The sequence below is a fragment of the Moraxella sp. K1664 genome (assembly GCF_039693965.1).
Lineage (GTDB): Bacteria > Pseudomonadota > Gammaproteobacteria > Pseudomonadales > Moraxellaceae > Moraxella.
Window position 1 is genome coordinate 920,708 of sequence record NZ_CP155576.1, and the last position, 461,373, is coordinate 1,382,080.

General features: G+C 44.2%; 444 protein-coding genes, 7 tRNA genes, 3 rRNA genes, 10 pseudogenes, 1 CRISPR repeat array and 2 riboswitches (2 of these 467 only partly in view). Of the genes and pseudogenes, 251 read left to right on the plus strand and 213 right to left on the minus strand.

Annotated features, from left to right (window positions below):
* The 7 genes from AAHK14_RS04785 to def form a co-directional block, all read left to right on the plus strand.
* Positions 1–637 carry the 3' portion of an ATP-binding protein gene (locus tag AAHK14_RS04785; protein WP_065255939.1) on the plus strand. Its footprint begins 545 nt before the window's first position, so only the last 637 of its 1,182 coding nucleotides appear in the window; the start codon falls outside the window, past its left edge; it ends in the stop codon at positions 635–637.
* A complete protein-coding gene (locus AAHK14_RS04790; protein ID WP_065255940.1) occupies positions 637–1,191 on the plus strand; it encodes a hypothetical protein in 555 nt (184 codons plus the stop codon). The genes AAHK14_RS04785 and AAHK14_RS04790 overlap by 1 nt, the downstream gene beginning before the upstream one ends.
* A 117-nt stretch (positions 1,192–1,308) precedes the next feature.
* Entirely contained in the window at positions 1,309–2,970 is a 1,662-nt protein-coding gene (gene ettA / locus AAHK14_RS04795) for an energy-dependent translational throttle protein EttA (protein ID WP_062498793.1), read from the plus strand.
* A gap of 69 nt (positions 2,971–3,039) precedes the next feature.
* On the plus strand, positions 3,040–3,195 hold the full coding sequence (locus AAHK14_RS04800) for a hypothetical protein (RefSeq protein ID WP_156065099.1): 156 nt from the start codon (positions 3,040–3,042) through the stop codon (positions 3,193–3,195).
* A 541-nt stretch (positions 3,196–3,736) separates the two neighbouring features.
* A protein-coding gene (locus AAHK14_RS04805) for an IS5 family transposase (protein WP_115247578.1) occupies positions 3,737–4,557 on the plus strand; the annotation gives its coding sequence in 2 pieces (ribosomal slippage) (positions 3,737–4,121 and positions 4,121–4,557; 822 coding nt in all).
* A 78-nt stretch (positions 4,558–4,635) separates the two neighbouring features.
* Complete coding sequence (locus AAHK14_RS04810) at positions 4,636–5,238, plus strand: hypothetical protein (protein WP_281133614.1); 603 nt, start codon at positions 4,636–4,638, stop codon at positions 5,236–5,238.
* Positions 5,239–5,413: 175 nt separating this feature from the next.
* Positions 5,414–5,926 carry a peptide deformylase gene (gene def / locus AAHK14_RS04815; protein WP_029103579.1) on the plus strand — a complete coding sequence of 171 codons (513 nt, stop codon included), beginning with the start codon at positions 5,414–5,416 and terminating at the stop codon, positions 5,924–5,926.
* A gap of 73 nt (positions 5,927–5,999) precedes the next feature.
* Here the strand turns inward: def and ompR are convergent, their stop codons facing one another.
* Entirely contained in the window at positions 6,000–6,746 is a 747-nt protein-coding gene (ompR, locus tag AAHK14_RS04820) for a two-component system response regulator OmpR (protein ID WP_062498796.1), read from the minus strand.
* 371 nt (positions 6,747–7,117) lie between these two features.
* Between ompR and AAHK14_RS04825 the strand changes: the two genes are divergently transcribed.
* The 4 genes from AAHK14_RS04825 (at position 7,118) to AAHK14_RS04840 (ending at position 9,527) form a co-directional block, all read left to right on the plus strand.
* Complete coding sequence (locus AAHK14_RS04825; protein ID WP_065256800.1) at positions 7,118–7,393, plus strand: GNAT family N-acetyltransferase; 276 nt, start codon at positions 7,118–7,120, stop codon at positions 7,391–7,393.
* Between the two features lie 159 nt (positions 7,394–7,552).
* Entirely contained in the window at positions 7,553–7,861 is a 309-nt protein-coding gene (locus AAHK14_RS04830) for a 4a-hydroxytetrahydrobiopterin dehydratase (protein WP_065256799.1), read from the plus strand.
* 337 nt (positions 7,862–8,198) lie between these two features.
* Positions 8,199–8,321, plus strand: coding sequence for a hypothetical protein (locus AAHK14_RS04835; RefSeq protein WP_255518635.1), 123 nt, complete (start codon positions 8,199–8,201; stop codon positions 8,319–8,321).
* Between the two features lie 96 nt (positions 8,322–8,417).
* Entirely contained in the window at positions 8,418–9,527 is a 1,110-nt protein-coding gene (locus AAHK14_RS04840; protein WP_065256797.1) for a hypothetical protein, read from the plus strand.
* A gap of 74 nt (positions 9,528–9,601) precedes the next feature.
* On the opposite strand, the gene AAHK14_RS04845 is transcribed toward AAHK14_RS04840, so the two are convergent.
* Complete coding sequence (locus AAHK14_RS04845; protein WP_065256796.1) at positions 9,602–10,465, minus strand: PhzF family phenazine biosynthesis protein; 864 nt, start codon at positions 10,463–10,465, stop codon at positions 9,602–9,604.
* A gap of 114 nt (positions 10,466–10,579) precedes the next feature.
* On the opposite strand from AAHK14_RS04845, the gene mltG reads away from it, so the two are divergent.
* Complete coding sequence (mltG, locus tag AAHK14_RS04850; RefSeq protein ID WP_065256795.1) at positions 10,580–11,656, plus strand: endolytic transglycosylase MltG; 1,077 nt, start codon at positions 10,580–10,582, stop codon at positions 11,654–11,656.
* A gap of 64 nt (positions 11,657–11,720) precedes the next feature.
* Positions 11,721–12,365, plus strand: a complete 645-nt coding sequence (gene tmk / locus AAHK14_RS04855) for a dTMP kinase (RefSeq protein WP_065256794.1) — start codon at positions 11,721–11,723, stop codon at positions 12,363–12,365.
* A 182-nt stretch (positions 12,366–12,547) separates the two neighbouring features.
* On the opposite strand, the gene AAHK14_RS04860 is transcribed toward tmk, so the two are convergent.
* From AAHK14_RS04860 to AAHK14_RS04870, 3 genes are all read right to left on the minus strand, one after another.
* On the minus strand, positions 12,548–14,203 hold the full coding sequence (locus AAHK14_RS04860) for a surface lipoprotein assembly modifier (protein ID WP_194092618.1): 1,656 nt from the start codon (positions 14,201–14,203) through the stop codon (positions 12,548–12,550).
* 1 nt (position 14,204) lies between these two features.
* Positions 14,205–17,201 (minus strand): lactoferrin/transferrin family TonB-dependent receptor, encoded by a 2,997-nt coding sequence (locus AAHK14_RS04865; protein WP_194092617.1) that lies wholly within the window; start codon positions 17,199–17,201, stop codon positions 14,205–14,207.
* Between the two features lie 241 nt (positions 17,202–17,442).
* Positions 17,443–20,067 (minus strand): transferrin-binding protein-like solute binding protein, encoded by a 2,625-nt coding sequence (locus AAHK14_RS04870; RefSeq protein WP_194092616.1) that lies wholly within the window; start codon positions 20,065–20,067, stop codon positions 17,443–17,445.
* Between AAHK14_RS04870 and AAHK14_RS04875 the strand changes: the two genes are divergently transcribed.
* Positions 20,066–20,269 (plus strand): hypothetical protein, encoded by a 204-nt coding sequence (locus tag AAHK14_RS04875; protein ID WP_194092615.1) that lies wholly within the window; start codon positions 20,066–20,068, stop codon positions 20,267–20,269. The genes AAHK14_RS04870 and AAHK14_RS04875 overlap by 2 nt on opposite strands.
* 227 nt (positions 20,270–20,496) lie before the next feature.
* On the opposite strand, the gene AAHK14_RS04880 is transcribed toward AAHK14_RS04875, so the two are convergent.
* The 4 genes from AAHK14_RS04880 to AAHK14_RS04895 all read right to left on the minus strand — a co-directional run bounded on the left by AAHK14_RS04880 (position 20,497) and on the right by AAHK14_RS04895 (position 23,079).
* Positions 20,497–20,898, minus strand: a complete 402-nt coding sequence (locus tag AAHK14_RS04880; protein ID WP_062499354.1) for a biopolymer transporter ExbD — start codon at positions 20,896–20,898, stop codon at positions 20,497–20,499.
* Between the two features lie 11 nt (positions 20,899–20,909).
* The gene (locus tag AAHK14_RS04885) at positions 20,910–21,458 is read right to left on the minus strand and encodes a MotA/TolQ/ExbB proton channel family protein (protein WP_194092614.1); all 549 of its coding nucleotides are present in this window, start codon (positions 21,456–21,458) and stop codon (positions 20,910–20,912) included.
* Between the two features lie 105 nt (positions 21,459–21,563).
* Positions 21,564–22,586 carry an energy transducer TonB gene (locus tag AAHK14_RS04890; RefSeq protein ID WP_194092613.1) on the minus strand — a complete coding sequence of 341 codons (1,023 nt, stop codon included), beginning with the start codon at positions 22,584–22,586 and terminating at the stop codon, positions 21,564–21,566.
* Positions 22,587–22,707: 121 nt separating this feature from the next.
* Positions 22,708–23,079, minus strand: a complete 372-nt coding sequence (locus AAHK14_RS04895; protein ID WP_065273991.1) for a hypothetical protein — start codon at positions 23,077–23,079, stop codon at positions 22,708–22,710.
* 726 nt (positions 23,080–23,805) lie between these two features.
* Between AAHK14_RS04895 and AAHK14_RS04900 the strand changes: the two genes are divergently transcribed.
* On the plus strand, positions 23,806–27,027 hold the full coding sequence (locus AAHK14_RS04900) for a lactoferrin/transferrin family TonB-dependent receptor (protein WP_194092612.1): 3,222 nt from the start codon (positions 23,806–23,808) through the stop codon (positions 27,025–27,027).
* Positions 27,028–27,193: 166 nt separating this feature from the next.
* Here AAHK14_RS04900 and AAHK14_RS04905 read toward each other — a convergent pair whose 3' ends face one another.
* Positions 27,194–27,511, minus strand: coding sequence for a PepSY domain-containing protein (locus tag AAHK14_RS04905; protein WP_065256787.1), 318 nt, complete (start codon positions 27,509–27,511; stop codon positions 27,194–27,196).
* A gap of 589 nt (positions 27,512–28,100) precedes the next feature.
* On the opposite strand from AAHK14_RS04905, the gene AAHK14_RS04910 reads away from it, so the two are divergent.
* Both AAHK14_RS04910 and AAHK14_RS04915 read left to right on the plus strand, forming a co-directional pair.
* Positions 28,101–29,597: a surface lipoprotein assembly modifier gene (locus tag AAHK14_RS04910; protein ID WP_065256786.1), complete on the plus strand. Its 1,497-nt coding sequence runs from the start codon at positions 28,101–28,103 to the stop codon at positions 29,595–29,597.
* A gap of 262 nt (positions 29,598–29,859) precedes the next feature.
* Positions 29,860–32,049, plus strand: a complete 2,190-nt coding sequence (locus AAHK14_RS04915; protein ID WP_065256785.1) for a transferrin-binding protein-like solute binding protein — start codon at positions 29,860–29,862, stop codon at positions 32,047–32,049.
* Between the two features lie 622 nt (positions 32,050–32,671).
* Here AAHK14_RS04915 and AAHK14_RS04920 read toward each other — a convergent pair.
* Positions 32,672–32,950 (minus strand): annotated as a pseudogene (locus AAHK14_RS04920) (hypothetical protein); the annotation flags it as partial.
* A 3-nt stretch (positions 32,951–32,953) separates the two neighbouring features.
* Positions 32,954–33,148 (minus strand): annotated as a pseudogene (locus AAHK14_RS04925) (transposase); the annotation flags it as partial.
* Positions 33,149–33,463: 315 nt separating this feature from the next.
* Between AAHK14_RS04925 and dapA the strand changes: the two are divergent.
* From dapA to AAHK14_RS05015, 18 genes and pseudogenes are all read left to right on the plus strand, one after another.
* Positions 33,464–34,366: a 4-hydroxy-tetrahydrodipicolinate synthase gene (dapA, locus tag AAHK14_RS04930; RefSeq protein ID WP_062501463.1), complete on the plus strand. Its 903-nt coding sequence runs from the start codon at positions 33,464–33,466 to the stop codon at positions 34,364–34,366.
* Positions 34,367–34,389: 23 nt separating this feature from the next.
* Positions 34,390–34,686, plus strand: coding sequence for a hypothetical protein (locus tag AAHK14_RS04935; protein WP_227514763.1), 297 nt, complete (start codon positions 34,390–34,392; stop codon positions 34,684–34,686).
* Between the two features lie 82 nt (positions 34,687–34,768).
* Positions 34,769–35,482, plus strand: coding sequence for a phosphoribosylaminoimidazolesuccinocarboxamide synthase (gene purC, locus AAHK14_RS04940; RefSeq protein ID WP_065256783.1), 714 nt, complete (start codon positions 34,769–34,771; stop codon positions 35,480–35,482).
* A gap of 243 nt (positions 35,483–35,725) precedes the next feature.
* Positions 35,726–36,679, plus strand: coding sequence for a type I-F CRISPR-associated endonuclease Cas1f (gene cas1f, locus AAHK14_RS04945; protein ID WP_065256782.1), 954 nt, complete (start codon positions 35,726–35,728; stop codon positions 36,677–36,679).
* A 9-nt stretch (positions 36,680–36,688) separates the two neighbouring features.
* A complete protein-coding gene (locus AAHK14_RS04950; protein ID WP_065273990.1) occupies positions 36,689–39,730 on the plus strand; it encodes a CRISPR-associated endonuclease Cas3'' in 3,042 nt (1,013 codons plus the stop codon).
* A 181-nt stretch (positions 39,731–39,911) separates the two neighbouring features.
* A complete protein-coding gene (cas7fv, locus tag AAHK14_RS04955) occupies positions 39,912–40,862 on the plus strand; it encodes a type I-Fv CRISPR-associated protein Cas7fv (protein WP_227712967.1) in 951 nt (316 codons plus the stop codon).
* A 9-nt stretch (positions 40,863–40,871) separates the two neighbouring features.
* On the plus strand, positions 40,872–41,888 hold the full coding sequence (cas5fv, locus tag AAHK14_RS04960) for a type I-Fv CRISPR-associated protein Cas5fv (protein WP_065256781.1): 1,017 nt from the start codon (positions 40,872–40,874) through the stop codon (positions 41,886–41,888).
* Positions 41,889–41,902: 14 nt separating this feature from the next.
* On the plus strand, positions 41,903–42,517 hold the full coding sequence (cas6f, locus tag AAHK14_RS04965) for a type I-F CRISPR-associated endoribonuclease Cas6/Csy4 (RefSeq protein WP_065256780.1): 615 nt from the start codon (positions 41,903–41,905) through the stop codon (positions 42,515–42,517).
* Between the two features lie 177 nt (positions 42,518–42,694).
* A CRISPR array of direct repeats spans positions 42,695–43,447; the repeat unit is 28 nt; unit sequence GTTCCTTATCGCATAGATAACTTAGAAA.
* 123 nt (positions 43,448–43,570) lie between these two features.
* A complete protein-coding gene (gene gyrB, locus AAHK14_RS04970; RefSeq protein WP_065256779.1) occupies positions 43,571–46,006 on the plus strand; it encodes a DNA topoisomerase (ATP-hydrolyzing) subunit B in 2,436 nt (811 codons plus the stop codon).
* Between the two features lie 90 nt (positions 46,007–46,096).
* Positions 46,097–46,834: a hypothetical protein gene (locus tag AAHK14_RS04975; protein WP_065256200.1), complete on the plus strand. Its 738-nt coding sequence runs from the start codon at positions 46,097–46,099 to the stop codon at positions 46,832–46,834.
* A gap of 39 nt (positions 46,835–46,873) precedes the next feature.
* Positions 46,874–47,479, plus strand: coding sequence for a 2OG-Fe(II) oxygenase (locus AAHK14_RS04980; RefSeq protein WP_065256199.1), 606 nt, complete (start codon positions 46,874–46,876; stop codon positions 47,477–47,479).
* Between the two features lie 142 nt (positions 47,480–47,621).
* A pseudogene (locus tag AAHK14_RS04985) lies at positions 47,622–47,939 on the plus strand (IS1 family transposase); the annotation flags it as partial.
* A gap of 412 nt (positions 47,940–48,351) precedes the next feature.
* A pseudogene (locus tag AAHK14_RS04990) lies at positions 48,352–49,211 on the plus strand (ThiF family adenylyltransferase).
* The gene (locus tag AAHK14_RS04995; RefSeq protein ID WP_065256197.1) at positions 49,204–50,397 is read left to right on the plus strand and encodes an MFS transporter; all 1,194 of its coding nucleotides are present in this window, start codon (positions 49,204–49,206) and stop codon (positions 50,395–50,397) included. The pseudogene AAHK14_RS04990 and the gene AAHK14_RS04995 overlap by 8 nt, the downstream one beginning before the upstream one ends.
* Positions 50,398–50,643: 246 nt before the next feature.
* Positions 50,644–50,847 (plus strand): annotated as a pseudogene (locus AAHK14_RS05000) (transposase); the annotation flags it as partial.
* 52 nt (positions 50,848–50,899) lie between these two features.
* Positions 50,900–52,078, plus strand: coding sequence for a succinyl-diaminopimelate desuccinylase (gene dapE / locus AAHK14_RS05005; protein WP_065256195.1), 1,179 nt, complete (start codon positions 50,900–50,902; stop codon positions 52,076–52,078).
* Between the two features lie 84 nt (positions 52,079–52,162).
* A complete protein-coding gene (locus AAHK14_RS05010) occupies positions 52,163–52,699 on the plus strand; it encodes a helix-turn-helix domain-containing protein (protein ID WP_065256690.1) in 537 nt (178 codons plus the stop codon).
* A gap of 2 nt (positions 52,700–52,701) precedes the next feature.
* On the plus strand, positions 52,702–53,622 hold the full coding sequence (locus tag AAHK14_RS05015; RefSeq protein WP_264753555.1) for an IS3 family transposase: 921 nt from the start codon (positions 52,702–52,704) through the stop codon (positions 53,620–53,622).
* A gap of 72 nt (positions 53,623–53,694) precedes the next feature.
* Here the strand turns inward: AAHK14_RS05015 and AAHK14_RS05020 are convergent, their stop codons facing one another.
* Genes AAHK14_RS05020 through AAHK14_RS05030 form a run of 3 tightly spaced genes read right to left on the minus strand, consistent with a single transcriptional unit; the run spans position 53,695 to position 55,843 of the window.
* The gene (locus tag AAHK14_RS05020) at positions 53,695–55,374 is read right to left on the minus strand and encodes a peptide ABC transporter substrate-binding protein (protein WP_065256289.1); all 1,680 of its coding nucleotides are present in this window, start codon (positions 55,372–55,374) and stop codon (positions 53,695–53,697) included.
* Positions 55,371–55,535, minus strand: coding sequence for a hypothetical protein (locus tag AAHK14_RS05025; protein WP_156471092.1), 165 nt, complete (start codon positions 55,533–55,535; stop codon positions 55,371–55,373). Before AAHK14_RS05025 ends, AAHK14_RS05020 begins: the two co-directional genes overlap by 4 nt.
* Positions 55,532–55,843 (minus strand): hypothetical protein, encoded by a 312-nt coding sequence (locus tag AAHK14_RS05030; RefSeq protein ID WP_062501215.1) that lies wholly within the window; start codon positions 55,841–55,843, stop codon positions 55,532–55,534. The genes AAHK14_RS05025 and AAHK14_RS05030 overlap by 4 nt, the downstream gene beginning before the upstream one ends.
* 274 nt (positions 55,844–56,117) lie before the next feature.
* Between AAHK14_RS05030 and AAHK14_RS05035 the strand changes: the two genes are divergently transcribed.
* Positions 56,118–56,438, plus strand: a complete 321-nt coding sequence (locus AAHK14_RS05035) for a hypothetical protein (protein WP_065256288.1) — start codon at positions 56,118–56,120, stop codon at positions 56,436–56,438.
* Positions 56,439–56,698: 260 nt separating this feature from the next.
* Positions 56,699–56,808: riboswitch (TPP riboswitch) on the plus strand.
* 101 nt (positions 56,809–56,909) lie between these two features.
* On the plus strand, positions 56,910–58,772 hold the full coding sequence (gene thiC, locus AAHK14_RS05040) for a phosphomethylpyrimidine synthase ThiC (protein WP_065256287.1): 1,863 nt from the start codon (positions 56,910–56,912) through the stop codon (positions 58,770–58,772).
* 33 nt (positions 58,773–58,805) lie between these two features.
* Here thiC and AAHK14_RS05045 read toward each other — a convergent pair whose 3' ends face one another.
* Both AAHK14_RS05045 and AAHK14_RS05050 read right to left on the minus strand, forming a co-directional pair.
* Complete coding sequence (locus AAHK14_RS05045) at positions 58,806–59,456, minus strand: histidine phosphatase family protein (RefSeq protein WP_194092760.1); 651 nt, start codon at positions 59,454–59,456, stop codon at positions 58,806–58,808.
* Positions 59,457–59,646: 190 nt separating this feature from the next.
* Positions 59,647–60,024 (minus strand): hypothetical protein, encoded by a 378-nt coding sequence (locus AAHK14_RS05050; protein WP_065256285.1) that lies wholly within the window; start codon positions 60,022–60,024, stop codon positions 59,647–59,649.
* Between the two features lie 243 nt (positions 60,025–60,267).
* Between AAHK14_RS05050 and AAHK14_RS05055 the strand changes: the two genes are divergently transcribed.
* Both AAHK14_RS05055 and AAHK14_RS05060 read left to right on the plus strand, forming a co-directional pair.
* Entirely contained in the window at positions 60,268–60,477 is a 210-nt protein-coding gene (locus AAHK14_RS05055) for a transposase family protein (RefSeq protein ID WP_083108432.1), read from the plus strand.
* 415 nt (positions 60,478–60,892) lie between these two features.
* A complete protein-coding gene (locus AAHK14_RS05060; RefSeq protein ID WP_156065149.1) occupies positions 60,893–61,078 on the plus strand; it encodes a hypothetical protein in 186 nt (61 codons plus the stop codon).
* A 141-nt stretch (positions 61,079–61,219) separates the two neighbouring features.
* On the opposite strand, the gene AAHK14_RS05065 is transcribed toward AAHK14_RS05060, so the two are convergent.
* The 5 genes from AAHK14_RS05065 to AAHK14_RS05085 form a co-directional block, all read right to left on the minus strand.
* Positions 61,220–61,678 carry a hypothetical protein gene (locus AAHK14_RS05065; protein WP_346818233.1) on the minus strand — a complete coding sequence of 153 codons (459 nt, stop codon included), beginning with the start codon at positions 61,676–61,678 and terminating at the stop codon, positions 61,220–61,222.
* A 61-nt stretch (positions 61,679–61,739) separates the two neighbouring features.
* The gene (locus AAHK14_RS05070; protein ID WP_194092791.1) at positions 61,740–61,985 is read right to left on the minus strand and encodes a hypothetical protein; all 246 of its coding nucleotides are present in this window, start codon (positions 61,983–61,985) and stop codon (positions 61,740–61,742) included.
* A complete protein-coding gene (locus AAHK14_RS05075; protein ID WP_194098893.1) occupies positions 61,982–62,263 on the minus strand; it encodes a hypothetical protein in 282 nt (93 codons plus the stop codon). Before AAHK14_RS05075 ends, AAHK14_RS05070 begins: the two co-directional genes overlap by 4 nt.
* A 343-nt stretch (positions 62,264–62,606) precedes the next feature.
* Positions 62,607–64,841 carry a DNA topoisomerase IV subunit A gene (gene parC, locus AAHK14_RS05080; protein WP_065256034.1) on the minus strand — a complete coding sequence of 745 codons (2,235 nt, stop codon included), beginning with the start codon at positions 64,839–64,841 and terminating at the stop codon, positions 62,607–62,609.
* Positions 64,842–65,000: 159 nt separating this feature from the next.
* Positions 65,001–65,132: a hypothetical protein gene (locus AAHK14_RS05085; protein ID WP_255518753.1), complete on the minus strand. Its 132-nt coding sequence runs from the start codon at positions 65,130–65,132 to the stop codon at positions 65,001–65,003.
* A gap of 80 nt (positions 65,133–65,212) precedes the next feature.
* Between AAHK14_RS05085 and AAHK14_RS05090 the strand changes: the two genes are divergently transcribed.
* Both AAHK14_RS05090 and AAHK14_RS05095 read left to right on the plus strand, forming a co-directional pair.
* On the plus strand, positions 65,213–65,539 hold the full coding sequence (locus AAHK14_RS05090) for a TraR/DksA family transcriptional regulator (RefSeq protein ID WP_065256033.1): 327 nt from the start codon (positions 65,213–65,215) through the stop codon (positions 65,537–65,539).
* A gap of 41 nt (positions 65,540–65,580) precedes the next feature.
* Entirely contained in the window at positions 65,581–66,429 is an 849-nt protein-coding gene (locus AAHK14_RS05095; RefSeq protein WP_065256032.1) for a transporter substrate-binding domain-containing protein, read from the plus strand.
* Positions 66,430–66,544: 115 nt separating this feature from the next.
* Here AAHK14_RS05095 and AAHK14_RS05100 read toward each other — a convergent pair whose 3' ends face one another.
* Positions 66,545–68,908 (minus strand): RelA/SpoT family protein, encoded by a 2,364-nt coding sequence (locus tag AAHK14_RS05100; RefSeq protein ID WP_065256031.1) that lies wholly within the window; start codon positions 68,906–68,908, stop codon positions 66,545–66,547.
* Between the two features lie 668 nt (positions 68,909–69,576).
* Positions 69,577–69,714, minus strand: a complete 138-nt coding sequence (locus AAHK14_RS05105; RefSeq protein WP_346818234.1) for a hypothetical protein — start codon at positions 69,712–69,714, stop codon at positions 69,577–69,579.
* A 260-nt stretch (positions 69,715–69,974) separates the two neighbouring features.
* Between AAHK14_RS05105 and AAHK14_RS05110 the strand changes: the two genes are divergently transcribed.
* Positions 69,975–71,807 (plus strand): DEAD/DEAH box helicase, encoded by a 1,833-nt coding sequence (locus AAHK14_RS05110; RefSeq protein ID WP_065256039.1) that lies wholly within the window; start codon positions 69,975–69,977, stop codon positions 71,805–71,807.
* A 96-nt stretch (positions 71,808–71,903) separates the two neighbouring features.
* On the opposite strand, the gene AAHK14_RS05115 is transcribed toward AAHK14_RS05110, so the two are convergent.
* Positions 71,904–72,401, minus strand: a complete 498-nt coding sequence (locus AAHK14_RS05115; RefSeq protein ID WP_065256030.1) for a pyridoxamine 5'-phosphate oxidase family protein — start codon at positions 72,399–72,401, stop codon at positions 71,904–71,906.
* Positions 72,402–72,472: 71 nt separating this feature from the next.
* On the opposite strand from AAHK14_RS05115, the gene AAHK14_RS05120 reads away from it, so the two are divergent.
* Positions 72,473–72,595 carry a hypothetical protein gene (locus AAHK14_RS05120; RefSeq protein WP_255518623.1) on the plus strand — a complete coding sequence of 41 codons (123 nt, stop codon included), beginning with the start codon at positions 72,473–72,475 and terminating at the stop codon, positions 72,593–72,595.
* Between the two features lie 283 nt (positions 72,596–72,878).
* On the opposite strand, the gene AAHK14_RS05125 is transcribed toward AAHK14_RS05120, so the two are convergent.
* The 5 genes from AAHK14_RS05125 to pheS all read right to left on the minus strand — a co-directional run bounded on the left by AAHK14_RS05125 (position 72,879) and on the right by pheS (position 77,382).
* Positions 72,879–73,166 carry an integration host factor subunit alpha gene (locus AAHK14_RS05125; protein WP_062500822.1) on the minus strand — a complete coding sequence of 96 codons (288 nt, stop codon included), beginning with the start codon at positions 73,164–73,166 and terminating at the stop codon, positions 72,879–72,881.
* Between the two features lie 95 nt (positions 73,167–73,261).
* The gene (gene pheT / locus AAHK14_RS05130; protein WP_065256029.1) at positions 73,262–75,661 is read right to left on the minus strand and encodes a phenylalanine--tRNA ligase subunit beta; all 2,400 of its coding nucleotides are present in this window, start codon (positions 75,659–75,661) and stop codon (positions 73,262–73,264) included.
* Between the two features lie 12 nt (positions 75,662–75,673).
* Positions 75,674–76,057 carry a type II toxin-antitoxin system VapC family toxin gene (locus AAHK14_RS05135; protein WP_065256028.1) on the minus strand — a complete coding sequence of 128 codons (384 nt, stop codon included), beginning with the start codon at positions 76,055–76,057 and terminating at the stop codon, positions 75,674–75,676.
* On the minus strand, positions 76,057–76,305 hold the full coding sequence (locus AAHK14_RS05140) for a hypothetical protein (protein WP_062500816.1): 249 nt from the start codon (positions 76,303–76,305) through the stop codon (positions 76,057–76,059). The genes AAHK14_RS05135 and AAHK14_RS05140 overlap by 1 nt, the downstream gene beginning before the upstream one ends.
* Before the next feature lie 18 nt (positions 76,306–76,323).
* A complete protein-coding gene (pheS, locus tag AAHK14_RS05145) occupies positions 76,324–77,382 on the minus strand; it encodes a phenylalanine--tRNA ligase subunit alpha (RefSeq protein WP_065256027.1) in 1,059 nt (352 codons plus the stop codon).
* Between pheS and AAHK14_RS05150 the strand changes: the two genes are divergently transcribed.
* The 9 genes from AAHK14_RS05150 to AAHK14_RS05190 all read left to right on the plus strand — a co-directional run bounded on the left by AAHK14_RS05150 (position 77,368) and on the right by AAHK14_RS05190 (position 87,900).
* A complete protein-coding gene (locus AAHK14_RS05150) occupies positions 77,368–77,592 on the plus strand; it encodes a hypothetical protein (RefSeq protein ID WP_065256026.1) in 225 nt (74 codons plus the stop codon). The two genes, pheS and AAHK14_RS05150, sit on opposite strands and share 15 nt — an antisense overlap.
* Positions 77,593–77,852: 260 nt before the next feature.
* Complete coding sequence (locus AAHK14_RS05155; RefSeq protein ID WP_065256025.1) at positions 77,853–79,082, plus strand: hypothetical protein; 1,230 nt, start codon at positions 77,853–77,855, stop codon at positions 79,080–79,082.
* Between the two features lie 17 nt (positions 79,083–79,099).
* Positions 79,100–80,395, plus strand: coding sequence for a porin (locus AAHK14_RS05160; RefSeq protein ID WP_065256024.1), 1,296 nt, complete (start codon positions 79,100–79,102; stop codon positions 80,393–80,395).
* 92 nt (positions 80,396–80,487) lie between these two features.
* Positions 80,488–83,064, plus strand: a complete 2,577-nt coding sequence (locus AAHK14_RS05165) for a prolyl oligopeptidase family serine peptidase (protein WP_172823638.1) — start codon at positions 80,488–80,490, stop codon at positions 83,062–83,064.
* 234 nt (positions 83,065–83,298) lie between these two features.
* Positions 83,299–84,300: an ABC transporter substrate-binding protein gene (locus AAHK14_RS05170; RefSeq protein WP_065256023.1), complete on the plus strand. Its 1,002-nt coding sequence runs from the start codon at positions 83,299–83,301 to the stop codon at positions 84,298–84,300.
* A gap of 196 nt (positions 84,301–84,496) precedes the next feature.
* Positions 84,497–84,901, plus strand: a complete 405-nt coding sequence (locus tag AAHK14_RS05175) for a hypothetical protein (protein ID WP_065256022.1) — start codon at positions 84,497–84,499, stop codon at positions 84,899–84,901.
* Positions 84,902–85,159: 258 nt separating this feature from the next.
* The gene (locus tag AAHK14_RS05180; RefSeq protein WP_194092626.1) at positions 85,160–86,161 is read left to right on the plus strand and encodes an iron chelate uptake ABC transporter family permease subunit; all 1,002 of its coding nucleotides are present in this window, start codon (positions 85,160–85,162) and stop codon (positions 86,159–86,161) included.
* 9 nt (positions 86,162–86,170) lie between these two features.
* Positions 86,171–87,142 carry an iron chelate uptake ABC transporter family permease subunit gene (locus tag AAHK14_RS05185; protein ID WP_065256021.1) on the plus strand — a complete coding sequence of 324 codons (972 nt, stop codon included), beginning with the start codon at positions 86,171–86,173 and terminating at the stop codon, positions 87,140–87,142.
* Positions 87,139–87,900 (plus strand): ATP-binding cassette domain-containing protein, encoded by a 762-nt coding sequence (locus AAHK14_RS05190; protein WP_065256020.1) that lies wholly within the window; start codon positions 87,139–87,141, stop codon positions 87,898–87,900. Before AAHK14_RS05185 ends, AAHK14_RS05190 begins: the two co-directional genes overlap by 4 nt.
* A gap of 32 nt (positions 87,901–87,932) precedes the next feature.
* On the opposite strand, the gene AAHK14_RS05195 is transcribed toward AAHK14_RS05190, so the two are convergent.
* The 11 genes from AAHK14_RS05195 to creC all read right to left on the minus strand — a co-directional run bounded on the left by AAHK14_RS05195 (position 87,933) and on the right by creC (position 97,185).
* Positions 87,933–89,810, minus strand: a complete 1,878-nt coding sequence (locus AAHK14_RS05195; protein WP_065256019.1) for a hypothetical protein — start codon at positions 89,808–89,810, stop codon at positions 87,933–87,935.
* Complete coding sequence (locus AAHK14_RS05200; RefSeq protein ID WP_065256018.1) at positions 89,797–90,300, minus strand: ABC-three component system middle component 5; 504 nt, start codon at positions 90,298–90,300, stop codon at positions 89,797–89,799. Before AAHK14_RS05200 ends, AAHK14_RS05195 begins: the two co-directional genes overlap by 14 nt.
* Positions 90,284–90,826: an ABC-three component system protein gene (locus AAHK14_RS05205; protein ID WP_345894504.1), complete on the minus strand. Its 543-nt coding sequence runs from the start codon at positions 90,824–90,826 to the stop codon at positions 90,284–90,286. The genes AAHK14_RS05200 and AAHK14_RS05205 overlap by 17 nt, the downstream gene beginning before the upstream one ends.
* Positions 90,762–91,124 (minus strand): hypothetical protein, encoded by a 363-nt coding sequence (locus AAHK14_RS05210; protein ID WP_065256016.1) that lies wholly within the window; start codon positions 91,122–91,124, stop codon positions 90,762–90,764. Before AAHK14_RS05210 ends, AAHK14_RS05205 begins: the two co-directional genes overlap by 65 nt.
* A 218-nt stretch (positions 91,125–91,342) precedes the next feature.
* On the minus strand, positions 91,343–92,527 hold the full coding sequence (locus AAHK14_RS05215) for an MFS transporter (protein ID WP_065256036.1): 1,185 nt from the start codon (positions 92,525–92,527) through the stop codon (positions 91,343–91,345).
* Between the two features lie 242 nt (positions 92,528–92,769).
* Positions 92,770–93,036: a (Na+)-NQR maturation NqrM gene (nqrM, locus tag AAHK14_RS05220; RefSeq protein ID WP_065256015.1), complete on the minus strand. Its 267-nt coding sequence runs from the start codon at positions 93,034–93,036 to the stop codon at positions 92,770–92,772.
* 110 nt (positions 93,037–93,146) lie between these two features.
* Entirely contained in the window at positions 93,147–93,371 is a 225-nt protein-coding gene (locus AAHK14_RS05225; RefSeq protein ID WP_065256014.1) for a hypothetical protein, read from the minus strand.
* Positions 93,358–93,657, minus strand: a complete 300-nt coding sequence (locus AAHK14_RS05230) for a BrnT family toxin (RefSeq protein WP_065256013.1) — start codon at positions 93,655–93,657, stop codon at positions 93,358–93,360. Before AAHK14_RS05230 ends, AAHK14_RS05225 begins: the two co-directional genes overlap by 14 nt.
* Positions 93,658–93,899: 242 nt before the next feature.
* Complete coding sequence (locus AAHK14_RS05235; protein ID WP_156065105.1) at positions 93,900–94,070, minus strand: hypothetical protein; 171 nt, start codon at positions 94,068–94,070, stop codon at positions 93,900–93,902.
* The gene (gene creD / locus AAHK14_RS05240; protein ID WP_065256012.1) at positions 94,063–95,634 is read right to left on the minus strand and encodes a cell envelope integrity protein CreD; all 1,572 of its coding nucleotides are present in this window, start codon (positions 95,632–95,634) and stop codon (positions 94,063–94,065) included. Before creD ends, AAHK14_RS05235 begins: the two co-directional genes overlap by 8 nt.
* 90 nt (positions 95,635–95,724) lie before the next feature.
* Positions 95,725–97,185 carry a two-component system sensor histidine kinase CreC gene (gene creC, locus AAHK14_RS05245; RefSeq protein ID WP_065256011.1) on the minus strand — a complete coding sequence of 487 codons (1,461 nt, stop codon included), beginning with the start codon at positions 97,183–97,185 and terminating at the stop codon, positions 95,725–95,727.
* A gap of 114 nt (positions 97,186–97,299) precedes the next feature.
* Between creC and AAHK14_RS05250 the strand changes: the two genes are divergently transcribed.
* Complete coding sequence (locus tag AAHK14_RS05250) at positions 97,300–98,163, plus strand: MBL fold metallo-hydrolase (RefSeq protein ID WP_065256010.1); 864 nt, start codon at positions 97,300–97,302, stop codon at positions 98,161–98,163.
* A 12-nt stretch (positions 98,164–98,175) separates the two neighbouring features.
* On the opposite strand, the gene AAHK14_RS05255 is transcribed toward AAHK14_RS05250, so the two are convergent.
* From AAHK14_RS05255 to AAHK14_RS05270, 4 genes are all read right to left on the minus strand, one after another.
* The gene (locus AAHK14_RS05255; protein WP_065256009.1) at positions 98,176–98,895 is read right to left on the minus strand and encodes a response regulator; all 720 of its coding nucleotides are present in this window, start codon (positions 98,893–98,895) and stop codon (positions 98,176–98,178) included.
* A gap of 102 nt (positions 98,896–98,997) precedes the next feature.
* Positions 98,998–99,933, minus strand: a complete 936-nt coding sequence (locus AAHK14_RS05260) for a hypothetical protein (RefSeq protein ID WP_194092625.1) — start codon at positions 99,931–99,933, stop codon at positions 98,998–99,000.
* On the minus strand, positions 99,885–100,484 hold the full coding sequence (locus tag AAHK14_RS05265; RefSeq protein ID WP_194092624.1) for a hypothetical protein: 600 nt from the start codon (positions 100,482–100,484) through the stop codon (positions 99,885–99,887). The genes AAHK14_RS05260 and AAHK14_RS05265 overlap by 49 nt, the downstream gene beginning before the upstream one ends.
* 2 nt (positions 100,485–100,486) lie before the next feature.
* Complete coding sequence (locus AAHK14_RS05270; protein WP_346818235.1) at positions 100,487–102,085, minus strand: N-6 DNA methylase; 1,599 nt, start codon at positions 102,083–102,085, stop codon at positions 100,487–100,489.
* A 33-nt stretch (positions 102,086–102,118) separates the two neighbouring features.
* On the opposite strand from AAHK14_RS05270, the gene AAHK14_RS05275 reads away from it, so the two are divergent.
* Together AAHK14_RS05275 and AAHK14_RS05280 are read left to right on the plus strand one after the other, a co-directional pair.
* Positions 102,119–102,655 (plus strand): helix-turn-helix domain-containing protein, encoded by a 537-nt coding sequence (locus AAHK14_RS05275; RefSeq protein WP_065256690.1) that lies wholly within the window; start codon positions 102,119–102,121, stop codon positions 102,653–102,655.
* 2 nt (positions 102,656–102,657) lie between these two features.
* A complete protein-coding gene (locus AAHK14_RS05280; RefSeq protein WP_264753555.1) occupies positions 102,658–103,578 on the plus strand; it encodes an IS3 family transposase in 921 nt (306 codons plus the stop codon).
* Positions 103,579–103,593: 15 nt separating this feature from the next.
* Here the strand turns inward: AAHK14_RS05280 and AAHK14_RS05285 are convergent, their stop codons facing one another.
* The 3 genes from AAHK14_RS05285 to grpE form a co-directional block, all read right to left on the minus strand.
* Complete coding sequence (locus AAHK14_RS05285) at positions 103,594–104,205, minus strand: hypothetical protein (RefSeq protein ID WP_282667196.1); 612 nt, start codon at positions 104,203–104,205, stop codon at positions 103,594–103,596.
* Between the two features lie 110 nt (positions 104,206–104,315).
* On the minus strand, positions 104,316–106,235 hold the full coding sequence (gene dnaK, locus AAHK14_RS05290; protein WP_065255056.1) for a molecular chaperone DnaK: 1,920 nt from the start codon (positions 106,233–106,235) through the stop codon (positions 104,316–104,318).
* A 268-nt stretch (positions 106,236–106,503) separates the two neighbouring features.
* Positions 106,504–107,022 (minus strand): nucleotide exchange factor GrpE, encoded by a 519-nt coding sequence (gene grpE, locus AAHK14_RS05295; RefSeq protein WP_065255057.1) that lies wholly within the window; start codon positions 107,020–107,022, stop codon positions 106,504–106,506.
* A 106-nt stretch (positions 107,023–107,128) separates the two neighbouring features.
* Here grpE and AAHK14_RS05300 point away from each other — a divergent pair, with 106 nt between their 5' ends.
* From AAHK14_RS05300 to mraY, 12 genes are all read left to right on the plus strand, one after another.
* Positions 107,129–107,410, plus strand: coding sequence for a hypothetical protein (locus tag AAHK14_RS05300; protein ID WP_065255058.1), 282 nt, complete (start codon positions 107,129–107,131; stop codon positions 107,408–107,410).
* Positions 107,391–107,816, plus strand: coding sequence for a PIN domain-containing protein (locus AAHK14_RS05305; protein WP_194092671.1), 426 nt, complete (start codon positions 107,391–107,393; stop codon positions 107,814–107,816). The genes AAHK14_RS05300 and AAHK14_RS05305 overlap by 20 nt, the downstream gene beginning before the upstream one ends.
* Before the next feature lie 111 nt (positions 107,817–107,927).
* Entirely contained in the window at positions 107,928–108,668 is a 741-nt protein-coding gene (gene rlmB, locus AAHK14_RS05310; RefSeq protein WP_065255079.1) for a 23S rRNA (guanosine(2251)-2'-O)-methyltransferase RlmB, read from the plus strand.
* A gap of 804 nt (positions 108,669–109,472) precedes the next feature.
* Complete coding sequence (locus tag AAHK14_RS05315; protein WP_083108287.1) at positions 109,473–110,312, plus strand: FKBP-type peptidyl-prolyl cis-trans isomerase; 840 nt, start codon at positions 109,473–109,475, stop codon at positions 110,310–110,312.
* Between the two features lie 128 nt (positions 110,313–110,440).
* On the plus strand, positions 110,441–111,421 hold the full coding sequence (gene rsmH / locus AAHK14_RS05320) for a 16S rRNA (cytosine(1402)-N(4))-methyltransferase RsmH (RefSeq protein ID WP_065255060.1): 981 nt from the start codon (positions 110,441–110,443) through the stop codon (positions 111,419–111,421).
* Positions 111,422–111,484: 63 nt separating this feature from the next.
* Positions 111,485–111,865: a cell division protein FtsL gene (locus tag AAHK14_RS05325; protein ID WP_065255061.1), complete on the plus strand. Its 381-nt coding sequence runs from the start codon at positions 111,485–111,487 to the stop codon at positions 111,863–111,865.
* On the plus strand, positions 111,858–113,915 hold the full coding sequence (locus AAHK14_RS05330; protein WP_083108288.1) for a penicillin-binding protein 2: 2,058 nt from the start codon (positions 111,858–111,860) through the stop codon (positions 113,913–113,915). Before AAHK14_RS05325 ends, AAHK14_RS05330 begins: the two co-directional genes overlap by 8 nt.
* 47 nt (positions 113,916–113,962) lie before the next feature.
* Positions 113,963–115,474 carry a UDP-N-acetylmuramoyl-L-alanyl-D-glutamate--2,6-diaminopimelate ligase gene (locus tag AAHK14_RS05335; protein ID WP_065255062.1) on the plus strand — a complete coding sequence of 504 codons (1,512 nt, stop codon included), beginning with the start codon at positions 113,963–113,965 and terminating at the stop codon, positions 115,472–115,474.
* 33 nt (positions 115,475–115,507) lie between these two features.
* On the plus strand, positions 115,508–115,990 hold the full coding sequence (locus AAHK14_RS05340; protein ID WP_065255063.1) for a hypothetical protein: 483 nt from the start codon (positions 115,508–115,510) through the stop codon (positions 115,988–115,990).
* A complete protein-coding gene (locus AAHK14_RS05345; protein WP_255518625.1) occupies positions 115,987–116,109 on the plus strand; it encodes a hypothetical protein in 123 nt (40 codons plus the stop codon). Before AAHK14_RS05340 ends, AAHK14_RS05345 begins: the two co-directional genes overlap by 4 nt.
* A 417-nt stretch (positions 116,110–116,526) precedes the next feature.
* Complete coding sequence (gene murF, locus AAHK14_RS05350) at positions 116,527–118,011, plus strand: UDP-N-acetylmuramoyl-tripeptide--D-alanyl-D-alanine ligase (protein WP_065255064.1); 1,485 nt, start codon at positions 116,527–116,529, stop codon at positions 118,009–118,011.
* Positions 118,012–118,014: 3 nt separating this feature from the next.
* On the plus strand, positions 118,015–119,124 hold the full coding sequence (gene mraY / locus AAHK14_RS05355; protein ID WP_065255065.1) for a phospho-N-acetylmuramoyl-pentapeptide-transferase: 1,110 nt from the start codon (positions 118,015–118,017) through the stop codon (positions 119,122–119,124).
* Between the two features lie 90 nt (positions 119,125–119,214).
* Here mraY and AAHK14_RS05360 read toward each other — a convergent pair whose 3' ends face one another.
* Entirely contained in the window at positions 119,215–120,441 is a 1,227-nt protein-coding gene (locus AAHK14_RS05360) for an aromatic amino acid transporter (protein WP_065255066.1), read from the minus strand.
* Between the two features lie 432 nt (positions 120,442–120,873).
* Here AAHK14_RS05360 and AAHK14_RS05365 point away from each other — a divergent pair, with 432 nt between their 5' ends.
* On the plus strand, positions 120,874–121,455 hold the full coding sequence (locus AAHK14_RS05365; protein ID WP_065255067.1) for a PH domain-containing protein: 582 nt from the start codon (positions 120,874–120,876) through the stop codon (positions 121,453–121,455).
* Positions 121,456–121,579: 124 nt separating this feature from the next.
* Here the strand turns inward: AAHK14_RS05365 and AAHK14_RS05370 are convergent, their stop codons facing one another.
* The 4 genes from AAHK14_RS05370 to AAHK14_RS05385 all read right to left on the minus strand — a co-directional run bounded on the left by AAHK14_RS05370 (position 121,580) and on the right by AAHK14_RS05385 (position 124,505).
* Positions 121,580–122,776 (minus strand): amino acid aminotransferase, encoded by a 1,197-nt coding sequence (locus AAHK14_RS05370; RefSeq protein ID WP_065255068.1) that lies wholly within the window; start codon positions 122,774–122,776, stop codon positions 121,580–121,582.
* Positions 122,777–122,895: 119 nt separating this feature from the next.
* On the minus strand, positions 122,896–123,192 hold the full coding sequence (locus AAHK14_RS05375) for a helix-turn-helix transcriptional regulator (RefSeq protein ID WP_065255069.1): 297 nt from the start codon (positions 123,190–123,192) through the stop codon (positions 122,896–122,898).
* On the minus strand, positions 123,189–123,533 hold the full coding sequence (locus tag AAHK14_RS05380) for a type II toxin-antitoxin system RelE/ParE family toxin (protein ID WP_065255070.1): 345 nt from the start codon (positions 123,531–123,533) through the stop codon (positions 123,189–123,191). Before AAHK14_RS05380 ends, AAHK14_RS05375 begins: the two co-directional genes overlap by 4 nt.
* A gap of 54 nt (positions 123,534–123,587) precedes the next feature.
* Positions 123,588–124,505 (minus strand): LysR family transcriptional regulator, encoded by a 918-nt coding sequence (locus AAHK14_RS05385; protein ID WP_065255071.1) that lies wholly within the window; start codon positions 124,503–124,505, stop codon positions 123,588–123,590.
* 199 nt (positions 124,506–124,704) lie between these two features.
* On the opposite strand from AAHK14_RS05385, the gene AAHK14_RS05390 reads away from it, so the two are divergent.
* The 8 genes from AAHK14_RS05390 (at position 124,705) to menA (ending at position 132,224) form a co-directional block, all read left to right on the plus strand.
* The gene (locus tag AAHK14_RS05390; protein ID WP_065255072.1) at positions 124,705–125,682 is read left to right on the plus strand and encodes a hypothetical protein; all 978 of its coding nucleotides are present in this window, start codon (positions 124,705–124,707) and stop codon (positions 125,680–125,682) included.
* A gap of 195 nt (positions 125,683–125,877) precedes the next feature.
* A complete protein-coding gene (recN, locus tag AAHK14_RS05395; RefSeq protein WP_065255073.1) occupies positions 125,878–127,554 on the plus strand; it encodes a DNA repair protein RecN in 1,677 nt (558 codons plus the stop codon).
* A 133-nt stretch (positions 127,555–127,687) separates the two neighbouring features.
* On the plus strand, positions 127,688–128,194 hold the full coding sequence (locus AAHK14_RS05400; protein ID WP_065255082.1) for a YqgE/AlgH family protein: 507 nt from the start codon (positions 127,688–127,690) through the stop codon (positions 128,192–128,194).
* An 88-nt stretch (positions 128,195–128,282) separates the two neighbouring features.
* Positions 128,283–128,768: a Holliday junction resolvase RuvX gene (gene ruvX, locus AAHK14_RS05405; RefSeq protein ID WP_065255074.1), complete on the plus strand. Its 486-nt coding sequence runs from the start codon at positions 128,283–128,285 to the stop codon at positions 128,766–128,768.
* A 73-nt stretch (positions 128,769–128,841) separates the two neighbouring features.
* Positions 128,842–129,357, plus strand: a complete 516-nt coding sequence (locus tag AAHK14_RS05410) for a hypothetical protein (protein ID WP_227514646.1) — start codon at positions 128,842–128,844, stop codon at positions 129,355–129,357.
* 55 nt (positions 129,358–129,412) lie between these two features.
* Positions 129,413–130,291, plus strand: coding sequence for a 23S rRNA (adenine(2030)-N(6))-methyltransferase RlmJ (gene rlmJ, locus AAHK14_RS05415; RefSeq protein ID WP_065255075.1), 879 nt, complete (start codon positions 129,413–129,415; stop codon positions 130,289–130,291).
* Positions 130,292–130,447: 156 nt separating this feature from the next.
* Positions 130,448–131,242 (plus strand): CDP-diacylglycerol--serine O-phosphatidyltransferase, encoded by a 795-nt coding sequence (gene pssA, locus AAHK14_RS05420; protein WP_065255076.1) that lies wholly within the window; start codon positions 130,448–130,450, stop codon positions 131,240–131,242.
* 61 nt (positions 131,243–131,303) lie between these two features.
* Positions 131,304–132,224 (plus strand): 1,4-dihydroxy-2-naphthoate octaprenyltransferase, encoded by a 921-nt coding sequence (gene menA / locus AAHK14_RS05425; RefSeq protein ID WP_065255077.1) that lies wholly within the window; start codon positions 131,304–131,306, stop codon positions 132,222–132,224.
* A 19-nt stretch (positions 132,225–132,243) separates the two neighbouring features.
* Here the strand turns inward: menA and AAHK14_RS05430 are convergent, their stop codons facing one another.
* Positions 132,244–133,566, minus strand: a complete 1,323-nt coding sequence (locus AAHK14_RS05430; RefSeq protein ID WP_065255078.1) for an ABC transporter ATP-binding protein — start codon at positions 133,564–133,566, stop codon at positions 132,244–132,246.
* An 868-nt stretch (positions 133,567–134,434) separates the two neighbouring features.
* Between AAHK14_RS05430 and AAHK14_RS05435 the strand changes: the two genes are divergently transcribed.
* The 6 genes from AAHK14_RS05435 (at position 134,435) to AAHK14_RS05460 (ending at position 140,892) form a co-directional block, all read left to right on the plus strand.
* A 16S ribosomal RNA gene (locus tag AAHK14_RS05435) occupies positions 134,435–135,961 on the plus strand.
* A gap of 61 nt (positions 135,962–136,022) precedes the next feature.
* Positions 136,023–136,099: transfer RNA gene (locus AAHK14_RS05440), tRNA-Ile, on the plus strand.
* Positions 136,100–136,104: 5 nt separating this feature from the next.
* Positions 136,105–136,180 (plus strand) — tRNA-Ala (locus AAHK14_RS05445).
* 315 nt (positions 136,181–136,495) lie between these two features.
* Positions 136,496–139,653: ribosomal RNA gene (locus tag AAHK14_RS05450) — 23S ribosomal RNA — on the plus strand.
* A 179-nt stretch (positions 139,654–139,832) separates the two neighbouring features.
* Positions 139,833–139,946 (plus strand): 5S ribosomal RNA (gene rrf / locus AAHK14_RS05455).
* The 16S, 23S and 5S rRNA genes sit together here with 2 tRNA genes alongside, the layout of an rRNA operon.
* Positions 139,947–140,037: 91 nt before the next feature.
* Positions 140,038–140,892 (plus strand): SDR family oxidoreductase, encoded by an 855-nt coding sequence (locus tag AAHK14_RS05460; protein ID WP_281133705.1) that lies wholly within the window; start codon positions 140,038–140,040, stop codon positions 140,890–140,892.
* Between the two features lie 431 nt (positions 140,893–141,323).
* On the opposite strand, the gene AAHK14_RS05465 is transcribed toward AAHK14_RS05460, so the two are convergent.
* The 7 genes from AAHK14_RS05465 to AAHK14_RS05495 form a co-directional block, all read right to left on the minus strand.
* Positions 141,324–142,784 carry a lytic murein transglycosylase gene (locus AAHK14_RS05465; protein WP_065255122.1) on the minus strand — a complete coding sequence of 487 codons (1,461 nt, stop codon included), beginning with the start codon at positions 142,782–142,784 and terminating at the stop codon, positions 141,324–141,326.
* A 260-nt stretch (positions 142,785–143,044) separates the two neighbouring features.
* Complete coding sequence (locus AAHK14_RS05470) at positions 143,045–143,392, minus strand: TonB-dependent receptor (protein WP_065255121.1); 348 nt, start codon at positions 143,390–143,392, stop codon at positions 143,045–143,047.
* The gene (locus AAHK14_RS05475; protein WP_065255120.1) at positions 143,334–145,844 is read right to left on the minus strand and encodes a lactoferrin/transferrin family TonB-dependent receptor; all 2,511 of its coding nucleotides are present in this window, start codon (positions 145,842–145,844) and stop codon (positions 143,334–143,336) included. Before AAHK14_RS05475 ends, AAHK14_RS05470 begins: the two co-directional genes overlap by 59 nt.
* A 12-nt stretch (positions 145,845–145,856) precedes the next feature.
* On the minus strand, positions 145,857–146,285 hold the full coding sequence (locus tag AAHK14_RS05480; RefSeq protein ID WP_083108279.1) for a transferrin-binding protein-like solute binding protein: 429 nt from the start codon (positions 146,283–146,285) through the stop codon (positions 145,857–145,859).
* A 9-nt stretch (positions 146,286–146,294) separates the two neighbouring features.
* Positions 146,295–146,807, minus strand: coding sequence for a transferrin-binding protein-like solute binding protein (locus AAHK14_RS05485; RefSeq protein ID WP_062500046.1), 513 nt, complete (start codon positions 146,805–146,807; stop codon positions 146,295–146,297).
* A 15-nt stretch (positions 146,808–146,822) separates the two neighbouring features.
* Positions 146,823–147,938 (minus strand): transferrin-binding protein-like solute binding protein, encoded by a 1,116-nt coding sequence (locus AAHK14_RS05490; protein WP_065255118.1) that lies wholly within the window; start codon positions 147,936–147,938, stop codon positions 146,823–146,825.
* A gap of 8 nt (positions 147,939–147,946) precedes the next feature.
* Positions 147,947–148,141 (minus strand): hypothetical protein, encoded by a 195-nt coding sequence (locus tag AAHK14_RS05495; protein ID WP_156064979.1) that lies wholly within the window; start codon positions 148,139–148,141, stop codon positions 147,947–147,949.
* A 323-nt stretch (positions 148,142–148,464) separates the two neighbouring features.
* On the opposite strand from AAHK14_RS05495, the gene AAHK14_RS05500 reads away from it, so the two are divergent.
* Positions 148,465–151,704, plus strand: coding sequence for an autotransporter domain-containing protein (locus AAHK14_RS05500; RefSeq protein WP_065255117.1), 3,240 nt, complete (start codon positions 148,465–148,467; stop codon positions 151,702–151,704).
* A gap of 95 nt (positions 151,705–151,799) precedes the next feature.
* Here the strand turns inward: AAHK14_RS05500 and AAHK14_RS05505 are convergent, their stop codons facing one another.
* Positions 151,800–152,261 (minus strand): YsnF/AvaK domain-containing protein, encoded by a 462-nt coding sequence (locus AAHK14_RS05505; protein WP_065255116.1) that lies wholly within the window; start codon positions 152,259–152,261, stop codon positions 151,800–151,802.
* Positions 152,262–152,835: 574 nt separating this feature from the next.
* On the minus strand, positions 152,836–153,684 hold the full coding sequence (locus AAHK14_RS05510) for a PRC and DUF2382 domain-containing protein (RefSeq protein ID WP_065255115.1): 849 nt from the start codon (positions 153,682–153,684) through the stop codon (positions 152,836–152,838).
* Positions 153,685–154,213: 529 nt separating this feature from the next.
* On the opposite strand from AAHK14_RS05510, the gene AAHK14_RS05515 reads away from it, so the two are divergent.
* From AAHK14_RS05515 to pnp, 5 genes are all read left to right on the plus strand, one after another.
* Positions 154,214–154,618: a ribosome-binding factor A gene (locus tag AAHK14_RS05515; protein WP_065255114.1), complete on the plus strand. Its 405-nt coding sequence runs from the start codon at positions 154,214–154,216 to the stop codon at positions 154,616–154,618.
* The gene (gene truB, locus AAHK14_RS05520) at positions 154,615–155,541 is read left to right on the plus strand and encodes a tRNA pseudouridine(55) synthase TruB (protein ID WP_065255113.1); all 927 of its coding nucleotides are present in this window, start codon (positions 154,615–154,617) and stop codon (positions 155,539–155,541) included. Before AAHK14_RS05515 ends, truB begins: the two co-directional genes overlap by 4 nt.
* Before the next feature lie 624 nt (positions 155,542–156,165).
* Positions 156,166–156,795, plus strand: coding sequence for an opacity family porin (locus AAHK14_RS05525; protein ID WP_065255112.1), 630 nt, complete (start codon positions 156,166–156,168; stop codon positions 156,793–156,795).
* A 183-nt stretch (positions 156,796–156,978) separates the two neighbouring features.
* Entirely contained in the window at positions 156,979–157,245 is a 267-nt protein-coding gene (rpsO, locus tag AAHK14_RS05530) for a 30S ribosomal protein S15 (RefSeq protein WP_065255111.1), read from the plus strand.
* A gap of 410 nt (positions 157,246–157,655) precedes the next feature.
* Positions 157,656–159,746 carry a polyribonucleotide nucleotidyltransferase gene (gene pnp / locus AAHK14_RS05535; protein WP_065255110.1) on the plus strand — a complete coding sequence of 697 codons (2,091 nt, stop codon included), beginning with the start codon at positions 157,656–157,658 and terminating at the stop codon, positions 159,744–159,746.
* A gap of 217 nt (positions 159,747–159,963) precedes the next feature.
* Here the strand turns inward: pnp and AAHK14_RS05540 are convergent, their stop codons facing one another.
* A complete protein-coding gene (locus AAHK14_RS05540; RefSeq protein ID WP_346818236.1) occupies positions 159,964–160,902 on the minus strand; it encodes a YadA-like family protein in 939 nt (312 codons plus the stop codon).
* 397 nt (positions 160,903–161,299) lie between these two features.
* Entirely contained in the window at positions 161,300–161,872 is a 573-nt protein-coding gene (locus AAHK14_RS05545; RefSeq protein ID WP_065255108.1) for a biliverdin-producing heme oxygenase, read from the minus strand.
* A gap of 271 nt (positions 161,873–162,143) precedes the next feature.
* Between AAHK14_RS05545 and AAHK14_RS05550 the strand changes: the two genes are divergently transcribed.
* The 3 genes from AAHK14_RS05550 to AAHK14_RS05560 all read left to right on the plus strand — a co-directional run bounded on the left by AAHK14_RS05550 (position 162,144) and on the right by AAHK14_RS05560 (position 164,471).
* Positions 162,144–162,593, plus strand: coding sequence for a YbaN family protein (locus AAHK14_RS05550; protein ID WP_083108270.1), 450 nt, complete (start codon positions 162,144–162,146; stop codon positions 162,591–162,593).
* A gap of 72 nt (positions 162,594–162,665) precedes the next feature.
* A complete protein-coding gene (locus AAHK14_RS05555; protein ID WP_227514651.1) occupies positions 162,666–163,424 on the plus strand; it encodes a cyclic nucleotide-binding domain-containing protein in 759 nt (252 codons plus the stop codon).
* Complete coding sequence (locus AAHK14_RS05560; protein ID WP_227514650.1) at positions 163,425–164,471, plus strand: DUF294 nucleotidyltransferase-like domain-containing protein; 1,047 nt, start codon at positions 163,425–163,427, stop codon at positions 164,469–164,471. It begins immediately after the preceding gene.
* Between the two features lie 153 nt (positions 164,472–164,624).
* Here AAHK14_RS05560 and AAHK14_RS05565 read toward each other — a convergent pair whose 3' ends face one another.
* Together AAHK14_RS05565 and AAHK14_RS05570 are read right to left on the minus strand one after the other, a co-directional pair.
* Positions 164,625–165,212 (minus strand): hypothetical protein, encoded by a 588-nt coding sequence (locus AAHK14_RS05565; protein WP_083108268.1) that lies wholly within the window; start codon positions 165,210–165,212, stop codon positions 164,625–164,627.
* Positions 165,142–165,384, minus strand: coding sequence for a hypothetical protein (locus AAHK14_RS05570; protein WP_156064975.1), 243 nt, complete (start codon positions 165,382–165,384; stop codon positions 165,142–165,144). Before AAHK14_RS05570 ends, AAHK14_RS05565 begins: the two co-directional genes overlap by 71 nt.
* Before the next feature lie 146 nt (positions 165,385–165,530).
* Here AAHK14_RS05570 and AAHK14_RS05575 point away from each other — a divergent pair, with 146 nt between their 5' ends.
* Complete coding sequence (locus AAHK14_RS05575; protein ID WP_227514649.1) at positions 165,531–166,445, plus strand: EamA family transporter RarD; 915 nt, start codon at positions 165,531–165,533, stop codon at positions 166,443–166,445.
* A gap of 7 nt (positions 166,446–166,452) precedes the next feature.
* Here the strand turns inward: AAHK14_RS05575 and argA are convergent, their stop codons facing one another.
* A complete protein-coding gene (argA, locus tag AAHK14_RS05580; protein ID WP_065255106.1) occupies positions 166,453–167,745 on the minus strand; it encodes an amino-acid N-acetyltransferase in 1,293 nt (430 codons plus the stop codon).
* A gap of 242 nt (positions 167,746–167,987) precedes the next feature.
* Here argA and AAHK14_RS05585 point away from each other — a divergent pair, with 242 nt between their 5' ends.
* The 3 genes from AAHK14_RS05585 (at position 167,988) to AAHK14_RS05595 (ending at position 171,169) form a co-directional block, all read left to right on the plus strand.
* Complete coding sequence (locus AAHK14_RS05585) at positions 167,988–168,839, plus strand: hypothetical protein (protein WP_227514648.1); 852 nt, start codon at positions 167,988–167,990, stop codon at positions 168,837–168,839.
* 238 nt (positions 168,840–169,077) lie between these two features.
* Positions 169,078–170,355: a glutamate-5-semialdehyde dehydrogenase gene (locus AAHK14_RS05590; protein ID WP_194092543.1), complete on the plus strand. Its 1,278-nt coding sequence runs from the start codon at positions 169,078–169,080 to the stop codon at positions 170,353–170,355.
* Between the two features lie 106 nt (positions 170,356–170,461).
* Positions 170,462–171,169, plus strand: a complete 708-nt coding sequence (locus tag AAHK14_RS05595) for a hypothetical protein (protein WP_194092542.1) — start codon at positions 170,462–170,464, stop codon at positions 171,167–171,169.
* Positions 171,170–171,261: 92 nt separating this feature from the next.
* Here AAHK14_RS05595 and AAHK14_RS05600 read toward each other — a convergent pair.
* Positions 171,262–171,444: pseudogene (locus tag AAHK14_RS05600) on the minus strand (NAD-dependent deacetylase); the annotation flags it as partial.
* A 104-nt stretch (positions 171,445–171,548) separates the two neighbouring features.
* Here AAHK14_RS05600 and AAHK14_RS05605 point away from each other — a divergent pair.
* The gene (locus tag AAHK14_RS05605) at positions 171,549–172,055 is read left to right on the plus strand and encodes a hypothetical protein (protein WP_194092881.1); all 507 of its coding nucleotides are present in this window, start codon (positions 171,549–171,551) and stop codon (positions 172,053–172,055) included.
* A gap of 110 nt (positions 172,056–172,165) precedes the next feature.
* Here AAHK14_RS05605 and AAHK14_RS05610 read toward each other — a convergent pair whose 3' ends face one another.
* The 6 genes from AAHK14_RS05610 to gatC form a co-directional block, all read right to left on the minus strand.
* Positions 172,166–175,027: a TonB-dependent receptor plug domain-containing protein gene (locus tag AAHK14_RS05610; protein WP_194092540.1), complete on the minus strand. Its 2,862-nt coding sequence runs from the start codon at positions 175,025–175,027 to the stop codon at positions 172,166–172,168.
* 338 nt (positions 175,028–175,365) lie between these two features.
* Positions 175,366–176,835, minus strand: a complete 1,470-nt coding sequence (gene gatB, locus AAHK14_RS05615) for an Asp-tRNA(Asn)/Glu-tRNA(Gln) amidotransferase subunit GatB (RefSeq protein ID WP_194092539.1) — start codon at positions 176,833–176,835, stop codon at positions 175,366–175,368.
* A 33-nt stretch (positions 176,836–176,868) separates the two neighbouring features.
* Positions 176,869–177,810 (minus strand): class A beta-lactamase BRO-1, encoded by a 942-nt coding sequence (locus AAHK14_RS05620; RefSeq protein ID WP_003657002.1) that lies wholly within the window; start codon positions 177,808–177,810, stop codon positions 176,869–176,871.
* Between the two features lie 75 nt (positions 177,811–177,885).
* On the minus strand, positions 177,886–179,364 hold the full coding sequence (gene gatA, locus AAHK14_RS05625; RefSeq protein WP_194092538.1) for an Asp-tRNA(Asn)/Glu-tRNA(Gln) amidotransferase subunit GatA: 1,479 nt from the start codon (positions 179,362–179,364) through the stop codon (positions 177,886–177,888).
* A gap of 26 nt (positions 179,365–179,390) precedes the next feature.
* Positions 179,391–179,993, minus strand: a complete 603-nt coding sequence (locus tag AAHK14_RS05630) for a hypothetical protein (protein ID WP_065255100.1) — start codon at positions 179,991–179,993, stop codon at positions 179,391–179,393.
* A 14-nt stretch (positions 179,994–180,007) separates the two neighbouring features.
* Positions 180,008–180,295, minus strand: a complete 288-nt coding sequence (gene gatC / locus AAHK14_RS05635) for an Asp-tRNA(Asn)/Glu-tRNA(Gln) amidotransferase subunit GatC (RefSeq protein WP_065255099.1) — start codon at positions 180,293–180,295, stop codon at positions 180,008–180,010.
* A gap of 175 nt (positions 180,296–180,470) precedes the next feature.
* Between gatC and AAHK14_RS05640 the strand changes: the two genes are divergently transcribed.
* The 35 genes from AAHK14_RS05640 (at position 180,471) to AAHK14_RS05810 (ending at position 202,313) form a co-directional block, all read left to right on the plus strand.
* The gene (locus AAHK14_RS05640; RefSeq protein WP_194092537.1) at positions 180,471–180,638 is read left to right on the plus strand and encodes a hypothetical protein; all 168 of its coding nucleotides are present in this window, start codon (positions 180,471–180,473) and stop codon (positions 180,636–180,638) included.
* Between the two features lie 294 nt (positions 180,639–180,932).
* Complete coding sequence (locus AAHK14_RS05645) at positions 180,933–181,964, plus strand: rod shape-determining protein (protein ID WP_065255098.1); 1,032 nt, start codon at positions 180,933–180,935, stop codon at positions 181,962–181,964.
* Positions 181,965–182,092: 128 nt separating this feature from the next.
* Positions 182,093–182,902 (plus strand): rod shape-determining protein MreC, encoded by an 810-nt coding sequence (gene mreC, locus AAHK14_RS05650; RefSeq protein ID WP_346818237.1) that lies wholly within the window; start codon positions 182,093–182,095, stop codon positions 182,900–182,902.
* A gap of 32 nt (positions 182,903–182,934) precedes the next feature.
* Entirely contained in the window at positions 182,935–183,423 is a 489-nt protein-coding gene (gene mreD / locus AAHK14_RS05655; protein WP_065255096.1) for a rod shape-determining protein MreD, read from the plus strand.
* On the plus strand, positions 183,423–184,010 hold the full coding sequence (locus AAHK14_RS05660; protein WP_065255095.1) for a Maf family protein: 588 nt from the start codon (positions 183,423–183,425) through the stop codon (positions 184,008–184,010). Before mreD ends, AAHK14_RS05660 begins: the two co-directional genes overlap by 1 nt.
* Positions 184,011–184,208: 198 nt before the next feature.
* On the plus strand, positions 184,209–185,867 hold the full coding sequence (locus AAHK14_RS05665) for an Rne/Rng family ribonuclease (RefSeq protein WP_065255094.1): 1,659 nt from the start codon (positions 184,209–184,211) through the stop codon (positions 185,865–185,867).
* Positions 185,868–186,345: 478 nt separating this feature from the next.
* Positions 186,346–186,657 carry a 30S ribosomal protein S10 gene (rpsJ, locus tag AAHK14_RS05670; RefSeq protein WP_003656991.1) on the plus strand — a complete coding sequence of 104 codons (312 nt, stop codon included), beginning with the start codon at positions 186,346–186,348 and terminating at the stop codon, positions 186,655–186,657.
* A 44-nt stretch (positions 186,658–186,701) separates the two neighbouring features.
* A complete protein-coding gene (rplC, locus tag AAHK14_RS05675; RefSeq protein ID WP_029102628.1) occupies positions 186,702–187,340 on the plus strand; it encodes a 50S ribosomal protein L3 in 639 nt (212 codons plus the stop codon).
* A gap of 14 nt (positions 187,341–187,354) precedes the next feature.
* Positions 187,355–187,957 carry a 50S ribosomal protein L4 gene (gene rplD / locus AAHK14_RS05680; RefSeq protein ID WP_029102629.1) on the plus strand — a complete coding sequence of 201 codons (603 nt, stop codon included), beginning with the start codon at positions 187,355–187,357 and terminating at the stop codon, positions 187,955–187,957.
* Positions 187,954–188,283, plus strand: a complete 330-nt coding sequence (gene rplW / locus AAHK14_RS05685) for a 50S ribosomal protein L23 (RefSeq protein WP_029102630.1) — start codon at positions 187,954–187,956, stop codon at positions 188,281–188,283. Before rplD ends, rplW begins: the two co-directional genes overlap by 4 nt.
* An 11-nt stretch (positions 188,284–188,294) precedes the next feature.
* Positions 188,295–189,122: a 50S ribosomal protein L2 gene (rplB, locus tag AAHK14_RS05690; protein WP_029102631.1), complete on the plus strand. Its 828-nt coding sequence runs from the start codon at positions 188,295–188,297 to the stop codon at positions 189,120–189,122.
* 12 nt (positions 189,123–189,134) lie between these two features.
* Positions 189,135–189,410 (plus strand): 30S ribosomal protein S19, encoded by a 276-nt coding sequence (gene rpsS, locus AAHK14_RS05695; RefSeq protein ID WP_062498708.1) that lies wholly within the window; start codon positions 189,135–189,137, stop codon positions 189,408–189,410.
* Between the two features lie 8 nt (positions 189,411–189,418).
* Positions 189,419–189,748: a 50S ribosomal protein L22 gene (gene rplV / locus AAHK14_RS05700; protein WP_029102633.1), complete on the plus strand. Its 330-nt coding sequence runs from the start codon at positions 189,419–189,421 to the stop codon at positions 189,746–189,748.
* 2 nt (positions 189,749–189,750) lie between these two features.
* Positions 189,751–190,476, plus strand: coding sequence for a 30S ribosomal protein S3 (rpsC, locus tag AAHK14_RS05705; protein ID WP_065255093.1), 726 nt, complete (start codon positions 189,751–189,753; stop codon positions 190,474–190,476).
* 3 nt (positions 190,477–190,479) lie between these two features.
* The gene (rplP, locus tag AAHK14_RS05710; RefSeq protein WP_029102635.1) at positions 190,480–190,893 is read left to right on the plus strand and encodes a 50S ribosomal protein L16; all 414 of its coding nucleotides are present in this window, start codon (positions 190,480–190,482) and stop codon (positions 190,891–190,893) included.
* On the plus strand, positions 190,893–191,090 hold the full coding sequence (rpmC, locus tag AAHK14_RS05715; RefSeq protein WP_065255092.1) for a 50S ribosomal protein L29: 198 nt from the start codon (positions 190,893–190,895) through the stop codon (positions 191,088–191,090). Before rplP ends, rpmC begins: the two co-directional genes overlap by 1 nt.
* Complete coding sequence (rpsQ, locus tag AAHK14_RS05720; RefSeq protein WP_065255091.1) at positions 191,087–191,356, plus strand: 30S ribosomal protein S17; 270 nt, start codon at positions 191,087–191,089, stop codon at positions 191,354–191,356. Before rpmC ends, rpsQ begins: the two co-directional genes overlap by 4 nt.
* Positions 191,357–191,487: 131 nt before the next feature.
* On the plus strand, positions 191,488–191,856 hold the full coding sequence (gene rplN / locus AAHK14_RS05725) for a 50S ribosomal protein L14 (protein ID WP_029102638.1): 369 nt from the start codon (positions 191,488–191,490) through the stop codon (positions 191,854–191,856).
* An 18-nt stretch (positions 191,857–191,874) separates the two neighbouring features.
* Positions 191,875–192,192 (plus strand): 50S ribosomal protein L24, encoded by a 318-nt coding sequence (rplX, locus tag AAHK14_RS05730; RefSeq protein ID WP_029102639.1) that lies wholly within the window; start codon positions 191,875–191,877, stop codon positions 192,190–192,192.
* 20 nt (positions 192,193–192,212) lie between these two features.
* Positions 192,213–192,749: a 50S ribosomal protein L5 gene (gene rplE / locus AAHK14_RS05735; RefSeq protein ID WP_029102640.1), complete on the plus strand. Its 537-nt coding sequence runs from the start codon at positions 192,213–192,215 to the stop codon at positions 192,747–192,749.
* Positions 192,750–192,759: 10 nt separating this feature from the next.
* On the plus strand, positions 192,760–193,065 hold the full coding sequence (rpsN, locus tag AAHK14_RS05740) for a 30S ribosomal protein S14 (protein WP_029102641.1): 306 nt from the start codon (positions 192,760–192,762) through the stop codon (positions 193,063–193,065).
* 11 nt (positions 193,066–193,076) lie between these two features.
* Positions 193,077–193,475 (plus strand): 30S ribosomal protein S8, encoded by a 399-nt coding sequence (rpsH, locus tag AAHK14_RS05745; RefSeq protein ID WP_029102642.1) that lies wholly within the window; start codon positions 193,077–193,079, stop codon positions 193,473–193,475.
* A gap of 184 nt (positions 193,476–193,659) precedes the next feature.
* The gene (rplF, locus tag AAHK14_RS05750; RefSeq protein WP_065255090.1) at positions 193,660–194,193 is read left to right on the plus strand and encodes a 50S ribosomal protein L6; all 534 of its coding nucleotides are present in this window, start codon (positions 193,660–193,662) and stop codon (positions 194,191–194,193) included.
* Positions 194,194–194,211: 18 nt separating this feature from the next.
* On the plus strand, positions 194,212–194,559 hold the full coding sequence (gene rplR / locus AAHK14_RS05755) for a 50S ribosomal protein L18 (RefSeq protein WP_029102644.1): 348 nt from the start codon (positions 194,212–194,214) through the stop codon (positions 194,557–194,559).
* Between the two features lie 2 nt (positions 194,560–194,561).
* A complete protein-coding gene (gene rpsE / locus AAHK14_RS05760) occupies positions 194,562–195,059 on the plus strand; it encodes a 30S ribosomal protein S5 (RefSeq protein WP_029102645.1) in 498 nt (165 codons plus the stop codon).
* Between the two features lie 15 nt (positions 195,060–195,074).
* Entirely contained in the window at positions 195,075–195,254 is a 180-nt protein-coding gene (gene rpmD, locus AAHK14_RS05765) for a 50S ribosomal protein L30 (RefSeq protein WP_062498703.1), read from the plus strand.
* Positions 195,254–195,694 carry a 50S ribosomal protein L15 gene (rplO, locus tag AAHK14_RS05770; protein ID WP_065255089.1) on the plus strand — a complete coding sequence of 147 codons (441 nt, stop codon included), beginning with the start codon at positions 195,254–195,256 and terminating at the stop codon, positions 195,692–195,694. The genes rpmD and rplO overlap by 1 nt, the downstream gene beginning before the upstream one ends.
* A 3-nt stretch (positions 195,695–195,697) precedes the next feature.
* Positions 195,698–197,020 carry a preprotein translocase subunit SecY gene (secY, locus tag AAHK14_RS05775; RefSeq protein ID WP_194092536.1) on the plus strand — a complete coding sequence of 441 codons (1,323 nt, stop codon included), beginning with the start codon at positions 195,698–195,700 and terminating at the stop codon, positions 197,018–197,020.
* Positions 197,021–197,034: 14 nt separating this feature from the next.
* Complete coding sequence (gene rpmJ, locus AAHK14_RS05780; RefSeq protein WP_036364264.1) at positions 197,035–197,151, plus strand: 50S ribosomal protein L36; 117 nt, start codon at positions 197,035–197,037, stop codon at positions 197,149–197,151.
* A gap of 128 nt (positions 197,152–197,279) precedes the next feature.
* The gene (rpsM, locus tag AAHK14_RS05785; RefSeq protein ID WP_065255123.1) at positions 197,280–197,636 is read left to right on the plus strand and encodes a 30S ribosomal protein S13; all 357 of its coding nucleotides are present in this window, start codon (positions 197,280–197,282) and stop codon (positions 197,634–197,636) included.
* Between the two features lie 20 nt (positions 197,637–197,656).
* The gene (rpsK, locus tag AAHK14_RS05790) at positions 197,657–198,049 is read left to right on the plus strand and encodes a 30S ribosomal protein S11 (RefSeq protein WP_003656963.1); all 393 of its coding nucleotides are present in this window, start codon (positions 197,657–197,659) and stop codon (positions 198,047–198,049) included.
* A gap of 11 nt (positions 198,050–198,060) precedes the next feature.
* On the plus strand, positions 198,061–198,702 hold the full coding sequence (gene rpsD / locus AAHK14_RS05795) for a 30S ribosomal protein S4 (RefSeq protein WP_065255088.1): 642 nt from the start codon (positions 198,061–198,063) through the stop codon (positions 198,700–198,702).
* Positions 198,703–198,724: 22 nt separating this feature from the next.
* Positions 198,725–199,729 carry a DNA-directed RNA polymerase subunit alpha gene (rpoA, locus tag AAHK14_RS05800; RefSeq protein WP_065255087.1) on the plus strand — a complete coding sequence of 335 codons (1,005 nt, stop codon included), beginning with the start codon at positions 198,725–198,727 and terminating at the stop codon, positions 199,727–199,729.
* Between the two features lie 18 nt (positions 199,730–199,747).
* Positions 199,748–200,107, plus strand: a complete 360-nt coding sequence (gene rplQ / locus AAHK14_RS05805) for a 50S ribosomal protein L17 (RefSeq protein ID WP_029102652.1) — start codon at positions 199,748–199,750, stop codon at positions 200,105–200,107.
* A gap of 679 nt (positions 200,108–200,786) precedes the next feature.
* The gene (locus tag AAHK14_RS05810; protein WP_194092535.1) at positions 200,787–202,313 is read left to right on the plus strand and encodes a fumarate hydratase; all 1,527 of its coding nucleotides are present in this window, start codon (positions 200,787–200,789) and stop codon (positions 202,311–202,313) included.
* Between the two features lie 72 nt (positions 202,314–202,385).
* Here AAHK14_RS05810 and AAHK14_RS05815 read toward each other — a convergent pair whose 3' ends face one another.
* Positions 202,386–203,036 carry a phosphoglycolate phosphatase gene (locus tag AAHK14_RS05815; RefSeq protein WP_065255085.1) on the minus strand — a complete coding sequence of 217 codons (651 nt, stop codon included), beginning with the start codon at positions 203,034–203,036 and terminating at the stop codon, positions 202,386–202,388.
* A 780-nt stretch (positions 203,037–203,816) separates the two neighbouring features.
* On the opposite strand from AAHK14_RS05815, the gene AAHK14_RS05820 reads away from it, so the two are divergent.
* The 3 genes from AAHK14_RS05820 to AAHK14_RS05830 all read left to right on the plus strand — a co-directional run bounded on the left by AAHK14_RS05820 (position 203,817) and on the right by AAHK14_RS05830 (position 206,230).
* Positions 203,817–204,371, plus strand: coding sequence for a porin family protein (locus AAHK14_RS05820; protein ID WP_065255084.1), 555 nt, complete (start codon positions 203,817–203,819; stop codon positions 204,369–204,371).
* 399 nt (positions 204,372–204,770) lie between these two features.
* Positions 204,771–205,307, plus strand: a complete 537-nt coding sequence (locus tag AAHK14_RS05825; RefSeq protein ID WP_065256690.1) for a helix-turn-helix domain-containing protein — start codon at positions 204,771–204,773, stop codon at positions 205,305–205,307.
* Positions 205,308–205,309: 2 nt separating this feature from the next.
* Positions 205,310–206,230 (plus strand): IS3 family transposase, encoded by a 921-nt coding sequence (locus AAHK14_RS05830; RefSeq protein ID WP_264753555.1) that lies wholly within the window; start codon positions 205,310–205,312, stop codon positions 206,228–206,230.
* Between the two features lie 79 nt (positions 206,231–206,309).
* Here AAHK14_RS05830 and AAHK14_RS05835 read toward each other — a convergent pair whose 3' ends face one another.
* Together AAHK14_RS05835 and AAHK14_RS05840 are read right to left on the minus strand one after the other, a co-directional pair.
* Positions 206,310–207,665, minus strand: a complete 1,356-nt coding sequence (locus tag AAHK14_RS05835; RefSeq protein WP_065256899.1) for an FAD-dependent oxidoreductase — start codon at positions 207,663–207,665, stop codon at positions 206,310–206,312.
* Between the two features lie 20 nt (positions 207,666–207,685).
* Complete coding sequence (locus AAHK14_RS05840) at positions 207,686–208,804, minus strand: acyl-CoA dehydrogenase family protein (RefSeq protein ID WP_065256898.1); 1,119 nt, start codon at positions 208,802–208,804, stop codon at positions 207,686–207,688.
* 331 nt (positions 208,805–209,135) lie between these two features.
* On the opposite strand from AAHK14_RS05840, the gene AAHK14_RS05845 reads away from it, so the two are divergent.
* The gene (locus tag AAHK14_RS05845; RefSeq protein ID WP_346818238.1) at positions 209,136–210,164 is read left to right on the plus strand and encodes an IS110 family transposase; all 1,029 of its coding nucleotides are present in this window, start codon (positions 209,136–209,138) and stop codon (positions 210,162–210,164) included.
* Between the two features lie 135 nt (positions 210,165–210,299).
* Here AAHK14_RS05845 and AAHK14_RS05850 read toward each other — a convergent pair whose 3' ends face one another.
* On the minus strand, positions 210,300–211,652 hold the full coding sequence (locus AAHK14_RS05850; RefSeq protein WP_194109214.1) for an anthranilate synthase component I family protein: 1,353 nt from the start codon (positions 211,650–211,652) through the stop codon (positions 210,300–210,302).
* A gap of 105 nt (positions 211,653–211,757) precedes the next feature.
* On the opposite strand from AAHK14_RS05850, the gene AAHK14_RS05855 reads away from it, so the two are divergent.
* Together AAHK14_RS05855 and AAHK14_RS05860 are read left to right on the plus strand one after the other, a co-directional pair.
* Positions 211,758–212,105: a type II toxin-antitoxin system HicA family toxin gene (locus AAHK14_RS05855; protein WP_281133744.1), complete on the plus strand. Its 348-nt coding sequence runs from the start codon at positions 211,758–211,760 to the stop codon at positions 212,103–212,105.
* Positions 212,092–212,427, plus strand: a complete 336-nt coding sequence (locus AAHK14_RS05860) for a type II toxin-antitoxin system HicB family antitoxin (protein ID WP_065256220.1) — start codon at positions 212,092–212,094, stop codon at positions 212,425–212,427. The genes AAHK14_RS05855 and AAHK14_RS05860 overlap by 14 nt, the downstream gene beginning before the upstream one ends.
* 62 nt (positions 212,428–212,489) lie before the next feature.
* Here the strand turns inward: AAHK14_RS05860 and AAHK14_RS05865 are convergent, their stop codons facing one another.
* The 9 genes from AAHK14_RS05865 to AAHK14_RS05905 all read right to left on the minus strand — a co-directional run bounded on the left by AAHK14_RS05865 (position 212,490) and on the right by AAHK14_RS05905 (position 218,594).
* Complete coding sequence (locus AAHK14_RS05865; RefSeq protein WP_253842426.1) at positions 212,490–212,666, minus strand: PIN domain-containing protein; 177 nt, start codon at positions 212,664–212,666, stop codon at positions 212,490–212,492.
* Entirely contained in the window at positions 212,663–212,893 is a 231-nt protein-coding gene (locus AAHK14_RS05870; protein WP_253842425.1) for a PIN domain-containing protein, read from the minus strand. The genes AAHK14_RS05865 and AAHK14_RS05870 overlap by 4 nt, the downstream gene beginning before the upstream one ends.
* On the minus strand, positions 212,890–213,135 hold the full coding sequence (locus tag AAHK14_RS05875; RefSeq protein WP_065256219.1) for an AbrB/MazE/SpoVT family DNA-binding domain-containing protein: 246 nt from the start codon (positions 213,133–213,135) through the stop codon (positions 212,890–212,892). Before AAHK14_RS05875 ends, AAHK14_RS05870 begins: the two co-directional genes overlap by 4 nt.
* A gap of 90 nt (positions 213,136–213,225) precedes the next feature.
* Entirely contained in the window at positions 213,226–214,458 is a 1,233-nt protein-coding gene (locus AAHK14_RS05880; protein ID WP_065256218.1) for a beta-ketoacyl synthase N-terminal-like domain-containing protein, read from the minus strand.
* A gap of 160 nt (positions 214,459–214,618) precedes the next feature.
* Entirely contained in the window at positions 214,619–215,407 is a 789-nt protein-coding gene (gene ssb / locus AAHK14_RS05885; RefSeq protein WP_065256217.1) for a single-stranded DNA-binding protein, read from the minus strand.
* Between the two features lie 470 nt (positions 215,408–215,877).
* Positions 215,878–216,195: an H-NS histone family protein gene (locus AAHK14_RS05890; RefSeq protein ID WP_065256216.1), complete on the minus strand. Its 318-nt coding sequence runs from the start codon at positions 216,193–216,195 to the stop codon at positions 215,878–215,880.
* Positions 216,196–216,391: 196 nt separating this feature from the next.
* Positions 216,392–217,462, minus strand: coding sequence for a 5'-nucleotidase (locus AAHK14_RS05895; protein WP_065256215.1), 1,071 nt, complete (start codon positions 217,460–217,462; stop codon positions 216,392–216,394).
* A gap of 290 nt (positions 217,463–217,752) precedes the next feature.
* Positions 217,753–218,178 (minus strand): MAPEG family protein, encoded by a 426-nt coding sequence (locus AAHK14_RS05900; protein WP_065256214.1) that lies wholly within the window; start codon positions 218,176–218,178, stop codon positions 217,753–217,755.
* Positions 218,179–218,180: 2 nt separating this feature from the next.
* Positions 218,181–218,594 carry an OsmC family protein gene (locus tag AAHK14_RS05905; protein ID WP_083108333.1) on the minus strand — a complete coding sequence of 138 codons (414 nt, stop codon included), beginning with the start codon at positions 218,592–218,594 and terminating at the stop codon, positions 218,181–218,183.
* Positions 218,595–218,921: 327 nt separating this feature from the next.
* Between AAHK14_RS05905 and AAHK14_RS05910 the strand changes: the two genes are divergently transcribed.
* Entirely contained in the window at positions 218,922–219,413 is a 492-nt protein-coding gene (locus AAHK14_RS05910) for an RNA pyrophosphohydrolase (protein ID WP_062499708.1), read from the plus strand.
* Positions 219,414–219,524: 111 nt separating this feature from the next.
* On the opposite strand, the gene trxA is transcribed toward AAHK14_RS05910, so the two are convergent.
* Positions 219,525–219,851 (minus strand): thioredoxin, encoded by a 327-nt coding sequence (gene trxA / locus AAHK14_RS05915; RefSeq protein WP_197035900.1) that lies wholly within the window; start codon positions 219,849–219,851, stop codon positions 219,525–219,527.
* Positions 219,852–220,074: 223 nt separating this feature from the next.
* Here trxA and AAHK14_RS05920 point away from each other — a divergent pair, with 223 nt between their 5' ends.
* Positions 220,075–220,830 (plus strand): RluA family pseudouridine synthase, encoded by a 756-nt coding sequence (locus AAHK14_RS05920; RefSeq protein ID WP_065256212.1) that lies wholly within the window; start codon positions 220,075–220,077, stop codon positions 220,828–220,830.
* A gap of 117 nt (positions 220,831–220,947) precedes the next feature.
* On the opposite strand, the gene rimI is transcribed toward AAHK14_RS05920, so the two are convergent.
* Entirely contained in the window at positions 220,948–221,415 is a 468-nt protein-coding gene (gene rimI, locus AAHK14_RS05925) for a ribosomal protein S18-alanine N-acetyltransferase (RefSeq protein WP_065256211.1), read from the minus strand.
* 83 nt (positions 221,416–221,498) lie between these two features.
* Here rimI and rnr point away from each other — a divergent pair, with 83 nt between their 5' ends.
* The 9 genes and pseudogenes from rnr to AAHK14_RS05970 all read left to right on the plus strand — a co-directional run bounded on the left by rnr (position 221,499) and on the right by AAHK14_RS05970 (position 229,474).
* Entirely contained in the window at positions 221,499–223,754 is a 2,256-nt protein-coding gene (rnr, locus tag AAHK14_RS05930) for a ribonuclease R (RefSeq protein WP_065256210.1), read from the plus strand.
* Between the two features lie 407 nt (positions 223,755–224,161).
* On the plus strand, positions 224,162–224,542 hold the full coding sequence (locus AAHK14_RS05935) for a roadblock/LC7 domain-containing protein (RefSeq protein ID WP_065256209.1): 381 nt from the start codon (positions 224,162–224,164) through the stop codon (positions 224,540–224,542).
* A gap of 149 nt (positions 224,543–224,691) precedes the next feature.
* Entirely contained in the window at positions 224,692–225,747 is a 1,056-nt protein-coding gene (bioB, locus tag AAHK14_RS05940; protein WP_065256208.1) for a biotin synthase BioB, read from the plus strand.
* Positions 225,748–225,890: 143 nt separating this feature from the next.
* Complete coding sequence (locus tag AAHK14_RS05945) at positions 225,891–226,712, plus strand: transporter substrate-binding domain-containing protein (protein ID WP_065256207.1); 822 nt, start codon at positions 225,891–225,893, stop codon at positions 226,710–226,712.
* Between the two features lie 4 nt (positions 226,713–226,716).
* A complete protein-coding gene (gene hemJ, locus AAHK14_RS05950) occupies positions 226,717–227,148 on the plus strand; it encodes a protoporphyrinogen oxidase HemJ (RefSeq protein ID WP_083108327.1) in 432 nt (143 codons plus the stop codon).
* Positions 227,149–227,400: 252 nt separating this feature from the next.
* Positions 227,401–227,538, plus strand: a complete 138-nt coding sequence (locus AAHK14_RS05955; protein ID WP_156065141.1) for a hypothetical protein — start codon at positions 227,401–227,403, stop codon at positions 227,536–227,538.
* 51 nt (positions 227,539–227,589) lie between these two features.
* A pseudogene (locus AAHK14_RS05960) lies at positions 227,590–228,150 on the plus strand (amidase family protein).
* 294 nt (positions 228,151–228,444) lie between these two features.
* A complete protein-coding gene (locus AAHK14_RS05965) occupies positions 228,445–228,657 on the plus strand; it encodes a hypothetical protein (protein ID WP_062500928.1) in 213 nt (70 codons plus the stop codon).
* Between the two features lie 334 nt (positions 228,658–228,991).
* Entirely contained in the window at positions 228,992–229,474 is a 483-nt protein-coding gene (locus AAHK14_RS05970) for a GTP-binding protein (protein WP_083108330.1), read from the plus strand.
* A 224-nt stretch (positions 229,475–229,698) separates the two neighbouring features.
* Here the strand turns inward: AAHK14_RS05970 and AAHK14_RS05975 are convergent, their stop codons facing one another.
* Complete coding sequence (locus tag AAHK14_RS05975; protein WP_227514716.1) at positions 229,699–230,205, minus strand: copper resistance protein NlpE; 507 nt, start codon at positions 230,203–230,205, stop codon at positions 229,699–229,701.
* 223 nt (positions 230,206–230,428) lie between these two features.
* On the minus strand, positions 230,429–231,001 hold the full coding sequence (locus AAHK14_RS05980; RefSeq protein WP_065256202.1) for an NUDIX hydrolase: 573 nt from the start codon (positions 230,999–231,001) through the stop codon (positions 230,429–230,431).
* 48 nt (positions 231,002–231,049) lie between these two features.
* Here AAHK14_RS05980 and AAHK14_RS05985 point away from each other — a divergent pair, with 48 nt between their 5' ends.
* The gene (locus AAHK14_RS05985; protein WP_227514715.1) at positions 231,050–231,790 is read left to right on the plus strand and encodes a CoA pyrophosphatase; all 741 of its coding nucleotides are present in this window, start codon (positions 231,050–231,052) and stop codon (positions 231,788–231,790) included.
* Here the strand turns inward: AAHK14_RS05985 and bioD are convergent.
* The 6 genes from bioD to AAHK14_RS06015 form a co-directional block, all read right to left on the minus strand.
* On the minus strand, positions 231,787–232,458 hold the full coding sequence (gene bioD / locus AAHK14_RS05990; protein ID WP_062500920.1) for a dethiobiotin synthase: 672 nt from the start codon (positions 232,456–232,458) through the stop codon (positions 231,787–231,789). The two genes, AAHK14_RS05985 and bioD, sit on opposite strands and share 4 nt — an antisense overlap.
* Positions 232,455–233,753 (minus strand): adenosylmethionine--8-amino-7-oxononanoate transaminase, encoded by a 1,299-nt coding sequence (gene bioA / locus AAHK14_RS05995; protein WP_062500918.1) that lies wholly within the window; start codon positions 233,751–233,753, stop codon positions 232,455–232,457. The genes bioD and bioA overlap by 4 nt, the downstream gene beginning before the upstream one ends.
* A gap of 133 nt (positions 233,754–233,886) precedes the next feature.
* A complete protein-coding gene (locus AAHK14_RS06000) occupies positions 233,887–234,891 on the minus strand; it encodes a transposase (RefSeq protein WP_194092779.1) in 1,005 nt (334 codons plus the stop codon).
* Between the two features lie 358 nt (positions 234,892–235,249).
* On the minus strand, positions 235,250–235,621 hold the full coding sequence (rsfS, locus tag AAHK14_RS06005) for a ribosome silencing factor (RefSeq protein WP_062500181.1): 372 nt from the start codon (positions 235,619–235,621) through the stop codon (positions 235,250–235,252).
* 32 nt (positions 235,622–235,653) lie between these two features.
* Positions 235,654–236,367 carry a nicotinate (nicotinamide) nucleotide adenylyltransferase gene (nadD, locus tag AAHK14_RS06010; RefSeq protein ID WP_194092759.1) on the minus strand — a complete coding sequence of 238 codons (714 nt, stop codon included), beginning with the start codon at positions 236,365–236,367 and terminating at the stop codon, positions 235,654–235,656.
* Entirely contained in the window at positions 236,367–237,158 is a 792-nt protein-coding gene (locus AAHK14_RS06015; protein ID WP_062500177.1) for an NYN domain-containing protein, read from the minus strand. Before AAHK14_RS06015 ends, nadD begins: the two co-directional genes overlap by 1 nt.
* A gap of 283 nt (positions 237,159–237,441) precedes the next feature.
* Here AAHK14_RS06015 and AAHK14_RS06020 point away from each other — a divergent pair, with 283 nt between their 5' ends.
* The 5 genes from AAHK14_RS06020 (at position 237,442) to tuf (ending at position 244,124) form a co-directional block, all read left to right on the plus strand.
* A complete protein-coding gene (locus AAHK14_RS06020) occupies positions 237,442–239,298 on the plus strand; it encodes an EcsC family protein (RefSeq protein ID WP_065256583.1) in 1,857 nt (618 codons plus the stop codon).
* Positions 239,299–239,577: 279 nt separating this feature from the next.
* On the plus strand, positions 239,578–239,952 hold the full coding sequence (rpsL, locus tag AAHK14_RS06025; RefSeq protein ID WP_029102685.1) for a 30S ribosomal protein S12: 375 nt from the start codon (positions 239,578–239,580) through the stop codon (positions 239,950–239,952).
* Between the two features lie 152 nt (positions 239,953–240,104).
* Complete coding sequence (rpsG, locus tag AAHK14_RS06030) at positions 240,105–240,578, plus strand: 30S ribosomal protein S7 (protein WP_062500173.1); 474 nt, start codon at positions 240,105–240,107, stop codon at positions 240,576–240,578.
* A 121-nt stretch (positions 240,579–240,699) separates the two neighbouring features.
* Complete coding sequence (gene fusA, locus AAHK14_RS06035) at positions 240,700–242,826, plus strand: elongation factor G (protein WP_062500171.1); 2,127 nt, start codon at positions 240,700–240,702, stop codon at positions 242,824–242,826.
* Between the two features lie 107 nt (positions 242,827–242,933).
* Positions 242,934–244,124 carry an elongation factor Tu gene (gene tuf / locus AAHK14_RS06040; RefSeq protein ID WP_194092777.1) on the plus strand — a complete coding sequence of 397 codons (1,191 nt, stop codon included), beginning with the start codon at positions 242,934–242,936 and terminating at the stop codon, positions 244,122–244,124.
* Between the two features lie 110 nt (positions 244,125–244,234).
* Here tuf and AAHK14_RS06045 read toward each other — a convergent pair whose 3' ends face one another.
* The 7 genes from AAHK14_RS06045 to AAHK14_RS06075 form a co-directional block, all read right to left on the minus strand.
* Positions 244,235–245,389, minus strand: a complete 1,155-nt coding sequence (locus tag AAHK14_RS06045) for a cytochrome P450 (RefSeq protein WP_065254898.1) — start codon at positions 245,387–245,389, stop codon at positions 244,235–244,237.
* Between the two features lie 252 nt (positions 245,390–245,641).
* Positions 245,642–246,670: an IS110 family transposase gene (locus tag AAHK14_RS06050; RefSeq protein WP_083108321.1), complete on the minus strand. Its 1,029-nt coding sequence runs from the start codon at positions 246,668–246,670 to the stop codon at positions 245,642–245,644.
* Between the two features lie 259 nt (positions 246,671–246,929).
* Positions 246,930–248,072: a 5-methyltetrahydropteroyltriglutamate--homocysteine S-methyltransferase gene (locus tag AAHK14_RS06055; protein ID WP_065255231.1), complete on the minus strand. Its 1,143-nt coding sequence runs from the start codon at positions 248,070–248,072 to the stop codon at positions 246,930–246,932.
* 110 nt (positions 248,073–248,182) lie between these two features.
* Positions 248,183–249,124 carry a reverse transcriptase family protein gene (locus AAHK14_RS06060; protein ID WP_065255232.1) on the minus strand — a complete coding sequence of 314 codons (942 nt, stop codon included), beginning with the start codon at positions 249,122–249,124 and terminating at the stop codon, positions 248,183–248,185.
* On the minus strand, positions 249,117–249,404 hold the full coding sequence (locus AAHK14_RS06065; RefSeq protein ID WP_065255233.1) for a helix-turn-helix transcriptional regulator: 288 nt from the start codon (positions 249,402–249,404) through the stop codon (positions 249,117–249,119). The genes AAHK14_RS06060 and AAHK14_RS06065 overlap by 8 nt, the downstream gene beginning before the upstream one ends.
* A gap of 75 nt (positions 249,405–249,479) precedes the next feature.
* Positions 249,480–249,737 carry a hypothetical protein gene (locus AAHK14_RS06070; protein ID WP_065255234.1) on the minus strand — a complete coding sequence of 86 codons (258 nt, stop codon included), beginning with the start codon at positions 249,735–249,737 and terminating at the stop codon, positions 249,480–249,482.
* Between the two features lie 354 nt (positions 249,738–250,091).
* Entirely contained in the window at positions 250,092–251,399 is a 1,308-nt protein-coding gene (locus AAHK14_RS06075; RefSeq protein ID WP_065255235.1) for an MFS transporter, read from the minus strand.
* A 306-nt stretch (positions 251,400–251,705) separates the two neighbouring features.
* Here AAHK14_RS06075 and AAHK14_RS06080 point away from each other — a divergent pair, with 306 nt between their 5' ends.
* The 6 genes from AAHK14_RS06080 to AAHK14_RS06105 all read left to right on the plus strand — a co-directional run bounded on the left by AAHK14_RS06080 (position 251,706) and on the right by AAHK14_RS06105 (position 259,230).
* The gene (locus AAHK14_RS06080; RefSeq protein ID WP_065255236.1) at positions 251,706–252,938 is read left to right on the plus strand and encodes a multidrug effflux MFS transporter; all 1,233 of its coding nucleotides are present in this window, start codon (positions 251,706–251,708) and stop codon (positions 252,936–252,938) included.
* Positions 252,939–253,004: 66 nt separating this feature from the next.
* Positions 253,005–253,081: transfer RNA gene (locus AAHK14_RS06085), tRNA-Met, on the plus strand.
* A 215-nt stretch (positions 253,082–253,296) separates the two neighbouring features.
* Complete coding sequence (rimP, locus tag AAHK14_RS06090; RefSeq protein WP_065255237.1) at positions 253,297–253,794, plus strand: ribosome maturation factor RimP; 498 nt, start codon at positions 253,297–253,299, stop codon at positions 253,792–253,794.
* 34 nt (positions 253,795–253,828) lie between these two features.
* On the plus strand, positions 253,829–255,310 hold the full coding sequence (nusA, locus tag AAHK14_RS06095) for a transcription termination factor NusA (protein WP_065255238.1): 1,482 nt from the start codon (positions 253,829–253,831) through the stop codon (positions 255,308–255,310).
* A 198-nt stretch (positions 255,311–255,508) separates the two neighbouring features.
* Positions 255,509–258,316, plus strand: a complete 2,808-nt coding sequence (infB, locus tag AAHK14_RS06100) for a translation initiation factor IF-2 (protein WP_065255239.1) — start codon at positions 255,509–255,511, stop codon at positions 258,314–258,316.
* Between the two features lie 74 nt (positions 258,317–258,390).
* On the plus strand, positions 258,391–259,230 hold the full coding sequence (locus AAHK14_RS06105; protein ID WP_083108235.1) for a 2OG-Fe(II) oxygenase: 840 nt from the start codon (positions 258,391–258,393) through the stop codon (positions 259,228–259,230).
* A 79-nt stretch (positions 259,231–259,309) separates the two neighbouring features.
* Here AAHK14_RS06105 and AAHK14_RS06110 read toward each other — a convergent pair whose 3' ends face one another.
* The 4 genes from AAHK14_RS06110 to AAHK14_RS06125 form a co-directional block, all read right to left on the minus strand.
* Positions 259,310–259,561, minus strand: coding sequence for a helix-turn-helix transcriptional regulator (locus AAHK14_RS06110; RefSeq protein ID WP_065255290.1), 252 nt, complete (start codon positions 259,559–259,561; stop codon positions 259,310–259,312).
* 37 nt (positions 259,562–259,598) lie between these two features.
* Entirely contained in the window at positions 259,599–261,311 is a 1,713-nt protein-coding gene (locus AAHK14_RS06115) for a HAMP domain-containing sensor histidine kinase (protein ID WP_227514655.1), read from the minus strand.
* A 96-nt stretch (positions 261,312–261,407) separates the two neighbouring features.
* The gene (locus AAHK14_RS06120; protein WP_065255240.1) at positions 261,408–262,130 is read right to left on the minus strand and encodes a response regulator transcription factor; all 723 of its coding nucleotides are present in this window, start codon (positions 262,128–262,130) and stop codon (positions 261,408–261,410) included.
* Positions 262,131–262,378: 248 nt separating this feature from the next.
* The gene (locus AAHK14_RS06125) at positions 262,379–263,716 is read right to left on the minus strand and encodes an efflux RND transporter periplasmic adaptor subunit (RefSeq protein ID WP_065255241.1); all 1,338 of its coding nucleotides are present in this window, start codon (positions 263,714–263,716) and stop codon (positions 262,379–262,381) included.
* A gap of 238 nt (positions 263,717–263,954) precedes the next feature.
* On the opposite strand from AAHK14_RS06125, the gene AAHK14_RS06130 reads away from it, so the two are divergent.
* The 9 genes from AAHK14_RS06130 (at position 263,955) to AAHK14_RS06170 (ending at position 279,540) form a co-directional block, all read left to right on the plus strand.
* A complete protein-coding gene (locus AAHK14_RS06130; RefSeq protein ID WP_036388546.1) occupies positions 263,955–264,302 on the plus strand; it encodes a response regulator in 348 nt (115 codons plus the stop codon).
* Positions 264,303–264,347: 45 nt separating this feature from the next.
* Positions 264,348–264,710: a response regulator gene (locus tag AAHK14_RS06135; protein WP_062498751.1), complete on the plus strand. Its 363-nt coding sequence runs from the start codon at positions 264,348–264,350 to the stop codon at positions 264,708–264,710.
* 3 nt (positions 264,711–264,713) lie between these two features.
* Positions 264,714–265,244 carry a chemotaxis protein CheW gene (locus AAHK14_RS06140; RefSeq protein WP_062498750.1) on the plus strand — a complete coding sequence of 177 codons (531 nt, stop codon included), beginning with the start codon at positions 264,714–264,716 and terminating at the stop codon, positions 265,242–265,244.
* A 299-nt stretch (positions 265,245–265,543) separates the two neighbouring features.
* Complete coding sequence (locus tag AAHK14_RS06145) at positions 265,544–267,610, plus strand: methyl-accepting chemotaxis protein (protein ID WP_227514656.1); 2,067 nt, start codon at positions 265,544–265,546, stop codon at positions 267,608–267,610.
* Between the two features lie 21 nt (positions 267,611–267,631).
* Positions 267,632–268,501, plus strand: coding sequence for a CheR family methyltransferase (locus tag AAHK14_RS06150; protein WP_065255242.1), 870 nt, complete (start codon positions 267,632–267,634; stop codon positions 268,499–268,501).
* Positions 268,502–268,584: 83 nt separating this feature from the next.
* Complete coding sequence (locus AAHK14_RS06155; RefSeq protein ID WP_194092517.1) at positions 268,585–277,032, plus strand: Hpt domain-containing protein; 8,448 nt, start codon at positions 268,585–268,587, stop codon at positions 277,030–277,032.
* A gap of 30 nt (positions 277,033–277,062) precedes the next feature.
* Positions 277,063–278,175, plus strand: a complete 1,113-nt coding sequence (locus AAHK14_RS06160) for a chemotaxis protein CheB (protein ID WP_227514657.1) — start codon at positions 277,063–277,065, stop codon at positions 278,173–278,175.
* A 250-nt stretch (positions 278,176–278,425) separates the two neighbouring features.
* Positions 278,426–278,926 (plus strand): hypothetical protein, encoded by a 501-nt coding sequence (locus AAHK14_RS06165; protein WP_065255244.1) that lies wholly within the window; start codon positions 278,426–278,428, stop codon positions 278,924–278,926.
* A gap of 86 nt (positions 278,927–279,012) precedes the next feature.
* Positions 279,013–279,540 carry a cytochrome b gene (locus tag AAHK14_RS06170; protein ID WP_065255245.1) on the plus strand — a complete coding sequence of 176 codons (528 nt, stop codon included), beginning with the start codon at positions 279,013–279,015 and terminating at the stop codon, positions 279,538–279,540.
* 34 nt (positions 279,541–279,574) lie between these two features.
* On the opposite strand, the gene ahpF is transcribed toward AAHK14_RS06170, so the two are convergent.
* On the minus strand, positions 279,575–281,131 hold the full coding sequence (gene ahpF, locus AAHK14_RS06175) for an alkyl hydroperoxide reductase subunit F (RefSeq protein ID WP_065255246.1): 1,557 nt from the start codon (positions 281,129–281,131) through the stop codon (positions 279,575–279,577).
* Positions 281,132–281,405: 274 nt separating this feature from the next.
* On the opposite strand from ahpF, the gene AAHK14_RS06180 reads away from it, so the two are divergent.
* A complete protein-coding gene (locus tag AAHK14_RS06180; protein WP_065255247.1) occupies positions 281,406–281,627 on the plus strand; it encodes a YdcH family protein in 222 nt (73 codons plus the stop codon).
* A 119-nt stretch (positions 281,628–281,746) separates the two neighbouring features.
* Here the strand turns inward: AAHK14_RS06180 and AAHK14_RS06185 are convergent, their stop codons facing one another.
* Together AAHK14_RS06185 and ahpC are read right to left on the minus strand one after the other, a co-directional pair.
* A complete protein-coding gene (locus tag AAHK14_RS06185; RefSeq protein ID WP_065255248.1) occupies positions 281,747–282,349 on the minus strand; it encodes a hypothetical protein in 603 nt (200 codons plus the stop codon).
* Positions 282,350–282,509: 160 nt separating this feature from the next.
* Entirely contained in the window at positions 282,510–283,076 is a 567-nt protein-coding gene (ahpC, locus tag AAHK14_RS06190; protein ID WP_065255249.1) for an alkyl hydroperoxide reductase subunit C, read from the minus strand.
* Between the two features lie 203 nt (positions 283,077–283,279).
* Between ahpC and AAHK14_RS06195 the strand changes: the two genes are divergently transcribed.
* Complete coding sequence (locus AAHK14_RS06195) at positions 283,280–284,176, plus strand: hydrogen peroxide-inducible genes activator (RefSeq protein WP_065255250.1); 897 nt, start codon at positions 283,280–283,282, stop codon at positions 284,174–284,176.
* Positions 284,177–284,181: 5 nt separating this feature from the next.
* Here AAHK14_RS06195 and AAHK14_RS06200 read toward each other — a convergent pair whose 3' ends face one another.
* Positions 284,182–284,850: a YgjP-like metallopeptidase domain-containing protein gene (locus tag AAHK14_RS06200; protein WP_065255251.1), complete on the minus strand. Its 669-nt coding sequence runs from the start codon at positions 284,848–284,850 to the stop codon at positions 284,182–284,184.
* 127 nt (positions 284,851–284,977) lie between these two features.
* Positions 284,978–285,622 (minus strand): OmpA family protein, encoded by a 645-nt coding sequence (locus AAHK14_RS06205; protein WP_065255252.1) that lies wholly within the window; start codon positions 285,620–285,622, stop codon positions 284,978–284,980.
* Between the two features lie 571 nt (positions 285,623–286,193).
* On the opposite strand from AAHK14_RS06205, the gene AAHK14_RS06210 reads away from it, so the two are divergent.
* The 5 genes from AAHK14_RS06210 to minE all read left to right on the plus strand — a co-directional run bounded on the left by AAHK14_RS06210 (position 286,194) and on the right by minE (position 290,594).
* Positions 286,194–287,147 (plus strand): acyltransferase, encoded by a 954-nt coding sequence (locus AAHK14_RS06210; protein ID WP_065255253.1) that lies wholly within the window; start codon positions 286,194–286,196, stop codon positions 287,145–287,147.
* Between the two features lie 107 nt (positions 287,148–287,254).
* Entirely contained in the window at positions 287,255–288,361 is a 1,107-nt protein-coding gene (locus tag AAHK14_RS06215; protein WP_083108239.1) for a hypothetical protein, read from the plus strand.
* Between the two features lie 135 nt (positions 288,362–288,496).
* Positions 288,497–289,279 carry a septum site-determining protein MinC gene (gene minC / locus AAHK14_RS06220; RefSeq protein WP_065255295.1) on the plus strand — a complete coding sequence of 261 codons (783 nt, stop codon included), beginning with the start codon at positions 288,497–288,499 and terminating at the stop codon, positions 289,277–289,279.
* Positions 289,280–289,501: 222 nt separating this feature from the next.
* Entirely contained in the window at positions 289,502–290,317 is an 816-nt protein-coding gene (gene minD, locus AAHK14_RS06225) for a septum site-determining protein MinD (protein WP_062500703.1), read from the plus strand.
* 1 nt (position 290,318) lies between these two features.
* Entirely contained in the window at positions 290,319–290,594 is a 276-nt protein-coding gene (gene minE / locus AAHK14_RS06230) for a cell division topological specificity factor MinE (RefSeq protein ID WP_029103917.1), read from the plus strand.
* A 92-nt stretch (positions 290,595–290,686) separates the two neighbouring features.
* Here minE and AAHK14_RS06235 read toward each other — a convergent pair whose 3' ends face one another.
* Positions 290,687–291,235, minus strand: coding sequence for a Sua5/YciO/YrdC/YwlC family protein (locus AAHK14_RS06235; protein ID WP_065255254.1), 549 nt, complete (start codon positions 291,233–291,235; stop codon positions 290,687–290,689).
* 27 nt (positions 291,236–291,262) lie between these two features.
* On the minus strand, positions 291,263–291,985 hold the full coding sequence (locus AAHK14_RS06240; RefSeq protein WP_065255255.1) for an elongation factor P hydroxylase: 723 nt from the start codon (positions 291,983–291,985) through the stop codon (positions 291,263–291,265).
* Between the two features lie 110 nt (positions 291,986–292,095).
* On the opposite strand from AAHK14_RS06240, the gene AAHK14_RS06245 reads away from it, so the two are divergent.
* The 8 genes from AAHK14_RS06245 (at position 292,096) to AAHK14_RS06280 (ending at position 297,950) form a co-directional block, all read left to right on the plus strand.
* Positions 292,096–292,647, plus strand: a complete 552-nt coding sequence (locus tag AAHK14_RS06245) for a YceD family protein (protein WP_062500709.1) — start codon at positions 292,096–292,098, stop codon at positions 292,645–292,647.
* A gap of 176 nt (positions 292,648–292,823) precedes the next feature.
* Positions 292,824–293,006: a 50S ribosomal protein L32 gene (gene rpmF, locus AAHK14_RS06250; protein ID WP_029103914.1), complete on the plus strand. Its 183-nt coding sequence runs from the start codon at positions 292,824–292,826 to the stop codon at positions 293,004–293,006.
* Positions 293,007–293,382: 376 nt separating this feature from the next.
* Positions 293,383–294,330: an ACP S-malonyltransferase gene (gene fabD / locus AAHK14_RS06255; protein WP_065255296.1), complete on the plus strand. Its 948-nt coding sequence runs from the start codon at positions 293,383–293,385 to the stop codon at positions 294,328–294,330.
* Entirely contained in the window at positions 294,320–295,048 is a 729-nt protein-coding gene (gene fabG, locus AAHK14_RS06260; protein ID WP_029103912.1) for a 3-oxoacyl-ACP reductase FabG, read from the plus strand. The genes fabD and fabG overlap by 11 nt, the downstream gene beginning before the upstream one ends.
* Before the next feature lie 157 nt (positions 295,049–295,205).
* Entirely contained in the window at positions 295,206–295,439 is a 234-nt protein-coding gene (gene acpP, locus AAHK14_RS06265; protein WP_029103911.1) for an acyl carrier protein, read from the plus strand.
* Between the two features lie 489 nt (positions 295,440–295,928).
* Positions 295,929–296,423, plus strand: a complete 495-nt coding sequence (gene lysM / locus AAHK14_RS06270; RefSeq protein ID WP_065255256.1) for a peptidoglycan-binding protein LysM — start codon at positions 295,929–295,931, stop codon at positions 296,421–296,423.
* Positions 296,424–296,432: 9 nt separating this feature from the next.
* Positions 296,433–296,564: a hypothetical protein gene (locus tag AAHK14_RS06275; protein ID WP_255216915.1), complete on the plus strand. Its 132-nt coding sequence runs from the start codon at positions 296,433–296,435 to the stop codon at positions 296,562–296,564.
* A riboswitch (TPP riboswitch) is annotated at positions 296,531–296,623 on the plus strand. (Overlaps the previous gene by 34 nt.)
* 85 nt (positions 296,624–296,708) lie before the next feature.
* Complete coding sequence (locus AAHK14_RS06280) at positions 296,709–297,950, plus strand: divalent metal cation transporter (protein WP_065255257.1); 1,242 nt, start codon at positions 296,709–296,711, stop codon at positions 297,948–297,950.
* An 81-nt stretch (positions 297,951–298,031) separates the two neighbouring features.
* Here the strand turns inward: AAHK14_RS06280 and AAHK14_RS06285 are convergent, their stop codons facing one another.
* On the minus strand, positions 298,032–298,178 hold the full coding sequence (locus AAHK14_RS06285; RefSeq protein WP_156064989.1) for a hypothetical protein: 147 nt from the start codon (positions 298,176–298,178) through the stop codon (positions 298,032–298,034).
* 107 nt (positions 298,179–298,285) lie between these two features.
* A complete protein-coding gene (coaE, locus tag AAHK14_RS06290; protein ID WP_065255259.1) occupies positions 298,286–298,933 on the minus strand; it encodes a dephospho-CoA kinase in 648 nt (215 codons plus the stop codon).
* A gap of 206 nt (positions 298,934–299,139) precedes the next feature.
* Between coaE and tsaD the strand changes: the two genes are divergently transcribed.
* Together tsaD and cls are read left to right on the plus strand one after the other, a co-directional pair.
* Entirely contained in the window at positions 299,140–300,180 is a 1,041-nt protein-coding gene (gene tsaD / locus AAHK14_RS06295; RefSeq protein WP_065255260.1) for a tRNA (adenosine(37)-N6)-threonylcarbamoyltransferase complex transferase subunit TsaD, read from the plus strand.
* 45 nt (positions 300,181–300,225) lie between these two features.
* Positions 300,226–301,773 (plus strand): cardiolipin synthase, encoded by a 1,548-nt coding sequence (gene cls, locus AAHK14_RS06300; protein WP_065255261.1) that lies wholly within the window; start codon positions 300,226–300,228, stop codon positions 301,771–301,773.
* Between the two features lie 191 nt (positions 301,774–301,964).
* Here cls and AAHK14_RS06305 read toward each other — a convergent pair whose 3' ends face one another.
* Both AAHK14_RS06305 and ccmA read right to left on the minus strand, forming a co-directional pair.
* Complete coding sequence (locus AAHK14_RS06305) at positions 301,965–302,624, minus strand: heme exporter protein CcmB (protein WP_065255263.1); 660 nt, start codon at positions 302,622–302,624, stop codon at positions 301,965–301,967.
* Entirely contained in the window at positions 302,621–303,223 is a 603-nt protein-coding gene (gene ccmA, locus AAHK14_RS06310; protein ID WP_065255264.1) for a heme ABC exporter ATP-binding protein CcmA, read from the minus strand. Before ccmA ends, AAHK14_RS06305 begins: the two co-directional genes overlap by 4 nt.
* Before the next feature lie 374 nt (positions 303,224–303,597).
* On the opposite strand from ccmA, the gene AAHK14_RS06315 reads away from it, so the two are divergent.
* Entirely contained in the window at positions 303,598–304,284 is a 687-nt protein-coding gene (locus AAHK14_RS06315) for a hypothetical protein (protein ID WP_065255265.1), read from the plus strand.
* A 3-nt stretch (positions 304,285–304,287) separates the two neighbouring features.
* The gene (locus AAHK14_RS06320) at positions 304,288–305,193 is read left to right on the plus strand and encodes a histone deacetylase (RefSeq protein WP_065255266.1); all 906 of its coding nucleotides are present in this window, start codon (positions 304,288–304,290) and stop codon (positions 305,191–305,193) included.
* Between the two features lie 98 nt (positions 305,194–305,291).
* Here the strand turns inward: AAHK14_RS06320 and AAHK14_RS06325 are convergent, their stop codons facing one another.
* The 6 genes from AAHK14_RS06325 to AAHK14_RS06350 form a co-directional block, all read right to left on the minus strand.
* Positions 305,292–306,113, minus strand: a complete 822-nt coding sequence (locus tag AAHK14_RS06325; RefSeq protein WP_065255267.1) for a site-specific DNA-methyltransferase — start codon at positions 306,111–306,113, stop codon at positions 305,292–305,294.
* 1 nt (position 306,114) lies between these two features.
* Complete coding sequence (locus AAHK14_RS06330) at positions 306,115–306,957, minus strand: type II restriction endonuclease (protein ID WP_065255268.1); 843 nt, start codon at positions 306,955–306,957, stop codon at positions 306,115–306,117.
* Between the two features lies 1 nt (position 306,958).
* Positions 306,959–307,843 carry a DNA adenine methylase gene (locus tag AAHK14_RS06335; protein ID WP_065255269.1) on the minus strand — a complete coding sequence of 295 codons (885 nt, stop codon included), beginning with the start codon at positions 307,841–307,843 and terminating at the stop codon, positions 306,959–306,961.
* 70 nt (positions 307,844–307,913) lie between these two features.
* Complete coding sequence (locus AAHK14_RS06340; RefSeq protein WP_065255270.1) at positions 307,914–310,787, minus strand: valine--tRNA ligase; 2,874 nt, start codon at positions 310,785–310,787, stop codon at positions 307,914–307,916.
* Positions 310,788–310,879: 92 nt separating this feature from the next.
* Complete coding sequence (locus AAHK14_RS06345) at positions 310,880–311,314, minus strand: type II toxin-antitoxin system VapC family toxin (RefSeq protein ID WP_065255271.1); 435 nt, start codon at positions 311,312–311,314, stop codon at positions 310,880–310,882.
* Between the two features lie 122 nt (positions 311,315–311,436).
* Positions 311,437–311,676: a DUF1778 domain-containing protein gene (locus AAHK14_RS06350; RefSeq protein ID WP_065255272.1), complete on the minus strand. Its 240-nt coding sequence runs from the start codon at positions 311,674–311,676 to the stop codon at positions 311,437–311,439.
* Positions 311,677–311,864: 188 nt separating this feature from the next.
* Here AAHK14_RS06350 and lnt point away from each other — a divergent pair, with 188 nt between their 5' ends.
* From lnt to AAHK14_RS06380, 6 genes are all read left to right on the plus strand, one after another.
* Positions 311,865–313,469, plus strand: coding sequence for an apolipoprotein N-acyltransferase (lnt, locus tag AAHK14_RS06355; RefSeq protein WP_194092524.1), 1,605 nt, complete (start codon positions 311,865–311,867; stop codon positions 313,467–313,469).
* A 247-nt stretch (positions 313,470–313,716) separates the two neighbouring features.
* Complete coding sequence (locus AAHK14_RS06360; protein WP_062498347.1) at positions 313,717–314,196, plus strand: hypothetical protein; 480 nt, start codon at positions 313,717–313,719, stop codon at positions 314,194–314,196.
* Positions 314,197–314,437: 241 nt separating this feature from the next.
* Entirely contained in the window at positions 314,438–316,000 is a 1,563-nt protein-coding gene (locus tag AAHK14_RS06365) for a peptide MFS transporter (RefSeq protein ID WP_115248218.1), read from the plus strand.
* 536 nt (positions 316,001–316,536) lie between these two features.
* Positions 316,537–318,114, plus strand: a complete 1,578-nt coding sequence (locus AAHK14_RS06370; protein ID WP_194092518.1) for a TolC family protein — start codon at positions 316,537–316,539, stop codon at positions 318,112–318,114.
* Positions 318,115–318,293: 179 nt separating this feature from the next.
* A complete protein-coding gene (locus tag AAHK14_RS06375) occupies positions 318,294–320,504 on the plus strand; it encodes an ATP-binding cassette domain-containing protein (RefSeq protein ID WP_194092519.1) in 2,211 nt (736 codons plus the stop codon).
* An 11-nt stretch (positions 320,505–320,515) separates the two neighbouring features.
* Positions 320,516–321,682 (plus strand): HlyD family type I secretion periplasmic adaptor subunit, encoded by a 1,167-nt coding sequence (locus tag AAHK14_RS06380; RefSeq protein WP_194092520.1) that lies wholly within the window; start codon positions 320,516–320,518, stop codon positions 321,680–321,682.
* A 54-nt stretch (positions 321,683–321,736) separates the two neighbouring features.
* Here the strand turns inward: AAHK14_RS06380 and AAHK14_RS06385 are convergent, their stop codons facing one another.
* The 4 genes from AAHK14_RS06385 to aroE form a co-directional block, all read right to left on the minus strand.
* Positions 321,737–322,486, minus strand: coding sequence for a glutathione peroxidase (locus AAHK14_RS06385; protein WP_194092521.1), 750 nt, complete (start codon positions 322,484–322,486; stop codon positions 321,737–321,739).
* A gap of 294 nt (positions 322,487–322,780) precedes the next feature.
* Positions 322,781–323,689, minus strand: a complete 909-nt coding sequence (locus tag AAHK14_RS06390; RefSeq protein WP_194092522.1) for an exodeoxyribonuclease III — start codon at positions 323,687–323,689, stop codon at positions 322,781–322,783.
* A 146-nt stretch (positions 323,690–323,835) separates the two neighbouring features.
* A complete protein-coding gene (locus tag AAHK14_RS06395) occupies positions 323,836–325,656 on the minus strand; it encodes an acyl-CoA dehydrogenase C-terminal domain-containing protein (RefSeq protein ID WP_194092523.1) in 1,821 nt (606 codons plus the stop codon).
* A gap of 149 nt (positions 325,657–325,805) precedes the next feature.
* Positions 325,806–326,597: a shikimate dehydrogenase gene (aroE, locus tag AAHK14_RS06400; RefSeq protein ID WP_065255299.1), complete on the minus strand. Its 792-nt coding sequence runs from the start codon at positions 326,595–326,597 to the stop codon at positions 325,806–325,808.
* A gap of 334 nt (positions 326,598–326,931) precedes the next feature.
* On the opposite strand from aroE, the gene AAHK14_RS06405 reads away from it, so the two are divergent.
* Positions 326,932–327,528, plus strand: a complete 597-nt coding sequence (locus AAHK14_RS06405) for a hypothetical protein (protein WP_065255281.1) — start codon at positions 326,932–326,934, stop codon at positions 327,526–327,528.
* Between the two features lie 176 nt (positions 327,529–327,704).
* Positions 327,705–328,149, plus strand: a pseudogene (locus AAHK14_RS06410) (hypothetical protein).
* A 38-nt stretch (positions 328,150–328,187) separates the two neighbouring features.
* On the opposite strand, the gene AAHK14_RS06415 reads toward AAHK14_RS06410, so the two are convergent.
* From AAHK14_RS06415 to nhaA, 6 genes are all read right to left on the minus strand, one after another.
* A complete protein-coding gene (locus tag AAHK14_RS06415) occupies positions 328,188–328,433 on the minus strand; it encodes a hypothetical protein (RefSeq protein ID WP_194092791.1) in 246 nt (81 codons plus the stop codon).
* Positions 328,430–328,711: a hypothetical protein gene (locus AAHK14_RS06420; protein ID WP_194098893.1), complete on the minus strand. Its 282-nt coding sequence runs from the start codon at positions 328,709–328,711 to the stop codon at positions 328,430–328,432. Before AAHK14_RS06420 ends, AAHK14_RS06415 begins: the two co-directional genes overlap by 4 nt.
* Positions 328,712–328,945: 234 nt before the next feature.
* Positions 328,946–329,419 (minus strand): DUF2799 domain-containing protein, encoded by a 474-nt coding sequence (locus tag AAHK14_RS06425; protein WP_062498336.1) that lies wholly within the window; start codon positions 329,417–329,419, stop codon positions 328,946–328,948.
* A 226-nt stretch (positions 329,420–329,645) separates the two neighbouring features.
* The gene (locus tag AAHK14_RS06430; RefSeq protein WP_062501761.1) at positions 329,646–330,095 is read right to left on the minus strand and encodes an MliC family protein; all 450 of its coding nucleotides are present in this window, start codon (positions 330,093–330,095) and stop codon (positions 329,646–329,648) included.
* A 466-nt stretch (positions 330,096–330,561) separates the two neighbouring features.
* Positions 330,562–330,894, minus strand: coding sequence for a hypothetical protein (locus tag AAHK14_RS06435; RefSeq protein ID WP_065255285.1), 333 nt, complete (start codon positions 330,892–330,894; stop codon positions 330,562–330,564).
* 141 nt (positions 330,895–331,035) lie between these two features.
* Positions 331,036–332,265 (minus strand): Na+/H+ antiporter NhaA, encoded by a 1,230-nt coding sequence (gene nhaA / locus AAHK14_RS06440; protein ID WP_065255286.1) that lies wholly within the window; start codon positions 332,263–332,265, stop codon positions 331,036–331,038.
* Between the two features lie 836 nt (positions 332,266–333,101).
* Here nhaA and AAHK14_RS06445 point away from each other — a divergent pair.
* On the plus strand, positions 333,102–336,473 hold the full coding sequence (locus AAHK14_RS06445; RefSeq protein WP_065255288.1) for a S8 family serine peptidase: 3,372 nt from the start codon (positions 333,102–333,104) through the stop codon (positions 336,471–336,473).
* A 70-nt stretch (positions 336,474–336,543) separates the two neighbouring features.
* Here AAHK14_RS06445 and AAHK14_RS06450 read toward each other — a convergent pair whose 3' ends face one another.
* The 3 genes from AAHK14_RS06450 to AAHK14_RS06460 all read right to left on the minus strand — a co-directional run bounded on the left by AAHK14_RS06450 (position 336,544) and on the right by AAHK14_RS06460 (position 339,372).
* Positions 336,544–337,494 carry an IS3 family transposase gene (locus AAHK14_RS06450; protein WP_156731740.1) on the minus strand — a complete coding sequence of 317 codons (951 nt, stop codon included), beginning with the start codon at positions 337,492–337,494 and terminating at the stop codon, positions 336,544–336,546.
* Positions 337,467–338,003: a helix-turn-helix domain-containing protein gene (locus tag AAHK14_RS06455; RefSeq protein WP_065256690.1), complete on the minus strand. Its 537-nt coding sequence runs from the start codon at positions 338,001–338,003 to the stop codon at positions 337,467–337,469. The genes AAHK14_RS06450 and AAHK14_RS06455 overlap by 28 nt, the downstream gene beginning before the upstream one ends.
* A gap of 88 nt (positions 338,004–338,091) precedes the next feature.
* Complete coding sequence (locus AAHK14_RS06460; protein WP_065256502.1) at positions 338,092–339,372, minus strand: dicarboxylate/amino acid:cation symporter; 1,281 nt, start codon at positions 339,370–339,372, stop codon at positions 338,092–338,094.
* A gap of 112 nt (positions 339,373–339,484) precedes the next feature.
* Here AAHK14_RS06460 and AAHK14_RS06465 point away from each other — a divergent pair, with 112 nt between their 5' ends.
* A complete protein-coding gene (locus AAHK14_RS06465; protein WP_065256501.1) occupies positions 339,485–340,234 on the plus strand; it encodes a TSUP family transporter in 750 nt (249 codons plus the stop codon).
* On the opposite strand, the gene AAHK14_RS06470 is transcribed toward AAHK14_RS06465, so the two are convergent.
* The 3 genes from AAHK14_RS06470 to AAHK14_RS06480 all read right to left on the minus strand — a co-directional run bounded on the left by AAHK14_RS06470 (position 340,231) and on the right by AAHK14_RS06480 (position 341,700).
* Complete coding sequence (locus AAHK14_RS06470; RefSeq protein ID WP_065256500.1) at positions 340,231–341,061, minus strand: Rpn family recombination-promoting nuclease/putative transposase; 831 nt, start codon at positions 341,059–341,061, stop codon at positions 340,231–340,233. The genes AAHK14_RS06465 and AAHK14_RS06470 overlap by 4 nt on opposite strands.
* A 76-nt stretch (positions 341,062–341,137) precedes the next feature.
* Entirely contained in the window at positions 341,138–341,401 is a 264-nt protein-coding gene (locus tag AAHK14_RS06475) for an XRE family transcriptional regulator (RefSeq protein ID WP_065256499.1), read from the minus strand.
* Positions 341,398–341,700, minus strand: coding sequence for a type II toxin-antitoxin system RelE/ParE family toxin (locus AAHK14_RS06480; RefSeq protein ID WP_227514748.1), 303 nt, complete (start codon positions 341,698–341,700; stop codon positions 341,398–341,400). The genes AAHK14_RS06475 and AAHK14_RS06480 overlap by 4 nt, the downstream gene beginning before the upstream one ends.
* A gap of 169 nt (positions 341,701–341,869) precedes the next feature.
* Between AAHK14_RS06480 and coaBC the strand changes: the two genes are divergently transcribed.
* The 4 genes from coaBC (at position 341,870) to AAHK14_RS06500 (ending at position 345,322) form a co-directional block, all read left to right on the plus strand.
* Entirely contained in the window at positions 341,870–343,099 is a 1,230-nt protein-coding gene (gene coaBC / locus AAHK14_RS06485) for a bifunctional phosphopantothenoylcysteine decarboxylase/phosphopantothenate--cysteine ligase CoaBC (RefSeq protein WP_065256497.1), read from the plus strand.
* Positions 343,089–343,826 (plus strand): SGNH/GDSL hydrolase family protein, encoded by a 738-nt coding sequence (locus AAHK14_RS06490; RefSeq protein ID WP_065256496.1) that lies wholly within the window; start codon positions 343,089–343,091, stop codon positions 343,824–343,826. Before coaBC ends, AAHK14_RS06490 begins: the two co-directional genes overlap by 11 nt.
* A gap of 23 nt (positions 343,827–343,849) precedes the next feature.
* A complete protein-coding gene (locus AAHK14_RS06495; RefSeq protein WP_065256495.1) occupies positions 343,850–344,608 on the plus strand; it encodes a sulfite exporter TauE/SafE family protein in 759 nt (252 codons plus the stop codon).
* 90 nt (positions 344,609–344,698) lie between these two features.
* Positions 344,699–345,322 (plus strand): Uma2 family endonuclease, encoded by a 624-nt coding sequence (locus tag AAHK14_RS06500; RefSeq protein ID WP_065256494.1) that lies wholly within the window; start codon positions 344,699–344,701, stop codon positions 345,320–345,322.
* 419 nt (positions 345,323–345,741) lie between these two features.
* Here AAHK14_RS06500 and AAHK14_RS06505 read toward each other — a convergent pair whose 3' ends face one another.
* From AAHK14_RS06505 to rtcR, 4 genes are all read right to left on the minus strand, one after another.
* The gene (locus AAHK14_RS06505; RefSeq protein WP_083108444.1) at positions 345,742–346,230 is read right to left on the minus strand and encodes a WG repeat-containing protein; all 489 of its coding nucleotides are present in this window, start codon (positions 346,228–346,230) and stop codon (positions 345,742–345,744) included.
* A 221-nt stretch (positions 346,231–346,451) separates the two neighbouring features.
* Positions 346,452–347,480, minus strand: a complete 1,029-nt coding sequence (locus AAHK14_RS06510) for an IS110 family transposase (RefSeq protein ID WP_346818239.1) — start codon at positions 347,478–347,480, stop codon at positions 346,452–346,454.
* Positions 347,481–347,699: 219 nt separating this feature from the next.
* A complete protein-coding gene (locus tag AAHK14_RS06515) occupies positions 347,700–348,188 on the minus strand; it encodes a WG repeat-containing protein (protein ID WP_083108402.1) in 489 nt (162 codons plus the stop codon).
* Positions 348,189–348,279: 91 nt separating this feature from the next.
* Positions 348,280–349,881, minus strand: coding sequence for an RNA repair transcriptional activator RtcR (gene rtcR / locus AAHK14_RS06520; RefSeq protein ID WP_065256958.1), 1,602 nt, complete (start codon positions 349,879–349,881; stop codon positions 348,280–348,282).
* A 214-nt stretch (positions 349,882–350,095) separates the two neighbouring features.
* Between rtcR and AAHK14_RS06525 the strand changes: the two genes are divergently transcribed.
* The 7 genes from AAHK14_RS06525 (at position 350,096) to AAHK14_RS06555 (ending at position 357,858) form a co-directional block, all read left to right on the plus strand.
* Positions 350,096–351,607: an RNA ligase gene (locus tag AAHK14_RS06525; RefSeq protein ID WP_065256957.1), complete on the plus strand. Its 1,512-nt coding sequence runs from the start codon at positions 350,096–350,098 to the stop codon at positions 351,605–351,607.
* Positions 351,604–352,386 carry a hypothetical protein gene (locus tag AAHK14_RS06530; RefSeq protein ID WP_065256956.1) on the plus strand — a complete coding sequence of 261 codons (783 nt, stop codon included), beginning with the start codon at positions 351,604–351,606 and terminating at the stop codon, positions 352,384–352,386. Before AAHK14_RS06525 ends, AAHK14_RS06530 begins: the two co-directional genes overlap by 4 nt.
* 23 nt (positions 352,387–352,409) lie before the next feature.
* The gene (locus AAHK14_RS06535) at positions 352,410–353,339 is read left to right on the plus strand and encodes a metallophosphoesterase (protein ID WP_197035923.1); all 930 of its coding nucleotides are present in this window, start codon (positions 352,410–352,412) and stop codon (positions 353,337–353,339) included.
* 91 nt (positions 353,340–353,430) lie between these two features.
* Complete coding sequence (locus AAHK14_RS06540) at positions 353,431–354,336, plus strand: hypothetical protein (RefSeq protein WP_194092735.1); 906 nt, start codon at positions 353,431–353,433, stop codon at positions 354,334–354,336.
* A gap of 516 nt (positions 354,337–354,852) precedes the next feature.
* Positions 354,853–356,556, plus strand: a complete 1,704-nt coding sequence (locus AAHK14_RS06545; protein WP_065256953.1) for an AMP-binding protein — start codon at positions 354,853–354,855, stop codon at positions 356,554–356,556.
* Between the two features lie 133 nt (positions 356,557–356,689).
* Entirely contained in the window at positions 356,690–357,406 is a 717-nt protein-coding gene (gene rph / locus AAHK14_RS06550; RefSeq protein WP_194092736.1) for a ribonuclease PH, read from the plus strand.
* Positions 357,406–357,858: a hypothetical protein gene (locus AAHK14_RS06555; protein ID WP_065256951.1), complete on the plus strand. Its 453-nt coding sequence runs from the start codon at positions 357,406–357,408 to the stop codon at positions 357,856–357,858. The genes rph and AAHK14_RS06555 overlap by 1 nt, the downstream gene beginning before the upstream one ends.
* A 68-nt stretch (positions 357,859–357,926) precedes the next feature.
* On the opposite strand, the gene AAHK14_RS06560 is transcribed toward AAHK14_RS06555, so the two are convergent.
* From AAHK14_RS06560 to AAHK14_RS06570, 3 genes are all read right to left on the minus strand, one after another.
* Positions 357,927–359,018, minus strand: coding sequence for a hypothetical protein (locus AAHK14_RS06560; protein ID WP_065256950.1), 1,092 nt, complete (start codon positions 359,016–359,018; stop codon positions 357,927–357,929).
* 228 nt (positions 359,019–359,246) lie between these two features.
* On the minus strand, positions 359,247–359,489 hold the full coding sequence (locus AAHK14_RS06565; RefSeq protein WP_062499776.1) for a YheV family putative metal-binding protein: 243 nt from the start codon (positions 359,487–359,489) through the stop codon (positions 359,247–359,249).
* Positions 359,490–359,566: 77 nt separating this feature from the next.
* Positions 359,567–361,654 (minus strand): M3 family metallopeptidase, encoded by a 2,088-nt coding sequence (locus AAHK14_RS06570; protein ID WP_065256949.1) that lies wholly within the window; start codon positions 361,652–361,654, stop codon positions 359,567–359,569.
* 158 nt (positions 361,655–361,812) lie between these two features.
* On the opposite strand from AAHK14_RS06570, the gene AAHK14_RS06575 reads away from it, so the two are divergent.
* Positions 361,813–362,574 carry an endonuclease/exonuclease/phosphatase family protein gene (locus tag AAHK14_RS06575; protein WP_065256948.1) on the plus strand — a complete coding sequence of 254 codons (762 nt, stop codon included), beginning with the start codon at positions 361,813–361,815 and terminating at the stop codon, positions 362,572–362,574.
* A gap of 406 nt (positions 362,575–362,980) precedes the next feature.
* On the opposite strand, the gene AAHK14_RS06580 is transcribed toward AAHK14_RS06575, so the two are convergent.
* Both AAHK14_RS06580 and AAHK14_RS06585 read right to left on the minus strand, forming a co-directional pair.
* On the minus strand, positions 362,981–363,214 hold the full coding sequence (locus AAHK14_RS06580) for a hypothetical protein (RefSeq protein ID WP_197035905.1): 234 nt from the start codon (positions 363,212–363,214) through the stop codon (positions 362,981–362,983).
* A 103-nt stretch (positions 363,215–363,317) separates the two neighbouring features.
* Complete coding sequence (locus AAHK14_RS06585; RefSeq protein ID WP_197035904.1) at positions 363,318–364,058, minus strand: transposase; 741 nt, start codon at positions 364,056–364,058, stop codon at positions 363,318–363,320.
* Positions 364,059–364,187: 129 nt separating this feature from the next.
* On the opposite strand from AAHK14_RS06585, the gene gltX reads away from it, so the two are divergent.
* Positions 364,188–365,690 carry a glutamate--tRNA ligase gene (gene gltX, locus AAHK14_RS06590; RefSeq protein ID WP_062501660.1) on the plus strand — a complete coding sequence of 501 codons (1,503 nt, stop codon included), beginning with the start codon at positions 364,188–364,190 and terminating at the stop codon, positions 365,688–365,690.
* A 102-nt stretch (positions 365,691–365,792) separates the two neighbouring features.
* Here gltX and tnpA read toward each other — a convergent pair whose 3' ends face one another.
* Positions 365,793–366,203, minus strand: coding sequence for an IS200/IS605 family transposase (gene tnpA, locus AAHK14_RS06595; protein WP_065256193.1), 411 nt, complete (start codon positions 366,201–366,203; stop codon positions 365,793–365,795).
* Positions 366,204–366,252: 49 nt separating this feature from the next.
* Between tnpA and AAHK14_RS06600 the strand changes: the two genes are divergently transcribed.
* The 5 genes from AAHK14_RS06600 (at position 366,253) to lpxC (ending at position 369,837) form a co-directional block, all read left to right on the plus strand.
* Positions 366,253–367,356, plus strand: a complete 1,104-nt coding sequence (locus AAHK14_RS06600) for an RNA-guided endonuclease TnpB family protein (RefSeq protein WP_065256194.1) — start codon at positions 366,253–366,255, stop codon at positions 367,354–367,356.
* 420 nt (positions 367,357–367,776) lie between these two features.
* Positions 367,777–367,852, plus strand: a tRNA-Ala gene (locus AAHK14_RS06605).
* 86 nt (positions 367,853–367,938) lie between these two features.
* Positions 367,939–368,014 (plus strand) — tRNA-Glu (locus tag AAHK14_RS06610).
* A 62-nt stretch (positions 368,015–368,076) separates the two neighbouring features.
* Entirely contained in the window at positions 368,077–368,775 is a 699-nt protein-coding gene (locus AAHK14_RS06615; protein ID WP_062500542.1) for a metal-dependent hydrolase, read from the plus strand.
* A 114-nt stretch (positions 368,776–368,889) separates the two neighbouring features.
* Entirely contained in the window at positions 368,890–369,837 is a 948-nt protein-coding gene (lpxC, locus tag AAHK14_RS06620) for a UDP-3-O-acyl-N-acetylglucosamine deacetylase (RefSeq protein WP_065256365.1), read from the plus strand.
* A 253-nt stretch (positions 369,838–370,090) separates the two neighbouring features.
* Here the strand turns inward: lpxC and AAHK14_RS06625 are convergent, their stop codons facing one another.
* Positions 370,091–370,657, minus strand: coding sequence for a hypothetical protein (locus tag AAHK14_RS06625; RefSeq protein ID WP_156065159.1), 567 nt, complete (start codon positions 370,655–370,657; stop codon positions 370,091–370,093).
* A gap of 168 nt (positions 370,658–370,825) precedes the next feature.
* On the opposite strand from AAHK14_RS06625, the gene AAHK14_RS06630 reads away from it, so the two are divergent.
* Positions 370,826–371,530: a CHAP domain-containing protein gene (locus tag AAHK14_RS06630; protein ID WP_194092743.1), complete on the plus strand. Its 705-nt coding sequence runs from the start codon at positions 370,826–370,828 to the stop codon at positions 371,528–371,530.
* A 78-nt stretch (positions 371,531–371,608) separates the two neighbouring features.
* Here the strand turns inward: AAHK14_RS06630 and ribF are convergent, their stop codons facing one another.
* Entirely contained in the window at positions 371,609–372,574 is a 966-nt protein-coding gene (gene ribF / locus AAHK14_RS06635) for a riboflavin biosynthesis protein RibF (protein WP_065256366.1), read from the minus strand.
* A 116-nt stretch (positions 372,575–372,690) separates the two neighbouring features.
* Here ribF and AAHK14_RS06640 point away from each other — a divergent pair, with 116 nt between their 5' ends.
* Complete coding sequence (locus AAHK14_RS06640; RefSeq protein WP_062500534.1) at positions 372,691–373,050, plus strand: VanZ family protein; 360 nt, start codon at positions 372,691–372,693, stop codon at positions 373,048–373,050.
* Between the two features lie 50 nt (positions 373,051–373,100).
* On the plus strand, positions 373,101–373,661 hold the full coding sequence (locus tag AAHK14_RS06645; RefSeq protein WP_065256362.1) for a hypothetical protein: 561 nt from the start codon (positions 373,101–373,103) through the stop codon (positions 373,659–373,661).
* 226 nt (positions 373,662–373,887) lie between these two features.
* Here AAHK14_RS06645 and AAHK14_RS06650 read toward each other — a convergent pair whose 3' ends face one another.
* A complete protein-coding gene (locus AAHK14_RS06650) occupies positions 373,888–374,406 on the minus strand; it encodes a DUF805 domain-containing protein (protein WP_065256361.1) in 519 nt (172 codons plus the stop codon).
* 156 nt (positions 374,407–374,562) lie between these two features.
* Positions 374,563–375,042, minus strand: coding sequence for a 23S rRNA (pseudouridine(1915)-N(3))-methyltransferase RlmH (rlmH, locus tag AAHK14_RS06655; protein ID WP_065256360.1), 480 nt, complete (start codon positions 375,040–375,042; stop codon positions 374,563–374,565).
* Between the two features lie 101 nt (positions 375,043–375,143).
* Between rlmH and AAHK14_RS06660 the strand changes: the two genes are divergently transcribed.
* The 4 genes from AAHK14_RS06660 (at position 375,144) to murA (ending at position 378,644) form a co-directional block, all read left to right on the plus strand.
* On the plus strand, positions 375,144–375,602 hold the full coding sequence (locus tag AAHK14_RS06660; protein WP_083108322.1) for a YraN family protein: 459 nt from the start codon (positions 375,144–375,146) through the stop codon (positions 375,600–375,602).
* Between the two features lie 28 nt (positions 375,603–375,630).
* Positions 375,631–376,566: a BON domain-containing protein gene (locus tag AAHK14_RS06665; protein ID WP_065256358.1), complete on the plus strand. Its 936-nt coding sequence runs from the start codon at positions 375,631–375,633 to the stop codon at positions 376,564–376,566.
* 496 nt (positions 376,567–377,062) lie between these two features.
* Positions 377,063–377,305: a BolA/IbaG family iron-sulfur metabolism protein gene (locus AAHK14_RS06670; protein ID WP_065256357.1), complete on the plus strand. Its 243-nt coding sequence runs from the start codon at positions 377,063–377,065 to the stop codon at positions 377,303–377,305.
* Positions 377,306–377,381: 76 nt separating this feature from the next.
* Positions 377,382–378,644: a UDP-N-acetylglucosamine 1-carboxyvinyltransferase gene (murA, locus tag AAHK14_RS06675; RefSeq protein ID WP_065256356.1), complete on the plus strand. Its 1,263-nt coding sequence runs from the start codon at positions 377,382–377,384 to the stop codon at positions 378,642–378,644.
* A 200-nt stretch (positions 378,645–378,844) separates the two neighbouring features.
* Here murA and AAHK14_RS06680 read toward each other — a convergent pair whose 3' ends face one another.
* The 5 genes from AAHK14_RS06680 to AAHK14_RS06700 all read right to left on the minus strand — a co-directional run bounded on the left by AAHK14_RS06680 (position 378,845) and on the right by AAHK14_RS06700 (position 382,631).
* On the minus strand, positions 378,845–379,795 hold the full coding sequence (locus AAHK14_RS06680; RefSeq protein WP_156731740.1) for an IS3 family transposase: 951 nt from the start codon (positions 379,793–379,795) through the stop codon (positions 378,845–378,847).
* Positions 379,768–380,304 (minus strand): helix-turn-helix domain-containing protein, encoded by a 537-nt coding sequence (locus AAHK14_RS06685; protein WP_065256690.1) that lies wholly within the window; start codon positions 380,302–380,304, stop codon positions 379,768–379,770. Before AAHK14_RS06685 ends, AAHK14_RS06680 begins: the two co-directional genes overlap by 28 nt.
* An 81-nt stretch (positions 380,305–380,385) precedes the next feature.
* Positions 380,386–381,360, minus strand: coding sequence for a tRNA dihydrouridine(16) synthase DusC (locus AAHK14_RS06690; protein WP_065256355.1), 975 nt, complete (start codon positions 381,358–381,360; stop codon positions 380,386–380,388).
* Complete coding sequence (gene pth / locus AAHK14_RS06695) at positions 381,357–381,938, minus strand: aminoacyl-tRNA hydrolase (RefSeq protein WP_062499940.1); 582 nt, start codon at positions 381,936–381,938, stop codon at positions 381,357–381,359. The genes AAHK14_RS06690 and pth overlap by 4 nt, the downstream gene beginning before the upstream one ends.
* A 69-nt stretch (positions 381,939–382,007) precedes the next feature.
* A complete protein-coding gene (locus tag AAHK14_RS06700; RefSeq protein ID WP_065256354.1) occupies positions 382,008–382,631 on the minus strand; it encodes a 50S ribosomal protein L25/general stress protein Ctc in 624 nt (207 codons plus the stop codon).
* A 283-nt stretch (positions 382,632–382,914) separates the two neighbouring features.
* Between AAHK14_RS06700 and putP the strand changes: the two genes are divergently transcribed.
* Both putP and AAHK14_RS06710 read left to right on the plus strand, forming a co-directional pair.
* On the plus strand, positions 382,915–384,423 hold the full coding sequence (putP, locus tag AAHK14_RS06705; RefSeq protein WP_065256353.1) for a sodium/proline symporter PutP: 1,509 nt from the start codon (positions 382,915–382,917) through the stop codon (positions 384,421–384,423).
* 263 nt (positions 384,424–384,686) lie between these two features.
* Positions 384,687–385,418, plus strand: a complete 732-nt coding sequence (locus AAHK14_RS06710; protein ID WP_065256352.1) for an SPOR domain-containing protein — start codon at positions 384,687–384,689, stop codon at positions 385,416–385,418.
* Between the two features lie 60 nt (positions 385,419–385,478).
* Here the strand turns inward: AAHK14_RS06710 and AAHK14_RS06715 are convergent, their stop codons facing one another.
* From AAHK14_RS06715 to AAHK14_RS06725, 3 genes are all read right to left on the minus strand, one after another.
* Complete coding sequence (locus AAHK14_RS06715) at positions 385,479–385,847, minus strand: hypothetical protein (protein ID WP_065256351.1); 369 nt, start codon at positions 385,845–385,847, stop codon at positions 385,479–385,481.
* Between the two features lie 129 nt (positions 385,848–385,976).
* The gene (locus AAHK14_RS06720) at positions 385,977–387,278 is read right to left on the minus strand and encodes a homoserine dehydrogenase (RefSeq protein ID WP_065256350.1); all 1,302 of its coding nucleotides are present in this window, start codon (positions 387,276–387,278) and stop codon (positions 385,977–385,979) included.
* Between the two features lie 377 nt (positions 387,279–387,655).
* Positions 387,656–388,513, minus strand: coding sequence for a DsbC family protein (locus tag AAHK14_RS06725; protein WP_065256743.1), 858 nt, complete (start codon positions 388,511–388,513; stop codon positions 387,656–387,658).
* A 310-nt stretch (positions 388,514–388,823) separates the two neighbouring features.
* Here AAHK14_RS06725 and AAHK14_RS06730 point away from each other — a divergent pair, with 310 nt between their 5' ends.
* From AAHK14_RS06730 to AAHK14_RS06760, 7 genes are all read left to right on the plus strand, one after another.
* Positions 388,824–389,732 (plus strand): DUF808 domain-containing protein, encoded by a 909-nt coding sequence (locus AAHK14_RS06730; RefSeq protein ID WP_065256742.1) that lies wholly within the window; start codon positions 388,824–388,826, stop codon positions 389,730–389,732.
* Between the two features lie 155 nt (positions 389,733–389,887).
* On the plus strand, positions 389,888–390,103 hold the full coding sequence (rpsU, locus tag AAHK14_RS06735; protein ID WP_062499344.1) for a 30S ribosomal protein S21: 216 nt from the start codon (positions 389,888–389,890) through the stop codon (positions 390,101–390,103).
* A gap of 153 nt (positions 390,104–390,256) precedes the next feature.
* Positions 390,257–390,559, plus strand: coding sequence for a hypothetical protein (locus AAHK14_RS06740; protein WP_227514759.1), 303 nt, complete (start codon positions 390,257–390,259; stop codon positions 390,557–390,559).
* A 107-nt stretch (positions 390,560–390,666) separates the two neighbouring features.
* Complete coding sequence (polA, locus tag AAHK14_RS06745) at positions 390,667–393,561, plus strand: DNA polymerase I (RefSeq protein ID WP_065256740.1); 2,895 nt, start codon at positions 390,667–390,669, stop codon at positions 393,559–393,561.
* A 24-nt stretch (positions 393,562–393,585) separates the two neighbouring features.
* Positions 393,586–395,313 (plus strand): SulP family inorganic anion transporter, encoded by a 1,728-nt coding sequence (locus AAHK14_RS06750; protein WP_065256739.1) that lies wholly within the window; start codon positions 393,586–393,588, stop codon positions 395,311–395,313.
* Between the two features lie 327 nt (positions 395,314–395,640).
* Complete coding sequence (locus AAHK14_RS06755) at positions 395,641–395,967, plus strand: sulfur transferase domain-containing protein (protein ID WP_065256738.1); 327 nt, start codon at positions 395,641–395,643, stop codon at positions 395,965–395,967.
* A gap of 95 nt (positions 395,968–396,062) precedes the next feature.
* The gene (locus AAHK14_RS06760) at positions 396,063–397,568 is read left to right on the plus strand and encodes an anthranilate synthase component I family protein (RefSeq protein WP_065256737.1); all 1,506 of its coding nucleotides are present in this window, start codon (positions 396,063–396,065) and stop codon (positions 397,566–397,568) included.
* 157 nt (positions 397,569–397,725) lie between these two features.
* Here the strand turns inward: AAHK14_RS06760 and AAHK14_RS06765 are convergent, their stop codons facing one another.
* From AAHK14_RS06765 to AAHK14_RS06790, 6 genes are all read right to left on the minus strand, one after another.
* A complete protein-coding gene (locus AAHK14_RS06765) occupies positions 397,726–398,475 on the minus strand; it encodes a hypothetical protein (protein ID WP_065256736.1) in 750 nt (249 codons plus the stop codon).
* Between the two features lie 11 nt (positions 398,476–398,486).
* The gene (locus AAHK14_RS06770) at positions 398,487–399,677 is read right to left on the minus strand and encodes a hypothetical protein (protein WP_065256735.1); all 1,191 of its coding nucleotides are present in this window, start codon (positions 399,675–399,677) and stop codon (positions 398,487–398,489) included.
* A gap of 14 nt (positions 399,678–399,691) precedes the next feature.
* A complete protein-coding gene (locus tag AAHK14_RS06775) occupies positions 399,692–400,990 on the minus strand; it encodes a hypothetical protein (protein ID WP_281133749.1) in 1,299 nt (432 codons plus the stop codon).
* A protein-coding gene (locus AAHK14_RS06780; RefSeq protein WP_345952322.1) for an IS5 family transposase occupies positions 400,987–401,756 on the minus strand; the annotation gives its coding sequence in 2 pieces (ribosomal slippage) (positions 400,987–401,268 and positions 401,271–401,756; 768 coding nt in all). Before AAHK14_RS06780 ends, AAHK14_RS06775 begins: the two co-directional genes overlap by 4 nt.
* A 62-nt stretch (positions 401,757–401,818) precedes the next feature.
* Positions 401,819–402,823 (minus strand): hypothetical protein, encoded by a 1,005-nt coding sequence (locus AAHK14_RS06785; RefSeq protein ID WP_281133747.1) that lies wholly within the window; start codon positions 402,821–402,823, stop codon positions 401,819–401,821.
* Entirely contained in the window at positions 402,820–403,746 is a 927-nt protein-coding gene (locus AAHK14_RS06790; protein ID WP_065256967.1) for a WYL domain-containing protein, read from the minus strand. Before AAHK14_RS06790 ends, AAHK14_RS06785 begins: the two co-directional genes overlap by 4 nt.
* A 122-nt stretch (positions 403,747–403,868) precedes the next feature.
* On the opposite strand from AAHK14_RS06790, the gene AAHK14_RS06795 reads away from it, so the two are divergent.
* Positions 403,869–404,108 carry a helix-turn-helix transcriptional regulator gene (locus tag AAHK14_RS06795; protein ID WP_065256966.1) on the plus strand — a complete coding sequence of 80 codons (240 nt, stop codon included), beginning with the start codon at positions 403,869–403,871 and terminating at the stop codon, positions 404,106–404,108.
* A gap of 116 nt (positions 404,109–404,224) precedes the next feature.
* Here AAHK14_RS06795 and AAHK14_RS06800 read toward each other — a convergent pair.
* From AAHK14_RS06800 to AAHK14_RS06835, 8 genes and pseudogenes are all read right to left on the minus strand, one after another.
* Positions 404,225–405,114 (minus strand): annotated as a pseudogene (locus tag AAHK14_RS06800) (transporter substrate-binding domain-containing protein).
* Between the two features lie 406 nt (positions 405,115–405,520).
* Complete coding sequence (locus AAHK14_RS06805) at positions 405,521–406,687, minus strand: AI-2E family transporter (protein ID WP_065256968.1); 1,167 nt, start codon at positions 406,685–406,687, stop codon at positions 405,521–405,523.
* A 138-nt stretch (positions 406,688–406,825) separates the two neighbouring features.
* Positions 406,826–407,278, minus strand: coding sequence for a YaiI/YqxD family protein (locus tag AAHK14_RS06810; RefSeq protein WP_065256963.1), 453 nt, complete (start codon positions 407,276–407,278; stop codon positions 406,826–406,828).
* 20 nt (positions 407,279–407,298) lie between these two features.
* Positions 407,299–407,841, minus strand: a complete 543-nt coding sequence (locus AAHK14_RS06815; RefSeq protein WP_065256962.1) for a hypothetical protein — start codon at positions 407,839–407,841, stop codon at positions 407,299–407,301.
* Positions 407,842–407,904: 63 nt separating this feature from the next.
* The gene (locus AAHK14_RS06820; RefSeq protein ID WP_065256961.1) at positions 407,905–409,017 is read right to left on the minus strand and encodes a 5-(carboxyamino)imidazole ribonucleotide synthase; all 1,113 of its coding nucleotides are present in this window, start codon (positions 409,015–409,017) and stop codon (positions 407,905–407,907) included.
* Positions 409,018–409,211: 194 nt separating this feature from the next.
* On the minus strand, positions 409,212–410,240 hold the full coding sequence (locus AAHK14_RS06825) for an IS110 family transposase (protein ID WP_346818239.1): 1,029 nt from the start codon (positions 410,238–410,240) through the stop codon (positions 409,212–409,214).
* A 193-nt stretch (positions 410,241–410,433) separates the two neighbouring features.
* Positions 410,434–410,979 (minus strand): 5-(carboxyamino)imidazole ribonucleotide mutase, encoded by a 546-nt coding sequence (purE, locus tag AAHK14_RS06830; RefSeq protein ID WP_065255836.1) that lies wholly within the window; start codon positions 410,977–410,979, stop codon positions 410,434–410,436.
* A gap of 286 nt (positions 410,980–411,265) precedes the next feature.
* On the minus strand, positions 411,266–412,189 hold the full coding sequence (locus AAHK14_RS06835; RefSeq protein ID WP_065255835.1) for a metallophosphoesterase: 924 nt from the start codon (positions 412,187–412,189) through the stop codon (positions 411,266–411,268).
* Positions 412,190–412,329: 140 nt separating this feature from the next.
* On the opposite strand from AAHK14_RS06835, the gene AAHK14_RS06840 reads away from it, so the two are divergent.
* Positions 412,330–412,788 carry a YcgN family cysteine cluster protein gene (locus AAHK14_RS06840; protein ID WP_065255834.1) on the plus strand — a complete coding sequence of 153 codons (459 nt, stop codon included), beginning with the start codon at positions 412,330–412,332 and terminating at the stop codon, positions 412,786–412,788.
* Between the two features lie 122 nt (positions 412,789–412,910).
* On the opposite strand, the gene AAHK14_RS06845 is transcribed toward AAHK14_RS06840, so the two are convergent.
* Positions 412,911–413,990 carry a hypothetical protein gene (locus tag AAHK14_RS06845; protein WP_156065091.1) on the minus strand — a complete coding sequence of 360 codons (1,080 nt, stop codon included), beginning with the start codon at positions 413,988–413,990 and terminating at the stop codon, positions 412,911–412,913.
* A gap of 195 nt (positions 413,991–414,185) precedes the next feature.
* Here AAHK14_RS06845 and AAHK14_RS06850 point away from each other — a divergent pair, with 195 nt between their 5' ends.
* Entirely contained in the window at positions 414,186–415,049 is an 864-nt protein-coding gene (locus AAHK14_RS06850; RefSeq protein ID WP_065255832.1) for a transporter associated domain-containing protein, read from the plus strand.
* Between the two features lie 278 nt (positions 415,050–415,327).
* Here the strand turns inward: AAHK14_RS06850 and AAHK14_RS06855 are convergent, their stop codons facing one another.
* Complete coding sequence (locus AAHK14_RS06855) at positions 415,328–415,552, minus strand: hypothetical protein (protein WP_065255831.1); 225 nt, start codon at positions 415,550–415,552, stop codon at positions 415,328–415,330.
* A gap of 199 nt (positions 415,553–415,751) precedes the next feature.
* Complete coding sequence (murJ, locus tag AAHK14_RS06860) at positions 415,752–417,302, minus strand: murein biosynthesis integral membrane protein MurJ (RefSeq protein ID WP_065255830.1); 1,551 nt, start codon at positions 417,300–417,302, stop codon at positions 415,752–415,754.
* Between the two features lie 237 nt (positions 417,303–417,539).
* Between murJ and AAHK14_RS06865 the strand changes: the two are divergent.
* From AAHK14_RS06865 to AAHK14_RS06875, 3 genes and pseudogenes are all read left to right on the plus strand, one after another.
* Positions 417,540–417,921 (plus strand): annotated as a pseudogene (locus AAHK14_RS06865) (IS1 family transposase); the annotation flags it as partial.
* A 133-nt stretch (positions 417,922–418,054) separates the two neighbouring features.
* A complete protein-coding gene (locus AAHK14_RS06870) occupies positions 418,055–418,231 on the plus strand; it encodes a hypothetical protein (RefSeq protein ID WP_156065087.1) in 177 nt (58 codons plus the stop codon).
* Positions 418,231–418,653 (plus strand): hypothetical protein, encoded by a 423-nt coding sequence (locus AAHK14_RS06875; protein ID WP_065255829.1) that lies wholly within the window; start codon positions 418,231–418,233, stop codon positions 418,651–418,653. The genes AAHK14_RS06870 and AAHK14_RS06875 overlap by 1 nt, the downstream gene beginning before the upstream one ends.
* Positions 418,654–418,839: 186 nt before the next feature.
* Here AAHK14_RS06875 and AAHK14_RS06880 read toward each other — a convergent pair whose 3' ends face one another.
* On the minus strand, positions 418,840–419,715 hold the full coding sequence (locus AAHK14_RS06880) for an EamA family transporter (protein WP_065255828.1): 876 nt from the start codon (positions 419,713–419,715) through the stop codon (positions 418,840–418,842).
* Positions 419,716–419,808: 93 nt separating this feature from the next.
* On the minus strand, positions 419,809–420,396 hold the full coding sequence (ampD, locus tag AAHK14_RS06885) for a 1,6-anhydro-N-acetylmuramyl-L-alanine amidase AmpD (protein WP_065255827.1): 588 nt from the start codon (positions 420,394–420,396) through the stop codon (positions 419,809–419,811).
* Positions 420,397–420,468: 72 nt separating this feature from the next.
* Here ampD and AAHK14_RS06890 point away from each other — a divergent pair, with 72 nt between their 5' ends.
* Positions 420,469–422,292: a DUF4105 domain-containing protein gene (locus AAHK14_RS06890; protein WP_065255826.1), complete on the plus strand. Its 1,824-nt coding sequence runs from the start codon at positions 420,469–420,471 to the stop codon at positions 422,290–422,292.
* A 27-nt stretch (positions 422,293–422,319) separates the two neighbouring features.
* Here the strand turns inward: AAHK14_RS06890 and AAHK14_RS06895 are convergent, their stop codons facing one another.
* From AAHK14_RS06895 to AAHK14_RS06945, 11 genes are all read right to left on the minus strand, one after another.
* Positions 422,320–423,096 carry an RNA methyltransferase gene (locus tag AAHK14_RS06895; RefSeq protein WP_065255825.1) on the minus strand — a complete coding sequence of 259 codons (777 nt, stop codon included), beginning with the start codon at positions 423,094–423,096 and terminating at the stop codon, positions 422,320–422,322.
* On the minus strand, positions 423,093–423,665 hold the full coding sequence (locus AAHK14_RS06900) for a hypothetical protein (RefSeq protein ID WP_065255824.1): 573 nt from the start codon (positions 423,663–423,665) through the stop codon (positions 423,093–423,095). The genes AAHK14_RS06895 and AAHK14_RS06900 overlap by 4 nt, the downstream gene beginning before the upstream one ends.
* Positions 423,666–423,667: 2 nt before the next feature.
* The gene (locus AAHK14_RS06905; protein WP_065255823.1) at positions 423,668–424,054 is read right to left on the minus strand and encodes a type II toxin-antitoxin system VapC family toxin; all 387 of its coding nucleotides are present in this window, start codon (positions 424,052–424,054) and stop codon (positions 423,668–423,670) included.
* Entirely contained in the window at positions 424,051–424,251 is a 201-nt protein-coding gene (locus tag AAHK14_RS06910) for a hypothetical protein (protein WP_156065085.1), read from the minus strand. The genes AAHK14_RS06905 and AAHK14_RS06910 overlap by 4 nt, the downstream gene beginning before the upstream one ends.
* Positions 424,252–424,276: 25 nt before the next feature.
* The gene (locus AAHK14_RS06915) at positions 424,277–425,284 is read right to left on the minus strand and encodes a class 1 fructose-bisphosphatase (RefSeq protein WP_065255821.1); all 1,008 of its coding nucleotides are present in this window, start codon (positions 425,282–425,284) and stop codon (positions 424,277–424,279) included.
* A gap of 966 nt (positions 425,285–426,250) precedes the next feature.
* On the minus strand, positions 426,251–427,198 hold the full coding sequence (locus tag AAHK14_RS06920; RefSeq protein WP_065255819.1) for a ribose-phosphate pyrophosphokinase: 948 nt from the start codon (positions 427,196–427,198) through the stop codon (positions 426,251–426,253).
* Between the two features lie 163 nt (positions 427,199–427,361).
* Positions 427,362–427,437: transfer RNA gene (locus AAHK14_RS06925), tRNA-Gln, on the minus strand.
* Positions 427,438–427,473: 36 nt separating this feature from the next.
* Positions 427,474–427,549: transfer RNA gene (locus AAHK14_RS06930), tRNA-Gln, on the minus strand.
* 240 nt (positions 427,550–427,789) lie between these two features.
* Positions 427,790–428,659, minus strand: coding sequence for a 4-(cytidine 5'-diphospho)-2-C-methyl-D-erythritol kinase (gene ispE / locus AAHK14_RS06935; RefSeq protein WP_065255818.1), 870 nt, complete (start codon positions 428,657–428,659; stop codon positions 427,790–427,792).
* 4 nt (positions 428,660–428,663) lie between these two features.
* Entirely contained in the window at positions 428,664–429,239 is a 576-nt protein-coding gene (gene lolB, locus AAHK14_RS06940) for a lipoprotein insertase outer membrane protein LolB (protein WP_065255817.1), read from the minus strand.
* Positions 429,240–429,490: 251 nt separating this feature from the next.
* Positions 429,491–431,500 (minus strand): hypothetical protein, encoded by a 2,010-nt coding sequence (locus tag AAHK14_RS06945; RefSeq protein WP_065255816.1) that lies wholly within the window; start codon positions 431,498–431,500, stop codon positions 429,491–429,493.
* A gap of 674 nt (positions 431,501–432,174) precedes the next feature.
* Here AAHK14_RS06945 and hemA point away from each other — a divergent pair.
* Positions 432,175–433,509: a glutamyl-tRNA reductase gene (gene hemA, locus AAHK14_RS06950; protein WP_065255814.1), complete on the plus strand. Its 1,335-nt coding sequence runs from the start codon at positions 432,175–432,177 to the stop codon at positions 433,507–433,509.
* A gap of 37 nt (positions 433,510–433,546) precedes the next feature.
* Here hemA and AAHK14_RS06955 read toward each other — a convergent pair whose 3' ends face one another.
* The 4 genes from AAHK14_RS06955 to yaaA form a co-directional block, all read right to left on the minus strand.
* Complete coding sequence (locus AAHK14_RS06955; RefSeq protein WP_227514684.1) at positions 433,547–434,482, minus strand: regulatory protein RecX; 936 nt, start codon at positions 434,480–434,482, stop codon at positions 433,547–433,549.
* Positions 434,483–434,486: 4 nt separating this feature from the next.
* Positions 434,487–435,545: a recombinase RecA gene (gene recA, locus AAHK14_RS06960; RefSeq protein ID WP_065255840.1), complete on the minus strand. Its 1,059-nt coding sequence runs from the start codon at positions 435,543–435,545 to the stop codon at positions 434,487–434,489.
* Between the two features lie 239 nt (positions 435,546–435,784).
* The gene (locus AAHK14_RS06965; protein WP_255518740.1) at positions 435,785–435,907 is read right to left on the minus strand and encodes a hypothetical protein; all 123 of its coding nucleotides are present in this window, start codon (positions 435,905–435,907) and stop codon (positions 435,785–435,787) included.
* A gap of 50 nt (positions 435,908–435,957) precedes the next feature.
* Positions 435,958–436,740, minus strand: coding sequence for a peroxide stress protein YaaA (gene yaaA, locus AAHK14_RS06970; RefSeq protein ID WP_065255813.1), 783 nt, complete (start codon positions 436,738–436,740; stop codon positions 435,958–435,960).
* A 142-nt stretch (positions 436,741–436,882) separates the two neighbouring features.
* Here yaaA and AAHK14_RS06975 point away from each other — a divergent pair, with 142 nt between their 5' ends.
* Entirely contained in the window at positions 436,883–437,953 is a 1,071-nt protein-coding gene (locus AAHK14_RS06975) for an enoyl-CoA hydratase/isomerase family protein (RefSeq protein ID WP_065255812.1), read from the plus strand.
* Positions 437,954–438,502: 549 nt separating this feature from the next.
* Here AAHK14_RS06975 and AAHK14_RS06980 read toward each other — a convergent pair.
* From AAHK14_RS06980 to AAHK14_RS06995, 4 genes are all read right to left on the minus strand, one after another.
* Positions 438,503–438,790 (minus strand): surface-adhesin E family protein, encoded by a 288-nt coding sequence (locus tag AAHK14_RS06980; RefSeq protein ID WP_065255811.1) that lies wholly within the window; start codon positions 438,788–438,790, stop codon positions 438,503–438,505.
* 151 nt (positions 438,791–438,941) lie between these two features.
* The gene (locus AAHK14_RS06985; RefSeq protein WP_083108199.1) at positions 438,942–440,471 is read right to left on the minus strand and encodes a reverse transcriptase domain-containing protein; all 1,530 of its coding nucleotides are present in this window, start codon (positions 440,469–440,471) and stop codon (positions 438,942–438,944) included.
* A gap of 374 nt (positions 440,472–440,845) precedes the next feature.
* Positions 440,846–442,381, minus strand: coding sequence for a catalase (locus tag AAHK14_RS06990; RefSeq protein ID WP_065255810.1), 1,536 nt, complete (start codon positions 442,379–442,381; stop codon positions 440,846–440,848).
* Between the two features lie 332 nt (positions 442,382–442,713).
* Positions 442,714–443,460 carry an epoxyqueuosine reductase QueH gene (locus tag AAHK14_RS06995; protein ID WP_227514682.1) on the minus strand — a complete coding sequence of 249 codons (747 nt, stop codon included), beginning with the start codon at positions 443,458–443,460 and terminating at the stop codon, positions 442,714–442,716.
* Positions 443,461–443,556: 96 nt separating this feature from the next.
* On the opposite strand from AAHK14_RS06995, the gene iscX reads away from it, so the two are divergent.
* The gene (iscX, locus tag AAHK14_RS07000) at positions 443,557–443,757 is read left to right on the plus strand and encodes a Fe-S cluster assembly protein IscX (protein ID WP_062500506.1); all 201 of its coding nucleotides are present in this window, start codon (positions 443,557–443,559) and stop codon (positions 443,755–443,757) included.
* Positions 443,758–444,028: 271 nt separating this feature from the next.
* On the opposite strand, the gene AAHK14_RS07005 is transcribed toward iscX, so the two are convergent.
* The 3 genes from AAHK14_RS07005 to ribB all read right to left on the minus strand — a co-directional run bounded on the left by AAHK14_RS07005 (position 444,029) and on the right by ribB (position 446,915).
* Positions 444,029–444,877 carry an SPFH domain-containing protein gene (locus AAHK14_RS07005; RefSeq protein WP_065255809.1) on the minus strand — a complete coding sequence of 283 codons (849 nt, stop codon included), beginning with the start codon at positions 444,875–444,877 and terminating at the stop codon, positions 444,029–444,031.
* 119 nt (positions 444,878–444,996) lie between these two features.
* Positions 444,997–445,446, minus strand: coding sequence for an NfeD family protein (locus tag AAHK14_RS07010; protein ID WP_065255808.1), 450 nt, complete (start codon positions 445,444–445,446; stop codon positions 444,997–444,999).
* Positions 445,447–445,823: 377 nt separating this feature from the next.
* Positions 445,824–446,915: a 3,4-dihydroxy-2-butanone-4-phosphate synthase gene (ribB, locus tag AAHK14_RS07015; protein WP_065255807.1), complete on the minus strand. Its 1,092-nt coding sequence runs from the start codon at positions 446,913–446,915 to the stop codon at positions 445,824–445,826.
* A 220-nt stretch (positions 446,916–447,135) separates the two neighbouring features.
* Between ribB and xerD the strand changes: the two genes are divergently transcribed.
* Positions 447,136–448,089, plus strand: coding sequence for a site-specific tyrosine recombinase XerD (gene xerD, locus AAHK14_RS07020; protein WP_065255806.1), 954 nt, complete (start codon positions 447,136–447,138; stop codon positions 448,087–448,089).
* Positions 448,090–448,094: 5 nt separating this feature from the next.
* On the opposite strand, the gene AAHK14_RS07025 is transcribed toward xerD, so the two are convergent.
* The 5 genes from AAHK14_RS07025 to AAHK14_RS07045 form a co-directional block, all read right to left on the minus strand.
* Positions 448,095–448,721 (minus strand): hypothetical protein, encoded by a 627-nt coding sequence (locus AAHK14_RS07025; protein ID WP_065255805.1) that lies wholly within the window; start codon positions 448,719–448,721, stop codon positions 448,095–448,097.
* A gap of 2 nt (positions 448,722–448,723) precedes the next feature.
* Positions 448,724–449,374 (minus strand): restriction endonuclease subunit S, encoded by a 651-nt coding sequence (locus AAHK14_RS07030; RefSeq protein WP_197035885.1) that lies wholly within the window; start codon positions 449,372–449,374, stop codon positions 448,724–448,726.
* 80 nt (positions 449,375–449,454) lie between these two features.
* Entirely contained in the window at positions 449,455–450,822 is a 1,368-nt protein-coding gene (locus AAHK14_RS07035; protein ID WP_194092561.1) for a restriction endonuclease subunit S, read from the minus strand.
* 47 nt (positions 450,823–450,869) lie between these two features.
* Complete coding sequence (locus tag AAHK14_RS07040) at positions 450,870–452,855, minus strand: N-6 DNA methylase (protein WP_065255803.1); 1,986 nt, start codon at positions 452,853–452,855, stop codon at positions 450,870–450,872.
* 269 nt (positions 452,856–453,124) lie between these two features.
* On the minus strand, positions 453,125–454,426 hold the full coding sequence (locus AAHK14_RS07045; RefSeq protein ID WP_065255802.1) for a valine--pyruvate transaminase: 1,302 nt from the start codon (positions 454,424–454,426) through the stop codon (positions 453,125–453,127).
* A 121-nt stretch (positions 454,427–454,547) separates the two neighbouring features.
* Here AAHK14_RS07045 and AAHK14_RS07050 point away from each other — a divergent pair, with 121 nt between their 5' ends.
* The 8 genes from AAHK14_RS07050 to AAHK14_RS07085 all read left to right on the plus strand — a co-directional run bounded on the left by AAHK14_RS07050 (position 454,548) and on the right by AAHK14_RS07085 (position 460,283).
* On the plus strand, positions 454,548–455,156 hold the full coding sequence (locus tag AAHK14_RS07050; RefSeq protein WP_194092562.1) for a methyltransferase: 609 nt from the start codon (positions 454,548–454,550) through the stop codon (positions 455,154–455,156).
* A 262-nt stretch (positions 455,157–455,418) separates the two neighbouring features.
* A complete protein-coding gene (locus tag AAHK14_RS07055) occupies positions 455,419–456,486 on the plus strand; it encodes a hypothetical protein (protein ID WP_194092563.1) in 1,068 nt (355 codons plus the stop codon).
* 129 nt (positions 456,487–456,615) lie between these two features.
* Complete coding sequence (locus AAHK14_RS07060; RefSeq protein ID WP_194092564.1) at positions 456,616–457,392, plus strand: hypothetical protein; 777 nt, start codon at positions 456,616–456,618, stop codon at positions 457,390–457,392.
* The gene (locus AAHK14_RS07065; protein ID WP_194092565.1) at positions 457,380–458,654 is read left to right on the plus strand and encodes a replication-associated recombination protein A; all 1,275 of its coding nucleotides are present in this window, start codon (positions 457,380–457,382) and stop codon (positions 458,652–458,654) included. The genes AAHK14_RS07060 and AAHK14_RS07065 overlap by 13 nt, the downstream gene beginning before the upstream one ends.
* Entirely contained in the window at positions 458,651–459,094 is a 444-nt protein-coding gene (locus AAHK14_RS07070) for a hypothetical protein (RefSeq protein ID WP_065255799.1), read from the plus strand. Before AAHK14_RS07065 ends, AAHK14_RS07070 begins: the two co-directional genes overlap by 4 nt.
* An 84-nt stretch (positions 459,095–459,178) precedes the next feature.
* On the plus strand, positions 459,179–459,337 hold the full coding sequence (locus tag AAHK14_RS07075) for a hypothetical protein (RefSeq protein WP_156065083.1): 159 nt from the start codon (positions 459,179–459,181) through the stop codon (positions 459,335–459,337).
* The gene (locus tag AAHK14_RS07080; protein WP_065255798.1) at positions 459,321–459,653 is read left to right on the plus strand and encodes a hypothetical protein; all 333 of its coding nucleotides are present in this window, start codon (positions 459,321–459,323) and stop codon (positions 459,651–459,653) included. The genes AAHK14_RS07075 and AAHK14_RS07080 overlap by 17 nt, the downstream gene beginning before the upstream one ends.
* A gap of 9 nt (positions 459,654–459,662) precedes the next feature.
* Complete coding sequence (locus tag AAHK14_RS07085; protein ID WP_065255797.1) at positions 459,663–460,283, plus strand: HI_0552 family protein; 621 nt, start codon at positions 459,663–459,665, stop codon at positions 460,281–460,283.
* 125 nt (positions 460,284–460,408) lie between these two features.
* Here the strand turns inward: AAHK14_RS07085 and tusA are convergent, their stop codons facing one another.
* From tusA to AAHK14_RS07100, 3 genes are all read right to left on the minus strand, one after another.
* Positions 460,409–460,645 (minus strand): sulfurtransferase TusA, encoded by a 237-nt coding sequence (gene tusA, locus AAHK14_RS07090; protein WP_065255796.1) that lies wholly within the window; start codon positions 460,643–460,645, stop codon positions 460,409–460,411.
* On the minus strand, positions 460,642–461,100 hold the full coding sequence (locus tag AAHK14_RS07095) for an acyl-CoA thioesterase (RefSeq protein WP_065255795.1): 459 nt from the start codon (positions 461,098–461,100) through the stop codon (positions 460,642–460,644). The genes tusA and AAHK14_RS07095 overlap by 4 nt, the downstream gene beginning before the upstream one ends.
* Positions 461,101–461,169: 69 nt before the next feature.
* Positions 461,170–461,373, minus strand: the end of a protein-coding gene (locus AAHK14_RS07100) for a hypothetical protein (RefSeq protein WP_065255794.1). It continues 798 nt past the right edge of the window; only the last 204 of its 1,002 coding nucleotides appear in the window; the start codon falls outside the window, past its right edge; its stop codon occupies positions 461,170–461,172.

Sequence of the window (461,373 nt, forward strand, 5' to 3'; positions counted from 1 at the left end):
TGTATTTGCAGAAAATCATAATAATGAAATCAGACCAATTAGATTATCAACAGAGTATGATTTTAAAATTTTGTTAAAAATTTTAAAGTCTTTTGATTGTTCTATTATTGATGTAGCACCTTTAAAGACAACCAGAAAAGATGATGAGGATATCATTGAGGGTTACACAGTGTTTTTTGAAAATGGCGATTCTGTTAAAGTAACCGACAATGGCGAGACTTTTACACAAAGAAGTAAAAATCGCTTTTCAAAAGGCACTTATGATGTATTGAGCGTGGCGGATTTTATATTATCTGTTATTAAAAATGACTTTTATAGCTCTATTTATTTTCTTGATGAAAAACTGTCATCAAGCCATTCTGAATTAGAGATTACTATTTTAAATTTGATTATTCAAAAACTAAATAGATATTCGCAATTTTTTTATACAACCCATAATTACGATGTTTTGGACTTAAATCTACCAAGTCATAGCTTTGTTTTTCTACATAAAGAATATGGGTACTGTATGGCAGAACAGCCAGAAAAATTAGGTTTTTCAAAAAATGACAGAACATTAAAAGGTTATGTCAGAAATAATTATTTTAAAACCATACCTTCTACACAATTTTTAGATGAATTGATTTGGGGGGAATGATGTTAAAACCTAAAAAAATTCCTGAAATCGTTGTATTGGTTGAAGGCGAAAATGAGCAAAAATATTGGGATGCCATAAGATTTTTAGGTAAAACAAAAAAGTTTAATCTTTGGCAAGCTACAGAAGCTAAGATAAAATCACTATTGCGAACAATCAAGGTAAGCTCACAAATTGTCGTCATAGCCGATACCGACCAGTTACAGGAAATCAATAATTTTATTCATAATATCAGCAGTCTTAAAAAGCATTGTAAATTAGCACCAATTGTCATTTTACAATGTGAAAATTTTGAAGATGAGCTATGTTATTTTTGTAACTGTAAAATTAGTCATTTGTATTCTCATTTTGGAGCAACAGGTATTGACAATCTTAAAAGCAATATCAACAAAGAAAAGCATTTGATTAAAAAATTAGAAAAAATCAAGCACAATTCTTCATTAATGTGGTCAAGAAGTGGAAAAAATAGTCAAAAATCATTTGATGACATCAAAAATCTCATCGGTAATCACGATACTTTGATAGATAAAGGCATTCGGGTTGATTTTAACTCATAACCAAACACCTTGCCCCACCGCCCAAACCATGCGATAATAGGCGGTTAAATTGGCAAAAATTTGACAAGTTCTAAATCAGACCAATTTTTAAAAATCTCTTTTAATTCAAGGATTTGTATGGCTCAATACATCTACACCATGAACAAAGTGTCAAAACTTGTTCCGCCTAAGCGTGAAATTTTAAAAGACATTTCATTGTCCTTTTTCCCAGGGGCAAAAATTGGCGTGCTGGGTCTTAACGGTGCCGGTAAATCCACCTTGCTACGCATTATGGCGGGCGTGGATACCGAATTTAGCGGGGAAGCTCGTCCGCAAGCGGGCATTAAGGTGGGCTATCTGCCCCAAGAACCCCAACTTGACCCCACCAAAGACGTGCGTGGCAACGTGGAAGACGGCGTGCGTGAAGCCCTTGATGCCCTAGAACGCCTTAACCAAATCTATGCCGAATATGCCGAGCCTGATGCCGATTTTGACAAATTGGCCGCCGAGCAAGGCAAAATGGAAGACATCATTCAGGCGTGGGACGCTCACAACCTAAACACCCAGCTTGAAAAAGCAGCGGACGCACTTCGTTTGCCACCGTGGGACGCTGACGTCTCCAAGCTGTCAGGAGGCGAAAAACGCCGTGTTGCCCTGTGCCGTCTGCTCCTGTCTAAGCCTGATATGCTCCTGCTTGACGAGCCGACCAACCACTTGGATGCAGAGTCTGTGGCGTGGCTAGAACGTTTCTTAAAAGACTACTCTGGCACGATTGTGGCGATTACCCACGACCGCTATTTCCTTGACAATGTCGCCGAGTGGATTTTGGAGCTTGACCGTGGCTATGGCTACCCATACCAAGGCAACTACACCGAATGGCTAGAACAGAAAAACAAACGCCTAGAACAAGAGCAAAAGCAAGAAGAAGCCTTTGCTAAGGCTCTAAAACAAGAGCTAGAATGGGTTCGTAAAAACCAAAAAGGTCAGCAAGCCAAATCCAAATCTCGCCTTGAACGCTTTGAAGAGATGAACTCTCGTGAGTTCCAACAGCGTAACGAGACGGCAGAGATTTATATTCCACCAGGACCCCGTTTGGGCAATAAAGTGATTGAAGTTAATAACATCTCAAAATCCTTTGGCGACCGTTTGCTGTACGAAAACCTATCGTTTAGCGTGCCACCCATGGCAATTGTGGGTATCGTGGGACCAAACGGTGCGGGTAAAACGACCCTATTTAATATGATTACGGGCAAAGACAAGCCCGACACCGGCACGGTAGAAGTGGGCGAGAGCGTCAAAGTCGCCTATGTGGGGCAGGTTAGAGATGAGCTTGACGACAACAAAACCGTGTGGGAAGAAGTGTCAGACGGACTTGACATGATTACCGTGGGCGAATACACCACGCCAAGCCGTGCCTATATCGGACGCTTTAACTTTAAGGGTCAAGACCAACAAAAACGTGTGGGCAGTCTGTCAGGCGGTGAGCGAAATCGCTTGCAACTTGCCAAAACCCTAAAACAAGGGGCGAACGTTATCCTGCTTGACGAACCGTCCAACGACCTTGACGTGGAGACCTTGCGTGCCTTGGAAGATGCGGTGCAGGTGTTCCCTGGTACGGTCATGGTGGTGTCCCACGACCGCTGGTTCTTGGACCGTATTTGTACGCATATTTTGTCGTTTGAAAACGAAACGCCAGAGTTCTTTGACGGCAACTACACCGAATACGAAAAATGGCGTAAAGAGCGACTTGGGGCAGATGCCACGCCTAAGCGGATGAAGTATAAGAAGATTGGGAGCTAGACGTTATATAGTAATAAAGACTCAAACAAAGGATTGTTTGAGTCTAATTTTTAATTTAAGAGCTTCAAAATGCCAAGAAAAGAATTGAAAGATGAAAATCCAATTTTGGAATCCAAAGAAGAAGTGGATTTTAATAAATTTTTGAACACTATCAATAATGGTAATATTGATAAAAAATATGATGATATAATAAATAAATTATTATCTGTCTTAGGTTTTTTGTAAAATTACTGCCCATTATTACTGTTTTTAGCATTGTAATAGGTTTTATAAATATAAGAATATATCTTGATATCATAGACAAATCTTTTTTATTTCCAGATATCATTTCAAAATCTTATAATTTGATAGCAATTATTAGTTTCTATTTACTAAATATTATGATATTGCTGTCATTATTTTTTATACCTAAACTTATCGGACTTTTAAGTAATACGTTAAAAAATGACATATCAAAAAAACCGAATATTTCAACTTTTTTAACTATTTTATTTATATTTTCGTCCCTTTCTTTTTTGTGCAATATAATACTAGGCTATATTTTATCAATATCTTTCATTGTTTTATTTTTTATATTAATCTCTATAATATCGGTAGGTGAAAAAAGTAATGTATTGAGTAATTTGTTCAGTAATTTTGTGCTATCTTTATCTCTTTTAATATTATTCTCAACAGTTTTACTGTTTTATTTTTTTAATAATAGACCCCTTTCCAAACCAACAACACATCATGTTATAATACCCATTTAACCTTAAAAAACCAAGACATGACACCCAAGCAAGCTGAAAAACTAAACGACAGTGAGTTTAAACGATACTTTGGTATAAAAAGAACTACTTATCAACACATGCTTACAATACTACAAGAAGCCTACAATGAACAACATAAAAAAGGCGGTAGAAAAGCCAAAATTAGCCCAGAGAGTAAACTTGTCATAACCTTAAACTACTACAGAGAATACCGCAGTCAATTTCACATAGCCCAAGACTTTGGTATTACTAAAAGTGCTGTGTGCAAGGCAATTAAATGGGTGGAAGGTATACTCATCAATCACAAAGACTTTGCCTTGCCAGGTAAAAAAGCCTTATGGCAAGACAACAACCTTGAAACTGTACTCATTGATGCCACAGAAATCCCCATAGAGAGACCTAAAAAAAGCAAAGGCGACAGTACTCAGGCAAAAAGAAACGTCATACCTTAAAAGCACAAATTGTTGTTGATAAAAAGAGTAAGAGAATACTATGCACCCATGTTGGTAGAGGAGGCATGCATGACTTTAAACTCTACCAATCATCAAAAATAACCATCAAACAAAGTATTTTGATTCAAGTAGATTCAGGCTATCAAGGCATACAACAAACTCATGCAAATAGCCAACTACCAAAGAAAAAGACAAAACTTAAACCTTTAACCAAAGCAGATAAAAAAGCAAATCGCAAGTTATCATCCAAGCGAGTAACCAATGAACATGTCATTGGGAAACTCAAGTGTTTTAAAATCTTATCATGTCGCTACCGCAATCGCAGAAAAAGATTTGGATTAAGGGTGAATCTAATTTCTGCGATTTATAATTTTGAGCTGGGGTAGTTTGGAAAGAGGTCTAATATCACATATCAATCATTAGAAATAAATAGTGATTTTGAAACTAATTTTTTTATCTATTTCTTGGGTTCCATTATTTTTATATTTTTAAATCTATTCTTTACATTTGATGATGTTATTAAAAAAGTAAAGGACAATAGAATTTTAAATACTATTTTATTGCTAGTAACCATTGGTTTTTATGTATTTTCTATAACGGTAAGTAAGGGGCATGTTATAAGCTCTTTATCCTTCCCTAAATTCATAGAAAAACCCCAAGACAGCTCTTGGTATCTTATTCATAATGGTAATACCACTTCTGAAAATATCAATGGCTTATCCAAAAGAGATATTTTGGCACAAAAAGATATTTTTAATGCTTACAATTGTACAGGTTTAAAAAATGAAGAGAGTAAAAAGAAATGCCAAGATGATAATAAAGATATTTTTAATAATAGAGATAATGCCTTATATGGCTATATGGCATGGAATTTGGGTAGCACCAAAGTTTTCTGCCCTGTATCGGTAGATTTTTTCAAGTTTGCTACTGATGAAGAAGGTCGAATCAATCAGTCAAAAGACATTGCAAAAACAAAAACTAAAATACAACAGGAGAAATCCGCCAAATGTCTTGTGATTGACGATAAATATTTACAGCCTGTTAGTGAGCATTATTTGGCCAAATGATGTTGTGTGAAAAACCCATGGAAATATATAAATTGGAGTTTAGTGGCGGTTTGTTTTGTCTTTTGCAGGTTATTTTTGATGACAAAAAGACTGCCAAACCACGATAACCCTAAATCCATTTTACCAAAACCCAATTTTCTGATATAATACCCCAAAACCAACGACAAGAGACATTATGGCACTATTACCCATTTTACATTATCCTGACCCACGTTTGCGTACTGTGGCAAGTGAGGTTGGCGAAATTACCGATGAGATTAAGACCTTAATTAGCGACATGTTTGAGACCATGTATGATGCCAAGGGCATTGGACTGGCGGCGACACAGGTGGACAGGCATGTGCAAGTGGTGACCATGGACTTAGCCAAAGAAGGCGAAGAGCCACAGCCCAAGGTGTACATCAATCCCAAAGTCACGCCACTGACCGATGAGCTTGTCCCTTATAAAGAGGGCTGTTTGTCCATTCCTGAGGTGTATGATGATGTCAGTCGCCCTGCCCGTGTGCAGATTGATGCTTTGGATGCTGACGGCAAGCCATTTAGCGTTGAGGCGGATGGGCTGTTGGCGGTGTGCATACAGCATGAGCTTGACCATCTAAAAGGCATTGTGTTCGTGGATTATCTATCCCGCCTAAAACAAGACCGTGCCAGAGAAAAGGTGCGTAAAGTGGTCGCCAAAAAAGGCTGATGTGCAAGCGGTAATCCAAGACAAACATCCAGTAAAAAACCAAACAACAAAGCGTTGTTTGGTTTTTGTGTTATCAGCTCTCTGCCCCGTCAGGGACAAAGACATAACCCACGCCCCACACCGTTTGGATATAGCGAGCCTGAGATGGGTTGTCTTCGATGAGTCGTCTTAGGCGTGAGACTTGTACGTCAATTGAACGCTCCATCGCTCCCCATTCACGCCCACGAGCCAGATTCATGAGTTTGTCACGGGTCAGTGGCTCTCTGGGGTGCTGAACGAGTGCTTTTAGAACGCTAAACTCGCCTGTGGTTAGGGTGACGACATTGCCGTCTTTTTTTAGGGTGCGAGTGGATAAATCAAGCGTCCATGAGCCAAACTCCACCACTTCCATCTGCTGAGATGGGGCTCCGGGCAGCTCTCGGTTATGACGGCGAAGCACCGCTTTGATACGAGCCAGTAGTTCTTTGGGGTTAAAGGGTTTGGGTAGGTAGTCATCCGCCCCTGCTTCAAGCCCTGCGATGCGGTCGGTGTCGGAGCCTTTGGCGGTCAGCATGATGATGGGAATGTCGGCATTATCGGCACGCAGGCGTTTGCAGATGGCGATGCCGTCTTCGTCGGGCAACATCAAATCAAGCACGATGAGCGAGAACATCTCACGTTGCATGAGTTTGTCCATCTGCTTGCCATCATGGCACGCACGCACGGTAAAGCCATCATCTTCTAAAAATCGCTGTAATAAGGCACGCAGTCTGGCGTCATCATCAACGACTAAGATACGATGACTGGCGTTTGGGTTTGGATTGGCGTTATCTTCGGTCATGTGTCACCCCTGATAATTGTATGGCTCTTAGTTTACAACATTACACAAAAAAATGTAACTGTTTTTGTCATTATAAATAATATTTTAAGGCTAAACCATATCCAAGATATGTCAAATGGTTAAAAGATCTCTAAAATATGCTAAAAAACTGATGAATTATCATACCACGATGAATACCAAAAGTCGGTAATATTTTGGTAAATGGGTTTGGTGAAATGATTTTGGTTTGTCAATGCACCTGATGTGGCATGCCATGTATAGCGGCAAGCGTATAAATAGGCTTTTGCCTTGATAAAATTTGTGTTAGCATAAGAGCAGTATTTTTAACTTTTAACTTTTAACCTTTAATATCAACCATTAAGGACAGCCCCATGACCGACATCATCCACAACCTTGCCACACAGCGTTTTGAAGTGACCATTGACGGACATACTGGCTTTTTAAGCTATGAAGTCATCAATGATGATACCCTAGATTATAACCACACCATCGTTCCCAAAGAGCTGGGCGGGCGTGGACTGGGTACGGCATTGGTCAAACACGCCTTGGATTATGCTCGTGATAATGGCAAAAAAGTCGTGCCAAGCTGTTCCTTTGTGGCAAGCTACATCGACAGACGAGACGAATACCAACCGCTGTTGGCGTGAGCATGACTTAACACGTCTTATCATGATTGGGTAACAACTAAATTGTGATAATCGTTTACAAAAATATGGGTTAATTTGCCAAAAATCTTGCCGAAATTTTGAAGATTTTGGTAAAATGGCTTGGTGTATTTTTATCTTTTACCTAACCAAAGGAACATCATGAGCAGTCTTACCGCAGACCAAGTCGCCTTACAACTAGAAAGATTGCAAGGCTGGGCATTGGATGGCAATAGCCTTGTCAAGACGTATGAATTTGCCAGTTTTGCTGACGTCATCGCCTTTACTACCCGTGTGGCGTTCTATTGCGAAGAGTTAGAACATTACCCCACGTGGGAGAATTACTATACTGTTTTAAAAGTACGCATTGGCGAGCCCGACCAATACGAAGTGCATGGGCGAGACATTCAGCTTGCCAAACGCATGGAAATGGCAAACGGCGTGGTCTTTGACCAAAAAGAGAAAAATTGAGTTTGGAGAGATAAAATGGGTGTCATCGCCCATTTTTTTTGTGTTTTTGATTTGTGTTTTAAAGTTAAAAAACCGCTTTATAAATCTGCCAACTTCCCATTATACATAAAATCCCCAATCAAAGTAGGTCTTTTTACAAAGACTTACAAACCTTGTTATCAATCTTACACAGCCGATTTTTTGGCTACATTTTAACCATAAAACCGACCATTTCTTAACAGACAAATACCCAAAAACTCGCTACAATCATCATCAGATTTTAAATTTAGATTTTATAATCGGACGGTTAAATTTAATTAATTATGTGATTAGGGCGTGCCTGCCTTTGGTATTTGCAATGAAAAATGAGAAAAATCGCACGTTTTTCAAGGAAAAAACGCAGGTTGATAGTTATTCTATCAGACAAGTTTTTGACGATGAAAAACAAGATTTAGCCATTTTTCATGCAAAAATTGATTGAAATTGTCAATTTTTCATCTTATTTTATAAGAATGTTATCAATGGTAGGCACGCCCTAATGATTAGCCATTTAGCAATCAAGTTTAAGGAGTTTGTTATGAAAGCAACATTAAAAAACCTAAAAGCCACCCGTGGCAATCCTGCCGTGAGTATCTTTGTCAAAACTCACCGCACCCACCCAGAAAATGAGCAAGACCACATTGCCCTAAAAAATCAACTAAAAGTCGCCGAAGAGCGTATCACAAACGAACATGACAAACGCACAAGCGATGCCATCATGGAGCTTATCCATGCCAAGACGGACGAGCTTGACCATAATTATAACTTAGATACACTTGCCATTTTTGCCAATGAAAACGAAGCCCAAGTGTTGCGTTTGCCATTTGATGCCAAAGAGCGTGTGATTTTGGGCGAAAAGTTTGCCACCAGAGACTTGGTGCGTGATATGTCCGAAGCGGTGCATTATTATGTACTTGTGGCAACAAGCGAACACGCTCGCTTGATTGAAGCGACCAACGACCGTGTGGTTAAAGAAATCGGTGGTGAGAGCGAACGTCAATCGCAAATGAGCGAGCTGACTTTCCCGATCAATAACACAACCCTACCCACAGGGGCAAAAGCCGACCGTACAGGCTCATCGGATGATGACCGTTATCTAAAAGAGTTCATGAACCGTGTGGATAAGAGCTTACAAGAGTTTCGTAACATTGACCCATTGCCTGTGATTTTGGTGGGCGATAGCCGTACTTTGGGCTTTTATGAGCAGGTAGTGGACAACGACAGCTTTATCATCGGTAAAGTGGAACACCTGCCCAACCTAAAAGACGGACGTGCCGAAGAGATTGTGGCAGGCGTGCAGGATGTGGTGGAGACTCAGCGTGCTACTCGCTATGAGACCGCCCAAGGCGAGCTTGAAAAAGCCCGTAACGAGAAGATGGTACGCACCGATTTGCAACAAATCTACCGCTCAGCGGTTGAAGGCAATGCCGTCAAACTCTTAGTGCGTCAAGGACACATCGTGCCTGCGACCATTGATGAGACTGCCTTGACTTTGCTCGTATCAGACGATGCAACAGCAGATGGCGTCACCGATGATGCGGTAAGTGAGATTATCGAGATGGTGAGCCACAACGGCGGTGAAGTGGTATTTGTCCCCAAAGACAAAATGGACGAAAAAGAGCCGATTGCTCTGATTACTCGCTACTAATTAGCATGTATCAAAGCACAAAAACCTGCCTACGGGCGGGTTTTTAGTTTTGGGAGAAATTTATTTGGCATTATTTAGGTCAAATAAAATTCGCCCCGCCCGACTTGCCTTACCTGTCCACCCATCTGTATGCCGTCATTAAGCTCCAAAAACAGACGGTTTGGGCGGTGTAGATGGTCGCCTTGATGAATGGTAAATTGTCTGTGGTTGGTGCCATTATCAAGCAGATACGCCCCCAAATTCACGCACGCCGAGCCTGTGCCACTGTCTTCTAAGATAATCCCATTTTGTTCAAAAAATAAGCGAACATGAATGGTATCATCATTCATGCACCACAGATATAGCGTGTGTTCAAGCGTTATGCCTTGGTTGATGGCAAGGGTTTTGTTATTATCAAAGATGTTTTTTAGGCTTGTCAAACACACCTTGGCACGCTCTAACGCTTGTGTATCTTTGACTTGCAAAAGAAGCTGGCACACTCCTGCATTGACAAAATATGCCTTATCCGCCAACATCTCTTGGGGCAAGGCGGTCAAGGTGCTAAGGGCGTGGCGGTCTGTTTGGGCAGGGCAAAGGGCGTAACTGTTGGTGGTTAGCGTGGTGCAAGATGGCATATGGTTGAGATGAACGGCGCGAGTTTGTGTACTGATGTCAAGTGCTGACAAGCCGTGCGTTGTCGCCAAATACCACCCCGACCCAATGGTTGGGTGCCCTGCAAAGGGCATTTCAATACTTGGGGTGAAAATGCGAATGCGTGCGGTGCGGGCTTGTTTGTCAAAATGGGTGATAAACACCGTCTCATTGAGATTGAACTGGCAAGCGATGGCTTGCATGGTGGCGTCATCAAAATTGGCGTGGGGAAAGATTGCCAACGGATTGCCCCCAAAGGGCGTACCATCGGTAAAGACATTGGCAAGGATAAATGGGTGGGCGGTCATGGGTATGCTTATGAATTGTCCAATATAAAATTATCCTGTTAATTTTACAATAATCTTAAAAACTTTTGTGGTAATTTGCTACAATAAGCATAACTTTTCTCATCCAATGTTGCCATGCCAAACAAAAAATCTTCCAAAAAATCCCCCCTAAAATGGCTCACTCTGGCTGTCGTACTAGCCTTGATTGCCCTGTGGGGTGCCATCGTCTATGTAACCGCCTTTGCTAAGACCGACCGCCCCGCCCAGACTTTGACGGTGGATAAGGGCGACACTTATCATAGCCTACTTGTCAAGGACAAATGGCAGACCAGTCCGCTTGCGTCCAGCACCGCCACACGACTGTATCTTAGATTCCACGCCAAAGGCAACCTAGAAACAGGGACATACCAAATCCCACAGGGGGCAAGCCTTGCCGATGTGGTCAAGATTTTGGGGCAGGGGGGGCAAGTTGCCATGATAAAGGTGCAAATCATCGAAGGCAAAACGGTCAAAGACCTATACCACACCCTAAAAACGACCGATGGGGTCAAGCTTGAATTGCTCACGCCGCTCCTGTCGGACGCTGATGGGTATTCGTGGGCGGACGTGGCACGAGACAACGCCAAAGTTGCCAAAGCCCTAGATATCAGCACGCCTAACGGCAATCTGGAAGGACAATTTGTCCCCAATACCTACTTTTTTAATCAAGGCACAACCGACACTGTCATTTTAAAAAAACTGCACAGCGACCAGATGGCGATATTGGGTAAGATATGGGCAGAACGTGATGAGGGTTTACCTTATAAAACGCCTTATGATGCACTTATCATGGCAAGCATCATAGAAAAAGAAACAGGCATAAAATCTGAAAGAGATGACGTGTCAGCCGTATTTGTTAATCGCCTGCGTCAAGGCATGAGATTACAAACCGACCCAACCATCATCTATGGACTGTTTGACCGCTATGATGGTAAAATTTATAAATCCAATATCACCGAGCGAACCGATTACAACACTTATCATATAGACGGTTTGCCACCTACGCCCATTGCCCTGCCGTCTGCCGAAGCCATACAGGCGAGTTTGCACCCATCTGATGCGCCATACATCTATTTTGTGGCAACAGGTAAAGGCGGTCATAAATTTAGCCTAACCCTTGCTGAGCATAACAAGGCAGTGGCGGAGTATCGGACCTTGATGGCGGATAAATAGATGACATTGCAATCTTTTGTGTTTCATTAACACTTTTTTAAAAATCAAAATATTTGGAAAAATCATGACAATACCCCAATTTATCACCTTTGAAGGTACCGAAGGCGTAGGCAAAACGACTGCCATAGATAACTTTTGCTGTGAGCTTGATAAACAGGGCATCACTCACATCCGCACCCGTGAGCCAGGGGGTAGCCTGCTTGCCGAAGACTTGCGTAAAATCCTACTAGACAGCAAAACTGACATCAATGATGACACCGAGCTTTTACTCATGTTTGCCGCACGAGCTGACCATTTGCATCGCATCATTTTGCCTGCTTTGGCAGAGGGTAAATGGGTGATTTGCGACCGTTTTTTTGACAGCACCGTGGCGTATCAAGGCTTTGGGCGGTTTGGGGGCGATGAGCGTGAACTTGCTAGGATTGAACGGCTCATAAATGATTTTATCCCAAAACAGCCTGATTTGACTTTTTGGCTGGATTTAGACCCTGCCATTGGCTTGGAGCGGGCAGGTAAGCGAAGTCAAGCCGACCGCTTTGAGAGTGCAGGGCAAGGATTTTTCGACAAAACTTATCAAGGCTTTTTGTATCAATACCAAAAAAATCCCGAGCGTATCAAGCGAATCAATGCCAATCAAAGCCCTGATGGTGTAACAGATGAGATTATGCAAATTTTCAAGATTAACCAAAAGCGGTTGCTCTTGCTTTGATATGCTTTAACGCTTAGCCTTGTTGCTCTTGTGTCATCATGCTTGTTGATGGGTGATGGTAATGGGTTTTGTCTTTGTTTAAATGGGTTTTGATGGTATAAATAGTTGTCATCAAAGAAGTTTAATAATACCACAACACTCAAAAACCGCCAACCACCTTAACCTACTCTTAGACAATTAAGTTAAAACGACCGACTAAGCTCCAAATAAAAATTTTGTTTGTTATGGCTATAAAGTGCTGGCAAGTTGCTGTTATTTTTACTGTAACGATAAGTCAGCTTTGGCGTTAATCCAAGCCAGCGAATGTCTTTGTGCCAAATGGAGGTTTGCAGGGTTAGGGTTTTATCTGTGCGATACACATCATTGGGATTGACCAGACGCAATAATTTACCATGATAACGCTCACGCTCAGCACTCATCCTACCTTGCACGGTCAGACCATTTGGTAATCTTTGCAACACCCCAAAATGTATCTTTGTGGCATGACTGCTTTTTGTTGCATCTTGCAGATGACCAAGCTGATACCCCACGCCCAAAGAATAACGACGATTTGGACCATCTTGCAACAAAATGGTGTCACTCACATGATAACGCTTGCCATCATAACCTTGATAACGCTCGGCATAATTGCCTTTTTCCATGCGTACAAAAAACGCATTTTGCCATTTATCATTGATCCGATGATGGCTACCAAACGCCACGCCCTGACTGTCTTTTCTGGGGGATAATCTGCCATGCAACTGCTGATTGGTGGCAAAAATACGCCCAACAAAAGGCACGACATCAACATAACCTTTTTGGTGGTCTTTTCTTAGCCCAGCATGAGCAAAAACCGCCAGTTCATTGTGGCTTTTGTCATCATAAAACTTACCATCAACATCTAGGGCTGTATAAATACTAATACCATGACTAAGTGGCGTGTATTTATTCACACCAAGCGATAAGGCAAGCCCATGAGCAGGTTTTGGGGCGTCTTTTTTAATGTTGGGCTGTGTGATGGTAGAGGCGGCATTGATATTGTCCAAATGCAGATAGTTGATGCCCAAATCCAAGCCCATTTTGTATTTTTTATGTAAATAGCGACTTTGCGACAGCACCCATCTTTGTTCTTTTTTGCTTAATTTTAAAAAGTGGGCATCGTCTTTGAGTTCATCTAGCACCATTTGGGCGTGTTTATCGTGCTTTTTGGTCAGAAGCAAAGAGGCAAGTTGTAATTTCACCGCCGTAAGCGTCGGCTCTTTGTTGCTCAAATCGGTCAGCAGATTTAATGCCAATTTGGTATTACCATCACTTAGGGCAAGTTTGCTTTGGGCAAATAACAACAAAACATCATCTTGATAATCATCAGGCAGGCGGTCATAAAATGGCAATAACAAGCGTAATGTCGCCACATCATCTTGCACAATCGCTTGATGAAAGACATGATAAAATGCCTCTGGCTGGGCAAGTAAAAAATTGACATCTACGGTTGGTGGGGCAGATTGGTTCTCATTGCTCTGATTGATGGGTAAGATATTGATGGGTAAGGTATTGATGGGTAAGGTATTGATGGGCAGGGGGCTTTTATCACTCTTTAAGCCATCACTGGTAAAACCATCGCCTAAACCATCACCTAAGCCATCTGGGCTATCCAAACTGTCCAAATCTTTACCCAAACTTTCATCTGATAAACCATCAGCAGATGGCAGCTCATGCGTGGGCGTATGAATGGGCATATGATGGCTGTGGGCATACGCCTGTGCTGTTAATGTATCAACACAGAGCAATAACAGCAGCTGCTTTAAAAGTCTGTGCTTGACTTTTAAAGCAGGGTTGGTCTTTGATAAAAAACAGGTCATATTAAAACTTCATTTCAAGACTGGCAAAGTAACTGCGACCTGGTGCAATGTAACGGGTTGATTGGGTACTGCTTGCAGCTTCACTGGGCAGTTGGCGTGCTGCTTCCCATGTGGTGTAGCGGGTGTTTAACACATTGTTGATGCCAAGGCGGGCGGTGATGCTCTCAGTTGGGCTATAATAACCTGTCATGTCTATTAAAGTATAGGCTTTGGGTATTGTGCGTGTTAAGGTTTGTGTTTCTCTTTTGCCATTTCTGATTCTAAGGGCACTAAGCTCATTTTCATCTTTTTGTTTGCTGTGCGTTAAAGTTGTGCCAATGCCCCATACTTGACTTGGGTGGTCATAGTTTAGACCGACCACATAGCGTGCTGGGGTGATGGCATCCCAAAAAGCAGGGCGAGCCTGATACCAACCATCGGCATCTTTGGGTGCAATGTAATCAAATTTCCCCAATTTGGTATGACCATAACCTAAGGTCATTTCAAGACCATCTGGCAGCTTTGATGTCATGGCATGCAAATCCAGTTTGCCTTTGACGCTCACCCCTTTGATGGTGGCGTTATATAAGTTGGCAAATACCTCATCACTGGTTTTGGGCGTGGGCGGATTGCCAACACATTCATTGGAATCCAAATGAGCCTTACAATACTCTTGCTGGGCTTTGGTTAGGTTCGGTATGGCTTTATCTAACATGTCCTTGTAACGGCTTTTGAACATGCTCACCTCAATATCCCCCCAAGGGTGCTGATAGCGAAAGCCATATTCGTTGGTATTTGAAGTTTCAGGTTTGACATCAACCGCTCGTTTGGGAAAAGACACATCAGGGTCGTTTTTATGCTGGGCGGCGGTGCTGTTATAGTTGTATAACTCATAAAAACTTGGCGTACGAAAGCCTTTGGCAGTTTTATACAACAGGCTAAAATCAGGTGTCAGATGAACCGCCGCCCCAAAATTATAGCTTTTGTTGGTGTAAGTTTTGTTGATGATGTTTGAATCGGTGCTGTGAATGCGTTGTTTGTCCAAGCGTCCACCAAAACTTAAATCCACATAATCATTTGGTGTATAAAGGTTGTTAATGCCCACATATTGGTTACTGCCATGAATGGGAGCACGTTCACATTCATTGGCATTGCCACAGGCATCTTTTTCTTCTAAGCGTCCAAGGCGATTTTTGACAATCCACGCTGCCCCTGATTGCTTAAATTTGGCTTGCTCCTGTGCTGTCAGCGTGCTTTCATCAATGATGGCATCGCCTTGGGTGGTGTCAATGATTGTGCGTCTGGGGTTGTTGGCACGAAATTGGCTTTTAATTTTATCTGCACCAGCCAACACCGTCAAATCGTGCTGACCCAGCAGGTCAAAATTAAAATCAAGTTTGCCTGTCAAACTGGTACGCCCTTCTTTATAACGGTAATTGTTTTGATATTCATAATGCCCAATTTCACTGATGCCACAATTTAAATCCACCTTGGGATATTGGCTGCACGATTTTTTAATGTCATGGTTAATGATTTGGATATTTTGTTGATGTAGGTTTAATTTTGCTTGTTTAAACCATGGCGTGTCAGGCTTAAACTCAAAACCTAACCCATAGCGAGTTTTGCCATGCTCTTGGTTAAACACACTGCTTCTGGCATAAGCCAGTTTTGGAATGGGGGCGTCATTGGCACCTGGTCTAAATGATGCTTGTGATGCGTCATTGGCATTTAGATACTCTTGATAATCATCGCAAAGGACAATGGAGCCGCCATTGGCAGGCTTACCGTCATTGCCCAATCTTGCCCCATGATAACTACAATGACGCATATCACGAATGTTGTATGTTTGCTTGGTGTCTTCTAATAACAGTTTGCTGACCAGATTTGGGGTGATTTTGATGTTAAGGCGTGCCAAATACGAGTCTGAACGATAGTCCATGGGGTCAGGTAACAACCGATAAGTGCCTGTATAATCTTTGGCAGAGACAACCTCATGGGGGTGCATGGACGCCAAATATTGTGCTTTTTCAGCATCATTTAACTCAGAAAAATTGCGATTGCCGATGCCATCTGGCAGGGCTTTGGTGTAGACATAAGGGTATTGTACGCAGCTTTTTGGGTCATCACTTGCCAAACAGCTTTCGGTGATGTAGCTTGTGCCTGCAAACAGTTCGTTAGGCTTTCTTAAATCATATTTTTGTTGCCATGCACCCAAGCGATATAGGCTTTGGTTGATGCCATTTAGGTCGCTGTGTGTTTTGTTTTCTTTGCCTTTACGGCGAGTGTATTGCACCATCGCTTCCACACGCTCGGTTTTACCTGCCGCTGCCAGCGTCTGACTAAAATGGCCATTTTTGCTGTTATAAGTGGTTTTGCTTTGAGCGCCAAGATTTTTACCAGATTTTAAGACATCGCCCACATCTTTGGTATGAAACGCCACCGAACCGCCCAACGCACCAGAGCCTGCTTCTAGGGCATTACCGCCTTTATTGATGGCAACGGCGGCAATGTTTTCAATCTCTATCTCGTTCATCGCCCCAGAGCCTGCACCAGCTCGTTTGGTGGATTCATCTTTGTAGGATTGAATTTGGGCAATGCCATCTACGGTAATCCCCACTCGGTTTTTATCCACGCCATGAATGGCAAATCCGCTGCTGCCACCACGCCCCTGCTCAACCACACTCACCCCAGTTTCATAACGCACCAAATCACGAATGCCCTGCACTTGTTCTTTTGCCAGCGTGTCAGCGGTTTTGACCGTTTTGCCAAGCCCTGTTACATCGGTGTCAAACCGAGAAACAGGGGCAGATGGGGCGGCGGTTACCGTGATGGCATCTAAATAGACGACAGGTGTTTTTGTGTCTTTGGCATCAGAGTTGGCATCTGTCTGAGTGTTTTCTTGCGCCCAAACGGATAAGGGCAAAACTGCCACACCAAATAACGCCGCTTTGATGGCAAGGTTTAAGCGGTGCGTGGTCATGGTATGGACTGATGGTGTGTGTGTGATAGATTTTGACATAAAAAATCCTAAACTTTATTTTCTATTTTCTGGCGATGTTTTATCAAGATATTAGCCCAAGGAAAATCTGGCGTATTTATCCAAGAATTCGCCCAAGGCATTGTTTTAAGGCACTGTTTTAAGACACCATTTCAAAGTGCTGTTTATTTCAAAGTGCTGTTTTAAGGCATTGCCAAGGGCGTCATCAACTGTTGGTCAAGCGACTAAACGACTAAGCGACTAAACGATGATGAGGGGGGCGTTATTTGGTCTCTTTGACAGCCCCAAAGACAGCCCCTGCTTTTTCGGCGGTGTCATTGATGCCATCGCCTTTGTCATACTGTAACTGCCCTGCCAACTCTTCGCCATTTGTGCCAAAAAATTGCCCCTTAACATCAATGTCTTTGATGTTGTATAAAAATCCGCCACTGTTGTTATTGCCAATCTCATGGCGATAATCGGACACATCGGCTTTGGCGGTAAAGGCTGTGCCATCAATCTTGCCATCTTTGATGTTAAAAACAATGTCGCCATTATTGTCATTGAGATTGCCTTTCAGGCTGTTGGTGTCAAAATCCACATCAAACTTAGCTTTATTTTTACCATCTAAGGAGAAGGTTTTTTCATAAGTAGGCTCGTTAATGGGCAAGTGCTTGTTGGCAAATTCGGGGCGAATCTCACCTTTTTGATACACATTATCTGCACCATCATCATCGGCGTCTGCATCATCATCTTGGAGGCCAGCAGATGCGGTCAAATCATCGTCATCTTCTTCTGGGGTAAAGTCTTTGGTTAACAGATAACCTTGATGACCTTTTTCCTTGATAATTTCTTCTTTATTGCTATAACCTTTGTCCTTTTTTTGAGTAAGATAGCCTGCCCAAAGACCGTTGTAGGTGAATTGACCTGCCGTGGGCAGCGTGGTGCTGGTATCGGCCCTACCGCCTTGCACAAAATAACTGCGTGTTGGGGTTTGGTTGGCATCGTTATACAGCGTCTCGCCAAAACTGATGTGCTGATAGCTTTTGGCACGAATGGCGGTATACGGCTTATCGCCTTTGGCTTCTTGTAACACGATGGTGGTAACTTGGTTATCTTTATTTAGTTTGGCATCAGGGTATTTTTCTTTAATGGATTGGTTGGCTTTGACAGCATCGGCAGGGGCTAATTTATCAACATGATTGGCTGATAGGTCATAATAGTTGCCATTAAAATAAAATTTATCATGTTGCCCAAAATAAGCTGGCACGGCTTGGGTGCTGCTGCTGACTTTTTTGGTGAACTGCTTCTCTGGCTTGCCCCAAGCATATTCATAATATTCTTCATTATTACTGACAGGGACAATCCCTTCTTCAATTTGGTCATTGATTTTATCATTTAACCCTTGACTGTTAATAATTTCACCAATTGTTTCATTATCCACAAAACTGGTGTTGGGTTTTTCAAAGCCTGCACTAAAATACACCGTTTTTGTGGCGACAGGTTTGGTCGTTTTGTCTCGTTTGCCACCAAAGACCACATAAGATGCGTTGTCATTGGATAAAAATTTACCCGCCAGCTCATCGCCCGACTTACCATAAAATCCGCCTTCTAGCGTATCTGAGTTGGGGTTTGGGTTGTTTGGGTTGGCAGCATTAGAGAACAGCTCTTTGATAAAAGGCGCGGTTTTTGTGTTCTCGTTAACCAAAGATTTGGCTGTACCAACAAAGCGGTTGCCTTTGATTTTGGCATCAATTTGATACACATCGGTTTCATTGACTTTTTTGGTAGTGTCAAATTGGCTTTTAATATAGTCGCCTTTATTATTTTGCTGATTGGGATTATCATAATAAGACAGCTTGCCTGTTAATGAGTTTGTGTCAAAATCCACCTGATAAGTGGCAGGCGTGTGCTTATATTGAAAGCCATTTAGATAAATGTGGGCGGCACTGACGACATCGCCCTCGTTGGCCTTGCCACTGGCATTGAGATAGACCCCCACTCGCTCATCTGCTGCTGAAAGGGCGGGGCGTTTTTTGACATCACTTAGGTACAGCCAGTTGCCTGTGTAGTTAAATTTACCAGCACTGGGCAGCTGGCTGCTGGCATTTTCTCCATGATAAAACAAAATGGGCATGGGTTTGGGAATGCGGTCTTGGTCATTTTGAGTATCGGCATTTTTTTGGGTCAGGCTGCTGCCTTGTAGTTCAAGATACCCAAAACGGATATTTTCATAAGCATCGGCGGGCTTTTTGGCTTTGGCATTATCAGCTTGCTGATGATTGATGTGAGTGTTGTTGTTGGACGGTGTTGTTAAGTTGCCATAACCATACACTTTAATGGTGTTTATCTTTTGGGGGTCAAAACGATGGCGTTCACTGTCTAAGTGCAAATCAGACAATGCAGGGAATTTGTTAAAATACAAGGGTTTGATGTCATTGGTGGTGATGGGCTGACGCAAGTTTTTACCTTTTCCGATGCCATCAGGGCGATGGGCATCAATACCAACATATAATTTGCCTAACCACTGCTGTATCAAATCATTGCTATAATCTGGGTCATTTTTTGGGCTGGTATCACGAATCTTACCCATCACAAAAAACCCTGCGGCAGCGGCGGTCTTTTGTGATTGTGTCAGTTGGTTGTTATCGCCATTTGGGTCAGTTGTGCTGGTGTTGTTATCCGTGTTGTTGCCCTGATTGTTGGCGTTGTTGGCATTATTGGTATTGTCATGACCTGTGTTCGGTGTTGGTAAAACTGTGCCTTGGGGCAGTTGGGTAACATTGGGTGCATTGGCACTGATGTCATCAGAATGGCAGCCTGTCATCAGAGCGGCAGCAAAAATACTGGCGATGGCAAGGCTAAGGGTGTTTTTGGTAGAAAATGTGGGGGCTTTGACAGTACTCATGGTGATGTCTCGTTTGGTGTGTTATGAAGACCGCTTTATTAAATCAGCCCAAGCATCCACCACGAAGAAAAGTGCAATCAACTCCCATAAACACACAACAAGGCAAAAAGCACAATCAGCCGATGCTGTTATGCTAAGCTTGCTGTCAATCGGACAATTCGCTCACCGTTTGGTAACTGTTAAGATGGGGGATGAAGTTTAGCAATGGATATCTTGGCACTAATGATAATTAGTATCATATAATAACATAAAAATTTACAATCTAGCAAGTTATTTTCTGATATTTTTCTGTGACAATATCAATGGTGTAATAAGATTTTTTGGTAAGATAAATCTTTATGGTTGATAATTTATGGTTGATAAGTAGAATGATGAGCAATAATTAGGGTGTGTTGAACCAATGCTCAACACACCCCAAATCAAATCCATCTATTCGCTGACAAAAGCGATTTTGCCCAGTCCTGCTTTTGATGCCTCAGCCAAAACCTGTGCGACGGTGTCGTATTTACCCTCTTTATCAGCACGCAAATTAATTTGAGGGTTTTTGCCTGCATTAACCTGCTCGGTGAAACGCTGACTTAGCTCATCTAAGCTCAGTGCTTCACGGTCCCAATAAATCCCCCCTGCCTCATCAATGCTAATTTGTAAGACCTCAGGCGGTGCATCATTCACCGATGCCGAAGTTTTTGGTAAATCAAGCGGTACACTTGGATTTAGCACCGTTGCTGTTACCAAAAAAATAATCATCAAAACCAACATGATGTCAATCAGCGGAATAAGGTTCATCTCATTCATGCCGTTATTGTCATGATCACCCAACTCAAAAGCCATCAGAATCTCCTTTATCGTACAATCTTAGACAGAATTTGATGGGCTGTATCAGTTGCCAGATGAGTCGCTTGCTTGTTGATGCGTGTGGCAATGTTATAAAAGATCACCGCAGGTATTGCAACCGCCAAACCCAAACCTGTCATAATCAATGCCTCGCCCACAGGCCCTGCCACTTGTGCCAAGCCTGCTTGACCTGTTGCACCGATGCTATGAAGGGCATGAAAAATCCCCCAAACTGTACCAAACAGCCCAATAAAAGGTGCGATGGAAGCTGTTGTGCCAAGAACGGGCAGACCTTTTTCAAGTTCATAACGATGACGAGCGATTTGTTGGAGCAGTTTTTGCTCTGTTGCCATCTTGCGTTGGTCAAATGGCAAATCATCCAAGTTTTGGATATTGATTTGGGAGGTTAGCTCATCAACAATATTTGCTGTGCGACGCCGAGAGTTAATCACACGCATGATGCCCACAACCCAAGATGTCATTGATAAAGCCAATAAGACAAAAAACAGTGTCTTACTCACCGCATCGGTATGCGACCAATAAAATCCAAAATCCATAAATTCACCTCAAATTTTCAAAACCTAATCAAATGACCAAATATCTGGGCAACTCAACTAAGTTATCATAAGAATTATTGCTAAAAATCAGTTAAAACCACAAAATTAGTTGGTACATGACTCATCTTTTGGTAGTTTTAACGTAATCGGATAAATTGCAGTGCCAACACGTGTGATGTTACCCTCTCTAAACGGATGCAGGCGACCACGACCGATTTGACGGATAATCTGTCGGTCTAATTTGGCATCGCCTGTTGAGCCATTTAAATTGACATTAGAGATTTTACCCTCAGCATCAACACGGAAACTCACTTGAAGCGTGGTGTCAATATCACTTCTTGCTGAACAAAAATTATTCACTCTGGGCTTGGTTTTCCAGCTGGCATTACTGATATTAATGCCACCTTCCACGGTCTGATTTTGGGCAGGCTGACCGCCCCCATGATTGCCTGCTTTTTTGGCGGCATCAGCCGCCGCTTGGGCAGCCGCTTGTCTTGCAGCAGCCGCTTGGGCTTCTTTTTGTGCTTGTTCTCTGGCTCTGTGTTCGTTGTCAAGTCGCTCCTGCTCACGTCTTGCGTTTTCTAAGCGTTCATTTTCAAGGCGTTCTTGTTCAAGTCGCTCTTGTTCTCTGCGTTCATTTTCAAGGCGTTCTTGTTCAAGTCGCTCTTGTTCTTGAATTTTGGCCAATTGTTTTTGCTGGGCAACCCAAGCCTCTTGAAGTCTTTGTTGTTCTAAGATGGCTTCTACATCAATCTCGGGCTCAGGTTCAGGCTCGGGCAATGGCTCAGGTTCGGGTTCAGGAATCGGTTCAGGCTCGGGCAATGGCTCAGGTTCAGGAATTGGTTCAGGCTCGGGTGGCGGTTCAACAACCTCAGGGGTAGCAACCTCTGGCTCTACAACAGGCTCTGGCGTAACAACAGGTTCGCCTGGTGGTTCGGGCGATTCAAGGTCATTAAGTGCGATGGGTTCAGGCACTGGTTCTTTGATGAATTCAATCTCTAAGGGCGGTGTTACAGGTGGTGGTGTTATTGGTTTTATGGTCATATTCGCCAATCCAAAACCTACCAATCCATGCAAGACAGCTGCGATAGAGATAGCCAACACTTTGATTTTTTTGGAATTATCCACTTAAAACACCCATAAACAACTAAATGTAGCACATCTATTTATAGAAAATTAAAAATATTAACGATTATCATTTGTTATATTATAAATAATTTGATTATAAATTGCAACATTTTGGTAAAATTTATTTCACCAAAAAAGCACCAAGCACGCTCATCATCTTATCCTTAATCCAAACCAAGTTAGCACAGTGTTTGGCAAAGTTTAGGTAGGAGCCTAATTTAGGGAGATAGTGAGTGTAATGATTGGTAAAATAAGCCCAAATGCCTTTGTCTGTATAAAGACCTAAGCACTCTCCAACAAGCTCCATGGTAATGATTTTTGCATCAGATAAAGCATGAGTAAAACCTTTGCCTCTTAAAGGTTTGGTTACAATATTTTGATACAAAGTCTCTACCAAAAGATAGGCAACAATGATAAAATCATCATACGACATGGCTTGCTCTGATTGTTTTGTGGTGAAACTTAGGATTGGGCTATGTCGTTTTTGTTTCAAGGGGCTTGGGTTTAGTTGAGAGTGGGGTTACGAGTAGGTCATGGTATTTAGAATCCCTATTTAACGGATGTTAGGGTATTGTAGCATATTTGGGGTTTGTGGGGTGTACCTACTTTCCATGACGGACGATAAGGATGCGGTTATCAAGGTTGGTAATCTGTACTAGGGCGTGCCTGCCCTTTATAACACTATTTGCAATATAGAAATATTTTAGAGATAAACTAATCGTTTTTGCATGAAAAATGGCTAAATCTTGTGACTCGAAGTCAAAAGCTCGTTTGATAGAACGACTATCAAACGAGCTTTTTCCTTGAAAAGCGTGCGATTTTTCGTGATTTTCATTGCAAATACAAAAGGCAGGCATGCCCTATTTTGTTAATAAAAACATTTGTATTATCTCATATAGAGTTGATGTTAATGGTTTGTATTATTCCTTGTTTATCACTTGCATTTGTATGATGCTTTGTATTATAATTTTACTTATTTTTACAAACTTTAAACCAAAATAACCAAAATCAAAAATTAATCACAAAAATCAATCACTCTGGTTGGGTGGTTTTAGCAAGCAAATGGTTATTTTGGTAAAATGGTTGTTTTGGTAAAAAATAAGTTTTCAAAGACGATACACTTCATACACATTTTTGGCATCTTCAATTTGATGCCTGCCTTGTGATTGATTGGGGTGTATCGGTGTGTCAAAGCGCAAAAGCCAACAGGTGGTCATTGATGAATCAATCAAAACAAAACAACAAATCCAAAAAATCCAAACAAGTATTAAAACTTAGTGCCTTGTCTTTGGGTCTGCTTAACATCACGCAGGTGGCACTGGCAAACACAACGGCCGATAAGGCGGAAGCAACAGATAAGACAAACCTTGTTGTTGTCTTGGATGAAACTGTCGTAACAGCGAAGAAAAACGCTCGTAAAGCCAACGAGGTTACAGGACTTGGCAAGGTGGTCAAAACTGCTGAGACCATCAATAAAGAACAAGTACTAAACATTCGAGACTTAACACGCTATGACCCTGGCATTGCTGTGGTTGAGCAAGGTCGCGGGGCAAGCTCGGGCTATTCTATTCGTGGTATGGATAAAAATCGTGTGGCGGTATTGGTTGATGGCATCAATCAAGCCCAGCACTATGCCCTACAAGGTCCTGTGTCAGGCAGAAATTATGCCGCAGGTGGGGCAATCAACGAAATAGAATACGAAAACGTCCGCTCCATTGAGATTAGCAAAGGTGCAAATTCAAGTGAATACGGCTCTGGGGCATTATCTGGCTCTGTGGCATTTGTTACCAAAACCGCCGATGACATCATCAAAGATGGTAAAGATTGGGGCGTGCAGACCAAAACCGCCTATGCCAGTAAAAATAACGCATGGGTTAATTCTGTGGCAGCAGCAGGCAAGGCAGGTTCTTTTAGCGGTCTTGTCATCTACACCGACCGCCGTGGTCAAGAATACAAGGCACATGATGATGCCTATCAGGGCAGCCAAAGTTTTGATAGGGCGGTGGCAACCACTGACCCAAATAACCGCACATTTTTAATGGCAAATGAATGTGCCAATGGTAATTATGAAGCGTGTGCCTCTGGCGGTCAAACCAAACTTCAAGCCACGCCAACCAATGTGCGTGATAAGGTAAATGTCAAAGATTATACAGGCCCCAACCGCCTTATCCCAAACCCACTCACCCAAGACAGCAAATCCTTACTGCTTCGCCCAGGTTATCAGCTAAACGATAAGCACTATGTCGGTGGTGTGTATGAAACCACCAAACAAAACTATGCCATGCAAGATAAAACCGTGCCTGCTTATCTGACGGTTCATGACATTGAAAAATCAAAGCTCATCAACCATGGCGAAGCCAATGGCTATTATCAAGGCAATAACCTTGGTGAACGCATTCGTGATGCCATTGGGGCAAATTCAGGTTATGGCATCAACTATGCTCATGGCGTATTTTATGACGAAAAACACCAAAAAGACCGCCTAGGGCTTGAATATGTTTATGACAGCAAAGGTGAAAATAAATGGTTTGATGATGTGCGTGTGTCTTATGACAAGCAAGACATTACGCTACGTAGCCAGCTGACCAACACGCACTGTTCAACCTATCCGCACATTGACAAAAATTGTACGCCTGATGTCAATAAACCTTTTTCGGTAAAAGAGGTGGATAACAATGCCTACAAAGAACAGCACAATTTAATCAAAGCCGTCTTTAACAAAAAAATGGCGTTGGGCAGTACGCATCATCACATCAATCTGCAAGTTGGCTATGATAAATTCAATTCAAGCCTTAGCCGTGAAGATTATCGTTTGGCAACCCATCAATCTTATCAAAAGCTTGATTACACCCCACCAAGTAACCCTTTGCCAGATAAGTTTAAGCCCATTTTAGGTTCAAACAACAAACCCATTTGCCTTGATGCTTATGGTTATGGTCATGACCATCCACAGGCTTGTAACGCCAAAAACAACACTTATCAAAATTTTGCCATCAAGCAAGGCATAGAGAAATACAACCAAAAAAATACCGATAAGATTGATTATCAAGCCATCATTGACAAATATGATAAACAACACCCCAAAAACACCCTAAAACCCTTTGAGAAAATCAAACAAAGTTTGGGGCAAGAAACATACGACAAGATAGACAGACTGGGCTTTCAAGCTTATGCAGGGCTACGCAAAGGATGGGCGGATTGGACTAATGAAAACAGCCAAAAAAACGCCAAAAAAGGCACGGATAATATCTATAAGCCAAATCAAGCGACTGTTGTCAAAGATGATAACTGCAAATATAGCGAGACCAACAGCTATGCTGATTGCTCAACCACTCGCCACATCAGCGGTAATAATTATTTCATCGCTTTAAGAGACAACATGACCATCAATAAATATGTTGATTTGGGGTTGGGTGCTCGCTATGACAGAATCAAACACAAATCTGATGTGCCTTTGGTGGACAACAGTGCCAGCAACCAGCTGTCTTGGAATTTTGGCGTGGTGGTCAAGCCCACCAACTGGCTAGACATCGCTTATAGAAGCTCGCAAGGCTTTCGCATGCCAAGTTTTTCTGAAATGTATGGCGAACGCTTTGGCGTAACCATCGGTAAAGGCACGCAACATGGCTGTAAGGGTCTTTGGTACATTTGTCAGCAGACTGTCCATCAAACCAAGCTAAAACCTGAAAAATCCTTGAACCAAGAAATCGGAGCGACTTTACATAACCGCTTAGGCAGTCTTGAAGTCAGTTATTTTAAAAATCGCTATACCGATTTGATTGTTGGTAAAAGTGAAGAGATTAGAACCCTAACCAAAGGTGCTGATGCAGGCAAACAGCGTGGTAAAGGTGATTTGGGCTTTCATAATGGACAAGATGCTGATTTGACAGGCATTAACATTCTTGGCAGAATTGACCTAAACGCTGTCAATAGTCGCATTCCCTATGGATTATACTCAACACTGGCTTATAACAAAGTTGATGTTAAAGGCAAAACCTTAAACCCAACTTTGGCAGGAACAAACATGTTGTTTGATGCCATTCAGCCATCTCGTTATGTGGTGGGAATCGGCTATGATGCCCCAAGCCAAAAATGGGGAGCAAACGCCATGTTTACCCATTCTGATGCCAAAAATCCAAGCGAGCTTTTGGCAGATAAGAACTTAGGTAATGGCAACATTCAAACAAAACAAGCCACCAAAGCAAAATCCACGCCGTGGCAAACACTTGATTTGTCAGGTTATGTAAACATAAAAGATAACTTTACCTTGCGTGCTGGCGTGTATAATGTATTTGATACCTATTACACCACCTGGGAATCTTTACGCCAAACAGCAGAAGGGGCGGTCAATCAGCATACAGGACTGAGCCAAGATAAGCATTATGGTCGCTATGCCGCTCCTGGACGCAATTACCAATTGGCACTTGAAATGAAGTTTTAACCTGCACTTTTAATCAGTGGTTTGGATGTGATTGTGGCATGCCAAATCCCAATCAACCAATGAATAAAGCCCCCATCTACCATGAGGGCTTTATTTTATCATCGCTAAGTGATGCTCTTAGCGGTCATCACTCAGATTAGTCATTAATTTATTAGCAATTAATTTATCAGTAATCACGTTGCTCTTTTAGGATGTTAAGTGATGGGTATTCAAGAACGATGTCATACTCAGCACCGTCTTTGTAGGCTTCTACTTCAAAAACAGGCTTGCCCAAATAATCATCAACTTCTATATCAGCAACTTGATAGCCACGAGCAACAAGCATTTGCATGGCTTTTTGACGATTTTGGTTAAAATTGCTGTCGCCATAAGCTTGTGCTTTAATACGGTCGTTAGCAACTGCGGTGGTAGAGATACCAACGGCAGGCAACAAAACAGCAACACTTAGCACACCAGCCAACAGTTTATTGGTTAAATTTTTCATAGTAGTTTCCTAATTATTATCATTGTAATTCATGTTTATCGTTATAAACAATCGTTATAAATAACTGTGTCGTGATAACCATCAATCACAAGTGGGTTAAATGCCTTTTGCCCAATGGCAAATGACGCAATATGCTGTTTGTTCTATGATGGTCTATTATGATCATCATTTTATTGACCTATTTTTTAGTCGTAATGTTTGTTTGATGTTAGTATAAATTTTATCAATCAAACAATCACAAATTATATCAATCATAGACGGTAAACAGGCTTCATATTTTACGCATATTTCCCCAAATGTCTGTGGTATTTCATAGATGATTTGTAAAATAATTGTCGGTCATTATTATCAATTGTAAACTGATGGCTAATTTGTAACCTTATGGCTAATGATAATATGAATAAAGCGTTATACTGTATCAAATAATGAATAAAAACCATCAATGGCATCTTATTTATCGTCAGTTTGTGTAAATAAGATGACAATGAAACTAACAATTTTGATAAATTAATTAATAATTATTCACATTTTTATTTTTAAATACCATAAAAAATGGTAAAATATGCTCGCTTTTTTGATAGGAACTGTCATGACAATCACGCCTGTTTATACCACATTCACCCCCACCAAAACACCCATAAAAATTTTTATGGCTGGCTTGACTTTTCTAATCGCTCATATCAGCCATGCCGATGATGGTCGCACCGACAATCAAGAGCCAACCGCCCTTGAACCCATCATTAACCATGCTCAGCCTGAACTATTGCCCCATGGTGCATTAACACCAACAACAGAACCAACACTGGCACAAGCATCAAATCCTGACGAAGATACGCTCATCGCCGATGAAGCGTTACTGCTTGATAACCCCGATTTGCTCAATCACGCCCTAAATTCTGCTGTCATGACCAATCATATGGCAGGGGTTCGCGCATTATTGCCCATTTATCAAAAACTGCCCAAAGACCATCAAAATGGCATCTTGCTTGGGTATGCCAATGCACTGGTTGCCTTGGACAAAGGCAACGCCAAAGTAGCCATTGATGAGCTACGTCGCATCATCGCCATCATGCCTGAATATAATGTGGTGCGTTTTCATCTGGCAAGGGCGTTATTTATGGACAAACAAAACGAAGCCGCCCTTGACCAATTTAATAAATTACATGCTGATAACTTGCCAGATAATGTACGGCAGGTTGTTGGGCAGTACAGACAAGCGTTAAAACAACGAGATTCATGGACATGGCAAGCAGGCATGAATCTGGCCAAAGAAGACAACATCAATCAGGTGCCCAAAAACACCACGCAAGGTCAATGGACTTTTAACAAACCCATTGATGCCATCACCCTAAGCTATCAATTGGGGGCGGATAAAAAGTGGTCTTTGCCCAAAGGGGCATATGTGGGAGCGAACGCCCAAATCCATGGCAAACATCATCAAAATCACAAAAAATACAACGACCATTGGGGCAGACTGGGGGCAAATTTGGGCTTTGCTGATGCCAAAAAAGACCTTGGCATTGAGGCCTATGGTGAAAAAAGATTTTATGGGCATGAGCGTTATACCGACACCATGGGCATACGCATGTCAGTTGATTATAGAATCAACCCAAAATTTCAAAGCCTAAACGCCATAGACATATCACGCCTAACCAACCATCGGACGCCTAGGGCTGACAGTAATAACACTTTATACAGCACATCATTGATTTATTACCCAAATGCCACACGCTATTATCTTTTGGGGGCAGACTTTTATGATGAAAAAGTGCCACAAGACCCATCTGACAGCTATGAGCGTCGTGGCATACGCACAGCGTGGGGGCAAGAATGGGCGGGCGGTCTTTCAAGCCGTGCCCAAATCAGCATCAACAAACGCCATTACCAAGGGGCAAACTTAACCAGTGGTGGACAAATTCGCCATGATAAACAGATGCAAGCGTCTTTATCATTTTGGCACAGAGACATTCACAAATGGGGCATCACGCCACGACTGACCATCAGCACAAACATCAATAAAAGCAATGACATTAAGGCAAATTACCATAAAAATCAAATGTTTGTTGAGTTTAGTCGCATTTTTTGATGGGATAAGCACGCCCTGCTTTTGTTTTTGTAAAAAAATGTACCATCATAGACAATATCAAGAAAAAAATCAAAAATATAATAGATAATTGTTATTGTTTATGTTATTATTTATCAATGTAAATTTACCGTATTTTGTCCATCACAAACGCATTTATCATAAATGCCCAAACAAATACGCCAAATGCACATTGTCAGCATGCCAAAATAGGCATTAACAGACTTGTTTAGATAATACCATCAACCCATCAGAGGATTATTTTATGAAACACATTCCTTTAACCACACTGTGTGTGGCAATCTCTGCCGTCTTATTAACCGCTTGTGGTGGTAGCAGTGGTGGTTCAAATCCACCTGCCCCTACGCCCATTCCAAATGCAGGCAATGCAGGTAATGCTGGCGGTACAGGAAATACAGGCGGTACTGGCAGTACTGATAATGCAGGCAATACAGGCGGTACTGGCGGTGCAAACTCTGGTACAGGCAGTGCAGGTAATTCAGGTAATGCAAACTCTGGTACAGGCAGTGCCAACACACCAGAACCAAAATATCAAGATGTGCCAACAACGCCCAATAACAAAGAACAAGTTTCATCCATTCAAGAACCTGCCATGGGTTTTGGCATGGCTTTGAGTAAAATTAATCTATACGACCAACAAGACACGCCATTAGATGAAAAAGATATCATTACCTTAGACGGTAAAAAACAAGTTGCAAAAGGTGAAAAATCGCCATTGCCATTTTCGTTAGATGTAGAAAATAAATTGCTTGATGGCTATATGGCAAAAATGAATGAAGCGGATAAAAATGCCATTGGAAAAAGAATTAAAGAACAAAATAAACAAATCTCCGATGCAGAGCTTGCCAAACAAATCAAAGAAAATGTGCGTAAAAGCCCTGATTTTCAGCAAGTAATAACATCACTGGAAAACAAAATTTTTCATTCAAATGACAAAACAACCAAAGCAACCACACGAGATTTAAAATATGTTGATTATGGTTACTACTTGGTGAATGATGCCAATTATCTAACCGTCAGAAAAACAGATGAACCAAGACTTTGGAATTCAGGTCCTGTGGGTGGTGTGTTTTATAATGGCACAACGACCGCCAAAGAGTTGCCCACACAAGATACAGTCAAATATAAAGGACATTGGGACTTTATGACCGATGTTGCCAAAAATAAAAGAAACCGATTTAGCGAAGTGAAAGAAACCTATCAAGCAGGCTGGTGGTATGGGGCATCTTCAAAAGATGAATACAACCGCTTATTAACCCAAGAAGGCTCTGCCCCTGATGGTCATAGCGGTGAATATGGTCATAGCAGTGAATTTACGGTAGATTTTAGTAAAAAGAGCCTAACAGGTGGGCTGTTTAGTAACCTACAAGACAGCCATAAACAAGCAGTAACCAAAACCAAACGCTATGACATCAATGCCAGTATCCACGGCAACCGCTTCCGTGGCAGTGCCATCGCACATGATAAAAAAGAAGAAAGCAAAACCAAACACCCCTTTACCAGCGATGCTACAAACAAGCTAGAAGGTGGTTTTTATGGACCAAAAGGTGAGGAGTTGGCAGGTAAATTCTTAACCGATGACAACAAACTCTTTGGTGTCTTTGGTGCTAAACAAGAGGGTAAAGTAGAAAAAACCGAAGCCATCTTAGATGCTTATGCACTTGGGACATTTAATACAAATAACGCAACCACATTCACCCCATTTACCAAAAAACAACTGGATAACTTTGGCAATGCCAAAAAGTTGGTCTTGGGTTCTACCGTCATTGATTTGGTATCTACCGATGCCACCAAAAATGAATTCACCAAAGACAAACCAAAGTCTACCACAAACAAAGCGGGCGAGACTTTGATGGTGAATGATAAAGTTAGTGTCAAAACCTATGGCTATGGCAGAAACTTTGAATACCTAAAATTTGGTGAGCTCAGTGTCGGCACAAGCAACAGTGTCTTTTTGCAAGGCGAACGCACCGCTACCACAGGCGATAAAGCCGTACCAACCGAAGGCACAGCCAAATATTTGGGGAACTGGGTAGGATACATCACAGGAAAGGACACAGGAACGGGCACAGGAAAAAGCTTTAATGAGGCCCAAGATGTTGCTGATTTTGACATTGACTTTGGGAAAAAAACGGTTAAAGGCAAACTGACCACCCAAGGCCGCCAAGACCCTGTATTTAACATCACAGGTCAAATCGCAGGCAATGGCTGGACAGGCACAGCCAGCACCGCCGAAGCGAACGCAGGAGGCTACAAGATAGATTCTAGCAGTACAGGTAAATCCATCGTCATCAAAGATGCCGAGGTTACTGGGGGCTTTTATGGTCCAAATGCAACCGAGATGGGTGGGTCATTTGCACACAAAAACAGCGGTGATGATGGCAAAGTCTCTGTGGTCTTTGGCACAAAAAAACAACAAGAAGTTAAGCAGTAATTTAAACACAATGTTTGTTCGGCTGATGGGATTGATGCTTAATCAAATATAAATGATTAAGATGATAAGCCCAAGCCATGCCAATGATTGATAGCAACGATGGCAGATGATGAGTTTTCATTATCTGCCATTATTATTGCTTAGTTACTGTTTGTCATTTGGTGGCATTTTACTTAGGTGGTGTTACTGGTTTTGGTTATGATGCACCATTTTAGAGCAAATGGTCAGATTATTTTCACATCAGACACTTGCCTGCAAAGGCTTATGGTTACCGCTATTCTGCTTAAAAAGCATATACCCTCTGCTGTTTATATGGACATTTTTATGGTAAATACAAAATTTCAACACGCTTTAGGGTATGCCTGCCTTTTGTATTTGCAATGAAAATCACGAAAAACAAGATTTAGCCATTTTTCATCCAAAAACGATTAGTTTATTTCTAAAATATTTCTATATTGTAAATAGTGTTATAAAGGGCAGGCACGCCCTATTAATTTTTATGATATATTCATAAAATTAAGTTAAGTTTTATTTATACTCACCAAACCCCAAAATAACATCTCAAACCTTCTTCGATTGTCTCAAACTTTGACAAATGACTCCTAAGCCATCGCTAACCCATTCACAATCTTTTCAACAACAACGCAATAAAAGCTAAATTCACAAACTGCAAGCTTGTATTTAAGTATCGCTTGCAGTTTTTCCTTAAAATGACTTTAAACTTGTGTAATTCATCACGTTTAGCCACTTCGGTTGTGACTGTTTCACCTAAAATGCTTTTGATACAATGAGTAAACGTCTCGTCACGATAACCGCCATCAACCATGACATTTTTTACTCTGGTGAGTTTTTTACTGCTGCTTTGGTTTTTTAAATAACTGCACTAACCTGCCTGATTTGACCACCTAAAAAAATCACGATGAATGCTATAATAGTTGCCAAGCTCACAAGGCAAATCTTCCCACGAAATGCCTGCACGAATGCGATACAAGATGCCTTCTGCGGTGTTTCTTAAACTGTGCTTGTTATAGATGCCTAATTGTAGTAAAATGGTTTTTAACTTGTACCATTGTTCATCTGTGAGTAAGGTGCGAGCCATAGCGATTTTGATACTTTGACTGGGTTAGAGCTTTCATTGTGCCAAAATCGTTATTTGTTTTGTAAATAATTGTCGGGATGCTCTAGGGCGTGCCTGCCTTTTGTATTTGCAATGAAAATTACGAAAAACAAGATTTAGCCATTTTTCATGCAAAAACGATTGATTTATTTCTAAAATATTTCTATATTGTAAATAATGTTATAAAGGGCAGGCACGCCCTAATAAATGCAATAATTTTAATTTAAATTATTTTAAAACGCTCAGTAAAATGTTAAACTAAGCCATTTGATACAAAATGACAAAATCAGGTGCTTTATGACAACTTATGATGAGATGAAGGCAAGACTACAAGGCTCGATGACAGCACTGGTAACGCCCATGACGGCAGACGGTGCGGTGGATTATGATGCGTTGGCTCGCCTGATTGAGTGGCAGATTGAGTCTGGCACGCACGCTTTGGTGGCGGTGGGAACAACAGGCGAGTCCGCCACGCTTTCTATGAAAGAACACGGCGATGTCATTGAATTTTTTGTCAAACAAGTGGCAGGTCGCATTCCTGTGATTGCAGGAACAGGGGCGAACAACACCGCCGAAGCCATTGAGCTGACCGCCCACGCCAAGGCAGTTGGGGCGGATTTTGTCCTGCTTGTCGTGCCATATTATAATAAGCCCACCCAAGAAGGGCTGTATCAACATTATAAGACCATTGCCGAAGCGGTGGATATCCCCCAGATTCTCTATAACGTCCCTGGTCGCACGGTCGTGGACATGAATGAGGACACCGTGGCACGCCTTGCCGATATTTCCAATATTGTCGCCATCAAAGACGCCACGGGCGATTTGGTGCGTGGCAAGGCACTTATCGAGCGTGTGGGCGAGCGTCTTGTGGTCTTGTCGGGCGATGACCCAACCGCCCTAGAACTCATGAAATTTGGAGCAAAGGGTAATATCTCAGTAACATCCAATGTCGCCCCCAAAGCGATGAGCGAGATTTTTAGCTTAGCTTTGGCGGGTAAGTTTGATGAAGCAAGTGTCATCAACCAAGGTATTGAGCATTTGCACAAAGAGCTGTTTTGTGAATCTAGTCCCCAACCTGCCAAATACGCCCTGCACAAGATGGGCATGATTGACACGGGCATTCGCTTGCCTTTGGTGTGGCTGTCAGCAGGCAATCAGTCCATCATCGACCAAGCATTGCAAAAAGCCAATTTGATTTAACAGCAAGAATAAGTGAGAATAACATGACCATGCTAAAAACAACACTAAAACCAACACTAAAACTAACCGCCCTTGTCATGATGAGCGTGGTGCTACTGACGGGGTGCCAAAGTGTCAAAGGCGTACTGGGCAAGCGTGATAACGGCAGTTTGGACTATGTTCACGCCACCAAGCTACACCCCATCCGCCTACCTGCCAACCAAGCATCCGCTCCATTTATCCCTCTGTATGATGTGCCAGAAGTGGCAGGCGAGATCACCCCGTCGACCAATGAGTCAGGCAAGCAGTACCAATTACCCAGACCACCACAGGTAAGATGATTGTTTGGCACGAGCGTTGCTGTTCGTGCCTTTTTATTGTGTAAATTTATCGTGCAAACCGCCACCAAACACGGAGAAACCCATGCAAAAGCAAGCCCTACTTTATGCTGGCAAAGCCAAATCTGTCTATGAAACGGACAACCCTGATTATCTGATTTTGCATTTTCGCAACGATGCGTCCGCCTTTAATGGCGAAAAAATCGCCCAACTTGACCGCAAAGGCAGAGTCAATAACCGCTTTAACAGCTTTATCATGAGCAAATTGGCAGACGCTGGCATTGAGACCCATTTTGAGCGTGAGCTGTCTGATGATGAGGTGCTGGTCAAACGCCTAAAAATGATACCCGTAGAATGCGTGGTGCGTAACTATGCCGCTGGCGGTATTGCCAAGCGTTTGGGGCTTGCTGAGGGCTTGCCACTTATGCCACCGACCTTTGAGCTGTTTTATAAAGATGACAAATTGGGCGACCCCATGCTTGCCCCAAGTACCGCCATTGCCTTGGGTTATGCCACCGCAGACGAGTTGGAGCAGATGAGTGTGCTGACTCACAAGGTCAATGACGTGCTAAGTCAGATTTTTGATGAAGCGGGTCTTATGCTGGTGGATTTTAAATTAGAATTTGGACTGTTTCATGGGCGTGTGGTGTTAGGCGATGAGTTCTCGCCTGATGGCTGTCGCCTGTGGGACAAAGAAACCAAGAAAAAGCTCGACAAAGACCGTTTCCGTCAAGGTCTAGGCAATGTGGTTGAAGGCTATGAAGAAGTGGCAAGACGTATTGGCGTACCGCTTGACTAACTTGGCTAAGAAGTACACCTAACAAACTTAATATTTGCTACAGGCTTTGTAGGGACGTGCTGAGCACGTCCTTTTAATGTTGATATAACATGCTTATTTCTTACATGCAAACTGTGGTATAAGTCCATCATGCCCCTGCACGTCTGCCCAAAATACAACCATCCAAACCCACCCCAATCCGCCCCAACGATTGACGGCACAGTACACATCTGTTAATATCCATGTTATTTGTAAGGATAACACATGGACACCCTACGCCCCACCGACCTAAAAACCATTTTACATTCCAAACGTGCCAATCTGTATTATTTAGAGCATTGCCGAGTCATGCAAAAAGACGGACGAGTGCTGTATCTGACCGAAAGTAAAAAAGAAAATCTCTACTACAATATTCCCATTGCCAACACCACCGTGATACTGCTTGGCACAGGCACGTCCATTACCCAATCTGCGGTAAGGCTACTGGCAAGTGCAGGCGTGCTGATTGGCTTTTGTGGGGGCGGTGGCACGCCTTTATTTATGGGGAGTGAGATTGAGTGGCTGACGCCACAATCAGAATATCGCCCCACCGAGTACATTCAAGGCTGGCTGTCGTGGTGGTGGGACGATGATAAACGTCTCGCTATGGCAAAACGCTTGCAAATGGCTCGGCTTGATTTTATGAATGACGTGTGGGGGCGTGATAAGGACTTGCGTGGGGCGGGCTTTGATAGTAAATCTGATGAAATCATAAGCTTACAAAATCATTACCGCACCCAAATTTTAGGGCAAAATAGCGTCTCAGACCTGCTCGCCCTAGAAGGACGTATGACCAAAGAGCTGTATAAATTTGCCGTCAAACACACAGGCTATAAGGGATTTAGCCGTGATTATGACGGTGTGGACAAAGCCAATCAATTTTTAAATCACGGCAATTATTTGGCATATGGCTTGGGGGCGACCACTGCTTGGGTGCTTGGCATTGCCCACGGATTTGCGGTCATGCACGGCAAGACACGGCGTGGGGCGTTGGTGTTTGATATTGCCGACATTGTCAAAGATACAATTATCCTGCCACTTGCCTTTATGTGTGCGTCTGATAACGTCCGTGAGCAGGAATTTCGTGAACTGTGCCTGTCTTATTTTACCAATTATCACGCCCTTGATGTGATGTTTGAGACGGTAAAGGGGCTTGCTCTAAACAAGGAATTTGAATAAGGATTTTGCATGATTGTAACCTTTATTTCTCAATGTGAGAAAAAAGCCATTAAGCGTACTCGCAAGATTTTGGATGCTTTTGCTAATCGCATTGGCGACAACGTTTGGCAAACCAACATTACTGAAATCGGTCTAAAAACGGTGTATGAGCTGTTAAAATCCACCGCCAGTAAATCCACTGCGGTCGCCTGCCACCGTATCGCCACTCGCCACCGCACCGAGCTTGTGTGGGTGGTGGGGAATAAATCTGCTTTTAATCATCAAGGTTATGTGCCTGTGAATCGTACTTCTATGGAGTTATTTATGGATATTGCTGTTAACCAAACATTTTTTGCCAACTCTCACGGTCAATTATTAAGTCATCATTTATTCGCAGTGGGATTTATTGCTTATCATTTGATTAAAAAATTGGAAATTGATGATGATAGATTGGCTCAATCGGCATTTATCGCAGGAATATTACACGATATGGGCAAATTAGACCCACAATTTCAAACGTGGCTTGCCAAAAAACTTAATAAAACCGATGAAGAGATTTATTTATCTGATGACGGCGTGCATATCAATGGCAGTGATAAAGGATTTGCCAAATTTAATTTTGAAAATCATCCACGTCATCACGAACTATCTTGGATTTTGGCATTATCGCTACTGCGTGAAAATAATACATTAAATTCCAGCCAAAAAGAACAAATTGCTCACGGTATTTATTGGCATCACACTCGCCCTTATCGCACCAAAAACGAGAAATTTTTTGAATCATCACAAGGCATTGATAAATTATGGCAAGAAACCTTACAAACAAGCGATAATATGCCAACCAAAGTCAGTAATGTATTAAAAGACATTCAACAAATCGCCAAGCATTTTAATGACGGTACAGAATTACTCATTCCGTTTTGGCAATATCAGTGTGAATGTGTCAATAGCTCAACACCGAATTATAAAAATTACAGCGACATTTCAAACAATATTAAAGATTTTGTTAATGAAATCCGCCCCAATGCGTTAAATAATTTGGTAAGAATGGCGGTAATTTGTGCAGATAGGTGGGTATCGGCATTATCGGCTGATGATTTACAAGAATATATCAATGAAGGCAGTTTAATTCGCCTTTTAGATGATAAAGACATTGGTGAGCTGTCGGATAATAACGTTTTAAGACAAGGCATTGCACAATGCCTAAATAATTTTGAGCAAAAATACCCAAACAGCGAACGCAATATTGCCCAAAGTCAAATTGCCAAAGCGTTGGCGGAATTAAAAGACGATGCCGAATTTGCCAATGCAGATAATATCGCCGTTCTACAAGGGCCAGCAGGCTGTGGCAAAACCAAAATCGCCCTAGAATGGGCATTAAACACCCACGCCAAACAAATTATTTGGGTGTGTCCCCGAGTGCAGGTATGTTTGGGGCTGTTGCACGATTTGACGCAGGCGGATTATTTGCCTGATTGTCAAATTGAGATTTTTACAGGCGAATACAAAAAGATAATCGGTCAAGGCGTAGATTTTGATAATACTGATGATACCTTGCCACAGGATTATTTTTCTGGCGATATTGTCATTGCCACAATAGATCAAGTGGTTAATAACATCATTTCACATCAAAAAGTCGTGGGGCTATTTGATTTTATGAATGCTCATATTGTATTTGATGAGTTTCACGAAATCATCAATATCCCTGCATTAAATTTATTATTTGCCGAGTTGATTGAAGCTAAAAAATTACGCAAAGCAAATGCCAATGTATTGCTTGTCTCTGCCACACCGCACGATTATTTTGTCAAAAATGTATTGGGCATTGATGAAAATTATATCGTGCGTATGCCAAGTTTTAATACATCGCAATACGAATTGCAATTTATCAGTTTTGATGAAACCGAGCAAAAAAGTCCGCTTGTTTTGGATAATGTGGATAAAAACAAAACCACATTTGTGATTAGTAATACCGCCCAAGATGCCCAGCTTGGATTTTTGTTGCGCCAACAAGATGAAAATGCAATTTTGCTACACTCAAAATATACTCGCCAAGATAAAAAAGCATATTTTGACAAGGTATTTGACAGCTTTAAACAAAATGGCTCTGGGAGATATGATTTATTAAGAAGTGGCCCTATTGTACAAGCGTCATTAAATATCAGTTGCGAGCGAATGTTTAGCGATTTTACCAATGCCGAAAATTACCTACAACGTTTGGGGCGGTTAAATCGGTTTGGCGAAAATGACCAAGTCAGCATTTATACCGTTGTTTATCCCAAAAGTTTTGATAATAAAAAACAAAGTAGCAGTCAAGCAAAATTTTTGGCAAGTCTAAACAGTTGGCAAAGCAGTTTGGCGTGGTATGAATTTTTGACCAATTATTTGTCAATTCACAATATCAAACACATTGGATTAAATCAATTGTATGAAATTTATCAAGCATTTTATCAAGATAAAGACAGTGAAAGAAAAATCCAAGATGACATAGAAAAATCACTCAAACAAAGCCGAGACATTATCAACAAAAAAGTCATTGACCCGATGAGCACCCCCACTCGAACAAAACAAAAAGACAGCGTGATGAAAATCGCCAGCACGTCCTTGCGTGGGGATAACCGTTTTGTACAAATGGCGGTATGCGAAGTGGATAATCAGCTCAATCCCACATTTGTTGATGAGTATGCCTATGATGAAAACACCAATCATCGTGAGATGATTATCGGCTTGACCGAAAGTGTGGATAGGATTCAAGGTGGGCGTTTTGAGATGCGAGATGAGAACAAAAATTTGGTGGAATTTATGCGTAAAAAACACCACAATATCATGGCGGAAAAACACCCCAATGAAACATTTAAACAAGCCAAAAATGCGTGGGAGCTTCTAAAACTGGCTCGCTCGCCTGAATTTCCGATTTATCTAAGCTATACCGAGCAGGATTTGGCGGTGGTTGGTGGCGATAGGGCAAGACACCCTTTTGCCATGTATTATGTCAAAACCGCCAAACAAGCGGTGGGTATGATGCCTGTGGACAGACTGCAAAACCCAACTCAGGTTGGCGATGATGAGTAAATTACCTATGCGGTAAGGAATATTAAGAGTACTAATTGCTAAGTCATCTGTACAATGATGACTTAGTATAACACAAAATTTTATTTTTATAAGAGCACTAAGGTTGAAATTGGTTTTAACCAATGCTACAATTGTACCGTTGGCATAAGCCAGCATTATCTAACTTTATAAGGAACCAGTAATGAGCATTCAAAAAGTAACAGGTGTTAAAAGCGTTGATTTTAAAATCACAGCATATGGCTATGGCGTGGTAAACTGGAATGGCCCAACCACACTAAGCAGTGAAGGGCGTACGGTGGATAATCACACTCTGCCAAAATTGCGTGGCTATACCAATTTGACAGGCAAAATCAAGGAAGAGACGGGCTACAAATACAAAAAAGAAGCCACTGACATTGATTTTAAAGAAACGCCACTCTATATCAGCCAAAACTGTATCCGTCATCATCTGTTTCGTGAACAAGCCTTTGATTTGCATTTTGCTCACGAAAAAGGCTTGGATAAAGTGCTTGCGTCATTGACAGGGTTGGTGCGTGGTTATGTTGTGCCTGCCAGTCAATGCAAACGCACCAGTCCACTATTGCTTGAAGATTTTATTGATGAGCTTGGCAATGGGAATTTTGAGCAGTTTGGGCAAGCAGGCGAGCGAGACAGTTCGTCATTCTTTTCAAAAACAACCTTCGGCGATACCAAATATACCGCCTATGGCTCTATCAGCATTGAGCAGTTGCAGTTTATTTCATTAGATAACAAATTTGACCGTTGTGCGATGATTATCAAGGACAATCAAGGCGATGAGATTGCCCAAAAGGTGCAAGATTTTATTCAGTCGCTAGACCCAAGCCGTACGCCAAAAGCCACGTTCCAAGCCAATTATGTGCGTAAAGGGACAATTTATGAGCAAGGCGAAGTAGGTATTTTGCTTGATGAAGTTGCCATTGATATTTTGGTGCAGACCACGCTGGATTTGATTGGCGAGCTGTTTATCCGTCAAGCCAAAGGCTATATGTATGTGGACGAGCTGAGTGTGGATTATAACGACAGCAACAAGATGATGCGTATCAAACGCACCCCTGAACAAGCCAATCCCCAAAAGATGAGCGATTATGCGGTTTATTTTGAAGCCAAATAAGGGGGCGTGATGAGAATTATCATTCACTATGAATCATCGTGGCGAAATTCATTTTTGGACGGTAGTAACGATGAACCCTTGCCCAAAAAAGGGCGAAATTTTGTTGCTTCAATGACCGAGCTTGGCAAAGCAGAGAATTTTCATGCCCGAGCGGTAAGCCATAATACCGTCATGGGTGTGCTGTGCCGTTTGATTGGCGACCAACGAAAGCTCTATCAGGCTCGCCAAAGTGATGATTATTGTTTTGCCAATTTGGAAAATCAGATTAGTTTTGTAGATACGCCAAGCGTTATCAATCATGAGATTGCCTATATTCGCAATATGAAAGGCAGTACCGACCAGAACTCTTTTACAGGTATGATAAAGGTCAATGACCCCATATTTTTGTCGGATTATTCGGCGGAGTTTTGGGCGGTGCTGACATTATCGGTTGATGAATTATGCGACTTTATTATGAATGATGATAAAGTCATTCAATTACCGCCTGATTTTGAGTTAAGCCCTGTGCATATCTTAAATCAGTTGGCAGTGATTCAAAAGCTAAAACCTATCGCTTATGAAAATCATATCAAACAAGCGTCTGATAAGCTGACAAGTCATTTTGAAAAATACAAACCGCTCAATGCCAAGGGTTTGCAGTTGTTATTACCCATGTATTGTTCGGCATTGTATCTACAAATGCAACGCCTTGAAAAACGCTATGATATGAGTAGTGCCAAATCAAAAATGGGTGGTATTAGTGGCATTTCCAACAATGGCTTTACTTACAAAGACTTTATGGATAAATACACCACAGGGGCGAAAAAGCTGATTTATGGCAATCCCTATATCCGTGAAGAGTTTGCCCCAGGCGAAGGCAAAATCAACCACACCCTAACCAAAGCAAGCGGACAGCTTGAAATTCATTTGGATATTGACACCGAACAAGCCAAAACCCTAAAACAAATGATTGATAATGCAGGCGTGTCGTCATTTTATCTGGGCAAAAAGGGACTTGCTTATGTTGATGACATTCGCCTACGCTAAATAAGGATAATATGATGAAAGTGTATCAAGAGATTAACCTAATCCCAAACGATGACATACCGCCCTATGCGATATGGAGCAAGCTCTACAATCAGCTTCATATCGCCCTAGCAGACGTGGCAAATACACATGGTATTCGTACCATTGGTGTGGCATTCCCCAATTATCGCTATGTGGAGCGAGACGGCAAGACGTTTGCCACGCTGGGCAGTCGCTTGCGGATATTTGCCCCAAGCCGTGATGAGTTTGAAAAGCTAGACCTTGCCAAATGGTTTGACCGCTTGACCGACTATGTGCATATCAAAGCGATAGCGGACGTGGGCGAGCGTGCGACAGGCTATGTGGTGGTAGAACGCCAACAGCGAGCGGGTTTGCAAAAACAAGCCGAGCGATTTGCCGAGTTTAAAAATCTGACGGTGGAGCAGGCGTTGGAGCATTGTTTGGCGTACAAAAAACAGCCAAAGGCGTATCCGTTTATTGAGCTATTCAGCCAAACTAATCAAGTGCCGTATCGGCTGTATGTCAAACAAACAGTCGTGGATAAGGCGGTGGACGGCGAGTTTACGGTCTATGGTATGCACAATCAAGGCGGAGCGATGACGGATAAGGCAACTGTTCCACATTGGTGATTGAGTTTGGTTGTGCTAAAATAAGGGGTATGATACAGGTTTATGCCCTTTATTTTTTGACTATTTAAAAACTTGATAAAAATCAACTACTTATAACAAGGCTAAAAAACATTGGGTAAATGCCCAAAATATGGCTTTAAGTCTTGATATAAGTGGGTTTTATGTTGTATAATTCTAGTTCCTTATCGCATAGATAACTTAGAAATACGCTATTCAAAAACCCCCAAAACTCACTCAAGTTCCTTATCGCATAGATAACTTAGAAATAGATGCAGAGATTGGTGCATTACTAGGCTAACGTTCCTTATCGCATAGATAACTTAGAAAGATTGGTATTTTAATGCCCAAAAAGCCCCTGCAGTTCCTTATCGCATAGATAACTTAGAAAGCTAATCTCAATCGCTCTTTTGACAACTTTGACGTTCCTTATCGCATAGATAACTTAGAAAAATCATACCCCTGCTAACCCTTGCTATATAAGCTTCCTTATCGCATAGATAACTTAGAAACGATGACCTAGCAGATTATTTGCGAGATGATAGTTCCTTATCGCATAGATAACTTAGAAATTTGTACTGATGTTTACCGTAGCCTTTATGCTGTTCCTTATCGCATAGATAACTTAGAAATTACTGATAGCAAATTGGTGTTTGGTAGTACCGTTCCTTATCGCATAGATAACTTAGAAAAGTATCAAGAATTGGATAGGGGCAAGGCAAGGGGTTCCTTATCGCATAGATAACTTAGAAATTGTAAACTCTTAAATGAGAACAACACCCATTGTTCCTTATCGCATAGATAACTTAGAAAGTAAAATCCAACTCAAAACACAGTGCCATCAAGTTCCTTATCGCATAGATAACTTAGAAAAACGGATATTGTGCGTTTTAATCGCATAGAGGGTTCCTTATCACACAGATAACTTAAAATTGTATTGAACCGTATCGCAATACAACTCAATACAATCCACGCCGCACAGATAGCTTACAAAGCAAAAAAATGCTATAATAACCCACATTTTTCAAAGAATTAGGCGTATGCCAAAGGATTTTTATGAGCGAGCAACTTCCTACCAACGACTACAATGCCAGTAGCGTGCGAGTTTTGCGTGGACTAGAAGCGGTACGAGTCCGCCCTGGTATGTACATTGGCGACACCGATGACGGTTCGGGCTTGCACCACATGGTGTTTGAGGTGGTGGATAACGCCATTGACGAGGCACTCGCTGGGCATTGCGATGAAGTGCTGGTTACCATTCATGCCGATGAGTCGGTGTCGGTGTCGGACAACGGACGAGGCATTCCTGTGGATATTCACCCCGAGGAGGGCGTGTCGGCAGCCGAGGTTATCATGACGGTCTTGCACGCAGGGGGCAAGTTTGACGACAACAACTACAAAGTCTCAGGCGGTCTGCATGGCGTGGGCGTGTCGGTGGTCAATGCCCTGTCTAAGAAACTCACGCTCAACATCTGGCGAGACGGCTATGCCCACACCCAAGACTACACGGACGGCGTGCCTGATTTCCCCCTAAAACGCCTTGACAAAACCGACAAAAAAGGCACCGAAGTTCGCTTTTATCCAAGCGATGAGATTTTTACAGGGACGATTTTTGATTATGACATTCTTGCCAAACGCTTGCGTGAACTCTCCTTTTTGAACTCAGGCGTGCGTATTGTGCTGACCGATGAGCGAGACGGCACGCAACATATTTTTGAGCATAAAGGCGGTCTTGGCGAATTTGTCGGCTACATCAATGACGGCAAACAAACCCTAAACGACATTTTTCATTTTACCGCCCAAAGCACGGACGGCATTGGCGTGGAAGTCGCCTTGCAGTGGTCGGACAGTTATAACGAAAAGGTTTTGTGCTTTACCAACAACATTCCCCAACGAGACGGTGGTACGCACTTGTCGGGCTTTCGCTCGGCATTAACTCGCTGTCTCAACGCCTACATGGATAGCGAAAACATCGGCAAAAAAGAAAAAGTGGCGGTAACAGGCGATGACGCTCGTGAAGGGCTTGTGGCGATTGTGTCGGTCAAAGTACCAGACCCCAAATTTAGCTCACAGACCAAAGACAAGCTCGTATCTAGTGAAGTCAAATCTGCCGTTGAAACGGTCATGCACGAAAAGCTGTCCGAGTTTTTGTTAGAAAATCCAGCGTCTGCCAAGGCAATCGCAGGCAAAATCCTAGACGCAGCCCGAGCAAGAGAAGCCGCTCGCAAGGCTCGTGAGATGACACGCCGTAAGACCACGCTAGACATCGCAGGTCTGCCGGGTAAACTTGCGGACTGCCAAGAAAAAGACCCTGCCTTGTCCGAGCTGTACCTTGTGGAGGGGGACTCGGCAGGCGGTTCTGCCAAGCAAGGACGTAGCCGAAAAACGCAGGCGATTTTGCCCTTAAAGGGGAAAATCCTAAACGTGGAGCGAGCCCGTTTTGACAAAATGCTGTCATCTGCCGAAGTCGGCACGCTTATCACGGCACTCGGCACGGGCATTGGCAAAGATGAGTACAACCCTGACAAACTTCGCTATCACAAAATCATCATCATGACGGACGCTGACGTGGACGGCTCGCACATTCGCACGCTACTGCTCACGTTCTTTTTCCGTCAAACGCCTGAGCTTATCGAGCGTGGGCATATCTACATCGCCCAACCGCCACTTTATAAGGTCAAAAAAGGCAAACAAGAGCTGTACCTAAAAGACAATGACGCTCTAAAATCTTATCTCTTGTCGTCCACGATTGACGACAACCAACTATTTTTGAGCAAAGACACCCCTGCCATTCGTGGCGAGGCGTTGGAAAATTTATTGAATGATTATAGCCTTGCCCAAAACACCAAAAACCGCCTAAGCCAAAGATATCCTGCCAGTCTCATCGACGCCCTAACTTTTGTGCCAAAGCTAGAAAATGAGATGCTAAAAGATAAAGTGGCACTGCAAGCATGGGCGGATACATTGCTAAATGTGCTAAATGATAAGGCAAGCGAGCTGTCGCCACAGGTAAGTCTAGAACCTGTGGGCGGTGCGGACACTGAGACCGCCCAGACGTTTTTGCCAAAAATCACCATTTTTGTGCATAAACTGCCCCAGCATTATACGCTTGACCCCTTATTTGTCAATTCGGGCGAATATGCCAAATTGCTAAAATTATCAAGCACTTGGAACACGCTACTGACCGATGAGAGCTTTATCAGACGGGGCGATAAAGATTTTGCGGTGAAGGATTTTGACCATTTGTGGGAGCAGTTTATGGCAGAGGCTCGCCGTGGGCTTGCCATTCAGCGTTATAAGGGCTTGGGCGAGATGAATGCCGACCAGCTTTGGGAGACGACCATGGACCCCGAAAACCGCAATATGCTCAAAATCACGATAGAAGATGCCATTGAGGCCGACCGCTTGTTTAACTGCTTAATGGGCGATGAGGTTGAGCCAAGACGGGTGTTTATTGAAGAAAATGCGTTGAATGCGGATATTGATACTTGACGACTTAATGACAAGGGCGAGATATTCGCCCTTTTTCTAAATTGGCGATAACACACCGAAATTTATCAAACAAAATACCAAGGACAAACCATGAACACCTACCGCCTAAAAATATCCTTAGTAGAACCGCATTATCCCATTAACGAGTTGCACCGCATTGTCGAAGTGTCGGGCAACATCCGCTTTGACGAATTGCACCAAGAGATATTTAACCTGTTTGAACGCCATGACGAACATCTTTGGCAGTTTTTTATCGCTCGGAGCAAAATGGACAGTTTTAATAAACTGTTTAATGATTGTCATGAATACGTTCTACTAGATGACAGTTGGCAGTTGGCTGATGAGTTATTTGCCAGCGAAAATAAAATCCACCCCACATCGACCACGCTAGATGAGCTAAGTTTAGCCGAAAAAGAATACATCTATTATTGGTTTGATTTTGGTGATGATTGGCTACATCGCATTCGCATTGAAAAAATCACCCAAAGCGATGACTTAGACGGCTATCACTTTGCCGTCATCAAAGCCGTGGGCGAGATACCACCCCAATATGCCGATGAAATGGACGAGCTTGCCGATACACCCTTTGACCCAAATAACATCAGTCCTGAGCTGGATTTGGAGCTGTCTTTGTTGTCCGCCATGATGCTTATCGTGGGTGATCCGACCAATCCCACCCGCTTTGGCGATTTGGTGGAAGCAGGCATTGCCGATGAGATGCTAAAAAGAGAGCTTATCAAGCCTTGTGTGAGTCTCACGCACAGAGTGCAACTGACCGCCAAGGGCGAGAGCGAGCTTGTGCGGGCGATGGAGATGCTTGGGATTTGATTTTGGTATTTGGTATTAACATTTTCATAGAGACACACCATGACAACCACGCTATTTGCTACCGACTGGCACGCCCTAATAGACCCCAAACTTGATGATTTTATCGCCACAGGTACCATGGTGCTTGATGATGTGTTTGGTGCAGACGACTTGACCGCCTTACAAGCTGAGAGCGGATTTATAGACTACAAAGAAGCTCATCTTACCCATGGCGAGCGAGAAACCGCCATTCGTGGCGACAGCATTCGCTGGATTGATGAGACCTGCTCTGTGGGGTCGGCGTACCTTGGGGCGATTGACGAGCTTGGACGGTATTTTAACGCCACGCTATATACAGGCATTCGCTCATCAGAAGCCCATTATGCACGCTATCCGTCAGGCTTTGGCTACAAATGGCACTCGGACAACCCCAAAGGGCGAGATGAGCGGGTCATCTCTGCGGTGTTTTATTTAAATGATAACTGGACGGCGGACAATGGCGGTGCGATAACGGTGGTGGATAAAGTGGGCGAGACTACCCAGCTTTTACCACAACTTAATCGTCTTGTGGTGTTTGATAGCAATCTGTTACACCAAGCAGAAATTACCAATCGCACTCGGTTTTCTATTGCAACGTGGTTAAGACGTGATAACAGAGTTCTATAATGACAGATTAAAAAAATTATCAATCAATCTCATCAAATTTTAATTCATAAATTAGGTAATGGAAATTTAAAAGCCTATGAAATTTAAAAGCCTATAATGAAGCATCCTTTAATTAGGATTTGCTTATATTTATGACGGACACACAGGTGAGATTGTTGCCTATGTATGGGGCAGACGAAACCTTGCTACTGCCAAACAGTTAAGGTCAAAATTGATGAGTTTAGGTATAAGTTTTAACAAAATTGCTTGTGATGATTGGGATGGCTTTCTTGTTGCTTTTAAGCACTCTATCAAACAAGTGGGCAAACGCTTTACCGTTGGTATTGAAGGCAATAACACAAGGCTTAGAACCTTTGCTAGGCGAGCATTTAGAAAAACGTGTTGTTTCTCTAAAAACCCAACCAATCATCTTAAAGCATTTGACTTGGTGTTTCATTATATCAACCATGGGTGGGTGTAGCATACTTTTTGGACTGCTAGAAAGTTTTCTAAAATTATTGACATCATGCTAACCGCTCGTTATAATAAATTTTCTAAATTAACCAAAGAATTAATAAGGAGGTAGCCATGCTAGGCCGTTCACACAACTAAATTAATAGACAAACACCAGTTTGTGTAGTTAAGAAGCTTACCACTTACTTTACTATTTTTAAAATTTTAAAAATGGGTGGTAAGCTTTATTAATTTTAAAGGAATAATTCATGTACTATACATCAAAACAAATTAGCTTTGGAATATTAGATGATAAAAATTATGTTATATCATCTGGTAGTAAACAGGAATTAACTGCTGACATTAAGTTTTTTGATAAGTTGGTTGATTTGTGTGATTTTTGTCTAGATGGCAAAAAAGAAATCGATATCATAAACTTCATGAAAGCCAATGAAATTGATGAATATTGTTTACAGTACCTACTAAACAACAGATATATTTTACCTAAAAAAATTGATTTTAGTGATAGATATAGCAGGAACCATCTTTATTATGAAACCTTAGGTTATGATAGTGATTTAGTGCAAAAAGCAATATCTAGATCGCATATAGTATGTGTGGGTGCTGGGGGCATTGGCAATATTATATCTTATCTAACTGCAAGCCTTGGGGTTCAAAAAATAACTTTGGTTGATGATGATATAATAGAAAAAACCAATCTAAATAGGCAGTTTTTTTTAGAGAATGCGATATTGGTTGCAAAAAAGTCGATATAATAAAAAGAGAATTGGAAAACATAAATAAAAATCTAATCATAAATATTATATCTCACAAAATTTCACAAGAAATTTTAGAAAGCATTGAAAATATTGACTTGATAATTAGTTCGGCAGATGATGACTATTGCCTATCTTTGATGAATGAGTATTGTTGTCATAAAAAAATACCAATGGTTGGGGTGGGATATATTAATGATATTTCTACAATTGGACCATTTTATATTCCAGAACTCACATCTTGCTTGTATTGTAATAAGGATATTTATTTGGAAAGAACCAATTATGATGAAAAAGTTATTAGGATTAATAATGCCTATAAGGCTCCATCAACCATAGTAAATAATTTTTTTGCAGGAGCAATGATTTCATCAGAAATCATTAAATTCTTCGCTAAAGATTATGATGGTATGCTAAGTATTAATAATATTATTGGCATACATAATAAAACTTTTTTATTAGAAAAAATAAAAATAGAGAAATCCCCTAACTGTATTTATTGTGGCGGTGAATATCATGTATAAATACAAAAGATTAATTTTAAGCGAAGTATCCGTATCTTCGACCAGAATGCTCATCGGTGCATCTTCAACTATCTATATGATCATCAGTGGTTTGAGCTTGTATCAAGTTGGTATAATAAAGAGTTTTCAAGCCTTGATTATATTAGCCTTGGGGTTTATTGTAGGTCTAATATCCGACAGAATGGATAGAAAGTACCTTTATGTGTTGGCTGTATTCTTTTCTTTTATTTGGCTCTTATTAAGCTATATGGCGGGCAATAGCAATGGTAATAGTTTTGAATTGTTTTTTTTGGCAGAATTATTTAATGCGTTGTCGTTATGTGTCTTTCAAAATAATAATCATGGATACCTTGTAGATACTTATAATAGCCAATTTGATGATAATGATACTAAGAAGATTTTTGGAAAAAAGTCCTATCTTGAATTCTTATTCATGTCGATTGCATCTTTGATTGGTGGCGTGTTGTACCAGATCTTGAAGAGTGATTTATTTTTACTAACTTCAATCATGATGTTTATAGTTTTTATGTTAGGTACGTTTTATTTGCCTAATTGCAAAACAGCAATTGAGAATAACCCTTCATCAAAGATTTTTGATAAAAAATCTTTTGCCTTAATTTTTGAAAAATTTGAATTTTATAAAAAAAGTATATTTCTTTTTTTAATATTTAGTCTCTATTTTCAGATAATTATTCAATATTGGCAGATTATCATTGATATCTTTGATATGGTTAAGAGTAATGAATCTATATTAGGTTTGGTTTTATTTTTAATGATGTTAGTACAGTCTTTTTCTGGAAAAATTCTAGAAAAATATAACGTGTTTTCTGATTTTTATATTTTATCAATATTTTTCTTAGGATTGCTTTTTTGTATTATTTCTCTACAAATACGAGGATATTTAGGGTTGGTTCTATTTGTATTAGGCATATGTGCAAATATTTTCTCCATCAGATATTTAGTTACAGCCACCAATTCAAAAATACACGCCAATATTCCATCTTGTATTAGGGCTAAGTATGATATGGTTTTAAATACTGTTTTAAGATTACTAACAGCGTCTATGCTACTTCTTGTGGGATTTATTTCTGATAAATTTGGAGCGAGTGTAATAGTTTATTTTGGGTTGGTTCTAGGTGCAGTTAGTGCGTTTATAACTCTTAGAGTAAAAGACAAGAATGGTTAAAAATTAAGGGGCTGTAGTAGATTACACAATGTGATATACTAGGGCGTGCCTGCCCTTTATAACACTATTTACAATATAGAAATATTTTATAAATAAACTAATCGTTTTTGCATGAAAAATGGCTAAATCTTGTTTTTTATCGTCAAAAGCTCGTTTGATAGAACGACTATCAAACTTTGCTTTTTCCTTGAAAAACGTGCGATTTTTCGTGATTTTCATTGCAAATACAAAAGGCAGGCACGCCCTAATCACTCAAAAGAGTTTGTAAAAGACCACAACCACATCAACGGCATTGAAAATTTCTGGTCGCAAGCCAAACGAATACTTAAAAAATACAACGGAATTAACAAGAAATACTTTCATCTCTTTATGAAAGAGTGTGAGTTTCGTTTTAATTATGGTTTACCATCTCATCAGCTTGAAGTATTGAGAAAATGGTGTGAGGTTTAAGATTTATCTACCACAGCCCCAAAATTAAAGTTGAGTACTTTAAGGAACTCCCATGACCCCCACCTTATCCCTATCCACCACCCTATTAAAAGAGCTGTCCATTACGCCCAATGATTTTGACTGCCAAAATATCTTGGCAGAATATTTGGGCAACTTAGGCTTTGACTGTGAATTTTTGTATTTTGGCGACCCAAATGACAACGGCAAAAACGCCCAAATCAAAAATCTCTACGCCAAGAAAAAAGGAAGCGACCCCACCGCCCCCCACCTATGCTTTGCAGGGCATACCGATGTCGTGCCTGTGGGCGATGAGAGCCTATGGACGTATCCGCCTTTTTCGGCGACTGTGGCTGACGGCTATCTGTGGGGGCGTGGGGCATCTGACATGAAAACCGCCATTGCCTGTTTTTGTGTGGCGTGTGATGAGTTCATAAAGACTTGCCCCAACCACAAAGGCGATATCTCACTGCTTGTCACCGCAGACGAAGAAGGCGTGGCGATTAACGGCACGCACAAGGTGGTATTGGAGCTTGCCAAACGGGGCGAGCGTATGGATTATTGTCTGGTGGGTGAGCCGTCCAGCACAAGCGTGCTTGGCGATGTCATCAAAAATGGCAGGCGTGGTTCACTAAATGCCAAACTTATCGTAACGGGTAAACAAGGGCACATCGCCTACCCACATTTGGCAGTCAATCCCATGCACGAGCTTGCCCCCGCCCTTGCCGAGCTTGTGGCGTGTGAGTGGGATAGGGGCAACGACTATTTTCCTGCCACCAGTATGCAAATCTCCAACATAAATGGCGGTACAGGGGCGACCAATGTGATACCAAATGATGTGGAGGTGCTGTTTAATTTTCGCTTTTGCACCGAAAACACCGCCGAGAGCTTACAGGTAAAAACTCACGCCATTTTGGATAAGCATTTTGCCAATTCAAAGGCGACTTATGACATTGAATGGAGCTTATCAGGCGAGCCATTTTTGACCCCAAAAGGCGAGTTTGTGGATGCGGTGGTATCCGCCATCCACGACGTTACAGGCACGGACAGTAAGCTGTCCACATCGGGCGGAACATCGGACGGGCGGTTTATCGCTCCGATTATGAACGCCCAAGTGGTTGAGCTTGGCGTACTAAACGACACCATTCATCAGATAGATGAAAAAGTGGCGGTCGATGATTTGGAGAGATTAACGCTGATTTATGGCAAGATTTTGGAAAGGTTGATTGTGTGATGAATTTATAAATCGGCATAACAAAAAGGGCGAGTGTGAACCGCACCCCAAAAGTTAGACACACTAACCTTTGGGGTGCTTTTTATGGCAAAATACACAACCGACTTTAAACTGTCTGTGATTGGGTATTATCTTAATCATCATGGCTACAAACAAACCGCCAAACACTTTAATCTAAACCACACAACCGTAGAGCTATGGGTTAAACTCTATCAAGCACATGGCATTGATGGCATAAAAAGACGACACACAAAGGCTGTCTATGACACAGATTTTAAGCTTAATGCCGTTCAAGCCATACAACAGGGCAAATCGCTTACACAACTTGCCATAGAGCTTAATCTGCCACAACCTTCTTTACTGTCAACTTGGTTAAAGTCCTACCAAGCCTTTGGTATAATGGGACTAATACCCAAACCCAAAGGCAAAAAAGCAATGTCAAACAAACACAACGCTAATAAAACCAAATCAACTTGGAAAACCAAACAAGACCACGAAAAAAGTGTGGATGATTTGCTTGATGAACTTGCCTATCTTAGAGCAGAGAATGACTATCTAAAAAAGCTAGATGCCTTAATTCGTCAAAAGGAACAATCAGTACAAACAAAGAACAAGTCCTGATCATCCAAGAATTAAGGCATAAGCACAAACTTGCTGACTTATTGGCAGTGTCAAACTTGCCAAGAAGTGTGTTTTATTACCACATTCGTCAAAGTACAAAGCCTGACAAAGACCTTGACTTAAAAGAACACATTAACCACATCTACCACCAACACAAGGGCAGGTATGGTTATCGTAGAATCACATCAGAGCTTAACAATCAGCTTGCCCAAAAAGGCATGGTCATTAATCATAAACGAGTGCAACGACTGATGGCTAAACTTGGACTCAAAGCATTGGTTCGTCGTCAACGTAAGTTTAATACTTACAAAGGCACAATGGGCAAAGATACCATTCAGGACAATATACTCAAAAGAGACTTTAAAGCAGACAAACCCAATCAAAAGTGGGCAACAGACATCACAGAGTTTAAAGTACAAGACAAGGCAAATGATGGCAGTGTCATTCAAAGAAAACTCTACCTATCGCCCATCATCGACTTGTTTAATGGTGAGATTGTCAGTTATACGATGAAGGACAGACCAACGTATGAGTTGGTCAAAGAGATGTTAAATGATGCCCTATCCAAGCTAAGCCAAGAAAAGATGGATGACAAACCCATCATTCATTCAGACCAAGGCTGGCACTATCAAATGCACCAGTATCAACAAACCCTAAAAGAACAAGGCTTAACCCAAAGCATGTCAAGAAAAGGCAATTGTTTGGATAATGCTGTGATAGAGAGCTTCTTTGGTACGCTAAAACAAGAGATATTTTATGAGACAACCACATTTACATCAACAGATGAACTTAAACAAGTGATTGATGAGTACATACACTACTACAATCATGATAGAATAAAGAGCAAATTAAAAGGACTAAGTCCTGTTAAGTACAGAAACTTAGTCCAATTAGGGTTAATACAACCACTTGCAACAACCTAACCTTTAATCTTATGTCTAAGATTTGGGGGTCGGTTCAGTGATTCGCCCTTTTTCCTGATTTAAAAACCTACATCACTTAAACGACCAATGGCGAGCTTGCCAGTTGCCAAGAGCATCTTTGGTTGAGTAGCCTTTGACATGCGGTTTCACCACACGCACATTCACTTGATGATATACCCACACATTTGGTACGTCTTTGTCCAAAATCGCTTCAAGCTCATGATACACCTTGGCACGCTCCTCGGGGCTGTTGGCGGTGTAGGCGGTTTTTAGCAGGTTGTCATATTCGGCACTAGAATACGCCCCATAGTTGCCAGAACCTTTGGTTTTCATGACGTTTAAGAAGGCAGCAGGGTCATTATAGTCGCCACACCATGCCGCACGAGCCATCTGGTGTTCGTGGTTGCGGCGAGTGGCAAGGTAGGATTTCCACTCTTGGTTGTGTAGCTCAATCTTGATGGTCTCGCCAAGGGCTTCGTGCCATAAGGACTGAGCTGCTACTGCCACTTTTTTATGATTTTCGCTGGTGTTGTAGAGTAGCTCAAATCTCAAAGGATTTTGCTCATTGTAGCCTGCATCCGCCAGCAGTTGTTTGGCTTTGGCAATGCGAGCGGTTTTGTCAAGTTTTTGCCAATCGGGGGTGTAATTGGGGTTGTTGGCAGTAACTTTTGGGGTCATCTGATAGGCAGGGGTCTCGCCACGAGCCGCCACTTTTTCGGCAATCAGCTCTCTATCCATTGTCAAGGTCATCGCACGGCGAACACGCACATCATCAAAGGGTGGTTTGTTGACGTTCATTTCATAATAATACGAGCAAAACGATGGCGATGTTTTGACTTCATTTTTGTCGGCTTTGGCAAGAATATCGCTTGGAATGTCGGTATAAGTAACATCAATCTCGCCTGCTTGATAACGGGTGTAGTCTGTCTGCCCAGAATCAATCGGTAGTAGCACAAGGTTTGGAATGGCAACTTTGTCGGCATCATAATAATGGGGGTTTTTGGCAAGGACGATTTTTTCGCCCATGACACGCTCTTTGATGATGTATGGCCCATTTACCACGATGTTTTCAATTTTTGACCAGTCATCGCCCAATTTTTCTACCACATTTTTGGGAACAGGTCGCATGGCGGTATAGGTAAGCATATCAGGCAAAAATGCCACAGGCTCGGATAGGGTAATCTCAACGGTCTTATCATCAATGGCTTTCACGCCAAGCTCGGTGGGGGCTTTTTTGCCTTCGATGATGTCGCTTGCGTTCACAAACTTAGCGTCTGCCACATAGTTGGCAAAGTTGGCAGCCGTCTTTGGGTCAACCATACGCTGAAAACTAAACACAAAGTCATGGGCGGTAATCGGCTCGCCATTTGACCATTTGGCATCACGCAGTTTGAACGTCCACACCTTGTTGTCGGCACTCTCCCAACTTTCGGCAATGGCAGGTTCAAGATTGCCATCAGAATCTGTACTGACAAGCCCCACAAACTGCTGACGAGCAAGCCCAGACTCGGGCACGCCCCCTGTTTTGTGCGGGTCAAGCGAACCGACTTCGGCACCGTTGTTGATGATGAGCGTATCACGGTCGGATTTTGGGGTGGTCGTGTCCGCCTTGGTCTCGCTTGTCTTGTCGGCGGTATCGCCCGTTTGGGCTTGGTTTTGGGGCTGACTGCACGCCCCAAAAAATAGCGGTAAGCACACAGGCAGGGCAAGGACTAGGGATTTTTTGGAAAATTTAAAGGATTGGCTTGTCATGTCAGCTCCATCGTGATTTGCGATATGTCTTGATACACCCTATTATCAGGGCTTTTTATGCAAAGTCTAAATTCCATTATGACATATATCTTTATCATTTTGGCATATAAAATGGCTTGGTTCATCATGTCTGCACCAGACACGAAAAGCCATGCACTCACACATCCACCATCTGATAGACATCATACGCTGGCACTTCATAAGGATGAGCCGATTTGTAGGCACGCACCACGTCCATGAGCCTATCATCGGGGACGATGGTCTCAACCCGCCATTCGGGGACGTATTCTATCTTATCAATCTGACCGATGGCAGGGTTTGCCCCTTTTAAGGGTTTAAACTGCCCCACGCCAAGCACTTGCCAAGAGCAATGGCTATATCCGTCAAATTGCCCTGCCCCTGCGTTAAATAGGGCGGTCTTGACGTTTTCTAGGTCGGATTCGGGGATGTAGGCGATGAATTTGTACATGGTTTGCCCTAAAATGGGTTGTTGGCGATACCAAAAGCATGGATGATGTTTTTGATATGAGTCCTAAGTACTCTATCACAAAAGAGTGCATTGGGGCAAATCACTTTTGCCTTTTGTGGCAGTCAAGCCATCAAGCAAAATTGGGGCGTAGCTGATGCCTTATGACAGATGGAGAGCGAACTTATCCAAGCAAATGAGAATAAATAATAATTGATAATGGGGTGTGATTTTGTTATAGTATTATTTTTTTACGTCAAATCAAACAAGGAAAATAATGACCAAGTTAACCAAATTTTTTAGCGCACCATGGCTTAACCGAAATGAAGGTGTTCGCATGGCGGTTACGGGATTTTGGGTGTTAATTTTTATATCCTTTTCAAAAATTATCTATTCTTATTTGCCACTTAATCAAAATAATTGGGTATTAGTTTGGCTTATGATTTTTGTTTTAGGTTTTGGCATTAATTTTTTGGTAAATGCTTATTTTTCAAAACGTGATTATTCTGATGAACAATTAAAATGGTTTAATAAAATAGGTTATGGGTTGTTGCTAGTATTTACCTTGTTGTCTTTTGGCGTTATTTATTACAGTTAACACAATTGAATTTTACTACGGAAACCGTTCGCCACAAACTTGCCTGCGGGTAACGGTTTTTCGTATTATGGGCAGGCATAGCTTACCAATGGGCGTGTGCAACACGCCCCTACAAAGGCATTATTTAAAGAGATAAAATTGATATGAATTGGGGTTAATTTACCATAATGTACTATTATTGCTTTAAATATTTGGTTTGGGTTAAAGCTTGGCAAATGTGTGTCATGCTTTTTTATTGCCCTAATATTTGTTATAATGTTACCAACTTGACGGAGTGCAACCCAAAGTTGCCGAGATTGTGGTTATGCCACAAAATCCGTTGAACCTGATGCGGTTCGTACCGCCGTAGGAAATCAAGTTTTCAAAATCTTAAAAATTCTGTATATTATTGATTGATATCAATAATTCTTTTTCATCATAAGATTTTTGATGGCTTGATTTGTTTATTAGCCATTTAAAAAGGATATTATGATGAGCCAAATCGCAAATCAATCCCCAACCGAACTTATCAATCAACACGAACAGGACGCTAAGGATTTAACTCGTATCCTGCCTGCGTCCAAAAAGGTGTATGTGCAAGGCTCACGAGCGGACATTCGTGTGCCGTTTCGTGAGATTACGCTGACCGACACGCCCATAGGTCTTAGCCAAAATGGTAAACAGGACGGTTTTGAAAAAAACGAGCCGATTTTGGTGTATGACACATCAGGCGTGTATACCGACCCAAGCGTTCACATTGACCTAAATCAAGGCTTACCCAAACTGCGTGAGACGTGGATTGCCGAGCGTGATGATACGGACGTTTTGGACGGTTTGACATCGGATTTTGGTAAAGCTCGGCTAAACGACATTCGCACGGCGGACATTCGTTTTGCTCACATTGCCAAACCCAGACGAGCCAAACGTGGCAAAAACGTAACCCAAATGCACTATGCCAGACAGGGCATTATCACGCCTGAGATGGAGTACATCGCCATTCGTGAAAATGGCAAACAGCGTGATGGCGTGGATTTACGCCAACATCAGGGGGAGAATTTTGGGGCGAAAATACGAGAGATTACCCCTGAATTTGTGCGTAAAGAAGTGGCAGAAGGGCGAGCGATTATTCCGTGTAACATCAATCACCCAGAGAGCGAGCCGATGATTATTGGGCGAAATTTTTTGGTAAAAATTAACGCCAATATCGGCAACTCCGCCCTAGGTTCGTCCATTGATGAAGAAGTCGCCAAAATGACGTGGGCGACACGCTGGGGAGCGGACACAATTATGGATTTGTCCACAGGCAAAAATATCCACGAAACACGAGAATGGATTATCCGCAATAGCCCTGTGCCGATTGGGACGGTGCCGATTTATCAGGCGTTGGAAAAGGTAGGTGGCGTGGCGGAGGATTTGACGTGGGAGATTTTTAAGGATACGCTCATTGAGCAGGCAGAGCAGGGCGTGGATTATTTTACCATTCATGCAGGGGTGCTACTGCGTTATGTGCCACTCACCGCCAATCGCTTGACGGGCATTGTCTCTCGGGGTGGGTCAATCATGGCACAGTGGTGCTTGGCTCATCACAAGGAGAATTTTATTTATGAGCATTTTGATGAGATTTGTGAAATCGCCAAAGCCTATGACGTGGCGTTTAGTTTGGGCGATGGGCTAAGACCAGGCTGTATTCAAGATGCCAATGATGAAGCTCAATTTAGCGAATTAAAAACGCTTGGCGAGCTAACCAAACGCGCGTGGGAGCATGACGTACAAGTGATGATAGAAGGGCCAGGGCACGTTCCCATGCACATGATTAAAGAAAATATGCAGATGCAACTCACGCATTGCCACGAAGCCCCATTTTATACGCTAGGGCCTCTGACGACTGACATCGCCCCTGGCTATGACCATATCACCAGTGCGATAGGGGCGGCGATGATTGGCTGGTATGGTACGGCAATGCTGTGCTATGTTACGCCAAAGGAGCATTTGGGTCTGCCCAACAAAAAGGACGTAAAAGACGGTATCATCACTTACAAAATCGCCGCCCACGCCGCCGACCTTGCCAAGGGACACCCGCTTGCCCAAGTGCGTGATAATGCCTTATCTAAGGCACGGTTTGAGTTTCGCTGGGAAGACCAGTTTAACCTTGCCCTAGACCCTGACACAGCAAGGGCAATGCACGATGAGACCATGCCAAAAGAAGCCCATAAATCGGCACATTTTTGCTCAATGTGTGGTCCAAAGTTTTGTTCGATGAAAATCACGCAAAACGTGCGAGAATACGCTCGTGGCATGGACGAGATGAAGGATAAGTATAAAGAAGGGGGCAGTCAGCTTTATCGGGTGGTGTAGTGATAGATTGCAATAAGGAAAAAGGGCTTAGGGTCAATCATCGCCCCTAGCTCTCACCTTGCTTATCGCATTGTGTCCGTCATCACTTATCATCAGATAGACTTCGCAGTTTTTGGGGCGGACGGCAAGCTCAAATTCTCTAAATTTTATCATGTTAAACAGGCGTGGACACTCGCCCCCATGATAGCCAAGCATAAGTTGCCACATGAGCATACCCAGCCACATACCATGCGTAAAGACCACATAAGTACCGTCTGGTAAGACATCAAACACATCACGCACCGCCTTAACACGCTCTGCAAGGTTCACAAAATTATCGGTCGTGGGGCTGTCGGTGTGGGCTTTGTCGTTAGTTACCCAGTAGTCGTCCGCCATTTTGACGATTTGGGGCAGGGTTAAATCCTTGATATGCTCATAATCTAGGTAATTAAACTCCCGCAAATCATCAATCTGCACAGGAGTCATGCTCGTCCTATCCAAATAAGGCTGTGCCGTCTGGTGCGTGCGAATGTAGGACGATACAAAGACCTTATCAGGCGTGGGGACGTGTGTGATGAGCCAGTCCGCCACGTCTGTGGCTTGGGTCTGTCCGAGCTTGGTAATGGCAATCTCGTGGTTTGGGCGAATGGCGTGTCCTGCGTTGGATTCGGATTGGGCGTGGCGGATTAGGTAGAATTTTTTCATGGTGTTTGGTTTTGGACTTATCTTTGATTTTGGGGGCTAGCAGTATGATGATTGTAGCGTGATTATTGTAAAAATGCAATGAATGGGCGTGGGTTTGGGCGGTGCGTGGTGTGTATTTATGACTGAACAAAAAACCAACGCCATGTTGGATTTTTTGTTGCTTTGAAGTAGTTTGTACGCTGTTTTGGCATTATTTTGCTGTTAGCATTCTAAATCCTGCATAACCCACAAAAACAAAAATGCTAACTGCCAATAACTGCCCTACACTTATGGATTTGCCTATGATAAGTCCATAAATCAACCCAACAAAAACAACCCCGACCCACAACACCGCAAGCCCTGCAAATATCATTCGCCACGCCCTGCCAAATACGCCCAATTCATGAAGTGGCGTAAATTGCTTGGGTAGGATAATGTCGGTATTAAAAATAGCGATGAGTATTAGCATTATATTTATAAGGGATAAAACAATGGCTTTGCCATTTTGAATATTGCCTTCTGTCATTATTTTTACCATAAATAGAATATAAATAAGAGCGATAAGACAACGGATAATGCTAAATTTCATGGTATTTTCCAAGATTATTCAGTTGGGCGTAGAGTACATATCACGCACCTTTTATACAATAAAATAACCCAAATTTGATAATTTCACAAGGGAGAATTGCAATTTACTTCCTGTCAATTTATCCAAAAACCTTATCTATTAAAAATACCTAAAAACATATTGGTGCGTATTACGCACCCTACCATACTATCAGTTTGTCATCGCTGATAAAGGCTATATAGGTCTTGAACACAAAGGACTTATATAGCCTTTATCAAAAAGCACAAAAACAAACCCCAAGACAAAGAGATAACACAGATTAACAAAGCCATTGGTAAAAGACGTATCATCATAGAACACATCAATGGCAAATTAAAAGTGTTTAAAATACTAAGCACCACCTACCGCAACCACCAAAGAAGGTTTAACCTAAGGGTGAATTTGATTGCGGGGATTGTGAATAAGATGGTTTAGTTTCGCAAGGGGTCTATTGATTATTTTTAAGTTACAGGGGTGAATTGTAATTCTCCCCTGTAAAAATTAATGACTTATATAAAGTTGAGAGTGAAATTAAGATTCTCAATCATTATGGAATAGACTATTCTTTGGTTGTTTGTCAATATGCTCCTTACAATCTTTATGATTTTTTGATATATCTCATGATATGCCCGTGCAATAGATTAGCAATTCTTTTGCTGAAATACATAAAAATACTCATAATAATCAAATATATATAAATTGATATCTGGGTATTTATATAAACAAAACCCATAAATACATATACAATGCATATCAGTAGTAGATAAAATAAGCTATTGCTCATAAATAAATTTCCTTTTCTTTTCTAAATAGCCCACCTGCAAAACCCCTCCCATGCTAAAATACCTCAATGAACTACGAAGCATCCACACACTTATCTGATGAGAAGTTTAAACGCTTAATTGGCGTTGAGCGAGAAGTCTTTAACAGCATGCTTGCTTGTTTAGAGCAAGCACAAGCGACCATACACAAAAAAGGTGGTAGGCGTAGAGTGCATATCACGCACCTTTTATACAATAAAATAACCCAAATTTGATAATTTCACAAGGGCGAATTGCAATTTTCCCCTACAAATTTATCCAAAAACCTTATCTATTAAAAATACCTAAAAACATATTGGTGCGTGTTACGCACCCTACCATTACTGAACCTCTTTCAAGTAGTTTAACAACCATGACTATTCTCCTACTGAGTTAATTTTAATAAGATAAGGTATTTTCTTATCTCGTACTTTTTTACCAAAATCTTCGTAATATTCTGTGCTGTATGTTAAACATACCAAATCACCTTGTTTGGCATTTTTTAACATTTTTTTATTTTCTTGATAGAGATCAGATTTTGATTTTGCAAGATTTGCATTTCTGACAAAATGCAACTCCTTACCATGATTATTTTTAATTGAAAAATAATCAATGTTTCTATTTCTAGGGTCATCAGAATCAGGGGAGGAATACAAATCAATCAAATGTCCACACTCATCTTTTGACGCTGATTGGAGTTTTTTTGTTTCATTGGGTTTTAAGTAGAAATAATAAACAGCAGAGAAAAATAAAGCCATCACAACAATAAAAATGATTTGCTCTTTAAAAGACTGCACAAGATGTTCTGTTGAGCCGTATTCTGGTTCTTTTGACATATAGTTTATTCCCAGTAATTGGCAGTAACACCAAACTTTAACTTAGCGTAATTAAATGCTGTCATTTTGCTTGCTCCTTATCTTTGCTAAAAATTAAATCAATATAGATAAAAAATATGATAAAAATCCAAAATAAATCTACATACCCACTTTTTCTTTCAAAGTGTTTTTTTACTCTACCTATATCACTCTTTGGCGTAGAAACATAGATAATTTCTTGGGTCGTTTGGTTGACAAACTTACCTCTAAGGATAATAACATCATTAATATTATTATTCTTTCTATCTGTAAACGAGACAATACTCACACCATAACCAGTAAAATCATAGCCAAAATTTTTTTATCAGAGCAAAGGGCATTTTCTGTGCCAACAAACTCGCCACATTTTGCACTATATGCCCTACCATGATTATCCCTGACATAGACTCTTGCAACTTTTTTATTATTGACATTATAAGACAAACCATCAGGTAGGGTAATTGGAATGTGTTTAGCACCCTGCACAACATTAGTAATGGGCTTTATAGATAAAATGATTGGTATGGGTAATAAAATAAAAAATAACCGTATTCTATTCTTTCTCATCTTAAAACTACACTCATTATCAAATTAACTAGTGGTAGGCGTAGGGTACATACCACGCACTTTTTTTATACAATAAAACAACCTAAATTTGATAATTTCACAAGGGCGAATATCATTCGCCCCTGCACGTTCAAATTTTAAAATATATCTTTATTGGGTTCTGGTTCAAAAAGTATGCTACAAGGAAAACCGTTCGTGGTGAGCTTGTCGAACCATAACGGTTTTCCTGCCCTTCGACAGGCTCAGGGTGAACGGAAAACCTAGTTCAGCATACTTTTTAGACTACTACCCTTTATTGAATATCTTTCATTTAAAAGCGTGTGATACACACCCCACAAAATGCCTAATTCTCCACTTTTTCTGCTTTTTCCACACGCTCCACGCCTATCCCCACCACACTCAAAAACCCCTTTGGCAATGCTCCGCCACGCCCTGCACGTTTGCCCTGATAGCTTGCCCAGTCGGCAGGTTTTAGGGTAAGTGTACGCTTATTGGTGCGAATGATGAGATTGTCCGTGTCAGCTAAGGCACACACTGCCACCAGCGTTTCGTTGTCTTTTAGGCTCATGAGTTTGTTGCCCTTGCCCTTTGCCAGTACGGGCAATTCATCACGGTTAAAGATAAGCAGATTTCCGCCACTACTCACCACCGCAATGTGCGTGGCGTTGTCCACAGGGGCAAATGGCAACAGGGTCGCCTCGCCCAGATTGACCACCGCTTTACCTGCTTTTTGGGCGGTGTCTAGCCCTTTGGTGTCGGTGATAAAGCCATAGCCTTGACTGCTGGCTAGGATAATGGGATAACTGCCAAATAGGGCTTGCTCAATTTTTACGCCATTTACCAAATTAAGCATACTGCTAATCGGCTCACCCTGCCCACGAGCGGACGGCAGACTTGCCGTGTCTAGCCCATAGCTACGCCCCATGTTGTCAAGCATGATGAGTCGCTCCCCCGTCTTGCCAAGGGCGTGCGTGGCGTACTCATCGCCTGTGCGAAAGTTTAGGGCGACAGGGTCAATCTCATGCCCTTTTGCCATGCGAATCCAGCCTGCCTTTGAGATGATGACAGTTACGCTCTCGCTCGGGGTCAGCTCGGACGCTTTGATGGCGACAGACTCTTCACGCTCCACGACAGGCGATTTGCGTTTATCGCCATGCGTTTTCATGTCGGCGGTTAGCTCGTCTATGAGTAGGTTTGTTAGGCTATCGGGGTTATTCATTTGCTCGGCAATGATAGCTCGCTCTTTTTGTAATTCATCTTGTTCGGCATTGAGTTCAATCTCTTCTAATTTGGCTAATTGGCGAAGTTTGATGTCAAGAATGGCGTCCGCTTGGGTATCGGACAGCCCATAACGGCTCATCAAGACCGCCTTGGGGTCGTCTTCGGTGCGAATGATGTGAATGACTTCATCAATGTGCAAATACGCAATGAGCAAACCTGCCAAGATGTGCAAGCGTTTGTCAATCTTATCAAGGCGGTTGGCAAGTCGTCTTAGCACCACACTACGGCGTGATGAGAGCCACTCGGATAGGATTTGTTTTAAATTTTTGACTTCGGGTTTGCCATTTAGTCCAATCATGTTCATATTGACCCGATAGGACGTTTCTAGGTCGGTCGTGGCAAACAGATGAACCATGATTTTGTCAATCTCAACCTTGCCCCGCTTAAACTCAATGACAATACGGCAAGCGTTCTCGTGGTCGGATTCGTCATTGATGTCATTGACCCACGGCAGTTTTTTGTCGGTCATGAGTTTGGCAATCTGCTCAATGATTTTTGAGCCTGAGACTTGATAAGGCAAAGCGTCTATGATGACGGTGTTTTTGTCTTGTTTATCAATGTGATAAGTCGCTCGCATTTTGTAATTGCCACGCCCTGTTTCGTACATTTTGACAAGTTCATCTTTTGGCGTGATAATCTCGGCAGATGTCGGCAAATCAGGGGCAAGCACCGTTTTGCATAGCTCGGCTGTGCTGATGTCGGGGTTTTTTAGGAGCTTGATACACGCCTTGACGGTCTCGGTGAGATTGTGGGGCGGAATGTCGGTCGCCATACCCACGGCAATGCCTGTGGTGCCGTTTAGTAAGATGTTTGGCAAGCGAGCAGGGAGCGTGGCAGGCTCGCTCATCGTGCCGTCAAAGTTGGGGATAAAATCCACCGTACCTTCGCCAAGCTCGGATAACAGAGTGCTGGCGTAATTGCTCATCTTGGCTTCGGTGTATCGCATGGCGGCAAAGGATTTGGGGTCGTCAGGACTGCCCCAGTTGCCTTGCCCCATAACAAGCGGATAGCGGTAGCTAAACGGCTGTGCCATAAGCACCATGGCTTCATAGCACGCTGTATCGCCGTGGGGGTGATATTTGCCCAGCACGTCGCCCACGGTGCGGGCGGATTTTTTGGGCTTGGCGGTGTGGCGAAGTCCTAGCTCATTCATGGCGTAGATGATACGGCGTTGGACTGGCTTTAAGCCGTCAGCGATGTGCGGTAAGGCTCTGTCCATGATGACGTACATGGCGTAATTTAGGTAAGCAGATTCGGTAAATTCGGCAATGGAGCGGGTGTCAAAATCGGTTTTCATGGTGTGGTGTCAATAAAAATTTGGGGTATTGTAGCAAACTTAATAAAAAATGGCTATTTGTCAGGAGGCTAAAAATATCCCTACCCAACACCCTAAATTTGTGCTAATCTAATAGGGCGTGCCTACCCTTTATAACACTATTTACAATATAGAAATATTTTAGAAAAAACTAATCGTTTTTGCATGAAAAATGGCTAAATCTTGTTTTTCATCGTCAAAAGCTCGTTTGATAGAATGGCTATCAAACTTCACTTTTTCCTTGAAAAACGGGCGATTTTTCTCATTTTTCATTGCAAATACAAAAGGCAGGCACGCCCTACCCAAATCCCTTATTTTATTAAGCCATTAGGTTTTATTAGCCATTAGGAGCTATCATGGACATCAACAAACACAAAGCCGATTTGCTTGCCCTAAAAGCAGAGTATGAATACCGCATTGACAAAATTACCAACCACCTAGAACACCCCCAAGATGAGCTAGGACATCATTGGGATGACCAAGCTGTTGCCGCCCAAGAGAATGATATGCGTAAAAATTTGCTCATCGAAGCCCAAGAAAACCTTGCCAAAGTCAATGTCGCTTTGTCTCGCATTGAAAACGACTTGTATGGCGAATGCAGTGAGTGCGGTGAAGAGATAGAAGAAGGGCGACTGGATGCGGTACCATATGCCACAGAGTGTATCAAGCACGCTAAGTAAACATATTGCTATTTTTTATTTTTTACTCCAAGGACGTTATTATGAGAAAATCTTATCTTTTTGCCCTGCCGATGGCAATTGGCTTGTTCGGCTGTAATCAGCAAGCTCCCACTCCTGAACCAAAACCTGCTGACAGTGCCACGACCAGTCAGTCCACGCCTGCCCCTGAGTCTGCCAATGACCTACCAGTGGACGCTCCTGTGGTACACGTGGCGATGACAGGCATTGATGAGCCGTTTACTTTTAAAGATGAAAAAGGCTCGCTCACAGGGCTAGAATATGACATCATGCAAGCGGTGGCAAACTCACAAGGGCTAAAAGTTGACCCGATTATCGTCTCACCAAACAACCTATTATCAGGACTGGACACCCAAAGCTATGATTTGGTGATTGCGGTCATGGGTTATACCGATGAGCGTGCGTCTAAATATGGTGTTTCTAAGCCGTATTTCTCATCACCATCAGCGATTATGCACATCAAACCTGAACTGACCATTAATAGCTACAAGGATTTGGCGGGCATGAATGTGGTGGTCGGCGGTGGTTCGTTCCACGAAAAAGACCTAAAAGCGATGGGAACAGCCAAATCAGTTGAAGCTCTTGACAGCACTTATTTGATGTTCCAAGGCATGGTACAGGGCAAATATGACGCCATCATCCAAGACCAAACCATGCTCCAATATACAGCAACCAAATACCCTGATGTCAAAACCACCATCTCGCCTTATTATGCCGATGAAAAAGAAGGTAATGACGATGTTGTCATGATTATGCACAAAGACAACACCGAACTGCTTGAAAAAATCAATCAAGGCATTGATGAGATTAAAGCCAATGGTAAGCTTGATGAGATTTCTCAAAAATGGCTGAACGCACCTGCACCAAAATGATTTGACAAGATTTTGGAAATCATCCATTAATTTTCCCAATCATCAAACAAAAAACGGTTCAATCGCATGAACCGTTTTTTATGGTCAAGTGTTTAGGGTAGGCACGCTCTAAATCTTAACCCACACTTCGCCTTGCCTTGACCACGCTTGGCTGTTGCTCGATTTTGGCAAGCAGGCGAGATAAATGCTCAATGCCTGCCACTTCCACAAAGAATTTCATCTGAGCGTCCATGCCGTCATCAAAGACTGTCTCGGCACGTTGGATATTGACTTTCTCACGGTCGATGACATTAAACAAATCCCTAAGCAGTCCGCTTGTGGCGTGAGCGTCCACGACCACACAGACAGGCTGATACCGCCCAAACTCCGCTTGCCAGTCGGCACAGACGACCCGCTCTGGCTCTTTTTGGGCGAGCCGTGACAGCTCCACGCAGTCACTACTGTGGATACTGACCCCATTCATGAGCGTGATAAAGCCTGTGATGGGTTCGCCATGTACAGGGTTACAGCATTTGGCAAGGTGTATCTCGACATTGTCCAGCCCATGCACGTCAATCTTGTATTTGTTGGGGCGAGTTTGGGATTTGGATTCGATGTGCGTTTCGCTGACATTGGGCGTGCTTAGGTTCAAATCCTTGATGATTTTGCCTGAGATTTGGCTAACCCCAATCTCGCCCATGGTGATGGCAAGATACAGCTCATCTTCACCTTTGTAGTCTAGCTCTCGGCACAGCACACCAAAGTCCACGCCCGACACCGCCACGCTCAGTCGCTCTAACTCACGCAGTAGCAGGGCTTTGCCTGTTTCGATGTTTTTGTCACGGTCTTGTTTGTTAAACCATTGACGTAGTTTGGCTTTGGCACGAGCGGTATGGATGTATCCGAGCGATGAGACAAGCCAGTCACGATTCGGCTCACGGCTTGATTTGGTGATAATCTCCACTTGATCGCCTGTTTTGGGCTGATGAGTCAGTGGCACATAACGCCCGTTTACCCTTGCCCCTTGGGCGCGGTTGCCAACTTCGGTATGCACATAGTAGGCAAAGTCAAGCACGGTCGCCCCTTTGGGCAGCTCGGTGATGTCTCCGTCTCGGCTAAACACGTAGATTTGTTGGACGTTATCAAGGTTATCAAGCTCTATCTCGTCGCTCTCGCTTTTGTCTCCGCCTAAGAGCTGTCTTAGCGAGCTGATTTTGGCGGTGAGATAGTCATCTGTTTTGCCCTTTAAGCCCTCTTTATAATTGACGTGCGACGCCTTGCCAAGCTCCGCCTCAAAGTGCATGTCAAAGGTGCGAATCTGCACTTCTAGGGTACGGTTCTGGGCGATGACGACCGTGTGTAGCGACTTGTAGCCGTTGGGTTTGGGGTTGGTGATGTAGTCATCAAACTGCTCGGGGACGTGTCGCCACAGTCCATGCACCACGCCTAGGGTGTGATAGCATTCGGCGTTGGTGTTGACCAGTACTCGCAAGGCTCTGATGTCATAGAGTTGGTCAAAGGATAGGTTTTTCTTTATCATCTTGCGATAGATAGAGTAGATGTGTTTGACACGCCCTGAGACTTCGCATTTGATGCCGACCCGATTTAGCTCATCGGTGAGTGTTTGCTTGACTTCTTCGATGTAGCACTCACGCTCGCTACGTTTTTGGGCAAGCAGACTGGCGATACGTTTGTACTCATCGGGGGCAAGATAGCGAAAGGCTAGGTCTTCTAACTCCCATTTTAGCTGAGCGATGGATAGGCGATGAGCCAATGGAGCGTAGATGGTCATGACCTCACGAGCCACTCGCTTTTGGCGGTCGGGTGTGGCAAAGGACAGCTCACGCATGGCAAAGGTACGCTCGGCAAGTTTGATGAGCACCGCCCGCACGTCATTGGTGGTGCTAATGAGCATGCTGTATATGGTGGATAGCTGTTCACGGTTGTTATTTTCAAAATAATCTTCAAGCCGTTTGTTGCCCTCTATCGCCTCAGACAGTCGCCCCATGGCAAGCGTGTCTTCGATGAGATGGGCGATGTCCGCCTCGAACTCATGAGCGATGGTGTCCATGCCAATCAGTTCACGCCGTACCGAGCGATAGAGCATGGCGGCGACCAGTGCGTTTTCATCTTGGAACAGATACGCCAAAATGTCCGCCATGCCAATGCCCGTCACATACGCTCCCGAGCGAGAGTTATGGGGTTTGGATGATTGTACTTGTACAAATTGGCAGGCTTTTTTGAGCAGGGGCAACTCATCTTTGCCGATACGTTGGGCGACATTAGATAGCCACTGGGCGACATCGATGTCCGTCTCGCTAATCTTGGCAGGCGTGTCGGTGGCGTGGCTGTGGTCGTGGGTGGTGGTGAGTTTTTGACTGTGAAGCTGTGCCTGAAAATCGGGGTGTAATTGGTCTGCCACAAGGCTTGCTGCTAGGCTTGCACTGTCGCCTGAGTCTTTGCCTGTCAGCAGGGGCAAGCTGTCTCGAATCTGTACCACGTCATGTCCTTTAATCTAAACTTTCAATCACTGTTTGATAAAATATATAGGCATTGTCATCAATCATGTCTTTGGGCGGATTTGTTGGGGTGGATTGTGATTTATCCTATCAACGCATTTATTTGAGCGTTGCGTTTCATCCTATACACCCAACCAACTTGATATCCACCATGGGTTTGTAGGGGTGTGCTGAGCATACCCTTTGATGGCATTACTACACAAGGCGTGCACAGCACGCCCCTACATCCAAACATTATTGTACTTGTAGTAATTTTAAAGTTTCTTGGGTGGATGTCCATGTTTTAAAAAACATCTTGCATTAAACAATGCCAATGATAAAACACTATTATTGCATTTTCGGGGCATTTTTAAAAGCCAAAAACCCCTAAAATTTACCAAAATTTCCTGCCTACTTTGCCAAAAACTGTGGTATAATGGTTCTCTTTGGTAAAATAATTTGCCAAAACATCGCTGAACCTGCTTATTTTCTATTCATATTATAATATATAATAAGCCACATCGTAGGCTAGGACGGTTTTGCCGTCAAATGTGTTTAAGAACGAGTTAAGTTCGTTTTATACTTCTGGGCGTTTGGATATTTCATCATTACGTTTAATGATAAATATATCAGAAAAATGCAAATTGCCATTGTTTATTTTTTAATACAATTAAAATGGCACGTCTAAAATGACTTCTGTGTACTTCTTATCATCATGATTGCTGATTTTGTCAAGATTAGTTTTGATTATAAAACCAATGGCAAACTGTTGGCAGTATGAATTGTCTTCGGTGTTTTTGTAAAACATGATTGGGTTTGGCAAGGGTTATCCTTTGCCATTTAGATGACTTTTTAAGATACTTCTTTCTCAATTTAACATGGTAACTTATTGATTGTCCCATAATTATTTTTTGGGTGTAGGGGCGAATTGCAATTCGCCTTTGATAAATCAATCACTTATACAAGTTGAGATTGGGGTTTAAGATTTTTTTAAATAGACATTTTAAAAACCTAACCACGTTCGCCAAGCCAGCGATTATTATCAACATCATGACATCAAGGTTATTTATGACAACCCAACACCAACAAGATTTTGCCCCACAAAATGAGCAAACAGGCGAACAACCCACCGAGCAAAAAGAGCAAAACAGCTTAACGTTTGAGCAGTTGCAACTTGCCAAACCCATTTTAAAAGCCCTAACCAAATCAGGTTATACCACGCCCACGCCCATTCAGGCAGGGGCAATCCCCCACGCCATAGACGGACGTGATTTGCTATTGTCTGCCCAAACAGGCTCGGGCAAAACGGCGGCGTTTGTCCTGCCGATTTTGCACCAATTAGCCCAGCCAAAACCTGCCGAAAAATCCAGCGAGTTTAGCCAAAAATCACACAATCGCCACCAAAAGACCGCCATTAAAGTCCTGATACTGACCCCCACCCGAGAGCTTGCCATGCAGGTGCAGGACAACGTGCGTAAATACAGCAGTGAAATGCGTGGGATTTTTAGCGTGCCATTGGTTGGCGGAGCTCCGTATGGCGGACAGATTCGTGCCTTGCGTAAGGGCGTGCAGATTGTCATCGCCACCCCCGGTCGCTTGATTGACCACATGAATGACGGACGTGTGGATTTGTCCGAGCTTGACACGCTGATACTGGACGAAGCTGACCGTATGCTGGACATGGGTTTTGCCGATGACATTAAGACGATTTTGGAAGCCGCCCCAAGCGAACGCCAAACTGTGATGTCGTCAGCGACGTGGGACGGAGCGGTTGGTAAGATTGCCGAGAGCTTTACCGTGAATCCTGAGCGTGTCTCTATCAAAGTTGAGTCGGCTCATATCGATGAGAGCGTGTATTTTTGTGATGATTTTCACCACAAAAACAAGATTTTGATTGAACTTCTAAACAACCCCGAGATTAACCAAGCGGTGATTTTTACCGCCACCAAACGCAGTACCGAACAGCTTGCCGAGTCGCTCACCGAAGCAGGATTATCGGCTCGCTACCTGCACGGCGATTTGCCACAAGGCAAGCGTAACCGTATCATCAGCGATGTCAAGTCGGGCAAGTGTAACTTTTTGATTGCCACCGATGTCGCCGCTCGTGGCATTGACATCTCTGCCATTAGCCATGTGGTGAACTATGATTTACCCCGCCAAGTCGAAGACTATGTACACCGCATTGGTCGCTGTGGGCGAGCAGGGCGGACAGGGGTCGCCATGAACCTATGTAGCATGGACGACAGACGTCAGCTCGGACACATCAACCGCTATCTAAACCGTGAAATGAAAGAAGAAGTGGTTGCAGGACTAGAACCCAAACGTCCCGCCCCAAGTGCCAAAGACAAAGACGGCAGACGTGAAGGGCGTGGCAGACGTGGCGAGCGTTATGGTCGCTCGGGCGGTCGTGGTTTTGGGCGTGGCGAGAGAGCAGAGTTCGGCAGTCGTTCAGGGCGGTCATCATTTGGCGGTCATGACAGACAGGCTTATGATAAGCAGGCTTATGACCGACAAGGCGACAGACCAAACCGTGAACGCCAATACCGCACAGAGCGATATGAGCGTGGCGAGAGCAGACGTGATGAGCGTTTTGCCAAGCCATACCAAGAGCGTTTTGGCGACAGAGATGACAGACGCACTCGCCAAGACAGAGACTATCGCCAAGATAAGCCCAAATCTTTTGGCTATGCCCGTGAAAACAGCCGTGAATTTGGACAACGTGATAATACCTACAAAGGCGAGCGTGCATGGCGTGATGACAAACGCAAGGACAGCAGAGAGACGGCAAAATTTGGCGGTAGAGACGGCGTGAAAAAGCCCTACAAAAAACGAGCGGTCGAAGAAGTGTTCTTTGCCAAACGCCAAGAGAAAAAAGCCAAACGCAAATTTGGCGAGCTGTGATGTTTTTATTACAAAAATGGACAAAAACCCATGTTTTGGCATGGGTTTTTGTTTTTGGGTTTAATGAACTGTTAAATTAATCTTAATAAATTCATCTTAAAAACGCACAGACGCATTCTCGCCCAAGCTATCGGCAACCTTACCGCCTGTAATGGCAGACGCTGTTAGTTTGAACATATTAACGACACTGTTGCCACTTAGCCAGTATTCTGCCCCATTGGGGACGACTTTGATGAGTTGTACATTGGCATCATCTTTGCCATTGGCAAAAAAGGCACTGTACGTGGGCGACCACAGCTCATCGAGTTTGGCAGGGTTGGCGACCAACTCGGCTTTGCCATTGATAGACAGATAGTCTTTGTTATTTTGGGCGGTGTAGGACAGATTGACCTGTGGGTTTGCCTTGATGTCGGCAACGGTTTGGGTGCTGGCGTCAGCGATGAACCAAATCTCTTTTTTAGCCAAATCAAACTCGCTGGTTGTCATGGGGCAGGCGTGCAAATGTCCGTCTGCGGTAACGGTTGTCATCATGGTAAATTTGATGTCTTTGACCAACTCGCCAATGGTGTCAATGTGGGTTTGGGTGTCGCTCATGGGATTGTCCTTATTTATCAATGAGTTAAAATTGCTTTATCACTAGGGCGTGCCTGCCGTTGGTATTTGCAATGAAAAATGAGAAAAATCGCACGTTTTTCAAGGAAAAAGTGAAGTTTGATAGTCGTTCTATCAAACAAGTTTTCGCCTTCGAGCCACAAGATTTAGCCATTTTTCATGCAAAAATTGATTGAAATTGTCAAGTTTTCATCTTATTTTATAAAGATGTTATCAATGATAGGCGCGCCCTAAATCGTGATGTCTTACTTTAACAAGTTCTGCCCCATTTACCAAGTAAATTTATGTACCGCTTTGTGTGCTTATGTAAGTTATGCCTTGGTTGTGTATAAGCAAATCATGCGTATGTGTGAACAAATCGCCATCTGCCCTATATAACACACCAAAAAGCCCCAATCATTGGGGCTTGGTTGGGGCGTATCCGCCTTTTATTTTTGCAAATTTTTAAAATTGACGCTGTTATTTCACATCAATTTGACGGCGAAACTTTTGCCCTGCCTTAAAGGTAACGACACGGCGAGCCTTGACAGGGATAACTTCCCCTGTTTTGGGGTTGCGACCGGGGCGGGACTTTTTGTCTTTTAATTCAAAGTTGCCAAAGCCTGAGAGCTTGACTTCTTTACCGTCCGCCAAACTTTGGCTAATCTCACTAAAAAAGGTATCCACCAATTTGCGAGCGTCTTGGCGAGTCATACGCAGGCGAATGGTCAAATGGTCTACCATGTCTGCTTTGGTTAAGGTTGCCATGTGTTATCCTTTTAAAATTAAATTAAAATCGGCATTGCTAATCAATGACTGTTTGGGTTAGGGCGAACCACATTCGCCCCTGATAAGTCAATACATCAGCTATCACGCAGTTGTGCTTGGTATTTGTCGGTCAATGCCACAATCACCCTATCCATAAGAGCCTTAATCTCATCATCAGACAGGGTACGAGTGGTGTCTTGTAAGGTCATGGCAAACGCCAATGATTTTTTGCCTTCGGGCAGTTTGTCGCCTTGATAGACATCAAACAAGGCAACGTCTGTCAAATGCTCGCCTGCCACATCACGCACGACATCTGCCACGTCTTGCCATGCCAAATCCTTATCCACGAAAAACGCCAAATCACGGCGAACGCTTGGGAATTTGCTTGGCAAGGCGACATCAAGGGCGGTGCAGTGCAGATTGATGAGTTTATCAAGCTCAAACTGAGCCACCCACACCGTCGGCAAATCTAAGGCGGTGCTGATACTGGGGTGCAACTGCCCAAAATAGCCAATCCGCTCACCACCCACCGACACATACGCACTTTGCCCTGAATGCAAAAACGCCAAATCTGCCCGCTCATAATGGGGCGTGGCGTGGCGTGGCAGTAGGCTCTCCACGTCCGCTTTTAGGTCAAAAAAGTCCACCGTACGCACGCCATGAATGCTGTCGGTTGCCCGTCCTGTGGCGATGATAGCAAGGCTTGGGATTTGCTCCAAACTTGCCACGTCTTTACCAACAAATGACAAACCCGTCTCAAACAGTCGTACGTCCGCTTGCTGGCGGTTTAGGTTGTGGCTCACGATAGGCAGTAGGCTAGACAGTAGCGTACGTCTCATGACCGCAAGCTCTGATGAGATTGGGTTGGCAAGGGGCAAAATCTCGCCCAATTTGTCATCGTGGAGCAGTTGTTCTAATTTGTCATCACAAAAGCTAAAACTCACCGCTTCAAAATAGCCCTGTTTGGCAAGGGTTAATTTAAGCGTATGGGTCAAATCTGCCGTATCGTCATAGCTCATGTCCACCGCAAACTGTGGCAGGCGTGGGGCGATGTTGTCATAGCCATACACACGGGCAATCTCTTCAATAATATCTTCGGATATGCTGATGTCAAAACGATGACTTGGGGGCTGGCAGACAAATGCCGTACCGTCAAACGTGGTATGGATTTCTAGGCGGTTTAATAAGTCGGTGATGTCATCGGCAGACAACGCCACGCCAAGCAGTTTTTCTACCTTGTCAAATGGCACACGCACAGGCTCACGTTTTGGCAAATCTGCCACGCTCTCTGCCATGGTGATTTGTCCGACTTGACCGTTTGCAATGGTTGCTATCAAGGTCGTGGCACGGTCAAGGGCGATTTTTGGTAAGTCAAAATCCACCCCACGCTCAAATCTGGCACTGGCATCGGTGTGCAAACCAAAGCGTCTGGCACGCCCTGCGATGTTTAGCTGATTAAAATGAGCCGATTCTAACACGATGTTGGTTGTGCTGTCCGACACCGCCGAGCGAGACCCACCCATAATCCCTGCCAGTGCAAGCACGCCCACGTCATCAGCGATAACAAGCTCATCACCTGTTAGGGTAATGGTTTGCTCGTTTAACAGTTCCACCGTTTCGCCTTGATTGGCAAGGCGTACCGTAATCGCTCCCACGATTTTATCAGCGTCAAATGCGTGCAGGGGCTGACCGAGTTCTAATAGGATAAAGTTGGTTACGTCCACCAAAAAATTATGGGTACGCAGACCGCTTGCCATAAGATTGTCTTTGAGCCATTTGGGGGTTTTTACGGTGCGGTCAATGCTACCGATGTACTGGGCAAGATAGCGTGGACAAGCGGTCGCATCCGCCACCTTGACATTTACCGTCTTATCCAATGTGGGGGCGGTTTGACTTATCTGTGGGCGGTTTAGGGGCAGGCGGTTTGCCACGCTCATCTCACGAGCCAAGCCAAGCACGCTTAGGCAGTCGCCACGGTTGGGCGTGATTGCCACATCAAAAATCTGTCCGTCAAGCCCCAAATAATCTCGTACATTGACACCAATCGGGGCATCATCGTCCAACTCCAAAAGCCCGTCTATCTCATCAATGAGACCAAGCTCGGACGCACCACAAAGCATACCTTGACTCTCCACGCCACGCAGTTTGCCTTTTTTGATTTTAAAGGGCTTGTCATCCTGACTTGTGCTTGGGGGCGGTAACTCTGCCCCGACTGTGGCAACCGCTACTTTTAGTCCTGCTCGTACATTACTTGCCCCGCAGACGATTTGTAGGGGGGTGTCGGTGCCAACATTGACGGTCGTTACGCTTAATTTGTCGGCATCGGGATGTTTGTCGCAGGTGATGACCTGTCCCACAACCACGCCACCAAACATGGGGGCGATAGGCTCCATGCCGTCCAATTCTAAGCCAAGCATGGTAAGCTGTTCGCCCAATTCGGCAGATGAATTAGTGGGATTGACCCATTGTCTAAGCCAGTTTTCGCTGATTTTCATAAGCTTCTCAAATTATTTAAATAGTTTTAAATTAGGGTATTGGGGAATGATTGTGTCTTCTGTGATTAAGGTAAAATTTTCACTCATGGCTTGGGCGATTATCAATCTGTCAAAAGGGTCTTTATGATATAAAGGCAAGTCTTGCACCAGTAAGCAATGCCCTGACAATACTGGTAATTCCAAATACTGATTTTCAATCAAATGCTGATAAAGCAATTTGACATCAACATCAAAACCTGCCTTACCCAACGCCTTTTTAATGGCAACTTCCCACAAATTGACTGTGCTAAAATACACTTTGACATTTTTATTTAAAAGCAAAGCCTTTAATCTTTCATCTAGCTTTTGAGGTTCTTGGGCAAGCCAAATGACGATATGAGTGTCTAATAAATACATCAGTCCACACCAAACAGTTTTGCCACTTCATCATCGCCCCAATGAATGTCATCAGGAACAGCCCCTTGTCCTTGCATAAAGCCAAAACGCTTTTCGCCTTTTTTATTTAGGTCGTAAGTTTGCGACTCATCAAATGCCAAATCATCAGGCAATAGCGTTACAATCAGGCGAGCATTTTGTACCTGTGGGGGTGTGTCTAGCCATTTTAATTGACCGTGTTCAATGACGGCTTGATAACTTTGCAACATGATTGCACTCCTTGTTGATTAAGCAAACTGCCCCAAAAATCTTACGTCATTTTGGAAAAAGACTCGCAAATCATCAATGCCATAATACAGCATGGCAAAACGCTCAATGCCTAGCCCAAAAGCAAAACCTGTATATTCATCAGGGTCAATGCCACAGTTACGCAAAACTTGGGGGTGTACCATGCCACAGCCTAACACTTCTAGCCATTTGCCACTGTCAGACAAAATATCCACTTCGGCGGACGGCTCGGTAAATGGGAAAAAGCTCGGACGAAAACGCACGGTCATCTCTTTGCCAAAAAACGCATTCAAAAATTCATGAATCACGCCCTTTAACTCGGCAAAATTAGATGATTTTGAAATCATCAAGCCTTCCATTTGATGAAACATGGGCGAGTGCGTCTGGTCGCTATCACAGCGATACACACGCCCAGGGCAGATGATACGCAGGGGCGGTTCGCTCTTTTCCATGGTGCGAATCTGCACCCCACTGGTGTGCGTGCGTAGCAGGTAGTGAGCGTCAAAATAAAAGGTGTCGTGCATGGCACGAGCAGGGTGGTGGTCGGGGATATTTAGGGCTTCAAAGTTGTAGTAGTCGCTCTCCACTTCGGGGCCTGTCGCCACGCTAAATCCTGCCTGTACAAAGAATTTTTTCATGCGTTCGGTGGTGAGCGTAATGGGGTGCAGACCGCCTGTGGGCTTGTGGCGGGCAGGGAGCGTGATGTCTATTTGCTCGGCAAGTAGTTTGGCGTTTAGTGCCTGTGCCGACAGCACCGCCCCACGCTCATCAAAGGCGGTGGCAATGCGGGTGCGAAGCTCGTGCAGGTATGCCCCATAGGTTTTTTTGCCGTCTGCGTCCAGTCCGCCCATTTGCTTAGATAGGGCGGTGATGGGGGATTTTTTGCCTTGCAATGCCCCTTTTAATTCTTGTAGTTGGGCGGTGTCGCAAGCCGTGCCAATCGCTTCGATGACCTGTTTGGCATAATCATCAAAATCATCACTGCTAATATCTGCTAGGGGTTTATCCAAATGCGATAGGGCAAGCACCACATCTAAGGGAGAATGAGTATCAGTCATGTTCGTTATCATCATGAATTTAAAAGAACTATTGTAAAAAATAATTATAAAAATGTAAACAAAAACCACGCCATTTTGGCAAAAACCGACAAATTATGGGTAAATATGACTGATTTTTTGGTTTTAAAAGACAATGGTGAGCATAAAATATTAACAAATAAGCCATTAGTCAGCCTAGACATGAAAGTGATTATTATTAACTTAGCTTAAATAATGTTGTTACATAAAATCATGACAAAAATGTGAAAAATTAATTTTTCCTACTTGACATTTTCAAAAATCAACATTATTCTACACAAACAAAGATTTTTGTATCATTTAGTTACATAACATAATATTTAGTTATGCATATGTATCACAAAATGTCATGTAGCCACCCAAGTCACTTCGACTAAGCGTTAGCCATTACAAATCTTTTGTGCTTTGTGACTTGGATGTTATTTTTTGGTGTTAAGGAGAACAAACTTTCTATGCACAAGCTAATCCACCCCTTTCATCCACTTGCCAGACAGCTTTGTTGGGTTGCTCCCATGTCTGTTTTGGCATTGTTTGCCATGCCAGCTTATGCAGTTACGTTGGAGATACCATCGGTCAAAGATGGTCTTAACCTTAGCATCTATGGCAGCATCAACCCAAATTTTAGTACCGAATCCAATAAGTTTAGCTACTCTTATGGTGACCCAGAGATTTTTGGCAATAAGGGCAGCATTGCTGATGTGCTTGTCAATCAAGACCGTAAAGACAGTGATGAACAGCTAAGATTAAATGGTCTTGATTCAGGTTCGATTAACTTTTATCTTAGACAAAGACTGACCCCAAAAATTACCGCCAACAGTTCCATCTTAATAGAAGCTTCTAAAAGTTACAGCAGTAACTGGGGTGCTTATTGGGGTGTTGGCTTTGATTTTGGTTCTTTTGGTGAACAAGGCAGACTTACTGTTGGCAGTTATCACAATGGACTTGATGTCAGCCAGACAGATTTATACATGCTAAACACCTTAAATGATGGTGGTACCAACATTAATGCCAAATATACAGGCATTCCCAATCTAACTTTATCCGCCTATCACATGCTTACTCAATCAGCAGATATTAATAATCATGATGATTATGACAAAGGATGGCATCACAGCGATGGGGTGTCTGCCAAATATGACTTTGACTTCGCCCCACGCAAGACACTGACATTGACAGGGGGTTATGGTCGCAGTCAGGGGGATAATGATACATTAAATGCTTATAATACCAAAAAGGCAGATGCTTATCTGCTGGGTGTTGGCTTTGGTCATAATGATTGGACGGTTGGGATAGACTATGGCGAGCGTGAAGAGACATACAACGGTGCCATCACCCGTGGTGTGGATAAAAAAGTCTATGGTGCCAAAGTGGACTATGAATTCACCCTACGCCTAAAAGGCACGCTAAGCTATGGACACAGCCATTCTAAAAATAATACACCCATACCTTTTGCAAGAATGGTGAATTTTGGTAGGTTAGAACCTTATTCTGGGGTAGAGGCATTATTTTTTGATAAAGTCAAGCAGAACCGATACGGAGCGACCTTGGAATACAAACTGTATCAAAACATTACCCTAAACGGTTCGCTGACCAATTTAAAGACCGTAAACCATGTCAGCGAAGGTGAATTTAGCCGCCGTGAACAGCTCACCGCCAACATTGGGGCGTCATTCTCATTTTAATCAGTTAAAGGACTTTTATGAAAACAGCTCAATCTTTTAAATTAACCAAAATCGCCCTAATGACAGGCGTCATGCTAATGGCAACCAGCACTCAGGCAGTTTATAATCTTTATAAAAAAGACGGTCTGTCTTTGGACATCGGTGGGCAGATTGACATGCAAGCGACCAAGCAGGATAAACAATTTGTGCTACAAAGTCCGATGTCAGATGCTTATTTTGATAAGACAAATAATTGGCTTTGGTCTGATATCACACCAAAAGGCACAAAGCTTTCTGTTACGGATAAAAAACCACGCCTAGGACAAAACCACGGCGTATCCTATGTGGATTTTCGTGGTTCACAAGAGTTGCCAAATGACTGGCGAGTGACGGGCAATGTTGGCTTTGGGTATAGTAATGGGCGTGATTTTTATCTGTCTAATTCTAGCCTGTCTTTTGACAAACGTCATCTGGGGGCGATTAGCTTAGGTCGCCAATATCTGCACACCAACTACGTCAATCGCACTGGCACAGACACGCCATTGGATATTTTTAGCAGTAGTGCGGTGCGTTTGGACTATTATGGTGTTAAAGGCTTGCAAACCAGTGCTTATTATAGTTTTGCAGGTTATCACGATGTAACCAAAGAAAATAACACCGAAGTGGATTTAGGTTATGGTGTGTCAGCAAGTTATCGCTTGCCCATCGCCCACAGTCAAAGCCTAAGAGTGGCGGCAGGTTATACACACAGTGCTTATAATCCTGTAAGTAATATTGTTCTAGAAGAGCGAATTGCCAACAAAAACACCCTAAACCGCTATCCACAAAAGGTTGATGGTGTGGCGGCATCACTAGAATATCAAGCAGGTAAATTCTTGGTAGCGGCGGATATTGGTCGCAAAAAAGAGGACATGTCAGACAGTCGTAACACACCTTTGGATGAACGCAACACCGATTATTTGGGAGCTAAGATTGCCTATGATATTAACCCTGTTTTGCAGGTGAGTGCAGGTTATGGCACTAAAAAAGCTAAGACGAATTTGAAAAAGGGTGCATTAGCACTCACCAATGATGCAGACGCTTTACGTGAAATCTATCAAGGCGGTAACCCAAACGATTTGGCAAAGTATTCTTATGTAGGGGCAGGCGAGCGATATCTGTATGATAAAGCCGACACCAAAGAAGCGTATGTGCAGATGGACTATCGCATCCGTCCTAATGTCCGTGTTTATGGTCGTTATGACAGCGAAGAGACAATTTATAAAGTTGATGGTAAGGATGCTGGCAAATTGACCGATGATAATGTGCGTGTGGGCATGGTATTTACGTTCTGATACCACGCCAAAAACCCTAGGGCGGGCGATTGCTTGCCCTTGATGGGTGCATGTGTAGGCTGATTTGCATGGCAAAAATTAAGGAGTTGCCCATGATAAAATTAAAACTCACCACGCTGTCATTGGCGGTGCTGTCATGTGTGTGTATGACACAGACACATGCCAATAACGATACTAACAGCAATAAACCAAACTACCCAAAAACTCGGGTGCATCAAGACAGTTATGACCCCTTTTTGTATGGTGAATTTGGCATCTCTGCCAATAGTGCAGGCATAAAAAATGCCCAATACACAAATAATCAGCACGCCCCAGATGATGGCATTGACCATTATCCTACCGCCACTTATGTGGATGAATACCGCTGGTTAGAAGAGTATGATAATATTGATGCGTATGTTGCCAAAGAGACAGATACTGACCGTGAACGCAACTTCATTGGTACTCGTTTTGAGGATGACAGACCATCGGTAGCCAGAACCACCAAATATCTACAAACCGTGCAACCTAAGGCATCCAGTGAGGTAAATGATTGGGTTGATGAGCAAAATGAGTTAACCGAAGCATACATTCAAAACTCTGCCATCTATGAGCAACTAAAAATAAACCACGATGCTCTAAAAGATGTTGAGCATACCATGAGTCGTTTTTATCGGGATAAGGTTGGTGAGATTCGCCATTATCGCCATGTTGATGGTTTTAGTCGCATTGAGCGTATTGACCCAGATGGCACCCGTACCGAGCTGGTTAATCAGGCAAACATCTCCCCAGATGGCAGTGCTGCCATTCGTAGTGTCAAGGTCAGTAAAGACGGCTCTTATGTGTCATTTTTTGTGCGTCAAGGTTCCGCTGATATTGATCCCACCTTTTTGCATGTGGTAGACACTCACACAGGCAAACTTGCCACACCCATCATCAAAGGTATTAGGCGAGATGCCTTGGCATCTACATGGCTAGATGATGATACGTTATTTTATGTGGGCAGTGTGCCACAGCTTGCGGTCTATCGTCGTGATATTGGTAAAGAGCGTTTTCATGACCCCATCGAAACCAACTCAAACCAAGTGGGCGGTGGTGCGATTACCAGTATCTATTTTGATGGCGATGATGACCGTTATTTGGTTATGGATGGCATGTACTGGGGAGCAACAATGGCTTACATCAAAGACCGCAAGACGGGCGATGTGTATCGTCTGCATGACAATAAATTCTTTGATAAAGCCGTTAGGTACAATCCAGCTTTTAATAATAACATCTTGGCACAGCTGATACATTTTGACCCAGAGACCCGTGATGTGTGGTTTATTAGCGGGGAGAATGACCGTAGGGGCGAGCTGATTAAGAGTAATCTTGACAATCTAAAAAAGCGTGAAGTGGTGGTTAGTATTCCGCAGGATTTGGATTTGATGCGTGATGCGTATTATCACGAAGAAGGTAGTGGCTATTTCTTGGTAACTTATCTAAAAGATGGGGTAAGTCGCCTTAAACTGGTGGATGCAACCACAGGTGTCTTTTTAAAAGATTTGACGCCACCACAGGGAGCGGGCTTTATCTCTGAGCTGACTGGTAATTTGGTGAACAAAGAACAGACCGATTCCAACCACGAAGTGGACGAAAATGACGCTGAATCCAACGAAAACTATGTGCAGTTTCGTTTTGAAAACCCAACTTTCCCGCCCACAGATTATAAGTACAGCATTGCCAAAGATGAGTTTTTGGATATTCGTCGCTTTGACCTAGCACCATTTGATGAGACGCAGTACGAAAGCAAAGTGGTGTTTTATACATCTTATGATGGTACACAGGTGCCGATGAATATTAGCTACAAAAAAGGCATTACCTTAGATGGTAAGAACCCGACATTATTATACGGTTATGGTGGTTATGGTGTCATCTATGACCAAACCTTTGGCTTTCCTGCCAATACCGCATGGCTAGAAAATGGTGGTGTTTGGGCTCATGCCTTTATTCGTGGTGGTGGTGAATATGGACAAGAATGGCAAGATGCCGCTAAGCATACCAAACGCTTGACAGGTTATGATGACTTTGCCGCTGCTGCTGACTATCTAAATCAAGCAGGCTATGCCAATCCTGACCATCTAGGCATTATTGGTGGGTCTAACGGTGGTCTTTTGGTGGGGGCGGCGATGGTGCGTCATCCAGAGAAGTATCGTGTGGCATTCCCACAAGTGGCAGTGCTTGACCAATTACGCCAAGCGGACATGGGTATTACTCAGTATTGGATGGAAGAGTATGGCGTGCCATCAGAAGGTCGTCGTGTTTATGATGTTTTGATGAGTTATTCTCCTTATCACAACCTAAACGCAGGTACTTGTTACCCATCTACCTTGGTGCAGACATCCAAGCGAGATGACCGTGTGGTGCCGTCGCATTCTTATAAGTTTGTTGCGCGTTTTCAAGAGATAGAAAGCTGTGGTCGTCCCGCACTGCTTCATGCTGCCGAAAACCAAGGACATAGTCCAAATACCTATAATGAGCGAAAAGAAGACGAGCTTATGACGATTGCTTTTGCGTTCCAAGAGATGGGCGTGACAGACATACCAAATCTAGAAGTGCGACCTACGACCGATGAGATGAAGACAGACAAATGGCGAGCCGAAGATGAAGCCAAGCGTCAAAAACGTCTCAAGGAACGCTCTGTTCAGTAATTGTAAATAGCAACAAAAACTCAGCTTGGTCTGGGTTTTTGTTTTTTGGCGACCAATTTTTAGATGGCAATAACTCATCATGCACCACAACTGGCAATCTAAATTATTTGTTAAATATTCCTATTTTCATTGATTTATCAAGAATTTTTGGTTAAAATATGTAACCATTATTTATTTTTTCATGTTATTCTCATATATAGGACGTGTTATGTTTACCAAAAAATAGGACGTGTTATGTTTACCAAAAAACTTTTAGCCCTTGCCGTTGTTGGTGTGTTCGGTCTGACCGCTTGTAACCAAGACAAACCTGCTGAAAAATCAGCCGACACCCAAACTGCCTCCACCGAACAAAAAGCCGACACCGCCACAGGCGATATTACCATCAAGACCGCCACAGGCGAGCAGACTATCCCTGCCAATCCAAACCCCATTGCTGTCTATGACATGACCGCCCTACAAAACTTGACCGCACTGGGCGTGGCGGTTCAGGGTTTCCCTGATATTGCCGATGACCGTGCTTTGGCATTGAACCTAAAAGCACAAGACGCTCCTGCCACCACTCAAATCGGCACATTGTTTGAACCAAATCTAGAAGTGTTGCACGGTCTAAAACCGCAAGCGGTCTTTGTCGGCTCTCGTATGGCAAAACACGCCGAAGAGCTTGGCAAAATCGCCCCAACGTATAATTTGACCATGGACACCAACAACGTCTATGAGTCAAGTAAACAACAGATTACTGATTTTGGTAAGGTGTTTGGTAAAACTGCTGAAGCCGACAAACTCATCGCTGACATTGATAACGCCATTGCCGAGACCAAAAAAGCGGTAGAAGGCAAGGGCAACGGGCTTGCCATTCTTATCAATGGCAACAAAATGAGTGCCTATGGCAAAAACTCACGCTATGGCTATCTACACACCACATTTGGCATTCCTATGGCGGACGCTGACGTGAACAAAAACGAAGAGCGTCATGGTCAGCCCATTAGCTTTGAATATATCCAAAAAGTTGACCCTGATTGGCTATTTGTCCTAGACCGTGGTTCGGCGATTGGCGAAGAAGGCGTATCGGCTAAGGAAGTGCTAAACAACCCACTCATGCACAACACCAAAGCCTATAAAAACAACCAAATCGTCTATGTTAGTGCAGATTCTTATCTTGCTTTTGGTGGCTATTATCAATGGCTAAAAGACACCAAGATTGTTACCGATGCGTTTAATGCAAAAACAGCTCAGTAATTGATATTGGGTCTAAAAAAAGGGGGCGGATTTTATTCGCCCTTTTGCTGATTTTTTTATTTTAGGGAAAATGATGACTGATATCACTGATTATGTTCATCGCCAAATTGCACAATTTGATAACGCTTGCCAAACCGCCAAACCTAGTATGGTGGCATATTTGGCTGATTATTTTGCCAAAATAGACCGCTAGCAGGTGGACACGCTTTGGGTGGAATATAACGATGATTTGGATTTATTTATTTTTTGGTTAGACAAAACAGGCAAAACCTTAAATCGTGGTTTGGCAGGCATGATACCAAAAGAGCATTATCCAACGGGCAATTTTTCATTGGACGAAATAGAAGATGAGCTTTATGATTTTGATTTAGATGATGATGAAGTCATGGAATATTATGATGATATTTCAGATAATATTCATAACAGATTTGAAACATGGTTTATTGATTGTTGGAAACAGGCTAATCAAAACAACGCCCAACCATTACCTGCTTATTTTTCAGAGCATGACAGTATTACAAAATATGATTTGGTAAATCATACCAAAAAGGCATTAAATGACCTTGAAAAAAAACATGGTTGGACGTGTTTATTTGAATGATTTTTTTGATTAAATATTTTAAAAAAGTCATTGGATAATTTGGGTGATTTATTTGCCAAATTTCATATTGCCATTTGCCATAGGGCGAATAAATTACCCCTACACATCTAGATTTTAAAAATACGGTTTATCAAAGGGCGTGGAAAGCACGCCCCTACAATGTCCGACTTTTAAATATATTTTGATTTAACCATGTCAATTTATCATATAAACCTCTTTGTCCTGCCATACCCTTAGGAATTATCACTTAGGAACCCTATGACCACAGCGACACTCTCTACCCCGAAGTCCGCCCCAAAATCTCGGTGGTCGCCAGCATTTGTCAATGTTGGTGCATTTTTGCTTTTGTTTGTTTTGATTGTCATCAGCATTTCGGTGGGGGTGGCGGATTTTTCATGGGCAAAGCTCTTTGACGACACCGACAACAGCTCACAGTTATTTTTGGTGAGCCGTCTGCCCCGTACGCTCGCCTTGATTTTGACGGGGGCGAGCATGGCGATAGCGGGCATGATGATGCAGGTCGTGCTAAAAAACCGCTTTGTTGAGCCGTCCATGGTGGGGGCGACACAGTCGGCGGTGCTTGGGGTTTTGCTGACAAGCCTATATATGCCAACCTTGCCCCTTTTGGGTAAGATGAGCGTGGCAACCGTCATGGCGTTTGGTGGTATGATGATTTTTATGCAGATTATCAAACGCTTACCGCCCACGGACTTTCTCATCATTCCGCTTGTGGGGATTGTGTTTGGGGGGATTATTGATTCGTTTACGCTGTTTTTGGCGTATCAGACCGAGACGGTGCAAATGCTGTCGGTGTGGCGGTTTGGTGATTTTTCTAGCGTGCTGGCAGGGCGGTATGAGACCTTGTGGCTGGTGGGGATTTTGTCCGCCATTGCCTATATCATGGCAGACCGCTTGACCATTATTGGGCTTGGGGACGGTATCGCCAAAAACTTAGGCGTTAATAAAGATGCTGTCATGTGGCTAGCGATAGGCATGGTGGCGATGATAAGTGCGGTGGTGGTGGTTACGGTGGGAGCGATTAGTTTTGTGGGGCTTGTCGTGCCAAATATCATCAGCCGTCTGGTCGGAGACCGCCTGCGAGTGTCGCTTCCTGCGGTGGCGTTGCTTGGTGCGTCTTGTGTCCTTTTGTGCGACATTATCGGTCGTGTGATACGCTATCCCTTTGAAATCCCTGTCTATGTCGTCTTTGGCGTGCTGGGGTCGGCACTGTTTTTGTGGCTTTTGTCAAAATCAAAATAGGGGCGTGTGATGAATTTTATAAAAAAGTTATTGGGCAATCCTATTTTATTGGCGTTTATCGTGCTTGTGATTGGCTGTGGGCTGTATTTGACCTTAAATGTGATGAGTTGGGATTTTGCCTTGCCCCTGCGTACTCGCAAACTCATCGCTTTTTTGGTGGTGGGCTATGCGGTGGGGGTGTCCACGCTACTGTTTCAGACGCTTACGCATAACCCCATTTTAACGCCAAGTCTCTTGGGCTTTGATGCCTTATATGTCTTGATACAGAGCCTTATGCTGTTCTTTTTGGGTATGCTAAGTTATGTAACCTTGCCAACGGTGGGCAAATTTGCCTTTGAAGTGGCGGTCATGATGATGATGTCGGTGATTTTGTTTCGTTTTTTGTTTACCAAACACAATCAAGACTTAACACGGCTTATCTTGGTGGGCGTGATTTTTGGGACGTTGTTTCGTAGCTTATCCTACATGGTTGCTCGCATGATAAATCCTGATGAATTTGTAACCGTGCAAGCCAATAGTTACGCCAGTTTTACCGCTATTAATGTCAATTTGCTTATCACCAGCGTGGTGCTGTCGGTGGCGACTTTTATTTATGTATGGCGACAACGGTTTGCATTGGACGTGCTACTGCTTGGCAGAAATTGTGCCATTTCGCTTGGCGTGCCGTATCATAAGCTCTCACTCGGCATTTTGATGACAATCTCGCTACTGGTATCCATGGCAACCGCTCTTGTGGGCCCGATTACGTTTTTTGGGCTTTTGGTGTGTGCTTTGACCAATCGTTTTTGCACCAAAATGGCTCATGGCGAACGGCTCATCTTGGTAACACTCATCGCCAGTAGCACGCTCATCGTGGGGCAGGCGGTGTTTGAGCATATTTTTAAAATGGCAGGCGTGCTTGAAGTGGTGATTGAGCTGTTTGGTGGGGTGGCGTTTTTGCTACTGATTTTTACGCAATACAATAAAGGAAAAAGAGCATGATAAAAGTAAAAAACGTAAGCCACAACATCGGCGATTTACCCATTTTAAAAAACGTAAACTTTGAGCTACCCACAGGGCAAATCATCGCACTCATCGGGGCGAACGGGGCGGGCAAAAGTACGCTGTTTAGCCTGATGGCTCGTATGAATCCGTTGCAGGACAAATCCGCCTGTATTAGCTTTGACGGACACGACATCAGCACCGCCACAGATAGCGACATGGCAAAAGTGGTCGCCATGCTCGCCCAAGAAAACCACATTCAGGGGCGACTGCGTGTGCGTGAGCTACTCATGTTTGGGCGTTATCCTTATCATCAGGGCAGACCCACACAGGCGGATAAGGATAAGGTGGAAGAGATGATTACAACCTTTGAATTGGAGCCACTTGCCGAGCGGTTTTTGTCCGACTTGTCGGGCGGTCAGCGTCAGCGTGTGCTGATTGCCATGGTGGTGTGCCAAGATACGCCATATATCCTGCTTGATGAACCGCTCAACAACCTAGACATGTACCACGCAGGGCGACTCATGCGACAGATGAAAGTGCTGGCAAGTCGTGGCAAAACGGTGGTCATCGTGCTACACGACATCAACCAAGCGTCCCAATTTGCCGATACGGTCGTGATGATGAAAGGGGGCGAAGTGGTGTCGGTGGGTACGCCAAAAGACGTGCTAACCGCTGAAAATATGAAAGTACTGTATAACGTGGACGTAACGGTGCTAATGCACAATGGTAAGCCGACTGTGGTGGATGTGGTGTGAGAAAGGGGCGAATGTTCGCCCTTTGCATATGCTTAGCTTTTAATTTTCAATGTATGATTTTCACTGGTATAAAAATCCCCAATACAATATTCTGAATTATTTAATTCTTCAGCAATCATTGACGTAGTAAAAATAATCTGATGTTTTACGGTTAATTTTTTAGATTCGGCAACAATTAGTTTTTGAAAATTTTTACTCCTTGCTTCTTCCATGCCTTTATCTTCAATATTATCCATTATGGCTAATCTTGGATACAAGAAACTTTTATCCTGACAAGAGGCTATCAAAAGAGCTAATTTAAAACAGCTTTTTAAAAAAGCGGTTGAACTTGCTGAAAACATGCTGACGCCATCAACTTTGATAATATCATTGGAAAAACTAAAGCTAACCTCCTTTGCTTTCTTAAAAGAATCTTCTCTATCTAAATCTTGTTTGATTAAATCTAGCACAATACCTGATATTTTTGATTCTTTTGATAGCTTAACCTGCTCATTTTTTTTAACAATTTTATCGATGTCGGAAGACAATTTAGAGACAATCGCTTGCAAGTCATCCCTTTTTTCTTTTAATATTTCAAATTTTGACAGCTGAGCAATCTTTTCTTGCAAATGGATATTTTGTTGCTCTAAATTTCCAATTTCCAATAAAGCGAGTCTATTTTGTGTAGATAGTCCGCCAATAGGTTTTTCCATAACCATTAATTTTGCTCTTACATTATCGATATTTTGATTTATTGTAGCAAGTTCGGACTCTGATTCTTCATATCTTTCTTGATATTTTGGCAATAAGCTTTGTGTTTCTTGAATCTGGAATTCAATATTTTTTTGCAGTCGATATGTTGGTTTTTCGTATTCTTCTGACTGTTCTGAACCACAAACATTGCAAGTTGTATGACTTGTGGTGGGTTTTAATTTTGAGAAACAAGCAGGGCAATGAATAAACTGTAAATCTGATAAAATATTAATCATTTTTTCAGAATTCTGAACGTCAATCAATCTATTTTTTTGAGATTTAATAAATAATTCTGAGTCTTTTATTTCAAAAAGAATCTTATTTAACTCATCAATTTTATCTTCCTTTTGTCTTAATAATTTGTCAAGTCTATCTCTTTGAGTATAAATTTCTTGACGAGTTTCATTATCGGCAGACTCTTCATTAATATATTCAAGTTGTGCATTAAGTTCAGAAATTCTTTCTTGGTTAAAATTTATTTCTTGATTAATTTCATCAATAGTTTTTATGTCTAAATAAACATGTGTGAATGTTTTTATTTCATTAATTGAATTAGCATGATCTTTTTCATATTCTTTCAGCTCATTCTTTTTGTGAAATAGGTCACTAATCACACCGATTAGTAGATCGCCTATTGCTTCTCTTTTTGTATTGGAGTCAAAGTCTTGTTCACGAAATATCCTACTAACACTTGTTAATTGGTCGGTATAAATCAGACGCAATATTTGATTAAAGTTAATGAAATTATTATCTGTGGATTTGATAATAGGGATATTTAATAATTGAAGCAAGTTTGCGTGATAATTTTGTTTATTTTCTCTATCACTATAGGGAAATAATAGACTATCCTTGATTGAAAAATCATCATAACCTCCTTCAAAGATTCTCATTCCAATTCGTGATTTATTGGATATATCGCGACATAAAGTAAATGTCTTTCCGTTTATCTCTATTTCAATATAAGTTGTAGAGCATTTCAGTGCAATTTCTTTCCATTGCTTTGTTGGAATATCTCCACCTAATGCAAAAAACATTAGCTCCATAATTGTGGATTTCCCAGAACTATTATGTCCGCGAATAATATTCACACCCTGATGAAATTTTTCATCATATACAGTATAGTTTTCTTTTTGAATTACTAAACGCTTTATAAAAAGAGTGGGATCAAACTGTATCATAGCGGAACTCCATTAAGCCAGATCTAGATTTTAAGCCTTTTTCACCCAAAAGATCAATAGCTATTAAAACTCTGATAATTTCTTTATGTATTTCACTAGTAAAGTAAGGATTTTTTGCCAACTGTTCATAGGCTACTTCAAAATATTTCCCTTTTCGCATTACCATATTTTCTTCATCAATATCAATAATTAGTTTGGATTTTAAAACTTGTAGAGCATAGCTTTGAAAATCATTCAGTTCAGAAAATAAAATTTTTCTGTTTGGTAATTCTTCATAAGGTTGCTCAATTTGATTTGCTATATTTTTTTGTATTTTATTTCCTTTTGGAAATGTAAAATATGTATTATTAGTTAAAAATATTGGAAAAACTAAATAAAAATCAATGATTTTTAACTTATCCAATTCAATACTTGATAAGTTGTTTGATGATAAAATATGTATCATTCTAAAACAACAATGGTAAATATCATTTCTAGGGTGATAAATCATATTCGTTATCCCAATCAATGTGGCAATTACCAGTTAAAAGAAATAATAAACCATACATTTCATCTATACTATCGAATAATGAGGACATTTGACAATCCTCCCATAAAGGATTAATGATTCTATCTGCAATGAAATCATCAATTTTTTGATTGGAAAATTCTTTGGATAAAATTTTTCCTTTAATTTGATATTGAAATATGGATAATGTATTACTTAATAGGAATAAAAAAACTTCATTTGCTGTTTTGAATAAGCCATATTTTGCAATTTTTCTGTGGATTTTACTTTTGCTTTCAATGGCTATTTCAACAAGGTGCTTTCTATTACCATCAATCAATTTTTGTTTTAAGCCTCTTGCTAATTTGGGGTTATTCTTTTCAATTTTTCTTTGTAAATAATGTGTAAGCTCTTGGCTTAGTTTTTCAAAATCTGGATTGTCTTGCTTACTTCTCTCAAATTTCTCAATTAATTGGCTTAGTTTTCCGTTTTTTTTGAATATGCTGATTGAAAGTAATAGGTGAATTATTAGCTACAATGTTTGTATTGTTATTGCCAATATTTGTTTGATTTGTCGAGTTGTCTGCTGTGTTAAGCTCAAAATAGTTGGCATATTGTGAGATAAAGTCTTCCTTGCTTATACTGAGTGGTGAGGTGGGAATGTCTTGACTTTTTGCAAAGATGAGCCTTGCCTGTTCATCGGGCAATTCATAAAGGTTTTCTTGGAAAAATTCTTTGATCTTTCTGGCGGACAGTGTAATACCCTCTTTAAAGTAATCATACATTACACCAGATACGATTGCACCACTTAAAAAATCAAAATCCATAACATGACCTTGTGATTTAATGATTTAAATTTCTATTTTATCACTTCATTTATTAAGCTTCAAGAATTAATATTTGATAAACTGTTAAGGGTGATGTTATCAATTGTTATGATTTGATATGGTGGCTACCCCCACCTTATTCCCCACCAAAAATGCGACCAGCCCAATCACCAACGCAGGCACGACAGCGTGCAAATCCCATAAGGCAATCATATCACTCAATCCACCCTATCCCCACGCCCCGCAAGCCAGCCAAAGCCGACATTGACACACATTAAGATAAATAGCACATACAGCGACAGCTCCCAAGTACCTGTTTTTTCGTACAATTTACCCAGCACCAATGGACCAAAAAACGCCACGCCATAGCCCACCGCCTGCACCATGCCCGACAAATCCCGAGCGGTGTCAAGCCGTGTCGTACGAATAGAAAACAGCATAAGCGACAACGTAAAAATACACGCCCCACCAAAGCCCATGAGTGCCGACCACAGCATGAGATAATCAGGAAACCAAATAAATCCGCCCGACCCCACCACGTTGGCAAGGCTTGCCACTAAGGCGATGATTTTTATGGGAAAATTTCTTTTGATTAAAAAGGTTAATAAAAATATGGCGACAGGGGCGGACAACTGAAAGGCAAGGGCAAGAGAGCTTGCCTGTGCCAAACTTAGCCCATAGCCCATACCAATGGACGGCAAAAAGCTCGCCACCGTATAAAACAGTAACGACTGTATGCCCATATACACGCCCAAATACCAAGCGTCCTTGCTTTTCCATGCGTTAAAATGGCTGGGTGTGCTGGTGGTTTGGGCGGTGTCGGCATGATATAACTTATTGATAAATAACAACATAAAAAACGTCATCACCGCAAACATCCCCCACCACGACAACGCCACCTGCCACGACACCACACCCATGAGCGGTACGACCAGATAGGCACACAGCCCTGCACACACTGACATAGATAGGCTAAACACGCCCGTGGCAAGGGCGATGTGATTGGGAGTGTATTTTTTGATAAAGGGGGCGGTTAAGGCATTTAATAGCCCAATGGCAAGCGACAAAACAACTGTACCAACAAACAGCCCACCCACCCCAAGCCACACCCGAGACAGCACGCCTAGTGCCAGCACCACACCGCTTGCTATCATCATGATTTCAAGCCCAAAACGCTTGGCGAGCATGGGGGCAACCAACGCCCCAAACGCAAACATCGGCATGGGTAACGCCCCCAACAGCCCAATGGCGGACACCGACAGTCCGAGTGCGTCTGTGAGTGTGGGGGCGATCGAGCCTAGCATGACAATGGGTGAACGCATATTTATCGCCAACAACACAAGCGTGATGATAAGCAGGGCAAGGGGTAGGGCGGATTTGTGGGGGTGTGTGGTGTTTGGCATGGCGGTTTGGTGTGGGTAAAGATAGGATTTTAACAAAAAAGAACAAGGCTTGAAAAGGGAAAATTTAGGATAAATAAAAGAAAAAGGGCGTAAATCGCCCTTGTGTCTATGTTGATTTTTGTGTTGGTTATTGTAGGGGTAAATTGCGATTTGCCCTTTTAAGAATTTTACATTTGGGCGAATAAATCGCCCCTTTTTTAAATTCAAATTTTACATTCAAACGGATTTTAAAACCGCCACTATCAAATCTCTTTGGCAATCTTATCCAACGTTGTTTTATTGGCGAGCATGGCTTTTTTGTCGTCTTCGGTTAGGGACTCGCATTTGTTCGGGTCATTGCCACAAAACTGGCAAAACTCATCGCCCATCAGTGTCGCCACGCCCCCGCATGAGCCTTTTAGAGGTTTTTTCTTGACCAAATAACCAATCCCCATAAACAAAAAAAACAGCACAAACACCCCAAAGGTTACAATAAACATGGGGATAAATTGGGCGAGTAAGTCATTCATGGTGTTCTCCTAATTGATAGAGATGAAAGGTGTATTATAAAGAATTTTGCCAAAAAAATCAGTCCGTTTTTTGTAATGCTTATGCCAAAAAACCGTTCATGCCATGCGTTTTAAGTGGCAAACAAAACCCTAATCATTGTGTTTAATCGCTCCCTGTCTTTGGGGGTGTTGTGCTGTTTGATGACTTCTTGGACATCGCTGTCAAAAAAACTGCTCAAATCATCATGGGCTTTTTTTCTTGCCCTTGCCTGTAAGATTTGTGAGTTTTTGGTGGGTGTCGCCCCACTAAAATCAAAATCTTTATAGCGTTCGTAATCTAGGTCAATATTTTGCATTGGCATACTCCTTTTCTTGGTTTTTGCTTGGAAAAAAGGCGGTAATAATGCGATAGGTATCGCCCCTTTGTGTCCAAACCACGACCAATAATCGTGCTTGATTGCTCATACCGATTGTTAGGGTTCTTTGTTCATCATAATCGCCAAAATCATCTTTTTCAAGAGCGTTGTCATCAAAAAATACGCTCGCCACTTCGTCTAATGTAATGCCACGATTTTTATGAACAAGTTCGTACTTTTCATCATGCCATTCAAAAATCAACCCAAATAAGCTAAGAATTGGCATAAATACTGTCCTGTTCTGTGATTGTTTGTTAAAAGGTTTGGCATATTTTCAATAAAATATTTTTTATTATAAAGAATTTTGCCAAAAAAATCAGTCCGTTTTTTGTAATGACTGACCAGTAAATATTCACCCTTTATTAAATTTCTAAATCAGGGCAAATTGCAATTTCCCCACCCGCCCAAATTTTAAAAAATAAAAGGCATTGTTATTTCGCAATGCCTTTTACTTTACCTTATTTTACTCTACACCACTTCCACCCCTGCACACACCTGCCGATGAAAGCTCATCAACAGCTTTAATTTTGGCACATATAGCCAATGCAAAAATTCCACGCAGTCATCTTGTTTAAATTCATCTAAGATTGCTGATTTGGGTTTGCCGATTAGGGTGCTTATGGTTGTGATATTAGTCATGGGTAGTCTCCTGATTGGTTGGCGTTGCTTTGGGTAGATGAATGTTTGGCATGAGTGGCGTATTATCATTTTCATTACTTTCATTTTCATCACTTTCACTGTCATCATTTTGCCCTGTCATGCCATACCAATCCACATGGCGAGTGGCAACCATAATCACGGCAATACACACAAAGGAGAACACCGAACCCATAAGCAAATTCATGCCACTTGCTGAGAGTATCGCATAAAAGCACGCATACAGCGTCCCCAGCACCGCCCCAAAGCCCATGCCACGCCCAAACGAGCCGAGCATATAACAGGCATACCAACCGATAAGCCCCACGCAGGCAAGGCTTGCGATGATATAGGCATATAAAAAGGCGATGTGTTCGGCAAGTGATAACAAGAGCAAATAAAACACAAGCAACGCACTTGCCACCAGCAGATACTGAATGGGGTGAATGGCACAAGCCTTGATAACTTCAAACAAAAAGAACGTCCCAAATGACACCATGATGATAAGTAGAGCGTATTTGATACTGCGGTCGGTCTTGGTGTAGGTGTCGTTGGTATGGATAAAATCGGTCATGAGAGCGTAGTGCGTGTGTTGGTCAAAATCGCCCATGATGCCCCGTGATAGCTCCATGATAAGTTTTTGATTTTGCACGCCTAAGACATGGGCTTGCCATGTCGCCCCAAAGCCGTTATCGGTGAGTGATTTGTGCGTGGGCAGGGCTTGCCCGTGGAATTTGGGATTTTGCCAGTTGCTGTTTAGGGTAACGGTGTTCATCTCGCCAAGCGGTAACACGCCAAAACTGCCAATGCCAGACACGTCAAGCTCAAACTGTACATTTAGCTCCCGACTGCCCATAAAATCATCTTTTATAAAGTCGTCTAAGGTCATGGGCAAAGCCACTTCCAAATGCGGTAAGGCGTTGTCCGTACCAAAGGTGGTAGGATAGCTTTTGCCATTGACGGTTACATCCGTTGGCATGACACCCCGTAAATCGCTTAAGGCAATGATAAGTCTTAATGGTTTGGGGGTGGACTTAGCAGGCTCGGTGGGCGTGGGTGTCGCTTGGGTGGTTTGGTTTTGGGAATTTTGGGTGGCGACTTGCTCGTTTGGGTTGGATTGGACTTGTTCGTTTTGGGATTGCTGATTTTGAGCCTGTTCGTTTTGAGCTTGGCTATCAGGCGATGCTGTTTGGGTAGGCTCGGCAGGCTTGTCAATGTGCAAGGTGTGGGCGGTGGCATGGGCGTTAAAGCTCTGCTGTACGACCACCTTTGTGCCATAGCTTATTGCCCGATAAATGCCCCGTTTGTACTCGTCATCTCGCACATTGCTTGTCGCCTTGATGTCGCTTTTGGTGGGGAAAATGTAGTGCTTCTCATCGCCATGTCCTGCCACCAAAAAGGGCGTGGCTAGGATTTGCGATGACACATGGGACGACTTAATCTCGCTGATAACTTCATCGTGATAAGACTGTCGCTCGCTCACAAGTCCGCTTACGAACATGAGTCCGACAAAGAACACAAGGCATACCGCCCCGATGAGTGATAATTTTGTACCGATTTTTTGCATAAATAACTCCTAAAAACATGAAGTCATTATAAAAATCGTGTGTGTAAAAATTATGGAAAAATGGGGCGGATTTATGGAAAATGTGTGAAATCAGCGTGGCACGCTCATCGCCACAACCACGCAATTATCCTTATCCTGCCCAAAACTCACCGCCCCGCCATGAAGCTCTATCACTTGCTTGACAAGGGTTAGCCCAAGCCCCGTGCTTTTTTGGCGGTGGGTATTGCCCATGCTAAAATACCGCTCAAAGGCTCGTTTGATGATAAAATCGTCCAGCGTGTCGCTGTCGTTTTTGATATGGATAAACGTATCCGTCTCGGTTTGGCTTATATGAATGGCTATCGCACTTTTGCCATAATAAATGGCGTTGTCAATGACGTTTTGCACCGCTTGGGCAAGCCAAAATTCATCAGCACGGATAGAAATACCACTTTTGTCAAATTGCACGGTTTTGCCAAGCTGTTTTAGGGTTGCCGACTGCTGATTTAGGCAAGTTTGAATGAGTGCGTCCAAATCAACATCGCTCATGGTAAGTTTGAAGGTGGGCTGTTCAATCTTGGCAAGGGTCAAAAGTTTGTCCACTAGGGCGGTCAATTTGTCCGTTTGTGATAAAATAATGCCCGTAAACTGCTCACGCTCGGCAAGCGTCAGCTCGTCTGTCAAAATCTCGCTACTGGCACGAATGGCGGTCAGGGGCGATTTTAGCTCGTGCGTGAGCGTGTGGACGTACTCGCTGACGTACGCCTTGTTTTCTATGGTGTCTTTCATGGCGTGAATGCTTGCCATGAGTTCGTTTAGCTCTCGCCCAAGATAAAAATGGGGCGGCGCGGTACTGGCAAGCCCTTTGGTGTAGCGGTTTACGCTGTCTATGCTGTGGCGTAACCACCATGCCATGAGCGTGGCGGTGGCAAGCGTGATTGCCATAATCGTTAAGATAATCTTAATAATCTCATCGGTGCTTTTGTTGATATAAGGAATGAGCGTTTGGGTAGGTTTGCCAACGGACACCACGCCAATTATCCGCCCGTCCGAGACAATCGGGCTTGCCACATACATGACCGAATGCCCGCCGATGTCGGTACTTCTTGCCCCATATTTACCACGCAAGGTCAAATACACGTCATTCCAACGGCTAAAATCCGCCCCCACGCTCGCCCCACGACTGTCATAGATGACCATGCCTGTGCCGTCTGTGATATAGATGTGGTAAGTGCTTGTGGATTTTTGATGATACCAGATTGGCGTGCCAGCAAGCTCGCTCGGGTTGGTAAAGGCGTGAGATAGTTTGGTATTAAGGGATTGATTTAATTCATCTTTTGATAAAGTTGCTACGTCTGTTGCCACGATGTGCGACAGTAGCACCGAGGTATCCACAAGGCTGTCTTCTACCACACGCTTGGCGGACGGTCGCACGGTTTTTTGGACATAATACAGAGCAAGGGACGATGACAATAGGGTAATCAAGGCAAAGGTGAGCCATATCCGCACAAAAATGCTAAAACTTAGGCGTTTTTTAAAAATGCGGTCAAGTAGGGTGTGAAATGTTAGCATGATGATAATTATTTTGATTGAATTTTTTTATTTTAGAATTATCTAAAATAGCATTGTATGAGCTAGTAAGTTATGTTATAAATAACTAAACCATAAATATTAAGGAATAAACACATGAACGTGCATTCTTTTTTAGACCCACAGACCGAGACATATAGCCACATACTCATCGATGATGATACCAAACTGTGTGCCATCATTGATCCTGTGTTAGATTATGACCCTGTGTCGGGGCGGGTGAGTTATGACAATGCTGATAAACTCATGGATTTTATCACAACGCACGCCTTGACGGTCAAATACATCATCGAGACCCACGCCCATGCCGACCATCTTACGTCCGCTCATTATCTAAAAGAGCGACTTGGCGGTCAGACGGTCATCGGCAAGCACATTGCCACGGTTCAGCATATTTTTAAGGACATCTATGACCTTGATGATGATTTTATCCCCAATGCGTCTCAATTTGACCATTTGACCGATGACGGCACGACACTCACGCTCGGCAGTCTTAGCATTACCGCCATGCACGTGGCAGGGCATACCCCTGCGGACATGGCGTATCAGGTAACGGACGGCATACGGCTCATCGTCTTTGTTGGCGATACGTTATTCGCCCCTGATGTTGGCACGGCTCGTTGTGATTTTCCTGCTGGCGACAGTGGTCGGCTCTATGATTCGATACAACGCATTCTAGCATTGCCTGATGAGACGGTATTGTATCTGTGCCATGACTATCCGCCAGAACATCGCACGCATAGCCCAACCACCACAGTCGGCGAGCAAAGACGGCATAATATCCATGTCAAAGACGGTATCAGTAAAGATGACTTTATCCACATGAGAGATACTCGGGATAAAACCCTATCCGTGCCTAGGCTCATGCTTCCGTCCGTGCAGGTTAATATCAACGCAGGCGAGTTTTTTACCACCCAAAATGGCAAACCATATGTCCGCATTCCTGTTAATCAGTTTTAAGCCTTAAAAGTGTTAAGTCAGTCCATACCCAAGCCCCCGATGTGTGATGATAATCTCATCATCGCACACTTCTGCCAATTTCTGCCGTAAGGTCTTGATATGACTATCAATGGTGCGTGATAGGCGGTGTTCGGGGTGGTCAGATATGCTCGCCAAAATCTGCTCACGGGACAAAATGTGCGTGGGATTGGCAAGTAAAGTCAGCATGATACCAAGCTCGGTTTTTGATAAGGTTAAGGCGTGATTATTTATAAAAAGTGAATAATCATGGGCTTGATAATGCCAAGTATGTCCGCCTGTGGTTTTGGTAAAGTCGGTGTGAGTAGGGTCTGATTTATCGGTTTTGTCCGATTTTTGGGTAAAGATGTTTTCTCTACGCCATATCGCTTTTAGTCGTGCTATCAGCTCTCGGGGGCTAAATGGCTTGGCGATGTAGTCGTCCGCCCCTAACTCCAAGCCCAAAATGCGGTCTATCTCGTCCGTGCGTGCCGTCAAAAACAGTATGGGGGCGTGGGCGTGTCTGTCGCCTTGGCGTATCATTTGGCACACGCCAAAACCGTCTCCGTCAGGCAGTCCCACGTCCAGCACGACAGCGTCAAGGCGTGGCGTATCAAGGCAGGGGGCGACTTTGGCAACCGTGTCCGCCCATGACACGGTGTAACCTTCACGCTCTAAGGCAAAACGCAAGGTCGTGGCAATGGCAGGGTCGTCTTCGATGATGAGAATGTGCATGGTGTGGTGTATGATGTAGCGTGGCTGTGATGTTAAGTTAGCTCATTATACGCCAAAATTGTGGGTTTATGTAGAGCGTGAGTATTTTTCATGGATTTTTCATCACTCATCAAAAGCGATCATACATTCCCTATCATCAATCACACATTCAATCGCTCTATTCAAAAGCTGTTTTAAGTATTTGGCAGTTTTATCCAATTCATAAATGCCAGCCTGTTCATTATACTGATTGTCTAATTCTAAAAAGTTTTCCAATGAAAATTGATCGGTTGGATATTTAATTGGGTTATGGTAAAGTTTGGTGATTTCTTGCTGTTTTTCGCTTGGGAAATCTGGGAATGGGATAATATTCCAATATTTTTGAGCCAAACTTCCTCCATTGCCTCCAACCTTAATACCATTAACTACTTCTTTTTGTGCTAAATAATCCATAAAGCATTTAACGAAGATGCTTAATGTTAAATCTTCCTGATACAGAGTAATACCATGAATGTTGGTAATGTAATTCTCTGTATTTTCACAGATAACTATACTTCTAAAAGTCCCTTCTGCTCCAAAGATAATTTCACCTTGATTTAAGGTTTTTAGTTTCTTTTTATTCCCTAAGTAGCTAATTTTATTCATAATACCATAATTGGAAAAGTTGGTTGGTAAAATTAAATTATAAAAACCATTATGATAAATATCTGAATAAACGCTTTTTCCAATATTACTTTCCTGTAAGTTTTGCCCCCTGCTTAGATGAAATCCCAATTCATAAATTGTGGAAAATCCTGATTTATAATTTTTTATTTTAAATATTTCTTTCTTGAATTTCTTAGAATATAGACCAGTATCCAACCGCCCTATATTTTTTATCTCTTCAAAAGTCGGATAATCAAAAGTAAATCGATTATCTAGCTGATTTTCTAATAATTCTTGCTCTATTTTTTGTAAAATCGCCAAATGTCGCTCTTTAATGAGACTTTCCTTATTGATGATTGCTTGTGTTAATAATTCAATAAATAAAATTGTGTTATCGCTATTATGATTTGGCATCGGAATTTTACAATCCAAAAACAGGTTTTGGCATGGCGAATGGTTGCTCCTTTTGGTACAATAAAATCCAACTGCTCTCTAAAAATATCATGTTTTATCATTGCTAACAAATAATATTTGTACTTATCTGTCGGCAATTTATACAAAGCTCCTGACAACATATAATTGGGATAATCTTTTTCCAAAATGACAATTTCACCAATATTGCTATCTTTTGAAATAATAACATCACCCTTTTTTAAATCCATTTTTTTAAAATTGCTTGGTATGATTGGAATAGCAGTTTCAGACGTAATTTCAGGCAAAAATGAATGTGCTTGCAGAGCTTTTGTTCGTAAAAAATAGTGAGTGGAGCGTTCAATATAGCTTATTGAACCAACTTCCAATCCTAAATCGCTACGTTTTAAATCACGACTTAAAAAATCTCGTACATAAAGAAAATTGTCATTTTTGATATTTAAATCCCTATACTGCGATGATGAAAAACTATAATTTTTATCAATCATTTCCGATAAAGAAATATGATGTTTTGTGGTAATATATTTACTCATTTTTATTTTTCCTTAATAAAAATATCTTGCAATGACTGCTCTTGACCTAAACACCATTGTTTAAAATCAACAATCGTTTGGCTAAAATCCTCATCTTTAACCGCTTGCCCACTCTCATCAATTTCAATCTCAAAAGTTTCGTAATTAATTTTATAGATTGGCACAAATTGTTTAACTCGTTTACTGGTTTTGACTTCATAGCCTACTTTTTGAATGTCTTTGGCAAAAATTTGATAACCTTGCTTTTTAAGGTTTTCCAATTCTTTATCGCTTGGCTTGTAGGCGACAATGATAGAAGTATTTACCCCAGTCTCGGCAAATACATTGGCAGGCAAATCAAAGATTGCCACAATTCGCATTTTATCCATCAACCATTGACGGGCGATTTTATGGCTGTCAATACTGGCAATGGAATTGGATAGTACAATGCCCATTCTGCCATTTTCTGCCAATATACGATAGGCATTTTCTAAAAATACCACTCCTAAATCTATTTTATTGGCTTGTTTTTTGGATTTTTTATTGTCATTTTGCTCATTATCATCGTTATTGTTGCCATATAAATGCCATAATTCATAGCACTCAATCATTGCTTTATCTTTGTCATCTTTTGGCGTGAATGCACGGTCTTCACCAAATGGTGGATTGGTTAAAACCACGTCAAATTTTTTTAACTCATCATCGTCAGAGCGATTATCCCAATCTCCTTTTTTGTTATCATTGGTGTCTAATTCTAAAATATGACCTTCTTTGTTAAATTTGTGAGATAATGAACCATAGCCTGATTTGGATTCTATTTTTGCATTACCATCACCATTTAATAGCATATTTAAGGTGGCAAGCATAACCATTTGTTCGTCAATATCCATGCCGAATATATTGCCATCGTCCAGTTTACTATTAGAATTTACATAAGAAACAGACAAAAAGTCCGCGATACCGACTGTTGGATCAATCACTGTTTCGCCATTTCTAGGATTAACAATATTGACCAAAAATTCTATAAGTGGCAATGGGGTTACAAATTGGGCATTTTGCTCTTTTGAAAACGGTGTGGCAAATTTATTGAATACCAACTGATAAAGGTCGGTTTTGTGAGAACGCACAAAAGAGTAATGCTGAAATTGACTGACTACCTCAATTAAAACTTTAATGTGATTTTCGTTTTTTTCATTAAATGAATAATTCTTTAAAATACGATGATAAATTCCTGTTGCACTATCTTTTAATTGATTTATGCGGTTAATAAAGTTTTTTATGTTGGCATCGGATAATTTTTTAAAAAACTTTTCGTCATTGGTGATGTAAAAATCCAAATGTCGGCTTGGTGTTTTTTCATTGCGTTTTTCATCAAATATTTTTAGGGACAGAATTTGAATAAGAATTTCAAATCCACGCTGATTGACCATGCCAACCTTATCCATTGTTCGCAAAATATCACTCATCACATCGTTGATTTGTGTAGAATGAATACCAGAAATAATATCTAAATCAAAAATGGTGCGTTTAGATAAATCAATATCTATTTTGTTTTCAATATTTAATAAATCTTGAAAATTAGGAATATTAAAATAAGGGTCTGTTTGTGAACCGCACCCCAAAAGTTAGACACACTAACCTTTGGGGTGCTTTTTATGGCAAAATACACAACCGACTTTAAACTGTCTGTGATTGGGTATTATCTTAATCATCATGGCTACAAACAAACCGCCAAACACTTTAATCTAAACCACACAACCGTAGAGCTATGGGTTAAACTCTATCAAGCACATGGCATTGATGGCATAAAAAGACGACACACAAAGGCTGTCTATGACACAGATTTTAAGCTTAATGCCGTTCAAGCCATACAACAGGGCAAATCGCTTACACAACTTGCCATAGAGCTTAATCTGCCACAACCTTCTTTACTGTCAACTTGGTTAAAGTCCTACCAAGCCTTTGGTATAATGGGACTAATACCCAAACCCAAAGGCAAAAAAGCAATGTCAAACAAACACAACGCTAATAAAACCAAATCAACTTGGAAAACCAAACAAGACCACGAAAAAAGTGTGGATGATTTGCTTGATGAACTTGCCTATCTTAGAGCAGAGAATGACTATCTAAAAAAGCTAGATGCCTTAATTCGTCAAAAGGAACAATCAGTACAAACAAAGAACAAGTCCTGATCATCCAAGAATTAAGGCATAAGCACAAACTTGCTGACTTATTGGCAGTGTCAAACTTGCCAAGAAGTGTGTTTTATTACCACATTCGTCAAAGTACAAAGCCTGACAAAGACCTTGACTTAAAAGAACACATTAACCACATCTACCACCAACACAAGGGCAGGTATGGTTATCGTAGAATCACATCAGAGCTTAACAATCAGCTTGCCCAAAAAGGCATGGTCATTAATCATAAACGAGTGCAACGACTGATGGCTAAACTTGGACTCAAAGCATTGGTTCGTCGTCAACGTAAGTTTAATACTTACAAAGGCACAATGGGCAAAGATACCATTCAGGACAATATACTCAAAAGAGACTTTAAAGCAGACAAACCCAATCAAAAGTGGGCAACAGACATCACAGAGTTTAAAGTACAAGACAAGGCAAATGATGGCAGTGTCATTCAAAGAAAACTCTACCTATCGCCCATCATCGACTTGTTTAATGGTGAGATTGTCAGTTATACGATGAAGGACAGACCAACGTATGAGTTGGTCAAAGAGATGTTAAATGATGCCCTATCCAAGCTAAGCCAAGAAAAGATGGATGACAAACCCATCATTCATTCAGACCAAGGCTGGCACTATCAAATGCACCAGTATCAACAAACCCTAAAAGAACAAGGCTTAACCCAAAGCATGTCAAGAAAAGGCAATTGTTTGGATAATGCTGTGATAGAGAGCTTCTTTGGTACGCTAAAACAAGAGATATTTTATGAGACAACCACATTTACATCAACAGATGAACTTAAACAAGTGATTGATGAGTACATACACTACTACAATCATGATAGAATAAAGAGCAAATTAAAAGGACTAAGTCCTGTTAAGTACAGAAACTTAGTCCAATTAGGGTTAATACAACCACTTGCAACAACCTAACCTTTAATCTTATGTCTAAGATTTGGGGGTCGGTTCAGTTAAATGTAGTGTTAAATCTTTCGTTTTACTATCGTCCCCTTTTGTGTTGTATTCTTCACTATAACGCAAAAATTTGCCATTATGTTTTTTAAATAAATATAGTCGCTCTGTATCGTATAAAGTTCCGAAACAAAAGTTACGATTGCTTTCTTTTAAATAGGCTTTTAGTTGTTTGTCCCAAACTTCACTAATATTTTTATTATCTTCCTTTTTAAATTCAATGGTTGCAATTAAATGGTCTCTCAACCATTCTAAGCTATCGCCATCATTATTTTGATGATAGTTTTGATAATGAGTAAACCAATTCTTGTCGTCAAAAATTGCACCGTCTATTTTGATAGGTGCTGATGACTTGTTGCCTTTTGGGAAATGTATTTCTGTGCCAATATAGTCTTTGGCAAACAAGCCTGAATTAATTAGAGCATACAGAAATTGCCATTTGTAGTATTGCTCATTTCTACCGCCATCCTTTTTCTTAAAATAGGTAGATTTATTTAATGTCAAATGTTCTGGCAAAAAACAAGTAAATTCATCTGCCGAGCCATATTTATCATCAAATTGGGATTTTAACTCTGAAAAATTGGACATATTAATCGTCTCTTAAAAAAATTAGGTAATTATACTCAAAATATCCCAAAAAATCCATGAAAAAACAAGCCCCCAATTTTCATTGAGAGCTTGTCTGTCAAGTCAAAGAATTACTTCTTATCATCTTTCACTTCGGTAAACTCAGCATCTACCACGCCGTCATCGGCAGGTTTGGCGGGCTCGGCTTGACCTGCGTCCGCACCTGCACCAGCTTGGTCAGTGCTATAAATCTTGGTACCGATTGGCAAGAATGCATTATCAAGGGCTTCTAGCTTGGCTTTGATTGCGTCCACGTCATCTTCTTTGGTCGCAAGTTCTAGCTCACTGATTGCCGTTTCTACCGCTTGTTTTTCTTCATCGGTCGCTTTATCGCCATTTTCTTTTAGGGCTTTTTGTACCCCTGCGATACGTCCGTCCGCTTCGTTACGCACGCCCGCAAGCTCGGCAAACTTCTTATCCGCTTCGGCATTGGCTTCGGCATCACGCACCATTTGTTCAATCTCTTCATCCGTCAAACCGCTGTCAGCTTTGATTTGGATAGATTGTGATTTGCCCGTTCCCTTATCCTTAGCAGAGATGTTCATGATGCCGTCTGCGTTGATGTCAAAGGTAACTTCAATCTGTGGCACGCCACGGGGTGCAGGCGGAATGTCGGTTAGGTCAAAGTTGCCCAAAAGTTTGTTTTGGTTGGCAATCTTACGCTCGCCTTGATACACCTGAATGCTTACGGCAGGTTGGTTGTCGGCAGCGGTTGAGAACACTTGTGATTTTTTGGTAGGAATCATCGTGTTTTTCTCAATGATTGCCGTCATTACGCCACCCATGGTCTCAATGCCTAGGGTCAATGGGGTAACGTCAAGTAGCAACACGTCTTTTTTGTCGCCAGAGAGTACCGCACCTTGGATAGCAGCACCGATTGCCACCGCTTCATCAGGGTTCACGTCTTTTCTTGGCTCTTTACCAAAAAACTCTTGCACTTTTTGCTGTACAAGTGGCATACGGCTTTGACCACCCACCAAAATCACGTCATCAATGTCGCTAGCCGACAGACCTGCATCTTCTAGGGCGATTTTACATGGGGCAATCGTGCGAGCCACCAGCTCTTCGGTCAAGGCTTCTAGTTTGGCACGGCTGATTGTTACCACCAAGTGTTTTGGGCCTGTGGCATCTGCGGTGATGTATGGCAAGTTTACTTCGGTAGACGTTGAGCTTGACAGTTCAATCTTGGCTTTTTCGGCAGCTTCTTTTAGGCGTTGCATGGCTAGCGGGTCGCCTTTTAGATTGACGTTTTGCTCTTTTTTGAACTCGTCCACAAGGTAGTCAATCAAAGCAATATCAAAGTCTTCACCGCCTAGGAATGTATCGCCGTTGGTAGATAGCACTTCAAACTGCTGTTCGCCGTCCACGTCCGCAATCTCAATGATAGACACGTCAAACGTACCACCACCCAAGTCATACACCGCAATGGTGCGGTCGCCTTCTTTTTTGTCAAGACCAAACGCAAGGGCAGCAGCGGTTGGCTCGTTGATGATACGCTTAACATCAAGCCCTGCGATACGTCCTGCGTCTTTTGTGGCTTGACGCTGGGCATCGTTAAAGTAAGCAGGGACGGTAACGACCGCTTCGGTTACGGTTTCGCCAAGATAATCTTCGGCGGTTTTTTTCATTTTTTTCAAAACTTCGGCAGAGATTTGTGGCGGTGCTTGTTTTTTACCGTTCACTTCTACCCACGCATCGCCATTGTCGGCTTTGACGATTTTGTAAGGCACAAGACCGATGTCTTTTTGAACCGCTTGTTCGTCATAACGGCGACCGATAAGACGTTTTACGGCAAATAGGGTGTTTTGTGGGTTGGTAACTGCTTGGCGTTTGGCAGATTGACCGACTAGGGTCTCACCGTCTTTGAATGCCACGATAGAAGGCGTAGTTCTGGCACCTTCGGCATTCTCAATGACTTTGACGTTGCCATTTTCTAGGACTGCCACACAAGAGTTGGTTGTACCTAAGTCAATACCGATAACTTTACCCATAATTTTTCTCCGATTTGTTAAGTGAATTTAAGTGATTTTTTGGCAAATTTGCAAAACAGTTTTGCCAAACTTGTCTGTTATATTTGTGTCAAATTTGGATTTTCAAGAGAAAATTTGACAAATTTTTAAAAAATTTTTTGTAAAAATTTTGTTTTAAGCCATTGAAATTTAAAACAAAATCCATAGGCGTTGATAAAATTTTGCCTATGTGTTTTTGATGATTTATCCAGTAGGGGCGAATTGCAATTCGCCCACATTTAGGGCAAGGCTATGCCCCTACAAGCACCATTGCAGGGCGTAACGTACGTTCATTTAAGGTATAACCCTTTTGCAACACTTGACCAATGGTGTCTTTGTCGGCATCAGGGAAAATGCCCACCGCTTCATGAATATCAGGGTTAAAGGCATCGCCAATCTCACCCACGGCAACCACGCCATTACGTTCTAGGACGGTCAGTAGTGATTTGTGGGTCAAGCGTAGCCCTTCAAGGGTAGCTTCATCTGCCCCTGCTTGCTCACTGGCTTGTAGACCACGCTCCAAGTTATCCACCACGTCAAGCAGTTCTTTGGCGAACTTTTGTAGGGCGAATTTTTTTGCCTTTTCGGTTTCTTGCTCCATACGGCGTTGGGCGTTGTAGGACTCGGCATTGGCACGAGCCTGTGCTTCTTTGGCTTCTTTGACTTCGGCTTCAAGCGTTTCAATGGTGGCAATCAGTTTGGCAAGCTCGTCCGTCTCGGTAGGCTCGGTTTGTTCGTTTTCGTTTAGGATTGGCTCTTGTTCGCTCATGGTGTTCTCCAAATGGGATAAAATTCCCCTTATTGATAAAGGTTATGGGGCAAAATTTCAAGGGAGAATGTCGGTTTGGGCAAAAATTTTGTTATAATGGGGCAAAATGCAATTAGGATATGCCATGCTGATTTTAGACCTACCGCCCAGCGTAGAACAAACGCTCATCGCTCACGCTCACGCCCAAGATTTAAGCGTAAGCCAATACGTCCAAAACCTATTGCCAAAAGCCGACCAATCCAACCAAGACCCCCATGAAAATTTGGCATGGGAGCATGGTAAAGAGTTGTTTGGTTGTTGGGAAAGTCATGACGGCACATTAAGCCAAAATGTCAAAAAATTAGTCCTACAAAAGGTATTGGAAAAGCATGGCAAAAATATTGATTGATAGTGGTATTTTTGTGGCGTTGTTTGATAAAAGTGATAAATATCATCAACAATCCGTGCAATTTATCAAAGACAATAAAAAGCCGTTAATCACAAGTTTGGCGTGTGTTACCGAAGCCATGTTTTTACTTGCTCACCCACGCCCACAAAATGCCTTGTTAAATTTTTTGCATTTGGCACGCATTGAGATTGCCGAATTTAGCCATAAAGATATGCCAGCATTGGCGGATTTGATGAGCCAATACAGCAACGTGCCAATGGATTTTGACAGCAACGTGCCAATGGATTTTGCGGACGCTTGTCTTGTGCATTTGGCACAGCGTGAGACATTAAGCCACATTGCCACCATTGACAGCGATTTTCGCATTTATCGCATTCACGGTTATCCGTTTCGTGTGATGATTTAAAATAACCCCATTTGGAAAACCCCCATGACCACCCAAAAATCCTTTAAAAAAGACCCCAAAAAAGACGTTCAAAAAAACAAAAAACCCACCCAAAAACCCAAAAAACCCACCATGCCCCATTTTTATGGGACGCACGCCATTAAAGCGATTTTAAATACTCGCCCAATGGACGCCAAAGCCCTATTTGTGCAAAGCTATGACAATCATCACAACGACAACCACGATGAGATTATCGCCCTTGCCACATCGCTTGGCGTGTCGGTACAAACCGCCCAAAAAGACACATTGACCGAACTGTGTGGCAGTCCCCAACATCAAGGCGTGGTGCTGTCGGCACGTTCTCGCCCCATGCTGGACGACAGCGAGCTTGATAGCCTAGCAGGGCAGGATAATGCGGTGTTTTTGGTGCTAGACCAGATTACCGACCCACACAATTTTGGGGCGTGTCTGCGAACGGCAAGTGCCATGGGCGTATCAGCAGTCATCGTGCCACGTCATCAAAGAGTGGGGCTAACGCCAACGGTCGCCAAAGTCTCGGTAGGCGGAGCAGAGAGTGTGCCTGTGGTTGCGGTAACTAATCTGGCACGGTGTTTGGAGAAGTTAAAATCGGCAGGGGTGTTTGTGTTTGGCACGGCTCTTGATGAGAGTGCCAAGCCCTTGCAGGCGTGTGATTTTGGCGGAAAAGTCGCCATTGTCATGGGGTCAGAAGGGGACGGCATGAGACGGCTCACAGGCGAGCTGTGTGATACGCTCGTTTATATCCCCATGACGGACAACCCCGACCGCCCTCAGAGTCTGAACGTGAGCGTGGCGACAGGTATGGTGCTGTGGGAAGTTTTTAGAAGTCGTTAGGATAAGGGGTGCTTATTTTGTTTTGGCATTGTTGATGAATAATACACTCTACAAAATGAAAAAGTGCTACGGTTTCCGTTCGTGGTGAGCCTGTCGAACCATGACGGAAACCGACCCTTCGACAAGCTCAGGGTGAACGGTTTCCGTTCGTGGTGAGCCTGTCGAACCATGACGGAAACCGACCCTTCGACAAGCTCAGGGTGAACGGTTTCCGTAGTAAAATTCAATTTTTTTGACTGTACCTTTGAATAGATGTGTAGGGGTAAATTGCCATTTGCCCTGTGATAGATATGAATATATTGCACATTTATATGGTAAAAATTATCTTAATTGGCTAATGCTTTGTTTTTTAAAAATGCCTATTTGTCGATTACCAAATCCAAAATCTACCCTTATTTATCCAATCGCCCCACCCCAGCTTTGTCTTTCATAAAAGCATAAAAGACAGATAAAGTAACAATAATCATACTCAAGCGTTTTATATCATTAAAAATTTTTTGCAATCATCATGGCGATTTTTATGTTTTTTTGGTATGATATGCTGTATTTTTTCGCCAAGTGATTTTGTAAGCGATTTTGGGTGTTGGACAGTTAGCACGCCCATTTGATGATTTTGCCAATATTTACTAACGGCGTTTTATTTTTTGGTAGTAGTCTAAAAAGTATGCTGAACTAGGTTTTCCGTTCACCCTGAGCTTGTCGAAGGGTAGGAAAACCGTTATGGTTCGACAAGCTCACCACGAACGGTTTTCCTTGTAGCATACTTTTTGAACCAGAGCCTATTTTTTAAATAAGAGACACACAATGAAAACCACTCGCACCACTTTTTTGATGACTGCCCTAATGGCGTCCATGCTTGCCCTAACAGGCTGTAACAAAGAGAGCAATACCGCCAAACCTGCCAGCACCGCAAACATCAGCGAACAAAGCCCTGAAATGGACAAAATCAGCTACATCTTGGGTCATGACGCAGGCAGAAACCTAAAAGAAATGGACGGCGAGATTAACCCAAAAATCATCGCAGCGGCACTCTCTGAGGGTTTTGAGGGCAAAGAGAGTAAATTTACCGATGAGCAAGCTCGTGCCATCTTTGAAGAATACCAAACACGCAAAGAAGCAGAAGCGGTCAAAGAGCTAGAAACCAAAGCGACCACTAACAAAGAAGCAGGGGCAAAATTCTTAGAAGAAAACAAAGCCAAAGAAGGCGTAAAAACCACGCCATCAGGACTACAATATAAAGTCATTACCGAAGGCACAGGAGCCAAGCCTAAGGCGACAGATGTGGTGGTGGCACACTATGAGGGTAAGACCATTGATGGCAAAGTCTTTGACAGCTCGTATGAGCGTGGCGAGCCTGCCCAGTTTGACCTAGGTCACATGATTCCCGGTTTTACCGAAGGCGTGCAACTCATGCCTGCTGGCAGTAAATATGAGTTTTATCTACCGTCAGAGTTGGGTTATGGCGAAGCAGGGGCACCGCCTGTGATTGAACCTAACAGCACCTTGATTTTTACCGTAGAGCTACTAGATGAAGCCAGTGCCAAAAAGGCGACTGCCGATGCCCAAGCTGCTACCGAAGCACAAATGGCAGAGTTGATGAAGCAGTTGGAAACACAGGCAACAGAGCCAGCGACCAACCAATAATCATCGCCATGGGTGACGCCGACCCAAGCAAGCCAAGTGCGTCGAGACGGACTTGGTTTTTGTTTTTATCAAGACTGATTTTAAGCCGATTTTAAACCAAACACCCAAACACATCCAAGCCTATTATCATGACCACGACCGACCACACACCTGCCTTTATTCATCAGACTGTCCTACTGCATGAGACGGTAGCAGGCGTGCTTGGTGTGTCCGATTTGTCGGGTGTGTCGCCACAGGCAGGCGTGTATGTCGATGCCACCTTTGGGCGTGGGGGGCATAGCCGTCTGTTGCTTAAATATTTGACACCCGATAGTACGCTTATTGTCTTTGACAAAGACCCGCAAGCGATAGCGGTAGCACACGAGCTTGCCAACACCGACCGCCGTGTGGTGGTGGTGCATGACAGCTTTGCCAATCTTAATGAAAATTTGGCAAAACTTGGCATCAATCAAGTGGACGGTATCATGGCGGATTTGGGCGTGTCTAGCCCACAGCTTGATGATGGCTCTCGTGGGTTTAGCTTTATGAAAGATGGGGCGGTGGATATGAGAATGGACACGAGCCGTGGACAAAGCGTGGGGCAGTGGCTCAAAGTTGTGGACGAGGAAACCCTTGCCAATGTGCTTTATGAATATGGCGAGGAGCGTCATAGCCGTAGAATCGCCCGTGCGATTAAGGCGATGGACAGCTATGATTCCACGTTGGCACTTGCCGAGACTATCAAACAAGCTCACCCTGCTTGGCAAAAAGGCAAGCACCCTGCCACGCAGAGTTTTCAAGCCATGCGGATATTTATCAATAATGAACTGGGTGATGTCAAAGATTTTTTACATCAAACCCTAACCGCCCTAAAATCAGGCGGACAGCTTGCCGTCATTAGCTTTCATTCGCTAGAAGACCGCATCATCAAGCAGTTTTTAAACAATCACAGCAAAGGGCGACATGAGGGCGATGATAAAATGCCCCTACCGCCAAAACGCCCAAAATACTTTGATAAGCCCTATCGCATCGCCCCAAGTGATGGCGAGGTGCGTGCCAACGTGCGTGCCAGAAGTGCCTATTTGCGTGGGGCAAGGCGAAATCAGACGGCATTTGAGCCATCCAATTGATTTATTATAGCCATGATTTGTCCCATTTAATTTATCATTTAAACCATTATAAATCACAACCCCATGAATCCAAGTGCTGACAGCGACTTACACGAATACACGACCGAGCGGATGAGCTTGGTGGGCTTGTATCGGCTGATTGTCGCTGGATTACTGCTCGGGATTCTCATCACGGGCGTAATGATAGCCACACAAACCCAAAAACGCCATCAGACCTATCAAGAACTTACCCGCCTAAGACAGCAACTGGCGAACATGCAAGTCGAAGAGAGCCGTCTGCTCATCGAACAGCAGACATTTAGTGCAACCCCACAGGTGGCAAGACGAGCGGTGGGCGAGCTTGGCATGCATTATCCAACCAAAAAAGAGCAGATAAATCAAGATGAATGGGACGAGCTTGGTAATTTAGACAATCTAGATAACACGGGGGTGTCTTATGAGTAAAAACGACCAAACCCCAAAACAGCCCAAACACCCAAAAAACCAAAACCGCTCAGGGCAAAAGACAAATACGTCCCCCAAGAGTGATATTGGCGAGAAACTAAGCAAAATCGACAGTCTGGGCAAAAAGCTGGACAAAAGCCATGCCATCAAACGCACATCTGATGCCCAAAAGTCAACCCAAAGCCCCCTGAAAAAAACACGCAAACGAAAAAAAAGCTCGGGCGTCTCGCTGTTGGGTGGGCTTCAAGATGTGGGGCGTTATAAGATAGTTTGGGCGGTTATGGTGGTGTGTTTTTCGGCACTTTTCGCTCGTGCTTATTGGCTTCAAATCGCCAATGCCGACTACTACATCAGCCAAGGCGACAAGCTCATCACCAGTAAGCGAACCATCACCGCCCATCGTGGCAACATCTATGACACCAATGGGGCTCCGCTTGCTGCCAATGCCCCTTTGAGCACGGTGATTTTTAGCCCTTATGACTATGCTTTGGCGTATTATGATTTGCAAAAGAAAATCAAAAACACCAAAGGCGAAGAGCGTCGCCAAAAGCTACTGCAAGAACTTGATGAGATGAATCTAGAAACGCTGGCGGTTGCCAGTGGTGTTTCACGTGAAACATTAGAACAGGCGGTACATTTGGACGGGGCGGTGGATCTGGATGACCCAGAAGCTGTCAAACAAGCCCTGCCATCGGGGATGGGGTCGAAGCGATTGGTGCTACTTAACCGAGTCGCCCCCGAGATGGCTCAGCGGGTTACCATGTTAGGCTTTAAGGGCGTGTTTAGAGAGACGAGCGAGAAACGCTACTATCTACAACCTGAACCCATGGCACAGATATTGGGCTATATGGGCTATTCCCAAGATGACCCACCTGTCTATGGGGGGCGAACAGGCATAGAAGCCAAATACGATAAAAAGCTGACAGGACAAAATGGTCAAGTGCTAAGCCTGCGAGCGGTGCAAGGCAGTATCGGTGACATCAAAGAACTCTCGCCCATGATGGCAGGGCAGGACATTCATCTGACCATAGATTCACGGTTGCAGTATATTTTGTACAAAGAGCTAGAAGAGCTTGGGCGGGTGCAGTCGGCACGGTCAAGCTCAGGCATGATTGTGGATGTACAGACAGGTAACGTGCTTGCCATGGGGTCGTGGCCGTCCTTTAACCCGAATGATTTGTCCAAAAGACATGGGGCAAGCGAGCGTAACCGCCCTGTGCTAGACACCTTTGAACCGGGGTCGGTGGTCAAGCCTTTGACGGTGGCAGCTGCCTTAGAGTCGGGGCGGTATAGCACCCGAACGCTTATTGACACAGGGGCGGGTAGCATGAGACTTGGTGGGTACAGCATTCGTGATGGTGGTCGCTATGGGGTGATTGCCATGGGTAAGCTCATCCAAAAGTCATCCAACGTGGCATCCGCCAAAATTGCCCTAGACTTACCGCCCGATGCCATCGTGAGCATGCAAAGAAAGTTCGGCTTTGGGCAAAAGACGGCTTTGAACTTGCCCGCTGAGTCGGCAGGCGTGTTACATACCCCGACCGCCAAAGATGTCACCCGTCGTGCCACGCTGGCATATGGCTATGGGCAGTCGGTCACTCTAGCTCAGATTGCAGGGGCATATGTGACACTTGCCAATGGGGGTAAGATGAATCATCTAAGACTGGTCAAAGAAGAGTCTGCTCCTGCCCCAGAGCAGGTCATCAGCGAGCAACATGCCAAAGACATCACCAACATGATGATTAGCGTGACCGAAAAAGGCGGTACGGGGATGGCCGCGGCCATTGACGGCTACTATGTGGCGGGCAAGACAGGCACGTCACGTCGCACCAATCCAGCAGGCGGTTATTATACCGATCAATACCGCAACGTCTTTGCAGGGTTTGCCCCTGCGACCAGTCCCCGTTTTGTGGTGGTGATTTTGGTAGAAGACCCAAGGCGGAGCAAATACGCTGGGCAAACCGTCGCCCCTGTGTTTGCCAAAGTGATGAAAGAGACGCTTAGGATTTATAACGTGCCATTTGACAAACCACTAGATACGAGCCAGTGAGCTGTTTTACCACTTTATTTTTATTTTTATTTTTAAGAAGGATTTTTATGACAACATTCAACGATTTTGCTGAAATTTTACAGCCCCATGTGTCCGATATGGATTGGGGGTGTATCAAGGATTTGCTCATCACAGGCTTTGTGTCGGACAGTCGCAAGGTGGCAGGTGGCGAGATTTTTGTGTTGTTGTCGGTCAATCCTGACATTAAGTCCAAGGCAAAAGGCTATATTGATAGTAACAATAGCCAAGCGGTGCTGTCCGAGATAAGTGCATCTGATATGGGCGTGGATAACACCAAAATGCCCATTGTGCATATTGCTAATTTACGTCTGATTTTGGGTGATTTGGTCAAGGCGTATTTACAAAAAACAGGGGCGGCGGCTCTGCCAAAAGTCGTGGCAGTTACAGGCACCAACGGCAAAACCACCATTAGCCAGCTTACCGCCCAGCTTTTATCCCTTGCCAATCACAAAACCGCCGTCATGGGCACAGCAGGTAATGGCATTTTGCCAAACTTAACCCCAAGCACCCATACCACGCTAGAAGTGGTCGCTCTACAACACGCCATTTATGACTATGCCCAAGCGGACGTAGAGTGTATCGCATTGGAGGCAAGCTCGCACGGACTTCATCAGCACCGCTTGCAAGGCGTGCCAATCACGGTGGCGGTGTATTCCAACCTATCCCGAGACCATTTGGATTATCATGCCGACATGGACGACTATGCAGGGGCGAAGGCACGGCTCTTTGACAAGGCGTTATTTCCCACGCTGACTCATGCCATTATCAATGCCGATGATGAATTTAGTGAAATCTTTATCCGTCAAGCCAAACAGTCGGGGCTTACCATTTGGACGTACAGCACCAAAAACCCCAAGGCGGACTTTTTTGCCAAACAAATCAGCCCAAGCCTAAACGGGGTGGATTTGGTTATCCAAACCCCACAGGGCGAGATGACGGTAAAAAGCCCATTGCTAGGCTTATTTAACGTGGCAAACCTACTAGCCAGCATTGGGGCAAGCCTTGCCATGAATGTAAGTTTTGATGAAATTATCAATAATATCAAACACTTAAAAGGGGCAAGGGGACGCATGGAGCAAGTGCCGTCCGAGCGTGGTTCGTTTATCGTGGACTATGCCCACACCCCTGACGCTTTGACCCAAGTTTTGACGAGTCTAAAAGCTCATTGCACAGGCAAACTCATTGCCGTCTTTGGCTGTGGGGGCGACAGAGACAAGGGCAAACGCCCGCTTATGGCACAGGCAGGGCTTGCCTTGGCGGATACAGTCATCTTGACCGCCGACAACCCCCGAAGCGAAAACCCCAACGCCATACTCTCCGACATGCAGGTCGGCATGACGTGCGATGACCATTATCGCACCGTGATAGAGCCTGACCGCAAACGTGCCATTGAGCTTGCCATAAAAGACGCAGGCGAGCAGGACATTGTCGTGATTGCAGGCAAGGGGCATGAGACGTACCAAGAGATACAGGGCGTACGGTATGATTTTGATGATGTGGCGATTCTTGGGGAGTTGATTGGGAAATTTGGCAAATAACAGATTTACTGTATTTATTTTTAGGGATTTAAAATGCACATTCAATGTCAAAAATGCAACCATTATGAAGAAGTTAATTTAAAATTCTTTATAAACATTATTGGCGGTGCGGTTGTTGGTAGTGGTTATTGGGCTTGGACTGCGTATTTATTTGCAGGGACAGGTTTTGCCATGCCAATTTGCATTGCGATTATGACAGGTGGCGTGGCAATGCTTGCTTTTTCTGATGAAATTGTGGCTTGGATTGCAAAAAGATATGATTGTCCAAAATGTCAATCAAATCAATGGGTGGCGGTTGATATCAAAAGGCTTTTGGCTGAAAAATTAACCCAAAATCCAACTGATAAGCAAGAAGTAGAAAATGATGATGTGTTAAAAAAGAGAATGTCATCAATCTTGTCAAAAGCCAAAAATGGCAAGCATATAGAAAAAGATGAAAAAATCCAATCGTTATTAAATCAAATTGAAGGGTTGCAATTTTTATTAGGGCGTGTTGAACTTTGGTATTTGCAATGAAAAATGAGAAAAATCGCCCGTTTTTCAAGGAAAAAACGCAGGTTGATAGTTATTCTATCAGACAAGTTTTTGACGCAGAAAAACAAGATTTAGCCATTTTTCATGCAAAAATTGATTGAAATTGTCAAATTTTCATCTTATTTTATAAAAATGTTATCAATGTTCAACACGCCCTAGAAAAACAACAAAAAATTTCTAATAAAGACAATCCACAAATTGCAATCTTGACAAATAAAATCCAAGAAAAAATTTTGGAATTAGAAAAACTCATGTCATGATGGTTGTTATGATTTGATTGGCATGAATACGACTTAAAATTATTTTGATAAATTGGGTTTTTATTTTTAACCCAATTTATAAATGTTTGTTGATTAAATAATGTTTTGATGTATACAAATGTAGGGGCAATTTATTCGCCCAAAAATCAACACTTTACACAGGGAAAATTGCAATTTGCCCCTACAAAATATCCAAAAGGTATCGTTAATTAACAATGCCAAATTTTAAAAATTAACTCAAATAAACAAGAGAACCCCATGACCCCATATATTTGGCAAACCGATAATTTAACACAGGCATTAGCCAGCCTAAACCCCACATGGCACAACGCCAACGGCTTTACCCAAAGCACTCGTATTACGACTGACACTCGCAAGATTGAGCGGGGCGATGTGTTTTTGGCGTTAAAGGGCGATAATTTTGACGGTCATGACTATGTCGCCACCGCTTTTGACAAGGGGGCAAGCCTTGCCATTACAAGCCGTGCCGTGGGCGATTTTGCCCAGATTGTCGTTGATGACACTCGTTTGGCACTCGGGCAACTTGGCAAATACCGTCGTGATGTTCACCCCAATCTTACCGTGATTGCCCTGACAGGCTCGTCTGGCAAGACCACCACCAAAGAAATGCTTGGGGCGATTTTTGGGCAGTTTGCCCCCACCTTGACCACCCGTGGCAACCTAAACAACGATTTGGGCGTGCCGATGATGTTATTAGAGCTGTGTGATGAACACGAATTTGCCGTCATGGAGCTTGGGGCGAACCATGTGGGCGAGATTGCCTACACCGCAGGACTGGTGTCGCCTGATGTGGCGTGCGTGCTAAATATCGGCACGGCTCATTTGGGCGAGTTTGGCGGTCGTGAGAATATCGCTCGTACCAAGGCGGAGATTTTTTCGGCATTGACGGCGGACGGCGTGGCGGTGCTACCCTTTGGCGATGAGTTTTTTGACTTTTTAAAAGACGAGAGTGCCAAATTTACCGAGCAGTACATTACCTTTGGCGAGCGAGCCGAACGCCCCGAAAAAGCATTGGATTTTAGCAAACTATCCCAAGCCGAGATAGACGAGCTATCCACCCTTGACAGCGTGCTAATTATGGGCGATGTGTTTGCCGATGATGTAGACTGTGCCAGCACGCACAGCGACTTTGAGCTGACGGTCAATCTGGCGATAGATGAGCTTGACAGCACCGAGGTGCAGTTGCCCTTTGTGGGCGAGCATAATGTGGTAAACGCCCTAGCCAGCACCGCCATTGCCACCGCCTTGGGCGTGCCACTTGACAAGATAAAATCAGGCTTGGAGCGTGCCACGCCACCAAAGGGGAGATTGACTCGCCTTAGCTTTGGCGAGCATACCTTGATAGATGACACCTACAACGCCAATCCCAATTCTATCTATATGGCGGGTAAGGTTTTGGCGAACGAGAGCGGGCAAAAAATCTTGGTGTTGGGCGACATTGGCGAGCTTGGCGATGAAGCGGTGTCCGAGCATGGTAAACTTGGGCAAACCCTTGCCACGCTTGATATTGACCATGTTTTGACGGTCGGCACGCTGATGAAACATTGCACCGATAGTCTAAATGGCATTCGTGGCAATAGTGAGCATTTTGCCAATAAAGCAGACTTATTAGAAAAATTAAAAAGCCTATTAAACGAGCCGTCTGTCGTGCTGTTTAAGGGGTCAAGAAGTACCACCATGGAAACCCTAATCCACGATTTAACCCAACCTGTAAGCGAGTAAACGATGTTATATTGGCTCATTGATTATTTTGACATTTTGTATAGCCAGACCATTGCGTCTTTGGGGCTAAGGAGCTTGCTTGCGGTCATGACGAGCATGGCGATTGTACTCATGGCGGGTAAGCCTGTCATCGCCTATCTTAGAAATCTCAAATACGGTCAAGCGGTACGCACGGACGGCCCAAAAACGCACCTTGTCAAGCAAGGCACGCCAACGATGGGCGGTGTGTTGATTTTGTTTGCCATTGGGATTTCTACCTTGCTGTGGGCGAATTTGACAAACCCTTATGTATGGATTTTGATGGCGGTCATGGTCATCTTTGGGGCGGTCGGCTGGCGTGATGACTGGCTAAAAATCAAACACAAAAACCCACAAGGCTTGGTCGCCAAAAAGAAATATTTTTGGCTGTCGGTCGGAGCGTTGCTCGCTGGCGGGTCGCTTTACTATATCTCTTTGCAACAAAATCCCACCACCATGCACGCCATGCAGGATTTGCTCATACCTGTCTTTAAGGACTGGGTCATTCCGCTGTCTGTCATACCATTTGGGCTTGGCTTTATTACGCTCACTTATTTTGCCATTAACGGCACGTCCAATGCGGTCAATTTAACAGACGGCTTGGACGGCTTGGTCGCCTTGCCTGTGGTGCTGGTGTCGGCAGGGCTTGGGGTGTTTGCTTATGTGTCGGGTCATGTGGAATGGGCAAATTATCTGTCCGTGCCGTATATCGCTTATAATAGCGAAGTGGTCGTGGTGTGTGCGTCCATGATTGGGGCGTGTTTGGGCTTTTTGTGGTACAACGCCGCCCCTGCCGAAGTCTTTATGGGCGATGTGGGGGCGTTGAGCCTAGGCGGTATGCTTGGCACGATTGCGGTGATGACACGTCAAGAAGTGGCATTTATCCTAATGGGCGGTATTTTTGTCATGGAAGCCTTGTCGGTCATCATTCAAGTCGGCTCGTACAAACTACGTAAAAAACGAGTCTTTCGCATGGCACCTTTGCACCACCATTTTGAAGAAATGAGACTAAAAGAAACCAAGGTTGTGATACGTTTTTGGATTGTGTGTATTATCCTTGTGGTGCTATCACTCATGACATTAAAATTAAGATAAGAAAGATAAAGGAAAAGCCCTGCAAAGATGCGGGGCTTTTTTGTGGGGTGTGGGTTTTTATTTTTAAAAACCAAACGTCCTTGCCCGAATCTACCCGCCAAAACTTGGCACCACACCCAAATAACCGCCAATTTGGGCGATGATGTTTATCACACCAAAGACGATAACAAAATAAATCATAAACTGACCGCCAAAAGCTCGGTAAGTGCTGTCGGGGTATTTTTGGCGGTGAGCCTTGGCAAGCAGGGCAGGGACGATGACACCCCATACGGTCAAGGCAAGCCCTGCAAAACCAATGGCGGTTGTAAAGCCAAATGGGGCAATCAGACTTAGCACCAAAGGCGGTAAGAACACCACCGCCACCGCATAGGCTCGCCCTGTCTTGTCATCGCCAAACCCAAAAAAATCACTCAAAAAGTCAAACAATCCCAACGCCACGCCCAAAAAGGAGCTGGTCAATGCCATGTAAGCAAATGCCCCCAACATGGTGCCGATAAAACCCGATTTGCCAATCGCTCCTAGTAGCGTTGCCACATCGCCGTCTTTGGCGATGACTGGGGCAAAATCGGTGCGTGGTAGATTGCCTTGGACGACCACTTGCCACAGCAGATAAAACCCGAGTGCCATGAGCGAGCCTATCAAGACCGACTTGGCGACTTTGGCGGTGTCGCCCCCAAAGTATTTGACCATGCTTGGCACGCCGATATGATAGCCAAACGACACCAGCACCGTGGATAATGCCACCCAAATGTAGGGCGTGTAAGCTGTGCCAGTTGGGGCGTGAGTGTCAAAGAGCGTATCCAGACTAACCGATGACATCATGCCAAAGGCAGAGATGAAAAAGCTGGTTATCATGCCAATCATCAGTACGCTTGCCACTCTGTCCACGACCCGAGTTGAGAGCCACACAAACACCGCAAATAGCACGCTGATGATGAGCGAGCCTAGGCGTGGGGCGATGTCCGTGCCTGTCAAGGCAGACAGATGACTGGCGGTCAAGCCCCCGCCACTGGTGATGTAGGCGTAGAGCAGGATGTACAGCACAAAGACGAGCGATAGGCTATTGATGGTGTTCCAGCCTTTGCCGAGCAAGGATTTGACAATGGTTGCAAGGTTGGCATTGGGTGGAAATGTGGTGCTGGCTTCTAATATCATAAGACCCGATGCGTACATACAAAGCCAAGTGTAGGCGAACACCAACAGCGACCATGAGAACCACACGCCTGCCGTGGCGGTGGGGTTGGCGAGCATACCCGCCCCAATGGCGGTGCCTGCGATAATCATCGCCCCGCCAAAGACCGAAGGGGATTTTGACATAAATAAACCTTGATAACCTGCCAAATGTGGCAAAAGGGGATTATTTTAATCGTTTTTGGGAGTGATTACAAATACGGTTGTATGATAAGTCAATGAAAAACCCAACTCATATCTTTTAACACGATTGTCTTTTAAAATAAATTGTCTTTTAAAATAAAAAATGCTTGTGCTACAATAAGTGGGCTTAGGGCGTGCCCGCCCTTTATAACACAATTTAAAATTTAGAAATATTTTAGAAATAAACTATCTGTTTTTGCATGAAAAATGGCTAAATCTTGTGGCTCGAAGGCAAAAACTTGCTTGATAGAATGACTATCAACCTGCGTTTTTTCCTTGAAAAACCTGCGATTTTTCTCATTTTTTCATTGCAAATATAAAAGGCAGGCACACCCTATTTAAGTTATTTCAATCCATTTAAAAAAGGAAATCCCCATGTTCAAAAACTTCGCCTCAGACGCTCTTGGTTTATCCGACATTGGCAAAATCATACCGCCCAGCCAGTTTAACCAAACGGATATTGACGACTATATTTTTCATGAAGATGATGAGCGGATTTATTTTGTCATCAAATCAAAAATGGACGAATACTGCTTTACCAATACCGCCTTTATCCACTTGGACGGGCAATCCGCCACAAGCAAAAAACGTACGCTAAAACGCTATCCTTATCGCTATTTTGCCCCAAGTCAAGTCTCCATTGAGACGGCAGGGACAATGGATTTAGACGTGGAATTAAAGTTTCATTTGGGCGGTTTGGCGTTTAGCATTGACATTGACAAAAGTCAAATTGAAGGCGTGCGAGACATTTACAAGGCATTGACTGCCATTGCCGAGCGTTGTCAGGCAATCCGTCATGATGAGATGGTATTGGAGAAGACCTTTGAGACAGTGACAGGCATGTTTAATTTAAAAGACGTGCCAGAAGCGGTGATTATGAGTCTACCTACCGTCATCAATCAAACGGTGCAAAAGGTAGAAGCAGGCTATAACGAACGCCTAAATGCCATTCGCTAGTATGACTTTGGGGTGGTGTTTGAGCATTATTTGCGTGACTAATTATTTGCGTAACTAAGGGTTAAATGGGATAAACTAAAACCGCCCCGATAGTCATTCGGAGCGGTTTTTTATGGCAACTGGATTATTTTAGCACTTCTGCCATGCTGTTGGCGACATATTCTACATTGGCATTGTTTAGCCCTGCGATACACATACGCCCATTTTCTACCATATAAATGGCGAACTCATCACGCAAGCGGATAACCTGCGGAGCGGTCAGCCCTGTAAAGCTAAACATACCACGCTGTTTGGTAAAGTAGCTAAAATCACGCTCGGGGAGCTTCTGGGTCAATACGTCTTGGAGTTTTTGACGCATTTCACGGATACGGTCTCGCATCTCGTACACTTCGCCTACCCATTGATTGAACAATTCATCATCGTTCATCACGGTGTCCACCACCGCATTACCGTGAGACGGTGGGCTAGAATAGATACGGCGAACGGTGAATTTTAATTGCCCAAGCACGGTATCCGCTTCCGTCTTAGTGGGGGCAACCACTGACAGACCGCCAACACGCTCGCCATAGAGCGATAGGTTTTTGGAGAAAGAATTTGACACAAACACGGTCAAGCCTTTTTCTACCGCCAGACGAATGGCAGACGCATCGCCGTCCATGTCATCGCCAAAGCCTTGATAGGCGATGTCCATAAAGGGAATGAGTTTTTTGTCTTTGATGATGTCAAGCACGCTGTCCCATTGCTCGTTTGACAAATCCACGCCCGTGGGGTTGTGGCAACATGGGTGTAGTAGCACCACGTCATTTTCGTTTAGGGTGTTTAAAAACGCACACATCTCATCAAATTTGACCCCGATGGTCGCCCCGTCATAGTAGGGGTATTTGCCAACTTCTATGCCTGCCCCTTCAAAAATGCTGATGTGGTTGCCCCATGTTGGGTCGGATACATAGCATTTGGCGTTGGGGAACCACTCGTGGATAAAGTCCGCTCCCACTTTTAAGGCACCAGACCCACCAAGCGTGGCAATCGTGGCAACTCGTCCGTCTTTGACAACTTGGCTGTCTTTGCCAAACAGTAGCTCTTGGCACGCTTTTTTGTAACCTGCCAAACCGTCCATAGGCAAGTAGCCACGGGGGCGAGGTGGATTGGCGATACGTCCTTCGGCGGTTTTGACGCATTCTAGGACGGGCAATTTGCCGTCTTCGGTGTAGTACACGCCCACGCCAAGGTTTACCTTGATGTCGGTGCGTGGGTCATTGGCAAATTTGTCCATGAGACCCAAAATCGGGTCGCCAGCATAGGGGGTAACGTGTTCAAACATAACAAATACCTTTGTTGTTGTGGATAAAAACTAAATAAAAACCGTGTCAGTATAACGCAAAATCGGGCGGTTGTGGGGAAATTTTGTTGTTTTTGAATGATGATTTTGGTGGTGCTTTATCAGCCAAATAATACTGACTGCTTGCCATCAATCTCAACAATGAGCTTTCCGCCTAGGGCTTGGACGTATTTTTTGATGGTGGCGTATTCGGGGTTGTCGGCACTTTCCATTTGGCAAATGGCGGATTGGGATACGCCAATTTTGTCGGCAAGCTCGGCTTGGGTGAGCTTGGCATTTTTGCGAAGCTCGCTTAGGCGGATACTGACCAAGGTGTCGGCAACTCGCTGTTCTATCTTGTTACGGCGTTCGGCAGGCAGACTTGCCATGTGGTCGGCTAGGGTTTTGTAAGTTTTCATAACTCATTATCCTTTAAGTATTCGTCATAAATACGCTCGGCAAGGGGTACCATGCGTTGATAAAAACGTTTGTCGCCTGTTTTATCGCCTGCACACAACATGATGGCACGGCGAATGGGGTCAAATGCATAAAAGGCACGGTATGGCTTACCATTATGCTGAATACGCAACTCTTTTAGGTTTGAGATGGTGCTATCATAAAGCGTATCGGCATAGGGTCTGCCCAACTGCGGTCCAAGTTGTGCTAGGATGTTTAAGGCATATAAAACGCTGTCAATTTCGTCATCGTCTAAGGTGTCAAGCCATCTGGCGAACTCATCAGCATAAAGTACTTCCCACATTATTATCCCCCTTACCAAAATTATAAGTCAAGACTTATATTTTTTCAACCCATTCTATACCGTTGTGGGCTTACTGACCAAAAAATCCCCAGCGTTATTAATCAAAAATTCCTTAAAGGCAAGAGCGGCAGGCGACAGCGAGCGGTTTTTGTGGGTGTAGAGCAAAAATTTGCGTTCTACCACAGGCTCGCTGATGGGTCGCATGACCAGCCCGTATAGTTCCACCCATTCGGCAGCATAGAGTAGGCATAACGTCACTCCAAGTCCCATTCGGGTCATGCCAAGGGCGGTTGAGAGAAAATTAATCTCAAAATCGGGGTTAAAGATGCGACTTGAAATGTTATTGGGAAGTTCGTTTTGTAGGCTTTTAATAAAAGGTCCATTTAGGGTAATGAGCTTTTCATCAAGTAAGTCCGCCCATGTGATTTCATCTTTTTGGGCAAAGGGGTGGTTTGGCGGCAGCACCAGATAAAAAGGCGAGCTAAACAGCACATCCACATTCAAATCATCAGAATAAGGACGTTCGGGAGCGACCCCCAAATCAGCTTCTAGGTTCTCAATGTGCTCAACCACATTGTCCACCGAGCAGTCGGTGAGCGTGACCTGAATGTTGGGGTGTAGCTCACAGAACTTGGCGACAAATTTGGGCATGGTGGACGCAGACAACTGCTGAGAGACGGCAAGGCGGACGTGTCCTTGATGTAGTGATTTTAGGTTGTTGACTTTTTCGTTGAGTACCGACATCTCATTGAGAACTCGCCGAGCCTGTGGCAGTAGCCGTGAACCCGCATCTGATAGGTGTAGTTTGCGTGTGGTGCGGTCAAAGAGTTTGACATCAAGATTTTGTTCTAGCTCCTTAATCAGACCGCTTAGGGCAGACTGGGTTAAGCACAGTGTCTCGGCAGCCTTGGTAAAACTGTTTTGCTCGGCGACAAGCACAAAGGCTTTTAGCTGGCGTAGGGTGGTACTCATTATTATTAACCTTAATAAATATATAAGATGATATTATAAATGATAATTGCCAAGATACAAGGGGGCGGATAAAATATTTTTTGGGTAAAAATTAATCGAATTCGCTTGATAAAAATACTGGATTTGGCGATGATGTAAAAACAATGACAAACCCCACCCACTATGCTAAGATTATTTTATTTACCCACAAAGAACGCCCATGCCCCACACCGACACCATTGCCGACTGGCTTGTCTCTCACCGTCTGTATGAAGACAATCTATTTTATTATGCTCTTATTATCTGTTTTTGGTTCTTTATTGGATTTGTCTTTTTAGGCTTTGAAATCAATGGATACAGTCAAGCCCAAAACCTTTTCTTTAACTTCATCTATTATCTTATCATCTGTGCCTGTATGGCACTCTGTCCCTTTTGGTTTAAACTTTTCTTTTCAAAAACTCATACTGCCAAACGAGAGCAAGAACTACAACAAGCCCTAGATGAACTTAATGAATACGACAGAGCAGAAGTAGAAGCAGAGCTTGCTCATACAGGTGGTCTTGCCATGCGACCTATCCAAAAATGGGCAATCATCTTTCTTGGTTCATACTTCTTATTTGAAGTGTTTTTTATTTCGGCATGGGTTAAGGATTTGGCACTTGTATGGGAGCCAAGATGGGCGAGTGCATTGATTGAGTGGGTAAGAGAGAATACGGATTTTTTGTCTGATAAAGAAAGAGTTGATCGTAAGTTGTTTTCAGTATATATCAAGCCTAGTGATACAGAATTATACCAACTTTACACGTCCGAAAGAGAGTTTTTAGCTTCTAGTTTTGGTGGAGCAACTGCTCTTTTTCAGGTGTTTAGAAGTTTTTGTTTTCCGCTCATCTTGTTTGCATTTGCAACGATTATTTGGCGACCTTTGGACTGGCTAGGCGGACTTAGTGTAGACCCAAGAAACATTCATTCGGTTGGTTCGTTTATTTTTTCTAGTGTGGCAACAGTGGCGATGACATTGTTGTTTTTGTCAATCATTCTTTATTTTATTTTCTTAGAAATGAGTGCGGTTTTGTTGTTTGATAAACAACATTGGGCAAATGGTTTTAGCTGGAATTTTGCATTTATATTTGCAGTTTTATCCATAAAATTCATTTGCGGTTGGTTTGTGTTTTGGAAAAATGTGTTTTTTAATCGATAATTTGTATATTTGGGCAGGAAAGTGGGATTTGATTCTTAAAAGTCTAAATGGCTAAAATCAATCCTAGATAATTTTAAAATTGGGCTTGGGATTGGTGCGTTGGGCTTGTAAATTTCTTTTACCCGACCAAATTATCCAAACAAGTCCCGATTGTGCTAAAATATCGCAACGATTCATACTTATAATGGAACATTCATGCTAACAGCCCTAACCTTAGATAATTTGGCTTTGATTAAGCACCATGAAATCGTCTTTGATGAGCGTTTTAATGTCATCACGGGCGAGACAGGTGCAGGTAAGTCCTTGATATTGGACGCTTTATCGCTGTGTGTGGGCGGACGAGCTGACGCTGGCATGGTGCGTTTTGGCGAGAGTGAAGCGTCGGTGTTTGGCGAGTTTGATGTAACCGATAATGACAAGGTGAGCCAGTGGTTTGCCGAGCATGAGCGAGAGCTAGAAGAAGACACACTGCTCATCCGCCGTAAAATCAGTGCCAACGGACGCTCAAAATCATGGATAAATGGCGTACCAGCGAGCCTTAGTGAACTAAAATCACTGGGCAGCATTTTGGTCAATATCCACTCACAGCATGCAGGGCTTGAACTGCTAAAACCGCAGTTTGTCATCGATTGGCTAGATGATGTGGGGGGTTTGCACACCCTAAAATCAGCGACCAAAGACGCCTTTGGGGCATACCAACGCCTAAAAAAAGAAGCCGATGACGCTCGTGCCATGTCCACTCAGCGTGCCGACCGCATGGCACTTTTGTCATCACGCCTAAGCGACATTGAGCCACTCATGGCGGTGGACATCAGCGAGATAGAGCAAGAGTATGATGAGCTGTCCAACCTTGAAAATCTCATGCAGTCAGCGGTGCAAGCGGTCACGCACCTAGACAATGACGAGATGAGTGTGTCTAGTCTGTTAGCACGCAGTCTAAAAATCTGTGATAACTTATCGGACAAAAGCCGAGTGTTCGCCGAGTGTAGCGAGCTACTTACCCAAGCGTCCGAGCAGATAGATGATGCGGTGGCACGGCTTATGGACTATGCCGAGCAGTCACTGCCTGACGAAGAGCGACTAGATGAGCTTAATAATCTCATGGGGCTGGCTCATCGCCTTGCCAAAAAATACCACACGACCACAGACGAGCTGACCGCACAGGCAGGGCAGTGGCAGGCGGAACTGGACAAATTAGAGAGCCTGCCTGACAACGAGACCATGGATGAGCAGGTGGCAGGGGCATGGGATGAGTATGTGAGTGTGGCGGACAAACTGCACCACGAACGTACCAAAATCGCCCCACAAATCGCTGACGAACTGGCTCATCGCTTATCGGCACTTGCCTTGCCGAACGCCAGCTGTGTCTTTGAGTTTAGCCCCAAAGAGACACATCAGTATGGCGGTAGTGGGATGTTTGACATCGCTCTCATGTTTAGTGCCAATGTCGGCATGCCCATGCAACCGCTACACAAAGTGGCGTCAGGGGGCGAGCTGTCTCGCATGGCTCTCATCATGCAGGTCATGAGTGCAGGCGTGAATCAAGAGACACGCCCGACCTTGGTGTTTGATGAAGTGGACGTGGGTATCAGTGGTGGTACAGCTCAGGTGGTGGGTGAGCTACTAAGAAGTTTGGGCGACCATCAGCAGTTGTTCGCCATCACGCACCAAGCACAGGTTGCGGCGGCGGCACACCGTCATATCTTGGTACACAAAGAGCATGGCGAGCAGACGATGAGCCATTTGTCCATCATCACAGGCGACAGACAAATTGATGAGTTGGCACGCATGTCAGGTGGGGTGAACATCACCGAAGCGACTCGGGCTCATGTCAAGGGCTTGCTTGATGATATTAATAAAGCCAGCTCATAGCCTTACCATCCACAAACCTTGTAAAATGGCGATTTTGCCCCATATTGACCTTAATGATAATGACATCCCCAAGCGAGCTGATTTGAAAAAATTTTCCAACTTAACACATCATTTTTTATTGCCCAGTCCGTCCATGCCTGATGAACGCTTTGCTGACGCATTGATTTATATCTGCCGTCACAGCACTGACGGGGCGTGGGGATTTATGATTAATAAGCCCCTCGGTGCTTCGGTGGGCGGTTTGCTACACGAGCTTGATTTGCCCGCCAGCCAAAAGGCAATGAACACCCCTGCCATGCACGGGGGCTTTATCCGTCCCGAAGCGGGTTTTGTGCTACATACAGGACTGCCCGAGTTTGCGTCGTCGTTTGCGGTGGGCGAGAACGTGTGTATCACAACCAGTAAAGACGTGCTAAGCCTGATATCGGGCGACAGCTTGCCCCACTTTTTGCTTTGCATGGGGTTTTGTAACTGGACGGCAGGGCAGTTGGAGCAGGAGATAAGCGAGCAGGACTGGCTGGTTTGCCCTGCTGATTTGGAGATATTGTTTCGGGCGAAGTTTGAAGACAGATTGATGTTGGCTTATGACAAACTGGGCATTGACCCTGATAAATTTACCTTGACCACGGGGTTTGCTTGATTTTTAAACGTGATGTTTTAAAAAGTTAAAAAGCCAATTTGCTTTACCTGTGACCGATTTTTTGATTTGCCAAAATAATAGGAATTTCATGACAACACCGACTTTGATTTTAGCCCTAGATTTTGGCGTCAAAAAAATGGGCATGGCACTGGGCAACAGCCTAAGTGCAGACGCACGCCCCTTTGACATTTTGGCGATGGACAACGGACAACCTGACTGGGATAATCTACTGGGTATCATTGAGCAGTGGCGGATTGATGTGGTGGTGGTCGGTTTACCGCTGAACATGGACGGTACCGACTCCATGCTCTCAAAACGAGCGGCTAAATTCGCTCGCCGTCTGGCACACCGTCTGGGTGAACGCCATTTGCCCGTGCAGGTATATATGTATGATGAACGCCTATCATCGCACGAAGCTCGCATGATGGCATGGGAGCGTGGCTGGATAAAGCACGAGCGAGACCCGATTGATGATGTCTCGGCGTGCTTGTTGGTTGATGGTTATTTTAACTCGCCAGAGCTTGCCCGCTATGTTGGCAGTTATCATGATAATGAGCAAAAAGGCAAAGATTAGGGCGTGTAATCTCATCCGATATCAAAATTAGGTATGCCAAACACCGCCCAACCACACAAATAAAAGGACACACATGGATAACCACGCCCCCAACCCGACCCAATCCAACCCCCAAGCCAAACATCAGCAAATCATCCAAATCATCACGCAAGCGATAGGGCTTGCCAATGTCAGCGTGTACTTGGGTTATGGGGCGATTGTGTGTTTTTGTGTGTTTGGCACGTTGGCGAGCATGGCGACGTTCAAAGACAGCGGGGTGGTGTATTGGGCGTTTCATTACCTGCCCTATGTGCTGATTGGCTTGTCCATGCCGATAAGTTTGTATCATCTGTTCATTTTGGGTCGCTATCGCATTATCCAAAAGGGCATTTTAAAGATGATTTTGGTGGTGGGCATGGGGCTGTTGGCATTTGCTCTTGCCATGGCGATTAAGGGCTGGGCGGTGGCGTTCTACATGAGCCTGTTTTTGGCGATGATTGCGTGGTTTGGCATGCCGTTTTTGTTTCGGGTGAATTTAAAGAAGTTTTTAAATTTTCTAAATAGTCCGACTGATGAAGCCGATGAAAACGAGAATGAAAATAAAAAATAGCCAAAAATCGTGAGTTATGCTACCATAAGTCATTTAAAATTACACGCATTTTCCCATGAATTACAAACACGCCTACCACGCAGGCAACTTCGCTGACGTTGCCAAACACATTTTATTACTCCAACTGCTCGCCCAATTTAGTGCCAAAGCCAAGCCTTTTTATGTGCTTGACGCTTATGGCGGGCGTGGGCTGTACTCGCTAGAAAGCACCGAAGCCACCAAAACAGGCGAAGCGGACAAGGGTATTCGTGCCTTAGAAAATGCCAACCTTGGCACACCGCCAAAAGCCATTGCCCAGTATCTATTAGACCTTGACACCGCTCGCAAGACCTATGATAAGCACGTCTACCCCGGCTCGCCTTGGTGGATTGCCAATCATGCCCAAAACCATTCGGACAACGCCCCCTTGCGTGCTGAAGCCTTTGAAGCGGTGGCGGACGAGTATGACGCCCTAAACTATCAGCTTTATCAACTTCCCATTGGCATTCATCATCGCAATGCCTTTGAAGGCGTGCCTGCCGTACTACCGCCCAAGGAAAAACGTGGCATTATCCTGCTTGACCCGCCTTTTGAGCAGGAACATAAGGATTTTAGCCGTTTGGTGGATTTGCTTGTGGCAAGTCATAAGAAATTCGCCACAGGGACATTTGTGCTGTGGTATCCTATCAAAAATGTCGATGCGGTGGAATTGTTTTATAAAAAAATGAAACGCACCGACATCCGCCGTCAGCTTGTCTGTGAGCTAAACCTATACCCCAATGACGTGGCGGTGGGCATGAATGGCACAGGGCTACACATCATCAATCCGCCTTGGCAATTTGACGAACACGCCAAAGCCATTTTGCAAACGCTCGCCCCAATCCTAAAACCAAAAGACGCACCTGCCATGAATATGGACGACATGGCGGTGGTTAAATGGTTGGTTGGGGAGTGATTATTTTAATAAGTTAAAATCGTAGTCATTCAAAAGTATGCCGAACTAGGTTTTCCGTTCGCCCTGAGCCTGTCGAAGGGTAGGAAAACCACTATGGTTCGACTTAGCTTACTTTGAGCGGTTTTCTTTTACAGTATATTTTAAATCAAAAACACCATGACAACCCAAATCCCAAAAGACCCAGACGACCATGACGGCATTACCTTTGAAGTCGTTGAGACCGAACAACACGGCAATCAAAAAAAGATAAGCCGTGGGGTCTATCCCATTCCCAATCTTATCACCAGTGCGTCCATGCTCTCGGCATTTTTTTCTATCGTTGCCAGTAGCGAAGGGCGGTTTGATAAGGCGTGCCTTGCCATTTTTTTATCCGCCATTTTGGACGGTATGGACGGACGAGCCGCCAGACTCTTAAACGCCCAAAGCCCCTTTGGCGAGCAACTCGACAGCCTTGCCGACTGTATCGCTTTTGGGCTTGCCCCTGCCATTCTTGTGTATCATTTTGCATTGCATGAATTTGGGCGGTTTGGGCTGACGTGTGCCTTTGTGTTTAGTGTCTGTGCGGCGTTTCGCTTGGCAAGATTTAACGTACAAATCGGCACGGTGGATAAAAAATACTTTATCGGATTGGCAAGTCCTTTGGCAGCGATTTTGGTAACGTCAAGCGTGATGGTGGCAAGAGACCATGCAATGGGTTTTAGCCCCCAACTGCTCGCCACCATCTGTGCGGTATGGACGGTCATCTGTGGACTGCTTATGGTGAGCAATGTCAAATATTATAGCTTTAAAGAATTTGACCGCCAAAAAATCCCCTTTGTTGGGCTAATTATTGGCGTGCTTATCATGGGCATTGCCCTTTATGACATTCCTGTGGGCGTGCTTGCCATTGGCGTGATTTATGCCCTGTCGGGGTTTTGGACGACATTTAGAGCAAAAAAAGAAAAAGCCTAAATATTTTTAAAACGCTCAAAAATACCTTTAAAACCCAACTCGCAAACCCACTTGGCTTATCATGTCATCTGCCAATTCGCCCATCGCCCAATTTATCCACGCCACTCGCCCACGCACCTACCCCATTGCCATTATGAGCCTTGGGGTGGGGCAGGGCTTGGCGTATCGCACGCTTGGCGGATTTGGGCTGGATAATTGGGCGTTGTGTGTGCTGATTATCTATACCGCTTTGTCCTTGCAGATTTTGTCAAACCTTGCCAACGATTTGGGCGATGGCATTCGTGGCACCGATAAAGATCGTCATCATGACAGCCCAGCCCGTCTTGTCGGCAGTGGGGCGGTGTCGGCAGGCAGATTTCGGGCGTGGCTTGTCCTTTGGCTTACCCAAACCATGATGGCAGGGGCGATGCTGATTTGGCTAAGTCCTTTAACAGTTTACCAAATTGTGCTGTTTTTTGGCTTGGGGGCGGTGTCGATTTTGGGAGCATTGGGCTATACCATGGGAAAAAAACCTTATGGTTATCATGCACTTGGCGAGCTTGCCGTTCTGATTTTCTTTGGCTATGTGGCGGTGCTTGGCGGTTATTATCTACAAACGGGCAGGGCGGACATCGCCCAAAATCTGCCCATCGCCACAGGTGTGGGGCTGTTGTCCGCCTGTGTGTTGTACATCAATAATCTGCGAGATACTGACACCGACCGCACCAGTGGCAAGACAACGCTTGCCATTGTGTTGGGGTGTTATCGCATTGTAGGTTATTTTGTCCTTTTGTATGGGGCGATGATGTGCTATGGCTATCACGCTGTTGTCTTTGGTGATAGGGCGTGGGCGTTGGTATTGTGTTTACCCCTGCTTATCAAGCACACTCATGCTGTCATCACGCACCGCCATAGCCCTGCTCGTCTGGGCAAGGAGCTTGGGGTAACCGTGAGGCTTGTGATAGTAGTGAATGCTTTGATGATAGGCTTGGTTGGGGTTTGATGCATCCTGCAAATCCACATCAATGGCGAACTTCCACGACAAGCCTTGTTTTGCCAATTTCATCTAACTTGGCGTGAATGATGTCCGTGTTCACGCCATCCAAATTGGCGTCCCACTCATCAAGGAGCAATATAGGCGTATCATCGCCCGTTAGCTCATCAATTTCACCGATAAGTCGCTGTCCTGTTGAGCCTTCGGTATTATCAAAAATCAGCTCATGCTTGGCGGGCAGATAATAAGCACGCTCGCTAAGCCTGTTCTTTAATGTCAAAAGCACGCACGATTTGCCCACGCCATTATCGCCAACAAGGGTAATGCGTCCTGTGCTGGGCGGATTTTTCAAAAATTCATCAAAATCAAAGACTTGATTGGTCTGTTTGACAAAAATTCTATCTTTTTTAATGTGCTTGTCAAGCGTGGCATTTGGCGTATCAAACAATTGGATTAGCCCGTCAAGCCGAGCCATGAGTGTGCTAATTTCCGCCCGATAGCCAATGAGTTCATGGCTCATTTGAAGCATTTGAATCTGGCGTGGCAACGTAGCAACGAGCATGGCAAGCATCGCCATATCCCCCAAATTTTGCCAAAACAACACGCCACTTGCCGTCAAGACGCACACAAGCAAAACAAGCATTCCCACATTACTGCTTAGGTGTCGCATGGATTTGGCATGGATACTGTCGGTTTTGGCTTTGTTAAGGGTGTCTGTCAGAGTGCGATTGTGTCGTAAGTAATTGTATTTATTAAAAATAATCACATTATCCCACGCCTTTGATAGCCCCGACATCAGCATGAGCCGAGACATTTGGGCGGTTTTGGCAAGATTACCAAGCCTGCCTTTAAATAAATGTACCGCTCCCATGGCAAGCACCATGCCCAGACCATAACCCAATAAAATAAAGCCGTCTAGCACCCATGCAATGACAATCAGATTAAATCCGACATTTAATAGTAGTGTTATCATATCAAAAACGCCAAGTAAGCTGTCATCAAGGGTGTGTTTGCTTTCTTGGGCGAGCATGGCGGTGGCGGTCTGTTTTAGAGTGTGGTTGTTATAATGGCATGATTTTCCCAAAAAATGCTTATCAAACAAAGTGTTATAACGTGCTAGCGAGTCAAATTTGGCTTTTTCCAAAAAGATACTGGCAAAATAAAGCGGTATCAGTACGAGTGTCAAAGATGTCACAAAACCAATAAGATAAGGCAGCGATAGCGTGCCGTCCGTTACACTTTTGGCAAGATTTGCGATAAAAAAGGTGGATGATGCGACAATAAGTTGGGCAATACCAACAAAGGCAAGGCTTGCCACAAAAGCAGGGGTAAATAGTAGAGCGTGTCTCATACAGAACTTTCCAAAGTTTTTAACCCAATCTCAACTCAGAATGATAACGTATTGACTATTGATGGTTTTTGAATTGTAGGGGCGAATCACATTCGCCCTTGATAAATCAACGGCTTGCATAATGTTGAAAGTTGGGTGTTTTTAAAAATTTTAAGTGTAGGTAAAGATGAGATATGAGTTACATTGGCAAGTCCTTTTGAATGGGCAAAGTGCTAAGATAGCAAAATGCAAGCGGTCTAGCAAGCAAAAATTTAAAAATAAATCCCCTTAAAAATCAAACACTTACAAAAAATATTAAAAATTTTAATTTTACCCCTTGACCCCCACCAAAAACCCTGTATAATACGCACTCATTCAAGCAATGGTTGGTTACAAAACACCAACAAAACAACTTCAAGCTAAAATAATTTAAGAATGAAGTTTGTTAAAGTTTGAATGGTTTTGAAAGTTAAAGTTTCAAAATTTAGTTTAATAAAGAGTTTACCTTAACATCTTAACTAAAATAAATTTAAAAACTTCAAAAATAAAAACTTTCAAAAAAATTAAAAAAAGTGCTTGACATCAAAATCCATTGTGATAAAATAGTCAGCCTTGATTGATGATACAGACGATGTATCACAAACTATTTAAAAACATACTAAGAACAACTTGTGTGGATTTTTGCTAATACAAGATAATACAAAAATTATCATTTATCAAGCAAAAATACTCAAAGTTAATTCATTTACACGATGAGCTGATATTTTTAAAATATCAAATATTGCTAGTAAGTACATAACGTACACGATAAATGAGCCAAAAACAAAAAGCCCTAACTTCTAATTAAAATGTTTATCATCTTAATAAGTTAATAGGCAAAAAACAGATTAAACTGAAGAGTTTGATCATGGCTCAGATTGAACGCTGGCGGCAGGCTTAACACATGCAAGTCGAACGATGAAGTCTAGCTTGCTAGACGGATTAGTGGCGAACGGGTGAGTAATGCTTAGGAATCTGCCTATTAGTGGGGGATAACGTAGGGAAACTTACGCTAATACCGCATACGTCTTACGAGAGAAAGGGGGCTTTTAGCTCTCGCTAATAGATGAGCCTAAGTCGGATTAGCTAGTTGGTGGGGTAAAGGCCTACCAAGGCGACGATCTGTAGCTGGTCTGAGAGGATGATCAGCCACACTGGGACTGAGACACGGCCCAGACTCCTACGGGAGGCAGCAGTGGGGAATATTGGACAATGGGCGAAAGCCTGATCCAGCCATGCCGCGTGTGTGAAGAAGGCCTTTTGGTTGTAAAGCACTTTAAGTGGGGAGGAAAAGCTTGTGGTTAATACCCACAAGCCCTGACGTTACCCACAGAATAAGCACCGGCTAACTCTGTGCCAGCAGCCGCGGTAATACAGAGGGTGCAAGCGTTAATCGGAATTACTGGGCGTAAAGCGAGCGTAGGTGGTCATTTAAGTCAGATGTGAAAGCCCCGGGCTTAACCTGGGAACTGCATCTGATACTGGGTGACTAGAGTAGGTGAGAGGGAAGTAGAATTCCAGGTGTAGCGGTGAAATGCGTAGAGATCTGGAGGAATACCGATGGCGAAGGCAGCTTCCTGGCATCATACTGACACTGAGGTTCGAAAGCGTGGGTAGCAAACAGGATTAGATACCCTGGTAGTCCACGCCGTAAACGATGTCTACCAGTCGTTGGGTCTCTTGAAGACTTAGTGACGCAGTTAACGCAATAAGTAGACCGCCTGGGGAGTACGGCCGCAAGGTTAAAACTCAAATGAATTGACGGGGCCGCACAAGCGGTGGAGCATGTGGTTTAATTCGATGCAACGCGAAGAACCTTACCTGGTCTTGACATAGTAGGAATCTTGCAGAGATGCGAGAGTGCCTTCGGGAATCTACATACAGGTGCTGCATGGCTGTCGTCAGCTCGTGTCGTGAGATGTTGGGTTAAGTCCCGCAACGAGCGCAACCCTTTTCCTTAGTTACCAGCACTTCGGGTGGGAACTCTAAGGATACTGCCAGTGACAAACTGGAGGAAGGCGGGGACGACGTCAAGTCATCATGGCCCTTACGACCAGGGCTACACACGTGCTACAATGGTTGGTACAAAGGGTTGCTACACAGCGATGTGATGCTAATCTCAAAAAGCCAATCGTAGTCCGGATTGGAGTCTGCAACTCGACTCCATGAAGTCGGAATCGCTAGTAATCGCAGATCAGAATGCTGCGGTGAATACGTTCCCGGGCCTTGTACACACCGCCCGTCACACCATGGGAGTTGATCTCACCAGAAGTGGTTAGCCTAACGCAAGAGGGCGATCACCACGGTGGGGTCGATGACTGGGGTGAAGTCGTAACAAGGTAGCCGTAGGGGAACCTGCGGCTGGATCACCTCCTTAACGAGATTATCTGATTGGCAAGAATTCACAACAAGTTGTTCTTAGTAAAGTAAGTTAAATTGGGTCTATAGCTCAGTTGGTTAGAGCACCGCCTTGATAAGGCGGGGGTCATAAGTTCAAGTCTTATTAGACCCACCATTTATGGGGTTATAGCTCAGTTGGTAGAGCGCCTGCCTTGCACGCAGGAGGTCAGGAGTTCGACTCTCCTTAACTCCACCACTTACAATAAATTAGAACTAAGCAATCAAATTAAACACCAGTAAATTAGATTTCTTACTTCTACTTTATGTAGATAACTTACAATTAACTGATGAAGTTAATTACATTATTTAACAACGTAACTATGAGTCTGGGTTAATTATTTAATTCCAACAAATAATTAACCATTCCGATCATACTCCACATCAAGCATATAAAGTTAAAACTTTTAGTATTGATGATGATCGGATAAAGTAAAGAGAACTGAATCAAGCGTAAACATAGGTGAATCGTTACACATTACCCTTATGACACCAAGACTACTTGGGGTTGTATGGTCAAGTAATGAAGTGCACATGGTGGATGCCTTGGCAGTCAGAGGCGATGAAAGACGTGATAGCCTGCGATAAGCGTCGGTGAGGTGGCAATATCCTGTGACCCGGCGATTTCTGAATGGGGAAACCCAGCCAACATAAGTTGGCTATTACACAGTTTACTGTGTAAGGCAAACCGGGAGAAGTGAAACATCTCAGTATCCCGAGGAAAAGACATCAATTGAGATTCCCCAAGTAGCGGCGAGCGAACGGGGAGGAGCCGATCGAATTTACAGTAGCAAAATGGCGTGGGAAAGCCAACCATAGTAGGTGATAGTCCTGTATGCGAAACTGTTTATGAGACATATTAAGTAGGGCGAGACACGTGAAATCTTGTCTGAAGATGGGGGGACCATCCTCCAAGGCTAAATACTCCTGACTGACCGATAGTGAACCAGTACCGTGAGGGAAAGGCGAAAAGAACCCCTGTTAGGGGAGTGAAATAGAACCTGAAACCGTGTGCATACAAGCAGTCGGAGCCCGACCACTTAATCGTTTTGAGGATAACAATGAATTTTTACTACGTCTATGTCATACAAAACGTGGATAATCATGATGAGTTTTATGTTGGTTTTACCACCAATTTAAAACAAAGAATTGATGACCATAACAATGGCACAACTTACTCAACCAGAGCAAGAACATGGCGTATTGTTTATTGTGAAGCCTACATTAACGAACAAGTAGCAAGAAAGCGAGAACGAACCATAAAAAATAATGGTCGTATGAGAACTTTCTTGATGAATCGTGTCAAATCACAATTTGACAATCAGAACGATTAAGTGGTCGGGTGACGGCGTACCTTTTGTATAATGGGTCAGCGACTTATATTCTGTAGCAAGGTTAACCGTTTAGGGGAGCCGTAGGGAAACCGAGTCTTAATAGGGCGAATTAGTTGCAGGGTATAGACCCGAAACCGAGTGATCTATCCATGAGCAGGTTGAAAGTGCCGTAACAGGCACCGGAGGACCGAACCCACTGTCGTTGAAAAGCCAGGGGATGACTTGTGGATAGGGGTGAAAGGCTAATCAAACTCGGTGATAGCTGGTTCTCCCCGAAAGCTATTTAGGTAGCGCCTCGGACGAATACCATTGGGGGTAGAGCACTGTTTCGGCTAGGGGGTCATCCCGACTTACCAAACCGATGCAAACTCCGAATACCGATGAGTAATATCCGGGAGACAGACGGCGGGTGCTAACGTCCGTCGTCAAGAGGGAAACAACCCAGACCGCCAGCTAAGGCCCCAAATTCCTAGTTAAGTGGGAAACGATGTGGGAAGGCACAGACAGCTAGGAGGTTGGCTTAGAAGCAGCCACCCTTTAAAGAAAGCGTAATAGCTCACTAGTCGAGTCGGCCTGCGCGGAAGATGTAACGGGGCTCAAACTAGGAGCCGAAGCTGCGGATTTAATTGTTTCAATTAAGTGGTAGGGGAGCGTTGTGTAAGCCTGTGAAGGTGTATCGTAAGGTATGCTGGAGGTATCACAAGAGCGAATGCTGACGTGAGTAACGACAAAACGGGTGAAAAGCCCGTTCGCCGGAAGACCAAGGGTTCCAGTCCAACGTTAATCGGGGCTGGGTGAGTCGACCCCTAAGGCGAGGCCGAAAGGCGTAGTCGATGGGAAATCGGTTAATATTCCGATACTTGTTTATGATGCGATGGAGGGACGGAGAAGGTTATGTCAGCCTGGCGTTGGTTGTCCAGGTGGAAGGATGTAGTTAGGTTTGGTAGGCAAATCCGCCAGACTATTAATGAGATCTGATAGCAAGCCAGTTTACTGGCGAAGTGGCAAATACCCTGCTTCCAGGAAAAGCTTCTAAGCGATAGTCATAAAGAAATCGTACCCGAAACCGACACAGGTGGTCAGGTAGAGAATACCAAGGCGCTTGAGAGAACTCTGCTGAAGGAACTAGGCAAAATGGTACCGTAACTTCGGGAGAAGGTACGCTGCCGATGGTGATGGAACTTGCTTCCTGAGCTGTTGGCAGTCGCAGATACCAGGCTGCTGCAACTGTTTATTAAAAACACAGCACTCTGCAAACACGAAAGTGGACGTATAGGGTGTGATGCCTGCCCGGTGCTGGAAGGTTAATTGATGGGGTTAGCGTAAGCGAAGCTCTTGATCGAAGCCCCAGTAAACGGCGGCCGTAACTATAACGGTCCTAAGGTAGCGAAATTCCTTGTCGGGTAAGTTCCGACCTGCACGAATGGCATAATGATGGCAGCGCTGTCTCCAGCAGAGACTCAGTGAAATCGAAATCGCAGTGAAGATGCTGTGTACCCGCGGCTAGACGGAAAGACCCCGTGAACCTTTACTACAGCTTTACATTGAACTTTGACCTAACTTGTGTAGGATAGGTGGGAGGCTTTGAAGTGGCGACGCCAGTTGCCATGGAGCCAACCTTGAAATACCACCCTGGTTATGTTGGGGTTCTAACTTAGATATAACAGTATCAAGGACAATGTATGGTGGGTAGTTTGACTGGGGCGGTCTCCTCCTAAAGAGTAACGGAGGAGTACGAAGGTGCGCTCAGAACGGTCGGAAATCGTTCAAAGAGTATAAAGGCAAAAGCGCGCTTAACTGCGAGACCCACAAGTCGAGCAGGTACGAAAGTAGGTCTTAGTGATCCGGTGGTTCTGTATGGAAGGGCCATCGCTCAACGGATAAAAGGTACTCTGGGGATAACAGGCTGATACCGCCCAAGAGTTCATATCGACGGCGGTGTTTGGCACCTCGATGTCGGCTCATCTCATCCTGGGGCTGAAGCAGGTCCCAAGGGTATGGCTGTTCGCCATTTAAAGAGGTACGCGAGCTGGGTTTAGAACGTCGTGAGACAGTTCGGTCCCTATCTACCGTGGGCGTTGGAAATTTGAGAGGATCTGCTCCTAGTACGAGAGGACCAGAGTGGACGAACCTCTGGTGTTCCGGTTGTTTCGCCAGAAGCATCGCCGGGTAGCTACGTTCGGATGGGATAACCGCTGAAAGCATCTAAGCGGGAAGCCCACCTCAAGATAAGATTTCCCTAAAGAGCCGTTGTAGACTACGACGTTGATAGGTTGGGTGTGGAAGCACAGCGATGTGTGTAGCTAACCAATACTAATTGCTCGTTTGGCTTGACCATACAACACCCAAGTGGTTTAAAACTACTTCATGTGCTGTATAAGTAAGTTTAAAGATTTTACCTAACAAGCTTGAATCAATCTTGAATAACTTAACTTAAAAAGTTAAAACTTTAAAAAATTAAAATTTAAAGTAAAAACAAAACAACAGACTCATAAACAGCGTTGTTAATCCTTTTACGCTGACGACAATAGCAAGATGGAACCACCTGATCCCTTCCCGAACTCAGAAGTGAAACGTCTTAGCGCCGATGGTAGTGTGGTTCGCCCATGTGAGAGTAGGTCATCGTCAGCACCTTATTTAAAGCCCCCCTACATTGGAAGATGTGGGGGGTTTTGGTTGAGTTGGGGTGGGTTCATAAATGATGATAGATGGATGGGTTTTTATGGAGTTGATGGTTATGGGTGGGCAAAAAAATAAGTATCTGATTATTGGGCAGGGTTTTGTTGGCAAGGCAGTTGCCCAGATGTTATCTCAGGCAGGGCATGATGTCACAGGGTTGGCACGCACCGCCAAGAGCTATGATGAGCCTGTACATTTTTGGCAAAGAGATGCTAGGACACTCGCCCAAGATGAGCTTGCTCCATTTAGTCATGTCGCCATTATTATCACGCCAAACCATGAGATGACCAATAGGGTACAAGCCTATCGTGAGAGTTATTTGGCGGTGTGTGAGCATATCGCAAGCCTTGATTTGCCAAATCTGCACCGCGTACTATTTGTCTCATCCACATCTGTATATGGCGAGAGCGGGGGCGAGTGGGTGGATATTGATACGATAGCATGTCCTGCCACAGATACAGCCAAGATACTGTTAAAATCTGAGCAGGTATTGCAAAAAGCCTTTGGTGAGCGATGCGTGATAGTTAGACCATCTGGTATTTATCATGGTGGCAGTACACGGATGAAAAGAATGGCTCAAACTGCCCACATAGATGGCGTGCCGCTCTCCCATTACACCAATCGCATTCATCGTGATGATTTGATACAAGTGATTTCTCAGGTATTAACTTTGCCTGCTTCTAAGTCTGTGTATTTGGTAAGTGATTGTGAGCCTGTCACCAGTCTTGAAGTGATAAGATTTTTGTGCCGAAACTACGGTTATCTCCCGCCAAAGGTCATTCATGCCACACCCACAGGTAAACGCATTCGGGGCAATGTGGATGATTGGCTTGTTTTTAAAAATTATCAGATGGGTTATGGGGTTGATTATTTATTTCACTCCCATTTAACATGGTAACTTATTGATTGCTGGGTGATTTTTTCTGAACCATGGGGGCGAATTAATTTACCTTTGATAAATCAATCACTTATATAAGGTTGAAAGTAGGTTTATGTACTAGGGCGTGCCGACCCTTTATAACACAATTTACATTTTAGAGTGTTTATAGGACATATCTGCCATTGATGATATTTTCACAAAATATGATGAAAATTTAACGCTTTTATCAATTTTTGCATGAAAAATGGCTATCCGATTACTTAATTTAAAAATTAAGAAAAATTTTAAAAATTTACCCAGTATAAGTGATCGGATTATTTTTCCTTGAAAAACGGGCGACTCCCCTGCTTTTTTAGACGAGCGTTTTTTATGGCAAATATCAAAGACAGGCACGCCCTACTTTGAATAAAAAAGGGGATGATATCATCCCCTTTGTGGTTTATTGTTCATCAATGAGTGTTGGCGGGCACTAAGCTCGTCGTCCCATCAGGATTTTGTATGCGGCGATAAACGATGCCACCATAAGAAATATGATCAGAGTGGCTTTGACTAACCGACCCCCGAGAGATGCTAAATGATGAGCTTGGGCTTTGGGATGGGTTTTGGTTATCTTGGCGAATGTGTATCACGCCCGTCTGATTGCCATAATTCACACTTTGTATGGGGCTGGACACGGGCTGATAGGTTGGGCTGACATTGCCAGCATTGCCCATGATGAGACGGTAGAATTTTTGTCCTGCACGTCCGTCAGCAGGCACGCCCATTTTACGTTGATATTCTCTGATGGCAATGCGAGTGTTGTCACCGATGATGCCATCAACATTACCGATATTGTAGCCGTTATTAATGAGTGCCTGCTGAATTTCTTTGGCTTCACGACGGCTGATGCCAGGGTCATCGGTTGGCCAAGGGGTGGCAAAATTAACATTGGTATCGTTATTTTCGATCAAAGTGGATAGATGGGCGATGGCAAGGGCATAGCTTTCGGATGCATTATAAGAATAGAACGTGTCAAAGTTCTTACCTACCAAGAAAGCCGGCCCTTGCCGCCCAGCAGGTAGCAGTAGCCCTGCTGATGTCATGTTGTTCGGTAGGGGGCGACCGTCAGGTAGGGTAATACCCATGTTTTGCCAGTGACTGATGGATTTTTTGTTGGTGCGACCACTTGACCCCGAGTAGCCGTTTAGCTTGACTTCATAACCCCAAGGCTCGCCACTGCGATATCCCCGTTTGGCAAGGAAGTTGGCGGTACTTGCCAAAGCATCCGCCTTAGAATTAACAAGGTCTTTACGTCCGTCATTGTCAAAGTCCACCGCCAATTCTAAAAAGGTGCTGGGCATGAACTGAGTCTGGCCAAATGCTCCTGCCCATGAGCCTGTCATGTCCTGTGGTCGGATGTCGCCGTTTTGGACGATGCGTAAGGCACTGGCGTATTCGCCACGGAAATATGATTGGCGACGGTCAAAGCAAGACAGCGTGGCAAGACTGGTAAATAATTCCTTTTTACCAAGGGTCTGTCCAAAATTACTCTCAACACCCCACACGCCAAGCACATGTGCGGGCTTGACCCCGTAGCGGTTTTCAATGCGTCTTAGTACGTCTGCCATCTCGTGTTTGGCATGCAGACCATCCGCCACACGTTCACTATCAACCAATGATGCGTGGTAATCCCACGGGTCTTTTTTAAATTCAGGCTGATAGTTGAGTGAGCGAATCACCGTTGGGTCAGGACTGCTGGGTCTGTAACGGTCAAAGGTGTTGGATAAACCACGAAAATTAGTGCTATTTCTTAGGGTGTTTAGGCATTGGTCAAAATGACTTTGGGATAGATTGGGCAGGTCGTTAGCATGAGCGGTGCCGATGGCAGTCAAGGCAATGATACTAAGTGCTAGGGGCTTAAAATAAGTCATGGGAGCATCCGATAGAATTTGGGTTTAAAAACTATTTAAAAAACCAATTAAAAATAAAAATAATACGATATTAGTATATCATAGCCGATTTTGCCATGATAAAAAAGTGCTTTTTGGTAACTGGGACGTATTCATGTCTTTGATGGTATATTTTATGTTGAAAACATCGCTATTTTTACGACTGTTATTGCAAATACCAATGTTCAGTATGCCCTAAAATGTTTTTAAAAAGGGTTGAATTTGATTTAACCCTTTTGTTGCTAGAATGTTAGCTCCACTCCTAATGTGTAATTCCGTCCTGCGGCTGCATATCTGCTCGGACTTAGGTTTTGATGACCGAGTAAATCAGCCCCTTTGCTTGATGACTGTCTGGCACTCTCCCATGTGGTGTAACGATAGTCAAGTGCGTTGTTGATACCCGCTCGCACGCTGATGTTTTTGTTGATGTGATAATATCCTGCCAAATCCAGTGTTATCCATGATTTTGTGGTCAGGTTGGTGGTGGCTTTACCATAACCATTGCCAAAACTTTGGCGATGAAAGGCAAGCTCATCGGGATTTTTGGCTTTTGAATAAATCCATGTGGCACTTACCCCCCCATTTGTCATTGGGGTTATCGTAGGACAGTCCATAGACAAACCGACCAGGTTGCACTGCTTCTAGGGGGTAGGATTCTACCGTATGCCAGTCGCCGTCATTCAGATACAAACGGTCGGCACGGATTTGATTGTACGAGCCAAATGCCACCAGCCCTTCTGGGATTTTGTCGTACACGGCATTTAAATCCACCCGACCACGCAAGTTAAATCCCTTTAAATCAGCATTTTGGGCGTTGTGATAGCCTGTTTGTTGGTTTTTTGGTAGATTGCAGTTGGCGTTTGGGGTGCACAATGTGCCTTTGGCGATAAGGTCTTGATAGCGACTTTTAAAGATACTGCCTTCTAAATCCCACACGCCATTATTAAAACGTATGCCCGCTTCGTGACTTAGTGATGTTTCGGGTTTTAGGTTTTGGATGAAGTGAAATTCGCCCCCACGTTCATTGCCGTCATTGCCGTCAAAGCCATATAATTCTTGAAAGCTGGGCACACGAAAGCCTGTGGACGATTTGGCAAGTAAGGTAATATTATCATTGATGTCATAGGTTGCCCCTACACCCCACGAGTGATTACGATAGGTGTTGTTTCGTACCGCCTTATCATCAGAGCGTACGTTACTATGGTCAAAACGCACCGAACCGCTCAACGCCAATTTGTCAAAATGAGCCACATAAGATGCACCGATAAAGGTGTTGGTCATGTCAATGGGCAGGCGAGTGCAGTTGGCTTTGTCAAAACACACGTCATCACGAAAAATCTTCACGCCCAAATCTTGATAAACGTCCACGCCATCTTCACGTCCAACGTGAGATGCCAAATGGCGTGCGTGTGTGTTGATATTGGTGCGATGGTAGGTGGCTTGGGTTTTGCTTATGCCTGTTGTTAGTTGAGAGCGGTGGTTGGCACCAAACGCTGACCATGCTTTATCAAGATTAACCATGCCATGCCATGCCCGCTCGCCATAATAAGCCGATTCGTTGATAGAAAACGACCCTGCTTTATCAGTACCAACTTCACAATTTTCATCCACGGTGGGATAGATGCTACACCCTTTTTTGGTGGAAGCGGTGTCTTGGTTGATTTTTTGATGAGTGATGCTGGTGCTGATTTTATCAAAAAACGGGGCGTTGGTATATTCATGCGACACGCCAAGCCGTTGTTTTTTATGAAATTCATCCAGCAATCTGATGCGTGTGTAACGCAAAGATGGCAATACTGTTTCACCTTTTTTGTGAATGCCTGTCAGCTCACTGGCGGATGTGTTCTCTTTTAGGTGTACGCCAGAACGCCCATAAGTGGATAAAAATGCCATGTTGGTATCACAACGACTTTTTTTATCCAATGGCAGATAGCTACAATAAGTCATATCACGACTGTCATAGCGTTGGCGAGTGTCTTCTAGGATGAGCCCAAAATGATGATGGTCGTTAGGCGTGTAGCTAAAATTACCCAAATACGAATCCGACTCATAATCCATAGGGTTGGGAAGCAGTCGCTCATAACCTGCATAGTCTTTTGCCAAGATGGTTTCGGTAATGTGTTGGCTGTTTTGGTATTGTGTGGTTTCGTCAGCGGACAAATCAGCAGGCGAGCGGTTGCCGAGCGTGAGTTTGTCAGATGTGGGCGAGAGCCGATACATGATACAGTCATCGCCCACACAGTCAGAAAAGCGGTAAGGATTGTAGAGTGTGTTTGGTGAACGCAGGTCGTATTTTTCTTCAAAAGAGCCAAGTCGGGTAAAGGTATGCGTGCCACGTCCTGCATCTTTGTGAGCGTGTACGCCTTCGCCTTTTCGTTTGGTGTATTGTAAAAGCCCGCTAAACGTGCCATCATCAAATGCCCCTGCCACCGTCTGAGCCAGTCGCTTGTCTTTGCTGGTGTAAGTGGTGTGGCTTTTGATGACGTGGTCTTGACCTGTTGGTATGATGTGGCTGGCTTTTTTGGTGGTAAATTCTACCGAGCCACCCAATGCCCCACTACCGACAAACGACCCATTACTGCCCTTAGCGATGTACACTGCATAGACGTTGGCAATCTCCACTTCATTCATAGAGCCTGTATTGCCCGAGTTGGTGGTTTCGTCCACATAGGATTGGGATTGAGCCACACCATCCACCGTTACGGCAACACGGTTTTTGTCCACACCATAAATAGCATAACCGCTACTGCCACCACGCCCTTGTTCTACCACGGATACGCCTGAGTCGTATTTGACCATGTCTCTGATGCCCATGACCTGCTCTTTTTTTAGGTCGTCGGCAGTCTTGGTAATACGAGATAAGCCACTGACATCCTTTTTAAAACGAGTAGGTTTCTTGGTAATGGTAATGACTTCATGTCCAAGGTCGACCGTGGGGGTGCTGGTTTGGGCAAAGCTAGTATGCCCAAGACAAATCAATGGCAGGGCATAACAAGCACGACAAATGCTCTGAGTTAATGGTTTGTGTTTAAAATCTTTCATAATGTCGCCCCTTTACTTTTTACTCGCCCCAAATACCATGCCCAATCGCACGTTTGGTTTGTCAAAATGTTCTGCTTTACCGTCATTGTTGTTGTGCCAAATCACACCGCCAATCTCTTTGCCGTTGTCGCCATAAAATCCGCCTTTGACGATGGCGTCATTGATGTGGATGGTTTCTTTTGCCCCCGTGCTAAAACGGTTAAAGGTAAAGCCTGCACTTTCGGTTTTTGCCGTGCCGTCAAACCCTGTGCCTGTGATGTTGGCATGAACGTCCAGCACGGGCTGTGTGCCTGTCAAAAGCCGTCCCGTTAAAGTCTTTTTGCCAAAATCTGCGGTAAAGTTGGCGGTATTATTATTGGCATCGTCTGAAAAGTAATGTTTGACAAATGGGCTGTCATCATAGGCGGCGTCCGTGTCTTTTCTTGGGCGAGTGCTGTCAATAAAGCCTGTTCAACGCCCCGCATAAGTCGCCTGACCTGCGGTAGGGATGGATGTTGAGCGAGTGCCTTGTACAAAATAGCGTGGCGTTGTCATTTCATCCACTTGAAACTGCCCAAATTTAACATGGCTAAAATCATCACAGCAGACATTAATGTAGCGACTGGATGTTTTGCCGTCAGGGGTTTGAGCGAGAACGAGTGTGCGAGTTGTGCCGTTTTGGGTGATTTTGATGGCTTTGGCGTTGGCAAGTACGTCATCGGTGGTTTTGGCGTTTAGATTGTACGCCTTGCCATTAACACGCAATACGCTGGGGTCGCCAAACCCTATGCCATTTTTTGGCATAACAAGACTGGATACTTGCCCACGCACAGTAGCTAGATACTCATGGCGAGCATTGGTGTAGGCTTCTTCTAGGGCGAGTAGCTCGTCATCATCCAACTCAAATTCGCTGTATTTTGTCAGTGTTTCATCAAAGTCTGTCGCTCCGTGACTAAATGCCTGCCAAAATACCCCCGATTGCACTTTGGCTTTGGCTAGCTAGCCATCGTCAAGGGCGGTTATCAAATCTTCGGGCAGATTTAGAGCGAGCGATTCGTTGTTGGCTAGGTCACTGTTTTTGATGATTTGGTCGTGCGTAGGGTCAAATTGGATGTTGTCGAATAGTGTGACGTGGTCTTTGGTGGCAGTGGTCTTTTTTGCCCCAAATACGCCCATCAGGTCGTTATTGTTGGTGATGAATTTACCGACAAGCTCGGCACCGTGTTCGCCATAAAACCCACCTTCCACCACGCCATCTGTGCCAAATAACGCCTTGTCAATACGAGTATCATTATGTGTGTAGCTAATGCCATAATGATTGATGGTGCGTGGGGTGTTTTGCACTTGGCTTTTTGCTGTGCCTGTAAAACGGTTTTGGCTGATGTTGGCATTGATGTGATATAGAGGTGTGTAAGGCTGACGCATTTTGCCAATTTTTTGTTTTTTGACATCTTCTATGTCATCATCACGAATGTCAATTTTATGAGGTTTGCCATAGGGGTTTTCGTAGGCTAGTGTGCCCGTGAGTTTTTTGTCAGCAAAATCAACAGTAAAGTCGGCAATCATGTTATCGTAGCGGTTGGCACCATTAAGGGGTGACAAATCGGTGCGGGATGCATGTGTGGCACTGGCAAACTTGGCGTTACCTGTGGTATCGTTAAAATCAATCAAATCATGAAAATACTGACTGTTGTCCGCTTCGTGAATGTCTACATTGATGTTTTTGTCTTCTTCTGCTTTTTTGGCACGAGCATCGCTCATGTATGTCCAGTGCCCTTTATAATGAATTTGATTGGCGATGGGCAGACTGTTGGTGGGCTTATCGCCATGATAAAAGGTATAAACTTGGGGGATGGGTTTGCCATTGGGGGCAAGGTGGGTGCGGTGTATCAAATGCCCAAAGCGAACGTGCTGATAATCGCCATAGTTGGTCTGTGAAAGGGAAAATGTCTTTTTAGGGTTGATGACACTCAAATCTCCAAGACCTGTCAAACTTACGGCATCATTGTTGCTAAATAAACTGTGGTCTAGGTCAGGTTTATTACCCAGACTTTGTAACTCATGGATGTGTAGGGCTTTAATCTCATCATCATCGCTACGCACCGCTCCTTTCATTAGGTATCCTAAGGCAGGCTTGTGCAGGGTGTCAGTGGCTTCGTGGTGGATTGGGGTAGTAGGCGGGTGGGGACAGGTTTGGTTGGGCTGACTAAGGGTGTGGAAACGGAGGTCGTGCCAAAATCACCCCCTGTACAGCCTGACAATATGCCGATGAGTGCCAATGAGATGGCTTGGTATAAAGATGAGTGTCGAATGGTCATGCGTTGCTCCTATGAAAATTTTTACAATAAAACCACAAAGATTATACATTATATTGAATAATTATCAATAGTGTTTATATTCTCATTAGTTCTATTATTCAATTTATGAAATAAAATAGGAATAGAAGTGTGTGGAGACTTGATGTGATTGACCGATTGATGGTCTCTTGTTCTTCACAACCAATTACTCATAAAAACGTCGGAAATTTGAACGATTTTGGGTGAACTTTTGTGGTATAAATGTCATTGCCATGCCAAGGATAAGGATTTTTACTTTATTTTCGCCTTATCACTGGTTTGACTTTTTATTCATGGAGTTTGATATGAACCATATTTATCGTGTTATTTTCAATACCGCACTTGGTGTGTGGCAGTGTGTCTCTGAGATTGCTCGTGCCAAAGGCAAATCTAAATCATCAAAAACAGCAACAGCCCTGCTACTAGGGGCAAGCATGACGGTCGGTGGCATCGCATGGGCAGATGTTGCCATTGATAGCCACCAAAATATCACAGGCGGTGTCTCGTACGACGAGACGGTAAATATCGCATCGCAAGTCGATGGTAAAGCAACTGTTAATATCACGGGCAAGGATGCCATGTTGAGCATGGATGCTGGGGGCTTACATGAAAATTGGATTGGGGTGGGCGAACATGGACATGGTGTTCTAAATGTTGATGGTGGTCGTGTCAACTCATCTGACAGCGTGATTCTCGGTGTAAAACAAAAAACAGACAGCAATGCCTTTGTTGGCACAAAATACAGCCTAGGCGAAGTGAATCTAAAAAATGGCGGTCGGATTGATGTGACCAACAGCTTAATTGTCGCTGATGGTGGCAATGCCAACCTAAACATGCAAACGGGTGCTACCATCTATGCAGGGTCGGTTTCGATGGCTCATCTGGCAGACACAACCGCCAAAGTGGACATCATTGGCACAAAATTGGCAAGTGGCGACACCAAAACAGGCATCTACACCACTGGTAACTTGGTTTCAGGCGATGAAGGCAGGGCGGACATCACGGTTAGAGAAGATGGCACGATTGCTGCTGACATTATTTTGATTAACAAAGACAGCACCATCAATGCCATCCAAGGTGGTAATCTAAACGTGGGTAATATCGTCCGCTCAGGCAATGGCTCGGGGGCGACGCTATCTTTTAATGAAGGCGACATCAAGGCACATCGCCATGAAAGTGATTTCTTCGGGGGATTTACATCAGCAGACACCATTCGTGTAACCAACGGTTTGGAGTTTAATACGCAAAACTTTGATGTTACCATCAACCCCAATGCGGTTATCACGGGCAATTTTGGACGAGTCGATCTTGATAATTTAAAACAAAACAATCGCTCTTTGGGTGGGCTTGAAAAGACAGGTAAGGGTAAACTAACCATTGCCGAAAATACCATTAAAAATGTCGGTGGCGATTTTGCCATCGGTGGTGGTACACTACAAATCAATGGCAATCACACCATGAAAGCAGGCGACTTGCTGGTGGTGGGCATCAACGACCGTAACGACTACGGCAAATTTCATGTCTCTGGCAATGCCAGCATCAGCGAAGGTAAGCTAAATGTGATAGCCGCAGATGTTGTCAAAGCACTCATCACCAGCACCAATCCTACTGCCGAGTACACCGATGTCGTCAAGGCAGGCAAGCTCATCGGGCAGTTCAAGGACTACGCTGTGCTTGACCGTCAAGGCAATGCCATCACAACCACACTCGCTCCTGTGTATGAAAACAACAGCGTCCATCTAAAAATGGGCAAGACTGATGACTCAGACCAATATCCTGTCAATGGCGAAAACGGCACAGTCATTGACACCAAAGGGCAAGTCATTAACCTAACTGGCAGTGCCATCAAGCAGGGCGTGGATTATGTTACCATCACAAATGGCGGTACAGTAAATGTCAAAGCAGGCGACAAGCATTGGCGTGAAAGCCGTGTGGAGAGTGGCACATTGCGAGTGGATGGCGACTATAAACTGGTAGGAGATAAACTGAGCATATCACTAAATAGCCTAAGCGACTATGGTAAATTACATGTCAATGGCAAAGTGGATGTTCGTGATGCTGACCTTGATGTGGCAGCCAGCGATGTGGTGCGTGCCTTAATCACAAGCAAAGACCCATCAGCATCATGGAGAGATGTCATCAAAGGGACAAGTCGTGTTGGTGAGCTATCTGCGGTGAATTTGCTTGATAAAAATCACAATAAAATGACAACGCACAACCTAGTGGCGGATTACTCTGACACTACGGCAGTACACCTAAAAGTAGAAGGGGCAAGCACGCCCAGCACGCCCCCGACCAATCCTGTTGTCCCACCTGTTGCTCCGCCTGTAAACCCAACCCCGCCTACCAATCCGCCCATTCTAGTCCCGCCTGTAACAAGCGTAGGGACATTTGCCGAAGCGACCAAACATACAAATCAGACATCATCGCTTGCCATCGCATCGGCATTGGATAAAGTCTTGGCAAGTGGTAATGGCTTGGGTACAGCCTTGGGCATGCATATCCAAGACCTACATATCCAAGATGACAGTCAAGCCCTAACCGAGCTTGTCCAGAGCCTACAACCTGCTATTAACGCCCAAGCTACCCATGTGGTCAGCGAACAACAAAATATCGCCACACAAGCAGTGATAGACCGTGTCTTTGGAGCGAGACTGGACATGACCCAAGGCTCGGATAACGACCATCGTCCGTTTAGACGTGGCGATGACGTGGGCAGTCAAGTGTGGGTACAAGGCTTGGGCATCAAGCACAAGATGGATGCCAAAAATTCATTTGCAGGCTATGATGGCAACTCGTATGGTCTGATTGTGGGTGCAGACAGTTTGGTGGGTGATGGTCTAAGACTGGGGGCGGCGTTATCCTACTCAGACAGTGATGTTGATTCTGTAGGCACTGTTAATCATCAGAACCTAAAATCGGACAACATCCAAGCCTTTATCTATGGCGACTACGCTGCAACGGATGAGACGCATTATAATGGCTTTGTTAGCTATGGGCGTAGCGATGTCAAAACCGAGCGACGACTGTCATTGGCGGGGATTTCTGACATTGCCAAAGGGGAGTATGATGCCAATATTTTGCAGGCAGGTGTTGGTATTGATCATCGTATTGGCTCGCATGACAAACACGTCTCGCCCTATGCCCAGCTTCGCTACACTCGCATCAAAAATGACGGATACATCGAACAAGGCGGACTGGCTCAGCTCAATTTTGCCGTGGATAAGCAAACTTATGACAGCCTAAAAGCGACGTTGGGGGTGCATTTTGCCCAACCGCTGTCTGATCGTCTGGGTGTGGTTGGACATTTGGCAGGGCATGTTGAAAATGCCGATGACTTGGCGGTTAATACCAGCTTTGCGACCATACCAAGCGTGTCCTTTACCGAGACAGGCAGCCAGAAAAAGAAATTCTCTGTTGGCACGGGCATAGGATTGCGTTATCAGATGGGCATGAATACAGAAATTACAGGCCAGTATGCAGGCGAGTTCCGTAGCGGTGCCAAAGACCATGGTGCGGTTGTGATGGTCAAGTGGAAATATTGATTTGACTGCTAAGTTAGGCATAAAAATTAAAACATAAAAATCGGACACATTTGTCCGATTTTTATTGCAAATCAATCATCAAATGGCGACATCCCCTAAGATGACTTGTCCAAAAACTCATCGCCCGTTACCACAAGCTCTTCGTGTCGTACGGTGTCGCTGACGGTTTTGCTGATGTTTTGGCTGTATTTGTGCAGGTTTATCTCTTCGGCGACATGGGTCTCTTTGCTGAGTCTTACCACTTCTTTGCTGATTAAAATCTCCACAGGCTCGCTCATGGGCGTGCCATTGATGAGTACGGTGGCAGGCATGGCATCATCTGCCATGACTGTGTCCGCCATTGCCATTAAGTTGTCATTGACAATCCGAATGCTCAGATACTCTTCGGTCAGCTCCACAGGGACATTGACCGTCTTGGTGCGGACGACTTTTTCAAGGATAACCTTGCCCGCTTGCACTTTTTGGGTATCAACAACCAACCGCTCAGCGAGTAATTCTAAGGTCTGTGGATTGCTAAATGTGGTGATGTCATCACGCTCATGGTGGGGGTTTGACATATATTGTCCTTAATTTTACAAATTTTAAATGGCAATTTTAAATGAATTTGGGTCAGGCGGTTGAGTGAACAAATTACAAGCATTCAACTTCAAAACACGCCCATTGACGGTACGCAACCCTAAAAAATGTGGGATTGGCATGAATTTACTAGGGCGTGTTGAACATTGATAACATTTTTATAAAATAAGATGAAAATTTAACACTTTTATCAATTTTTGCATGAAAAATGGCTATCCGACCACTTAATTTAAAAAATTAAGTTAAAAATCTTAAAATTTACACGATTAAGTGGTCGGATTGTTTTTCATCGTCAAAAACTTGCTTGATAGAATAACTATCAATCTCAAGTTTTTTCCTTGAAAAACGTGCGACTTTTCTCATTTTTCATTGCAAATACCAAAGTTCAACACGCCCTAATTTGGTAGAAATAATTTGCTAAAAATTAATTTAAAAAATTCATTAAAAAAATAAATCCAGCAAAATAAATCTAACCAATCATCTTAACATACCAACCGCCACCGCCAAAACCCAAAAAAGCCAGAGCATTGCCCTGACTTTTTGGTGGTGGTCGGATTATAGACCACGAGCACGGCGAACTTCATCGGCGGTAATGCCTTCATAGCTAACCACGTTGCCTTCACGGTCAACCACGTTACCTAGGTCGTCCACGTTTAGCTCTTCACGCTGAATGGTTTCCAAAATGGTCTCGGTGCGAGTGCCAGTGGTTTTGCCTAGCGTTACTTCTTCGGTAACAAAGGTGTCTTTGCTCACGTTGGCACGCTCTGCTTCTAGTTCAACACTCACCGTGGCAGCCCCAGCATCATCACCGATACGGCGGTCAGTTGGGCGGTTTACGGCAGTACGCTCGATGTGGGCGTGCTCTTCTTGTAGTTCAACTTCAACACGTTGCTCTTCGCTCACCACACGTTTGCCGATACTTGCCACGCCAGAGACGATACGGTCTTTGTTCACAGACAGACGCTCTTCGAGTAGTTCTAGGGTGTTGGGTGCGGTGTAGTGGTTTTCGGTCAGCTCAACACGGCTCTCGGCAGGTAGTGTTTCGGCAGCGAAAAACTCACGGTCTTTGGCATATTGCTCTTGGTAGTTATAGACATAATCACGGTCATAGGCTTCCATTGCTTCCGCTTGGTCTTTGGTTAGGCTGTCAAAGTACACGTCATCGCCAACAATGCGAGATAGACCTGCTGGGATAAGCACTTCTTTTGAGCTGAACCAACCGCCTACATCAACGATAAGATAACGCACACGTCCTGTTTCTACTTCTACAAGGGCATCTTCTACTTTACCGATTTTCTCTTCGCCAATGCCATAAGCGGTTTTCCCTGCTGGGTTGTAGTAGTCTGTACCCAATACTTCACGCTCGGTGGCTTCAATGTCTTGTAAACGAACTAAACGGCTCATATATTTCTCCTAAATCATGTTAATAAATGCCTTATGGCAACTTACAAGTGCTTAATGTGCTTGACTTGATGAGTGTATTGTAGGAGGATTTTGAGACGAAAAATAGGATAAGTTGGTAAAAAATAGGGGTTTTTCACGGGTGTTTGGTTCGTCAAATGTAAGACTTGGTAACTTCATGTAAACTGTGAAAAATTGTGTTGGATTGTGTTATGGCTGGGTAATTTTTCATCAAATGGTCATCAAATTTTCATGAAAAAATGGCAGGTTATTTTAAATTTATCTTTATAATTTTATTAAATTAACTTAATAAAATAAGCATGATTGGATAAAAATTATCATAACCCATTGATTTTTATAAAAATAAAATAATTAATGGTATAAATAAAAATGCCAATGATGAGTGCATTGACATTAAAAATCGCCAAAATCCCAAAAATCGGCTATACTAACCGCCATATTAATTTGCCTAACATCACAGATTAGGAAACCCAAATATACCAACACCAAGTAAATACAAGAGAGAAAAACCATGAGCCAACGTTTACAACGCCTAGCCGACCAGATTCAGCGTACCTTATCGGTGCTTATCCGTGATGAGATTAACGACCCACGTCTGACGGGGTTTGTTACCATCTCTGAGGTTAAGGTTAGCCCTGATTTGGGTTATGCTGATGTTTATGTAACCATTTTAGAGCCATCCCAAGATGGGGGTATGAATATTGATGCTCATCGTGAGAGCTTGACTGTCTTAAAAAATGCCGCAGGTTTTTTGCGTACTGAGCTGTCGGCGACCATGAAGACTCGCACCACGCCACGCTTGCGTTTTCATTATGATGAGGTTACCGCTCATGGTAATCGTATGATGAATTTGGTCAATGAAGCCATGCAAAAAACGGACAAAAGTAACGTTGATGAGGTGGATAACAACCAATGACAAAGCAGATTGTCTCTGGGGTGCTACTCTTAGATAAGCCAAGCGGTATTAGTTCGTATGCTGCCTTAACCCAAGCCAAACGCCTATTCATGTCGCCCAAATTTGACAGTAAAAAAGCAGGGCATACTGGCACGCTTGACCCTATGGCAACAGGGATTTTACCGATTTGTTTTGGAGATGCCACCAAATTTAGTAGTTTTGGGCTAGATGCTGACAAAGGCTATACTGCCATCATTAAGCTGGGTGAGAAGACCGATACGGGCGATAAAGAGGGGCAAATCATCGCTCAAAAAGACGTGCCAGTTTTTGAACAAAGTGAACTTGATAAACTGGCAGTTAGCCTAATGGGTGAACAAATGCAAACGCCACCGATGTATTCTGCCCTAAAAAAAGACGGTAAGAAGCTCTATGAATACGCCCGAGATGGCATTGAGATAGAGCGACAGCCACGCCCCATTGTCATTCATCATTTGGCTTTAAATAAATTAAGCAATGATGAAATCACCCTTGATGTCATCTGCTCCAAAGGCACTTATGTGCGAGTGCTGGGCGAGACGGTAGCCGAGCGTCTTGGCACGGTGGGGCATTTGACCGCTTTGCACCGCACCAGTACGGGCGGATTTGACGTGGCAGATGCGATAAGCCTTGATGATTTGGCGGATTTATCTTTGGATGAACGCTTGGGCAGACTTTTGCCCACAGATGTGATGCTTGGTCATTTGCCCATGTTGAGACTGACAATGGACGAGACGGCACGCATTAAAATGGGGCAACGATTAAACGTCAAAGACCGCCTTGATGATGTGAACTTTGGTGATGATGCCATACAAATTCGGCTCTATCATGATGATGATTTTGTCGGATTGGGGCAAGTGGCGATGAGTGGACGATTGCAGCCCATCAAAGTGGTGCATTGCTATTGACAAAATTCCTTGTTTAAAATTCCTTGTTTTTGTGTGTAGATGAGATTGAGATATTGATGCAGCGTGTTTTCATCTCGTCTTGATTTTTATACATTTCATCTAAAAATAACAAATAATACTTGCAAAAAACGCAGGGGAGGAGGTAATATATGGGTAATTTATTGTCTTACATTCCACAGTTAAGTTAAGACTAAATTGCGAGTACGCAGTAACTTAACTGGTAAGACGTTTTTAAACACACACTTAAGCTAATTTGTGTCTATGACAATCCTAACAGTAGGATTAACTTAAAATAAGAACCTAAGATGTACGGTGTGTCGTACGGGCGGTTGCCACTATCTTAGGCTTGCGGTCTGGCTTGACCGTCTTGCAGAAGGAATCTCCGCACTTAGGGCGGAGAGGAAGTCAAGTAGTTTTGTAGAGTTTTTCTCCAATTCTCAACTTATCTCAACTTAAAATGGCGATTTACCGATGATTCGGTAGTTGCCTTTTAGGTTGTGGCGTGGATGATGATTTGCCCCTGATGAGTTAATTACCTGTATTAATTACTTGCATCAATTTGAGAGTGGGGCAGAGTTTGGTGGTTTTATTTTGTATTTTATTTGGTATTTTTAAGGAACGCTTATGAAAAAGCTACTTTTGGCAGTCCTATTGACAAGTACTTCAACACTGGCAATGGCTCAAATCTCCACCGATGGTCTGTATGTACAAGGCAATGTTGGCGTATCAAAATTAAATGCCAAGGCGGATGGTGAGAAGTTTTTTAAACGCAACGCAACTCAATATACCATCGCCGTCGGTAAAGACATGGGTACAGCACGTTTACAAGCAGATTATACCAACTTTGGCAATTTTAAAGAAAATGGTTCAAAAGGCAAGCGAGACGAGGTTGGGTATAAAGAATGGAAAAATTCCTTGAAAATCCATTCGTTGGGCGTGTCTGCCATTCATGACATTAAGACCACAACAGAGCTTATGCCCTATGTGGGCGTGCGTGTTGGTGTCAATCAGCTAAAATTTGACGGCCAAGATCTTTATAATAAGATTACACCAGACGGTAGGCTACAACTAGTAAAAGATATCGAATCAAAGAAAAGCAACAAAGTCGGCGTGGGTGCAATTGCAGGTGTGCAATACGCCTTTAACCCACAGCTGGCATTAGATGCAGGTGTGGAATATCACTACTTAGGTAAGATTGTGGATGCCAAAGTCAATCAATACGGTGCTAAGGTCGGTCTACGTTATAACTTCTGATTTTTTAAGACCAATAAAATCCCCTGTTCTCCACGCAGGGGATTTTATTTTTAATGCCATTTTAGGATTTTTATGTTATAATGGTGGTCATATTGCCTTATCTGTAAGGATGGGGCTTAGGCAAACCTTAGCAATGCAATGTTTGCCTGTATGTATCCGCATTGCGTATTTTAAGGATTAGTTATGCTAACCAACCAACAACGTGAAGAGATTATCGCCAAATTCAAACGTGGCGAAAACGACACTGGTAGCCCAGAAGTGCAAGTGGCTCTATTGACCGCTCGTATCAACGACCTACAAGACCACTTTAAAGCCCACAAAGCTGACCATCACAGCCGTCGTGGTCTTATCCGCATGGTAAACCAACGCCGTAAGCTACTAGACTACCTAAAAGGCAAAGACGCCGGTCGCTACACCGCTCTTATCGGTGAGCTTGGACTACGCCGTTAATTTCAAATTAGGCTGTCTAATTTTGTCAAAAACGGTGTGCGTTTGCGTGCCGTTTTTGTTGTTTTAAACGTGTAAAATACCCACAATTTATCTTAAAAGTAGATTATTGATTGGTGGTAGGGGCGAATTGCAATTCGCCCGTACAATTTTGGATAATTCCAAATTTATCAATAAATTACAATAAATTGGGGTAGTTAAAATCATTTTGATAAGGTTGAGATTTAGAACTCTAAGAGATGTTTTTTTGACACATTTGTAGGGGCAAATTGCAATTTGCCCTATGATAAAATATTGATTTTGGGTAAATAAATTTTCCCGTACAATTTTACAATTTTTTAAATACCAAAAAATATCTCTTAGGGCTTTAAATCATCTTATCAATGAAAAACCCAATCATTTAAGGAAAACCTATGTTTAATATCATTCGTCAAGAATTTCAATATGGCAATCAGCAAGTTGTCCTAGAAACAGGGCGTGTCGCTCGCCAAGCCAACAGCGTGCTTGTGCATATGGGCGATGTGTCGGTGCTGGTGGCAGTTGTGGTACGCCCAGAAGCCGTGGCAGGGCAAAACTTTTTCCCATTGACCGTAAACTACCAAGAAAAAATGTACGCTTCGGGCAAAATCCCGGGGGGTTATGGCAAACGTGAGGGACGAGCATCAGAATTTGAAACCTTGACTTCTCGTTTGATTGACCGCCCAATCCGTCCCTTGTTCCCAGAAGGGTATTACAACGAAATCCAAGTAACGGCAACCGTCATCTCATCAGGCAAAACCCAAGATGCCGACATTGCTGCGATGATTGGTGCGTCTGCGGCATTGGCAATCTCTCCTGCTCCATTTAGCGGTCCAATCGGGGCGGCTCGAGTGGGCTTTATTGGCAACGAATATATCCTAAACCCAAGCCTTGCCCAGATGAAAGACAGCTCGCTTGACCTAGTTGTGGCAGGCACCAAATCTGCCGTGCTTATGGTTGAGTCAGAAGCGGACGAACTCTCCGAAGACCAAATGCTCGGTGCGGTGCTATACGGACACGCCCAACAGCAGATTGTCATTGACAACATCAACGCCTTTGCCCAAGCGGTAGGTAATGCCAAAGCCGAGTTTGTCGCCCCTGCTATCAATGAAGAGCTAAACGCCCAACTAAAAGAGCAGTTCACTGCCAAAGTCAGCGAAGCCTACACCATTACCGTCAAGCAAGACCGCTATGCTCGCTTAGATGAGCTTGCCACAGAAGCGTTGGCACTGGCTGGCGATGAGAGTGCAGAAGACTATGCCGATAAAGTCGCTCAAATCAAAGAGTTGTTTGAAACCCTAAAATACCGCACCGTGCGTGATAATATCCTATCAGGCAAACCCCGTATTGATGGGCGAGACCTAGAAACTGTGCGTGCGTTGGACATTCAAGTGGGCGTGTTGCCTTATACGCATGGTTCTGCCTTGTTTACCCGTGGCGAAACCCAAGCCCTTGTAACGACAACGCTAGGCACAAGCCGTGATGTGAACCTTGTGGATACATTGTCAGGCACCAAGCAAGACCACTTTATGCTACATTATAATTTCCCACATTATTCGGTGGGCGAGACAGGTCGTGAGGGTGGCCCAAAACGCCGTGAAATCGGGCATGGTCGTCTGGCTCGCCGTGGCGTACAAGCGGTACTGCCTAAGGCGGAGCGTTTCCCTTATACCATTCGTGTGGTGTCGGACATTACCGAATCTAACGGTTCGTCATCTATGGCGAGCGTGTGCGGTGCGTCATTGTCGCTTATGGACGCAGGCGTGCCACTAAAAGCCCCTGTGGCAGGTATCGCCATGGGTCTGGTCAAAGAAGGCGAGCGTTTTGCCGTATTGTCCGATATTTTGGGTGATGAAGACCACTTGGGCGATATGGACTTTAAAGTGGCAGGTTCGGTCAATGGTATCACCGCCCTACAAATGGACATTAAGATTGAGGGTATTACTGCCGACATCATGGAGCAAGCCCTAAAACAAGCTCACGCAGGGCGTATCCATATCCTAAATGCCATGAACGAAGTCATCGCCACGTCTCGCACCGAGATTAACGCTCACGCTCCAAACTATGCCACCATTGAGATTAACCCTGAAAAAATCCGTGATGTGATTGGTAAGGGTGGGGCGACCATTCGTGCCTTGACCGAAGAGACAGGGGCGACTGTGGATATTGATGACAACGGTACAATCCGTATCTTTGGCGAGTCAAAAGCGTCTACCCGTGCCGCCATTGCCAAGATTGAAGCGATTACCGCCGAAGTGGAAGTGGGTGCGGTCTATACAGGTACAGTGGCTCGCATTGTGGAGTTTGGGGCTTTTGTTACCATTTTACCAGGTACGGACGGCTTGGTGCATATCAGCCAAATCTCTGATGAGCGTGTTGAGAATGTAACCGACTACCTAGCCGAGGGTCAAACCGTCAAAGTTCAAGTGCAAGACATTGACAATCGTGGACGCATTAAGCTAACCATGAAAGGCATTGAGCAGTAATTTATACGTAATGGTTTGTATCACCATTGCACTTGTATTAAACTGTTATTAAACTGTCGTTGATGACCGCTCCGCTCTTAGTGGGGCGGTTTTTCATGATAGAGCATATAAATCAAGCATCATAAAAAAGCAGTCCATGTAGGACTGCTTTTTGGGTGTCTCTCATCAATTACTAAAATCACTAATAAGAGACAATGGATGGGCGATGATTTGACAATCAGAACTCATAGTTTACACCGATGTTATAAGAGCTTTTTTTGCTACCACTCACGTTAATGGCAGTACCACCTTTAAATGCCAACTGCGGATTAACACGGTAGCCTGTACCAATGGCAATGGCAGATTTTGAACCATAACCACCGATGGCTGCTGAGACGCTGACTTTACCGACACTATAAGGCTGGAAAAGACTGTTTAGGGCAGCTTGGGCAGCCATGCCATTTTTAAATTTATCATCCAAGGCATTAATACGACCATCAAAACCATTCACCTTGGCATCTAAGGCACTGATGCGACCATCAAAGGTATTAACTTTGCTATCCAAGGCATTAATACGACCATCAAAACCATCCACCTTGGTGTTTAAGTCTCTGATGGATGTTGTGTTTTTGGTGATGTTTTTTGCATTTCTGGTAAGGGCATCTTCTGTTGCTGCAAACTTAGCATCGGCTGCGGCTTTGTTTTTATCAACGCTTGTTTTTAACTCTGCTAATTTTTGCTCATCTGCCTTACCACCCAATTTTGCTTCAAAGTCTTTTTTGTTAGCATCGATTTGCTTGGTGTGCTCATCAAGTGTGGTTTTGTTTTTGGCAATGTCTGTTTTAATATCTTTAAACTTAGCATCGGCTGCGGCTTTGTTATCTGCAATGTCTGCTTTGTTTTTATCAACGCTTGTTTTTAAATCTTCTAATTGTTGCACATCTACCTTGCCACCCAATTTTGCTTCAATGGCTTGTTTGTTAGCATCGATTTGCTTGGTGTGCTCATCAAGTGTGGTTTTGTTTTTGGCAATGCTTGTTTGGTTTTTTTTGATATTTTCTGTATGAACCCCTATTGCTCCTTGAACAATCCGTTGAAGGGTTGCTAAACTTTCTAGTTTTTTATTTATATCATTTATGCTAGGTGTATTGTTTTGTGCAGATGCCACAGTCGTCATGCCCAACGCCCCAATGGTCAACAAACTGGCCAAAACCGTCTTATGAAAGAGGGGGGATGATTTGGTAAAATGAGAACATGCCAACGAATGGTCAGTAATATTTTTATTGGCTAGGTGGAACTTGTTTGTCTTATTCATCTTGGGTCTCCCAAACAGATATTACGATGATTGATATAACCAAACCATTAACTAAAAAATACGCCACTCGTTCAATCATGGACAAAAACCTTGGCTGTGGTCTGGCTGTGTTGATTTTGATTGAATGTCTGAAAAGTTCAGTAATCTTGCAAGGATGATTATATCGTTATATCTGTATGAATGCAATAAAACTGCCCAATCATCTGAGCGGTTTTTAACTATGTTATACCATACTGTAATAATATGGTGTATTTTGTGATTATGGCGCATCATAAATCTTACGCACGACTCGCTTAAAGTAAGCAAAAGCATCATCAGCACCTTTCATGGCAGATTGTTTATCATCATCACTTAAAGGTAAGGCATTGATTTTGGCTTTGGTGGCACGCCAATGAGGCATGCGTCCATCTGCATGGGCTGCCAGATGAGAGGCACCGAATTCATCGGACAGGTCAATTTTGCCTGCTTCTTTGTATAAAATCGCCGCTCCCACGTTTGAACCCTCCACGCAGTAGAGCCAGCCGATGGCTTCACTGTCGGTAAAGGTGGGGGTCTTTATGTCTTTGTCAAATGGGGCGACTTCCAAGTCTTTCATGTCAGATTTGACACGGTCAAGGCGGGCAAGCTCTGCCAAGCCGTCAATTTGGCTTTTTAATTTGTCGTTGTGGTAGATGGGATTGGCAGTACTGTGAAACTCATACTGGGCTTGTAAAAATTTGCGGTAATTGTCATGACTGGCAAAAGGCTGCATGCTCATGACAAGGTTATCCACGCTATCATGGGTCGTGCGTGAATGCTCTTTTAGAGCTTCGGTTAGGGTAAGTTCGCTCATAAATCACCTGTGTGAAACGCATATTAAAAACCGATATAAAATAACCTATTTTTATCAATTTGTAAATAAAAAAATAATAATCATTCATGTTTACAAACATACCTTATTTGTGCTATGCTGTATCGCTCTATAAGGTGGGTGATTTTTATTTTCAATATTTTAAATCTCGCACTGATTGCCAAAGTGCTATAATAGGGCTTTTATGACAAGATGAGCCTGCCTGCCGTCTTGCCGATAGCAGGTATCAGCCTGCCTTGATTGTTGTATTGCCATGTCCGACCACATCGACCCTGATTATACCGACCCCGACCATACCCCATCATCACGACCGTCCAAACACGACATACATCAGAATGTCTTGTTACGTTGGGCGTTTTTTATCATGGGGTTTATTTTTGTGGGACTTGGGATTTTGGGGGCGATACTGCCCGGTATGCCGACCACGGTATTTATCCTGCTGGCAGGTTACTGCTGGGCGAAAAGCTCTCGGCGGTTTCATGGCTGGCTAATGCGACATAAGATTTTTGGCAAAATGCTCATCGACTGGGAAGAGCGACGTGCCATGCCACGCTTTGCCAAATATCTGGCGTGGAGCATGATGACGATATCCAGTGTGTTTTTGTTTTGGCGACTGCCTGCGGATAAGCTGTGGGTGGCGGTGCTGACAAGTGGGATTTGTCTGGTGACTGCCATTTGGATGTATCGCCTGCCTGACGCTTAGCACGCCTGACGCCTTGTCCTGTGGTTATTTTGTGCTATAATGCTTATCAACCAAAAAGCACGGACAGCCATCATGGACAGATTTAATTTCAATTTTGCCCCCTACAACACCCTAACCCCCACCGAACAAAAACAACTGCAAAAACAAGTCCAAATCGTCTTTTTTGATGACAATGCCCCCATCATTACCGCAGGCGAGCCGATGGACGCTCTGTATGTCGTCATCAAAGGCGTGGTCAAAGAGCTTGGCGATGATGGCGACGTGGTGGCGTTGTACCGCACCAATGACAGTTTTGAGACACGGGCGTTGTTTGAAAATGTCAGTCCGCACAGCTTTATTTGTGCCGAGCAATGCCTTGTCTATGCCTTGCCTAAGTCCTTGATTTTAAATCTAATAAGCTCAAACGTGCGTTTTGGGGCGTATTTTTATACAGGCATTGCCGAGCGGTTATCCAGCATCACTTGGCACGAAGGGCATGAGCTATCTCAGCTTTTTCATGCCAAGGTATCGGACGCTTTTCATCATGACACGTTGTGGGCAGATGGGGGCATGAGCCTTGCCGAGCTTGCTCGCCTGATGCGTGAACACAAAGCCAAATCGGTGCTGGTACGCCATGATGACAAGGTGGGGCTGATTACCGAATCGGTATTTCGTGATGTCGTGGCAAATGGGGCGGACACAGGTGGGGCGATTTTTACTCATGCCAACTTTGGGCTTGTTGGGATTGGCGGAGATGACTTTTTGTTCAATGCCTTGCTTACCATGATGAATCACCGCATTCAACGCCTTGTGGTCAAGGATGATGGGCAGATTGTGGGGATTTTGGAGTAGATGGATATTTTGGCATATCTGTCAAGCCATAGCCATTTGGTTGCCGAGCGGTTGCACCGAGCGGACAGCCTTGACGAGCTTGCCAAAATTGCCCACAGCATGAATCAGTCCATCTCATCCTTGCAAGCCAGTGGCATGAGTGCCGTTCAGCTTGCCCGCCTGATGCAAGTGCTAAACGGACAACTGTTTGAAAAAGCATGGCAGATGATAGCACCGCCTGACATGGTCGCCAAGACGTGCCTTGTCGTCATGGGGTCGGAAGGGCGTGGCGAGCAGGTGTTAAAGACCGACCAAGACAACGCCCTAATCGCCGATGATGACGTGGACATGACTGCCTTGCATGAATATGCGGTGAAGTTCTCCGATACGCTTGATAAGTTCGGCTATCCGCCATGTATGGGCGGAATTATGGTATCCAATCCCAAATGGTGTCAGACGGTCAGCGACTTTAAACGCACGGTCGCCCATTGGTGCAAAAGTGCCGATGGCGAGAGTCTCATGGACATGGCGATATTTTTGGACGCACGGACGGTGGCAGGTAAGGCGGATTTACTTGATGAAGTCAAACACCATCTGAACGCCCATTTGGATAAAGACGTGGGTATGCAGATGAATTTTGCCCGTGCGATTATGCAGTTTGATGAGCATAATCGGGGCTTTTTTGCCAAAATGCTTGGTAAGACGGACAATCACAAAATGGACATCAAAAAAATGGGGCTGTTCCCTGTCGTGCATGGCGTGCGTGCGTTGGCATTAAAGGCAAGGATAGACGAGACCAGCACCTTTGAGCGACTTATTGCCCTAAAAAATCAAGGCGTTATCAGTGACACGCTCGCCAAAGATACGGTAGACGCTCTGGGGTATCTGATGAACATTCGCCTAAATGCAGGGCTATTTTATGTGCGAAATGGCGAGCCGATTAGCCCCAATCAGGTGGATACCGAGCTACTTTCTACCTTGGAGCGTGATTTGTTAAAAGATGCGTTGGCGGTGGTCAAACGCTTTAAACATGAAGTTAAATCGCAGTTTGGACTGCATAATGTGTGATGATAAATTGACGCAAACACTCATCTAAATACAACACACAGGCAGGGCGGGCTATTATCCGTCCTAACCATGCTTTAAAATAATGCCTTTAAAATAACATCTTTAACATCATTTCTTTTAACATCATTTCTTTTAACATTATTTCTTTTAACATTATTCCTTGGGCTGTATTACCACTGGTAACACCAAACCACGCCCAAACTCGTCGGCAAAGACATAATCAAACTTATCCGCCACGACATCGGGAGTGGTCGTGATAACAAGCGTCATGTCTGCCCCGTCGGTGAGCTGATGAGTGATGTATCTGCCATCTCTTAATTGGTCTAGGATTTTACTTAGCACTTCGGGGCTTGCCATGGCGATGACCATGCTGTGCTGGGCTTGTTTGTCCGTGATGTCATAGGCTTTGGCGTAGTTTTTTACCGCCATGCTGTCAAGGGCGATGGGGTAGTCATACGTTGCCGTGTCCGCCTTAGGTGTGTCGGTGAGAATGTGGGTCTTGTCAAGGGCGATTTTGCCGTCAGCGGTGGTTAGTGGCTGTACATCAGGCAAGGCGGACGGGTCGGATGTGCTAAGCTCACTGGCAAGGGCTTGTAAGTCGTGGGGGTTCTCGGGAGCGGACGGCTCGCTCGGTTGCTCGGCAGGCGACTGACTTGTGGTAGGGGCAAAGTTATGCTCGGTGGCGGATTTGTCGCAGGCACACAGGGCAAGCATGGCGACCAAAAGGGGGATGTATTTCATGATAATCCTTATGAGTTAAAGCGTGATACGTCTTGGCAGGGCTGACTGATACGCCGTTGTACGGTGGCAGGCGATGTGCCTGTATGCTCGGCAAGGGTTTTAAGTGGTGAGTGCAGTCGTCTTGGAGTGGGTTTGGCAGGGTTTTGTCGGGGTCATCTAGGTCTTGGGTCATGGTCGGCAAGCAAAATTTTTGGTAAATTTTATCAAAAGTAGCCAATTTTTGCAAAAATTAATCATCATGATGATAAAAGATAAAAATTTTTATTAAACAAACCTTTTATAATACGTCATCTTTTATCAATGTATCAACCAAAGACCATGAACCTTGCCCTACCCGCCCAATTTAGCTTACCCAAAAACACCTTTGCCCTAGGTGTAACCCTTGCTATCTTGTCCAATGTCATGTTTGCCATGGTTTATGCTTATGGCAAGTGGCTACCGCCCTTGACGGGGACGGCGGTGTTTTTGTGGCGGATGGTCATGATGTGGGGGTGTTTGGTGATACTCATCAGCACGCTTGGCAAATGGGAATTTGTGTTGGGCGGGCTGTCTCGGGTCAAGGGGGTTCGGGGCTGGGCGTGGTTACTTGCCCCCACGCCCATTCTTGCCAGTCAGTTGTGGCTGTTTGTCTATGCACCCCTAAATGGTCATGGCGTGGCGGTGTCTATGGGCTATTTTTTGTTCCCGCTTGTCATGGTATTGGTTGGCTTTGTCATGGGTGAGAGACTAACTCGCTTGCAGTGGCTTGCGGTGGCATGTGCAGGCGTGGGCGTGGGCATGGAGATTGTGCGGACGGGACGGGTCAGCTGGGCGACGTTTTGGGTGTGTTTGGCTTATCCGATTTTTTATGTGATGAGACGGCGACAAAATATCCCTGCCTTGACGGGGCTGTTTGTGGATTTGAGTATCATTGCCCCCATTTGCCTTGTGGCGTTGTGTTTTCATGAGTCTGCAATGTCGGCGGTTATCGGCTCGCCTGTGATGATATTCAAGGTCATCGGTTTGGGGCTCATTAGCGTATTATCGCAACAGGCGAACCTAGAAGCCAATCGCTTACTGCCCACGTCTTTGTTTGGATTGCTCGGTTATCTTGAACCTGCGTTGCTGTTTGTCCTTGCCATTACGGTGTTGGGCGGAGCGTTTGAATGGCAAATGCTGACAAGTTTTGGGCTGATTTGGGTGGGGATTATTTGTTTGTTGATACAGGGTGTGGCAAAGCGGTGGGGGTGGTAATATCAGGCTAAATGTGTTTAATCAGTACCTTAGAATTTCGCCCATTTTGCCATTGTTTAAACCGCTCACAAGGTAACTCATTTGGGGTGGTTTCGCTAAATCCATGTTCAATAAACCAATGCAAGGTGCGTGTGGTCAGGGCAAACAGGCGGGATTTGCCTTTGTGTTTGGAACTTTGCTCGGCAAATTTTAAAAGGTTTGCCCCACGCTCGCCACTGCGATAGTCGCCATGCATGGCAACGCTGGCAATCTCCACGCTCTCATCGTCTAGCTCATGCATGGCGATACAGCCGATGATTTTGCCGTCTCGCTCCATGACGCTAAATTCATCTATCATCTCTTCTAGGCGTTCACGACTGCGGGCGATGAGTATGCCTTGTTCTTCTAGGGGGCGAATGATTGCCATGATACCGATGATGTCAAGGGCGGTGGCTTGCCTGATGTGGTCGTAGTCGCTTTGGCTTATCATCGTGCCACGCCCGTCTGTCGTGAACAACTCGCCCAACAAGGCATCATCTTTGTCAAAGTCAATGAGCTGAACACGCCCCACACCATGCTGGCAAGCGTGAATGGCATGCGTGAGTGTGGGGGCGAGCGTGGATGTGGGGATGAGCTTGTGGGCTTCTGTGGCGGTCAACTCCTTGATGAGCGAGCCGTGCGAGTCGGTCAGGCTTTTACCTAAGATGATGAGCTTATCCGCCACCAGCGATGTGGCGATGTGCGTGGCGACATCTAGGGCATTAAGGTTAAACAAATCGCCCGTTGCCGAAAAGCCGATGGAGTTGGCGATGACGATGTGATGATTGTCAAGGCTGTGTTTGATGGCTTTGGTGTCGATACGGCGGACTTCGCCCGTCTGCATAAAGTCCACGCCATGACGTACGCCAAAAGGCTTGGCATTGACAAAGTTGCCTGTTACTGTGCTGATTTTTGCCCCAAATAGGGGCGTGTTGGCAAGTCCTTTGGAAAACTCGCCTTGGATTTTTAGGGTAAGCTGTCCGACCACCGCCAAAATGGTCGGCATGGCAGATGTGGGGGTAACACGCACGCCATGACAAAAGGGCGTGTCATCGGTGAGCTCCGCCCGTGCTAGGGCATCATTTATCTGCACCCTTGCCCCATGCACCAGCACCAAGCGAATACCCAAACTGTGCAGTAGTGCCAAATCCTGCACCAGCGTGGCAAAGCTGTCATGGGCGACCGCTTCACTGGTCATCATGACGACAAAGGTCTTGCCCCTGTGGGTATTGATGTAGGGCAAGGAGTGGCGAAACCAGTGGATGGGGTTTGGGTGGGTCATGGCGTGCTATGATGGTGTTTTTGATGAATTTTATCATAAAATCAGCAAAACTCATCAAATTATTGTCTCATGACTTGTCTTTTGTGCCTTTTTTATCGTGCCGTCTTTTGTTATGTCTTACCATTTGGTCAAAATTTGGCAGAAAGTTACCATAAATAAACGCACGCTTAACGCACGCAACAGCTTTTCATGCTATCATGGGCGACATTTATTTTTACCATAGAGTTAATGAAGGAATGATTATGCCCATCCAAATGTTGCGTGGCGGTGTTGCCGTGTTGTCCCTGACCGCCTTGTCGGTTGCCGTGTCAGCCCATGCCATGCTACCCACCCCGACCGAGGCCCCCGCCCTAAACCAGACAAATGCAGGGGGCGAGATTAGCTATACTGCCAACCCCCAAGCCAATCCGAATGCCCCAACGCTAAACACCCCAACGGCAGGCAGGGTGGTCACGGTCACACCGCACAGCACCCCCATTCACAATCCATTGGCTCAAAATCCTACCCCTGCCGTCACCCCGATGGCGGTCAGTCCCTTGCAAGCCCCTGTGGCATTTCCTGCACCCAATATCCCTGCCAGTCCTGCCACACCTGCGACTGCTTCGACAGCTTATGCAACTGGCATTCAGAACCCAGCCCAACAAGTCCCCACTCAAACCCAAAACCTTGCTCAAACCCAAACCCCCCAACGTCAAGGCTCATCAGTAGGGATTCAAAGCGTGGTGAATGCGTTCATCGTGCAAAACATCAATGGTCAGGAGACGCTAACCCCCATTAATGCTGGTACGCCCGTCAAGTCAGGCGACATCTTAGAATATCAAGGTTTGTTCACCAACAACAGCTCGGAGCGGGTGCGTTCGATGGATGTTACCCTAAGCATTGCCGATGGTTTGGAGTTGGTTGGCGGTATCCACCCCAGATTTCCCCATGCGACCATTGATGGCAGTCGCTTTGTCCGCTCGCCCATTCGTGCCAACGTGGGCGGACAAGTCCAAGAGTTACCCCTGTCGAATTATAAAGCCCTAAGATGGACGCTAGAAGACATCGGTCTTGGTGGTACGAGTGTGGTTAAATATCGTGCCAAGGTAAAATAAACCACAATAAAACCACAAACAAATATGGTTTTAAAACTTTAAAATGACGGCTTTGGGTCGTCATTTTTTGTGTGTTTGTTTTTAAAAATCATGGTTTAAAAGTGTGGTGTGAAAAGATGTTTTTAAAAAGTCATGACATGCCAGCGAGATAAGGCTGTTTTTACGGGTGTTTTTATAAAAGTTGCTTTTTATAAAAAATGCCTTTAATATAAGCCCATCACTCACATCAAGGATTATCATGACCGACCTAACGACCTACATGAATGACGTGGGAGTGCGTGCCAAGACCGCATCCGCCACGCTTGTCCGAGCCAACACTGCCACCAAAAACCACGCCTTAGCCTGTATCAAATCGGCTCTTATCGCCCAAAAAGATGGGATTTTATCCGCCAATGAGCTAGATGTACAAAACGGCAAGGATAAGGGGCTAGATACTGCCTTACTTGACCGCCTTATCATCAGTGATAAGGTGTTTAATGGCATATTAAGCTCGCTTGATGACGTGATAGCCCTTGCCGACCCCATTGGCGAGATGAGCGAGATGACCTACCGCCCGAGTGGCATACAGCTTGGCAAAATGCGAGTACCGCTTGGCGTGATTGGCATGATTTATGAAAGCCGTCCCAACGTTACCATAGAAGCAGGGAGCCTTGCCATAAAATCAGGCAACGCCATTATCCTGCGTGGCGGTTCAGAAGCCTTTCACTCCAACCAAGCCCTAGCCCATGCGGTGCATACAGGCTTACAGCAGACAGGACTACCGACCGACTGCGTGCAAGTACTGACCACCACCGACCGTAATGCGGTGGATAAGCTCATCACTATGGTGGGCGTGGTGGACGTGATTATCCCACGGGGCGGACGGGGGCTGATAGAGCGTATCGCCAATAACGCCCGTGTGCCAGTCATCAAGCACCTAGACGGCAACTGTCATACTTATGTGGACAGTCTGGCGGACATGGACATGGCGGTCAAGGTATGCGTCAATGCCAAAACGTCTCTCTACTCGCCGTGCAACGTCATGGAGACCTTGCTCGTTCATGCGGACATTGCCGATACCGCCTTGCCACGGATTGCCCAAGCCATGCATGACGTGGATAACGCCATGACGTTTAAAGTGTGCGATAAATCCAAAGAGATTTTGGCAAATGTTGGCGTAAACATAGAGCCTGCCACCGATGACGACTGGTACGCCGAATACCTTGCCCCCATGCTCGCGGTCAAAGTCGTGGACGACCTAGACCACGCCATCGCTCACATCAACCACTACGGCTCGCACCATACGGACGTGATTATCACAAATAGCTATGAGAATAGCCAACGCTTTATCCGTGAAGTGGATTCAAGCTCGGTCATGGTCAATGCGTCCAGTCGTTTTGCGGACGGCTTTGAGTATGGACTGGGGGCGGAGATTGGTATCTCCACGGACAAAATCCATGCTCGGGGGCCTGTGGGATTGCATGGGCTAACTTCTCAAAAATGGGTGGTGTTTGGGCATGGGGAAGTGCGTATTTGATAATCATGTTAAATATTGATTGATAATTATTACTTTTTGGGATATAGTGTGCGGTGGAATTGCTCATTTGGGTAATTTCGCCCTTTCATTTTTATAAGGAATTATCATGAAAAAACTTATCGCAATCTCCGCCCTAAGCCTTGCCACGTTTGGCATGACTGCTTGTCATCACACCGCACAAGCCCAAATCAAGCCCACCGCCACCGCCCTTGCCACCACCAACACCAGCTACAAAAACGAACGCCACATGACCATTGACGGCGTATCTTTTCCTGTTAGCGAAACGTCCGCACGCATTTTGGTAGGGGCGGATGGTCAGCCCTTGCTCGTGGACGATATTTTTGACGGTAAGGCGGACACCCCTGTGGCAGGCTATCGTATCATGGTGATGAACCGTGCGTCATCGGTGGTGGTGGAAGGACGCACCCTAAAAGATGGTAAGGTCATTGATAACCGCATGATTCATCGTGGTTCAAAAGCCCGTATCGGCATTCCTGTGGTGGGTGGTAAAGTGGCGTTGGATAAGGCGGTACTACTGGATTTAGACATTATCTATGACGACCCAAATGCACCCCTTGCTGAAGGTCAAGCATTTAAGCCCCGTGGCGAAAAACTTACCAAAAAAGACGTGCCTGTCAATGACAAAAAAGTCGTGGTACGTTCATTTACTCTGCCAAACCTAGCCACGGGCGAAAATGCAGGCGGGGGCATTGACTTTACCGCCACAGCAACCATTGAAGGCAAACAGGTCAGCACGGGGGCAAACTCGGCGTTTCAAATCTTTGAAGGTGGTATGGACGAAAAGCGTTTTTGATAAAGGCAAGTAAGGCAAGCCATGAATAACAAAGGTGTGTAGAAACGCCTTTGTTGTCATTATTACCCATCAGTCATTGTCTATTGCACCAGTCACTCACACAACGCCCGCCAAATCTCATCTAATCCATTCATGCCCGTCATACCAAGCTCAATACCGCCTTGGGGCGTGGTAGGCTCTCGCAGGTTAATACGAATCAGGCGTGGGGCAAAGCCATCGCCAAACCGCCTTACGGTTGGTATTGCCGTCCCTGCCCCAATCTCGATGACGACAGGGTTTTGGTGGGTCGTCAAAAACTCGTGCAGGCGTGTCTCTTGCTCGTCCGTGCGATAAGACTGCCAACCCCCAAGCCAAATCAAATGTCTCAATGACAGGCAAAATGGCAGCAGTCGCTCCACAAAGTATCTTCATCCAAAATCCACTGGGTCAAAGCCCCACTCCTACCGTTACGCCCATGACGGTCAGTCCCCCCCAAACCCCCCAACAAGGCTCATCAGCAGGCATTTGGAGCGTGGTTAATGCGTTTGTCGTGCAAAATATCAACGGTCAAGAGACGCTCACGCCCATCAATGCTGACACTACTGTCAAATCAGGCGATACCTTAGAGTATCAAGGTCTATTCACCAACAACAGCCCAGAGCGTGTGCGTTCAATGGAGGTTACCCTAAGCATCACTGATGGTTTGGTGTTGGTTGGTGGCATTCATCCCAAATTCCCCCATGCAACCATTGATGGCAGTCGTTTTATTCGTTCACCGATTCGTGCTAATATTGGTGGACAAGTTCAAGAATTGCCCTTGTCTGACTATAAAGCCCTAAGATGGACATTGGAGGACATTGGTATTGGCGGTACAAGTGTTGTCAAATATCGTGCTAAGCTAAAATAAAACAAAAATGACGGCTTTGAGTCGTCATTTTTGTTTTATGTTAATTGCTTTGTTATATCACACAAAAGCAATTAACACCAATTGTTTAAGCTTACTCATCAATCAAACAACTACCACTTATAAGTCATTGAAAGTAATAAAGAACGCCCTTTGGCAAAATTGGTCAATACCGAGCGAGTAGTACCGCCGTATTTTGCATCAGGCTTACACAACTGCCCCGCTGCACAAGGTGCACCTTCATCGGCATCATTATAATATGAATGATAATAACGCTGAGTGGCGGCATCATTGTTGGCATCTAAGGGGTCAAGATAAAGTTTATCAAACGCATTTTGCACATCAAGACGCATCACCAAATCTTTTATCGGTTCATAAGCAACATAAAAATCATGCACCAAAGGTTGTCTTTTTAGCATCTCAATTTGTTTGATGACATGGGCACCTTTATCATCTGAGTGCGATGTATTACCGCCATGCGTGCCATCAATGTATCTGGGTTCAATGGTCGCTCGTGGGCTTTGTCCATAATAACGCACCGCACTGCCCACGGTGAGTTTATTATCAAATGCACGCACACCAAACTCAAATCGTCCATAATCTTTGGGCAACATTGACACTTTGCTTAGCCCATAGCCTTGTGTTAATTGGTCTTCTTTTGAGCTATTTAGTGGGGACTCGCTGGCATCGCTATAATTGGTTGGCTGGTCGGTCTTTTGTCTGGCATAAGACAAATTGGTAAAATATCGCCCAGCATCATAGTTGATTTCAAGCTCTAAGCCCTGTTTATGCACGGGCATTTGCCAGTTGCGATGTTGTATGGTATTGCCTTTTAATGCACCACTAGCAACCCAACTGGGTGGATTTTTTGTGTCATACCATTTGCCATAAACATTATGAATGTAATTGTTGATACGGCTTTCATAACCCAATACTTTTAGCCCCAAAGTATCGTTGTCTGTCAATAGATTGTGCTTAAAAACATTAAAACCCAACTGATATGTATTGGCTTGTTCTGGTTTTAATGCGGTATTGACACCAACATCACCAATTTGAGAAAAGAACATTTCTTGAATGTTGGGCATTCTGTGCGTGCGTGCAAAGCTGACAAAAGGCATAAAACCTGTGTCATATTTGGCACTTAAAGTAACAGAATGGTTGATGGCGTGTTTTTTACCAGAAGTGGTTACCAAAGGCTCATACACATCACAACTTGGCGAGCAATGCTGTTTATAAATTTGCGAATCTTCACCAAACTTATCTTTAAACTCTTTTTGGCTACTATAATAACTGGCATGCTCACCACTAAAACGATACTGACTGGCATTAACGCTATAATCTAACTGATATTTGTCTTTTTGTAATGATGTGTCCAAATAAATAGAATGAAAACGCTGTTTGCCTGAGGGCTGTACAATCACCGATTTTTTTGGCAGTGTGCTGCTTGTCCCCTGAAAACGACCACCACAGGCATCATAACCGCCGCCACATAATAAATCATTGGTATAAAATAGCCCAAGCTCATCTGGGAAGCGATTTTTTGAATATTCATTATGCAATATGTTAAGCCCAATGGTTGTGGTCAAATCCATTTGCTTTGGCAAATTAAAGGTGTGAGTGTTGTTCAGGTCAAAAAGATTGGCAGTGTTTTTGGCTTCAAAATCTTTATCCAATTTCCAGCCTGTAAAAGTTGAACCTTTGGGATATTTTTGTACGCCCACATTATGAGCTGCCAACACTTTTAAATCAATGATCTCATTTGGATTGTAAGCAACATCAAGCTGATAATTATCATTGCTGATACGGCGACTGCCTATCGTGGTGTCCATTTTACGCAGTTGTAGACCAACATCGCTGGTATCATTGTTATAGTTAATTTTTGCCAAATGGCTTTTTGAGGTTTGGTTTAGGGCGGTGATATCAATGGGGGCGATGCTGTACTCTTTTGCACCATGCTCTTGCCATTGTTTCTGCTTATCAGCAACATAATCATCAAATTTTTCTTTTGTATCAATACAGCCCAACCCATAGCACTTACCGCCAAATCGATATTTTCTGTCCCATAAAGGCTTGCCTGTTTCTTCATCTAATTTGGTCAAATCTTTTTGCCAAGACTGGCTGGCTTCATCGTAAGTGAGTGCATGCTCTTTGGCAAAAACTTGTTTTTGTTTACTAAGTAGCAAATCATCACCAACATTGCCAATGTGTGTCCCACCACCGCCAACTTTATAATTTTGGCTAATGTCTTTGTGGCTATAAGCATATAAAGCACTGATACTGCCATTATCAAGCCATCCACGTCCGCCAGCTGCCAGCATAAAATTTTTATCCGTCACATTTTTACCGGTCAAACCCTTGGCAATGACGCCAAAATTCTTGTCATCTTTAATCACATCATCAGCATTTAGCGTACGAAAATTGGCCGAACCTGTTAAGGTATTTAGACCACCTTTACCATTAAAACTGCCCTTGTTTAATTCAACGCCTGCGATGAAATTTTGGTCAATCACCGCACCAAACTGTGAGGTGCCACCCCCACGCCCAGCATCGGTTGAGGTGCTGTAAAAGGTTTGGGTTACACCATCAACCATGCTGTTGGCACGCCCAAATCCGCTATCGCCTCGCACATTCAATGATACCAGCCCAGAGGATTTATCCTGCTGAGTGAACGCCCCTGGCATACTACGCACAATGGCATCAACATTCTCACTAGCATTAAATACATTTTCTCGCACACTGGTGGCTGATGCTTTGGTAAAGGGTTTTTGGGATTTTTTGGTGCCGTGGGGTGCTGTTACGACAACCTCATCTAAGACAACAGAAAAATCGGTTGTCTTTGCAGCTTTGGGGTCATCATCTGCCATGGCGGTTTGGGTGATGTGTAGCAAACACAAGGACAGCATGCTAAGTTTTAGTACCTTTTTAGCATGATTTTTATGTTTGGTTTGTGTCGTTAAATGAAAGATTTGGTTCATGAGTGTTACCTATTGTCATTGCTTTTGCTGACTGTGTTAATCATTTTAACAATTTAACAATTTAACAATGGCAAACGCCATCACATTGTGCCTGTTTTTATCACCAATCATCACAAAAGCAGGCAGAATTTGTTAAAAAGTTTGTCAAAATGTAAAAAACGATAATATACATCATTATCATTTAATTTTCAAGCATGGCAATCAATTACCCATTTTAAATCAAAAATGGGCGGTATTTGGGCATGGAGAGGCTGGGGCATGACATGAATTGACAAAGCCCAACATGCGATGTTGGGTTTTATAAGGGCTTGGCTTTTTAAGATAAAACAGTCGTGTGCTTAGCTAATGAGCTGTTTTAACAACGCATTGACCTGAGCGGGGTTTGCCTTGCCACGGCTTGCTTTCATCACTTGTCCGACCAGTCCATTAAAGGCTTTTTCTTTTCCGCCTTTGTATTCGTCCACCATGGCTTGATTATTAGCAAGCACATCGGCGATGATGGCTTGAATTGCCCCTGTGTCGGTCTCTTGTTTTAGTCCATGCTCGCTGATAATTTCATCAGCACTTTTGTCAGACTCCCACAGATGACCAAACACCTCTTTGGCGATTTTACCGCTGATGGTATCATCCAAAATGCGAGCAATCAGCCCTGCCAGTCGCTGGGCGTTGATTGGCGATTTGTCAATGGTTAGCTCGTTTTTGTTCAGTGAGCCCGACAGCTCGCCCATGACCCAGTTCGCTCCGATTTTGGCGTTATTTTTGCCAATGAGTTCAACAACTTGCAAGAAATAATCCGACAGTTCACGACTGCCATTTAGTACATTGGCATCATAGGCGGTCAAGCCAAATTCACTCACAAATCGCTCTTTGCGTACGCTTGGCAGTTCTGGCATATCGGCACGCACCTTGGCAAGTGTCTCATCTGATATGATGACAGGCAACAGGTCAGGGTCTGGAAAGTAGCGGTAATCGTTGGCTTCTTCTTTGGTACGCATGGCACGAGTTTCATCACGCTCAGGGTCATATAGGCGTGTGGCTTGCACGACTTTGCCACCGTCTTCGATGACATCAATTTGGCGTTCAATCTCAGACTTAATAGCACGGTGAATAAAGCGAAATGAGTTCAGATTTTTAAGCTCACAGCGAGTACCAAAGGGCGTGTTTGGCTTGTGTACCGACACATTAATGTCCGCCCGAAATGAACCCTCTGCCATGATGGCATCACTGATACCCAGCCATGTAACCAGTTCGTGAATGGTCTTGACATAAGCAACCGCCTCATCAACCGAACGCATGTCAGGTTCAGAGACAATCTCAATGAGCGGAGTGCCTGCACGGTTCAAATCCACACCCGTCATCTGCGGTACAGCATCATGCACCGATTTGCCAGCGTCTTCTTCTAGGTGAGCTCGTGTGATACCAATGCGTTTGGTGTATTCATCCTTTTGCCCTGCATTGACCAAAATGTCAATGTAGCCACGTCCCACAATAGGATTTGCCATTTGCGTGATTTGATAGCCTTTGGGCAGGTCAGGATAAAAGTAATTTTTGCGGTCAAAAGTGTTATAAGTGCCAAGTTTGGCATTGACACCCATGCCAAATTTTAAGGCACGCTCAATCACGCCTGCATTTAACACAGGCAACGCCCCAGGAAAGCCCAAATCCACAATGGTGGCTTGGGTGTTTGGCTCTTGCCCAAAGGCGGTGGGGGCGTTTGAAAAGATTTTGCTGTCGGTGTTTAATTGGCAATGAATCTCAATACCAATCACGACTTCATAGCCGTCAATTAGGGGGGCTTGTTGGGTCATAAATTTTTCTATTCACTATAAAAATTTAATGGATTATAAAAATGGATAAATTTCTTTACCAATTTGTGCCATTATTTCATCTTTTTGATTTTTAAAATCAAGGGATTTACCATCATGGGGCTGGGTGATAAATAGGCTGATAAAATAAGGTTTATTATTTTCATTCCAAATCACAGCAATGATATTTTTTGATTCACTACCTGTGCCTGTTTTGTCGCCAATTCGCCAATTTTTTGGTAAATATTTTCTCAATAAATTATCAGCAACTTTATCATTGATAAGCCAAGTTATCAACTGTTCTTTGCTTTGATTGGATAGGATATTGCCTACAATCAGTGCTTTTAGGCTTTTTGTGTAAGGAATTGGTTTTGCGGTATCACTGGTTTCACCATAATGTGAGCGATTTAATAAAGGCTCATTATTTGCCAGCACCATATCCGCCCCAATCTCTTTCAAAAATTGATTGAATGCAGTCAAACCCCCAATTTTATCCAACAAGATATTAGCAGAACCATTATCACTCAGTGTTATGGTAGCTTCGCACAATTCACTAATAGAAATTGGTTTATTCTCATCAAAGTATTTTTTACAGACAGGAGAATATTCTATCAAATCGCTTTCTTTAATGATGATTTTTTCGTTTAAATCCAATTTTTCTTTATCTACAAGTAATAATATATGACTTGCAATAAAGGCTTTAATGGTACTATTAACAGGAAAATATTCATTACCACGATGACTGGATAGTTCACCATTGTCAGCAATAATCGTCATACCAATTTTGGCATTAAATTTATTTTCCCAAATTGGCAATATCTCTTTTAATTTATTTTGTAATAAATTTGGATTGTTTGTTATCTTATCATCGGGCAAATAATCATCAGATAAATTCGTTTTACATCCAGTTAATAAATTGCCAGAAAAAATAATAGGTAGTGCCAATAAGGTTTTTTGTAAAAAATGACGGCGTTGCATCATTATCTCCTTTTATTGTTTGGGATAAATTTATTATTGTTTGGGATAAGTTTATCATTCACCCCAATCCAAAAATCACTTCACCAAATCCGCCTTTGCCTGATGAAAATCGGTATGGCTTTGGTAAATGTGAGCGGTTTTTAACAGCTCGCTTTCCGCCCAATGCTTACTAATAAGCTGCAATCCCACAGGTAGACCGTTCGCTTGTCCTACGGGGTGCGATAGGGCGGGCAGACCTGCCAAGTTTACGCCAATGGTATATACGTCAAGCAAATAAATGCTGGCAGGGTCAAGGCTTTCGCCCAATTTATAGGCAGGCGTTGGGGCGGTGGGGCTTGCGATGATGTCGCATTTTTCAAACGCCTTTTTAAAGTCGTCCACGATGAGACGGCGAACCTTTTGGGCTTTGGTATAATAAGCGTCAAAATACCCTGCCGATAGGGCGTATGTTCCCATGATGATACGGCGTTGCACTTCTGCCCCAAAGCCTTCGGAACGTGAACGGGTGTATAAGTCGTGCAAGTCTTTGGGGTTTTCACAGCGATAGCCAAAACGTACGCCGTCATAACGAGACAGGTTTGAGCTGGCCTCAGCGGGGGCGAGCAGATAATAGGTGGCAAGTGTGATGGCAGGGTCGGTGATGTCCACTTCCACAATCTGAGCCCCCAGCTCTTCGTATTTGGCTAGGGCGGTGCGAATGGATTTTTCTACTTCATCATCAAGCCCTGCTCCAAAATACGCTTTTGCCACACCGATTTTTTTGCCCGCTAGGGGCTTGCCATCTGTCTTGGTCGCCAAAATGTCCGCCACATAATCTTCGGTGGGGCGGTTGATAGACGTTGCGTCTTTGGGGTCGTGCCCTGTCATCGGGGCGAGTAGGTAGGCACAGTCTAGGGCGGATTTGCCAAAAGTCCCTGCTTGGTCAAGGCTTGACGCATAAGCAATCATGCCATAGCGAGACACACGCCCGTAGGTGGGCTTAATGCCTGTAATGCCACAAAATGACGCAGGTTGGCGGATAGAACCGCCCGTGTCCGAGCCTGTCGCCACAGGCACAAAACCGCTTGCCACCGCCGCCGCTGAACCCCCTGACGACCCACCTGGCACACGCTGGACATCCCAAGGGTTATGCACTGCCCCAAAATATGAACTTTCGTTGTCCGAACCCATGGCAAATTCGTCCATGTTAAGTTTACCAAGACTCACAAAGCCACTGTTTGCGATGCTATCAACGACCGTTGCATCATAAGGCGATATGAAGTTGTAGAGCATTTTTGAGCCAGCAGTGGTCAAAACCCCTTTGGTACATAGGTTGTCTTTATGAGCCATTGGCACGCCAAGCAGGGGGCGAGCGTCGCCTTCGGCACGCAGTTTGTCGGCAAGTTCGGCGTGTTTTAGGGCGTTGTCAAAATCTTTGGTGATAAAGCTGTTGATTTGCCCGTCTAGGCTGTCAATGCGACTGGTAAAATGTTTGACCAGTTCTTGACTGCTAAATTGTTTGTTTTTTAAGCCGTCTGCTAATTCATGGACGGATAGGTGGTGTAGGTCTGTCATAAAATGCCTTTGTTAAAAGTGAAAGTTTAAATTGTCCATTCGTCTGTGATGATGGCAACTAAATAAGGGCGACCTTGATGATGTTCAAAAACCAATCTTAACACTCGCCAATCAAGATAATCCCAACGTTTAGAGCCTTTAAAGCCAAATTCCACAAAATCATGCTTGTGATATATCTGTTTTAGGTTATTTGGGCTATTGCCCCCATGATAAAACTCATTGATGGCAACGCTGTCAAAATCAAGCGACACATCACGCACCACCCAATTTGTCAAATAATCAGGCAAGGTGGTGATGAGTAAGTCGCCTTTGCCGTCTTGCTCTCCCCATGTGAATTTTATCCGAGAGCGTTTTAGGTGGTGATGAAAACCACTTCGGCTAAATACCTTATCTGTCGTTGGGTCAATGTGGGCATACATACTAAAACGCACGCCTTTTTTGGGGTGAATGTGGGGCGTGATGGCATGATAATCGCCCTGCCAAAGTGCTTGTTTAATGGCGTGGGCGTTCTGCACAAAAGGGGCTTGTTGCACGTTTGTGATGGTATCAGCATGAGCGGTTGGCACGACTGTGGTCATGACCAATAACGGTAAGATTAAGCCCGATAAGGCACTTGCCCATGATTTCATGATGCGTCCTTTAATCACTCAATCACCTGTGGCACAAGATATAAACCGTCTTGTACCGCAGGGGCGACCGTCTGAAAGCCGTCTCGGTCAATGTCGGTATTGGCGACATCGGCACGCAACTCGGTACAGGCTTCATGAATGTTGGCAAGGGGCTTAATATCATCGGTATTGACATCGGACAAGACATTCATCATCGCAAGGATTTTGTCAAGACTACCAGCGTAGCTTTGGGCGGTGGTGTCGTCAATGGCAAGACGAGATAAGTTGGCACAATTTTGCACATCTTGGGCGGTGATTGTCATAAATTTTCCTAAAATAACAGTTAAAATGTTAATGTTTGATAAAAGCGAATAGACTGGCTAATTTTACCATAAAGTTAATGATTTCAAAAAACTAAAATTTAAGTATTTTACCATAAAGTTAATGATTTCAAAAAACTAAAATTTAAGTAGGGCGTGCCTGCCTTTGGTATTTGCAATGAAAAATGAGAAAAATCGCACGTTTTTCAAGGAAAAAACAAAGGCTGTGAGTCTTCTGTCAGACAAGTTTTTGACGACGAAAAACAAGATTGAGCCATTTGCCATGCAAAAATTGGTTGAAATTATCAAACTTTCATCTTATTTTATAAAATGTTATCAATGGTAGGCACGCCCTAAATAAGTCGGTTAAAATTTACTCAGGTATATTCTTACGTTTATCTTAATTTTTGGTAAAATTTAGTAACTTTGGTTAAAAATCGGCAAATTTAACCCGTTTTGCAAAAATTTCTTGCAAATTAGGCAAAATTTTTCATAAATCATCATGATTTTTTTGTCGTAAATCGGTATAATTTACCACAATTTTTAACTATTTGGCATTTGGCTAATTTTTAATCATATTTTTGCTCATGGATTAAGATGAGCGATGCCTTGCCACTCTTATTTTTTGGAATCATGCGTTATGAACCTGCTGGGATTTTTATCGACCAACATTGCCATTGACTTGGGTACTGCCAACACCTTGATTTATGCTCCTGGTAAGGGCATTGTGCTTGATGAACCAACAGTGGTGGCATTGCGTTCTAACCGCACCCAAAACCCAACGGTGGCGGCGGTAGGTATCGATGCCAAGCAGATGCTTGGGCGTACCCCTGATAACATCACCGCCATTCGCCCCCTAAAAGATGGCGTGATTGCTGACTTTGAAGTCACCCAGCAGATGTTAAAGCACTTTATTAAAAAGGTTAAGGTCAAACGCTTTTTGGCAGACCCGAATGTGGTCGTGTGTGTGCCATGCAAATCCACGCTGGTGGAGCGACGTGCCATCGAAGAAGCGGTGCGTTCGGCAGGGGCGAACAGCGTGCATATCCTAGAAGAGCCGATGGCAGCAGCGATTGGAGCGGGTCTGCCTGTACATGAAGCCAGTGGTTCGATGGTGGTGGACATCGGCGGTGGCACGACCGAGATTGCTGTGATTTCGCTGTCGGGCTGTGTGTATTCAGATTCTATTACCATCGGTGGTGATAAATTTGATGATGCCATCATCAATCACGTCAAAAAGACCCACGGCTGTTTTATCGGTGAGACGACCGCTGAGCGTATCAAAAAAGAAGTGGGTACGGCGGTTTTTGATGACAAAGAGAACCTAGAAGTCGAAGTGCGTGGACGCTCGATGGCAGAAGGCGTGCCAAAGACCTTTACCGTCAATTCCAAAGAAATCCAAGAAGCACTTGCTGAGCCTGTCTCGGGTATTGTCGATGCGGTCAAACTTGCCTTGGAGCAGACCCCGCCAGAGCTGTCATCGGACATCGCCGAGCATGGCGTGGTACTGACAGGGGGTGGGGCGTTACTGCGTAACCTAGATAAGCTCATCTCCAAAGAGACAGGACTGCCTGTGTTTGTCGCCGAAGACCCATTGACCTGCGTGTCTCGTGGCGGTGGTAAGGCACTTGACTTTATCCATGATAAGTCGCTCTCGATGATTTTTGTCTAAATCCATGAAATCATGAGCGGTGTTCACGCACCGCTTTTTGTGTTTTGGGCTTGTGAATATTCATAAGTACATAAAAAGGTCTGGCAATGCTCCCAAGTATATTTTCACAAAAACCTGTATTTGCACGCATGACGGTTGCGTTTTTGGTGCTTGCCTTGATTTTTATGTTGCTTGACAGCAAAAACCCCCAGTGGTTTGATGGTATTCGCCGCCTAAGCCATGCATCCATGCAACCCATTTATCAAGCGTCCCTAGGGCCGTCTTATGCCATGGAATATGCCAGTCATGCCGTCCATACCAAAGAAGCCTTGCGTCGTGAGAATATCCGCTTGCAAACCGAGCTGCTCCAAGCCCGTGCCAAACTCCAAACCCAAGATTATCTACTTGCCCAAAACGCCCGCCTAAAAGGCGTACTCAGCACCACGCAGTCCAGCGAACATCATCTACTGCTGGCACGCATTATCGGCACGGATTCCAACCCCTTAAAGCAAGTGGTGGTGCTTAACAAAGGCACCAATGATGGCGTGCAAATCGGGCAGACAGTCATCGATGAGCATGGCATCATCGGACAGGTGCTAAACGCCTACCCAAATACATCTCGCTTGCTACTCATTACCGATGAACAGCAGTCGGTGGCGGTCGTGGTGGCACGCACAGGACAGCGTGCGATGGTCTCAGGTGGGGGCAAGCCTGATAGTCTAAGCCTAGATTATATCTTTAAGACCGCTGACGTCAAAGTGGGCGATGAGCTTATCTCGTCAGGGCTTGGTGAGCGTTTTCCTGCGGGTTATAAAGTGGGAGAAGTCTCAGACATTGACACCACTCGCACCGATAATTTTGCCGACATTCGTGTCAATCCTGCCGCTGATTTTCTAAACAGCAGTTATGTGCTGATTTTACAGCCCAAAGATAGCCCTGCCCCAAAAAAGAACAGCTAAATCACGCCATATAGGACTCATAAAACCCACTTATGAACTCAAAACCCTTTTTAGTCATCGGTATCATCATCAGCTTCGTGGTGGCATCCATGCTCAATGTCTACCCTTTGGGGCATGACATGGCAAGCGTTCGCCCCATGTTTTTGGCGATGGTGCTTGCCTTTTGGGTGATGTATCGCTCGCCCATGATGGGGGTGTGGGTGGTGTTTTTGGTGGGACTGGTCTCGGATTTGTTGTTGGGTACGCATTTGGGGCATCAGGCATTTAGTGCGGTGCTTATGGCGTTTGTCATACGGGTGTTACTGCTGTATGCCAAAGAGCTTGCCCTGTCGCAGGCGTGGGTATTGGGGGCGATTGCCCTAAGTGTCTATCAGGTGTCGCTGTGGATATTACAGGCATTTTCTCATGCTCAGTTTGTGTGGACAGGCATGGGGTCGCTCATGAGTAGTGTTGTGCTGTTTCCTGTGATGTGGTATCCGCTATATTGGATAAACCGCCAATTAAAAGAGCGAGCCTATTGATGATACCCCTTATCCTAGCGTCCACATCGCCCAGACGGCATGAGTTATTGACACAGTTGCATATTCCCTTTACAGTCAAGTCAGTCCAGATTGACGAGCGTTTTTATTCCCACGAAAATCCCCACGACTATATCATGCGTATGGTGAAGACCAAAGCGGACAAAGCGTGTGCGGATGTGTCATCGGCGATTGTTATCACGGCAGATACCATTGGTGTGGCAGATGATGAGATTTTAACCAAACCTGCCGATAAGGCTCATGCTTTTGCCATGTGGGACAAATTATCAGGTGGCACACACGAGATTTGGACGGCGGTGTGTGCCAGCACTGTCAAAGATAGGCAAGTCATTTTTCAAAAAATCATCAAAGTCACCACCCAAGTCACCTTCATCAAACTCACCGCCCACCAAAAAGAGCGATACTGGGCAACGGGCGAACCTGCCGACAAAGCAGGGGCGTATGCCATTCAAGGCGGAGCAATGGCGTGGGTGCGGTCTATCAATGGCAGTTATACCAACGTGGTGGGCTTGCCCCTTGCCCAGACGGCAGAGCTGATTGATGACTGTATGCAAATATTGGCGGAGTGATGGCGTATTAAATGATGATAAAATTAGCCCATTATCATAGCCAAGCGATTGACTTCTAATTTGCCCAATCAGCTTTCAATCAGTGATTGATTCATCAAGGGCAAATTGCAATTTGCCCCTACAATCCAAAAATAGTTATTAACTCAATAAGTTGTTATTCAATCCACAAACCAAATCATCCAATCCCACACCATCTTTATGTCAAAACACGCCCTAATCAACGCCACGCCCTTTGAGACTCGCCTTGTCATCGTTGATGACGGCAGGCTTGATGAAGTGTTTATTGAGCGGGTACAGGCACGTAGTTTGGTGGGAGATGTCTATTTGGGGACGGTGGTGCGGGTACTGCCTGCCATGGGGTCGGTATTTATTGACATCGGGCGTGAGCGTTCGGCATTTTTGCACCAAAGCGACATCATGCTACCGACTCGCCCGTCATCCCAAGATGATGTTGCCACGCCCACACCCATCACGACATTGCCCATGGCTCATCAGGTAGGAGATAAAAGCCCCACGCAGTCCCAGCCTAGACCCAAGCCTAAGCCTGCCAAGCCCAAACTTGACCCCAAACTTTTGCCCAAGCTCCTACCCAAAGTTGGCGAGCGAGTTGTCATCCAAGTCACCAAAGATGAGTTTGGCACCAAAGGGGTGCGTGTGACCATGCACATCGCATTGGCAGGGCGATATTTGGTCTATCTGCCCACGTCGCCACAGTCGGTCGGTGTATCCACTCGTATCGGTACCAAGGCTTATCGCACCAAGCTAAAAGCCCATTTGACAACCTTGCTTAGCCAATCATCGCACGCAGGTGGGCTCATCGCTCGTAGTGCGTGTGAGCAGGCACTTGGCGGTGATGAGACATTGGCAGACATGGGCGAGCGTATGCAGGCAGAGCTTGACCATCTGGGTGCATTGTGGGTGGATATTAGCCAAGCACGCACACAGGCGAGCCTGCACAAAGCCAAGCATGCCTTACTCTACCAAGAGCTACCTTTGGCCGAGCGTGCCTTGCGTGACATCATCACTGACGACATCCAAAGCGTGTGGATTGACGATAGGGCGACTTATGAGCGAGTACGGCATGCCAGTTGCATGCTCATGCCGTCCATCACATCTGCCATTTATCATCATGATAAGCCGACCCCACTGTTTGCCCAGTCTGTGCCTGATGAGTGTCGCTCGCCTAAGCCTGACATTGAGACTCAGCTGACACACGCCTTGTCACGGCATTGCCCGTTGCCATCGGGTGGTTATCTCATCATTGAGTATACCGAAGCGATGACGACCATCGATGTCAATACAGGCTCGTATGTGGGGCAGGGCAGGGCAGGCGTGGACGTGGTGTATGAGACCAACAAAGAAGCGGTGACCGCCATCGCTCGTGAGTTAAAAGTGCGTAACATTGGCGGTATTATCATTCTAGATTTTATCGACATGGACAAATCCGCCCATCAACAAGCAGTGCTAGACATGCTCGCCCATGCATTAAAAGCCGACCCTGCCACGACCAACATCACCCAAATCAGCGAGTTGGGCTTGGTTGAGATGACTCGCAAACGCACCCGTCCCAGTCTATCTGATGAGCTGTGTGAGCCTTGCCCTGCCTGTCATGGCACGGGCAAAATCAAAAGCGTGCAGACGGTGGCATTTGAGATTCTAAGGTCACTCATGGGTCAGTTGGCAAACAGCACTTCTTTTAAAAAACCCAACGTGACGATAAAGGTCAGTCAGCTGGTGGCGGACTATTTGTCATCACATCAGGATTTATCAAATTTACAAAAATTAACAAATACATCCATTCATCTATCCATAAATACATCTTATCATCAAGAGCAATATGCGATTTTGGTGGAGTAAAAATGGTTTTTTGCCAATAAATCTGCCTAAAAATCAATCAATTTATTAAAATTGTAACATTTTGTAAATTTGATGAATTTTAAGGCAAAGACAGGCAAATTTAGCCACTTTTTTATCCAAAAATAAAGCATGGCTCTTGCTTTATCTGATTTTTCGTGTATAATACGCACACTTTTCTTGTTTAGCGTTGCATTTAAGCAAAAGTCTGTTTTTGACTACATTTGGCTTAGATGAGTGATTATCTTCGGATATATTACAAGTAGTGAGTAGGGCTTGCCCCAAAGCGAATCAACGCCACAGCCGAAGCATCGATTTTGGCACTATAAACAACAGCTCTGTTGCCAACATTCATGTCTGGCGGACAGGGATTGTATTATTTTGTCCAAAGCGGTTCTAGGACAAAATTTAATCAAAATAACATGACTGAAATCCAAGCGATGGAAGTTTTATAAAGCACTTAATTTAGGAGCTTGTTGGCATGGCTAACCAGAGAATCCGTATCCGACTAAAATCTTTCGACCATCGTCTGATTGACCAGTCGGCACAAGAGATTGTCGATACCGCAAAGCGTACAGGTGCACAAGTTTGTGGTCCTGTTCCCTTGCCGACTCGTATTGAGCGGTTCAACGTATTGACATCACCACACGTCAACAAAGACGCTCGTGACCAGTATGAAATTCGCACCCACAAACGCATGATTGACATCGTTCAACCTACTGACAAAACAGTAGACGCATTGATGAAGTTAGATTTGGCGGCCGGTGTTGATGTTCAAATCGCCCTAGGCTAAGAACAACTGGTTTAATATAAACGATTATAAGTAAGAGGTCTAAAATGGCGATTGGTTTAGTCGGTATTAAGCGTGGTATGACCCGAATCTTCACTGAGGCAGGTGCATCTATTCCTGTAACAGTGGTTGAGGTTAACGCAAACCGTATCTCACAAATCAAGACAGTAGACACTGACGGTTATGACGCAATTCAAGTCACCACAGGTGAGCGTCGTGAAAGCCGTGTAACTGCTGCACAAAAAGGACACTTCGCAAAAGCTGGCGTTGCCGCTGGTCGTGGTGTTTGGGAATTTAGAGCTGACGCAAGCGAACTTGAAGGTCGTGAAGTTGGCGGCGATATTTTGGTGGATTTATTTGAAGTTGGTCAGTTGGTTGATGTCACTGGTCAGTCTAAGGGTAAAGGCTTCCAAGGTGGCGTAAAACGTCATAATTTCCGCACTCAGGACGCAACACACGGTAACTCTGTGTCGCATCGTGTACTTGGTTCTACCGGTCAGAACCAAACACCAGGTAAAGTATTCAAAGGCAAAAAAATGCCAGGTCAAATGGGTAACAAACGTGTTACTGTTCAAGGCCTTGAAATTGTGTCTATTGATACCGAAAAAGGTGTACTGGTCATCAAAGGTGCCTTGCCTGGTGCTAATGGTGGCGATGTTATCGTACGTCCGTCAGTCAAAGCCTAGTTGAGGGGATTAACGTGAATTTAAAAACTGTTACAGGTGCGGCGGTTGAACTATCAGAGACGACATTTGGTCGTGAGTTCAATGAAGCCCTAGTACACCAAGTCGTAACTGCTTACCTAGCTGGTGCTCGTCAAGGTACTCGTGCACAAAAAACTCGTGGCGAAGTATCTGGTGGCGGTAAAAAACCATGGCGTCAAAAAGGTACTGGTCGTGCCCGTGCGGGTTCTATCCGTGGACCAATTTGGGTAGGTGGTGGTCGTGCATTTGCTGCCAAACCACAAGACTGGTCTCAAAAAGTAAACCGCAAAATGTATCGTGGTGCCATGCAATGCATCCTAGCAGAGCTTGTACGCCAAGAGCGTTTGGTTTTGGTGGACTCTATCAGTGTTGATAGCCCAAAAACCAAAGGTTTGGTTGCTAAACTTGCCGAGCTAAATGCCCCACGTGCATTGATTGTTACTCACGAAGTTGATGAAAATCTATACTTGGCAGCTCGCAACATTCCATACGTGAATGTACTAGGTACTCGTGAAGTTGACCCAGTTAGCTTGGTTTCTTTCGACAAAGTTATCATGACGGTTGAAGCCGCCAAGCAATTTGAGGAGACACTAGCATGAGTAACGCAAGACTATATCAAGTACTAAAAGCCCCTGTTTTTTCTGAAAAATCTCAACGTTTGGGTGACAGCCTAGGTGTTCAAGTTTTCAAAGTGGACAGCAGTGCAACCAAGCGTGAAATCAAACAAGCTGTTGAGCTTATGTTTGAAGGCGTTGAAGTTGTCAAAGTAAACACGCTAAATACCAAAGGTAAAACCAAGCGTTTTGGCCGTGTTGTTGGCAAGCGTTCTGACGTTAAAAAAGCGTATGTAACACTAAAAGCAGGTTCAGACGTACAAATCGGTGCTGGTGAAGAAGCCACTGGCGAAACAGCGACTAACGAATAAGGATTATAATCATGCCTATCGTAAAAGCAAAACCAACCTCACCAGGTCGCCGCTTTGTTGAAAAAGTTGTGCATCCACACCTTTATAAAGGTCGTCCTTATGCACCGCTTGTTGAATCAAAAGCAAAAACTGGTGGTCGTAATAACAACGGTCGTATCACTACCCGTCATATCGGTGGTGGTCACAAGCAACATTATCGTCTAATTGACTTCAAACGCAACAAAGACGGCATCATTGCAACTGTTGAGCGTATTGAATATGACCCTAACCGTACTGCACACATTGCTCTACTAAAATATGCAGACGGTGAGCGTCGTTATATCATCGCACCTAAAAAATTGGCAGTAGGCGATCAGGTTCAATCTGGCGAAGGTTCTCCTATCCGTCCAGGTAACTGCTTGCCACTTAAAAATATCCCAGTGGGTACCGTTATTCACAACATCGAACTAAAAATCGGCAAAGGTGCACAACTTGCACGTTCTGCTGGTGCAGCAGTTCAACTGCTTGGTCGTGACGGTGCTTATGTGATTGTTCGTTTACGTTCGGGTGAGACCCGTCGTATTCACGCAAATTGCCGTGCGGTTATTGGTGAAGTGTCTAACACTGAAAATAACCTAAAATCACTTGGTAAAGCAGGTGCAGCGCGCTGGCGTGGCGTTCGTCCTACCGTTCGTGGTACGGCAATGAACCCGATTGATCACCCACACGGTGGTGGTGAAGGACGTAACTTTGGTAAACACCCAACCAGTCCTTGGGGTCAGAAAGCTAAGGGTCTTAAGACTCGTTCTAACAAGCGTACTGACAGTATGATTATCCGTCGCCGTCGTGCCAAGAAATAAAGGAAGAGTTTTATGCCTCGTTCGTTAAAAAAAGGCCCGTTTATTGACGCACATCTGTTTGCTAAGGTGGAAAACGCCCTAGAAACAAACAGCCGTAAGCCAATCAAAACTTGGTCTCGTCGTTCCATGATTCTACCACAAATGGTCGGTTTGACCATTTCTGTTCACAACGGTCGTACCCATGTACCTGTTATCGTGAGTGAGCAAATGGTTGGTCATAAACTTGGTGAATTCGCCCCAACCCGTTCATATCGTGGTCATGGCGTTGACAAGAAATCTAAGAGATAAGGTGTACCATGGAAGTAACTGCAAAATTACGTGGTGCCGCTATTTCGGCACAAAAAGTAAGATTGGTTGCGGACGAAGTTCGTGGTAAATCAATCGAGCGTGCTTTAGACATTTTGACATTTAGCAACAAAAAAGGTGCTAAACTTGTTAAAAAATGCCTACAATCAGCAATTGCAAACGCTGAACACAACAATGGTCTAGACATTGACACACTGCGTGTTTCTACCATTTATGTGGATGAAGGTATTACTTTGAAGCGTATTATGCCCCGTGCCAAGGGTCGTGCTGACCGTATCAGCAAACGCACTTGCCACATCACTGTTAAAGTAGGAGCATAATCATGGGTCAAAAAGTACATCCAATTGGTATTCGTTTGGGCGTTATCAAAAAGCACAACGCTAACTGGTATGCCAGCCCAAAACAATATTCAGAATACTTGCTAAATGACTTCAAAGTGCGTGATTTTCTACGCAATAAGCTAAAAGAAGCCATGGTAAGCAACATCAGCATCGAGCGTCCTACGGGTGCCGCTAAGATTACCATTCACTCAGCACGTCCTGGTGTGATTATTGGTAAACAAGGTGCTGACATTGAAGCACTTCAAAAAGACCTAACCAAGCTTATGGGCGTTCCTGCTCAGGTAAATATCCAAGAGATTACTCAGCCTGACCTAGACGCGCGTTTGGTTGCTGTTGGTATTGCCAGACAGCTTGAAGGTCGTGTGATGTTCCGTCGTGCGATGAAACGTGCCGTGCAAAACAGCATGCGTGCTGGTGCTGGCGGTATCAAAGTTGAGCTGTCAGGTCGTCTAGGCGGTGCTGAGATTGCTCGTACTGAGTGGTATCGCGAAGGTCGTGTACCACTACACACATTGCGTGCTGACATTGATTATGCAGAAGTTCGTGCAGAGACCACTTACGGTACTATCGGTGTGAAAGTTTGGATTTTCCGTGGTGAAATTCTAGACGGCATGAACAGCGTTTACAATCCAGTTGCAGAAGAGAAGACTCGCGCACCAAAACGCCGTGGTCGTACCAGCAACCGTCGTAATTCAGACAAGGGGTAAGCCATGTTACAACCAAAACGTACCAAATTCCGCAAAATGCACAAAGGTCGTAACACAGGCCTTGCCCAACGTGGTAACACTGTTGCATTTGGTGAGATTGGTCTAAAATCTATCGGTCGTGGTCGCATGACTGCTCGTCAAATTGAAGCAGCTCGTCGTACCATTACTCGTCGCATCAAGCGTGGCGGTAAAATTTGGATTCGTGTATTCCCAGACAAGCCGATTACCGAAAAACCATTGGAAGTTCGTATGGGTAAAGGTAAAGGTCCAGTTGAGTACTGGGTAGCCGAAATCAAGCCAGGCAAAATGCTATACGAAATCCAAGGTGTGAGCGAAGAGCTTGCGCGTGAAGCCCTAACATTGGCTTCCGCTAAGCTTCCTTTCAAAACCACCATTGTTAAACGGACGGTAATGTAATGAAAACAAGCGAATTACGTGAAAAATCAGTAGAAGAGCTGGCTACATTGCTTGACGAAAAGCAACTTGACGCATTTCGCCTACGTATGGCAAAGGCAACCGGTCAGCTAGGTAATACTCACGAAGTTAAAGCAAATCGTCGCACGATTGCAAAAATCTTGACTTTGCTTAACGAAAAACAAAGAGGTGAGGCATGAGCGAGAATAAAACTCAAGAAGTTGGTGTTGTAACTGGTAAAGTTATCAGCAACAAAATGGACAAGTCTATCACTGTCCTTGTTGAACGCCAAATTCGTCACCCAATGTATGGCAAGCAAGTTCGTCGTTCTACCAAGCTAAAAGCTCATGATGAGAACAACGTTTGTCAAGAAGGTGATATCGTTCGTATCAAAGAAACACGTCCTATCTCAAAGACCAAAACTTGGACTTTGGTGGACGTGGTTGAAACTGCGGTAAAAATTTAAAGTTATTTGCATTAAAAGTCATTTGCTAGTATAATGAACGTCTTTATTGGCGTTCATCTACCAAATTTGTGCAAAATAGCATAAATTGGAGCGAGTGGCTTTTATTGTATTATTATTTATGGAGTAATGCGATGATTCAGACTGAAACAATGCTGGAAGTTGCAGATAACAGTGGTGCAAGACGTGTACAGTGCATTAAAGTGCTGGGTGGCTCGCATCGTCGTTATGCATCAGTTGGCGATATTATTAAGGTAACAGTAAAAGAAGCCATTCCTCGTGGTCGTGTTAAAAAAGGCGACGTGATGAATGCGGTCGTTGTACGTACCAAAAAAGGCGTACGTCGTCCAGATGGTTCTGTATTACGTTTTGATGATAATGCGGCAGTTATTCTAAACAATAACAAAGCCCCTATCGCAACTCGTATTTTTGGACCTGTTACTCGTGAACTACGTGGTGAGCAATTCATGAAAATTGTTTCACTAGCACCAGAAGTACTGTAAACTTTTAGAGGCTATCCTATGGCAAAGTTACGCAAAGGCGATACCGTGGTTGTGATTGCTGGCAAAGATAAAGGCAAGCAAGGCACAATTTTGGCGGTTAAAGCAGACCGTGTAAAAGTTGAAGGCATTAACATTGTAACCAAACACCAAAAACCTAACCAAATGCTAGGTAAAGAAGGTGGCATCGTTAAGCAAGAAGCATTTCTACACATTTCAAACGTTGCGATTTATAACGCAGCAACCCAAAAAGCAGATCGTGTTGCTTACCAAGTAAACGAAGAGGGCAAAAAAGTCCGTATCTATCGTTCTACTGGTGAAGTAGTGGCGACTGCATAAGATACTAAGGGTATATAGTAATGGCAAGATTAAAATCTTTATACAATGATAAGCTAAAGCAACAAATCAAAGATGAGCTTGGCTTAGAAAATGTCATGCAAGTGCCAAAAATCACCAAAATCACTCTAAATATGGGTGTTGGTGGTGCAGCACAAGATAAAAAACTACTTGAAGGTGCCTTGGCAGACATGACTGTCATCGCTGGTCAAAAACCAGTTGTTACCAAAGCACGCAAATCAGTGGCAGGCTTTAAAATTCGTGAAGAATGGCCAATTGGCTGTAAAGTTACCCTTCGTGGCGACCAAATGTACGAATTCTTAGACCGCTTAATTGCCATTGCGATTCCTCGTATTCGTGACTTCCGTGGTTTTTCTGCAAAAGCATTCGATGGTCGTGGTAACTACTCGCTAGGTATCAAAGAACAAATCGTTTTCCCTGAAGTTGATTTTGATAAGATTGACCGTATTCGTGGTCTTGACATCACCATCACAACGACTGCTGCTAATGACGACCAAGGTCGTGCATTACTAAAAGCATTCGGTTTCCCATTTAGATAAGGTAAACGTTATGGCTAAGAAAAGCATGATTAATCGTGAATTAAAACGCGAAAAAACAGTTGCTAAGTACGCCGAGAAGCGTGCACAGCTAAAAGCAGTCATTAGCGATGTGAATGCCAGTGATGAAGAGCGTTTAGACGCAATGCTTGCTCTACAAGCATTGCCACGTAATTCATCACCAGTTCGTTTGCGTAATCGCTGTGGCTTGACTGGTCGTCCACACGGCTATTTCCGTAAATTTGGTCTATCACGCAACAAACTGCGTGAGCGTGTAATGCAAGGTGATGTACCTGGCGTTCGTAAAGCTAGCTGGTAAGGAGTATCGCAATGAGTATGCAAGATCCAGTTGCTGATATGCTAACCCGCATTCGCAACGCACAATCAAGAAATAAGCCAAGTGTAGAAATGCCTGCTTCTAAGCTACGTAAATCAATTGCTGATTTATTGGTTGCTGAAGGCTATCTAACTTCTGCTGAAGTTGTTGACGGCGAAAACAACAAAAAAGTTCTAAACATTGAACTAAAATACTACCAAGGCAAAGGTGTTATCGCTGAACTTAAGCGTTATAGCCGTCCCGGTCTACGCCAATATCGTGGTAAAGATGAACTACCAAGCGTTCAAAAAGGCTTGGGTGTTGCCATCATTTCTACCAGTAAAGGCATCATGAGCGACCGTGCAGCACGTGCAGCTGGCATTGGCGGTGAAGTTATCGCTTTGGTTGCCTAATCACTTTACTTGTTATTTTATTTAAAGTGATAAAAAATAAAAATCCTTAGTTTACTCTAAGGATTTTTTGTGTTATAATACCCTGCTTTTTTAACCAATTTAAATTATCTTGGATGGTGAGAGTTGGTTATTATTCGTTGCCATCAATTATTGATGGTTGTTTTTATCATTAAAGGAAATTCCTATGTCTCGTGTGGCTAAAGCCCCAGTAACGCTACCTGCGGGTACCAGCGTTACTTTGAACGGTCAGCAGGTTGAAGTTAAAGGCAAGAATGGTTCTTTGTCTTTACGCCTACATGATTTGGTCGAGCTAAAGCAAGAAGATAACGTGGTTACTCTTGCTCCTGTCAAAGACACCAAAGAAGCGTGGATGCACACAGGTACTGTGCGTGCATTGTTGAACAACATGGTTCAAGGTGTGAGTGAAGGTTTTGAACGTCGTTTGCAACTTATCGGTGTTGGTTACCGTGCCCAAGTTGCTGGTAACGTAGTAAACCTTAACTTAGGTTTCTCTCACCCGATTGCTTACAATCTTCCTGAAGGTGTGACTGCCGAAAGCCCAAGCCAAACCGAAATCGTTCTAAAATCAAACGACAAGCAAAAATTGGGTCAAGCAGCAGCTAAGATTCGTAGCTTCCGTCCGCCAGAGCCTTATAAAGGTAAAGGTGTTCGTTATAGCGATGAAGTGGTTCTTCGTAAAGAAGCTAAGAAAAAATAAGTAAGGTGAGCAAACATGTTGGATAAAAAATCAGCTCGTCTTCGCCGAGCAAAAAAAACCCGTGCCCATATCCGTCAATTAGGTGCTAACCGTTTGACCGTTACTCGCACGCCACGTCACATCTATGCCCAAATCATCGCCCCAACAGGTGGTGTGGTTTTGGCTCAGGCATCAACCCTTGACTCAACCCTTCGCTCAGGTGCGACTGGTAATGTTGAAGCAGCAAAAGCTGTGGGTGCACTGATTGCAGAGCGTGCAAAAGCTGCGGGCATCACTAAGGTTGCATTTGACCGTAGTGGTTTTAAATATCATGGCCGTGTTAAAGCATTAGCTGACGCTGCTCGTGAAAACGGATTGGAGTTCTAATCATGGCAAAAGTTGAACAAACTGACGGTTTGGTAGAAAAATTGGTTGCCGTTGACCGTGTGGCAAAAGTTGTAAAAGGTGGTCGTATCTTCTCTTTCACTGCATTGACAGTGGTTGGTGATGGTAATGGTCGTGTTGGTTTTGGTCGTGGTAAGGCTCGTGAAGTGCCTGCCGCCATCCAAAAAGCACTAGAAGCTGCTAAGCGTAACATGATTACTGTTGAGCTTGCTGGTACAACACTACAACACCCTATTAATGCTCGTCACGGCGCATCAAAAGTATACATGCAACCTGCATCAGAAGGTACTGGCGTTATTGCTGGTGGTGCAATGCGTGCTGTGCTAGAAGTTGCTGGCGTTCAAGACGTATTGGCAAAATGCTATGGTTCTACCAATGCTGCCAACGTGGTCTATGCAACCTTTAAAGGTCTGCGTGACATGGTTTCACCAGAGCAAGTTGCTGCTAAACGTGGCAAATCTGTTGAAGAAATTTTGGGCTAAGAGTAGGTGAGTGTTATGAAAACAATGAAAATTACTCAAACTAAGTCTAGCTCACACCGTTTGGCAAGCCATAAAGCCTGCCTAAAAGGTTTGGGACTACGTCGCATCGGTCATACCGTAGAAGTAGAAGATACACCATCTACTCGTGGTATGGTAAATCGTGTACATTACATGGTTAAAGTGGAGGAAGCGTAATGGGTCTTCGTTTAAATGAACTTGCCCCAGCAGTGGGTGCAAAAAAGACTGCCCAACGTCGTGGTCGTGGTATTGGCTCAGGTCTAGGTAAGACTGGTGGTCGTGGTATCAAGGGTCAAACTTCACGTTCAGGCTCAAGCATTCCAGCAGGCTTTGAAGGCGGTCAAATGCCTATCTATCGCCGTTTGCCAAAATTTGGTTTTACCAGTCAGTTAGCCTTGACAACTGCCGAAGTGCGTTTGTCAGAGCTTAACAAAATTGAAGGCAATGAGGTAACACTTGAAACGCTAAAAGCTGCCAACATTATCCGTGGTGACATGAAGCGTGCTCGTATTATCCTATCAGGCGAGATTAGCCGTGCTTTAACCTTTAAAGGCGTAAAAGTTACTAAAGGTGCAAAAGAAGCCATCGTTGCCGCTGGCGGTAGCGTCGAGGAGTAATCCATGTCTAAATCAACGCCTAAATCAGGCATTCCATTAAATCCATTGGCTTTTATTCGTAAGTACGATGAGCTGTGGCATCGCATGTTATTTTTGCTTGGGGCGTTGGTTGTCTATCGTTTGGGTTCGCACATTCCTGTGCCAGGCATGAATCCCATTCGTCTTGCTCAATTTTTTGATGGCAGTCAAAACACCTTTTTGGGCATGTTTAACATGTTCTCAGGTGGTGCTTTGGAGCGCATGTCCATCATGGCATTGGGTATCATGCCTTATATCTCAGCATCCATTGTGGTGCAGATGATGTCGGCGGTGATACCTTCGCTTGATGCCCTAAAAAAAGAAGGCGAATCAGGTCGGCGTATTTTGAATAAATACACCAGACAAGGTACACTGGCTTTGGCATTTGTGCAAGCGGTCGGTATGTTAGCAGGTCTTGTTGCTGGTGGCTTGACATTGAGTTCTGGCTTGACTTTTATGATTCCTGCGGTAACTTCATTGGTTGCAGGAGCGATGTTCTTGATGTGGCTTGGTGAGCAGATTACTGAGCGTGGCATTGGCAACGGCATATCCATGCTTATTTTTGCCAGTATCATATCAAGTGCCCCTGGCATGATTGCAGGTGCATTTAGTCAGGACATGAACTTAATGGTTGTCCTTATCTTTGCTTTGCTCGGCTTAGCAGTGACGGCTGGTATTGTTTATATTGAACGTGCCCAACGTCGTGTGCCTGTTAATTACGCCCAAAAACAGCAAGAAGGGCGTAAAGTTTATGCTCAGCAACAATCACATTTGCCATTAAAGCTCAATATGGCAGGGGTGATTCCAGCAATTTTCGCCAGCTCATTGCTGATGCTGCCTGCAAGTTTGGGGCAATGGTCAGGTTCTTCGGCGAATCCAACCACACTGCAAAATATCATGCAGAACATCTCACTCATCTTGCAGCCAGGCAGTCCTTTGTATCTATTACTGTTTGGCGTGCTAATCATCTTTTTCTGTTATTTTTATACAGCATTGATGTTTAATCCAGGTGAGGTGGCAGAGAATTTAAAGCGTAGTGGTGCTTATATTCCTGGCATACGCCCAGGACAGCAAACGAAACGATATTTGGATTTTGTCCTAAATCGCCTAACGTTTATTGGTGCGATGTATATGGCAATCATTTGCCTAATGCCAATGGTGATTCAAACGTCATTTGGCGTGCCTTTTCAGTTGGGTGGTGCATCTTTATTGATTATGGTGGTTGTACTTATGGACTTCATCGCACAGGTGCAAGCACATCTGATGACCCATCAATACCATGATCAAACTTTAATCCAGTCTAAATGACATTAGGAGTAGACATGAAAGTTCAAGCGTCTGTTAAAAAAATCTGTGGCAGTTGCAAAATCGTACGCCGTAAAGGTAAAGTATTGGTTATTTGCAGTTCAGAGCCACGTCATAAGCAACGTCAAGGTTAATTTTACAAATTAATACTTGCAATTTTGTAGCGGATATTGTATTATCCGCTACTTGCCATGCTGTTATCTAGGATAGCAGTAGAGTAAAACAGCAAATGCCTAGCATTTGTGCTAACGGAGAGAAATCAATGGCTCGTATTGCCGGTGTAAACATTCCGGACAACAAACACGCTGTGATTTCGCTAACTTACATTTTTGGTATTGGTCGCACTACCGCTAAGAAAATCTTAGCAACTGTAGGTATTAGCGAGACTACCAAGATTGGTCAGTTAGATGATTCACAACTGGATGCTGTTCGTGCAGAAGTTGCAAATTACGCTACTGAAGGTGACCTTCGTCGCGAAATTTCAATGAGCATCAAGCGTTTGGTCGATTTGGGTTGCTACCGTGGTCTTCGTCACCGCCGTGGTCTTCCAGTTCGTGGTCAACGCACTAAAACTAACGCGCGTACCCGTAAAGGTCCTCGCAAAGCAATTAAAAAGTAACTAATTTAGGAAGCTAAAAGATGGCAAAAGACACTCGTAGCCGCAAAAAAGTGGCACGTCGTTCGGTATCTGAAGGTATCGCCCATATCCATGCGTCTTTTAATAACACCATTGTAACCATTACCGATCGTCAAGGTAATGCATTGGCTTGGGCCACCTCAGGTGGACAAGGCTTCCGTGGTTCACGTAAATCAACGCCTTTTGCCGCACAGGTTGCTGCTGAAGTTGCTGGTAAAACAGCACAAGAAACCTATGGTGTTAAAAACGTTGATGTCTTGGTTAAAGGTCCAGGACCAGGTCGTGAGTCTGCGGTTCGTGCATTAGGTGCATTGGGTTATAAAATTAACAGCATTAGCGATGTAACCCCGATTCCACACAACGGCTGCCGCCCGCCTAAGAAACGCCGCGTTTAAGGAGATAACTCATGGCCCGTTATATTGGTCCAAAATTAAAATTGTCTCGCCGTGAAGGTACTGACCTGCAACTAAAATCAGGTGTAAAAGCTTACGACGTTAAGACAAAAAAATCAGGTCGTGTACCTGGTCAGCATGGCAATAGCCAAAATAAAGCCTCTGAATACGCTCTACAACTTCGTGAGAAGCAAAAAGTAAAACGTATGTATGGTGTGCTTGAGCGTCAATTCTCAAACTACTATAAAGAAGCTGCTCGTATGCGTGGCGCTACTGGTGAAAACCTACTTGGCATGCTAGAACGCCGTTTGGATAACGTTGTTTATCGTATGGGCTTTGGTGCTACTCGTGCAGAAGCACGTCAGTTGGTGAGCCACCGTGCAATCCTGCTAAAAAAAGCAGGTCGTGATGAGTTTGTTCGTGTGAACATTCCTTCAATCCAAGTTCAAGACGGTGATGTGATTGCTGTACATGAGAAGTCAAAAGAACAACTTCGTATCAAAAACGCAGTAGAGCTTGCGACTCAACGCGGCATTCCAGAATGGCTAGAAGTTGACCACAGCAAACTACAAGGTATGTTTAAAACTGCTCCAGATCGCAGTGACCTACCTGCTGAAATTAACGAAAGCTTGATTGTAGAACTATATTCTAAATAATCCGAACTAATCGAGGTGACTTATGACAAATGTAACTGAGTTTCTAACACCGTCTGCAATTAATGTAGATACGGTTAATGAAACGACTGCTAAGGTCACGCTCGAGCCGTTAGAACGTGGCTTTGGGCATACACTAGGTAATGCTCTTCGTCGCATTCTTTTATCTTCGTTGTCTGGTGCTGCCGTGATTGAAGCTGAAATTGAAGGCGTTGATCATGAATATTCAACACTAGAAGGTTTGCAAGAAGATGTATTAGATTTGCTTTTGAACCTAAAAGGCTTGGCAATCATTTTACATGACCAAAACGAAGCTTATTTAACATTGGATAAAAAGGGTGCAGGCATTGTAACTGCTGCTGACCTTGAACTGCCACATAATGTTGAGATCGCCAATCCTGAATTGGTGCTTGGTACGTTAAGTGAACGTGGACATTTAAAAATGCGTCTGCGTGTGGTGACAGGTCGTGGCTATGAGCCTGCCAATCAACGTCGTGAAGATGCCAATTCTAAAGCGATTGGACGTTTGAAACTTGATGCAAGTTTTAGCCCTATATTGCGTGTGGCTTATGATGTTGAGAATGCTCGTGTTGAGCAACGTACTGACCTTGACAAGCTTATCATTGAGCTTGAAACTAATGGTACGATTGACCCTGAAGAGGCGATTCGTAAGGCTGCTACGATTTTGCAACAACAAATTGCAATATTCGTTGATCTAGAAGCCGAGGAAGCCCCTGAGCCAGTTAAAGAAAAAGAAGAGATTGACCCTGTGCTATTACGCCCAGTGGACGACCTTGAACTAACGGTTCGTTCAGCAAACTGCTTGAAAGCTGAAAACATTTACTACATCGGTGATTTGGTGCAACGTTCTGAGACTGAACTTCTAAAAACACCAAATTTAGGTAAGAAATCATTAACCGAAATCAAAGACGTACTTGCGTCAAAAGGTTTGGAGTTGGGCATGCGTTTAGAGACCTGGCCACCAAGCGATTTGCGAGTTGATGACCGTTTTTCTTACCGTAGCCGTTAATTTTAAAGGATACTGACCATGCGACATCGTAATAGCGGAGTCAAGCTGGGTCGCACCAGCAGCCATCGTAAGGCTATGTTCCAAAACATGACCAATTCATTGATTGAACATGAGCTAATCAAAACCACGTTGGTAAAAGCAAAAGAGCTACGTCGTGTAGCAGAGCCACTCATCACTTTGGCAAAAGAAGACAGCGTTGCTAATCGCCGTCTTGCTTTTAATCGTACTCGTAACAAGGCAACCGTTGGTAAGCTTTTTAATGAGCTAGGACCACGTTACAAGACTCGCCCAGGTGGTTATTTGCGTATCATCAAATGCGGTTATCGTGATGGCGATAATGCACCAATGGCTTATGTGGAATTGGTTGACCGTCCATAATAGTCACTATTTCTACGAAAACCAAACCTTTTTAAGGTTTGGTTTTTTTATTGCATGGATTTTGGTTTGTTGGTGTTTTTGATAAATAAAAAGACGATTGATGTCAAATTATAGTTGAAAACTTTAAAACTAGGACGAGTCTGCCTTTGCTATTTTCCATGCAAAAATTGATTGAATCATCAAATTTTTATCATGTCTAGAAAAATGTTACCAATGGTGAGTGCGTCTTGTTAATTTGTGCTGTATTAAATTTAATTTTAGTAAGTGGTCATGTCAAACTTTCTATTAAATATAAGAATGAGAACTTTGTAAAATGGGTCTTATCTTGAACAGTTGTTGTTTGGTGGGGTGTGGTATGATTGCTCTGTGCGGTAATTGGGAAAAACATTTTAAAGCAGTGATAATCTATGCTACAATAACACCGCTTTTTAGCAAAATCTAGCCAGCTTTGGGGCGTGCCTGACTTTATATATTTGCAATGAAAAATGAGAAAAATCGCACGTTTTTCAAGGAAAAAGTGAAGTTTGATAGTCGTTCTATCAAACGAGCTTTTGACGATGAAAAACAAGATTTAGCCATTTTTTATGCAAAAACAGAGTTGTATCTCTGACGTGTTTAAAAATGCAAAAGTGTTATTAAAGTTAGGCACGCCACAGCCAGCCAATCACAAGGAACTCACATGACTGTCATCAAAAAAGACGACTTTATCCAGTCCATTGCAGATGCATTTCAATACATCAGCTACTATCACCCCACCGACTATATCCAAGCCCTAGCCGAAGCCTTAGAGCGTGAAGAAAACCCTGCTGCTCGTGATGCCATGACCCAAATTTTGGTAAATAGCCGTATGTGTGCCGAGGGCAAACGCCCGATTTGCCAAGATACAGGGATTGCGACCGTGTTCCTAAAAGTTGGCATGAACGTAACTTGGGAGTCTGATATGAGCGTGGCGGATATGGTAAACGAAGGCGTTCGCCGTGCCTACAATCACCCTGATAATACCCTGCGAGCGTCTGTACTTGCCGACCCTGCGGGCAAACGAGTGAACACCAAAGACAACACCCCTGCCGTCATTCACATGGAAATCGTGGCAGGCGACAAGGTGGAAGTTACCTGTGCTGCCAAAGGGGGTGGTAGCGAGAACAAATCCAAACTTGCCATGCTAAATCCGTCTGACAGCATTGTGGACTGGGTGTTAAAGAGCATTCCTGAAATGGGTGCAGGCTGGTGTCCCCCGGGTATTTTGGGTATTGGTATTGGTGGCACGCCAGAAAAAGCAACCCTTTTGGCCAAAGAAAGTCTTATGAGCCACATTGACATTCATGAGCTAAAAGCCAAAGCCGAAAGCGGAGCAGAGCTATCTACCACAGAGAGCCTACGCCTTGAACTCTTTGAAAAGGTAAACGCACTTGGCATTGGGGCTCAGGGCTTGGGTGGTCTTACTGCCGTGCTTGATGTCAAAATCCTAGACTACCCAACGCACGCAGCGTCTAAGCCTGTGGCGATGATTCCTAACTGTGCTGCCACTCGCCATGTGGAATTTGAGCTTGACGGTACAGGGGCGGTAAACCTAGAACCACCAAGCATGGACGTGTATCCTGACATTACTTATAGCCCTGATAGCGGCAAGCGTGTCAATGTGGACACCCTAACCAAAGAAGAAGTGGCGACATGGCAAACAGGCGATGTGCTACTGCTTAACGGCAAAATCTACACAGGGCGAGATGCCGCTCACAAACGCATGACTGACATGCTAAATAATGGCGAAACCTTGCCTGTGGACTTGTCGGGCAAGCTCATCTACTACGTTGGGCCTGTGGACCCTGTGCGTGATGAAGTGGTGGGGCCGGCAGGGCCGACAACTGCCACTCGTATGGATAAATTTACCCGTCAAATGCTAGAACAAACTGGTCTTTTGGGTATGATTGGTAAATCCGAGCGTGGTAAAATCGCCTGTGAAGCCATTGCCGACAACAAAGCAGTCTATCTCATGGCGGTGGGCGGTTCGGCATATTTGGTCTCAAAAGCCATCAAAAACGCCAAAGTGGTTGCTTTCCCTGAGCTTGGCATGGAAGCGATTTATGAATTTGAAGTCAAGGACATGCCCGTAACGGTGGCGGTAGATAGCAATGGTGTATCGGTACACGCCACCGCCCCAAAAATTTGGCAAGCCAAAATCGGTAAAATCCCTGTGGTGGCAGGCTAAACGCTTGATAGATGTCTGATAAATAAACCGCAGCACACCCCAAAGCAAGGTCTTTGGGGTGTGTTTTTTAGGTCATAAAAGAAAAGCAACCAAATCGCCAAAATTATCAAACACCCCATCAGGGCGACTGTCCGCAATCGGCTCGCCATAGTTATAACCATAGGTTAGGGCGAGCGTGGTTATCCCTGCATTTTGCCCTGCTGTGATGTCATTTTTGGAGTCGCCCACCATGACCGCTTGCGATTTATCCACGCCAAGCGTGGTGCAAATATGCAAAAGCGGAGCAGGGTCAGGCTTTTTAGTGGGCAAACTGTCGCCCCCGATGATGCAGGCGAATTTGTCCGTCCAGCCCATGTTTGCCAAAATGTCGGGCAAAAATTGGGCGGGCTTATTGGTACACAGGGCAAGCGTCAAGCCTTGTTTGATAAGGCGATTTAGCCCGTCTGTTACCCCGTCATACTCTACTGTCTTACCTTGACAAGTGGTATATTCTGTCAAAAACAGCTCATGGGCGTGGTGCAAATTATCAAGTGATAAACCCGCCCATACCAATGCCCGTTCTACGAGTTTGGTGGAGCCGTTGCCCACCCATGTTCGCACGTTGTCGGTGCCAGCAGGGGGCTTGTCAAAATGAGCAAGCATTTTATCCACGCCGTCCGCCAAATCAGGCACACTGTCAATGAGCGTGCCATCCAAATCAAAAATGATGAGTGATTTTGTCATAAATTTGCCTATTTTTTAAAATTTACCAAAAAATTTACCCTAAATTTTATTAAAAAATCAGGGCGTGCCTACCGTTGATAGCATTCTCATAAGATATGGTAAAAATTTGATGATTTCAATTCATTTTTGCAGGAAAAATGGCTATCTGACCACTTAAATCGTGTAAATTTTTAAGGTTTTTACTTAATTTTTTAAATTTAAGTGGTCGGATTGTGGCTCGAAGTCAAAATCCTTGTCGATATTTCAATATCAACTGCGAACTTTCCTTGAAAAACGTGCGATTTTTCCTGTTTTTCATTGCAAATACCAAAGGCAGGCACGCCCTGTAACATTGACCAAAAAACTGGCGAAAATGGGCGTAAATTGTAACAATTTATGTAAAACTTGCCGATTTTGCCCAAATTTGACTGTTTTAATGGCGTGCTTTGTCAAAAGGCTGGGCAATTTTTTTAAAATTTATCAAAAAATTTTAAAAAATGGCGGTATTTTGGGATTTTTGGCTGTGAAATGGGATAAATAAGCTGAGTTTTGGGATAATTTTGGCAAAATAACGCAATATTTGAGCATGGATTGTGATAAAAGTAACAAAATATTGCAAAAGACATCCAATGTAAAAGGGGGTGGGGGTAAATTTTGCAAAACTTTACATTTAACACCACAAATACGCACAGTTTTTTAGAAATATTTTGTTACTATACACACATCGGCACTGATGATGAATTCGTCAGATGGCGACATAATAAACAAACTCGGTGCTTGCACCATAATTGGAGAGAAACCATGAAAACATTAAACAAAGCCCTACTAGCTCTTGGTGCGTCATCACTATTGGCAATGAGTGCCACTGCTGCTGTAAGCTACGGTGCAAATAGTGTGGGTCAGCCTTATGTGGGCGTAAAAGTAGGTCAATTTGACGTTGATAACGCTCGTGGTCATAAAGGTGACTTGACTGCTTATGGCGTATATGGTGGTTATAACTTCGACCAAAACGTCGGTGTTGAGCTAGAATACCAAGGTGCTGATAGCGAAAAATATAACCATAATGGCAATGAGTACGAACTAAAAGCGAAGACTTATGGTGCGTATGGTACTTATCGTTACCACTTCAACAACTCACCAGTCTATGCCAAAGGTAAATTGGGTCTGTCTAAAACAGAAGTTGAAAACAAAACAACCAACAGCAACCTATATTCTAGCGAAACAGACAAAACGTCAATCGCTGGTGGCGTAGGTCTAGGTTTCCAACCAACCGCTAACTTCGGTATCGAAGCAGGTTATAACTACCTAAACTCTGATGCCAACATGTGGGGCGTAGGTGCTCACCTAGCATTCTAATCCTAGTATTCTCAGTTTAGCACTCCATGACATGAACAGCCGTAAAGCAATTTACGGTTGTTTTTTGTCGTTCAAAGTATCGTAAACTCAATTATAATCGTTTAACTTGAAAATGCACCACCAAAGGGCGTGTTGAACATTGATAACATTCTTATAAAATAAGATGAAAATTTGACAATTTCAATCAATTTTTGCATGAAAAATGGCTAAATCTTGTGGCTCGAAGGCGAAAACTTGTCTGATAGAATAACTATCAGCCTACGTTTTTTCCTTAAAAAACGGGCGATTTTTCTCATTTTTCATTGCAAATACCAAAGTTCAACACGCCCTAATAAAAAAGGGGCAAATCATTGAACCGCACCCCAAAAGTTAGACACACTAACCTTTGGGGTGCTTTTTATGGCAAAATACACAACCGACTTTAAACTGTCTGTGATTGGGTATTATCTTAATCATCATGGCTACAAACAAACCGCCAAACACTTTAATCTAAACCACACAACCGTAGAGCTATGGGTTAAACTCTATCAAGCACATGGCATTGATGGCATAAAAAGACGACACACAAAGGCTGTCTATGACACAGATTTTAAGCTTAATGCCGTTCAAGCCATACAACAGGGCAAATCGCTTACACAACTTGCCATAGAGCTTAATCTGCCACAACCTTCTTTACTGTCAACTTGGTTAAAGTCCTACCAAGCCTTTGGTATAATGGGACTAATACCCAAACCCAAAGGCAAAAAAGCAATGTCAAACAAACACAACGCTAATAAAACCAAATCAACTTGGAAAACCAAACAAGACCACGAAAAAAGTGTGGATGATTTGCTTGATGAACTTGCCTATCTTAGAGCAGAGAATGACTATCTAAAAAAGCTAGATGCCTTAATTCGTCAAAAGGAACAATCAGTACAAACAAAGAACAAGTCCTGATCATCCAAGAATTAAGGCATAAGCACAAACTTGCTGACTTATTGGCAGTGTCAAACTTGCCAAGAAGTGTGTTTTATTACCACATTCGTCAAAGTACAAAGCCTGACAAAGACCTTGACTTAAAAGAACACATTAACCACATCTACCACCAACACAAGGGCAGGTATGGTTATCGTAGAATCACATCAGAGCTTAACAATCAGCTTGCCCAAAAAGGCATGGTCATTAATCATAAACGAGTGCAACGACTGATGGCTAAACTTGGACTCAAAGCATTGGTTCGTCGTCAACGTAAGTTTAATACTTACAAAGGCACAATGGGCAAAGATACCATTCAGGACAATATACTCAAAAGAGACTTTAAAGCAGACAAACCCAATCAAAAGTGGGCAACAGACATCACAGAGTTTAAAGTACAAGACAAGGCAAATGATGGCAGTGTCATTCAAAGAAAACTCTACCTATCGCCCATCATCGACTTGTTTAATGGTGAGATTGTCAGTTATACGATGAAGGACAGACCAACGTATGAGTTGGTCAAAGAGATGTTAAATGATGCCCTATCCAAGCTAAGCCAAGAAAAGATGGATGACAAACCCATCATTCATTCAGACCAAGGCTGGCACTATCAAATGCACCAGTATCAACAAACCCTAAAAGAACAAGGCTTAACCCAAAGCATGTCAAGAAAAGGCAATTGTTTGGATAATGCTGTGATAGAGAGCTTCTTTGGTACGCTAAAACAAGAGATATTTTATGAGACAACCACATTTACATCAACAGATGAACTTAAACAAGTGATTGATGAGTACATACACTACTACAATCATGATAGAATAAAGAGCAAATTAAAAGGACTAAGTCCTGTTAAGTACAGAAACTTAGTCCAATTAGGGTTAATACAACCACTTGCAACAACCTAACCTTTAATCTTATGTCTAAGATTTGGGGGTCGGTTCACATCGCCCCAATTTTTTATTTTTGCATTTTTATTTTTGCTTGCTATACTGCTTTTATCGTTGCTGTTGCCACGACATTGCCATGCTCTCTCATCTCTAACATAAGCCCGTTTTCATCATCGCTAAGCACATGCCAGTCGCCCACGCCTTTGGGCAGACCGTTGGCGGTGACGCTGATGCATTTATTTTTTAGGCGAATCATCGGTGGGGTGTGTTTGTAGATGGTGGCTTGCCCGTCTTGTTGGATGATTTGCCCTGCAATGACACTCGCCTGTGAGCGGTGGGGGGCGACATAGCGACAAGGCACGCCATCAATGCTGATACAGTCGCCTAGGGCATAGATGTCAGGCACACTCGTTTGTAGGGTTTGGGGATTGACGGCGATGCCTGTGTGTTTGTTAAAGGTCAGATTGGCACGCAAGGGCAGGCGTTCGTGAACGTGAAGTCCTGTGGCGACGATGATTTCATCGACCAGTAAGGGGCTGACCGTCTCGCTGTCGCAGTCAAATAAGTCAATCTCATAGCCGTGTGCGGTGGCATTTACACCTTTGACCATGCTATGACCAAGCCAATTTACCCCAAGGGCTTCGATGGCATTTAAAATCCGCTCGCCCGCCACGGCAGGCAGTAGGGCGGATAAGGGTCTGGGATGTACGTCAATGAGACTGACCTTGTGACCTGCCTTTATCAAATCTTCGCTCAGCTCGGTGCCAATCATGCCTGCCCCGATGATAGCGACGTGCTTGGGGGTGGTTAGGCGGGATTTGAGTTCGTCAAACCGTTCCAAATGATTGACGTGCCATGCCATCTCTTTGGCGATGGTGGGCGGATAGGCAGGGCTGGCACCGATGGCAAGGATGAGTTTGTCATAATACACCGTACCACGGGTGGTATGCAGACTCTGGGTGTGAGTGTCAATGTTGGTGACGTAGGTGTTGGCAAGCAGACGTACGTTGTTGTCAAGGGCGGACTGACTGCCCGTGGCACGCACCAGTTCGGCTCGTCCTTTGCCTTGGGATAGGGCGACCGACAGCATGGGCTTGTGATAGCGGTCGGCGTCATCGGCACTGATGAGTGTGATGAGCAAATCCTTGTCCAAAGCACGCAAAGCGTCTACCATCGCCCAACCTGCAAGACCTGCCCCAACGATGACCACGCCACGCTCGGTGCGGTCAAAGACGACAGCAGGAGCGACATGGCTTGTCTCTTCATAAGGCTCAAAGTCGCTCTTGCGTACGCCACATAGTGGACATTGCCAATCATCGGGAATGTCTTCAAAGCGAGTGCCAGCAGGCAAGCCATCTTCGGGGTCGCCTAATTCTTCATCATAGATATAGCCACAGGCAAGGCAGATGAATTTACGCCATGCACCACGACCATCGGTGGGGGAAGTTGTCATGATTACCTTTTTATATAAATTTAAATGAAATATTCAATCGGACGAACTTTGGGTTCATCCATCAGCTGATGAGACAGATAACGCAAATGCTTGATGGCAGGCGTGACAATCGCCACAAACTGAGCTTCACGCAGACGGCGTTGGGGGTGGGCGGTCATCAGATAACCTTTTGCCCCTTGATGAAGCATGGCAGATTGGGTGGCTTTTAGGGTGAGCATTGCCCCTTGTTCACGCACGTTTAGCACGTCCAAGAAAAACTCTTTGTCGCTGTTAAAGGGGTCTTTGCCAAGGCTTAGGGTTTTGGCGACCAGGTTATCAAGCTCCAAGGTCAGACTGCCTGCTTGGTCTTCTAAAAAGGCGTTAGAGACTGCCGTGCCTTCTTTGATGTCATCAATGGCTCCCATGATAATCCCTGCCCCGATACCAAGTTGCATGAGCACAAACGCCGAGCGAATACGGGCGATAAAATCTTTGCAGGGCAAGGCGATGATGTCATCGGTGCTGATGGGGTAGTCGGTCAGCTCAATGCGTAGCGTGCTAGACCCTTCCATGCCACTAAACGCAGGGCAAGGGTGCAGTTGCCATGAGCTTTGGCGTGCCTTGTCAAACTGTAAAAGGAAAAAAACTTCATCGTCCGTGCCGTCTATCTGTGCCACGGCACCGCAGTATTGACCGTCTTTGATGTGGCTAATCCACGGCAGGATGCCGCTGACTTTGTAGCCGTTGCCGTCCTTTTTGGCGACAAATTTCATGCTCTCGATGTTCGCCCATGTCTTCATCGGGTTGGACAGTGCTGTACCGCCAAAGGTGTTGGCAAGGGCATGGTTGTCCAAAAATTCGCCCTTTAACAGGCTGTTGTCCGATTGGTCAATATACAGCCCCATCACTTGATGACACCATGTCAAAAAGGCGGTCGTGCCACACACTCGCCCTACGTTGGCATTAGCAAGGATTGCCAAATCAAAACGGTTGCCGTGGGCGTTTAGGTGCGGGGCGAACAGTCCTGCCTTGCCCAATTCTGCCATCTCAGCAAGGGGGTAATAACCCTTGTCAATGTCGATGACTTTGGGGGCGATGTGCGTGTCGGCGAGTGTGGCGATGTTGTCTAAAAAGGCGGTTTGGTCGGTAAAGTGAAACATGAAAAGGCTCTTATGTCGTTTTGGAATAAGTGGTATTATAAAATGAAAGGATGGGCTTGTTATTTTCCAATTTGGCATAAGTATAGCATATTTGGGAACATGGCGATAGGAGTGTGTACATTTATTCGCATTCGCCATGTACAGCTAACAAAATTGAATTTTACTACGGAAACCGTTCGCCCTTGTATCAACCCAACACCAAACCTAGATTATCTGCTAGAATGTTGTTGGGTTATACAAGCAAAGAGAACACGGGTTCGCCCTTAGTGTCTTAACACTGGTGCTCAGATGGTGTCCTTTGCTTGTCATCTTAACTCTGAATGGTATCTAAGTGCGTTTATTAAAACAGACACTGCATAAACAAGGCAAGAGACAGATGATACACTATATTGGCATAGACATCAGCAAAGCAAAGTTTGATGTTGCATTTATAAACCCAAGCACAAATAAAGTAAAAACCAAGGTTTTTAACAACAACAAAGCAGGCTTTGATTTACTGCTTGCTTGGTTAAAAACCAATGTCAGCAATCATCTTGATGAGCTACACATCATCCTAGAAGCAACAGGGGTTTATCATGAACACCTAAGTGAGTTTCTTGATGATAATAATATCAAGCAAAGCATTGTCAATCCTAACTATGTCCGCAAATTTGCAGACAGTTTGGGGGTAATCCATAAAACTGATAAAAAAGACAGCATTATTTTATCAAGGTATGGTTATAGCCACAAGCCTGAGGTTTGGGTAGCACCTAGCATTGAAGCCAAACAGCTAAAAGCTCTATTGGCTCGCTTAGAAGCACTCAAAGAAGATTTGCAACGAGAGCAAAACCGACAAGAGTTGCTCTTATCACCCAATCTGCCCGATTTGGTTAAAGCATCCATGCAAACAGTCATCAATGTCCTTCAAGAGGAAATTGCCAAACTCACCAAAGACATTGATGACTTTGTTGACAAACACCCAAGTTTAAAGCAAGACAAAACCTTACTTGAAACCATTGACGGCATTGGTTCTGTTATTGCCAAAGAAGTGGTGTGTTTAATGCATACCAAACAATTTAAAAAAGCCTCACAGATGGCTTCGTTTTTAGGCTTAATACCCAAACAAAGACAGTCAGGTGTCTTTAAGGGAGCAATCAAACTGTCCAAACAAGGGCAAGTCTCTTTGCGTGCTAAGCTGTATATGTCTGCAATGAGTGCCATTCGTTATAATAGCACCATTAAGGCATTTTATGAACGATTACAACAAAACGGTAAAACCAAAATGCAAGCCTTATGTGCTTGTATGCGTAAATTGGTACATATCTGTTTTGGTGTTATCAAAACCCAAACATCCTTTGAGCAACAAGTATCTTTAAGTTAGTTTGTAAGATACTAGATACCAGATACTTAAAAAACCATTGACTTAGGTGGGGTATCATGGTATCTGAGCTTGTCGAAGGGTCGGTTTCCGTCATGGTTCGACAGGCTCACCACGAACGGAAACCGTAGCACTTTTTCATTTTGTAGAGTGTATCATCTGCAATATATTCCCCACTTTATCCAAACATTCTTGATATTCACTCTCTCTATCCGATTTTATCGTAACACCGCCCCCTGCCCATAATTCTGTCTTTTGCCATTTTTGCAACGTGCGAATGAGTACATTCCAATTGCCCGTACCGTCAAAATTCATATAGCCCATGGTTCCACAATATGCCCCACGGGGGGATATTTCTAATTCATGGATAATCTCGCACGCCCGTTTTTTTGGTGTGCCTGTGATTGACCCTGCGGGCAAACTGCCAAATAAGACTTCTAGGCTATGCACGTCCTTTAATTGGGCGGTAATGGTGCTAACCATGTGATGTACGTTTTTAAAACTTTCAATGGCAAAGCGTTTGGGCGTATTTACCGTGCCGATATGGGCGTATTTACCCAAATCATTTCTCAGTAAATCCACAATCATTAAATTTTCGCTAATGTCTTTTTCGCTGTTTGCAAGTTCATTTTTTAATTCATTGTCTATATCAGCGTTATCATGGCGTGGGCGTGTGCCTTTTATGGGTTTGGTGATGATATGAATATTATTTTCTATTTTATAAAATTCAAAAAACAATTCAGGCGATACCGATAAAATTTCAAATTCACCTAATTTTAAAAACCCTGCAAATGGGGCGTTGATTTTGTCTTGCAAATGGGGCAAATAGCTGGCTAAATTATCCAAATTTGCTTGCCATTTTTGGGTAAGGTTAATTTGATAAGTATCGCCTGCCTTGATATATTCTTGGGTTTGGTTAAAGGCGTTTTGATAATCTTCTTTTTTCCATGATAAGATAAATTGGGCAGGTGTTGGTTTTGGTAATTGTTTATTTAATAACTCAGTTAAATTATTTTTTATTTCATCAAAAATATCTTTATCAGCATTGATGCCAATCAAGTCAAATCCATATTCACACGGCTTAATATAAATGTCATAATGCCCAAAATAAGCACAAGGCTGGTTGGGTTTGATAGCGATGTTGGGATTCAATTCATGAGCCGATAGGTCATAACCGATAAAGCCCATTAAGCCATGTGTATAGTCGCCTTGATGTGTGGGGCTTGGGGTGTGGGCTTGGCAGTAGGCGATAAGCTCGTTTTGCCAATCGGTGTAGGTGGCGGTGTAGGTGCGGTTGTCGTTTTGGCGAGTTTTTTTGTGAATGGATAAGTCATTTACAAAGACGGCAGCCCACGAAACAGCAGGACAAATGCCAATGACGGGGCGATGAGCGTTGTGCAAAAAACACACCTGCCAATTGGGGCGGTGCGTGGCGATGAGTGCTACAAGCTGGCTTGGGGTGTGCGTGGTGGTAATGGGGTGTGTGAGCATTTTTAAACGGGTAGAGAAAAAGGGGGATTTTAAAGGAAAATGGGAAAAAGGGAAAGGGGTTTGGTGTTGATTTTGAGTTTGACAAGGGGTAGTATGGGCGATATAATGCAACTAAATACAGTTACAAGGCAAGCCATGACCAAAAAAGATAAGCTAAAAGCCAAGTTGCAGGGCGATATTAGCACCTTTGTGTTTAGTGATTTGGTAACGCTATTATCACAATTTGGCTATGAAATGCACGAGCGGGCAGGGTCAAGGGTTGTTTTTATTCATACCGATGACGACAGCGACCGCATTCACTTGCACAAACCCCACCCTGAAAATACCATTAAGGGTGGAACATTAAAAGCAGTCAAAGCCTATTTGAGCGAAAAAGGTTATTTTGACGAACCCCAAACCGAACCAATCAACGAACCAAAATTAGACAAGGAACCAAGCGATGATGACTTATAAAGGCTATGTGGGCGAATTTGAACTGGATAATGATGATGAGATGTTTTATGGCAAACTCATCGGTATCAATCAGCTTGTTACCTTTGAAGCGGACAACGCCCACGACCTAAAACAGGCGTTTTATGACAGCGTGGACGATTATTTGGCGTTTTGTGATGAGCAGGGGATAGAGCCTGACAAGCCATTTAAAGGGTCATTTAATGTACGCATTGACAGCGAGTTGCACCGCCGTGCTTATATGGCAAGCCGTGATAGCAGTTTAAATGCTTTTGTGGGGCAAGCCATTAGCGAAAAGTTAGGGCGAATGTCGGTGTCTGTTTGATAGGTTTAAATTTTGTGGGGGTTTATTTGTTTAAAGGTAATATTTTAGACTACCACCGATTTTTACACCGTCCAATCTTCCACCGCCAAATCGGTAATACGCTCAAACTCCCTACTGTTGCGAGTAACCACCACCGCCCCCACCGCTAGGGCGTGGCTTGCTATCCACAAATCATTATTGCCAATGGGCATGCCTTTGGTTTTTAGGGCATTTGCCCATTTGCCATAATGGTCGGTCATCTTGGGTGTGATGACAGCACAGGGATAAGTTTGGCTAAGTTTTCAAAATCTTGTTTGGCTTTTTTAGGGTCTTGGCTGCCGTACGCCCCTTTTAATAACTCTCCATAAGTAATAAAACTCATGCAAAGCTCGTGCTTACCTAACATTCGGTTGATTTTTTCACGCACGGCAGGTGGTTTATTTTTGATAAAATAAATCAGCGTGTTGGTGTCAAGCATATATTTCATAAGGCTTCTCGCTCTTGGGGCGGTTCGTTGTCCCTATCTTCTATGGCACGAATGACATCTTCATCAAAGCTGGCAAATAATTCAAACAACTCATCGCCAAGCCCTTTTTGTGGCATGGGTTGTCGCAAAATCAAATCGCCATTGTCCGCCTTAATAATTTCTACTGTATCCACGTCAAAGCGAAAATCGGCAGGGATACGCACGGCTTGGCTATTGCCACTTTGAAAAACACGAGTTAGCATTTTGCCCCCTTGTATATACTTAATTTTGTATATATTAGCATAAAAAAGCCCATGATGACAATGGGCTTTATGTTGGGGTTGTTGCCGATTTTAACCTTTAAACTTCCTAACAACCAACGCCGAATTTGTCCCACCAAAACCAAAACTGTTGCTCATGGCGGTGTTAATCTCGGTTTGACGTGTGGTCTGGACGATGTCAAAAGGCTTGGCTTTTTCGTCCATGTCGGTAATGTTAATGCTTGGGGCGATAAAGTCGTTGTTCATCATCAGCACGCAATAAATCAGCTCTTGCACGCCCACCGCTCCTAGGCTATGCCCTGTCATGGATTTGGTTGAGCTAATGGGCGGGGTTTTGTCCGCACCGCCAAACACGTCTGCAATGGCGGACAGCTCCGTGATGTCGCCAAGCGGTGTTGATGTGCCGTGCGAATTGACATAATCCACCGTATCAAGCCCTGCCTGCGACAAGGCGATTTGCATACAGCGAGTTGCCCCTTCTCCGCTTGGGGCGACCATTTCCGCTCCGTCTGATGTTGCTCCATAGCCCACGATTTCCGCCAAAATGTTCGCTCCACGAGCCTGTGCGTGTTCTAAGCTCTCCACGACCACCATACCACCACCGCCTGCGATGACAAAGCCGTCTCGGGTGGCATCATACGGGCGACTTGCAGTGGTGGGCGTGTCGTTGTAGCTCGTACTCATCGCCCCCATCGCATCAAACATACACGACTGCGTCCAATGCTCGCTCTCTGCTCCCCCTGCGATGACCATGTCCGCCTTGCCAAGCTGAATTAGCTCCATGGCATGACCGATACAGTGGCTAGACGTGGCACAAGCGGACGACAGCGAATAGCTAATACCCTTAATTTTTAGCCCTGTGGCAAGCGTGGCAGACACCGTGCTACTCATGATTTTTGGCACTGCCATTGCTCCCACGCCACGAAGCCCCTTGGCTTTCATGTTATCCACTGAGCCGACCACATCTGCCGTGCTTGCCCCGCCTGAGCCTGCCACGACCGCCACACGCACGTTATCTGCCACATCATCAAGGGACAGACCTGCGTTATCTATGGCGGACAAGGCGGACACATAGGCGTATAGGCTTGCGTCTGACATAAAGCGTTTTAGCTTGCGGTCAATGCCTGACACATCAAGCGTGCTTTGGTCAATAGAGCCCGACACGCACGATTTAAAGCCATTATCGGCATAGCTTTGGTTAAAGATAATGCCTGATTTGCCGTTTTTTAGGTTGCCTGTAACGGTGGCTAAGTCATTGCCAATATTTGAGACAATGCCCATGCCTGTGATGACGACTCTTTTCATAAATATTTTCCAAAATGTTTACAAATGTAATGCTGATATTGTAACAAATTATGACTTAAAAAGGTAAAATTTTCAATCAAATTTATCATACACACCAAAAAGGGCAAAAAAGAGCATAAAAAACGGCGACCGTAGCCACCGTTTTATTGTCAAATAATCCCTAAAAAGGCATGTCATCATCTGCCACGCCACTGGCTGACGGTGGGGTTACCGCTTTGGGGGCGGGTTTGTCGCCCATGAATGGATTGGCTCCATTTTGGGTGGGGGCGTTATCCTGACCGCCTTGCCCAGTTTGACCGCCTTGATTGGCATTTTGGTTCATGCCTTGATTGGCGTGCTGTGGGGCTTGCCCGAAGCCTTGATTGGGGTTGTTATTTTGGTAGTTTGGGGTATTTTGCCCAAAGCCATTTTGGGGCTGATTATTAAAGCCGTTTTGATAGCCACCTTGTTGCGGTGCGTTGCCACCAAAGCCATTATTGCCTTGATAACCGCCATGTTGACCGCCTTGGTTGCCCCATTGGTTATTTTGTTGGTTGTTGTAGCCACCGCCAAAGTTGCGGTTGTTGTAGCCTTGGTTGCCCTGCCAGTCACCACCATTGCCACCGCCATTATTGTCACGTCTGTCAAGCATTTGCATTTGATTGGCTCGCACTTCGGTACTATAACGCTCTATGCCTTGTTGGTCGGTGTATTTGCGAGTGTGCAGACTGCCTTCGATATACACGAGCGACCCTTTGCGTAGGTACTGGGCGGCAATCTCGCCTAGGCGGTTAAATAGGCTGATACGGTGCCATTCGGTTTGTTCTTTTTGCTCGCCTGTGTTTTTGTCTGTCCAGCGGTCAGAAGTCGCCACATTAATACTGGTCAAGCTACCGCCATTTTGGAATTGACGTACTTCTGGGTCTTGACCCAAACGACCAACGATAATCACTTTATTAATACTTGCCATGATAATCACTCAACTTTTGATGTTTAAAAATAATGATTTGATTAGTTCATAAACTAAGATAAATTTGTTTTAAATAAACGGTTAAATTCACATATTTAGCGTTACGATATTTTCACTAAATGGGTCTTTTTTGATTTTGTCTTTTGGCATGCCATCGCTTTTATTTGTGCATTGTATTGCCATTATCTTAATTAAAATAAGTCAGAATAAGATATCCTGACTTATTTATTTGCAGTCAAGGTAGGGCGTGTTGAACATTGATAACATTTTATAAAAATGAGATAAAACTTATTGTTTTGTCAATTTTTGCATGAAAAATGGCTAAATCTTGTTTTTCTTCGTCAAAATCCTTGTTGATATTTCAATATCAACTGCGGACTTTTCCTTGAAAAACGTGCGATTTTTCTCATTTTTCATTGCAAATACCAAAGTTCAACACGCCCTAATAATCTCTTATCTTGTTTTACTGCTTAGTTTACTTTGTAGTCTTCTAGTTTTTTGCCTTTGGCTAGGGCTTCTTCTAACCAACCTGGCTTACGACCACGACCTGCCCAAACGTTTTTAGGGTTTTGTGGGTCACGGTAAGCAACAGACGCTTCTTTGTGAGCTTTTTTGCCTACTTTTAGAATCTCTTCGATGGTGGTGCCGTTTTCTTTGGCAATTTGTTTAAATTGCAAGTAAGCATCTTTTAGACCTTGGGCTTGCTTTTGTTTGATTTTGGCTTGGGCATCTTTGGTAAGTGCTTCTAGCTGTTCTACGCTAAGTGCGTCAATATTTACATTAGACATGGTATTTCCTCTTTAAAATAACCGTGGAATAATCAAAGGCAAATCCATCAATGTGCATACATCAATACGTCCGATGATTATTGGTGGTGCCAGTTGGGATATTAAAAATAAATTTAAAATATCTCTATTTAAAAAGATAAAAACGCTGATTTTTATCGCATGATTATATTAACACATTTTATTTTAAAAATACAAATCATTTATTCGCCTTTTTGGGGCTTTTTAACACTTTTTTATCAGTTTTGACAAATTGGGCATTATCGATATTATCAATGACCGTTTTATCAGGACTGTGATATTCATTAAGCAAAGACGTGGAATGATAAGGCACTAAGGCAGACGGCACAACTGATTTGGCGGCGTCAATGTGCTTAATAGAATCATCAAAAAAGATATGCGGGGCAAATGTTTTTAATACCCTTGTTTTTTCAATACCGCCCAAGAAAAACGCCAAATCCACATCTACGCCCCACTCCCTTAATGTCTTAATGGCACGCATGTCGGCAGGGGCATTACGAGCGGTCACAAGGGCGATACGAATCGGGTTATGGGTGCTGTCTAGGGTGTCGTGGGGCAGGCTCTTTTGTAGGGCGGAGAGCTTGATTAAAAAGTCGGCATAAGGACCTTTGTCAATGGGCAAATCCGCCATGCTCTCTTCACGATGATGAAAGGCTTGCAGTCCTTCTTGTTTGAACACCAGCTCGCCTGAGTCGTCAAACAGCACCGCATCCCCATCAAAGGCAATGCGAAGCTGTTCGGTGTCCAGCTCCAATATCTCCACGGGCGTGGCGTCCAGCACCGCACAGGCACACAGGCGGGCATCGGTGACGGCTTGGGCATCATCGACGTTGGTCGTCAAAAACAAATCCACGTCAAAATCATCAATATAATCCGCCACACTTGCCCCCGAGATGAACGCCGAGCGAGTAATGCCCAGCCCGTGCGTGCGTATGGCGTTTAGCACCTGTATGCCTAGGTCGGGGGTGGATTTTGAGACGATGACGACTTCGACAAAGGGCGACTCATCGTGGTAGTCTTTGGGTGGTTGGTATTTGTTTAGGTTTAGCAGGGCTTCGATGAGTGGGTAGCCTGTGCCTTTTTGTAGTGGCTCGTTTTCGACCGATTTCATGTAGTCGCTAAACCGAGCGGACGCGGTGGCTCTATCTTCCGCCAAAAAGCGTTTTAACATCTCATCATGCTCTTTTAGGTCAAATAATGCCGTCGCCGAGATTGCCACGATGAGTGTGTTTGAAAAATTAACCGCCATGATAAAGTCCTAGTTTTAAATAAATGTAAGGCATGGTTTTAAGCTTTGTTTATGATGATTAAATAGTTTTTAAAGGTTGTTTAAAAAAGAAATGAATAGGTAAAAGCATTTTCTTTGTTAATATGATTGATGTATGGATTTTAAATATGCAAAATCCTACCAAATACCATTTGCCTGTTATATTTATCCATCATGTCCATCTATCATATTCAATTTAATCCATTCAAAACAACCATTTTAAATAACCAACACCTGCCCCAAAAGCAAAAACCCATCCACAGGACAGGCTTTTACCAAATCATCTTTATGGCAAAATAAAATAACTGCAAACAGCAAACCAGCGACAAGCCCCACACCACCGAGCGAAAGGTCGCCAGATTCATGGCATACGCCACGCCATAGATAAGGCGTAACACGACATAAAGCCACGCCATGCCATTGACCACGTTTTGGGGGACAAAACAGTACATGGCGACCAGCACCGCCCCGATAAAAATAGGCAGGCTCTCAAAACTGTTGGCTTGCACGGCATTTAGGCGAGCCGATAGCCCTGTGGTCTGTGCTAGGAACGCTCGTGGGTTTTGGTTGTCGGTTTTAAAGTCAAATCCGCCAGCCATCTTTGCCAAAAATGCAAAGACAAAAGGCAACACACAAGCGACCATGAGAGCCACAATCGCATAATGCGTATCGTTCGGCACGTGCAAAATCCAGTTCATGCTTATGCAGTCGCCACAATTTCAAAATCATGGGTGATGTTCACCCCGCCATCGGCGAGCATTTTTGACGCTGAGCAGTATTTGTCCGCTGACAGTTCAATGGCTTTGGCGACCTGTGATTCTTTGATGTTCTCGCCCGTTACGATAAAATGCAGATGAATGTCGGTAAACACCGCAGGCACGCTGTCGGCACGGCGAGCGGACACTTCACAGCGAACATCGCTAATGGCTTGGCGGGATTTTTTTAGAATGCTCACCACATCATAACTGGCACAACCGCCCAGCCCCATCAGAATAAGCTCCATCGGTCTTGCCCCAAGCTCTTGGGCTGAGTCGATGATGACTTTATGCCCCGAACCGCTCACGGTCTCAAAATTAATCGCTTCGTTATTTAGCCATGTTACACTGGCACTCATGTCGCTCATGGGATTACCTTTTTTGATAAATTTTAATAAAAATAATGGGGCATTGTAGCACAAAATGACAGGGCGGTAAATTTTTGACCGTTAAAGGTTGGGTTTGATTTTTGTGCATTTTGACAACATTTTGACAAGAATGACAATGATAAATAGGGTAATTTTGCCAACAAACACGCTCAAAATCGGCATTTATTGCCATTATTTACCATTTGCAACATTTTTAAGCAAAATAATGTTACACTTTTTGGCCAAAATTTGGTTTAATAGACAGCAATAATTTGCCAAATTTTGGCGTTCTTTAAATTTATTACATTAAGGTTAGTCATGATTGATTCAGACGGCTTTCGAGCCAATGTCGGTATCATCTTGGCAAATACAGAAGGGCAAGTACTTTGGACAAAACGAATCGGACACGACAGCTGGCAATTTCCACAAGGTGGGATTGACAGGGGTGAAACACCGCTTGATGCGATGTACCGTGAATTGTATGAAGAAGTGGGCTTATGTCCGCACCACGTGGAAGTGCTGGGGGTAACGCATGACTGGCTCCGTTACCGCCTGCCCAAGCGTTATGTGCGACTAGGGCAAGAGCCACTCTGTATCGGGCAAAAACAAAAATGGTTTTTGCTACGCTTAGATGAAAAAAACACCGACTTTATCCGCTTTGACACCGCAACCCCTGAGTTTGACGAATGGGCGTGGGTGAGTTACTGGTATCCTTTGGGACAGGTTGTGCCGTTTAAACGGGGCGTGTACCAAAAGGCATTGTTAGAACTTGCCGAGCGGTTGCCCCTAAAAAAGGGGCTAAGGCTTTGATAAGGCTTTGATATAAGTTAAGCTATAAAAACAAGTCATGATAGTCATGGCTTGTTTTTTATGGGGGTATAAAAAAACCTGCACAGGGCAGGCTTTTGGGTGTGTTTGATATTATAAATGCTTGTTTAGCAATTCAACAAACTCTGACTTAGGACGGCTACCAACCACGGTATCGACTTTCTCGCCATTTTTGAACACGAACAAAGTTGGAATGCTACGAATGCCAAAGCGTGCTGATGTCTCTGGGTTGTCGTCTACATTAACTTTGACGATTTGGAATTTGTCGCCATATTCGGCATCTAGGTCTTCTAGGACAGGGGCAATGGCTTTACATGGACCGCACCACGCCGCCCAAAAGTCCACGAGAACGGGCTTGTCGGCTTGTAGTACGTCTTGGTCGAAGTTGGCATCGGTGGTGTTAATAATGCTCATGGGTATTACCTTTGTAAATAAGTGAATGTGTGTATAATGGGGGTGTCTTGATGACTTTCAAGTGTGTGATGATAAGTCCTATTAATCGGTGGATTAGGGCAAATCAAATCATCGCAATATCCCCAAAACTTCGTGCTATAATAACAAACTTTTTGGCAAATGATGATTAAATTTACAAAAATCATCAATTCGCCCCATTAATCCAAATCATTAAACTATCATAAAACCCATGACCGACCGCCACGACCGCCTATCTGATGACAAAATCTCCCTGATGAACGCCCAAGAGCGTGAGTATGATGATGAATTTTTTAAAAATTTTATCCGCTCAATCACCGTCTATGAAGACGATGACATTTGGGTGGGGGATAAGCCGGCAGGGCTTCTTAGTGTGGACGGACGCACGTTGAAGGTGAGCTTGCAATCACGGCTGCTGCGGGTTTATCCCAATATCAAGCTCATTCACCGCCTTGATATGGATACCTCAGGGCTGATTATTTTTGCCAAAAACGAACACAGCCAAAGCCACATTGCCAAGCAGTTCATTGACCGTATGGTCAGCAAAGAGTATCAAGCGGTGGTGTTTGGCACGGTACTGGCGGACGACAAAAAAGGCGTGATTGACGTGCCCGTCCGCTACGAGCCGACCACTAAGCCCCGTCATATCGTGGACATGAGTTGGAGTAAGCGAGCCTTGACGCATTATGAAGTCATGCACCACGAGCTACGCACCGATAAGGCAGGTAAGGCTCATGCCGTAACTCGTCTGACTCTACGCCCTATCACGGGCAGAAGTCATCAGCTACGAGTTCACTGTGTTCATATCGGTCATGTGATGATTGGCGACCCGATTTATGCCGCCTTACCACAAAAAAGCACCGCCTTGGAGCTTGCCCCGCGTCTCAATCTGCACGCCCACAAACTTCGCCTAAAACACCCCACGCATGGGGCTTGGCTGGATTGGGAAAGTGAAGTGCCGTTTTAAGGTGTTATTAAAAAGGCTTAAATTGGGGTGTGGGGTAATTTATTCATGCTAAAATTGTTGTCATGGGGGTGGATGTGATTTGCCCTTGCATGCCTATCATTTACCCATTTTAAAAATTTACAAATCCCTTTGCAAAATCAGTGCGTCCGTTTGCCCCCAGTCGCCCTTGTAGTACCCAGCTCGCACGTCTATTTGATAAAAGCCATGTCGCTCATACAGACGTATGGCGGACGAGTTGTCGGCTCGCACTTCTAAGAGTATCCGCTCTGCCCCTTTGTCCTTACCTAATTTGACAAAATCGGTCAGCAAACCACCGCCCACGCCCTGCTGTTGATAACGGCTGTCTGTGGCAATGCGTAAAATCTCTGCCGTCTCAAAAACGATTTGATAAATACAATAGCCGAGCATTTCATCATCGTCATCACAAGCGATAAGCACCCCCGCCCCAAACTGCCCCAGCACCGAATGCACCGCCAAGCCGTCCCAAGCGTCATCAAACAGCTCACGCTCCACCCGTGCAATGTCGGACACATAGCCTGATGATTGGGCGGTGTCGGGCGTGGCAAAATTTAAAAAAACTGTCATAAAAGTTACATGATTTCGTGGCTAAATATGTTATGATAACTCAAACATTAAGATTTAACCAAATTTTTTATAAAGAGAAACGCATGAAAAAAACACCAACGTGGAACGACCCCAACGCCACCGATGAAGCCAACAAATATCAAAACCCCATTCCCTCTCGCCTGCTTATCTTACAAACTGTCGCCCAAATGAACAATGACGGCAAACCTGCCACGGCGGAGAGTTTGGGACTGCATTTTGAGATTTTGGGCGATGATGAGCGGTTTTTTGCCCTAACCAACCGCCTAAAAGCCATGCTACGGGACAACCAACTAGAACGCACGGACGGCATTCATTTTAGTATCGCTCCCTTACCTACTACCGTAACGGGCAAGATTTCATCCAATGCCAAGGGCTTTGGCTTTGTCGTGCTTGATGATATGCCCGACCTATTTATCCATGAAAAGCAAATGCGTGTGGTCTTTGACGGCGACACGGTAGAAGCAGTTGCCACCGAGTTTCGTGGCAAGCCTGAGGCCCGTATCCAAACCGTGCTACACCGTGCCAGCACCGAATTTGTGGGCGTGCTTGATAGGGATGATGACGGCTATTTTGTTCAGTTATCAGGGGCGAACGCTCATCAGCCCATTACTCTAAGTGATGATGATGTGTCTTATCATGGGGTAAACGTGGGCGACAGCGTGAAAGTTGCCATCATTGACATGCCCACTTATCAAGAGTACGCCACGGGCAAGATTGGCGAGCTTTTAACCAACTTAAACGACCGTGAGCTTATCATCGAGACGACCTTGCTAAACCACGCCATACCGCATGAGTTTAGCAAAGCCACCCTAGAACAAGCCGACAGCTATGGCGAGCCAACCGAGACAGATTTTAAAGGGCGTGTGGATTTGAAAGATTTGCCACTTATCACGATAGACGGCGAAGATGCACGTGATTTTGATGATGCAGTCTATGCTTGCAAACGCTCTGGCGGTAACTACCGTGTTGTGGTTGCCATCGCTGATGTCAGTCATTATGTAACCCCTCAATCTCCCCTTGATGTGGATGCTTATGAGCGTGGTACGAGTGTGTATTTTCCTCATCGTGTTATCCCCATGCTCCCAGAGGTCTTATCCAATGGCTTGTGTTCGCTAAACCCAAAAGTGGACAGATTGTGTATGGTTGCTGATATCAAGCTGTCTCGGGCAGGCAAGATAACAGGCTATGAGTTTTATCCTGCGGTCATGCATTCACAAGCACGACTCACCTATAATCAGGTAAATGCTTATTTTGACGACCCCACCAATGAAACCCTACCTGATGATTTGGTCAACAATCCTGATGTATGTAAATCGGTAGATACCTTGTATCAGCTTTATCAAATTCTAGATAAAAGACGGGAAGAGCGTGGTGCGATGGCATTTGATACTGCCGAAAGCTACATCGTATTTGGCGAAGACGGCGACATCAAAGACATCAAAAAACGCACACGTGGTGATGCCCATAAGCTCATCGAAGAGATGATGCTCCTTGCCAATACTTGTGGGGCAAATTTTGCCTTAAAGCACAAATTGCCTGCCTTGTATCGCAACCACGACAAGCCCAGCGATGAAAAGTCCGCCAAACTGTCCGAGTACGTCAAATCGTTTGGGCTGTCTTTTCCCACCGAGTCGCCCACCCATGCCGACTATCAGCGTATCATCAAAGCAACCGAAGGGCGAGCGGATACCGAGAGCATTCACTCCATGCTCCTTCGCTCCATGATGCAAGCGAATTACAGTCCTGACAACATCGGGCATTTTGGCTTGGCGTATGATGAGTATAGCCACTTTACCAGCCCCATTCGCCGCTATCCTGACCTCATGCTCCACCGAGCCATTAAGGATAAAGTAACCAATACCAAATCTAAACCCACAATTTACAAAACGCTAGATGACGCAGGCGAGCAGACCTCCAACACCGAACGCCGTGCCGAAGAAGCAAGCCGTCATGTAGAAACATGGCTAAAATGCCACTATATGCAAAGACATTTGGGCGATGAATTTGTGGGGACGATTACCACCGTAACGAGTTTTGGTTTGTTTGTTACGTTAAATGAATTGTTCATTGACGGACTGATTCACATCTCAAACCTATCTGCCCAGTACTATGAGTACAACGAGCGTGAACAAGCCCTAATAGGTGATAAAGGCTCAACCTTTAAATTGGGCGAGGAGCTTAACGTCAAAGTGGCAGGGGTTAATATGGACTTATTGCAAGTGGATTTTGCGTTGATGGAGAAAGTGGGGGGTGAGGAGGTGGTTAAGAGTGCTAAGAACACCAAACTCACCCGAAAAAAGACGGTCAAAAAGTCATGATATGGGCGATGGTTCATCGCCATCACTCAGTCATGATTATTTGAGTGCACCCCTCTATTTATGATTTTAAAAAAGCAAATCGTTCATCAAGGCGGTTTGCTTTTTCTTATCAAGCCTCATTTGTAATTATTAGCAAATCTTAATAATTTTTAAACTATAATTATCAATGGTTTATTGTTCACCTAATTCATTAAAATTTTTATGGATTTATTTAAAAAATGACTTGCATTTGCATTTTATGGGCGTATAATGGCTAAACTTGATAGCGATTAATTAATTTAACAATTGTATTTTGTTTTTTAAATTAATTAAACTATTTTATAATTATTAATAAATTATGGCATTTGTATTTTAGTCTCAATATCGGTTTCTAAAATATCATATGCAACATAGTGGGGTATAAATAAATGCTAGATATCGCCAAATTTAATGAGATTTTAGATGAATTACATGCCAACTCTGCTGAAATTGAAGCCTCAGCCATCATCACCGACGATGGCATGATGATGGCATCACATCTGCCTGTGGCGGTCAACGAAGAACGCATCAGTGCCATGAGTGCTGCCTTACTGTCAGTCAGTGAACGCATGATTGAGACGCTACTTGGCAACAAAAGTGAACGTGTGATTGTGCAAAGTAAAGCAGGCTATGTCATCGTCAGTGCCACGGCCAAGAACTTACTATTGACTGTCATGGCATGCCCAAGTGCCAAATTGGGTATGGTCTTTCATGACATCAACAAAACATCGCAAAGCGTGCAAGAGCTACTAAACGGTCAAATGGCATAAGCAGTACCACACAATCAAAAGACGGCAGATAATGCCGTCTTTTTTGACCATGTCATTTATAAAACCACAAAAAACTTTACAATCATTCACTTATTTTTTAAAATAATCATTTATTCACCGATTAGGTCATCATTGATTGGGGAGAAATCATGTTGCCAGCCAAGCCAATCACTCGTCAGGACATCGCTCATCTGTTTGATTTACCGCTCATGGATTTGCTCATGCAAGCCCAAAGCGTTCATCGCAGGCATTTTAATGCCAACGAGGTACAAATCAGCACGCTACTATCCATCAAAACAGGTAACTGTCCTGAGGATTGTGGCTACTGTTCACAGTCAGGACATCATCGTGATAAAACAGGACTGGTCGCCGAAAAACGCCTTGAAATCCAAAAGGTTCTGGCATCAGCCAAGCGTGCCAAAATGTCAGGCTCATCTCGCTTTTGCATGGGGGCGGCGTGGAAACATCCATCAGCCAAGGATATGCCTTACCTTGTGGAGCTTATCCGTGAGGTCAAAGCGTTAGGCTTGGAGACGTGCATGACGCTCGGCATGCTAAAACCTGACCAAGCCCAGACACTGGCAGAGGCGGGACTTGATTATTATAATCACAACCTTGATACATCTCGTAATTATTATGGTCAAGTAAGTAGCACCCGTTCATATGATGACCGTTTAGAAACCTTAGAATATGTGCGTAATGCAGGCATTAATGTATGCAGCGGCTCAATTGTGGGCATGGGAGAGAGTCGTGATGATAGGATTGATTGGGTGCATGAACTCACCACCATGCCCATACCGCCCCAGTCCATTCCTGTGAACTTACTCGTCCCCATCAAAGGCACACCACTGGGTGATAAGGTGCTACAAGAGGGCAGATTGTCCGTCATTGAATGGATACGTACGATTGCGGTAACTCGCATTTGTTGTCCAACAAGCTACGTACGCCTGTCAGCGGGACGTGAGAGTCTTACCGACGGCGAACAGGCATTGGCATTTATGGCAGGGGCAAATTCGTTTTTTTATGGAGATAAGCTTTTGACCACAACCAATCAATCGCAAGCTAATGATGATAGGCTCATGGCGATGCTTGGGCTTATCGCTCAAAAACCTACCCCCAAACCCAAAATCATCAATGCCATGACAGGCAGGGCAGAGTGTGATGAATGTGATGATTTGCCACAGGGTTGTCCGCCATCAGTATGATGGCAGTAGAGTGAGGGCATGGATTTGATAATAAATAAAAATTTATTATTTTGTAATTACAATAAAAAACAATTATTATCGTGTAAAATTCTTAAAGATTTGTTAAAATACGTGTCCACATCTATCAGCAACTTGGATTTACCATGAAAAAAATAACACTTTCTTTTGCCTTATGTGCAGGATTATTTGGATGCACAGACAAACCCACCGAAACGCCTGTCTCAACAGAAAGTCAGCCTACAACCACCAGCGAACAAATACCGAGCAATCTACCCAGTGATGCGCCCGTGGTCAGAGTTGTTACATCGGGCGTTTTACCACCTTTGACTTTTTTAGATGAAAAAGGCACTTTAACTGGTATAGATGTGGATATCATACATGCCATTGGTGAAAATCAAGGCTTTAAGGTGGAATTACACAAAGAGGTGTTTGTTGATATGTTGCCAGGCTTAGAATCAGGCAAATATCAAGCGGTGATTAGCGGTCTGTCCCCATCTCCTGAACGCATTGCTAAATTTAATCCTACCAATGCTTACTTACAAAACCCATCTGTCATCATGCACCAACCTAATCTTACAGTGACAGACGTTGCAAGCCTAAAACCCTTGCGTGTGGCGACCATGAAAGACACCACACAAGAGAAGATGATTAATGAACTTGCTCCTGCTTCACACGAAGCGGTAGAAACTGTCTTTCAGCTATATCAAGGATTGATTCAACAAAAGTATGATGCTGTATTACAAGACAAATATTTTTTAGAACACATTGCCGCCAATTATCCTGACTATCAGATGAACGTGGTAGAATATGACAAGACCCCTAATGCAGCCGATATTGTCATCTATACCCAAAAAGGCGACCAAGAATTATTAGATAAGATTAACGCAGGCATTGATAACCTACAACAGTCAGGTGAGATTGACAGAATCATCTCAAAGTATCTGACTGTACCTACTGCCAACTAATCCAATTGCCGTGTTTTTATACATCAAAGCCCTACACATCATCGCCATGGTGTGTTGGTTTGCAGGGATTTTTTATTTGCCACGGCTGTTTGTTTATCATGCCATGAGTGAAGATAAAATCAGCCAAGAGCGATTTGCCATCATGGAACGTAAGCTCTATCGTGGCATCATGAATCCATCCATGATGGTAACATGGTTGTTAGGGCTGTCAATGGTTATCATGAATTGGCAGGTCTATAAAACCCAAGGTTGGTTACATGCCAAAATCACGCTTGTTATTTTACTTACCGTGTATCACATTGCTTGTGGTCGTTTTCGTATTCGTCTTATTGACAACCCCAAGCTAAAAACGCATGTCTACTGGCGGTGGTTCAATGAAATTCCTGTATTTATTCTGATTGCGGTGGTGATTTTGGTGGTGGTAAAACCATTTTAATAAAACAAAAGCGATCATGAGTAACATGTTAAAAACATAATAAATCTCTTTCCAAACTAAAAATAAACCCTTATAAGTATTGGGGTTGAAGTTTTTAAAAATCCATAAAAATCAGGGTTTGGAAAGAAGTCTAATGTTATAATATTGTCATTTGCTGATACCAGAATGTAAGAAACTACCACCAAATGATAACTTGACCACCCATTAAAATAAGTGTACACTGGTTTTGTATTCACCTACCATCAGCTAGCCATGATTACCACTGCCCTTGACCTTGTCCGTACTTACGTCACAGGCGACATCTGTCCTATTAAGGCATTAGATACACTGTATGAGCATATCGATGACACCCCCAATGCGTTCATCAGTCTGACCAAAAAGCTTGCCTAGACCCAAGCCCAGTCCGACAAAGTCCGTTGGTAACAGGACAATCCCTTATCCATATTTGATGGTGTGCCCATCGCCTACAAAGACTTATTTGACATCAAGCACGCCATCACGACCGCAGGGGCAAAGCTCAGAGCAGATGCCCCTGCCACACAGGACGCCCATGTTGTCTCAACCTTGCACCACATGGACTTGACTTGTGTGGGCAAGACCAAACTGTCCGAATTTGCCTATTCAGGATTGGGGCTAAACCCCCATTTTGGCACCCCGACCAATGTCACTAGCCCTGACCACATGGCGGGAGACTTATCATCAGGGTGAGCAACGGTGGTCGGGCGTGGCATTGTCCCACTTGCCATGGGGGCGGACATCGCAGGCTCGATTTGTATCCCTGCCAGTTTTAATGGCTTGGTGGGATTTCGTACCATTCGTCAGTGTTATGATAAACAAGGCGTATTTCCCCTAGCTGGCTCACTAGACACCTTAGCTCCTATCGCTCATCAGAGCAATCGCACTACAAAATTTTACATAAAATTGATTAAAAATCAAGCAAATTTAGCATTTATAGTTACACTCTGCAAAATGAAAAAGTGCCACGCTTTCCACTCATGGTGAGCCTGTCAAACCATAAAAGAAACCGAATTTTTGACAAGCTTAGGGCGAATGATTTGTGTAGTAAAATTTAGGGCGTGCCTGCCCTTTATAACACTATTTACAATATAGGAATATTTTAGAAATAAACTAATCGTTTTTGCATGAAAAATGGCTAAATCTTGTGGCTCGAAGTCAAAAACTTGTTTGATAGAACGACTATCAAACTTCACTTTTTCCTTGAAAAACGTGCGATTTTTCGTGATTTTCATTGCAAATACAAAAGGCAGGCACGCCCTATAGTCAGCACCCCGACACATGGATGAAGCCTTTGGTGCGTGGACAAGAGGGAATTTGATTCAGATTCTTGTCAACTGGCATTCGGACGATTTGCCCCTGATGATGTTCATCAAAAAATCGCCAAACTCACACGCCTTTGTAAGGTGTGAGCTTGACAAGATGGTGCTTAGAGTGCATATGTTTTGTCAACATTGTGGCATGGCGAGAATGCTCCATGTGTGGACTTATTGAAGAAAAAAGCGACTGGACGGCAAGCCTGTCTGATTTGCTATCTCGCCAATAACGTTATCGCAGGCTAAAACTCATCAATGCCCTTGCCAGGTCTTAGTGCATACAGATTTTTGATGCCATGGCGTGAATTATTTGGTGCAAACCCCAGCAGGCAAGCAACTCATGACAAATGGATTGAGTGAGTTGTGGGGTCAAATTCACACGCTGACAGGCAGTTCTATTGATGTGTTAGATGAGCATTTTTTAAATGCTTTGGAAGCATGTTCATGAACAAAATCCCCATTCACGTGGCTACAGGGTTTTGAGCAGTGGCAAAACCACCTTTATCTAGCAAATCCTAAAAAGCGATAAAAATGCTAAAACTTTGGTGTTCATCAATGAGTTTGGCGAAGTGGGGCTAGATGACTTGTTGGTCAAGCCTATCAATGACAACACTTACCTGCTGTCATCAGACTGTATGTGTTGTACTATGCTAACCGACCTTAAAGATGCTTTGCTGTCTTTGCTTGATTTGGATAAAGAGGATCTTGTCTTTGATAAAATACTCATCGAGACCATAGGGTTTGCCAATCCTGTATCTATCTTATCTACTCTGACCCAAGACATGCATCTAAAAGGGCGATTTGCCCTACACGGCATGACCAACGCCATTGATGCTCAACACGCCCGTGCCCAAGCGACCACTGCCCCAAAGCATCTGTTGGCGTACATGTGGCATGATGATATCTCTCGGTTCGTTATGATAGTACGCGGGCTTCATCTGGCAGATATTGAGCGTTTGGCAAAGACGGTATTACATTATCTGAGCAAGACATGATTAATACGCTTATATCAAGTATGTCAAGCTCTCATTTTGACCCAATCACAGCCATTTTGTAAACAGTAAAATGGCAAGTTGGGATGAGCCAAAACAGTGCCTAAATACAAAAACGCCCCAGTTGGGGCGAAATTTGCTGATATTTTTGTTTGGGTTTTGCCCATCATTTGCTAAAATTCAAAGATGGGCAGACATGAGATATGATTAAAAATCAGACTGTCAAATCAAGATACCAAATTTAAGGTGTGAGTCGGAGCAGGTTCTTCACCATTTTCTACATCACGAAATTCTATGGTGTCTTTATCCATATAAATCAAATAAGGAGGTATGTCAGATTGACCCTCTGGATGTAGCAATACATATCTGTTATCCAAACCATTGATGTCATAAGTTCCTTTGGTTGTTATTTGACCATCAGGCTTATCTAGGTATTCTTGTTCCATCACAAATGTGCCATCAGCATTTAGCGTCAAATTGGTCTGAATGCCTGGACAATCAGCACAAGGCAACATGCCAGAATAAGCAGATTGAGGCAACACACCCACGCCATCGGTAACAGTTACCTCAGGTTGTTGGCTTTCATCAATTGTAGGCTGTTCAACGGTTTGAGTGCTGACCTCTTCTTGGACGGTACTGCTTTGAGTTGCACTGTTGTCTGCGTTGTTACAAGCGGTCAGTGACAACATTGCCAACATGGTAATTGCGATGGATGACTTTGCTTTCATATTCATATCAAAAATCTCTTAAAAATTTAGGGTATGCCCCCTTTCGCTTTAACACAATATGACGCAATTTGTATTTTAAAAATCAAAAGGGTAACAATTCCCTGAATATGATAACATAAAATTGTTATCTTAACAATAAAATTATCTCAACCGATAGCCAAATCATCGGTTTAACAGTTGTCAATTTTGTCATTAGCACCACTTAGGCTGTGCGGTATGTTTTATGACGTTAAAACTGTTGATTGGGTATACAAATTTCATGCAAGGGATAATTACCAAAATCATCGCTGTCCTTGCCCAGTCTTTGTAGTGCTGCTTTATCCGTTACATAATATTCAATGGTCTGTTTGACTGTTTCAAATGCCAGGTTTTTCATGTCTATCTCATCGGGGTAGAACAGTCCACATTCTAAGCTTTCTATGCCCACACCAAATTTACCATCTTGTAGGTTGGCAAGATACATGGCATGAATTTGTCCCCATTGCGGTACATCAAATAGGGTGTATAATTTTAAATCAACCGCCACGCCATCGGCCTCTTCTGCTGTTTCACGTTTTGCCCCATCCGCCATGGTTTCACCATTTTCCATAAAGCCCGCAGGGAGCGTCCACAGTCCATAGCGTGGCTCAATGGCTCGGCGACACAGCAGGATTTTGCCTTGATGAATGGCAAGCACCCCACAAATCATCTTGGGATTCTCATAATGGATATAAGCACACGATGTACATACCAAACGCTGGCGAGTGTCGCCGTTTGGTATGGCATGTGTAGCGGGCTGACCGCATTGTAAGCAAAAGGACATAATGATATGATAAGCTAAATATCACAAGTTTAAATGAAAATGAGTAAAATGACAAATGATTTTATAGACAAACAAACGGTCAATGTGCCTGATTCGCACCGCTTTTATCCGCTCGCCCAAGCCTTAGCGGATTATCGTGGGGCGGATATTTTGCCCTTTACGGATAATAATGAGCTTTTGACAGGGCTTGTGCGTGAGCAAGCGATAAAGCGGTATGATAAGCTCGTCAAGTCAAGCCCTTTACCGCAGGCGTGCGTGCTTGTCGTCATCACGGACGAACCCACGCCAAAACTACTCTTAACAAGGCGGTCAAATCGTCTTAGTAGTCATGCAGGCGAAGTGTCCTTAGTCGGTGGCAAGCGTGATGAGACGGACATATCATCGGCAGATGTCGCCTTGCGTGAAGCGTGCGAAGAAGTCGGGCTACATCGGGCGGACGTGGAGATTTTGGGGTATTTGCCCATGCAAATCTCCAAAAGTGGCTTACTTGTCCGTCCTGTGGTGGCAAGCATACCGCCTGATATGGTGGGGTCGCTCATGCCTAATGATGATGAGATAGCACGGCTGTTTTGGTTACCCTTTGATGTGCTATATGGCACGCCTGTGGATTTTGTCTTTGACCGTCAAATCACGCACAGCACCGCCAAACTCCACACCCCTGCATGGGTCTATGACTGTGATGATGACGGCACGCCCGAAGTGGTGTGGGGGCTGACAGGAAGGATGCTATCAAGCCTTATGGAGATTGGCTTTGGGGTGGGGCATGAGTGGTATTATCGGGTGCGTTAAAACTTATCCGCCACATCATCAAAACCTGTAATCTCATCGCCGACAAGCTCCATAAATATCGCACTTGGATAATGGTGTGCGACATGAGATTGTAGGTAATCTTGCGTGTCCGTGCTGATGTCGGGGTCGGTGTCAAAATGATGATTGAACACCACGCCCCATAGCGTCAAGCCCCGAGTCTGTATCGCTTCTAGGGTGAGTAGGGTGTGGTTAATACTACCAAGCCGAGCAGACGTTACGACTAGCACAGGATAACTCTGCGTGGCGATATAATCCAGCGTCAATACATCATCTGTCATCGGCACAAGCACACCGCCCGCCCCTTCGAGTAGCACGATGTCAAAGCGTGCGTTTAGCCTAGCGGTGGCGTGCGTGATGTCGTCTAGATTTATCGTGCGGTTTTCTAGGCGTGCCGATAGGTGGGGACTGGCAGGCTTGACAAAGGTCAAAGGACAAGTCGTGCCGTCCGTATCCACGTCCATGAGTGGCACATTCATGAGCGTGCGGTGGGTTCTGATGTCATCGGCTATCGGTGTGGCAACGCCTGTCTGTATCAGCTTTTGGGTGATGACGGACTTGCCACATGACAGCAGATGACGAGCCAAAATGCCTGTGGCGTACGTCTTGCCGATGTCGGTGTCTATGCCTGTGATGAATAGGGTGGTCATGGCGTGTCTCCGTCAAAATATTCTTTTAAAAGCTCAATCAATCTACCACATAATTCCCCCAACTCTTCATCGCTCATCACATACGCAGGCATAAGATACACAAGTTTGCCAAAGGGTCGCACCCAAATGCCATATTTTGGCAACAGTGCCTGAAAAATGGGCATGATTATCGGCTCTTTCATCTCAATCACGCCTATCGTCCCAAGCACTCGTACGTCCGCTACTTGTTGCCATGATGTTAATGGCGACAGGTGGGCAAAGAGCTTATCCTGCATATCACGAGCGACAGTCGGGCTATCCATGTCTAGTACCATATCAATGCTAGCACACGCCACCGCACACGCCAAGGGATTGCCCATAAAAGTTGGGCCATGCATAAGAGCAGGGTAGGGGCTGTCATGAATGGCATTTGCCACTTTATCGGTGGTCATGGTTGTCCCAAAGCTCATATAACCGCTTGTCAGTGCCTTGCCAAGGGTCATGATGTCAGGGCAGATACCTGCGTGATTGACCGCAAACATCGCCCCACTTCGCCCAAAGCCTGTGGCTATCTCATCACAGATGAGCAGGACATCATAATACTGGCAAAGGGCGTGCAAATGCGATAAATACTCAGGCGAATAAAACCGCATACCACCTGCCCCCTGTACAATCGGCTCAATGATAAACCCTGCCAATCTGTCATGATACCGCCCAAAAAACCTATCCATGTCAAGCCGTGTCTCATCATCTAATGGCGTATCAAAACCCAAAGGTGGGGACGGCAAAAAATACTGCGTGGGGAGCTGTTTGCCATACATGGCGTGCATGCTATTCACAGGGTCGCACACGCTCATGGCGTGCCATGTGTCGCCATGATAGCCCGAGTGGGTGCTGGCAAAGGTGTTTTTGTGGGGCAGACCCCGTGCCAGCTGGTATTGCAGTGCCATTTTTAGGGCGACTTCCACCGCCACACTGCCACTGTCGGCATAGAATATTTTGGTCAAGTTTTTGGGAGTGATGCCCAAAAGTCGCTCGCCAAGCTCAATGGCAGGGGCGTGGGTGAGTCCGCCAAACATCACATGGCTCATCTTGCCAAGCTGTTCTGTCATGGCGTGGTTTAGGCGGGGGTGGTTGTAGCCGTGAATGCTCGCCCACCATGACGACATGCCGTCTATGAGTGGCGTGCCGTCCGCCATGTAGAGCCGTACACCGTGGGCGTGGCTGATGAGATGATTGTCATAGGCAGGTGGCAGACTGGCATAGGGGTGCCAAAGGTGGGTGCGGTCAAAATGGATAAGGTCGTCTGATTCCATGAGTATGATTTTCCAATATTCACAAATGGGTATGGTTTATCGGTGATGATTTTGGACGGTTTTGTAGCAACTGTATTCCACTCCCATCAAAGTGCAATACAAAAACTTAGCACAAAGCGTCAATACCGAACATTTAACGTACGACAACTTGCTTTTGTAATTCATCTCTAACCCGTGCATTTAAAATGGTTAGTAGTTTGTGCATACAGGCAACAATGGCAACTTTGAAGGGCTTGCCATTGGCTCTTAATCTTTGATAGAAGGTTTTGATTTTCTCATCAAAGCGAGTAGCCACTAAGGTTGCCATATACAGTGCCTTACGCACTTCTGGTCGTCCTGCTTGACACAGACCTTTAAACTTAGTCTCTCCACTTTGCTTAGGGTGTGGGGCAACACCCACAAGACTGGCAAGTTGTTTGTGTGAGATTGTACCAAGCTCAGGCAGCATTGCCAACAAGGTGGCTGTGGTGGTTTGTCCAACACCTTTAACACTTTGAATGACACTGCTGGTTTGTTTTAAATCTGGGTGATTGTCATCATCAAGATGGGTTTTGATTTGCTTGTCTAACTCATGAATTTGCTCTGTTAGGTAAGTAATATGAGCTTGAATGCTACTGATTTGACTGTGATGAGATTGCTCCAAGCGGTTTTTTTCAGCCACACACATTTGGACAAATTGATTGCGTCTGTTAATCAATGCGGTTAATAACTCTTGGCTTTGACTGGGTGGGCAATAAAGCAAGGTGGCTAAATCATCTCTTTGTGCCATCATTTTGGCATAAAAAGCAAGCATTTTAGCATCTTTGTTGTCTGTTTTGGTTAAGGACTGTGATTTGGCAAATTGATGTGTTTGCCTTGGATTGGCAATCATGACACAAATGCCTGCTAAGTGTATGGCTTTGGCAAGGGGTACTTCAAGTCCACCTGTACTTTCTAGAACCACTAAGGTTTTGCCATTATCGCATTGTTTGTGTTCCTCTTTGATAAAACAGATGGCTTGGTCAATGCCTTGTGCTGTGTTATCATGGTTTTTGGTTTTGGGTGATAATGAAGTGGCAAGCACAAAGCTCTTTTTGGCAACGTCAATGCCAACAAAATGAACATAGTGTTTGTCTAACTCATTGTTTGCTGATTTCATACTCATCATAAACCTGCCTTGCATTCGGGTGTTAAACTGGCAACTGTACGGTTGTTATTGATGGGTGCTTATCTGGTTTCAATGCTACAAAACGAATGTCATCTCTAGGGGCGAAACGAAAGACAGATAAGCGGGTTGGCTTATTATATCTTGTTTTGGATATACAAGGGGCGAAACGAAAGACAGATAAGCGGGTTGGCTTATTATATCTTGTTTTGGATATACAAGGGTGTGTTGCAATTTGCCCTGCATGTCACACCAAAAAATACCCACATCAATCAACACCAAACCCCATGATAAAAGATTTTTGGCAAATAAAAACCACCCCAAGCGAATTTGGGGCGGTCTTAATCATTCATCACGCCTTTTGCATGGCAAGTGTTTGCAAGGCTTCTGGCGATGACCATAGCCCTTCTAAGTCATAGAACTCACGAGCCTGTGGGGTCATAATATGCACCACGATACGCCCTAAGTCCACGAGCGTCCAGTCGCTGTCTTTGTCGCCTTCACGTCCTAGTGGCATAAGCCCCGCTTCTTTGGCAGTGGCTCCGAGCTTGTCGGCAAGTGCCTTAACGTGGCGTTTTGATGTGGCGTTGGCGATGATGATGCGCTCGGCAATTTCGGTCAAATGCTCAACCGTCATCACGGTAATCTCTTTGGCTTTTAGGTCGTCCAAGGCGGTGGTTACGAGCGTGATTTGCTCATCTAAGGATAGGTTATGTGTGGTCATGGTATTCAAATAAAATAAAGATTAACCGTCTATTATAGCACACTTTTATAAAGCTCGTGCGTTTTAATATAATCAAAAATTGGCTCAGGCAAATGGCATGGTTTATCGCCTTGGGCTAGGGCGTGGCGGATTTGGGTGGACGAGACAGCAGGTATGGGCGATTTGTCATAAAAAATACGTTTGGTGTTAAAAGTTTTATCGGTTTTTAACAATTCATCTTTTAACAATTCATCTTTTAATAAATCATCTTGTAAAAAGCCATCTTGTAAAAATTTATCAAAATCATCAGTCATCTTTGCCAACACATCAGCCACGACATCATCACTGCCAGCTCTATCAAACGCCCAAATTTTAACGTACGCCAAAAGCTCTTTATAATTTTTCCACAAATGCAGACTTGCCAAACTATCACCGCCCATGACAAAAATCCGCTCATCATCAGGATACCACCGTGCCAATGCTTGCACCGTATCTATGGTATAGACGGGTGGGGTTTGGTGGATTTCTGATGTGTCAATGCTTGCGGTGATGCCTTGATGTTTTAGCATGTCACACGCCAAAGACAGCATATTTAGGCGGTGAGTGGGGTCGGTGGGCGTGCCTTTAAAGGGGTTACCTGCGGTGGGTAAAAACGAGATGACAAAGGGCATATCCAAAGACGACAAGCGATGATGAACAAGACGCACCATGTCCAAATGCCCGTCATGCACAGGGTCAAAACTGCCCCCCAAAAATATCCGTGCCATCATATGGTCAGCTCAATGTCAGCCAGTAGGTCGTTACGGCGATTACGCACAAACACCACTTTGTGATTGTCGCCGTTGGGGTAGCGTTCGGTCAGCTCAAAGTAACGGGGATACGCCTTTAAAAAATCGCTAAATTTGTCATAATGGAAAAGGCGAGCGTCAAAATCAGGCTCGACTTTTAGGATGTAGTTTTTGACGGGGGCGATGTTTGCCCAGCCATGCTCGTCCGCCATGGTGGCGATGGCATTTTTGACTAACGCAATCGCCACATCCACAGGCTTGAACTGGTTATCGCCCGAGAACAGCATGTCAGCTGAGTCATAAAAATCCACGTCGCTGTTTTTCTTTTGCTCTTCAAAGACTTCTAGATAGGTAAAGCGGTCGCAGGCTTGCATAAAGGGCTTGGGTGTGTGCTGTTTGCCAAAGCCATATACCATCAGCCCCTGCTCACGGATACGCTGAGCAAGGCGAGTATAATCGCTGTCAGACGACACAAGGCAAAAGCCATCAAATCGCTCGGTGTAGAGCAAATCCATCGCATCAATAATCAGGCTCGAATCGGTGGCGTTTTTGCCTGATGTGTAGGCGAACTGTTGCATGGGCTGGATGGAGTGCGACAGTAGCACGCTTTTCCAACTGGCAAGTTGGGGTTTTGTCCAGTCGCCATAAGCACGGCGAACACTTGCTCGCCCCAGTGTGGCAATCTCATTCATGAGTGCTTCAAGGTAGGTCGTGGACGCATTATCAGCATCAATCAAGACCGCTAGGCGTGCTTCGGTGGGTGGCAACATGGGAAAATACAAAAGGGTAAATAAAATTATTATAAGGTAAAATTTGCCAATTATCTATCGTTTTTTATCTATCATTTTTGCCACTCATTTACAAAAAAGTTAGGTCGGCTTAGGTTGGTGTAAGAATATCGGGCGTTTTGGGCGTGTCATGGTAGGGTGCGGCAAGCGTGCGATGGTTTTACATTTTGTAGTGTTGCTTTACAATATTGACACAGCAAATTTTTGATAATTTGATATGATGAGTTTTTATGCTATGTTCATTTATTTACATTAAGGAGAAGTTATGAGTACGCCAAAATCAAAAACCTCACGCACCAAAAGCCCCAAAACCACCAGAAAAACGGCGGTGGTTCACGATTTTATTGACAACCAAGAAGGGCTAAGCCACAGCGATGTGGAAGTGATCGCAGGTGATGTGGACATCGCCAATACCAATGTGTCAGATGTGGCGGTGGTTAAGGTTGGCAGTGATGAGCCAAAGGATGCCACTCATGAGACAGGCGATGATAACCATGATAACCAAAACCCTAGTGATGATAATCAGAGCCTTAGCGATGAGAATCAGAGTAATGATAAAGATGATAAGGGCAGTGAGGATAAGCATGTTCATGCCAATGACGACAACAATACCCCCAAATCCGCCCAAGAGATAGCCAAAGAAACCGCTCAGCATAAACTTGCCGAGTTGGCAAAACAGCTAGATGACCTAGATAACCTAGGTGATAAAGAGCAGGTAAAACAACAGGCGCAGCAGGCATTGCACACCGCCCAAGAGACCATTAGTGATACGCTTAACCACACCGCCCAAACTGCCAAAGAACATCTCCAAGAGCTCACTGATGATGCCGATGAGACCGCACGCCTTGTCAATGACAAACTTAGCGATGCCAAACAAGGACTACAACAGACCCTAAGCGATGTCCAAGACAAGGCAGGGCAGGTGGTGCAAGAGACTCAAAAAAATGCCCAAACGCTTGCCGAGCGTGCCAAAGAGACGTTAGATGATGCCAAAGAACAGGCAAAACAGACCCTGGATAACATCAGCGAGCAGACCACCAAACAAACCGATGAACTGCTTGATAAAGCGGAAAACTTATTAGGCAAAGAGCAACAGCAACAGCCTGACAATGACCCAACCGCCAACGAGAGCAGTGATGAGCATGAACAAGCTCATGAGCAAAAAACCAATGACAAATCGGTCGAAAAATCCCATACCTTAAAGGGTTTGGGCGGATTGCTTGCCACAGCAGGTGCTTATTTAGGACGTGGTCATCAAGACAAGAGCTATCAGAGCGTGGATTTGGATGCCGATGCCACAACCAAGCACCCCTTTTATGTCCAAGGTTCGACGCTTGGCGGGAGTTTTGTCAAATCCATTTTGGGCAAAAAAGTTACGGCAGTACATGGCTTGGCAAACAGATTTGTCTCTGATGAAAAACTAAACGCCATCTCAGAGAGCGTGTATGAAAAAATCGCCGAACTGGCCCACGCATGGGCGGTCAAATCCCTGCCTGACGACCCCAAAACACTCACCCCTACCCAAAAAGACGAGCTGGCTCAAAGTCTTGCCGACCAAAACCGAGCCTTGGCAACCGCTGGCGGTGTGACGGGCTTTTTTGGGCTAAAAGGCGTGGTCATGGACACAGCGTGGTTACTGCTTGTGGCACTGCGAACGGTGTATCAGTTGTCGGTGGTCTATGATGTACCATTGACAGGCAAAGAAGGGGTCAAGATGGCGTATGGCGTGCTGTTGGGGGCGAATTTGACCAAAATGCAAGAAAAGCAAGTCATCCTAACCGCCCTTGCCCTTGCCAAAAAAACACTGGTCTATGCAGGCGAGAATGGCTTAAAAGAAGAGTTGGTCAAACTCAGCTCGTCTAACACCAGTATTAAGGATTTTGATGAGCTATTAAAATTTGCCCATTTGGATAAATTGGTTGAAAAATACGGCATAGACATCAATGAGCTAAATACCCATTGGCTACATCGTTTGGTCACTGTTTCGGCAGTTGGCGTGGCGGCACACTATAATCATGGGCTTATTGATGAAGTCATCGGCACCGCTATGGCGACCTTTAAAGCAAATGAGACGCTAAGTGTTGAATACCACAGTGATGAAAATGACAAAAGCATGAAATGATGGTTTTATGGATTTTACTTCGCTCTCAACTTAAAATAGCAACTCACTTGATTACTGGGTAATTATTTTTTGGTTGTGGGGGTAAATTGCAATTTGCCCTAGGCAAGACTCGGTTTTTTAACTGGGTTTTGCCTTTGTGTTTAAATGCCTTGATTTTCTTAAATAAAAGTATTATAATGCCAAATCCTATTTGGGATAAGTACGTTTTTTGTGCAAATTTGCCTAAAAATTAGTCAATTTTGCCAAAAACAAGTTTTTAATTAACGGGAGATATTGCCTATGGCAACTACAAACCAACTTATCCGTAAGGGTCGTAAGACCATTACTGAAAAGTCAAAAGTACCTGCACTACAAGCTTGCCCACAACGTCGTGGCGTTTGTACTCGTGTATATACCACTACCCCTAAAAAGCCAAACTCAGCCATGCGTAAAGTATGCCGTGTGCGTTTGACTTCTGGCTATGAAGTATCTAGCTACATCGGCGGTGAAGGTCATAACCTACAAGAGCACAGCGTTGTGCTTATCCGTGGTGGTCGTGTAAAAGACCTACCAGGTGTGCGTTATCACACTGTTCGTGGCGCACTTGACTGTGCAGGCGTTAAAGACCGTAAACAAGGTCGTTCTAAGTATGGTGCTAAACGTCCTAAGGCGTAATTTAGCTCAATAACCCAAATTTAACCTGTGCATGGATTGTGAGATGTGTGTTAATCACCCCCATGCCCACAATCATGCAGTAAGGCTGGCTAAATGCTTGATTTGTTTTAAGATTGTATGCCAGATTTACCCTGAAGACATAAGGAACTATTATGCCAAGACGTCGTGTCGTCGCTGCCCGTGAAATTCTACCTGATCCTAAGTTCGGCAGCCAAACCATCGCCAAATTCATCAACCACGTTATGGTTGACGGAAAAAAATCAGTCGCTGAAAAAATCGTTTATGGTGCGTTAGAGAGCGTTGCTGCCAAGCGTAACATCGAAGATCCAGTGGCTTTCTTTGAAGAAGTGCTAGAAAGCGTTCGCCCAACGGTGGAAGTAAAAGCCCGCCGTGTTGGTGGTGCTACCTACCAAGTGCCTATGGAAGTCCGTCCCTCCCGTCGTACTGCCCTAGCCATGCGTTGGTTGGCTGACGCTGCCGCTAAGCGTTCTGAAAAATCTATGGCTCTACGCCTAGCAGGTGAGCTAAATGACGCCGCCGAAGGTAAAGGTGCTGCCATCAAAAAACGTGATGACGTTCACCGTATGGCTGACGCGAACAAAGCGTTCTCTCACTTCCGCTTCTAATTTTATTAAAAGCGTGTTTGGCTTGCCAAACAATATCAGTCGTTTGTCATGGTTCGGTCATGATGATGTCTTATCATGACAAACTGACACCCAATTACTCGCAATTTTTCTAGGAAAAATTATGGCACGTAAAACCCCCTTAAATAGATACCGTAACATCGGTATTTCTGCGCACATTGACGCAGGTAAAACCACGACCTCAGAGCGTATTTTGTTCTACACAGGTAAAAGCCACAAAATCGGTGAAGTGCACGAAGGTGCTGCAACGATGGACTGGATGGAGCAAGAGCAAGAGCGTGGTATTACCATTACTTCTGCTGCGACCACTTGCTTTTGGTCTGGCATGTCTGAGCAATTCCCAGAGCACCGCATTAACCTAATTGACACCCCCGGTCACGTTGACTTCACCATTGAAGTTGAACGTTCTATGCGTGTACTTGATGGTGCATGTATGGTGTACTGTGCGGTTGGTGGTGTACAGCCTCAGTCGGAGACTGTATGGCGTCAAGCCAACAAATACAAAGTGCCACGTCTTGCCTTTGTTAACAAAATGGACCGTACTGGCGCTAACTTCTTCCGTGTGGTTGAACAAGTTAAAACCCGTCTAGGCGGTAACCCTGTGCCTGTGGTTGTGCCAATCGGTGCAGAAGACAACTTTGAAGGTGTTGTTGACCTGCTTGAGATGAAATCCATCATTTGGGACGTAGAATCTCAAGGGATGAAGTTTGAATATGGCGAGATTCCTGCCGACCTAGTAGATACTGCCAACGAATGGCGTAACAACATGGTTGAAGTAGCTGCTGAGTCATCAGAAGAGCTGATGGACAAATACCTAGAAGAGGGCGACTTGTCTCGTGAAGACATCGTCGCTGGTCTTCGTGCTCGTACACTGGCATGTGAAATCCAGCCAATGCTTTGTGGTACTGCCTTTAAAAACAAAGGCGTACAGCGTATGCTTGATGCCGTCATCGAGTTCTTGCCTGCCCCCACTGACGTTGAGGCCATCAAAGGCATTCTAGATGACAAAGACGAAACCGAAGGTAGCCGTGAGTCTTCTGATGATGCTCCATTTGCCGCCCTTGCATTCAAAATCATGAATGACAAATACGTGGGTAACCTAACTTTCGTTCGTGTGTACTCTGGCGTTGCAAAACAAGGCGACAGCGTTTATAACCCTGTTAAGATGAAGCGTGAGCGTATCGGTCGTATCGTTGAGATGCATGCCAACAGCCAAAACGAAGTTGAAGAAGTTCGTGCAGGCGACATCGTAGCATTGGTGGGTCTAAAAGACGTAACCACAGGTGATACCTTGTGTGATAATGACAACATCATCACCTTGGAGCGTATGGAATTCCCAGACCCAGTTATCAGCCTAGCGGTTGAGCCAAAAACCAAAGCTGACCAAGAAAAAATGTCTATCGCTTTAGGTCGTCTTGCTAAAGAAGACCCATCGTTCCGTGTACGCACAGACGAAGAAAGTGGTCAGACCATTATCTCTGGTATGGGTGAATTGCACCTTGACATCATCGTTGACCGTATGAAGCGTGAATTTGGTGTTGAAGCGAACATCGGTGCACCACAGGTTGCCTACCGTGAAACCATCCGTCAAACGGTTGAAGTTGAAGGTAAGTTTGTTCGTCAAACAGGTGGTCGTGGTAAGTTTGGTCACGTTTGGCTGCGTCTTGAACCACTTGACCCAGAAGGTGATGTGGAATACGAATTTGCCGAAGAAATCGTGGGCGGTGTTGTACCAAAAGAATACCACGGTGCGGTAGATAAGGGTATCCAAGAGCGTATGAAAAACGGCGTTTTGGCAGGTTACCCAGTTGTTAATGTTAAAGCGACCCTATATGATGGTTCTTACCATGACGTTGACTCTGATGAGCTATCGTTCAAAATGGCGGGTTCTATCGCATTCAAGAAAGGCTTTATGCAAGCATCTCCTGCTCTGCTAGAGCCTATCATGAAAGTAGAAGTTGAGACTCCAGAAGACTACATGGGCGACATCATGGGTGACCTTAACCGTCGTCGTGGTGTGGTTCAAGGCATGGACGACTTGCCTGGTGGTACCAAAGCCATCCGTGCAGAAGTGCCACTTGCTGAAATGTTCGGTTATGCCACTCAAATGCGTTCTATGTCTCAAGGTCGTGCAACTTACTCTATGGAATTTGCCAAATACCAAGAAACGCCTAAGAACGTGGCTGATGAAATCATCAAGAAATTCACTGCCAAAGATGATGACGAGTAATCATAATCATCTCATTTAAATCCGTTTTGGTTTGTCCATGAGTGGCAAACCAAAACAATCACTTATCAAAACCTTGTGCAGTTTGCACGAATCAAAAGGATATTATCATGGCCAAAGCCAAATTCGAACGTAACAAACCACACGTAAACGTTGGTACCATCGGTCACGTTGACCACGGTAAAACTACCCTAACTGCTGCGATTGCTACCGTTGCTGCTAAGCACCACGGTGGTGAAGCAAAAGACTACGCTGCCATTGACTCAGCTCCTGAAGAAAAAGCTCGTGGTATTACCATTAACACTTCTCACATCGAGTATGACACTGCAGCTCGCCACTATGCACACGTAGACTGCCCCGGTCACGCCGACTACGTTAAAAACATGATTACTGGTGCCGCTCAAATGGACGGTGCGATTCTAGTTGTTGCTGCCACAGATGGTCCTATGCCACAAACTCGTGAGCACATCCTTCTGTCTCGTCAGGTTGGTGTACCTTACATCATGGTATTCATGAATAAGTGCGACCTAGTAGACGACGAAGAGCTACTAGAACTAGTAGAAATGGAAGTACGTGAACTTCTATCTGACTATGACTTCCCAGGTGATGACACCCCAATCATCAAAGGTTCTGCTCTTCTAGGTCTAAACGGTGATGCTGGTCAATATGGCGAGCCTGCCATCCTAGAACTACTAGACACCCTAGACAGCTACATTCCTGAGCCTGAGCGTGACATCGATAAAGCATTCCTAATGCCAATCGAAGACGTATTCTCTATCTCTGGTCGTGGTACTGTGGTAACAGGTCGTGTTGAATCTGGTATCATCAAAGTTGGTGATGAAGTTGAAATCGTAGGTATCAAAGACACCGCCAAAACCACCTGTACTGGTGTTGAGATGTTCCGTAAGCTACTAGACGAAGGTCGTGCTGGCGAGAACTGTGGTGTTCTACTACGTGGTACCAAGCGTGAAGAAGTTCAACGTGGTCAAGTACTAGCCAAGCCAGGTTCAATCACCCCACACACCAACTTTGACGCTGAAGTATACGTACTGTCAAAAGAAGAAGGTGGTCGTCATACTCCATTCCTAAATGGCTATCGTCCACAATTCTACTTCCGTACCACTGACGTAACAGGTGCCATCACCCTACAAGAAGGTACTGAAATGGTTATGCCTGGCGACAACGTTGAGATGAGTGTTGAGCTTATCCACCCAATCGCCATGGACAAAGGTCTACGCTTCGCGATTCGTGAAGGTGGTCGCACCGTAGGTGCTGGTGTTGTTGCTAACGTTAAGAACTAATCTAACAAGATTGGCTTAACAGCAAACAAGACCAACCAAGTCAAACCAAACCCCCTGCCAGAGATGGTGGGGGGTTTGGGTTTTTGGAAAAGGGGAAAGGGGGAATGAAGTTAATGAAGCACGACTTCTAAGCGACTAAAACCTGACGCAGGATAGATGGCATGGTCAAAGTAGTCGTCAGACGCAGGGCGAATCTTGCTTACCTGCTCTGCCAAGCATTCTACCAATAGCCCCAGTTCAAGCTGTGCCAATGGCTTACCAGGGCAGACATGAACGCCATGTCCATAGACCAGATTATTAGCTTGGTTGCGGTGTAGTTCAAAACTGTCCGCTTGATGAAAGGCTTTGGGGTCACGGTTGGCGGACTGCCAGTTAATCGTGATTTTGGCGTCTTTGGGGATGTCCACGCCATGTAGAGTGACAGGGCAGGTGGTGCGTCGTCTGTTGGTGATGAGCGGGTCGTGTAAACGCAGTATTTCTAGGACGGCATTATCAATGTCTTGGGGGTTGGCTTTGAGATGAATCAAGACATCAGGATGATGAATAAAAAATTCAAAAATAATCCCGACCGCTGACGACATGGTGGACAGTTCACCCACCGTCCAGTTGCGAATGAGTGAGATAAGCTCTTCATCGCTCATCACTCGCTCGCCTTGTGGTAACATGACCACGTCGTTCATCAGTTCAAAGGTCACATCATCAGGGCGTTTTGTCCGTTTGTCATCCAAAATCGCCTTGATATAACTGTCAAATTCTAAGGCGACACTGGCAATCTCATCCCGATTTTGGCTCAGTGTGGCTTTGCGGTTTTTCTCAATCCATGCGTTTAATGGTGCTTCGGTCTCATCGCCCCAGCCCATAAAGGCATTTTGTAGCTTGACGGCATAAGTTTTGGCAAACTCTGCCATGACATCAATGGGCTGACCCTTGGGCAGTTGGCTCACTAAGCTGTCAATCAACTCCTTGGCGATGGGGTGAAATGTCGCCATGCGGTCAGCGGTAAAATATTTATCATTAATCGCACGAAACGCCGTATGAACAGGTGCGTCCATGCCGTTTGGCACAGCGATATGGCGGTCTGAGACGTGATTGGAAAATATCGCAGGGTCGTTTAGAATGTGCATGACATCAGCATGAGAAAACACGCTATAACCGAACTTATCATCATGGGCGATGGGACAGCGTGCTCGCATGTCGTCATAAGCACGACGCTGATTTTTCTGAACTTGTTCATCATCAGATTGCCAGTTGATGGAAGTGGACATAAATTATCCTTGGGCGGTGAATGGTCTTGCCATTGTAATCAACGCATGACAATCCTGCTATTAGCCCTTGGGGGTAGGGTGTGATGGTTTGTCAAAAAACTTCCTGCAAAACCCCAAATTAAAGAAAACTGCTCAAAGTGAGCTATGCCTGCCCATAACGGTTTTCCGCCACCCGCAGGCATAGCTCAGATACCATGATACCCCACCTAAGTCAATGGTTTTTTAAGTATCTGGTATCTAGTATCTTACAAACTAACTTAAAGATACTTGTTGCTCAAAGGATGTTTGGGTTTTGATAACACCAAAACAGATATGTACCAATTTACGCATACAAGCACATAAGGCTTGCATTTTGGTTTTACCGTTTTGTTGTAATCGTTCATAAAATGCCTTAATGGTGCTATTATAACGAATGGCACTCATTGCAGACATATACAGCTTAGCACGCAAAGAGACTTGCCCTTGTTTGGACAGTTTGGTTGCTCCCTTAAAGACACCTGACTGTCTTTGTTTGGGTATTAAGCCTAAAAACGAAGCCATCTGTGAGGCTTTTTTAAATTGTTTGGTATGTATTAAGCATACCACTTCTTTGGCAATAACAGAACCAATACCGTCAATGGTTTCAAGTAAGGTTTTGTCTTGCTTTAAACTTGGTTGTTTGTCAACAAAGTCATCAATGTCTTTGGTGAGTTTGGCAATTTCCTCTTGAAGGACACTGATGACTGTTTGCATGGATGCTTTAACCAAATCGGGCAGATTGGGTGATAAGAGCAACTCTTGTCGGTTTTGCTCTCGTTGCAAATCTTCTTTGAGTGCTTCTAAGCGAGCCAATAGAGCTTTTAGCTGTTTGGCTTCAATGCTAGGTGCTACCCAAACCTCAGGCTTGTGGCTATAACCATACCTTGATAAAATAATGCTGTCTTTTTTATCAGTTTTATGGATTACCCCCAAACTGTCTGCAAATTTGCGGACATAGTTAGGATTGACAATGCTTTGCTTGATATTATTATCATCAAGAAACTCACTTAGGTGTTCATGATAAACCCCTGTTGCTTCTAGGATGATGTGTAGCTCATCAAGATGATTGCTGACATTGGTTTTTAACCAAGCAAGCAGTAAATCAAAGCCTGCTTTGTTGTTGTTAAAAACCTTGGTTTTTACTTTATTTGTGCTTGGGTTTATAAATGCAACATCAAACTTTGCTTTGCTGATGTCTATGCCAATATAGTGTATCATCTGTCTCTTGCCTTGTTTATGCAGTGTCTGTTTTAATAAACGCACTTAGATACCATTCAGAGTTAAGATGACAAGCAAAGGACACCATCTGAGCACCAGTGTTAAGACACTAAGGGCGAACCCGTGTTCTCTTTGCTTGTATAACCCAACAACATTCTAGCAGATAATCTAGGTTTGGTGTTGGGTTGATACAAGGGCGAACGGAAAACCTGGTTTTGCAGGAAGTCTAAATAAAAAAGCGAAACCGCCAAATTTGCCAGTTTCGCTTTTTGCTTGTTATTTAAAACAATTGTTTTTAGGGAAATTATTCACCCCAAACTTCATCAGCGATATCTCTAATCATCTTCACCTTTGCCCACTGAGCTTCTTCGGTTAGGATGTTGCCTTCTTCTGTGGACGCAAATCCGCATTGTGGCGATAGGCAAAGCTGGTTGATGTCCACGTATTGCGTGGCTTCTTTGATACGGGCGATGATGTCGTCTTTGTTTTCAAGGTCGCCTGTTTTTGAAGTTACTAGACCTAGCACGACTTGCTGGTCTTTGATGTGGACAAGTGGGGCAAAGTCGCCTGCTCGCTCACTGTCATATTCCAAGAAAAAGCCGTCCACTCGGCAGGTGCCAAACAGCACTTCGGCAATCGGAGCATAACCGCCTTCTGAGAACCACGTTGAGCGGAAATTACCACGGCAGATGTGCATGGTGATTTGCATGTCGGCAGGTTTGGCATCCACAATTCGGTTTAGCATGGCAACATAATCCACCGCCAATTTGTCAAAATCAATGCCACGCTCGGCAAACTCTGCCTTTTTGTCTAACGCACAAAATTGCCCCCAGCTTGTGTCGTCCAGTTGCAAATTACGCAGACCCATATCATAAAACTTGTGCATGGCCTTGACATAAGCGGCCACAATGTCATCGTACAGACGGTTTTCATCTTGGTATAGCTCAATGGGCTTATAGTTGACATCACGCACGCACGCCACAAGATGTAGCATGGATGGAGAGGGTATGGTGAATTTGGTTGGGGTGTCGCCTGCACAGTCTTTTAAGATTTGGTAGGCTTTGATAAAAGGGTGGTCGTCTGAAAAATCAATCTTATCCACGATTTTGACGCTATGGCTTTTTGGCTTGGCATCTTTAAACTGCACCGAAAAATTCTCGGTTTCTACCCACTGCACGCCGTCCAATCCAGCCATAAAATCCAAATGCCACCACACACGGCTAAACTCACCATCGCTAACAGCGTGCAAGCCATTTTCTTTTTGTTTGGTGACCAGTTTGCCAATTTCATCTTTTAAAATGGCATCATAATCATCTTGCCCGATTTCGCCTGCATTTAGCTTGGTTTTGGCGGTCATCAGCTCATCGGTGCGTAAAAACGAGCCGACCACATCATTGCGATAAGGGGCGACATTGCGAGGTTTGGCGTTTGGAAAAAGCTGGCTCATGGCTTACTCTCTTTTGCTTGGTTAAAATCATGTTACAATAACTTACCATTGGTTTGGTATTGTAACATGATTTTAGAAATAGTTAAAAGGAAAGCTCTTTTGTAAAGCATTTAAGGGGCTATCTTATTGAGCTTATTTAATAATTTATCAGCTTCATCTTGATGAAATCTTCTTAAATTATACACCTTTCCTTTTATGCTGTTGTATAATTTTTTATATTCTTCCTTATTGTAATTTTTATAAAATTTTTCACAAAAATAAACTTCTGAGCGAATAGAATTACGCTCTTTTTTGCTTAAAGTTAGACGTTGTGTAGAAACATTGATTTGGGTAACTTTTTGCCTATCTTTGCCATTTTTCATAATAGAATGTTTTTTGCGATTTGGTTTAACATTGATACTTGCTAATAAACCATAAACTTTAGAGATAATTTCTGATTTCTCTTTGTTGCTTAATATTCTTTTACTGGAAATTGTTATATCATCTACAAATCGGGTATAAATCCAACCTTTTTTGCCAAACTCTTCGACTAGCTTAGGTTCTCTCTGCCATAAAACTAAATTACCAATATAACCACTTACTTTGCTTCCTTGAACTAAAGAGCCTTTAAAAGTGGTTATTTCCGCCAAACATTCTGCTACCTCATGAGAGAATCTAAAGAAGTTACTCCAAATTTGATAAACTAAATTCTTGGTGATGCTAGGGAAAAAGTTTTTTATATCTTCACTAATAATAGTTTTCGGTTGTAGGTGTTGTTTTGCATTGGTGATATAATCCCTCTTTTTGATTCCGCCATGCAAATAGCTAGGAAATTTCAATACATTGAAAAAATTTTTAACGATTTTTGCATGTACTTTCTTTAATTCTTCTTTTACATCATAAGTTTCACGAAAAGAGCCGTCTTCTTTTTTGACTCTTCCTTGCAAAAAGAAGAAGTTATCTGAATTTTTTTGTAAGAATAGCAATCTTTCTAGAGTGATATCTAAAGACAGAGCCAGACTTTTTAGGTTGGCTATTGGTTTATAAGGGTAGTGAAACGTATTGTTATCCATTTGATTCGTTCATTAAGGATAGGGCGAGATAAGATAATTTTTCTGACAACTCAGGACTGATATTTTTTCTTTCATCATTTTCCGTTGCCAAAAATATTAAAATGGTTGTTGGTATGTCCAAAGCACTGCATATTTTTTCAATGGACGAAATATTGGGATCTCTTTTTCCTTGCTCTAGAAGAGTCAAGTAGGAAATAGACAATCCAGAAATTTCTGCTAATTTAGTTTTAGTAAAGCCTTTTTGGTTGCGACATAGTTTAATTGCTTTGCCAATATTCATAATTAGGATTTCTTTGTTTTAAGATTAAAAAATAATAAATAAAAGCAACCTGCTGTATTTCAGCAAAATAAAAAATCATTCATCTTTATGTGCATATTCAAAAAATTGATTTAATATTTCTGAACTTTCATTTAAGATGACAAAGCGAAGAATAATACCAATGACATTGCCAAGCCTTCTTAATATGTCTTCATTTTTAACATTCTGACAATTTTCAAGGTCTTGAATGATTTTCTCAAGTTTTGCCTTTCTACCACTATCCAAAGTATCATGCATTTCCAACTGAAGTTTTTTTAACTCTTCAATGGTCTGCTTTAAAAGATTGTTTTTCATTTTAAAAACCTTTATATTAACGGTGCAAAATTACACCAGTTGCCAATATAATATTGAACCGATAAGGAATACTTTGGATAGTACAGGTTGCTTTCTCAATGGCTGGGTTGGCAGTTGCCTAGCCAACCCAGTACTCCGTTAGGCTTACGTTCTGCGTTTGGGGGGAACGCCGATTTGCCCGAAAGTAGATTATCCAAGAAAGATAACCGACACTTAAATAAGTGCCACGTAGCAGTTCAACATATTAGGTTTTATCTTTTAAAGGCGCATCGAGATGATTCATCTCGTCCGATAAAGGATATTATATACAAAAAATTTACTAAGTCAATAATTTTTTTACTGATAGTCAAAAAATCAACGTTCATTTGGCTTTAAAAAATATAACGCCACCAGTGCCAATAAAATAAAACCACTCGCCCCAAGATACAAATCATCTTTGCCAATACCCACATCCAACAGTTTCCCTGCCAGCATGGGCGAGACGATAGAACCAATACGCCCCACGCCGATTGCCGTGCCAACCCCTGTGCTTCTAAATTCTGGGGCATACAGCGTGGGATTTATGGTATAAAGTCCTGTGATACAGCCATTGACAAGGCTGCCGACCAAAATGGCAAAGACAAGGGCGAGCGTCAAAGTGGGACTAAACACAAAGCCGATAATGGCAAGGGACGACAGCACAACAAACGCCATGAGTGTGGATTTTGGGGTAAATTTACTCACCAAAAAACCAAAGATGAGCGAGCCTATCGTACCGCCAATGCTGATTGCCATGCCAACCTTTTGGCTTTGTTCTTTGGCAAGTCCTGATGATTCTAACAGAGCAGGTGTCCATGAACTGATAAAATAAAAGGACGACATCACAGCAATGAACGCTGCCCAAATGAGTAGAGTGGTCTTTAATTGACCTTTGGCAAAGAGCTGGCTAATGGGGGCTTTGGGTTTGGTAGATTGGGTTTGGGTGGGCAGTTGCCAGTTGCCTTGTTTGCCGATTTTGTGGGCGATTTTGGTGAGTTTGGTTTGGGCGTTGGCAGGTTGTTTTTGGTTTAAAAAATCCACCGATTCAGGCAATAGGCTAACGAGTGCCACCAGTGCCAGCCCCGTCAACACCGCCCCTGTCATAAATACCGAACGAAAGCCAAACTCATCTTGGAGCATGACCGCTGACAGCCCGCCAAGCATCGCCCCAATACCAAAACCACAAGCATAAATGGCAATGGCAAGCCCACGCCATTTTTGGTTGGCGTATTCGCTCACGATGACGTTGGTACATGGCAAAATGCCACCCACGCCAATTCCTGTTATCACGCGCCAAAAGCCAATGGATTGGGTTGTGTGCGAAAAATACGTCATAAACATGCCCAGTGCCGATAGGGCGGTTGCTATGATAAGCAATGGACGTCTGCCAAATTTGTCCGCCAAAGGGGCGAGCCCCATAGAGCCGATTGCCATGCCAATAAAACCTGCACTCATGAGCGTACCGATTTGCACCCCTGTTAGCCCAAGCTCGGTTTGGATGCTTTTGGCGGTAAAGGCAATCGCCAGCACATCAAAGCCGTCTAACATATTTAAAAGAACGGCCAAGGCAACGATGAGCCACTGATAGGCACTCATGGGCGTGTGGCTGATGGCGTGGGCTAGGTTGGTTTGATGCGTCGTCATGGTGTGGTCATCTGGTGGGTGATTATTTAATGGTCATACTAAATGTCATACCGAGCGTATTGCCCTAATAAAAATATAACAAAATGTCCATGATTAATCAATTTCAATATTTTCAATATAAGATGAGATTTTTTCAATATTAAACAGTCAATGTCGGTATTGCAATTTTTTACCGTCAAATGGGGCAAATCATGGTAAAATAGTCGGATTTTCTCATTTGTTTTTGTTTTAAAAAATTTGGCTGATTGACATAATAATAACCAATAACCATACCCATCAGTCAGCATTAAGATAAGCAATATTAATATGCCACATCATAGCTCCCAAGACCAGACGATATCTGACAAACCCTTTCCCACTCTGTGGGTGATGATGATGGGGGTGATGATTGCCATTGGTCCGCTTGCCATTGATATGTATTTACCTGCTTTTGTTAGCATGGCGGATGATTTTGGTGTGAGTGTCTCTCAGGTGTCCAAGTCGGTGCCATTTTATTTTATCGGATTGGTATTGGGGCAGTTATTTTACGGGCCGTTCTCCGATCGTGTCGGGCGAGTATTGCCCATGTACGTGGGTATGACGATATTTGTGATTGCATCTGTTATTTGTGCAACTGCTACAAGTGAGATGGTGCTATTTGTTGCCCGTACGTTGCAGGCGTTGGGAGCATGTGTAACAGCTGTGGTAACCCGTGCTGCCATCCGAGATACTCTAAATCCCATACAAGGGGCAAAGGCATTTAGTCTTATGGTGCTTGTCATGGGGCTGGCTCCGATATTAGCACCGAGTTTGGGGGCACTGATTTTAAACTTTGCTGATTGGCATGCTCTGTTTTGGTTTTTGGCAGGTTATGGATTATTTAATATTGTCTTGACCAAACTGTTTTTAAAAGAAACGCTTGCCCCCAAAAATCGCAATACCAAACCCATCAGCCAAACCTTTGTGTCTTATCTGGATTTGGTCAAAGACAAGACATTTATCGTTCCTGCTGTTGCAGGGGGCGTACTACAAGGGGCATTCTTTATTTATCTGTCCATTTCAAGCGAGTTATTTATGGTAAATTTTGGCTTATCTGAGCAGCAGTTTGCCATCGCTTTTGGAGCTAATGCCTTTGGGTTTATTGCCCTAACACAGGTCAATCAGTTTTTGACCAGTCGTTTTTGTCTTGTGCAGTTGCTACGTTTTGGGGCTTTGATGCAGCTTGTCTCTGCCAGTTGTCTGTTGGTGTTGGCATTGATGGGGCTTGGCTATTTTCCACTTGTATTTGTGGCGATATTTTGTTGTATTTCAGGACTTGGCTTTACTCAGCCTAATGCTACCGCCATCGCTCTGGTATATCAAAAAAAGCGGGCAGGTATGGCATCTGCCATGCAAGGGGCATTGCAGTTTAGTGTGGGGATTTTTGGGGGATTACTACTAAGTCTGTTTGATGTCAGTCCTGTGTTAAAGCTGGGTATTATCATCACGGCACTTGTGTCGTTTGGAACTTTTTTGGTCTATCAGCTTGACCCTAAGATGGATTTATCTAAGATGAATTAATTTTAAAAAAGTTAAATTTTTTCTTGACAATGTCAAAAAGCGTGCTATAATGGCACTCTAAATTGATGCGGGGTGGAGCAGTCTGGTAGCTCGTCGGGCTCATAACCCGAAGGTCGTTGGTTCAAATCCAGCCCCCGCTACCACTTTTTAAATCCTTACTTCAAAAGTAAGGTATCTTTCCATAAATTTATCATTATTTTTTAAAATTGATAAAGTAAACATGGTTAAGATGTCGGCGAGCAATGATTTTAGCCCACCAACGTGTTTTGTGGGTTTTTTTGTATTTGCAATTTGCCAAACCGCTTTTAACTCTTTTGATTTTTAATTTGTGCTTTAACATAGGATTAACCAAGCCAAAATGAAACCATCTAGCAAGATTGCTGAACTTACCCAAATGATTGCCCCTGCGGTGTCCGCTTGTGGCGTAGAGCTTTGGGGGATTGAGTTTATGCCTCAGGGGCGTAAATCGTTGCTTCGTATTTATATTGAGGTGAACACTCATGCTCGTGAGCGTGGTGAACATATCACCATCGAAGACTGCTCAGCGGTTAATCATCAAGTCTCAGGTGTGTTAGAAGTGCATGACCCCATTGCAGGTGAGTATGTGCTAGAAGTATCAAGCCCTGGATTTGATCGCCCACTGTTCACCCCAGAGCAGGTGGCAATGTTTGTTAATGAGATGGTCAGCTTACGTCTGATTCATGCCACCGGACAAGGTGATGTCAAACGCCGTAAAGTCGTGGGTCATTTGATGAGTGTGAGTGATACGGGCATGCATGTGATGACCGAAGATAAACTAGAATTTGACATCGCTTTTGATAATGTAGATAAAGCCAATTTAATCTATCAAGATTGATGTTGTTATTAATCAATTAACCTAAGGATAAGCAATGAGCCGTGAAATTTTGACCGTTGTTGAGACTGTCAGTAATGAAAAAGGACTTGACCCTGATGATATTTTTCAGGCGATTGAGCAAGCACTTGTTTTTTCAACCAAGAAAAAGGTTTATACCGACCAACCTGAGGTGGCAGTACGTGTTGCTATTGACCGCAAAACAGGTGATTATGACACTTATCGCTACTGGACGGTTGTGGCAGATGAAGACCATGAGATGCCTGCTTGTCAAAAGGCGATCAGTGATTTGGATGAGGATGAATACCAAATTGGTGATATTATCGAAGAGCAGATTGAATCAATTGAATTTGGGCGTATTGCTGCAACACAAGCCAAGCAAGTCATCATTCAAAAAATCCGTGAAGCTGAACGTGCTTTGATTGCGGATGCTTTTGAGACTCGTGTGGGCGAGCTGATTACAGGTGAGGTTAAAAAAGCAAGCCGTGATGGCTATGTCATTGATTTAGGTGATGGAGCAGAGGGTTATCTTGCCAAAGACCAAACCTTACCCCGTGAAATGCTACGACCTAAGAGTCGTGTAACTGCCCTGCTGACCAAAGTTAATCGTGATGGGCGTGGCAGTCAGCTTGTGCTGTCTCGCACGAGTAATGAGATGTTGATTGCACTGATGACCAAAGAGGTGCCTGAGATTAGCGAGGGTATCATTGAAATTCGTGATGTGGCACGTCTGCCGGGGTTGCGTGCCAAAATCTCGGTAAAGACAAGCGATAGCCGTATTGACCCTGTGGGAGCATGTATTGGCATGCGTGGCACCCGCATCCAAGCGGTACAACAAGAGTTAGATGGTGAACGTATTGATGTTGTGGTGTGGAGCGATGATCCTGCCCAGTATATCATCAGTTCATTGGAGCCTGCTGATGTATCTAGTATTGTGCTGGATGAAGATAATCAAACCGCTGATATCATCTTTGGGGCAAATGACCAGTTAGCACGTGCCATCGGTTCACAAGGTCAAAACGTGCGTTTGGCATCTGATTTGACTGGTTATAAACTCAATATGATGTTAGAATCTGAGTATCTAGAACGCCAAAAAAGTGAATCTGAGGTGATTATCACGCTGTTTTATGAGCGTTTAGAGGTGGACAGAGATTTGGCAGAAGCATTGGCGGAGATTGGTTTTACAACCATCGAAGAGGTGGCTTATGTGCCTGCTGAGACTTTTTATGACATTGATGGATTGGATGATGATACCATCGCTGCCATCCAAGAACGTGCCAAAGAAGTCATCATCAATGATGAGCTTATCAAACAGCAAAACATTAAAGAGCCTAGTGGCGAGCTACTTGCCCTAGAAGAGATGACCCCTGCCATCGCTTATAAACTGGCAGAGCGTGACATCATTACCCTTGACGACCTAGCCGAACAAGCGGTGTTTGACATCGAAGACATCGAAGGCATGGGCAGTGAGCTGGCGGGCAAGCTGATTATGGCAGCACGTCAGTCATGGTTTGAATGACCATGCGTGCGTCATGGGGCGTGCTGTCATGAGTACGTAAGGACGTTGCCAAATTTGGTTGGTGAGAATTTGGCAACTTGTAAAAATGGAGGGTAAAGTGGGGATGAACAAGACTTATCCTGCCCATCCATTTTCACCAAATTCATCATTTTATGATAAAATCATTCATCAAATAACCAAACAAATTTAGGTAAACCAATGGCGACAAAAACCGTAAAAGAATTAGCAAAAGACTCCAACATTACCACTGACGTGCTTTTAAAACAACTAAAAGACGCAGGTCTGCCCACTCGTGGCGAAGATGATTCTGTCTCAACCGATGAACAGGCGACGTTGGTGGCATTTTTAAAACAAAGTCATGGTCAAGCCCAAAAGACCCGCATTGGCATGACTCAAAAAACCACCACCACCAAAAAAATCACCACCACCACCGGCAAAGCCCAAAACATCAATGTCGTACGTGCCAAAAAAAAGCAGTTTGACATCCAAAAACCTGACTTAGCTGCCGAGCAAGCCAAAGCCCAAGCAGAGCGTGAAGCCGAAAAAGCCAAAGCCATCGCCGCCCTAGAAGCCAAGCAAAACGAAGAGCGTGCCAAACAAGAAGCTGCCAAACGTCAAGAGGCGACATTGGCTGCCATGCGTGCCAACTCGGGCAGTGCAAATGGTGGCGAGAGTAAGCCCAGTGCGTCTGTTGTTGTCAAAAAAGTTAAAAAAGATGAAACCGATAAAGACGACAGCGTGGTCAGCTCATCTGTGGTCAAAAAAGGCACAGTCGCCAAGAGTGACGTAAAATCTGACAAAAAAGAGACCAAAGCAGACAAAGCCAAAAAACAACCCGCCAAACCTGCCAAGAGCGAGACCGAAGAAGAACGTCAAGCTCGCTTGGCTCGTGAAGCCGAAGAGCAAAAACTGCGTGAGATAGAAGCGGAGAATCGTCGCCGTGCTGCCATTGATGCCCAAAATCGCACTTTGGAGCAGATGAAACAAATGGCAAATCGTTATAGCGAAAAAGACGAGGTGCCAAGTGCGGTCGTGCGTAAAGATGAGCCACTAGCAGCAGGCTTGGTCGGAGCGGCATTAGAAGAGTCTTTTGAAAAAGAGCGTCGTGAGATTAAGCGTGGTACCAGCAGTATATCAAGCCGTGCCAAAGGCGGTAAGAAAAAAGGCAAAGAAGAGCTTGAAATCAGACCCAAGTCACGCGGGCTAAAATCATCACAAGCGAACAAACATAAGTTTGAAATGCCTGTGGAAAAAATCATCCATAATGTTGAAGTGGGCGAAGAGATTATCGTGTCTGACCTTGCCCAAAAAATGGCGGTCAAAGTGCGTGAAGTCATCAAATCACTCATGAAAATGGGCGAGATGGTACGTGAGGGCGATGTCATCGACCAAACCACCGCCGCCCTAGTCATCGAAGAGTTTGGACACAACTTCATCGCTGTATCTGATACCCAGCTAGAAGATGACCTACAAGAGGCTGCTACCGAAAAACAAGGCAACGTCCAAACACGCCCGCCTGTCGTTACCATCATGGGTCACGTTGACCATGGTAAGACATCACTACTGGACAAAATCCGTGAAACCAAAGTGGCAAGCGGTGAAGCTGGTGGTATTACCCAGCACATCGGGGCGTATCATGTTGAGACTGACCGTGGTGTGATTACCTTCCTTGACACCCCCGGTCACGCCGCCTTTACCGCCATGCGTTCACGCGGGGCTCAGGCGACCGACATCGTGGTCATCGTGGTGGCGGCAGATGATGGAGTTATGCCACAGACCGAAGAAGCCATCGACCATGCACGAGCGGCTGGCACACCAATCATCATCGCCATGAACAAGATGGATAAAGACACCACTGACCCAGAGCGTGTGTTAAATGAGCTGTCAGTCAAAGAAATCATCACGGATGCTTGGGGTGGGGATACGTCACTGGTCAAGGTCTCCGCCAAAACAGGCATGGGTATCGATGAGCTGTTAGAGACCATCAGTATCCAAGCCGAAATCATGGAGCTGACCGCTCCTGTGGATGGTGCTGCCCAAGGCGTGGTCATCGAATCTCGCCTAGACAAAGGACGTGGTGCGGTGGCAAGCCTACTGGTCAAAAAAGGCACGCTAAAACAAGGCGACCTAGTGCTGGCAGGCGAGTTCTATGGCAAAGTGCGTGCCATGACCGATGAGAATGGTGAGCGTATCAAGTCGGCAGGGCCTTCTATTCCTGTGGAGATTTTGGGCTTGCCTGATGCTCCGATGGCAGGTTCTGAGTTCTTGGTAGTCTCTGATGAGAAAAAAGCCCGTGAAGTGGCGGATTTTCGTATCGCTCGTGAGCGTGAACGTTTGCTTGAACGCCAAAACAAAATGCGTCTAGAAAACATGTTTGCCAACATGGGCAGTGAGGCAAAAACCCTAAATCTTATCCTAAAAACAGACGTGCGTGGTTCGCTAGAAGCCCTGCTTAGTGCGTTAGATGAGCTATCAACCGATGAAGTCAAAGTGCGTGTAATTAGCTCGGGTGTGGGTGCCATCACTGAGTCTGATGTCATCTTGGCGGAGTCTAGTGAGGCGGTTCTGCTTGGCTTTAACGTGCGTACTGACAATGCCGGCAAGCGTAAAGCAGATGAGGCAGGGCTTGACATTCGTTATTATAGCGTGATTTATGGCTTGATTGATGATGTCAAAGCAGCGATGAGTGGCATGCTTGCCCCTGAGCACCGTGAGAAAATCTTGGGTATTGCCGAGGTGCGTGAAGTATTCCGTTCTAGCAAATTCGGGGCGGCGGCAGGCTGTATGGTACAAGAGGGTACGATTTATCGCAACAAGCCCATCCGTGTTCTGCGTGATGATAAAGTCATCTTTACAGGGCAACTCCAATCCTTGCGTCGCTACAAAGACGATGTGAACGAGGTCAAGGCAGGCATGGAGTGTGGTCTGGCGGTCAAAGGCTATGAAGTCGCCGCTGGTGATAAGATTGAAGTCTTTGAGATTCACGAAGTGGCACGCACCCTGTGATGTCATGACAAAAACCGCTTGCCCTAGGGTGAGCGGTTTTTTTGATAACAAGTTGCACTAATAGGAGTATTCATATGACATCATCTACCTTTTCATCATTAACTCATGAAGACTTACTGGCATTGAGTTTGACACTTGATGACAGTTGGAGGCAGTGGATAGAGACCAATATCGAGCGGGGGTGCAGTCCTGCCAGTATCGCAAAGATTTTGGCGGATAATAAAAAGTTGCCAAGCAAATATCTGCCTACCGTGCGTCCAAATATCACCAGCGATGATGAGAATTTTATTGATATTGATGGGCATACCGTGCAGGTGATTTGCACTCTAAAATCGCCCCGAGTGGTGGTGTTTGACAACCTGCTCACGCAGGCGGAGTGCGATGAGCTGATTGCATTGGCAGACGGTAGGTTGGAGCGTGGTAAGGTCGTTGATGACAAAACGGGCAATTCACGCCTGCACGCCCATCGCAGTAGTGACAATGCCCAGTTCACCTTGGGTGAGTTTGATGTCATTGACCGCGTGGAGAGACGCTTGGCGACTCTACTAAACTGGCCGGTGGAAAATGGCGAAGGCTTACAGGTACTGCGTTATCAAAAAGGTGGGGAATATCGTCCGCATTTTGATTATTTTGGCGACAGCGTGGGCGGTCGTAGGCACTTAGAAGTAGGCGGACAACGTGTTGGCACGTGCGTGATGTATCTGTCGGATGTGCAGGCAGGGGGCGGAACGTCATTTCCCAGTGTGGGTATGGAAGTCAAACCCAAAAAGGGTGGTGCGGTGTTTTTTGCTGATGTGGACGAGCAGGGGGATGTGGACAAACTGACCTTGCATGCAGGCGTGCCCGTCATTACAGGTGTGAAATTTATCGCCACCAAATGGGTGCGTGAACGCCCTTATCGACGTGAGAGTTAATGTCGTCTTATTAATAACAAGTCGTCCACAGTCATGTTGGGCGATTTTTTATACCAAATCATTTTTTAAAAGTGTTTGCTTAAAATATCTTGGTTAGGTCTTGCTCTATCAGCAATTTATCCAGCGGAGTTTCTAAAGCATCGGCAATCTGCCCCATCAGGTCGATGGACACCGCCCGTCCGCCATTTTCAATCTCACAGACATAGGTTTTACTGATGTTGGCACGAAACGCCAACTCTTCTTGGGAGAGCTCTTTGATACGCCGAAGTTGTCTCATGTTTTGGGCGAATATTAGGCGATATAAATGGGGTGTTTGGTTGGATTTTTTCATGGGGTTATTGTAAGGGTGGGGCGTTGGCTGATTGGCATTAACCATCCTGATTCATCGGCAACACCACCAAAAAGCGGGTTTTGCCCTGCCATGTGTCGGTGCTGATATGTCCGCCATGGGCTTCGGCGATTTGGGCGACCAATGACAGTCCAAGCCCTGAACCTTTTTTTTCTTGTTTTAGTCGCACAAAGGGGCTAAAAATATCTTCACGCTTGTCCACAGGAATGCCAGCTCCTTGGTCGATGACCGCCAGCACGGCATAGATGCTTTTTTTGCCGTTATCCTTGTCTTTGTTGCGAGAGAGTAGTTTAAAGAAGGCACGGGTGTGTTTCTCTAACGGCGTGCCTTGGGCGGTTGGTTCTGATTCTTTGCTGTTTTTGTGTTCATTGGCTTTGGTGGTTTTGGTTGTATCTTGGTCGTCCTGCCCTTCGTCATTGACATTAAGATGGCTTGCCAGTTCGTCATCTGCGATATCGTGGGTTATCATGTCATGAGTGGCAGGCGTGTTCGTGTGCTCGTTATCTTTGCTAAGGTCGATGAGTGCCTTGGGGATAAAGCCTGCTTCTGCCAGACTGGGCGAGCCATAGACGTAGATTTCCACGGGGGGTGTGCCGTGGATGAGAGCGTTATTGATGAGATTACGCACCAAATGCGTCAGCAGTTTGGGCTGTGCCATCATCGTCACAGGTTCAGCAAAGAGTGTCGCTTCGGTATAGTGCTGGCATTCGCTTTTGATAAGCTCTACCAAATCCACGCTTTCATTGGCTTGTAGGGCATGACCTGCATCCAGACGGCTCACCAATAAAATACTCTCAACCAAATCATTAAGCCCTGTTAAGTCACGGTTGATGGCACAGGCACGTTTGTCAAATTTGGCTTTGTCGGCAGGGTCGAGCTTTTGGGTGAGCATGTCCATCATCTCAATCTGCAAGCGAATGCGAGTAATTGGCGTCCTAAACTCATGACTGGCGTGAGCAAGGAGCAGGCTGTTGGCATTGATAAGTCGCTCTATTTTCTCGGCAGACTGGTTAAAGCCATAGGCGAGCATGGCAATCTCATCATTGCCCGTCTGATTGACCCGCACGCTAAAATCGCCATCCCCCATTTTTGCCATCTTGCGACTCATCTGGTTGAGTCGCCACGTCATGTTATGGGCGATGCCCCACAGTACCGCCGTCATGATAAGAATGAGTAAAAGCGTGCCAGTAAAGAAGTTGAACATGCCCAAAAACGGACGTTCTTTGGGGGGTTTTCGGCTCTCATACCACACCGAGTAGCCCGAGCTGGTCTTTAAGATGACATGATGTGGGTCGTTGCCCGATAGGGTGGGCAAGGTCTGGGCAAGCCATGACGGGGTGGGGGGCAGACGTTCGGGCAGTTCGCTGTTTTCGGTTTTTAAGATGAGATTGCGTTTTTTGTCATACAGTCCGATTTTGGCGTCTAAGCTCTCATCAAAGATGTCAAAACTTTTTTTGACCACAGCAAGGATAAATCGGGCTTGCAAGCGGTTGTTGTCCAAAGTGGCATTGTCCACTTCTATCAAAAATGGGTCAATTTGCCCCACGATTTGCCCTGCGATGACTTTGGATTTCATGCTGTCGGAGTTGTTATGGACAAGCTGAGCGAGCAAAATCATGGCAATGGCAAAAGCAATGATTGCCAAAAATACACTAATAAATAGCCTTGCAAACAGTGAACGAAAGCCAAGACGGAGGCGGATTGGTGGGGGGCTTGGTGTGGGCATTGACATGTTAAATACATCAAAAGGCGTAAAAGGATTACGCCTTATCTATATGTAAAAAATACAAAAATCCAATGACAAAGCAAAAGCATTGGATTTTGAGAATCATACTTGATCGGTTGCAAACTGATATCCCACACCACGCACGGTAATGATGCGTTTGGGCTGACGAGGATTATCTTCAATCAAGGCTCTAAGGCGTGAGATATGCACGTCAATGGCACGGTCAATATTCTCTGAACTGTCGTCATTGGGCATGGCTTGCCAGAGCTGTTCACGGTTTAGTACTTTTCCTGCATGAGTGGCAAAGTAGTGAAGCAGTTGGAATTGGTGCGTGGTCAGACGGACGATGTTGTCATCAATGGTCACTTCATGACTGTCAGGGAACACCGTCAGTCGTCCAAAGGTGAGACTGCCTGAGTCTGTGTCAGCTTGGTTGGGGGTCTCATGACGGCGTAGTACCGCACGGATGCGGGCGAGCAGTTCACGGGGTTCAAAGGGTTTTGAAATATAGTCGTCCGCCCCCATCTCCAAGCCCAGCACACGGTCGGTGGTGTCGCCCTTGGCGGTGAGCATGACGATTGGCACTTTGTTAATCATCACATTCTTGGATGCTCGCACCTTTTGGCAGACCTGCATGCCGTCCATGTCAGGGAGCATCAGGTCAAGTACGATAAGGTTGATGTCACGCTCTTTGGCTTCTAGCAGGTCAAGCCCTTCTTGGGCGGTGGGGGCGTGATGAACTTCATAATAGTTCATGGAAAGATAGTCACTGATAAGCTCCGCCAAATCTGGGTCGTCTTCGATGAGTAGGATTTGCTTGGTCATGGTTGTGCCTTGTGTTAAATAGTGTTTAAATTATCTTTTATAAAACACCCAAAAATTAAGGGCGAAAAATCATGGCTATATCTTGCCAATATTTATCCACTTTGGCAAGGGGTAAATTGTTATTTAATTAAAATGGCAGGGTATATTTTAGCCGATTTTACCTACTTTTACACATTCTTTGTAACTATTGTTACAGACGATGGTGAGATTGGGACAAATAATAGGGCGTACCTGCCCTAGCCTACGGGCTATTTTAAACGCACTCGTCCACCATGAGCCTGTTTGGGTAGGTCAGCAAGCACAATCAAGCCATCTAAGCCAATGCCTGCGATGAGATATTGGTCGCTTTCGGGTTGGTATTCGATGATGACGATTTTGGATAAAGCCAAGCGTTCATCTTGCCCTACTGTCCACAGCCATGCAGGGCGTGGCGTGGCAGGGCGGTAGGGTGGTTTGGTCAGTTCCGATAAATCCATGGGGTTTAGCATGTCATCAAAAATGGCAAAAGACGGCACCAAAACCCCAATCTCAATCTGCCCATAATTGACATAACCACCCACTCGTTCATCAAGGGTCAGTTTGGCTTTTTTGGCTTGTTCGGGTTTGATGGTGACGTGGATGTCCATCATGCCATGTACTTTGGCACTCGGGATGATCCCCTTAATCTGACCGCCAAAACTTCGCCCATCTTCGGTATCAAAGGTCACGCCATCGCCCACCGCCAGATAGTCGGCGAACTCAGCAGGCAGGGGGCTGATGAATTTGACAAAGCGTTCATCAAAGACGACAAGCACGGGCGTGTCTTTGGGGTGGGTGGTGTTTTTGTCTGTGACAAAGACGGCTTCTATCTTGCCTGTCATGGGGCTTTTGACATCAAACGGGGTTTTGGTGATGATGGGAGTGGGGACTGTTTGTGCTTCATCATCGGTGTCATCTGCTTGCTCGTGGGGGCTGGTTTTTTCTTTGTTTTTAGATTGGTTTTTTGATTTTTCGGATATTTTTGTGTTTTCTGCCTTGTTTGTGTTTTGTTTGTCGGTGGTGGCATTGTCAGCAGGTTTGCCCGTATCATCGATAATGGTATCGTCACCGCTTGGACTGCCATTAGGGCTGTCATCGGAACTGTCATCGGAACTGTTATCGGGATTGTCAGCAAAAGTGATGGTCTCTTGATAGAACCTGCCCACAATATCGCCTGCCTTGACTGTGTCGCCTGCCTTGATGAGCATGCGGTCAAGCCTGCCTTCTTGGGGTAGGGTGATGGTTGTTTGCTTGTGGGGGATGATAACCCCTTCTAGGCGAAAGGCGGGCTGATAACGCTCGGATTTGATTGCCATGACATGAGCGGTGGCAAGGGTTATGTTATCGCCATTGAGGGCGATTTTGGCGTTATCGGCATCGGTGGGTGGTCGCACAGCCGTGTTGCCATGTACCAGCCCATCTCGCTCGTGCTTGTCATCAAAGCTAGACAAATCGGTCAGCTTAGCATCAGGCACAGGCTCGCAGGCACTCACCAATAATGACAGCACCACAAGGGCGGACAGTGACCGAAAATACAGCAAAAGAGATGGGGTGATGGTTGAGTTCATGACAATGTTACAATCAGCGAAAAAGAGTCAGTAAAATACCCTGCTATCGTATCATATTTTTAGCCCATAAATCCTTTGTTTTGTCAAAAAATAGTGGAAAATTTGCCTTATTTGTGTTAAAAAGTAAAGTAGGTTTTTACTGACTAAAATATTGTCAAAATTTAACCAATTTCTAAATTTACAATCCATTTTCAAACAAAAGGATAATCCCGTGAGTGAATTTGCTGGTCTTAAAGTCATGATTATTGACGACTCCAAAACCATCCGCCGTACCGCCGAAGCCCTACTGCAAAAAGAAGGCTGTGAAGTGATTACCGCTGTTGACGGCTTTGATGCTTTATCAAAAATCGTCGAGACCAATCCTGACATCATCTTTGTGGACATCATGATGCCACGCCTAGACGGTTACCAAACCTGTTCTATGATTAAAAATCACCCAGAATACGCCCAAAAGCCTGTCATCATGCTGTCATCCAAGGACGGTCTGTTTGACAAAGCTCGTGGACGTATCGTGGGTTCTAACGAGTATTTGACCAAGCCATTTAGTAAAGAAGACCTGTTTGCGACCATCAGTCGTTTTCGCTAATTGGGTAAGACACCTAGCGAGACTTTTTATTTATCGGAGACAGACATGGCAAAAGTATTAGTAGTGGACGATTCACCAACAGAAATGTTGCGATTTCGTGAGATTTTGGTCAAAAACGGCTTTGAGATGTTTGAAGCAGACAATGGCGAAGATGGCTGTGCCAAAGCGATTGAAGTGATGCCCGATGTGGTGCTGATGGACATCGTCATGCCTGAGATGAACGGCTTTCAAGCCACTCGCAAAATCACTCGTGAACCCAAAACCGCCCACATTCCTGTGATTATTGTCAGTACCAAAAATCAAGAGACAGACCGTGTATGGGGCAAACGTCAAGGGGCAAAAGAGTACCTAACCAAGCCCATTAACGAAGAAGAGTTAATCAGAGTCATTCACTCTGTATTGGAGTAAGCCGTGGCGTCGTCTGGTTTTATTGAGTTATTGCGTCTTGCCGACCTTGCCAAGGCTCGGGCAACAGGGCGACACGATGCGGACTATACGCAGTGGATTGGCATTGCCTTTGAAGTAGGTGGACAAGAATTTGTCGCCCCGATGGGTGAAGTGTCTGAGATTTTGGCGCTGCCTGAGCTGACCCCCATTCCACTGACCAAGCCATGGCTACTTGGTGTGGCGAACGTGCGGGGGCGACTGTTGCCACTGGCGGATTTGGCAAAATTTTTAAACATTGACAGTCGTGAACGCCTTAAAAACAAAAAGGTGATGGTCATTGACCAAGATGGCTTTTTTTCGGGCATTTTGGTGGATCAAGTGACAGGCATGGTGCAATTTTCGGGCAGTGAATACCAAGATGTGCCTTTGCCCGAAGAGTCGCCCTTTGCTCCGTACAATCACGGCAGATTTGTCAAAGATGATAAGGCATGGCATGTGGTCATGCCATCTTTGCTGTTTCATGATACCGAGTATCTAAATGCAGCATTAGGCTGATGGTGTGTTATTGGTTTTGTCAAATCAGTGCTTGATGTATCAAAATCAAGACGTGTCAATTTTTTGCCAATGATAAAATGATAAAATTAAATGTCATTTGTCTTATTTTTGTCTTATTTTATGTTAGTAGGGTAAATGCACCCAATATATTCACCCAATATATTTTAGCAAATTGTTTTAGCAAATAAATATAGAATCAATCAAACATTTCATCAATAAGTGGTGGGATTGATGAGTTGTATCAGTTAAGAAAAGCGGGCAGCAGTGATAAGTGGCTCGGTTTTAAAAGGATAAGCAAAATGAATGATGTGAGCAAAGTCTCAGAACCCCTAGTGGTCGCCCCAAAGTCAGATTCAGAGAAAAAGTGGTGGACACTACTGATCATCTCTGGATTTATTGCCATGTTTAGCTTGGCGTATTTGGCGTACTCACTGCTAAAAGTAACCGATTATCTTAGCGATGTTAATCAGCTGGAAGTTAATGCGGTAAATATCGTCAAAAACATCAATGACGCCACGTTTTCTCGTGATTTTGATGTTAGCAAAACCGCATATGCCAAACTGGTGGCGGATGTGCAGTCCTATGAGTTGGCACTATCACGCCTACAAAACAACAAGATGGTGGGCAATGCAGGAGCAATCAACGCCATCAGCAATGACTGGCAATCCAAAAAGGACAGTGTGGATTATATCGTTGCACATCAAAATGACATCAATGCCTTGCAAGATTTACAAAAACAAGTCCAAGATGCCACTCATCAAATGCAAGAGCAATATGCCAACGTTACCGACCAAGCCATGAAAGTGGGTGTATCGTCTGCTTTTATCAAAGAAATTCAAGGGCAAATTTTACGGCTTGAACGCATCAGCGAAAAAATGGCGGCATTGACCAGCAGTACAGGCACCAATACCGATGAGTTTAAAGCAGAAGTGGCAAATTTTTCACGTGTTTTGGACAATCAACAAGGAGCCTTTGGGCAAGTCTCCCCAGCCTTGCAAAATATTAATGATACGTATCAGCAAATGGTCAAACCTGTCATGGGTCAGCTGACCGACCTAAGTAACCCCACCATCCAATCTCGTGAATCCGCCCAAGCACTTACCGACCTTGCCACCAAAACCCAAGAACAGCTGTCTAAGATTGACCGTGGTATCATTACCCAAAAAAGCATTCTCATCCCTGCACTTTTATTGTTGCTTAGTAGCCTTGTTTTGGCATTTGCCTTGTATCGCTTGCTAAGACAGCAAAGCAGTCAAGAGCTGCGTGTGAGTGAAAAAGAAAACTTGCGTCAGCGTCAAGAGATGGAAAAGGAAGCAGCACGAGCCAGACAAATCCAAGAAGAAAACGAACGCTCACAAATGGCGATTTTGCGACTGCTTGATGAATTGGGAGATTTGGCAGAGGGTGACTTGACCGTAAATGCCACCGTATCAGAAGACTTTACAGGGGCGATTGCCGACTCGGTGAACTTTGCCATTGACCAACTGCGTCAGCTGGTACTTGTCATTAACACCACCGCCGACCGTGTTGCTCAGTCATCACAACAAACACAGATGACCGCTGTGGAACTTGCCGAAGCATCTGAGCATCAAGCCCAAGAGATTGCTGGTGTATCTGCTGCTATTAATGAAATGGCGGTTTCTATTGATCAGGTATCAGCGAACGCATCAGAATCTGCTTCGGTTGCTCAGCGTTCGGTTGTCATCGCCCAAAATGGTGCAAACGTGGTACAGCGTTCCATTGAGGGCATGAATACCATTCGTAATCAGATCCAAGAGACATCCAAACGTATTAAGCGTCTGGGTGAATCATCACAAGAGATTGGTGATATCGTTGGATTGATTAACGACATCGCCGACCAGACCAACATCCTAGCCTTGAACGCCGCCATTCAAGCATCGATGGCAGGTGAGGCTGGTCGTGGTTTTGCTGTTGTTGCCGATGAGGTTCAGCGACTGGCGGAACGTTCTGCTGCGGCAACTCGTCAGATTGAAACACTGGTAAAAACCATTCAAGCAGATACCAATGAAGCGGTATCATCCATGGAATCTACCACCGCAGAAGTTGTTAAAGGTGCCAAACTTGCCAAAGATGCTGGTGAAGCACTAGATGAGGTGCAAAACGTATCAAATACATTGGCAGACTTGATTCAAAACATCTCAAACGCTGCTCGTCAGCAAGCCACATCAGCAGGTCATATTTCTAGCACGATGAACATCATCCAAGACATCACATCTCAGACATCATCAGGTACGATGGCAACCGCTCGTTCGGTAGGTCGTCTAAATGAGATGGCAGCGGCACTCCAAGAGTCGGTATCTGGCTTTAAGTTGTCAAATGATGATGACGTCTTTGCTGACAGCTGATTGTTGGTATAGGGGGACGTGATGAATCTGCCTTTGTGGCAAGCGTACATAGAGCAAATCTGTGGATTTGTGTTACCATCGGTGCAACACAATTGGCTCATTCATGCCATTACAATCACCGCCCAAAATCATGGCATGAGTGCTGATGAATTGTACGATACCATACAACATGACAACATGATTTCATCGCAACCATTGTCGGCTTTGACTCAGTTGTTACTTGACAACCTACTCATTACTGAGAGTCGGTTTTTTCGCCATGAGCCGTCTTTGGCATTTGTCGGAGACTTGTATAAGTCCTACATCACCGAGCGACATAAGGTGACGCCATCGTTCGATGTCCCGTCGATGTTTTCGGTGTGGAGTGCAGGATGTTCCACAGGTCAAGAGACATACTCATTGGCGATGACACTTGGCTTGATATCTCGGCAGTTTGTCAGCCCTTTGCCGTTTCGGGTCAATGGGTCGGATTTGTCCGTACGCTCGCTGACGTTGGCAAAAAAGGGTGAATACATGGGCAGAAAAATTCATGAAATACCTGCCCGCCATCACTCTCAGCTTCATGCCATACAAAATAATGCAGATGTTGCTGATTGCCAAAAAATATGGCAAGTGAATCAAGCAATCCGGCAACACACTCATTTTTTTTGGCATAATCTTTTTGCAAAAACACCACTTGAACTGCCTAAGCAACAGGTGATTATTTGTCAAAATGTGCTGATTTATTTTAGAAAATTTGACCAAAGAGACATCTTGGCATATTTTGTGCAGAATTTAGACATTGGGGGTTATGTTCTGCTTGCTCCCAATGAGGCCATGTTTTGGCAACACCCCAGTATGAGACGTGTGGATAACGGTCAAATTAACGCTTGGCAAAAAATAAGCCAATAAATGACCACCCACATCAAATAATGATTTAAAAATGGCGTAAGTCGATCAAGATATTATTTTTAAGATTGTTTTAGGATGATAAGATGATTAAGCAGTCCAATGAATTAGTGGCATTAGAATGGCTCATTGACCCATTAAATCAGGAGTTTTGGGCGTTGCATGCCCATATAACACCATCGCCATCTGAGCTTTTGGCTCATTTTGCTCGTCAATATGACATTATTGGCAACGTGCTTGTCATGGCAAATTTACCCGACTTTACCAAACTTGCCCAAACCATCGCCCAAACTGCTGATTATTTTACAAAAGTGGGCAACCCTGCGGTATTAGCACCAAAAATCATCTATGCCAGTCATCTGTTACAGCATGAGATAAATCGCTATGCCACCACTGGATTTTTGCGACGTCCTTTGCTAAATTCACGCATTTATTATCTCAACTTAGTGGGTGCTCATTTGGGTGGCAAGATAGGCAAACAGAGCATTTTGCAGTCGGTGGTTCATGAGCGGTTTAGTGAGCAAATAGACCTAAAAGTGGTGCAGTCAAGCACGTTAGACGACAAAAGCTATCAAGAGATTAATCAGGTGTGGCGTGCGTTGGCAGGACAGCTTATTCAAAGCGGGGTCAATGGCGAGCAGCTGACCAAACTGCGTAATCTTAGCACGCATTTGGCAGGAGCGGCGGTGGAGCCTGTGCTACAAAAGCTGTGGCTCGTCACGGTGTTATGGCTTGAAAACACGGCACTAAACACCAAACCATTGCCATCTTATTATGCCCATATCTTAGGTGAGCTTGACCGTGTGATTGCTTTTCAAAAGGCAGGCATCACCCCAGAGCTTGAAGCGAGTATTTGGCTTGAAAATGTCATTGCTGATATTTATGTGGCACTTGCCAATCTGGACACACTCAATGAACAAGCTCATAACTTTTTAAAACGTCTCAATGAGATTTTAACGGACAATCAAACTTTCTTTTCCCATGTATTAACCACCATTGAAGGGCTAATCTTTGCGTTGGCAGATAACAAGATTGAGACAAATGTATTATCTGCCCTACAAGAGCAACTGTCAGCACGTGGTTGGTCATTTTATGCTCGCTATGTGGAACAAATCATCAATGATGCCACCACCGCTCAAAGTAGTGATGAGATGTTTGCCCAAATGCAATGGCAAATAAACACTCAGCTCCAAGATTTGTATACCGCCATCACCAGTACCGCCGAGGTTATCAATACCAAAGACAATCATCATGATGAAATGATTGTCAATGACAATGATGTACTTCGTGATGTGCGTATTTTGATGGAAGAGTTTAAAGATAAGTTCTTAGATTACCTACAAGATAAGCAAACTGATAAACTGCCATCATCTAAGAGTTTTGAGGTGCTGGTCAAAAGTTTTAATGACCTAGGATTGTTTGATGCAGCGACAGTGGCAACAAAAATGGCGGAGGTGTTCACCCTGCTTCAAGACAAATCACCAAATCATCTGTCATGGCAAATTGCCCATAAGACCGCAGAGAGCTTGTCTTTATTTGAGATGTTCCTTGATAATTTGGCACAGCAAATATTTGATCATGCACTGCTGACCCGGATAGAAGAATGTACCGATGATGTGCAAAAATTATTGCTTGATGCTAATCTAAACGAACCTGAACTGTCTGATGTGGAGATGGCACGACGTCTTGCCCATCAGCATACCACACTTTATGATGATGCAGGCGAACATTTGCCCGCTTTATCATCGCAGACGCATTTAGATGATGCCCAACAGACGCTTGATGTGGATACAAATGCAGATATGGATTTGGGTGTAGATTTGGATGCCCATAATGAGCAAGTCCACCATGCACAAGATGTTGTTGTGAGTCATACTGATGAATTGTCTGTACAAAACAGTACCCAAGATAACCATCAAGATGAGCATCAAGAGCAAGTTACAAATGCGTTACCAACAGATGATGTCTCTGTGGATGATGATGTGATAAATACTGATGCTAATGCCGATGCTGATAATGTCAGCATTGATGATGCCAATCTGGATATCTATCAAGATGCTAAGACAGTTGCCATAACGCCAGATGAACATGCCAATGTCACAGATACCAGTTACCAAGATGTCAATCATCATAACACCCAAGACGACCAAATCAGTCAAGCATTTCAAGATGATTTTGATGATTTGTTTGATGATACGCTCACCTTTGATGATAATTTTGGTATTGATGACATCAAAACGCCCACAAAGAGCGAAACAGCCGATGAAATGAAGCCCGCCTTTGATGTGGCAGACGATGAGTTGTTTGATGATATTTTTGTTGATGAGCCAGTTTTGGCAGTTAATCAAGCAGACGACCAAAGTCAAAATCAAAATCAACGCTTGGATGATGACCAAGTCCAAGATGAGTCACAAGCCATCAGTCATCTGCCTGATGAAGACATTGAGTTGGATTTGTTTGATGACAGCATTGCATTGACCTTGGATGATGATGAGCTTGATGACGACGAGCTGGTGGTGGACGAGTTGCCCGACCAAGAGCCACGCACGACAGAAGATGGCGTGTATGTGACCCAAGAAGATGATGAAATTTTGTTGTCTGATTATGTTAATGAAGGCACGGTGGATAATGTCGTACCAAGCCTTGCAAGCAGTGAGTTATTGGTTGATGAGCCTTTGGCAAATGATGTCATCGAAGATGAAGCGGTGGTTGATGATGTAGATGTTGCTCAAACCGATGATGACCAAGATGTGTCAGCCCAAGATGTGTTTGATGAAGTTGTCTTTGATGATGAGATGATTGGCGAAGATGATGTTGACGACATCATGATTGGTGAGAATGAGTCAGAAGATAAGACAGATGATGACATAGATGACAAGATGGATGACGGCTTAGGGTCAAAGATAGAGCCCAAACTGGCAGACGACCCCATCAAACAAGCACCCAATGAACCACAGTCAGATGACGAAGAGCAGATTCTTATTGGCGAAGATGACGTTATTTTTGATGATGATTTTGACAGTGTGAACGACGATGTTATTTTTGATGATGCTGATGATATCGATGATGTAGACGACACGAATAATGTCAATATTGCTGATACTGCCGATGAAAAACCTGCCCAAATAGAGTCTGATGGGCAAGTGACAGGTCTTGATGAGACAGAACAAGACGTGGTGGATGATGAGCAGGTCGCAGATGGTCTAAGCGAAGTTTATCTTGCTGCCAAGGCAAGCCTAAAAGAAGATGATTTTAGTCATGACGAAGAATTCCGTGAGATATTCATCGAAGAAGTCGATGAAGTCATGGAAGAGATGCACACGCACCTACCAAAATGGCAAGCCGACCCCCAAAACCTAAAACCATTAAAAGAAGTTCGCCGTAACTGGCACACACTCAAAGGTTCAGGGCGTATGGTGGGGGCATTCCAAGTGGGCGAGACTGCTTGGGCGATTGAAAACATGCTAAACCGTGTCCTAGACGAGACGGTCAAAGTCAGCCCTGATGTGGTTGCCATCGTTAGTGAAACTGCCCAGATTATCCCTGTTATGGTGCAGGACTTTGCCAATAGTCAGCCCCCGAGCGTGGATAATGCATTGGTGGTCATGCGTGCCAACAACATCTTGGCGGGCAGACCCATGGATGAAGGCAAGCCTGACCCAGCAGACAAGAGTGTATCAGATGACAGGGAAGATAAGCCGTTGCAAGTGGATGAGCCTGCCTTTGTGGCAGACGATGATATGGTTGATATTGCCGATGAGTCGGTGTCGTCTGATGACGTGGTGATGGATGATGAGTTGCCATCTGAGATTGACATGCTTATCGGCGATGATGATCTTGTCGATGAGATGATGTTTGATGATGAAACAGAACAAACATCAAGCAGTGACATCAATGATGGCCCAGATGATGTTGATGTCAAAGATGGTCTTGCCGTGTCTGATGAGATGCCATCAAAAACGCAGAGTGCCTTGCCAGAGGTGTTACTGCCCTTTATTGAGACTGCCAAGGCGACCACGCATGAGCCGATGGAAGTTGATGAAGACATTCGTGAGATTTATATCGAAGAGGCAGGCGAGGTCTTAGAGACCATCATTCCACTTTTTGATAAATACCAAAGCAGTCCTGACAAAGGTACGCTGACCGATATCCGTCGGGGATTTCACACCCTAAAAGGCTCAGGACGCATGGTTGGGGCGTATGAATTGGGCGAGCTGGCTTGGTCGATTGAGAACATGCTAAACCGTGTCCTAGATGAGACCGTGCCGATGGATGCTGGCATGCAGGCACTCATCGGCGACGTGCTAGGTGAGTTTGATGCGTTGGTGTCCATCTTTGAGTCCAAAGCTGACGACTATCCCGCCAAGATAAAACTGTGGGAGGCGGTAGCTCATGCATACAGTAAAGGGCATGGTAAGGATTTTGACTATCGCATGTTGGATATGACTGATGGGTCGGATAAAAACACCGCTACCCAAAACGCCAATGCAGAAGACAGCGATGATATTGACAGAGCCGATGATGTCGCTTGGCAGTCGTTAGATGATGAAGTGTTGGGGTCTGAGCCTGTTTTGACAGAGTCATCAGTAGAAGATGAGTCAAGCCAAGACACCATCGATGACAAAACCACCCAACAGGCAGACCACACCCAAGATGATGAGACTGGCAAAAAAACCAAACCCACTCATGAAGCACTCAGCTTGGTGGAGCAAGCAGGTCAGCTCATGTCTAGCACCACGCCAAGCAGCCCTGTGGATGATGAAGAGGACATGCTGTGCCAAATCTTTATCGAAGAAGCCAGAGAGTTATTGGCAGAGGTAACAACATTTTTAAATGCACATGAAGCAGATAGCCAAACACCTGTGGATAATAACGTGGTGCGTGCATTTCATACTTTGCGTGGGGCATCAGGCTTGGCACCGCTGGTGGCGGTAGGCGAGGTGGGTGCCATCATCGAGCGTGGTTTGCAAAGTTTGCAACATCATGATGCACCGATGGGTAACAAACACAAACAAGCACTCAAAAATGCAGTGGCATTTATTGATGGCTATCTTGATGCGTACAATCAAACCGATGGTAATCTCATCACCGCCCAAGAGCTAGGAGAGCTGGCTGAGGACAAACAAGAAATCGAAGAGCTGATGCTCGATGAGAGTGATGTTTATCATGTAGAGAGCCTAATTGAAGGCATTGATGAACTGCTTGATGCTGAGCTTGAACTAGAAGGCATGAGTGCCAAAGAGCAAAATGTCATTTGCGATTATGCCAAAACACAGCTTGCTCAGATTGACATGCTCTCAGCACGCACGCACGATTTGCCAAAATTCCAAAGCCTGCTTGCATCCTTAAAGCCTGCCTATGAACTCATGGCAGAGCATGCCGACCAAGCCAAAGATGACAGCTTTATCGATGCCTTGCTTGCGGTGCACCATGAGTTGATTGGGCTGTTTGATGCCATGGCAGGTAGCATGGCATTGACGGTGGATAAGGCGGTTTTAAATAATCTAAGCACCATCACTTTGGAGCGAGAGAATTATTATCAAGAGCTGGGCAATACCCTAAAAGAGCAGTCCAAGACCGAAGAGAGCGCCGATTCGTCTGGAACAGCAAGCGATGAAGGGGCGTCACACTCTGATTCTCAAACAGCACCCATTCGTCTAGAAGTGATTGCCACAGATGATGAGCTGTTGGAAATCTTTTTGGATGAAGCGTTAGAGCTTGATGCTGAGGTGACAGAAGTTTTTGGGCAATGGCGAGATGATAAAGACAACCTTGACCACCTAAAAACCTTACAACGCCATTTGCATACCATCAAAGGCGGAGCCAGGCTGGCAGGCATCAGCAGTATTGGCGACCTAACTCACGAAGCAGAGAGTGTGTACGAACGCTTCACCAATAAGCAGATGACCGTCACTGACCCGTGGGTTCGCACCATGCAACGCGTGCAGGACGTATTGTCCTTGCAGTTGGATGCGGTCAAAAACACCAAGCAGTCTTTCTTTGCAGATAACACCATTGCTGATTTGCAGGCTTATTTGTCCGCAGGAGAAGTCCCAGAGGGGGCCATGATAGCCATTCCTGTGCTTGATGCCAAAAAAGAAGAGCAAGAAGCGGTTGCCACGCCAGAGATAACTGAAGTGCCACTTGATGAGACATCCAGATATCAGCATTTCATCAGCGAGTCATGGCAGGGCGTGTTGTCTGATAAAGACATCTTGGACGTGTTCTTAGAAGAGGCTAAGGAGCTTGCTGAGAGCAGTAGCGAGGACTTTGCGGCGTTTCGTAACAACACATCCGACGTGGTGAGCTTGCAGTCATTGCAACGTAAGCTACACACCATCAAAGGCGGGGCAAGAATGGTCTCTGCCAATGGTGTGGCTGATCTTGCCCATGAGATGGAGACGGTCTATGAAGAGCTGGGCAACCGCCGTCTGCCTGCCACACGAATGGTGGCAAACCTGCTTTTTGCATGTCATGACTGGATTACATCAGCGGTTGGACTGCTAGAACACAACTACAACCCACCACGCCCGACACCGTTGGTGGATGCCTTGCACCGTTTCATCAAAAACCCTGATGACCTAAACGAAGTGCCTGTGGTGTCGCTTGAAAAAGAAATTGATTTTATCAATGAATATCAAGCCTTCTTGGCAGCATCCAAAAACACCCGTGACATCAGTCGTATGCCACCCATGAAAGGCGTGTTTGGCGAAAGCGTGGACAGTAGCAGTAACAATGAGATGATTCGTATCTCAGCTCCCCTACTTGAACGCATGATTAACTTGTCAGGCGAGGCGGCGATTAACCGTGCTCGTATTGACATGAACCTTGCCAGCATCACAGGCAGTATCGAGGAGATGGGTGTTACGGTTCAGCGTCTGTTTGACCAGCTACGTCGTATGGATATTGAGCTAGAAGAGCAGATTATGGCACAGATTGATGATGGTACATTTGATGAGGACTTTGACCCCTTAGAAATGGACCAGTATTCATCACTCAACCAGTTGTCAAAATCACTCTCAGAGTCAGCATCGGACTTGCTAGACATTAAGGCGACCATGTTAGATAAGACTCGTGATGGCGAAAACTTATTGCTACAATTATCACGCACCCAAGCAGACTTACAAGACAGCTTGATGAATTCACGGATGGTGCCTTTTTCACGTCTGACCCCACGCTTACAACGCATCGTGCGTCAGACAGCGAGCGAGCTGGGCAAGAACGTGGAGCTGACGGTGATTAATGCCGATGATGAGATGGACAGAAGTATTCTTGATCGTATCACATCACCGCTAGAACACATGCTTCGTAACGCTGTTGACCATGGTGTTGAGATGCCCACCAAGCGTAGTGAGCTGGGCAAGCCACTAACAGGGCGTATCGTGTTGGAGGTCCTGCGTGAAGGGGGCGAGATGGTCATCTTGCTGTCTGATGATGGTTCGGGCGTGAATGTAGAGGCGGTGCGTAACAAAGCCATCAGCCAAGGTCTTATCCATCCCGATGAACAGCTTGCTGATAACGACATCATGCAGTATATCTTTAACGCAGGTCTGTCCACCACAAACAAAGTAACCCAAATCTCAGGGCGTGGCGTAGGCATGGACGTGGTGCGAACAGAGATTCGTCAGTTGGGTGGCTCGGTATCGGTAGAGTCGGAGTTTGGCAAGGGTTCTCGTTTTATCATCCGTGTGCCATTGACCGTGTCTATGTCAGATGCACTCATCGTGCGTGTGGCTGACCGCCAATACGCCATCCCACTGGTACAGATTGAGCGTGTGGTGCAGATGAATGCCACAGAACTGCTGGCTTATCATCAGTCGGGCAATAACACCATTAAGATTGATAACAAAAACTATCGTCTGCGTTATCTCAATGAAATTTTAACAGGCAGTTATTTTAATGAAATCATCTCAGGCGTGACTTTGCCCGTCATCATCATCAAGACTCAGACAGGGCAAGCCCTTGCCTTGCAGGTGGATGAGATTGTAGGTTCTCGTATTGAGATTGTGGTTAAGCCATTAGGTCGTCAACTCTCCAACCTATCGGGAATCTCAGCGGCAACCATTATGGGTGATGGTTCGGTCATGCTTATTCTTGACCTGTTGGCACTCATGCGTACCGCTCAGGCGAAACGAGAAAGCAAAGAGATGGAGCCTGTCGTCAGCCGTCGCCATCTCATCATGGTGGCGGACGACTCGGTAACGGTGCGTAAGGTAACGTCTCGTTTCTTAGAGCGTCAAGGCTTTGAGGTGATTGTTGCCAAAGATGGTGTTGATGCCATTGAGATTTTGCAAGACAACATGCCTGATTTGATGCTACTTGACATTGAAATGCCACGTATGGATGGCTTTGAAGTCGCAACGCAGGTGCGTCACAGCCCCCGTTTGAGTCATTTACCCATCATCATGATTACATCACGAACGGGCGAGAAGCACCGAGATCGTGCCTTTGAGATTGGCGTTAATGACTACATGGGTAAGCCGTTCCAAGAGGTGGAGTTGTTGGAGCGTATTGGCAAACTGCTGAACATTTAGCGGTTTGTTAATGGAAGATGATGGTGGGCAATGGAATCTAACAAAGATGTGTCAAAACAAAGACCTTTGAGTGTGGCGGCACAGTATTGGCAAAATAAGCTCAATGCCACATGCCCTACTTGTCAGCACTCGAACGTTGATGACATTTGCTCCCATCAAACCATGCCATCTGATGAGCAGGTCAAAGACATTAAGGTCATCGTGGTGAGCGACCAACGCAGCCAGCGACTTGCTTTTGATGATGGTTTGCGTGAGGCGGGCTTTGATGTTATTGGCTGTTTTAGCACCGAACAGCTTGATGTGATGATAAAGTCAAAGCTGCCCAAAGGCATGGTGTGGTTGGTAGAGCCACCTTTGTCAGACGGGTTGCAGGCACTCATTGATGGTCATCAGCCACGCTTGATGTTGGTCGGTTTTCAAGAGGCTCCCAACCCAAAGCATGATGAGAGTTATAAAAAGTGGCAACGTTCATTGCTACGCCGTCTTTGTAATTCGCTTGGCATGCCCATGATAAAGGCTACGGATAAAAAATCCACAGTCATCTCCCATGTGTCCGTACGTCCTTGGAAATATGTACTGTTTTTGGGGGCGTCCATGGGCGGGCCTGATGCTTTGAAGATATTTTTGGATAACATCTCTCCTGAGTTGCCACTTGCCGTTTTAATCGCACATCATTTTGACAAAGAGATGATTCATGGTTTGCCAAAGATACTTACCCGTAACAACGACTGGCGATGTCGAGTGATTGGCACCAGTCAGCGACTACAAACGGGGACTTGTTTGATTGCCCCGATTGAGCAACAAATCGTCTGCGACAGTGAGGGGCGGGTGATTTTGCTGGATAAGGCATGGGAGGGCGAGTATCAGCCGAGCATTAATCATCTCTTAAAAAACACAAGCGATGTGTATGGCAGTGAGCTGATTGGGATTATATTCTCTGGCATGGGTGATGATGGTTCTGCTCATCTCACCCAAATCGCCCAAAACAAAAGCCATCTGTGGGCTCAAAGCCCTGAGAGTAGTGGCTGTTCAAGCCAGCCCCAAGCTGTTATTGATTCAGGATTTTGCCAATTCTTTGGGACACCTTTAGAGCTTGCCAATCGCATCAATCACATGCTTCGTGGCTTTAAATATTCAGAATGACAAAGAGGATGCCAACTTATATTTGTTACCCCATTTTCAACTTTATATCACTCATTGATTTATCAAGGGCGAATAGGATTGACCCCTACAACCCAAAAATGATTATGGGACAATCAATAAGCTGCCGTTTTAGGTTGAGATTGAAGTATCTATTTGTGTTATCAGACATATCCACGGATGATGCTTGGCAAAACAGCATGATGCATGTATCAAAGATGATGTCATTATTTACCATTGATTGAGAATAGTTATGAGAAAAATCCAAAAACACCAGTTCGAGCCTGTGAGCTTGCTTACTGCCGAGCATGGCACCATTGAAGTGACTGCCATTCCTGCCATCGGTCAGCCTGATTGGCTGGTGCCAACCGCCCTTATCATGAGCGTGGATGAATACCATGAGCGAATCTGGACATATCTGTGGCGAGGTCAAGAGGTCTCGGTGTATCACCTGATTCCCAAAGACATCGAAGCGGACAAGCTCATCATCTTAGAGGGTAACTCAGATGTCCACCGTTTGGCACTGCAAACCGCAGGCGAGCTGACAACCAAACGGGTGCGTATCTCGGATGTGACGGACGTCACACTAAGCGATGAGGAGATTGCTAACATCCAGCTGTCTGTTCCCAATTTGCCCAATCGTGAGCAAAGACAGGAAAACTATCTGTATCAAGCGGTAACGCTAGATGGCGAGATGTATGTCGTGCCTGATTTGGACTTAATCGCTCACCGCTTGGTGGATTTGGATAGTTGATTTACCAAAAAACTACTTTTGTCCCCTATTTTTTACCAAAAACTTCGTTATAATAAAACGAAGTTTTTTATTTATGGGGAGACATCATGACCACGCCAGCCACGAGCCAGCCGACACGCCACACCGACAAATACAGCCTTGCCACTCGCATTTTTCATTGGGTGGGGGCATTACTCATTATCGTGGCATTTGTTATCATTAACATGGGCGATGAGTACATCAGCCTGCACAAATCCATTGGGGCGAGCTTTTTTATTTGGACGGTTTTGCGTATCATTAACCGCTTTATCGTCAAAGCTCCGCCACACCCGCCCATGCCCGTATGGCAGACGGCAGTGGCTCATCTGACCCATTTGGGCTTGTACGTTGCCATGCTTGCCATGCCTATCACAGGCATGCTCATGAGTATGTATGGCGGTCGGGGCGTGAGTGTGTTTGGGCTGTTTAGTTTCCCAAGCGTGGTGGGTATTGATAGAGAGATGGCAAAGGTGATGAACGGGCTACACACAGGGGCGGTGTTTTATGTGTTGGTGTTCCTAGTCATCGCTCACGTTGGTGGGGCGTTGTATCATCAGTTTGTGATGAAAGATAATTTGATAAGTCGCATGAAATAATAAAAACCCAGCTTAACGGCTGGGTTTTTGCGGTTTAGCTGTTCATCATCAGATATTCAAATGCCGACAGTCCTGCCTTGGAGCCTTCGCCCATCGCAATGTTAATCTGCTTATAAGGCACGGTGGTTACGTCCCCACAGGCAAACACGCCTGCCTTATTGGTGCGACATTTGGCATCAATCTCAATCTCGCCATGAGCGGTAACATCTACCAAATCCTTGACAACATCAGAGTTTGGCACCAGTCCGATTTGTACAAATACCGCATTTAAAGGCAGGGTTACATTCTCGCCCGACACTCGGTCTTGATAGATAAGGCTATCTACTTTACCGCCATTTGCCGTAATCTCTTGCGTGGCGGCGTTTTTGATAATCGTGATGTTGTCTTTGGCGTTTGCCTTGTCAATCAGAACTTGGTCGGCTCTGAGTTTATCGCCAAATTCCAACACGGTAACGTGCTGAACGATACCTGCCAAGTCCAACGCCGCTTCCACGCCCGAGTTACCGCCCCCGATGACCGCCACAGGCTTGCCCTTAAAGAATGGGCCATCGCAGTGTGGGCAGTACGCCACGCCGTTGCCGATGTTCTCATCTTCGCCTTTGACGCCAAGTTTACGCCATTTGGCTCCTGTGGCAATGATGAGCGTGCGTGAAGTCCAGCTTGCCCCTGTGTTTAGGGTAACTTGATAACCGCCTTTGACTTCTTCGATAGACGATACGCTCACGTGTTCTTTAACGGTGATGTTATACTCTTTGATGTGCGTGGCAAGGTTACTTGCCAAGGTATTGCCGTTGGTAAGCGGTATGGAAATCAAGTTTTCAATGTCTTGGGTGTCTTTGACTTGTCCGCCGATACGGTCGGCAACCAAAGCCACACGAAGCCCTTTACGAGCGGTATAAATCGCCGCCGCACTGCCTGCTGGCCCCCCGCCAATCACGGTAACGTCTTGGGTTTCAAGCTGTTCGGCTTGACCTTCGGCAATCAGGTCGGGGTACTCGGCTTGCAGTTTGTCAATGATACGGGCGGTATCTACTTTACCATTTAAAAATGGTTTGCCGTTTAAAAACACCGCAGGCACGCCTTGAATGTTATTTTTTTCAACAAGTTCTGGGAACACACCGCCGTCAATCATCTCGTTTTCAATGCCGTCATTTAACACGGCAAATTGGTTTAACGCTTGCACGACATCAGGGCAGTTATGGCATGATAGCGAGACAAAGGTTTGAAATTTAAGTGGTTTTTGAATGCGTTTGACAAGCTCTTGAATGCCTTCGTCTAGCTTCATGGTATGACCGCCAGCGTGCAAAATGGCAAGCAAGAGAGACGTAAACTCATGACCGCCAGGGATACCGCTAAACACAATGCCTGTATCACGGTTATCTGTGGCAATTTTAAAGCTCATGGGCGACAAATCGGTGTCCACGACTGTTTTGTCAAAGCCGATTTTGTCCGAAGTGCTGGCGATTTGCTCCAAAAAGTCCACCAATTCGGCACGTTTGGCGTGGTCGCCTTGTCCCAAAATCATCTGAATGGGGCGTTTCATGTTGGTGCTGTATGATTTGATGGCATCAAGTAAAGATTTGTCTAGCATGGTGTGTACCTATAAATTGCCTATGAATATGTTTAAATTACCTAGTATTATAAGGGCTATTTGATATTTAGAAAATTTAAACGTTTTTAATATTAAGTTTATAAAACTCAATTAATGCCAAAAAGAAAATTCATACAAAAAAGCACATAAAAAAGATAATTTTGCTTGCTTATACCGCCAATTCTTGCTAAGATAAAGCCATACCAAATGTAAGAATTTTTTAGATGTATATTTGGTAAATATCGCTAACCTATTGATATATTAGGAGTTTTTCATGTTTCCAGAATACCGTGAACTCATCACCAAACTAAAAACAGAAAACGATTTGCACTTTGTCAAACTCTTTGACGCTCATAACGAGCTTGATGAAGAGATTACCAATCTAGAAAATGACCCTGTCGCCCACAACAGCCGTGGCGAAGAAATCGAAGGGTTAAAACGCAAAAAATTGGCTCTAAAAGACGAGCTGTATCAATACCTACTTAGCAAAGCCTGATAAATGGCTATTTAAAATGATAAAAACACAGGTTGGACGACCTGTGTTTTTGTTTGGCTGTAATTTTTTGATGATAAAAAATCGCCCAACATATTGAGCGATTTTGTGATTTATCAAAATTAGCTGATGTTGCAACGAGCTTTTTCTTTGGTGGCAAAGTCTTCGATGAGCGTTTTCATCTTCTCAGGGGTAATGCTCTCTTGCATGGCGGTTTCTAGCTTTTGATTGGCTTCGCTCTGACTCATCTCTACCATCTTGGCTTGGTCTTCTTCGGTCATGATGATAGGCTCGCCATCAATGCTCTCACCACGAGCCAGTTTTTCTTGTTGTTCGGTGTATTTTAGCACCTTTTGACCGACTTCGCTTTCATAGAATTTATCTGCTTCTTGAATGCCTTCAACGCCAACAGCGTCCACAAGCATCTGCTTGCTGGTCTCATGATAGGTCGCTTCACCGTCTTTGGACATCAGACAAGCCCCTTGCTCTTCGGTGATGTCAGGATTGGTCTGTGCCAAATGCATGAGCGTGGACATTTGCAAGATTTTGTTCATCATGGCGATGCTTGGCGAGCCATCCAAATTGACACTGGCAGTCTCGGCAGGGGCAGTTTGGGTAGTCTCTGCGGTGTTGGCAGGCTGTTTGGCTGGGGCATCGGTCTTGTTACAAGCGGTCAGCAGGGTGGCAGAAACGGCAACTGCCAATAGGGTGCGGTAGAGTGTCATAAAATCATCTCGATGCTGTCAATGGAATGTCTAAAAATGAAGAGCAACAATTTTAACACACATTCACCAACTTGACCGATGTTTTTGTCATAAAATAAAAACCGCCTAACCTGATGGCTAAGCGGTTTGGGTTGTCTAAAATCTAAGAGTAACTATTAGATTAGATTTTGCCAACTAGGTCTAGGCTTGGCTTCAAGGTCTCTTGACCTGCTTCCCATGCGGCTGGGCAAACTTCGCCGTCATTTTCACGCACATATTGGGCGGCTTTAACTTTGCGAATCATGTCTTTGGCAGAGCGACCGATACCTAGGTCGTGAATCTCGGCAACTTTGATAAGACCGTCTGGGTCTACTAGGAAAGTACCACGCAATGCAGCATGCTCGTCTTCAATCATGATGTTAAAGCCACGAGTGATTTTGCCAGTACCGTCGCCTAGCATTGGGTATTTTACTTTGCCGATGGCAGGAGATGAATCGTGCCATGCTTTGTGAACGAAGTGGCTGTCGGTAGAGACGGCATACACTTCTACGCCAAGACCTTGTAGCTCTTCGTAGTGGTCAGCCATGTCTTCAAGCTCGGTTGGGCAGACGAACGTAAAGTCGTGTGGGTAGAACATGAAGATGGACCATTTGCCTTTGGTGTCTTCTGATGAGATGGTTTTGAACTCACCGTTTACAAAAGCTTCGGTGGTAAATTCTGGAATTTGTTGGTTGATAATAGCAGTCATATTGTCACCTATGGTTTGTTGTTAAAAATGTCAATGTGATGAGCGGTTGGAGCTTGCTCATCAAAGGATAAAATCCTTAAAGTCATTACATGATAACAAAAATTAACGGTTTATCCAGTTAAAAGTTTTAAATAAAAGGTTTTGTTTTATCAAACTTAGGTGTAAAATAGCAGGTACGATTTTTTAAAAATAAGGAATGCGTGATGATTACCTTGCGTCAGTTAGAGTTCGCCCTTGCCGTTGCCAAGCACAAGCATTTTAAACGTGCTGCCGAAGAGTGCAACATTTCCCAATCTGCCCTAAGTCTTGGTATTGCCGAGCTTGAAAAACAGCTAGACACGCAGATTTTTGAGCGTAACAACAAACAGGTGCTAATCACGCCCATTGGCGAAGAGTTGTTGGAGCGAGCCCAGCGGGTGTTTAGTGAGATTAATGACCTAACGACCCGAGCCCACAGTCATCAGCTGCCCCTTGCCTACCCGATGACGATAGGCATTATCCCGACCATTGCTCCGTATCTGCTCCCCAAAGTGTTGCCAACGCTCAAAGACAAGTACCCCCAGTTTGAGATTGCGGTGACCGAAAAACAGACCGAACGCCTGTTAGAGCAGGTGCGTTATGGGCATATTGACACCGCCATCTTGGCACTGCCTTATGCGGTTGATGGTTTGCATGCTTTTGAGTTTTGGGCGGAGAATTTTTATGCCATTTTCCCCAAGGACAGCAAGCACGACAAAGCGAGTATTTCAAGCACGGAGCTGTTTGAAAATGATGTGTTGCTACTGGGCGAAGGGCATTGTTTGACCGACCAAGTGCTGTCGGTTTGTACCATGAATAAAAACGAGCTAAAATCAGGCTTTTCTGATGCCACGCTCAACACGCTCATTCAGATGGCAAAAGTGGGCATGGGGACGACCCTAGTGCCTAAGATGGCGTTAGAGCAAATCGGCGATGACGTAACTGCCTTACCCCTAAATGAGACAGGACCACACAGACGACTCGCGTTCGTTACTCGCCTAAACTATGCACGGGTCAATGACGTCAAAATCCTAAGCGAGATTTTTAATGAAGCCTTAACCGCCCATGAAGCCAAAGGCTAAGCCAATTAGGGCTTACCTTTTAGTAGCTTGTGCCATGTCTGATAGTCGGGCATGGCTTTTTTGACTTCATGCCAAAAAGCAGGGCTGTGGTTGGGATGGATAAGATGGCACAGTTCATGCACAAAGACATATTCGGTGCAGGGGTAGGGATAGGCAGGCAGGTAAGTGGACAGCCAAATGCGAGCTTCATGGGTGTTGCAACTGCCCCAGCGAGTGTGCATTTTCTTGGTGCGAATCTCATCGGCAAAGCGACCGACCACAGGTTGCCATGTGTCTGCTAGGGTGGGCAGGCGAGCTTTGAGTTCATGCTCATAGATGGCAAGTCGGCAGGCGTGGTGGTCTTGGCGTTGCTGTTTTGATAGCCTAATGGAGTGCTGTGTCAGATAGTCCGCCACATCAAAAGGCTCGCCCCACAGCTTGGGGTGGGCATGGCTTGGACTGTGGTCGGTGTGGGCGTGTTTGCGTTTGTGGGCGTGAGCTATTGCCCATGCGGACTTGGACATGATAAGGCGGTGGATGTCATCATCGGACAGATGATGTGGCACGCTGACAGCAAAGCAGGGGCGAGAGCTTATGAATGTCAGGCGAAAATTGACGTTTTTGACGGCTTTTTTGTGGATGATGAGCGTGATGTCATGTTTGTCAAAATGGGCAGATAAATCGGTGTGGGGCATGGGTGGGCGGTGTATTGGGTTTAAAAATATTTTAACATGATGGTTTTTAAAAAGGAAAAAGGAAAAATTAAAAAAACAAAAAACAGGTCACGTGCATGACCTGTTTTGGTTTGTCCAAAGAATGAGATTAGTTCACGCTTTGTGGGGCTAGGATGGTTAGCTCAACACGGCGGTTTGGTTCATAACTGCTGCCAAACTGAGTGGTCGCACCACGACCGATGGCACTGATACGATTTGAGCTGACACCTTGACCTGCTAGGTAGTTGGCAACGGCAGCGGCACGGTTTTGTGATAGTACTTGGTTGAAGTTGGCGTTACCTTCGATGGATGCATAGCCGTTTACCATCACTGTGGTTTGGTTGTATTGGTTTAGGGTGCTCGCCACTTGGTTTAGTGTGCTGTACGAACTGGGTTTGATGTCGTATTTGCCAACATTAAAGGTAATCGCTTCTGGAATAGACAAGTTAATGTTGTTGGTCACAGGGTCTCTTTGTACTTCAATGCCTGTACCTGCGGTTTGCTCTTTTAGTTTGGCTTCTTGACGGCTCATATAAGCACCAACACCTGCACCGAGTGCCGCACCGATGGCAGCATCACGACCTGTGTGTTCGCCACCTGTCGCCTTAGAGATGGCAGCACCTAGGGCAGCACCGCCCAACGCACCAAGACCTGCTTTTTTGGTGGTGTCATTCATGCCTGTGGTGCCCGTGCTGGCACAACCTGCCAAAATCATACTTGCAGAAACGGCGGTGATGGTAAGAATTTTTTTCATAAAATACTCCTATGAGAGATGGTAAAATTAAAATCCCCAAAGTGGCTTGGGCTTAACTTTTGGGTGTTTAAATACTAAAATCTAAACGGATATTTAAACCAAGCCCAAACCATTTGATGGGACTATTATGCCGTAAAAAACTCTCTTATTTGTTATAAGTATGTAGTTAATCGGTTATTTTAATTGTAAAAATGGACTGGTATTTTGCACAATCGCCCTAAAATAGGGACGGCTTTTGCCAGAAAACACATAAAATTTTGGTAAAATTGTATCAAAATTTGTCAAAATGGGCGGTTTTTGCCATGATTTTTGACTATTGTAAATAATAATGGCGGTAAAATCGGCTTGGTTGTTTTCAAAGTTATTTTTTAAAAAGCCTTTGAAAACTTTGATAATTTTTAATTATTTTTTGATGTTTTTGATTATTTTGATAAAAATTTGCTAAAATAGTGCATGGTAATACACTCATTATCAGGCGACATTGGGGTGCGGTATGGCATTTTTTCTGATGGGTTGATGATGAGTAGATTTTGACACAAATTGTTACATTTATCCAATAAGCGGTTTTCATATGCATAAAAATAACCCTAATACCACATCTTTTTTTCAAAAAATCCATGACAAACACCCCAAACTTGCCCAAAAACTCCGCCTAGGTACGGGGCTTGGGACGATGGTCGCCAACAGCGTGGCAATCAGCGTGCCGTTATATGGGGCGGGGCTTGCCAAGACATTGCTCGGTTCAAAGCAGGGCGACAAGGCGGTGCTGTCTATCGCCAACCACTGGATTAACACCAACAACCGCCTGCTAGATACACTCATGCCAGAGCGTGACTGGCGGATATCGGTGCCTGATGACCTAAAAAAAGACGGACGGTATCTGCTCGTGTGCAATCATCAGTCGTGGGTGGACACGAGTGTGGTGCAGTATGTGAGCGAGTCACGGTTGCCGATTACCCGATTTTTTGCCAAGCATGAACTGCTCTATATTCCTATCGTGGGGCAGGCGTTTTATTTTTTGGACTTTCCGATGATGAAACGCCACTCCAAGGCACAAATCGCCAAAAACCCTGCCCTTGCCACTCGGGATTTGGAAGAAGCCAGACGTGCCTGCGGACTGCTCGCTGATAAGCCATTTGTTCTGCTCAACTACCTAGAAGGCACACGGTTTAGTAAGGACAAGCACGCCCGCCAAAACTCGCCTTATCAGCACCTATTAAAGCCCAAAGCAGGAGGTTTTGCCTTAGCCATTGCCAGTTTGGGTGATAAGATAGACGGCATATTGGACATGACGGTGGTCTATCCTGATGGTGTGCCTGACTATGGCGAGCTGTGGGCAGGTAAGATGACCCGTTTGGGGGTGGACATTCGTCATCTGGACATGGATGAGCGGTTATTTACCGATTTAAAAGACGGTAAATACGACAGTGATGAGACGGTCAAGGCGGAGCTGTTTGACTTTTTGGATAAGGTGTGGACTGCCAAAGATGAGCGAGTTGGGCAAATGATGAGTGAGTTTGAGTAGGTCTAAATAAAAGTGGGGCTAAATAATGAGAAAACCAAACCTTTTAAAACTGCCCAAAAAGTTTTACAATACCCCAATGTTTACAAGTTTAATCATAGCAAAACACCATGAGTAGCAAACACACCCCCCATTTGTCCGACCTAGAAATCCCCCAACCCTCTGATGTGCCAGATGATGTCATTCCGCTCTTTGGCACGGACAAAGACGAGCGAGAGCCGACCGCTAAGCAAAGTCGCACCAAAATCATCTACGATGTCGGCATGCTTATCCTGCTGGTTATTGACCTGTGTTTGATATTTGCCGATAACATTTTGATGAGCGGACTTGTGACCAAACTTGCCGAGTGGGGCGGATTTAGTGGCATGCTCAGTGCCTATCAAGCGACTTATCATGTGAGCTTATCCGCCATTGGGGGGATGTTTACGCTGTTTTGGGTGAGTGAGCTGTTGGTGCGGTGGCTACTTGCCATCAAGCGTCGCACTTATTATCGCTGGTTCTTTTTTCCCTTTGTGCATTGGTATGAAGTGCTGGCATGTTTTCCCATACTTCGTGCGTTAAGACTGCTGCGAGCAGGGATTATCATCAAACGCTTGCATGACACAGGCGTGATGGTCATTCCTAAAAAGTGGATAACATCTGCCCAGTTTTATTATCATGTCATCTTAGAGGAACTCTCTGACCGAGTGATTTTGACCGCCATTGATAACTTTCGTGAGCAGATGGCACAGTCCAAGACACATGGCACGCTGATTCAGGCGACCATTGACCGTAACCGTGCCGAGTTTGAGAGTGTGATGCTTGATTTGCTTCGCCGTGAGCTTGCCCCGAAGTTACAGCAGGCGTTTTTGGCACAGACAGGGCAACAGCTCTCGCATGACATCGGCACGTCCGTTGAGCAGGCACTGCTTGACACGCCTGAGCTAAGACGTTATCTTAAACTCATTCCCATCGCAGGGGGCATGATAGAGTCGCAGATTACGAGTGTGGGTCGTCATATTGGTGAGAATGTTACCATGGCGCTCAATGAGCATTTGTTTGATGAAAAAACCCTAGACGCCCTGATGGTCAATGTCGCCAAAGGGGTGGCAGGCATTGATACCACACACCCACAACTACAAAAGCTCGTGAGTGGGGTGATTGATGACGCTCTAAATGCCTTTGAAAAGCAAGTCAAAGTCCAGCAGTGGAAACACAAAGAGCAGTTACATTTATAAAACGGGTTGTTATGTCACCAAATAAAACCACGCCACTCATCACCAAAAATGCCAAAATCGCCACCCAAAGGCGATGATTTTGCCCCAAAACACCAAAAAAATGGTAAAATTGGCAAAATTTTAGGTGATGATGTTATGAAACCGATTACTTTATTTGGCAAAATGCTCAGTTTTAGCCGTCTAAAACTGCACACTGACGACCTGACCGCCATTCAAGATGAACTAAGTGTTCTATTAAAAGACAACACGTCCGTGCCTGTGGTGCTAGACAGTGAGTGTAAGCTTGATTTGTCGGCATTGGTTGAGATGTTGTGGCAGATGGGCGTACAGCCGATAGGCGTGGTTGATGGTGTATTAAGCGAGCAGGCAAATGCCCTACGATTGGCGAGCTTTCCTGCTGATGGTAAACGTATGGAACGCATTTTGCCAGTTGACTCACATTTTGCCCCAACGTCAAAAACAAGTAGTGTGGATAATAATGCCCCATCATCACAATCTCAATCATCACAACTAAAATCATCAGAGCAAGCAGGCGAGTTTAGCAATCGGCCTACACCCCAAACCATCCCCCAGCAAGAGCAAGGTGTAACCAGTAGAGTGCATGGTCAAATGCTTCGTTCAGGTCAGAGTTTACAACACTTAGGTGGCGATTTAATCATCATCGGTGGGGTAAACAATGGTGCAGAGGCCATTACCGATAACAGTTTGCACATTTATGGGCATGGACAAGGGCGACTGGTTGCTGGGGCGACAGGCGACAAACACGCTCGTATTTTTTGCCAAAAGTTCAACCCCACGTTGATCTCGGTGGCAGGCACCTACTGCCTAAGCGACGCCATTCCGCTTGAGATGATAGATAAGGCGGTGCAAGTCAGCTATGATGAAGATAAGGGGCTTATCTTTACGCTCATGGCGTGATGGGTTTGGTTTATCATTTTTTAAAATTATGCTAAAATAGATAAATTTTTCTAAATCTTAACCCAATTTCCAACTTTAAGAACCGATAATGAATAAATGATTGATGAGTAAGAAAAATCACTCATCAGATTGATAATAGCAATAATGGTTTACAAAGACAGTTGGGTATTATGTGTTTGGATTGCTAAAATGTAGCAATGTTAAATTATAAGGAGTTGCCCTGTGGCAAAAATCATCGTAGTAACATCAGGTAAAGGCGGTGTGGGTAAGACCACCACCAGTGCGTCTTTTGGGGCAGGTCTGGCAGAGCGTGGTTATAAGACGGTCATCATCGACTTCGACGTGGGTTTGCGTAACCTTGACCTTATCATGGGCTGTGAGAACCGCATTGTCTATGACTTTGTGGATGTCATCAGTGGTAATGCCAAGCTCTCACAAGCACTGGTCAAAGACAAACAGCAGGAAAATCTGTACATCTTACCTGCTTCTCAAACTCGTGATAAAGACGCCTTAACCGATGAAGGCGTGGCAGCGGTCATGAAAGAGCTGTCTGATGAGCTAGGCTTTGACTACATCATCTGCGACAGTCCGGCAGGGATTGAGCGTGGGGCACAGCTTGCCATGTATCACGCCGATGAAGCTTTGATTGTCACCAACCCAGAAGTATCGAGCGTGCGAGATTCTGACCGTATCATCGGTATCTTGCAGTCTCGCACCAAACGTGTCGAAGAAGGAGGTAGCGTCAAAGAACATCTCATCATTACTCGCTACAACCCAGAGCGTGCCGCTCACGGTGAGATGATGGACATTGATGACATTGCCAATGACATTCTAAAAGTGCCACTCATCGGCGTCATTCCAGAGTCGAATGCTGTGCTAGAAGCGTCAAACCACGGTCAGCCTGTCATTTATTTTAAAGACTCGGCAGCAGGTCAATGCTATGATGACATCGTGGCACGATTCTTGGGTGAAAACCGTCCTTTGCGTCACATTGATGTCAAAAAGAAAGGTTTCTTTGCTAAGTTGTTCGGGGGCTGATATGAAAAAAGGATTTTGGAGTACGTTATTTGGTGGGGGCGATGAGCCAACCAGTGCGTCTATCGCCAAAGACCGCCTAAAAGTCATCGTCGCAAGCCACGACCGCCTAAACACTCGCCTAACCCCTGAGCGTGTGGATGAGATGAAGCGTGAGATTTTGGCGGTGGTTAATAAATTCATCAGTGGCGTACAGATTGATGATGTTAATATCAAACAGCGTCATGAAGAGAGCCTTGATGTGCTTGAAATGAACATCAATTTGCCTGACCGTAAATAACAGGCAAGACGGATAAAAAGGTGCGATTTGCACCTTTTTTGTTTTTTAAAATTGGCATTTGGGTTTTAAAAATCTACCAATAAAAACAAATCCTAACCCGTCAAATCAACCACGCTTATCTCAACATCATCAATCACGCCCACATCCACAAAGATGTCTGCTTGTGAGTCTAATTTGTCCGTGATGTCATAATGCTCGCTGACAGGCTCGCCTTGATAGACGAGTGGGGCGATAAAAAACGGCTCGCCAATTTGTTCTAACAATGCCGTCATCACGGGCGTGGCAGATGTGGTAAAGCGAAGTGATTTTTTGCTGATGATTTTTTTATTGACCGCTTTGGTTGGCTCCAAGATAAAGGCGTGTTGGGGTGTAAAGTCGCTTTTTAGGGTGCGAAAAGCGTCATTTGCCACGACCGCCACATCCGACAGCTGACTGATGTTTTGACACACCAACAGCAAATCAGACTCATCCGACCCCAGACGCACCAAGCGTTCAAAGGCGTCTTTGGCACTCATCCCAAAGGCGAAACGGTAGCCACACTCGGTCGGTATGATGATGACTTTGCCCGATGATAAGGCAGTTGCCGTTTCGTCTATCAGACGGGGTTGGGGGTTGTCAGGGTGGATGTAGAGTGTTTTCATGGATTGTCCTTATAAACTGATAATGTGTTAGATGGATTTGTGGGGTAAATGATATTTACAAATCACCCCCTGCCTTGCCATATTCATGTCTAAACACACCCAAATCAGGCGTTCGGCATCTTTGGATAAAGGGTGAGACGGTGCGTGTGGATTTTGCAAATAGGCATGAGCTTGGGCGTACACGTCTGTGGCAAAGGTGCTGTTTGATGTGTCAAAATCGGCATTTAGGTTGTCCGCTGAGACATAAAAATACCGCCCCAACGCCAATGACAGCAGGCATTCGATGGCTTGGGGTTTGATTTCTACCTTCTCAAACTGGCGTTGGGTCATCTCATCTCGCCCGTCAGGGCAGTACCAATAGCCAAAATCATCAAGTCCCCTGCGTGTTGCCCCTGCCACGCACCAATGACTTATCTCATGCAACGCACTTTGGAAGAACCCATGAGCGAACTCAATGCGGGCAGGCATGCCGTCTTTGCTGGCAAAGTATTCAGGCTCGCTCTTACCACGTACGAGTAGGGTCGGCATGGCACTGTGCTGATAGAGATGGTTAAATAGGGCGATGAGCCAGTCGGTCTGTTCATGCTCATCATCGCTTAGGGTTTGCCACGTCCGTTTTAGCGTGCGATATGTCTCATCAAAACGGCACACGTCTGCCACGCACGCCTGTATGGTTTTGTCATCATAAAAGGCTTGCCAAAGTGATGTTTGGGCGTGCAGACCCAGCTTGCTAAAATCAGTGGTGCTCATGGAGTGTTATCTGAATCTAAAAACAAAAATTATACCACGCCCCACAAATTTTGCGTGAATTTTGGCAGGTTTTATGAAATAATAAGCCAAATTTTTATGATGATGACAAGATGACCGCACCCATGAACCAATCAGGCACACTGCCCCAAAACATCGCCTTTGACAAATGGGCAGACATCGGCTTTACATGGCAGGGCGATGTTCCTATGACTGCCTTGCCACGTCTGGCAGGGCAGGTTATCGCTAGTGGTGATTTGCTAAGCGTTGCCTTGACGCTCGCCCGACAAGACAAAATCCTGTGGCTAACCTATGATGTCAAAGCGACGCTGTCCGTGGCGTGCCAACGCTGTCTTGACCCCATGCCTGTGGATGTCTCGGGCAATTACCGCATGGCAATCTTAGAGAGCGAAAACAAGATTGGCTACCTAGAAGCCCTAGATGAGACGGCAGATTATGTCCTGTTAGATGAGATTTGCCCCGATGACAAAAAAATGCTCCCCGTGGCGGACATGCTAGAAGATGAGCTACTGCTTGCCATTCCGCTCTCGCCACGCCATGATGATTGTGATATGCATACAGACAGCGTGGGCGACGTGGCGGATGAACCTGCCGAGAATCCCTTTGCTGTGTTGGGGCAGTTAAAGGGCAAGCTGTCGGGTTAAGCCAATATTTTGTAAATTTTGCAAAAATGGGCTTTTAAAATGTCAAATTTTTGGTATAATAGGGCGTTTAATGTATCTGCACCCATTTGATTAGGCGAAAATGATGCTACCGCCACAGATACCCACTTTCATTTAAATTTGGCAGTCATTTGCCGTACTTTATTTTAGGAGCTATCATGGCAGTTCAACAAAACCGCAAAAGCCGTTCACGCCGTGATATGCGTCGTTCTCACGACCGTATCAGCGTTGCTACTCTAAGCATTGATTCTACCACTGGCGAAAAACACATTCGTCACCATGCGACCAAAGACGGTTTTTACCGTGGTCGTCAGCTATTTAAAGTAGCCGCCGAAAGCTAATTTGTTTGGTTTCTACCTTGTAAAAACCAAGCCTAAGCCAAGTTCCATGACCGCATGAGCTTGGCTTTTTTATTTTAAATATTGATGGCTATCAGCAGGACGTGCCTGTTTTTATGGTACAGTTTAATTTAAACAACAACTGTTTTATAAAAATAGACTTCTTGCCAAATTTAAAAAACCCTTGTAAATACCGGGGTTGAAGTTTTAAAAAATCCACAAAATTGGGGTTTAAAAAGAAGTCTAATGGCTATCGGGCGTTAAATTGTAAAAAATTTGCTTGCAAATTTATTCGATAATTTGTAAACAAATGTTTATTATTTATGGTAAAATGACACGTTCATCAGCGTGATGAATGTTTGATAAAAAATGGTGTAACATGACAACAAAACGTGTGGCAGTGATTTTCCCTGGTCAAGGGTCGCAGACCATTGGCATGATGGATGAGCTTGCCGAGCATTTTAGTGTGGTAAAGACTACGTTTGACGAAGCAAGTGGTGCGTTGGGCGTGGATTTGTGGGAGATAACCCATGATGAGAGTCGCCTAAACAAGACCGAATTTACTCAGCCTGCTCTGCTTACGGCGAGCGTGGCGATTTGGCAGATTGTCAAAGACAAACTGTCAGCACAGAGAATAACACCGCTGTGTTTGGCAGGGCATTCGCTCGGTGAGTACTCGGCATTGGTGGCAAGTGGCGTGCTTAGCCTGACAGATGCGGTCAAGCTTGTGCATGAGCGTGGTAAGCTCATGACAAGGGCGGTGGCAGGGATAGATACGCAGATGGCGGCGGTGCTAGGATTAGATGATGAGCAGGTCGCCAGTCTGTGCGAAGATGCTACCGAAAACGCAGGCATTGTAGGTCCTGCCAACTTTAATAGCCCTGGTCAAGTGGTGATTGCAGGCACACAAGTGGGTGTGAGCCATGTGCTGTCAGCGGTAGAAGCACTGGGCAAAAAGGCGGTGCCACTCAAAGTCTCTGTGCCATCGCACTGTGAGCTGATGAACCCTGCCAGTGATGCATTGGCAAAACTTTTGGATGAGACCGAATTTGCCACCGCCCAAATCCCCGTCATCCAAAACCGTCATGCCCAAGTGCATAAGCATGTCAACGACATCAAGACCGCCTTGACCGAACAGTTATCCATGCCGGTGTTGTGGTCACAAACCATGCAAAAACTTGCCGATAAACAAATCGATGTTGTGATTGAATGCGGACCGGGCAATGTCCTATCCAACCTTGCCAAACGCCAAGAGACACCGATTGTCGCTTTGCCGACGGACAAATTAGCACGTTTAGAAAAATTGGAGCAATTAGATGAGTCGTAAGATTATCCTAGTAACAGGGGCAAGCCGTGGTATCGGGCGTGCCATTGCCGAGCAGTTTGCCAGCGAAGGGCATTTTGTCATTGGCACCGCCACCAGCGAGCGTGGGGCAGAAGCGATAGAAGAGTATCTGTCTGAGTCGGGCGGTATCGGGCGTGTGCTTGATGTCTGTGATGATGCGGCGATTGATAAGCTCTTTGAAGAGATTGATAGTGTGTATGGTTCGGTCAATGTACTGGTCAATAACGCAGGCATTACCAAAGATGGTCTGCTCATGCGAATGAAAGATGAAGACTGGGCGAGCGTGCTTGACACCAACTTGACCGCCATCTATCGCATGAGTCGCCGTGCGGTGCGTGGCATGATGAAAGCCCGCTCTGGACGTATCATTAACGTCACATCCGTGGTCGGGCAGATGGGAAATGCAGGTCAGACCAATTACGCCGCATCTAAGGCAGGCGTGGAGGGCTTTACCCGTGCGTTGGCTCGTGAGATTGGCTCTCGTGGCGTAACGGTAAACTGTGTCGCTCCTGGCTTTGTAGAGACAGACATGACCGAAGAGCTAGACGAGCGTTTGGTAAACTCCATGTTGGACGCTGTACCGCTTGGGCGTATGGCTCAGCCTGAGGAGATTGCCGCGGCGGTGTCGTTTTTGGCAAGTGATGGGGCAAGCTACATCACTGGCGAAGTGCTGGCGGTCAATGGTGGCATGTACATGTGATTTGTCACGTGTACGTCACGATTTTATGTAAATTTGTGAACGAGCGTACTAATAGCACTTGCACAAATGACAAAAATGTTTTATCATACACAAGTTTTCAGTCATCAAATCATTGGTGCTGATTTTCTTAAATTCCCATGTTAAAAAGGATACTCTTATGAGCGATATCGAAGCCAAAGTAAAAGCAGCCGTTGCTGAGCAACTTAGCCTAAATGCTGACGAGATTAACAATGCAGCGTCTTTCATGGACGACCTAGGTGCAGACTCTCTTGACCTAGTGGAGCTTGTGATGGCGTTTGAAAATGAGTTTGGTATTACCATTCCCGACGAAGATTCAGCTGAGCTGACCACTGTTCAAAAAGCCATTGACTACGTGTCTGCCAAAGTATAAGCCAGGCAGAAGTCAAACACACACCACTTTTTAGTTTTAAAAAGTGGTTTTTTTATGTCATTAGGGCGCGCCTGCCTTTTATGTTTGTAATGAAAAATGCCTGTTTAAAAAAGCAGGGGAATCGCCCGTTTTTCAAGGAAAAAACGCAGGTTGATAGTCATTCTATCAAGCAAGTTTTTGACGATGAAAAACAATCCGACCACTTAAACTGGGTAAATTTTTAAGATTTTTTACTTAATTTTTTAAATTTAAGTGGTCGGATAGCCATTTTTCATGCAAAAGCATCATTTTATTGCTATAAAATTTCTGAATATTAAATTGTGTTATAAAGGGTAGGCATGCCCTACATAAGTATAACAATTTTACGCATAAATACAGTGCAAATTTTTATCATTTTATACTAAGATAGCAGGGAGTTTAAGGATGGTTGCTAGACAAACCATGCTAAACGTCAACACACTTTCTATCAAATCCAAATAAGGAGCCATCATGGGTATTTTTAGTTTTGCCAAAGACATCGGCGATAAAGTATTTAACCGCAATAAAAAAGAGCAATCAGCCCCAACAACCCCTACACCAACAACATCAGCTCCTGCTGAGCCTAGTGCCCAAGAGATTGCCAATTTGCTGTTGGCTCGTGTGCAAGCTAATGCTAATATCACTGGCTTAAAGGTCAACTATAATGGTAATACTGATACGGTTGTCCTGTCAGGTATGGCCGCATCGCAAGCCGACCGTGAAAAAGCGGTACTTGCCGCAGGTAATGTTCAGCACGTCGCTCAGGTGGATGACCAATTGAGCGTGGCAATGCCTGAATCTGAGTCTCGTTTTTATACCGTCAAATCAGGCGATACGTTATCAAAAATTGCCAAAGAAATGTACGGCAATGCCAACGAGTACAACAAAATCTTTGAAGCGAACCAACCGCTACTATCTCACCCTGACAAAATCTATGTGGGTCAAGTGTTGCGTATCCCTGCCTAATATGACGGCATGAATGATAAACACCTTGATGGCTATCAAGGTGTTTTTTATGCTAAAAATTGGCAAAATGATATTGTCAAGCTGGGTGAAATTTTATACAATAACCGCTCCATTAGTCGGGGTGCTGTCCATGACGGCTGAGAAATACCCGTGAACCTGATACAGTTAATACTGGCGTAGGAAACTAATCGTGTCATTCTTATTGTCTTTATCCTTGGTGGTCATCATCAGGGTAGTTTTTGGTGTGGACGGTCATGGGTTGCCCTTTATTTATCGGGGTTTATCATGACAACCAAACTCACTACTTTATCCACACCGCCCAAATCCGCATTTTTTAGCCAGTATGGGCCTGGTATCATCATGGCGTCGTCCTGTGTGGGCGGTTCGCACATTATTGCGTCCACACAAGCAGGCGTGTATTATGGCTGGCAATTGGCAGGGCTGATTGTGCTGGTCAATGCCTTAAAATATCCCTTTTTTCGCCTTGCCTTTGACTATGCCAACCAAAACGACAAAACGCTACTGGCAGGCTATGCCGAGCGTGGGCGTGGCTATCTCATGCTGTTTTTGGTGTTTAATATGTTCGCCACAGTCGTCAATGTCGCAGGGGGTACGCTACTGTCGGCGGTACTGCTTGGCATGATGATGGGACAGGGCGTGCCGTTGCCAATGTTAAATGCGATTATCATGATAAGTTTTGTGTGGCTCATCTTTGGCAAACAATACCAAAAACTTGACCACATCTCCAAATTTATCATGCTTGCTCTAAGTGTCATCACGCTGGTCGCCCTTGTCATGGTCATGGCAAATCCCACACCGTCTGCCCCTGTGTCGCCCCCGTCCCCATGGGTGTGGAGTGCCGTGCCGTTTTTGGTGGCACTGATGGGCTGGATGCCTGCTCCGATGGAGCTTAGTGTGTCAAGCTCGCTGTGGATTGCCGAAAAAAACAAAATCAACCCTGACTATAAGCACCGCTATCGCCGTGATTTTAATGTCAGCTATGCCGTGAGCGTGGTGCTGGCACTCATGTTCATGGCGTTGGGGGCGATGGTGGCGATAGGCGATGGCGAGCCACTACAAGGCGGTAAGTTTGTCGGTGAGTTCGTGGGTATGTACGCCCACGCCATTGGCGAGTGGACACGTCTGCCTATGCTGTTTGTGGCGTTTGTGTGTATCTATGGCACGACAATCGTGGCGGTGGACGGCTATTCACGGGGCAATCAGCAAGCGGTGGCGATTTTACAAAACCGACCGCTTGATGACAACACCCAACAAAAACACCTTCGCTACTGGACGCTAGGCTCGCTGTTGATGGCGGGGGTGGTCATTGGGCTGTTTGGGGGTATGGTGGGTAAGATGATTGCCTTTGCCATGACCTTGTCGTTTTTGTTTGCCCCTGTGTTTGCGTGGTTAAATTGGGGCTTGCGTCATAAATGCTTGCCCCAACCTGTGTGGGTCAATATGCTGGCGTATGCAGGGCTGTTGTATTTGGTGGCGATGGTGGGGCTGTATTTGGGTAGTCGCTGAGTTGTCAAATATTTGTTTGGTGGCAAGGTGTATATCATGTACCAATATGATTTTTTATTTAAAAGGTGCGTGGTACACACCTTACTTTTTAACCATATTTATAATTATAAAATGGATAAAAACAAAACCACAAACTTGGGGAGTTTGTGGTTTCATAGGGGTTTTGCTACTTGCGTTATCCATAAGGGCTTCCATAATATCAGCGGTCTTCCATGTTGGCTTATCCATTTGCCATATCCTTGCTGATGTGCGTATTATGCCAAAATCTAGCCCATAAGAAAATACGCCAATGTCATCAATGCGTGTAAGCATTTGCTTACAAGGTGTTTTTTAAATCATTTATCTTTTGCTAAATCGTTTGCCATAGCCAGATATGTTTGATGTAACGCATTGATTTGGCGATATAAATTAGCCAAACTCCCTGTATTATCTATCACGTCATTGGCATAAGATAGGCGTATATCTCGGCGGATTTGCTTGTCAATGATTGCTAAAATGTCCTTATCACTTTGTCCGTCTCGTCTGCTGGCTCGCTGTATTTGTAGCTCTATCGGCACGTCCACCACCAAAATCCTATCACAAAGGGCGGTCAAACCCTTATCATCGCCTTGAATACTTTCTAATAAAAGCGGGGCGGATAATATGGCGTAGGGGCTACTGGCGTGGTCAAGCTCGTGCCTGATTTGGGTGCGTATGGCAGGGTGGGTGATGGCATTTAGCGTGGCAAGTTTGGCAGGGTCAGCAAAGACAAGCTCACGCAGGTAAGTGCGGTTAAGCACACCGTCCGTAAGAATATCCGCCCCAAAAGCGTGGGCAAGCTCATCTAATACAGGCGAGCCTTTGGCGGTGATGGTATGGCTGATGACATCAGCATCTATCACGTCTATGCCGAGCGTGGCAAAATGGTCGCTCACGGCAGTTTTTCCGCTACCGATACCGCCTGTTAAGCCGATGATAAAGGGGGATTTGGGAGTGGTTGGCATGGTTTGTCTTTTTAAATGATAAAAGGGTATTTAGTTTATAATAAAGGATTGGTAATTGGTAGGGGTAGATTGTATTTTTAAATAATTTTAATCTTATCAATGATTTATAAAATAAAATTTAACATATTAAAAATCAAAAACCTGTATCCAAATGCCAATCATCTAAAAAATGCTATAATACCCCAAATTTTTGGAAAAAGACAATCATGAAAGTATTAGGTTTAGAAACGTCCTGCGATGAGACAGGGCTTGCCATTTATGATAGCGAGCTAAACGGCGGTCAAGGTGGGGTGCTGGCACAGGTGCTGTATAGCCAGATTGAGCTACACGCCACTTATGGTGGGGTCGTGCCTGAGCTTGCCAGTAGAGACCACATTCGTAAACTGGTACCACTGTTTAACGAACTCCTAGATAAGGCAAATATCGCCAAATCCGACATTGATGCGGTCGCCTACACCAAAGGACCCGGCTTGATTGGGGCACTCATGACAGGGGCGTTATTTGGGCGGACGCTTGCCTATGGGCTTGGTGTGCCTGCCATTGGCGTTCACCACATGGAAGGGCACCTGCTTGCTCCGATGATAGAAAATGATAAAGGGGTCAATTTCCCCTTTGTTTGTCTGCTCGTCTCGGGCGGTCATACCATGCTGGTGCGAGCAGACGGCGTGGGGCGGTATGAGATATTGGGCGAGAGTATTGATGATGCGGTGGGCGAGTGTTTTGATAAAACCGCCAAAATGCTCGGTCTGCCTTACCCCGGTGGGCCGAATGTGGAGCGACTTGCCAAAGGGGGTAATCCCCACGCCTATGACTTGCCACGCCCGATGATGGGTAAGGGGCTGGATTTTAGTTTTAGTGGCATGAAAACAGCCGTGCATAATCTGATTAAGGACACCAAAGGGAGCGACACCGACCCTGTGGTGCGGGCGGACATCTCGGCAAGTTTTCAGTATGCGGTGGTGGATACGCTGGTCAAAAAATGCACCAAAGCCCTAAAACAAACAGGGCTAAAACAACTGGTCATCGCAGGGGGTGTGTCTGCCAATGCGAGCCTACGCACGCATTTGGAGACCGCCCTTGCCAAAATGGGGGCGAGCGTGCATTATGCCCCCTTGCACCTATGCACCGACAACGGAGCGATGATAGCCTATGCAGGATATTGCCGTCTTAGCATGGGGCAGGCGGACGATTTGGCGGTGGCGTGCGTGCCACGATGGAGCATGGAGAGTTTGGCGGTAGAGTCATGACCGCCCTGCCACGCCCATGTTTCTTTTACCATTAAGATAGCTTGCATGATAGATTCTAACCACTGGCTGTTTGAGCTGTTAGCCATTTCACACTTTATCATTATATTGGTGTTCATTGCCAATATCTTGATACGCCAAAAGAACTATGGCGTGGCGATTGCGTGGATTGCGGTGCTGGCACTCATGCCGTATTTGGGGGTGGTGCTGTATCTGATTTTTGGGCAGATTTTCATCAGTAAACGCTATCAGCACCGCATTGGCATGATTGAGACCATGCTCATTGACTTGGCAAGCCACCAAAACATCAATCTGGGCAGTGATAAAGACATCATCACCCACGACAAATGGCGAGCCTTGGCAGATAGGGGCGAGCGTGAGACAGGCTTTGGCGTGCAGGGCAATCACAGCGTAACTTTGCTGTCGGGGGCGGGGCAGGTATTTGACGCACTCATCGATGACATCGATAACGCCAAGCATTCAGTACTGCTTGAATTTTATATCGTCCACCCCAAAGGGCAAGTGCTGGACGTATTTGACGCCTTGGAGCGTGCCTGTGAGCGTGGCGTGTCGTGCGTGCTGTTGGCAGATAGCGTGGGTAGTGCCAAGTTTTTTGTCCATGAGCGTTATCGCACCTTGACATCGGCAGGCGTGCGTGTCGAAGAGCTGTTTCCTGTGGGACTGTTCAAATCGTTGGTGGCTCGTGCCGATGTTCGCAATCACCGCAAACTGGTGTGTATCGATGAGCATGTCGGCTATACAGGCAGTTTTAATTTGGCAGACCCTAAGTTTTTTAAGCAAGACAGTGATGTCGGGCAGTGGATTGATGTCATGCTTCGGGTGGTGCATACGCAGGATTTGGGCGTGGTCAAAGCCATGGGGGCGGTCATCACGACTGATATGGGTGCCGAGACCGATGACAACGTGTATTTTTTAAAAAACATCATCAACGACTACCGCAACAAACTCACCAATCGCACCGCCACGCTGTTAACCACGCCCACACCCACACAAAAATCCTACCCCATAACCCACAACGTCCAATTACAACTGTTACCGTCCGCCCCACAACTGGCAGGGCATTTGGTGTATGAGACCATTGTTACGGCTCTATATCATGCCAAACGTGAGATTGTCATTACCACGCCCTATTTTGTGCCTGATGAACCGTTAATGCTTGCCCTACTAAGTGCCAAACGCCGTGGCGTGGACGTGTGTATCATCATGCCCAAAGTCAATGATTCTAAGCTGGTCAAATATGCGTCCCAAGCCTATTTTGAGCCATTGTTAAAGGCAGGGGTTCGTTTGGCACTTTATAAAAATGGTCTGCTACACAGCAAAATCATTAGCATTGATAAAGAATACGCCCTGTTTGGCACGGTCAATATGGACATGAGAAGTTTTTATCTTAACATGGAAGTAACCCTTGCCATTTATCGGGGTAATGAGAGCTACGGGCTGATTGATGAGATTGATGAGTTACAGCAGGATTATTTAAAAGGTTCTGATGAGCTGTCTTTTGATGAGTGGCAAGCCAGAAAGTGGCATTTAAAATTGCTAGACGGGGCGGTGAGACTGTTTAGTCCGTTGTTATAAAAGTGAAGTTATAAAAATGGGGTAATAAAAATGGGGGTAATAAAAATGGGGGTAATAAAAATGGGGGTAATAAAAATGGGGTAAGTCTGAACCGACCCCCAAATCTTAAAAAATACCTTTGTAGGGGCGTGCTTTCCATGCCCTTTGGTGGTGTATTTTGAATTTAAATGATTGTAAAACAAAAACCCCAATCAATCCGCCCACGCCATTTTTAAAATCCCTGCAATGACAAACGGCGTTATCATCACCGCCAAGATACTGCCTGCCCCGAGCATGGCAAGAATGGGCAAACCATTTAGCCCTGTGGCGTGCAAATCGACCGCCCCTGTGGCAAAAATCAGCACAGGCAGTTGCATGGGTAGGGCGATGAGTGGCACGAGTACCGCCCCATTTTTTAGGGTGAGTGTGAGCGAGCTTGCGATGGCAGACAGCATAAGAAGCATGGGTGAGCCGACCATGATAGACACCGCCAGCATGAGCGTGTCGCCCACAGGCAAGCCAAATAAAGGTATCGCCAGAAATGATAACACCGCCACAAAGCCTGCACTAAACAGCCAATGCACCGCCAACCGCACAGCGACCCATGTGGCAAGCGGAGCATTTGAGACGACAAGCTCGGCAAGCGTGCCATTATCAAAATCAGGGCGAAACAGCTCTTCGATACCCATAACGAGCGACAACAGCACCGCTATCCACACCGCCGAACTTGCCAAGCGTAACAGCGTGGCAGGCTCTGCCCCGATAGCAAGCGGAAACAGCGTGATGATGAGCAAAAATAGCACCAACGGATACAGCCACTGCACCGCCCCTTGACGTTTGATTTGCCATTCTCGTTGTAGTAGAGCTTTCATAGGGCGAACTCCGCTAAGTCTAGCACACGGTTTGCCCCTTGCATGGCTTGGTGGCTCGTGGCAAGGATTGCTCCGCCCATGTCTGCAAACTCACCCATGCGTTTTTCTAATTTGGCAACCATTGCCACATCTAGGGCGGTCAAAGGCTCATCAAGGAGCCATAAGGGGGCGTGGGTGGGGGTCATGATGAATAATCGTGCCAGTCCGATTCGTCTTTTTTGTCCTGCCGATAGCTGAATGCTGGACGTATCGCCCAAACCATATAGCCCGACCATGTCTAGGGCGGTATCAATGGTGTCATTATCCGCTTGTACGTCATACAGCGAAAACAAAAACCGTAAATTTTGGCTAACTGTCAAGGCAGGGCTAATACCAAGCTGATGAGAGACGTACACCAGTGGGGATTTGCTTATCGTGCCATGCGTGGTGGGCAGTAGTCCTGCGATTTGGTTGAGTAGGGTGGTCTTGCCCAGTCCGTTTTCGCCGACCAGATGACACACATCGCCTGCGTGTAGGGTGAGATTGACATCATCGCACAAGATAAAATCGCCCCGTCCAATGGCGACTTGGTGTAGTTGTAGGATTACTGAATGGGTCATGGGGCTGTTCTTGATTATAAAGTGTTATCATAGCAAATTTTGGGGGAAATTTGAATGTTATGTGGCGGATTTGGCAAATTTTAAAATTTAGCCATTTAATAAAAACACATTTTTAAATTTATCCCATAAATTACGCAAAACCGTGATTGACCCACCACACCCAAAAGATTTTAATAATTAAAGATAAATTGAAAAATCCCCAAAAACCCCAAATAATGCTTTTTAATTCCCTTATTTTTTGTTATGCTAATTCTTGAAATACGTCCAAGAAATTTTAAAATTATTACAGACGCAATGATGTGTGGATGTAGGGGCGTGGTAATTATCAAGCTCGTTAGGTATACAACTTCTTAAAATACAATCAAGGCAATCTTATGTTTAAAAAAATCAAAAGTCTATTTAAAAAACCCAAACCCGACACAAAAGCGGACACGACAGCGGATAACGTAGCGGACAAGGGGGCAGATACCCCAAAAACCGCCAAACCCAAACAAATCCTAACCGCCCCCACCGCCAAGCCCACATCGCACCCCATAACCTGCGATATCATGGCGTGGCTTGACAAACAAGACTGGAAATACGACCACCGCCCACCCGATGACGGCGGACACACACATCATCTTATCATGGGCTTTACCGACCGTGAGAACGACTGGACGTGTGTGTTTCGTATCAACGAAGACAATCAGCTTGTCTCGGCATTTGGCATATTAGACGACAGCGTGCCTGTGAGTCATTATACCGCCATGCTCATGGAGATTGCCAAGATGAACATGAACGTGAGCTTTGGCGGGATTGAGTTTGACCCGACAGACGGCGAAGTGCGTGCCAAGATTGCCTTTGACGTGGAGTTTAATCCCTTAACCGACAAATCGCTTGGCTGTTATCTACAAGCTCTGGCAGGGCTTACCGAAGTGGCTCGGGGTATCATGACGCTTGTGCTGGCGGACGATGAGCCAAGCCAGTTTGCAGGGGATTATGTGGACGTGGGCGATGAGATAAAGGCGGTTGTGGACGATGAAAAGCGGACATTTTTTCTGCCCACCCACACCGCCCAATAAGCCATGCTAAAAATCGCCCATTCGCCCCTATTTTGCCGTAGTGTGCCAGCGTCCCACCGCTTTCCTATGGCAAAATACGACCTAATTCCCCAAAAACTGCTTCAAGAAGGCGTTATCACGCCTGACAATCTGTTCCACCCCCAACTGCTCTCCGAGCAAGAAATCCTAACCACCCACACCGCTGATTATTGGCACAAATTAAAAACAGGCACGCTAACGGACAAAGAAATCCGCAAAATCGGACTGCCCATGTCCGCAGAACTTGTCAAACGAGAACGCTACATCACGCACGCCACCTATGAATGTGCCTTATATGCCAAAGAATACGGCATATCGCTGTCCACATCAGGAGGAACACATCATGGATTTGCAGGGCATGGCGAGGGCTTTTGTGTGTTTAATGATGTGTGCGTGGCGAGCAATCTACTGTTGGCACGGGGGCAAGCCAAACGCATTTTGAGCGTGGATTTGGACGTACATCAGGGTAATGGCAATGCGTCTATCATGGCACATAACCCCCGTGTTTTTGTGTTTAGTATGCACGGCAAAAAGAACTATCCCTTTATCAAACCGCCGTCCGACCTAGACATAGAGCTTGATGACGGCACGGGCGATGATGAGTATTTGAGCGTGCTTGCGGGTACGTTGCCTAGGCTAATTCATGAGTTTTGTCCTGATTTTATCTTTTATCAGGCGGGTGTGGACGTGCTTGCTACCGATAAGCTCGGTAAGCTGTCGCTGTCCATGCAGGGCTGTCATGAGCGTGATGACATGGTGCTAAGTGTCGCCCACCGCTACGGCATACCTGTCGCTGTCGTCATGGGCGGGGGCTATTCGGACGATGTGGATACGGTGGTGGAGGGGCATTGTGGGGTGTTTAGGGTGGCAAGGGGGCTTGTTGGGGGTTAATCTGCTAAATTATTGACGTACATAACGTAAAAAATATTCGTATCAACGTGCACTATAATTCTCATTGATTGCCATTTCTATGGCTTTTTCTTTTACGGTTAAATCACACTGATTTGCTCACGGATTTTTTGTTTAAATTCATATTTTGATTCAAGTGTCATTGCTTGGTAACGCCTTTTGGATAATTTCAAAAATCTCAATTCTTGTTCAATGCCAATATATTTCCTATCAAGCAATATTGACGCAATGCCTGTTGTGCCAGAACCTGAAAATGGATCTAAAATCAAATCGCCTTTTTGGGTAGATGATAATATAATACGAGACAAAAGACCGAGTGGTTTTTGAGTAGGGTGTTTACCTTGCATTTTCTCCCAAGAACCCACCGCAGGCAATCGCCATATGTCTTTTTGTTGTTTATCGCCATTTAGTTTTTTCATCAAATCATAGTTAAAATAATGTGGTGTCTTAGAATGTTTTCTTGCCCAAATTATCCATTCACTTGAATAAGTAAAATAACGGCAAGAAAAATTGGGCGGTGGATTGGGTTTTTCCCAAGTTATCATATTTAATATTTTAAAATTATTCTCTTTTAATACTTGACCAACAGTAAAAATATTATGGTGTGTGCCACTTACCCAAATAGTTCCATTATCTTTTAATAATCGTCTGGCTTGTGCTATCCATTCATGATTAAAATTATAAATACTAGCTTCATTGTCATTTTTATCCCATTCGCCTTTATTAACCGATTGGATAATGCCATTTTTAAAAGTTAATCCATCATTGGATAAAAAATAGGGCGGATCGGCAAATATCATATCTATGGAATTGTCCTGAAAATGCGACATAATATCAATACAATTACCTTGATAAATATTAAAGTTTTTATCATCTGATTCAAAATAAGAATTTAGTTTCATTTTACCAATCCCTTATAACACCTTCGCTATTTATTTGCTCAACAAAATCATGCAAAGTATATAAATTATAAACACAAGGAATGTGAGTATAGGCTTCTTGTAGTTTATTCTTGGCGGTTTTCCACCCTTGCCCATCGGTAATCCAAACAAATTCATACTGCGGATATTGATTGATTTTTGGGGCGACATCGGTATAAGCTCTGGCAACTTCATTTAACTTTGAGCCACCGCTATTATAATAATTGGTTTCAATCACATAAGTTTTTCTTTTGGTTTTGATGACAAAATCAAATTGCTTAACATCAGCTCCTAGGCTTTCAATGTCTGTAAAAATGGTGTTTCTAACTTCTTTTTTATAATAAATGTCTGCATTGTCAAATAATAATTGAACAGCTTTTGACATATTATCGCCACCACGATTTTTTCGGGCATTAGTATCTAAGCCTACTTCAATGCCAAACACATAATCAACCAAATTTTTGATGTTTTTATCTCTAAATACATCAGCAAGCCCTGTATTATTAAGAAAATCTATAATTTTATCCGCTGATTGAAAGTAGCTATTTAATGTTACCACTTGACCTTGCTCATCTAGACTTTTCTTTTGTTCCTTTTTTCTAACGGCAATTAATATTTCTAAGATAGAAAACGCATTTGGACATTCTGCATATAATTCATAAACTGCTTGTTTTAAATCATCTTTTCCTAATAAATAATTAAGCTGGTTTAAGTGAATCTCAATTTGAGCGACATTCTTTTTTACTTTATCAAAATCAGTAAAATAATCCAAAGTGGCATTGGTTTCTGACATACTATTTAAAAAATCATCAAATGCTAATTTCATATTAAGCTCCATTGCTGACCATGATTTCATTTACCTTTTTGCGACCATTACTGTTGGCACTAATGGTGCGATTGGCTTGTACTCTCTCTATTTTAAAACCTTGATATAATTCGTCAAAAAATTCATCAGATGAATTGGTGTTTTTTGGATCGGAATTGCTTAATAAAAAATAATGACCTAATTCATCTATTTTTTTACAAAAATTAGCCAAGCGTTTTTGTTCGTTATCATCAAATCCACTATCGGAATAAGAAGTAAAACTTGCGGTATCGCTGATTGGACGATAAGGCGGATCAAGGTAAAATAGGCAGGGAAAATTATTTGGCAAATGAGCCAAAACCAATTCAAAATCACCTGTTAGTATTTTGGTATTTTGTAGCTTTTTTGAAATATTTAAAATATTTTCTTTATCTACAAATGTTGGTTTTTTATAACTGCCAATGGGGACATTAAATTGATTGTTTTTATTAACACGATATAAGCCATTAAAAGCAGATTTATTTAAAAATATAAATAACCCTGCCTGTTCAATATTATTACTGGTTCTTTGATTAAAAACATCTCTTTTGTGATAAAAATAAGGTTTTTTGCTTTCTAGATCTGTTAATTTATCATAGTGATTTTGTAAATTTTCAATATATTCTATCAAATCATCAGGATTATTTTTAATGACTTGATACACATTGATTAAATCGGCATTGTAATCATTGATGATAAGCTGTTTTAGATGTGGCAAATCGGACAATGCCCATAAGGACACCGCCCCACCACCAACAAAAGGCTCTACCAAACAAAAATCTTGTGAATAGACAAAATCAGGCAAGCGTTTTTGAATCTCATCAAGCAAAGAACTCTTACCGCCAGCCCATTTTATAAAAGGTTTCATTTATTTTTTCATCACTAAGTGGCATATTGGGCAAATAGATTATAAAATAATCTATTTGCCGTTATTGGGATTACAAACTACTCAACTGCCCCACCTGCTTCTCAATCTCTCCAATTTGCCCGTTCAACTCCGCCAATTTCGCCTTTTCCGCTTCTACCACTTGGGCAGGAGCTTTGGCGACAAATCCTTCATTGGATAGCTTTTTACTAATTGCGTCCGCTTGGGCTTGCAGTTTTTCACGCACTTTATTTAGGCGGTTTAGCTCGGCGGTTGGGTCAATCAAGCCTTTCATCGGCACCAGCACTTTTAGCGAACCAATCAAGGCTTGTGATGACAATGGAATCTCGTCATCATCGCCGACAATGGTTAGCGTTTCAACCTTAGCAAGGGCTTTAAACTGGCTTTCAATGCGTGCAAGGCTCGCTCTCTCTTCGTCCGTTACGCCTTGCAGTAGCACAGGCAGACGCACGGCATTGCCCAGTTTCATCTCGCCACGAATGTTTCGCACCGCACCGATAAGACTTTGTAGCCACGCCATGTCGCTTTCGGCTTGCTCGTCAATGCGTTCATCGTTTGGCACAGGGAATGGGGCAAGCATGATACTCTCGCCTGTCTGCCCAAGCATGGGGGCAAGCGTTTGCCAAATCTCTTCGGTGATAAACGGCATAATGGGGTGCGTCAAACGCAAAGCAACTTCCAGCACCGACAACAGCACACGGCGAATCTCCGCTTTACGCTCATCAGGCACGCTCTCATCGTTTAGGATAGGCTTGACAAGCTCCACATACCAGTCGCAGTATTCATTCCAAATAAAGTCATAAATCGCTTGGCTTGCCAAATCAAAACGATACGTCTCAAACGCCAAATTCACCGCTTGCTCGCATTTTTGTAGTCGGCTTATTATCCATTTTTCGGACAACTCCCACAGCTCGGGGCGGGGCGTGTCGCTGATTGGCTTACCTTCTACATTCATCAACACAAAACGAGTGGCGTTCCAAATCTTATTACAAAAGTTACGATACCCTTCCACACGTTTTAGGTCAAAATTGATGTCTCGCCCTGTGCTAGCTAGGCTTGCAAAGGTAAAACGCACCGCATCTGTGCCATAGGCAAGAATGCCTTCGGGGAACTCTTTACGAGTGGCTTTTTCAATTTTAACCGCATCTTTGGGGTTCATAAGTCCCGTGGTGCGTTTTGCTACCAGACTTTCTAGGTCAATACTGTCAATCAAATCCAAGGGGTCAAGCACGTTGCCCTTAGATTTACTCATCTTTTGCCCTTCGCTATCACGCACCAAGCCATGCACATAGACGGTGTGAAATGGCACTTGTGGCTTGCCGTCCTTGTCCTTGACAAAATGCAAGGTCATCATAATCATACGGGCAACCCAAAAGAAAATGATGTCAAAGCCTGTAACTAGGACGCTTGTGGGGTGAAAGTTTTGTAAAATGGCGTTGTCAAAGTCGGCATCTGTTCCTGTCCAGTCCAGCGTGCTAAACGTCCACAGAGCCGAGCTAAACCAAGTGTCCAACACGTCTTCATCTTGACGAAGGGGGGTGTCGCCCAAGCCATATTTAGCACGCACTTCATCTTCATCACGCCCCACATACACACCGCCATTATCATCATACCACGCAGGAATGCGATGACCCCACCACAGCTGACGACTGATACACCAGTCTTGAATATCACGCATCCACGCCATGTACATATTGGTGTATTGCTCAGGGACGAATTTGATGTCGCCATTTTGCACCGCTTGAATGGCAGGCTCGGCAAGGGGGGCGATTTTGACGTACCATTGGTCGGTCAAAAGTGGCTCAACAATCACGCCAGAGCGGTCGCCACGGGGGGCTTTTAGGGTGTAGGGTTCAATTTTTTCAAGCCAGTTTTCGTTTTGGGCTTGCTCCACGAGTTTTTTACGAGCGACAAAACGGTCAAGCCCTGCATACTCACTAGGTGCGGTGATGTGGTCGGAGATTTGCTCGCCTGCTTTGGCAATAAAGTCAAATTCTGCCTTAACGTGTGCATTTTCATCAAAAATATTGATGAGTGGCAGGTTGTGGCGTTTGCCAAGTTCATAGTCGTTAAAGTCGTGAGCAGGGGTAATTTTGACACACCCTGTGCCAAAGTCTTTTTCTACATAATCGTCCGCCACAATCGGCACTTCACGCCCCGTAATCGGTAGGACAATCGTTTTGCCAATCAAATGGGCGTAACGTTCATCTTCAGGGTGTACCGCCACGGCACTATCACCAAGCAGGGTTTCAGGGCGTGTGGTCGCCACGACAAGGTAATTTTTACCGTCTTGGGTTGTCAAATTTTTGTCGGCAAAATAATATCTAAAATGCCACAAATTACCTTGCTCTTCTACGCTTTCTACTTCTAGGTCGGATAGGGCGGTGTGCAGTTTGCAGTCCCAGTTTACCAAGCGTTTGCCACGGTAAATCAAGCCTTCATCATGCAAACGGACAAAGACTTCTTTAACCACTTTGGATAAATCATCGTCCATGGTAAAGCGTTCACGAGACCAGTCCACGGACGAGCCAAGACGGCGGATTTGGCGAGTGATGTTGCCACCCGACTGCCCTTTCCATTCCCACACTTTTTCAATAAACTTCTCACGCCCCAAATCATGACGGCTAATGCCGTCTAAGCCCAGCTGACGCTCCACCACCATTTGCGTGGCGATACCAGCGTGGTCGGTACCTGGTTGCCATAGGGTGTTGTAGCCTTTCATGCGATGAAAGCGAGTCAGAGCGTCCATAATGGTGTTATTAAAGCCATGCCCCATATGGAGCGAGCCTGTTACGTTTGGCGGAGGAATGGCGATAGAGAAAGATTTTGGCTTATCAAGGGTGGGGCGAAAATAGCCCTTGTCTTCCCAAGTGGTGTACCATTTTTGTTCAAGTTCGGACGGGGTGTAGGTTGTGGGTAGGGTCATGAGAGTACCTTTAAATGCTTTGAATTGAATATAAAATAAAAACCCCTAATTTTACCGTAAAATTGGGGGTTTGGGAAAGGGTATTTTGATTTTCATGGATTAAAAGGGTTAAATAGTGCTAATTTATCAATACCATCAAAATCTTTGATGTTTCTTGGAACAACTGTCAAACCATTGGCAAGGGCAATGCTGGCAATCAATGCGTCTGCCATTAAAATAGGTCTGCCTTGCTTTTGGCGGTCGCTGATGACTTTGGCATAATGCTCGGCACTTTTGGTGCAAAATGACAATGTGTGATTTTCAAATAATGCCAAAATCTCATCGGTGGCTTGGGATGGTTGTCGTTTTCTTTTGCCATCAGATAAATTTGCCACGCCATACAATAACTCAGCTTTGGTAATGGTGCTAATAAAAGCCGTGGGGTGCTGATTTAGCCAACGAATGACATTTAAATTAGGTTCTGGCTTATTTAATTCTGAAATAACATTAGTACACTCTGCAAAATGAAAAAGTGCTACGCTCTCCATTCATGGCGATCCCGTCAAGCCATAAAAGAAACCGAATTTTTGACGAGCTTAGGGCGAATGGTTTCCGTAGTAAAATTAAATTTTGTTAGCTGTATCTAATAAATAGCTGACTGATAAATCATTCATGACTCAATGTGTCTTGGGTGATCGGTGCGTTGCGGTAAACTAAGTTCAGGAAAATCCGCCTTTGCAAAAATCAGATGAATACGCTCGCCCAAGCCCTGTGCTTGCGGTTTGTCCGTCATGGCTTGTACTGCTTTTTCGTAGGCACTCATCACGATAAAATCATGCACACTTTGCCCTTGCTCTTTGGCGACTTGGGCGATGATTTGCTCGGTTTGGGGTGGTAGGTCTATAATCATGGCGTTCCCCTTTATTTTGGGTTGTTAGGGTGTATTGTATACCGATTAACTCCCCCTTGGCAATCTTGGCGGTACACTCGGATTGCCCGATTGGGGATGAAAAGATGACATTTACCCCGAAAATTTGCTAAAATAAGCGGTTATTTGCCTTGTTCTTTGTCATGACCCATCAAGCCACTTCCGTCAGCATGCCAGCTTCCCGACTTGCCAAGCGTGCCACTCGCCAAAAAATCACCACCAAAAAACGCCTGCCACTCATCATTCCTGTTCTGTTGTGCCTGATGGCAGGAGCGATGTTCTCATTGTCGCTTGCCCCCTATAAACTATGGACGATAGCCATACTCTCGCCCATGGTGCTGTATGCTTGTCTGGTGGGCGAAGAGAAGGCGGGGCGTGCGTTTTGGGTGGGGCAGGCGTATGGCTTTGGGCTGTGGGCGGTGGGGGCGTTTTGGCTTTATACGTCCATTCATGAGTATGGCAACATCCCGATATGGCTTGCCCTTATCATGATAGCACTGATGGCATTTATCATGGGGCTGTTCCATGCGGTGATGGCGTGGATGTTTGTGCGTTTTATGGGTCGTCAGCCTTTGGCGTTTGCATCTTTGTGGGTGATACAAGAGTGGACAAAGACATGGCTACTGACGGGATTTCCGTGGCTGTTTGTGGGCTATGCTTTTGCCGATTTGGCGTGGATAAGCTCGCTGGCACCGATGTTTGGCGTATTTGCCATCAGCTTTGTGGCGGTTCTGTTCGGGGCGAGTGTGGTAGAAGTGTTTCGCCAAAAATTAGGGTTTTTGTTCATCAGTGCTTTTTTGGTGTTGTTTGCCATATTGGTGTGGGTCATTGACCCCAAATGGACGACCCCCACGGGCGAGAGATTGTCCATGTCGCTCGTGCAGGGCAACATCCCCCAAGATTTAAAATGGCTAACCGAATACCGCCACGAGACCCTAAACATCTACGCCCAGCTGTCAGAGAGTGAATGGGGGCAGGATGTCGTGGTGTGGCCCGAAGCATCCATTCCCATGTTCCAAGACGAAGCGTGGGCGTTTATCCATGACGTACACACTCATGCTCGCACACAGGGAGCGACATGGGTCATGGGCATTCCTTATCGGGACATAGAGCATTATGACCCTGCCGAGCGAGATTATCCACATCTATATAATAGTGTGTTGGCATTGGGTGAGAATAGTGGTGGTCTGTATAAAAAGCAAAATCTTGTCCCCTTTGGCGAGTACATTCCTTTTGAGGGGATGTTGAATATTTTGCCTGATTTGGCAGGCATGCAGGATGTAGTCAGTTTTAGCCGTGGCAATGACAACCAAAAGCCATTACTGGTCAAAAATCAGCCCATGGGGCCGGCGGTGTGCTACGAGGTGGCATATCCTGACACCACTCGCAAAAACGCCAAAGACACCCAATTCCTCCTGACTGTCTCAAATGATGCGTGGTTTGGCACAAGTGCAGGCCCTTTACAGCATCTACAAATGGTGCAAATGCGAAGCATAGAGACAGGGCGTTGGTTTGCACGAGCAACCAATACGGGGGTTACGGCATTTATTGATGATAAGGGACGTATCGTCAGTCAAGCGACCCCCTTTGTGCCGACGGTATTGCGTGGGGATGTGCCGATGATGACAGGGACGACACCTTTTATGCGATGGGGCAGTTACCCGATACTGATATTGTGCTTGTTGCTCATCGGGCTTAGCTTTGTCGTCAGACGTCAAAACCTTTATGATGCCAGTCATGAACTGTACTATCAAGGCGATGGCGTGCGAGACTGATGACAAAAAATGTAAAAATTACCCATAATTTTAATATGGGATTGTACAAAATGGTAGAAATTGGTATATAATAGAGAAAAATTTATGTCTTAAAAATAAAACTCATGTAAGCATTTGATGAGTGAATTTTAAAAACTGTAAAATTTTAAAAATTTGACATTTAAAACTTTGTAAAGGTTTTAAAAATCGTATCATTAAATGCCCAAACAAACGGTTAAATCAAACCCATCAACACGACAGGTGATTTATGGCACACGCACACGACGCTTCTGAAAACAACCCAACCAAAGAAATCATCCATGCTTTGATTGGTGTGGTTCTACTTTTGGTTCTCATCGGCGGTATTGCCGTTTTTGCATGGCTACGCCCAGCGGGCAACCATGAGCCTGCAGCCGTCTCAGCCACACCCGCAGGCAGAGCCTTAGACGAACTCATCCAGCAAGAGAACAATCCCACCGATGCCCAAAAGGCAGAAGCCGTGGCAGTAGCGACCGCCCCTGATGCGACCGCAGATACTGCCGCCAGCGACACCGCCGAACAAGAAGCGGCCGAACAAGTTGCCAACTCAGCAGGCGATGCTCAGACCCCCGTCCAAGAAAAGTCAGCAGAAGATCAACCTGTTGCCAGTGACGTGGCGACCAGCGATGCACCACATGAGACCACTGCCGAGAGTGTGGCAGGTGATGATGCCCAAACAGCTCCCAGTGAGCAGGAAGTCACCCAGTAATCTGACAAAACCTTATTTATCATTAAATAAGGTTTTTTTATGAATCATGATTTTTATGCAAAAAATTGATAAAACAAACCCCAATCCTAGCTTAAAATGGTAACTCATTGATTGTTCTATCATTATTTGTTGTGGGGGAAAATTGCAATTTACCCTTGATGAGTTAATTATTTATATAAAATTGAGAATGGGGTTAATGTTGCTTGCAAATATCTAAAATCATCATTTTAAGGAAAAAAGCATGGCAAATTCATCGGCAGACACCAACGCAGATGCCCACTTTAAAAAGCTAGACAAAGCATTTTTAGGACATCCCAAGCCCTTGCAAGGGCTATTTTTTGTGGAGATGTGGGAGCGTTTTTCTTATTATGGCATTCGCCCTTTGCTGGTTTTGTTCATGACGACCGCCATCGTCTCGGGTGGTTTTGGTTTTGATGACACGACAGCCGCCGCCATTTATGGGATATTTAGTGGCATGATGTATTTGGTGCCATTGGCAGGCGGATGGTTGGCTGACAACTGGCTTGGACAGGAGCGTTCACTGTGGTGGGGCTGTATCATCATGGCACTGGGGCATTTGGCGATTGGCATGTCGGCATTGCCCATGCTTGGCATGACCATGTTTTTTGTGGGGCTGATTTTATTGGTGCTGGGGACGGGGCTGTTTAAGACGTGTATTGCGGTGATGGTCGGCTCGCTTTATGATGACAAAGATGACAGGCGAGACTCAGGATTTACCGTTTTTTATATGTCCATCAACCTAGGGGCGATGGTTGCCCCGATAGCCACAGGTTATTTTGTGGACAAAGGTCAGTGGCACACAGGCTTTACCATCGGTGGGATTGGCATGCTCATTGCGTTGTTGGTGTATCGTTTTGTCGCCAAAAAATACCTGACCAAATTTGCAAACAGCAAAGGCATGAGTGTCAGCTGGGATAAGCCCAGTCGCCGTGTGGCTCATGTGGGCAAAGTGGTTTTTGCCTTTTTGGTGGCGTTGTGTGGGTTGGTGGTGATGGTAAGTACAGGCGTACTAACCATCAATGCCGTGGCGATTCGTGATGCCATGACGTATCTCATCATCGGGGCGTTATTTGCTTTTTTTGGGTGGGCGTTTTTGTCATCTCGCTTTGTTAAGGCAGAAAAAATGCGTCTGCTTGTCTGCTTTTTTCTCATCGTCGGAGCGTCTTTGTTCTGGTCAAGTTTTGAACAACAGCCTGCATCATTTAACCTATTTGCCGAGCGTTATACTGACCGCAGTTTGGGCGGTTTTAACATTCCAACGGTGTGGTTTCAGTCGCTAAACCCCATTTTTATCCTGCTCTTTGCCCCCTTGGTGAGCATGCTGTGGATAAAACTGGGCAAACGCCACAAAAACCCAAATAGCATGACAAAGTTTGCCCTAGGCATGCTACTGGCGTCGGTTGCTTTTGCCATCATGATTATGGCGAGCAAGATGATTGTGGCGGGCAGTGCCAGCGTGTCCATGATGTGGCTTGTCTCATCACTGCTTTTTTTGACCATCGCTGAGCTTTGTATCTCGCCTGTGGGCATGTCTAGCATGACCAAACTTGCCCCACAAGGCATGCAAGGGGTGATGATGGGGCTGTGGTACACGTCCATCTCGTTGGGCGGACTGATAGGCTCCATCTCAGGTGGCTATGTGTCGGCAGAGACGATAGGGGATTTGCCAAAGCTCTTTACGGCATTGACGGTCTTTTTGGTGGTCTGTGGGGTACTACTGTTGGTGCTTGCCAAACCCATCACAAACATGCTATCACAGACGGACAAAGATGCCACGGTCTAAAAGTCGCCCTTTATCCAAAATGTAGAGCATTTTTTGTCAAAATTTGCTATTATAGTGCTTAATTTTACCCAAATCTCAACTTATGCCAACCCATTTGCCAGCCTTGTTGGTCGGGCAGATGACGATATCCCATATTTTGGATGATGTTAGGGCGTGTTGAACATTGATAACATTTTTATAAAACAAGATAAAAATTTGACAATTTCAACCAATTTTGCATGAAAAATGGCTATCTGACCACTTAATTTAAAAACTTAATTTAAAAAAGTTAAGTAAAAAACTTAAAAATTTACCCGATTAAGTGGTCAGACAAGTTTTTCATAATAAAAACTTGTCTGATAGAAGACTCTCAGCTTTTGTTTTTCCTTGAAAAACGGGAGATTTCCCTGATTTTTTAAACAGGCATTTTTCATGGCAAATACCAAAGGCAGACACGCCCTAGAACTGTCCAAATAAAATAACGCATAAAGTTGAACACGGTGTTTATGTTGGCATAATTTTTGCTTATTATTCATGATAAGTAATTGGACTTTTTGATGACTTTTCATAATCTAAAAAAATGCGTGCTTTTTGGGCTAGGACTGATGCCCACCTTTGTTTTAGCAAATATTAATCCGCTAGACTTGGATGCACTGCTACTTCGTGCCACGCAAACGCACCCCTTGGTCAATGCTGCCAAAGCTGATGAAATGGCGGCTGCCGAAGGCGTGCGTGCTGCCAAACTGGGCATGTTGCCGACCCCCACGATTAGTACAGGACATGACAAAAACGACGGACTGGTGAGCACTGTTGCCATTCGTCAGCCACTATGGACGGGCGGGCGATTGACAGCACAGATTAACCAAAGCATGTATGACAATAAAGCCGCCAATGCGTATGTCTTTGAACAGCAAAACACCGTTGCCAAAAACACCATTGACATCTGGCGGGGTTATATCTATGCCGTTGCCTTGCAGGAGCTGTATGCTGACAGTTTGGCACGCCTAAAAGAGTTTGAAGCGATGATGGAGCGTCGGGTGGCACAGGGCGTGTCGGCGAAGATTGAGCTGGATTTGGTCAAAAATCGCATTTATCAAGACCAAAACTCCCTACAAAATGCCATAGAACAAGAGCGGGTCGCTGCCGCCAGACTCTCACAGCTCATCGGCGAAGAGTTGGGCGATAAAAAATACAACATCACCATGAAGTCCTTAACGGACTACGCCAAAGCACAGTCGGTAAATTTTGAAACGCAGGTGTTTGGCAATGTGGGTAGTCATCATCCTAGTGTGGTGCGTCAGCATTTTCAAGTAGAAGCCGCCAAACAAGAAGCAAAAGCCCAAGCGGCAGGACGTTATCCCAACATCTACGCCCAGTATCAACACACCTTTGAGCATGAGAATAACGAAGATGATGGCGAGTTTTCGGTGGGCATGTCCTATGATCCAGGGGCGGGTTTTTCATCGCTTGCCCTAACCCGTGCCGCCAATGCCCGTGCCATGAGCCTAACTCAGACCCAAGAAGCGACACGGCGAACAGTCATGGAGAGCCTACAAACCCAGTACCAAGAGTTCGTCTCATCAAGAGACAGAGAGCAGTCTATTAAACTTGCCATCGATGGGGCAAAACTGGTGGTGGATTCGTATGGTCGTCAGTTCATCGCAGGGCGAAAATCATGGCTAGAAGTGCTAAATGCCGTGCGTGAACACACTCAGTATGAACAGCAACTGCTAGAAGTCCAAAGCCAAATGGTGGCAAGTTTTTATAAGCTACAAGTGGACTTTGGGGCGATGGATTGGCAGTCAGATTATCATGTCATTCATGCACCCGTCAGTGAGTTTCGTCCTTATCGTACGTTTTTGGCATGGCGTGAGACCAATACTCAGTCAGCACCAAAGCTAAGCACCCCAATGGTTGATGACAGTTTTGTCAATCAGCAGGATTTGTGGATAGAGCCACCCCGCTTGGCAGATGAGATGGGCAATGAGATGGATGAAATCGATGAGATTCATTCATCAGATGCTCAGATGGAGCACATCATTGATGGCGAAGGCGTACAAATGGGCGAGCAAATCCAGCCTGTGGATGAACGTCGTTTTCCGACCGCTGATGACTTTAAACAAACAAATCAATAACTCAATCTTAACCATATAAAAAAACCGTTGTGTTAAACTTATCGTTTGACAGAATTAAGTTGCGGTATGTACTAACATCGACACATGTGGGTGTATTTTAAACAAAGAGTACCGTGATGGTTTTTACCTATATTTATCAAATATTGTCATGCCAAAGCGTGACAAGCCAAGGATAACTGATGTCGTTAAACCAAACCACTGACAACCCCGACAACCAACAGCTACCAAAACAATACACCAACAATAACGCTTTGGGCGTGGCGGTATTTGAGCTGTTAAAAGATGTGGGTGTAACTGTGGATAAAAATCGCCTAGATACCGCACTTGGTCGTGTGTCAGGCTTTGATGACCATGAAGAGCGATTGACCCATTTGCTTGACATCTTGGGCATCTCTGATGAGCCAGATGTCATGGATGAGCCAGATGCTGCTTATATGCCCCTGCTTGCCCATCATCAAAAGTTGGGTTATGGTCGTATTGTCCAAAAATACGGTCTCAACTGGATTTTTGAGAGCATCCAAGGGAGAGTGAGTTGTCAGGGCTCGGATTTGGATTTTGTGGCAAAAATTCGTGTCTCGGACAAGCTGGTCGCTGAGAAAAAAGTCGGCTTTCACGAACTTTTGATACAAAATCTGACAGAGCATAAGCGTGTTGTAATAGAAGCAGTTGTGGCATCTTTTATCATCAACCTGCTTGCCCTTGCTGTGTCGCTATTTTCCATGCAGGTCTATGACCGTGTCATTCCAACAAACAGCCAGTACACCTTGATTATCCTAGCATCGGGCGTGGGATTGATGATTATTTTTGAAGCGATGATGAAATTTGCTCGCTCCAAAGTCATGGATAAGATGGTTATTGGGGTTGATGAGGTTTTGTCAAGAAATATCTTTGAGCGATTGTTGGCGGTGTGTGTGGATAAGATGCCAAACTCAGTCGGTTCACTGGCAGCCCAGCTTCGTGGCTATGAACAGGTACGTTCGTTTTTTACGGCAAGCACGCTGTTTACGCTTGTTGATATTCCGATGAGTATTTTGTTCATCATCTTGATTGCGGTCATCGGCTCGCCCATTGTTGCCATCATTCCGCTGATTGCTGCGGTGATTGGCATTGCATTGGGTCTGTCTAGCCGTAAAAAGATTGATAAAATCTCTGCCCAAAACGCCGCCGCATCCTATCTAAAAACAGGGATTTTGGTGGAGACGGTCGAAGGCATGGAGACCATCAAGGCAGGCTCGGGCAACTGGAAATTCTTATCTAAATGGCTAAATGTAACAGGCGAGACCATTGATAATGACCTAAAAATGCGTCATGCCAATGACAACCTAAATTATAGCGTACAAATGCTCCAACAAATCAGCTATGTGGGGATTGTCATTACAGGGGCGTTTGTGGTAATGTCGCAGGGCATGACCATCGGTGGTCTGATTGCTTGTACCATTTTGGGCGGCCGTATTCTTGCTCCCATCATGAACGCCCCAAACTTGCTGGTACAGTATTCACACGCAAAAGCCGCCAAAGTCAATATTGAAAGGCTTTTTGCATTAGAACAAGACAATAACAATGTTGCTCATCCGCTTGCCCCATCTCGCATTCATGGCTGGTATCAGTGCCATAACATGACCTTTAATTATGCAGGCAATGAGCGGAACGCCCTAAATATTGAGCATTTGGACATCAAGGCAGGCGAGCGTGTGGCAATATTAGGCTCTATCGGCTCTGGCAAATCTACTCTCTTAAAAATCCTATCAGGTCTATACATGCCCACAGGCGGTCATGTATTGTTAGATGGGCTGGACATCAGCCACATCAGCCGTGAATCCATGAGTGAGCAGGTGGGCTATCTACAACAAGACCATCGTCTTTTCCAAGGGACGCTCCGTGAGAATCTGCTCATTGGCATGCCCGCCCCACCTGATGATGTCATCAGACAAGAGTTGCATCGCACGGGGCTTATTCGCTTAGTATCAGGGCATTCTAGTGGTCTGGATTTGCCCATCAGTGAAGGGGGTAAGGGTCTGTCAGGCGGACAAAAACAGCTGGTTGCTTTCACCCGCTTAGTGCTGACCAAACCATCGGTATGGCTACTTGACGAGCCAACGGCATCCATGGACAACATGCAAGAAAATCAGTGTCTACAAGTGCTTGCCCAAGAGCTCCAAGACCCCACCAAGACGCTCATCGTCTCAACCCATAAAATGGGACTACTGGCTTTGGTCAATCGTATCATCATCATGGCAGATGGTAAAGTGGTCATGGATGGGCCCAAGCAGGCGGTGTTGTCACGGCTTATCCAAAACGAGCAAAATGCCAAAGATGCCATGAAAAAAGTAGAGCAGGGCAATGCCACACAAAACATTGGCACCAATCCTAATACGCCCAAACAACCATAAAGGGAGATACTGTGAGTCAAAAAAACTATCAAAAAGCCAAATCACGCAGTAAGCCCAGTGTGATTATTTGGGTGGCACTGGTGACCATTATCGTGCTTATCACATGGGCATCATTTGCCAAGATTGACCAAGTAACCAGAGCTCAGGCGACTGTCATCGCATCTGACCGCACCCAAGAGATTCAGGCAACTGATAATGGCGTGTTATCAGAGCTACTGGTCAGAGAAGGCGACGATGTCAAAAAAGACGACCTGCTGGCGATATTAGAAGAAGAGCGTGCTAAGGCGGCACTGGACAACTCGGCAACCAAGGCGGCAGCCCTGCGAGCGAGGGTGGCACGGTTGGAGGCGGAGATTTTTGACCGCCCACTAAATTTCCCAGAAGAAGTGCAAAAGTATACCGAGTATGTCCAAAACCAAACCGAGCTATACAATCGTCGCCGTCAAGCCATTACCCAAGATGTGGCATCATTACAAAAAATGCTAGAACTTGCCAAGCGAGAACTTGCCATGAACGAACCGCTACTGGCTCATGGCGATGTCAGTCAGGCAGATGTGATTAGGCTTCGTCGTCAAGTGGCGGACATCGAGGCACAGATTACCAACAAACGCAACAAATACTTTGAGGATGCTCAAACCGAGCTTACCAAAGCCCAAGAAGAGCTAGAATCTGAGACCGAACAGCTAAGAGACCGAACCCAAGTATTAGAAGAAAAACGTCTATTTGCTCCTGTGGATGGTAAAGTGAATAATATCGCCGTAACGACCATTGGCGGGGTAGTGCGACCGGGCGATACCATCATGCAACTGTTGCCGACCAGTAGTGATTTGGTGGTGGAGGCAAAGGTTCAGCCTGTGGACATCGCCTATGTCAAAGAGGGTCAGACCGCCAGTGTCAAGCTGGATGCTTATGATTATTCTATCTTTGGGGCGATGAATGGCGAGGTCATCTACATCAGTCCAGACACGCTCATGGAGAAAACCCCACAAGGCGATAAACCCTATTATCGGGTGCAGATTCGCATAGAAGGGGCTCAGGTAGCGGCTCGTGAAGATGAGATTATCATCAAACCGGGCATGACCGCCAGTGTGGACATCAAGGCAATGGAGCGGACGGTGTTGTCCTATCTGACCAAGCCGATTACCAAGACGTTATCCGAAGGTCTGGGCGAGCGATAATACTAAAAAACGTGGCATTTGCGCCACGTTTTTGATATTTCTAATGGGTGCTAATTAGAGTACACACTCACCGCTCGTCAGATATTTTTCCAAATCCTCCGAACCGCCAATGTGCTTACCACCGACAAAGACCTGTGGCACGGTCTCATGCCCTGTCATGGCACGTACTGCTGTTGTGGTGATGTCACGCCCAAGCACCAGCTCCTCGTATGTTACGCCACGAGCTGTTAGAGCTTCTTTTGCCTTAATGCAGAACTGGCACCCTGCTTTTGAGATAATCGCCACAGACGGCTTGTCCGTCCATTCAGGGTTCAAAAACTTAATCATGGTGTCAGCGTCCGACACTTCAAAGGGGTCGCCGTCTTTTTCGGGTTCGTCAAAGATTTTGACAATCACGCCATTATCCACAAGCATGGAGTAACGCCATGAACGCTTGCCAAAGCCAAGATTTTCTTTGCCGACAAGTCGCCCCATACCGTCTGTAAATTCGCCATTGCCGTCTGGGATAACGGTGATGTTGGCACATTCTTGGTCGGCTTTCCATGCGTTCATGACAAAGGTGTCATTGACCGACACGCAGATGATGTCGTCCACGCCCAGTTTTTTGAACTCACCGCACAGCTCGTTGTAGCGGGGCAGGTGTGTTGATGAACACGTTGGGGTAAATGCCCCTGGCAAGCTAAACAGCACGACTTTTTTGCCGCCGAACAACTCGTCTGTGGTTACGTCCACCCAGTTGTCGCCTTGACGGGTGCGGAAAGTTACGCTTGGGACTTTTTGTCCAACCATGTCTTTAAATGCCATTGCATTCTCCTAAAAATAGATTTGGTTCATTATACAGAATTTTTGTGGATTTTGCTAATTTTGCAGGGTTTTTGGGCTAATATGTGTAGTTCTTTATAAAAATCATCGCTCATTTTTTCTCCCTGCCAAAATCAAGCACCATAAAATTAAAACATAAAATTTGATGTGTAGGGGCGAATTGCAATTCGCCCAAAAATCAACGCCTTATCGCAGGGCAAATGTAATTTGCCCCTACAAATCCGCCCAAAGGTATAGTTAATTAACAATGCCTTCATTTTTAATTCAGCAATGCACCTACCCAATCACATAATCCACAACCACAGGGGCGTGGTCAGAATACCACGCATCACGATAGACCCACGCCCCTGCTGTACGAGACTTCCAGTCGGATGAACAGACGTGATAATCTATACGCCAGCCCACGTTTTTGGCACGGGCTTGCCCACGATTTGACCACCATGAATAGATGTCGCTGTCATCTCGCACCACCCGAAATGTATCCACATAACCAAGCTCATCATAAATATGGTCAAGCCACGCCCGTTCATGGGGCAGACAGCCAGATGCTTTTTGGTTGCCCGACCAGTTTTTGATGTCAATGCGTTTATGCACGATGTTATAATCGCCACAGATGATGATGGATTTATTGTCATCTCGCCAGCGTTTTAATATGGTTTTGTATTTTTCCAAAAATTCATCTTTGCGAGCCTGAGCATCATCACCTGATGAACCAGATGGCAAATACAAAGATGCAATATGCACAGGCGTATCAAGCCCCCATTCACTCAAATCAAACCGCCCACAGCTAAACCGCCCCTGTGTATCGGCAATCTCAAAACCCAGACCATCTGTTGGGATAAAGGGCAATTTACTATAAATCGCCACCCCTGCATATCCCGCTCGCTCGGCAGGGAACAAATGAGTATGATAACCCACAGGCTTAAATTTATCCGTCCATTGTTCATGGGTTATCCGTGTTTCCTGCATACATATCACGTCTGTGTCTGACTTGATGATAAAATCAAACAGCCCCTTTTTCTCAGACGCCCTTAATCCATTGACATTAATAGATACCACTCTTAGAACATGTTTGTTGCCATGCTTGATGGTGTGGATGGATTTTGGGGGTATTATGTCGTTGGGCTTGGGATTTAGGGCGGTTGGGGCTTGTGGATTGGGGTGTAGAGAATTGGCGTTGGTCATGATTGTCATTGGTTTTATAAAAGGGTGATTTTACCACAAAATACCATGGCCATCTGTGTCAATTTATTAATAAGGTCAAATAAAAACCACTCATTTACTGAGTGGTTTTTGGTGATGTGTGAAAATCATCAGCCATTAATCAGTTGTCAATCGATGATAAAATGTTCAATGTCCATCTCGGTCATCACCTCGCTTGATGTGGTCATGCTGTCAGCAAGCCCACTCGTGCGTGGTAGGATTTTATCAAAGTAAAACTCTGCCGTCTGTGTTTTGGCAAGATAAAATTCATGGGGCTGTTCACCGCCATTTTTCATCTTATGAAGAGCAACACTTGCCATTCTTGCCCAGTGGTATGCCATCATCACATAGCCTGAGTACATGAGATAGTCATCGGACGCCGCTGAGATGATTTCACGGTTTTTGCGTTTGGCGGTAATGGCAAGACGCAAGGTCAGAGCATTCCATTCAGCACACAGTTTGGTCAATGCCCAAACGTACTTACGCATGTCTTTATCCAAAGCATAATCGCCACACCATTTCATGATACTGGCGGTATAATCACGCACCACTTTACCGCCACCATGTAGTAGCACCTTGCGACCGAGTAAGTCCAGAGCTTGTATGCCTGTTGTGCCTTCGTATAATGTGGCAATACGAGCATCACGAGCGATTTGTTCCATGCCCCATTCTTTGATATAACCATGACCGCCAAAGATTTGTAAGCCATTTTTTACAGATTCTTGGGCGATTTCGGTCAAAAAGCCTTTTAATACAGGTGTAAAAAAGCCCATTTTGTCTTCCCAACGTGCAATTTCTTTTTTATCGCCACGCACGGTCGCATCTGCCATTTTATCCGAATAGCGTCCAACGTGATAAATCATGCTTCTTGCCCCCTCGGTAAATGCCTTTTGGGTCAATAGCATACGGCGAACATCAGCGTGATGATGAATGGCATCAGCAGGCTTGTTGGGTTCTTTGGTGCCAGATAAGGCACGCATAGAACGACGTTCTTTGGCATAAGGCAATGAATTTTGGAAGGCAAGCTCCATGTGAGCCAAGCCTTGAATGCCAGTGCCGACACGGGCGGTGTTCATGTAGGTGAACATGGCTTTTAGTCCTTTGTTCGGCTCGCCAATCAAGAACCCTGTGGCATTATCAAAGTTAATCACGCACGTGGCAGATGCACTAATCCCCATTTTATGTTCAATAGAACCACAGCTGACACCATTGCGTTTGCCCATGTTGCCATCATTGTCAGCTAAGAATTTTGGTACGATAAATAACGAAATGCCTTTTGTGCCAGCAGGAGCATCGGGCAGGCGTGCCAAAACGACATGCACGATATTATCAGTTAGGTCATGTTCACCTGCACTGATGAAAATCTTAGAACCATTAATAAGATAAGTGCCATCATCATTGGGTTTGGCGGATGTTTTCATTTGGTTTAGGTCAGTACCACACTGGGATTCGGTCAGACACATGGTGCCAGACCACTCGCCAGTAACGAGCTTAGGTAGGTATAGGTCTTTTTGTTCGGCTGTACCGTATTCTAAAATGGTATTGACCGCTCCAAGCGATAACCCCGGATACATGGCAAATGACCAGTTGGCGGTGCCAAGCATTTCTGATTTGATGAGATTGAGCGACATTGGCAGAGCCATACCGCCATACTGCTCAGGGTAGGCAATGCCTTGCCAGCCCCCTTGGGCGAACTGCTCGTATGCTTCTTTAAAGCCTTTGGGCGTGGTAACTTCGCCGTCCTTAAAATGACAACCTTCGGCATCGCCTGACTGATACAGGGGGGCGATGACGTTTTCGGCTAAGTCGGCAAAGCCTTCTAAAATCATGCCAACCGTTTCGCTGTCGGCATTTTTGCCATGCTCAAAGGTTTTATAGTGGCTTGGATAATCAAAGACTTCATTGATGAGAAATTTGATGTCCCGTAGCGGGGCTTTGTACGTTAGCATAAGACAGCTCCTTTGTGATAAAAATATGATAAGGGGAAATGTGTTAAAACATCATTTCCCTACTATACCTTATTTTGTGATTTATGCTAGGGGTTTTGTGTTAAAAATAACTATTTTTCATACATTTTTATTATTTTTATAAAAATAAATTATAAATCCAACACCACCTTATCCAAATCCACCGCCCGACCTGTCCACAGCTCAAAGGATAAGCGAGCTTGATTGATGAGCATACCCATGCCGTCTATCTGTTTGGCGGTATTAAAATGCTCCAAAAAAGCAGACGGTTTGCCATACATCATGTCATAGGCGACATCAGCCGACACACCGCCCAAATCCAGCGTTTGCCCTGTGGTCGTGGCGGACGTGGCATTGATGATGACATCAAAATGCTCTGTCAGCTCGTCTAAACCATGGGCGTTGATAGTAATGCCCTGCGTGGCAAACTCTTGGGCGAGCGTTTGGGCTTTGGTTAGTGTGCGGTTAAACACCGACACCACCGCACCACTTTGGATAAGCGGTAAAATCGCCCCCCGAGTCGCCCCACCTGCCCCGAGTATGGCGACTGTTTTGCCGTGTAAGTCCACGCCACGCCCGACCAAATCCGCCACCAGTCCCCGTCCGTCCGTGTTGTCGCCGTAGAGTTTTCCGTCTTTTGTGGCAAGCGTGTTTACCGCCCCTGCGTTTTTGGCGTATTCGCTTAATGTGCCGACATCTTGGCAAATGTCAAACGCCATTTCTTTAAAGGGCAACGTTACATTTGCCCCCACGCCACCACCATGAAAAAATGCTTCAATGACTGCCTTAAAACTGTCAAAATCATCAGGGCAAAATTGGCGGTTGTAGCTGATGTCAAGCCCCACCGCACGAGCAAAGGCGGTGTGAATGGCAGGGCTTTTGGAATGACTAATGGGGTTGCCAATGACGATAAAATGGTGCATATCTTGTCCTGATGAATTTACAATAAAAACTGTTAAAATGACCCAAAAACGGCTACAATAACCGCCATTATTTTCCCGCATATGTAGGGCGTGCCTGCCATTGATAACATTGTTATAGGATATGACAAAGATTTGACGATTTCAATCCATTTTTGCATGAAAAATGGCTAAATCTGGTTTTTCTGCGTCAAAATCCTTGTTGATATTGCAATATCAACTGCGGACTTTTCCTTGAAAAACGGGCGATTTCCCCTATTTTTCATTGCAAATACCAAAGACAGGCACGCCCTATCATTAACGCAAGCCATTTTACCATTTACCATTTATACCAGCCATGACCGACACCAATTCTGCCCCTGCCAAAAAATCCTTTAAAACCCCCATCATCTGGGCGGTCATCATCGCCTGTGCTTTGGCATTGGCGTTGTTTTTTCGTCCCGCCACGCACAAGGACGTGGTACAAGATGACGGCGAGCCAAAGGTTTATGAAAAAGTGGTCTATGACGTGGCAAATTGGCAAGCAAATCCTGCCATCGATGAGACAGGGCAGGGCAGGTTTGAGCGTGCCAAGACGCTGATAGCCCCCACTGCCACCAAGTCGGACGCCCTAGATTTTCATGGGGCTATGGCGGACAAATACAGCTACACATCAGGACACGAACCGCCCCTATATGTCATCGAGTCGGATAAGATCTTTGAGCTGGCATGGTACTACGCCCACCCCAAAGACAGCGATGCCATCAAGCAGGCAAGCCACGCCCACGCCCAAAAAGCCCATGCCCTAGCCACCGCCTTATATGGCGATGACGGCAAAGCGGTGTTGGAGCAGATGTTGTCAGAGCAAGCGATTGGGGCAGAAATGCTACAAGGACATGGCATATTAAAGGCAGAATGTGCCAATTACACCTGCCAGCTTATCATACAAAAATAGGGAAGTGCTTCATTCTTTTTATATAAGCGATTGATTTGCCAAGGGCGAATTGTAATTCACCCCTACAACCCAAAAATAATTATCTAATACCCCACTCTCAACTAAACCCAAGCCCCTTGAAACAAAAACGACATAGCCCAATCCTAAGTTTCACCACAAAACAAAGGGAGCAAGCCATGTCGTATGATGATTTTATCATTGTTGTCTATCTTTTGGTAGAGGCTTTGTATCAAAATCTTGTAACCCAACCTTTAAGAAGCAAAAGCTTTCCCCCTGCCTTATCTGATGCCGAAGTCATCACCATGGAGCTTGTAGGTGAGAGCTTGGGTTTTGATACAGACAAAGGCATTTGGCGTTACTTTAAAAACTGCTATCAGCATTACTTCCCTAAATTAGGCTCATACCCAAACATTGCCAAACACTGTGCTAATTTGGTCTGGATTAAGGATAAGATGATGAATGTGTTCGGTGCTTTATGTGTAAGCCAAAATCATCAAAGCAAGAGATTTATGGCACCTGTCCAATCGTGTGATTAGAAAACTCTTGGCTCACAGTGTTTGTGTGCAGATTAACAAACAACTTGGCAACCCACCACTTAGGTTTGAGATGATTTTAAGTTGAGAGTGGGGTAAACTTTAACTTAGCGTAATTAAATGCTGTCATTTTGCTTGCTCCTTATCTTTGCTAAAAATTAAATCAATATAGATAAAAAATATGATAAAAATCCAAAATAAATCTACATACCCACTTTTTCTTTCAAAGTGTTTTTTTACTCTACCTATATCACTCTTTGGCGTAGAAACATAGATAATTTCTTGGGTCGTTTGGTTGACAAACTTACCTCTAAGGATAATAACATCATTAATATTATTATTCTTTCTATCTGTAAACGAGACAATACTCACACCATAACCAGTAAAATCATAGCCAAAATTTTTTTATCAGAGCAAAGGGCATTTTCTGTGCCAACAAACTCGCCACATTTTGCACTATATGCCCTACCATGATTATCCCTGACATAGACTCTTGCAACTTTTTTATTATTGACATTATAAGACAAACCATCAGGTAGGGTAATTGGAATGTGTTTAGCACCCTGCACAACATTAGTAATGGGCTTTATAGATAAAATGATTGGTATGGGTAATAAAATAAAAAATAACCGTATTCTATTCTTTCTCATCTTAAAACTACACTCATTATCAAATTAACTAGCTTGGTAGACTGGCACGCCCAACATAAGCCTCAATGCACTAGGTCATCTTATCAAAACCTAACCCACCAAAGCCGATAACCAATGGTAAGGTGCGTACCACGCACCTTTTAAATGAAAAATCTTATTGGTGCGTAATACGTACCTTACTGCCAATGGGTGTATTTTGAAGTTAAATGATTATAAAACCCACCCAAATCGACTTTACCACCACCAATAAGGACGGTACGGATAGCCATACCAACCGCCATAACCATAATGCATACGAGTCATGCGTTCGCTCATCTGATGTTGCTCCAAGCCCATCATGTTGGCACGGTGTAGCTCTTCTAGGGTTTTGCTATCGCCAACATCACACACGCCTTGTAAGGTGTAGCCCATTCGTCCCATGTTGTAGGCGTTGTCTATGGTGCAGTAGGATTTTAGCCCTGTTTGGCGACCTTGCTCCCATAACGCTCGGTCAGGCGTGGCAAGCCCTTGGCAGGTTTTGGCGTGGCGTAATATCTCTTGACTGCTTGCCCCACGCAGACCGTCAGCACGCCCTACCTGTTCCCAGTTGGCGGACGAGCAGTCGGCTTGTTTTAATGTGGCGGTCGTGGTACAGCCTGTGAGTGCGAGCACGGGTAGGGCGATGAGTAGGAATGCTTTTTTTATGATAGGTTTTGTGATAGGTTTCATGACGGATTGCCTTTTATGATTAGGGCGTGCCTGCCTTTTGTATTTGCAATGAAAAACAAGATTTAGCCATTTTTCATGCAAAAACGATTAGTTTATTTCTAAAATATTTCTATATTGTAAGTAGTGTTATAAAGGGCAGACACGTCTTGATTAAAAAAACGCACAAGCATGGCTTATGCGTTTTATTTAGCCTTATTTGGCTAAGACAAGCCAACTTATCTATAAATCAGTGGGCGTGGTTGTGCATGGGGCGAGTGCTTTCGCATTTTAGGCTGTACACCGTGCCATCAGCAGTGGTTATGTCCAACACACCAAATTTGTTTTTGGTGTGCCATTCGTATTTTGAATTGGGATTGACGCCATTCACAAACAGCATGCCCGATGCAGAAGGGGCACGTCTTAGCTCGACATCAGCACCATTTAGGCTTAGGCTAGGGGCGGTGATGTTAAGCAGAGCTTGCTTGGTGTCAGGGTTATAGTTAGCAACGATGTTGGCATCTTGGTCGCAGGTATAGGTTCTTGGTATGATGCCGTGATGATGCTTTTTGCCATGTTTGTGGGTGTGTTTGCCGTGCATTTCTTGGGGTTTGGGCTGATCGACGGTTTGGCTGTTATTTGTGGCACAGCCTGTCAATACCAAGGCGCCCACCGCAGTAGCAATCAATAATTTTTGCATGACAATCTCCTTAAAAGATAAAGAACACTAGGGCGTGCTGAATATTGATATTTGCAATGAAAAATATCTGTTAAAAAAAGCAGGGGAGCCACCCGTTTTTCAAGAAAAAAAACAAAGGCTGTGAGTTTTCTATCAGACAAGTTTTTATTATGAAAAACAATCCGATCATCTAATTTTAAAAAATTAAGTTAAAATCTAAAAATTTACATGATTTTAAGTGGCTGGATAGCCATTTTTTATGCAAAAATTAATTTAAAATGTTAAGTTTTTAACTTATTTTATAAAAATGCCATCAATGGTAGGCACACCCTAAAATAAAATCAGTTATCATTTAAATGATGCACTTATTATAAATGAAATTCCATTGCCGTGTGTAACAAATTTTTTTCAAGATAATGGTAAACTTGTAAAAAACTTTAACACAACTTTTATCGTAAAAAATGGTGTGATAAAAGGTGGGTGTGTCCTAATCAACCAAATACACCACGTTATCGCCGTCTTTTTTGATGACATTGTTAAGCTCCAAACGCTTGATGATGTCATCGATATCGGCACTTTGACCGCCCCGAAAGCTAACAATCGCTTCCAAAAACGTCCGTAGGGCAGGCAGGCGATTGGGCTTGCTTTTTAGTACCCGCTCCAAACAATAATCATAATCGGCAGATGGTGGCAGTTTGTCGGTAGGAGCAGATGATGGACTCGGGGAGAGCATGAGTTGCCCAAGCAGATGATGAGCCAGTTTTAGTTTGTCCGTATCAGACAAGGCGGATGCCAAATCAAGGACGGTGCGATAAGACATGGAAGTTTCCTTAAATCATGGGGATGATAATAATGGCACTGGTGGATGATGAAGTTGGTTTATTGTATGACAAACACAGGTAAATGAAAAGAGCGGATGACAAAAAGCGGACATGTTGCCCGCTTTTTGTTTTTGGTATGATTAATGTTTGGGTGGTTCTCCAACACCCAGATACATCTCGTCGTTTTTGGCAAGGGTGGGGTGGTCAGCGTCCTTGATGTTGGCACGCAAGATAAGATAGCCCACGATGCCCGAGATAAGCGAACCCAAGATAATGCCCAAACGTGGGTCATAATCATCAGGAATACCGCCAAAGGCAAGCCCTGAGATAAAGAGCGACATGGTAAAGCCGATACCGCAAAGCAGGGACACGCCATAGATTTGCATAAAGGTTGTGCCTGTGGGCAGTTTGGCAAGTCCTAACTTGACGACCAAAAACACAGGAATCATCACGCCAATCTGCTTACCGATAAACAGACTTAGGGCGATACCCATTGGCACGCCATGCATGAGCTCGCCCATGTTGGTGCCAGCTAATGAAATGCCTGCATTGGCAAAGGCAAATAGGGGCAGGATACCAAAGGCAACGGTGTTATGTAAGTCGTGTTCTAGCTCTTCTAGGGGTGAATGCTCGGGGTCGGCATTATTTTTTAAAGGAATAAAAAACGCCAAAAGCACGCCTGCCAAGGTCGCATGCACGCCTGATTTTAACATGGCAGCCCATAAGATGACCCCGATGAGCAAGTAGGGTGTTAGGCGGGTGACGTTTAAGCGGTTTAATAGGAACAAAAATGGCAAGCACACCGCTGCCATACCCAGTGAGAATAACGACAGCTCGGACGTGTAGAATAAGGCAATGATGATAATCGCTCCGATGTCATCAAAGATGGCGATGGATACCAAAAACACTTTTAGGGCATTGGGGACTTTGTTGCCGAGCAAGCTAAGCACGCCAATGGCAAAGGCGATGTCTGTGGCGGCAGGGATTGCCCAGCCTTTTAGAGCTTCGCTGTCACCGTGATTTAGCCCATAATAGACCAAAGCAGGGGCGACCATGCCACCGATGGCACAGATGGCAGGCAGGACGATTTGTTTGATGTCTGACAGCTCGCCGATTAGGGCTTCACGCTTTAGCTCAAGTCCCACCAAAAAGAAAAAGACTGCCATCAGACCGTCATTAATCCAATGATGAGCATCTTTGGCAATCTCAAACTGACCAATCTGCACCACCACAGGGGCGTGAATAAAGGCGTTGTACAGCTCGTATAATGGCGAGTTGGCGACTATCATGGCAAGCACAGCAGCAAAGGCAAGGACGATGCCCCCGGCTGCTTCTAGCTCAAAAAAGGATTTTATGCGACTCATCGGCATGATTATCTTTTCCTATAAATGAATAAACAAAACCCACAACTATAAAAAATAGTTATAAATAAAAATTAACTAATCTTGTGAATATATCACAAAAATTAATAATACGAAAGCGGTTTTGTGATTATTTGTGTAAGTTTTCTTTCTGTGGGTTTGCCAAATGCAAGCAGTGGCGTGATGGTAAGTGCATGGATTTTGGTGTTTAGATGGGAATGATTCGGATGAAATGGTGTATGCCTTACAAGACGAAAAAGCACTACGATTTTCGCATTAAAATTCAATTTTGTTGGCTGTCTTTTTGAATGATTGTTTATGGGATGTGCCTACCATTGATAATGTTTGTTGGCATTTCAAGGATTGCCAACAAACATTTATTTGCAATAAATCATTAATTTGATGTGATGGTATCACAAAATAGGATTGCTCATTTATGTATAATATTTCACAAAACATAATATACTGTCTGTATAATAACATATTGTTAATTATTGTAAAAAATAAACAGTTGTTTATTTAAAAAAATAATTATAAAAATCAAATAATTAAAACATTATTTGTAAACACAATATTATATCATTTGGCAAGCACTAGACAATAAGTTGCTATTAATTTACAATTTGCAAAACTTATAGTAAGATAAGTTTTCTTTTACCGATTTTGTAGTACAAATGTTTCACTGCAGTAAATGACAGTGTATTTGAATGTTTTAACTTCATTGTTTATGATGGATAAACTTCGGTAATGCCCTAGTATCTTGATGGATTGGGGTTTGGTGCCAAGGTTATTCTTGTTAGCCATCACTGATGTTTTTATCATAAACACAAACACAAGGGTGTAATATGTCATTACAAACACAACCTGCCAAAAAAGGGTTTTACGCCAAGCCCTTGACCGTGGCTTGTATGGTTGCTATCGGCACAAATAGTGTCGCAGGCTACGCTGAGACGGGTGCACAGGCACAGTCAGCCAGCTCCGAGAGAGTGAAGGTAAGTAGTTATCTGTATAACTACTATTGGGATTTGATTAATCGTCGTTATTATAATCCAGCCCCAACACCAGCCCCAGCTCCAACGCCCATTCCTGCTCCTGTCAGACCAGCACCAGCCCCCGTTGCTCCCATGCCAACGCCTGCTCCTACGCCAGCACCTGTGGAGTCAACTGTCTCTGGTCGTTATGTGGCTCCTGTTGCATCATCAGAAGTCAAAAGAAATAATTACACAAGACAAGTGCAATCCCACCTAAAACGCAGCCAACCTGCACCAAGTGCTGGTACTCGCACAGGTTATAGTGTCATGGATACGTCAAACAACTCTGACTTGACGTCCAAATTCTATGGTGCCACCGAAGATGGCTATGCCCAGCGTCTAGATAATCTAAAAAATACCATCGATACTCGCCGTGCCAAAGTGGGCGTGATTGATACGGGCATCAACCGCTTCAACCGAGATATGGTCGGTGCCAACGTTCATGACACGCAGGTCAAATGTATCTCAGCAGGACGTTCTAGTTGTTATGACCCGCACAATGACTCGGGAATTGTTGAGACGTCAACCACGTCTGCCAGTGGCGACCATGGCAACCAGATGGCTGCTGTTATCGCAGGTAACAACGGCATGACCAATGCCAAAATCTATGGTAGTGACAGTATCGACCGTGGCTCAAACGGTGGTAACCAGTTCTTGATGATGCGTAAACTCAACCAAGACCATGGCGTTAAGATTTTTAACAACTCATGGGGTTCGGATAACTCTGACCGTTGGTTCTACGATGCTCAGCGACTCAACTATGACCCCAATACAGGCAACATCTACCCAAATCGTTACAGAACAAGCATTACCAATGCTGAGGTAACTCTGCCTGTCATTCATGACCTTATCATGAATCGTGACGCCCTTATCATCAAGGCGACAGGTAATGAGGGTCTTAATGATGCACATGATGAGAACTTAGCACCGCTCATGAACAGCGAGTTCAAAAAAGGCTTCATCACCGTATCATCACCACGAGAAGATTTTAATCAAGCCAATGACTGTGGTCGTACCGCTGAGTGGTGCGTATCGGCAACATCGTCCACCGAAAACTATGCCAACAACGGCAGACTGAGCAACTACAAAGGCACATCGCCTGCCACTGCTCGTGTGGCAGGGACGGCAGTGCTGGTGCAATCAGCTTATCCTTGGATGAAAAATGAGAACATCTCTCAAACTATTTTAGGTACGGCTAAGGACTTCTCAGAAATCACCGCCAATTCACCAAATGGCTACAAAGGACTCAGACGTGTGAGCCGTTTGCCATCAGGCTATTATGGCAGATATTATACAGACAACCGAGGTAATCTATACATCCCCGGCGACACCCCATGGGAAAACCGTCAAATCATCGCAAACCATAATGGTAAAAACATCACGTGGCAAGATGGTTGGGGGCTACTAGACCCAGAAGCTGCTGCTAAGGGTTATGGTGGTTTTTACTGGGACAACGTAGAGCTTGACACCCAAGGCACGCCTTTATCTGTATTCTACAATGACCTAAAAGGCGACAAAGGCTTTACCAAAAAAGGCGCTGGTAAACTGGTATTTACTGGTAATAACAGCTATAAAGGTAACTCTATCATCGAGGGCGGTTCATTAGAAATCAATGGTAACAATGGTGGTTCTACCATGGTTGTCAAAGGTGGTGAGCTGACAGGTCATGGTAGTGTTGCCAATGTACACCAAACAGGTGGCTGGGTAAATAACGAAGGTAATCTACGCATCAGAGGTAACTATAATATCAACACCAATCGTGGTGCAGATGCTGGTCTAAAAGCCCAGTTTGGCAACATGATTACCGTTGATGGCAAAGCAAGACTCGGTGGTACTCTAAACTTAACAGGCGAGACCAAAGATGGCATCATCAGCCAATCAGGCAGTCGCAGTACTGTTTTGCGTGCCAAGCAAGGTCTTGAAAACCGCTTTGACAGCCATCGTTCAAGCAACCCCTTGTTTGAGGTTACCAAGGTTGAGTACACCCCAGAGGTGGACAGAAATGGCAGAGTGGTGGGTAACTCACGTGTGAACAACGACGTACAAGTAACCGCCAGACGTCTAAGTGCAGGCAATGTTGTTTATGGCATTGGCATGAATAATAGCGGTAGCCGTGTTGCCCAAAACCTAGATAAAGTGCTAAACGACCTTGATGAAAAACAAGCAGTTCAAGGCTCATTAACCAGCGATGAAAAACGCTTTGCCAACCAAGTGTTTAGTAGTTTTGAGAATATGAGTGCCGACTATGGCAACAACACAGCCAGTCCCATGCTGTCTGTGGTAAGCACCAACCAAGAGCTATATAAGCTAGACCCAACATTCTATGCTGACAGTGCATTAAATGTGGTAGAAGACAGTGCTGTTCACGCCACTGACTTTGGTAAGCGTCTAAAAGATGGTAGAAATGTTTGGGGTTCGGTCAGTCACCATGATTATGATGTGGACATGGCTCACGCCACCAGCGAGCGTAAGGGCAACACCTATACCGTTGGTGCCAGCACTCAGACTGCGAACGATGTTAGTGTCGGTGCTCAGCTTGATGTCAGCGACCTTGACCTAAAAGAATCAGTTTATGGCATTAGCAATAAAACCCAAACTGACAGCATTGGTCTGACCGTGGGTGCATCCAAAAATGTTGGTGATGCTTATGTGTCAGGCTGGGTAAAAGGAGCTAAGGTTGAGACCAAAGCCAACCGTGCCGAGATGACCGATGACATCAAGTATGATGGTAAGCTATATGGCGTGGGTATCCAAGTGGGTAAAAACATCGATACCGCATCGGGCGTGAGCGTACAGCCTTATGCCTTTGCCAACCATCAAAAATACAAAAATGATGGCGACATCAACGATGGCATGAACATCATCACCGACATCAGTGCCAAGCAAACTCAGGTGGGTGTTGGTACGGATGTGGCATTCCAAGCAACCCCTGCCCTACAACTAACCGCAGGTGTGCAAGTGGCTCACGCTGTTAGCCGTGATACCAGCCTAGATACTCGCTATGTTGGCACAGCAACAGATGTACAATATGGTACTTGGGATACTGACAAAACCAAATGGTCAGCCAAAGTGGGTGCAAACTACAATGTAACGCCAAACAGTCAAGTAGGTCTAAACTACAGCTACACAGGTAGTGGCGATTCAGATGCTTCTCAGGTGGGTGTGAGCTTCACCAGTAAGTTCTAATTCATTAATAAGGTAATAAAAAACAGCACAATTTGAACCGACCCCCAAATCTTAGACATAAGATTAAAGGTTAGGTTGTTGCAAGTGGTTGTATTAACCCTAATTGGACTAAGTTTCTGTACTTAACAGGACTTAGTCCTTTTAATTTGCTCTTTATTCTATCATGATTGTAGTAGTGTATGTACTCATCAATCACTTGTTTAAGTTCATCTGTTGATGTAAATGTGGTTGTCTCATAAAATATCTCTTGTTTTAGCGTACCAAAGAAGCTCTCTATCACAGCATTATCCAAACAATTGCCTTTTCTTGACATGCTTTGGGTTAAGCCTTGTTCTTTTAGGGTTTGTTGATACTGGTGCATTTGATAGTGCCAGCCTTGGTCTGAATGAATGATGGGTTTGTCATCCATCTTTTCTTGGCTTAGCTTGGATAGGGCATCATTTAACATCTCTTTGACCAACTCATACGTTGGTCTGTCCTTCATCGTATAACTGACAATCTCACCATTAAACAAGTCGATGATGGGCGATAGGTAGAGTTTTCTTTGAATGACACCGCCATCATTTGCCTTGTCTTGTACTTTAAACTCGGTGATGTCTGTTGCCCACTTTTGATTGGGTTTGTCTGCTTTAAAGTCTCTTTTGAGTATATTGTCCTGAATGGTATCTTTGCCCATTGTGCCTTTGTAAGTATTAAACTTACGTTGACGACGAACCAATGCTTTGAGTCCAAGTTTAGCCATCAGTCGTTGCACTCGTTTATGATTAATGACCATGCCTTTTTGGGCAAGCTGATTGTTAAGCTCTGATGTGATTCTACGATAACCATACCTGCCCTTGTGTTGGTGGTAGATGTGGTTAATGTGTTCTTTTAAGTCAAGGTCTTTGTCAGGCTTTGTACTTTGACGAATGTGGTAATAAAACACACTTCTTGGCAAGTTTGACACTGCCAATAAGTCAGCAAGTTTGTGCTTATGCCTTAATTCTTGGATGATCAGGACTTGTTCTTTGTTTGTACTGATTGTTCCTTTTGACGAATTAAGGCATCTAGCTTTTTTAGATAGTCATTCTCTGCTCTAAGATAGGCAAGTTCATCAAGCAAATCATCCACACTTTTTTCGTGGTCTTGTTTGGTTTTCCAAGTTGATTTGGTTTTATTAGCGTTGTGTTTGTTTGACATTGCTTTTTTGCCTTTGGGTTTGGGTATTAGTCCCATTATACCAAAGGCTTGGTAGGACTTTAACCAAGTTGACAGTAAAGAAGGTTGTGGCAGATTAAGCTCTATGGCAAGTTGTGTAAGCGATTTGCCCTGTTGTATGGCTTGAACGGCATTAAGCTTAAAATCTGTGTCATAGACAGCCTTTGTGTGTCGTCTTTTTATGCCATCAATGCCATGTGCTTGATAGAGTTTAACCCATAGCTCTACGGTTGTGTGGTTTAGATTAAAGTGTTTGGCGGTTTGTTTGTAGCCATGATGATTAAGATAATACCCAATCACAGACAGTTTAAAGTCGGTTGTGTATTTTGCCATAAAAAGCACCCCAAAGGTTAGTGTGTCTAACTTTTGGGGTGCGGTTCAATTTCGGTTGTGCTGTTTTTTTGTTTTTAAATCTTAACAATCAAGAATCCCACATTTCTTTGTCCAAAGCCTTTTCTTGCTTGGCAACGGTTGCCACCCCTGTGATGTCGCCCACGACATTTAGGGCGGTGCGACCCATATCAAGCAAGGCATCAATGCCCAAAATCATGCCATAGGCAATCGCCACCGCCGAGCCAGCTTCCACAGGTAGACCAATGGATTCTAGTACCATAAGGAGCATAATCGCCCCCGCCCCTGGCACACCTGCCGTACCAATTGCCCCAAGCACGGCAGTCATCGTGATGGTCAGCATTTGCGAGCCGTCAAGCGGTACGCCCACCGCATTGGCAATAAAAATCGCACACACGCCAAGATACACGGTCGTGCCGTCCATGTTCATCGTAGAGCCGACAGGCAAGCCAAAGCTATAAATGTTCTTGGGAATGCCCATGCTTTGTGATGCTTGGATGGACACAGGCAAGGTTGCCCCCGATGAGCGGGTTACAAAGGCGGTGATAAAGGCGGGGCGAGCCTTTCTCAAAAAGATAAGTGGGGAGAGTTTCATCAACGCACAAATCACGCAGTACACAAGGGCGATTTGTAAGGCAAAACCAACATAAACAGTTGCCGTAACGCTTGCCAAGGAGCCAAAAGCGGTTGCCCCATTTTTTGAAAAAACAATAAAAATCAACGCAAACACGCCAATCGGAGCGTACTGCATGACCCAGCCGACAATCTTAAACATCGCTTGGCTAACCCCGTCCACAAAATAAAACACCGTGTCCGAGCTTTTTTTGATATTTTCATCATCGCTATCACGCCCAAAGGCAAGGGCAATGCCAAATACCAAACAAAAGAAAATCATGGGCAACACCTGACCGCTACTAATCACGCCGATTGGGTTGGTGGGGACGATTTCAAGCAGGATTTGAAGCATGCTTGGGGCTTCGGCAGTTTTGCCTTCGCTTGCGGTGTCGGCGATGAGTTCTAGTCCCAAACCGGGGTTAAAGAGCTTGCCCGCGCCAAGCCCGATGATGATGGCAAAAATGGACGTAATGGTGTAATAAATGAGCGTTTTTATGCCGATACGCCCAAGCTGGGCAGGCGTGATTGAGCTTGCCCCCACGATGAGCGTGGACGCAATGACGGGAATGACTATCATCTTTAACAGACGAATGAACAGCTCGCCAATGGGTGATAAAATGCTAATGGCGGTTTGGGCATTTTGAAAAATGATACCGCAGATTGAGCCTAGGATTAAGCCGATTAGGATTCTTAATAATAAGTTTGGCTTAAAATACCATGAAAAAAGTTTTGACATAACAAGTCCTATGATGTACAAAAGCATGATTTTTAACAAAAACACATCATTTTAACATAAATTTACAAAAGCCAATCATTTTTTGTTAAAATAAGAATTTTGGGCTAATGACATGGAACTCACCATACAGCTTATCTCCATACTCTTTTTTGTAGCGTTGTTTGCAGGGTTTATTGATGCCATGGCAGGCGGGGGTGGACTTTTGACCATTCCTGCCTTGCTTTTGACGGGCATGAATCCTGTGGCGGTGCTTGCCACCAATAAATTACAAGCCTGTGCAGGGTCGTTCTCGGCAAGTGTTACGATGATAAAAAAGGGGCTAATCCACCCCAAGATGATGAAAGTTGCCTTGATTATGGCATTTGTGGGTTCTGCGGTGGGGACGGTGCTGGTGCAATTGTCGCCCCCTGATTTTTTGCAAAAGGCATTGCCCTTTGTCATCGGAGCGGTGGGGGTGTATACGCTGTTTAGTCCCAATTTGGGCAAATTAGAGACCACGCCCAAAATGAGCCAAAAGCTGTATGAACGGACGGTTGCTCCACTTATCGGACTGTATGACGGCTATTTTGGGCCGGGGACGGGGACGTTTTTTAGTCTGTCGCAAGTCGTGCTTCGTGGGCGTGATTTGGTACAGGCTACCGCACGAGCCAAGCTGTTGAATTTTGCCACCAACATTGCGTCTTTGATTTTCTTTGTTTTAGGCGGTCAAGTGGTGTGGGTTGTGGGGCTTGTCATGATGACAGGGCAACTTATCGGAGCGTATCTGGGCTCGCACATGGTCGTCAAGGGCGGGGCAAAATTTATCCGCCCTGTGATTGTGGTGGTGTGCTTTTGTATGGTGGCAAAACTTTTGTGGGGTTAGAGCCTGTCAATCTCATCGGGCGACAAATTGGTATATTGGGCGATTTTGTCGGTGGGTTCGCCAGAGCTTTTCATGAGTTTGGCAATTTGTATAATACCTTCTTTTTTGCCTTGCTCATGCAGATAGCTGTCGGTTGCCAAATTATCACGGTAAGTTTTTAGGCTGTATTGATATTTTTGCCATTCTTCATGGGTCAAATTGGCAAGTTCGGCAATTTTAAAGGCTTCTTGAAAAATGGCATTGTCATTAAATGCAGTTGGTATCATTTGTAAATCCTTTAAATTTTTGAAATAAAATAACCATTTATCCAAATGGGTGGTTAATTCATGTTCTGACTTTTGAAATTTGGGCATTTCCAAATAAATCAATGTCAATTTGTCATAAAATATCCGCCCATGTTGGTCTTTTAATTTAATGGTGTGAATCACGTCATCATCGTCCAAATGCTCATCAAAACAAAAGTCCAAAATGCTTACGCAATACACCGCCGTAATTTGATAGTTCCACCGCCCACGCTTTGCCTGTTCGCTGATTGCCAAACTGGTGTAATACAAAGTGCGGTCTTTAAAATAATCCTGTTTGGTGCGTTGAAGTTCTACGATAAATTGCTCGCCTGTATGACTTTGGCAATAAATGTCATAAATGGCTTTGCGGTCGGATTGATTTTGCCCAAGCTGTTCGGTATTTTTAAATTCCAAATCGGCAATTTGATGATGAGTGGGTAATAGACTGTTTAAAAAATCAATCAACAAGCCTTTATTGGCTTCTGTGCCAAATAAGCGTTTAAAACCATAATCGGTAAACGGATTTAAAAATAAATTTGCCATAAAATCATTCTCTGTTTTTTATCATTTTAAAATTTGCTATTTTAAAAGTGGCAAAATTGGTGTGGGGGTAAATCGATTAAGCAAACACCAATCCCACTTCCATACCTAAATTAGCATTGATATTAACCAACGCATCAAGGCTAAATTTACTGATTTTGCCTTGTAATAGATCATTTAGGCGTGGCTGTGTCAATCCACAAACACAAGCCAGCTCGGCTTGTGTGCCGTCCATATCGGCTAGGGTATCTTGGATATGGGCAAGCAGTTCGGCTCTTAGTTTTAGGTTGGCACTTTGGGCGGGAGTGTCAGCTAAGGCATCAAATACAGAATGAAATTTCATGAGTGATTTTCCTTTTGTTGAGCAAGTTTTAGGCGAGCTTTGGCAAGTTCTATGTCGGCTTGTGATGTCTTTTGAGTCTTTTTGGTAAAGGCGTGTAGAACATAAACGGTATCTTGGAATTTGGCGGTGTAAATCACCCGATAAATACCATTTTCGTCTTTTAGGCGAATCTCAACCACGCCCGACCCTATGGTTGGCATATATTTAAAATCAGACGGCATTTGACCGTTTTGAACAAGATGAAGCTGATAGCCTGTGTCTTGTTTGATGTCATCTGGAAATTCTCTGATGTCGTCCAAAGATGTTCCCAAAAAACTCAATGTCTTTCATGGTTTAAGTCCACACCAGTTTTTAAAATAGATTATATCAAATTTGATATAAATTGCCAATTTTTGAGTTTTCTTGGTTGATGAAATTTCCCCACAAGACATTATCGTGTATAATGCCTTTATTTTTTGCGAATAAGCCATGACCCACCCCAAAATCCTACTTGCCATAACAGGCGGTATCTCCGCCTATAAATCTGCCGTCCTTGCTCGCTTGCTCATAAAAGCAGGCTGTGCTGTGCGTGTGATGATGACGGACGGGGCGTGTGAGTTTATCACACCTTTGACTTTGCAAGCCTTGACAGGCAACGAAGTCCACACCAAACTACTGGACGATGAAGCCGAACGTGGCATGGGGCATATTGAACTTGCCAAATGGGCGGACATGGTCGTCATTGCCCCTGCCAGTGCCAACACGATTGGCAAGCTCGCTCACGGACTTGCCGACAACCTTGTAACCACCGTTGCCCTTGCCACCACCGCCCCCATTGTCATCGCCCCTGCCATGAATCAGGCGATGTATGCCCACGCCATTGTCCAAGACAACCTTGCCAAACTTGCCCGTTTTGGCTACACCGTGCTGACCCCTGACAGCGGTGAGCAGGCGTGTGGCGATGTGGGGGCAGGGCGACTGCCTGAGCCTGATGATTTGTGCGAGCGGATTTTGACACTCATTGCCAAACGCCAAACGCCCCAAGTCTTACATGGTAAAAAAGTCATCATCACCGCAGGGGCGACCATTGAAGCCATTGACCCTGTGCGATTTTTGTCCAACCATTCCACTGGCAAAATGGGCTTTGCCATTGCTCGGGCGTGCGTGAATGCAGGGGCGGACGTTACCCTAGTGGCAGGGCGAGCGGTGCATTTGCCGACCCCCTTTGGGGCAAAACGGCTCACAGTCGGTACGGCTGATGAGATGCTCACCGCTTGCCAATCGGTCATGACGGACAACAGCGACACCATTTTTATCGCCACCGCTGCCGTGGCGGATTATAAGGTTGCCAGTATCGCCACCCAAAAAATCAAAAAAACGTCCGACCAAGACGGCTTGACCTTAGAGCTTATCAAAAACCCCGACATTTTGGCAACGATGAGCCAGACCTTCCCAAAAGCGGTTATGGTAGGCTTTGCCGCCGAGACCCAAGACACCGAAAATTACGCCCGCACCAAACTTACCGCCAAAAACCTAGACATGATAGCGGTCAATGACGTATCGGACAAAAGTATTGGCTTTGGTTCGGACAACAACGCCATGACGGTGTTTTTTGCCGAGCGGTATGGCAGGGATAAAGTGGTGCTGGATAAGGCAAGTAAAGACAGTATCGCCAAAAGTTTGGTAAATTGTGTGGCGGGGGTGATTCATGGCAACTGAACTGTTTAGCAAAAAACAAGATTATCTGCTTGCTCCGCTGTATTACCTACAAGCCAAAAAAGTCGCCAAAACTGCCCTAAGATTGCCAGAGCCTGACGGTGTTCGGATTGCCAATTTTAATCAAAACTGTGATTGTCATGCCTTAAATATCGCCATTTTTGGCGACAGTTCGGCGGCAGGCGTGGGCGTGGATAGCCAAGATGACGCACCGTTTGGGCGAATCGGCTCGCTACTTGCCAAACGGTTACAAAAGCCCATTCATGTACAGTTGCACGCCACGAGCGGACACACCAGTTTTGATTTGTTGCACCGCTTGTACGCCATGCCCAAGCTGACTTTTGATGTGGTCATCATCAGCATTGGGGTTAATGACGTGATTAAACGCACGTCTGATAAGGCGTGGACGGATAATTTGCAAGCGATTATCACACTGCTAACACGCAAATTTGGCGTATCTCATGTTATCTTTTTGAGCTTACCGCCTATGCACTTAGCCCCAAGCCTACCGACACCGTTAAACGGATTGATTGGGCGTAGGGCGGTCGCATTAAGTAAGATATTAGAGCAAATTTGTCTGCAAAATGGCGTGCATTATGTGCAAGATGACTTTGCCAAAAGCTCGCTAAACCGCCAAACCATGTTTGCCAAAGACGGCTTTCACCCAAGCCGTGCCACTTATGATGTGTGGGCAAATACGCTGGCGGATTATGTGATAAAGATTATGTAACCTTATCATTTAAAAGGACTTTTATGAAATTTGAACTTTGGCTAATTCCCCTATTTGTCATCGCAAGCGTATTGCACGGCATTGCAGGCATGGGTTTTCCGCTTATTACGATTGGGGCGTTATCGGGCGTATATGGGCTGACCCATGCCATTATCCTTGTGCTGGTGCCAACCGCCACGCTCAATCTCATCGCTTGGCTTGGCGGACGTGGCGGGGCGTGGCATAACTTTTGTTTTTATCTTAAAAAATACTGGCTACTTGTTACGGTGTCCGTGCTAGGCTCGGCACTGGGGGCGTATTTGCTCCTTGTGGTGAACTCGGCGTATCTGATGCTTGCCCTTAGTGCCGTTGTGCTGTGGTATGCCATAACAAGCCTTATGGGTAAAAAAATCGTCCTACCCAACACCGCTCTATCTCTTGTCAGCATTGGCTTTGTGGCAGGTGTGGTTGGCGGTGCGACCAACGCCATGTCGTCCGTGCTACTCATGTACCTACTCTCCATGACGGACGATAAGGACACGATTATCAAGGTTGGCAATCTGTGCTATTTTGTCAATAAACTGGTTCAAGTCATTGTTTTAAAAGACATTATCCTAGCGGTAGAGCCGTCTACTTGGGGGCTTATCATCGCCTTGACCGTGCTGTCTGTGGTCGGTATCATCATCGGAGCAAAACTTGGCAAACGCCTACCGTCCGACAAATTCCGCACGCTTATCCTGTGGGTGCTTATCGGACTTGGGATTAAGGTGGGTTGGCAAGGGGTGCAGGGGGTTTGGTTGTAATGTATTGATTTTTATAAAATACTTGACTTTTTAAAAAAAGTAGTATAATTACAAGTATGGTTTTTTAATTCAGTCATATAGGGGTAAAAGATGACGACATTAAACACAAATTTCCCATTATCTGTACTTAGTAATAATCAAGCAGTTACAGCAAAGCAGAAATCCAAAAAAATGACGGTTGCAGAGTTTGTTGCTTATATGGAAAAAAATCCCAATGAATATGTAGAATTGATTGACGGTCAAATTGTTGCTATGGCTGGCGGTTCATCAAATCATAGCCTGATTATTTCAAATTGCCTTGATGTTAAATTTTTTTTAAGAAAGAATATGCCAGATTGCAAGGTTCGCCCTAGTGATTTTGGCATTCAAACATCGGAGTATCAGGTTCGTTATCCTGACTTTTCCATTGCTTGTGGTGTTGAAGGTGATGCACTTGTAACGGCAAGACCAATTCTAATTGGTGAAGTTCTGTCAAAAAGCAATACAAACAAAGAAATGTCAATGAAAATTGATGAATATAAAAACCTTCATTCCGTTGAAGAGATTGTCATGATTTCCCAAAAAACAAAATCGGTTACCATTCATCGCAGGGGTAAGCTGTTTGGTTGGCATGAAGAAACTTATACTAATGGGATTGTTGAATATAAATCAATAGGGTATTTTTTTGATATTGATGATTTATATATTGATACTGATATCGGGAATAATAAGTAATGATGCAAAAATATCAACCGAATTGGCTTGGTATTTTTATGCACTAGTACACTCTACAAAATGAAAAAGTGCTACGGTTTCCGTTCGTGGTGAGCCTGTCGAACCATGACGGAAACCGACCCTTCGACAAGCTCAGGGTGAACGGTTTCCGTAGTAAAATTCAATTTTTTTGACTGTATGTCAATTCATCTATAATTCTGCTTATCGGACTTGGGATTAAGGTGGGTTGGCAGGGGGTGCAGGGGGTTTGGTTGTAACTTCTTTTAAGATTTGGACGTGTAGGAGCGAATTGCAATTCGCCCTGAATTTATTTTACAAAACTCTCTGTAAAAACAATCATTTTTGGGTACGATGACAATAAAAAACACGATAATCACCGTGTTTTTTATTGGATTTATTTTAAAAATCTAGTGCCAAAATCAATTTAGACGTTTGCCTGTTTTATCTATATAAAATTCTTCGTCATTTAGTTGCACTAGGGCTTTACCATTTTCAAAAACCCAAACATAATCATATTGAACAGGGATAACCACTTTACCTGTTTTATCAACAAAACCCCATTTGCCGTTTTGTTTTACTTGTGCCAAGCCCTCTAAAAAGCTCCAAGTCCAATCATATTGAATGGGAATAACCACTTTACCTGTGTTATCAACAAAACCCCATTTGCCGTTTTGTTTGACTTCTGCCAAGCCCTCTGAAAAGCTCCAAGCCCAATCATATTGAATGGGAATAACCACTTTACCTGTTTCATCAATAAACCCCCATTTGCCGTTTTGTTTTACTTGTGCCAAGCCGTCTTTAAGACAACCCACAGCAGTATATCCCGTTACCTGTGGTCTTTCACACGCCAAAGCGGATATTGGTAAAAGAGATAAGGCGATGATAAGGGGTTTTAGCAACTTTTTCATAAAAATCTCCGTGCTTGGTGGATATGATATAACCTTATTTTACAAACGTATTTTGGCAAAAACAAGTACACTCTACAAAATGAAAAATTGCTACGGTTTCCGTTCGTGGTGAGCTTGTCAAACCTAACGGTTTTCCGCCACCCGCAGGCATAGCTCAGATACCATGATACCCCACCTAAGTCAATGGTTTTTTAAGTATCTGGTATCTAGTATCTTACAAACTAACTTAAAGATACTTGTTGCTCAAAGGATGTTTGGGTTTTGATAACACCAAAACAGATATGTACCAATTTACGCATACAAGCACATAAGGCTTGCATTTTGGTTTTACCGTTTTGTTGTAATCGTTCATAAAATGCCTTAATGGTGCTATTATAACGAATGGCACTCATTGCAGACATATACAGCTTAGCACGCAAAGAGACTTGCCCTTGTTTGGACAGTTTGGTTGCTCCCTTAAAGACACCTGACTGTCTTTGTTTGGGTATTAAGCCTAAAAACGAAGCCATCTGTGAGGCTTTTTTAAATTGTTTGGTATGTATTAAGCATACCACTTCTTTGGCAATAACAGAACCAATACCGTCAATGGTTTCAAGTAAGGTTTTGTCTTGCTTTAAACTTGGGTGTTTGTCAACAAAGTCATCAATGTCTTTGGTGAGTTTGGCAATTTCCTCTTGAAGGACATTGATGACTGTTTGCATGGATGCTTTAACCAAATCGGGCAGATTGGGTGATAAGAGCAACTCTTGTCGGTTTTGCTCTCGTTGCAAATCTTCTTTGAGTGCTTCTAAGCGAGCCAATAGAGCTTTTAGCTGTTTGGCTTCAATGCTAGGTGCTACCCAAATCTCAGGCTTGTGGCTATAACCATACCTTGATAAAATAATGCTGTCTTTTTTATCAGTTTTATGGATTACCCCCAAACTGTCTGCAAATTTGCGGACATAGTTAGGATTGACAATGCTTTGCTTGATATTATTATCATCAAGAAACTCACTTAGGTGTTCATGATAAACCCCTGTTGCTTCTAGGATGATGTGTAGCTCATCAAGATGATTGCTGACATTGGTTTTTAACCAAGCAAGCAGTAAATCAAAGCCTGCTTTGTTGTTGTTAAAAACCTTGGTTTTTACTTTATTTGTGCTTGGGTTTATAAATGCAACATCAAACTTTGCTTTGCTGATGTCTATGCCAATATAGTGTATCATCTGTCTCTTGCCTTGTTTATGCAGTGTCTGTTTTAATAAACGCACTTAGATACCATTCAGAGTTAAGATGACAAGCAAAGGACACCATCTGAGCACCAGTGTTAAGACACTAAGGGCGAACCCGTGTTCTCTTTGCTTGTATAACCCAACAACATTCTAGCAGATAATCTAGGTTTGGTGTTGGGTTGATACAAGGGCGAACGGAAAACCGAGTTTGGCATACTTTTTAGACTACTACCTTATTTTAAAAATCTAGTGCCAAAATCAATTTAGGCGTTTGCCTGTTTCGTCTATATAAAATTCTTCGCCGTTTAGTTGCACTAGGGCTTTACCTTTGATAAAACCCCAAGTTTCATCATATTGAATGGGAATAACCACTTTACCTGTTGTGTCAATAAAACCGTGTTTGCCGTTTTGTTTGACGCTCGCCAAGCCTTCTGAAAAGCTCCAAGCATAACCATATTGAACAGGGATAACCACTTTACCTGTGTTATCAATAAACCCCCATTTGCCGTTTTGGTTGACGCCCGCCAAGCCCCCTGAAAAGCTCCAAACATCATCATATTGAACAGGGATAACCACTTTACCTGTTTTATCAATAAACCCCCATTTGCCGTTTTGTTTTACTCCTGCCAAGCCGTCTTTAAGACAATCCACAGAAGTATATCCCGTTACCTGCGGTTTTTCACACGCTAAGGCAGATACCGATGATAGGGCTAGGGCGATGACTAGCGGTTTTAGCAACTTTTTCATACAAATCTCCGTGCCGGGTGGATATGATACAACCTTATTTTGCAAACATATTTTAGCAAAACAAGTATATAACTTAAAGAAATAGTGTATATTATTTTGCCTTTATCTCCCCCCAACTCACCCCAAACCGTCCCAAATATTTCCTTAACCTATCACTGTCATTGCCACTTGCTTTATTTAGCCGTGAATGGTTAAATAACGCCCGTCCTGCACTTGCCAAATTATCATGCTGTTGGCAAATGTTGATGACATGGATAAGCTGTATTTTGTCAAATTTATCTAACGCTTGGGCGTGGATTTTGTCGTATAGAGCAGGATTGATATTATCATATTTGTCCGTCTCATCTGTTTCGTCTGTCGCCCATAATTCGTCCAGTCGCCCAATCTCATCAATGACCAATTTTTCATCAATAATCCCATTCTCGGCAAGCGTGGCAAGGCGTAAAATGCTCGCCGACAAATCCCGAAAATTACCACGCCACACTGCCCGAGTACTCATCGCATACGCCAAATACCGCTCGTAGGCACTCGGGCGAAATCGCACCGCACGCCCAAGCTCTTGCCCCACTGCGATAAGTTGATAGGCGATGTTGGGGGCGATGTCCTCACGGCGGTCTTTTAGGGCAGGCAAGGTGTATTGCCAAACGTTGATACGAGCGTACAAATCTTCACGGAACGTCCCTGCTCGCACGCACGCTTTTAAGTCCTTATTCGTCCCTGCAATCAGCCAAAAATCACTGTGTACAGGCGTATCCGACCCCATGGGATAAAACGCCTTGTCTTCTAAGGCAGTCAAAAGCATCGCCTGTTCGTCCGCCCCAAGCTCGCCAATCTCGTCCAAAAACAGCACGCCCTTATGAGCGGTCAAAAGATAGCCGTCTCGCGGTGTCATCGCCCCTGTGAACGCCCCTTTTTTATGCCCAAAAAGTGCCGAATATGCCATATCGCCACGCAACGTGGCACAGTTTACGTCCACAAACCGCCCAGAGACGAGATGACGAGATTTTTTGAGCTCAAAAATCCGCCTTGCCAGTCGTGATTTGCCCGCCCCTGTCGCCCCCATGATGAGCATGGGCGAGTTTGAGCCGAGTGCGACTTGTTCTATTTGTCCGATAAGGCGGTTAAAGGCGGGGTTTTTGGTTTCTATGCCTGTTTTTAAAAATTTGACCGCATCGTTTTTGACCTTATCCAAGCGACTGGCAAGGGCATCATAGCGAGCCAAATCAAGGTCTATCACTTCCACACCGCAGTCGGTTGTGTCGCCTTTTGGCGGAGCAGTTTGTAAAATGGTGCTGGGAATTTGTCTACTTTCTACGAGTAAAAACAGGCAAATCTGAGCAACGTGCGTGCCTGTGGTGATGTGGGTAAGATAATTTTCTTGTTCAATATCAAAAGGATAGCTGTCCGCCCATTCGGCAAGTTTGTCATACACTTCCCCAAAATCCCAAGGGTTGTCAAGGGGCATTTGGATAAGATTGACCGTGATGTCAGGGTGAATTTCCTTGATGTCCGCCACGACTTGCAGGGCTAGGCGTTCGTATTGTGGGGCGATAAACAGCTCCACACGGTCAAACGTCATCACCTGATGTACATTGACATTGGGTCGCCACTTTTTTCGCCGTTTTTGGCTAAATCCGTCATCTAATACCGTGCCAAGAAAGCCTATCATGACGTTTGTTTTTTGTTTTGACATGGGTTTTTCCTGATAAATATAGAAATTATACCGATAAAATATTCTAAAATCTATAAAATATTCTAATATTTTTAAGAGCCTATTACCAACCCTGATTGGCTTTTAAATTTTAATCCATTAAAAATCAATCACTTAAAAACAATTTTTGGCAAATTTTTCAACTTGGCACGACATTTGGATAATAAAAAATAGGCACATTTTTAAAGGAAAACCCATGCAAAAATTTATCTTACTTCGTGGTCATCAAGGTTCTGGCAAATCCACCTTTGCCGAGCAAAAAATCGCCGAATTTCAAGCCCAATTTCCAAACGGTGAGATTATTCATATTGAAAATGATAAATTATTGACCGATGAAAACGGCAATTATCATTGGTCGCCAGAGCGTATTGAAAAAGCGGTGAAACAAGGGCAGACGATGATGAAAAATGCCTTTATGGACGCTCGCCAAAATCCCAATAAAGATATGCTCATTATCAATTCCAATACCAACCAAAAATCATCGGGCTGTATTCATCTGTTAAAAACCGCTCGTAAATATGGGCTTGTTACCGAAGTCTATCGTTTGCATAACTTTTTTGATAATACGCATAATGTCAAACAAAGCGATGTCTTATCGGCTTATATTAAACTTAACCAAAATAAATTAAGAGATGAAATTCATATAGAACCAATCCGTCCTATGAGCGATGAGACAAAACAAGAAATTGAAAAAATGAGCAAATTTGATAATAAAAACATACCTTTTGATAAAAATCGCCAAAGCTATATCAGCGATGAATATCTACAATATGGCAAACGCAATTTTATTAGCAAGCAATCAAAAACCTATCCAGAGCTATTTGTATTAAAATATAAGCGAGACATATTTTACAACAATAATTTTGATAATGCCTTGCTTGAAATGCGTGGGACGGTGATTGATAAATACAATAATATCATCATTCGCCCCTTTAAAAAAGTATTTAATTATAGCGAGCGTATCGCCAAAAATGCCAAATATCCGATAGTCATTGATGATAGTCATCGTGTGGACGCTGTATTAAAGGTGAATGGCTTTTTGGGCGTGTGTACTTATGTGGCATTGGATAGCACGCACCCAAGTTATCAGGCAAGTTTTAATCATCAAGTACTATATTCTACCACAGGGTCGCTAGATAGCGATTTTGCCAAGATGAATAAAGCCCACTGCCAAAAATATGAGCCGTTATTTAAACAACACCCAAACCATACGTTTTTATTTGAGATTACCGATGAAAAAGACGTGCATATCATTAAAGAAACGTTTGGCGAGACTTTAATCGGGATTATTGATGTGGCAACAGGGCGACAGTTTAGCGAAAGCGAGATTGATGAAATTGCCAATGCCTTTAATGCCGAGCAAGAAAAGCAAGGCAATAACATTAAAATCATTCGTCCAACGATTATTAAAAATATCCCTTTTGGCGAATTAAAGGCATTATTAAAAACGGTAGAACACGAAGGTTTTATGGTGTTTGATAACCAAAGCCAAGAACTGTTATTTAAATTAAAATCGCCCTATTATCTGATTTCTAAGTTTTTGGGTAGAAGTAACGCAGGCAATATCGGACGAAAGCTAGATAAACGCCACGTTGATGAAGAGTATTATCCGCTGATTGATTATATCAAAGACAATCAAACTACCTTTAATGAATTGTCAGAGCTGGATAAGATTGGGTTTATTCAAGAGTTTTTGGGGAGATTATGAAACGGTTAGATGAAATAAATCCATTTCAAAAGATCATTGATGAATTTTATCAAGTATTTAATTATCCAGCACCAACAGAGCATTTAAATGTTTGTAGTTGTGGTGGCTGTATTGATGATGAAATTGAGTTACAAATGCGAACTTTGCCACTTCATGAATTAACAAAAGAGCATTTTTATCAATATAATACTTCTGCCAAAGATGAAGTGGAAAATCCTAATGAACTTAAATATTTTTTACCCAGAATGGTGGAACTTTTTGTACAAGGTAAAGAATTGCACCATTCTACCGAACTTTATTTTCAAAGGGTTGGAAATTGTTCAAAAGAGAGTTTTACACCAAAAGAGTGGGTATTATGGGATAAATTTGCCAATTTATATTTGGATAATTTATTAAAGCAATACCCATACGAATGTTTTGATTTTTTATCGGATAATATTTTTGCCATTCTTTTGATGTTTAATCTTACTCATATTGATATAGAGCCGTTTTTAATGCGTTGGCGAAATGCTGATACATCACAAGCGATTGCTTATTATATTCATGCGAGTTGGATGGATTATTGGTTTGATGATGATGGTTTTGGCGAAGATGTTGGATTTTTTGGTTATTCCGATGATTTTATACCACTGTTAGAACATTGGTTAAATCACCCTGAACATAAATCCTATTTTGCACAACAGATTTTGCTGATGGATAAAAATGTTCTTGATGAAATAGAATATTTTGCTGATTTTTATCCAGATTATATTGAAAAACTTCTTAAAAAAATGTCTTAAATTTTTAATGTGGTAAGAAAAAAATGTATCAAGAAAGAAAATTTTTTGCGGTATTAAAACCCAATTTGCCAATCAAAAAGATATTGGTTCACGACAAAAAAGACGGCACTTTTGTTTATCAATATACCGACATCAATGCAAAATATGGCAGTTATGATGACTATTATGATTGCCAAGATGATGCGTTATCATCTTGGCAAGATGATATTGATGATAAAGGTTGGCAAGAAGTTTTTTATTTTAATTCATCAAGACACAGTGAATTGCCTGACGATTTAACTTTTTTAAAGGAAAAACCAATGATTTATTTCACTTCCGATTGGCATTTTAGCCATAAAAATATCGTTAAATTTTGTCCAACTTTTCGCACAGCATTTGACAACATTGATGATATGGACAATGAGCTGATAGAGCGTTGGAATGCCACCGTCCGCCCTGATGATGTGGTATATAATTTGGGCGATGTGTCATTTAGCCACGATTTAAAAATGATTGAAAAAACGCTGTCGCAATTAAATGGCAAGCATCATTTGATATTGGGTAATCATGACGGTTTGATTGCCCGTCATCAAGAGCGGTTTTTAAAGGCTATCAAAAAAGACGGCAATCCCATGTTATCATCGGTGCAGGATTATTTAAAATTAACTCTTAGAGAATTAAAACGCACGCTGATTTTATTTCATTATCCCATTGATGAATGGGACGGTTGTCATAAAGGCTATTATCATTTGCATGGGCATATTCATGACCGCATGGCAAAGATTAAAGGTAAGATTTTAAATGTCGGCTATGATTTGCATGGGCGGTTTTTGACACTTGATGATATTGATGAGTTTTTAAAAGAGTTGCCTAATGTATCGCATTTTGGCAGTGATGATGAGATTGTGCTGTGTGATGATGTTTGTCAAAATGCTAAGAGAATAAAAGATGAGTTATTAAAGTTAAATGCTTAAAGACAAATAATTGAATTTAAGTATTGAATTAAATTTTTATTTTTGGTATTATAGCCATAGTATTTTTAAATTGATTTAAGAGGATTTTATTATGATAAGCCAAGAATTAACCCATAAACTATTAACCAAAAACCCTTATTTTAATGTCTCTGGTTTGACTTCATCAGAAGCCAACTATATCTGTGAGCGTATCAAAGAAACCCTAAAACCAATCCAAGATGAGATTGCCAATCTAGAAACGCACACATCTAGCCTTGACGGTGAAGCATTAGATAACTTTAAAAAGGTCAATGATATTGACGGTAAACTTGCCAATATTGGTAAGTTATACGCCATTTCTGCCTTTTTTAGAAGTGCCATTAAAGAAAAAGACAATCGCCTTGATATGATTAACACCAAAATTAAACAAGTGCGAGATGAGCAAGATTCATTATTGGCGGGCATTGATATGGTAGAATTATTGGCGGGCATTGATATGGTAGAATTACAACGCCTAATCAATGTGGATATGGAGGATTATCTTTTGACACTGCCATTATCTGATGTGATGACTTACAAAACTGCCGAAGCCAAAGCGTCTCATATTGGCAAATTTATCCATAACTTTGATAAAATCCGCACAAGCCTTACCAAAAAAGAACGCATTAGTTTTAAAGAAGTGGGCGAGCAGGTATTTAAAATTCATCATACACCATTATATGAGCTAGATGAATTGCAACAATTACAAAACTATCTATTATCCGAGCATAGAGAATATGAAAGTACGGTCAATGCCTATAAAGCCAAATTCCGTGAGTTTCAAAATAAATCGCTGGTGGCTTATGAAGAAGAGTATAATAAACGCTCTCACGAACGCCAAATGCTGTTAAACGAAAAAGTAAAAGCCGAAACCGAAAAACTCATCGCTATAAAAAACGAGATTGCCAATTTTAAAATCATCGTGCCAAATGAATTTAAGCCAATCATTGATGAGTTATTGACCGTAAAACCTTTATGACCGATTTTGGGGAAATGGGCTTTGACCTATAAAGCCCATTTTACCCAAAAACCAAAGTAGCACAAGGCGTAATAAATTGGCATTTTTGCCCTAGCATTGAACATGCAACGAACTTTTAATTCGTTTATGAAACCATCGCCCTATTTTTATCCTTTAAAGTTTACCAATTTTTAAAAATTGGACTTTTAAGGCATTATCTTTGACTTTGACTTAATAAAAATAGGGGTCTTTGCTTTTGATTTGGGTGTTGCCTGCGTGCCTTGTGCTACTTTATCTTTTTATCTTTTATTTTCTTATCAATCATTTATCAAGCACTTCCCAAATACCCCACAAACAACATAATCACTACAAAAATTTTGCCCTTTCAAACAAAAATCATTTGGCAATTTGGCAAAAATGGTGTATTTTATAGCGTAATATTTGCTTACATTTAAGTGTCTGATTGTGATTAATTTTTGAGCAATTTGACCGATTTTACTGCCAATACATTCCATTTTAGAATATTAAGGAAGAATCATGCAAAATTTTAGTATCCCTGCCGACCGTCCTTGGGTTAAGACTTATGCTGACAAGGGGCTTGATATTAATGTCAAAGTGCCAGACGGTGTTAATTCACTGCTTGACAGCTTTGAGCAGAACTTTGCCAAACATGGCAACAAAGTCGCCCTAACGTGTATGGGGGCGTCCATTACTTATCGTGAGCTTGACACATACAGCCGTCAGATTGCCAGTTATTTGCAGTCGCTGGGGCTGGTTAAGGGCGATAAAGTGGCGGTGATGATGCCAAATATTTTGCAGTATCCGATTGCGATGATGGGCATTGTGCGAGCAGGTCTGACCCTTGTCAATGTCAATCCGCTGTACACACCGCATGAGCTAGAACATCAGCTTAATGACAGCGGGGCAAAGGCGTTGTTCATCGTGGAGAACTTTGCTCATACCTTTGAAAAGGTCAAAAATAAAGGGCAGGTTAAGCACGTCATCGTGGCGAGCATTGGCGATATGATGGGACTCAAAGGTATTTTGGTGAATTTGGTCGTCCGCCATGTCAAAAAAATGGTGCCAAGCTGGAACATTCCCAATGCCGTGAGCTTTAAAGATGCCCTAACGGCAGTATCGGCAAGTCGCTATGTCCGCCCCGAGCTGTCGCTTGATGACATTGCGGTGCTACAATACACAGGCGGTACGACAGGTGTGGCAAAGGGGGCGATGCTCACGCATAAGAACCTTGTGGTTAATGTTGAGCAGTGCATGACATTTGTCAATAAGGTCTTTCCTGCTGATGAAGATTTGACGGGTAAATACATCGCCACGGCGTTGCCTTTGTATCATATTTTCTCATTTACGGTATCCATGCTTGGCTTTAAGATGGGGTTTAGCTTACTACTCATCACCAACGCCCGTGATTTTGATGCCTTGACCAAAGATTTTGCCAAATATCGCCCTGTGTTTTTCCCTGCGGTCAATACCTTATTTAATGCGTTGGCTCATCACGAAGGCTTTAAAAACCTTGACCACACCAACCTACGCCTATCACTTGGCGGGGGTATGTCGGTGCTACCAAGCACGGCAGAAGCGTGGGAGAAACTCACGGGTACTTACATCGTTGAAGGCTATGGGCTGTCCGAGACATCGCCTGTCGCCACGCTAAATCCGCCAGGGGGCTACACGGGCAAAATCGGCATTCCATTTCCCAATACTGACATCATTCTATTGGACGATGATGGCAAAGAAGTGGCACTTGGCGAGGCAGGCGAGATTGCCATCAAAGGTCCTCAGGTCATGGCAGGCTACTACAATCGCCCCGATGAGACCGAAAAGACCATGACAAAGGACGGTTATTTTAAGACGGGCGACATCGGTGTGATGGACGAGCAGGGCTTTGTCAAAATCGTTGACCGTAAAAAGGACATGATTTTGGTGTCGGGCTTTAACGTCTATCCTAATGAAGTTGAAGAAGTCATCGCCGCTCACCCCAAAGTGCTAGAATGTGGCGTGATTGGTGTGGCAGATGACCACAGTGGCGAGCTGGTCAAGGTTTATGTCGTCAAAAAAGACGACAGCTTGACAGAAAAAGAGGTCATCGCATGGGCAAAAGAGAATCTAACAGGTTATAAACGCCCAAAATATGTTGAGTTTATCAGCGAATTACCAAAATCCAACGTGGGCAAAATCTTGCGTAAGGATTTGCGTAAATTAGAAGAAAATAAAAAGGCGTGATAAGGTAAAAATCCTTAACGCTTAAAAAGCCGCCTAATCTGAATATTGCCAATGGGATATTCTAGATTGGGCGGTTTTGTTTTGGGGTAAAAACTGTTACAATAGTCCAAATTTTACTTTATAAAGGCACATCATGCGACACGACAACCGTGAATTATCCCAATTACGTCCTATCAGCTTTATCCGTAACTACACCAAACATGCCGAAGGTTCGGTATTGGTGTGCTATGGCGACACCAAAGTGCTATGCAACGTCAGCATAGAGCAGGGTGTGCCACGTTGGTTAAAGGGGCAAGGTCAAGGCTGGCTCACTGCCGAGTACGGCATGCTCCCACGAGCCACAGGCACTCGCACTCAACGTGAAGCGACTAAGGGCAAGCAGTCAGGTCGTACCCAAGAGATACAACGCCTTATCGGGCGGTCGCTCCGTGCCATGCTCGATTTGTCAAAGTTGGGCGAGAACACCATTTATGTGGACTGCGACGTCATACAAGCAGACGGTGGCACACGCACGGCAAGTATCACGGGTTCGGCAGTGGCACTCATCGATGCCTTAGAGAGCCTACAACGAGACAAAAAGCTGACCACAGACCCACTCATCGGACTGGTGGGGGCGGTGTCGGTCGGTATCAAGGACGGACGGGCGTATTTGGATTTGGATTATAGTGAAGACTCGACCTGCGATACCGATTTGAATGTGGTCATGACCCAAGCAGGCGGATTTATTGAGATTCAGGGTACGGCAGAAGACAAGCATTTTACCCGTGATGAGGCAAATGCCATGCTTGACCTTGCCGAGTCTGGGATTAAAGAGATTTTTGAATTACAAAAACAAGCGTTGTGCTGGTAATGCTAAAAGTCATTGATGATGGCGTGTCTATCACGCTAAACGGCACCGAGTCGAACCCTGTCTTTATCATGGCAGGGGTGCTTGTCGCCTTGGCGGTATGCGTGGCGGTGGTCGCCATGACTGCCCCTGTGGAGATTACCATTGGGGTGATGGCAGTATTTGCGGTGCTGATTTTTGGTTTTAATATCTACAAAAACCGCCTAAAATACCAAAGCCGTGTCGCCACAGGGGTGATTATCATCAAAAATCGTGCCTTTATCGCACAGGGGCAAAACGTCAAACTGAGCGACAATGCTCGTATTGAGCTGATAAATGATGCCCTAGTCATCACTGATTTGGGCAGAAGTTGGCATATCTTGGGTTTTGATAATGACAAAGAACGCCAGGTCGCCAAATCAGTACTAGAAGGTAAGGCATTAGAGAAGCGAGAGCAGGCGATACGGATTTTGTAAATTATATAACCACAGCCACATAAAAAAGCCCAACATCTGTCGGGCTTTGTTTTTTGACGGGTGTTTTTTTATTGTCCGCTAGCAGGGGCGGTGGTCTCGGTGCTGTTTTTCTGCTTTTCAAGTTCAGCGATTTGGGCTTCGAGTAGGGCGATTTGCTCGGCTTTGGCGGTGGTCAAATCTTCCATCATGGTAAGCTGTTCTTGGATGAGTTTTTCTTGCTCGGCGATTTGTGAATCTTTGTCTGCCAAACGGTCAATCTCTTCTTTGATGAGTGCAGGGTCGGTTGGAATCTCAGCATTGAGAATTTCATCGGGATTGACCACGGGTTTAATCTCAGGTAGTACGCTGTCACCTGCCACAGGGGCGGTTGCTGTATCGCTTGCCACATCACCTTCGCTTTGTGGAGTAGGACTCTCGGTGCTGTCAGTAGCAGGCGGGGCGGTCTCTTCGGCAGGGGCAGGCGTACTCACAGGAGCAGGGGCAGGAGCGACATCAGGGGTACTACTTTCATCGCCACTCATCGCCATGTAGAGTGCTACGCCAATCAGAGCTAAGGCAATCACACTGCCCAAGATGAGCTTGTTGAGCTTTTGAGGGTCGCTAAGTAGCCCTGTAAAGTCGCTTTTGCCACTGGCAGGCTTTGGAGCTTTGGAGGCTTTGGGTTTGGTCATTTTTGGGGTTTTGGGTGAACCATCTTTTTTGCCAAATAATCCTTTTTTAGCAGGCTTATCTTTGGCGGGTTCGCCTTGCCCAAGACCGCTGGCAACGCTCGCCCCTGCGACCGCCCCTGCACCTAGTAGGGCGGTATCGATGTTGTCGTTTGCCACGTCGGTGGGGGCATTGGCTTGGTTTAGGTCATCTAGTTGATTGAAGAAATCATCTTGGGCAGTGTTATCACCAACGTGGGTCAAATCAATGCCAGTGGTATTATCAGTCACGGTCACATCAGATAGGGCGATGTCCACAGGCTCATTGGCAGTCAAGTCAATGTCAGAGTTGGCGACATCGGCAGTGTTTTGGTCAAACAGCTCGTCAAATTCGGCACTTAAATCGACATCAGCGGCAGTGTCGGTGCTGGCATTGGGGTCGGCATTGCCAAAATCAATGTCCAAAAATTCATCATCAAAATTAATCTCGTTCGGGTCTTTTTTCTCTGACATGGGAAACCTATCTTATTGGCTAATTGGGGCTGATGGATGGCAGGGGCGTTCATCGGGCTTGGATAGACTTTTTGATACAAGTCGGGTCTGATGGTGCCAATGAGACGCTTGCCAGCAAATATTGCTGTACTATATCAAAATTTACAAGAATTTTCAGCTTTTTACAACAAAATTAAGACAAAAAGCACAAATTTTGACTCAAATTCATGATAGGGCGACATCTGATGGCTATTTTATAAAACGCACCACGCCCACGCTCTCTGTCATCGCCCCTTCGATGGTGGCTTGGATTTGGGGTAGGTCGTCTGCGGTGGGTCGGCGTGCTGTATGTCCACATGCCACGCACTCAATGTACTCATCAGGCTCTGGCGTGAAAATCTGCACCTGCACGGTGGTATCGGTCGCTTTGCATTGGGTGCATTTGACCCCTGCAAGAAATTGGCGTTTTGGGCGGGTGGATTGGTATCTCATGGTGTTTTTCAATAAAAATAGGGGTAGATTTTACCCCCATTTGTGCATTTGTGCAATGGCGGATTACCGTGATTTGGCTATTTGACAAACCCACTATGACGCAGTAACGCCCCCATGTCAGCGTCTCGCCCCATAAAGGCGACAAAGCTGTCTTTGGCAGGGCGAGAACCGCCCATTTGTAGGATTTCGCTTTTGAAGGCATTACCAATGGCAGGGTCAAATACGCCATGCGTGGCGGGGTTTTGACTGTTTTCAAATTTGCCAAAAGCGTCCGCCGACAACAGCTCCGCCCATTTATAAGAATAATACCCTGACGCATAGCCCCCTGCAAAAATATGGCTAAACGTGTTGGCAAAACGGTTGTTGGTAGGCGGTTTGATGACGGCTATTTCATCACGCACGCCGTCCAGCACCGCCAAAATCTCATCATAGCCCGACAGCTCTTTGCCATGAATGCGTAAATCAAACAGCCCAAATTCTATCTGACGTAAGGTTTGCAGTCCGCTTTGGAAGTTTTTGGCGTTTAGTAGGGCGGTCAGCTTGTCTTGGGGTAGTGGCTCGCCTGTCTCTACATGGCGACTGATGAGAGCAATGCCGTCTTTATCAATGGCAAAATTTTCCATAAATTGACTGGGCAATTCCACAGCGTCCCACTCCACGCCACTGATACCTGCCACGTCCGAGAGCGTGATTTTGGTGAGTAAATGGTGCAAGCCATGCCCAAACTCATGAAACAGCGTGGTAACTTCATCAAAGGTCAAAAGACTTGGCAAGTCGCCCACCGCAGGCGAGAAGTTGCCCACGATAAAGCCCACAGGGAGCTGTTCAATCTCGCTATCTTTATGCTTTTCTTGAAAGCCTGACAGCCATGCCCCGCCACGCTTGCCCGTGCGAGCAAACAGGTCAAGATACAGCCCGCCTATCAAGCCGTTTTTGTCATGTAGCTCAAAAAACTGCACGTCCGTATGCCAGCGTGGTACGTCTGCCGTCCGCTCGTTAAAGGACACGCCAAAGAGCTTGCCGATGATGTCAAACAGACCGCTAAGCACCACAGGGAGCGGAAAATAAGGGCGAATCTCATCGCTGTTTAGGTTGTATTTTTCAAGGCGGATTTTTTCGGCCAGATAGGGCGTATCCCACGGCTCAACCTTATCAAGCCCAAGCGTTTTACCTAAAATTTCCATGTCCGCCAAATCCGCCTTAGCAAAGGGCGTGGCGTGATGAGCGAGCGTTTTTAAAAAGGTTTCAATCTCATCTTTATCATTTGCCATTTTGCTGGCGAGCGATACTTGGGTGTAGTCGTCAAAGCCGAGCAGTTTGGCTTTTTCTTGGCGTAGGGTGAGTATCTCGCTCATGATGTCGCCATTGTCAAACTCGCCATGCCCATAGCTAGACACGGCACTGGCACGGGTGTTATAGGCATGGTACAAGGTCTCACGCAGGGTGCGGTCATCGGCGTACTGCATGACCGCCAGATACATGGGCACATCAAGTGTGGCGACATAGTCGGTCGCCAGAACGGCATTGGGGTGCTTGGCTTTGTAGGTGTCGCCTGCTGATTTTAACAGGGCAAGACCGCTTGGGGTAATGCCTGACAGCTGGGCTTGGGTTAAGGGTAGGGCGAAGGCTTGGGTTGCGTCTAGGGCGTTGTCTGAGAATTTGGCGGACAGCACCGACAGGCGAGCGGAAATCTCGGCAAAACGTGCTTTTTTGTCATCATCTAAGGCGACCCCTGACAGCGTAAAGCCTTGTAGGGCAAGCTCTACCGCTCGTGTTAGGGCGTTGTCTGCTCCTAGTTTTTCTAAATTATCATTGACAAGTTTATAAAGCTGATACAGCCCCACCGATTGCCCTGTTTTGGTAGAAAAGGCGGACAAGGCAGGCAGTACGTCATGATGAGCGGTGCGAATTTCGGGGCTAGACACCACGCTGTTTAGGTGCGAGAGTATCCCAAAACTGCGGTTTAGGTTCAGATTTAGGCGGTTAAATTGACCGATGATGTCAAGGGCGAGCGTTGGCTCATCGGTCGTTGGTAAATTATCTAAAAACTCATCGGCAACGTTTAAATCTTGCTCCACTAAGGCTTTTAGTGTGCTTGCGTCTGTTTTGTCAAAATCCACAAGGTGTAAACGTTCATCTAGGGCTTGCGTGTGAAAATCAATCATGGGTGTGTTCCTAAAAAGTTTGGGCTTAGAATTTGGATTTATAATAAGGATAACAATTCACTTTTACAAGGTGTAGCGTGGGCGTGGGGTAGGTTGCTTTTATCATAAAAGCGTGGTATGTTTGTCTTTTACTATTTGAATGATTTAAAAGCAAAAACATGACCCCCATTCACGTTGTTTCTTATAATATCCATAAAGGCATGTCGCCCCTAAACCGCCTTGTCAAGCTCCAACGCATGGGGCAGGCGTTGGCGGATTTGCCCATTGATATTTTGTGCTTACAAGAAGTGCAAGGGCAAAACCTAAAACGAGCCATTTCCTTTAACGAATACCCCGACCAGTCGCACCATGAGTGGTTTGGCGAATATCTGTCGCTGTCGCACAGCTATGGCGAAAACGTCCGCTACCCACACGGCAATCACGGCAACGCCACGCTCTCACGCCACCCCCTAGACCCCAAGCACAACGTCAATATCACCGTCTCTCGCCTAGAAAAACGGGGCGTTCTGCACAGTGAGATAACCCCTGACGGTTGGGGTGTGCCTGTGGTGGTGCTAAATGCTCATCTTAACCTACTAGAAGCCGGCCGCACCAAGCAATACAAGGCAATCAGCGACTATATCAACAGCGAGATTGATAAGGACAAACCACTCATTTTGGCGGGGGATTTTAATGATTGGGCGAAAAAATCGGGGCGGTTTATGGCGGATTTGGGGCTACATGAAGTCTTTTATACCAAGCACGGCAAACACCCTGCGACTTTTCCTGCCAAGTTCCCCATGATAAGTCTTGACCGCATTTATGTACGGCATTTGACCGTACTGTCCGCCCAAGTGTATGGCGGTGTGCCGTGGTCTGATTTGTCCGACCATTTGCCGATAGGAGCGAGATTGGTATTTGATAAAACGGCGTTTTGTTAAGATATTTTTTATAAATGGGCGTGTAGGATAAACGTGGTGCCAAAAATCAATATCTTATTGCAGGGCAAATTGCAATTCGCCCCTTGTATTATAATACCTAAAACAAAACCCCATTATAAGCAACCATAATGGGGTTTGTGAGAAAGTAGCGTTGTTTCGCCCCTTGTGCTTAAAAGCACGCAGTGTAGATGTTAGCCTACTTTCTCATCCATCATCACCCCGAATGGTATCTACGTCCATAAATTGCAAATGTGTTTTTTGATGAGCAATGCTAAAAATAGACTGGTAAAATTTAGAATATGATACCAAAATTTGGCTTAGTTTTCAGTAGTTTTATCAGTATTGTTTATTAAACACGTCTTTGGATAGGTTTGTAGATACCATAAACCACAACCCCCAATCCATCTCAACGATGTAACTCTAATTTAAACGGGGTTTGTGTTTGTAGTACCGCTTGGGCAATACTGACAAGCTTACGCATGAGTGCGGTAATCACAACCTTTTTTGCCTTGCCTTGGCTGTTTAGTCTATCTACAAACAAACGATAAGCACCGTCTTTATAACGACCAAAGGCAAAGTTCATGGCAGGGCAATATAAGGCTTTTCTAATGTCTGCTTGTCCGATTTTAGAAATGCCCATTACTTGATGTAAGCTACTACCCGATGATTTAATAAATCTCTTTCCAAACTAAAAATAAACCCTTATAAGTATTGGGGTTAAAGTTTTTAAAAATCCATAAAAATCAGGGTTTGGAAAGAAGTCTAATCATGGATGCAAGCCCTGCAAAAGCTGCTGCTGCTTTTGCATTTTTAAAACGACTACCGTCACCTAAGTAGCAGATGAGTTTAACCGCACTGTCAAAGCCAATGGCAGGAATGCTAAGCAGTAATGAGGCATTTTGCTTTAAAGTGTCATCACTGGCAACGCACTGACGAATGCTTTGTTGTAAGGCTTTGATTTGCCCTTTGATGAAGTCTATCATCGCTTTGGTATAAGCAATACAATCTTCATCAATGAGCATGCTAAGACGTACCTTTTCTTGAGCAAGCTTGTCCTTTAAATGGTCAAGCTGACGGCTTTTACGAAGCAGTTGTCTTTGGGCAGGTAGCATGGGCTGATAACAGACAAGCTTATGTCCTTTTTCACAAGCATAGTCTGCTAAGAGCTTAGCATCAATCTTATCTGTCTTTGACCGTAGGTTATCGCTTTTGGCAAAGCTGGCACTGCACTTAGGATTGATGATACTGACCATGATGTTTTGTGCCACCAAACAATCCGCCAAAGCTTCATGATAAATGTTGGTGGCTTCCATAACAGCACAAAAGCGACCATCAAAGGCATTAAGCCAACAGATAAACTCATCAAAGCCTTGATGATGATTACAAAACACCTTGTGCTTGTATTTGCCATTGGGCAGTTTAACAGCAACATCAAACTTATGTTTGGCAACATCAATACCAATGTAGTATAATGGATCATCCATATAAACCTCCAACCTTGTGAATACAGGCTACAACAACGTGCCTAAGGGGCGAATTGCAATTCGCCCTTATGATTTTAAAAATTGTAAATTAAAGCTGAGCTGGCGTATTATTTATTTTGAGAATTTACCATGACCAAACCCATTCGCACCCGTATCGCCCCGTCCCCAACTGGCTTTCCGCACGTTGGCACGGCTTATATCGCCTTGTTTAATATGGTTTTTGCCAAATCACAAGGGGGCGAGTTTATCCTACGCATTGAAGACACCGACCAAGTCCGCTCCACCGCCCAGTCTGAACAGATGATTTTAAACGCCCTAAAATGGGCAGGTCTGACATGGAGTGAAGGTCCTGACGTGGGCGGACAGTTCGCCCCCTATCGCCAGTCCGAGCGTTCCGAGATTTACAAAAAATACGCCCAAGAGCTCCTTGACAAAGGTCATGCCTTTCGCTGTTTTTGTACGACAGACGAGCTAGACCAAATGCGTAAAGAGCAAGAAGCCCAAGGCTTGCCGGTGCGTTATGACGGACGTTATGCCAATCTGAGCCGTGAAGAGAGCGATAAACTTGCCGAGAGCGGTAAGCCCTTTGTCATTCGTATGCGTGTGCCGACAGACGGCGAGTGTGTGATTCATGATATGCTTCGTGGCGAGATTAGCATTCCTTGGGAAACGGTTGATATGCAAGTGCTTTTAAAAACAGACGGTTTGCCGACCTATCATCTTGCCAATGTCGTGGACGACCATCTCATGCAAATCAGCCACGTCATTCGTGGCGAAGAGTGGATTAACTCCGCTCCCAAGCACAAACTTCTGTATGAATATTTTGGTTGGGAAATGCCCGTGCTGTGCCATATGCCCCTACTGCGTAACCCCGACAAATCCAAACTCTCCAAACGCAAAAACCCCACGTCAATCACCTATTATAAGGACGCAGGCGTGCTACCTGAGGTCTTGATTAACTACTTGGGGCGTATGGGGTATAGCTTGCCAAACGAAGCGGAGAAATTTAGCCTAGATGAGATGATAGCCAGCTTTGACATCAAACGGGTGTCGCTTGGCGGGCCTGTGTTTGACATTGAAAAACTCTACTGGCTAAATGGCGAATACCTGCGTGCGATGAGTGCAGACGAGTTAAAGGCGAAGATTTTGGCATGGGCAAGCGATGATGATAAGCTGACCGCCATTGCCAAAGCCATTCAACCACGCATTAACGTGTTGTCCGATGCGGTAAATTGGGCAGGGTTTTATTTTCAAAACTTGCCAAACGTTACACCAGACGATTTTGCTCATAAAACGCTGGATAATGACAAGCTTTTGGAAATTCTCTACCTTGCCACATGGCAACTAGAAGCCTTGCCCGAGTGGAGCGAGAATAACATTTACCAAACCCTAAAAGGCTTGGCAGGGCATTTTGAGATTAAATTAAAAGACTTTATGCAACCGTTTTTTGTGGCGATTGCAGGTTCAACGTCTAGCACGCCTGTGATGAATTCCATGTACGTCATCGGGGCGGACATGACTTTATCACGCCTACGTCATGCCTGTGAAGTGCTTGGCGGACTTGGCAAAAAGAAACTCAAAAAATTGGAAGAGACGAATAAGGCTTTGCCAAACTTTTTAAATCAAGAATGATATAGGGCGTGCCTGCCCTTTATCCTTCGTTGCCGTAAAACCACCGACTTCAGGCGGTGGATATAAGGCAACTCCGTAGCTATGCTTACATACAGATGGTATTTAGTGCGGTGTATTCTGCTGTTCAATGTACTGGCGGATAATCTCAATTGGGGCACCGCCACAACTACCTGCAAAATAGCTAGGCGACCACAACGCATCACCCCATAACTGCTCTTTAATAGACGGATATTCTTTTTTACGCAATAACCGACTAGAAACACCTTTCAGACTATTAACTAGACTAGAAATAGCCACTTTAGGCGGATAAACCACCAATAAATGCACATGGTCGCTCTCACCGTCAAACTCAACTAATTGTGCCTCAAACTTTGAACAAACTTTCTCAAAGATAACTTGCATATCGTCTAAAATCTCTTTAGTGAATACTTTTCTGCGGTATTTAGCCACAAAGACCAAATGCACATGAATATTGTAAACAACGTGCCTACCACGTCTTAAATCATTTGACATTAAAATTAAACCAAATATATAATATACCTATCTCATTATACACAAACCCATGAAAACACTCAAGCTACGCATACGAGACAAACACACAGACCAACTTAACCGCCTAAGTGGTTCGGTCAATTTCGTATGGAACTACGTGAATGACTTGAGTTACAAGCAGCTACAAAAGACGGGCAAATTCTTTTCCGCCTATGACCTAAACGAATATACCAAAGGTAGCGGTGAGTTACTTGGCTTACACTCGCAAACTATCCAAGCCATTAACGAAACCCACGCCAAAAGCCGTAAGCAATTTAAAAAAGCCAAACTATCATGGCGAACCAACAACCCCAATGCCAAGCGTAAATCGCTTGGCTGGCTACCGTTTAAACAATCCGCCATTAAACACATCGCTACCCGCCAAACAGGCAAAAAAGGATTAAAATCAACCCTACAGCTTAGTTTAGCTAAAGGGCAAAAGCTCATCATTGACCTATGGGACAGCTACAACCTTAGCCTATACCAAATTAACACCTGCGAACTGGTGCAAGACAGCCGTAATCGTTGGTATGCGTGTATTACCGTCAAAGAATACCCAAAACAGCCTTGTGGCAAAGGTAGCGTTGGCATTGATTTGGGCTTAAAAGACAGTGCCACCGCCTCAAATGGCGACAAGCTACAAATCAAGCAAACGCTCAAATATGCCAAAGCATTAGCTACCGCTCAACGTGCCAAAAACAAACAGCGTGTCAAGGCAATCCATGCCAAAATTAAAAATACACGCCAAGACCTCATACACAAATTCACCACAGGGCTAGTTAAGAATAACGCCCTAATCGTGGTTGGTGATGTAAAAACCACCCAATTTAACAGTAAAAAAGGCAAACTAGCCAAGTCGGTTTACGATGCAGGTTGGTTTGAACTGAAACGACAACTGACCTATAAGTGCGAGAACGCAGGTTGTCGTTTTGAAATCGTGAATGAACGATACACTACCCAAACTTGCTCGTGCTGTGGCGATATGTCCAGTAGTCCGAAAGGTAGAGCAGGTTTGCGAATAAGAGAATGGACTTGTGCAAAGTGTGGCACACGGCATGATAGAGATATCAATGCCAGTCGGAACATTCTTGCGGTCGGGCTTGGCCGTCTGGGAGCAGGAATCCCCTCCCTTTAGGGAGGGGAGGAAGTCAAAACATAATCTAAAATGTAGAAATATGGTGAAAATAAAATAAATCTCTTTCCAAACTAAAAATAAACCCTTATAAGTATTGGGGTTGAAGTTTTTAAAAATCCATAAAAATCAGGGTTTGGAAAGAAGTCTAATAATGTTTTTGTATGAAAAATAGCTAAATCTTGTGGCTCGAAGGCAACAACTTGCCTGATAGGATAACTATCAAACTACGTTTTTTCCTTGAAAAACGTGCGATTCCCTTGATTTTTTAAACAGGCATTTTTCATTGCAAATACAAAAGGCAGGCACGCCCTAAATAAAAACCGATAATTTTCAATAAGTTATCGGTTTTTTTTAAAATTTTTTGAAAAAATTATTTGACAAGGCACAGGCTCTTTTATATAATACGCCCACCTTAACAAAGGGGCTATAGCTCAGTTGGTAGAGCACTTGCATGGCATGCAAGGGGTCAGCGGTTCGACTCCGCTTAGCTCCACCACTTTTTAATTTTATATTAAAAAGTCAAAAACACAAGCACCTAGGCACGCTCTTTGAGCAATCTTGTGTTGGTTCGTTAAGTTTTACGCTCCATTCGTCTAGAGGCCTAGGACACCGCCCTTTCACGGCGGTAACAGGGGTTCGAATCCCCTATGGAGTGCCAAATTCTAAATCCCCAAGTTACGGCTTGGGGATTTGTTGTTATGTCGGTAGGTTTTTCGCTTTATGGCAAATTTCACCACACATTTGACCGTTGCTGCCATTGCCAGTACTGCCCTTGCCACGTTTGGCTTTGTGGGTGGGTTATTTGGCTTTGGCACGGCGGTTTTTTGTTTGGCGATAGGGGTTATTGGTGGGCTGTTGCCTGACATTGACCTTGAAACGTCCATTCCTGCCAAGCGGTTTTTTACGCTCATGTCGTTATTTATCGCCACGCTCACCGCCATTTTATACACCGCCTATCAGACCACAGGCACACAGCTGGTGGAGCAGGCACTCATGGTGTGGGGTGGGGCATTTATGGTCGTGCGTTATGGCGTGATAGGGCTGTTTAGTCATCTCACCGTTCATCGGGGTATGGTGCATTCGGTGCCATACATGGCGATGTGTGGACTGTTTGCGGTCTATGGGGCGTTTTATGGCTTTGGCATGACTGCCAAAGTAAGCTGGCTATTTGGGGGATTTTTGTTCATCGGGGCGATGGTGCATTTGGTGCTAGATGAGATATACAGCGTCAATGTGTTGGGGCTAAAACTCAAAAAATCATCAGGCACGGCATTCAAATTCTTTGAACGTAAAAAATCCCTGCGATATGTCATGCTCTACATCATCGTGTTCGCTTTATTTTTATACGCCCCTGATTATCAGCCTGCCCTAAATGGCATTCATGCATTGGTACAAACATTTGCCACTCGCACCATTTGACACGCCTTTATTAATTTTACCAATCATTGTCATTACACCCCGCTCATGTCCGCCATGATGACAAACCTGTCATCAGATGATAAAATGCGTGATATCTAGACAGATGAGTTTAACATGAATAATAACACCGACATTAACTATTATCCTGCACGCACCCTTGCCACGCCCATCACTGCCACTGGCATAGGGCTACACAGCGGCAAGGAAGTCACGCTCACCTTGCGAGATGCCCCCATCGGCACAGGCATTGTGTTCGTACGCACCGACCTTGATAACGCCCACATTCCCATGAGTGCCACGCTCGTCCAAGACACGATGATGTCATCCAACTTAGTGGCGGGCGATGCACGAGTTGGCACGGTAGAGCATTTGCTCTCGGCGGTGTCAGCGTGCGGTTTGGATAACTTATATATAGAAGTCAATGCCCCTGAGATTCCGATTATGGACGGCTCGGCAGCACCGTTTTTGTTTTTGATTGACGAAGCAGGCGTGGCAGAACAGCCCGCTCCCAAAGCCTTTTTAAAAATCAAAAAAACCGTGCGTGTGAGCGATGAAGACAAATGGGCGGAGCTTACCCCTTATGATGATGGTTTTTTGATGCATTTTGAGATTGATTTTAATCATGCCGCCATCAAAGCGACCGAACAGACCACGTCGCTTGATTTTAATACCGCCAATTTCGCCCGTGAAGTGGGGCAGGCTCGCACGTTCGGCTTTTTAAAAGACTTAGAAATGCTCAAAAAGCACAATCTTGCCTTAGGCGGTAGTATGGATAATGCCGTGGTGCTTGATGAGACATCGGTGGTCAATGGCGAGCTACGCTATCCTAACGAATTTGTCCGCCATAAAATGCTAGATGCGGTGGGCGATTTGTTCGTCATCGGGCATAACATCATCGGCAAATTTAACGCTTACAAATCAGGTCATGCCCTAAATAACGCACTCATCCGAGCGGTATTGGCAGATGACAGTGCCTATGAAATTGTAACAAATTATGACAAAAACAGCTGTCCGATTGCCTTTATTCCGCCCAAAAATCCCCTAAAAAATGAAGGATTTTAAGGCAAAAAATTTGGACGATTTAAATTTCGGTAAACTGACTGAAAAAGTAGCGTAATAAAGCTAAAAATTAATCAAAATGGCGTGTAACAAAGTAAAAGCGAGCTGACAGTAGCTCGCTTTTGTGTTTGTGGGGGTTTTGGGGGATTTGTGCAGGGCTTTTATGAGAGTTTTATGGAAATTTTGTGAAAATGGGCGGATTTCTTTACATAAGATTACAAAAAGACCGTAAAAGTCCCAAATTTAAGAACAATTATCATTCTTTGGTGGTGGCGGTTTGAATGAGCTTGATAAAGGACGCCTGTAAACTTGGATTTTTAATGACAAGTTTGGCAGTCTGTGTTATAGTTTGCACCGTGTTTTCGCTTAATGGTTTTTCTAAGGTGGTTTGGGCGGTGATTTGACCGCTGACACGCTGATGAATTTTGTGATTGACAATAACCCCCATTTTTGAAAACTGACCAAATGCTGGATGTTCATGCAGTGCCAACAGACATTCTTGATGTAGATAACGTACATGATTGGCGGATGTGATGGTTGGTAGTGCTAAGGTGATTTTATCATCATGAGCATACGCCACTTGTACCTGATTGCTAAGCTCGCCCAACACACCTGACAGCAGGGGGGCGGACAGATGGGTCAAGTGAGTAAAGTAGGCAAGTCGTCTGCTCAGGTCTTTGGGAAGTTTCGCCCCTGCCGCCGCTTGTTTTTCGGTGCGATTGGCAAGGTGGTTTGGAAAATGGGTTTTTAGATATAAGTCATCACTCATCATAATACCTTTTAAAAACTGACGGACATGGTGTCCAAGAGCTAAGTTTATCACGCCACCCGCTCAATGCCAATGCCTTATTGAGCCAAAAAGTACGTTCGGATGCGTATGGCATAAACCCAAGCTTTAACAAAACTAACCCATTTGACATCACTCATGTAAACAGGGGACGATACCACAGTATGACTGTGTCGTCGTGCATGATTGGTGCGAGGCAATCTTATGAAAAAACTCTTTTGGTTAATGTCGGCAATTACCTTTACGACAGTCAGTGCAAATGCAGAAAGTGGCAGAATCACCATCTCATCTGCCAATGGCGAGCGTCAAGTAAACATCATCGCACCGCCCATGCCTACCCAAACGCTAAGCAATGCCGAGCTTGACAATGCCATCAATGAGCTAATGGGGGCATCACAAGGTAATTCTCGTCTGACCCAAGGGTTTAGTACCAACACCCAAACACTCACCAACTACTCAGTCAGCAATAACACAGGCAGTACAGTCGCCGCTCTAAATGGCTCTGCCCCTGCCACAGCCGCCCGTTTGGCTGCCCGTGCCGCTCACGGTAAGAGCGTGGGTCGCTGTGCTATGTATGTGCGTAAGGCACTGCAATCAGCCGGTTATAGCTTCACGCCACAGCCATCAGCCTATCAGTATGCCAACGGCACGCTTGCCAGTGCAGGTTTCACCCGTATCAGTAATGACAACTACGTACCACAGATTGGCGATGTGGCGGTCTTTAATCGTACCAGCAGAAACCCACACGGTCATATCCAAATCTATGATGGCAATCAGTGGGTGTCAGATTTTCGTCAGCCTAATTTTAGCCCGTATCGCAACCACAACGGATACAGCGTATGGCGTGATACTCGTTACCTAGATGCCACGGCAAATACAGGCACGATGCTTGCGATGAACGAGCAATAATTTGATAAAGAAAAAAGAGCGATGGATTCGCTCTTTTTTGTTGGGTGTTTGTTAAGGGCGTATTTGGTACGCCCTTGGCTATAAAGTATGATGCCACGCCACAAGCTCATCCACATCCCTTTTGATGCCGTCTTTTAACTGTGCCAAACTCTCATAATGACGCTCGCCATGTAGGTATTTTTTAAACATCACGCTCAACGTCATGCCATACAAATCGCCTGTAAACTCTGGTAAATGCACTTCTAAGCGATAATCCGTGCCGTTTACGCTGGGGCGTTTGCCGACATTGACCGCCCCAAACAGACTGTTGGCGGTTTGCCCCTTGATACCACCCCCTAAGGCATGTAAATCAACCGCTCGACCGTCCCTATGTGCCAAAATATCTGCCCCAAAAATCCCCTGTACGGCAGGTTTTAGTCTATCTAATGCCACATTGGCGGTGGGAAAATCAAGCGTCCGCCCGATTTTGTCGCCATGCACTACTTGCCCTGTCATCGCATAGTCTCGCCCAAGCATGATTTTGGCGGTGTCCAAATCGCCCTGTGCCAATGCACCACGCACCGCCGTGGAGCTAATCCGCTCATCATCATGGGCAACGGTGGCAAGGCTGTCCACACTAAATCCTAGCCCCTGCAAAAATGCCTTATCCCCTGTGCGGTCATGCCCAAAACGAAAATCATCGCCCAGTACCAAATGCTCTGCCCCCAAAGCGGTCAAAAGCGTGGCAAAGGCATGGGCGGATAGGTGGCGAAAATCGTCATTAAAATTTGCCTTGATGACAAAATCCACGCCATGACCGTCTAGCAAGGCGACTTTTTCGGCAAAGTTCGTCAAGCGAGCAGGGGGATTGTGTGGGCTAAAAAATTCCCTAGGCTGTGGTTCAAACACCATGACGGCAGTGGCAAGTGATTGCTTGGTGGCGTCTTTGATTAGGGTGTTGAGCATGGCTTGATGCCCCAAATGCACCCCGTCAAAGTTGCCAATGGTCAAGGCGTGTGGGGGCAAGGCGGTGGGGGCGTGTGGGTCTAAGTTGATGATTTGCATGAAAATGGAAAATGGACGGACAAAGGGCATATTATAGGCGAAATTCATCATTTTTTCATAAAAAATTGCCATAAAATTTGTTATGATGACCGCTTTGTGTGTTGTGATGATTAACGATGATAAAATTCTCTGTCAAATGGCTGTGGTTTGCCATACTGGTGTGGTTTGGGCTGTCCTGTTATGGGCTGTTTTTGCGTGTGCCGAGCGGTCAAGTGCCAAGCGTTAGCCATTTAGATAAAGTGGCTCATTTTGCGATGTTTTTTGGGCAGTTTTATCTACTATCACTGTTATTTAACATCAACACCAAAACCAAAGCACTCTGCCTGTGGGCTGTGGCTCTGGGCTGGGCGGTGGCAAGCGAGCTGATACAGGGTTATTTTACCACACGCAACATGGACGTATGGGATGGCGTGGCGGATATGGTGGGGGCGAGTTTGGCGGTGGGGTTGGGGTATTTACAGCAAAGACAGTGCTGATGAGCTTGGGGTTGTGATAAAATGGGGGTTGCCCCTACGAGACTGATGATATGAAAATTCGTGATTTTGTATTCTTATTTTTAATATGCTGTGCTATATGGGTTATACCCTACTGTGTTTGGCATGGTCGTGGACTGCCACCTGAAAAAGATTTGCATTATGTAACAGGTAAGGTTAGGCTGGTTACTGTTGCTAAAGATGGCAAAAATAGAGACATTAAACACATGAGTATTGTCAATCCCCAAACCAAAGAAAAACTGATGATTGCTTGTGGCAACATAGTTATTCCTAAAAAAGACATGTTTAGCAATTGTTTCTTAACAGATGATCATCTAAGCCAAACACTTACCATTGGTTATTATTACCAACCCTCAGTACTTGGTATTACCAATGAAGTCCCCCAAATGGCAACCATTCATATCAATAAACCTAATGGTGAGATGATAGCTGTTGATAGCTATGCCTCTACAAAAGATAAAATAGTATCCGCCAATCGGTTTTTTTTGATTTTAGGTCTGGCTACTATAATTTTATTAATATGGTCTCATATGAGAGATGTTAAAAAAGAGCTAAAAAAGAAGGAGCAAGAAAATGATGGCAAACTTGACTAGGGTGTGCCTACCTTTTGTATTTGTTATGAAAAATGCCTGTTCAAAAAAGCAGGGGAATCGCCCGTTTTTCAAGGAAAAATGCAGTATGGCAGGGTGCGTAATACGCACCTTCTAAGTGGAAAATCTTATTGGTGTGTAATACGCACCTTACTGTCATTGGTGTATTTTGACGTTAAATGACTATAATTGAAAATGCCAAATTGATAGCAAGGTGGTTTATTTAAAATTAAGCAAGGGTAGTCATTAAAGATGTGAACAGCTGTTTTACACCGCCAAAGCCTATCCCAATAATAATGACCAAAGGTAAGATACTTGCCAGTATCATATCAAGCATGGTTGGCGGAGCGGACGGCTCGCCAAATTCATTTACATCATCATCGCCTTTGGCAAGCAGTAAGTACAAAAACAGCACCATATTCACATAAGGAACAAAGTACAAAATCGCCCAAAGTCTTGACCGCCCCAAATCCGTGAGTCGTCTTATCATGGGGACAAGCACAAGATACAGCATAAAAGGCATACCTACCAACAAAATAATCATGACAGGTAAATGAAGGGCGGTAACGCATACAAGCAATAACCACAAAACCACAAAGGCAATCATGAGCCAAATGCCGTTATGTGCCAAAAACTTCACTCGCCCAATGCGTCCTGTGGGTTTGTAAAAAGGCGTGGTGTCGTATTCAAAATACTCATCATCGTCAAGCTCGGCTTGCGGTGTGGTGTAAGGGTTGTGATGGGTCATGGTGTGATTGGACTTTGGAATATGGCGGTATCATAACATGATTTTTTGCAAAAAACAGTGTGTTTATTTAAATGCGTGGTATCGATAAATACTTATCATAAAATCCTTAAAACAAGACATCAATAATGCTCATGCTACACCGCCAACATCACCCACTTACGCCCGATGATAGGGGTGGTTATTGATGATACTCATTGCCCGATAGAGCTGTTCTATCAGCACCACTCGCACCAAAGGGTGGGGCAGGGTCAAATCCGACAGCGACCATTTAAAATCCGCCTGTGCTAGCACGTCCGCCGATACCCCGTCCGCCCCACCGATGACCAGAGCGATGTCGGTGCCGTCCGTCATGGCGGTTTGCAGACGGTCGGCAAGGCGTTCGGTGGAGAGCATTTTGCCTTTGACTTCTAGCACCCAGAGTTTTTCTTTGGGTAGGCGAGCGGATAAAATGGCTTGCCCTTCTTGGATTTTGTATTTTTCTATTTCGGCAGGTGATGGATTTTTGGCACGTTTGGCAGGGGGTATCTCCACAATCTCGGTACTCATCATCGGCTGTATGCGTTTGGCGTATTCGTCCACGCCTGTCTGTACCCATGCAGGCATTTTGTGTCCGACACTTAGGATTCTTAATTTCATGGCGATTTATCAAAAGCAAAAAGTGTATTATAAATAAAAACCACAAATATTGGCAGAGTTTTATAAAATTTGTTATGCTAACCCATTTGAGTGAGTGTGCCATGAGAACTCTTGGAGACCATTATGAACAGCTCGCCCAAGCGTTTTTGAGACAGCAGGGGCTGACCATTATCACGACCAACTACACCGTACATCGCACAGGCGAGATTGACATCATCGCTTATCATGATGAGCCACGGCAGGCGGGTGGGGTGTGTCCGACGCTCGTGTTTGTGGAAGTCAAAATGCGTAAGATAAACCCTAATGCCCGCTATGGGCAGGCGGTGGAGACGGTAACACGAGCCAAACAAAACAAAATCATCAAGACGGCTGAGCATTTTTTGGCGTATGGCGATAAGTTTTTACAAAATCTTGGACTCACCACCAGTCAAAAGCAAGCCTTGGCGTGCCGATTTGATGTGATTGCCTTTGATGTACCACCAACAGGGCAAACAGGGCAAAAAAATGATGAAAATCAGACAAAAACCCATTGGCTAAGAAACGCCTTTTTGGTAGAATGAGAGTCAAACCGATTATTAGGAAGCATCCATGTCGCCCAAAGTTATTCAGAAGTCATTTTTAAAGCCATTGACATGCTTGATGGCATCTGTCGTGTTCATGACCGCCTGTGCCACCCAAAATGCCAATAGCAATGCCAACAACGGCTACTATGGCGTGCCTGCCATGTATCGCACCATCCCTGAGCGTATCAGCGATGAAGCCATCGAACGCACCAGTCACAAGAACCTGACCAATGTTCGTGGCGTAAGTGAGAATAATGTCCGCATTGGCATTGACAGTTTTCGTCGTGAAGTGCTACTGACAGGCGAAGTGCCAAGCGAGCAAGTCAAGGCGGACGTGGCAAACATGGTCTCGTCCATCAATGATGTCAAAAGAGTGTACAACCATCTGACGGTAACCGCCACGCCCAGAGCCCAGAGCCACACTTTGCACGAAAACTACCTAAAATCCAAAATCATCGCCAAAATCGTGAGTGCAGGCGGTATCAGGTCGTCGCAGTACAAACTGGTGGTGCGAGATAACATGGCATACCTACTGGGATTTTTGACCGCCCAACAAGAGCAGACCATCATTAACATCATCGCATCGGTGCAGGGCATGGAAGGGGTGCGAATGCTGGGTACTCGCATCGATGGCGATACATCACAGCTGGCTTTGGCAGGGGATACGCTCGCCATCGAAGATGACCCGAATGCAGGGGGCATGGTGTATGGTGGTAACACTGTGGTCAATACAGTAAACACGCCTGTCTACCCTACCCCCAACAGTCCCGTGGCGACCACAAGCTATCCACAAAGCATGTATCCTAACACCCCAACCACACCGATATCAAACCCATCTCAGCCAAATTCAGGAATGCAGACACCGGCAGGCATCAACCGACCCAACGTTCCTGTGATAACGATGGAAGGCAGTCCAACATCAAGTTATGTGAATCTGTACAATAACACCAGCAGTCCTTAGTTGATAAGGTTTTATGTTTTGGGCGTGCATGCTTTGTGATTCATGCATGGCAATGAAAATGGGGTATTTTATTGCTATAAAATTTCCAAAATGTAAACTGTATTATCAAGGGTGAACATGCTCTATGTTAAAAGCAGGAAATTTGGTATAATGACCTGCTTTTTTTATTAGGGCGTGCCTACCATTGATAAAATTTTTACAAAATAAGATGAAAACTTAACGCTTTAATCAATTTTTGCATGAAAAATGGCTATCTGACCACTTAATTTAAAAATTAAGTAAAAAACTTAAAATTCACCCAGTTAAGTGGTCGGATTGTGGCTCGAAGTCAAAATCCTTGTTGATATCTCAATATCAACTGCCGATTTTTCCTTGAAAAACGTGCGATTTCCCTGCTTTTTTAAACAGGCATTTTTCATTGCAAATACCAAAGGCAGGCACGCCCTAGTGACATGATTTGACGGTGATAATACCGCCCAAAATATAGAGATTTTTTATGAATGCAGATGACCTAATCGCCTTATTACGCCCCCATTTCCCAAGTGCCGAGATTCAAGCGGTCAATCAAGGCAACAAATTTGAAGTGCTTATCGTGGATGACAGCTTTGAAGGCAAACGCTTGGTGCAACGCCAACAAGCGGTATATGCCATTGTCAATCCGCACATCCAAAGCGGTGCCATGCATGCCTTGACCATTCACGCCTTGACACCTGCCGAATACCAAGCTCGTCAATCCTAACCGCCAAAAATGACAAATACGCCATGGGGCATTTGTCATTTTATTTTTAATAAATATTGAATTGATAGAGACCATCATGTATAAATTCAAAATCATCGGTAAAAGTCGTATCGCAGGGGAAGTTGTTATTTCTGGCTCAAAAAACGCCGCCTTGCCATTGCTCGCCGCCATGTTACTGCCCAGCGATGAGACGGTGCTACACAATGTCCCCACCCTAAAAGACACTGATACGCTCATCAAGCTCATCGCTGGCATGGGTGTAAATATCAAAAAAGAAGGCAACACCGTCATCGCAGACGCTCGCCACGTCGCCAACTATTATGCTCCGTATGAGCTCGTGCGTACCATGCGTGCGTCTATCTTGGTATTGGGGGCGTTGCTAGGGCGGTTTGGCGAAGCCGAAGTCTCTCTACCGGGGGGCTGTTCCATCGGTTCACGTCCTGTGGATCAGCACCTAAAAGCCTTTGAAGCCATGGGGGCGACCATCTTGGTAGAAAATGGCTATGTCAAAGCCAAAGCCCCTGCTGGCGGACGTTTGATGGGCTGTGATTTTGCCTTTGATATGGTAACGGTCGGTGGCACCGAAAACGTCATCATGGCAGCGTCTTTGGCTCGTGGCACAACTCGCCTTGAAAACTGTGCCTGTGAGCCAGAAGTGGTGGATTTGGCAAATATGCTTGTCGCCATGGGGGCAAAGATTGATGGCATTGGCACGCCAACCATGATTATCGAAGGCGTGGAGAGTTTGCACGGCTGTGAATATAGCGTGATTGCTGACCGCATTGAGACGGGTTCGTATCTGGCTGGGGCATTGATGAGTGAAGGCGATGTCTTGACCACCAACACATCGGCTGAACTCTTGCACCCTGTCTTAAAGAAATTTGAAGCCATGGGAGCGACCATTAGCACAGGTGATGACTGGATTCGTGCCGTGATGAAAGGCAGGCCCAAGGCGGTGGATATTCGCACCCAAGTCCACCCTGGTTTTCCGACTGATATGCAGGCACAGCTCATGGCGGTGTGCTGTTTGGCGGACGGCACCAGCACTATTATTGAAAACATCTTTGAAAACCGCTTTATGCACGTCCCTGAGCTAAACCGCATGGGGGCAAATATCCGCATTGACGGGCATACCGCCATTGTAACAGGCGTGGAGAGCTTTATGCCTGCTCCTGTCATGGCAACCGATTTGCGTGCGTCCATGTCGCTTGTCATGGCGGCGGCGTGTGCAGATGGCGAGAGCATCATAGACCGCATTTATCACATTGATCGGGGTTATGATAATGTGGAGAGTAAACTTAAATCGCTTGGGGTAAATATTGAGCGGATTAAGGGCTAAAACTGTCATTGCTGATAACTTCATTCTCAACTTAAAATAGTAACTTGTTGATTTTTCAATAATTATTTTTTGGTTGTAGGGGCGAACTGCAATTCGCCCTTGATAAATCAATCGCTTATACAAAGTTGAGAATGAGATAATAATAAAACAAAAGGGCGGTCTTTGAACCGACCCCCAAATCTTAGACATAAGATTAAAGGTTAGGTTGTTGCAAGTGGTTGTATTAACCCTAATTGGACTAAGTTTCTGTACTTAACAGGACTTAGTCCTTTTAATTTGCTCTTTATTCTATCATGATTGTAGTAGTGTATGTACTCATCAATCACTTGTTTAAGTTCATCTGTTGATGTAAATGTGGTTGTCTCATAAAATATCTCTTGTTTTAGCGTACCAAAGAAGCTCTCTATCACAGCATTATCCAAACAATTGCCTTTTCTTGACATGCTTTGGGTTAAGCCTTGTTCTTTTAGGGTTTGTTGATACTGGTGCATTTGATAGTGCCAGCCTTGGTCTGAATGAATGATGGGTTTGTCATCCATCTTTTCTTGGCTTAGCTTGGATAGGGCATCATTTAACATCTCTTTGACCAACTCATACGTTGGTCTGTCCTTCATCGTATAACTGACAATCTCACCATTAAACAAGTCGATGATGGGCGATAGGTAGAGTTTTCTTTGAATGACACCGCCATCATTTGCCTTGTCTTGTACTTTAAACTCGGTGATGTCTGTTGCCCACTTTTGATTGGGTTTGTCTGCTTTAAAGTCTCTTTTGAGTATATTGTCCTGAATGGTATCTTTGCCCATTGTGCCTTTGTAAGTATTAAACTTACGTTGACGACGAACCAATGCTTTGAGTCCAAGTTTAGCCATCAGTCGTTGCACTCGTTTATGATTAATGACCATGCCTTTTTGGGCAAGCTGATTGTTAAGCTCTGATGTGATTCTACGATAACCATACCTGCCCTTGTGTTGGTGGTAGATGTGGTTAATGTGTTCTTTTAAGTCAAGGTCTTTGTCAGGCTTTGTACTTTGACGAATGTGGTAATAAAACACACTTCTTGGCAAGTTTGACACTGCCAATAAGTCAGCAAGTTTGTGCTTATGCCTTAATTCTTGGATGATCAGGACTTGTTCTTTGTTTGTACTGATTGTTCCTTTTGACGAATTAAGGCATCTAGCTTTTTTAGATAGTCATTCTCTGCTCTAAGATAGGCAAGTTCATCAAGCAAATCATCCACACTTTTTTCGTGGTCTTGTTTGGTTTTCCAAGTTGATTTGGTTTTATTAGCGTTGTGTTTGTTTGACATTGCTTTTTTGCCTTTGGGTTTGGGTATTAGTCCCATTATACCAAAGGCTTGGTAGGACTTTAACCAAGTTGACAGTAAAGAAGGTTGTGGCAGATTAAGCTCTATGGCAAGTTGTGTAAGCGATTTGCCCTGTTGTATGGCTTGAACGGCATTAAGCTTAAAATCTGTGTCATAGACAGCCTTTGTGTGTCGTCTTTTTATGCCATCAATGCCATGTGCTTGATAGAGTTTAACCCATAGCTCTACGGTTGTGTGGTTTAGATTAAAGTGTTTGGCGGTTTGTTTGTAGCCATGATGATTAAGATAATACCCAATCACAGACAGTTTAAAGTCGGTTGTGTATTTTGCCATAAAAAGCACCCCAAAGGTTAGTGTGTCTAACTTTTGGGGTGCGGTTCATCTTGATGACTGCCCTTTATTTGTGCTTGTCAGCTAAGTAAGCACTGATTGGGATAAATGCGAAATAATTTGTGCTTTGCCCTTTTCTTTTTTGACAACATTCCACAGCCTATCCGCTTCATCATAGCCTTTGGTGAGCATGCCAAGCCATTGTTTGTAACGCCCAATCAGTCCGCTTTGGTTGTCGGTGGTGTCATTCAAAAAAGCGATTTGGTGGGGGACTAAGTCCGCCCATGTCAAGGTTTTGTCCGTGTTTTCAATACTTGCCACAAGGTCTGGGCGAGTTACCGCCCCACGCCCAAGCATGAGATGGGGTGTATTTGCCTGACTGATGCAGTCGTGGGCATGAGTAGCGTTCCAAATCTCGCCATTGGCAATGATGGGCAAGCCAAGCTCGGTAAAGGGGGCGATTTTGTCCCAATAAGCAGGGGGCTTGTAGCCTTGCACTTTGGTGCGTGCGTGAATGGTCAGCCAGCTTGCGTTGGCGGACTTGACCGCCTGCCCGATGTCGTGCATTTTATCCATGTCAGTATAGCCTAGGCGGATTTTTGCCGATACGGGGATATGGGCAGGTGCAGCTCCACGCACGGCAGAGATGATGGCGTGCAATGTATCAGGTTCATCAAGCAGTACCGAACCGCCTTTGTGGTTATTGACTGTTTTGGCAGGACAGCCGAAGTTTAGGTCAATCGCACACGCCCCAAGTGACACCGCCGTAACGGCACTTTGGCTCATGGTCTCAGGATTGTTGCCAAGTAGCTGAACATGAATGGGCGTACCACTTGTCGTCTTGCCGTTTGTGTGTAGCTCTGGCACATATTTATAAAACACATGGGCGGGCAGGGGATAATGGGTGACACGGATAAATTCGCTCACCGACCAATCATAAGGGCGACCCAAATCGTGAGCAATCTGCGTTAAAATCTGTCTCATGAGTGGGTCGGTCAAGCCTTCCATTGGGGCGAGCAGGCGAACAGGATGGACGAATAAATGGGCAAAGGCACTCATGTTGGTAGTTTAAACCCATTGGCAAGGCTAATCGCCTTTTGTTCATCGCCTTTGATGAGTAACTCCAAGGCATTCATGCCACACTCTATCGCTCTATCTATATTGACACGGTCATCGGACATGGGTTTTGACAGCACCCAACCACTGACCATGGATGAGTGAGCAGGTCTGCCGATACCCACACGCAGTCGCCAAAAGTCCGCTCCGATGTGGGGGACGATGTCCTTTAAGCCGTTATGCCCACCATGTCCGCCCCCCTTTTTTAGGCGTAGGCTCCCTGCCGAGATGTCAAGCTCATCATGAGCGATGAGTATCTCATGGGGGGCGATGTTATAGAATTTGGCAAAGGGGGCGACCGCCATTCCTGAGCGGTTCATGAAGGTGTCAGGGGTCAGCAGGCGGACATCTTGTCCGTATATCGTGCCACGCCCGACACTGCCATGGAATTTTTTGTCATGAGTGAGCGTGATGCCAAATTTGTCGCACAAAGCGTCCGCAAACCAAAAGCCTGCATTATGGCGAGTGTCTTTGTATTCTGCACCGACATTGCCCAAACCGACGATGAGTTTTATCATGATTGCCCCATAGATGATGAAATAAACAAAAAGCCAATAGATGACCCATTGGCTTTTGTTGAGATTGATGACTTATTCAGTGTCTGTGCTCTCTTCGCTTGTGCTCTCTTCACTGTCAGCAGAAACAGTCGGTGCTTGTACGCTAACCACGACACGGTCGGTGGCATTGCTGTCAAGCTCAACGATGGTAATGCCATCGGCAAGTTTGATGTCAGAGAAACGTAGTAGGTCACCGATTTCTAGGTTGGTCACGTCCACTTCGATGGCTTCTGGCAGTTGGCGTGGCAAGCAGTTGATGTGTAGCTCGGTTACGTTGGTTTGTAGGATACCACCAGATTTTACGCCCTTAGCGGTGCCAGTGAAGTGTACAGGCACAGTAAAGTGCATGGTTTGACCACGAACAACACGTTGGAAGTCCACATGTAGTGGCGTGCCTTTTGAAGGATGGCGTTGTAAGGCTTTAATGATAACTTCTTCGTTTTCGCTGCCATCTAGTGCCAGTGTGGTTACGCTTGAAAAGAAGCTCTCATCTTGGATGGCTTTTACTAATTCATTTAGCTTGACGCTTACAGACAGTGGCTTGGCATCACCGCCATATACGATGGCAGGGATTAGGTTGGCTTTACGCAGGCGGCGGCTCGAACCTTTGCCCTGCTCATCGGTAGCACGTGCTACCGTAGTTAGAGTATAGCTCATAAGGATTTCCTATATTAAAAGGCTACAAAAATGATGATTTTCGACCAATCATCATACAAAAAAGTGCAAAAGAATTTGCAAAATAGCGAACTATTATAAGCCAGTTTGGGCGATATGACAAGGGTTTTTTGCAAATCAGCCAATGGATTTGTTAGATGTGTGATAATGTGATAAAAAATAACAAGTGTTTTTATAAAGTATCCCCATTTGCAAATGAATTTAATTTTGTTATAATCACTTGTTATTTTTTGTTAAACTTGTTAAATAATGTAAGGAGTGTGTCATGGATGCTGTGACAACAGGTGGGGCAGGCGTATGGATTTCGCTGTCGATTTATTTTTTGGGCATGATTGCCATCGGTGTGTACGCCTACTTTAAACAAAAAAAAGACGTTGAAGGCTACATGCTGGGTGGGCGTAACTTATCGCCTGCGGTAACGGCACTCTCGGCGGGGGCGTCCGATATGTCGGGCTGGCTACTGCTGGGGTTGCCTGGTTATATGTATGCATCAGGCATTGTAAGCTTATGGATAGCAGGGGGGCTGACGGTCGGGGCATTTGCCAACTATCTGCTTGTTGCTCCACGTCTGCGTGTGTATACCGAGGTGGCAGGTAATGCCATTACTTTGCCTGACTTTTTTGCCAATCGCTTTGATGACAAAACGCACCTACTCCGCATGGTCTCTGCCATCGTGGTGATTATATTCTTTACGGTCTATACGGCGGCAAGTCTGGTCGGTGGTGGCAAGCTTTTTGAAAGCTCGCTCGGGCTTGATTATAGTTTGGGTCTGTGGGTGACGGCAGGCGTGGTCGTGGCGTATACGCTCTTTGGCGGATTTTTGGCGGTGTCCTTGACTGACTTCGTCCAAGGGGTGATCATGCTCATCGCCATGCTACTGGTACCGTTTGTTGCTTTTAATGAAATCGGCGGTGTCAGTGCTGGCATGGACGTGGCACGTTCTGTGAACCCTGAGTTGTTTAACATCATGAATGGCGTGAGTGTCATGGGAGCGATATCGCTGGCAGCGTGGGGTCTGGGCTATTTTGGACAGCCACACATCATCGTGCGGTTTATGGCGATTCGCTCGGTCAAGGACGTGCCGGTGGCGTGTGGTATTGGTATGGGCTGGATGATATTGAGCTTGATTGGAGCATTACTCGTTGGTGTGTCGGGTGTGGCATATATCCATAACAAGGGCATGAGCCTAGATGACCCTGAGACGATTTTCTTGGTGTTCTCACAGCTTTTGTTCCATCCGCTCATCGGTGGCTTTTTGCTGGCAGCGATATTGGCGGCGATTATGAGTACCATTTCTAGTCAGCTACTGGTGGTGTCAAGTTCGCTCACCCGTGATGTGTACAAGCTGTTTTTGGACAAAGAAGCATCCGAATCCCGCCAAATCATGGTCGGACGTATCTCGGTGGTGCTGGTGGCGATGCTTGGGATTATGCTGGCAGGGGACAAAGACAGCTCGGTGTTAAAGATGGTGTCGCACGCGTGGGCAGGCTTTGGGGCGGCGTTTGGCCCTTTGGTGCTGCTCTCGCTCATGTGGAGGCGCATGAACTACCAAGGGGCATTGGCGGGCATGATTGTCGGGGCATTGACCGTCATCGTTTGGGTATATGGGGGTATTGAGATTGGCGGACAGCCTGCCAATGACGCCATTTATTCCATCATGCCCGGCTTTGTGCTCAGTGCCATCACGACTGTGGTTGTCTCACTTTTGACCCCGCCACCCAATGCCAAGATTATGGGCGAGTTTGATGAGATGGAACGCCAGTTAAAGGCGTAAAATAAAAACGCCCTAATATCCTGTTAAGATGTCTTGTGGCATGGTTTGCCCAAAATCCAAAAGTTTATCAGCTTTTGGATTTTGGGTATTTTTTTGGCAAAATGACAGGTGAGCTTACCAAAATTTGCCCTTGGATGATGTGTGTTAAAAAATGTTACAATATTTTTATAAAAAATTTTTAAAAAATGATTATACTAAAAGTATTTTCCAAAAAATAAACAGTCAAACATAAATAACCACAAACAACCATAAAAAGGTATTCTATGCCCCAAAGACCTTATGATAAACCAATCAGTCGTAAACAAAAAGTTCGTACGTCATCAGGGCTTATTAGCCTGCTTTGGATGTTCGTGGGGGCGGTGATTGCGGTCATGATAGGGTTTTTCTTATACCTATCACCTTTGTTTGATGGCTTTAAGACCGACGTGGAAGTCAATCCGCCCGTCAAGGTTGAGCCGTTGCCCCAAGCAGATGAGCCTAATGATTTTGAATTTTATGAAGTCTTGCCGACCCGTGAATTTCAAACAGGGGAGAGTGTGACAGGCACTAAGAGCGTGGAACCAAGCGACGACCAAGCGACGACCAAGCCTGATGCGGTGGTCACGTCTGAGCAAAGCGATGCGACCAGACCCAGACAAGATGGCGTGCCGTCAGAGCAGGCGGAAGCTGTGGTCATTAGCGAAGAAGAGCTGACCTATGATGGGACAGATGACGATAGGGCAAACGGTGCAGGGGGCAATATCAATATCACGGCAGTCAATAACAGCTATATCTTGCAGATTCGTAGTTATGACAGCCCTGATGAAGCTGACCGCATGCGAGCCGAAGTCATGATGTCGGGTGTGGATGCTCGGGTCATCAAGCGTGTGGATGACGGCATAGAGCTGTATCAGGTCATCTCCAACACGATGAATTCCAAGGAAGAAGCACTCTCTGCCAGCAGAAGATTAAGTAGTAATGGCATAGATTCGCTCGTGGTGGAACAAAGGCATTAGGGTCTGGATATAAAAATACCGCTTGGCAATGACAATGACAGGCGGTATTTTTTGTGGTTATTATTGCTCAGTTTCGGCAGTGGCATCAGCTTGGGGAGCTTCGGCGGTCGCCATAGGTTCCGCTGGCTCGGCACTTGATGGCTCTGCTTCGGATGGGGCAGGCTCTGCCGTGGTTTCTGTGGTGGTCTCTGATGGGGCAGGCTCTACTGTTGTGGTCGGGGCGACCGCTCCATCTGTCGCTCCGCCAACACCGCCCATCGTGGGCTGTCCGTGGTCATCAAATCTCACTTCTTCGGCTTTTGGGGCATTGGCGATGGCATTGGCTTCGGCTTCTTCTAGTTTGTCCACGGCTTTTGGGTTGTTATGACCCCCGCAGGCACTAAGTAATAGGCTGGTGCTGATGATGGCGGTAAATAATTTGGCTTTCATGAGAACTCCTAACGGATGACGATTCAAATAATGCTATTATGCCACAAATGGTGGGGAATTGACAATTTATAATCGCATAGTCCTGCCATTTGTGGTTTGGCTTTATTATTTTAAACTTTATTGAGCCACTTATTCTAAACTTTCTAGGCGAATACGCACCACAGGCTCGGTGACCGCCCCAAGGGCTTCTATCTCTTTGATGGCTTTGTTCATCTGCGATTCGAGTACGGGCAAGGTCAAGATGATGACAGGCACAAGCCCTGATTTGTGAGCGTCACGTTGCATGATGGCGTCAATGTTAATGCCGTTTTCGCTCAAAATGCGAGTGGTGTCAGCCAGCACGCCCAGCTCATCTTTGACGGTCAAGCGTAGGTAGTAGCCACAGGTCATCTCATCGCTAGATAGGATGCGAGTGTCAGACAGCTCTTCGGGGACGAACGCCAGATGTGGTACGTCGCTTGGGGTATTGGCATTGATGACATAAATCAAGTCCATGACATCTGCCATGACTGCCGATGCTGTCGCCCCTGCCCCTGCCCCATCACCATAATACAGCGACTGCCCCAGTGGATGAGCGTCTACCATGACGGCATTTTTGACGCCATTGACATTGGCAAGTAGGGTGCTGTTGGGGATGAGCGTGGGATGGACACGCAGCTCAAAACCATGTTCACGACGAAACGCAAAGCCGAGATGCTTGATGGTGTAGCCAAGCTCTTTGGCATAGACCACGTCTTGTAGGTTGATTTTGGTGATGCCTTCACAATACACTTTGTTAAACTGCAAAGGAATGCCAAAGGCAATCGATGCCAACAAGGACAGCTTGTGAGCGGCGTCAATGCCTTCAACATCAAAGGTGGGGTCAGCTTCGGCATAGCCTAGGGCTTGGGCTTCTTTTAGTACGTCACCAAAACGACGGTTTTTTTGTTGCATTTCGGTCAGGATAAAGTTGCCCGTGCCGTTGATGATGCCTGCCACCCAGTCCACTTTATTGGCGGCTAGGGCTTCACGGATGATTTTGATGATGGGAATGCCACCTGCCACCGCCGCTTCATAACGCACCTGCACGCCATGCTCTTCGGCAAGCCCAAAAATCTCATTGCCATGCTCAGCAAGTAAGGCTTTGTTGGCGGTGACGACGTGTTTTTTGTGTTTGATGGCATGAATGATGACATCTTTGGCAACAGTTTTACCGCCAATGACTTCAATGACAATGTCCACATCATCATCGGCAGCGATTGCCATCAAATCATCGCTTTGTTTGATGGCAGGGTCAATGTCATCTCGCTGCCGTCTTGTGCCGACATGAGTGATGCAGATGTCATGACCGCTACGGCGAGACAGCTCAACGGCGTTGTCTTTTAGTAGATTGACCACGCCTGTACCAACTGTGCCCAGACCCAAAACCGCAATGTTAATTTTATCTTTCATGAATGCCCCAACTGGTTATCTATAATAAAAATTGACGGTAAAACCGAACTGCTTAACTTATCATAAGTTTGTGGCTTATGCTAGGGGTTTGTAAAAATTTTTATGGGTTTTGTCAAAAATTTTTGTAAAAATTGTAACAGGTGGTGGGATGTGATGGGTGGGGTGATTTATTTTTAAAATTTATAAAAAGGATGGTATTGTTCAACATGCCCTGTTCTTAAATGTGGATGCGTAAGGGCGAACACATGCCCAAAAATCAATATTTTATATAGGGCAAATTGCAATTTGCCCCTACGAATCCATCCAAAATATGGTTAATCAATAGCGGAAAAAGGGCTAAACTCAGCCCTTTTTGTTTGTTATTTATAAATTAACCATCAACGATTATTAATGGCTTGTTTGGCAAGCTCAGCCGATGGCAGGTAGCCCCCAAGCTGTTGCCCGTTTTCGGCAAAGATGGCAGGCGTGCCTGATACACCTAATCTCTGACCCAGTGCCATGTGTTTGCGTACAGGATTATCACAGCTTGAAGCAGTGATATTTTTGCCTTTTTTGGCATCGGTTAAAGCGGCTTGACGGTCGCTGCTGCACCATACACGTTCTGTGAGTCCAACCATAGAATCACCACGAGGCCATGCTAAATAACGCACTTCAATGCCAGCGGCGTTGGTTTGGTCAATCTCTTTATGTAGGAGCTGACAATACTGGCAGGTAGGGTCTGAAAACACATAGATGGATGCTTTGGTTTCGCCTTTGGCAGGGAATACAATCATCTCGGATTTGTCCACGGCTTGTAGTTCAGAGACGGCCGCTTTTGACATCATGGCACTGCTGATGTCCACAGGTCCGCCATCGCCCAATTTCATGACCGCACCTTGTATGACATAAGTACCTGTTTTATCAACAAAAAATGGTGAAAAACCATCCAAAGTCGCCCAATACATCTCAGGCATGTCAGTTAAAATGACAGATTGAACCTGAGCGTTTAGACCTGAGTTGTTTAGGTTGTTTTGTAGGGCAAGGGCGACATCGGGCTGATGATTGGGGTCATCATTGTGGGCAGGGGCATTGTTTATTGGCTCGGCATTTGCCCCTTGGGTTTGGCCTGAGGTGGCTGTTGTATTGTCTGTGTTGGTACTGCTGTTTTGGTTGCATCCAACAAGCAGTAAGGCGGTCATGATGGCTGTTAGGGCGATAGATGGGGTTGCGACAGATGGGTGAAGTTTGATGGTCATGATGATAAACGATAATGATAATAAGGAAAAATGATCCATTATACCAAATTTTTCCATGTTTTACTAGGATGTGCTTGTCTTTTGTATTTATCATGTGCATTTTTCATGAAAATCTTCAAATAAAAAGCAGAATACTCATTATTTTACGCACCATTTTACTCACTTTTGGTTTTTACAAATCCCTAGTGTGGCAGATGATGCGTTGGATGGGATGATTGGGTGCTGATTATCAAAAAATATTTACGTTGTTGTGTTAAAATAGTTCTTTTGCAACACCATATTTATAAATTGGACTAAAACTGGGGCAAACATGGCAGGCAGTTTACTTATACTATTAGATGATATCGCAACGGTGCTAGATGATGTCTCGGTGCTGACCAAAGTCGCCGCCAAAAAAACAGCGGGTGTGTTGGGTGATGATTTGGCATTAAACGCTCAGCAGGTAACGGGCGTGCGTGCTGACCGTGAGCTTGCGGTGGTGTGGGCGGTGGCAAAAGGGTCATTTATCAATAAGTGCATCCTTGTCCCTGCTGCTCTTGGCATGAGTGCGATGGCAGCATGGCTTATTACACCTTTATTGATGATTGGAGGCTTATTTTTGTGCTATGAAGGTTCTGAAAAAGTCATTCATAAATTTGCCCCCAAACTCTTGCCCCATGAGTCAGATAGTGAGAAAATTCATGAGGCACATCTAAAAGCCAACGCCAATGATGAGGATTTGGTGGCATTGGAGAGAGATAAAGTCAAAGGGGCAATCGCTACTGACTTTATCTTATCGGCAGAGATTGTGGTCATCTCGCTTGGAACAATGACACAGACAACCTTTATGTCCAAAGCGTTGGCACTTTCTGCCATTGCTGTTGTGATGACGGTGGGCGTGTACGGACTGGTGGCGGTGATTGTCAAGATGGATGATGTGGGGATGCACTGGGTGGCACAACCTGACCCAATCAAACAAAAAATGGGCAATTGGTTGCTTGGTTTTGCCCCTTTGCTGATGAAATTCTTGTCTGTTGCAGGCACACTTGCCATGTTTTTGGTTGGTGGTGGCATTTTGGTGCATGGTGTGGACATGCTTCATCATCAAGCCGAGCATTTATCACATTTATCGGGGGTGTTTGCTGGTCTGACCCAGATGATTTATCATGGCATGGTGGGTTTTATTGCTGGTTGTGTTGCCCTGATGGGGGTGGTGTTATTTAAGAAAATTAAGACATGAACGCTTGTATTTATGGTGGATATTTGTTATAATCGGCAGGTTTTGTAAAAACACCTTGTTCCAATTTGAGCTGATGCCTACGCCAAGACCGTACCAGCTAATTATAACATACAGCCAAATTGATGCCTTAGCTGTCTTGATAATCGGAGTAACCCATGCCTTCTGTAAAGGTCAAAGAAAACGAACCTGTTGACATTGCCATTCGTCGCTTTAAACGTGCTTGTGAAAAAGCAGGCGTTTTGGCTGATGTACGCAAAAAAGAATTCTACGAAAAACCAACCCAAGAGCGTAAGCGTAAAAAAGCCGCTGCGGTCAAGCGTTACAAGAAAAAAGTATGGCGTGAGCAAGCACGTACCGTACGTAAATACTAATCGCATGTAAAAGCCCATTGGTATTTTGCCACAAAAAGCATTCATCAATGAAACATACCCAAAAGTAAGATTTGGACAGTGTTTCAAAATTGAATGCTTTTTTATTTTTTAATAAACTATTAATGAGTTTTATGAGCATTTGAGAGTTCAATTATGATGAAATGTTTTTCTGCCCCGACTCTTGTCTTATCTGCCTTAGCTTTATCCGCCTGTGTTGCCCCCATTGATGCAACCAACGCACAAGCGGTCGTTGTGCCTGTGGGCGTGCCTGTGCTTGTCAAAGAAAAAAATAAAGACAGCATTTATGTTTGCAAGGTCAAAGCCTTTACCAACACCTACCGCTCTGAAAATGCCAGTCGTGGCAGGGCTCATTTGGATGTGCTTAAACAATGCCGAGCCAAACACCATGAAATGTTTTGTGTGGATGAAGAGGTAGAGTGTACCGAATACAAATAAATCATCGCCAAATTCTGTGATATCAGATGATATTAAGATATCTTGTGGGCAGATTACTCCTAGTTTAGCCATTTTGGCGTCATCTTAAATTCTTACTAAAACATACCATGACCTACACCAGCATTCCCAACCTTGCCAAATTTGATACATCTGGCATTGACAAAAATCGTCCTCCTGTGATTTTGGTGGATGGTTCATATTACTTATTTCGCTGTTTTCATGGCTTGCCCCCTTTGTCCAATCAAGATGGTTTGCCTACCAATGCCACTCGTGGAGTGCTAAATGCCTTGGGCAAGCTCATCAAAAAATACAAGCCCACCCACATGGCGGTCGCCTTTGACACAAAAGCCCCAACTTTTCGCCATAAATTATCAGACCTTTATAAAGCCCACCGTCCGCCCATGGATGAGGATTTGCAAGTACAAATTCCCTACATTCATGAGATGATTGAAAAATTAGGCATTTCCCTCATCAAAATTGACGGTTTTGAAGCGGACGACATCATCGGCACGCTTGCTCGTAACGCCTGTATGCAGGGCTACCCTGTTGTCATCTCCACAGGCGATAAAGACATGGCACAGCTGGTTAATGACTGTGTGATTTTAGAAGACAGCTTTAAAGATAAAATCACAGACGTGGCAGGCGTCTTTGACAAATTTGGCGTACACAACACCCAAATTGCCGATTATCTCACACTCATGGGCGATTCATCAGATGGCATTGCAGGCATTCCCAAAGTGGGTGCAAAGACAGCAAGCAAACTCCTTGGTGAGTATGGCAACATTGAGGGCATTTTGGCAAATGTGGCAAATATCAAAGGTATGGTTGGACAAAAAATTGCTGAACATCAAGATGAAATTCCCCTAAATCGTACCCTTGCCACGATTGTTACCGATTTAGAATTACCCATTTCATTTGACGAATTAAGATTAGACAATGACAAAGAGACACAAATAAAACGTGCCAAAGCGTTATATGAGTTATTTAAGACATTAGAATTTAAAAAAGAAATGGCAGAGCAGTTGACATTATTAAAAATGGCGGAGTTGCCTGTTGCTGATGATTTATTTAATAATGACAATGCCGATAATGAATTAAACAATCCTTTTGATGATAATTTGGCTGATAACAGCGATGAATTATCTGTTAAACCCTTACCCATTAAACAAGGTACTTATAAAACCATAAATAGCCTTGATGAATTTCATACGCTTATTGACAAATTAAACAGCGTGCCGTATTTTGCCATTGATACTGAGACCACCAGCATTGATTGGCAAAAGGCGGATTTGGTTGGGGTATCTGTTGCAACCAATAATTATGAGGGCTATTATATCCCTGTGGGGCATACAGGCGATTTTGATATTTTGCTTGACAATCAATTGGATAAAGAGTTTGTTTTAAATGAGTTAAAACCCATTTTACAAAACCCCAATATTGGCAAAATCGGACAGCACATTAAATACGACAGTCATGTTTTTAAAAAATATGGCATTGAATTAAATAATTGGTACATGGACACGATGCTCGCAAGCTATGTAATAAATGGCGTGGCGACACGACATAACATGGACGATTTGGCACAGCATTATCTGGGCATCAATACCACCACCTTTGAAGATGTGGCAGGCAAAGGGGCAAAACAGCTTAGCTTTGATAAAGTGGATATGGATAAAGCAAGCGACTATGCGTGCGAAGATGCGGACATTACGTATCGCTTGTTTAGCGTGTTTGATGAGTATTTGCAAAAAGATACTAATGCCAATAGCCTTTTGCACAAATTAGAAATCCCCACCGCCCAAATCTTAGCCCAAATGGAGCATGACGGCATTTTGATAAAAACCGAATTTTTGGGTAAATTATCGCTTGCCTTTGACAATCAAATCAGTCAGTTAGAACAAAAGGCGTTTGAATTGGCGGGCGAGAGCTTTAACGTGGCAAGCCCCAAACAGCTTGGCGAGATTTTGTTTGATAAATTGGGCATAGCAGGCGGTAAAAAAACCAAAACGGGGCAATATTCCACGTCCGAAGCGGTGCTTGCCAAGATTGACCACCCGCTTGTGGACGTGGTGCTAGAACATAGAAGCCTATCCAAGCTCAAAAGCACCTACACGGACGCTCTTGCCAAAGTCGCCGACAAACAGGGGCGAGTGCATACCAGCTACCACCAAGCCTTGACGAGTACAGGGCGACTGTCGTCATCAGACCCCAACCTACAAAATATCCCCATTCGCACCGACACAGGGCGACTCATTCGTGAGGCGTTTATCGCACCGACAGGGCGTGTGATTATGGCGGCGGATTATTCGCAGATTGAGCTGCGGCTCATGGCTCATTTTAGTGGCGATGAGAGTTTGATTAACGCTTTTAAAAACAACCTAGACATTCACACCGCCACCGCCGCCGAAATCATGGGCAAAGACTTGGTGGACGTAACGCCAAACGAGAGACGCTCGGCAAAGGCGGTGAATTTTGGGCTGTTGTACGGCATGGGTGTGTTTGGGCTTGCCAAACAACTTGGCGTAGAAAATGGCGTGGCAAAGGACTACATCAAGCGGTATTTTGCCCGTTATCCTGCCATACATGACTACATGGAAAATACCAAAAGTTACGCCAAATCAACAGGTTACGTTACCACCATTTTGGGACGAAAACTCTACGCCCCCGATATTAACTCATCAAACGCCATGATACGACAAGGGGCGGAGCGGGCAAGTATTAACGCACCACTACAAGGCTCTGCCGCTGAAATCATCAAACTTGCCATGATAGCCGTGAATAAAGTCCTGCCCAAAGACCATGCCAAACTTTTGCTCCAAGTGCATGATGAATTGGTGTTTGAAGTAGATGCCGACAAAGCGGATGAGATAGGCAAGCTTATCAAAACTGCCATGCAAAACGTGCTGACCGACACTGCCAAAGAACTAGGTTGGGACGTGGATTTTGCCGTGCCACTCGTTGTGGAGATTGGTGTGGGCGAGAATTGGGAGAAAGCTCACTAAACAAGATAACAGACAAGCACCGACATGGCATTTACCAAACGACCTGCTTTTAATATAATCCCCGCATGGCTCGCCCCCTTATTGGCAGAGCCAAAGCGTGCCTTGCCTGAGCTTAGTACAGGGCTGATGATGGCGGTGCTGGTCATTCCCCAAAGTCTGGGCTATGCACTGCTGGCAGGGCTACCGCCTGTCATGGGGCTATACAGTGCTATCTTGCCGACTTTGGTGTATGCCTATGTCGGTTCAAGCTCGGTCAATGCCGTCGGACCCGTTGCCATTACCGCCATTATGACATCAGGGGCGTTGTCGTCCTATGCGTTAGGGAGCTTGCAGTATCAAGCGATGGCGGTAACGCTTGCCTTGATGGTTGGGGTGCTACTCATGCTCGCCCATGTGATACGTTTGGGCTGGATTATGCAGTTTGTCAGTCGTGGCGTGGCAAGTGGCTTTATCAGTGGGGCGTCTGTGCTGATTATTTTGGGGCAATTAAAACATCTCATCGGCACGCCCTTATCAGGCGATGGACTTATTGACATGATGGGTAAGATGGCAGGGCAAGAGCGACTGTTTCATGCACCCACCGCCATGTTAGGGCTTGGGGCGTTGGGGCTACTGCTCATGAACCGCTACCGCCCCACGCTCATGCATGGCGTGCTGTATCGCCTATTGTCCCAATCCACCCATGCTCACATCGCCCGTTTTTTTATCGTGGTACTCGTTGGTGTGAGTATTATCACCGCTCGGCAGTATGACTTTGCCAATCTCGGCATAGCCACGCTCGCCCCCTTGCCGACACATCTGCCCCTGCCTGCCTTGCCTGTGGTGAGCCTAGACATCATCATCACGCTACTGCCGTCTGCTCTGCTCATCGCACTCATCGCCTTTATATCCAGTGCCAGTGTGGCGGGCAATCTGGCACGCATTCGCCATGAGCCCTTCGCCCCCAACCATGAGCTAAAAGGACTGGGACTTGCCAACATCGCAAGCTCGCTCTTTGGCGGATTTGCCGTCTCGGGCGGTATCTCTCGCACCAGCATGAATGTCGCACTCGGAGCGAACACGCCCCTATCGTCTATGGTCTGTGCGATGGGCGTGCTGATTATTGCGTTATTTTTGGGGCAATTCATCACAGGACTGCCCTATGCGGTACTCTCTGCCATCATCATCACGTCCGCCATCGCCATGATTGATGTGGCAAGTTTTAGGGTCGCCCACGCCCAAGACAAAAGCGAAGCCCTAACCCTTGCCATGACCTTTTTGGCGTGCGTAGGCTTTGGGCTTAACATCGGGCTTATCACGGGACTATTGGTCAGCTTTGCACTCATCATCTACCGCTCGCACCGTGTGCATATGGCGGTCGTGGGGCAGGTTGGGGATAGTGAGCATTTTAGGAACATTCATCGCCATGACGTACAGACCTTTGATAACATGATACTCATTCGCATTGATGAGAGCCTGTATTTTGGTAATGTCGCCACCGTCCGCACCGCCCTAGATGACATCTGTCGTGAGTATCCTACCGCTCGCCACATCGTCATCATCATGACGGCGGTCAATCACGTGGATTTATCCGCCCAAGAAATGCTTGCCGACTTTAACCGCACGCTCATCATGGGGGACAAACAATTACACTTTACCGAAATCAAAGGGCCTGTCATGGACGCTCTCATTCATACCCCTGTCATCACAGCACTAAGCGGTCAGGTGTTTTTAAGTACAGGCATGGCGGTAAATACCTTAAAAAATACTTGACAGTCCGCCAAATCCGCCGATAATCTTTTGAAAATTGAAAATTGAAAATTGAAAATTGAAAATTGAAAATTGAAAATTGAAAATTGAAAATTGAAAATTGAAAATTGAAAATTGAAAATTGAAAATTGAAAATTGAAAATTGAAAATTGAAAATTGAAAATCAGACTGATTAAATTTTAACCATTTTAACACCCCTTATTCCAAAATTTTTAAAAATCCCCCAAATTTTAAAATTTTTTCATAAGCTTATGCCAAATTGGCGTTGAACGCTCATCTGTTTTTGGGTAAGATAAGTTCCACGATAAATCACCAAGTATGGGGAATCACATGCACACGAACATCACATTGTATAAACAAATCCACCCTTGTCAATGCCAAGCCTTGTCCGAGCTGGGTTTTAAGAGTTTGATAAATTTGCGTTTTGATGATGAGATGGCAGGTCAGCCCAAGACTGCCGAGCTGTGCCAAAGTGCCGAGCAGGTTGGCTTGTCCTATCGTCATCTGCCTGTGGATGGCGAGAGTTTGCATTTGGAGACGGTGACGGCATTTGCTCATCTGTTGTCTGATTTGCCCAAGCCTGTCATGGTGTTTTGTGGTACAGGTAGCCGTGCCAAACGCTTGTATCAGTCGGCTGTGGTGAGTGGGCTAATTTGATGATGACCGCCAAGTGAGAGCTTAGGCGGTTTTTTTTATTGTCTTTTGTGATGTATTTTGGGTTATAATAATCCAAACGATTTTTAGGATTTCCCATGTTATCTTTATCCGACTTCCACGACCTAGTCGAGCAAGGCTATACCCACATTCCCTTGATTAAAAAACGCCTTATGGACGATGCCACGCCTGTGTCGGTGTTTGCCAATTTGCGTAAATTTTTTGCGTCCGCTTATCTGTTTGAGTCGGTGGTGGGGGGCGAACGTTGGGCAAGATATTCTATGATTGGGCTGGGTTCGGACATTGTCATCGAGTATCATGACGGTAAAGTGGTGGTAAAGGATACTCGCAAGGACGAGACGACCACGCACGACACCGACCCATTTGATTTTATCCGTACCTTTATGGCAGAATATAAAACCCCATGCCAAAACGAAATGTCCGAGCTACCTGCATTTAGTGGCGGATTGGTAGGCTATTTTGGTTATGACATGATACGAGTGATTGAGCCGTCTGTGGGCGTGTCAAATTCGCCCAACCCTTTGGCTCTGCCTGATATGTGGCTTACCCTATCATCGTCTGTGGTGGTATTTGACAACCTAGAACACACCCTATCTATCGTGGTCTATGCCGATGTGAACGCCAAAGACGGCTATAAAAAAGCGGTCAAACAACTTGATATTATTGAAAATCTGCTCACTCACAAACCTGATTTGACCGTCAAAAAACAGCCCCTACCGCATTTTGTCTCACAGACAGGACAAAATAAATTCTGCACAGACGTAAACCGCATTAAGGAATACATCAAGGCAGGGGACGTCATGCAAGTTGTTCCTGCCCAACGTCTGTCAGGTGAGTACAGTGGCGACCCGCTCGCGGTGTATCGGGCGTTGAGATACCTTAATCCGTCCCCTTATCTGTTTCTTATCCAAGGCGAGCTTGCCAATGATAAGCCGTTTCACATCGTAGGGGCATCGCCTGAGATTTTATCTCGCGTTGAGGCGGTGGGCGATGAGCGCAAAGTTACCGTGCGACCCTTGGCAGGGACTCGCCGTCGTGGCATGGATACGGCAGAAGATTTAGCATTAGAAGCCGAGCTACTCTCCGACCAAAAAGAAATCGCTGAACATCTGATGCTCATTGACTTAGGGCGTAATGATATTGGCAAGGTGTGCGACATCGGCACGGTCAAGGTAACCGATAAAATGTTTATTGAACGCTACTCGCAGGTCATGCACATCGCCAGCAACGTAGAAGGCGTGGTGTCAGCTGATAAGGATGCCCTAGACGTATTTTGTGCAACTTTCCCAGCAGGCACGCTGTCAGGAGCTCCCAAAATCCGAGCCATGCAAATCATCGACGAAGTGGAGCCTGTTCGCCGTAGCGTGTTTGGTGGGGCAGTGGGTTATTTGGGCTGGGCGGGCAACATGGATACCGCCATTGCCATTCGTACTGCTGTGCTAAAAGACGGACAAGTCCATATCCAAGCAGGGGCAGGCGTGGTGGCGGACTCAGACCCCGTGGCAGAATGGGACGAAACCAACAAAAAAGCATTGGCGATTGTCAAAGCGGTGGAAATGGCGTGTGGGGGGCTTTTGGTTTAAGTTTAAGCCTATGAAATCAGCCAAACCTTATGGGTTAGGCTGATTTTTAATTACCAAAAGAAGTCATCATCACTTGAAGGTTGCGGGAAAAACTTCTCTTTTACCTTGTCTTTTATTTTATCCTTAGCTTTATCAAATTTTGATTTTTGCTCTTTTTCTACATGCCTATCAGATATAGTGTTATTGCTATGATAGCGATGAGTAATATGATGCCTATCCAAATCTTTCCCATGCCCTTCTCACCCTCCGCTTGTTGGTTGGTTTGCAAAGGGGTTGAAACGGCAGGTTGTGGGGTAATGGTTGGCTTTTGTGGTTGGATTGGCGGTGGAGTGTGCGTGATAAATTTGTTTGGCTGGCTAAGCCAAATATGAGCTTTTTTGTTAAGCTCCACTATATCTTTTTCATCTTCAACAAAATTAAGATAGCAAACCACCCCTAAGTCATCTTTGATGATTTCGGATATTTTTTGGGCAAAAGCATGGTCGCTTTTGTCAAAACTGCCAAGCCAATCATCAAGCTGTTTTTGGGCGGTGTCGTCAAATGTATCGTTTTCAATCATCTGACTGACCGCATTTTCGTCATACAGCTCGCCAAGTTTTTGGGCAATGTGGCTAGGGTTGTCAATGGCTGTTGCCCATGCAGACACCAAACCTGATAGTTTGGTGTATTCGTCAATGTTGCCCATGAACAAAAAGCTGTAACGAATGATTGTACCCACCTTATCTTTGCGAGTGGACGGCATTCCACTTAAAAATAAGCGGAATGTCTCGTGTTCTTTTTCAAAGATGATGGTTGGGTGTTCAAAGCTGGTCAGCTCGGCATAAACCCCAAGCCAAGCGTTATCAGGCTTTTCGCCTAGGTAGCGATAGTCTTTGGTAATGCTTCGGGTATTAACATACTGTTTCATCATGTATCCCTTTAAACAATAGCCTTAGTGCGTGATGATAATTCATCTTTGGAAATCTCTTGGATTAGTGTGGCTACGGCATTAAGTTTTTTGGCTTGCATTTCTTTGACTTCTTTGGCTTGCACAGAACGCTCTTCTTTTTTGCTTGCTTCTGCACGTAGCTTATCTCGTTCGCCTGACCACCACATGCCAATATTGCCAAAAAAACCTTTATCTATTTCAGCCTGCTCACGAGCATGTTTAGCTAGCGTCTCGGCATGGTCATGATCTAGTGATTTTTGTACAAACAATAATTCTTCCCGATATTTTTGGGTTTGAACGAGTGTTTTGCAGATGGTGATAAAAATATCTTCACCGCCTTTGGGTTTTAGCTCGTTGTGGGTGATATGATATTGACCGCTAAATCGTAGGGTGTCGTCTTCTTTATGCCAATCGCCATAAGTGATGGTTACACTCCCAATGGTGTCTATGGCGGTATAGATGATGGATAAGTTGCGATTGTCGCCAAATTCTCTTTGGGCGGTTTCTATGATTTCTTTGTAGTACTGCTGAGTAAGATTATACAATTCAGTACTTCTGTCTTTATTGTGTTTATTGACATTATCCTTGAAATAGGTCTCCCCCTTGACAGGAGCAAAGATGATGGTGGATGGTATGTTTGGATAACGATTTTGTCTGGTTTTTGCCCAGTCTTTGATGATTTCCTTGATGTCTTCGGTTTGCAGATTGTATTCCACCGCCCTAAGCTGTTCTTGGGTTTTGGCATTCATAATCACCCCCGCTTCCACAGGAATGATGATGACAGAGCTTTTCATAATAGTTTCTCTGCAAGTTGCCCACTGACTGTCAGCACTGTCGGGACGGTTGATGGTGTCAATCCAACCACCAGGAAAGTCTAAAATCTCAAAACCTAATTTGACATCGCTGTCTTTGACCGATGACAATTCAAATTTAAAAGTAAAAGGCTCTTGCGTACCCGCCACTGCCCCTGAATTAAAATCGCCCGCTTGGATAGAGCTTCTTAGTTCACGAGCGTGTGTGGCAAGTTTCTTTTGTGTGGGCTTGTGGTTATCGCTGTTTAGGGTAAAAGGCTTGCCCGCCAAAAGCTCCTGCTCGGCAGTGTTAAAGACGCTGGCAATGATGGAAGTTTTGCCCACACGAGATGGACCAAGCATACTGATGGTATAAGTTGAAGTAGTCATAAGTTTTCCTTAAATTAAGCGGTTTTTGCAAGGTTTTGTAGGTTATTTAATGAAGTACGAATGTCGCTCATGCGTTTGCTTGCCATTTGATAATCTTTAAATTTCACAGGATTTAGGTCATAAAAATAAGCATGGGTCATACGTTTGAAATTTCTGTCGCTATGTTTACCACGCACAACTTCATCTTCAAAATGCTCTAAGGTGGCAAATAACACCTGTCGTGGGAAATCTGCATCATCAAGCAGGGCAAGTTTGGTGTTATAAAGTGCCTGCATGGCAAGGCTTTTGATTTCTTTGTGTAAACCTTCGGCGTTGCCACCGTCTTTTAGGCGATACTCGGTATTGCCGTCTTCGTTAGTGGTACGAGCTTCTAAGGCATTGAGACTCTCACGCATTCTGGGGTGGATTTGTTTGCGGTAGTTTAGCTCAATATCACACAAATCATCAATGGCTTTGGCAAGCATATCAGCAGGGTTGGGTCGACCGTCTTCATGAATGTTATTTAGACTGTAAGACAGCTCTTGTAGGGCGGTTTTGCCTTGATTGTCCGCACTGATAAGCTCGCCTGTATGCTCTTTAAAAATATTGGCAATGTCGGTCAAAAATTCATCAATTTCTTGATTAAAAAATACATCAAGTTCGGCAAGTTGTTGGCTGATAGCGACACGCACTTTATTACATGCAGATTCGCCAGCACCGAGCAAACCTCTGTTTCTATTAGCTTCTTTTTGGATTTCTTTTATCCATTGTTCTTCGCCTTCGCCAAAGCCATTATCAATCCATGCTTTGATTTGATTGCAACGCTCTTCAATGGCGGATTCGTATTTTTGGGTGTAGCGTTCGTTGCGTGGGGCGACTTTTTTGGCGTATTCTTGAATACTTTCGGAGATGTCAGAACTGATGTCTTTTGCCATATCATCTAACTCTTCACGCAAGCTACCATTAGATACCGTACCTGCTTTTAACTGATCGTTAATGCTGTCTATGAGTGCGATGATATCTTGACCGAGTGTGTTAAATGAGCCAAAAACGCCATTGATGATTTGCTTGTCCATGACATCAAGACGTTCTGCCAAATGCGACATAACAGGCGTGAGCAACTCATCATCTAGTGTGGTTTTGTTAATGACATCGGTTTCTAAAACATGATAGTTTTTGTTGTTCTCGCCTTCATTGACTTCACGCAAGATATGCCCACGCAAGGCGGAGAGTTGTTCATCACTCATGCGTTTGTCTTTGTTGATAAGAATGCTAATAAAGTCTTTACGGTCTTGAAAACTTTTAGCTTTGTCTAGAGCACGTTGAACATTCACAACAATCTCACCCATTGACAAACAAAAGCCAAAGCTACTGTACCTTCATAACACACCAGTAGCTTATCATACCTTGTAGCAACCGCTCTAAATCTTTTGCATTTTTCAAAGGCGTTTTCTACTAGGTGTCTTAATTTGTATAAGTAGTCATCTATTGGGTTTTGGTCTTTACTTTTGCTATTACTGCGTTTTGGTATGTTGGGTGTTGTATTGGTTTGTTTAATTTGCTCCCTTAGGTCATCACAGTCATAACCCTTGTCAGCACTTAATACTTCTGTATGCTTTGTAAAACTTGTTTGTTTTGTTCTATCAGCTGTGGAGCAATCTTAACATCATGAACTTGTCCACCTGTGATGATAAAGTCTATGGGATTCCCACAAGCATCTACCACAAGATGAATTTTTGTGGTATTTCCACCCACACTTTTGCCAATGCCTTGTTCTGTCTTGTTAGCGACATTACAAGCATGTTGATGAGCTTTGATGTAACTGCCATCTATAAATACCCATTCAGCATCAGCTTCTTCGGATAAGCATTGAAACAATTTCATGAGTTTGCCTAGCTTAGACCAACGCACAAAGGTTTTGTAAATGGTGTTATGATAACCAAAACAAACTGGTAAATCTCGCCAAGGTATGCCTGTACGAATGCGAAACAAAATGCCTTCTACGGTTAATCTAAGATTGTGCTTGTTGTAGATACCAAGTTGTAGTAGAATAATCTTTAACTTGTACCATTGTTCATTTGTGAGTAAGGTGCGAGCCATAACGATTTTGGTGCTTTGTTTGGGTTAGAGCTTGCATTGTACCAAAATCGTTTTTTGTTTTGTTAATAAAGTTCAACGTGCCCTAGCATATTGACCGCCGCACCGTCTTTGGCTGTCCAAAATCCGTCTGTCCCACCAGGTTTTTTGACCAAAATGACAAAATCCACACCATTTTTTACGCCTTGCAAATGATGTTCTTCTAAACTGGCAGACAACTCACCCAAACCAGGTAGGTCAATCAGTCCAAGTTGGCTGACAGGCGTGGTTGGAAACGGACAAAAGATTTTAACATCTTTGACTGCCAAATATTTGCGTGGGCAAGTGGATTCGTCTTTTTCTTGCTCGCTGGTTGGGTAGGCAACATATTCACGCAAGGCTTCTAGATTGATGTTTTGTGGATTTTGACCGAGTAGGTTTTCATAAGAAAACAATGCCGTTTGCATTTGTTTTAGCTTTTGCAAAATCGTGATGTTGGACGGTTCTTGATTGGCAAGCCCGCTTAGGTCGTTGGGGTATTTGTAGCCTTTAAAGGCGGTCAATGTTTCAGGGGTAATTAGACCTAATTTTTCATGATAGGGCAATAGCACATTTTCTTTAAAAGAATCAAAGGTGTGAAATTCCACATGAGCGATATTGTCATTACTGTGGTAGACTTGGCTTTTTACGGCAGTTACTGGCAGATTGTCGCCTGTGGGGATTTGGTTTTCATTTAACCCTGAGATGGTTTGTAATAGAGTGCTTTTACCGACACGGGCTTGACCGCTAACACCGATATTAATCGTATCTCTGTTAAAGCGTTCTTGCAAACTACCTAGCTCTTTTAGGATGTTGGGAATTTTGGCTTGTATGTCATTTAACGCAGAAAAAGACAATGGATTGTCAGCATTGTCTTGATTATATTCTTGTAATTTTTGGTTTAGAGTTTTTAATTCACTCAATGTATTTTCCCAACGCTCTATTTCACGAGAGATTGTGGGTAGATTGGCTTTACGATTTGCCAATACGGTCGTGATTTGTTGTGCAATGGCAGAGTGCTGTTGTGTTGGGGCTGTTTTGCGTTTGGTCATGAGTTTTGCTCCGTTTGTGCAAGTTTGGGTGAATTGTTTGTACCAAGATACTCTCTGAGCCCCCTCTCCAAATCCCCTTGCCAGTCTTTTGGCTCGGTAATGGTTAAATGGGGAATCCAAGAACGTATCATGGGAAATAGTTGTGATTGGTGATAGACATCGCTTTGGATAAGCAGTCCGCCATTATCCAAAACCTTGATGATTTTTTGATTGGGCAATATTTGCTTTTGCATAAAAAACCCACTGGCATATTCATCAGCCGTTATCAAAACCGACACCAATTTTTTGCCAAACCAAATACCGCCATTGTCATCAATCTTTTGTTTGATGTCATCATTGACAACAAATCTTTGTTCGGTCAGGTGGATATTGTTGATTTTGCTGAGCCGAAATGTTTTTATGTCATCAGGTTTATTATCTTGCAAGCCTACCACATACCAACAGCCACGATGATTGATGAGCTTATAAGGCATGACGGTGCGAAGGGTGTCTTTATATTCAAAAATGACGGTTTGATGATTTAACACCGCCGTTCTTAACAAATTCATGACTGGTTGTAAGCTGGCGATGTTTTCATAGTCATAACCTTTGATTTGAAATAATCCGTCGGATTTTTGTTTAATTAGCTCCCTTAAAAAGCCAATATCCATATTCGGTAATAAATGATGAATACCAATGAGTTTAATCAGCTCACCAAACTCTTTGTGGGTTAGGTTAAAACGGCGTGAGTTATCCAAAGACACGACCCCACGTTCACGCACCAACGGCAGATAGCACTCCATGCGAGCCAAATCACGGCGAATGGTTTTATCGCACACGCCATATTCGTCCGCCAGTGCTTTGGTGTTTAGGCGTTCGTTGCTGTTTAGGCGGATAAAAATGTCGGCAAATCTGTCTGCCAGTCGTTCGTGTTTGTTGCTCATGTGTTTTTAAATGTGATAAAAGTATGCACTATCTTACCATTTTATGACAAAAATTCCATGAGTAAATAAGTATATTGTACTCATTTTGAGTAAATCGGTCAATATGGTGTAAATAGATTGCCATGACCAGAAGTATTCACACCACCCAAATGATAGCCTTGCGAACGTGGCTATATGACGCACGCACAGCCCAAAACTTACCCATGCGGACGCTTGCCGAGCGACTTGACCGCCCGCATTCGTTCGTCCAACGGGTAGAAAATGGCGACCGCCGTCTTGATGTGGTGGAATTTATCCAGTATTGTCAAGCACTTGGCATTGACCCAAAGGTGGGGCTTGACCTAGTGTTACGGACAGAATAAGTCATGATATGGACAGGTTGTGTCCATATTAATGGCAGGTGTGTGATTTGAGCTGTATTTTTGGGTATAAAAATCCCCAACCAAGGGCTGGGGACTGACAAGTGATACAGAGCATGTTACTGTTGTTTTAGAAGCTCTTCTGATGGCTTGACACCGAACCATTTTTCGTGAATTTGCGATAGCGTACCATCTTCTTTGATTTGCTGTAAGCCTGCATTGACCTTATCGCTGAGTTCTTTATTGCCTTTTTTCATGACAAAGACATTACCGCTTGACTTGCCATCTAGTTTGGTGAGTTCATCGATATTCATACTCACCAATTCTTTGTCAAAGTTGGGGTTATCTTGCTTGATGTTATTGGCATAATACAGGGCGACATTGTCGTCTTCGATGATGGCATCCACTTCACCATTAATCAAGCTCTGACCGCCATAAAAGATGTGGGGTAGTCGATGATATTTTCGTTACTACCTGCCAGTTCAATGGCTCGCTCTTTGTGATAGGAGCCTGTGGGAACGCCAATCTTTTTGCCCTTTAAGCTGGCAAGAGAATTGACCCCAGTATTGTCTTTTAAGTGAAACACTGAGACACGAGCATCAACGATGATGCCTGACAAATCATAAGCAGCGGCACGTTCTTCTGACCAACCAGCTCCCGAACCAACGATGTCATAAGTCTCTTGGTTTAGTGGTTCAAAAATGCCGTCCCAGCCCACAGAAATCACTTCAACATCAAATCCTTGTTTTTCACCAATGGCTTTGATGATATCAATGTCGTAGCCGATGGCTCTGCCTGCTTCATCCTTAAAGGCAAGTGGTGGAATGGTAGAATCAACCGCCATGGTATAGACCACGTCTGACTGACGAGCTGGTGGGGCATCAGCAGTGGGTGTTGATGTGGCTGTGGTGCTGTCTGTCACTGGGGCTGGCTGTTCGTGGCTACTGTCACAGCCAAACAGAGCGATGGACAGAGCAAGGGCGAGCGAGATGGGCTTTGCATGTTTCATAAAAATTACTCATGATTTTTAAACAATGTAATACTGGATTTTATCATTTACGCATGTTCTAAACAAGTGTTTATCTAATGAATAATTTAAAATGATGACTTTTATTTAATATATTTATAAAATGCATTACTTTATATTATAAATCCATAACTTTTATTTTCAAATGTGGATGGGAATGTGATTTTGCTTGGGGCGTGCCTATCTTTGACATTTACAATGAAGGCATCTGTAGCAAAGTGGAGAATGACTTGTTTTAAAAAAGAAAGTTTGCAAGTTTTGTATCAGACTAGGTTTGGTGTTGTGTTTTTGGATGATTTTGCAGAAATAAATGAAAATCCGCCCCTAAAATCTCAAAGCTTTGGGCATTGGGTTTATGACATCCACAAATTCAAATGTTAGAATTTATCTAACTTTCCAATTTCTCCGTATCCAAGACAGGCTTGGGTGTTGGAGTGTCGGCAAGCAAGGCTTTACCGTCCGCCACAGGGACAATGCTGTCTTTGGGGGCGAAAATCTCATTTTTGCGCTGACTTATCCATTCACGCCACACCGCCAAGCCAATCGCCAGCACCACAGGTCCAATAAACAGCCCCACAAATCCAAATGCCGTCAAGCCCCCAAGCACGCCGATAAAGATGATGATAAAGGGAATTTTGGTCGCCCCACTAATCACAATCGGACGAATGAGATTGTCCACCCAACTAATGACAAGCGTCCCCCACAGGGCAAGCCCAATGCCTTCTGCGGTATGCCCCTGCGACAGTAGCCACACCGCCACACCGCCCCACGCAAAGGGCGTACCAAAGGGAATGAGTGCCACGACAAAGGTAAGAAGTGTGAGCAAAATGGGGTTTGGGGCATTGGCAAAAGCATAGCCCACTCCTGCCAAAATCGCCTGAGCCAAAGCGGTCAATCCAATGCCATACACCACCGCCTGCGTGGTCGCACCCACCGAGTCGATGTAGTCATCAATGCGGTCGCCGATGATGTTTCGCATGGCTTGGCGGATTTGGCGAACCAGACTTTTGCCGTCTCGATAAAAGAAAAACAAAGTCATGAGAGCCATGCCGAGTTTGGCAAGGTTTTTTAGCACCGCATCAAACGCCATTTTGCCATAATACAAATGCGACTGCACCCACGTCCGCACCGTCTCCATGGTCGCTTCGGGGTTTTTGTTAATCTCCCAAAGCGTGTCCTTAATCGTCTGCCCGATGACAGGTAAGTCCTTGATTTGACTGGGTAAATCCAAATAGCCTGCTTGCAGACGGCGAATTGCCGTACCAACAAAACTCACCACTTCATGTTGCAAATAAAACACGCCCACAATCAGCGGAATGCCAATCATGAGCGAGATACAAAAAGTCATCAAAAACGCACTAAAACTGGGGCTTAGGCGGACTTTGGTATGAAAAAAAGTATAAATAGGAAAGGTAACGTACGCCAAAATCCCTGCCCACAACGCTGGCACGATAAAAAATTGCACCACTTTAAAGCACAGTACAATCAAAATAACAAGCAAAGTCAAGGCGAGCAGGCGTTGTAAGACGAGTTCTTTATTCCATTGTTCAATCATAGTTTTGGCGTAAAATGCGTAAATAAGGTGCTTGTAAATGGGGGATATTATGCCAAAATTTTGACAAAAACGCATGGGAATTTTGTGGTGTTTGCGTTGCGTAAGTTTAAGGAAATAATTTTTGAAAAACGGTTAGGGTCATGCACGCACGAGCCGATTTAGCCCATTGGCAAAGGCAATTTTGTCCTTGTCGCTGTATGGCTTTTGTCCGCCCATGCTTTTGGGGTCAAGCACGCCCGTGCCACGAAGCGACTCCATAAAATCCCGAGCGTTTAGTTTGGGCTTGATGTTGTCTATGGTAAATTCCTCGCCCCGTGCGGTCAAAACCTTTGCCCCTTTTTGTAGTACGTCATTGGCAAGGGGAATGTCGCTTGTGATGACCAAATCCCCTGCTTGGGCGTGGTCTGTGATGTGGGTGTCCGCCACGTCAAAACCTTGGGCGACCACAACCATATTTAGGTGTGGGGACGGCGGTAATTTGATAAAACTGTTTGCCACAAAAGTCGCCATAACGCCTGTGCGATTGGCGGTTTTGATGATAAGTTCTTTGGCAATGGTCGGTAATGCGTCTGCGTCTATGTAGATGTTCATAATGATGGCTTTTTGCAATGTTAGAATATTAAAAAATAAAAAACAAAAAACAACAAAATAAAGTAATAATATTTAATTTGACCAAAGTATTCATTGTAAATTTCATAAATTGGCGGTATAACGAGTGAGTATAGAATAAAATAATAAAAATGATAATACAGCTCTTTTGGGGTTTTTGCATAATAAACACCAATAAATTCTTTAAAATATTCTAGAAACACAAGCATTAAAACAATGGTAAATATAACCGAAATAGCAAAAGAGTATTTTCTACCATCATTTTCTTTAAGATAAGAACTTTCAGAAAGCCCAACCAAGAGCAACAATGGATAAAGGTACAAACCAAGACAAATAACCCCGATAAAACCATTATTACTAAACAAATTTTTTAAACATAAGATTAGTGGAGCAAAAACAATGAAAATGATAATTTCTATACCATACAAAAACATCAACAAACCAATGCCAATGCAAAAAATAAATATAGATGTTCCATAAACAGCACTTGAATTTTCATTATTTAATAAATTAATGATGTGTTTAATATTTGTCTCCATACCCATTTTCTCAACCTTATTAAGGCAATAAGGCGTGCAATACACACACCTTATTATTTTAATTCAAGTTTATTGCAATAGCCTTGCCACCTTTTGTACCGTTTCGGCAAGTTTCTCGCTGTCGGTTGGCATTACGGTGATATGCCCAATCTTGCGACCGTCTCGCTCTGCCTTATGATAATGATGAAAATGCACCCCTGCATGGGTCAAAAGTTCATTGACATTAGGATATTTGCCGATGACATTTAGCATGACAGACGGCTTGACAATACCCGTATCGCCAAGTGGTAAGCCTAGCACGGCTCGGACGTGGTTTTCAAATTGGCTGGTGTTCGCCCCCTCAATCGTCCAATGCCCAGAGTTATGCACCCGTGGGGCGATTTCGTTGGCAATCAGTCCGTTCTCGCTCACAAACAGTTCTAGGGTCAAAACGCCAACATAATCCAGTTTTTCAAGCAGTTTTTTCATGCTCGCTTGGGCGGTTTGGTTTAGGGTATCGGCATTGGGGGCAGGGGCGGTGGTTTTGGCAAGAATGCCGTTAGTATGCACGTTTTCAACGAGTGGATAAAACCCAACCTCGCCTGTCCGTCCACGCACGCCAATGAGCGACACCTCACGGCTAAAATGAATAAAGCCCTCGGCGATAAGTGGGGCAGGCATCGCACCGCCTGTTACCGCACCGCCAAGCTCGCCCCAAGCGGTGGCGATGTCGCTTGTCGTTTTGATGACAAATTGCCCTTTGCCGTCATAGCCCCCACGAGATGTTTTTAGCACGAGCGGTAAGCCCAGCTCATCGCACGCACCCTGCAAGTCATCAAGCGATGACACCGCACGATATGGCACGGTGGGAATGTCAAGCTCATTGAACAACGCCTTTTCAGCAAGGCGGTCTTGGGCAACGGCTAGGGCGGTAGGTGGTGGATAAATGCCTTGTTTTTGGTCAGCTAAATAGGACGCTGTGGCGACAGGCGTATTTTCAAATTCTAGGCTAAAAATGTCGGATTTGGCAACAAATTCATCCAACTGCTGTGAGCTATATACTTGCCCATACAGGCTGGCAGGGGCGTGGGGAGCGTCCTCTAAAAATACGCAGGTGTAGCCAAGTTTGAGAGCGGACTGGGCAAGCATCATGCCAAGCTGTCCTCCGCCTAGAATGCCAAGGGTTTGGGTGGGTGTTGTCATGTCAAAAACCGTTTTGTTAAATTTTAAAAATAAAAATTTGATGATTGGGTAAAATTGTACGACAAAGAAAACCGTTCAAAGTGAGCTTTGTCTGTCCACAACGGTTTTCCGACACCCTTCGACAAGCTCAGATACCATGATACCCCACCTAAGTCAATGGTTTTTTAAGTATCTGGTATCTAGTATCTTACAAACTAACTTAAAGATACTTGTTGCTCAAAGGATGTTTGGGTTTTGATAACACCAAAACAGATATGTACCAATTTACGCATACAAGCACATAAGGCTTGCATTTTGGTTTTACCGTTTTGTTGTAATCGTTCATAAAATGCCTTAATGGTGCTATTATAACGAATGGCACTCATTGCAGACATATACAGCTTAGCACGCAAAGAGACTTGCCCTTGTTTGGACAGTTTGGTTGCTCCCTTAAAGACACCTGACTGTCTTTGTTTGGGTATTAAGCCTAAAAACGAAGCCATCTGTGAGGCTTTTTTAAATTGTTTGGTATGTATTAAGCATACCACTTCTTTGGCAATAACAGAACCAATACCGTCAATGGTTTCAAGTAAGGTTTTGTCTTGCTTTAAACTTGGGTGTTTGTCAACAAAGTCATCAATGTCTTTGGTGAGTTTGGCAATTTCCTCTTGAAGGACATTGATGACTGTTTGCATGGATGCTTTAACCAAATCGGGCAGATTGGGTGATAAGAGCAACTCTTGTCGGTTTTGCTCTCGTTGCAAATCTTCTTTGAGTGCTTCTAAGCGAGCCAATAGAGCTTTTAGCTGTTTGGCTTCAATGCTAGGTGCTACCCAAATCTCAGGCTTGTGGCTATAACCATACCTTGATAAAATAATGCTGTCTTTTTTATCAGTTTTATGGATTACCCCCAAACTGTCTGCAAATTTGCGGACATAGTTAGGATTGACAATGCTTTGCTTGATATTATTATCATCAAGAAACTCACTTAGGTGTTCATGATAAACCCCTGTTGCTTCTAGGATGATGTGTAGCTCATCAAGATGATTGCTGACATTGGTTTTTAACCAAGCAAGCAGTAAATCAAAGCCTGCTTTGTTGTTGTTAAAAACCTTGGTTTTTACTTTATTTGTGCTTGGGTTTATAAATGCAACATCAAACTTTGCTTTGCTGATGTCTATGCCAATATAGTGTATCATCTGTCTCTTGCCTTGTTTATGCAGTGTCTGTTTTAATAAACGCACTTAGATACCATTCAGAGTTAAGATGACAAGCAAAGGACACCATCTGAGCACCAGTGTTAAGACACTAAGGGCGAACCCGTGTTCTCTTTGCTTGTATAACCCAACAACATTCTAGCAGATAATCTAGGTTTGGTGTTGGGTTGATACAAGGGCGAACGGAAAATCAAAATAATCAAAGACTAATCAAACAATATCACGCATTGATAATCCCGGGGATTGGACTTGCCAGTACCGTCTCGGTTTGTTTTTGGCGAAATTCGTCCAGCTTTGTGGCAAGGTTGTCATCAGTCGTGGCAAGCATTTGCACCGCCAATAGCCCTGCATTAAACGCCCCTGCCGTCCCAATGGCAAGCGTACCAACCGCCACGCCTTTTGGCATTTGCACGATTGATAGTAGGCTATCCCAGCCTGACAGCGTGCTTGATTTGACAGGTACGCCAAGCACGGGCAGGGCAGTTTGGGATGCACACATACCTGCCAGATGAGCCGAACCGCCTGCCCCTGCGATGATGACGGACAAGCCACGAGTCTTGGCGGTTTTGGCATAATCAAAGAGCTTGTCAGGCGTGCGATGAGCCGAGACGACTTGGCATTCAAAAGGCACGCCAAAATCCGCCAAAATCTGTGCCGTCTCACACATGGTCGCCCAATCGGACTGTGAACCCATGATGATACCGACTTTTGGTGTGCCGTCTGGCGATGAAATGGGGGCGGGGTTTGGGGCGTGGGCGTTTGACATGATAATCCTTAAAATGGCTAAAAATGGTTGAAAAAAGCTATTATAGCAAATATTGGGGCGAATGCTAAGGGTGTGGGGAAATTTAATGGTTGGTTTAATCTTTTAAAAATTTAGCATTGTTCAATTAAAATACTTTTTGTGATACGAACGTGTAGGGGCGAATTGCAATTCGCCCAAAAGACCAATATGTCATTATGGGGTAAATCCATCCAAAGGTATGGTTAATTAACAATGCCAAATTTAATTAAACTAATTGAGATAATTTTAAATAAAATCCCCAACTTATTTACCCCACAAATTGCACAAAATTATCATCATCTAATATCGGATTTTCGGTGTCAAATTGATAAGCGGTTAAATGCCCGCCTTTGCCTGCCGAATAATCAATGCAAACGACTTTATCGGATAAAATCGTGGGTTTATCATGTAACCAATAATGCCCGATAAATATTGGTTTGTTGGTCGTAACACCAAATGCCAATAATTCATCGGACAAATCATTAAGATAAATCTCGGGCAAATCATTGGCAAATAGCGTTTTGTCAATGGATTTATTTTGCCAATCGTCTATCCACCATTTGACACGAGCATTTGTACGGACTATGCCTGTTTTGTCGGTCATGGTTAAGCCACTCGGCAAGGGGCTTTCTATGCCTTTTAATAAATGCTCTATGGCATAATAAGGCTTGGTGTTTCTTTTGCCTGTCATCTGTACGGCATTAGGGTTTAGTTTATTATTATCAAGTAGGGGTGTTAATATCTCCATGCTATATTTGTCATAGCAGGCGTGAATACAAATACAGTCGTCCAGTTCAAGCCATAAGGGCAATTCATAAAATCGCTGTATCCAATATCTGTGCAGGTCGCTATCAAATCCCACTTCATCAATAAAGGCTTTGTGCTGAAAGTTATTATTGTCGGTATGCGGACGTAGATATTTGCCATTGTCATTTTGGGTAGCGTAGCATATGGCGTTATATTCGTGATTGCCCATGACGGCAAGGGCTTCATTATTATCAATCATATCAAAAACGATTTGCAAAGTCGCTAATTGCTGATTGCCCCTATCAATAAAATCGCCCATAAAAATCGCTTGATGACCGTGTGGGGCGATATAACTTGTGCCGTTATGAGTATAGCCCAATTTGTCAAGCAGTCCTGTTAATTTGTCGGCGTGTCCGTGAATGTCGCCAATGATGTCGTAAATCATAAAGTTATCCCATGTTAATGATTTTTTGTAAAGTTAAAAACTAATTTTTAAAATCCACCGATGATTATAACAAAAATTTTTGGCAAATTTGCCACCAAAAACCGCCAAATTTGTTACAATAAATATTTTTGGAAAATGCCGTGTCCGATTTACGCCCTAACTTTTGGCAAAATTATCCCCTATCCGCCTTGACCGATGACGAATGGGAAGCCTTGTGCGACGGCTGTGGCGTGTGCTGTTTGGTCAAATACCTAGACGATGATGACGTGCGACAGACCGAATACACAGACGTGGCGTGCAAACTGCTTGACACCGCCACAGGGCATTGCTCGGACTACCCCAACCGCAAACGCTTTGTCCCTGACTGCATTCGCCTAACGGTTGATATGATAGCGGAGATGATGTGGCTACCCCGTCATTGTGCGTACAAACGGCTCTACTTGGGGCAGGGCTTACCGCATTGGCACCGCCTTATTGCAGGGCAAGACAGGCACGACAAACAACTGGATAAAGTCGGCGTGCGTGGTCGCTGTGTGTCCGAGATACATCTTGATGATGAAGAGATAGAAGAGCGTGTGATAAAGTGGGTGAAGATTTAGGGAATGATAAAAATGCCAATTTATAATAATTGTATTTAGGGCGTGGAAAGCACGCCCCTACAAAAGCATTTTTCAAGATTTAACATTGTTGCAAATTGGGGTTAATTCATTATAAATAAAAATCACCCCTTACTAAACCTACCCCCAATACATACTTTATCCAATTCATCAAAAGACACCCTTACCATACCAAGCGTATCGGTAATGGTAAGTTTGCCGTCTGATTTGATATTGGTTTGGTGTTTTTGGCATTCAATATAAAGCGGTTTTTGTTTGTAGTCGGTTTGCCATTTATCCCCTTTAAAATCAAAATCCACATCATGTTTTTTGCCAACCATAGGCGAGATAAATAGCATGGCATTAAATAAAAACAAAGTCGCCATTGGCACAAATATAATGAGCGATACAGTGCCGTCCAATCGTTTATTTTCGCTGTATGTATAATAACTGCCAAGCACAAAAACCGCAATCGCCACTCCCATATAAATGTTGTCCATATTGCCAAAGTCTAGCGTGATAAATTTATCAAAATAAAACAACACCCCCAATGCAATAAATAACCCAAAAGACGAATACGCCAAATGCCCCGAGCGTTTGCCCAAATCATGCCGTTCGGGCAAAAATACCTTGGCATAACTGTCATCATTAAAATTTTGTATATCAAAACCTTTTTGTTTAAATATCGCAATCACTTCATCAAAATCATCTATTTGCCATATATGCTCATGAATGGCAAATCTTTTGGTTAATGCACCAACCACGCCGTTTGAATGACCATGAATTAGCAAAAAATTGGGGTATTTTTCTAATTCTGCTGGTTTATTTGAAAAAATAGCATCAGTTACGATTTTGCTTTTATCATGACAATAAGAAACTGCCTGTATGTCATGCCAATGGATTGGTTTAAAGTGTAAAATTTTACTTAAATACTTACTGTTTGTATAAATGCCTGTTTCGTCAATGATTAGGCGTATGTCATTAACTCTACCTTTAAAAAAATAAGCAACAATAAAATCAATCATCAAACTAATAATAAACAAAACACCCGTTACCAAAAAATAATTATATTTGGTTATTTGGGGGAAAAATATAAGAATAATGGGTATGATAAAAAAGGCGACTGGCTTACTAACAGTCTGGGGAAAGTCCCAAAACAATGCTTTGGCTTGTTTTGGGCGAAGTGGGTAGCTTTTTGGGGTCATGGGGTGTCCTTTTTTTTGGTTTTTGATAGCATAGCAAAAATCTTGGCATGGTGCAATTGGTATCAAGAATCCATGCGTTGCCCGACTTTTTTGGGCTTTGCTTTGGACTTTGCCAAAAAAGCACACAAAACCCCTTGAATAACCCTTATAAATCCACTATATTAGGCATAAATTTTTAAAAAGGATACACCGCTCATGTCTGATGACCACAGTTGGCGACGTGGCTTAAAACGTTGGCTATCTACCGCCCCCGAAACTCGTGATGACCTGCTTAACCTTGTCCAAGACTCTCGGCGGTTCTTGGATTCGGACATGGTAGATATGTTGGAGGGCGTGCTTGATTTGCCTGCCATGGCGGTCAAGGAGATTATGACCCCACGTCCTGATGTGAGAGCCATTACCAGTAGTGATGACATTGAGACGGTGCTTGCCACCATTTTTGAGTCCAATCATTCTCGCTATCCGGTCATCGATGAGGCGGACGATAATGCGGTCATGGGTATTTTGCTGGTCAAAGACCTAATTCCCTATCTCGCCCAAAAATCGGCAGGGCAAAACCCCCCATTTTTGCTCAAAGACCTAGTACGAAAGCCCCTGTATATCTCGGAGACAGCACGCTCGGATACCCTGCTACGCTCACTGCAACGTGCTCAGGTGCATATGGCGGTCGTGGTTGATGAGTTCGGTTCGGTGTCGGGCGTGGCGACATTGGAGGATTTGTTGGAGGAGATTGTCGGCGACATCGTTGATGAACATGATGACATCGATGAGGACAGCACCATTAACAACATCATCACCCACCCCGAAAAAGACGGCGTGTGGCTCGTCCAAGCGTCCACGCTCATCGGCGATTGTAACGAGGTGTTGGGGACGAGCTTTGATGATACGGACGTGGATACCATGGGCGGTCTGGTCATGCAGGCGTTGGGGGCGGTGAGCAACTTAGAGGGGCAGAGCGTGTCTATCAATGACTGGCAAATCACGGTTGTGGACGTAGAAGGGCGGTATATTCATCTGTTGGAGCTGACCTTAGTGCCACAATTAAATGATGAGAGTTAAGAAAAGTTAAAAAGGGCGAGCAATCGCTCTTTTTGTTGGGAGATGTGTGGTTTTGTAAGGTGCATACCACGCACCAAATATTTTGATTTTAAAAGGTGCGTGGTACGCACCCTACAATCCTGCCTGCTATATGTTTTATTAAGAATTGTTATATCCAGTCAAACCTATCTTTTATTGTTAATAATAAATTTTTAACAAATTGGTGATTTTCTGAGTTTTCCATAGGAAAGTATGTGGTGCTTTGAAAAATATAATCTATATCTTTATCACTTAATTCATTAAGGGATTGATTGATAATTTTTTTTAAAAGCATTTTTATTGATATCATCAAGGCTTTCAAAATGATTTGCATAAGCTACATCTATAATTCTATCATAATCGTCAAATGACAAATGAACCAATTTATCATAAACATCATCGCTAATAACATCTGGGTTTAAATATGATAAAATAGTCTCTAAATCATATAATTTTTCTAAATGATTTCTTGATATTTTTTTCATGGTTTTCCTGCCTTAAAAGATATATTTTAAAATTTGGACGTGTAAAGAGCGAATCACATTATCATAAAAATCAAAAATTTATCACAGGGCAAATATGATTTACCCCTACAAATTCGCCCAAAGGCATAGTTAATTAATAATGCCAAAAGTTGTAATTACTAAGCCAGTTCCGCAGGGTGCAACCCCCCATTTTTTAATCTCACCCATGCCGTAACTGTCTTGGTCTAAACCCACTGGCAAGTAGCACCACGCCATACACCACTGCACCTAGCACGCAGATAGCGATTAGCACGGCAAGTTTTGCCCATGCCGAGCCGTCTTGGGGGTAGTAGGGTAGCACCGCATACAGACTTACCGTCATGGCGAGTGTGGCGATGACAAACTGCATACCCATTTTGTACCAATGTTTGCCAAAGTGCCAAATGTCCCGCTTTTGCAAAAAATAATACAAAAGCCCTGCATTGACAAAGCTCGCCCCTGTCGTGGCTAGGGCAAGACCGCCATGCAAGGGCAGTTTGGCAAGATAAAAAATCCCAATAAACACCACGCTAAATAGCATATTGGCAAACACCGAGACGATACCGATTTTGACAGGGGTTTTGGTGTCTTGCCCTGCAAAAAACGCAGGGGCGAACACCTTGATAAGCATAAAGCCCAAAATCCCACCCGACAGACAGCGTAGAGCAAGAGAAGCCATGTCGCCGTCTGTGGTGCTAAATTCGCCACGCACAAACAGGGCATTCATCAGCACGTCCGACAGCACAAACATCGCCACAGATGCAGGCAGACCGATAAGGACAATAAGACGCATTGCCCAGTCTAGGGTTTTGCCAAATTCTGTCATGTCCGCTTTGGCACGGCTTGCCGACAGGCTGGGCAAAATGACCGTACCGATTGCCACGCCAATAAGACCGAGTGGCAACTCGCTTAGTCGCTCGGCAGAGTAGAGCCACGAGACCGAGCCGTTTGCCATTTTGGATGCAAAAATGGTGTTGAGTAGCAGGTTGATTTGCGTTACCGACACCCCAAAAATGGCAGGGAGTATGAGCGTCAAAATGCGTCTGACCCCTTCGTGTTTAAAGTCAATGCTTGGGGCGACCAGTAATTTTTTGCGATATAAATCAGGCAGTTGTATGATAAGCTGTAACACACCTGCCACCGCCACCGCATAGCCTAATGCCATGATAGATTTGTCAAGCATGGGGGCGATGAGCCACGCCCCGACTATCATGGAGATGTTGAGTAAGACGGGGGCGAAGGCAGGCGGGGCAAATTTGCCATAGCTTTGCAGGATACTGCCAAAAAATGCCGTCATGGAAATAAAAAACAGATAAGGAAAGGTCAGGTACAAAAGCTCGGTTGCTGTGTTAAATTTGGCAGGGTCGTCCACAAATCCAGGGGCAAAAAGCTGTATCACAAAGGGGGCAAGGGCAAGCACCACCACCGTGAGTGCGAGCAAAATCACCCCAAGCACGCCCGAGACACGACTGATGAGTAGCTGAATTTCGTTAAAGGTTTTTTGTTCTTTATATTCGGTCAAGACAGGCACAAAGGCTTGCGAGAACGCCCCTTCGGCAAAAAGACGGCGTAAAAAATTGGGGATTTTAAAGGCGACCAAAAATGCGTCCATAAGACCGCCTGCCCCAAACACGCCCATAAGGACGACATCACGCACCAAACCCAAAATGCGTGAGAGCATGGTCATGGAGCTAACGACAAGGGTAGAGCGAAGCAGACGAGATTTTGCCATGATAAATTGCCAACAAAAATTTGTGCGTATTATAAAGGATTTGGGCGATGAATTGATGAATTTTTTGTGAATTTGTGGGGTGTGGGCTATCTGGCTTTATTTTTTTGGATTGCTGTATTTATTTAGGCTGATTAAGATAATCGTATAAATAAAACTTTTGACATTGTTAAACAACAATACATAAGCTAAAATACCCACACAGTCTATCATAAACAAAGCAAACATCCAGTGAGCCAAATATTCACCCATTGCCCTAAGTGTCAATCACCCTCTTTTGTTAAAGCAGGCTTTAACAATGGTAAGCAACGCTGTAAGTGTAAAGACTGTCGTTATTATTTTTCTGTACACAAACACAACTCACATAAGAGCCAAGACATTAAAAAAAATGGCAATAGACATGTATCTTGAAGGCTTAGGTTTTCGCTCCATCGGTAGAGTGCTAAACATTAGTTATGGTACAGTCTATCAATGGGTTAAGCAATGAGGTGAACAACATGAAATCAAGGCAGATGCCAATCAAGTGATAGACATTGTAGAGCTTGATGAAATTCATAGCTACGTTAAGTTTAAAAAAAACGACTGTTGGAGCTGGATTGCCATTGACAGAGATACCAAACAAATCTTAGGCGATGATAGAAAATACACTCAATTTACTGTTTGCTAAGTGGAATGGGCATTTGAGGTATGTATTTTGATTTAACAATGCCAGAAATTATAAAAAAGGCTTGTTAAGCACATCTAAAAGTACTAAGATGGCAACAGGTACGTATTTTCCAAGCTTTATTCAACGTGCGAAAGTTGTTTATGGTGAGGATATTATTGCAAACACCTCTTTAACCAATGTTGGTCGCTCTGTTGCAGGCAATACTACAACAAATCTGACACCCAACATGGATGACAATGCCATTAATAATTGTGAGTGTTTTTAATGATAGAAATTGATATTGCAGGCTTTTTGCTAAGTTACAGCTCTTTAAAAGTGATGATTGTCCAGGCTATTGAGGGTTTATGGGTTGGTTTCTGTTTTGGTATTTTTATTCCATCGCAATATGAGCTTAATCAGCCCATTGAATGTAGACAAAAAGTATGGTTTTGGAAAAAGTATCATGAGTTTACTATTAAAAATATGGTGATTTATTATATTAAGTTTTTATTGGCAATCATTTTTGTGGCATTTATTGATATAAAAATGATACAGTATTTTGATGTTTTTCCAATGTCAAAATATGCTAATAATTCTTTAATCATGGGTGTCGTATTTCTCATAACCACCTTAATAGCAAAGCATATTCGTTATATTTATTTTAAAAATAAACTAAGCAATATCATAAAAGAAGGCTCAAAAAGATGAATTTTTTTGGCTATATTTCTATAAACGCCGCTCTTGCACAAATGCTGGGCGGACTTTTAATGGTAAGGTGCGTACCATGCACTTTTTAAATGGAAAATCTTATTGGTGCGTAATACGCACCTTACTGCCAATGGGTGTATTTTGAAGTTAAGTGATTGTAATGTTATTCAAATAAATAAACCATTTTTAAAATTTCTTATCAAACCACCGCTCGCCCAACAAATGCATCCCAAGCCCAAACAATACCGTCAAAATCCCCACATAATGCCACAATATGAGACGCTCTTTTAACACCACATAACCCACCACCAACGCAATGACAGGCACGAGCATGATAAAGGGCGTAACCTTACTTGCCGAATGCCGAGCCAGCAAATACCCCCAGCCTGTATAGCCGACAAAGCTCGCCACATACGCCAAAAACATGACGACAAGCACCCCCGCCACGCTAAAATTTGCCAAATGGCTCATTACACCGCCCACGCCATACGCCACGAGCGAGCCTAGCGTAAAGGCGATGAGTGCCGACAGATTGCCCCAGATGACGAGCGATAAGGGATTGACTTGCCCGATTTTTTTGACGATGACATTGCCAATCGCCCAGCTCAATGACGCACCCAGCACAGGGAGCATACCGATGAGCGAAAATCCGCCCTGATATTGCCCCACGCCGATGAGTGTGAGCCCAACCCCTGCCGTTATCATGCCGACAAGATGATTGGGCTTGACCGATTCTTTTAGCAGTATGCACGAAAACAGCACGGTTAAAAAGACTTGTGCCTGCAAAATAAGTGCCGATAATCCTGTGGGAAAGTGCCATGACAATGCCAAAAACATGAGACTAAATTGCCCAAAGCTAATGGTCAAGCCATATAAAATTAAATAAATCCACGGGGCATTGGGTTTTTTAAAAAAGAAAACAGCAGGCAATAAAATCAATAAAAAACGCACCATGCCCAATATCAAAGGCGGTACATCATTTAAGCCGATTTTCATTGCCAAAAAATTGACACCCCAAATCAAAACCACGCTAAATAAGATTAAATAATCTTTGGTATTCATAGTAATTCCTTTTAAAAATTGGTAATAAATTTGGGGTATTTTTGAATTAATTTTTTAATAAATTTCCTAAAAATTTTTAAAAAATTAAATCCATTATTGTTTGCACAAATCATCAACCAATTGTCTTAATTTTTGCCAATCAAAAAATTCCCCAGGGTCGGTTTTTCTAATAGGGGCAATATCGCTATGCCCCATAAGGTGTCGCTCGGTGGCAGGATAAGCGGTATAAATGGCGTGGATAATATGAGCAAGGGCGGTGTATTGTATCTCGGTAAAGGGCGAAAAATCATCGCCTTCTAATTCTATGCCAATGGTAAAGTCATTGCAATTTGACCGCCCAAGATAAGTGGATTGCCCTGCGTGCCATGCCCTGTCATTAAAATTGACAAATTGGCTAACTTGTCCGTCTCGCTCAATAAATAAATGAGCCGAGACTTCTAAATCGGCAATGGTTTTAAAATAGTCATGGTCATTGGCATTTAGGTTATTTTGAAAAAAGGCTTTGACAAAATGCGTGCCAGTGGTATCCGTTTTGCCAAATTCGCTTGGGGGTAGGCTGATATTATGAATGACAATGCCCGTAATGGGGCAGTCGGGGCGGGCATTAAAGTTGGGGGACGGCACAAAGTCCGCTCCGTGTAATATACCGTCTTTGATAAAAAAAGTGGTGAATTTTGTCATGATGATTTATACTTGTCAAAAGTCTATTCTATCAATTTTTATTTAAATTTAACACTTGATTTAACACTTGCTATGAAAAATTTTTACCAATCCGCCCCCACACTACTAGCCCTTAGCCTAACCGCCTTGGTGAGCGTGCCGGCTTATGCCGTCTCATCTGGCAATGCCCTAACGGACGGTACTAATGTGGCGTATCGAGACAATGATGCGGTTTTTGATGAAATTCAGCATTCATTTTTAACAGATAATTCCCAATCCGACACCACCCCAACCGCCAGCCAATCCCAATCTTTGGCAGATGTGGCAAATTCCCCCACATGGCGAAAACTATTATTGCTTGACAAAAAAGGCAAACCCACTGCCAAAGACCCGCATTTTCTACTGGCAGGGGGCGACACCAAAGCCGAGCTTGACGCTATCATCAAGGCGATAGATGAGCGTGATGATAAGGTATTGTGTGCGTTTCCTGCTCGCACGCACTATGTGGCGGAGCGGTTGGGCTTGATGTTAGATGACAGTGGTTGCGATGAATTTCATGCGTGGGCGAAACAGTATGACGCTCGGGCGTTGTCGCTGACCTTTGCCGATGAGCACCCCAATTCGCTCGGCTCGGCGTTCGCTCATGTGATGATAAAGGCGGACACCGAGCGAAGTTTGGCAAGTGGTCGTGATGATGACGCCTTTGCCATTAACTACACCGTTGCCCGAGACAAGGCGGACAGCGAAGCCGAAGCCAGTGCCCGCTCTCTGGTGGGCGGTTATGCAGGGGTCATGGAGTTTTATGATTATGATGAAAAGCGAGATGTGTACCTGCTTGATGATGAGCGAGACATTTGGGAGTATCGTCTCAATCTCACCACTGCCGAAGTCGCCCAAATCATGCGACATGTGTGGGAGACCAAAGATTTAAAACGTCCGTATTTTTTCACCCATGACAACTGTGCCAGTGAGATATTACGCCTGATAGATGTCGTGCGTGGCAGTGAGTTGCGTGAAGCGGTTGGCAAAGTCGTCATTCCCAACGAAGTGGCACGGGTGCTGACCGATAAGGGGCTGGTGCTTGATACCAAATACCTGCCGTCAAAGAGCAGTACCGCCCAAGCGGTGCAAAACGGCACAAAGGGGACAATCACAAGCCCCAGTAATCCCGCCCATGCCAGTCCCACGCACCGCATTGGCGTATCGGTCGGCTATGATGACAGTTATCACGGCACCCGCACGGACGACAATGACGGCGTAACTTATGGGCTGTCGTTACGCTCGGCATATCATGATGTGCTAGATAGACCTGTGGGCGTACGCCAGTATCTCGATGTCGAAATGCTCTCGCTCGATGTGCGATATGATGATAGGCTAAAAGTAGAGAGAGCAACGGTGTTTAGCACACGCAGTTATAACCCAACCAACACTGCCAAAGCCCATAACGGCACGGCATGGGGTCAGCACGCACGGCTTATGCAGGTCATGGACGGCTCGGATAGGAATAATGATGACCATGCGGTCTTTGATGTTCGCCTAGAAAAGGGCAAATCATGGACACTCGGGCAGGGCGAGCCAGATACAGGCAGGCTTGCCGATACGCTCTGCTATGCGTTTGGCGGTTATGGCGGACAAGTGGGGCATATCAATAAAGGTTATCGTGTGGGGGCAGGCGTGAATGTCGGCTGTATTCATCACGCCAGTGATAAGGTGCGAGTCATGGGCGAGCTTGCCCTGCCGATATGGTATCATCACAATCAAGGCGAGACTCGCTCGGCATACGTTCAGCCTGCTATCAATGTCGGCGTGCAGTACGACATCAGCCCCACATACGCCCTACGCCTAACAGGTAAGGCAGAGCGTGGGCGTGATGATACGCACGAGCAAGTGGCGTTGGCGGTATTGCGGTATTTTTGATTATAAGCCAAACGGTTGCTATCGATGTTACCCAAAACTTCTCTGCCTTAACATCTCATAAAAACACACACTTCCTGCCACGCCCACGTTTAGGCTTTCTTGCCCATTGGGTTGGGGTAGGGCGATGGGGGTGGCGTTTTGCAAAAAGTCATCAGACACGCCTTGCCCTTCATGCCCCAATACCCATGCAATCGGTGCGGTCAAGTCATGATGATAAATGACCTTATCGGTGTGCGAGCTTGTGGCGTAAAGCGGAGTTTTGACTTTTGCCAAAATCTCATCGGTGGGGATATGCTCATAGATAGACAAGGCGAAATTTGCCCCCATGCCCGCTCGCAAGCACTTAGGCGACCACAGATGGGCGGTGGCAGGTGTGCTGATGATGGTGGTGATACCGACTGCCGAGGCGGTGCGTAGGAGCGTGCCGATGTTGCCGGCGTCTTGTAAGCCGTCTAGGATAAGACAGTCGCCCGTTACCGTCCCAAGTGTGGGCGTGGGCGTGTCAATGATTGCCATGATATCCACACCGTCCCCGAGCGTGCGAATGTCTTTATACAGGGCGTTCGTGGTAATGACGATGTCTTTTTTGGTGATGGTTGCCAAAAGTGGGGCGACTTCATCATTTTGCAGGGTAGATTCTGATAAAATGACCTTGTGGGGCGTTAAGCCTTGCTTTAAGAGTGCGTCCAACAAATGCACGCCTTCGATGACTGTTTGTCCGCTTTTTTTGCGAGTACGGTGGTGGGCGAGTAGGGCGTGGGCGTGTTTGATGGTGGGGTTGTCTTTGGAGGTGATTAGGTTCATGGACTGATATTATCTTTAAAAGGACTAAAAATTTGCGTTAAAATTTCATGATGATTACTTATCCAATTTTGGCATGCTTGACAAAAATTATAAATGGTCTTTTGTGTCTCATCAATGGGCGGTGTGCAATCAAAATAGGGTTCTAAATAATACATAAAATGAGTAACAGGTATTATAATATCTTCATGATATAAATCATGATTTTCATAATAGTCGTATAAATTAAAACTGTCTTCTTCAATTGGAAAATAGGTGTATTTTAATATTTCATTTAAGGTATGAATATATTTTAATTCACATTTTTTAAAAGGCAAATCTTCACAATAAAAATTAAGATTTTTACAGATTTTTAACATCAGTGATTTTAACTCAAAAACATTCAAGTTGGTATTGCTTTGTTTGTCAATCGTTAATTCTTCATCAAGCACAATAAGCATAAGTTCATCATAATAACCCAAGCTCATTAACTGGTTATTAAAATCAAATATCTCATCACGGCTCATCATCTCTAATTGTAATAAATAAAGACTAATGGCGATATGATATTGATGATTGGATAAATTAAACATATTTAAACCAAAATAATCTGATTATCATACTTGGCAACATGAGTATCAGCAGTAACCAAAATAAACCCTTCTAATTTGGCAGTTGCTATCAATAGGCGGTCAAAAGGGTCTTTGTGAATGTTTGGCAAATCTTGCACAAAAGGCACATGATGACCTAAAATGGGCATTTCTAAATAGCCTGCGTCTAATAATATCCGCCTTAGTATGGTAGGATTAAACGTAAAATCGGGCTTGCCACGTCCCACTTTAATGGCAATCTCCCAAATACTTGCTACGCTAAATAACAAATCATTGTCGTCATCATTGATGATTTGCCGTACTTTTTGGCTTAATTTGGGATTGTCTTCTACCGCCCATAATAAAATATGCGTGTCTAATAAATATTTCACGGCACAAGCTCATCATCAAATAAATCATCAATGGGTTTGTCTAGCCATTCATAAACCTGCTTGTCAATCGGCATTAGCCCAATCCGTTTTTTAGGTTTGACAGATTGGGTTTGGGTGGCGATGGTTTGTACAGGCAGGGAATTATCCTGCGTGCGATTGACAAGCATAATAAGTTCATTAAAGGTTAATGTGGTCATGATACCCCCTTTTTTGTTATGGGATTTATACTTTATCACCATTTGCCAAAATCCCTGCTTTCTCATGTAAGGCTTTGACATAATCCACTTCATTTTTTGCCCCCAAGACCACAGGGATACGCTGATGAATGTGCGTGGGCGTGATGTCCATGATACGCTGTACGCCGTCTGTGCTTGCCCCACCTGCTTGCTCAATAACAAAACTCATGGGATTGGCTTCATACATCAGACGAAGTTTGCCCGCTTTTCCTGCGATTTTGGTGTCAAAGGGATACATAAACACCCCGCCACGAATCAAAATACGGTGTACGTCCGCAATCATCGCCGCCACCCACCGCATATTATAGTCTTTGGCTCGTACGCCTGTATCGCCTTGGGTCAGCTCTTCAATATAAGTCGCAATGGGCGGTAGCCAATAACGGCGGTTGGACGCATTGATGGCGTATTCGGCAGTATCATGACTGATACGCACGTCATCATTGATAAGAATATAAGTCTGGCTCATCGGGTCAAAGCTAAACATGGCAACGCCTGCCCCAAAGGTAACCGCCAGCATGGTGGACGTGCCATAGATAAAATAGCCCGCTCCAAGCTGGTTCTCGCCTTTTTGTAAAAAGTCGCTCTCACACGCCTTTTGACCTTGATTGTGATAAGGCAAAATAGAAAAAATCGTCCCCACCGTCATATTGATGTCAATGTTAGATGAGCCGTCCAATGGGTCAAAGGTAACCAGTAGTGTGCCGTCATCATTGGCAGGGCTAATCTCATCAAGCTCTTCTGAGGCAACCCCTGCACAGTTGGGATTATGGATTAGGGCGTTTAGAAGTAGGTCGTTGGAAATCACGTCCAGCTTTTTTTGGGCTTCGCCTTGCACATTTTGACCGCCTGCTTCGCCATGAATGCCTGCCAACGCCCCTTTGTCAAGCAGATGACTAATCGCCACGCTGGCGGTGGCAAGCGTGGTCATGGTGCTGGCAAGCTGTGGCGTGGTGTGGGATTCTAGGTATTGGGCGAGCGTGGTTTGTGCGGTCATGGCAAATCCTTAAAGTCATAAATGCCCTTATTTTATCATGAAATGGGCAAGATGTCAGAGATATTTTATTTTTTGATGATGGGATAGATTTAGAAAATACCGAGAGTAAAAAATGAATGATGAGCAAATAATTCATCCATAAAATCATTGTTTTATAGACGTGCTATAATGGGTTACTTTGTCAGCCTATGGGGGTTTTGATGGAATTAACCAAATTTATTGATGAATTATTTGACGTCAATCGGATAAATAGAGCAAATATCATTAAAATTTTTCATGTGTTTTTTATCATCTCTTTTATTTTGTGTTTTTTAATCGCTTATCTTTTTGGTGTTTTTGTTGGGGTTGGTTTTATTTGTTTTATTTTTCTAATGGAATGCTTTTTTAGGGCGTGCCTGCCTTTTGTATTTGCAATGAAAAATGCCTGTTTAAAAAAGAAGGGGGAATCGCACGTTTTTCAAGGAAAAAAATAAAGGCTGTGAGTTTTCTATCAGACAAGTTTTTATTATGAAAAACAATCCGACAACTTAATTTTAAAATTAAGTTAAAATCTTAAAAATTTACACGATTAAGTGGTCGGATAGCCATTTTTATGCAAAAATTGATGAAAGTGTTGGATTTTCATTTCTTTATAAAAATGTTATCAATGGCAGGCACGCCCTACGGAAACCGTGGCACTTTTTCATTTTGTAGAGTGTATATTCCATAATAGCCCATTTGATGACAGGCTAACAGCTTTTTAAAAACGTGTGATTTTCCTATTTTTGAAAATACAAAAAGGGCAGGCTTGATGGATAAAGTCATCACGCCTGCCCATAAGGCTTTGATAGATGCCCCATTCTCGACTTTATATCAGTGATTGATTCATCAAGGGAAAATTACAATTTGCCCCTACAACTCCAAAAATAGTTATTAAACAATCAACGAGTTGCCATTTTAAGTTGAGAATGAAGTCATTGATGTTAATTAATACTCAAACATCGCACTGATAGATTCTTCGTTGTTGATACGACGCAGGCTCTCAGCAATCATTGATGCGATGGTCACTTGACGGATTTTTGAGCAGGCTTTGGCTTCATCGGTCAAAGGAATGGTGTCAGTAACCACAATCTCATCTAGGGCGGAGTTTGTGATGTTGTCTAGTGCCTTGCCCGAGAGTACAGGGTGCGTGATGTAGCCGACCACACGTTTTGCCCCTTTGTCTTTTAGGGCTTGGGCGGCTTTGCACAGTGTGCCTGCGGTATCCACGATGTCATCGACGATGATGCAGTCACGTCCTGATACGTCGCCGATGATGTGCATGACTTCGGATTCATTGGCTTTGGCACGGCGTTTGTCGATGATGGCAAGGTCAACATCGCCCAGTGATTTGGCGACGGCTCTGGCTCGCACCACGCCACCGACATCAGGGGAGACGACCATGATGTTCTCATAATTTTTTTGTTTTAGGTCGCTAAGTAGCACGGGCGTGGCGTATAGGTTGTCCACGGGTACGTCAAAGAAACCTTGGATTTGGTCAGCGTGTAAATCCACCACCATCACACGGTCAATGCCAGCGATGGACAGCATGTCCGCCACCACACGAGCCGAGATAGGCACACGAGCCGAACGGGGGCGACGGTCTTGGCGAGCATAGCCAAAATAAGGAATCACGGCAGTGATACGTCCTGCACTAGAACGGCGAAGAGCGTCCGCCAGTAGCACCACTTCCATTAGATGGTCGTTGGTCGGGGCACAGGTTGGTTGGAGGATAAAAACGTCTTTACCACGCACGTTCTCTTTAATCTCAACGGCAATCTCGCCATCAGAGAAGCGGGTAATGTCAGACTTACTTAGGGGGATGTGAAGATGGTTGGCGACGGTTTGGGCAAGTTCAGGATTGGCACTTCCTGAAAAGACGGCCATATATGACATGAAAAAATCCTATGGTTGGGACAGTGGGGTTAGCAAGATTATTTTACCATTTTTTGCCATCATTGCAAAGACTCAAACACGGTAAAATGCCACTGCACAAACAACAAACGTAAAAAAACCAGTCTTTCAACTGGCTTTTTTACTCTTCTCAACCAAAAGAAGATGGCAGAGGCGGCTGGACTCGAACCAACGGATGTCAGGATCAAAACCTGATGCCTTACCAACTTGGCGACGCCCCTATAAAGGTGATAAATTTTTTAAAAATTTACAAAAAATGGCAGAGGCGGCTGGACTCGAACCAACGGATGTCAGGATCAAAACCTGATGCCTTACCAACTTGGCGACGCCCCTATATAGGCGGACAATTATACCGAAAAATTAAAATTATGCAAGGGCTAATTTTTAAAATTTTAAAATAAATTGCTAAGCACTTGAAATTTATTGATTTAAAATGGTGGCTTATTGATTGCCCCATAATTATTTTTTTGGGTTGTAGGGGCGAATTGCAATTCGCCCTTGATGAATTAATTATTTATGTAAAGTTGAGAATGGGGTTTATTTTATAAAAATGTTATCAATGGTAGGCACGCCCTAATACAGCCCCCGAGCAAATAGTGCGGGACAGGGGGCGTTGTCTATCAAGCGGTTGATGGCGGTGTCGTTTAACTCATAGGGAAGGGGCAAAAACACCGCCGAGCCTGTGCCACTCATGCGTGCCTTGGTGCCAATCTCATGCTCTAAGTCACACAGATAGCCAAAGGCATGGGCGACTTTGGCAGAGCGTGCCAGTACCAGCGGGGTAAAGACGTTGGTAAACAAGGCATTATCGCCAAAGAAGTTGGCACCCGATAGGGCGTGATGGCTGTACACAGGACAGTCTCGTTTGAGCTCATCACAGCCAAACAGCGTGGCGGTGCTGACATGTTCATCAGGCAATAGCACCAGATAGCCACAGTCGGGTAAGTCAATGGCGGTCAGTATCTCGCCAATGCCTGTGGCGATGGCGGAGGTTTTGTGAAAATGGGCAAAAATAAAAAACGGCACGTCCGCCCCAAGGCTCGCCCCAATCTTGATAAGCTCATCGGCAGAGAGCCGAAGTCCCCACAGCTCGTTGATGGCGATGAGCGTGGTCGCACAGTTGGACGAACCCCCGCCCAGTCCTGCCCCTGTGGGGATGTGCTTTTCTAGGATGATTTGGACGGATGAGGCATAAGCAGGATAACGCTTGGCTAGGGTCTCGACCGCCTTGACGATAAGGTTGTCATTGATGTCGTCGGTCAGCTCATCTGCCCCTATCAAGGTCACAAGCTTCTGACTTGTGGACGTGCGAAAAGAGAGCGTGTCGCCAAAATCGATGGCGGTAAAGACGCTTTGCAGATGATGATAACCGTTGTCCGCCCTGCCAGTGATGTGCAAGAACAAGTTGAGTTTGGCAGGCGAGAATAAAGTAAGCTGGCTCATGATATCAATTCGGATAAACGATGGTCATCACCACACGATGTCCGTCGGTGTGATTGATGACAAGACGGCTTGGGCGTGGGCTGTTTTTGGGGTATTCAAAACTGGCTGTCCAGTCATCATTGGTGCTTTGGGCGAGTCTGCCTTGTTCGTCCTGCTGACTGTCGGTATCGCCTTGGGCGGTTTTGCCGACTATCCAGTGGGGCAGATGACTGATGGGGGCGTGCCAACCTGTGGCTTTTTGGAGTAACTCTTCGGGGCTGTCTGCCTGTATCTCGCCTTGGTCGTTGGTGAGTGTGGCTTGTTGTCCGTCATAGCGGATTTGGGTCGCCCCCATGCCAAACGCCCCTGTTAAGTCAATGGCAAAGCGTTCATCTTCTTGCCCCCAGTTATAAAAAGCACTGCCTGCCTGTTTGCCGTTGGCGGTGTTTGTGGTGATACCGATTTTACCAGTGATGGCAAAGCGTAGGACATCATCATGAATCTGTTCGCTGATGGCAGGGGTGGTCTTGGGCAGGGTTTGACAAGCGGTGAGCGAGCCTGTGGCGACTAGGGCAAGGATAAGGGGGTGGATAAATTTCATGGGTGTCCTGATGATTAAATGGTAAATAATGATGAGTAAGGAATTAATGAAGAATGATGGTTAAAAAGATTTTTTAAAGTTGTTTAACAGTTGTTTACAGGTTGTTTAAATAAGACATTGCCAAATAAAAATACATGTTAAAATTTGGATATATGGGGTGAATTATTTGTCCAAAAATTAATTTTACATGGAGTAAATTGCAAGTTGCCCTTACAAGTCAATTAACAATCTCAAAAATCATTTCCCAAACTCTAATACTCCTGCACTTCCTGTCCTGTCCGATTTTGCCCAAAGGCAAAGCGGTTTTGTAGGTCAGCAAGCAGGCGATTGACCTTATCGGACTCGCCAAGCCCTTGGTAGGCACGCAGTAGGGTAATGCCTGCGTTTAGGTCGGGGGCGACTTCATAGGGCATTTCTAGGTAGTCCAGCACCGCCCGATAGTTGCCCTGTGATAGGGCGTGATTGCCAAGCACGATAAGAGCTTCAAGCTGTAACTGTGGGTCGTAATTGGGGTCGTCCGAGCTGATTTGGGCAAGGCTCATCGCCCCTTCGAGTGCCGATAGGTCGTTGGGGTTTTGGCTTAGGCGAAGTTTGATGTCGGCTAGGCGATACGCAGGGTTCATGCGGTCAAGCTCCAAGAGCTTATCGATGGCAAAGCGTTTGTCATCATCGCTAAGTTCATTTTGCAAAAGCTGAAAACTGGCAAAGAGCAGGCGGTCATCATCGGGATATTCACGATTGGCGACGGTGAGTAGGTTTTGGGCTTCGGTCTTTTTGTCTTGGCGTAGCAAAATCTCGGCATGGAGCAGATAGCTGTCAATGGCATAAATCTCAAAGTCATCACGCAGTCGCACCAAAGTGGCAATCGCTTTGTCCACATCATCTTTGGCAAGATAGTAGCCGACCACTTTGGTGCGGGCGTCTAGCACATGCTCGTAGTCTTTGACCTTTTCATAATGCTCTTTGGCAAGGGTAAGGCTGCCTGAGCGTTCGTAGCTGATGGCAAGGTAGTAATTGGCACGGCTATTAAAGGCAGGCACGTCAAGTAAGGGAGTCAAGACCGTACGGGCGTTTTCATATTTGCCGATGTCTAGCCCGACCAAAGCGGTCAGCAGGGCGACGTCAGGGTCTTTGGTTTGACGGTTTGCCACTTGCAGTAAATCCCACGCCCGTCCAAGCTGACCCATGTCTATCTCATGGCGAATCTCGTACAGGTGTAGCTCTTTGATGGTGGGCAACTCCTTGACTTTTTGGCGGATAAATGCCCACATGGCGGACTCTTGACCGCTTTCTTTTAGGATGTCTATTTTTAGGGTGATAAAGGCAAGGTTGTCAGGCTCATCCTTTAAGGCTCTATTAACATGAACCAAGGCAGGGGCGTAGTCTTGTAGGCGTAGTAAAAGACCTGCTCGCAGTACTGACAGCGATGGGTTATCGTCTTCCATGCTTTGCAAGGCGGTAAAAAGCTGTCGCTGTTCGTCAGGGTTTTGTGGAAAAATCCCCGTCAAAATCCCCGTCAAATCCGCCTTTTCATCATAATCCAAAATCATCGCCAACATGGTGTTTGCTTCATGGTAGTCGCCTGCTTTTAGGGCAAGATGGGCGACATAGAACCATGCAGGGATGTGTTCAGGGTTTTGTCGTTGCCACGCCCGAGCAAAGGCAAGCGATTGTTTGGGGGTTTCGTACTCAATGGACAACGCCAACGCACGCTCAAAGACGGCTGTGGCATTGGCGGTAAAGCTCTCAGCTTTATAAATGGTCAAAGATTCACCAATCTGCCCCCTGTCCACGCCAAACTCAGCCGACAGCAGGGCGTATAAATCAGGATAGCCAAGCATGGGCGTGCTGTCATGGGTGTTTAGGGTGTCATCAAAGATGATGTCGGGGATGTCTGCGGTGTCGGCATTGGGTGGATAATTATCAGTGCCGTCATCGATGTACTCGCCATGCTCGCCCAGGTCAGGCTCGCCATGCTCATCGGGTGTAGATGGGGTGACAGGTACAAAGGCAGGCTCTGTCGTCTGTGGCGTGTCTTCATCGCTGTCTTGGGGCGGGATGTCGTTGCCAAGACTGCTGTCATCATCATAAAAGGGCAGTAGGATTTTTAGCAATGAGTCAAAAACCCCTGCCTGTGCCGTGGACATGGTTTTCTCGGCAAGGGGCAGAAGTGCCAACACGCACAGCACTAAAATGACGCGTTTTTTATAAGTGGGCTTAGTTCTCTGATGAGACCGCTCAATATTTGGCGTTGCACTCATGATAAAAATCGATGGATAAAGTGCCTTATTATAAGATGAAATGCCAAACAGTTGCAATGTTTTGAAACAATTTTAATGTAAAAATTACCAAAAAAATTGGCATATACCCAATAAACTTTAAAATTACTACAAACGCAATGATGTTTGGATGTAGGGACGTGCTGTGTACGCCCTGCACGGTAATGTCATCAAGGGTGTGCTCAGCACACCCCTACAAACCCGTGGTAAATATCAAGTTGGTTGAGTGTAAATCAAATGTATTGTGGCAATAGAATAAATCTGTACAATAATTCGTCAATTTTATATACAGGCAAAAAAAGACCCACTGAAGGAGGGGCAGTGGGTTGAGGAAAGGTTACGATGATTATTATTGTTATGTTATTCTAAATAGGGATGGGGTGGATTTTTTCAAGGATAAAAGGAGAAAAAAATGATAATTTTTAAAAAACTCATCATGTCCTAGCCTAGGATTGTTTGCGGTTAGGTTTTGAGGGGTGGGGTGTATTTTAGCATGGGTAAATGCCCATTTAAAACGATTGATTTTGTCAAAGTGTGTGTTTTGATTGAAAAGTTTCATAAAAACCCCCATTTTTTGTGTGTTTTTGACAAATGGTGTTATAATAATCCGTTTCATCATCTGTCTGTTTTATTTTATCTACCAAATATAGCCTGTCATGAAATTAGCCGTCATCGGAGTCAATCACAAAACCGCCCCTGTCGCCCTGCGAGAGCGGTTGTCGTTCGGCTCGGATTTGCCACAGGCGATTACTGACATTCGCCGTCTTGATGAGTCGGTTTCGGGGGCGGTCATCGTCTCTACTTGTAACCGCAGTGAGATTTATGTGGGGTTTGACGATGAGTGGCAAGCGGTCGCTGACGATGATGACGTGAGCGTGCAGGCGGGGCGGGTGCGGTCGTGGCTTGCCGAGTTCAAGGGCGTGGCACTAGATGACATTTCGCCTTTTTTGTACATTTATGAGAATAACCGTGCGTTGAACCACTGGCTTCGTGTGGCGTCAGGGCTAGACTCGATGATACTGGGCGAGCCACAGATTCTGGGACAAATCAGACAAGCAGTGTCACAGTCGCAGGCAGTGAGTGGAGTGGGCAGTGATTTTCATTGGCTCACTCAGCAGATTTTTGCGTCAGCACGCAGTGTCCGCCGTGATAGTAAGGTCGGACAGCAGGCGGTCACGTTAGGGTTTGCGACCGCCAAACTGGTCACGCAGATATTTGACAAGCCGGAGAATACCACGCTACTCATGGTGGCGGCAGGCGAGATGAACCGCCTTGTCGCTCATAACGTGGCAAGCCTTGGCATGAAAAACATCATCATCGCCAATCGCAGTCCACAGCGTGCCGAACTGCTCAAAGATGAGCTGGTGCAAATGGCACAAAATGCAGGGCGGTCGGTGCATGTTGAGTGCGTGGGGCTAGATAGTCTCGGGCAGGTGCTAAGCCGTGCCGATGTGGTGAGCAGTTGTAGCGGTAGCATGGATACGCTGATTAGTACGGAGATGGTCAAGCACGCCCAAAAGGTGCGTCGTCATCGCCCGTTGTTACTGGTGGATTTGGCGGTGCCACGAGACATCGACCCTGCGGTGGGTGGATTTGATGATGTCTATCTGTATTCGGTGGATGACTTACAGCATGTCATCGCAGGTAACCTAGAAGAGCGAAAACAAGCAGCGGTAGAAGCGGAGCTGATGGTCAGTCAGCTGACCCTAAGTATTGAGAGTCAAATGCAACTGCTTTCCGCCAGACGTTATATCGCTGATTATCGCATGATGGCGGACGAGCATAAAAGCAGACTGCTGTCACATGCCAAACACCGTCTGGCACAGGGTGATGACATGATGACGGTGTTAGATGAGTTCGCTCATCGCCTGACCAATACGCTCACGCACTCGCCGTCACGACTCATTCGCACCGTTGCCACGCACCAAGATTCACAGCTTTTGGAAGTGGTGGGAGTGGGATTGATGGATTATCGTGATAGGCAGGTCTGACTGTTTTGCTCAAAATCACCTTTGCTTAAAACTGCCTTTATTCAAAATCCCCCAAATTCATCTTTAATGCATCAAAACACACACCCATATCAAAGCCTCGATACTGCAAAAATCGCAGTTGGCGGGCTTTTTCTTTTGGGTCTTTTGGGATATTGTCGCCATATTTTTTACAGCGAGCTTCTACGGCAAGTTTGAGCCAGTCTATCTCATCGTCCTTGTCATTGCCCTTGTTATCATTGTCCAAAATCGTGCCGTCCGCCACGCTGTCCACATCGCTCATGACAATCAGCTCGTCCACACCGCCAAACGCCTTAACATCAAGCCCTGCTTTTTTTAGGCTATCTGTCAGATACCGCACGCCACGCCCTTTGCGTACCGCTTCACGCACGAGCGTGGTCGCACAGCGTGTGTCGGACTGATAGCCTTTTTCGGCAAATTCATCAAGCAAGTCATCTACCGCCTGTGGGTCGCAGTCTTTGGCGATGAGTTTGGTTTTTAGCTCATGGCGGGAAAGCTCTTTTTTGGACAAATAATAAAACGCAAGCCAACGCAAATAGCGAGTTTCTTTGTCGGGAAGTTGTAATTTTTCAATTTCAACTTGGCTTAATAATTTTAAAGAATTATCATCAAGCACCGTTTGACTGTCGTCTTTTAATAATAAATCCACCGCAGACGGCTGATTATCGCTTTTTTGGGATTTGCGTTTGCGTGGGGGTGTTGGTGTGTCGGTTTGGGAGTTGGGATTTTGGGTGTTCTTAACTGATTTTTTAAAGGAGTGTTTGACGGTGTTGGTTAAATTTTTTGGTTTATCGGACAAAAAATTGTCATCGGATTGTTGGCGTGTATCGTTGTTTTTATCGTTCGCTTTATCGCTGTTATTATTATTCTTTTTATCAAAAGTTTTAGCAGACACAGGTTGTCCCATGTCTGCTAAAATGTCATCTAAGGTTTGTATTTTTATGGGTTTGACCATAAAATTAGTTGTCCATGCCTTCTACATATTCAGGCACTTCGCCGTCATCATCGCTGGGGGCGACTGGCACGACATTGGCAAGTTTTAGCTCACGGATTTTGGCTTCAATCTCTTGGGCGATTGCAGGATTTTCCGCCAAAAATTGACAGGCATTGGCTTTGCCTTGACCGATTTTTGAGCCTTCATAGCTGTACCACGCCCCTGACTTGCCCACAATGTCAAGGCTTGCCCCGATATCTACAATCTCGCCCAAGCGGTTAATACCTTCGCCATACATAATGTCAAATTCGGTTTGGCGGAACGGGGGAGCCATTTTGTTTTTGATGACCTTGACACGGGTTTCAGAGCCGATGATTTCTTCTTTGTCCTTGACCGAACCGATACGGCGAATGTCTAGGCGGACAGACGCATAGAACTTCAAGGCGTTACCGCCTGTTGTCGTCTCAGGCGAGCCGAACATGACGCCGATTTTCATGCGGATTTGGTTGATAAAAATCACCATACAGTTAGAGCGTTTGGCGTTACCTGTGATTTTACGCAAGGCTTGGCTCATTAGACGTGCTTGCAGACCCATGTGGCTGTCGCCCATTTCGCCTTCAATCTCGGCTTTTGGGGTCAAGGCGGCAACAGAGTCCACCACAATCAAATCCACCGCCCCAGAACGCACCAGCATATCCACGATTTCAAGGGCTTGCTCGCCGTTGTCGGGTTGGGATACCATAAGTTCGTTCAAATTTACGCCCAATTTTTTGGCATAAATGGGGTCTAGGGCGTGTTCTGCGTCAATGAACGCACATTTTCCGCCTTGCTTTTGGCATTCGGCAATCGCTTGTAGGGTGAGCGTGGTTTTGCCCGAGCTTTCAGGCCCGAAAATCTCAATGATACGCCCCTTTGGTAAACCGCCAATCCCCAGAGCAATGTCCAGCCCGAGCGAGCCTGTGGAAATCGTCTCTACATCTACCTTGATAGACTCATCGCCCAGATTCATAATGGTGTTTTTGCCGAACGCCTTTTCAATCTGAGCCAATGCCATTTGCAACGCTTTTTCTTTATTGCCTTCAATGCTTTCGTCTTTTTCTTTGGGTGCTTTTGCCATAAGAATTACCTTTTTTCAACTAAAATTAACGTGATAAAATAACTAAATTTACTTAAAACTACGACCGAAATCGTGCTTATTTTAGCACTTTTTTGGGCAAAATGGCGGTAATTTTTGCGTTGTTACAATAAATAATTGTTAAGTTAAATTAGGGCGTGTTGAACATTGATAACATTCTTATAAAATAAGATGAAAAATTGACAATTTCAATCAATTTTTGCATGAAAAATGGCTAAATCTTGTTTTTCATCGTCAAAAACTTGTCTGATAGAATAACTATCAGCCTGCGTTTTTTCCTTGAAAAACGTGCGATTTTTCTCATTTTTCATTGCAAATACCAAAGTTCAACACGCCCTAAATAATTTATTAAAAATTACTGCTAAATCTGTTCATCTCGTTTAAATACCCATTCATCATCACTGCTTGCTTTTTCGTCAAAATAATAACCGTCCATATCAAAGTTTTTTAGCTCATCGGGGTTTGTGATTTGATTTTTTGCACAAAAATTCATCATCATGCCACGGGCTTTTTTGGCATAGAAACTCACGATTTTATATTGTCCGTTTTTTTGGTCTAAAAATTTGGGCGTGATAATGTCCGCCTTGATTTTGGCGGTATTGACCGCTTTAAAGTATTCATTGGACGCTAGATTTATCAATACATCAGAACCACTATTTTTGATATTGTCATTTATCACATTGGTAATCTCATCGCCCCAATAGCCGTATAAATCATCGGCATGGGGTGTTTTTAATTTCGTACCCATTTCCAACCGATAAGGTAGCATATTATCTAACGGCTTTAAAATGCCATATAACCCTGATAAAATCCCCAAATGCTGATTTAAATATAAAATCTCATCGGTATTTAATGAATAAGCATCAAGCCCTGTATAAACATCGCCGTCAAACAAATAAATTGCAGGCTTTTTATTATCATCAAAAGGATAAGTCCAATTTTGGTTACGGACGACATTTAATTCGGCGATTTTTGCAGATACGCCCATAAGCTCTTGTAAGTCTATCACGTCTTTATTTTTTAGGGTTTTCATTAACTCTATGGCGTGATTGATAAGTATGGGCTCGCTTAAATGGTTGTCTACATTAAAGGGAATGGCAGTTTTTTCATCTAGGTTCTTGGCAGGGGATATTAAACAATACATGATATTTTCCAATGATTAAGATAATTTAAAAGATAAAAAGATTATAAAATAACTGGTGTGATTTTTCAATTTAAAAATATTGATTTGACGGTTTAAATTTGTTATATTAAATCCTTATTTCAACCATTAAAAGGAATTTTTCATGACCGACACGATTTTGGCACGCCTAGCCCCAACCGCTCACGGCAAACACATCGGTATCATCACGCTCAACAACCCCAAAGCCCTAAACGCCCAAAACCTAGACATGGTCAAAGCCACACGCACGCACCTAGATACATGGGCGAATGATGACAGTGTGGCGGTCGTGGTGCTACACGGCACAGGCGACAAGGGGTTGTGTGCAGGGGGCGACATCAAGGCACTCTATGGCGGGGCGAGTGGGGCGACCGCCCACGACTTTTTCACGCACGAATACGGACTCATGCACGCCATGCACACCTATCCCAAGCCTATCATGGCGTGGGGGCATGGTATCGTCATGGGTGGCGGTATGGGGCTGTTTGGCGGGTCAAGCCATAAAGTCGTTACGTCCGCCACACTCATGGCAATGCCCGAAGTCTCTATCGGGCTGTTTCCTGATGCTGGTGCGTCCTACTTTTTAAATCATCTGGCAGGTAAGGTTGGGCTATTTTTGGGGCTAACGGGAGCAAGATTTACAGGGGCGGACGCTCATGCGTTTGGCGTGGCGGATTTTGCAATCAGTCATGATAGATTTGATGACGTGCTAAGTCGTATTTGTCAAATTGATTTTAAGGACAATCAAACCAATCATCATTTATTATCCGCCTGTTTAAATGACTCTCATGATACATCCATATTGGGTGAGAGTGAATTGTCAAAGGCATTTGATGAGATTAATCATCTGATGAATGTAGGTGATTTGATGGATATTGATAAAGCCCTAATGGCTTATGATGGCGATAATGACTTTATCAAATCCTCCATAGACATTTATAAAAATGGCTCGGACACCACAAAAGCCATTACCTTTAAAATTTATCATGATTTAAAAACGACCAAAAAAGATTTTTCTTTAAAACAAATATTTGATTTGGAAACGGTCGTGGCGACACATTGTGTCAATCACGGCGATTTTAAAGAAGGGGTGCGGGCATTACTTATTGATAAAGACAAAAGCCCCAAATGGCGACATACGCTTGCCGATATGCCTGTGGGATATATTGATGAGTTTTTTGGGGAATTTGTTTAGTTGGGGTTGTTCATTACAGGTGTATTTTAAATTTTGGACGTGTAGGGGCGAATGATATTAGCCCAAAAATCAACACATTATCACAGGGAAAATGTGATTTGCCCCTACAAATACACTTTAAAAAATGAAAAAGTACCACGGTTTCCGTTCGTGGTGAGCCTGTCGAACCATGACGGAAACCGACCCGCAGGCATGGCTCAGGGCGAACGGTTTCCGTAGTAAAATTCAATTTTGTTAGCTGTACATCCAAAGATATATGGTAATTAACAATACCGTTTCATCAAGTTTACAAAAATCCGCTTTATAAAAAGCGGATGTTTTTACCACCCTGCTTGCGAGCAGGCATAATCAAGTTTGCCCTCGCCTACGGTATCAGGAACCGCTCTCGTCCAGTCTTTTGATGAATGCGTGGATACATAACGTTTGAAACTGTCAACAGAATTACTTTGCTTATCATAATAGACTTCTTTCCAAACCCCGATTTTTGTGGATTTTTAAAAACTTCAACCCCAATACTTATAAAGGTTTATTTTTAGTTTGGAAAGAGATTTAATAAATAACATAATCAAAGTCTGATTTACGAGCAACGCAGTCATAATACGAAAAAGCTCTCGTTTGCCAGTATTTCTTGCCATTACTAAGCTCTTGGGCTTGGTGATAATCTCTCTTAACCCAAGCGGTGATATAAGTACCGCCCCCAGTAAAGTAATGTGTCTGAATGCTATCATGGTCAATGTGGTAAATAAAGTTGCTCGTGCTGCCTATGTCCACCCAGTTGGTGGCATGAACGGATAGGGGTGATAGAGCGATGAGTGTGGCGATGAGCAGTTTTTTCATAGATATCCTTGTGGAAACAATCGTATTATTATACCAATATTTTCATAATATACAATTTTTTTAATTATTTCTTAAAATTAAAAAATTATCAGGGCGAACTGTAATTCACCCTTATGCATTTAAGACTTTCAAAAATTCCAAAGGGCAGTTTTTATTTATTTATGCGTGCATTAAGTATCTTCCAATGGTTTTTGAGTTGGTATTTAATTCTGCTATTCGTCAAAATTTGGTCTGCTCTCATTGCATAGCCAATAAAGTTACCCCAATTTTTGCGTTTTGAAGGCTTCCATTTATTTTTGGTTTTGCCTACTCTTGCTGGCTTGGCTCCAATGTATGAATATTGTCGATAAAGTCTGTTTTTAAAAATCTTACCTTGCGTATCATTTCTGATGTGATTGGCATAAAAATGACATCTACGCACACCCATACTCATTTTGCGATAATAATTAGCAAGTGCAGAATTTTTGAGATAGACGTGCTGTCCATTAAACGAAAAACCTAAATATTCAAATTTCTTCTTGTGGCTGTTGTGATTAATTTTTCCATTAAATTCCTGCAAGCAAGTTATTTCATTATTGCCATTTAGTTTAAAATAAAATATTTGTGTCTTTTTGGGGTTTATATTCAACTTAGAAATACTCTTTATTTTTGTTTCAAACAACCCTAAAACTTCATCTTTATGGTCGATTGGGCAGATGACAACCATATCATCAGAATATCGTCTATAAATACCACCTATTTCTTGAATTTTATGATGAATTAGTTCGTCAAATTCTAGCATATAGATATTGGCTAAGGTTGCACTGATTGAAGAGCCTTGACAAATACCATAATTTTTTAATTTTTTTTGATTGGTTATTGTACATTTTTCATATTTGTTGTTTTGTATTAGACCTGATTTTCTTATTTTTTGAATGTCTTTTAATTCACAAAAAGCAATTGCATTTTGATTTCTAAGGTATTCCAATTTTTTAATTGGCTTTTTCCTTATGTTGCCCGATTTACTTTTTACAATTATCTCATTTTGAAATAATTGAAATAAGTCATTTGCTTTCACATAAGAAAACTTGGTAATAGCCTTATAAACATTATAATGGTCATCTGGTAAATTTGTCTTTTTTATAATATTTTCCCATGCCTTTTTTAGAATTTTATGGTCTAGGTTATCAAAAAATTGTTCGATGTCAAAAGCTATCACCGCAATTTCTTGATGTTTTTGGGTATATTCACGAATGTACTCAAAAACGTCATTGGCAAAATCAATATTGCATTTTCCAATATCTTTACCAGTCTGATTGCTGTTATTTTTTGGTATTTTTCTATAAGCAGTAACAACTTCTGTTAGACCCTTTTGTTTAAGAACGCATTCATAATTTTGGGAAAGTAGGTGTGAATAGTATGCAAATATATTTGCATCCCAGTGATTTGCGTAATAAATATTCCTTACTTTTTTCTTTTGGTGTATTCTTTTGCCATTATGTAGGAGATTTCCGTCACCATCGTACCCTTTACGAAATTTGGGCGTGATGATTTGGGTATGAATGAAAGGGCAGAAAGCGTGATTTTTGATATTTTCTGGATTTGTTATGTAGTTAATTACTTTATTGCAGTCTTTCTGAGTGATTGGTAGTCCGATATGTGGATAGGACTTTACTTTAAACCAAAGATTTTTTTCTTTCATAATCAAAAAAAAGGAGATAAAAAGTTGGAGTAAGCGGGGTACGCATTAAGGATTGAAAAAGTGTGCCGAAACGCCATTATGAGAAATGGCACCCCAATTTAGTAGAATGATAGCAATCATGCTCATAACAATGGAATATATAGATATGCCAATTATTGATACTTACATAATGCTGAGATTTATGCGACGCTTGACATTTATGACAATGCGTTGTATAAAGCTACTCCATACTAGCTATCTAGTATGCAATTTTTTTATCGACAAAAAAGACTTAATCAATCTGCTACTTACTCCTTTATTTATTATATCAAAACAAACAACAAAAAACCACTCTATCCAGAGTGGCTTTTATCTTTAAAATCAACCAAAACCGCTTACGTCTTTGGTGGCAAACAGCTCGCCAAATGTTTGGCGGGGTCGGTATCATACGCTTTAATGGCGTCTTCTACCGTCATGCCCAACGCCTTGGCAACGCCCATACCGTAATCAGGGTGGCAGGCGTGGCAGTTGCGGATATGACGGTATTTGATGAAGTCCAACGCATCGCCCATTGCTCCTCTCGTATTGTCAAACAGGGCTTGTTTTTGCTTATCAGTCATGAGATTAAACAAGGCTCGTGGCTGGCTAAAATAATCGCTGTCATCTTCACGAAAATCCCACTGCTTGGCATCGCCACTGATTTTTAGGGGTGGCTCAGCCAAATGTGGCTGGTCTTGCCACTGCCCAAAGCTGTTTGGTTCATAGTGCGGACGTCCGCCATAGTTGTCGCCCACTCGCCCTTGACCGTCTCTGTGGTTTGAGTACACAGGGCAACGTGGGGCGTTCACAGGGATTTGGTTGCGGTTTACGCCCAAGCGATAACGCTGTGCATCAGCATAGTTAAACAGGCGAGCTTGGAGCATACGGTCAGGCGACACGCTGATACCGGGTACGAGATTGCTTGGGGCAAAGGCGGATTGCTCCACGTCCAAAAAGAAGTTTTCTGGATTGCGATTTAGCTCAAATTCGCCCACTTCAATGAGCGGAAATTGTTTTTTTGACCAAACTTTGGTCAAGTCAAAGGGGTGAAAATCCACTTCTTCTGCCATTTGCTCAGGCATGATTTGTACGTACATTTTCCATTTTGGGAAATCACCACGTTCAATGGCATCAAACAAATCACGCTGATTGCTCTCACGGTCTTTGGCGATGACCGCTTCGGCCTCGCTATCGGTTAGGTTTTGGATACCTTGCTGAGTGCGAAAATGGAATTTAACCCAAAAACGCTCATTATCAGCATTGATAAAGCTATACGTATGCGAGCCAAAACCGTGCATATGGCGGTAAGACTTAGGAATGCCACGGTCGGACATGACAATGGTAACTTGGTGAAAGGCTTCGGGCAGTAGTGTCCAAAAATCCCAGTTGTTGGTCGCACTACGCATATTGGTTTTGGGGTCTCTTTTGACCGCTTTGTTTAGGTCGGGGAATTTTCTGGGGTCTCTTAAAAAGAACACAGGCGTGTTGTTGCCGACCATGTCCCAGTTGCCTTCTTCGGTGTAAAATTTTAGGGCAAAACCACGAATATCACGTTCAGCGTCCGCCGCCCCACGCTCGCCTGCTACGGTGGTAAAACGGGCGAACATTTCGGTTTTTTTGCCGATTTCGCTAAAAATCTTGGCACGGGTGTATTTGGTGATGTCGTTTGTGACGGTAAATGTCCCAAACGCCCCTGAGCCTTTGGCGTGCATACGGCGTTCTGGAATGACTTCACGGGCAAAGTCGGCAAGTTTTTCGTTGAGCCACAAATCTTGGGCAAGCAAGGGGCCTCTGGCACCTGCGGTCAATGAGTTTTGGTTATCAACAACAGGGGCTCCGTTGCTCATGGTAAGGGGCGTGCCTGAGTAGGGGCATTTTGGGATATCGGTCATGATAAATCCTAGGTTACGGTGTATTTTGATTAAAGGTATGACAAAACAAGTATAACAAAGCAGGGCAAGCTTGTCGGTTAGCGTATGTAAACAATAAAAATGACACTCATTGCCAACTTAGATGACTAGCTTGAACTTTGCTTTGCTTGGTTTGTCAATCTATGGGGTTATTATAGGCAGGATTGATGATTTGGTAAATTATAATAATTTGATGTTTTGATTTGATTTTTTAAATTGAAAAAACTTGATAAATTTTAAATGATGATTGATAAAATTTATTAAAAGGCACAAAAAAGACCGTCATCAAACGGTCTTTTGGTGTTATGGCTTATTTATTCGTCATCATCCCCATAATACTTCACCCCGATTTTAATCGGTTCACGCCCTTGGCTACGGCGAAAATTATTGGTGTCACGGAGCGAATAAGCACAGCCACAGTATTCTTGTTGATAAAAATGCTCACGCTTACTAATCTCAATCATACGGCTACTGCCACCGCCTTTACGCCAGTTAAAATCCCAATAATCAAGACCCTCATAAGGGGCAACGGCACGGTGTCCGCAGTCGTTGATTTGAGCCATGTTTTTCCAGCGGCTGATACCAAGCGAGCTTGTCATCACAGGAAAGCCATGCTCGTGGGCGTATAGGGCGGTGCGTTCAAATCGCATGTCAAAACACATGGTACAGCGTCTGCCACGCTCGGGGTCTTGCTCCATGCCTTTGGCACGAGCGAACCAATTATCCATGTCATAATCGGCGTCAATAAACGGTATGCCGTGCTTTTCGGCAAAAGCGATGTTTTCGTTTTTGCGAATCTCGTACTCTTTTTTGGGGTGAATGTTGGGATTATAAAAATAAATGGTAAACTCAATGCCACTGGCAAGCATCGCCTCCATGACCTCACCCGAGCAAGGGGCACAGCATGAGTGCAGTAGTACCTTTTTGTGTCCGTTTGGCGGGGTCAAAATCTCACGGTCAATCGGCGTTAGGTGCGGATTGGTGGGGTCAGCTTTGGCGATTTGTGGTTTGCCTTTACGTTGATTTTGGTTGGGATTGGGGGTGTGGGTTTGTACGCTCATAATTTAACAATGATAAATAAAAATGGCGATTATTATAGCATTGGTTTAAAATTTTTGCTAAAATTTGTGTAAACTTATCTCTAAAAAAGGTTTTTTATGAAACTCAACTGGCATGACAGCTTAGACATCGCCATCGCCCTTGCCGAAAAGCACCCTGATGTGGACGTGCAGTACATTCGCTTTACCGACTTGCACCGCTATGTGTGCGAGCTTGATGGCTTTGTGGGCGAGCCTGACAAATCCAACGAAGCGATATTAGAAGCCATTCAAATGGCGTGGCTTGATGAATTGGATTGATAATTTAAAAGATAACTTAAAAGATAATTTATGGGTGTATCATACGCCTTTTATCTTTTAAAACTTTATCTACAAATAAAAAGCGGTCATCATCACCGCTTTTTATTTTTATAGTCAATTAACCCCAATTTGTACCAATGTTAAATTTTAAAAAAATTCATTGGTTGTATGGTAATGTGCGTACCACGCACCTTTTAGATGAAAAATCTTATTAATGTGTCATACGCACCTTACTTTCATTGGTGCGTTTTGAAGTTAAATGATTATAAAATCAACCCTTTAACTTATCGCCCACCAATCCTTTGACCGTGTTTAGGATATCGGCAGGCAATACAACCGTCTTAGCATTATCAGATTGTGCCATCTCGTTCATCGCCTTGATGTACTGCTCGCCAAGCAAGTACACAACAGGCATTTCTTTGCCGTCCATCGCCGATGAAATAAGACGAATGGACTCTTCTGAACCTTTGGCAAGCACCACCTGAGCTTCGGCATCACGGCGAGACGCTTCTAATCGTCCGTCCGCCTCCAAGATAGCCGCCTGTTTTTGTCCGTCCGCTCGTGTTACCATGGCTCGGCGTTGGCGTTCGGCAGCCGCTTGCTCTTCCATCGCCAGTTGCATGGTGTGGGACGGCTTGATGTCTTGGATTTCCACCGTTTTTAGGGTAATGCCCCAGTCGGCGATGTCGTCTGATATGGCGTGTTTGAGCTGGGTTTTGATTTGGTCTCGGCTTGATAACGCACTGTCCAAATCCATCTCGCCCACGATAGAACGCAAAGATGTTTGTACCAGATTGCGAATGCCGTATTCATAGTCTTCAATGCCGTACACCGCATATTCTGGCTGAATGATGTTAATATACGCCACCGCATTAGCGATGATGACCACGTTGTCTCGGGTGATGACTTCTTGGCTGGGAATGTCAAGCACGATGTCTTTGGTCGTGATTTTATAGGCGACCGTATCAACAAAGGGAATGATAAAATTCAAACCCGGTTCTAAGGTCTGATGATATTTCCCCAGTCGCTGAACCACCCATTTATAGCCTTGTGGTACGAGCCTGACACCCTTAAAAACGGTAAAGACGACAAACGCCACCAAGACAAATAAAACTTCCATAATAAACCCCTATCTAACAGTTATCTAAAATTATATCAATGAAATACAGGGCAAATGCGATTTACCCCTACCAATCTATCTAATATGATGAATTGGTAATAAACAGCAGTCCAATGGCATTATTTACGCCGAACCACCAACTCATTACCGAGTATCTGCACCACCACGACCCTATCGCCTGCCTGTAACACTTCGCCATCTGCCCCACGGCACAGCCATTCATCAGAGCCGACTTTTGGCACGCTAAACCGCACTTTGCCGAGCCTGTCTGCACTTGGGGCGTGGGTAAGCATGCCTATCTCGCCGATGATGACACTGCCCCCAAGCCCTGCGGTCGTGCGAGTCTTGATGTTGGGCTGAATAAATTTAAACCACGCCACGCACGAGATGACCGACAGCACAAGCCACAAGATGACCCCTACCCCAAAGCCCAAGCCAAACGCCCACGCAAGCACTGCCGTAACAACAGCAGACGCCCCGAACCATAGCAGAAAAAAGGTCGGCACAAACATCTCTAATATCATCAAAATCAGACCAAAAACCAACCAATGCCAAGGCTGTACGTTCATCAGGTGTCCTTATGTGGATTTTTGGTTAATATAAATCATTTATCAAAAATAGTCAATGAGTTAATCCCAAATCTTAACCCATTGATAATCATAAAAATACTTGACAAAATATAAAATCGGCGGACAATATTTTGGAAATTGGAAATTGGAAATTGGAAATTGGAAATTGGAAATTGGAAATTGGAAATTGGAAATTGGAAATTGGAAATTGGAAATTGGAAATTGGAAATTGGAAATTGGAAATTGGTTTTTTGTTTGTCCAAGTCGTGCCTGTGGGTCAAAAAATGTCATAAACAAGCATGGCTTAGTCCATCCTAGTGCTAAGTAAAAAATCGGATAGTGGCTTATCCGATTTTTTTGTTATTTTAAACCAACAATCAACGTGGCACGACTTCCACGATATTCAAATCAAAGCCCGAGACGTTAAATTTGGCAGAGCTTGATAGCAGTCGCATGTCTTTGACACCAAGCTGTTTTAGGATTTGGGCTCCGACACCGATACTGCGATAAGGCTCGCTACTTTCGTGTACGCTGACATTGGCTTGGCATTTATCCAACGCACCGCTGACATCGACAGCACGCCCCGAGTCAATCCACACGAACACGCCTTGTTCGCTTTGCCCGATTTGAGCCAGTGCTGAGCGAATATCCCAGCTTTGCTTGCTGTCAGTATGCCCAAACAAGTCTTTTAGGGGGTTTAGGGCGTGGACTCGCACGGTCGCCACACCACGGCTTGGGTCGCCTTTGACTAGGGCGATGTGGGTCTCGTCCGCCCCATATTCTCTAAAACGGTAGAGTTTAAAAGCCCCAAATTCACTGGCAAAATCTCGCTCATCGATGACTTCCACGGTCTGCTCGTTGGTCATGCGGTAGTGAATAAGGTCGGCGATGGTGCTGATTTTAAGTCCGTGTTCTTTGGCAAAGAGTTCTAGGTCATCACGACGTGCCATCTCGCCGTCTGGCTTGATAATCTCACAAATCACCGCCGCAGGTTCAAGCCCTGCAAGGCGTGCTAAGTCACAGCCTGCTTCGGTATGACCTGCCCGATGTAGCACCCCGCCTTGTTTTGCCATGATGGGGAAGATATGCCCAGGTTGGACGATGTCGGTGGGTTTGGCAAAGGGGGCGACGGCTGCCTGCACGGTTCGGGCACGGTCGGCGGCGGATATGCCTGTGGTTACGCCCTCGCTAGCTTCGATGGATAGGGTAAAGTTGGTGCTAAACTTCGCCCCGTTTTTGTCGCTCATTAGGGGTAGTTCAAGCTGACGGCAACGGGCTTCGGATAAGGTCAAACACACCAGCCCACGAGCGTGAGTAATCATAAAGTTGATGTCGGACGGCTTGACATGAACCGCCGCCATGACGATGTCGCCTTCGTTCTCACGGTCTTCATCGTCCATTAAGATGACCATTTTGCCTGCTTTGATGTCGGCAATGATTTCTTCTGCGGTGTTTAGGGTGCTTGCCATAAGGGTGCCTATTTATGTTAAAAATTTATAGGCTACATGGGGGCGGATTTGGGGGATTAAAGGCAGATGATGTAAAATTTTAAAAACAGCCAAGCCTTATTTGTCTTTAAAATATTTTTAAAATGCAAATTGCATGATAAAGGGCAGGCATGCCCAAAAATCATTTAATCATCCCCCAAAGTTTGTTACAATACCCCCAATATTAGCACCGTATCCGACCATGAGCAAAACCCGAGCCACCAAGCCCCGCCTGCCGTCCTTGGCGACCACTGACACCGACCCAGAGTATCTGACCGAATTTCGTATTAACATGCTCGCTCGGGGGCTTGCCACACGCACCCGTAACGCCTACATCCGTGATTTGCGTACTTGCATGGCAAGCAGTGAGCGGGCATTGCCCCATTGGCAGGAGACGGACGTGGCAGGGTGCTTGGTGTATCTACAAAACCAAGGCAAATCGCCACGCACGCAGGCGAGAATGTTGGCAAGTTTACGCCAGTTTTTCTTATGGCAAGTGGGCGAAGGGGTGCGTGACGACAACCCCTGTGAGAACATCAAAAACCCCAAAGCTGACAAGCCCCTACCCAAGACCTTATCCGAAGACGACATTACCAGACTGCTTGGCACGCCTGACCTAGCGACCATACTGGGACTGCGTGATAAAGCCATGCTTGAAGTCATGTATGCCTGCGGTCTGCGTGTATCAGAGCTGGTCAATCTGTCGCTCGATGAGCTAAATCTAAACGCAGGCTGGCTCCAAGTGACGGGCAAGGGCGGAAAGACTCGCCTGATTCCGCTTGGTGAGTACGCCCACAACGCCCTACAAAGTTATCTCGTCCGTCGTCATGAACTGACCGCTGGCAAAAGTGGTAAGGTCGGCACAAAGGGCGGTGACTGCCAAGCGGTGTTTTTGACCGAGCAGGGCGGTTATATGACCCGCCATAACTTTTGGCATTTGATTAAAAAATACGCTCTACTGGCGGGTATCACGACCGACATCTCGCCACACACGCTTCGCCATGCTTTTGCCACGCACCTGCTCAACCACGGGGCGGACTTGCGTAGTGTTCAGCTTTTGCTTGGGCATAGCGACCTATCCACCACGCAGATTTATACCCACGTTGCCACGGCACGCCTACAAGCCTTGCACGAAGAACACCACCCTAGGGGGTAGTTGCTTTATCCACAGAAACCCTTTAAACATTCAAATAAAATCAAATAACAATAACGTGCAACTTCGTGATTTTTGTCATTTGGCTCTAAACTTCCGTGAACCAAATGACAGCGTACTTGATAAATAACCTCAAACAATCCTGCAAAAATTTTTTGCGAATCATTATTTAAAACTAAGGTTCCTAAATCGTGTGCAGAGGCAAATTGATTTTTTAATTTCCCGCTCTTAGTTTTGGCGTTATCAATAATTAAATTTTCAAAAATCTTAGGATTGGCATTAAAGTCCATTAAAGCGTTACTTAGGCTCATCTTTGAATTATTGGGGATATTATTCCCTGAATAAACAAGTTCAGCTTGGATTAAAGCATAATGCAACTGCTCAATACAATTATAAATATTAGCCCGCTCTTTTGGATTACCTGATTCTAAAAGGTTTTTAAAAGCGATATAAACCTTATTCTTATTGCTTGTGTCTCTTTTAATCTCGTTTATATGCTCTCTGTCGTTAGCTAAACCATAATGAAAGTTGTACCAACTATTGCAACTTAACCATAAGGTTACAAATGGTGCATGGTAGTCTATCTTAGACTTCATAAACCATTCTTTCTTTAAATCTTGTTGGTGATTTGCCATATTTACCCCATATTCTCAATCTCATTTTCCACCAAAATCTTGGCTTGTTCTAGTAAAATTTCGCTTTGATTTTTTAATTCAGAACTCGTCTGCACTTTATCGCTGATTGTCTGCTGAATCTCTTTTGGTAAAACAGGAATCACCACCTCCAAAATCTCAGACGGTTTCCAATGTTGAATGATTGAACCGCCTGCATCTCGCTGTGCTTGCAGTTGTACCGCCTCTGAATTTAGCACCAATGCCAAATAATCGGGCAAAATTTCATCTGTTTTCAAAGACAAATGCACAATAGCCCCAGAAGTAATCACCTCCAAATCAGACGGCACACAATAAGCAATGCCCACTGTACCGTCTTTTGAAAGTAGAATGGTGTCTTTTTTGGGGCGAATGATGTCAGCAAAATCCGCAGGATTGACGAACTTATCCGTCTGGCTAATCCCAAATTTGGAAAAATCCGCCACTCGCACAAAAGGCAAACCTTCATCACGGTAATTTTCCGACCCCACTTCTACCGATTTTTGCAAATCAACCAATTCACCCAATGTTTTGTGGCGGTATTGTTTTAATTTTTGCAATAATCGCTTATATTTTGGTTGGTAATATTCTGCATCAAGTCGACCGCTAATGCCAAAAGATTGGCTAAATGATTGCACTGATATATTTTTGGGTTGCCCCAAAAGCAAACTTTCCAACAATACCCATTCTGCCAATCTTAAATGATAATTAGCCTCATTTATAAACCTCTCTCTCTCTCTCTCTCTCTCTCTTGTAAAGCACTTTGCTCAATTTCTGCCTCTACGCTATATTTGGCTTGGGCTAATAATTGGGTGGCTTGTTTTCGCAGTTCATTACTTTGGCGGATAAATTCAGCGATTTGGGTTTGGATTTTTTCATCAATAATTGGCAGTGGAATATTTAACAATTCCTCTTTATTGATTGCCGTCAAAATCGTTCCTGAACAGTTTTTCTTTAAAATCTGTTGCATTAAAGACGATTTAAACAAAACCAATAAAGTTTCTGCATTGATTTTATCCGATGATAAAACATAAAATCCTGTTGAGCATAACGCATTATCATAATGTACTGGCACAATCGCACAGCTTTGTAATGAACCTTCAATACTAGAAATCATCACTTGATTTGTTTGTACTTTGCGTCTGGCACGAGATGGCAATTCTTTGCCCAAAGCACGAGTTGAACCTGTGACTTCACCTGATTTGCCAATATTGGATAATTCAATATAATCATATTCTTGATTGTCTTTTGGGGTGTAGTTTTCATCATTTAATTGACAAATATTGCCCAGTTTTTCAAATCCATGAGAATGTGAAAAAATATGATTTTCCAATAACTCATAAATCGGTTGATAAAACTCCGAATCCAATCTGCCTGTTTGTAAAAAACTTTCTTTTAAATATTTAATATTGAAAGGTTTGCAGGTTGCCTGAAAATGAGTTAAACCTAAATTTTCTAATAATAGGGCTTCAGCTTCGGCGTATTTTTGTTTTGATAGTAAAATATCATTAAAACTATTCTTAAATAAGACCGCAACTTCCTTTTGGATAGAATTTTCTATTATGGGAATTGTAATTTCTCTAAATTTAGCAGGACTAAAATTAGATTGGTTGCTTTGCATAGAAAATCGCTCTATTTCCTGCCTGCCATATTTGCTATTTAAAAATGAAACTAGTGTTTCTGAATTAATAATTTGATTTGGACGAATACGAAATAAATATGAGGCGTAAGCATAATCATAATCTTGCATTACGACAGCAGATTTACCCACATATTTTGGATTTCCATTTGTTCTACAAATTAAAACATCTCCTTTTTTTAGTCTTAATTCTTGATAAGTTTGTTCTGAAATTTTGTTGCAATATTTTGAAGGCTCGCCAATAAAATATCCATCAAACTCATTTAAACGCAAAATTGGATAACCAAGACTATCTTCATTCAATTCTTCCGAAGTTCCATATTGGACAAAATCAATAATCTCACTTCCTTTTACACCTTGAATTTTTATGGATTTATTGGTGTGAAATTCAGCTTCTAAGCGTAAATTCTCATCTTTTAAAACATCTAAAATTGAGACCTCGCTCACTTCCAGCCCTTCCAACAATGCCTGATATTTGGCATTATCAAAAGGGCTTAATCCTTTCCCACAAAAGACAATTTTTCCTTTTTGGCAAATTCAATAAAAGCTTCGGTAATACCATCTTGGGTAACGCCATCATGATTAAATAAATCATGAGCCACAATTAAATGTCCATGACTGTCTAATATTGGCACACCATCTGTATGTTTGACATAGATTTTATCGCCTGAATTGTCCTTGCTTGGGCTTTGCATGGTTGCAAAGAAAATAGGATAATCATCCACTTTGGGGCATAATTCATCATGCCATTTTTGCACAAATAAGACCGATGTTTTTGTGCCTGTATGTGGTTTAAATACATTGCCATGCAAACCCACCACCGCCAAAATACGACACCGTTCAGCAATAAAATCACGAATGTATTTATCACTGCTGTTATTAAAACGACCTTGTGGCAAAACAATCGCCATTCGCCCACCGTCTTTTAAAAAATCCAGATTGCGTTCAATAAACAAAATATCTCGTCCAACTTTGGATTGTTGTTTGCCTTTGCTATTTTTGCCCAGTTCATAACGGGCAAGAATTCGGGTTTCTTTAATATCGCCTGCAAAAGGCGGATTTGCCATTAATACATCAAACCCAAAATCACGGTTTTGGTCTTTGGTTTTGCGTAATTTTCTTAATTTTTTCCAGCCATTGCCATAAACATCACCCCATTCTTCATCTTTGGTAAAATCATCCCAGCGTTCATAGTCCAAAGTATTTAAATGCAATACATTGGTTTGTCCATCGCCTGCAATTAAATTGAGTGTGCGAGCAACTCGTACGGCTTTTTCATCAAAATCAATGGCAAAGACTTTTTCGGTTACATAATCCAATTGTTCTGGTAATTTTTGTTCAGCAGTAAATAAATGGGAACGCTCCAATCCTTTTTCTTTAAGTTGTTTTTCCCAAACATGGAAAATGGCGTGAACAGGAAACCCACAACTGCCCGCTGCTGTATCAATCACGGTTTCATCTGCTTTGGGGTCTAGCATTTTGACACACATATCAATCACATAACGCGGTGTGAAATATTGACCCTTTTCACCTTTACTGGATTTATTAATCAAATATTCAAAGGCTTCATCAACTACATCAAGATTGGAATTAAATAATTTCACTTCTTCTAATGATGACACACAAATCGCCAAATGGGACGGTGATAAATTAATCTTGCTACTCTCAGCAAATACCCCCTCCCATTTGTTTTTGGCTTTATCAAATAAAGCCCCAATTTTGGCTTTTAAATCGCTTTCGGTATCGCCATAATTACGAAATTCCAAATGACGGCTTTTATTGCGTGTACTTTCCATTTCGTCATAAAGTTTGGTAAAGATAAGCTGAAACAATTCTTCAAAAACATCAACCCCTGCATTTGCCAAAACTTCATCTTCCATTTCAATCACTAAATCTTTTAAAGATTTGCGTTGAGTGGCGATTTTGTCATTTTTAATCAAATCATCAATCGTCCAACGTTCTTGTAAAATATCAGATAATTTTTCGTGAACGCTTGGAATATTGGGAATGTCTTTAAAATAATTGGGGTCTCGGCGGTTGTAATAGGAAATACTATCGCCATTTGTCCATACGCCAATCGGAGCTCCTGTGGCATTGCAATAGGATTTTAATTGTTCTTTGCCGTCTTTTAATTTGGGCTTTTTAAGCTCCACCATGATATAAACAACGTTGGGATTATCTTTATCAAAAATCACAATGTCGGCACGCTTTTTTTCACGCCCAAAATGCACCGAATATTCCAATTCCATGCGTTCATAAGAATAACCATAATCATGGTGTAATTTCATCAGATACAGTTGGCGAACCGCTTCTTCTGGGGTCAGTTTAATGTCCTTTTTGCGTATCAAGCAATGCACATATGGTACATCGCCATTTTTACTGGGTTTTTGAAAAATGGTATTTTCCAATAGTGTGATATGCTCGGCAGAAAACTGGGTAAGTTGGTAATTGGTGTCTTTAAGTAGTTGCGATAAATTCATGGGGGGTCTCGTTGGATAAAATGGTTTTATTTTAGCATTGATTTAGGGCGTGTTGAACCTTTATAACACTATTTACAATTTAGAAATATTTTAGAAATGAATTAATAGTTTTTGCATGAAAAATGGCTAAATCTTGTTTTTCTGCGTCAAAAACTTGCTTGATAGAATGACTATCAACCTGCGTTTTTTCCTTGAAAAATGTGCGATTTCCCCTATTTTTCATTGCAAATACAAAAGTTCAATACACCCTAATAATAAAGTGGGTTGATTTATGGGCTGACATTGGCATAAACATCTCGCACCACCTCCCCAATCGCCTTTATCCCTTTCTCCAAAACTTCATCAGGCTGGGCGATACTCATGCGGATACATTCATGGGCATGGCGATAATCAGACGTATCAATCCCCACAAAAAAATGCTCACTGGGGATAATAAGCGTGCCTTTCTCCTTTAATATTTCGTACAATTTTTGGGTAGAAATGGGTAAATCTTGGAACCAAATCCACAAAAATATCGCCCCTTCTGGCTTATGGATTTTGACTTGGGGTAAGTCTTGAAAGGCGTGTTTTAATAAACCAATGGCGGTGTGGGCTTGCTTTAAATAAAACGGGCGAATCTCTTGTAATGACAGCTCATTGATTTTGTCATTATTGATAAGTGGCGTAACAATGCTCGCCCCAAAGCGACACGGAGCAAGATTGACAATGGCGTTTAGGCTACTGATTGCCTTGATAATCTCAGGTTTGGCGATGACAATGCCCGTCCGCACGCCAGCCAGCCCCACTTTTGACAAACTAAAACACAAAATAATATTGTCGTGCCACACCAAATTCGCCTTGGTGTGAATGATATTGGGAAACGGCATTCCATAGGCGTTATCAATAATCAAGGGAATGTTGTGTGCTTGGGCAATACTGTCAAGCCGTGCCATTTCGTCATCGGTCAGCACGTTGCCCGTGGGGTTGGTTGGGCGAGAACAGCAGATGGCTCCAATTTGATTATTTTTTAATGCGTTCAAATTTTCTAGGGCATCAAAATCCACTTTGTATTTAAAAAAGCCATCTTGATTGTCATAATCGCACAGCTCAATTTTTGGCTTTATGCCAATAAAATGCTTGCCGTCAATATGAGCGTCCGCATAGCCGACATATTCAGGGGCAAGTGGCAACAAAATGGACTTATCGCCATCATCAAACGCCCCACCGAACAAATTAAACAAATAAAGAAAGGCGTTTTGCGAACCGTTGGTTAGGGCGATGTTGTCTTTGGTAATGCCCCAATCATAATGGCGATTAAAAAAGTCCGCCAACGCCGTGATAAATTTGCCATCGCCTTGCGGATTGGAATAATTGCTGGCACAGTCTAAGGCAAAACTGTCCGCCCCATCGCCTTGTATGCTGTCTTTGAGCATTTGTAGGTACACGTCATTGACCGAAGCGATGTTGGCAGGATTGCCACCGCCTAACATATTGACAGGCTTGTCGCTGTTTAGGGCATTCCCCAAATCGTCCATGAGCTGTAATATGCCACTGTTTTGGGTGAATTTTTTGCCAAATTTTGAAATGTTCATGCCAATTATCCAAATAAAAATACCATTGTAACATTTTTGGCAAAAACTGTCTGCCCATATTGCTATGGTATGCGTGGGGGGATTGGGGTATAATGAGCTTTTTGGATTTAGAGAAATCGTCATGACCCAAACCACCCTAGCCGACCTGCAAAATAAAGCCAAACAATGGCGACAAGACATCACCTTTACCCAAGACGTGCTTGGCAAGCCTTTTACCTTTCACACCACTTGGGGGATTTTTAGTCCAGAAAAGCTAGATGACGGCAGTCTTATGCTCCTTGATTATATTGATTTTAAGGCGGATGATAATTCTATTGACTTAGGCTGTGGCTATGGTGTGCTGGGCATGACGGCAGGACGTGAATGCCCAAACGGTCAGCATATCCTAATTGATAAAGACTTTGTGGCGGTAGAATATGCCAAATTAAACTGCCAAAAAAATGGACTGACCAACACTCACGTTCAGATGTCCAATGGCTTTTATCATGTCAATAAAGACAAAAAGTTTAGCCTTGTGATGAGCAATTTACCCGCCAAAGCAAGTAAAGAGCAACACTATTTGTATCTACTAGATGCCTATGAACGCATGGAAGTGGGTGGGCGGTTTTATGTTGTTACCATTAATGGACTTAGGGATTTTATGAAACGCTCGTTTAATGAGGTGTTTGGTAATGCCGATAAAATCAAACAGGGCAAAACTTACACAGTAACACTTGCAGTCAAGCAATGATTTGATGGCATCACAGAGCGTATTGTAACAAATTTATATCAATGACTTTATTTTGTTACATTATTTTTGCTGATAATTCATATTTTATTTTCATTTTGATTGGGCGGAAGATTTGACAGTTACTTATATTACCTGATGGTTACCAAAGTCTTATTGAATATTACACAAACTTTTTTTATAATGTCCGTTCGTTCGGATTTAATTTTTATATCATCACATCAATTATCACTATTTTTTATATTAAGATTATAGAGGATCACTTATGAGTATTCATACAACGGCCGCCAGACGCCCTTCATGGCGTGGCATTTTTGCAGGACTTTTGATGGGTCTTGTTGTATCTATGATAATGCTGGCTTTGGCCCTAGTGCTAAGCTCTTTTTTATCACTAGATTTGCGTGGGGCAGGTATTGCTGCTGGCGTTTATGCCGCAGTAACCGCTTTAATCAGTGCTTTTGTTGCAGGGTTTTTTGCCGTCAAAGCATCAGCACCAGAGGCGTTATTTGGCGATGGTACCGACATTTTGCCAAAAGACGCTGCTTTAACAGGTATGCTAACCGCAGCAGCCATCGTTGTCATCAGCTCTGTATTTGCTTTTAATAGTGTAACTGGCATTGTAAGAACTGCTGGCAACGCTGTTGGCACAACCGCAGGTGCTATTGGAGGGGCTGCCAGTGCCGTTACATCAACGGTAACAACAGTAGCTGGTGCTGGTGCTACCGCAGCAGCTGGCTCATCTAATGCCGCAGGTGGCGATACCACTGCCAAAGCACAAGAGCTGTACCAAAAAGCCACAGGCAATATCAGCCGTCAAGACATCGAAGCTTGGGTTGCTAAGAACAACGAAACTTTTGATGAAGCACAAATCAGCGCAACAGTGAATGTGCTTGAAGACATGCTTAACAAAACCAAAGCTGACCTTAATGGCATGGATTTTACCAATCTTGACACATGGAAAAATATTGATGGATACGCCAAGCAGCGTGCCGATGAGGTGCAAGCCATTGTTACAGGTGATGAGCTTATTGCCAGACTACAAGCAGAGGGTTTAACCCAAGAGCAAGCATTAGAGGTGCGTGAAGAAACTGCCACCGCTTATCATGAATATCGTGCCAAAACTGAGCAAGCCATTGCTGATGCTAAGATGAATATTGAGCAAACGCTACAAAATGCAGAAGATACTGCTCGTAAAGCTGCCCTATATTCTGGTCTATTTTGGTTGATTAGCACGCTACTGACTTTCGTGGCAAGCATCATGGGTGCAAAAACTGCCGCAGCAAATTACCGTTTGGCATCGCCCATCACTGTTCGTGAGCGTGACCTTCGTTAATTATCAAAAAGCAATATTCTTAAAAATCTGTCAATATTTTGGCAGATTTTTTATGTCAATTTTTTATGCCATGTGATAAAATCAGAGTGAACTGTTTTGATGGTTCATGAACTTTTTGATTAAAAATGTATGAAAAATCCATTTCACTTAACACCCACCCCACGCACTTGTCCACATGGTGATTGTGGCAAGATATTTTGTGATGTGATTTATAAACATGGCATCATCTTTTGTCCGCATTGCCAAAAAAGCCTATTGGTCAATCCGTTTACGCCTGATTTACAGCAAATGACTTTTTGGCAATTTGTCAAATATTTCATCAAAAGATATTATAAATTATATGTGATTTGTACCGGCATATTCATATTGATTTATACCGATATATTCGCTTTTGCTGATTTAGATAAATTCAATCTTACAACAGGATTTTGGGTGGCAGTGATTATTCTTATGATTTTTTTGTTTTTTGTGGCAATTGTTGCCATTGAAAACAATCTAAGATATTATCATGCTTATAAAATAAAAAACAGACCCCTAATAAAAGGCGTGGATAACTATGATGACATCAAAAATGATTTTAATATCTCTGTTGCCCATGATAAACTAGCCACCTCTTTTGATGCACATGCACCATATTGTCCACATTGCCAATCTCAAAGATTTCACAACACAGCAGATGATGATTATGTGTGTCAAAAATGCCATACAAAATCATCTCTAAATCCAAAATTAAAAAAAACGAATACCATCCAATTTGCATCAATCTATGCCATCTCATTTTTGATGATAAAATATGTCAGTTCTGATTTTTATTTGTTTATTTATATTTTGGCTGTCTTTGTGATATTTTTAATCAACTTATCCATTAACTATTATTGGTACAAAACCCCAAAATGGCTACCTTAAATATCCCTCTTGCTGAACGAGTTCGCCCACAACAGCTCTCTGACATCATCGGACAGACACACCTATTGGGCAAGAATGCCCCCATTAGTCGTATGATTGCCCACAATCACCTGCCAAGCCTGATTTTGCATGGCGAAGCAGGGATTGGCAAGACGACTTTGGCACGCCTGCTTGCCAATGCTGTTGGGCGTGAATTTCATCTGTTATCCGCTCTTGATTTGACTGTCAAGCAACTGCGTGAACTCATGGATGGCAGTAAAATCACAACAAATACTTTGGATTTTGGGTCACCGGTGTTATTTATTGATGAAATTCATCGCTTTAATAAAGCCCAACAAGATGTATTGCTTGGAGCGGTAGAATCTGGAAAAATTACCCTTGTCGGGGCGACCACTGAAAACCCATCATTTAGCATAAACAACGCTTTACTCTCTCGCTGTCAAGTATATCGCTTAGAGTCATTGACCATTGATGAATTGGTGCAAGTGCTACAAAGGGCATTGGCGACTGATACATTTTTGAAAAATTTCACGGTACAAGGCGACCTTGCCAATATCGCACGCCTTGCCAGTGGGGACGCTCGTAAGGCATTGAATTTATTGGAAATCGCTTGCCAATACTCAGATGGTTTTACCCTAATCATAGATGATGCTTTGTTACAAAACATCGCCCAAACCGTGCTACCACGCTATGATAAGGCAGGCGATATACACTATGACATCATCTCGGCATTCATCAAATCGGTGCGTGGCTCGGACGCTGATGCCAGCATTTATTGGCTTGCTCGTATGCTTAGTGCTGGCGAGGACCCTGCGTTCATCGCCCGTCGTTTGGTGATTTTGGCAAGTGAAGATATCGGACTTGCCAACCCTAATGCCTTATTACTTGCCGACACCGCCTTGCGTTCGGTGCAGTCTATCGGTATGCCTGAGGCACGTATTATCCTCGCCCAAGCGACTGTTTACCTTGCCACATCACCCAAATCTAACAGTACCTACACGGCGATTAATGAAGCCCTTGCCTTTGTCAAAAACGACAACTCGCCTGTACCGCTCCACCTAAGAAATGGCGTAACTAAGCTCATGAAACAATTAGGCTATGGCGTGGATTATGTCTATCCGCACGATTATGCCAATCATTATTATCCCCAAACCTATTTGCCTGATAATTTGATTGGCAAACGCTTTTATTATTTTGCTGATAATCAAAAAGAGCAAAGCAGTTTTAATTTTATGAATTGGTTAAAGGGCAATCATTTATGAAAAACTTCACAAAAAGCGATTATGTTATTATGGCAATTTTTGTCTTGCTTTTCTTTTGGTATCACAATTACAGTTATAATTCAGCTATAATTATCATATTGGGATTTCTGATTTTTTTAATAATAAATTCCACCAAAATTATCAAAAAACAAAAAAAAGACACACTGTTTATAGCATATTTTGTTATGGGTTTGATGATAGCAATCATCTCAGATAACATCGCCAAACACTTTGTTGCCAAACATCAAGTGCATACTTGCGGTGTCGTCAGTCAAATTAATACGTCATTTTTAAAATATGATACTTTTTTATTAAAAGACCACCCAACCAATTTTCAATTAAAAGGCAATTTATCCATTGACGATAAAGTGTGCATTACTTATAATCCCAATGAAAAATGGTATGGCTATGCTTATGTGTTTGATATAGAAAAATTATAGATAAAATTATTTTTATTATTTTGATAATAATAAAAAATAGAAAAGTAGTTTTAATTTTTTTAAATTGGTTAAAGGGAAGTGTGAATGAAAATAGATAAAAGCACTTATGTCATTTGGGCGATTTTATTGCCACTATCATTGTTGTTGCATTATGATACCTATAAGGGTTGGATTACTCTTTTGGTGCTTGGGATTTGTTTGCTTTTTATGAATATTTTGGAAAAGTATGTCAAAAAAAAATAAAAAATTACAAGACGAGCAATTTAATATTTTATTTGCCATTATTATCGTCGTAACAATACTTTTAACACCAAAATTATCCTATTATTTAGCTCAATATTTTGTTGCCAAAAACCAAAGTAAAATTTGTGGGATTGTCAGTCAAATTAACAAACCATCTTGGGGTCATAATACTTTTAATTTAGAAAATAATGCAAGTAATTTTAAATTAAATATTTATGATAATTTATCCATTGACGATAAAGTTTGCATTACTTATAATCCCAATGAAAAATGGTATGGCTATGCTTATGTGTTTAAACTTGAAAAACAACCTTAATTATTTATTATGCTAAAATCCACCCACGCCCAAATTCTAAATAAACCTTATTCCCAAATTAAGGACTTAAAGCTCCATTGCCCTGATGAATTAGACAACATTAAGCACAATCACAAATCCGCTTGGCAAATTTTTAAAGCCTTTAATTTACAAATTTATCAAAGCCTACCCAATCATTTTGCCAAACCCCATATCCAAAATTGGTGCAACGGCTGGGAAATCAGACGGCACTTTTTTGCTTATTATAAATATGAAAATTATCTTGGCAATGCTCCGATTATTGTCGTGATTTTAAATAGGCAAAGGCTGATTGTTGCTTTGACGTGGCATTCTTATAAGGCAAACAGCTCAAATAGCACATTGGGGCAATTTAATAACTGGATAAATGAGATTGATTGGGCGGATTTTGATGACTTTTATTTTTGGCATAGTCGTGTTAATGAATATGGCGACTTTAAACAAGCTCATGAATTTGACTACGAAAAAGTAGAGCTAAACACAGGCGAATTTTACCGCTTGGGCAAATTTATAGCCAAAGATAAACTGGATAATTATGGCGATGACGAGCTAATAGAGTGGGTTAGGCAGACGATTGAGCGGTTAAGCAGGGTGTATGAGTGGTGTCATTAAACGCCTTTTTAAGAAAATCTTAAAGAGTATCGCAGGGGTGAATTGCAATTCGCCCAAAATCTGATATTTTATAGGGCAAATATGATTTTGCCCTTACAACACCATTTTAAAGCCAAGCGATAAAATTAGCCCAACTTTTTAACAACCACATAACGATAACTGCCGTCATCAAGGGTCTCTTGACTGGCAAGCGTATGCCCTAAATGCCGACAAAAGTTGGGAATGTCTCGGGTGGTGGCAGGGTCGGTTGCTAGAATATGAATCTCATCGCCCCCTTTGGCGGTGCGAATGCTCTTATGTAGGAGCATGACAGGTTCAGGGCAGATTAGCCCTGTGGTGTCTAGCATAATGGTATGGCTCATAGCGGACGCCCTTCAAAATCACTTAAAATCTGCCGTTCGTCTGCCGTCCATGCCTGTTTGTTGCCGTCTTTGTCGGTGCGGACGATGGTTGCTGTGCCGTTGGCAACGATGGCTTGTTGGGCGGTGCTGTAATATTCGTACGCCATGCTTAGGCTGGTGTTGCCGATTTTGGTGCATTTGACTCCAATCAGGAGCGTGTCAGGATAATGCACGGGGCGTAGGTAGTTGCATGATGACCCTGCCAAGATGGTCAAGGTCTCGCCTTTGAACATGGCAAGGGCGTGCAGGTAGCTGATACGAGCGGACTCGGAGTAACGGTAGTAGGCGACATTATTGACGTGGTTAAAAGCGTCCATGTCGCCCCATGCCACAGGCTGAACGTGGACGATAGGGTAGTCGTGTAGCTCGGTGGGGCGGTCGTTGCCTGTGAGTGTGGCGGTGTAGGGGTGAGTCATGGGGATGTCCTTTTAAGTTTCAATTTATCTAAAATAATGAATTTACTGTCTTTTTGCCTGCTTTGGGGCTTATTTTAACATCTGAATACTGCTTAGCTCTTTGTTTTTGGGGCTGTTGGCAAGCAAATCATAGACCCAAAATAGGGCGTCATCGATGGTATTTAGGGCGACCTGCTGTCCGATTTGTCCGGTTTTGGTGTCGGTATTGTTTATGGTTTTACCGTCTTTTTTGTCTTCTTTGATGGTTTGCTCGGACTGTTTTTTTAGGCTCTC

Coding starts and splice junctions, on each gene's coding strand:
- AAHK14_RS04790 (WP_065255940.1), top strand. CDS start 637: ATGTTAAAACCTAAAAAAATTCCTGAAATCGTTGTATTGGTTGAAGGC.
- ettA (WP_062498793.1), top strand. CDS start 1,309: ATGGCTCAATACATCTACACCATGAACAAAGTGTCAAAACTTGTTCCG.
- AAHK14_RS04800 (WP_156065099.1), top strand. CDS start 3,040: ATGCCAAGAAAAGAATTGAAAGATGAAAATCCAATTTTGGAATCCAAA.
- def (WP_029103579.1), top strand. CDS start 5,414: ATGGCACTATTACCCATTTTACATTATCCTGACCCACGTTTGCGTACT.
- ompR (WP_062498796.1), bottom strand. CDS start 6,746: ATGACCGAAGATAACGCCAATCCAAACCCAAACGCCAGTCATCGTATC.
- AAHK14_RS04825 (WP_065256800.1), top strand. CDS start 7,118: ATGACCGACATCATCCACAACCTTGCCACACAGCGTTTTGAAGTGACC.
- AAHK14_RS04830 (WP_065256799.1), top strand. CDS start 7,553: ATGAGCAGTCTTACCGCAGACCAAGTCGCCTTACAACTAGAAAGATTG.
- AAHK14_RS04835 (WP_255518635.1), top strand. CDS start 8,199: ATGAAAAATGAGAAAAATCGCACGTTTTTCAAGGAAAAAACGCAGGTT.
- AAHK14_RS04840 (WP_065256797.1), top strand. CDS start 8,418: ATGAAAGCAACATTAAAAAACCTAAAAGCCACCCGTGGCAATCCTGCC.
- AAHK14_RS04845 (WP_065256796.1), bottom strand. CDS start 10,465: ATGACCGCCCACCCATTTATCCTTGCCAATGTCTTTACCGATGGTACG.
- mltG (WP_065256795.1), top strand. CDS start 10,580: ATGCCAAACAAAAAATCTTCCAAAAAATCCCCCCTAAAATGGCTCACT.
- tmk (WP_065256794.1), top strand. CDS start 11,721: ATGACAATACCCCAATTTATCACCTTTGAAGGTACCGAAGGCGTAGGC.
- AAHK14_RS04860 (WP_194092618.1), bottom strand. CDS start 14,203: ATGACCTGTTTTTTATCAAAGACCAACCCTGCTTTAAAAGTCAAGCAC.
- AAHK14_RS04865 (WP_194092617.1), bottom strand. CDS start 17,201: ATGTCAAAATCTATCACACACACACCATCAGTCCATACCATGACCACG.
- AAHK14_RS04875 (WP_194092615.1), top strand. CDS start 20,066: ATGGTGATGTCTCGTTTGGTGTGTTATGAAGACCGCTTTATTAAATCA.
- AAHK14_RS04870 (WP_194092616.1), bottom strand. CDS start 20,067: ATGAGTACTGTCAAAGCCCCCACATTTTCTACCAAAAACACCCTTAGC.
- AAHK14_RS04880 (WP_062499354.1), bottom strand. CDS start 20,898: ATGGCTTTTGAGTTGGGTGATCATGACAATAACGGCATGAATGAGATG.
- AAHK14_RS04885 (WP_194092614.1), bottom strand. CDS start 21,458: ATGGATTTTGGATTTTATTGGTCGCATACCGATGCGGTGAGTAAGACA.
- AAHK14_RS04900 (WP_194092612.1), top strand. CDS start 23,806: ATGAATCAATCAAAACAAAACAACAAATCCAAAAAATCCAAACAAGTA.
- AAHK14_RS04905 (WP_065256787.1), bottom strand. CDS start 27,511: ATGAAAAATTTAACCAATAAACTGTTGGCTGGTGTGCTAAGTGTTGCT.
- AAHK14_RS04910 (WP_065256786.1), top strand. CDS start 28,101: ATGACAATCACGCCTGTTTATACCACATTCACCCCCACCAAAACACCC.
- AAHK14_RS04915 (WP_065256785.1), top strand. CDS start 29,860: ATGAAACACATTCCTTTAACCACACTGTGTGTGGCAATCTCTGCCGTC.
- dapA (WP_062501463.1), top strand. CDS start 33,464: ATGACAACTTATGATGAGATGAAGGCAAGACTACAAGGCTCGATGACA.
- AAHK14_RS04935 (WP_227514763.1), top strand. CDS start 34,390: ATGACCATGCTAAAAACAACACTAAAACCAACACTAAAACTAACCGCC.
- purC (WP_065256783.1), top strand. CDS start 34,769: ATGCAAAAGCAAGCCCTACTTTATGCTGGCAAAGCCAAATCTGTCTAT.
- cas1f (WP_065256782.1), top strand. CDS start 35,726: ATGGACACCCTACGCCCCACCGACCTAAAAACCATTTTACATTCCAAA.
- AAHK14_RS04950 (WP_065273990.1), top strand. CDS start 36,689: ATGATTGTAACCTTTATTTCTCAATGTGAGAAAAAAGCCATTAAGCGT.
- cas7fv (WP_227712967.1), top strand. CDS start 39,912: ATGAGCATTCAAAAAGTAACAGGTGTTAAAAGCGTTGATTTTAAAATC.
- cas5fv (WP_065256781.1), top strand. CDS start 40,872: ATGAGAATTATCATTCACTATGAATCATCGTGGCGAAATTCATTTTTG.
- cas6f (WP_065256780.1), top strand. CDS start 41,903: ATGAAAGTGTATCAAGAGATTAACCTAATCCCAAACGATGACATACCG.
- gyrB (WP_065256779.1), top strand. CDS start 43,571: ATGAGCGAGCAACTTCCTACCAACGACTACAATGCCAGTAGCGTGCGA.
- AAHK14_RS04975 (WP_065256200.1), top strand. CDS start 46,097: ATGAACACCTACCGCCTAAAAATATCCTTAGTAGAACCGCATTATCCC.
- AAHK14_RS04980 (WP_065256199.1), top strand. CDS start 46,874: ATGACAACCACGCTATTTGCTACCGACTGGCACGCCCTAATAGACCCC.
- AAHK14_RS04995 (WP_065256197.1), top strand. CDS start 49,204: ATGTATAAATACAAAAGATTAATTTTAAGCGAAGTATCCGTATCTTCG.
- dapE (WP_065256195.1), top strand. CDS start 50,900: ATGACCCCCACCTTATCCCTATCCACCACCCTATTAAAAGAGCTGTCC.
- AAHK14_RS05010 (WP_065256690.1), top strand. CDS start 52,163: ATGGCAAAATACACAACCGACTTTAAACTGTCTGTGATTGGGTATTAT.
- AAHK14_RS05020 (WP_065256289.1), bottom strand. CDS start 55,374: ATGACAAGCCAATCCTTTAAATTTTCCAAAAAATCCCTAGTCCTTGCC.
- AAHK14_RS05030 (WP_062501215.1), bottom strand. CDS start 55,843: ATGTACAAATTCATCGCCTACATCCCCGAATCCGACCTAGAAAACGTC.
- AAHK14_RS05035 (WP_065256288.1), top strand. CDS start 56,118: ATGACCAAGTTAACCAAATTTTTTAGCGCACCATGGCTTAACCGAAAT.
- thiC (WP_065256287.1), top strand. CDS start 56,910: ATGAGCCAAATCGCAAATCAATCCCCAACCGAACTTATCAATCAACAC.
- AAHK14_RS05045 (WP_194092760.1), bottom strand. CDS start 59,456: ATGAAAAAATTCTACCTAATCCGCCACGCCCAATCCGAATCCAACGCA.
- AAHK14_RS05050 (WP_065256285.1), bottom strand. CDS start 60,024: ATGAAATTTAGCATTATCCGTTGTCTTATCGCTCTTATTTATATTCTA.
- AAHK14_RS05060 (WP_156065149.1), top strand. CDS start 60,893: ATGAACTACGAAGCATCCACACACTTATCTGATGAGAAGTTTAAACGC.
- AAHK14_RS05065 (WP_346818233.1), bottom strand. CDS start 61,678: ATGTCAAAAGAACCAGAATACGGCTCAACAGAACATCTTGTGCAGTCT.
- AAHK14_RS05075 (WP_194098893.1), bottom strand. CDS start 62,263: ATGAGAAAGAATAGAATACGGTTATTTTTTATTTTATTACCCATACCA.
- parC (WP_065256034.1), bottom strand. CDS start 64,841: ATGAAAACCGATTTTGACACCCGCTCCATTGCCGAATTTACCGAATCT.
- AAHK14_RS05085 (WP_255518753.1), bottom strand. CDS start 65,132: ATGAAAAATGAGAAAAATCGCCCGTTTTTCAAGGAAAAAGTGAAGTTT.
- AAHK14_RS05095 (WP_065256032.1), top strand. CDS start 65,581: ATGAGAAAATCTTATCTTTTTGCCCTGCCGATGGCAATTGGCTTGTTC.
- AAHK14_RS05105 (WP_346818234.1), bottom strand. CDS start 69,714: ATGTTTTACAAAAACACCGAAGACAATTCATACTGCCAACAGTTTGCC.
- AAHK14_RS05110 (WP_065256039.1), top strand. CDS start 69,975: ATGACAACCCAACACCAACAAGATTTTGCCCCACAAAATGAGCAAACA.
- AAHK14_RS05115 (WP_065256030.1), bottom strand. CDS start 72,401: ATGAGCGACACCCAAACCCACATTGACACCATTGGCGAGTTGGTCAAA.
- AAHK14_RS05120 (WP_255518623.1), top strand. CDS start 72,473: ATGAAAAATGAGAAAAATCGCACGTTTTTCAAGGAAAAAGTGAAGTTT.
- AAHK14_RS05125 (WP_062500822.1), bottom strand. CDS start 73,166: ATGGCAACCTTAACCAAAGCAGACATGGTAGACCATTTGACCATTCGC.
- pheT (WP_065256029.1), bottom strand. CDS start 75,661: ATGAAAATCAGCGAAAACTGGCTTAGACAATGGGTCAATCCCACTAAT.
- AAHK14_RS05135 (WP_065256028.1), bottom strand. CDS start 76,057: ATGTATTTATTAGACACTCATATCGTCATTTGGCTTGCCCAAGAACCT.
- AAHK14_RS05140 (WP_062500816.1), bottom strand. CDS start 76,305: ATGTTGCAAAGTTATCAAGCCGTCATTGAACACGGTCAATTAAAATGG.
- AAHK14_RS05150 (WP_065256026.1), top strand. CDS start 77,368: ATGAGTATCAGTCATGTTCGTTATCATCATGAATTTAAAAGAACTATT.
- pheS (WP_065256027.1), bottom strand. CDS start 77,382: ATGACTGATACTCATTCTCCCTTAGATGTGGTGCTTGCCCTATCGCAT.
- AAHK14_RS05155 (WP_065256025.1), top strand. CDS start 77,853: ATGCACAAGCTAATCCACCCCTTTCATCCACTTGCCAGACAGCTTTGT.
- AAHK14_RS05160 (WP_065256024.1), top strand. CDS start 79,100: ATGAAAACAGCTCAATCTTTTAAATTAACCAAAATCGCCCTAATGACA.
- AAHK14_RS05165 (WP_172823638.1), top strand. CDS start 80,488: ATGATAAAATTAAAACTCACCACGCTGTCATTGGCGGTGCTGTCATGT.
- AAHK14_RS05170 (WP_065256023.1), top strand. CDS start 83,299: ATGTTTACCAAAAAACTTTTAGCCCTTGCCGTTGTTGGTGTGTTCGGT.
- AAHK14_RS05180 (WP_194092626.1), top strand. CDS start 85,160: ATGACCACAGCGACACTCTCTACCCCGAAGTCCGCCCCAAAATCTCGG.
- AAHK14_RS05185 (WP_065256021.1), top strand. CDS start 86,171: ATGAATTTTATAAAAAAGTTATTGGGCAATCCTATTTTATTGGCGTTT.
- AAHK14_RS05190 (WP_065256020.1), top strand. CDS start 87,139: ATGATAAAAGTAAAAAACGTAAGCCACAACATCGGCGATTTACCCATT.
- AAHK14_RS05195 (WP_065256019.1), bottom strand. CDS start 89,810: ATGATACAGTTTGATCCCACTCTTTTTATAAAGCGTTTAGTAATTCAA.
- AAHK14_RS05200 (WP_065256018.1), bottom strand. CDS start 90,300: ATGATTTATCACCCTAGAAATGATATTTACCATTGTTGTTTTAGAATG.
- AAHK14_RS05210 (WP_065256016.1), bottom strand. CDS start 91,124: ATGGATTTTGATTTTTTAAGTGGTGCAATCGTATCTGGTGTAATGTAT.
- AAHK14_RS05215 (WP_065256036.1), bottom strand. CDS start 92,527: ATGCCAAACACCACACACCCCCACAAATCCGCCCTACCCCTTGCCCTG.
- nqrM (WP_065256015.1), bottom strand. CDS start 93,036: ATGAATGACTTACTCGCCCAATTTATCCCCATGTTTATTGTAACCTTT.
- AAHK14_RS05225 (WP_065256014.1), bottom strand. CDS start 93,371: ATGCAAAATATTGACCTAGATTACGAACGCTATAAAGATTTTGATTTT.
- AAHK14_RS05230 (WP_065256013.1), bottom strand. CDS start 93,657: ATGCCAATTCTTAGCTTATTTGGGTTGATTTTTGAATGGCATGATGAA.
- AAHK14_RS05235 (WP_156065105.1), bottom strand. CDS start 94,070: ATGACTAATATCACAACCATAAGCACCCTAATCGGCAAACCCAAATCA.
- creD (WP_065256012.1), bottom strand. CDS start 95,634: ATGCAAAAAATCGGTACAAAATTATCACTCATCGGGGCGGTATGCCTT.
- creC (WP_065256011.1), bottom strand. CDS start 97,185: ATGCTAACATTTCACACCCTACTTGACCGCATTTTTAAAAAACGCCTA.
- AAHK14_RS05250 (WP_065256010.1), top strand. CDS start 97,300: ATGAACGTGCATTCTTTTTTAGACCCACAGACCGAGACATATAGCCAC.
- AAHK14_RS05255 (WP_065256009.1), bottom strand. CDS start 98,895: ATGCACATTCTCATCATCGAAGACGACCCTGCCATTGCCACGACCTTG.
- AAHK14_RS05260 (WP_194092625.1), bottom strand. CDS start 99,933: ATGCCAAATCATAATAGCGATAACACAATTTTATTTATTGAATTATTA.
- AAHK14_RS05265 (WP_194092624.1), bottom strand. CDS start 100,484: ATGAGTAAATATATTACCACAAAACATCATATTTCTTTATCGGAAATG.
- AAHK14_RS05275 (WP_065256690.1), top strand. CDS start 102,119: ATGGCAAAATACACAACCGACTTTAAACTGTCTGTGATTGGGTATTAT.
- AAHK14_RS05285 (WP_282667196.1), bottom strand. CDS start 104,205: ATGTCCAATTTTTCAGAGTTAAAATCCCAATTTGATGATAAATATGGC.
- dnaK (WP_065255056.1), bottom strand. CDS start 106,235: ATGGGTAAAGTTATCGGTATTGACTTAGGTACAACCAACTCTTGTGTG.
- grpE (WP_065255057.1), bottom strand. CDS start 107,022: ATGAGCGAACAAGAGCCAATCCTAAACGAAAACGAACAAACCGAGCCT.
- AAHK14_RS05300 (WP_065255058.1), top strand. CDS start 107,129: ATGCAATTAGGATATGCCATGCTGATTTTAGACCTACCGCCCAGCGTA.
- AAHK14_RS05305 (WP_194092671.1), top strand. CDS start 107,391: ATGGCAAAAATATTGATTGATAGTGGTATTTTTGTGGCGTTGTTTGAT.
- rlmB (WP_065255079.1), top strand. CDS start 107,928: ATGCCCCATTTTTATGGGACGCACGCCATTAAAGCGATTTTAAATACT.
- AAHK14_RS05315 (WP_083108287.1), top strand. CDS start 109,473: ATGAAAACCACTCGCACCACTTTTTTGATGACTGCCCTAATGGCGTCC.
- rsmH (WP_065255060.1), top strand. CDS start 110,441: ATGACCACGACCGACCACACACCTGCCTTTATTCATCAGACTGTCCTA.
- AAHK14_RS05325 (WP_065255061.1), top strand. CDS start 111,485: ATGAATCCAAGTGCTGACAGCGACTTACACGAATACACGACCGAGCGG.
- AAHK14_RS05330 (WP_083108288.1), top strand. CDS start 111,858: ATGAGTAAAAACGACCAAACCCCAAAACAGCCCAAACACCCAAAAAAC.
- AAHK14_RS05335 (WP_065255062.1), top strand. CDS start 113,963: ATGACAACATTCAACGATTTTGCTGAAATTTTACAGCCCCATGTGTCC.
- AAHK14_RS05340 (WP_065255063.1), top strand. CDS start 115,508: ATGCACATTCAATGTCAAAAATGCAACCATTATGAAGAAGTTAATTTA.
- AAHK14_RS05345 (WP_255518625.1), top strand. CDS start 115,987: ATGAAAAATGAGAAAAATCGCCCGTTTTTCAAGGAAAAAACGCAGGTT.
- murF (WP_065255064.1), top strand. CDS start 116,527: ATGACCCCATATATTTGGCAAACCGATAATTTAACACAGGCATTAGCC.
- mraY (WP_065255065.1), top strand. CDS start 118,015: ATGTTATATTGGCTCATTGATTATTTTGACATTTTGTATAGCCAGACC.
- AAHK14_RS05360 (WP_065255066.1), bottom strand. CDS start 120,441: ATGTCAAAATCCCCTTCGGTCTTTGGCGGGGCGATGATTATCGCAGGC.
- AAHK14_RS05365 (WP_065255067.1), top strand. CDS start 120,874: ATGTTCAAAAACTTCGCCTCAGACGCTCTTGGTTTATCCGACATTGGC.
- AAHK14_RS05370 (WP_065255068.1), bottom strand. CDS start 122,776: ATGTTTGAACACGTTACCCCCTATGCTGGCGACCCGATTTTGGGTCTC.
- AAHK14_RS05375 (WP_065255069.1), bottom strand. CDS start 123,192: ATGAAAACTTACAAAACCCTAGCCGACCACATGGCAAGTCTGCCTGCC.
- AAHK14_RS05380 (WP_065255070.1), bottom strand. CDS start 123,533: ATGTGGGAAGTACTTTATGCTGATGAGTTCGCCAGATGGCTTGACACC.
- AAHK14_RS05385 (WP_065255071.1), bottom strand. CDS start 124,505: ATGAGTACCACCCTACGCCAGCTAAAAGCCTTTGTGCTTGTCGCCGAG.
- AAHK14_RS05390 (WP_065255072.1), top strand. CDS start 124,705: ATGCCCCACACCGACACCATTGCCGACTGGCTTGTCTCTCACCGTCTG.
- recN (WP_065255073.1), top strand. CDS start 125,878: ATGCTAACAGCCCTAACCTTAGATAATTTGGCTTTGATTAAGCACCAT.
- AAHK14_RS05400 (WP_065255082.1), top strand. CDS start 127,688: ATGCCTGATGAACGCTTTGCTGACGCATTGATTTATATCTGCCGTCAC.
- ruvX (WP_065255074.1), top strand. CDS start 128,283: ATGACAACACCGACTTTGATTTTAGCCCTAGATTTTGGCGTCAAAAAA.
- AAHK14_RS05410 (WP_227514646.1), top strand. CDS start 128,842: ATGGATAACCACGCCCCCAACCCGACCCAATCCAACCCCCAAGCCAAA.
- rlmJ (WP_065255075.1), top strand. CDS start 129,413: ATGAATTACAAACACGCCTACCACGCAGGCAACTTCGCTGACGTTGCC.
- pssA (WP_065255076.1), top strand. CDS start 130,448: ATGACAACCCAAATCCCAAAAGACCCAGACGACCATGACGGCATTACC.
- menA (WP_065255077.1), top strand. CDS start 131,304: ATGTCATCTGCCAATTCGCCCATCGCCCAATTTATCCACGCCACTCGC.
- AAHK14_RS05430 (WP_065255078.1), bottom strand. CDS start 133,566: ATGAGACACGCTCTACTATTTACCCCTGCTTTTGTGGCAAGCCTTGCC.
- AAHK14_RS05460 (WP_281133705.1), top strand. CDS start 140,038: ATGGAGTTGATGGTTATGGGTGGGCAAAAAAATAAGTATCTGATTATT.
- AAHK14_RS05465 (WP_065255122.1), bottom strand. CDS start 142,784: ATGACTTATTTTAAGCCCCTAGCACTTAGTATCATTGCCTTGACTGCC.
- AAHK14_RS05470 (WP_065255121.1), bottom strand. CDS start 143,392: ATGACAAATGGGGGGGTAAGTGCCACATGGATTTATTCAAAAGCCAAA.
- AAHK14_RS05475 (WP_065255120.1), bottom strand. CDS start 145,844: ATGAAAGATTTTAAACACAAACCATTAACTCAGAGCATTTGTCGTGCT.
- AAHK14_RS05490 (WP_065255118.1), bottom strand. CDS start 147,938: ATGAAAGGAGCGGTGCGTAGCGATGATGATGAGATTAAAGCCCTACAC.
- AAHK14_RS05495 (WP_156064979.1), bottom strand. CDS start 148,141: ATGACCATTCGACACTCATCTTTATACCAAGCCATCTCATTGGCACTC.
- AAHK14_RS05500 (WP_065255117.1), top strand. CDS start 148,465: ATGAACCATATTTATCGTGTTATTTTCAATACCGCACTTGGTGTGTGG.
- AAHK14_RS05505 (WP_065255116.1), bottom strand. CDS start 152,261: ATGTCAAACCCCCACCATGAGCGTGATGACATCACCACATTTAGCAAT.
- AAHK14_RS05510 (WP_065255115.1), bottom strand. CDS start 153,684: ATGAGCCGTTTAGTTCGTTTACAAGACATTGAAGCCACCGAGCGTGAA.
- AAHK14_RS05515 (WP_065255114.1), top strand. CDS start 154,214: ATGAGCCAACGTTTACAACGCCTAGCCGACCAGATTCAGCGTACCTTA.
- truB (WP_065255113.1), top strand. CDS start 154,615: ATGACAAAGCAGATTGTCTCTGGGGTGCTACTCTTAGATAAGCCAAGC.
- AAHK14_RS05525 (WP_065255112.1), top strand. CDS start 156,166: ATGAAAAAGCTACTTTTGGCAGTCCTATTGACAAGTACTTCAACACTG.
- rpsO (WP_065255111.1), top strand. CDS start 156,979: ATGCTAACCAACCAACAACGTGAAGAGATTATCGCCAAATTCAAACGT.
- pnp (WP_065255110.1), top strand. CDS start 157,656: ATGTTTAATATCATTCGTCAAGAATTTCAATATGGCAATCAGCAAGTT.
- AAHK14_RS05540 (WP_346818236.1), bottom strand. CDS start 160,902: ATGACGACTGTGGCATCTGCACAAAACAATACACCTAGCATAAATGAT.
- AAHK14_RS05545 (WP_065255108.1), bottom strand. CDS start 161,872: ATGAGCGAACTTACCCTAACCGAAGCTCTAAAAGAGCATTCACGCACG.
- AAHK14_RS05550 (WP_083108270.1), top strand. CDS start 162,144: ATGTCCGACCACATCGACCCTGATTATACCGACCCCGACCATACCCCA.
- AAHK14_RS05555 (WP_227514651.1), top strand. CDS start 162,666: ATGGACAGATTTAATTTCAATTTTGCCCCCTACAACACCCTAACCCCC.
- AAHK14_RS05560 (WP_227514650.1), top strand. CDS start 163,425: ATGGATATTTTGGCATATCTGTCAAGCCATAGCCATTTGGTTGCCGAG.
- AAHK14_RS05565 (WP_083108268.1), bottom strand. CDS start 165,212: ATGAAATACATCCCCCTTTTGGTCGCCATGCTTGCCCTGTGTGCCTGC.
- AAHK14_RS05570 (WP_156064975.1), bottom strand. CDS start 165,384: ATGACCCAAGACCTAGATGACCCCGACAAAACCCTGCCAAACCCACTC.
- AAHK14_RS05575 (WP_227514649.1), top strand. CDS start 165,531: ATGAACCTTGCCCTACCCGCCCAATTTAGCTTACCCAAAAACACCTTT.
- argA (WP_065255106.1), bottom strand. CDS start 167,745: ATGACCCACCCAAACCCCATCCACTGGTTTCGCCACTCCTTGCCCTAC.
- AAHK14_RS05585 (WP_227514648.1), top strand. CDS start 167,988: ATGCCCATCCAAATGTTGCGTGGCGGTGTTGCCGTGTTGTCCCTGACC.
- AAHK14_RS05590 (WP_194092543.1), top strand. CDS start 169,078: ATGACCGACCTAACGACCTACATGAATGACGTGGGAGTGCGTGCCAAG.
- AAHK14_RS05595 (WP_194092542.1), top strand. CDS start 170,462: ATGAAAAAACTTATCGCAATCTCCGCCCTAAGCCTTGCCACGTTTGGC.
- AAHK14_RS05605 (WP_194092881.1), top strand. CDS start 171,549: ATGGCAGCAGTCGCTCCACAAAGTATCTTCATCCAAAATCCACTGGGT.
- AAHK14_RS05610 (WP_194092540.1), bottom strand. CDS start 175,027: ATGAACCAAATCTTTCATTTAACGACACAAACCAAACATAAAAATCAT.
- gatB (WP_194092539.1), bottom strand. CDS start 176,835: ATGACCCAACAAGCCCCCCTAATTGACGGCTATGAAGTCGTGATTGGT.
- AAHK14_RS05620 (WP_003657002.1), bottom strand. CDS start 177,810: ATGCAACGCCGTCATTTTTTACAAAAAACCTTATTGGCACTACCTATT.
- gatA (WP_194092538.1), bottom strand. CDS start 179,364: ATGACAGACCTACACCACCTATCCGTCCATGAATTAGCAGACGGCTTA.
- AAHK14_RS05630 (WP_065255100.1), bottom strand. CDS start 179,993: ATGAAATCATGGGCAAGTGCCTTATCGGGCTTAATCTTACCGTTATTG.
- gatC (WP_065255099.1), bottom strand. CDS start 180,295: ATGACAATCACCGCCCAAGATGTGCAAAATTGTGCCAACTTATCTCGT.
- AAHK14_RS05640 (WP_194092537.1), top strand. CDS start 180,471: ATGAAAAATGAGAAAAATCGCACGTTTTTCAAGGAAAAAACAAAGGCT.
- AAHK14_RS05645 (WP_065255098.1), top strand. CDS start 180,933: ATGAACCTGCTGGGATTTTTATCGACCAACATTGCCATTGACTTGGGT.
- mreC (WP_346818237.1), top strand. CDS start 182,093: ATGACGGTTGCGTTTTTGGTGCTTGCCTTGATTTTTATGTTGCTTGAC.
- mreD (WP_065255096.1), top strand. CDS start 182,935: ATGAACTCAAAACCCTTTTTAGTCATCGGTATCATCATCAGCTTCGTG.
- AAHK14_RS05660 (WP_065255095.1), top strand. CDS start 183,423: ATGATACCCCTTATCCTAGCGTCCACATCGCCCAGACGGCATGAGTTA.
- AAHK14_RS05665 (WP_065255094.1), top strand. CDS start 184,209: ATGTCAAAACACGCCCTAATCAACGCCACGCCCTTTGAGACTCGCCTT.
- rpsJ (WP_003656991.1), top strand. CDS start 186,346: ATGGCTAACCAGAGAATCCGTATCCGACTAAAATCTTTCGACCATCGT.
- rplC (WP_029102628.1), top strand. CDS start 186,702: ATGGCGATTGGTTTAGTCGGTATTAAGCGTGGTATGACCCGAATCTTC.
- rplW (WP_029102630.1), top strand. CDS start 187,954: ATGAGTAACGCAAGACTATATCAAGTACTAAAAGCCCCTGTTTTTTCT.
- rplB (WP_029102631.1), top strand. CDS start 188,295: ATGCCTATCGTAAAAGCAAAACCAACCTCACCAGGTCGCCGCTTTGTT.
- rpsS (WP_062498708.1), top strand. CDS start 189,135: ATGCCTCGTTCGTTAAAAAAAGGCCCGTTTATTGACGCACATCTGTTT.
- rplV (WP_029102633.1), top strand. CDS start 189,419: ATGGAAGTAACTGCAAAATTACGTGGTGCCGCTATTTCGGCACAAAAA.
- rpsC (WP_065255093.1), top strand. CDS start 189,751: ATGGGTCAAAAAGTACATCCAATTGGTATTCGTTTGGGCGTTATCAAA.
- rplP (WP_029102635.1), top strand. CDS start 190,480: ATGTTACAACCAAAACGTACCAAATTCCGCAAAATGCACAAAGGTCGT.
- rpmC (WP_065255092.1), top strand. CDS start 190,893: ATGAAAACAAGCGAATTACGTGAAAAATCAGTAGAAGAGCTGGCTACA.
- rpsQ (WP_065255091.1), top strand. CDS start 191,087: ATGAGCGAGAATAAAACTCAAGAAGTTGGTGTTGTAACTGGTAAAGTT.
- rplN (WP_029102638.1), top strand. CDS start 191,488: ATGATTCAGACTGAAACAATGCTGGAAGTTGCAGATAACAGTGGTGCA.
- rplX (WP_029102639.1), top strand. CDS start 191,875: ATGGCAAAGTTACGCAAAGGCGATACCGTGGTTGTGATTGCTGGCAAA.
- rplE (WP_029102640.1), top strand. CDS start 192,213: ATGGCAAGATTAAAATCTTTATACAATGATAAGCTAAAGCAACAAATC.
- rpsN (WP_029102641.1), top strand. CDS start 192,760: ATGGCTAAGAAAAGCATGATTAATCGTGAATTAAAACGCGAAAAAACA.
- rpsH (WP_029102642.1), top strand. CDS start 193,077: ATGAGTATGCAAGATCCAGTTGCTGATATGCTAACCCGCATTCGCAAC.
- rplF (WP_065255090.1), top strand. CDS start 193,660: ATGTCTCGTGTGGCTAAAGCCCCAGTAACGCTACCTGCGGGTACCAGC.
- rpsE (WP_029102645.1), top strand. CDS start 194,562: ATGGCAAAAGTTGAACAAACTGACGGTTTGGTAGAAAAATTGGTTGCC.
- rpmD (WP_062498703.1), top strand. CDS start 195,075: ATGAAAACAATGAAAATTACTCAAACTAAGTCTAGCTCACACCGTTTG.
- rplO (WP_065255089.1), top strand. CDS start 195,254: ATGGGTCTTCGTTTAAATGAACTTGCCCCAGCAGTGGGTGCAAAAAAG.
- secY (WP_194092536.1), top strand. CDS start 195,698: ATGTCTAAATCAACGCCTAAATCAGGCATTCCATTAAATCCATTGGCT.
- rpmJ (WP_036364264.1), top strand. CDS start 197,035: ATGAAAGTTCAAGCGTCTGTTAAAAAAATCTGTGGCAGTTGCAAAATC.
- rpsM (WP_065255123.1), top strand. CDS start 197,280: ATGGCTCGTATTGCCGGTGTAAACATTCCGGACAACAAACACGCTGTG.
- rpsK (WP_003656963.1), top strand. CDS start 197,657: ATGGCAAAAGACACTCGTAGCCGCAAAAAAGTGGCACGTCGTTCGGTA.
- rpsD (WP_065255088.1), top strand. CDS start 198,061: ATGGCCCGTTATATTGGTCCAAAATTAAAATTGTCTCGCCGTGAAGGT.
- rpoA (WP_065255087.1), top strand. CDS start 198,725: ATGACAAATGTAACTGAGTTTCTAACACCGTCTGCAATTAATGTAGAT.
- rplQ (WP_029102652.1), top strand. CDS start 199,748: ATGCGACATCGTAATAGCGGAGTCAAGCTGGGTCGCACCAGCAGCCAT.
- AAHK14_RS05810 (WP_194092535.1), top strand. CDS start 200,787: ATGACTGTCATCAAAAAAGACGACTTTATCCAGTCCATTGCAGATGCA.
- AAHK14_RS05815 (WP_065255085.1), bottom strand. CDS start 203,036: ATGACAAAATCACTCATCATTTTTGATTTGGATGGCACGCTCATTGAC.
- AAHK14_RS05820 (WP_065255084.1), top strand. CDS start 203,817: ATGAAAACATTAAACAAAGCCCTACTAGCTCTTGGTGCGTCATCACTA.
- AAHK14_RS05825 (WP_065256690.1), top strand. CDS start 204,771: ATGGCAAAATACACAACCGACTTTAAACTGTCTGTGATTGGGTATTAT.
- AAHK14_RS05835 (WP_065256899.1), bottom strand. CDS start 207,665: ATGACAACTTCCCCCACCGATGGTCGTGGTGCATGGCGTAAATTCATC.
- AAHK14_RS05840 (WP_065256898.1), bottom strand. CDS start 208,804: ATGTTTCACTTTACCGACCAAACCGCCTTTTTAGACAACATCGCCACA.
- AAHK14_RS05850 (WP_194109214.1), bottom strand. CDS start 211,652: ATGCTCACACACCCCATTACCACCACGCACACCCCAAGCCAGCTTGTA.
- AAHK14_RS05855 (WP_281133744.1), top strand. CDS start 211,758: ATGCAACTAAATACAGTTACAAGGCAAGCCATGACCAAAAAAGATAAG.
- AAHK14_RS05860 (WP_065256220.1), top strand. CDS start 212,092: ATGATGACTTATAAAGGCTATGTGGGCGAATTTGAACTGGATAATGAT.
- AAHK14_RS05865 (WP_253842426.1), bottom strand. CDS start 212,666: ATGACCGACCATTATGGCAAATGGGCAAATGCCCTAAAAACCAAAGGC.
- AAHK14_RS05870 (WP_253842425.1), bottom strand. CDS start 212,893: ATGAAATATATGCTTGACACCAACACGCTGATTTATTTTATCAAAAAT.
- AAHK14_RS05875 (WP_065256219.1), bottom strand. CDS start 213,135: ATGCTAACTCGTGTTTTTCAAAGTGGCAATAGCCAAGCCGTGCGTATC.
- AAHK14_RS05880 (WP_065256218.1), bottom strand. CDS start 214,458: ATGAAAAGAGTCGTCATCACAGGCATGGGCATTGTCTCAAATATTGGC.
- ssb (WP_065256217.1), bottom strand. CDS start 215,407: ATGGCAAGTATTAATAAAGTGATTATCGTTGGTCGTTTGGGTCAAGAC.
- AAHK14_RS05890 (WP_065256216.1), bottom strand. CDS start 216,195: ATGTCTAATGTAAATATTGACGCACTTAGCGTAGAACAGCTAGAAGCA.
- AAHK14_RS05895 (WP_065256215.1), bottom strand. CDS start 217,462: ATGGCGGTTAATTTTTCAAACACACTCATCGTGGCAATCTCGGCGACG.
- AAHK14_RS05900 (WP_065256214.1), bottom strand. CDS start 218,178: ATGAACTGGATTTTGCACGTGCCGAACGATACGCATTATGCGATTGTG.
- AAHK14_RS05905 (WP_083108333.1), bottom strand. CDS start 218,594: ATGAGTGCCAGTGTAACATGGCTAAATAACGAAGCGATTAATTTTGAG.
- AAHK14_RS05910 (WP_062499708.1), top strand. CDS start 218,922: ATGATTGATTCAGACGGCTTTCGAGCCAATGTCGGTATCATCTTGGCA.
- AAHK14_RS05920 (WP_065256212.1), top strand. CDS start 220,075: ATGACCGACCGCCACGACCGCCTATCTGATGACAAAATCTCCCTGATG.
- rimI (WP_065256211.1), bottom strand. CDS start 221,415: ATGACAGTTTTTTTAAATTTTGCCACGCCCGACACCGCCCAATCATCA.
- rnr (WP_065256210.1), top strand. CDS start 221,499: ATGAAAAAAACACCAACGTGGAACGACCCCAACGCCACCGATGAAGCC.
- AAHK14_RS05935 (WP_065256209.1), top strand. CDS start 224,162: ATGCTAGATATCGCCAAATTTAATGAGATTTTAGATGAATTACATGCC.
- bioB (WP_065256208.1), top strand. CDS start 224,692: ATGTTGCCAGCCAAGCCAATCACTCGTCAGGACATCGCTCATCTGTTT.
- AAHK14_RS05945 (WP_065256207.1), top strand. CDS start 225,891: ATGAAAAAAATAACACTTTCTTTTGCCTTATGTGCAGGATTATTTGGA.
- AAHK14_RS05955 (WP_156065141.1), top strand. CDS start 227,401: ATGATTACCACTGCCCTTGACCTTGTCCGTACTTACGTCACAGGCGAC.
- AAHK14_RS05965 (WP_062500928.1), top strand. CDS start 228,445: ATGGATGAAGCCTTTGGTGCGTGGACAAGAGGGAATTTGATTCAGATT.
- AAHK14_RS05975 (WP_227514716.1), bottom strand. CDS start 230,205: ATGAATATGAAAGCAAAGTCATCCATCGCAATTACCATGTTGGCAATG.
- AAHK14_RS05980 (WP_065256202.1), bottom strand. CDS start 231,001: ATGTCCTTTTGCTTACAATGCGGTCAGCCCGCTACACATGCCATACCA.
- AAHK14_RS05985 (WP_227514715.1), top strand. CDS start 231,050: ATGACAAATGATTTTATAGACAAACAAACGGTCAATGTGCCTGATTCG.
- bioD (WP_062500920.1), bottom strand. CDS start 232,458: ATGACCACCCTATTCATCACAGGCATAGACACCGACATCGGCAAGACG.
- bioA (WP_062500918.1), bottom strand. CDS start 233,753: ATGGAATCAGACGACCTTATCCATTTTGACCGCACCCACCTTTGGCAC.
- AAHK14_RS06000 (WP_194092779.1), bottom strand. CDS start 234,891: ATGAAATCAGCAAACAATGAGTTAGACAAACACTATGTTCATTTTGTT.
- rsfS (WP_062500181.1), bottom strand. CDS start 235,621: ATGACCACACATAACCTATCCTTAGATGAGCAAATCACGCTCGTAACC.
- nadD (WP_194092759.1), bottom strand. CDS start 236,367: ATGGCACGGATATTTTTGGGGGGCAGTTTTGACCCTGTGCATGACGGG.
- AAHK14_RS06015 (WP_062500177.1), bottom strand. CDS start 237,158: ATGTTGCCACCCACCGAAGCACGCCTAGCGGTCTTGATTGATGCTGAT.
- AAHK14_RS06020 (WP_065256583.1), top strand. CDS start 237,442: ATGAGTACGCCAAAATCAAAAACCTCACGCACCAAAAGCCCCAAAACC.
- rpsL (WP_029102685.1), top strand. CDS start 239,578: ATGGCAACTACAAACCAACTTATCCGTAAGGGTCGTAAGACCATTACT.
- rpsG (WP_062500173.1), top strand. CDS start 240,105: ATGCCAAGACGTCGTGTCGTCGCTGCCCGTGAAATTCTACCTGATCCT.
- fusA (WP_062500171.1), top strand. CDS start 240,700: ATGGCACGTAAAACCCCCTTAAATAGATACCGTAACATCGGTATTTCT.
- tuf (WP_194092777.1), top strand. CDS start 242,934: ATGGCCAAAGCCAAATTCGAACGTAACAAACCACACGTAAACGTTGGT.
- AAHK14_RS06045 (WP_065254898.1), bottom strand. CDS start 245,389: ATGTCCACTTCCATCAACTGGCAATCTGATGATGAACAAGTTCAGAAA.
- AAHK14_RS06055 (WP_065255231.1), bottom strand. CDS start 248,072: ATGAGCCAGCTTTTTCCAAACGCCAAACCTCGCAATGTCGCCCCTTAT.
- AAHK14_RS06060 (WP_065255232.1), bottom strand. CDS start 249,124: ATGGATAACAATACGTTTCACTACCCTTATAAACCAATAGCCAACCTA.
- AAHK14_RS06065 (WP_065255233.1), bottom strand. CDS start 249,404: ATGAATATTGGCAAAGCAATTAAACTATGTCGCAACCAAAAAGGCTTT.
- AAHK14_RS06070 (WP_065255234.1), bottom strand. CDS start 249,737: ATGAAAAACAATCTTTTAAAGCAGACCATTGAAGAGTTAAAAAAACTT.
- AAHK14_RS06075 (WP_065255235.1), bottom strand. CDS start 251,399: ATGACGACGCATCAAACCAACCTAGCCCACGCCATCAGCCACACGCCC.
- AAHK14_RS06080 (WP_065255236.1), top strand. CDS start 251,706: ATGCCACATCATAGCTCCCAAGACCAGACGATATCTGACAAACCCTTT.
- rimP (WP_065255237.1), top strand. CDS start 253,297: ATGAAACCATCTAGCAAGATTGCTGAACTTACCCAAATGATTGCCCCT.
- nusA (WP_065255238.1), top strand. CDS start 253,829: ATGAGCCGTGAAATTTTGACCGTTGTTGAGACTGTCAGTAATGAAAAA.
- infB (WP_065255239.1), top strand. CDS start 255,509: ATGGCGACAAAAACCGTAAAAGAATTAGCAAAAGACTCCAACATTACC.
- AAHK14_RS06105 (WP_083108235.1), top strand. CDS start 258,391: ATGACATCATCTACCTTTTCATCATTAACTCATGAAGACTTACTGGCA.
- AAHK14_RS06110 (WP_065255290.1), bottom strand. CDS start 259,561: ATGAAAAAATCCAACCAAACACCCCATTTATATCGCCTAATATTCGCC.
- AAHK14_RS06115 (WP_227514655.1), bottom strand. CDS start 261,311: ATGTCAATGCCCACACCAAGCCCCCCACCAATCCGCCTCCGTCTTGGC.
- AAHK14_RS06120 (WP_065255240.1), bottom strand. CDS start 262,130: ATGACCAAGCAAATCCTACTCATCGAAGACGACCCAGATTTGGCGGAG.
- AAHK14_RS06125 (WP_065255241.1), bottom strand. CDS start 263,716: ATGAACTCAACCATCACCCCATCTCTTTTGCTGTATTTTCGGTCACTG.
- AAHK14_RS06130 (WP_036388546.1), top strand. CDS start 263,955: ATGATTATTGACGACTCCAAAACCATCCGCCGTACCGCCGAAGCCCTA.
- AAHK14_RS06135 (WP_062498751.1), top strand. CDS start 264,348: ATGGCAAAAGTATTAGTAGTGGACGATTCACCAACAGAAATGTTGCGA.
- AAHK14_RS06145 (WP_227514656.1), top strand. CDS start 265,544: ATGAATGATGTGAGCAAAGTCTCAGAACCCCTAGTGGTCGCCCCAAAG.
- AAHK14_RS06150 (WP_065255242.1), top strand. CDS start 267,632: ATGAATCTGCCTTTGTGGCAAGCGTACATAGAGCAAATCTGTGGATTT.
- AAHK14_RS06155 (WP_194092517.1), top strand. CDS start 268,585: ATGATTAAGCAGTCCAATGAATTAGTGGCATTAGAATGGCTCATTGAC.
- AAHK14_RS06160 (WP_227514657.1), top strand. CDS start 277,063: ATGGAATCTAACAAAGATGTGTCAAAACAAAGACCTTTGAGTGTGGCG.
- AAHK14_RS06165 (WP_065255244.1), top strand. CDS start 278,426: ATGAGAAAAATCCAAAAACACCAGTTCGAGCCTGTGAGCTTGCTTACT.
- AAHK14_RS06170 (WP_065255245.1), top strand. CDS start 279,013: ATGACCACGCCAGCCACGAGCCAGCCGACACGCCACACCGACAAATAC.
- ahpF (WP_065255246.1), bottom strand. CDS start 281,131: ATGCTAGACAAATCTTTACTTGATGCCATCAAATCATACAGCACCAAC.
- AAHK14_RS06180 (WP_065255247.1), top strand. CDS start 281,406: ATGTTTCCAGAATACCGTGAACTCATCACCAAACTAAAAACAGAAAAC.
- AAHK14_RS06185 (WP_065255248.1), bottom strand. CDS start 282,349: ATGACACTCTACCGCACCCTATTGGCAGTTGCCGTTTCTGCCACCCTG.
- ahpC (WP_065255249.1), bottom strand. CDS start 283,076: ATGACTGCTATTATCAACCAACAAATTCCAGAATTTACCACCGAAGCT.
- AAHK14_RS06195 (WP_065255250.1), top strand. CDS start 283,280: ATGATTACCTTGCGTCAGTTAGAGTTCGCCCTTGCCGTTGCCAAGCAC.
- AAHK14_RS06200 (WP_065255251.1), bottom strand. CDS start 284,850: ATGCCCCACACCGATTTATCTGCCCATTTTGACAAACATGACATCACG.
- AAHK14_RS06205 (WP_065255252.1), bottom strand. CDS start 285,622: ATGAAAAAAATTCTTACCATCACCGCCGTTTCTGCAAGTATGATTTTG.
- AAHK14_RS06210 (WP_065255253.1), top strand. CDS start 286,194: ATGCATAAAAATAACCCTAATACCACATCTTTTTTTCAAAAAATCCAT.
- AAHK14_RS06215 (WP_083108239.1), top strand. CDS start 287,255: ATGAGTAGCAAACACACCCCCCATTTGTCCGACCTAGAAATCCCCCAA.
- minC (WP_065255295.1), top strand. CDS start 288,497: ATGAAACCGATTACTTTATTTGGCAAAATGCTCAGTTTTAGCCGTCTA.
- minE (WP_029103917.1), top strand. CDS start 290,319: ATGAAAAAAGGATTTTGGAGTACGTTATTTGGTGGGGGCGATGAGCCA.
- AAHK14_RS06235 (WP_065255254.1), bottom strand. CDS start 291,235: ATGAAAACACTCTACATCCACCCTGACAACCCCCAACCCCGTCTGATA.
- AAHK14_RS06240 (WP_065255255.1), bottom strand. CDS start 291,985: ATGAGCACCACTGATTTTAGCAAGCTGGGTCTGCACGCCCAAACATCA.
- AAHK14_RS06245 (WP_062500709.1), top strand. CDS start 292,096: ATGACCGCACCCATGAACCAATCAGGCACACTGCCCCAAAACATCGCC.
- rpmF (WP_029103914.1), top strand. CDS start 292,824: ATGGCAGTTCAACAAAACCGCAAAAGCCGTTCACGCCGTGATATGCGT.
- fabD (WP_065255296.1), top strand. CDS start 293,383: ATGACAACAAAACGTGTGGCAGTGATTTTCCCTGGTCAAGGGTCGCAG.
- fabG (WP_029103912.1), top strand. CDS start 294,320: ATGAGTCGTAAGATTATCCTAGTAACAGGGGCAAGCCGTGGTATCGGG.
- acpP (WP_029103911.1), top strand. CDS start 295,206: ATGAGCGATATCGAAGCCAAAGTAAAAGCAGCCGTTGCTGAGCAACTT.
- lysM (WP_065255256.1), top strand. CDS start 295,929: ATGGGTATTTTTAGTTTTGCCAAAGACATCGGCGATAAAGTATTTAAC.
- AAHK14_RS06275 (WP_255216915.1), top strand. CDS start 296,433: ATGAATGATAAACACCTTGATGGCTATCAAGGTGTTTTTTATGCTAAA.
- AAHK14_RS06280 (WP_065255257.1), top strand. CDS start 296,709: ATGACAACCAAACTCACTACTTTATCCACACCGCCCAAATCCGCATTT.
- AAHK14_RS06285 (WP_156064989.1), bottom strand. CDS start 298,178: ATGGATAAGCCAACATGGAAGACCGCTGATATTATGGAAGCCCTTATG.
- coaE (WP_065255259.1), bottom strand. CDS start 298,933: ATGCCAACCACTCCCAAATCCCCCTTTATCATCGGCTTAACAGGCGGT.
- tsaD (WP_065255260.1), top strand. CDS start 299,140: ATGAAAGTATTAGGTTTAGAAACGTCCTGCGATGAGACAGGGCTTGCC.
- cls (WP_065255261.1), top strand. CDS start 300,226: ATGATAGATTCTAACCACTGGCTGTTTGAGCTGTTAGCCATTTCACAC.
- AAHK14_RS06305 (WP_065255263.1), bottom strand. CDS start 302,624: ATGAAAGCTCTACTACAACGAGAATGGCAAATCAAACGTCAAGGGGCG.
- ccmA (WP_065255264.1), bottom strand. CDS start 303,223: ATGACCCATTCAGTAATCCTACAACTACACCAAGTCGCCATTGGACGG.
- AAHK14_RS06315 (WP_065255265.1), top strand. CDS start 303,598: ATGTTTAAAAAAATCAAAAGTCTATTTAAAAAACCCAAACCCGACACA.
- AAHK14_RS06320 (WP_065255266.1), top strand. CDS start 304,288: ATGCTAAAAATCGCCCATTCGCCCCTATTTTGCCGTAGTGTGCCAGCG.
- AAHK14_RS06325 (WP_065255267.1), bottom strand. CDS start 306,113: ATGAAACTAAATTCTTATTTTGAATCAGATGATAAAAACTTTAATATT.
- AAHK14_RS06330 (WP_065255268.1), bottom strand. CDS start 306,957: ATGAAATTAGCATTTGATGATTTTTTAAATAGTATGTCAGAAACCAAT.
- AAHK14_RS06335 (WP_065255269.1), bottom strand. CDS start 307,843: ATGAAACCTTTTATAAAATGGGCTGGCGGTAAGAGTTCTTTGCTTGAT.
- AAHK14_RS06340 (WP_065255270.1), bottom strand. CDS start 310,787: ATGACCCTACCCACAACCTACACCCCGTCCGAACTTGAACAAAAATGG.
- AAHK14_RS06345 (WP_065255271.1), bottom strand. CDS start 311,314: ATGGAGAGCGTAGCACTTTTTCATTTTGCAGAGTGTACTAATGTTATT.
- AAHK14_RS06350 (WP_065255272.1), bottom strand. CDS start 311,676: ATGATTATAGACCTACCACCCCAAACCGAGCAAATCATCGCCCAAGTC.
- lnt (WP_194092524.1), top strand. CDS start 311,865: ATGCCAGCTTCCCGACTTGCCAAGCGTGCCACTCGCCAAAAAATCACC.
- AAHK14_RS06360 (WP_062498347.1), top strand. CDS start 313,717: ATGGCACACGCACACGACGCTTCTGAAAACAACCCAACCAAAGAAATC.
- AAHK14_RS06365 (WP_115248218.1), top strand. CDS start 314,438: ATGGCAAATTCATCGGCAGACACCAACGCAGATGCCCACTTTAAAAAG.
- AAHK14_RS06370 (WP_194092518.1), top strand. CDS start 316,537: ATGACTTTTCATAATCTAAAAAAATGCGTGCTTTTTGGGCTAGGACTG.
- AAHK14_RS06375 (WP_194092519.1), top strand. CDS start 318,294: ATGTCGTTAAACCAAACCACTGACAACCCCGACAACCAACAGCTACCA.
- AAHK14_RS06385 (WP_194092521.1), bottom strand. CDS start 322,486: ATGGCATTTAAAGACATGGTTGGACAAAAAGTCCCAAGCGTAACTTTC.
- AAHK14_RS06390 (WP_194092522.1), bottom strand. CDS start 323,689: ATGACCAACGCCAATTCTCTACACCCCAATCCACAAGCCCCAACCGCC.
- AAHK14_RS06395 (WP_194092523.1), bottom strand. CDS start 325,656: ATGCTAACGTACAAAGCCCCGCTACGGGACATCAAATTTCTCATCAAT.
- aroE (WP_065255299.1), bottom strand. CDS start 326,597: ATGCACCATTTTATCGTCATTGGCAACCCCATTAGTCATTCCAAAAGC.
- AAHK14_RS06405 (WP_065255281.1), top strand. CDS start 326,932: ATGACCGACACCAATTCTGCCCCTGCCAAAAAATCCTTTAAAACCCCC.
- AAHK14_RS06420 (WP_194098893.1), bottom strand. CDS start 328,711: ATGAGAAAGAATAGAATACGGTTATTTTTTATTTTATTACCCATACCA.
- AAHK14_RS06425 (WP_062498336.1), bottom strand. CDS start 329,419: ATGAAACCTATCACAAAACCTATCATAAAAAAAGCATTCCTACTCATC.
- AAHK14_RS06430 (WP_062501761.1), bottom strand. CDS start 330,095: ATGCAAAAATTATTGATTGCTACTGCGGTGGGCGCCTTGGTATTGACA.
- AAHK14_RS06435 (WP_065255285.1), bottom strand. CDS start 330,894: ATGTCTTATCGCACCGTCCTTGATTTGGCATCCGCCTTGTCTGATACG.
- nhaA (WP_065255286.1), bottom strand. CDS start 332,265: ATGCCGATGAGTCGCATAAAATCCTTTTTTGAGCTAGAAGCAGCCGGG.
- AAHK14_RS06445 (WP_065255288.1), top strand. CDS start 333,102: ATGTCATTACAAACACAACCTGCCAAAAAAGGGTTTTACGCCAAGCCC.
- AAHK14_RS06455 (WP_065256690.1), bottom strand. CDS start 338,003: ATGGCAAAATACACAACCGACTTTAAACTGTCTGTGATTGGGTATTAT.
- AAHK14_RS06460 (WP_065256502.1), bottom strand. CDS start 339,372: ATGTCAAAACTTTTTTCATGGTATTTTAAGCCAAACTTATTATTAAGA.
- AAHK14_RS06465 (WP_065256501.1), top strand. CDS start 339,485: ATGGAACTCACCATACAGCTTATCTCCATACTCTTTTTTGTAGCGTTG.
- AAHK14_RS06470 (WP_065256500.1), bottom strand. CDS start 341,061: ATGGCAAATTTATTTTTAAATCCGTTTACCGATTATGGTTTTAAACGC.
- AAHK14_RS06475 (WP_065256499.1), bottom strand. CDS start 341,401: ATGAAATTTCATTCTGTATTTGATGCCTTAGCTGACACTCCCGCCCAA.
- coaBC (WP_065256497.1), top strand. CDS start 341,870: ATGACCCACCCCAAAATCCTACTTGCCATAACAGGCGGTATCTCCGCC.
- AAHK14_RS06490 (WP_065256496.1), top strand. CDS start 343,089: ATGGCAACTGAACTGTTTAGCAAAAAACAAGATTATCTGCTTGCTCCG.
- AAHK14_RS06495 (WP_065256495.1), top strand. CDS start 343,850: ATGAAATTTGAACTTTGGCTAATTCCCCTATTTGTCATCGCAAGCGTA.
- AAHK14_RS06500 (WP_065256494.1), top strand. CDS start 344,699: ATGACGACATTAAACACAAATTTCCCATTATCTGTACTTAGTAATAAT.
- AAHK14_RS06505 (WP_083108444.1), bottom strand. CDS start 346,230: ATGAAAAAGTTGCTAAAACCCCTTATCATCGCCTTATCTCTTTTACCA.
- AAHK14_RS06515 (WP_083108402.1), bottom strand. CDS start 348,188: ATGAAAAAGTTGCTAAAACCGCTAGTCATCGCCCTAGCCCTATCATCG.
- rtcR (WP_065256958.1), bottom strand. CDS start 349,881: ATGTCAAAACAAAAAACAAACGTCATGATAGGCTTTCTTGGCACGGTA.
- AAHK14_RS06525 (WP_065256957.1), top strand. CDS start 350,096: ATGCAAAAATTTATCTTACTTCGTGGTCATCAAGGTTCTGGCAAATCC.
- AAHK14_RS06530 (WP_065256956.1), top strand. CDS start 351,604: ATGAAACGGTTAGATGAAATAAATCCATTTCAAAAGATCATTGATGAA.
- AAHK14_RS06535 (WP_197035923.1), top strand. CDS start 352,410: ATGTATCAAGAAAGAAAATTTTTTGCGGTATTAAAACCCAATTTGCCA.
- AAHK14_RS06540 (WP_194092735.1), top strand. CDS start 353,431: ATGATAAGCCAAGAATTAACCCATAAACTATTAACCAAAAACCCTTAT.
- AAHK14_RS06545 (WP_065256953.1), top strand. CDS start 354,853: ATGCAAAATTTTAGTATCCCTGCCGACCGTCCTTGGGTTAAGACTTAT.
- rph (WP_194092736.1), top strand. CDS start 356,690: ATGCGACACGACAACCGTGAATTATCCCAATTACGTCCTATCAGCTTT.
- AAHK14_RS06555 (WP_065256951.1), top strand. CDS start 357,406: ATGCTAAAAGTCATTGATGATGGCGTGTCTATCACGCTAAACGGCACC.
- AAHK14_RS06560 (WP_065256950.1), bottom strand. CDS start 359,018: ATGTCAGAGAAAAAAGACCCGAACGAGATTAATTTTGATGATGAATTT.
- AAHK14_RS06565 (WP_062499776.1), bottom strand. CDS start 359,489: ATGAGATACCAATCCACCCGCCCAAAACGCCAATTTCTTGCAGGGGTC.
- AAHK14_RS06570 (WP_065256949.1), bottom strand. CDS start 361,654: ATGATTGATTTTCACACGCAAGCCCTAGATGAACGTTTACACCTTGTG.
- AAHK14_RS06575 (WP_065256948.1), top strand. CDS start 361,813: ATGACCCCCATTCACGTTGTTTCTTATAATATCCATAAAGGCATGTCG.
- AAHK14_RS06580 (WP_197035905.1), bottom strand. CDS start 363,214: ATGGGCATTTCTAAAATCGGACAAGCAGACATTAGAAAAGCCTTATAT.
- AAHK14_RS06585 (WP_197035904.1), bottom strand. CDS start 364,058: ATGGATGATCCATTATACTACATTGGTATTGATGTTGCCAAACATAAG.
- gltX (WP_062501660.1), top strand. CDS start 364,188: ATGACCAAACCCATTCGCACCCGTATCGCCCCGTCCCCAACTGGCTTT.
- tnpA (WP_065256193.1), bottom strand. CDS start 366,203: ATGTCAAATGATTTAAGACGTGGTAGGCACGTTGTTTACAATATTCAT.
- AAHK14_RS06600 (WP_065256194.1), top strand. CDS start 366,253: ATGAAAACACTCAAGCTACGCATACGAGACAAACACACAGACCAACTT.
- AAHK14_RS06615 (WP_062500542.1), top strand. CDS start 368,077: ATGGCAAATTTCACCACACATTTGACCGTTGCTGCCATTGCCAGTACT.
- lpxC (WP_065256365.1), top strand. CDS start 368,890: ATGAATAATAACACCGACATTAACTATTATCCTGCACGCACCCTTGCC.
- AAHK14_RS06630 (WP_194092743.1), top strand. CDS start 370,826: ATGAAAAAACTCTTTTGGTTAATGTCGGCAATTACCTTTACGACAGTC.
- ribF (WP_065256366.1), bottom strand. CDS start 372,574: ATGCAAATCATCAACTTAGACCCACACGCCCCCACCGCCTTGCCCCCA.
- AAHK14_RS06640 (WP_062500534.1), top strand. CDS start 372,691: ATGATAAAATTCTCTGTCAAATGGCTGTGGTTTGCCATACTGGTGTGG.
- AAHK14_RS06645 (WP_065256362.1), top strand. CDS start 373,101: ATGAAAATTCGTGATTTTGTATTCTTATTTTTAATATGCTGTGCTATA.
- AAHK14_RS06650 (WP_065256361.1), bottom strand. CDS start 374,406: ATGACCCATCACAACCCTTACACCACACCGCAAGCCGAGCTTGACGAT.
- rlmH (WP_065256360.1), bottom strand. CDS start 375,042: ATGAAATTAAGAATCCTAAGTGTCGGACACAAAATGCCTGCATGGGTA.
- AAHK14_RS06660 (WP_083108322.1), top strand. CDS start 375,144: ATGAGAACTCTTGGAGACCATTATGAACAGCTCGCCCAAGCGTTTTTG.
- AAHK14_RS06665 (WP_065256358.1), top strand. CDS start 375,631: ATGTCGCCCAAAGTTATTCAGAAGTCATTTTTAAAGCCATTGACATGC.
- AAHK14_RS06670 (WP_065256357.1), top strand. CDS start 377,063: ATGAATGCAGATGACCTAATCGCCTTATTACGCCCCCATTTCCCAAGT.
- murA (WP_065256356.1), top strand. CDS start 377,382: ATGTATAAATTCAAAATCATCGGTAAAAGTCGTATCGCAGGGGAAGTT.
- AAHK14_RS06685 (WP_065256690.1), bottom strand. CDS start 380,304: ATGGCAAAATACACAACCGACTTTAAACTGTCTGTGATTGGGTATTAT.
- AAHK14_RS06690 (WP_065256355.1), bottom strand. CDS start 381,360: ATGAGTGCCTTTGCCCATTTATTCGTCCATCCTGTTCGCCTGCTCGCC.
- AAHK14_RS06700 (WP_065256354.1), bottom strand. CDS start 382,631: ATGAGCTATACTCTAACTACGGTAGCACGTGCTACCGATGAGCAGGGC.
- putP (WP_065256353.1), top strand. CDS start 382,915: ATGGATGCTGTGACAACAGGTGGGGCAGGCGTATGGATTTCGCTGTCG.
- AAHK14_RS06710 (WP_065256352.1), top strand. CDS start 384,687: ATGCCCCAAAGACCTTATGATAAACCAATCAGTCGTAAACAAAAAGTT.
- AAHK14_RS06715 (WP_065256351.1), bottom strand. CDS start 385,847: ATGAAAGCCAAATTATTTACCGCCATCATCAGCACCAGCCTATTACTT.
- AAHK14_RS06720 (WP_065256350.1), bottom strand. CDS start 387,278: ATGAAAGATAAAATTAACATTGCGGTTTTGGGTCTGGGCACAGTTGGT.
- AAHK14_RS06725 (WP_065256743.1), bottom strand. CDS start 388,513: ATGACCATCAAACTTCACCCATCTGTCGCAACCCCATCTATCGCCCTA.
- AAHK14_RS06730 (WP_065256742.1), top strand. CDS start 388,824: ATGGCAGGCAGTTTACTTATACTATTAGATGATATCGCAACGGTGCTA.
- rpsU (WP_062499344.1), top strand. CDS start 389,888: ATGCCTTCTGTAAAGGTCAAAGAAAACGAACCTGTTGACATTGCCATT.
- AAHK14_RS06740 (WP_227514759.1), top strand. CDS start 390,257: ATGATGAAATGTTTTTCTGCCCCGACTCTTGTCTTATCTGCCTTAGCT.
- polA (WP_065256740.1), top strand. CDS start 390,667: ATGACCTACACCAGCATTCCCAACCTTGCCAAATTTGATACATCTGGC.
- AAHK14_RS06750 (WP_065256739.1), top strand. CDS start 393,586: ATGGCATTTACCAAACGACCTGCTTTTAATATAATCCCCGCATGGCTC.
- AAHK14_RS06755 (WP_065256738.1), top strand. CDS start 395,641: ATGCACACGAACATCACATTGTATAAACAAATCCACCCTTGTCAATGC.
- AAHK14_RS06760 (WP_065256737.1), top strand. CDS start 396,063: ATGTTATCTTTATCCGACTTCCACGACCTAGTCGAGCAAGGCTATACC.
- AAHK14_RS06765 (WP_065256736.1), bottom strand. CDS start 398,475: ATGAAACAGTATGTTAATACCCGAAGCATTACCAAAGACTATCGCTAC.
- AAHK14_RS06770 (WP_065256735.1), bottom strand. CDS start 399,677: ATGACTACTTCAACTTATACCATCAGTATGCTTGGTCCATCTCGTGTG.
- AAHK14_RS06785 (WP_281133747.1), bottom strand. CDS start 402,823: ATGACCAAACGCAAAACAGCCCCAACACAACAGCACTCTGCCATTGCA.
- AAHK14_RS06790 (WP_065256967.1), bottom strand. CDS start 403,746: ATGAGCAACAAACACGAACGACTGGCAGACAGATTTGCCGACATTTTT.
- AAHK14_RS06795 (WP_065256966.1), top strand. CDS start 403,869: ATGACCAGAAGTATTCACACCACCCAAATGATAGCCTTGCGAACGTGG.
- AAHK14_RS06805 (WP_065256968.1), bottom strand. CDS start 406,687: ATGATTGAACAATGGAATAAAGAACTCGTCTTACAACGCCTGCTCGCC.
- AAHK14_RS06810 (WP_065256963.1), bottom strand. CDS start 407,278: ATGAACATCTACATAGACGCAGACGCATTACCGACCATTGCCAAAGAA.
- AAHK14_RS06815 (WP_065256962.1), bottom strand. CDS start 407,841: ATGGGTATGGAGACAAATATTAAACACATCATTAATTTATTAAATAAT.
- AAHK14_RS06820 (WP_065256961.1), bottom strand. CDS start 409,017: ATGACAACACCCACCCAAACCCTTGGCATTCTAGGCGGAGGACAGCTT.
- purE (WP_065255836.1), bottom strand. CDS start 410,979: ATGTCAAACGCCCACGCCCCAAACCCCGCCCCCATTTCATCGCCAGAC.
- AAHK14_RS06835 (WP_065255835.1), bottom strand. CDS start 412,189: ATGATTTACGACATCATTGGCGACATTCACGGACACGCCGACAAATTA.
- AAHK14_RS06845 (WP_156065091.1), bottom strand. CDS start 413,990: ATGACCCCAAAAAGCTACCCACTTCGCCCAAAACAAGCCAAAGCATTG.
- AAHK14_RS06850 (WP_065255832.1), top strand. CDS start 414,186: ATGTCTGATGACCACAGTTGGCGACGTGGCTTAAAACGTTGGCTATCT.
- AAHK14_RS06855 (WP_065255831.1), bottom strand. CDS start 415,552: ATGAAAAAAATATCAAGAAATCATTTAGAAAAATTATATGATTTAGAG.
- murJ (WP_065255830.1), bottom strand. CDS start 417,302: ATGGCAAAATCTCGTCTGCTTCGCTCTACCCTTGTCGTTAGCTCCATG.
- AAHK14_RS06870 (WP_156065087.1), top strand. CDS start 418,055: ATGGCAACAGGTACGTATTTTCCAAGCTTTATTCAACGTGCGAAAGTT.
- AAHK14_RS06875 (WP_065255829.1), top strand. CDS start 418,231: ATGATAGAAATTGATATTGCAGGCTTTTTGCTAAGTTACAGCTCTTTA.
- AAHK14_RS06880 (WP_065255828.1), bottom strand. CDS start 419,715: ATGAATACCAAAGATTATTTAATCTTATTTAGCGTGGTTTTGATTTGG.
- ampD (WP_065255827.1), bottom strand. CDS start 420,396: ATGACAAAATTCACCACTTTTTTTATCAAAGACGGTATATTACACGGA.
- AAHK14_RS06890 (WP_065255826.1), top strand. CDS start 420,469: ATGAAAAATTTTTACCAATCCGCCCCCACACTACTAGCCCTTAGCCTA.
- AAHK14_RS06895 (WP_065255825.1), bottom strand. CDS start 423,096: ATGAACCTAATCACCTCCAAAGACAACCCCACCATCAAACACGCCCAC.
- AAHK14_RS06900 (WP_065255824.1), bottom strand. CDS start 423,665: ATGTTTAATTTATCCAATCATCAATATCATATCGCCATTAGTCTTTAT.
- AAHK14_RS06910 (WP_156065085.1), bottom strand. CDS start 424,251: ATGACCACATTAACCTTTAATGAACTTATTATGCTTGTCAATCGCACG.
- AAHK14_RS06915 (WP_065255821.1), bottom strand. CDS start 425,284: ATGACCGCACAAACCACGCTCGCCCAATACCTAGAATCCCACACCACG.
- AAHK14_RS06920 (WP_065255819.1), bottom strand. CDS start 427,198: ATGTCATATATGGCCGTCTTTTCAGGAAGTGCCAATCCTGAACTTGCC.
- ispE (WP_065255818.1), bottom strand. CDS start 428,659: ATGAGCCAGCTTACTTTATTCTCGCCTGCCAAACTCAACTTGTTCTTG.
- lolB (WP_065255817.1), bottom strand. CDS start 429,239: ATGAAATTTATCCACCCCCTTATCCTTGCCCTAGTCGCCACAGGCTCG.
- AAHK14_RS06945 (WP_065255816.1), bottom strand. CDS start 431,500: ATGAGTGCAACGCCAAATATTGAGCGGTCTCATCAGAGAACTAAGCCC.
- hemA (WP_065255814.1), top strand. CDS start 432,175: ATGAAATTAGCCGTCATCGGAGTCAATCACAAAACCGCCCCTGTCGCC.
- AAHK14_RS06955 (WP_227514684.1), bottom strand. CDS start 434,482: ATGGTCAAACCCATAAAAATACAAACCTTAGATGACATTTTAGCAGAC.
- AAHK14_RS06965 (WP_255518740.1), bottom strand. CDS start 435,907: ATGAAAAATGAGAAAAATCGCACGTTTTTCAAGGAAAAAACGCAGGCT.
- yaaA (WP_065255813.1), bottom strand. CDS start 436,740: ATGTATTGTTTAATATCCCCTGCCAAGAACCTAGATGAAAAAACTGCC.
- AAHK14_RS06975 (WP_065255812.1), top strand. CDS start 436,883: ATGACCGACACGATTTTGGCACGCCTAGCCCCAACCGCTCACGGCAAA.
- AAHK14_RS06980 (WP_065255811.1), bottom strand. CDS start 438,790: ATGAAAAAACTGCTCATCGCCACACTCATCGCTCTATCACCCCTATCC.
- AAHK14_RS06985 (WP_083108199.1), bottom strand. CDS start 440,471: ATGAAAGAAAAAAATCTTTGGTTTAAAGTAAAGTCCTATCCACATATC.
- AAHK14_RS06990 (WP_065255810.1), bottom strand. CDS start 442,381: ATGACCGATATCCCAAAATGCCCCTACTCAGGCACGCCCCTTACCATG.
- AAHK14_RS06995 (WP_227514682.1), bottom strand. CDS start 443,460: ATGAGCGTACAAACCCACACCCCCAATCCCAACCAAAATCAACGTAAA.
- iscX (WP_062500506.1), top strand. CDS start 443,557: ATGAAACTCAACTGGCATGACAGCTTAGACATCGCCATCGCCCTTGCC.
- AAHK14_RS07005 (WP_065255809.1), bottom strand. CDS start 444,877: ATGGAAGTTTTATTTGTCTTGGTGGCGTTTGTCGTCTTTACCGTTTTT.
- AAHK14_RS07010 (WP_065255808.1), bottom strand. CDS start 445,446: ATGAACGTACAGCCTTGGCATTGGTTGGTTTTTGGTCTGATTTTGATG.
- ribB (WP_065255807.1), bottom strand. CDS start 446,915: ATGGCAAGCACCCTAAACACCGCAGAAGAAATCATTGCCGACATCAAA.
- xerD (WP_065255806.1), top strand. CDS start 447,136: ATGAGCAAAACCCGAGCCACCAAGCCCCGCCTGCCGTCCTTGGCGACC.
- AAHK14_RS07025 (WP_065255805.1), bottom strand. CDS start 448,721: ATGGCAAATCACCAACAAGATTTAAAGAAAGAATGGTTTATGAAGTCT.
- AAHK14_RS07040 (WP_065255803.1), bottom strand. CDS start 452,855: ATGAATTTATCGCAACTACTTAAAGACACCAATTACCAACTTACCCAG.
- AAHK14_RS07045 (WP_065255802.1), bottom strand. CDS start 454,426: ATGAACATTTCAAAATTTGGCAAAAAATTCACCCAAAACAGTGGCATA.
- AAHK14_RS07050 (WP_194092562.1), top strand. CDS start 454,548: ATGACCCAAACCACCCTAGCCGACCTGCAAAATAAAGCCAAACAATGG.
- AAHK14_RS07055 (WP_194092563.1), top strand. CDS start 455,419: ATGAGTATTCATACAACGGCCGCCAGACGCCCTTCATGGCGTGGCATT.
- AAHK14_RS07060 (WP_194092564.1), top strand. CDS start 456,616: ATGAAAAATCCATTTCACTTAACACCCACCCCACGCACTTGTCCACAT.
- AAHK14_RS07065 (WP_194092565.1), top strand. CDS start 457,380: ATGGCTACCTTAAATATCCCTCTTGCTGAACGAGTTCGCCCACAACAG.
- AAHK14_RS07070 (WP_065255799.1), top strand. CDS start 458,651: ATGAAAAACTTCACAAAAAGCGATTATGTTATTATGGCAATTTTTGTC.
- AAHK14_RS07075 (WP_156065083.1), top strand. CDS start 459,179: ATGAAAATAGATAAAAGCACTTATGTCATTTGGGCGATTTTATTGCCA.
- AAHK14_RS07080 (WP_065255798.1), top strand. CDS start 459,321: ATGTCAAAAAAAAATAAAAAATTACAAGACGAGCAATTTAATATTTTA.
- AAHK14_RS07085 (WP_065255797.1), top strand. CDS start 459,663: ATGCTAAAATCCACCCACGCCCAAATTCTAAATAAACCTTATTCCCAA.
- tusA (WP_065255796.1), bottom strand. CDS start 460,645: ATGAGCCATACCATTATGCTAGACACCACAGGGCTAATCTGCCCTGAA.
- AAHK14_RS07095 (WP_065255795.1), bottom strand. CDS start 461,100: ATGACTCACCCCTACACCGCCACACTCACAGGCAACGACCGCCCCACC.